Origin of the sequence: Schlesneria sphaerica, assembly GCF_044336245.1 — a bacterium.
Classification (GTDB): domain Bacteria; phylum Planctomycetota; class Planctomycetia; order Planctomycetales; family Planctomycetaceae; genus Schlesneria; species Schlesneria sphaerica.
Genome location: NZ_CP172346.1, coordinates 5732398 through 6193770, shown reverse-complemented (window position 1 = coordinate 6193770; position 461373 = coordinate 5732398). Strand labels below are relative to the sequence as shown.

General features: G+C 56.5%; 307 protein-coding genes, 1 tRNA gene and 2 pseudogenes (2 of these 310 cut by a window edge). 173 read left to right on the top strand and 137 right to left on the bottom strand.

The window, feature by feature from the left end:
* The 3 genes from ACGY09_RS22295 to ACGY09_RS22285 all read right to left on the bottom strand — a co-directional run.
* On the bottom strand, positions 1-788 hold the 5' portion of the coding sequence (locus ACGY09_RS22295; protein WP_397569487.1) for an N-acetylglucosamine-6-phosphate deacetylase. Its footprint begins 382 nt before the window's first position; the window shows 788 of its 1170 coding nt (coding positions 1-788); it begins with the start codon at positions 786-788; its stop codon lies off the left edge, out of view.
* Between the two features lie 142 nt (positions 789-930).
* Positions 931-2163 carry an LL-diaminopimelate aminotransferase gene (locus tag ACGY09_RS22290; RefSeq protein ID WP_397569486.1) on the bottom strand — a complete coding sequence of 411 codons (1233 nt, stop codon included), beginning with the start codon at positions 2161-2163 and terminating at the stop codon, positions 931-933.
* A gap of 410 nt (positions 2164-2573) precedes the next feature.
* Positions 2574-3335 carry an SDR family NAD(P)-dependent oxidoreductase gene (locus tag ACGY09_RS22285; RefSeq protein ID WP_373652777.1) on the bottom strand — a complete coding sequence of 254 codons (762 nt, stop codon included), beginning with the start codon at positions 3333-3335 and terminating at the stop codon, positions 2574-2576.
* 723 nt (positions 3336-4058) lie between these two features.
* Between ACGY09_RS22285 and ACGY09_RS22280 the strand changes: the two genes are divergently transcribed.
* Together ACGY09_RS22280 and ACGY09_RS22275 are read left to right on the top strand one after the other, a co-directional pair.
* A complete protein-coding gene (locus ACGY09_RS22280; protein WP_373652778.1) occupies positions 4059-4451 on the top strand; it encodes an ArsR/SmtB family transcription factor in 393 nt (130 codons plus the stop codon).
* 409 nt (positions 4452-4860) lie between these two features.
* The gene (locus ACGY09_RS22275; RefSeq protein WP_397569485.1) at positions 4861-6450 is read left to right on the top strand and encodes a hypothetical protein; all 1590 of its coding nucleotides are present in this window, start codon (positions 4861-4863) and stop codon (positions 6448-6450) included.
* Between the two features lie 237 nt (positions 6451-6687).
* Here ACGY09_RS22275 and ACGY09_RS22270 read toward each other — a convergent pair whose 3' ends face one another.
* Positions 6688-8289, bottom strand: a complete 1602-nt coding sequence (locus ACGY09_RS22270) for a GYF domain-containing protein (protein ID WP_397569484.1) — start codon at positions 8287-8289, stop codon at positions 6688-6690.
* A 639-nt stretch (positions 8290-8928) separates the two neighbouring features.
* Positions 8929-10494 (bottom strand): cysteine--tRNA ligase, encoded by a 1566-nt coding sequence (gene cysS, locus ACGY09_RS22265; protein ID WP_397569483.1) that lies wholly within the window; start codon positions 10492-10494, stop codon positions 8929-8931.
* Positions 10495-10811: 317 nt separating this feature from the next.
* Between cysS and ACGY09_RS22260 the strand changes: the two genes are divergently transcribed.
* The 8 genes from ACGY09_RS22260 (at position 10812) to ACGY09_RS22225 (ending at position 22822) form a co-directional block, all read left to right on the top strand.
* Positions 10812-13079, top strand: coding sequence for a bi-domain-containing oxidoreductase (locus ACGY09_RS22260; RefSeq protein ID WP_397569482.1), 2268 nt, complete (start codon positions 10812-10814; stop codon positions 13077-13079).
* A 238-nt stretch (positions 13080-13317) separates the two neighbouring features.
* Positions 13318-14415 carry a non-hydrolyzing UDP-N-acetylglucosamine 2-epimerase gene (gene wecB, locus ACGY09_RS22255; RefSeq protein ID WP_373652783.1) on the top strand — a complete coding sequence of 366 codons (1098 nt, stop codon included), beginning with the start codon at positions 13318-13320 and terminating at the stop codon, positions 14413-14415.
* Positions 14416-14460: 45 nt separating this feature from the next.
* Complete coding sequence (locus ACGY09_RS22250; protein ID WP_397569481.1) at positions 14461-16767, top strand: heparinase II/III family protein; 2307 nt, start codon at positions 14461-14463, stop codon at positions 16765-16767.
* The gene (locus ACGY09_RS22245) at positions 16752-17972 is read left to right on the top strand and encodes a glycosyltransferase family 4 protein (RefSeq protein WP_397569480.1); all 1221 of its coding nucleotides are present in this window, start codon (positions 16752-16754) and stop codon (positions 17970-17972) included. Before ACGY09_RS22250 ends, ACGY09_RS22245 begins: the two co-directional genes overlap by 16 nt.
* A 1-nt stretch (position 17973) precedes the next feature.
* On the top strand, positions 17974-19227 hold the full coding sequence (locus ACGY09_RS22240) for a NeuD/PglB/VioB family sugar acetyltransferase (RefSeq protein ID WP_397569479.1): 1254 nt from the start codon (positions 17974-17976) through the stop codon (positions 19225-19227).
* A 125-nt stretch (positions 19228-19352) separates the two neighbouring features.
* Complete coding sequence (locus tag ACGY09_RS22235) at positions 19353-20633, top strand: DegT/DnrJ/EryC1/StrS family aminotransferase (RefSeq protein WP_397569478.1); 1281 nt, start codon at positions 19353-19355, stop codon at positions 20631-20633.
* A 234-nt stretch (positions 20634-20867) separates the two neighbouring features.
* A complete protein-coding gene (locus tag ACGY09_RS22230; protein WP_397569477.1) occupies positions 20868-22061 on the top strand; it encodes an acyltransferase family protein in 1194 nt (397 codons plus the stop codon).
* A gap of 323 nt (positions 22062-22384) precedes the next feature.
* Complete coding sequence (locus ACGY09_RS22225; protein WP_397569476.1) at positions 22385-22822, top strand: hypothetical protein; 438 nt, start codon at positions 22385-22387, stop codon at positions 22820-22822.
* A 433-nt stretch (positions 22823-23255) separates the two neighbouring features.
* Here ACGY09_RS22225 and ACGY09_RS22220 read toward each other — a convergent pair whose 3' ends face one another.
* On the bottom strand, positions 23256-24074 hold the full coding sequence (locus tag ACGY09_RS22220; protein ID WP_373652791.1) for an ABC transporter permease: 819 nt from the start codon (positions 24072-24074) through the stop codon (positions 23256-23258).
* A 17-nt stretch (positions 24075-24091) separates the two neighbouring features.
* The gene (purM, locus tag ACGY09_RS22215) at positions 24092-25156 is read right to left on the bottom strand and encodes a phosphoribosylformylglycinamidine cyclo-ligase (protein WP_397569475.1); all 1065 of its coding nucleotides are present in this window, start codon (positions 25154-25156) and stop codon (positions 24092-24094) included.
* Positions 25157-25612: 456 nt separating this feature from the next.
* Between purM and ACGY09_RS22210 the strand changes: the two genes are divergently transcribed.
* The gene (locus tag ACGY09_RS22210) at positions 25613-26545 is read left to right on the top strand and encodes a sensor histidine kinase (RefSeq protein ID WP_397569474.1); all 933 of its coding nucleotides are present in this window, start codon (positions 25613-25615) and stop codon (positions 26543-26545) included.
* 183 nt (positions 26546-26728) lie between these two features.
* Here ACGY09_RS22210 and ACGY09_RS22205 read toward each other — a convergent pair whose 3' ends face one another.
* On the bottom strand, positions 26729-27637 hold the full coding sequence (locus ACGY09_RS22205; RefSeq protein WP_397569473.1) for a DUF6263 family protein: 909 nt from the start codon (positions 27635-27637) through the stop codon (positions 26729-26731).
* 718 nt (positions 27638-28355) lie between these two features.
* Between ACGY09_RS22205 and ACGY09_RS22200 the strand changes: the two genes are divergently transcribed.
* From ACGY09_RS22200 to ACGY09_RS22185, 4 genes are all read left to right on the top strand, one after another.
* The gene (locus ACGY09_RS22200) at positions 28356-29492 is read left to right on the top strand and encodes a DUF1559 domain-containing protein (RefSeq protein ID WP_397569472.1); all 1137 of its coding nucleotides are present in this window, start codon (positions 28356-28358) and stop codon (positions 29490-29492) included.
* A 142-nt stretch (positions 29493-29634) separates the two neighbouring features.
* The gene (locus ACGY09_RS22195; RefSeq protein ID WP_397569471.1) at positions 29635-30111 is read left to right on the top strand and encodes a carboxypeptidase-like regulatory domain-containing protein; all 477 of its coding nucleotides are present in this window, start codon (positions 29635-29637) and stop codon (positions 30109-30111) included.
* A complete protein-coding gene (locus ACGY09_RS22190) occupies positions 30108-31739 on the top strand; it encodes a sulfatase (protein ID WP_397569470.1) in 1632 nt (543 codons plus the stop codon). The genes ACGY09_RS22195 and ACGY09_RS22190 overlap by 4 nt, the downstream gene beginning before the upstream one ends.
* A 16-nt stretch (positions 31740-31755) precedes the next feature.
* Positions 31756-33327: a sulfatase gene (locus ACGY09_RS22185; RefSeq protein WP_373652798.1), complete on the top strand. Its 1572-nt coding sequence runs from the start codon at positions 31756-31758 to the stop codon at positions 33325-33327.
* Between the two features lie 105 nt (positions 33328-33432).
* Here ACGY09_RS22185 and ACGY09_RS22180 read toward each other — a convergent pair whose 3' ends face one another.
* Positions 33433-34755 (bottom strand): PQQ-binding-like beta-propeller repeat protein, encoded by a 1323-nt coding sequence (locus ACGY09_RS22180; protein ID WP_373652799.1) that lies wholly within the window; start codon positions 34753-34755, stop codon positions 33433-33435.
* 500 nt (positions 34756-35255) lie between these two features.
* Here ACGY09_RS22180 and ACGY09_RS22175 point away from each other — a divergent pair, with 500 nt between their 5' ends.
* Complete coding sequence (locus ACGY09_RS22175; RefSeq protein WP_397569469.1) at positions 35256-35564, top strand: hypothetical protein; 309 nt, start codon at positions 35256-35258, stop codon at positions 35562-35564.
* Between the two features lie 67 nt (positions 35565-35631).
* Here ACGY09_RS22175 and ACGY09_RS22170 read toward each other — a convergent pair whose 3' ends face one another.
* On the bottom strand, positions 35632-35964 hold the full coding sequence (locus tag ACGY09_RS22170; RefSeq protein WP_373652800.1) for a HesB/IscA family protein: 333 nt from the start codon (positions 35962-35964) through the stop codon (positions 35632-35634).
* Positions 35965-36501: 537 nt separating this feature from the next.
* Here ACGY09_RS22170 and ACGY09_RS22165 point away from each other — a divergent pair.
* The gene (locus ACGY09_RS22165) at positions 36502-36831 is read left to right on the top strand and encodes an STAS domain-containing protein (RefSeq protein ID WP_373652801.1); all 330 of its coding nucleotides are present in this window, start codon (positions 36502-36504) and stop codon (positions 36829-36831) included.
* Between the two features lie 190 nt (positions 36832-37021).
* Here ACGY09_RS22165 and ACGY09_RS22160 read toward each other — a convergent pair whose 3' ends face one another.
* Positions 37022-38710: a hypothetical protein gene (locus ACGY09_RS22160; protein ID WP_397569468.1), complete on the bottom strand. Its 1689-nt coding sequence runs from the start codon at positions 38708-38710 to the stop codon at positions 37022-37024.
* 581 nt (positions 38711-39291) lie between these two features.
* Here ACGY09_RS22160 and ACGY09_RS22155 point away from each other — a divergent pair.
* Positions 39292-40722 (top strand): cytochrome P450, encoded by a 1431-nt coding sequence (locus tag ACGY09_RS22155; protein WP_397569467.1) that lies wholly within the window; start codon positions 39292-39294, stop codon positions 40720-40722.
* Positions 40723-40782: 60 nt separating this feature from the next.
* Here ACGY09_RS22155 and ACGY09_RS22150 read toward each other — a convergent pair whose 3' ends face one another.
* Together ACGY09_RS22150 and ACGY09_RS22145 are read right to left on the bottom strand one after the other, a co-directional pair.
* The gene (locus ACGY09_RS22150; protein ID WP_373652805.1) at positions 40783-41937 is read right to left on the bottom strand and encodes a hypothetical protein; all 1155 of its coding nucleotides are present in this window, start codon (positions 41935-41937) and stop codon (positions 40783-40785) included.
* Positions 41919-43367, bottom strand: a complete 1449-nt coding sequence (locus tag ACGY09_RS22145) for a PQQ-binding-like beta-propeller repeat protein (RefSeq protein WP_373652806.1) — start codon at positions 43365-43367, stop codon at positions 41919-41921. Before ACGY09_RS22145 ends, ACGY09_RS22150 begins: the two co-directional genes overlap by 19 nt.
* 547 nt (positions 43368-43914) lie before the next feature.
* On the opposite strand from ACGY09_RS22145, the gene ACGY09_RS22140 reads away from it, so the two are divergent.
* From ACGY09_RS22140 to ACGY09_RS22130, 3 genes are all read left to right on the top strand, one after another.
* Positions 43915-44697, top strand: coding sequence for a choice-of-anchor P family protein (locus ACGY09_RS22140; protein ID WP_397569466.1), 783 nt, complete (start codon positions 43915-43917; stop codon positions 44695-44697).
* A 369-nt stretch (positions 44698-45066) separates the two neighbouring features.
* Entirely contained in the window at positions 45067-46314 is a 1248-nt protein-coding gene (locus ACGY09_RS22135; protein WP_397569465.1) for a glycosyltransferase family 4 protein, read from the top strand.
* A gap of 476 nt (positions 46315-46790) precedes the next feature.
* The gene (locus ACGY09_RS22130) at positions 46791-48473 is read left to right on the top strand and encodes a hypothetical protein (protein WP_397569464.1); all 1683 of its coding nucleotides are present in this window, start codon (positions 46791-46793) and stop codon (positions 48471-48473) included.
* Positions 48474-48748: 275 nt separating this feature from the next.
* On the opposite strand, the gene leuB is transcribed toward ACGY09_RS22130, so the two are convergent.
* A complete protein-coding gene (gene leuB / locus ACGY09_RS22125; protein WP_373652810.1) occupies positions 48749-49825 on the bottom strand; it encodes a 3-isopropylmalate dehydrogenase in 1077 nt (358 codons plus the stop codon).
* Positions 49826-50094: 269 nt separating this feature from the next.
* Positions 50095-52554 (bottom strand): DUF1559 domain-containing protein, encoded by a 2460-nt coding sequence (locus ACGY09_RS22120; protein WP_397569463.1) that lies wholly within the window; start codon positions 52552-52554, stop codon positions 50095-50097.
* Between the two features lie 747 nt (positions 52555-53301).
* Here ACGY09_RS22120 and ACGY09_RS22115 point away from each other — a divergent pair.
* The 9 genes from ACGY09_RS22115 (at position 53302) to ACGY09_RS22075 (ending at position 64227) form a co-directional block, all read left to right on the top strand.
* Entirely contained in the window at positions 53302-53793 is a 492-nt protein-coding gene (locus tag ACGY09_RS22115; RefSeq protein ID WP_397569462.1) for an SRPBCC family protein, read from the top strand.
* Between the two features lie 550 nt (positions 53794-54343).
* Complete coding sequence (locus tag ACGY09_RS22110; protein WP_397569461.1) at positions 54344-55177, top strand: hypothetical protein; 834 nt, start codon at positions 54344-54346, stop codon at positions 55175-55177.
* An 887-nt stretch (positions 55178-56064) separates the two neighbouring features.
* Entirely contained in the window at positions 56065-57057 is a 993-nt protein-coding gene (locus ACGY09_RS22105; protein ID WP_397569460.1) for an ISL3 family transposase, read from the top strand.
* An 85-nt stretch (positions 57058-57142) separates the two neighbouring features.
* Complete coding sequence (locus ACGY09_RS22100; protein ID WP_397569181.1) at positions 57143-58534, top strand: hypothetical protein; 1392 nt, start codon at positions 57143-57145, stop codon at positions 58532-58534.
* Complete coding sequence (locus tag ACGY09_RS22095) at positions 58534-58779, top strand: transposase (RefSeq protein WP_397569459.1); 246 nt, start codon at positions 58534-58536, stop codon at positions 58777-58779. The genes ACGY09_RS22100 and ACGY09_RS22095 overlap by 1 nt, the downstream gene beginning before the upstream one ends.
* A 1336-nt stretch (positions 58780-60115) precedes the next feature.
* Positions 60116-60532, top strand: a complete 417-nt coding sequence (tnpA, locus tag ACGY09_RS22090; protein WP_397569104.1) for an IS66 family insertion sequence element accessory protein TnpA — start codon at positions 60116-60118, stop codon at positions 60530-60532.
* Positions 60526-60918: an IS66 family insertion sequence element accessory protein TnpB gene (gene tnpB / locus ACGY09_RS22085; RefSeq protein WP_373649181.1), complete on the top strand. Its 393-nt coding sequence runs from the start codon at positions 60526-60528 to the stop codon at positions 60916-60918. The genes tnpA and tnpB overlap by 7 nt, the downstream gene beginning before the upstream one ends.
* 159 nt (positions 60919-61077) lie before the next feature.
* Positions 61078-62829: an IS66 family transposase gene (tnpC, locus tag ACGY09_RS22080; protein WP_397569458.1), complete on the top strand. Its 1752-nt coding sequence runs from the start codon at positions 61078-61080 to the stop codon at positions 62827-62829.
* A 744-nt stretch (positions 62830-63573) separates the two neighbouring features.
* Positions 63574-64227, top strand: a complete 654-nt coding sequence (locus tag ACGY09_RS22075) for a hypothetical protein (RefSeq protein WP_397569457.1) — start codon at positions 63574-63576, stop codon at positions 64225-64227.
* An 8-nt stretch (positions 64228-64235) separates the two neighbouring features.
* Here ACGY09_RS22075 and ACGY09_RS22070 read toward each other — a convergent pair whose 3' ends face one another.
* Together ACGY09_RS22070 and ACGY09_RS22065 are read right to left on the bottom strand one after the other, a co-directional pair.
* On the bottom strand, positions 64236-64634 hold the full coding sequence (locus tag ACGY09_RS22070; RefSeq protein WP_397568160.1) for a transposase: 399 nt from the start codon (positions 64632-64634) through the stop codon (positions 64236-64238).
* Positions 64628-65056 carry a transposase gene (locus tag ACGY09_RS22065; RefSeq protein ID WP_397571847.1) on the bottom strand — a complete coding sequence of 143 codons (429 nt, stop codon included), beginning with the start codon at positions 65054-65056 and terminating at the stop codon, positions 64628-64630. Before ACGY09_RS22065 ends, ACGY09_RS22070 begins: the two co-directional genes overlap by 7 nt.
* Positions 65057-65488: 432 nt before the next feature.
* On the opposite strand from ACGY09_RS22065, the gene ACGY09_RS22060 reads away from it, so the two are divergent.
* Positions 65489-65998 (top strand): hypothetical protein, encoded by a 510-nt coding sequence (locus tag ACGY09_RS22060; protein ID WP_397569456.1) that lies wholly within the window; start codon positions 65489-65491, stop codon positions 65996-65998.
* Between the two features lie 807 nt (positions 65999-66805).
* Here the strand turns inward: ACGY09_RS22060 and ACGY09_RS22055 are convergent.
* Entirely contained in the window at positions 66806-67753 is a 948-nt protein-coding gene (locus ACGY09_RS22055) for a polysaccharide deacetylase family protein (RefSeq protein ID WP_397569455.1), read from the bottom strand.
* Between the two features lie 438 nt (positions 67754-68191).
* Here ACGY09_RS22055 and ACGY09_RS22050 point away from each other — a divergent pair, with 438 nt between their 5' ends.
* The 3 genes from ACGY09_RS22050 to ACGY09_RS22040 all read left to right on the top strand — a co-directional run bounded on the left by ACGY09_RS22050 (position 68192) and on the right by ACGY09_RS22040 (position 73583).
* On the top strand, positions 68192-69343 hold the full coding sequence (locus tag ACGY09_RS22050; RefSeq protein WP_397569454.1) for a DUF6268 family outer membrane beta-barrel protein: 1152 nt from the start codon (positions 68192-68194) through the stop codon (positions 69341-69343).
* A gap of 293 nt (positions 69344-69636) precedes the next feature.
* On the top strand, positions 69637-73152 hold the full coding sequence (locus ACGY09_RS22045) for a PVC-type heme-binding CxxCH protein (RefSeq protein WP_397569453.1): 3516 nt from the start codon (positions 69637-69639) through the stop codon (positions 73150-73152).
* A gap of 122 nt (positions 73153-73274) precedes the next feature.
* The gene (locus ACGY09_RS22040; protein WP_373652820.1) at positions 73275-73583 is read left to right on the top strand and encodes a hypothetical protein; all 309 of its coding nucleotides are present in this window, start codon (positions 73275-73277) and stop codon (positions 73581-73583) included.
* Between the two features lie 155 nt (positions 73584-73738).
* Here the strand turns inward: ACGY09_RS22040 and ACGY09_RS22035 are convergent, their stop codons facing one another.
* From ACGY09_RS22035 to ACGY09_RS21985, 11 genes are all read right to left on the bottom strand, one after another.
* Entirely contained in the window at positions 73739-75349 is a 1611-nt protein-coding gene (locus ACGY09_RS22035) for an OprO/OprP family phosphate-selective porin (protein WP_397569452.1), read from the bottom strand.
* Positions 75350-75982: 633 nt separating this feature from the next.
* On the bottom strand, positions 75983-77680 hold the full coding sequence (locus ACGY09_RS22030; protein WP_373652822.1) for a VWA domain-containing protein: 1698 nt from the start codon (positions 77678-77680) through the stop codon (positions 75983-75985).
* A complete protein-coding gene (locus tag ACGY09_RS22025) occupies positions 77670-79079 on the bottom strand; it encodes a magnesium chelatase (RefSeq protein ID WP_397571898.1) in 1410 nt (469 codons plus the stop codon). The genes ACGY09_RS22030 and ACGY09_RS22025 overlap by 11 nt, the downstream gene beginning before the upstream one ends.
* A 271-nt stretch (positions 79080-79350) precedes the next feature.
* Positions 79351-79659 (bottom strand): hypothetical protein, encoded by a 309-nt coding sequence (locus ACGY09_RS22020; RefSeq protein WP_397569451.1) that lies wholly within the window; start codon positions 79657-79659, stop codon positions 79351-79353.
* Between the two features lie 123 nt (positions 79660-79782).
* The gene (locus ACGY09_RS22015; RefSeq protein ID WP_397569450.1) at positions 79783-80673 is read right to left on the bottom strand and encodes an alpha/beta hydrolase; all 891 of its coding nucleotides are present in this window, start codon (positions 80671-80673) and stop codon (positions 79783-79785) included.
* A 274-nt stretch (positions 80674-80947) separates the two neighbouring features.
* Positions 80948-81262 (bottom strand): hypothetical protein, encoded by a 315-nt coding sequence (locus tag ACGY09_RS22010; protein ID WP_373652825.1) that lies wholly within the window; start codon positions 81260-81262, stop codon positions 80948-80950.
* Between the two features lie 207 nt (positions 81263-81469).
* Positions 81470-81781, bottom strand: coding sequence for a putative quinol monooxygenase (locus ACGY09_RS22005; RefSeq protein ID WP_397569449.1), 312 nt, complete (start codon positions 81779-81781; stop codon positions 81470-81472).
* A 63-nt stretch (positions 81782-81844) separates the two neighbouring features.
* The gene (locus tag ACGY09_RS22000; protein ID WP_397569448.1) at positions 81845-83362 is read right to left on the bottom strand and encodes a HEAT repeat domain-containing protein; all 1518 of its coding nucleotides are present in this window, start codon (positions 83360-83362) and stop codon (positions 81845-81847) included.
* A 398-nt stretch (positions 83363-83760) separates the two neighbouring features.
* On the bottom strand, positions 83761-85695 hold the full coding sequence (gene htpG, locus ACGY09_RS21995; RefSeq protein ID WP_373652828.1) for a molecular chaperone HtpG: 1935 nt from the start codon (positions 85693-85695) through the stop codon (positions 83761-83763).
* A gap of 248 nt (positions 85696-85943) precedes the next feature.
* Complete coding sequence (locus tag ACGY09_RS21990) at positions 85944-86951, bottom strand: hypothetical protein (protein WP_397569447.1); 1008 nt, start codon at positions 86949-86951, stop codon at positions 85944-85946.
* 69 nt (positions 86952-87020) lie between these two features.
* Positions 87021-91169, bottom strand: coding sequence for a hypothetical protein (locus ACGY09_RS21985; RefSeq protein ID WP_397569446.1), 4149 nt, complete (start codon positions 91167-91169; stop codon positions 87021-87023).
* Positions 91170-91657: 488 nt separating this feature from the next.
* Between ACGY09_RS21985 and ACGY09_RS21980 the strand changes: the two genes are divergently transcribed.
* Positions 91658-92629: a M48 family metallopeptidase gene (locus tag ACGY09_RS21980; protein WP_397569445.1), complete on the top strand. Its 972-nt coding sequence runs from the start codon at positions 91658-91660 to the stop codon at positions 92627-92629.
* Positions 92630-93737: 1108 nt separating this feature from the next.
* On the opposite strand, the gene ACGY09_RS21975 is transcribed toward ACGY09_RS21980, so the two are convergent.
* The 4 genes from ACGY09_RS21975 to ACGY09_RS21960 all read right to left on the bottom strand — a co-directional run bounded on the left by ACGY09_RS21975 (position 93738) and on the right by ACGY09_RS21960 (position 98017).
* A complete protein-coding gene (locus tag ACGY09_RS21975; protein ID WP_373652832.1) occupies positions 93738-93941 on the bottom strand; it encodes a FeoB-associated Cys-rich membrane protein in 204 nt (67 codons plus the stop codon).
* Positions 93942-93994: 53 nt separating this feature from the next.
* Positions 93995-94987 carry a phosphoglycerate dehydrogenase gene (locus ACGY09_RS21970; protein ID WP_373652833.1) on the bottom strand — a complete coding sequence of 331 codons (993 nt, stop codon included), beginning with the start codon at positions 94985-94987 and terminating at the stop codon, positions 93995-93997.
* Between the two features lie 127 nt (positions 94988-95114).
* On the bottom strand, positions 95115-95621 hold the full coding sequence (locus ACGY09_RS21965) for a DinB family protein (protein WP_397569444.1): 507 nt from the start codon (positions 95619-95621) through the stop codon (positions 95115-95117).
* A gap of 77 nt (positions 95622-95698) precedes the next feature.
* Entirely contained in the window at positions 95699-98017 is a 2319-nt protein-coding gene (locus ACGY09_RS21960) for a hypothetical protein (RefSeq protein ID WP_397569443.1), read from the bottom strand.
* A 596-nt stretch (positions 98018-98613) separates the two neighbouring features.
* Here ACGY09_RS21960 and ACGY09_RS21955 point away from each other — a divergent pair.
* Entirely contained in the window at positions 98614-99597 is a 984-nt protein-coding gene (locus ACGY09_RS21955; RefSeq protein WP_397569442.1) for a hypothetical protein, read from the top strand.
* A 217-nt stretch (positions 99598-99814) separates the two neighbouring features.
* On the opposite strand, the gene ACGY09_RS21950 is transcribed toward ACGY09_RS21955, so the two are convergent.
* From ACGY09_RS21950 to ACGY09_RS21930, 5 genes are all read right to left on the bottom strand, one after another.
* Positions 99815-101245 (bottom strand): right-handed parallel beta-helix repeat-containing protein, encoded by a 1431-nt coding sequence (locus ACGY09_RS21950; RefSeq protein WP_397569441.1) that lies wholly within the window; start codon positions 101243-101245, stop codon positions 99815-99817.
* 1549 nt (positions 101246-102794) lie between these two features.
* Complete coding sequence (locus ACGY09_RS21945; protein WP_397569440.1) at positions 102795-105530, bottom strand: PQQ-dependent sugar dehydrogenase; 2736 nt, start codon at positions 105528-105530, stop codon at positions 102795-102797.
* 305 nt (positions 105531-105835) lie between these two features.
* Entirely contained in the window at positions 105836-106318 is a 483-nt protein-coding gene (locus ACGY09_RS21940; RefSeq protein WP_373652839.1) for a hypothetical protein, read from the bottom strand.
* A 127-nt stretch (positions 106319-106445) separates the two neighbouring features.
* Positions 106446-107063: a methionine biosynthesis protein MetW gene (metW, locus tag ACGY09_RS21935; protein ID WP_373652840.1), complete on the bottom strand. Its 618-nt coding sequence runs from the start codon at positions 107061-107063 to the stop codon at positions 106446-106448.
* A 171-nt stretch (positions 107064-107234) separates the two neighbouring features.
* Positions 107235-108398: a homoserine O-acetyltransferase gene (locus ACGY09_RS21930; protein ID WP_397569439.1), complete on the bottom strand. Its 1164-nt coding sequence runs from the start codon at positions 108396-108398 to the stop codon at positions 107235-107237.
* A gap of 565 nt (positions 108399-108963) precedes the next feature.
* Between ACGY09_RS21930 and ACGY09_RS21925 the strand changes: the two genes are divergently transcribed.
* Positions 108964-109896 (top strand): dihydrodipicolinate synthase family protein, encoded by a 933-nt coding sequence (locus ACGY09_RS21925; RefSeq protein ID WP_397569438.1) that lies wholly within the window; start codon positions 108964-108966, stop codon positions 109894-109896.
* A gap of 152 nt (positions 109897-110048) precedes the next feature.
* On the opposite strand, the gene ACGY09_RS21920 is transcribed toward ACGY09_RS21925, so the two are convergent.
* The 5 genes from ACGY09_RS21920 to ACGY09_RS21900 form a co-directional block, all read right to left on the bottom strand.
* Positions 110049-110471 carry a hypothetical protein gene (locus ACGY09_RS21920; RefSeq protein ID WP_397569437.1) on the bottom strand — a complete coding sequence of 141 codons (423 nt, stop codon included), beginning with the start codon at positions 110469-110471 and terminating at the stop codon, positions 110049-110051.
* A gap of 421 nt (positions 110472-110892) precedes the next feature.
* On the bottom strand, positions 110893-111888 hold the full coding sequence (locus ACGY09_RS21915; protein WP_397569436.1) for an NAD(P)H-dependent glycerol-3-phosphate dehydrogenase: 996 nt from the start codon (positions 111886-111888) through the stop codon (positions 110893-110895).
* Positions 111885-115259 (bottom strand): beta strand repeat-containing protein, encoded by a 3375-nt coding sequence (locus ACGY09_RS21910; protein WP_397569435.1) that lies wholly within the window; start codon positions 115257-115259, stop codon positions 111885-111887. Before ACGY09_RS21910 ends, ACGY09_RS21915 begins: the two co-directional genes overlap by 4 nt.
* A 635-nt stretch (positions 115260-115894) precedes the next feature.
* On the bottom strand, positions 115895-116932 hold the full coding sequence (locus ACGY09_RS21905; RefSeq protein ID WP_373652846.1) for a prenyltransferase/squalene oxidase repeat-containing protein: 1038 nt from the start codon (positions 116930-116932) through the stop codon (positions 115895-115897).
* Positions 116933-116990: 58 nt separating this feature from the next.
* Positions 116991-122282, bottom strand: a complete 5292-nt coding sequence (locus ACGY09_RS21900; protein ID WP_397569434.1) for a hypothetical protein — start codon at positions 122280-122282, stop codon at positions 116991-116993.
* A gap of 340 nt (positions 122283-122622) precedes the next feature.
* Between ACGY09_RS21900 and ACGY09_RS21895 the strand changes: the two genes are divergently transcribed.
* From ACGY09_RS21895 to ACGY09_RS21885, 3 genes are all read left to right on the top strand, one after another.
* Positions 122623-123303, top strand: a complete 681-nt coding sequence (locus tag ACGY09_RS21895) for an ABC transporter ATP-binding protein (RefSeq protein ID WP_397569433.1) — start codon at positions 122623-122625, stop codon at positions 123301-123303.
* Between the two features lie 204 nt (positions 123304-123507).
* A complete protein-coding gene (locus ACGY09_RS21890; protein ID WP_397569432.1) occupies positions 123508-124002 on the top strand; it encodes a DUF1269 domain-containing protein in 495 nt (164 codons plus the stop codon).
* Positions 124003-124518: 516 nt separating this feature from the next.
* Complete coding sequence (locus ACGY09_RS21885; RefSeq protein ID WP_397569431.1) at positions 124519-125673, top strand: NADH:flavin oxidoreductase/NADH oxidase; 1155 nt, start codon at positions 124519-124521, stop codon at positions 125671-125673.
* A gap of 188 nt (positions 125674-125861) precedes the next feature.
* On the opposite strand, the gene ACGY09_RS21880 is transcribed toward ACGY09_RS21885, so the two are convergent.
* The 4 genes from ACGY09_RS21880 to ACGY09_RS21865 form a co-directional block, all read right to left on the bottom strand.
* Positions 125862-127034, bottom strand: a complete 1173-nt coding sequence (locus ACGY09_RS21880) for a sialidase family protein (RefSeq protein WP_397569430.1) — start codon at positions 127032-127034, stop codon at positions 125862-125864.
* A gap of 222 nt (positions 127035-127256) precedes the next feature.
* Positions 127257-131093: a tetratricopeptide repeat protein gene (locus ACGY09_RS21875; protein WP_397569429.1), complete on the bottom strand. Its 3837-nt coding sequence runs from the start codon at positions 131091-131093 to the stop codon at positions 127257-127259.
* 518 nt (positions 131094-131611) lie between these two features.
* The gene (locus ACGY09_RS21870) at positions 131612-132382 is read right to left on the bottom strand and encodes an SDR family NAD(P)-dependent oxidoreductase (protein WP_397569428.1); all 771 of its coding nucleotides are present in this window, start codon (positions 132380-132382) and stop codon (positions 131612-131614) included.
* 100 nt (positions 132383-132482) lie between these two features.
* The gene (locus tag ACGY09_RS21865; RefSeq protein ID WP_373652854.1) at positions 132483-133328 is read right to left on the bottom strand and encodes a hypothetical protein; all 846 of its coding nucleotides are present in this window, start codon (positions 133326-133328) and stop codon (positions 132483-132485) included.
* Positions 133329-133991: 663 nt separating this feature from the next.
* Between ACGY09_RS21865 and ACGY09_RS21860 the strand changes: the two genes are divergently transcribed.
* The 3 genes from ACGY09_RS21860 to ACGY09_RS21850 all read left to right on the top strand — a co-directional run bounded on the left by ACGY09_RS21860 (position 133992) and on the right by ACGY09_RS21850 (position 138732).
* On the top strand, positions 133992-136190 hold the full coding sequence (locus ACGY09_RS21860; protein WP_397569427.1) for a hypothetical protein: 2199 nt from the start codon (positions 133992-133994) through the stop codon (positions 136188-136190).
* 275 nt (positions 136191-136465) lie between these two features.
* Complete coding sequence (locus ACGY09_RS21855) at positions 136466-136978, top strand: hypothetical protein (RefSeq protein WP_397569426.1); 513 nt, start codon at positions 136466-136468, stop codon at positions 136976-136978.
* A 47-nt stretch (positions 136979-137025) separates the two neighbouring features.
* Entirely contained in the window at positions 137026-138732 is a 1707-nt protein-coding gene (locus tag ACGY09_RS21850; RefSeq protein WP_397569425.1) for a LamG-like jellyroll fold domain-containing protein, read from the top strand.
* 141 nt (positions 138733-138873) lie between these two features.
* On the opposite strand, the gene ACGY09_RS21845 is transcribed toward ACGY09_RS21850, so the two are convergent.
* On the bottom strand, positions 138874-140298 hold the full coding sequence (locus ACGY09_RS21845; protein ID WP_373652858.1) for a redoxin domain-containing protein: 1425 nt from the start codon (positions 140296-140298) through the stop codon (positions 138874-138876).
* 378 nt (positions 140299-140676) lie between these two features.
* Here ACGY09_RS21845 and ACGY09_RS21840 point away from each other — a divergent pair, with 378 nt between their 5' ends.
* From ACGY09_RS21840 to ACGY09_RS21795, 10 genes are all read left to right on the top strand, one after another.
* Positions 140677-140895: a DUF6496 domain-containing protein gene (locus ACGY09_RS21840; protein ID WP_397569424.1), complete on the top strand. Its 219-nt coding sequence runs from the start codon at positions 140677-140679 to the stop codon at positions 140893-140895.
* A gap of 565 nt (positions 140896-141460) precedes the next feature.
* Positions 141461-142429, top strand: a complete 969-nt coding sequence (locus ACGY09_RS21835) for a uracil-DNA glycosylase family protein (RefSeq protein ID WP_397571897.1) — start codon at positions 141461-141463, stop codon at positions 142427-142429.
* Between the two features lie 433 nt (positions 142430-142862).
* Complete coding sequence (locus ACGY09_RS21830) at positions 142863-144356, top strand: circularly permuted type 2 ATP-grasp protein (RefSeq protein WP_373652860.1); 1494 nt, start codon at positions 142863-142865, stop codon at positions 144354-144356.
* Positions 144357-144386: 30 nt separating this feature from the next.
* Positions 144387-145439 (top strand): alpha-E domain-containing protein, encoded by a 1053-nt coding sequence (locus tag ACGY09_RS21825; protein WP_373652861.1) that lies wholly within the window; start codon positions 144387-144389, stop codon positions 145437-145439.
* Positions 145440-145792: 353 nt separating this feature from the next.
* Positions 145793-149335: a DUF2126 domain-containing protein gene (locus ACGY09_RS21820; protein ID WP_397569423.1), complete on the top strand. Its 3543-nt coding sequence runs from the start codon at positions 145793-145795 to the stop codon at positions 149333-149335.
* Between the two features lie 258 nt (positions 149336-149593).
* Positions 149594-152170 carry a circularly permuted type 2 ATP-grasp protein gene (locus ACGY09_RS21815; protein WP_397569422.1) on the top strand — a complete coding sequence of 859 codons (2577 nt, stop codon included), beginning with the start codon at positions 149594-149596 and terminating at the stop codon, positions 152168-152170.
* Between the two features lie 89 nt (positions 152171-152259).
* Positions 152260-153147: a transglutaminase N-terminal domain-containing protein gene (locus ACGY09_RS21810; RefSeq protein WP_397569421.1), complete on the top strand. Its 888-nt coding sequence runs from the start codon at positions 152260-152262 to the stop codon at positions 153145-153147.
* A 96-nt stretch (positions 153148-153243) separates the two neighbouring features.
* Positions 153244-155445 carry a threonine--tRNA ligase gene (thrS, locus tag ACGY09_RS21805; RefSeq protein WP_397569420.1) on the top strand — a complete coding sequence of 734 codons (2202 nt, stop codon included), beginning with the start codon at positions 153244-153246 and terminating at the stop codon, positions 155443-155445.
* A gap of 59 nt (positions 155446-155504) precedes the next feature.
* Positions 155505-156782, top strand: a complete 1278-nt coding sequence (locus tag ACGY09_RS21800; protein ID WP_397569419.1) for an SGNH/GDSL hydrolase family protein — start codon at positions 155505-155507, stop codon at positions 156780-156782.
* A 211-nt stretch (positions 156783-156993) separates the two neighbouring features.
* Positions 156994-158748 (top strand): RNA polymerase sigma factor, encoded by a 1755-nt coding sequence (locus ACGY09_RS21795; RefSeq protein WP_373652867.1) that lies wholly within the window; start codon positions 156994-156996, stop codon positions 158746-158748.
* A 670-nt stretch (positions 158749-159418) separates the two neighbouring features.
* Here ACGY09_RS21795 and ACGY09_RS21790 read toward each other — a convergent pair.
* The 3 genes from ACGY09_RS21790 to ACGY09_RS21780 form a co-directional block, all read right to left on the bottom strand.
* Positions 159419-159940, bottom strand: coding sequence for an REP-associated tyrosine transposase (locus tag ACGY09_RS21790; RefSeq protein WP_373652868.1), 522 nt, complete (start codon positions 159938-159940; stop codon positions 159419-159421).
* Positions 159941-160718: 778 nt separating this feature from the next.
* A complete protein-coding gene (locus tag ACGY09_RS21785) occupies positions 160719-162155 on the bottom strand; it encodes a DUF1501 domain-containing protein (protein ID WP_397569418.1) in 1437 nt (478 codons plus the stop codon).
* Positions 162156-162183: 28 nt separating this feature from the next.
* Positions 162184-164811, bottom strand: a complete 2628-nt coding sequence (locus tag ACGY09_RS21780; protein ID WP_397569417.1) for a DUF1553 domain-containing protein — start codon at positions 164809-164811, stop codon at positions 162184-162186.
* A 204-nt stretch (positions 164812-165015) separates the two neighbouring features.
* Here ACGY09_RS21780 and ACGY09_RS21775 point away from each other — a divergent pair, with 204 nt between their 5' ends.
* From ACGY09_RS21775 to ACGY09_RS21745, 7 genes are all read left to right on the top strand, one after another.
* Positions 165016-165417 carry a DoxX family protein gene (locus ACGY09_RS21775; RefSeq protein ID WP_373652871.1) on the top strand — a complete coding sequence of 134 codons (402 nt, stop codon included), beginning with the start codon at positions 165016-165018 and terminating at the stop codon, positions 165415-165417.
* 124 nt (positions 165418-165541) lie between these two features.
* Positions 165542-166657, top strand: coding sequence for a WD40/YVTN/BNR-like repeat-containing protein (locus tag ACGY09_RS21770; RefSeq protein WP_397569416.1), 1116 nt, complete (start codon positions 165542-165544; stop codon positions 166655-166657).
* Positions 166654-166950 (top strand): MoaD/ThiS family protein, encoded by a 297-nt coding sequence (locus ACGY09_RS21765; RefSeq protein WP_397569415.1) that lies wholly within the window; start codon positions 166654-166656, stop codon positions 166948-166950. Before ACGY09_RS21770 ends, ACGY09_RS21765 begins: the two co-directional genes overlap by 4 nt.
* 174 nt (positions 166951-167124) lie before the next feature.
* Positions 167125-168570 carry a hypothetical protein gene (locus tag ACGY09_RS21760; RefSeq protein WP_397569414.1) on the top strand — a complete coding sequence of 482 codons (1446 nt, stop codon included), beginning with the start codon at positions 167125-167127 and terminating at the stop codon, positions 168568-168570.
* Between the two features lie 466 nt (positions 168571-169036).
* The gene (locus ACGY09_RS21755) at positions 169037-170509 is read left to right on the top strand and encodes a S41 family peptidase (RefSeq protein ID WP_397569413.1); all 1473 of its coding nucleotides are present in this window, start codon (positions 169037-169039) and stop codon (positions 170507-170509) included.
* 49 nt (positions 170510-170558) lie between these two features.
* Positions 170559-171473 carry a DUF58 domain-containing protein gene (locus ACGY09_RS21750; protein ID WP_397569412.1) on the top strand — a complete coding sequence of 305 codons (915 nt, stop codon included), beginning with the start codon at positions 170559-170561 and terminating at the stop codon, positions 171471-171473.
* Positions 171474-171518: 45 nt separating this feature from the next.
* Complete coding sequence (locus ACGY09_RS21745) at positions 171519-172103, top strand: DJ-1/PfpI family protein (protein WP_373653814.1); 585 nt, start codon at positions 171519-171521, stop codon at positions 172101-172103.
* Between the two features lie 351 nt (positions 172104-172454).
* Here ACGY09_RS21745 and ACGY09_RS21740 read toward each other — a convergent pair whose 3' ends face one another.
* The 8 genes from ACGY09_RS21740 to ACGY09_RS21705 all read right to left on the bottom strand — a co-directional run bounded on the left by ACGY09_RS21740 (position 172455) and on the right by ACGY09_RS21705 (position 183135).
* Complete coding sequence (locus ACGY09_RS21740) at positions 172455-173477, bottom strand: DUF3500 domain-containing protein (RefSeq protein ID WP_397569411.1); 1023 nt, start codon at positions 173475-173477, stop codon at positions 172455-172457.
* An 88-nt stretch (positions 173478-173565) separates the two neighbouring features.
* Positions 173566-173901, bottom strand: a complete 336-nt coding sequence (locus tag ACGY09_RS21735; RefSeq protein ID WP_397569410.1) for a histidine triad nucleotide-binding protein — start codon at positions 173899-173901, stop codon at positions 173566-173568.
* 155 nt (positions 173902-174056) lie between these two features.
* A complete protein-coding gene (locus tag ACGY09_RS21730) occupies positions 174057-175268 on the bottom strand; it encodes an aminotransferase class I/II-fold pyridoxal phosphate-dependent enzyme (protein WP_397569409.1) in 1212 nt (403 codons plus the stop codon).
* Positions 175269-175276: 8 nt separating this feature from the next.
* Complete coding sequence (locus tag ACGY09_RS21725) at positions 175277-176833, bottom strand: MFS transporter (protein WP_397569408.1); 1557 nt, start codon at positions 176831-176833, stop codon at positions 175277-175279.
* Positions 176834-177204: 371 nt separating this feature from the next.
* Complete coding sequence (gene tilS / locus ACGY09_RS21720) at positions 177205-178197, bottom strand: tRNA lysidine(34) synthetase TilS (RefSeq protein WP_397569407.1); 993 nt, start codon at positions 178195-178197, stop codon at positions 177205-177207.
* Positions 178198-178269: 72 nt separating this feature from the next.
* Positions 178270-179823, bottom strand: coding sequence for a uroporphyrinogen-III C-methyltransferase (gene cobA / locus ACGY09_RS21715; protein ID WP_397569406.1), 1554 nt, complete (start codon positions 179821-179823; stop codon positions 178270-178272).
* A 103-nt stretch (positions 179824-179926) separates the two neighbouring features.
* Positions 179927-181066, bottom strand: coding sequence for a glutamate 5-kinase (proB, locus tag ACGY09_RS21710; protein WP_397569405.1), 1140 nt, complete (start codon positions 181064-181066; stop codon positions 179927-179929).
* A 305-nt stretch (positions 181067-181371) separates the two neighbouring features.
* Positions 181372-183135, bottom strand: coding sequence for an ArnT family glycosyltransferase (locus tag ACGY09_RS21705; RefSeq protein ID WP_397569404.1), 1764 nt, complete (start codon positions 183133-183135; stop codon positions 181372-181374).
* A gap of 340 nt (positions 183136-183475) precedes the next feature.
* Between ACGY09_RS21705 and ACGY09_RS21700 the strand changes: the two genes are divergently transcribed.
* A complete protein-coding gene (locus ACGY09_RS21700; protein WP_397569403.1) occupies positions 183476-186322 on the top strand; it encodes a DUF1549 domain-containing protein in 2847 nt (948 codons plus the stop codon).
* A 139-nt stretch (positions 186323-186461) separates the two neighbouring features.
* Positions 186462-187760 (top strand): DUF1501 domain-containing protein, encoded by a 1299-nt coding sequence (locus tag ACGY09_RS21695; protein WP_373652886.1) that lies wholly within the window; start codon positions 186462-186464, stop codon positions 187758-187760.
* Between the two features lie 143 nt (positions 187761-187903).
* Here the strand turns inward: ACGY09_RS21695 and gcvPB are convergent, their stop codons facing one another.
* Positions 187904-189400 carry an aminomethyl-transferring glycine dehydrogenase subunit GcvPB gene (gene gcvPB / locus ACGY09_RS21690; RefSeq protein ID WP_397569402.1) on the bottom strand — a complete coding sequence of 499 codons (1497 nt, stop codon included), beginning with the start codon at positions 189398-189400 and terminating at the stop codon, positions 187904-187906.
* Between the two features lie 315 nt (positions 189401-189715).
* Complete coding sequence (locus ACGY09_RS21685; protein WP_397569401.1) at positions 189716-190408, bottom strand: UbiX family flavin prenyltransferase; 693 nt, start codon at positions 190406-190408, stop codon at positions 189716-189718.
* Between the two features lie 296 nt (positions 190409-190704).
* Here ACGY09_RS21685 and ACGY09_RS21680 point away from each other — a divergent pair, with 296 nt between their 5' ends.
* From ACGY09_RS21680 to ACGY09_RS21670, 3 genes are all read left to right on the top strand, one after another.
* Positions 190705-192048: an AAA family ATPase gene (locus tag ACGY09_RS21680; RefSeq protein WP_397569400.1), complete on the top strand. Its 1344-nt coding sequence runs from the start codon at positions 190705-190707 to the stop codon at positions 192046-192048.
* A 502-nt stretch (positions 192049-192550) separates the two neighbouring features.
* Complete coding sequence (locus tag ACGY09_RS21675) at positions 192551-194833, top strand: BatA domain-containing protein (RefSeq protein ID WP_397569399.1); 2283 nt, start codon at positions 192551-192553, stop codon at positions 194831-194833.
* Positions 194834-195274: 441 nt separating this feature from the next.
* Positions 195275-196294, top strand: a complete 1020-nt coding sequence (locus tag ACGY09_RS21670; protein ID WP_397569398.1) for a DUF1559 domain-containing protein — start codon at positions 195275-195277, stop codon at positions 196292-196294.
* Positions 196295-196566: 272 nt separating this feature from the next.
* Here ACGY09_RS21670 and trpA read toward each other — a convergent pair whose 3' ends face one another.
* Positions 196567-197388 (bottom strand): tryptophan synthase subunit alpha, encoded by an 822-nt coding sequence (gene trpA / locus ACGY09_RS21665; protein ID WP_397569397.1) that lies wholly within the window; start codon positions 197386-197388, stop codon positions 196567-196569.
* A gap of 296 nt (positions 197389-197684) precedes the next feature.
* On the opposite strand from trpA, the gene rpsO reads away from it, so the two are divergent.
* The 6 genes from rpsO to ACGY09_RS21635 all read left to right on the top strand — a co-directional run bounded on the left by rpsO (position 197685) and on the right by ACGY09_RS21635 (position 204911).
* Positions 197685-197954 (top strand): 30S ribosomal protein S15, encoded by a 270-nt coding sequence (gene rpsO, locus ACGY09_RS21660; protein WP_373652893.1) that lies wholly within the window; start codon positions 197685-197687, stop codon positions 197952-197954.
* Between the two features lie 187 nt (positions 197955-198141).
* Positions 198142-200292, top strand: coding sequence for a polyribonucleotide nucleotidyltransferase (gene pnp / locus ACGY09_RS21655; protein WP_373652894.1), 2151 nt, complete (start codon positions 198142-198144; stop codon positions 200290-200292).
* Positions 200293-200471: 179 nt separating this feature from the next.
* Positions 200472-201218, top strand: a complete 747-nt coding sequence (locus ACGY09_RS21650; protein WP_373652895.1) for a PAS domain-containing sensor histidine kinase — start codon at positions 200472-200474, stop codon at positions 201216-201218.
* A gap of 1326 nt (positions 201219-202544) precedes the next feature.
* A complete protein-coding gene (locus ACGY09_RS21645; RefSeq protein WP_397569396.1) occupies positions 202545-203531 on the top strand; it encodes a DUF1559 domain-containing protein in 987 nt (328 codons plus the stop codon).
* A gap of 431 nt (positions 203532-203962) precedes the next feature.
* Positions 203963-204346, top strand: coding sequence for a hypothetical protein (locus tag ACGY09_RS21640; protein ID WP_373652897.1), 384 nt, complete (start codon positions 203963-203965; stop codon positions 204344-204346).
* Positions 204347-204434: 88 nt separating this feature from the next.
* Positions 204435-204911, top strand: coding sequence for an STAS domain-containing protein (locus tag ACGY09_RS21635; RefSeq protein ID WP_373652898.1), 477 nt, complete (start codon positions 204435-204437; stop codon positions 204909-204911).
* Between the two features lie 32 nt (positions 204912-204943).
* Here the strand turns inward: ACGY09_RS21635 and ACGY09_RS21630 are convergent, their stop codons facing one another.
* Positions 204944-205393 (bottom strand): hypothetical protein, encoded by a 450-nt coding sequence (locus tag ACGY09_RS21630; RefSeq protein ID WP_397569395.1) that lies wholly within the window; start codon positions 205391-205393, stop codon positions 204944-204946.
* A gap of 129 nt (positions 205394-205522) precedes the next feature.
* Between ACGY09_RS21630 and ACGY09_RS21625 the strand changes: the two genes are divergently transcribed.
* From ACGY09_RS21625 to ACGY09_RS21595, 7 genes are all read left to right on the top strand, one after another.
* Positions 205523-206494, top strand: coding sequence for a DUF1559 domain-containing protein (locus tag ACGY09_RS21625; RefSeq protein WP_397569394.1), 972 nt, complete (start codon positions 205523-205525; stop codon positions 206492-206494).
* 336 nt (positions 206495-206830) lie between these two features.
* Positions 206831-207187 (top strand): hypothetical protein, encoded by a 357-nt coding sequence (locus ACGY09_RS21620; RefSeq protein ID WP_373652901.1) that lies wholly within the window; start codon positions 206831-206833, stop codon positions 207185-207187.
* A gap of 118 nt (positions 207188-207305) precedes the next feature.
* Positions 207306-208568 (top strand): deiodinase family protein, encoded by a 1263-nt coding sequence (locus tag ACGY09_RS21615; RefSeq protein WP_397569393.1) that lies wholly within the window; start codon positions 207306-207308, stop codon positions 208566-208568.
* Positions 208569-208679: 111 nt separating this feature from the next.
* The gene (locus ACGY09_RS21610) at positions 208680-209072 is read left to right on the top strand and encodes a hypothetical protein (protein WP_373652903.1); all 393 of its coding nucleotides are present in this window, start codon (positions 208680-208682) and stop codon (positions 209070-209072) included.
* Between the two features lie 298 nt (positions 209073-209370).
* The gene (locus ACGY09_RS21605; protein WP_397569392.1) at positions 209371-209904 is read left to right on the top strand and encodes a carboxymuconolactone decarboxylase family protein; all 534 of its coding nucleotides are present in this window, start codon (positions 209371-209373) and stop codon (positions 209902-209904) included.
* A gap of 207 nt (positions 209905-210111) precedes the next feature.
* On the top strand, positions 210112-212826 hold the full coding sequence (locus ACGY09_RS21600; protein ID WP_397569391.1) for a hypothetical protein: 2715 nt from the start codon (positions 210112-210114) through the stop codon (positions 212824-212826).
* A gap of 83 nt (positions 212827-212909) precedes the next feature.
* Positions 212910-214379 carry a carboxymuconolactone decarboxylase family protein gene (locus ACGY09_RS21595; protein WP_397569390.1) on the top strand — a complete coding sequence of 490 codons (1470 nt, stop codon included), beginning with the start codon at positions 212910-212912 and terminating at the stop codon, positions 214377-214379.
* A gap of 21 nt (positions 214380-214400) precedes the next feature.
* On the opposite strand, the gene ACGY09_RS21590 is transcribed toward ACGY09_RS21595, so the two are convergent.
* Both ACGY09_RS21590 and ACGY09_RS21585 read right to left on the bottom strand, forming a co-directional pair.
* On the bottom strand, positions 214401-215597 hold the full coding sequence (locus ACGY09_RS21590) for an NPCBM/NEW2 domain-containing protein (RefSeq protein WP_397569389.1): 1197 nt from the start codon (positions 215595-215597) through the stop codon (positions 214401-214403).
* A gap of 300 nt (positions 215598-215897) precedes the next feature.
* Entirely contained in the window at positions 215898-217052 is a 1155-nt protein-coding gene (locus tag ACGY09_RS21585; protein WP_397569388.1) for a prenyltransferase/squalene oxidase repeat-containing protein, read from the bottom strand.
* 701 nt (positions 217053-217753) lie between these two features.
* Between ACGY09_RS21585 and ACGY09_RS21580 the strand changes: the two genes are divergently transcribed.
* The gene (locus tag ACGY09_RS21580; protein WP_397569387.1) at positions 217754-219409 is read left to right on the top strand and encodes a DUF4153 domain-containing protein; all 1656 of its coding nucleotides are present in this window, start codon (positions 217754-217756) and stop codon (positions 219407-219409) included.
* A 181-nt stretch (positions 219410-219590) separates the two neighbouring features.
* Here ACGY09_RS21580 and ACGY09_RS21575 read toward each other — a convergent pair whose 3' ends face one another.
* Positions 219591-220361: an SDR family NAD(P)-dependent oxidoreductase gene (locus tag ACGY09_RS21575; RefSeq protein ID WP_373652910.1), complete on the bottom strand. Its 771-nt coding sequence runs from the start codon at positions 220359-220361 to the stop codon at positions 219591-219593.
* Between the two features lie 288 nt (positions 220362-220649).
* Here ACGY09_RS21575 and ACGY09_RS21570 point away from each other — a divergent pair, with 288 nt between their 5' ends.
* Positions 220650-221261: a 7-carboxy-7-deazaguanine synthase QueE gene (locus ACGY09_RS21570; protein ID WP_373652911.1), complete on the top strand. Its 612-nt coding sequence runs from the start codon at positions 220650-220652 to the stop codon at positions 221259-221261.
* 190 nt (positions 221262-221451) lie between these two features.
* Here ACGY09_RS21570 and ACGY09_RS21565 read toward each other — a convergent pair whose 3' ends face one another.
* The 7 genes from ACGY09_RS21565 to ACGY09_RS21535 form a co-directional block, all read right to left on the bottom strand.
* Positions 221452-222165, bottom strand: a complete 714-nt coding sequence (locus ACGY09_RS21565; protein ID WP_397569386.1) for a methyltransferase domain-containing protein — start codon at positions 222163-222165, stop codon at positions 221452-221454.
* Between the two features lie 610 nt (positions 222166-222775).
* The gene (locus ACGY09_RS21560) at positions 222776-223486 is read right to left on the bottom strand and encodes a trans-aconitate 2-methyltransferase (RefSeq protein ID WP_373652913.1); all 711 of its coding nucleotides are present in this window, start codon (positions 223484-223486) and stop codon (positions 222776-222778) included.
* A gap of 75 nt (positions 223487-223561) precedes the next feature.
* Positions 223562-224887 (bottom strand): nucleotide sugar dehydrogenase, encoded by a 1326-nt coding sequence (locus ACGY09_RS21555; protein WP_373652914.1) that lies wholly within the window; start codon positions 224885-224887, stop codon positions 223562-223564.
* A 433-nt stretch (positions 224888-225320) separates the two neighbouring features.
* On the bottom strand, positions 225321-226730 hold the full coding sequence (locus ACGY09_RS21550) for an acyltransferase family protein (protein ID WP_373652915.1): 1410 nt from the start codon (positions 226728-226730) through the stop codon (positions 225321-225323).
* A gap of 599 nt (positions 226731-227329) precedes the next feature.
* Complete coding sequence (locus tag ACGY09_RS21545) at positions 227330-228397, bottom strand: 3-oxoacyl-ACP synthase III family protein (protein WP_373652916.1); 1068 nt, start codon at positions 228395-228397, stop codon at positions 227330-227332.
* Positions 228398-228434: 37 nt separating this feature from the next.
* Positions 228435-229208: an acetyltransferase gene (locus tag ACGY09_RS21540; protein WP_373652917.1), complete on the bottom strand. Its 774-nt coding sequence runs from the start codon at positions 229206-229208 to the stop codon at positions 228435-228437.
* Between the two features lie 166 nt (positions 229209-229374).
* Positions 229375-229620, bottom strand: a complete 246-nt coding sequence (locus ACGY09_RS21535; RefSeq protein WP_373652918.1) for an acyl carrier protein — start codon at positions 229618-229620, stop codon at positions 229375-229377.
* A gap of 350 nt (positions 229621-229970) precedes the next feature.
* On the opposite strand from ACGY09_RS21535, the gene ACGY09_RS21530 reads away from it, so the two are divergent.
* The 4 genes from ACGY09_RS21530 to ACGY09_RS21515 all read left to right on the top strand — a co-directional run bounded on the left by ACGY09_RS21530 (position 229971) and on the right by ACGY09_RS21515 (position 234392).
* Entirely contained in the window at positions 229971-230765 is a 795-nt protein-coding gene (locus tag ACGY09_RS21530; RefSeq protein ID WP_373652919.1) for a PhzF family phenazine biosynthesis protein, read from the top strand.
* Between the two features lie 355 nt (positions 230766-231120).
* Complete coding sequence (locus ACGY09_RS21525; RefSeq protein WP_397569385.1) at positions 231121-232119, top strand: NADPH:quinone reductase; 999 nt, start codon at positions 231121-231123, stop codon at positions 232117-232119.
* Between the two features lie 153 nt (positions 232120-232272).
* Positions 232273-233610, top strand: coding sequence for a GTPase HflX (gene hflX / locus ACGY09_RS21520; RefSeq protein ID WP_397569384.1), 1338 nt, complete (start codon positions 232273-232275; stop codon positions 233608-233610).
* Positions 233607-234392, top strand: a complete 786-nt coding sequence (locus tag ACGY09_RS21515) for an SDR family NAD(P)-dependent oxidoreductase (protein ID WP_397569383.1) — start codon at positions 233607-233609, stop codon at positions 234390-234392. The genes hflX and ACGY09_RS21515 overlap by 4 nt, the downstream gene beginning before the upstream one ends.
* 123 nt (positions 234393-234515) lie before the next feature.
* On the opposite strand, the gene ACGY09_RS21510 is transcribed toward ACGY09_RS21515, so the two are convergent.
* Positions 234516-236447, bottom strand: coding sequence for a hypothetical protein (locus ACGY09_RS21510; protein WP_373652923.1), 1932 nt, complete (start codon positions 236445-236447; stop codon positions 234516-234518).
* Positions 236448-236966: 519 nt separating this feature from the next.
* On the opposite strand from ACGY09_RS21510, the gene ACGY09_RS21505 reads away from it, so the two are divergent.
* From ACGY09_RS21505 to ACGY09_RS21495, 3 genes are all read left to right on the top strand, one after another.
* Positions 236967-237743, top strand: coding sequence for a methyltransferase domain-containing protein (locus ACGY09_RS21505; protein WP_397569382.1), 777 nt, complete (start codon positions 236967-236969; stop codon positions 237741-237743).
* 322 nt (positions 237744-238065) lie between these two features.
* Complete coding sequence (locus ACGY09_RS21500; RefSeq protein ID WP_397569381.1) at positions 238066-239583, top strand: carboxypeptidase M32; 1518 nt, start codon at positions 238066-238068, stop codon at positions 239581-239583.
* A 6-nt stretch (positions 239584-239589) separates the two neighbouring features.
* Positions 239590-240159 carry a TlpA family protein disulfide reductase gene (locus ACGY09_RS21495; RefSeq protein ID WP_397569380.1) on the top strand — a complete coding sequence of 190 codons (570 nt, stop codon included), beginning with the start codon at positions 239590-239592 and terminating at the stop codon, positions 240157-240159.
* A 164-nt stretch (positions 240160-240323) separates the two neighbouring features.
* On the opposite strand, the gene ACGY09_RS21490 is transcribed toward ACGY09_RS21495, so the two are convergent.
* A complete protein-coding gene (locus ACGY09_RS21490) occupies positions 240324-241670 on the bottom strand; it encodes a Gfo/Idh/MocA family protein (protein WP_397569379.1) in 1347 nt (448 codons plus the stop codon).
* Between the two features lie 128 nt (positions 241671-241798).
* Complete coding sequence (locus ACGY09_RS21485) at positions 241799-243010, bottom strand: formylglycine-generating enzyme family protein (RefSeq protein WP_397569378.1); 1212 nt, start codon at positions 243008-243010, stop codon at positions 241799-241801.
* On the opposite strand from ACGY09_RS21485, the gene ACGY09_RS21480 reads away from it, so the two are divergent.
* Positions 243009-244034 carry an FAD:protein FMN transferase gene (locus ACGY09_RS21480; RefSeq protein ID WP_397569377.1) on the top strand — a complete coding sequence of 342 codons (1026 nt, stop codon included), beginning with the start codon at positions 243009-243011 and terminating at the stop codon, positions 244032-244034. The genes ACGY09_RS21485 and ACGY09_RS21480 overlap by 2 nt on opposite strands.
* Positions 244035-244044: 10 nt before the next feature.
* Here the strand turns inward: ACGY09_RS21480 and guaA are convergent, their stop codons facing one another.
* From guaA to ACGY09_RS21450, 6 genes are all read right to left on the bottom strand, one after another.
* Positions 244045-245622, bottom strand: coding sequence for a glutamine-hydrolyzing GMP synthase (gene guaA / locus ACGY09_RS21475; protein WP_397569376.1), 1578 nt, complete (start codon positions 245620-245622; stop codon positions 244045-244047).
* Between the two features lie 109 nt (positions 245623-245731).
* On the bottom strand, positions 245732-246232 hold the full coding sequence (locus ACGY09_RS21470) for an ExbD/TolR family protein (protein ID WP_397569375.1): 501 nt from the start codon (positions 246230-246232) through the stop codon (positions 245732-245734).
* A 1-nt stretch (position 246233) separates the two neighbouring features.
* Complete coding sequence (locus ACGY09_RS21465; protein ID WP_373652932.1) at positions 246234-246710, bottom strand: ExbD/TolR family protein; 477 nt, start codon at positions 246708-246710, stop codon at positions 246234-246236.
* 145 nt (positions 246711-246855) lie between these two features.
* The gene (locus tag ACGY09_RS21460; RefSeq protein ID WP_397569374.1) at positions 246856-247752 is read right to left on the bottom strand and encodes a MotA/TolQ/ExbB proton channel family protein; all 897 of its coding nucleotides are present in this window, start codon (positions 247750-247752) and stop codon (positions 246856-246858) included.
* A gap of 231 nt (positions 247753-247983) precedes the next feature.
* Positions 247984-249042, bottom strand: coding sequence for a tetratricopeptide repeat protein (locus ACGY09_RS21455; RefSeq protein ID WP_397569373.1), 1059 nt, complete (start codon positions 249040-249042; stop codon positions 247984-247986).
* Positions 249043-249081: 39 nt separating this feature from the next.
* Positions 249082-252630: a tol-pal system YbgF family protein gene (locus ACGY09_RS21450; protein WP_397569372.1), complete on the bottom strand. Its 3549-nt coding sequence runs from the start codon at positions 252628-252630 to the stop codon at positions 249082-249084.
* Positions 252631-252913: 283 nt separating this feature from the next.
* Between ACGY09_RS21450 and ACGY09_RS21445 the strand changes: the two genes are divergently transcribed.
* The 7 genes from ACGY09_RS21445 to ACGY09_RS21415 all read left to right on the top strand — a co-directional run bounded on the left by ACGY09_RS21445 (position 252914) and on the right by ACGY09_RS21415 (position 265327).
* Positions 252914-256117: a hypothetical protein gene (locus tag ACGY09_RS21445; protein ID WP_397569371.1), complete on the top strand. Its 3204-nt coding sequence runs from the start codon at positions 252914-252916 to the stop codon at positions 256115-256117.
* 298 nt (positions 256118-256415) lie between these two features.
* Complete coding sequence (locus ACGY09_RS21440; RefSeq protein WP_397569370.1) at positions 256416-257168, top strand: hypothetical protein; 753 nt, start codon at positions 256416-256418, stop codon at positions 257166-257168.
* Between the two features lie 554 nt (positions 257169-257722).
* Positions 257723-260536 (top strand): class I SAM-dependent DNA methyltransferase, encoded by a 2814-nt coding sequence (locus ACGY09_RS21435; protein ID WP_397569369.1) that lies wholly within the window; start codon positions 257723-257725, stop codon positions 260534-260536.
* Entirely contained in the window at positions 260533-261555 is a 1023-nt protein-coding gene (locus ACGY09_RS21430) for a virulence RhuM family protein (RefSeq protein WP_397569368.1), read from the top strand. Before ACGY09_RS21435 ends, ACGY09_RS21430 begins: the two co-directional genes overlap by 4 nt.
* Positions 261548-263596 carry a DEAD/DEAH box helicase gene (locus ACGY09_RS21425; RefSeq protein ID WP_397569367.1) on the top strand — a complete coding sequence of 683 codons (2049 nt, stop codon included), beginning with the start codon at positions 261548-261550 and terminating at the stop codon, positions 263594-263596. Before ACGY09_RS21430 ends, ACGY09_RS21425 begins: the two co-directional genes overlap by 8 nt.
* On the top strand, positions 263589-264785 hold the full coding sequence (locus ACGY09_RS21420) for a GIY-YIG nuclease family protein (protein WP_397569366.1): 1197 nt from the start codon (positions 263589-263591) through the stop codon (positions 264783-264785). The genes ACGY09_RS21425 and ACGY09_RS21420 overlap by 8 nt, the downstream gene beginning before the upstream one ends.
* A gap of 365 nt (positions 264786-265150) precedes the next feature.
* Complete coding sequence (locus ACGY09_RS21415) at positions 265151-265327, top strand: type II toxin-antitoxin system ParD family antitoxin (protein WP_373652942.1); 177 nt, start codon at positions 265151-265153, stop codon at positions 265325-265327.
* Between the two features lie 156 nt (positions 265328-265483).
* On the opposite strand, the gene ACGY09_RS21410 is transcribed toward ACGY09_RS21415, so the two are convergent.
* From ACGY09_RS21410 to alaS, 3 genes are all read right to left on the bottom strand, one after another.
* A complete protein-coding gene (locus ACGY09_RS21410; protein WP_373652943.1) occupies positions 265484-266155 on the bottom strand; it encodes a DUF6930 domain-containing protein in 672 nt (223 codons plus the stop codon).
* 2 nt (positions 266156-266157) lie between these two features.
* Positions 266158-266508 (bottom strand): hypothetical protein, encoded by a 351-nt coding sequence (locus ACGY09_RS21405; RefSeq protein ID WP_373652944.1) that lies wholly within the window; start codon positions 266506-266508, stop codon positions 266158-266160.
* A 1070-nt stretch (positions 266509-267578) separates the two neighbouring features.
* Positions 267579-270197: an alanine--tRNA ligase gene (gene alaS / locus ACGY09_RS21400; RefSeq protein WP_397569365.1), complete on the bottom strand. Its 2619-nt coding sequence runs from the start codon at positions 270195-270197 to the stop codon at positions 267579-267581.
* A 424-nt stretch (positions 270198-270621) separates the two neighbouring features.
* Between alaS and ACGY09_RS21395 the strand changes: the two genes are divergently transcribed.
* The gene (locus tag ACGY09_RS21395; protein WP_397569364.1) at positions 270622-271425 is read left to right on the top strand and encodes a DUF4198 domain-containing protein; all 804 of its coding nucleotides are present in this window, start codon (positions 270622-270624) and stop codon (positions 271423-271425) included.
* A 68-nt stretch (positions 271426-271493) separates the two neighbouring features.
* Here ACGY09_RS21395 and ACGY09_RS21390 read toward each other — a convergent pair whose 3' ends face one another.
* Positions 271494-271856 carry a hypothetical protein gene (locus ACGY09_RS21390; protein WP_397569363.1) on the bottom strand — a complete coding sequence of 121 codons (363 nt, stop codon included), beginning with the start codon at positions 271854-271856 and terminating at the stop codon, positions 271494-271496.
* A 129-nt stretch (positions 271857-271985) separates the two neighbouring features.
* On the opposite strand from ACGY09_RS21390, the gene ACGY09_RS21385 reads away from it, so the two are divergent.
* The 5 genes from ACGY09_RS21385 (at position 271986) to ACGY09_RS21365 (ending at position 280371) form a co-directional block, all read left to right on the top strand.
* Positions 271986-274418 carry a DUF1549 and DUF1553 domain-containing protein gene (locus ACGY09_RS21385; RefSeq protein ID WP_397569362.1) on the top strand — a complete coding sequence of 811 codons (2433 nt, stop codon included), beginning with the start codon at positions 271986-271988 and terminating at the stop codon, positions 274416-274418.
* 69 nt (positions 274419-274487) lie between these two features.
* Complete coding sequence (locus ACGY09_RS21380) at positions 274488-275843, top strand: DUF1501 domain-containing protein (protein ID WP_397569361.1); 1356 nt, start codon at positions 274488-274490, stop codon at positions 275841-275843.
* Between the two features lie 75 nt (positions 275844-275918).
* A complete protein-coding gene (locus ACGY09_RS21375; RefSeq protein WP_397569360.1) occupies positions 275919-278288 on the top strand; it encodes a PPC domain-containing protein in 2370 nt (789 codons plus the stop codon).
* A 173-nt stretch (positions 278289-278461) separates the two neighbouring features.
* Complete coding sequence (locus ACGY09_RS21370) at positions 278462-279193, top strand: methyltransferase domain-containing protein (RefSeq protein WP_397569359.1); 732 nt, start codon at positions 278462-278464, stop codon at positions 279191-279193.
* Positions 279178-280371 carry an FAD-dependent oxidoreductase gene (locus ACGY09_RS21365; RefSeq protein ID WP_397569358.1) on the top strand — a complete coding sequence of 398 codons (1194 nt, stop codon included), beginning with the start codon at positions 279178-279180 and terminating at the stop codon, positions 280369-280371. Before ACGY09_RS21370 ends, ACGY09_RS21365 begins: the two co-directional genes overlap by 16 nt.
* 157 nt (positions 280372-280528) lie before the next feature.
* Here the strand turns inward: ACGY09_RS21365 and ACGY09_RS21360 are convergent, their stop codons facing one another.
* From ACGY09_RS21360 to ACGY09_RS21350, 3 genes are all read right to left on the bottom strand, one after another.
* Positions 280529-282133, bottom strand: a complete 1605-nt coding sequence (locus ACGY09_RS21360) for a trypsin-like peptidase domain-containing protein (protein WP_397569357.1) — start codon at positions 282131-282133, stop codon at positions 280529-280531.
* Positions 282134-282422: 289 nt separating this feature from the next.
* Positions 282423-283487, bottom strand: coding sequence for a recombinase RecA (recA, locus tag ACGY09_RS21355; RefSeq protein ID WP_373652954.1), 1065 nt, complete (start codon positions 283485-283487; stop codon positions 282423-282425).
* A 327-nt stretch (positions 283488-283814) separates the two neighbouring features.
* A complete protein-coding gene (locus ACGY09_RS21350) occupies positions 283815-284888 on the bottom strand; it encodes a lipid-binding SYLF domain-containing protein (protein ID WP_397569356.1) in 1074 nt (357 codons plus the stop codon).
* 504 nt (positions 284889-285392) lie between these two features.
* Here ACGY09_RS21350 and ACGY09_RS21345 point away from each other — a divergent pair.
* Positions 285393-286202: a phosphoribosylformylglycinamidine synthase subunit PurQ gene (locus ACGY09_RS21345; RefSeq protein ID WP_397569355.1), complete on the top strand. Its 810-nt coding sequence runs from the start codon at positions 285393-285395 to the stop codon at positions 286200-286202.
* 55 nt (positions 286203-286257) lie between these two features.
* Here ACGY09_RS21345 and ACGY09_RS21340 read toward each other — a convergent pair whose 3' ends face one another.
* From ACGY09_RS21340 to ACGY09_RS21320, 5 genes are all read right to left on the bottom strand, one after another.
* Positions 286258-286860, bottom strand: a complete 603-nt coding sequence (locus tag ACGY09_RS21340) for a uridylate kinase (protein WP_397569354.1) — start codon at positions 286858-286860, stop codon at positions 286258-286260.
* Complete coding sequence (locus tag ACGY09_RS21335) at positions 286857-288212, bottom strand: glycerate kinase (RefSeq protein ID WP_397569353.1); 1356 nt, start codon at positions 288210-288212, stop codon at positions 286857-286859. The genes ACGY09_RS21340 and ACGY09_RS21335 overlap by 4 nt, the downstream gene beginning before the upstream one ends.
* 145 nt (positions 288213-288357) lie before the next feature.
* Positions 288358-288576, bottom strand: coding sequence for a hypothetical protein (locus ACGY09_RS21330; RefSeq protein ID WP_373652959.1), 219 nt, complete (start codon positions 288574-288576; stop codon positions 288358-288360).
* 491 nt (positions 288577-289067) lie between these two features.
* Positions 289068-289760, bottom strand: a complete 693-nt coding sequence (coaE, locus tag ACGY09_RS21325) for a dephospho-CoA kinase (RefSeq protein WP_397569352.1) — start codon at positions 289758-289760, stop codon at positions 289068-289070.
* Positions 289761-289850: 90 nt separating this feature from the next.
* Complete coding sequence (locus ACGY09_RS21320) at positions 289851-290798, bottom strand: ribose-phosphate diphosphokinase (RefSeq protein WP_373652961.1); 948 nt, start codon at positions 290796-290798, stop codon at positions 289851-289853.
* A 301-nt stretch (positions 290799-291099) separates the two neighbouring features.
* Here ACGY09_RS21320 and ACGY09_RS21315 point away from each other — a divergent pair, with 301 nt between their 5' ends.
* The 4 genes from ACGY09_RS21315 to ACGY09_RS21300 all read left to right on the top strand — a co-directional run bounded on the left by ACGY09_RS21315 (position 291100) and on the right by ACGY09_RS21300 (position 295540).
* Positions 291100-292551 carry a UDP-N-acetylmuramoyl-L-alanyl-D-glutamate--2,6-diaminopimelate ligase gene (locus tag ACGY09_RS21315; protein WP_397569351.1) on the top strand — a complete coding sequence of 484 codons (1452 nt, stop codon included), beginning with the start codon at positions 291100-291102 and terminating at the stop codon, positions 292549-292551.
* Between the two features lies 1 nt (position 292552).
* Positions 292553-293968 (top strand): UDP-N-acetylmuramoyl-tripeptide--D-alanyl-D-alanine ligase, encoded by a 1416-nt coding sequence (gene murF, locus ACGY09_RS21310; RefSeq protein ID WP_373652963.1) that lies wholly within the window; start codon positions 292553-292555, stop codon positions 293966-293968.
* A 342-nt stretch (positions 293969-294310) separates the two neighbouring features.
* Positions 294311-294676 carry a hypothetical protein gene (locus ACGY09_RS21305; RefSeq protein WP_397569350.1) on the top strand — a complete coding sequence of 122 codons (366 nt, stop codon included), beginning with the start codon at positions 294311-294313 and terminating at the stop codon, positions 294674-294676.
* Between the two features lie 156 nt (positions 294677-294832).
* Positions 294833-295540, top strand: coding sequence for a carbonic anhydrase (locus ACGY09_RS21300; protein ID WP_373652965.1), 708 nt, complete (start codon positions 294833-294835; stop codon positions 295538-295540).
* A gap of 362 nt (positions 295541-295902) precedes the next feature.
* Here ACGY09_RS21300 and ACGY09_RS21295 read toward each other — a convergent pair.
* Positions 295903-295986: transfer RNA gene (locus ACGY09_RS21295), tRNA-Leu, on the bottom strand.
* A 414-nt stretch (positions 295987-296400) separates the two neighbouring features.
* On the opposite strand from ACGY09_RS21295, the gene ACGY09_RS21290 reads away from it, so the two are divergent.
* The 3 genes from ACGY09_RS21290 to ACGY09_RS21280 all read left to right on the top strand — a co-directional run bounded on the left by ACGY09_RS21290 (position 296401) and on the right by ACGY09_RS21280 (position 301994).
* The gene (locus ACGY09_RS21290) at positions 296401-298164 is read left to right on the top strand and encodes an esterase/lipase family protein (RefSeq protein ID WP_397569349.1); all 1764 of its coding nucleotides are present in this window, start codon (positions 296401-296403) and stop codon (positions 298162-298164) included.
* A gap of 164 nt (positions 298165-298328) precedes the next feature.
* Positions 298329-300719, top strand: coding sequence for an FdhF/YdeP family oxidoreductase (locus tag ACGY09_RS21285; protein WP_397569348.1), 2391 nt, complete (start codon positions 298329-298331; stop codon positions 300717-300719).
* A 201-nt stretch (positions 300720-300920) separates the two neighbouring features.
* Positions 300921-301994 (top strand): hydantoinase/oxoprolinase family protein, encoded by a 1074-nt coding sequence (locus tag ACGY09_RS21280; RefSeq protein ID WP_397569347.1) that lies wholly within the window; start codon positions 300921-300923, stop codon positions 301992-301994.
* Positions 301995-302265: 271 nt separating this feature from the next.
* Here ACGY09_RS21280 and ahcY read toward each other — a convergent pair whose 3' ends face one another.
* The gene (ahcY, locus tag ACGY09_RS21275; RefSeq protein ID WP_373652969.1) at positions 302266-303648 is read right to left on the bottom strand and encodes an adenosylhomocysteinase; all 1383 of its coding nucleotides are present in this window, start codon (positions 303646-303648) and stop codon (positions 302266-302268) included.
* A 536-nt stretch (positions 303649-304184) separates the two neighbouring features.
* Between ahcY and metF the strand changes: the two genes are divergently transcribed.
* The 3 genes from metF to ACGY09_RS21260 all read left to right on the top strand — a co-directional run bounded on the left by metF (position 304185) and on the right by ACGY09_RS21260 (position 308638).
* Complete coding sequence (gene metF, locus ACGY09_RS21270) at positions 304185-305084, top strand: methylenetetrahydrofolate reductase [NAD(P)H] (RefSeq protein WP_373652970.1); 900 nt, start codon at positions 304185-304187, stop codon at positions 305082-305084.
* Positions 305066-306175 (top strand): 23S rRNA (adenine(2503)-C(2))-methyltransferase RlmN, encoded by a 1110-nt coding sequence (rlmN, locus tag ACGY09_RS21265; protein ID WP_373652971.1) that lies wholly within the window; start codon positions 305066-305068, stop codon positions 306173-306175. Before metF ends, rlmN begins: the two co-directional genes overlap by 19 nt.
* A 237-nt stretch (positions 306176-306412) precedes the next feature.
* A complete protein-coding gene (locus tag ACGY09_RS21260; protein ID WP_397569346.1) occupies positions 306413-308638 on the top strand; it encodes a dienelactone hydrolase family protein in 2226 nt (741 codons plus the stop codon).
* Between the two features lie 224 nt (positions 308639-308862).
* Here the strand turns inward: ACGY09_RS21260 and fusA are convergent, their stop codons facing one another.
* Both fusA and ACGY09_RS21250 read right to left on the bottom strand, forming a co-directional pair.
* On the bottom strand, positions 308863-311031 hold the full coding sequence (fusA, locus tag ACGY09_RS21255; RefSeq protein WP_397569345.1) for an elongation factor G: 2169 nt from the start codon (positions 311029-311031) through the stop codon (positions 308863-308865).
* 680 nt (positions 311032-311711) lie between these two features.
* A complete protein-coding gene (locus tag ACGY09_RS21250) occupies positions 311712-312089 on the bottom strand; it encodes an RNA recognition motif domain-containing protein (RefSeq protein ID WP_373652974.1) in 378 nt (125 codons plus the stop codon).
* Positions 312090-313333: 1244 nt separating this feature from the next.
* Here ACGY09_RS21250 and ppdK point away from each other — a divergent pair.
* Positions 313334-316072: a pyruvate, phosphate dikinase gene (ppdK, locus tag ACGY09_RS21245; protein WP_373652975.1), complete on the top strand. Its 2739-nt coding sequence runs from the start codon at positions 313334-313336 to the stop codon at positions 316070-316072.
* A gap of 573 nt (positions 316073-316645) precedes the next feature.
* On the opposite strand, the gene ACGY09_RS21240 is transcribed toward ppdK, so the two are convergent.
* Positions 316646-320056: an efflux RND transporter permease subunit gene (locus ACGY09_RS21240; RefSeq protein ID WP_397569344.1), complete on the bottom strand. Its 3411-nt coding sequence runs from the start codon at positions 320054-320056 to the stop codon at positions 316646-316648.
* Between the two features lie 362 nt (positions 320057-320418).
* On the opposite strand from ACGY09_RS21240, the gene ACGY09_RS21235 reads away from it, so the two are divergent.
* Positions 320419-321333 carry a DNA-methyltransferase gene (locus ACGY09_RS21235; RefSeq protein WP_397569343.1) on the top strand — a complete coding sequence of 305 codons (915 nt, stop codon included), beginning with the start codon at positions 320419-320421 and terminating at the stop codon, positions 321331-321333.
* Between the two features lie 143 nt (positions 321334-321476).
* Here the strand turns inward: ACGY09_RS21235 and ACGY09_RS21230 are convergent, their stop codons facing one another.
* Entirely contained in the window at positions 321477-322442 is a 966-nt protein-coding gene (locus ACGY09_RS21230) for a C-terminal binding protein (protein ID WP_397569342.1), read from the bottom strand.
* Between the two features lie 126 nt (positions 322443-322568).
* Complete coding sequence (locus ACGY09_RS21225; protein WP_397569341.1) at positions 322569-323186, bottom strand: hypothetical protein; 618 nt, start codon at positions 323184-323186, stop codon at positions 322569-322571.
* Positions 323187-323542: 356 nt separating this feature from the next.
* Between ACGY09_RS21225 and ACGY09_RS21220 the strand changes: the two genes are divergently transcribed.
* From ACGY09_RS21220 to ACGY09_RS21195, 6 genes are all read left to right on the top strand, one after another.
* Complete coding sequence (locus tag ACGY09_RS21220) at positions 323543-324847, top strand: cysteine desulfurase-like protein (protein ID WP_397569340.1); 1305 nt, start codon at positions 323543-323545, stop codon at positions 324845-324847.
* A gap of 243 nt (positions 324848-325090) precedes the next feature.
* Positions 325091-326392, top strand: a complete 1302-nt coding sequence (locus ACGY09_RS21215) for a PQQ-binding-like beta-propeller repeat protein (protein WP_397569339.1) — start codon at positions 325091-325093, stop codon at positions 326390-326392.
* Positions 326393-326574: 182 nt separating this feature from the next.
* The gene (gene ribA / locus ACGY09_RS21210) at positions 326575-327828 is read left to right on the top strand and encodes a GTP cyclohydrolase II (RefSeq protein WP_397569338.1); all 1254 of its coding nucleotides are present in this window, start codon (positions 326575-326577) and stop codon (positions 327826-327828) included.
* A gap of 114 nt (positions 327829-327942) precedes the next feature.
* The gene (locus ACGY09_RS21205) at positions 327943-328263 is read left to right on the top strand and encodes an ArsR/SmtB family transcription factor (RefSeq protein ID WP_373652984.1); all 321 of its coding nucleotides are present in this window, start codon (positions 327943-327945) and stop codon (positions 328261-328263) included.
* 76 nt (positions 328264-328339) lie between these two features.
* Positions 328340-328900 carry a rhodanese-like domain-containing protein gene (locus ACGY09_RS21200; protein WP_397569337.1) on the top strand — a complete coding sequence of 187 codons (561 nt, stop codon included), beginning with the start codon at positions 328340-328342 and terminating at the stop codon, positions 328898-328900.
* 20 nt (positions 328901-328920) lie between these two features.
* Positions 328921-330570 (top strand): FAD-dependent oxidoreductase, encoded by a 1650-nt coding sequence (locus ACGY09_RS21195; RefSeq protein ID WP_373652986.1) that lies wholly within the window; start codon positions 328921-328923, stop codon positions 330568-330570.
* A 329-nt stretch (positions 330571-330899) separates the two neighbouring features.
* Here the strand turns inward: ACGY09_RS21195 and ACGY09_RS21190 are convergent, their stop codons facing one another.
* The 4 genes from ACGY09_RS21190 to mnmG form a co-directional block, all read right to left on the bottom strand.
* Positions 330900-331925, bottom strand: a complete 1026-nt coding sequence (locus ACGY09_RS21190; protein WP_373652987.1) for a dihydrodipicolinate synthase family protein — start codon at positions 331923-331925, stop codon at positions 330900-330902.
* 273 nt (positions 331926-332198) lie between these two features.
* Positions 332199-332936 (bottom strand): sensor histidine kinase, encoded by a 738-nt coding sequence (locus ACGY09_RS21185; RefSeq protein WP_397569336.1) that lies wholly within the window; start codon positions 332934-332936, stop codon positions 332199-332201.
* A 217-nt stretch (positions 332937-333153) separates the two neighbouring features.
* On the bottom strand, positions 333154-333732 hold the full coding sequence (locus tag ACGY09_RS21180) for a response regulator (protein WP_373652989.1): 579 nt from the start codon (positions 333730-333732) through the stop codon (positions 333154-333156).
* Positions 333733-334137: 405 nt separating this feature from the next.
* Positions 334138-336015, bottom strand: coding sequence for a tRNA uridine-5-carboxymethylaminomethyl(34) synthesis enzyme MnmG (gene mnmG, locus ACGY09_RS21175; RefSeq protein ID WP_373652991.1), 1878 nt, complete (start codon positions 336013-336015; stop codon positions 334138-334140).
* Positions 336016-336344: 329 nt separating this feature from the next.
* On the opposite strand from mnmG, the gene ACGY09_RS21170 reads away from it, so the two are divergent.
* Complete coding sequence (locus tag ACGY09_RS21170) at positions 336345-336857, top strand: hypothetical protein (protein WP_373652992.1); 513 nt, start codon at positions 336345-336347, stop codon at positions 336855-336857.
* A gap of 426 nt (positions 336858-337283) precedes the next feature.
* On the opposite strand, the gene ACGY09_RS21165 is transcribed toward ACGY09_RS21170, so the two are convergent.
* The 3 genes from ACGY09_RS21165 to recQ form a co-directional block, all read right to left on the bottom strand.
* Positions 337284-339398, bottom strand: coding sequence for a M56 family metallopeptidase (locus tag ACGY09_RS21165; RefSeq protein ID WP_397569335.1), 2115 nt, complete (start codon positions 339396-339398; stop codon positions 337284-337286).
* A 113-nt stretch (positions 339399-339511) separates the two neighbouring features.
* Positions 339512-339901 carry a BlaI/MecI/CopY family transcriptional regulator gene (locus tag ACGY09_RS21160; protein ID WP_373652994.1) on the bottom strand — a complete coding sequence of 130 codons (390 nt, stop codon included), beginning with the start codon at positions 339899-339901 and terminating at the stop codon, positions 339512-339514.
* A gap of 302 nt (positions 339902-340203) precedes the next feature.
* Positions 340204-342417: a DNA helicase RecQ gene (recQ, locus tag ACGY09_RS21155; RefSeq protein WP_373652995.1), complete on the bottom strand. Its 2214-nt coding sequence runs from the start codon at positions 342415-342417 to the stop codon at positions 340204-340206.
* Positions 342418-342780: 363 nt separating this feature from the next.
* Here recQ and ACGY09_RS21150 point away from each other — a divergent pair, with 363 nt between their 5' ends.
* The 3 genes and pseudogenes from ACGY09_RS21150 to ACGY09_RS21140 all read left to right on the top strand — a co-directional run bounded on the left by ACGY09_RS21150 (position 342781) and on the right by ACGY09_RS21140 (position 345432).
* On the top strand, positions 342781-343488 hold the full coding sequence (locus ACGY09_RS21150) for a hypothetical protein (protein ID WP_397569334.1): 708 nt from the start codon (positions 342781-342783) through the stop codon (positions 343486-343488).
* Positions 343489-343576: 88 nt separating this feature from the next.
* A pseudogene (locus ACGY09_RS21145) lies at positions 343577-344747 on the top strand (ISAs1 family transposase).
* Positions 344748-344811: 64 nt separating this feature from the next.
* Entirely contained in the window at positions 344812-345432 is a 621-nt protein-coding gene (locus ACGY09_RS21140; protein ID WP_397569333.1) for an REP-associated tyrosine transposase, read from the top strand.
* Here the strand turns inward: ACGY09_RS21140 and ACGY09_RS21135 are convergent.
* The 3 genes from ACGY09_RS21135 to ACGY09_RS21125 form a co-directional block, all read right to left on the bottom strand.
* Positions 345409-345669 (bottom strand): hypothetical protein, encoded by a 261-nt coding sequence (locus tag ACGY09_RS21135; protein ID WP_397569332.1) that lies wholly within the window; start codon positions 345667-345669, stop codon positions 345409-345411. The two genes, ACGY09_RS21140 and ACGY09_RS21135, sit on opposite strands and share 24 nt — an antisense overlap.
* Before the next feature lie 91 nt (positions 345670-345760).
* Positions 345761-347338: an RDD family protein gene (locus ACGY09_RS21130; RefSeq protein ID WP_397569331.1), complete on the bottom strand. Its 1578-nt coding sequence runs from the start codon at positions 347336-347338 to the stop codon at positions 345761-345763.
* A gap of 405 nt (positions 347339-347743) precedes the next feature.
* Positions 347744-348370 (bottom strand): hypothetical protein, encoded by a 627-nt coding sequence (locus ACGY09_RS21125; protein ID WP_397569330.1) that lies wholly within the window; start codon positions 348368-348370, stop codon positions 347744-347746.
* A 255-nt stretch (positions 348371-348625) separates the two neighbouring features.
* Here ACGY09_RS21125 and ACGY09_RS21120 point away from each other — a divergent pair, with 255 nt between their 5' ends.
* From ACGY09_RS21120 to ACGY09_RS21100, 5 genes are all read left to right on the top strand, one after another.
* Positions 348626-349501 carry a reverse transcriptase domain-containing protein gene (locus ACGY09_RS21120; RefSeq protein ID WP_397569329.1) on the top strand — a complete coding sequence of 292 codons (876 nt, stop codon included), beginning with the start codon at positions 348626-348628 and terminating at the stop codon, positions 349499-349501.
* Positions 349444-350280 (top strand): reverse transcriptase domain-containing protein, encoded by an 837-nt coding sequence (locus tag ACGY09_RS21115; RefSeq protein WP_397569328.1) that lies wholly within the window; start codon positions 349444-349446, stop codon positions 350278-350280. The genes ACGY09_RS21120 and ACGY09_RS21115 overlap by 58 nt, the downstream gene beginning before the upstream one ends.
* A gap of 998 nt (positions 350281-351278) precedes the next feature.
* The gene (locus tag ACGY09_RS21110; protein WP_397569327.1) at positions 351279-351635 is read left to right on the top strand and encodes a hypothetical protein; all 357 of its coding nucleotides are present in this window, start codon (positions 351279-351281) and stop codon (positions 351633-351635) included.
* 720 nt (positions 351636-352355) lie between these two features.
* Positions 352356-356252: a PSD1 and planctomycete cytochrome C domain-containing protein gene (locus tag ACGY09_RS21105; protein WP_397569326.1), complete on the top strand. Its 3897-nt coding sequence runs from the start codon at positions 352356-352358 to the stop codon at positions 356250-356252.
* A 23-nt stretch (positions 356253-356275) separates the two neighbouring features.
* The gene (locus ACGY09_RS21100; protein ID WP_397569325.1) at positions 356276-357691 is read left to right on the top strand and encodes a DUF1501 domain-containing protein; all 1416 of its coding nucleotides are present in this window, start codon (positions 356276-356278) and stop codon (positions 357689-357691) included.
* Between the two features lie 134 nt (positions 357692-357825).
* On the opposite strand, the gene ACGY09_RS21095 is transcribed toward ACGY09_RS21100, so the two are convergent.
* From ACGY09_RS21095 to ACGY09_RS21085, 3 genes are all read right to left on the bottom strand, one after another.
* On the bottom strand, positions 357826-359058 hold the full coding sequence (locus tag ACGY09_RS21095; protein ID WP_373653106.1) for a Glu/Leu/Phe/Val dehydrogenase: 1233 nt from the start codon (positions 359056-359058) through the stop codon (positions 357826-357828).
* A gap of 105 nt (positions 359059-359163) precedes the next feature.
* Complete coding sequence (locus ACGY09_RS21090; RefSeq protein WP_397569324.1) at positions 359164-360288, bottom strand: hypothetical protein; 1125 nt, start codon at positions 360286-360288, stop codon at positions 359164-359166.
* 577 nt (positions 360289-360865) lie between these two features.
* On the bottom strand, positions 360866-363475 hold the full coding sequence (locus ACGY09_RS21085; protein ID WP_397569323.1) for a hypothetical protein: 2610 nt from the start codon (positions 363473-363475) through the stop codon (positions 360866-360868).
* Between the two features lie 1007 nt (positions 363476-364482).
* Between ACGY09_RS21085 and ACGY09_RS21080 the strand changes: the two genes are divergently transcribed.
* The 4 genes from ACGY09_RS21080 (at position 364483) to ACGY09_RS21065 (ending at position 366846) form a co-directional block, all read left to right on the top strand.
* A complete protein-coding gene (locus tag ACGY09_RS21080) occupies positions 364483-364785 on the top strand; it encodes a DUF3467 domain-containing protein (protein ID WP_373653103.1) in 303 nt (100 codons plus the stop codon).
* Positions 364786-364974: 189 nt separating this feature from the next.
* Positions 364975-365823 (top strand): hypothetical protein, encoded by an 849-nt coding sequence (locus tag ACGY09_RS21075; protein ID WP_373653102.1) that lies wholly within the window; start codon positions 364975-364977, stop codon positions 365821-365823.
* Positions 365813-366109 carry a hypothetical protein gene (locus ACGY09_RS21070; RefSeq protein ID WP_373653101.1) on the top strand — a complete coding sequence of 99 codons (297 nt, stop codon included), beginning with the start codon at positions 365813-365815 and terminating at the stop codon, positions 366107-366109. The genes ACGY09_RS21075 and ACGY09_RS21070 overlap by 11 nt, the downstream gene beginning before the upstream one ends.
* Positions 366110-366150: 41 nt before the next feature.
* On the top strand, positions 366151-366846 hold the full coding sequence (locus ACGY09_RS21065) for a hypothetical protein (RefSeq protein WP_397569322.1): 696 nt from the start codon (positions 366151-366153) through the stop codon (positions 366844-366846).
* Between the two features lie 128 nt (positions 366847-366974).
* Here ACGY09_RS21065 and ACGY09_RS21060 read toward each other — a convergent pair whose 3' ends face one another.
* Both ACGY09_RS21060 and rdgB read right to left on the bottom strand, forming a co-directional pair.
* Positions 366975-368042, bottom strand: coding sequence for a lysylphosphatidylglycerol synthase transmembrane domain-containing protein (locus ACGY09_RS21060; protein WP_397569321.1), 1068 nt, complete (start codon positions 368040-368042; stop codon positions 366975-366977).
* On the bottom strand, positions 368039-368671 hold the full coding sequence (rdgB, locus tag ACGY09_RS21055) for an RdgB/HAM1 family non-canonical purine NTP pyrophosphatase (RefSeq protein WP_397569320.1): 633 nt from the start codon (positions 368669-368671) through the stop codon (positions 368039-368041). Before rdgB ends, ACGY09_RS21060 begins: the two co-directional genes overlap by 4 nt.
* Positions 368672-368883: 212 nt before the next feature.
* Here rdgB and ACGY09_RS21050 point away from each other — a divergent pair, with 212 nt between their 5' ends.
* The 11 genes and pseudogenes from ACGY09_RS21050 (at position 368884) to ACGY09_RS21000 (ending at position 386430) form a co-directional block, all read left to right on the top strand.
* A complete protein-coding gene (locus ACGY09_RS21050) occupies positions 368884-372336 on the top strand; it encodes a PVC-type heme-binding CxxCH protein (protein ID WP_397569319.1) in 3453 nt (1150 codons plus the stop codon).
* A gap of 300 nt (positions 372337-372636) precedes the next feature.
* Positions 372637-373857 carry a hypothetical protein gene (locus tag ACGY09_RS21045; protein WP_397569318.1) on the top strand — a complete coding sequence of 407 codons (1221 nt, stop codon included), beginning with the start codon at positions 372637-372639 and terminating at the stop codon, positions 373855-373857.
* Between the two features lie 225 nt (positions 373858-374082).
* Positions 374083-375876, top strand: a complete 1794-nt coding sequence (locus ACGY09_RS21040; RefSeq protein ID WP_397569317.1) for a hypothetical protein — start codon at positions 374083-374085, stop codon at positions 375874-375876.
* Between the two features lie 64 nt (positions 375877-375940).
* Positions 375941-376480, top strand: coding sequence for a hypothetical protein (locus ACGY09_RS21035; RefSeq protein ID WP_397569316.1), 540 nt, complete (start codon positions 375941-375943; stop codon positions 376478-376480).
* Positions 376481-376889: 409 nt separating this feature from the next.
* Positions 376890-379175, top strand: coding sequence for an Orn/Lys/Arg decarboxylase N-terminal domain-containing protein (locus tag ACGY09_RS21030; protein ID WP_397569315.1), 2286 nt, complete (start codon positions 376890-376892; stop codon positions 379173-379175).
* Positions 379176-379504: 329 nt separating this feature from the next.
* Positions 379505-380923 carry a 30S ribosomal protein S12 methylthiotransferase RimO gene (rimO, locus tag ACGY09_RS21025; RefSeq protein WP_397569314.1) on the top strand — a complete coding sequence of 473 codons (1419 nt, stop codon included), beginning with the start codon at positions 379505-379507 and terminating at the stop codon, positions 380921-380923.
* Between the two features lie 174 nt (positions 380924-381097).
* Positions 381098-382222, top strand: coding sequence for a hypothetical protein (locus ACGY09_RS21020; protein WP_397569313.1), 1125 nt, complete (start codon positions 381098-381100; stop codon positions 382220-382222).
* A complete protein-coding gene (locus tag ACGY09_RS21015) occupies positions 382147-383397 on the top strand; it encodes an IS4 family transposase (RefSeq protein WP_397569312.1) in 1251 nt (416 codons plus the stop codon). Before ACGY09_RS21020 ends, ACGY09_RS21015 begins: the two co-directional genes overlap by 76 nt.
* Positions 383398-383614: 217 nt before the next feature.
* Positions 383615-384805: pseudogene (locus ACGY09_RS21010) on the top strand (prolyl oligopeptidase family protein); the annotation flags it as partial.
* Between the two features lie 49 nt (positions 384806-384854).
* Positions 384855-385487, top strand: a complete 633-nt coding sequence (locus ACGY09_RS21005) for an adenylate kinase (RefSeq protein ID WP_397569311.1) — start codon at positions 384855-384857, stop codon at positions 385485-385487.
* Positions 385488-385740: 253 nt separating this feature from the next.
* Positions 385741-386430, top strand: a complete 690-nt coding sequence (locus ACGY09_RS21000) for a YiiX/YebB-like N1pC/P60 family cysteine hydrolase (RefSeq protein ID WP_397569310.1) — start codon at positions 385741-385743, stop codon at positions 386428-386430.
* A gap of 257 nt (positions 386431-386687) precedes the next feature.
* Here the strand turns inward: ACGY09_RS21000 and ACGY09_RS20995 are convergent, their stop codons facing one another.
* Positions 386688-388028 carry a peroxiredoxin family protein gene (locus tag ACGY09_RS20995; protein WP_397569309.1) on the bottom strand — a complete coding sequence of 447 codons (1341 nt, stop codon included), beginning with the start codon at positions 388026-388028 and terminating at the stop codon, positions 386688-386690.
* 562 nt (positions 388029-388590) lie between these two features.
* Between ACGY09_RS20995 and ACGY09_RS20990 the strand changes: the two genes are divergently transcribed.
* From ACGY09_RS20990 to ACGY09_RS20980, 3 genes are all read left to right on the top strand, one after another.
* The gene (locus ACGY09_RS20990) at positions 388591-389718 is read left to right on the top strand and encodes an efflux RND transporter periplasmic adaptor subunit (protein WP_397569308.1); all 1128 of its coding nucleotides are present in this window, start codon (positions 388591-388593) and stop codon (positions 389716-389718) included.
* Between the two features lie 166 nt (positions 389719-389884).
* A complete protein-coding gene (locus ACGY09_RS20985; protein ID WP_397569307.1) occupies positions 389885-391666 on the top strand; it encodes a protein kinase in 1782 nt (593 codons plus the stop codon).
* A gap of 246 nt (positions 391667-391912) precedes the next feature.
* A complete protein-coding gene (locus ACGY09_RS20980; protein ID WP_373653085.1) occupies positions 391913-392890 on the top strand; it encodes an acetyl-CoA carboxylase carboxyltransferase subunit alpha in 978 nt (325 codons plus the stop codon).
* A 356-nt stretch (positions 392891-393246) separates the two neighbouring features.
* On the opposite strand, the gene dtd is transcribed toward ACGY09_RS20980, so the two are convergent.
* The 3 genes from dtd to ACGY09_RS20965 form a co-directional block, all read right to left on the bottom strand.
* Complete coding sequence (dtd, locus tag ACGY09_RS20975) at positions 393247-393696, bottom strand: D-aminoacyl-tRNA deacylase (RefSeq protein ID WP_373653084.1); 450 nt, start codon at positions 393694-393696, stop codon at positions 393247-393249.
* 89 nt (positions 393697-393785) lie between these two features.
* The gene (gene thiO / locus ACGY09_RS20970; protein WP_397569306.1) at positions 393786-394898 is read right to left on the bottom strand and encodes a glycine oxidase ThiO; all 1113 of its coding nucleotides are present in this window, start codon (positions 394896-394898) and stop codon (positions 393786-393788) included.
* Between the two features lie 9 nt (positions 394899-394907).
* Entirely contained in the window at positions 394908-396818 is a 1911-nt protein-coding gene (locus ACGY09_RS20965) for a c-type cytochrome domain-containing protein (RefSeq protein ID WP_397569305.1), read from the bottom strand.
* 398 nt (positions 396819-397216) lie between these two features.
* Here ACGY09_RS20965 and larE point away from each other — a divergent pair, with 398 nt between their 5' ends.
* On the top strand, positions 397217-398092 hold the full coding sequence (gene larE, locus ACGY09_RS20960; protein ID WP_397569304.1) for an ATP-dependent sacrificial sulfur transferase LarE: 876 nt from the start codon (positions 397217-397219) through the stop codon (positions 398090-398092).
* 403 nt (positions 398093-398495) lie between these two features.
* On the opposite strand, the gene glyA is transcribed toward larE, so the two are convergent.
* A complete protein-coding gene (gene glyA, locus ACGY09_RS20955) occupies positions 398496-399737 on the bottom strand; it encodes a serine hydroxymethyltransferase (RefSeq protein WP_397569303.1) in 1242 nt (413 codons plus the stop codon).
* A gap of 485 nt (positions 399738-400222) precedes the next feature.
* On the opposite strand from glyA, the gene ACGY09_RS20950 reads away from it, so the two are divergent.
* Positions 400223-401458 (top strand): tetratricopeptide repeat protein, encoded by a 1236-nt coding sequence (locus tag ACGY09_RS20950; protein WP_397569302.1) that lies wholly within the window; start codon positions 400223-400225, stop codon positions 401456-401458.
* A gap of 352 nt (positions 401459-401810) precedes the next feature.
* Here the strand turns inward: ACGY09_RS20950 and ACGY09_RS20945 are convergent, their stop codons facing one another.
* A complete protein-coding gene (locus tag ACGY09_RS20945; protein WP_397569301.1) occupies positions 401811-402116 on the bottom strand; it encodes a hypothetical protein in 306 nt (101 codons plus the stop codon).
* A 345-nt stretch (positions 402117-402461) separates the two neighbouring features.
* Between ACGY09_RS20945 and ACGY09_RS20940 the strand changes: the two genes are divergently transcribed.
* Entirely contained in the window at positions 402462-403340 is an 879-nt protein-coding gene (locus ACGY09_RS20940; RefSeq protein ID WP_397569300.1) for an alpha/beta hydrolase fold domain-containing protein, read from the top strand.
* Between the two features lie 548 nt (positions 403341-403888).
* On the opposite strand, the gene ACGY09_RS20935 is transcribed toward ACGY09_RS20940, so the two are convergent.
* Together ACGY09_RS20935 and ACGY09_RS20930 are read right to left on the bottom strand one after the other, a co-directional pair.
* Entirely contained in the window at positions 403889-404311 is a 423-nt protein-coding gene (locus tag ACGY09_RS20935) for a DUF2177 family protein (protein WP_397569299.1), read from the bottom strand.
* 52 nt (positions 404312-404363) lie between these two features.
* Positions 404364-405248: a B12-binding domain-containing protein gene (locus ACGY09_RS20930; protein ID WP_397569298.1), complete on the bottom strand. Its 885-nt coding sequence runs from the start codon at positions 405246-405248 to the stop codon at positions 404364-404366.
* A 171-nt stretch (positions 405249-405419) separates the two neighbouring features.
* Between ACGY09_RS20930 and ACGY09_RS20925 the strand changes: the two genes are divergently transcribed.
* The 5 genes from ACGY09_RS20925 (at position 405420) to ACGY09_RS20905 (ending at position 410786) form a co-directional block, all read left to right on the top strand.
* Entirely contained in the window at positions 405420-406709 is a 1290-nt protein-coding gene (locus ACGY09_RS20925) for an NAD(P)/FAD-dependent oxidoreductase (RefSeq protein ID WP_397569297.1), read from the top strand.
* On the top strand, positions 406706-407464 hold the full coding sequence (locus tag ACGY09_RS20920; protein ID WP_397569296.1) for a DUF1365 domain-containing protein: 759 nt from the start codon (positions 406706-406708) through the stop codon (positions 407462-407464). The genes ACGY09_RS20925 and ACGY09_RS20920 overlap by 4 nt, the downstream gene beginning before the upstream one ends.
* A 78-nt stretch (positions 407465-407542) precedes the next feature.
* The gene (locus ACGY09_RS20915) at positions 407543-408889 is read left to right on the top strand and encodes a class I SAM-dependent methyltransferase (protein ID WP_397569295.1); all 1347 of its coding nucleotides are present in this window, start codon (positions 407543-407545) and stop codon (positions 408887-408889) included.
* Complete coding sequence (locus tag ACGY09_RS20910) at positions 408886-409965, top strand: SAM-dependent methyltransferase (protein WP_397569294.1); 1080 nt, start codon at positions 408886-408888, stop codon at positions 409963-409965. Before ACGY09_RS20915 ends, ACGY09_RS20910 begins: the two co-directional genes overlap by 4 nt.
* On the top strand, positions 409962-410786 hold the full coding sequence (locus ACGY09_RS20905) for a DUF1295 domain-containing protein (protein WP_397569293.1): 825 nt from the start codon (positions 409962-409964) through the stop codon (positions 410784-410786). The genes ACGY09_RS20910 and ACGY09_RS20905 overlap by 4 nt, the downstream gene beginning before the upstream one ends.
* Before the next feature lie 347 nt (positions 410787-411133).
* Here ACGY09_RS20905 and ACGY09_RS20900 read toward each other — a convergent pair whose 3' ends face one another.
* Positions 411134-413203 (bottom strand): S9 family peptidase, encoded by a 2070-nt coding sequence (locus tag ACGY09_RS20900; RefSeq protein WP_397569292.1) that lies wholly within the window; start codon positions 413201-413203, stop codon positions 411134-411136.
* A gap of 622 nt (positions 413204-413825) precedes the next feature.
* Here ACGY09_RS20900 and ACGY09_RS20895 point away from each other — a divergent pair.
* From ACGY09_RS20895 to ACGY09_RS20885, 3 genes are all read left to right on the top strand, one after another.
* Positions 413826-416777, top strand: coding sequence for an FG-GAP-like repeat-containing protein (locus tag ACGY09_RS20895; RefSeq protein ID WP_397569291.1), 2952 nt, complete (start codon positions 413826-413828; stop codon positions 416775-416777).
* Between the two features lie 359 nt (positions 416778-417136).
* Positions 417137-418162, top strand: coding sequence for a DUF1559 domain-containing protein (locus ACGY09_RS20890; RefSeq protein ID WP_397569290.1), 1026 nt, complete (start codon positions 417137-417139; stop codon positions 418160-418162).
* A gap of 121 nt (positions 418163-418283) precedes the next feature.
* Entirely contained in the window at positions 418284-418790 is a 507-nt protein-coding gene (locus tag ACGY09_RS20885) for a hypothetical protein (protein ID WP_397569289.1), read from the top strand.
* A gap of 238 nt (positions 418791-419028) precedes the next feature.
* Here the strand turns inward: ACGY09_RS20885 and ACGY09_RS20880 are convergent, their stop codons facing one another.
* The 3 genes from ACGY09_RS20880 to ACGY09_RS20870 form a co-directional block, all read right to left on the bottom strand.
* Entirely contained in the window at positions 419029-419436 is a 408-nt protein-coding gene (locus tag ACGY09_RS20880; RefSeq protein WP_373653065.1) for a hypothetical protein, read from the bottom strand.
* A 248-nt stretch (positions 419437-419684) separates the two neighbouring features.
* Complete coding sequence (locus tag ACGY09_RS20875; protein ID WP_397569288.1) at positions 419685-421595, bottom strand: type IIA DNA topoisomerase subunit B; 1911 nt, start codon at positions 421593-421595, stop codon at positions 419685-419687.
* A gap of 258 nt (positions 421596-421853) precedes the next feature.
* Complete coding sequence (locus ACGY09_RS20870) at positions 421854-424241, bottom strand: DNA topoisomerase (ATP-hydrolyzing) subunit A (protein ID WP_397569287.1); 2388 nt, start codon at positions 424239-424241, stop codon at positions 421854-421856.
* Positions 424242-424657: 416 nt separating this feature from the next.
* Here ACGY09_RS20870 and ACGY09_RS20865 point away from each other — a divergent pair, with 416 nt between their 5' ends.
* The 4 genes from ACGY09_RS20865 to ACGY09_RS20850 all read left to right on the top strand — a co-directional run bounded on the left by ACGY09_RS20865 (position 424658) and on the right by ACGY09_RS20850 (position 428031).
* Positions 424658-425239 carry a hypothetical protein gene (locus tag ACGY09_RS20865; RefSeq protein WP_373653062.1) on the top strand — a complete coding sequence of 194 codons (582 nt, stop codon included), beginning with the start codon at positions 424658-424660 and terminating at the stop codon, positions 425237-425239.
* Between the two features lie 39 nt (positions 425240-425278).
* Positions 425279-425938, top strand: a complete 660-nt coding sequence (locus tag ACGY09_RS20860; protein ID WP_397569286.1) for a hypothetical protein — start codon at positions 425279-425281, stop codon at positions 425936-425938.
* A gap of 121 nt (positions 425939-426059) precedes the next feature.
* Positions 426060-426980, top strand: a complete 921-nt coding sequence (locus ACGY09_RS20855; RefSeq protein WP_397569285.1) for a hypothetical protein — start codon at positions 426060-426062, stop codon at positions 426978-426980.
* A 100-nt stretch (positions 426981-427080) separates the two neighbouring features.
* Entirely contained in the window at positions 427081-428031 is a 951-nt protein-coding gene (locus ACGY09_RS20850; protein ID WP_397569284.1) for a hypothetical protein, read from the top strand.
* A 35-nt stretch (positions 428032-428066) separates the two neighbouring features.
* Here the strand turns inward: ACGY09_RS20850 and ACGY09_RS20845 are convergent, their stop codons facing one another.
* Complete coding sequence (locus tag ACGY09_RS20845; protein ID WP_397569283.1) at positions 428067-428264, bottom strand: hypothetical protein; 198 nt, start codon at positions 428262-428264, stop codon at positions 428067-428069.
* A gap of 206 nt (positions 428265-428470) precedes the next feature.
* Between ACGY09_RS20845 and ACGY09_RS20840 the strand changes: the two genes are divergently transcribed.
* The 6 genes from ACGY09_RS20840 (at position 428471) to ACGY09_RS20815 (ending at position 439872) form a co-directional block, all read left to right on the top strand.
* Positions 428471-429361, top strand: a complete 891-nt coding sequence (locus tag ACGY09_RS20840; protein WP_397571896.1) for a phosphorothioated DNA-binding restriction endonuclease — start codon at positions 428471-428473, stop codon at positions 429359-429361.
* Positions 429362-429805: 444 nt separating this feature from the next.
* Positions 429806-431473: an AAA family ATPase gene (locus tag ACGY09_RS20835; protein ID WP_397569282.1), complete on the top strand. Its 1668-nt coding sequence runs from the start codon at positions 429806-429808 to the stop codon at positions 431471-431473.
* A 1608-nt stretch (positions 431474-433081) separates the two neighbouring features.
* The gene (locus ACGY09_RS20830; protein WP_397569281.1) at positions 433082-436036 is read left to right on the top strand and encodes a multiheme c-type cytochrome; all 2955 of its coding nucleotides are present in this window, start codon (positions 433082-433084) and stop codon (positions 436034-436036) included.
* A complete protein-coding gene (locus ACGY09_RS20825) occupies positions 436036-437868 on the top strand; it encodes a CRTAC1 family protein (protein WP_397569280.1) in 1833 nt (610 codons plus the stop codon). The genes ACGY09_RS20830 and ACGY09_RS20825 overlap by 1 nt, the downstream gene beginning before the upstream one ends.
* 67 nt (positions 437869-437935) lie before the next feature.
* A complete protein-coding gene (locus ACGY09_RS20820; protein ID WP_397569279.1) occupies positions 437936-438406 on the top strand; it encodes a RidA family protein in 471 nt (156 codons plus the stop codon).
* Positions 438407-438951: 545 nt separating this feature from the next.
* Entirely contained in the window at positions 438952-439872 is a 921-nt protein-coding gene (locus tag ACGY09_RS20815) for a YitT family protein (RefSeq protein WP_373653054.1), read from the top strand.
* Between the two features lie 387 nt (positions 439873-440259).
* Here ACGY09_RS20815 and ACGY09_RS20810 read toward each other — a convergent pair whose 3' ends face one another.
* The 7 genes from ACGY09_RS20810 to ACGY09_RS20780 form a co-directional block, all read right to left on the bottom strand.
* Complete coding sequence (locus ACGY09_RS20810) at positions 440260-441546, bottom strand: alpha/beta hydrolase family protein (protein WP_397569278.1); 1287 nt, start codon at positions 441544-441546, stop codon at positions 440260-440262.
* A 276-nt stretch (positions 441547-441822) separates the two neighbouring features.
* Positions 441823-446736, bottom strand: a complete 4914-nt coding sequence (locus ACGY09_RS20805) for a hypothetical protein (RefSeq protein ID WP_397569277.1) — start codon at positions 446734-446736, stop codon at positions 441823-441825.
* A complete protein-coding gene (locus ACGY09_RS20800) occupies positions 446733-447821 on the bottom strand; it encodes a serine/threonine protein kinase (protein ID WP_397569276.1) in 1089 nt (362 codons plus the stop codon). Before ACGY09_RS20800 ends, ACGY09_RS20805 begins: the two co-directional genes overlap by 4 nt.
* 39 nt (positions 447822-447860) lie before the next feature.
* Positions 447861-448601: an FHA domain-containing protein gene (locus ACGY09_RS20795; protein WP_397569275.1), complete on the bottom strand. Its 741-nt coding sequence runs from the start codon at positions 448599-448601 to the stop codon at positions 447861-447863.
* A 359-nt stretch (positions 448602-448960) separates the two neighbouring features.
* Positions 448961-450379 (bottom strand): VWA domain-containing protein, encoded by a 1419-nt coding sequence (locus tag ACGY09_RS20790; RefSeq protein ID WP_397569274.1) that lies wholly within the window; start codon positions 450377-450379, stop codon positions 448961-448963.
* Positions 450380-450381: 2 nt separating this feature from the next.
* Positions 450382-452118 carry a PP2C family protein-serine/threonine phosphatase gene (locus ACGY09_RS20785; protein WP_397569273.1) on the bottom strand — a complete coding sequence of 579 codons (1737 nt, stop codon included), beginning with the start codon at positions 452116-452118 and terminating at the stop codon, positions 450382-450384.
* A gap of 460 nt (positions 452119-452578) precedes the next feature.
* Entirely contained in the window at positions 452579-454042 is a 1464-nt protein-coding gene (locus ACGY09_RS20780) for an aldehyde dehydrogenase family protein (RefSeq protein ID WP_373653046.1), read from the bottom strand.
* Between the two features lie 267 nt (positions 454043-454309).
* Here ACGY09_RS20780 and ACGY09_RS20775 point away from each other — a divergent pair, with 267 nt between their 5' ends.
* Positions 454310-455047: a GNAT family N-acetyltransferase gene (locus ACGY09_RS20775; RefSeq protein WP_373653045.1), complete on the top strand. Its 738-nt coding sequence runs from the start codon at positions 454310-454312 to the stop codon at positions 455045-455047.
* A gap of 276 nt (positions 455048-455323) precedes the next feature.
* Positions 455324-456568 (top strand): PQQ-binding-like beta-propeller repeat protein, encoded by a 1245-nt coding sequence (locus tag ACGY09_RS20770; RefSeq protein WP_397569272.1) that lies wholly within the window; start codon positions 455324-455326, stop codon positions 456566-456568.
* A gap of 213 nt (positions 456569-456781) precedes the next feature.
* On the opposite strand, the gene ACGY09_RS20765 is transcribed toward ACGY09_RS20770, so the two are convergent.
* Entirely contained in the window at positions 456782-458194 is a 1413-nt protein-coding gene (locus tag ACGY09_RS20765) for a DUF1501 domain-containing protein (RefSeq protein WP_397569271.1), read from the bottom strand.
* A 264-nt stretch (positions 458195-458458) separates the two neighbouring features.
* On the opposite strand from ACGY09_RS20765, the gene ACGY09_RS20760 reads away from it, so the two are divergent.
* The 3 genes from ACGY09_RS20760 to ACGY09_RS20750 form a co-directional block, all read left to right on the top strand.
* Entirely contained in the window at positions 458459-459964 is a 1506-nt protein-coding gene (locus ACGY09_RS20760; protein ID WP_397569270.1) for an amino acid permease, read from the top strand.
* Between the two features lie 184 nt (positions 459965-460148).
* Positions 460149-461300 carry a dienelactone hydrolase family protein gene (locus ACGY09_RS20755; RefSeq protein ID WP_397569269.1) on the top strand — a complete coding sequence of 384 codons (1152 nt, stop codon included), beginning with the start codon at positions 460149-460151 and terminating at the stop codon, positions 461298-461300.
* On the top strand, positions 461300-461373 hold the 5' portion of the coding sequence (locus ACGY09_RS20750) for an MFS transporter (RefSeq protein WP_397569268.1). The gene runs 1159 nt beyond the window's last position; 74 of the gene's 1233 nt are visible here — the first part of the coding sequence; the start codon lies at positions 461300-461302; its stop codon lies off the right edge, out of view. The genes ACGY09_RS20755 and ACGY09_RS20750 overlap by 1 nt, the downstream gene beginning before the upstream one ends.

Here is a 461373-nt window from a genome sequence, read left to right as displayed (position 1 = left end):
TGTGGCGTTTTCACCCGCATGAAGATTCGGACCAGATTTGGGGGAAGATGATGTCCATCCACGATCAAGCTGGCGAACAGACGGGGATCGGCGAGCTGTTCATAAATCACGTTTCTATGGCGGTGCATCATCGCGTGTGCACCATTCCCCAGATGAGTACTCAACCGGGCACCGGCATCGACGGCAGCGCGGACCTGTTCCGGTGTCGCCGCACTGTGGCCAATCGCGATGACGACCCCGCTGGCCACACACTTTTTGATGAAGTCGATGGCGTTGTCGACTTCGGGGGCCAGGGTCACCAGTTTGATTCGCTGTCCCGAAATTTCCTGCAGACGCTGGAATTCATCCCAGTCGGCGGCTCGGACATGCTGTCGTGGATGGGCTCCGCGGGGACCATCTTCGGAAGAAATGTAGGGCCCTTCGAGGTGGCACCCGCAGACCATCCGATTCGCCCAGGGGGCCTGTTCGCAGGCCTCTCGAATGGCGGCGAAACCATGGGCCAGCCCTTCGTACGAGTTTGTGATTAAGGTCGGACAAATCCGGGTCACCCCGAACTGATAATGAGGTTGAAGAGTCTTGAGCACGCGTTCGGCAGACAGTTCATCATCACTGAACCAGGTTCCACCGAAGCCGTTGATCTGCAAGTCGAGGAACGCGGGTGAGACGTACGGCCAGTCCTGGATCGATCCGTTCGGCCACGCCGGAGAAACGCGAAGAATTCGATCTTCCTGAAGATCAATGCGAATCGGTTCACCGTTCGCATAGTGGCGGGCGAAGAGAGAGAGCATCGGCGTTCAATCTTGAAGAATGGTGAAGTTGCAAAGCGACTGTGACTGAATAGGAGCAGTCACAGTCGCCAAAGATCGTCAACCACAAAATTCCATCGCTGATCAGCAGCAGGCACCGCTCGCGTCGCCGATGCCGTGAAGCTCACTTGAGAATCTGCTGAATCCGGCTGACCGCTTCATCGATGTTGGCCCGGCTGTTGAAGGCACTCAGACGGAAATAGCCTTCGCCAGCAGCGCCGAAGCCGCTACCAGGAGTTCCGACAAGATGTGCCTTAGAGAGAAGATGATCAAAGAACTGCCAACTGGTCATTCCACCGGGCGTCTTCAACCAGACATAAGGAGCATTCGTGCCCCCATAGACCGTCAGGCCCGCTTCCTTCAAACCGCGGCAGAGGATCGCGGCATTTTCCAGGTAGAAGTCGATCAGCGCACGGACCTGAACCTTACCCTGTTCGCTGTAGACGGCTTCCGCGCCACGCTGAATGATGTAGCTCACACCGTTGAACTTGGTCGTGTGGCGTCGATTCCACAGGGCGTGCAAATCGACGGATTCTCCCGTCGGGGTCTTTGCCTGAAGGCCTTTTGGCACGACAGTGTAGGCACACCGGGTCCCCGTGAAACCGGCGGTCTTGCTGAAACTGCGGAACTCGATTGCGACATCGCGGGCACCTTCGATCTCGTAAATCGAATGCGGAATCGCGGGATCCGTGATGTACGCTTCATACGCCGCATCGAAGAAGATGATGCTGCCGTTCGCTTTCGCATAGTCGACGAATTTTTTCAGCGTTTCCCTGGTGGCGACCGTCCCGGTCGGATTATTGGGGTAGCACAGATAGATCAGATCGACTTTGCGATCGGGCAGGGCAGGGGTGAAATTGTTCTCTGCAGTCACAGGCAGATAGACGAGGCCCTCATACCGCCCGGATTCGTCAGCCGCCCCGGTACGTCCTGCCATCACGTTCGTATCGACATAGACCGGATAGACGGGGTCCGTCACAGCGATGACGTTTCCAGCGCCGAAAATGTCGAGGATATTCCCCGTGTCGCACTTGGAACCGTCGGAGACGAAGATTTCGTCCGCAGCGACGTTGGCTCCGCGGCTGACAAAATCATTCTGGGCGATGGCATTTCTGAGAAAGTCATAGCCCTGTTCGGGTCCGTAGCCCCGAAATGTTTCTCGTTTCGCCATCTCGTCGGTAGCGCGGTGCATGGCTTCGATGATGGCGGCGGGGAGCGGCTCGGTGACGTCCCCAATTCCCAGACGGATAATCTTCGCCGAGGGGTTATCGGCGGCGAATTTGGAGACTCGCCGGCCGATTTCGGGAAACAGATAACCAGCCTTGAGTTTGAGGTAATTTTCGTTAACGAGAGCCATCCCGAGTTCCTTAAGTTGCCGGAGTTCGACGTACTACTTCTTTATTTTCTTTATTTCTGCCGCGTGGTTTTGTGTTGTAGAACCCCGCACAGGCGAATTCAACCTCATCCCCAATCGCCCCCGCTGGCCACGCCCCTCGGCTTCCGGCAAGCCTACCCGATCGGTTCCCCCCGAGTTCCTGGTCGCGATGTCATCGTCGGAATCGGTGTAGAGGGATTCTCCTGTGAGAAGGAGGCCCCCGTTTCAATATCCGATCCTTTGGAGAATCCAATAGCGTACGAATTTATTGCCAGATTCGATTGTTATTGCCAGATTCGATTGTTGAGGACGCGCTGGTCAACACACAGCCGCAATCCTGACTCGCGACCTGGGTGGAATCGATCGTCAGGAACCAGCAGTGCGAAACATCGTCATCGGACCGCGCCGCCATTCACGTTGATGACTTGTCCAGTAATAAACGAAGCTTCGTCGCTGCAAAGGAAACGAGCGGCATTGGCAATGTCTTCGGGAAGCCCCCAACGCTGCAGCGGCGTCTCACGCAGGACCCGTTGCTGCCAGGGGTCGCTGGCGGTCTCACCCCACGCCGTTTTGATCCATCCGGGTGCGATGCAGTTGACCCTGACACGCGGCGCCAGACTCAATGCCAGCGAGCGGCTGAAACCCATCACGGCATTTTTGGTTGCGGCGAAAAGTTCACCACTGTTTCCTTCCATTCCCCGATCTGCCTGGTCCCAACCGATGGTGATGATGGCTCCCGTCCCCCGATCGTACATCCGTCGTCCAGCACAACCTGCCAGGATCATCCCGGCTCGAACGTCGACGTCGAGCAGAGATTGTAATTTTTGCTCATACCCCCAGTTGGCAGCGTCGCCGGTCAGAATATCAGCACCCGCATTGTTCACCCAGATGTCGAAACCTTGCTGTTCTTCCCAGATTTGCGAAACGAACGCTTCGAGGACGCTGGAATCAGAAAAATCCGCTTGTGCGAGACTGGCTTTCCGACCAAGTGACCGGATTTCTGCGGCGAGAGACTCGGAGGCGTCACGCGACCGGGCGAAGTGGATGACGACATCAGCGCCCGCTTGCGCGAGGGTTAAGGCGATTGCGCGACCAATTCCGCTTGCAGCCCCTGTAACGACGGCAGTGCGATTCGCGAGACTGGCAAACTCCACGAGAAAATCTTTCGTAAGAAGGAAATTGGGTCTTGAGAGAGGGAGGTCAAAATCAATAATTCCGCCATCTGAAGCTAACGAAAGAGTTCAAGTGGTGCAGTTTTTGCTTGAACCCAACCGCGAACTTCAGACTTGTGTACATTTTGTCTTAAATTTGTGTGAATTCCAGTGATTTCATCGTAAGAACCGTAAAAATCGGGGCTTCCGGCATGCGGAAACTTTGATGCTGCCAGTTGACTCTTGAAACTTGCCCAGACATACTACTCACCAAGAGCTCGATCCGTTACCCAGGCATGGGTAGTCTCGATCAGCTTAGAATTAGGCCTCATTGCACATCATGTCGCGCACCTATCTGCGTCAGTCAAGGTTTTGCCTATCGACGAATTTTGAGAATCGCTGCAACTTTTACACAGTCAGAAGTGTCAGTCACTCAGTGTCTGATTTGCAGCGGGACTTGGCAGCCAGGAAATCAGATGATCCTCTCGGAGCATCGGTTCCCCAGCCATCGAAATTGGCTAAGTACCAAAAAATAGATTGATTTAATCAGCTTGATCCACACCAGACGTATGTCGGTCCGTTCGTAGTGCGCTCACATGCTGCCAATTCACTGTGAGAAAATGGATGATCTCCGAGGATATTCCCGTGTCGAACCCAGACACACATCGTGATTCCGCTGCCCCAATACAAGAAGGGGCGGCTTTACACCTAGAGAGTGAGAAGGAAATGATTGCGACAATTGATTCGTTGGGCCCGACTCGAACCGGAGTTTCGTTTCCAGAGCTATCGGAGCAGCTCGAACGAGACCTCGTTCAAGTTTTCAAACTGCTGGCCGACGAAACCCGCCTGAAGATTTTGATGTATCTTCTGCGGGAGCAAGAACTTCACGTTTCAGCCCTGTGCGAGCGACTCAACCAGAGCCAGCCAGCGGTCAGCCATCACCTGGCCTTACTCCGGGTTGCAGGCCTGATTGAACCGCGACGAGACGGGAAGCACAATTTTTACTCAGTAAGAGAAAAACATTTTCATAAGTTGATCGGTGAACTCTTCAAAACGATGAGCGATCCTCAGAGCGACGAACTTCGCTTCCAGAATTTCGTCCTGACCCAAGAACCCTGATCGGGTGTAACTGCAGGTCCCGCGACCTTCCGGCGTGTCCGTTTTCCTCAGCTCGGGCCAGAGCTTGGTGAAGAAAACGGGATCTCGCCCCAGTACCCCGACCGAGTCAAAGCAGAGCAGCAATCGTGTTGCTCTGCCCACGGCGGCTAATCTCTTTTCTCGCAGCACTGTCTCAATCGCTGCGTTTTGGCCGTCGATTACTCCCACGCCTACTGCAGTTGCCTGCTGCAAGAGCTTTCGCTTCCGCCAGTCTTCGCTGGTGATCCTGTGTGCGGAAATTACCTTGGCATGCTGACCCGTTTGTGCGAGCATTTGCTCCCTGCGGTCGGTCAAAATCTTCCCAACTACACTCCAGCACTGCTTGCAGCTCGACAAGTTACCTGCGCTGCTGGCTGAACGAGGGGCCCCTATGCTCCGCCATTACCGCCTTGCAAAGGTCATTTTTCAGGCAGCGATGCCCTGTTTCGTGGTGTTCTGGGGGATCGTTGGTTCGCTGAAGGGTGATGAGCCACGCCCCGCATCTCTCGCCGAGCGACCTGTTTTGACCATCTTCATTTCCAGCCAGGATCGGATTCGACAGGCGTGCGAAACAATCTTTGAGTCGGTGGACCGCCCCGATCTGGCCGGTTCCATCAACGAACGATTGACGGGTTTCCGGGACCTTGCGGGTATCGAACCAACCAAGCCTGCCGGGATCATGACAGTCTGGGATGACGAAAAGCCGCGAGAAATCGTCTTTATCCCCAAAACGGAAATTGAAGAGCTCTTGAAGACAGCGACATTTGGCGTTGTCGGATATCATCAGGTCGCGCCGGACCACTACGAAATCGAACGCCCCGGTTCCCCCTACCACGTGCTGGTACAGAAAGACTATGCGCTGTTCGCCGACTCTGAAGCCACGATTCGAGCACTTCGCGTATCGCCGCTTAAGCTCGCCCAGGGACTGCGCGACAGGTACGACGCTACTCTAAAAGCCGACTTACTCCAGATTCCTCAATCGATCAAAACCCACTGGATCGCCGACTTGCGTCAGCAGATCGAACCCTGGTTGCAGCCAATGGACGACGAAGACGAAGAACAGGCAGCGATCCGCAAGTCGGCTGGAAAGCTGGCGCTGGATTTTATCGAACACCTGGTACTCGATACAAAGTCTTTCACCGCAGGTTGTCGAATTGACCCCGAGAACCGACACATTATCTTTGAACTAAGCATCGAAAGTGTGGCGAAAAGCCGACTCTCCGCAGTGTTGAGGCAACTGAAAGCTGTTCGCAGCGAGTACTCGACGCTGGTTCAATCCGATGTCGCCGCAGGACTCGCGTTTGATCTTCCCCTTGCAGGAATCTGGGAGCAGCTCCGCAAGAATCCGGGAGACGAAGAGGCAAAACCCTCACGGCTGGAAATTGGCCTTCAGCTCGTCGGCTCAAAAGCGGGTGAATTGTCGCTGATCACCGCGTTCCACGGCCCCGATGTCGAAGGGATGAACGCGTCGATCCCTCGCTGGCTGGAACGACTGGAAAGCTCGGGGCACCTCGCCGATTTGCGAGAAAGCTTTGATATTCACGAAGGGGTCGTTCTGCATAGTCTGATCCCTCATGAGCTGCCCACATGGATTACCCACTGGACAGGAAGCAATATCGAGATCATCGTCGGTCAGGCAACCAGGACTATATGGCTGGGTATTGGACATCCCGCCCCCCTCGTGGAGCGCCTCTGTAATGCCATCGACCTCGTCGCCGCTGCTCCAGAGAACCAGCGTGGGGCCGCAGCCGTCAAAGGCCGGTTGAGTGCCAAGGTCCTTCCCCAGTTCCTCGCAACGGACATACTTAACTCTGACCCCGACGCAGCGGAGCAAGAATTTTCCAAAGGGGAAGACGGCTTGAGTTTGTCGCTGGAACCGTTTCCTGAGGGGCTCAAACTGAAAGTCGAGCTCGAGGAAGGATTCGTGCGTCTGATCGGCCGAGGTTGGGTCAAGCAGATCGAGGAATCACAAGCCCGGTGAGACGTAGCAAATTGAACGTCCGGGCGAAGCTCACTGTTACTCACAGACCATCCCAGATGTCCCGCACCCGCGTCGGCCAGCGAGCGGTTGGTACTTGAGCCCAGAGATCTGACAAACAGCAGAGGACTCAAGCTGTGCTGCAGTCCAGGCCATGAATAAGAAGAAGCCTCACGATCGTATGTGATCGTGAGGCTTATCACGAGTGGTTATACAGAGGGAGACAGAAGAAGCCAGGACCTATTTAACCTTCAGAATTCTCGCGAGGTCGGTCACCGTCTTGTTCATCAATTTCTCTGCGTCTGTTGGCTTGGAAAGGTCTTCCTTGCCAACCTCCTGCATCTTCTTGGCGAGGCTTCTTAGCTTTGCGGTTGCCGCGCCGGTCTTGCCTTTCAGCTCAGTTTCGATGGGCTTGGCAACTTTGGCCATTTTTGCCGTGATCTTCTTGAGTTCATCTTTACTGGGCGGCGTATCGGCTGCCCGTGCATTCTGCATTTCGGCATACGCAGTTTTCAGAATCTTAAAGCGTTTGACGTCAGCAGATTCGCCGAGGAAAGGGAGGATCAGATAGATCAGTCCGCCCAGCACAACAACGCCGACGACCCCCAGAATCGGTTTCAGGAGTTTGTCCATCCCGCCGCTCTTGGCGGGTGGCCGACGCATCGGGACCATTGGGCGAGTAGCAGCACCTCCTCCACCTGCTTGCCACGGGTTTGAGGCGGGCATGCTGGGGGGTGGAGATGAGACTTCGACTGGCGGAGTTACAGGCCGCACAGACTCAGAGGGGGGGGCGGCAGGTATTGGCCGGGTCGGGGTGGTCGTCCTGAAGTCGGACTTGGTTTCGACGACTGCTTTGGGGAGTTCAGGGAAGAGTCCGGGCAATTCACCAGCGACAACATACGCGTTGAAGCCCTGCCGGACGAAGTCTTCCCGAACAAGCCGACCGTTAGCGACCCATTCCATCAGTTTCGACAGCGGTACAGGACCATATTCCTTCCCGCGGATGGTGCACCACCATTTGTCTTCGACGACAGGTTTCGTTTCGACGACGGTTTCCGTCTCTTCAGGAGCAGTATCGAAGACTTCAGTTTCGTCCTCTACCACTTGGGGGACTTCAGGAACGCTCGCTCGAGCTTTGCGACTTGCTGCCGGTCGCTGGTCCAAGGTAACAGAGAAGGATTTTTTGGGGTCCTGGAACGGAAGGTGAGCCATCAGCTTGCCGATCGAGCCGGCTCGGCGCCAGACTCCGCCTTCCCCGAATCGAACATCATCGTTGACGGAAAGAGTTTGATTCTTGGCAAGTTCAATCAGCTCATCAAAGGAAACCGGGCCAAATTCGTTACCGAAGAGCTTATAGTACCAACCTTGCGAGTCGGACGATTCGGTGGCTCGTCCACGCGTGGCAACCGGGGCTGCTGGAAGTGTCGCGACAGAGGAAAAGTGACCGGCAAGCTGCGTAATGGAGTCGGCACGCCTCCAGGAACCACGGACTCCGGCGCGGACCTCGTCATCAGGCGAGAGGGTCTGATTTGCGGCAAGCTCAATCAGGGTTTCGACGGATACGGGCCCAAATTCGTCGCCAAACAGCTTGTAGTGCCAACTGTCCCCCTCGACGACGTCGATTTCGACGGAGCTCTTTCCGGATCCCTTTGGAATATGCGACCCGGCAGGCATGTGGGCCATCAACTGGCCCATTGAGCCGGCTCGCCTCCAATTCCCGTTAGCGCCAAACCGGACTTCGTCGTCGCTCCCCAGTGCGCGATTTTTGGCCAATTCGACCAGTTCATCGAAGGTTACTGGCCCGAATTCTTCACCGAATGACTTGTAGTACCATCCGTCCATTGCAGTGTTTTCCCCAGTCCCAAAATCACGCTTGAATGTCAGTCAATGACATCCACGAGAGCGATACACCCAAGTTACTTCTATAATCGCCTGAAATTTGGGAAATGTCCACCATTTCAATGGACTTTTCATGTACAACCCGGACTCTGACATAGCGACATATCATCATATTTTGCGTGCGATGATGAAGCCGGATGCAGACCGCGTAGGACAGAGCACTCCAGCAACGATTCCCTCGCTTCACGCGCAGGCACCTTGGAAAATAGCCCGCTCCGTAGACGGATTCCAGAAAAAAACCAATTCGCAAAACAGTTTGCGAACCCCGTGAGCCGCGGCGACCGCCCTTATTTTCTGCAATCAGGCCCCCGAAAGTCTTGTCGAACGCGGAGGCGCAGCTCTACGCCGACGCGACCTCCCCTCTGAGAAGATCGCTTAAGTTTTCCCGGACGCATGATATCGGCGAATATGAAATGGGAATGAAGCAGGTGTGAATAGTTGATGTGGACTAAAAAGCACCTTCAACGGATGGACTCCCGATCGCAGCGGCGGTCGCTTCGGAGTTGGCCAATAAAAAAGGAGGCCGACAATTCGACCTCCTTGAGCTCCGCTCATTTACACCGGTATCAGTTCATCCTTGAATTAACCGCGTCGCCACAAAGTCTGATCGGTACGGTCTTCAAGGGTGATCTTCAGTTCATTGAGCTTTTTGCGGATCAAATCGGCAACAGCAAAGTTTTTATTCTTTCGTGCATCAGCACGAATCTGGATGACCAACTGCATTAGCCCATCCAGCAGGCCGTCATCAGCGGACGCTGCTTTCTGACGGGCTGCGAGGAAGACCCCCAGAATCTGTGACAGCTCTTTGAGCAGTACCATGCCGGCAGTCAAAGGGACGAGCAGGCTCTTGTCACCACTGCTGCTGTCGAGTTTGTGATCGCTGATGAATCCGTTGAGAGTCTTCCTCAGATCGAACAGAACTCCCACAGCCCCCCCGGTGTTAAAGTCATCGTCCATCGATTCAAGGTAGCGTTTCCGCAGTTCATTCAACTCTTTGTAGAATGCGGCAGGTTCGCCTGAAAGCTCTGTCGCATCGTTCCTGTGTCCCACTGTCTCCAGTGAATAGAACGATTTGCCTGCGATACGTTCATAGGACTCGAACAGTCGATAGAAACCTTCCAGTGACTTACCTGTCTCTGCAATGCGTTCATCGCTGAAGTCGATCGGGCTGCGGTAGTGTGTGGCGAGCAGAAAGAACCGAATCGTTTCCGGTTCGTGACGGGCAAACAGCTCTTTGACCGATGCGGCCCCCTTCGAACCCGCCAGTTTGTTGGCTTCTTGCGCTTCTTTGGCGGCCGCAAGGTCGGCAGCTTTGTCGCCGTGCTTATCGTGGCCGCCACCCACTTTGCCAGAGGCGCCACTGGCCTGCATCAGTCCATTATGCATCCAGTACCGGGCAAACGGCTTACCGGTGCAACTCTCTGACTGAGCAAGTTCGTTCTCGTGATGAGGGAACATCAGGTCCAGGCCACCTCCATGGATATCGATCGAGTCGCCGAGGATCTTTCGCGCCATCGCCGAACATTCGATATGCCAACCTGGTCGACCGCGCCCCCATGGACTGTCCCAGGCAGGTTCACCCGGTTTGGATCCCTTCCACAGAGCGAAGTCGGCAGGATGTCGCTTGCCACCGTGGGTCTCGGCGCGTGTCCCGGCCAGCATCTGTTCCAGACTACGGCCGCTCAACTTCCCATAATCACCATCGTGGGTGCAGTTGAAGTAGACATCCCCATCCAGCGGATAGGCAAATCCCTTTTCAATCAGCGTGGCGATGATCTCCTGCATCTCTTTGATGTGCTGAGTGGCATACGGAAAATGGTCGATGCCGTCGACAGCCATTGTCTTGAGATTATCGAAATAGTCCTGCGTCATCTCTTTCGCGAGAGCCTCGACCGTCACCCCTTTTTCATTGGCACGGTTGATCAGCTTGTCGTCGACATCGGTAATGTTGACGACCCATGTCACCTTGTAACCACTGTAGGTCAGGTACCGTTTGACGGTATCAAAGATGACGGGGCCGACCATGTGACCGATGTGAGCCGGCTTATAGACAGTCGGACCGCACAGATACATGCTGACTTTACCGGGTTCCACCGTCTGAAACGCTTCCTTCTGACGTGAGAGGGTATTGTAAACGCGAAGTGACATAGTGAAACATCCGTGAAAGAGCGGCCAAATCGAGAGGTGTCAGACGGAACAGGATCGAATGTCCGTGAGCAAACGTATAAGACGCAAACTTTAGACGCTGGTGCCACAAGCGTAAAGATCGACCAACGGCATTCTCCGGGCCGGTCGATCCCCTCGATTGAGGCGGTCGATGACCCAGGCAAAGCCCCCATGGCATCCACCTTTGGGTCGGTGCGGGAGTCCGAAATTGCACTTGTGGCAGATTCGGCGTCCACGTATCTTCCCGGCCGTTTCGCTAAATCACGTGGCCTCATCATTCAATGAAACGAATCGCACGGATGCGACAGATCTTACAATCACTGGCCTCTGGCCAGACAGAACTGGTCGACGTTCCTTGTCCTGCGGTAGGACGAGGGCAAATCCTTGTCCAGACTCGTGTGAGCCTCGTTTCAGCTGGCACCGAACGGATGCTGGTTGAGTTTGGCAAGGCGAGCCTGCTGGAAAAGGCACGCCAACAGCCCGATCGTGTCTGGCAGGTGCTGGACAAAGTGAAGACGGATGGGCTGGTTCCGACGTTAACAGCAGTAAAAAGCAAGCTGGATCAACCGATTTCGCTCGGCTACTGCAACGTGGGCGAGGTCCTCGAAGTCGGCCCGGGAGTTGACGCATTCAAACCGGGCGACCGGGTGGCGAGCAATGGACCGCATGCCGAAGTCGTTTGTGTTCCCACCAATCTGTGCGCAAAGATTCCTGACTCGGTCAGTGACGAAGCTGCGGCATTCACGGTCCTCGGATCAATTGGACTGCAGGGAATCCGCCTCGCCCAGCCCACTCTGGGAGAGGCATTCGTCGTTTCCGGACTAGGACTGATCGGTCTCGCCACCGTTCAACTGCTGAAAGCGCAGGGGTGCCGTGTTCTGGGGCTTGATTTTTCGAAAGCTCGGCTGGAGCTTGCCCGGCAAATGGGCGCAGAAGTTTTCGACCTGAGCAGCGGAGACCCCGTCGCCGCGGCAATGCAGTTCTCGCGCGGTCGCGGCGTGGATGGTGTCCTGATCACCGCAGCGACCGACAGTGACGAACCGGTCCATCAGGCTGCAAAGATGTGCCGCCGACGCGGCCGAATTGTGCTTGTCGGAGTCGTGGGACTGAAACTGTCACGAGCCGACTTCTACGAAAAGGAACTCTCTTTTCAGGTATCCTGCTCGTACGGCCCGGGCCGCTACGACGCCACATACGAACAGCTTGGTCAGGATTATCCCGTCGGTTTCGTCCGCTGGACCGAGCAACGCAACTTTGAAGCAATGCTCGACATGATCGCGGATCGACGAATCGATCCAACCCGACTGATCTCGCACCGCTTCGCGTTTGATAACGCCGTGGACGCTTACAACCTGATTTCCGGTAAGGAACCATCGCTCGGTGTTCTGCTCAATTACCCTGAACCGGCTGAATCCGAGCGGCAGACGCTTCGGATTCGGACGCTACCGATCGCTCAACGTGCTACGGATTCGTCCAAGTCTCGGCGACGCCCTACACCTGCATCCGGAGCAGCCAACGGAGCCAGCATTGCGATCATCGGAGCGGGGAACTACGCAACACAGATGCTGATTCCTGCGTTCCGGAAGAACAACGCTCAGGTCAAATGTATTGCTTCGCGTAACGGTCTGACGGCCGCACTCGCCGCTCGTAAGTTTGGAGTGCTGACGGCAACGTCCGACATCGACTCCCTGATGGCCGACGAACAGATCTCCACCGTGGTCGTCGCAACGCGGCATGATAGCCACGCAAAGCTGACATGTACGGCTCTCGAAGCCGGGAAGAATGTCTTCGTCGAGAAGCCACTGGCGCTGAATGCCGAGGAATTGCGTCGGATTATCTCGACGTATGAAGAAGTCACAGCAAATGGGCAGGGCAGGGGACCGATCCTGACAGTCGGCTTTAATCGACGGTTCGCGCCGCAGATTCAACAGATGAAGTCGTTGCTGGCGGAAGTGCATGAGCCCAAGTCCTTCATCATGACCGTGAATGCGGGCCAGATCCCGGTTGATCACTGGGTCCACGATCCCGTCGCGGGGGGTGGCCGCGTGATCGGTGAGGGGTGCCATTTCATCGATTTGCTCCGATACCTGTGTGGCACCCGGATCGTCTCGGTGCAGGCCACGATGTTTGGTCGTGACTCTGCAGCCGAAATTCGCGACGACAAAATGTCCATCACGCTATCGTTCGCCGACGGAAGCTTTGGCACGGTCCATTATCTCGCCAACGGGCATCGATCAATCTCGAAAGAGCGGCTCGAAGTTTTCTGCGCCGGTCGTGTGATCCAACTCGATAATTTCCGGCGGATGCAGGCCGTTGGCTGGAAGAAGTTCCGGCGGATGAACCTGTGGCAGCAGGACAAGGGACACGTCGCGGAAGTAGAGGCCTTTCTGAACGCCGTGTCGTCCCAGGGGCCTGCTCCGATCGCTTTGGAAGAATTGATCGAGGTGACGGAAGCCAGTTTCGCCGCGATGCGATCCGCGGAGACGCAGGAAGTCATTCACTGTGCACCCCGTCAGCCCTCCGCACTGACACTCCATCACGATGACGCAATTCGACGTGCCGCCTGACAAACAGCAAGGCAATTCGGATCAGCAACAGTCACCAGCAAAGGAAGATTGAGCCGGTACCCGCAGAAGCGACTGAACGACTAAGGATGGATCCGACCTCGCTCACGTATTCGCCGGGCACTTATTGACGCAGAGACTGGAACGGGGACACACGCCCCGCCCAAAGGTTTCAATTGCAATCGAACCAGGGGAATCGCCTCCCCACGCGACCGATCAACTCGAAATGGAAGGGATTCCAATGCACGTATTACACGTTGTCGGGGCACGCCCCAACTTCATGAAGGTCGCTCCTGTTCATGCGGCATTCCGCAAGCGTCCCGGCGTCCGGCAGTCCCTGGTGCACACGGGTCAGCATTACGACGCGAATCTTTCGGATATTTTCTTCGAACAGCTTCGGATTCCACGCCCCGATGTTTCGCTGGAAGTCGGATCCGGCTCTCACGCCGTCCAGACGGCGGAAGTGATGGTTCGTTTCGAAAAGACGATTCTGGAAAGACAACCAGATATGGTTCTGGTCTACGGTGACGTGAACTCGACAGTCGCCGCCACCCTCGTGTGTGCCAAGCTCGGAATCAAGCTGGCCCACGTTGAGGCAGGACTTCGCTCGTACGATCGAACGATGCCCGAAGAGATCAACCGACTCGTGACTGATCAACTCGCCGATCTCCTGCTGATTCCCTCGGAAGAAGCGGAAGGAAATCTGCTGCGGGAAGGGGTTGCGAAGGAGAAGATTCACTTCGTCGGCAACGTAATGATCGACACGCTGCGGTCACTACTCTCTCAGGCCAGAATGCCGGAAGTTACAGGGCTCGGTGAGAAGTACGCTCTCGTCACGCTGCATCGTCCTTCGAACGTCGACGAACCTGAAACGCTGAAGCGCATTCTGGCGACGTTGACGAAGATGTCTGAACGCCTTCAGATCGTGTTCCCGATTCATCCACGGACCCAGGCCCGTATCAAGAGTCTGGGGTATCACTTTGAAAACTCGGATCGGATCTTCACGATTCCACCGGCAGGCTATCTGGAATGTCTGGCACTTCAAAAATGTGCCACCGTTGTCGTGACTGACTCGGGAGGTCTTCAGGAAGAAACAACAGCCCTGGGTGTCCCCTGTCTGACCGTCCGCGAAAACACCGAGCGACCAGTCACGATCACTCATGGCACCAACACCCTGGTGGGAACGGATATGGATCTGCTGACTTCTGAAGTCAACAAGATTCTTTCGGGCCAGGGGAAAGGGGGACGCGTTCCACCTCTCTGGGACGGTCTGGCTTCCGAGCGAATTGCTGACATTGTCCTCCAGACAAAATCGGCTTCCGTTCGACGTGCGGCCTGACGAATCGGGCTTCGAGTCTCTTTCTTTCAGTAGGATTCCCAATTCGTGGAAGTTTCCCGCTTCGCACAGATGCTCAGGTACCTCGGCCCGAAATGGCTGATGTATCGTGCCGTCTATGCATTGCGGATGAAAAGCGGGCTGGTGCGCATGCAGCGACCCGCGACCACCTGGGACAAGTTACCGCTGGAAGCGTTTCTCAGTGATCCGTCACTGAGAGACGCCGAAGCCTACGCAGAGAGTCGCCTCAAGCAGGCGCGTCCCTTCTTTTTCGACGCAGCACAACTCCCGAATTCACGTGAGCTGCTTTCGCGGTGGGACACACCCGAATCATCGCCATTCCGTTCGGTCGATCACCTTCGCGAGGGATTCGTCCAGTTTTTCTCGAACGAGTTTGTCGACGTTGGACTCCCCCCTCAGTGGCATCGAGATCCGCTGTCCGGACACACCTTCCCCAATGACCGTCACTGGAGTCAGATTGGCGACTTTGGCGCGGGAGACATCAAGCTCGTCTGGGAAGCGAATCGCTTCGGCTTTGTATTTCCGCTTGTCCGCGCGTACTGGCGAACAGGCGACGAAGCAATTCCCAAACTTTTCTGGGACCTGATCGAAGACTGGCGACGATCTAATCCCCCCGACACCGGGTCAAACTGGAAGTGTGGGCAAGAGATCAGCCTGCGCGTGATGGCCTGGGTCTTTGGTCTGCACGGGTTTGGGAACAGTCCCGCTACCACCCCCGCTCGCGTCTCGATGCTGGCACAGATGATTGCCGTCTCGGGGCATCGCATCGAATCCAACATCGGATATGCGCTAAGCCAGCAAAACAATCACGGTATCAGCGAGGCCATGGGTCTGTGGACAGTCGGAAGTCTTTTTCCAGAACTAAGGGATGCACCGCGCTGGTCCCGAAAAGGACGACGGCTTCTCGAGAGTCAGGCACAAGCGCTGGTCTACGATGACGGTGCATTCTCGCAGCATTCGTTGAACTACCATCGCGTCATGCTGCACAACTATTTGTGGTCGATACGACTGGGTGATCTGCAGGATTCGCCCTTGTCTTCGGAACTGCGGGATCGCATCGGGAGGGCGGGAGAATTCGTCTATCAACTCCAGGATAAAGTCACTGGCCGCGTCCCGCGCACAGGCCAGGATGATGGTGCCTATATCCTGCCACTGAGCAACTGTGCTTACGACGACTACCGAGGCGTCGTGCAATCGACGCATTACCTGCTGACCGGCCAGCGACTCCTCCCGTCTGGTCCGTGGGACGAAGAACTTTTCTGGCTGTTCGGCCTTGAGCAGCCATCGGACTCCGATTGCCCCATCACAGATGCTGGTCACCCCAGCACTTCCAACGCCCGTACCGGGAATCGGGACCTCGCTACGGAAAAACATTCCGGTTCGTTTTCCCCAGAACGACGCGACTTCGACGCTGCCGACAGTGGGTATGTGACACTCAGAACGCCCGCGGGTTGTGCCATTTCGCGTGCCGCCGGATTTCGGCATCGCCCCGCTCAGGCGGATATGCTGCACGTCGACATCTGGTGGCGCGGATTGAACATCGCACTCGACCCGGGCACCTACAGCTATAACGCCCCGGCCCCCTGGAATAATCCGTTCTCGCACACCGAACACCACAACACGGTGAGCGTGGATGGCCGGGACCAAATGGACCGTGCCAGCCGCTTCCTGTGGCTACCGTGGCTCAAAGGGACATCACACGGCCGGAACGTCCCGCGTCAGGGAGATGTCTCCGCCTGGAACGGCGAGCATGACGGCTACCGCAGACTGGCCGACCCGGTCACTCATCGGCGAGGTGTCGCCCGGTTGGGGGCCGAACACTGGCTGATCGTTGATGCCCTCTGCGGCCAGGTCGACCATCAGTTTCGTCTGCACTGGTTGCTGATGGATGGGCCGTTTGCAGCGGACCACGATCTCACGAGCCTCGAAATTCAAACGCCCCACGGGCCGTATCGCCTGCTTGCGGCCTCGTCGCAGGCAGAGCCTCGATTCCAAGTCATCCGAGCCGATGAGCATTCCGCGAGGGGCTGGTATGCCCCGTTCTATCACTCACGCCGACCAGCGTTGTCTGTATCTCTCGAAGCCACCACCCATGCAGTGGTCTTTGCGAGTTTGCTCGGTCCTGAAGCTCTGTCGGTTCAGATTACGGGCGATCACGTTCAAGTCCGCGGTGGCGACTGGCAGGCAACCGTGTCACTGAATCTCGACCAGACCATGGACACACCGCTGGTGGCATCGGTCACCGCAGGTGGTTCACTTGCAGATTCGATCACCTCGATTCCTCTCCCTTCAACTCGACCCATTTCGGAGCCACGTCAATGCACGTCTTGCTGATCCATCAAGCGTTTGTCTCACCGGACGATGCCGGTGGAACGCGACACTATGAATTGGCGCGAAGGCTCGTTGACGGCGGGCACGAGTTCTCGATCGTCGCCAGTGATCTGAGCTATCTCAGCGGAAAGAAGTGCGCGTCCGACGAACGCGTTCAGAACTTTGACGGAGTGAAGGTCCAGCGAGCCTGGACCTATGCTGCTCTCCATCGCAGTTTTGTCTGGCGAATCGTGTCGTTCCTGTCTTTCATGGTCAGTTCCGTCTGGACCGCCTTGAAGGTCAAGAACGTCGATCTGGTCATCGGCACATCGCCCCCCATCTTTCAGGCCGTTTCCGCCTGGGTCATTTCCGTCGTGAAGTGGAAGCCGTTCCTCCTGGAAATCCGTGACCTGTGGCCCGAGTTTGCTGTGGATATGGGAGTCCTCAAAAATCCGGTCCTGATCTGGATGGCGAGAAAACTGGAGCGGTTCCTGTATGCACGTGCTAATCACCTGCTGGTGAATTCACCCGCCTATCGTGACTATCTGATCGGACTCGGAATCCCTGAGGCGAAGATCAGCTTTATCGCCAACGGCGTCGACCCTGACATGTTCCATGTCAAGAAGACGACGGGTGGTCTACGCGAAGAGTTCAGCCTGGCTGACAAGTACATCGTGACGTATGCCGGTGCGATGGGAATGGCGAATAACCTGGAAGTCGTCCTTGAGGCGGCCAAACTGGTTGAAGACCTTCCGGAAGTTCATTTCCTGATGGTGGGCGATGGTAAGGATCGGGCTAAGCTTGAGGAACTTGCAGCACAGATGCATGTCAAGAACGTGACCTTCACGGGATCCCGGCCAAAGTCGCAGATGCCAGATATTCTGGCGGAATCCGACGCCTGCCTGGCCGTGCTGCGTGATATCCCCATGTTTCGAACGACCTACCCCAACAAGGTCTTCGACTACATGGCCGCATCCCGTCCTGTTCTGCTGGCGATCGACGGCGTGATTCGCCAGGTCATCGAAGCGGCCAACGGAGGCATTCCGGTCCCTCCGGGTAATCCACAGGCAATGGCCGATGCAGTACGAAAGCTTTACTCAGACCGTCCGGGCAGCGAACAGATGGGGCGGTCGGCACGTGATTACGTGATCAAGTTTTTCGATCGGAATCAACAGGCCTCGCAATTCGGTGAACTCGTCCAACAGATCGGCAAGAAAAAGGTCGCCTGATATGTCGAAGGGCTTTTATCGCAGATTTGGCAAACGGCTGTTCGATCTCGCCGTGGCGGTCCCCGCGTTGATCCTGCTCGCCCCGGTGATGGCGGTGACTGCGCTCCTGGTCCGGGTGTTTCTCGGTTCACCCGTTCTATTCCGACAGGAACGGCCTGGCCGGGGGGGAAAGCTGTTCAAGATCTGCAAGTTCCGGACGATGACCGACGCGCGGGATGCGCAGGGAGCACTCCTCAGCGACGATCGCCGTCTGACACGGTTTGGCAAGTTTTTACGATCCAGCAGTCTTGATGAACTGCCGGAACTCTGGAACGTCATCACCGGGCAGATGAGTCTGGTAGGACCGCGTCCATTGAAAGTCCGTTACCTGCCGCTTTATTCCGCAGAACAGGCCCGGCGGCACGACGTCACCCCGGGAATTACGGGTTGGGCGCAGGTCAACGGCCGCAACTTGCTCGGCTGGGACGAGCGATTTCAGCTCGACGTCTGGTATGTCGACAACGTCAGCTTCTGGCTCGACCTGAAAGTTCTCTGGAAGACAGTTACGGCGGTCTTCGGGCAGAGGGGAATCACGGCGGAAGGGCACGCTTCCATGCCCGACTTCGAAGGGTCGAAGCAGATTGTCGTGATCGGAGCAGGAGGGCACGGAAAAGTCGTAGTCAGTACTCTTCAGGAAGCCGGGTTCGTCGTCGATGCCATCTATGACGACAATGAACGAATGTGGGATACAACGATTCTGGGCGTACCCGTTCGGGGGCCGGTGAGCGATCTCGCGAAAGCACCAGAGAAATACAAAGGGATCGTGGGGATTGGTGACGCTCGCATTCGAGAACGGGTCGTCGAGTCACTTCGCATGGAATGGATGACCCTCATCCACCCCCACTCGTTCGTTCACCATTCTGCCCGGCTGGGAGCGGGATCCGTGGTCCTCGCGGGGGCCGTCGTCCAGCCCGATGCAATTCTGGGCGAACACGTCATCGTCAATACCTCATCCTCCGTCGATCATGACTGCCGGATTGGTAACTTCGTGGGAATAGGACCGGGAGCGCATCTTTCGGGCGGCGTGCGTATCGATGAACGCTGCCTGCTCGGGGCAGGGTGCAGTGTGATCCCCGAAGTCCATATCGCTGCGGATGTAACCGTCGGAGCCGGCACTGTGGTGATTCAGGACATTACCAGAGGCTGTACCGTCGTCGGTTCGACACCGCGCATCATTCGGCAGGAATTGTCCTTCGATTCCCGAAAGAGTGCCTAGCAAGATTTTTCCCGTTTGCTGTCAGCTCACTTCCCCACTTCCAAATTACCCGTGCCGGGATTTTGAATCGCTCATTCCGCCACTGGCCAGTCTGATCCTCACTTCCTGTAAAAAAGAGCTCTCCCATGTCGAACCTCACAGAATCCGGCTGCAACGACCTGGCACTCCATGGTGGTGAACCTGTTCGCCGTGGCCCTCTTTCGCCCTGGCCGTTTTTTGATGAAGAGATGATCGAAGCATCGACTCGAGTTCTCCGGTCGAACAAGGTGAACTACTGGACGGGCAACGAAGGAACTCAGTTTGAACGGGAGTATGCCGATGCGATCGGGTGTAAGCACGCCATCGCCTTGACCAATGGAACCGTCGCACTGGAACTGGCGCTGTACGGTCTGGGAATCGGCCCCGGAGACGAAGTGATTGTCCCGTGCCGCACGTTCATCGCGTCCGCCAGTTGCGTCGTCATGCGCGGAGCCACCCCTGTCGTCGCTGATGTTAACCGCGACAGCCAGACGATCGATGTCGACACGATTCGCGCTGTTCTGACGCCACGCACGAGGGCGATCGTCTGCGTTCATCTCGCCGGATGGCCGTGCGACATGGATCCGATCATGGAACTGGCGGAAGCACACGGCATTAAAGTGATTGAAGATTGCGCTCAGGCCCATCACGCGCTGTACAAGGGGCGTCACGTAGGAACGATTGGTCACGTCGGTGCCTTCTCTTTCTGTCAGGACAAGATCATGACGACGGGCGGAGAAGGGGGGCTGATGACAACCAACGACACTGAACTCTGGGATAAATGCTGGAGCTTCAAAGACCACGGAAAGTCGCAGCAGGCACTTCAGAAGCCCCACGAACCTCACTTGTTCCGCTGGTTGCACGCCCGGTTCGGCACCAATTGGCGTTTGACGGAAATGCAGTCGGCCATGGGTCGAATCATGCTCCGCCGTCTTCCTGAATGGATCGAAGCCCGGCGGATCAACGCAGCCAGCCTGACCTCGGCACTCTCTCTTATCCCCGCCCTGCGGATCCCTGTCGCTCCGGCTGACATACGACATAGTTACTACAAGTACTATGCGTTCGTCCGCCCGGAGTACCTGAAGGAAGGGTGGAGCCGCGATCGGATTATTCAGAATCTCCAGGCCGAAGGAATCCCGTGCGGGCCCGGTTCGTGCGGTGAAATCTATCGGGAAGAGGCCTTCAATCTTCCGGGATTGAGGCCCGACAACCGGTTCACTGTGGCTCAGGAACTTGCCGAAACAAGTCTGATGTTCATGGTCCACCCCACGCTGAAGGATTCAGAAATCACAGACACAATTCGGGCGATCAAGAAAGTGATGAAGGCCGCCACGCTAAGTACTGCAGATCAAATCACCGACAAGAACGCCGCCCGACGCGTGGCATAAGCTTTAGCAAACCGGGCGACACATGCAGAAAGTTGCCGAGGTCTCGCCGAATCAGGCCGAGCCTCGGTGGCTTGATGAGTCGTACAAAAGCACCTCGTCGCATCGGATGGCTATGCGAAACGCAATCGATTCATTGTGGCCAACCCGGTGGGATTCGAGTGAGCCACGAGCGCCGCTGTATGTTCCCGCAATGTCCTCGTTGTCTTGAACGCCGACAGCCCGGATCGCTCAAACATGAGCCCTGTTTTCCAGATTCAACCATCCTTGGCCAGTCGTCGTGACGAGGATTCCATGCGTCCCAATAATTTTGATCTCATTCGATTGTTGGCCGCAGCACAGGTGGTCTACTGTCATACCTGTTTCCACCTGAACATCACGACAGGCATCGCTGATCCACGGATTGCTTACTTCGTTCACTGGTTCCCCGGCGTACCCATCTTCTTCGTGCTCAGTGGATTTCTGATCTCGCGATCATGGGAACGTTGCACCGGCTGGAAAGACTATGCGGTCAAGCGGGCCTTGCGAATTTACCCTGGACTGTGGGTGCAACTGGCAGCGGGCATTGTTGTCGCCTCGGCATTCGGAGTGATTACTCCGGCCGTCGTGACAAGTCTTCCGTTTCTCGCCTGGATCGCTGCTCAGGCAAGTTGTGTTCAGTTCTTTAATCCCGACTTCCTGCGTGGATTCGGCCTGGGAGTGCTGAATGGCAGTCTGTGGACCATCCCCGTGGAATTGGGTTTCTATCTGTCACTCCCCCTCATTTACATCAGTGTCATCAATCGACTCGGTCGTCGCGGGGCCGAGATGGCGCTCGGTGGTCTCGCGCTCGCCTCATTCGGATACTGGTTTTACCTGTCGGTTCATGCGAACCCTGACAGCATGCTGACAAAACTCCAGATGGTTTCACCTCTGCCCCATCTGCATATGTTTTTGCTGGGCATTCTGATCCAGCGGAACTTCGACCATCTGCGCCCGCTTTTCGAGAACCGCGCTCCTGTCTGGCTGGCCGCATTCGCCACGTGCATGCTGGTATTGAACCCCTGGGGTGAAGGAACGCTCTCGGAATCTCCACTGCCTGTTCTGGTGGGGCGACTCCTGCTGACAATGGCTGTCTTCTCGTTCGCTTTCTCATGGCGAAACCTTAGCGGAACGCTGCTGCGTGATCAGGATCTGTCCTACGGCGTCTACCTCTACCACGGACTGGCCATCAATGTCCTGAAAGAACTCGATCTGGGGGGGAGCCCGCTTCACCTGCTGCTCGTCTCGGTCATCACGGTCATCTGTGCCGCGTTGTCGTGGACTCTCGTCGAACGCCCAGCCGTTTCGCGGAAGCCGTCCCATCGACGTGATGAACACCAAACCGCTACCACTGCCGAACCACTCTCGACTCCCACGGGTGCTTTCGTTTCGGAACGTCGAGCGGCCTGAGGCCCGTCGCAGGGGAGTTTTCCCTGTCCGACACCAGCTCCTTACATGGCATGCCTGAGTGGAAGGAATGCTGTAAAGCCTCTCTGGACGGTCCCGTCTCACCGCTTCGTCCGAATCGAACACTAGCAGAATCGTTACAACCGCTCCATCCGGCGAGGCTTGCCACGAAGAAGGCCACGATCAGCGAATTGGTGTGTTGTCGCGATTTTCCTCAAGCCGATCTTGTGACCGATTAGTGAAGGAAATTACGATCGTGGACAGCTCCACGTCCTCCTGTACTCATTGATTGTGGGAATCTAAATACCGTGACAAAATTGCAACGTATGTTGACGTCATTGGTCGCAGCGATTCCTGCCGCGTATCTGGTTTTCGAACTCGTCCGGGCCATGCTGTCACACTCCGAGAATCTCTCGGGGATGGCGTACGCCACGATGGGATTGACTCTTCTGGCGGCACTGACTGCCGTTCTGATCCCCGTCGGGATTATGGTGGGCGGGAAACGAAAGTCGGCCGCTGCGAAGGCAGGGGCGACCAACTCGTCGGCCAGTGAGGAGATCGAAACCGTCGATGAAGTGAATGACGATGTCGATGTGCTGGACGGATCGAGCGATGCCATCAGCAGTGGTTCCTCTGAATTCGAATTCTCCGAAACCAGCGACGAAATGCTGATCGACGAAAGTGATGACGGGTTGTCGGTAGATGAATTCGACGAATTCGACATCGACGAAGAAGAACCCAAGCCGAAGAAGAAAAAGAAGTAAACCACCTCGTTCGACCTCTTCGTTTGGCGGTCATTACTCGATCAACGAAGTCGGGCAACACGATCCTTCGTCTGCGACAGGATCGTTGCCATCGGCACCTCGCTGCCGATTCGCTTCCGCAGCAACAGACCTCACAAGTCACAGTCCCGTTTGAATACCGTCGCAACTGCCTCGCTTGGGGCATCGAGGCGGTGAAGTTGCGTTCCGTCATGGCATTGCGCTGCGAACAGTTCGCCGGGCTGACCGGTACCGAATTCACTTCCGCGTTTTAACGACGGAACGACGGGTTGCCCCTCTCTCCCTGAAGCAGCTGCTGCACTGCTGGAGCTACCCTCCGGGAAGTGACGCTGCGGGGAGTGACGCTGCGGTCTGGCTGGTGGATGCCGCGACTTGGATTCACTGCCGTGATCCGGCAACACTCGCAGAGGGGGGACTAACTGCTGGCACTTCGGTAGTGCTGCAAAGACCAGTTGAAAATCAGACGTGAGACCGCGAACGATGCTGCGGCTGAGGCGAGCGTCAGCAGGCTCAGCCAGTTGGGTTCCAGCGCCTTACCCAGCAGCACGCGTGCAGGAACGGTGATGACCAGCAGGATGGGCAGGACGTACGAGAACAGAAACCGAAAGACCTCTGCTGTCGGCGAACCGGTGTAGATGCTGCTGGGATACCGCGCGAAAATGGTGACGTAGAACCAGAAATCGAGCAATCCCTGGTTCCGTCCGAAGAAGATACTTGTCGCCGCCAATCCGATCATCAGGCTGTAAAAAAAGACAACTGCCGCCACGATCAGCAGCAGATACATCACCACTGGCACCCACGTCACGGAATGCTGTGCCCCGACGACGGAATAGATCAATAGTCCGACCGCAAAGGCCACTTGCGAGACCATCGCCAGTTCCATCTTTTCCAGTGAGACCAGAAACTGCGTATCGATTGGCTTGAGCAATGCAAAATCGAGATCGCCAGTCCGAATCAACTCACTGAAGCGGGCACAGTTAGGCATGAAGAAGGCTTCGACGAGGGCGTTGACGAGCATCCCGGTGGCCATAAACCCGAAGTACTCTTCACGAGACCAGTCGTTGATCTGGTTCACATTCCTGTAGATCAAGTCGAACATGATGACCTGAACAATAAACCAGAAGCCGCGAGTGAAAAGAGTGATCAGGAAATTGCTGCGAAACGTCAGTTCGCGCAGGCAGGAATTCCGGAAGAACGTCCCGAACACTCGACGGTATTTCCGCACAGTCGCCATCAACGTCTGCCTTACACTTACGACACGTAGTCGACGCCGCGCGAACCGGCCTTGATCGATCCAACGACCCAGTGCTCAGTCCCCGCCAGAGTCAACTGCCGTCGAATGCTCTCGACAAATGTCGGACGGACAATCAGTGTAAAACCGATCCCCATGTTGAAGACGTGATACATCTCGTCCCGATCGATTCCCCCCAGATTCTGAAGCCAGGTGAAAGTCGGGGGAACGGGCCACGAATTCCGGTCGATCTGCAGGCGGCATCCTTCCGGCAGCAAACGTTCAATGTTGTCTTTCAGCCCGCCGCCGGTGATATGAGCCAGACCCGAGATCGCCACTTTCACGCGGTAGGACTTCAAGATCTTCAGAATGGTTTTCGGATAGAGGCGCGTCGGCTCCAGCAGGATTTCTCCCACGGTGCGATCCAGTTCTTCGATGCGTTGATCGACTGTGAGTCCGGCCATACCAAAGACGACCTTGCGAATCAGGCTGTAGCCATTGGAATGGAATCCGCTGGAGGGCAGGCCGATCACCACGTCACCGGGCCGAATGGCACGTCCATCGATCAGTCGAGATCGCTCGGCCACGCCGACACAGAATCCGGCCATGTCGAAATCGCCATCGTGGTAAATGTCCGGCATGATCGCCGTTTCACCACCGAGCAGGGACGCTCCACATTCAACACAGCCGTCGCTGACCCCTTTGACGAGGGCCCCGATCAGGTCGGGGTTGTCTTTTCCGAGAGCGAGATAATCCAGAAACAGTAGCGGTTCTGCCCCGAGACACAGGACATCGTTCACGGACATCGCGACCAGATCGATGCCCACGGTGTCGAACTTGCCCACCAGTTGAGCAACCTTCAGTTTGGTCCCCACACCGTCGGTCCCCGAAACCAGGACCGGATCCTGATAGCTGGCAGCCCCCGGACGACTGGAATGGTTCAGTCGCATCAGACCCGCGAACGCATCGGCGACAGGAATCACCCGCGGCGTGAATGTCCGTTGCATCATCGCTGGCAATCGTCGCATCGCTTCATCGTAGAGCTCAAGGTCAACACCTGCTGACTTGTAGGTGACGTTCGCCATGCTGGTCAAAAACTTTCAGGTCGGGGGATCAAGGGACAAATTCGGCTCGATGGGATGATAGCGACTTACACATGCGTTGTCAGTTCGTGACCCCCCCGCGCCCCTTCAATTCAGCGAGGACTGGCGTAAGCCGCACGTCATCGGCCCACACCAGATCTCGGGCGACATAACCGCATATTTAACAAAACTTTGCAAAGAGAGAGTCGTCACTTCTTAACTCGCGATCGCGAACAGGATTTGGGCATCGGTCCCATCCCTGCTGAGATTCTCACCCGTCCGGAAGCCACGACGCAGCCGGCACGAGGTGCACACGGGATCGATGAACGATTCCATCAGGAAACGCTGATCGAACGAGATCCCCCGCCGGGGACGAACCGCATCTCGATCCGGTTGACATCGTTCACCGAGTTGCGATGCTGAAATGCTGGAAAACACCATCAGAAGAAAGTTGAAACTGTGCCTGATGCCTTACGCTCGCGAATGACGCTTGGAATTCCCATCACGCTGGGGGTCATCCTGATGACCCTGAACGTAACACTGATGATCTTCTGGATCGCAGTGCTGGCGCGTTCTGCCGGTTGGAGTGCCCTGATCATCGGGGTAGCGGTGTTTGCACTGATCCTTGTCGGACTTTCCTTTTACCTGTTTCTGATGATCAAGGAAGTCCGACTGAACCAGCGGCAGGCGAACTTCATTGATAGTGTGACGCACGAACTGAAGTCCCCTATCGCTTCACTCCGTTTGTATCTTGAAACTCTCGAGATGCGGTCGATCAGTGACGAACAGCGCACGAAGTTCTATCGCGTCATGGAAGAAGAACTGGAACGCCTCGATCACTTGATCACTCAATTACTGGAAGTCGGTCGGATCGATGCGATTGGTGCCCAGTCCGATCCCGAAGAGTTATCTTTGGAGGCCGTCCTCAGGAAATGTGGCGCGGCCGCCTGCGCCCATCACAAGCGGGAAGAGGCAGAGACAATCTCGTACGATGTCCAGCCGATGATGGTCTTTGCCCGTCGCCTGGTGCTCGAAACCATCTTCCGTAACCTGCTCGACAATGCCATCAAGTATGCGGGTGATCCACCTCAGGTCGAAGTGCAGGTCCGGGGTGGGGACCGGGGTCGAGTCATCATCAGAATCATCGACAATGGCCTCGGGGTTCCCCATGAACTGCGGAAACGCATCTTCGGTATGTTCTTCCGCGGCGGAAGTGAACTGACCCGACGTCAGAAGGGGACCGGTTTGGGTCTGTACATCGTTCATACCCTGGTCAAATTACTGAATGGGCGGGTCAGCGTTCACGATCGGGTTGGTCGATCGGGCAGCGTGTTTGAGGTCGACCTGCCCGGACACCGCGAATTCCCCGAATCCGTCACCATTTCCAGATGACACAGCTTCCAGATGACACAGCGACGAAGAGTCATTCATCGCCCGTCTGTCAGGACGTCTCTTACCTGCTGGCAGCTCCAAACTTTTCTGCAGGTCTCGGAAATGCCAGACGCAAGGGGGATGCAGTTCCGCCGCCACCATTGCGTCTACAAATGTTGTCCGCGTCTAAAAACAGCGGCCCGCTCACTTACGCTCGGACTTCTCTTCCATGGTCAGGTCCACCTTTCCAGGTAGTGTCGTGCCGTTAATGACCAGGGTCAGCGGACCGACAATATGTGTCTTGGACGTATGGGAAACCGCCTGCCCCAGCTTGCGGTTGAATAGATGGGTGCTTTCGGAAGAGGTCACTTTCAGATCGCTCTGAGTGACTTGCAGCATCGGATTGCCGTTGATGCTGTAGTTGACGTCGAACACTTTGCCCCTGATTTTGTCGAGCGTTTCGCCATCCTGTTCGACGGTCCCTTCGTATTCGTACTTCGTTCGGAAGCTCATCACCTGTCCTGCACCCAGGTTGGTTTCGGATGACCGTTCCCAGGTATCCCCTTTCTTGACCGCTTCGCTCGGCAGGAACTCGAAAGCACGTTCAAAGGTCTTCTGAAGCGACTCGGGAGAAAAATGACTCTTCGCTTCTTCGGACAGCTTGTCATATTCCCCCTCGGGTAGTTTGACGGACTTGACCTTGTTGTCAGCGTCCAGTTCGACCGAGACGGAAAGCCTGAAAGCGGCTCGAAAGATCTCCATCAGCGATTCTAATTGAGGAATCGCAGCTTTCTTATCGGGGTTGGCTGAATCAAATTGAACGGAGCCACCGGGAAAGATCACTTCACTCTGCAAGGACTCCAGTTTTTCTTCGACCTTCAAAGTGCCATCGGTCTCTCGTTGTCCAATTGACGAACGGGAAATTGCAAAGGACGTCGAAGTCGTGTCCACATCCATGCCCGCCAGAGTCAGTGTCTGTGTCGCCTTCGTGTCGCGGTGAACGACGGACTTACTCCCCTCTTCAAACTTCAACTTCAGATTGACTTCCTCGGCGCAGGCCAGTGAAGCGGAAAGAACGGCAGTCAATGTCGAGAGCACGAGCGTTCGGAGCATGATGGGACTTCCAATGCAATGGCATGGCGACCAAGCCGCGTCTCTGCGAGGAATCTCGAAGAAAGAACAACGCGTCTCAGTGAAATGTGAACAGCGGAACGAACCCGGAATCGGAGTGGATCAAAAAGAATTCCTTTTCAAAGACAGAATGTCAGTCTTCGTAAAATTTTCAAGCCTCCATCTCGTTTCGCATCGCCCCCCCTTTCAGAATCTCGGCGAATCTGGCCCCATCGACTGACGGGATTAAGGCCAACCGGTCGGCGAATTCACACGCGAGAGTGGAACTTCAGATGATCCATCAGGCTGGTTCGACAATCGAGCGCAGAACCTGGGCCACCCAATAGCTCTCCACAATTCCTTCACTCGCTATTTCGATAGTCAAACAAAATACATGAATAGACTCATTGACAATCAACGAGAAGACGATTAAAAGACGACTCATCTAGTGATTTATTTTCGTTCCTCAGCTTGACCTCAGGTCGCGAGGAGAGAGAGCCTTCCACAGGAAAAGGCTCAATTTCTCAGGTCACAAAGTCAACGTCAGAGCAGTTTTGCCAGAAAGCCTGACGCACAAACCCGACTCTACTGATGATATTTCTTGCGGGTTTTGAACGCCCGCCTCATGCCGCTGGCGCTGGATCGCGGTTCTCACCAGCGTTCCTTCTGTCGCTGCACGTCCATGTCGCCCGGCACGCCTGGGCATAGAAAGAAGCACACCATGCCCCCGCAGGATTTCGATTCCACATTCCGACCCCTCCTCGTAAATCAAGTCGATGCTGTCCCGGGACTAAGACCAGGAGCGACGCGACGTCACCACGGGCGCCACCAATCCGGGTTTACCCTGATCGAACTTCTGGTCGTGATTGCGATCATCGCAGTCCTGATTGCATTACTGCTGCCCGCAGTGCAACAAGCACGTGAAGCCGCTCGAAGAACACAGTGCAAAAACAATCTCAAACAGATTGCCCTGGGAATTCACAACTACAATGAGACGTACGGCAGCCTCCCCATCGGGCATCAGTACCTCGGCGGATTCGATGGCAACTGGGCAGACAACAAGGGGGGCTCTGGCTTTGGCTGGGGCTGGTCCATTCTTCCCTTCATTGACCAGGGACCGCTGTTCAATTCGTTTAACTCATCCCAGCAAGCGGCCGAAACCGCACCGACGACTCCCGGTGGCACCCTATCGAACGCACTGCTGTGCCAGACTGTGATCGCCATGATCAGTTGCCCATCCGACGCCAAGCCGTCCCAGGGGAAGGACATTCCGACAACAAATCTTGATGATGGTGCGATCCCCAGGAATGCCACCAGTAGTTATCAGGGGAGCGCCGCCTCATTTGATGGATGGTCGGGCGATGCTGCCGGAAATTTCGCTAACCTGCAACAGTGGAACGGTGCCTTCGGACGCTCCAACAGCGGTGCTCGTCGCCTGCACGAGTTCACCGATGGGACTTCCAACACGTTCCTTGTTGGTGAAACGAAGTACCAGGGGATGGATTCCAGTGGCGGCAACCGCTCGCGCTGGTACGCCGCTGTCGATGGAACTCCCGGTGCCGCCAAAGGGGCTTCTGGCGCAACCAACGCATTGATGGACGATGGGCAATGGGCCATGAACTGGACTGCGGCACAGGGAAATCCCCAGCCCCATCGCACGGCCGGAAGTGCCCACACGGGTGGTGCCCAGTTTGCCATGAGCGATGGCTCCGTCCGCTTTGTCAGTGAGCAAATTCACCATACATCGCGAGCGTGGATCCCGACAGACCCCTTCGATCACGCGAACAACGGTAGAGCATTCGGACTCTACCAGCGCCTTTACGCCATCGCCGATGGTCTGGTGTTGAGTGAGTTCTGATCACACCGAATGACTACCACCAGTGAACTCATCGAGTGACAACCAGGTCGGGTGACGACGCGACAGTGTCCTCACCCGGCGGAGTCTGCCCCATAGGGCTTCTCCGTCTCAATCTATACAAACTTCGTGCGGGAACCGTGTCATGACAAGCAAGAAACCAAAGCGATCGATCGCAATCATCTGGAGCATCTCAGCAGCTCTCATTACGGTATCTTGCCTGGGCTGCAGTCGAGGCCCGAAGATCGCCTCAGTCCGTGGAACCGTCACCCTGGACGGTGAGCCACTGCCCTACGCTGCGGTCGTCTTCAATCCTGCAAATGGTCGGCCAGCCGGTGCAACGACCGACGAGAACGGCGAATACGCTCTCAATTTCACGCAGGGCCGCGAGGGAGCCCTGATTGGGGAGCATCGGGTCATCATCACCACGCGGCGAGATCCCTGGAAAGATCCGAACGGAGAAGTCCACCCCAGCTCCAGTGAAAAACTCCCCACGAAATACAACACTCAGTCGACCTTGACGTTCACTGTTGAGCCAGGCAAGACGAATGTCGCCGACTTCGACCTGGAATCGTCCGCCCCAGAATCGCAAGCCTCGCGTAAGCCAGGAGCCCGACGATGAGCGGCGCGACTTCCTTATCGAGTTTTGGCATTCTGCTACTGTCTGCCTTCGTATTTCCGTGCCCGTCGCAGTCCGCAGAACAACCTCGGCGCCCGAATATCGTCATTATTTTTGCCGACGACTGGGGACGACACGCTGGAGCCTACGCACGCCTCGACGGACCTGGGACCGTCAACGACGTGGTCAGGACCCCGAATTTCGATCGTATCGCGGGGGAGGGTGTCCTCTTCCGACGTGCTTTCGTTTCCTCCCCCAGTTGTACCCCAAGTCGAAGTGCACTTGTCTCGGGACAGCACTTCTGGCGCACCGGTCATGGATCAGTGCTACGTGGGGAATGGGATGGATCCAGTCCCGCCTTTCCGCTGTTGCTACGGGATGCTGGCTATCGGATTGGAAAGTCGCACAAAGTCTGGACCCCCGGCACCCCTTCCGACGCCCCCTTCGGCGGCCAGCAATTCGCCTACGAGGCAGAAGGTCGCCGCTTCAACAATTTTTCCGAGAACGCGTCGAAACTTGTCGCCGAAGGAAAAACGGTCGAAGCAGCGAAAGCAGAACTGTTCCATGAAGTACGGGCGAATTTTGACACGTTCCTCAACAACCGCGGAAGTGACCAACCCTTCACTTACTGGTTTGGGCCGACCAATGTCCATCGAAAGTGGACGAAAGGCTCGGGCAAAGCATTGTGGGGGCTGAACCCCGACGATCTCGCAGGAAAGCTTCCTCCCTTCCTGCCGGATGTCCCTGAGGTCCGGGAAGATCTGGCAGATTACTTCGGAGAAATCGCCGCCCTTGACGGCGCGATTGGCCTGATTGTTGAACGACTCGAGCAAATCGGTGAGCTGGACAATACGCTGTTGATCATCAGTGGCGACCACGGCGCCCCGGGCTTCCCACATGGGAAATGCAACCTGTACGACTTCGGAACGCAAGTCCCACTCCTGGTCCGCTGGGGTGGCGCCCCCGGCGGTCGTGTCGTCGATGATCTGATCAGTCTGACGGACATCGCACCAACGGTACTTGAATTGGCCGGGTTGCCCATCCCCGAAGTGATGACGGGTCGCAGCCTGGTAAGGATTTTGAAGGGTGACAAGTCGGGACAGGTTGATCCGCAGCGTACGGCCATCTACACCGGAAGAGAGCGCCACGTCGACAGTGCTCGTGCTGACTACCTGCCATATCCGCAACGTGCGATTCGCACGCACGATTATCTCTACATTGTCAACTTTCGGCCTGATCGCTGGCCGCTGGGCGACCCTCACCGGTTGGACGGAGATCAGCCTCCGACGGTCGAAGAGGTGACGGAAAATACTCGGATTACGCTGGCCGATGAAGACGCCGGCCCCACCAAAGCCTGGCTGGTGAGTCAGCGTCGCTCTCCACGTTGGAAGGCTCACTTCGACTGGGTCTATGGTAAACGTCCGCGGGAAGAATTGTATGACCTCCGCCAGGACCCCCATCAGGTTAAGAACGTCGCGAATGACGCGGAATACGCGAATGCCCGCGCCACACTGGAGCGTCAGCTTTTGCAGGAACTGCAGCAGACTGGCGATCCCCGTCTGATCGATGAAGGATCCTATTTCGAAACTCCACCCGTCGGTGGACCACCTGTCACCCCAGCCGACCGCTGACACGGAGTTCTCTCTCATGACAAAGACCAGCCTCTCCCTCTCGCTCGCACTCATGCTCGTAATCGACGTGTCCATGTCGATCGCCGCCGACCTCCCTTCGCGCCCCAATATCCTGTTCGTCATCTTTGACGACTGGGGAGGAAGCCGGCATTCCGGTGTTGCCGGGTGCCAGTGGATTAAGACACCCAACTTCGATCGGATTGCACGCGAAGGGATTCTCTTTGCCAACGCCTTCACCTCGAATCCTAAGTGCAGTCCCTGCCGGGCAAGCATTCTGACGGGCCGTAATACCTGGCAACTTCGCGAGGCTGTGTCACACAATGGTAATTTCCCGTCGGGATTTGAAACTTTTCCCGACCTGCTCGAACGATCGGGTTACACGATCGGCTATACGGGGAAGGGCTGGGGTCCGGGCGACTTCAGGGCGAGTGGCCGCACTCGAAATCCCGTCGGTCCTGTTTACGACAAACTCAAGCAGGAATCCCCCACGACCGGAATCAACAAGAACGACTATGCAGGGAACTTTGACGACTTTCTGCAGCAGCGACCGGCCGACAAGCCGTTTTTCTTCTGGATTGGTTTCCATGAACCGCACCGCGCGTACGAGTGGGATACGGGAGCAAGGTCGGGTAAATCGCTCGATTCTGTGAACGTCCCTACCTACCTCCCAGACACCGAGATTGTCCGACGCGATTTACTGGACTACGCACTGGAAGTCGAATGGGGAGATGCTCAGCTTGGCAAGGCGCTGGCAGTTCTCGAGAAGACGGGACAACTCGACAACACCCTCATCGTCGTCACATCGGATCACGGGATGCCGTTCCCGTTTGTAAAAGGACAAATTCACGACGACGCGTTCCACCTGCCACTCGCCATTCGCTGGGGGGCTGGTGTTCCGGGAGGTCGAGTGGTGCAGGATTTTGTCAACGTGAGAGACTTCGCACCCACATTTCTGGAAGTCGCTGGCGCGGCACCCCATGAACAGATCACTGGCCGCAGTCTGACCAACATCCTTCGTTCAAAGACCTCCGGATACATTGAAAACCGCGACGTGATGCTCGTTGGAAAAGAACGTCATGACATCGGCCGCATTCACGATCAAGGTTATCCCGTTCGTGCCATCCGGACGAAAGAGTTCTTGTACGTTCACAACTTTCACCCGGAACGATGGCCAGCAGGCGATCCAGAAACCGATTTTGGCAACGTCGATCCCAGTCCGTCCAAAGAAGTCATCAAGGTATTGAAGGGGTATTACTACGACCTCTCCTTCGGTAAGCGACTTCCCGATGAATTGTACCGTATCACGGACGATCCCGATTGTGTCAATAACCTGGCCAATGAACTCGCGTTCCAGAATGACGTGCAACGACTGCGGGCTCAAATGGTGCAACTTCTCAAGGAAGAAGGTGATCCCCGAGTCCTGGGAACCTTTGGCGAACTTGAGCAATATCAATATGTCGGCGGACGGGGCAAAGGTTACGAAACGTGGCTCCGCCGCCAGGAAGAGACCGTTCTGAAATCCCTTCAGGAAACATTGAACGCGAACGGATCGAAAGAGCCTGCACCGCAAAAGTCGTCCGCTAAATAACTGGCTGAAGGCGGCGCAGTCAACGTTACGATTGGGGGTCGCAAAATCCGGCCCGAAATCTTCGGCTCAGGCCAGTGAAACGATCTTCGAGGTCGTTTCACTGGCCTATTTCTGTCCCTTGCCGATGCAGTAAAGAGATCTGTTTGAACGAACGAAGAGTTGAGCGTTCACGATGGCTGGCGTGGCGTTGAAGTCACTCTCATCATCGTTGAACTGATTCCGGGCCAGTAGCTCGTATTCCGGCCTGGCATCGAGCACCAGCATTCCCGCCCAACGGCACTGAACGTAAATTCGTCCCGCCGCGACGACTGGTGACGCATAGACTGGCCGCCCCCCCGCTTCGAATTCCGCCACACGCTCGCGATAGATCTGATCTCCCGTCGTTGCGTTGATACAAAATGCCTGACCCCGATCGTCGATCCAGTAGAGATGATCTTCAAACAGGACTGGTGTCGCGACGTAGGAACTGCTGCGACTGGTCCACAGAATTTCAGGCGTCGCCGCTTCGTCAACGGGATCAATCTTGATTGCGAGACTTCCCGCGGATCGAAAGCCACCGAAGATGTAAATGGTCTGTCCGTTCGTGATGACACTGGGGCAGATGGTTCCTGTCAAATCGTGATCAAGGTGCCAGCGTTTCTCACCCGTCCTGGGATCGATCCCCCATGCCTCTCCAGGGAGGGCCATCACCAGGTCTGTCCGCGACTCGCTCAACTTCACCAGCCCCGGCGTGCCGTAGGCAAGCTCCAGCGCTTCACTTTCGACCTTCCAGACTTCACTGCCGGTCGACTGATCCAGGGCTCGCAGGGAACGACTCTCTTCAGCGGCGTTCACGATGACAAGATTCTCGTAGAGGATGAGACTTGCCCCCGATCCCCAGCGGCGAATGCTTGATTCACTTCCGACAAGGGTCTGCCAAAGCAACTTCCCGTCGCGATCGAAGGCGACAACACCTGCCTTGCCAAAGAAGCAGAACACCCGTTCGCCGTCGGTGACCGGAGTGCTACTGGCGTAACCATGTTCAGAGATGTAGCCCTGAAAAGGATCTTCCGGCAGTGTGCCGGCCACGGTCTGACTCCAGACCAGACTTCCCTGGTCGCGATCGAGACATGTCACGTGACGCGTCAACCGTTGAATGTCGCCGCCTTCTTCTCCCGGAAGCCCGTAACCTGTGTAACTCGTCACATAGACTCGGTCGCCATGAATGACGGGACTGGACGATCCGGGTCCCGGAAGCTCGTACTTCCAGCGAAGGTTTTTGGTCGCGCTCCACTCCCGCGGAAGATCCGCCTTGCTGTCCGTTCCAGAGCCATTTGGGCCGCGAAACTGGGACCAGTCCTCAGCGCTGGAAAAGTGGCCGCTGGCGGCGAGAACGAACAGGGCGACAGGAGCCCAAAAAGAACTGTGGCTGCGTGCGGCCATATCCATGCCTCGTCCCTTCAAGAGAGATGATTGCAGTGGCGGCAGAGTTTGCCTGGCGCCACTACCTTTCGGATGGGGGTAATGTAGCACACTTCAGGAAGGAACCGACTCGCGATTCAGTTGCGATCAGATAACAGGGCAGGTCCCTGGGCTTTTACGGATCACGACGTCCATTGCCGAGAGGATTTTTGTTACAGAACGGACTGAGAGTCTTCGAGCAAGTCTCTGCCAAGGCGAGTTCTCGTAATTGCATATCGCGGCTTTGTATTTGCGATCGACGTCTCCCCACATGACCTGAGTTCGATTTGTGTCATCGCTCATCCTTCGGGAACAGCGGGGAACTGCAACGTTGATTCGTGTTGGTTATGAAATCTCCTTTCAGTCTCCACAGCCCGCTCCCATGATTGCCCTGCTCTCCATCCATCCGGAACGCTTACCGACGATCCGCAAGTCCGAACAACCCCGTGTCACCCCGTTAGTGCGCGCAACGGAATACATCGACCGCTTTGGCAACCGCTGCAGCCGACGGGTCGCTCCTCAGGGAAGGATTGCTTTTTCCTTCCAATGAGGCGATCGTGGAAGAGAGTGGACGGCCCGCCCTGCAAGTCCTGAATGCGACTCAGGCCGCAGTCGAAGATTTCCCCAGCGACGCACAGTACCTGCTGGCGAACCGCTACTGCGAAGTCGATAGCGTGACTTCATCCATCACTCGAGACAGGGAAGCGAATCCCATTCGATCGGGACACGGTTCGCGCAAGAAAAACGACCGCAGCGGACCAATGTCCACTACGGTCGTTGAGCACTCATCTTTTTAACTGCCCCTTCCGATCCGACAGTCACATGCGAGGGGATCGGGAATCGAAACGAACAGGTGATTAGGTTCTACATCGCGAAGCTGCTGCCGCAACCGCAGGTCTTCTGAGCGTTGGGGTTGTTGAACTTGAACCCACGGCGATTCAGGTCGTCGATAAAATCGATCTCGGTCCCATCCAGATGGAGGTCGAATCGCTTGTCGACAGCCAGTTTCACGCCGAACTGCTCGGTGACGAAATCTTTCGTCGTGTCCTGAGTGTCGTCGAAGTTAAAGGAATAGTCCCAGCCAGAGCAACCGCCTGCCCGGACACCCACTCGCAGCACGTACTCTTCGGGAATCTTGCTTTCGGCCCGGATCCGCTTGATTTCGGCGGCAGCTTTTTCGGTCAATGTCACGGCCATTATCACAGTCCTTGCAGGAAATATTGGGGCATTCAAACGTCGGCAAATTATAAGGTGTCGATTGTGCGAGGCAAGCTCATTCCCAAAGTTACAGGGCTATCACACCCGTCGGGAGCCCCTGAGCTTTGTATTGTCGCAATTGTTGCATTTTTTCGCAGCAACATTCTGCACCCACAAGCCACATTTCGGTTCTCCGCAACAAGCAGTTCTTTCAGACATTCTGTGCCGATTAATCTTTTGGCCGAATCCCGTTGCACTCCGTTTCCCCCACAGTTCAACGGGTCTTCCCAAGTCCTGAGCGTCTCGGGACACATAAAATCCGTATGTCAACCCCCTTGTTCACAGGATTTCCGTCCGCTCCTTGAATTTCTGGAACGAACATTGCCTCGATGGTGCGTGTCCCTCAGACTTTTACGGGATCTGGCCGATTTCATTCAACTTTTCGCCAGCGATTGTTTCATTTCTTCGTAGATGTTGTGTTTTCGTATTCTTTTGTTTTTGTGGTATTCATGATTTTTGTCAGTGGGGACTGGTTCAATGCCGAATGTTTCTAATCTGGAGGTCTACCAGGCTGGTGAATTGACGGTCATCGGCTTTGGCGGACGTGAAGTTCTCGATGATATGAATGTCGCCGAATGCCGCGACGAGCTTGTCGAACTGATTCGGTCGCACCACTGCAAGGTGCTGGCCTTCGACCTCACACGCGTCCGACTGATCCCCAGCGGCCTGCTGGGACTGCTGGCATCAATCCGCAAGCAGGGGGTGGCAGTCCATCTCTACAATCCTTCCACCGATATTCGGGAAGTCCTCGAGATCACCAAGCTCGATGATGTGTTGGAATTGCACGAACTGGAAATCGCTGTCTAAAGCCAACGACAAGAGTCGGTGACCGCTAAGACCGCCTTTCGTTGATGTTGAAGTGAAACGAGTTCGAGCTGTCGCTCGAACTCGTTTTTTTCCATCAGAGCCGTTTCTATTATTCGCCCTTCCGCGGGTCACAGCCCCCGGCTGTTTCCGCTGGAGCCCAGAGTTCATCCTGTCAGCCGGCTACGCCAGATCAGTCGATCGAAATGCCCCCCCAGCCGTCCTGCGAATGAATCCCGACGACGCGTGGAACTGGTCCAGGCAGGGGCCAGAAGGAGGCAGGAAGAGCCCGATCAAATGCGAAACTGGTCGAGTTCGTATCAATCGCGTTTGAGATCACCTTCAAGGCCACATCCGGCAATCGCGTCCCCCCCTTGGAGAGGGGTTCGACCTGGGCTTTTCCCGGCGTGACGACAATTTTTTCGCCCGAGATTTTCGTCGAATACGGAATTGTGACAGCCAGTGGAGGAAGCACGTCATTTCCCGCCGGCTTGAATTTGGCCCGCAAGGTGACCAGAGCTCGATCATCCTCCAGCCGAATGGTCAGGGGATCCTCGTCGTCAAATTCGATGTCGATCACAATATTTTGCAGGCCTGGCAGCGAAATCGGCGGAGGCTGTGACGAATCGAGTTCGTCTTTCTCGGGCTTTACCGCGTAAGGAGCCATGGATTTTTCCATTTCCTTGTCGGTTGTGCGCAGGCCCTTCAGACCGAGTCTGCCGACCAGCGAATTCAGCAATCCTTCATGCACCATCAGTTTCAAACCATTTTCCGGGCCGAGACGATTCTCGAGTTCGGTCGTCGACTCAGTCGGCGTCTGCCCCGTCACCTGCATGAAATAGCTCAATTGGGTGTCAGAGGTGTGGACGAGCTGTTGCGAAGGCAAAAGATCCGCTGCCCCCAGCCACTTTCGCACCGTTAACTCGAGCTGTTCATTCGCATCAGCGAGCTGCTTATCGATCGTCTTGTCGAACTCAGGAAACACCCTCTCTGCCACGCGATCCCGCGCCACCGCTTCCGCCTGCGGACGCCGACGTTCTGCTTCCCGGAAGGCGATTCGATTTGCAATCCCTCCGAATAAAGTTCCCGTCAGTGGGGTGGTCGCGCCAAGAGTCTGATTCTTTGCCCGGACATGCACCACTGCGTGCCGCGTCGAAAACTTCTCACCGTCAAAGTAGATCTCCTTGGTCGCCACAAACTCCTGTTGGCTGGCGACGTCCACTTTGGCCTGCGGTGTAAAGCCGGTCGTTTCACTTTGCGTCGTCCCGTTCAGGACGAGAACTGCGCGCCCCTGCGTCCCACCCGGCAGCAGATCGAGTCGAACTTTCGTTGCCGTTGTCTGGTGTCCGAAGACCTCGGCCCCGAGAATAAAGTCCCGCACTTCGCCGGGACGGGTTTCATTACGTGCGACCAGTCGATTCAGAAAGCTTTCCGAAACACTGAACCGAATATTGCCAATCGGCGTTGGTGCCTCTTCGACAATCGGCGCGGCGGGAGCGAAGGGGGCTGCGGCAAGGCCCGGCTGAAGAAAAACAGGCTGGCCCGGCGCCGGCAAAAAGGGTGAAGGACGCCGCATCATATTGGGTCCCATCGGATAGGGGCCGGGTCCCGCCGAGAAGCCAGGAGGGGGCAGGGGCGAGACCAGGGGATCGGACATCGGTGCTGGCCCTACGGCGACAGGGGGCGTTCCATATGGATTGGCAGTCGGCCCCACCGCCACATTCGGTACCCCTAACGGCGCGGGAGGAATCCGTCGAACGGGAGGCTGTGCGAAAGCATCGCTGGTAAAAACGGCGCATCCCGTCAAGGCAATGGTGGTCGTTCTGAGCGAACTTGTCGTCATTGCGCAGAACAGCGTCCCGATAAATCCTCGCTGATACATAGGATGTTTCCTGACGATGTCTCGATGCTCTTGAAAATCATGACAAGACTGACGTGCCATCGAATCAAGGCAGGCCGAAGTGTCGCTGGATCGGGTGGCGAATTGCCGCCGGGACAGGGATCAGATCGGCATCACACCTTGTGAGTCTCGATTCGCATCGGCGAAATTCATCACCTTTAGCCGGGTTTTACACCAGATTTCGAGTTCTTTCGGTTTTGCATTCAAATTTTCCTCAAGCTCGACAGGCAATTTCGGAAAACTTCACTCCATTCACGCAGTCCAATATCCCAGTTTGTGCAACCCGCCAGATCCCTTTTTCCCGCGTGTCCTCCCACTTGTAAAAACTGCCAGAGCGGGCCAGACTCAATTGCGCAAGCAATTGCTGTTCCCTGTCACCAGTGCAGAAGAGAAATACAGAGACGTCCCGCTCAATACTTCCCCGAGAAGACCGGCATTCGGCCTGAAACGAATTGACAGAAATTCCCAGTCCACCTAGAGGATTTCGTAAGGAGTTGCTAAATAGGCAACATCGGTGTTCGATCGCAGGATGCGTTCGTATCAAAGTCAAGGTAGACACGAACATGAACTCAACGAATCTGTCCATTGCACATGGTGCTGAAAAGCCGCTGCCGGTCACATACGGTCGGTTGATGGATTTCCCCGATGACCCGGTCGCCTGTCTCCGTGAGCTCCATGCGCGGCACGGCTCAATCTGTGCCATGGAAGAGCAGGGCCAACGGATCTATTTCGTTTTCGGACCTGAGTTCAATCATCAGATTCTGAGTGATATGGCCAACTTTCACTCGCAATTCTTTGCCATTCGGGGCTCAAGAAATTCCCCTCAGCGCAGACTGAGCTCCGGCCTTCTGAGCATGAATGGAGAACAGCACAAGCGGAACCGCCGCATGGTGATGGATGCCTTCATGAAGAAGGCCATTCTTAACTATATCCCGTCGATCCAGAGCGAGGTCGAGGCGATGCTGGCAGAGTGGGTTCCCGGGACGGAGCGAGATGTCTCGCGCGACATGACCGATTTCATGCTGCGGCTGACCAGCACCATCCTGTTTGGCATCGATCAGCCTGAAGTGGCTTACAAGATTGGCCACATGATTGATGAGTGGGTTCACTTGAACCACGAAATCGGCATGGGTGCGTTCGTCGCTGACCCGACGATTGCCAATCGTTACAGCGATCTCCTTGAGTACGCAGGAAAACTCGAAGCAGAGATCCTCGGAATGATCAAACTTCGGAAACAGAATCCCACCGGTTCAGACGCCCTGTCGATTCTCATCAATGCTCATGACAGCGAAGGGAGCATTACCGACGAAGAGCTGGTCGGATCTGCCGCACTGATGTTTGCCGCGGCACATCTCACTACTGCCCACACGCTGACCTGGACACTTTTCCTGCTCGCGCAACACCCGACTGCGATGACGCAGCTGCACGAGGAGCTGACAGCGAATCTTACCGGAGGCTTCCCGACGGTCGCACAACTGGAACAGCTCCCCTTCGTGGAACGGACGCTCAAGGAAAGCATGCGGATCTTGCCGGCGTCGTCCTATTCCCAGCGCGTCGCCGCCGCCCCGGTCGAACTCGGCCCCTTCCAGTTGACGCCCGGTGCCGGGATCGTCTTCAGCCAGTTCATCACGCACCATATGCCGGGCATCTATTCCGACCCGGAAGCGTTCCTGCCGAATCGCTGGTTGAAGATCAATCCTTCCCCCTATCAGTACCTGCCGTTTGGGGCGGGACCGAGAATGTGCCTGGGTGCTCCGCTCGCCATGCTGATCCTCAAAACCACCCTGCCGACAATTCTGCAGCGGTTCAAGGTGACGATGGTCCCGAACTCGGAGGTCAGCTCCAAAGTCATTTCGACCATGCTCGGCCCCACCACCAGCGTCATGATGCGGATCGATCATCAGGACGGAAAGTTCCACTCGGCACCGGTGCGTGGAAACATTCACGAAATGGTCGATCTGCGCGAAGTCGTGTCCACTCGGCGTGCGGCGTAGTCAGAATAGCAGAATTGACCTCGTTGACGGCCGCATGAACGTGCGGCCGTCGGCACCAATTCAGGAAGCGTCGTCTGGCCAGAGTGTGACTGGCCACGATGTGATCCGCGCCACAGCCTTCGCCGCTTCAAAGTGCGGGACAAAAACGATGACGTCTTGCGGTGCGGCATCGCGCAGACCAAGGTCACCCACCACGCGCCATTCCTGCTCGACCCTCCAGTCGATTCCCGAATGACCGATTGCCCGCTGAAAAAAAGGACGCTGCTGCGCGGTCAATTCCGGCCAGTCGGCCTCCTCAGCGTAGTTCACTGCCTGAGCCCCTCGACTGAGCAGCCAGCTTCGGCGCAGGCAGATACCGTAGGGTTCAAAATCCCAATGCACGCGGTGCGGCCGAAAGCGACGCAGTGTGGGAAGCTCGGAAAGTGGAATTGCGGTGAAGCTCACGACACGGTCCCCTCCGCGAATGGTTCGGCCCGACGCGATCAACGTTTTCTGACGGATAATCCGCAGCAGCGCACTGAGCGCGGAATGATCCGCATCACTCCGCGCCTCCAGCAGACTGTCGGCATACTCTGCGAACGAATCTCCGGGCCAGGGACCGGGACAGGCGCGTGTGCTGTGCGTGAGAAAATCCCATTCCTCGGCAGGTGGGAAGGGCGACAGGGTATAGACGTCCGGAGGATCGGTCGACGCCTCCGAGGTTCGGTCGGGATCTCTCAGAGCCGCAGCTGCGACCAGGGGACTCAACTGTTCGGTTGTCGGCGTCCAGGAGGTCGCTCCTTGCGCACACAGTTCTGCTCGCAAATTGTCAGGCTGCAGTTGAGGCAGGTCGACCAGCACTACTCGAGATTGTCGCTGCTGAAGTCGTTCTTTCAGCAGCCGCTCCAGATTGCCCCCACTGCGCAGGTGGAGCACGTAGACCACCTCGGCGGCATCCATCAGACTCTGATCGGCGACGGATCGATCCGAAGCGGTGTCGACTCCTTCCGGCACTGAAACAAAGTGTTGTTCGACTCCCAGCCGGGCAGCGGCCTGCTGCAGAAACGGAGCCCCCGCTGTTTTTTCGCTTAGTAACAGCGTCGTCTGGCTGGCTTTGAGTTGCCTTAAGACTCCACGCAGCCCCGCGATCCAGAGGGCATCAGGCGGCACGAGACGCGTCAGCCGTGACATCATGACGGCAGCGGAGTTCGGCAGGGTCATTTCAGACCGAAGCAATAGAGATGCCCCGCCGTACGCAGATAGATCCGACCATCGACAATGGCTGGCGTGGCGAAGACATCCTCCTTCATGTCGCTGGTGTGCAGGAGATTCAGTTGCTCCGTTGCCGAAACGACCGTCAGCCGACCAGGCTCATCAACGAGATACACCTTCCCATCCCCGGCGACAGGTGAGGCATAATAGCTGCCACTTGCCTCAAGCCTGAGCGGACGCGATGCTTTCCCCGTTTCCGGGTCGAGATTCTGAAGAATTCCGCCGTCTTTCACTGTAAACAGCCTGCCGTTGTAGAGCAGGGGAGACGCACAGAAGGGAACCTGCTTCGGATAGGTCCAACGGATGTGAGTTTTCGTTGCGTCCCCCGTCGCACCCGGCCGGATACTCAGGACCATGTTTTTTCCCTGGTCGAACAGACTACGAAAAAGCTCGTACTCGTCACGCGTCAGTTGTCCGTCTTTGTTCCGGTCGGCCTGTGTGAAGCGAGCATAGATCGGCCCTTCGACGAGTTCCTCTTCACTGAGCATTCCGTCTTGATTCTTATCCCTTCGCGGGGCGACATCGTCGAACGGTTCCGCCCGAATTGGTTCCGCCTCATCCCCCCCCGCAGCCCAGCCTGCCAGATACAGATTCCCGTCTGGCCCCACGGTCGGCGAACTGACGACTGTGCGTGAGATCCCACGGACAGTCCACGCTTCTTTCCCGGTCTCCAGATCGTATCCGACAACCCGCAGGGTCGCCGCCACGACGATTTGCTGACGACCTTCGTTATTCCACAGAATCGGTGTGCACGAATTACGCAGGAAGTCAGAACGGTCCGTTTTCCAGAGTGTTTCACCCGATCGCTTATCCAGACAGATCAGAAACGAATCCAGATCATGATCCTGGCAGAGAATCAGACGGTCGCCATGTACGATCGGTGAACTGGCTGCTCCAAAATCATTGAGGAAGGGTCCCAAGGGTTTCTTCCAGATCAATTTACCACTGTGGTCATAGCAATAAAGACCACTGGATCCGAAGAAACTGAACAACAGGCTGGAGTCTGCGCAGGGCGTGCTTTGAGCATGACTGCCAATCCGGTGAATGGTTTCCAGACGTTCATAAGGGGCATCAGCCTCCCATTGAGGTGTCCCGGTCTGCCGGTCGAGCGACATCGTGACCAGAGTTTTGTCACGCACACCCGTGAGGAAGATCCGCTCACCGACGACGACAGGAGAAGAATGGCCTGGAGGGAGCGCCGTTTTCCAGAGAACGTTGTGATCTGGCCCGATGTCTGTCGGTAACGGCAAATCGGCAGGATCTGTCGCGGAACCGTTCGGTCCACGAAATTGAGGCCAGTCGCTCGCATGAATACTCGAGAGACACACCCCCAGGAGCCCACCGACGAAGACCCGTACGAGCGAGCGAAGCTGAATTGCTTGAGTGGACAACATCAATCCGGATCTCCTTCACTCCTGAATCGCTCACGTTAAGACACGAAAAGTCACTACATCGATTCTCCCCGGTTTTGGCAAGAGACTGAATTCCCAAGGAAATTCCTCAACGCAGCAATTCCTCCAAAAGCAGACAACGAAAATGGCCTCAACGTCCGTTTTCGTCACACTTTCACTTCGGGTATCCTCACCCTCTGTCTCTTTAAAGTGTTTTCACTACAGGAGTTTCTTTGCAGCCTCCTGACAAATATCCACACGTACACATCGTCGCGGTCGAGAGAAATACATTCGCACCACACTACGCCAATTGACGCACCACACTACGAAAATCAGCGTATTTTAAGGACTCATCGAGATTTTTCTTGCTATGCGATGCGCGACATTGTCTTATTTTATAGGGGAATTTTGCAGCTTCAGTTGCCTCTGACGTTCGTTTGGTTCAAAATAGGAACTTTGAGCTGTTGTGCAGGTCGATGTTGCATTGTATCGTTGTAGCACAGTTTTTAACTGACTCATGGTATTTCAGTCCGTATTGGGGGGACAATTGATGCGAAGAATGTTGCTGGGATTGATGATGGTGATGGGTATGTCCGGCACCACAATGGGTGGTTGGGCATACGAGTACAGCGGCAGTGCAACCGGTCTACAGGCCGATGTCACGCTCTTGGCTTTGCCTGTGGCTCAGGCGGGCCCACTTCCCGCTTGGGGCGGTGTGGATAGCACCACGGTAGCCAGCGCGGGGATCTCGATTCCACTTGTCCTCGGATCATATGATCTGGTTGAGACGGGCGTTCTGAGTTCCAGTACTGATGGTGGTAACTCAGTCCCTGGGCAGACCAGTTCCCATTCGAACGTTTCGAATATTAGCCTGCTGGACGGACTCGTGCAGGTGACGGCTGTTTCATCAACTGCAATTGCGCAGTTCAACACGACCACGGGTATTGGTTCCTTTTCTGGTGACTCCGTGATCACTGGACTGACCATCGGTGGAAATGCCGTCACACTCACGGGCCCCAATCAGACTGTGTCGATCGAACTACTCGGCGTGACGATCGCTTCGCTCACCATTAACGAGCAGATCTCCAGCATCAGTCCCGATGGTCAGAACGTCAGCATGACCGTCAATGCTCTTCACCTGCAGGTTCTGGGCATTCCCGGAGTCCTTTCTGTCGCTGATGTCATCATCGGTCAATCCAAAGCCGGTGTCATTCAGCACGTTCCCGAACCAAGCAGTTTCGCCATGGTTCTGGGTGCATTTGCTGTCGGTGGCGGATGGAAATTCGCCCGTCGCAAGAAAGCAGACAGCACCGACGCGGAAGCCACCGTGTAACCCTTCGCGGTTCTGATCGCACCTGATCGACACACAAGAATGCCCGTACTTTGCTTGACAGCCAGGTACGGGCGTTTTGTTTTTTATCGAGGTAGAAAAGGGCTCCCGAAGCGAAGGCCCAACACTTTCAACAACCCTGTACATCGAACGCTCCTGTCACTCTCCGGATCCCGCACGACTTCTTCCCCGGTCGCCCCTGCTTCGATTACAATCCTGCGGCCCTCTCTCCGTTGCGGCTGCAAAGTCAGATCCCAGGAGTGAGGTTCCCGACAAACCTGTTCTCACCTCAGATTCGGTGTGGCGGAGACCGCTCCAGACGGCCTCGCATTCTTTTCCATTTCCCCATCAAGCGGCTCTCCCTCTGTGTGCATGATGCCTGTTCGACGGATCGCTCTCATCTTCGAATTCAACACGTTGAATGGGGGCGAGAGATCGATGCTGGCGGCACTGGACTGGTTGAAGACTCATCGGCCGGATCTCGAATTCCATGCACTCGGCCCATCAACGGGTCGCCTGGCTGAAGCACTGCGAAGTCGCTTCATCCCGCTGCATCACTGGTCGGTCCGCGATCCGGCAGGGAACCGGCTGACTGCGGATCGAATCTTGTCAGAACTCCTAAACGGACTTGGCAAAATCAAGCCCGATCTCGTCCATGCCAACTCTCTCTCCATGAGCCGCCTGCTGGGCCCCCTCCGCAGTCGGCTTGAGGTTCCGACGACGGGCCACCTGCGCGACATTATCAAACTGAGCAGGGGTGCGATTGACGATCTGAATCTCAACGACCGACTCATCGCCGTCTCGCATGCGACACGAAACTTTCATCTCCAGCAGGGACTCCGAGAACAACTCGTCAACGTTGTTCACAACGGGATTGACTGTGGATCGGAAACGAAAGTGAGGGAGAAACGCTGGCTGCTGGACGAACTTCAGCTCTCTCCCGCAGAGCAGTCCCGGTGTGAAGAACGGATACGACAGAACACCCTCCGTTGCTCGATGCCGCCCACCCCCGACGCGCGCATCCTGTCGACCGAACCACTCCTGATTACCTGTATTGGACAGATTGGATTAAGAAAGGGATTGGACGTCCTCGCTGCTGCGGCGCTTCGTATCATCCAGAAGAGACCGGACGTTCATTTCCTGATGATCGGAGAACGAACATCGCAAAAAGCCGAAAGCGTTCAATTCGAAAATTTGCTGCGGCAACGGATCGCCGAGGATGGGGTCAGTTCCCACTTCCACTGGCTCGGCCACCGCGATGATGTCCCCCGCATTCTTCGTGCAGTCGATCTTCTGGTGCATCCTGCCAATCAGGAACCGTTCGGCAGGGTCCTGCTGGAAGCGTCTGCAGCGGGGTTACCGATCGTCGCCACCGATGTCGGCGGCACTTCCGAGATCGTACTTGACGGTCAGACCGGGGTTCTTGTGCCACCACGTGATCCGGTCGCCCTTGCTGAAGCGGTCGCATCGATCTTGTCGAATCCCAGCGAAGCACAGCGGATGGGAGCAGCCGCGAGAGAGCGTACGGCGCAATTGTTTTCGAGTGCGTCGTCAGCTCAACATCTCGCGCAGATCTGGGACAGTGTACTCAGAATGACTCGTGGAGACCAAAACGCGTGAATTTGGCAGAAATTGCCGATTCTCAAATATCGTCTTGGTCTTTTCAGGTGCAATCTCTACCCCTCTTCTCCAAGCGGAACGGCCATGTTCAGCGGTCGTTCAAGTCTGTCCTCGCGTTCCGTCGATAGCGACAGTGCAGTCCAGGAACGACTTACGGCTTCTCACGGAATGAGAGTCCGCTTCTTCGTTCAGGACCGGCAGCAGCAGAGTCGGGTGTCTCACTGGAGGAACAGTGTAACTGGCTCACTGGCAGCGAATTGGGTTCCCCGGAAAACCAGTTTTCAGCCGTTCTGAAACTGAACATGTCCACCGCAGGAGTACTTTCCATTCGCCCTCATGCGACGAGTTGCGAAGCAGTGCACGATGCTCCCGTCGAGCATCGAACGCAGCCCGCATCGTATGCATGTTCGGATGGCCTGCTTCGACGCTGGATCTCGGTTTTCACCGCTCAAGTATTCGGATTACGGAGTTCCGTCATGGACGGCCGACTCGCAGTGTTGGGGTTTCTGGTCACTTTGATGTGGCCGGCTACGGGTTGGTCAGATCCTTTGCCCAAACCGACGCATACGAGCAAGACTCGCTTCCGCATCCCCTTCAAGATTGACTCCGCCACCCTCAACAAGATCGACGCACGTGAAATACAGTTACACGTCTCTCCCAACCAGGGGCAGACATGGGAACTGGCACAAGTCCTTCCTCCCAGCGGCGGAAAGTTTGAACACACCTGCTCGGCCGAAGGAGAGTACTGGTTCGCCGTAAAAACCGTCGATGGCCAAAACCAGCTCCATCCACCACGCGGAACCTACGAAACGGGATTGATCGTTGTCGTCGACACGACCAACCCCGTACTCGAACTGTCACTCCAGCAAATCGCCGCTGGAAAGGTTCAACTGCGCTGGCGTGCCAGCGACACCCACCTGGATATTAACTCGCTGCGCATCGAATACCTCACTCAGGAATCGAGCGACTGGGTGCTGCTTGATCTGGCACCTCGAGCGCGGGGCGAAACGGCCTGGGTCGTCGGCAAAACGGGAGTTGTCTCCGTTCGCGGCAGCATCGCCGACTTCGCCGGAAATGTGGCGAACGCGCGCACCCAGACCGATGTGGATGCCGCCAATCATCCTGCCACCAAAGCGCGCCCCGTTCCCCAGGGGAAGATTGCCACCAGCCCGCCCAACAACGAGCTCGCCAAGACCTTAAGCGACGAGGAGGATCTCGTTCTTGCCAGCCCTCCGTCCGCTCCTGTCGAGCAGGAAGTGGCTTCAAACCACGACGACCTGATCCCGCCATCACCGACCTCAGCCGAGCCCCCGCAGGGTTATGGTTTCAGCCGGCCACGAATGAAGGCGGTCTCGGCCCGTCCTCGAGAGCCTCTTCCTCGTTCAGCACCGTCGAACCAGGGGCCGTTTACTCCGGCAAAGTTGGGTGCCACCAACGCAACTGCGACCACGCCCATGTTCGTCTCACGAACCACCACAACAGATCCGTCTGAGAAACGGGCAGAACCGACGTCTCAAATCCATCGGCATGTGAATTCACGTCGCTTCCAGTTGGGATACAAACTGGAAGACGTCGGCCCCTCCGGAATCGACGCGATCGAACTGTTTATCACGGATGATAACGGCAAAACCTGGTGGAACTATGGCGAGGACCCCGACCTCCAAAGCCCCTTTGACGTCGAGGTTCCCGAAGATCGGGAATACGGTTTCGCCATTCGTGCTAGAAGCAAGGCAGGCCTGGCGATTGAACCGCCTGCTCCGGACGAGCCTCCCACGATTGTCGTGGGCATTGACCGCACTCCCCCTCGGGTTGAACTGTTGCCTGCGCAACAGGGGCACGCAGACAAGGCGAATCAGTTACTGCTGAAGTGGCAGATCGTCGAAGAACACCCGGCTGAGAAACCGGTCTCCATTTACTACGCCGCCAATCGCACCGGCCCGTGGGAACTCATCAGCGGATGGCGAGAGAACAACAACGGAGAGTTCACCTGGACCGTCGGACAAGCCGTCCCCGCCCAGTTCTATCTCCGACTGCTTGTCCGTGATGCGGCCGGAAATGTGGCGAAGGCCGAAACGCAGCAGCCAATCGCCATGAATCCCGTGCATCCAACGGCAAAGCTACTGGACATTGTCGGGCCTGAGGTCTCTCCGCCCCAATAACAGCATCATCCCCGAGAACGGAGTGCACATGCGGACACGCGCTCGTCTTGGAGTAAGAAACACTGTAAGCAAAGAACGTTCGGACGCCGTTGACGGGTGTCCGAACGTTCTATCAGCAGAGCAGGGGGGATCGCGATTGTTGTCCGGCCAGACCCCGCATTTGCAGTTGACGATCTGCATCGCCCGGGTCCCACAGGTGCACTGGCCCGAACATCGGGAACCAACGCCGCAAACCATTGCCTGAGGCAGGCGACGGTTTGTGGTTCGTGCGTCGTTCAGCCGGCCAGTTCTGCAATGACCAGCGACCCCATGGCCTCGGTGCCGAGACTCGATCCAGCTCCACCTGCCAGGTCTGCAGTCCGGTGCCCCTTGGCCAGAATACGGTCGACAGCAGCCTCAATCGCCGCAGCTTCCTGTTCCAGCTTCAATGAGTGTCGCAAGAGCAGGGCAGAAGCCAGAATCGTCGCCAGCGGGTTCGCAATCCCTTTACCGGCGATATCCGGTGCCGACCCGTGGATTGGTTCATAAAGTCCGGGGCCGGAGGATCCGATCGAGGCAGACGGCAGCATCCCCATCGAACCGGGCAACATCGATCCTTCATCGGTCAGAATGTCACCAAACAGGTTCTCGGTCACCACCACGTCGAAGGCACGGGGCTTCGAGATCAGGTGCATCGCCATCGCGTCGACCAGCACGTTTTCGTACTGAACGTCCGGAAATTCGGTCTTCATCACGCGTTCGAACGTCTTCCGCCACAGCCGTGAGACTTCCAGCACGTTCGCTTTATCGACCGAGGTGACCTTCTTCCGGCGTCCCCGAGCCGCTTCACCCGCCAGCCGCACAATCCGCTCAATCTCATGCGTCGAATAGACCATGGTGTTGTGAGCCGATTCGCCGCTTTCGTGCGGTTCCTTGCCAGAGGGCCCGAAGTAGATCCCGCCGGTCAGCTCGCGGAAGAACAGGATGTCTGTTCCGGAAACGATCTCGGACTTCAGCGGGGATGCGGCGACGAGGTGCGGCGAGACGGAAATGGGTCTCAGATTGGCAAACAGCCCCAATTCCTTACGAATCTTGAGCAGTCCCGCTTCGGGTCGGGTCTTTGCATTCGGATCGTCCCACTTCGGACCACCTACCGCCCCCAGCAGGACCGCTTGCGATGCCTTGCAAGCCGCGAGGGTTTCGTCAGGAAGTGCGTTGCCAAACTGATCGATCGCACAACCGCCGATCGGGTGCGAGCTGAATTCAAAGGTGTGGCCGAACTTCTTCGCCACTTCTTTCAGGACTCGTTCACCCTGAGCAATCACTTCCGGACCAATCCCATCACCAGGCAGCAAAACGATATGAGCTTGCACCGCGCATCAACCCTTCAAAGTACGAAAGAAGCGACCAGATCTTTTGCCACACTCTAAGTCACGGCAACGACGGGGGGAAGCGTCTACCGCCCCGAAGAAGCAACACCGAACGCGAAATTTTCCACGCCACGCAGCGAATCGGATCGATCGGACCGATCCCGGTCACGTTGTGAGAAAGCTTGTGAGAGATCCGAGATCAACCCCGCTGATGGACGGCCCACCTCCGCTTGCGACGAGACAGATCAACGGTCGAACGAGCAGGGCTGTCATCAAAAGTTATTGAGAACTTCACCACCACTGGCCGTGAAGAGCGCTTTCATGGTCTGTCGATCAATGTTTTCAGAAATAAATCGCACCGATCCATCACCAAAAAGCGCCTGGAAGCCGCCCGATCGAGCCTTGGCAAGACCCTTCAGCAGATCATCGAAATCCAGTTCCAGATCCTCGGGACTCGTCCAGACCACTGCCTGGTCGGATTGCGCCTCCACAGCCATGATCGTCTTGCCTAATCCGTCTTTCACATCGGTTAGGGCCGGACCTGTCTCGCCACCGAACATTGTCCCTTCACCCGTCACGATCAGGTATCGTGTCTTCCCCTGCTGCGTCAGATCACTGTCATTTGGCGAACCATACGTGGAGGGCATGCGCGAGATCAGCGTCTTGTTGTGCTCACTGTCCCACGGTTCGTCATGGTGAAACTGATCGTAAAGTTCCTGCTCGTCCAGATACGGCAGGATCTTGACCCGCCAGCTGAGCCCCGGTTTACCCGTCTTGTCCGGACTGACGCGATCAGGAAATCGCTTCTGCGCTTCCTCGTAGTTGTATAGCGACAGCGCGATCTGCTTGAGATTGTTTTTGGCTTGGGTCCGTCTGGCCGCCTCACGCGCTTGCTGCACGGCTGGCAACAACAACGCCACCACCACCGCTGCCGTTGCGGGAGACGTCACGGAGACAGATGAACCGACCCCATGAGTGTCGGTGCTCCACCCCTTTGAGTCACGACTCACTGTCGTCACGGACGGGATCAAAAACGGTTCGATATCGGAGTAGGGGGGGAGCGGTGGAATGTCGAAATCGATCCCCTGCTGCTGAAGCTGCGCCCGTATGACGGGTGAGAACGTATCGAAAACGGTATACAGCGCCTCCATCTCCGGTTTGGGATCCCGATAGGACAAGTGTATGGCCTTGGGACTTCGCTGCATCGCCGCTTTGACCTCAACATTGTCCGAGAGCGATTTGTTCGATCCCGCCAGATGTGCAGTCACAAGCTGGGGAGACAGACCAAACACCAGTTGATCCTTTGTCAGAACCCAGGCTGGCGTGACTGGAACAACGACATTATTTAACTGGACCTGATATCCACGAGCCGATCGGGTGGCGAATTCCTGCAGACTGGCAGGTGCTTGAGGCCTGATGTTCCGCAGAAATTCATTCGCCCTGAGGACCAGAGCTTCCTGGATTTTCGCCATTTTCTTCTGATCACGCAGTGAAACCGTCAACACGAACCCCGGTAATGCACCCGCCTCCCCGTCCGTACCTGGAACATACGAGCACCACAAATCACCCAGCGCTTCCAGCAGGTCCTCTTTCACAGAGAACCCAAGCATTTTCTCACCCTCCCTGGATAATTGATTGGACTGCTCGCGGATTGTGGGATCGACCTGATCGGTGATTTTCAGGATTCCTTCCGCCAATTGCTTCAGATTCAGGCGAAAAATCATGGCATTGGACGGGCTGACCGGAATCCCCTTCAGGTCCTTTAGCGCCAGGGGCTTTTCCGGAATGACCGCCAGAATTCCCGTCGGTGGACCGTTTGTTTCGATGATCGACTTCTCGACCTTCGCAACGGCATCCAACCCAGACACTGAAGCAATACGCTTAATCCCCATCACCCCGGAAGCCTGAAGAGCCCCCCGGACCTTTTCATCCGTCAGCACGGGATTGAGAGTCTTCCATAAAAGGTCCGCATCCAAGTGCATCGCAAACGTTGGCTGGGGAATTTTGCTTTCCGCGAGCAGAGACGACAGCCACGCAGGTGATTTCGTTTGAGCACGCGTCTGCTCTAAGGCCTTAGCTGCCGAAATCTCTCCGTAACCAAAAATGAGATAAGACCCTGACATTCCGAAGTGAGGGAGTGTCTGTTTTCCCTCATAACCCTCATCGTTCGGAAAATAAAAAGTCGTCCCGCTGATCGAGACCTCACCCAATTGATTCCCCTTGGATGAACTCGACACCTTAATCAGCTTCTCGAACGCCTCGCGAACATCGGTCGCATCTTCTTCCGCATCAATGATGATGGTGAACTCGATCTCAGGAGCAGACGTGGTCGTGAAGCTGTGTAGAGTCATGGCAAGGGGGTGCTTCACCGCAGCCTTCAGCAGCACTGGCAATGTCTGAGCCAGCGAGGAAGACGTCTCATCCTTGCTTGCCTTACTGTCGATCAGTCGCTGGATCTCATCGCCGATCTGCTGAAAGAATGCCTGCACGGATTCCTGAGCCCAAAGCTGCTCTGTCTTGTTCTGACTCCCCGCCTCTGGTGACTTCCACCCGCTCGTCGTCAGAAAGAAGACGGGCTTGATGGGAGCCAGCCGCCCTAACGGAAGTTCCCCCTTTACGTCTCGCACAGCCTCTTTCGAAGTGGGGGACTTCTTTACTTGAGCTTCGGCGGTGGCCGCAGTAATCAGAAATATCGAAACGAAAGCGACGAAATGAAGAGCGCGTCGAGTCATAATCCGTTCCAGAGAAGAGGGCCAGAAAGACCATCCAGACACAATTCCTGAGCGGTCGGACTGAGTCACCTGGCAACCGGGGAACAAACACCATTTTTCATCAAGCGCATTCAGACAAAAAGCACATTCAGACAAACTTCGATCCGCCACCCTGTCGTTGCAAAAGTTCTATTACCACTGCTTTCAAATTCCCGTTACGCAGCAGATCATGACCCGTCCAATCAGAGAAGCTCTTTCATTGAACGACGAATCGAAGTCGATTACAAGCAGTAATCATGCATCTCCCTATTCTGCGTCCGAGATAAAGGGATGTTAATGATGCTCTGAAGATGGAAATAAGACATACGTTGGATGCGTCCGGACAACGGAAATCGCTTGGGTCCCTAATCCCTTCAACTTGAACCATCAGGGATGAACTTAAATCTCGACATTGCCTTGCACGTCGTAGCCCCGGCGCGTCCGCAGATCGCCTCTCACGGCCTGTCTACCGGCCTGTCCACCGGCCGTCCATTGAACGTGCGACACCGGGCAAACCACTTGAGGCAAACCATTCGCACGGGTCGCAACCGGTCCCTTCTCAATCCCGTTTGCAATCATGCATCAGCCCTGATTCCCGCTCGCAAACGGGAGCAGGACCGCAACAGACTTTTCCTCCTCAGCGATGAGAGTTGCGACTCGCTTGCCGTGGCGAGAAACTGACCGCCGCACAGATTTCGTGTCATCCACCAGGATTCAGGCAAACAACACATGAAAGCAGAAATCACCAAAGCCCCTGTGGCAGAAACCGAAATGCTCATCCGCAAGCCTGTCACGGAAGTGTTCGAGGCTTTTATTAATCCCGACGTGATCACCCAATTCTGGTTCACCCGAAGCACCGGGCGACTCGCCGCAGGCCAGGAAGTCACCTGGTATTGGGATATGTATGCCGGATCGACACGGGTCGTGGTCCTAGCCTTTGAGCCCCACCAACGAATCCAGTTTGAGTGGGACGGGTACAGTGGCCGCACGACCGTCGAGTGGAAATTCACCGCCCGAGACGATTCCAGCACATTCGTCACCATCACCGAATCTGGCTGGACAGGCACCGGAGACGAACTCGTGAAATACGTCGCCGATTCGACGCAGGGTTTTACATGGACACTCGCCGGAGCCAAGGCCTATCTCGAACACGGCATCAAACTCAACTTCGTCGCCGACAAATGCCCCGACGCCCACGTCGCAGGATGGAGCCCACAGTAAACAACTGCGGCGTTATCAAAATACCTTCTGGACAATGATTCCAGGCAATCACCATCCGCCTCCGCACATCAAAAATCCCTGACCCCTGTGAGGATTCACTTCACGACCATATCCAGATCCCCGCACCCTCACCCTAATTTTACCCCACGAAGTTCCCAGCCTACCGGACCGATCGCACTCGCGTCGCTTTCCATCGCGTTCCCGCGAACCCGAATCGAACGCGGGATGTCTACTGCGAAGTGTCGCATGCGGAGAGACGTAGCTTGTATGTGGAAACCCTCTGGGCAAATGGAAAATATCATCTGGTGAAAACGAAAGCCCCCAGTTGTTTGACGACCCCCTGTGATCGCAGCGGCATCATGAGCACAGGCATGGCAGCACCAACCGCCTCTAACAAGACCAGCGATCGACGCAGCCGCGGCGGTCGTTCCCCGTCCGAGTTCGCAATTGTAAGCTAGATCCCAAAATCACACAGGTAAAGGCGCAAATACCTGATCGAGCCTGTCATGGTTCGGCCCGGATTCCCAAAAGTCAAACCGTTCACGGAGAGATGATCGAAGCCAACAACACCACGCCGATCACCGTCCAATTCAAAGACTGCAATGTAGGTTGGATTGAATTCTTTATTGTCGCAGGAGAAGTCTCTGTCCCGATCAGAGCTTCACATATCTTCGATCCCTTCCCGGATCTCATCCAGTGGCTGCACGCGATCCTGACCGGAGTTCAAGAGTGTTCCGTCCACATTAATCAGGAAGGTCTCTACGCAGAGTTTCTCGTTCGTCGCCTCAATGGGGGTACATTGCTGTTTCGACTGCAAGATCGTGTCGACGATCTGCTGCCGCCGGAAACGCTATCGACGGACACGCGAGAACTCCTCACGACTCGGGTTTCGCGCCGGCAATTCGTCGAAGCGATGTACAACGCGTTCCGCGATTTTACCCGCTCATCTCTTTACCGAAAGGAGGAATGGGAGCGCGAATCGGTGATGGACCGTTTCCAGACCTTTCTCCCGGCATTAAACCACCGCGAACTGATGAAGCGTCTGACGAAACTCACTCGCTTCCAGATGGCCCGGCTGCTGTATGAAATCGAATACGGGCCGAAACCTTCCGGCGCGCCGGAAGAAGCGGCCGCGATGTCACAGGCTTTAAACAACCTGCTCGACCCCGGTAACCCGGTAATCTCCCCTGAAGTGTACCAGGAAATGCTCCACTGGGTCCTCCCCGATGACTATGATCAATGGGGTAGAAAGCAGAAAACACCACTACTTCTCGAGCAACTCTCGGATAACATCAGTCCCTGGTGCGGAACCAAGCTGGCGGAACTCGTCTCCCCGACGATTGAACACTACCTGCAGTATCAGGAACTGGATGATCAAGTCTAATTCGACTGACACGCTCTCACGCGCAGGACAAGCACACAGGAGTTCTACATATCTGGGCAGGCGCGAGTATGACGATGGGCTGAGGGAGGCATCGCAATCGGCAGCTACCCAGTGTATGAGGCAAGGACAGGTACGGTCCGTCTTTCGCAAAGTCCAATTCACACAGCAGTTGCATAACTTATTGTGATGCTCAAGCCAGTGATCTATCCGCCAATGACGCAGAGCGAGGCAGATTCCGAGGGCAAGAAGTACATCAGCGAAAATCAGCGCAATCTGCGGATTAAAAGGTTCAATCAAAAACACATTGGTGCACGGGGTCACCCAGGGACGTTAGGGACAGGAAGTCAGGACATGGGGACACTGCAGGTGGATCTCGCAGGGACGCAACATGAGCATTCGTAACAGAATATGCTTTGCCCCTATTGCCCATCCCCCTTGATGCGATGCTACACCCAGCATGAACGTAGGATCATTTCTGCAAGAACGCTGGTGGAATTGGTACCGGAACTGGGATTGGAGCAGGCGGATGCATCAACTGTGTTACGTGAGATTCGACGCCGACGTCGAAAGCGTTGATGAGCGCGAAAGTCCCCGTCCTCCCCTACGTGGTATCGCTGCGGAATTCGAGATCGACGAAAGTCGCCTAAAGGTCCGGACGCCAGGCGAGCTCGGTGAGCTGACATTTCGAGATGTTTCAGCTCAATCTCTAATATGGAGCTATCTTGGTTCATGGGTTTCGATGTCATTCGGCAATGATGCATACATAAAAAGAAGGTCCATCAGGTTTTGGTGTGGGTTTGGTATGATTTTTCAATTTCCGAGCAGGTGAGACGATGCAGGATCGGGAATTGTATCAGCAGATCTTGGGGTTGAAGAATCCTTGGACAGTGTCTTGCGTTGCCTTGAATATCGAGCAGCAGCGGGTCGAGGTTCGTGTCGAGCATCCATCGGGGACTCAGTTTTGCTGTCCGGACTGCCAGCAAGAACTGAGCTGCTATGACCATACCGAAGAGCGTCAGTGGCGACACTTGGATAGTTGCCAGTTCAAGACGATTCTGTTCGCCCGGATTCCTCGTGTTGAATGTCCCGTTCACGGTGTGAAACAGGTCCACGTCCCGTGGGCGGAGAAGGGAAGCCGTTTCACTCTGATGTTTGAGCGGTTCGCCATTCAAGTGCTTTTGGCCACCCAGAATGTCAAAGGGGCCATGAGCATCCTGCGAACGAAATGGGATCAGACCTGGTCCATCCTGGAAAGGGCTGTTGCACGAGGTCGTGCGCGCAAACAGGACGTGGCCATTCCTCGCGTGGGAATTGACGAGAAGGCCTTCCTCAAAGGCCAGAATTACATCACGCTGGTCTATGATCTGGATCGCAGTACCGTCGAGGCCATCAGTGATGGAAATGACGCCGACGCTGGATTCGCAGCACTTTCAGCCCTTTCCCAGACGCAACTTCAGTCGATTGAAGCGATCGCCATGGACATGAGCGCCGCCTATGTCAAAGCTGCGAAACAAGCCATTCCCTTGGCTGAAACGAAGATCGTTCACGACCGATTCCACATCATGCAGATGGCCACGAAGGGGGTCGACAAAGTCCGGCGCGCTGAGCATCGCAAACTTCTCAAGGAGGGTGATGATCGCCTGAGTCACACGAAGTACGTCTGGCTCACCAGTCAGGAGAATCTCAGTGAGAAACAGCGATCCCGATTCGACGAAGCTTTCACGTTACAGCTCAAAACGGGGAAAGCCTGGGCCTTCAAAGAAATGTTGCGGGATCTTTGGACGCAAGACTCTGCCGCCAGTGCCACAACCTTTTTCAACGCGTGGTACAAGCGAGTGATCCGCACGCGACGGGCGGATTCTGAAATTGTCGGGAATTGATGGACAAGAAATTGGGGTATGAGAAAGTCCGTGAATCGCTGTAAAGAGCGTTTACCACAACGTTTTTTCAGGGAGCGATTCACGGATGAACGCAGAATATCAACGACTGGAAGCGGAGGCGAGTGTCGTCGAAGCAGAACTGCGGGATTGGGGGATGACTGTCGATCTCCTCTCCGCTGCCGACGTGACGAAGTGTGAGCAGCAGTATGCCGCCCTGGGCAGAAAGTTGGCATCGCTCCGCCTGGGTCTTCACTTGATTCGGGCAACTCACTCTTGCGAGCTGCGATTGAAGGAACGGCAGTTTATCAAGTCACTGCCAAGGACCTACCATTCTCAGGGAATTCGCCAGAAGAAAGTTCATCTTCCAGGTAACGTCGCCGTAACACTCATGGTGACGTATTACCACCGTTGCCAATCGGGTGGGAACAGTCGTCGGGGTTTGTTTCCGATGCTGATGCTGCTGGGGATTGCCGGTCATTACACCCCACAAATCCGCACGCGGATGGCGAAAGCCGCGGCACTGCTGGGATCCTATGATGAGGCGGTGACGATGCTCGCCGAAGAAGGGATCAGCATCTCCGTCAACCAACTGCGAACGGTGACTGCGGGAATGGGCCAATTACTTCGGCGAATGACCGACCTCGGTTCAATGACCGCGACGGGAACAGTGTCGGGCCGACGGATTGTGGTGTCGATGGATGGGGGGCGTGTCCGTTTGCGGGAGCGACGTCGAGGCAAAACGAAGAAGGGGCGCAAGCGATTCTCACCGAAATGGCGTGAACCACGACTCTTCATCATCTATGCCGTGGATGAAGAGGGCCGGATGGCGAGCGACTTCGCCCCCGTCATTGACGGCACCATGGGTTCGTGTGACCAACTGTTCGCATTACTGCTGGCCTACCTGCGGGGGCTCGACTTGACGGAAGCCGCTCGCATCCTCTTCGTGGCGGATGGCGCCACTTGGATCTGGCGGCGGATCCCCAAGCTGATCAAGTCGCTGGGACTCCTTGAGGAAAAGGTCCAGCAATTGATCGACTTCTGGCACGCGATGGAATACCTGGGCAAGATTGCCGAGAGTAAGTCGCTCACGGGAAGTCGCAAGTCGCGCTGGCTGACGACTCAAAAGAAACGCCTCTGGCGGGGAGAGATCGGGGCAGTGGTCGATGAGATTCGATCGCTACTGGGCTCGCACAGGACGAAAGACCAGAAGACCTGGTTGAACTATTTCATCACGAACGGACTGACTAATCGTCGCATGGACTATTCTCATGCGCGCGATCACCAGCTGCCGATCGGCAGTGGTGCCATCGAGAGCGCCGTTCGTCGCGTCATCAACCTGCGTGTCAAAAGCAATGCCGTCTACTGGCTACGGGAGAACGCGGAAACGATCATCCGAATCCGAGCATGGATCAAAGCAGGGAGAGCAGAAGAACTCTTCCATCAAACAACTTGCGTCACGCCCGAACTCGCTGTCTGATGCCTACGATTTTGAAATCCGCCCGCACGCGACTGGAGCCGATGAAAACCGTTGCCCGCGCAATTAAGGAGCGTTTGGCCAACGTCGTGAGTTACTGCGCCCACCGCGTTACCAATGGGGTCGCCGAAGGCATGAACAGCAAGATCATGTCCATCAAAAGACGCGTCGGTGGATTCCGTAATCGACAAAACTTCAAAACCGCAATCTTCTTCTACTGCGGAGGACTCAATCTCGACCCACAATAATCCCGGATGGACCAAAAAGAAGCTCCATCATTCACCGAAGAGTCAGTCCTGATCGGCTGATTGTACTGCTTACACCGCTCTGGCCGTGTGACCAAGTAATCGAAATTACTGTTGAGCATCAAGACAGCATTGAACTCATGCTATCTTGGTGCTCAGGGCAATCGGGCGTCGAAATCACGGACTGATTATTACAGAAGGGTCACGGGGACATCGCATGGTTGCCGTAAGCAGCAGACGTTCTTGAACGGCCGTAGCGCTTTCTGTTTGGATTGTCGGTCTCGCCGCACGCAATGCATTCCTGTCGAGTGACGCAAAGGTTGATTGTCCCACCGCGGGCTCGGGTGGAATTTCTTCCGTGTCAATCTGATACGCTGTGTCCCCAGGGGTGTTTCATGAAATGGTTCGGCTTTACAATTCTATGGGCAAAGACTTCACCAATACGGCAAATGATCTGCATCTATTGGACAATCAGCTTAAATTTCTTTGCGACAGCGAAAAAAACTTGACCTTTTCAAGAATGGTGGAGTGGAGATGAAATCTGTGGGAGAAAATAATGTCACTGAGTATACAGAGAGTATTCAAACATCTTGCGATTACATTCCTCGTGATGACGTTAATTGTAGTTGTGATCACCACTCTCCTAAACGATCAGAGAGGAATAGGACGATCTGCGTGGATGATACGTATCACGAACACGAGCCCAGAGGTTGACACGCTTAGAATCACAAGTTCGGAATCAAGAAATATCGACGTAACATTCCACCGAGTGGACGCAAACAACACAGTAGAATTCGCATACTTACTCACAACCTACACCTCAAAGAGCGGAGTATCCTCCTATGCCAAGCCTGACATCTCCGCAATTGAAATCACTGCATATCAAAACGGCCTTGAAAGCGAAGCAAGACGATACAGTCTTGAACTCTTGAAGTTTGACAATGGAGTTGCGAGTGTGAAACTCGTTAATGTGGAATAAATAGTACAACGCTGCAAAAAACGCCTTTTTGTGTAAGGAGTGGCGACCCCAGGAAAATCGAGCATTAAGTACCGACAAAACCAGCGAGCAGCCGTTCAAATGCGGATCCATCCCAGTCACAGAAATTTCGCGTGCCTCGAAGACTTCCTTTTCTCGAAATATCCTGTTGTAAAATTGTGAGTGCGAGTTTGCGAAAAGCCGAACTGATTTCCGGGCCCATTCCTTTTCGAGTTCGGCCTTAAAAGCCTGTTGAAAAAGTGGAACAGACGCCTTGAACACTGTAAGCGCACGGTGAAGTGCATCTTGAGCCATGCTTTAGTCTGAGTGGGTTTTGTTACCCTTCAGAGTGGAGATGGCGAGATGTCGCAGGTTGGTTCACGGAGTCGTGAGAAGGAGTCGTACTGGCGTTCCCATTGTGAGCGTCAGTCTTCGTCGGGGGAGTCGATTCGGGGCTATTGTCGTCGTCGCGGGCTTTCGGAGGCGACGTTTCATTACTGGCGGCGTCAGCTCTCGAGTCTCGATCAGGAGTTGACTGTTCGGCGGACCACTGATCCGCAGGTCACCCGCCCGCAGGGAACCGGGATGGCGGGGCTGGTTGCCGTAGAGGTGTTGGGTGATTCGCTGCCGCCTGCGATGCTGGAGATCGCCTGTGCTGGCGGTCTCGTCGTTCGGTTACGTGAGGATGCGGGTGTCGAGGTGTTGACTCGTGTGCTGACCGCCTGTCGGCAGATCCCCTCGGAACAACTCTCTTCGTCTGCGGGGGGGCGATTATGCTGAACATCTCTCGCACGACACGGGTGTTTCTGGCGACAGTGCCGACAGACATGCGGAAGGGGTTTGACGGTCTTCACGCCCTGGTGGAGAGCGTGATCGAAGAAGATCCGTTTGCCGGTCATCTGTTTGTGTTTCGGAACCAGCGTCGCGACCGGATCAAGCTGCTGTGGTGGGATCGCGATGGCTGGAGCCTGTTTTACAAGCGGTTGGAAAAAGGATGTTACGAGTTCCCGACCGACCGGAAGGAACAGACCTCACGCCGCTGCGAGATTCGCGCAGAGGAGCTTTTGCTGCTGTTGGAGGGGATTGATCTAGGGAGCGTGAAGCGACGCCCTCGCTATGAACGGCCGAGCGCAATCAATGACACCACGGCGCGGTCTTCAGTGTGAACTTCGTTCGGTCGTAAGACTGTCTGGCAGAATGCTGTCCCATGTCTTCGGTAGTCGTCCCTCCACGACGATTCGTGGAGGGACGTTTTTCGTTGGGAAAATACAGAAAAATCCCAAATTACTTGAAACGTTTTTGGGGGTTCGGGCGTATGACAGGGCATGAGTACGGATGGCTCCATTCTTCCTGATGACGTTGAGCAGCTCAAGGCGATGATCGCCGCACGTGATGCGGTCATCGCCAGAAGAGAGGCCGTCCTTCTACAGCGCGACATCGAGATCGTGGGACATCGCGCCGTCATCGCGCAGAAAGAAATGGTGATCACGTCATTGCACGACGTGGTTGAGCAGCAGCAGGCCAAACTGGAACGTGTGCATGAGCAACTGGCTCGCCTGCTTCGTGAACGCTACGGGCCGCGTAAGGAACGGGTCGATCCGAATCAGCTGACCCTGTTCACACCCGAAGAACTGGCGGAACTGATTCGCGAACTGAAGCGGGATCAGCAGGATTCGGTTTCGACCGACGATGGTTCGCTGCCCCAGGACGAGTCGCTGGGGGCCGCCAAGCCCAAGGAGCATGGCCGACGTCCCATCCCGCCTGAGATTCCGCGGGAAACCATCGTCCATGAACTGACGGAGCAAGAGCGACAGTGTCCCTGCTGTGGAGAGTTACGCGCCGAGATCGGACGTGAGGTCAGCGAGCAGCTGGAATTCATCCCCGCCCGTCTCAAGGCGATTCGGCACGAACGAGTGCGCTACGCCTGCCGGGGCTGCGAAGAGCATGTGGTGCTGGCTCCCAAGCCACCGCAACCGATCGACAAAGGCCTGCCGGGACCGGGACTGCTGGCGAACCTGATCGTGTCCAAGTATGGAGACTACCTGCCGCTGTATCGGATGGAAGACATTCTCTCGCGCTACAGGCTTCTCCTGCGGCGAAGCACACTGTGTGACTGGGTGGCGTCGATGGCCGATCTGCTGACCCCCTTGTACGACCTGCTGTGCCAGCGTGTGCGACAATCGGGTGTGATCCATACCGATGACACGAGCATCAAAATGCTGTCCGAAGGTCAGTGCCAGAACTGCAAGTTCTGGACGTATATCGGCGATCCCGCTCATCCGTATGTCGCCTACGAATTCAGCCTGACGCGCGCTGGGAGGAACCCGTCCCGGTTTCTGGAAGGCTTCTCGGGTTATCTGCAGGCGGATGCCTTCAGCGGGTACGACCAGATCTATGCCAAAGAACAGGTGACAGAAGTCGCCTGCATGGCACATTGCCGCCGGTACTGGCAGGAGGCCAGTCACACCGATGCGCGACGGGCGTACGAAGCGCTGGGCTACATCTCACGGTTGTATCAACTGGAGTCAGAATTCGAAGCGGCAGGGCTGAGCGGTGCATCACTGCGTGACGCACGCCAGCAGCATGCGGTTGGGATTCTCAAGACCTTCCGCAGCTGGCTGAACGAAGAGCAAAACCAGGTACTCCCCAAGAGTCCGATCGGACAGGCCTTCACCTACACACTGAATCAGTGGGAGGCGACCTGCCGCTACACCGACGACGGTGCACTGCAGATCGATAATAATCTGGCGGAGCGGATGATGAAGCCTCCCGCCATCCTGCGGAAGAACATGCTGTTCGTCGGCGGCGAACAGGGAGGTCATCGCGCTGCGATCCTGCTCAGTCTGGTCGGCAGTGCCAAGTACTGCGAGGTGGAACCGTGGCACTGGCTGCGAGCGGTCCTGGAGGAACTCCCCAAACGACTACGCACGGGAGCAGATCCCCCCGACCTGACAGACCTGCTCCCCGATCAATGGCTGAAGGCCCATCCCGAGCACCGCTGGAAGATCGAAACGATCCGAAAAAAAGAACGCCACAGGTCCAAACAACAAAAAGCCAACAAGAGAAAGAAACGCTGAACCCCCGGACTCATCCCCGGGGGCCTACTTCACCGTGCGCTTACGAACACTGAAGACAGCTCAATGCTGTCGTACCAACCTCGACGCCCGTCCCCTATATTTTATCAGAGTAGCACAGGTTGCACGGTCCAGTTGCACGGTCCTCCGGGCTACCTGTGTGCGAAGCACAACAGGGCTCCCCTGAAACTCACAATTGTCCCGCTAGACAGCAACCTGCCCCGATCAGATATTCTGTCCCTATCCGGGTGATCGAACCCCGGGGAACTGGTGCACGGAACGGTCACGGGGACACCGCATCTTCGCCGTAAGGGGCAGGCGTTCTTGAACGGCCATAGACCTCTCTGTTTGGATTGCCGGGCGCACCGAACGCAATGCATTCCTGTCGAGTGACGCCAAGATTGATTGTTCCACTGGGGGGGCGCGGGGGGGGGGACTTCTTCCGTGTCGATCTGATATGCTGTATCCCCGGGGGGAGCCTTCTACATAGCTGATTGGCAGCACAAGCAGAGTCAACAGCAACCCGTTGATGCCGACAGAAAGTTTGAACCGCAGGGGAAGCCTTGCCTGACGCCACCCCGGTAGCCGCGAAGACGCGACAACCGGGGCGCCCCTCCCAAGGAGCGATACCGATCTGAATGAGGGGATACCAGAGATGCAGGGTCCCAGTGTTCTGCATTGGTAGCGTAGAAGTGACCAATGACGGAAATAAGGAAACACAGACCGTAATTCTTAACGAGGGCTCAAATGAGACAAGTTTGGAGAGCAATGGTGCGAGGATGTATCTTCTCGGCCACTAGCATCATCCTGCTGTCAAGGGTTGGCGCCGGTGATGAAAAGCGCGAAGTCAAAGCAGTCGTTTCGCCCCGAGTCAGAATTGGAAACTACCGCTACCACCTCCGCGCGAATACCGAGAAGGCCCAGATAGAACTCATCGGGCAAGTGAAAGGCGCCGAAGCCGGGGATCAGGGAGAAGTGCGAAGTGTGGTTTCGGTGTCGAAGCATCTCGGCGACGGCGTTGTCGAACAGATCGTCGCTTCACCGTGGGGTGACAATGGTGAAGCACTTTTCGCAATGGTGAAATGCAAGCGGGACCAACGGCGCGAGTTTTTCGGCTTCTACTTTACGCACAGCTTGGAGAACGGCCTAGCGCCAGTCGAAACGCCCACGATTGCGAAGATGTATAGCTCTGATGAGAACTTCAAGATAATGTCTGTCGATGGTGTACAACGCGGCGTGCAGACCACAGTATTGCTCGGAGCAGTCAAGTACGAAGAGGGGTTTGAGGTCGTAAACAGTGGCGCAATACTTCTGGTGCCATGCCCATCTCCCACTGATGACGAAGGCGTCACAATAATAGAATGGAAAGGAGTAACGAGACCGCCTAAGTTGCCTTTCTAGAGGCAGTTTCAAAACCGGTTCAAGCATATCATTACGCAGGCGAGGTGGAAAAAGCCTTCGAAGAGATGTGGGTAGTATTCATGCCGGACAAGAAGCCTTCTTTGATAGCCTAGCCAACTGATCGTGCGTTCCACTTTCCAGCGACTCGCATATCTCTTCAGGCTTCGCCCGTCTTGTCGAGACGGCTTCTTCCGGCCTTTTCGGTGGGGTGTGATTTGCTCAATGCCTCTCAGTTTGAGCGTATCACGAATCCAATCGGCATCAGCCGCTTTATCGTACAGCAGCCTCTCGGGTTTCTGGCCAGCAACTTGAATGTCGACCAGCGTCTCGATCGTGTTGACTTCGGCGACCTGTGCAGAAATGGTGAACCCCGAGATGGGGACGCCGTTACCGTCCGTCATCAGCATGAGTTTCGTTCCTTTACCTTTCTTGGTCTTACCAACCTCGGCGCCCCCTTTTTTGCAGGCGAAAAGGTGCCATCACCCATTGCCTGCGACCAGTTCAGCTGTTTCTGTCGATCAAGGGACTTCAGGAGACGTTCCCACGTTTTGACCATGATTCCTCTCTCCGTCCACTCCTTGAGCCTTCGCCAGCATGTTGCAGGAGACGGGTATCGCTCTGGTAAATCTTGCCATCGTCCTCCGCTCTTCAGGACCCACAAAATTCCTTCCAGACAGGGTCGAGGCTCGACTCGTGGTCGGCCTCCCAGTGGGGATGGAAGAGGGTTTGCAAACAGATCTTTGATGGAATTCCACTGGGCATCATCAAGAAAAGGCTTCGGGACCGTCCTGGACCCTGTCGTATTCGGCCGCCGTCGCTGGGGCCACATGGACAGGGTAATTCGCATGTAAGGGACTCCTTTCTCCCTTACCGGTATGCAAATTGCCTGCCAGAATCGTTATTGCAATAAAGGGGTTTTGAAACTGCCTCTAATCGAAATCGCTGTCACGAGACCGATTCTGGTCATCAATTTCTCGAACTGATCCTGTAAGTGAATGGCAAAAAAACAACACACAAGATTCTCGTTCTCTCTGGCCTCTGACGCTGATGCGCCAAACCAACTCAGATAGACATTCGCGGTTTCATAATTGTCTAACGGTGTGTGACCGCACTTTCGGCGCTTTGCTTGGAGTGTGTACTTAGGTCGGAGAAATCTCTGGAAGTCGTCACAGGCCTCAGCGGCCTAGATGATTGTCAATCTGATCGGCAGCATCCCCGGGAGGCGTTTAACGAATGAAGTGAACCGAGGAGCGGTAGTGAGATGCAATCTTTTAAGATGCGAGTCAAGTTTTTTTTGTACGCAATTTTACATTCGGTTACTGTATTTCTTCTTATATCTCTTCTTATCACAACTGTTATCTTCGTTATTGGCTTTCATGTTCTTACTCTATGTTGGGATGTCGAATCCGACATTGACGATTACTATGCCGAGTGGGGCGCCTTCGATTTGGTCACCGAGTACATGCGCGAGCATGAAGGTGAATGGCCCCGTTCTTGGGACGATCTACGTGAATTGTACGAAGCTAAGGGCGCGCGCGTCAGTGATTGGACATTCGAGAAATACCAAAGTCGGATGTTTATCGATTTTACGGCGGATCCAAAGGAACTCCGAACATTGTCGTTGCGACCGGGTCCGGTGAAGTTCAACGCCATCAAAGCTCGCAGGGCTTTAGGCTGGGCCGGTGGTGCTGGCAACGAAACTCTTCGTAATTACTTTCGACTCGAAGCTCAGGGACACACAGAAGAATCGAACGTCGAAACCACAGATTGAGTTTTCAATTCCGTGACACGCTGAAAGGCCCTTCCTGAAACGATCCGGGGTACAGCCTTCCCTTTTGACATTTTGGAACTGGAGGTTGTAGGCGGTTGCGGAGTTGCGATTCGGCTTTCCTGGCGAGGGACCGCCAGGGCTACTTCAAGACGTCTGCCCTTGATTGCGGGTCCGATTCTGATTGCTGAATCACACTGCGTGAGCTGGCCCTTCTCAGTGAGGTTCGCCTGTCACGATGCCCCTGCGAGACGCTCGTGATGAGACGCCAGCCTTTCTCTGCTCCCGACACTTTGATGATTTTGAGCGAGGGATCAATCGCTTAAGTCGAGGATGTCTAATGCGTGCACGCACGATACCTGACGCCGCCACATAGCGACAAAACATCTTGACGTCAACAACGCGGTTTAATATAATTTTTCAATACTGATCGGTAGACTCGACGCCGGTTTTCGCTGGTTCGTGTTGCGCTGATTTTGTTTTCATTGCTATCCGGATTGCGAGCAGAAACGCTTGCGTTGGTCGGTGTGCGGTCTGATCGATTGAGGAGGAGATTGAAAATGATGGGGCGCCGCTGTTTTGACTGGCTTGATTAGATGCTCAAGATGCTCAAGTTTGAGCAACATGAGCATCTAATCGGAACCCATGAAAATAAGGGGTTTCGCAATTAGGTGCTCAAGGTGCTCATCGATGTGCAGCGCGCATTCACTCTGACGATACTTGGACCCGTCGCAGCGCTGCAAGACTGGGTAAGAGAACGGGGGGGCGATTCTTCCGACCTGATTTTTTCGATGAGGACGCGAGTTGTGACTAGGGGGCTGACCTGGCTGTCATTTCGTGAAACTGTTTCCAGGTAATGACTTCGATTCCCAGACCCTTAATTTCGTCGATGACGGCTTGATCGGTGAAGATACGGCGGTCTCCGTCGCGGTTGGCGGAACTGGTTGTAATGGCCTGCAGTTCCTCGTTATCGATGCCGCAGTGAATGATGATTTCACTTACCCCCGGTTTCAGCTCACGCAGGGCCTTGAGGTAGCTTTGCTTCCGCATGTCATGCGACGAGCCGCTGTAGAACTGATACAACGCGTCGAGAATGGGAAGTTGTTTCTCGTCGAGGGCCTGCGATAGCTCCGCTGTCTTTTCGGCCAGGGCTGGATACTCCTTTGCGGTGCGAGCATCCAGATGGGCGTTGCGGATGAACAGCACTGGCAGGTTGTATTCGATCCCCAGATTCACGTAGATCTCAACAAGGTCCGGTCGGCTGACGAGGGCTCCCATATGCGTATCAAGATGAGTCACCGGAACGCCAAAGTGTCTGGCTCGCTCGATCTGTGCCCGCAGTTCGATCTCGACTTCGCTCCCCTTAGCACTGGCGGCGACGGCGGGAACACCCTGGTGCAGAAACCCGTCCTTGTCGAGCAGACTGGGAACTTTCTCACGCGGCGCGACCGGTCCCCAGCGATAGGTTTTCCATTCCGAGTTCAATGTCAGATGCAGCCCGAAATCTTTTTCGGGATGTTCTTTCGCATAGATGGCCATTTCCTGAAACCAGGGGCAGGGGACCATGATGCTGGCGGACGAGACACATCCTTTCTCCATTCCCTCGATCGTGGCCAGATTGACCGAGTGTGACATCCCGGCGTCGTCAGAATGAATAATGACATATTTTTTGCCCGCCGCATCTGCGGCCGACAAACCGGACTCACCGAGCAACGACATTCCCAAAGCAGCCACCACGAACGGAAGTCGACGCCACATCTGCCAGTATCCTGATTGAGAGAGAAGAAGTGATGACGGGTCGGCCGGAAACGTCTGATCGAAGGACTTGACGAATCACCATTTTTCTGGCACTCGGATTCCGGCCGGAAAAGGATCCTAAGATATTTGGAATTTCGATGCCAACGGTCGACATCAGCTTACCTTTCGCGGTTCCCCCAGGTTATCTCGTGCCTGTCGTTCCCCGAACAAAAACAGGACCCGTCGAGCGCTTTACCGTTTACCAGCGAAGTCCTATTGCACTGTAATTACGTCTGAACTGATCTTCTGCAGGTCATCGGATGCGGTTACATTCCCGCCCCTGTCGATGTTTTAAGGACGGGCTGATCGAGCGAGGATACTGGAGATTCTCGTTCAGTTGGAAGTTGATACAGGCCTCGATAGTGGTGGCCATGTTCTCCAAACAGGTGACAATCTCAAATGCGTTCGCAAGAGCGGGTTGGGTTCAGTCTGATCCTCGTATGCTTCACGCTGCTGGGTTCGGGGCCAGCAATGGGGCAAACACCACTCCCTTCCGCGGAAGAGGACTTTTTCGAGTCTCCTCTCCTGCAAATGCAGTCGTTTGAAACGCCTGAATCGACCAACGAGGAACTCGAGAATCTGCCTCCACCGCTGGTCCGGTCGATCAAGACGGGGGGAGGCGGACCGGGCATGGGGGGCATCAGCGGCTCACCCATGGGGGGGATGGGAGGTCCCGCCGGGGGAGGAAGACCCGTCTATGCTTACTCATTCTTTCAACCTGCGAGCGGTTTAGGAAACCAGCCGGGATCTCTGGAAGCACGAGGTGAAGGCTTCGCCGTGGGAGTTCCGATCAGCAGAAGTTCCAACGGGATCTGGATCTTGAGCACGCGGCTCGAGCACGACACCTTTCGGACCAATGCAACCCTTCCGGGAACGACCATGCCGTTTCCAGACGAGTTATGGAACATCAACCTGAGTTTGATGCATATTCACTCATTCGACAACGGCTGGACTTTCGGGGGAATGGTTGGTGCCGGTTCGTCCAGCGATCGCCCCTTCGCTTCGATCCGGGAGGTCAATGCGAACCTGATGACCTTTTTGAACATCCCTGCGAATGAGCGCGATGCCTGGAATTTCAGCCTGTTCTATTCCCCGCTAGGGCAATTGAGATTTCCAATCCCCGGTGTCGCTTATGCCTGGCGGCCGAGTGATCAGTTTCAAATGAATATCGGCATTCCCTTTTCGCTGACCTATCGTCCCACCGAGACAGTCTCGTTTAATATGAGCTATCTTCCGCTGACCAACGCGAATGCAACGTTGCGCTGGACGCCGAACGAGTCGTGGACTCTGTATGGTGGCTACATGACTCATAGCCAGGGGTATGAACTCGCGGATCGCGTCGACACACGACAGCGTTTCTTCAATTTTGACCAGCGACTCGCAACCGGAATACAGAGATCACTCGGCAAGGGCTTCTATCTCGACTTGTCCGCTGCATACCTGTTCGACCGTTCGTACTTCCTCGGTGACTCATTCTTCGGGAGTGGCGCGGAACGGCTTCGGGTGGATCCGGGTGCTCAAGTGATGTTGAGACTCGAATGGGCTCGATAGGCCCATCATCGCCGCGACCGTTCCATCAACCTGGCCCGGACGCGTCTCGTCCAAGTAAATCGAAGCCGAACGAACGCCCGATTTCTGCCAGCACATACGATGATCACCCACGGACCATGGTGAACCTTGTACGGCTCAATTTTCGATTCAGCCTCCCTCCGCTGAGGAACTGAACAAAGCCATCGTGGGTGGCCCCTGATCGTTGGAAGTGCGTCTGGATCGGTTACAATCCGCCTTTTGGCAACTTCAGCAAGGGCTCGCCCCCGGGGCTCACTTGGAAGGAATCAGGATTGATGCGGACGTCCATGCGATTTCTGTTCGGTTTGGGATTGAGCCTGTTACTCTGTTCGACTTCGGGTGCTCAGGAGACCAAAACACGGCTGATTCCTCACGCTCAGGACGAGCCACCAAATGATCCTCGCGATGCTATGACGGCAGCGAAGCTGATGACGGTGCCCGAGGGCTTCACCGTCGAGGTCGTGGCCTCCGAACCAGATCTTGTTAATCCTGTCGCCATGACGATCGACGAGCGAGGACGCTTCTGGGTGACCGAATCACTGGAATATCCCCGCCGCGAACCAGGCCCGGGCCAGGATCGCGTGAAGATTCTCGAAGATACCGACGGGGATGGGAAAGCGGATAAAGTGACCGTGTTCCTTGATGGCCTGAATATTCCCAGCGGCATCGCGGTCGGACATGGGGGTGTCTGGGTTGCCAATGCCCCCGACATCCTGTTTGTGCAAGACACCGACGGCGACGGCAAGGCGGATAAGCAGGAAGTGGTCGTTACCGGATTCGGCCGCACCGACACGCACGAGCTCCCCAACTCATTGACGTGGGGTCCTGACGGCTGGCTGTATGGTCTCAACGGGGTTTTTAATCATTCTCATGTCCGCTACTCACCCACGAATCCCAACTTCGATGCACAGCATCCCGGCTGGCCACTGACGTGTGCTTTGTTCCGAATTCATCCAAGAACCCGTGAATTCCAGGTCTTCAGTGAAGGGACGAGCAACCCCTGGGGGATCGCCTTTAATGACGAGGGGGAAGCGTTCGTCTCCGCCTGTGTCATCGACCATCTCTGGCATCTCGTCGAGACAGGATATTACCACCGGCAGGGGGGGCCCTATCCGCCGTTCACCTGGAAGATCGAGTCCATCGTCAAACACAAACATCAGAAGGCCGCCTACTGCGGTATCCATTTCTTAGATTCAGACGCCTATCCAGAGCAGTACCGTCGGAAGCTGTATATGGGGAACATCCATGGTGGATGTATCAACGTCGATCGAATCCAGCCCAACGGCTCAACGTATGAGGGCTTTGGTGAACCTGACTTTCTCACCGCCAATGATGCCTGGTTTATGCCCGTGGTGCAGAAGACGGGTCCAGACGGAAGCTTGTACGTACTGGACTGGTATGATCAGTACCACTGTTATCAGGACGCAAATCGGGACCCGGCGGGTCTTGATAGGCTAAAGGGTCGGTTGTATCGCGTCCGGTACAAGGAAACGCCACGGGTCTCACCGAAACTGAATCTGGCGGCCGAATCCGACGACGAACTGATCCAGCGTCTGGGGGCTGGCAACGATTTTCTGCGTGACACCGCACGCCGCATCCTGCAGGAGCGGAACTCTTCCGCGATTGCGACCAAGCTGCTGAAAGCGCTGACGGCGCCGCAAGACCCGAACGTCACAAGCGAGCATCGCCACCGGTTATTCATGACCTTGTGCGGGCTGTCCGTCAGTGAAACAGAACAGTTGGCAAAGTGGAGTCGTCAGGAAATCAACTCCACCATTCGGAGCTGGCAACTGCGATTCCTGGGGGACCATCCTCAGTTCGCGCCGACGATCGACCGTTTCTCGGAACTGGCTCCTGACGCGAAGAACTCGAATGAGGTCCTGCAGTACGTGATCGCCGCCGCGAAACGGTCCGCCGCCTCTGACGCACAAGGCCCAGAGCAACGGGAAGCGCTGTTCCGCCTCTATCTCGATGTGCTGGCAAATCTCGGCGAAGACACGCATCTGTCCCGGATCATCTGGCAGAACCTGCATCCCAAGCTGGAGGCATCGGCAGAACAATTTGTGACTCTGCTAGAACAACCCGGGATGAAAGACAACGCGGCACTGATTTCCCTTATGCCACGAATTATCGATCGGATGCTCGGACGTCAGACCTTCGATGCCAAAGTGATCGCGGGATTAATCGCATTCCTGGCAGAAAACCATCCTGAAACCGCTGCACTGGGATTGCAGAGACTCTCGACGAAAGTGCAGAACCGTGAGTTGACTGCTGACCATCTCGCAGAAATGAAGCAGGCGATGGAAGCAACATTGCAACCTGTGCTGCACGGCAAAACGGACTCCCCGATGTACCTGCCTGCAGCGTTTCTCGCAACAAGCTGGAACGATCCGATCGGGATCAAAGCGGTGCGACAAGTCTTTGTTACTGACACAGGGTCACCGGAACAGCGTCTACTGGCGTTGAACTCGCTGATCACAATCCGGGACGAAGGCCTGCTGGCAGCAATCTCTCAGGCGTTGGATTCGAAGACCTCGTCGTCTTTGTTCAAGTCGCAACTCTTCGCCTCACTGAGTAAGCATGACGATCCTCGAATTGCGGCGATGATTCTCGAACGCTTCGACCAGTTCGACCCTGAGTTGCAGACCCGTGCTGTTGAACTTCTGACCCAACGCGCGAGTTGGGCTAAAGACCTGCTGCGTGCCATGGGGGACAGGAAAGTCCCTTCGACAACCATGAACGTCAATCAGGCTCGCCGACTGAATGACCTTAAAGACGAAGAGCTGAGTAAGTTGCTTACGTCTCACTGGGGTCAGGTGCGAGAAGGTCGCGATCCGAATCGGGATCGCTACATTGCCGAGATGCGCCAACTGATCCGACGAGCTCCGGGTGATCCATTTGCAGGCGAGAAAGCGTTCAAAAAGATCTGTGCTCAGTGCCACAAGATCTACGGAGAAGGAGCAGAAGTTGGTCCTGATATCACGCTCAATGGAAGAAACAATTTTGAACAGTTGCTCTCGAACGTCTTCGACCCCAGCCTGGTGATCGGTGCCGGCTACCGGTCTTACACCGTGGTGACCAATAGTGGTCGAGTCTTGAACGGCTTGCTGGTAGAGGACAGTCCGCAACGAATCGTGCTGAAGGTGCAGGGGGGCAAGCAAGAGGTTGTTCCTCGTTCAGATATTGATGAACTGAATGTCAATGAGATCTCGTTGATGCCTGAGCAGATCGAGAAGCAACTCTCTGCCACAGAAATTGTCGATCTGTTTGCGTTCCTTTCCTTAGACAAGCATCCGTCCGATAAGTCTGGTCGCCTGCTTGCGGGTGCCGGCGAGGTCATCCCTAAAGAGACCTTGAAGCCAGCGGAATTCGGTCCGTTAATTCATGAGATCCTCCCAGGCTTCAACACAACCGCCTCGGGTGAACTCGGGATCGGCGTGCTGAAGGAACATCGGGGACGGATCGGAGTCCTGCGAACTCATCCGGTATCGGCCCAGAAACCGTGTGTCCTCAGCGGAACCTTTGCCATTCCGGCAGGCGTGCGAACGACTCTGATGCTCGATGTCAGCCATGATCCAAGAGGTGACTGGAGACTTCAGATCAAGGCAAATGGCGACCAGATTTTGAGACAGGAAATTAATGCCGAAACCTGTCCCGACGGTTGGGCAACGGTCAAAGTTGATCTCAGTAAATTTGCCGGACGTGAGATTCGGCTGGAATTGCTCAACACTGCCACAGGCTGGTCATACGAATTTGGCTACTGGGGCGGACTTCGGTGGATTCATGAATAGTGGATGTGGGGACGTCTGGAGCATTCAGCAGCCGAGCTTGTGTTTTTACCTTTTTCCAATGTTGGGCAAGGGGACGGTCGATACAGTTCCCCGCAGAGATTTTACTTCCAAGGGGATGCGACATGGCTGAACGCGACTACTCAAAATTCCAGAAGAAAGTCATCCAGAGATACTACGACAACCGGCCGGCGCTGGATGAACAGCGCCTGGCCGAACTGGCGACGGAACTTTATCTGGCACCTGATAAAAAGAAGCCAAAACTCTGGGAGACGGCGAAAGAAATCATGGACCGGCTGGGAACGCCAGCCTCGCGCATTGAACACGTCCTGGCAACGAATGATCCGGCTCAAGTTGCCGAAGTTGTCAAAGACGTTCAGTCGGGGAAAATTCGACCAAAGCCCGAAAAGAAGCCTGAAGCACCGAAAGAATGACGGTCAATCGAGGCATTGACCCGACGCTTCGATTGTTGGCTCTCAACTCAGAGCATCGGGCAGGAGAGCTGTCGTGTCAAAATCGACGGGTCTGCATCGCTGCTGCACGTCGATCCATGCGTCGGGAAAGACAGGAACCACGGCCAATCGTTGAATTAGAAATCGACTTGGATTCGACTGACGAACAAGTCGGCAGAGCTATACCCTTTGGCCTGGTTTCTCAGCATGGCGTGGATCCAGTTCAACTGCAGCTTGGTATGAGCATTCAAGAACCAGGTCATCCCTAGAGTCGCGTCGTTCAACAGTCCGTTTCCGGCCTTGTTAGTCCCATCATAGGAATTAGTGGCACTATTGTAGTAATGACCGTCGAGCTTATCAGGATTGTTGAGGTCGACGACAGACCAGCGGGCCGCGACTTCCCAGGCCCCCCAACCTCGAATCTCGCCCGTTTTGAGCGGCAGGAAATTGGAGTTAGGGATAGGATTCCGCAGGGCAGACAACTTCTTGTCATAACGGCGATGCTCGCCCGTTAACCGATACATGACTTCAGCATAGGCCCCCTGGTAGAAGACAGGCCCTACGACACTTTCCACAACCGTGGCCATGTATTCCGATTGGAAACTGAGAGGGCCGGATTGATAAACGGTTTCGAGTCCGAAGAGATTGAAATAATCCGCCTGGTATCGCCCTGTATCAACGAAGATCGGAGTCCCATTCACCGCATTTCCAAAACTGGCAGACAGCTCAGGATAGCCGAGAGGCCCGAATTCGGGCGTTGTTCTCGCCTGATAGAAAGGTTCGGGACTGCCTGCGTTTCCTGGAGCCCCGCTTCCTTTGGCGTCATTAGCTCCTAATCGGCCATAGTTATAAGCAGCGCCAATGTGCCATAAGTCTCGGTCCTCAGCACATTCATCATAGTACAATAGGTGCGTGACTCGCGTGGAGAACGAAAAGCCACCAATGTTGCCAAAGTCGGTCGCAAAGCGAGAATCCCCAAGCGGGGCATTGTTGTAGCCACCCGTTCGGAAAATACTGTATGCCCAGTGCGTCATCTCATCTTCTGAAGCATTGGACGACATAATCCCGACACGGCGGAAAGGAACGAATGCTAGAAACGGAAGCGATCGTTCCAGAAAGGGGAGGTTCCGGAAACCGCTCATCGCATCCACGCTGAAGGGTTGGAGGAACTGGCCAGCACGAACCTCACCGAAGAAGGGAAGATTTCCCTGCTCAACATAGTTGTCGAAGAAGCTGGGGCGACCGGCGGTCGCAAAGTCGACTTCCAACTGGTAGTTCGTGAACTCAGCGACTTTACCCTGGACGGCAAAACGAGCGCGACGGAATCCCGTTCCATTTTGTGCGTCGCCCACTGTGGCAATGTTTTCTGGCGACTGGGCATAAAAGGCAGTGTCGAGTTGAAGGAAGCCGGTGAGCTTGTGGGTGGGGTACTGCTTAGCCTTCTTCGCATCAGCCTCATCCCGCTTGGTCAGGCTTTTTTCCACAGCGGAAAGACGACTGGCGAATTCGGAGGCCAGACTTTCAAAAGATGACTTCTTGGGCAGAGGAGGTTCGCTGCCCGTGACATCAGGATCTGCATTGAAGTAGCCGCTGAGATCAACCTGACCTGCCTCGACGTCATTGCCCTCCGAAGATGCATTGTCTGGTTTGAGTAGCTCGCTTTCCTGCTCCAGACGATCGGCAAATTCGGCCGCAAGCGAGGTCTCTTGCCGAGAATCGTCCAGCTCCAACAGTCGACGCGGGATCAAATCGTCAGCCGAGGATGTGGCGGAGATGAAAAGGACCAGAAGAAGAGCCAGCCCAGCGGACGAGCGTCCTGGGCCGCGCCTCGCGACGGATTCAAAGCAGTCTAGTGTTTTTGCCACAATCTCACGCAGAATTCTGCTAATCGACTTACACAAGGTCGCGAGCCATCAACCATGAGCAACAGGCGAGGTATCCCTGCCGTGGCCATGCTCGACGCAAGGACTGATTCTTGAAAGGACTCATACCCGACATGGGGGCTCAGAAAGGAAAGGAAGCCCCCATGAATCATCTTCTGTGTGTATCGGTTGTGCAGACTGGGAAATTTGAGACGACTTGATCGAAAAGGTTGAGGAATTCTTCAATTCCGTACCCAATTCAACTCAAGCCACGCCGAATGAGCTCAATGACCTCAGGAACGGACGAGGCGATCTGAATCGCTTGCTGCAGCCGAAAACCGATTCACGGAGGCCGGCAGCAGCATTTCTGCTGACGTGCCGGCGTCGAGGTCCCCCACGCATAAATTGGAGGTGGCGAGAGAATGACAGGCCCGCCTGACTCACGAAATGAGCACGACCGGAAGTTGACGGACAACGAGGTGTGACCGGATACGGGCCCACGTCCGAACCGCAAGTGCTTTAGCCGAGAATGGACTTGCGGTGGTTAACGTAGTCCCAGACGACAAAGCGGTCGAGATCACGTCCGGCCGTAAAGAAAACACGACCTTTGGTCGTCTCTGCAAGACGATGTGCAAACTGAATGTCTTCGCGAGTTTGTGACCAACTTGGAAGCAGAAAGATATTGATCGTGATTCCTTCCCGCTGACACAGAAGCGCTTCCCTCATGGTCGCTGCTTCCGTCGCGGGATCAGAGGGATATAGGAGGTAAAGATGCTGTCCCTCAAAATGAGCTGTCGGCAACCCGTCAGTGATCAGAATGACCTGCCGATTCGGAGTGTCGCGAGTCGACAGAAACTGCCGACCCAGCTGGAGAGCGTGTTGAATGTTAGTGAAGTGGGGGGGAATATCGGATTCCGTGACCTCTTCTCGACTCATGTCTGCTCGCAACCGGACGACGGGGTCGTAGATTGTGACGACCTTGGGCATGAGCGCCGCGACTTCACTGAAGTGACGTGGCTTGGCAAACGACGCCATTTCGATGAACTGGAGAAAGTCGCCCGGATACTCGCGCCGGATCAGGCCATCCAGCGCCAAAGCCATCCGTTTGACGTTCATATACTGCCCCCCCTGACGCATCGACCCGCTCATATCCATCAGCACAGTGGTCGCGCACTTGGGGTTGTTACGAGTCCGGTGGATGACGATATCTTCAGACCGCAGGTGCAACGGTCGTGAGGGGTCACGAACCATGGCATTCACCAAGGATTGCGGAATGTCCATCTGCGAGGCCGAATCCCCGAACTCGTACGGTTTCGTGGCCGCCATCTCGACAGCCCCTTCCCCCTGGATTGGGCCCAGATGGCGGCCGGTTCGGGATGCCTGAAGCTGACTGAAAATCTGCTCGAGCAGTCGTCCTTGGAAGATGCGATACGCTTGCGGACTTAACTGATACCCGCGCCTGGTCCGTTCAAGTCCCTGCTGTTCGGCCAGTTGCCGGACCAGTTCTTCAATCTGCCGCTGCATGGCCGTCAATTCTTCGAGCTGCTCGGCATCGGCAAACTGACTGAGTTCAGAGAGATCAATCACAGCGATCTGTGCCGTCTTGGCGGCATCTTCCAACTGCTTCAGTAAACGGTCGATTGTCTCCAGTTCTTCTTTCACACCGAGGGCATTATCGATGCTAAGGGACTTGCGGCCGGTAAACGGGTACTTCGAGGCGAGTTCCTCGACCTGATAAACATGGCCCAAGCGGTCAATCAACTGAACGACCTGACGCGCGAAGCGTGAGTGATCGTCGTTCGTCTCGTACCAGATTCGTTCCAGATCCCGGATCTGCTCTTCGTCGACGGCCTTCTTGAATTCCGTCTTCAACCGGTCGGGTGGTGAGGCACTTTGAGCCCGCTTGAGGAAGGCATCTCTCGCTGCAGCAACGACCGTTTTTGTTTCCCAAGTCTCCAGGATCTTTTTCTTTCGCTCCAGCAACATCTGCATGAGCGACTCGAGACTCGGTCCTAATCCGGCAATCTGACGAATATCGAGCTTGATCGCCCTCGCGAGTTCCTCATCCGTCAGCTCGCGCATGTTTCCGAATTCGAGCATATGCTCGATCGCAGGGGAAACCAGGTCGGGAGGTGGTAGAGTCGGACTGGGGATGGTGGCGGGGTCATACCTCTGATAGGTATGAATGACGCCGCCTAGAGTACGTTCAGATGTCATAACGAATCCTCCCACGAGACTGGCTGCGAGAAATCTTCTCGGTCGCATAAAGGCCCGCCAGGACGAATTCGACGCACGAGGCACGCACGGCTGCATCCGATGATGCGTTAACTTCAAACGCCTTGTCCCACGCAGGTGGAACCCGCTTCAGCCGTTCGGAGTAATGGGACGACGGAAGCATGTCGCCGACTTCGATTTTGACCCCTTTACTGAAAATCGCTGCGATCTCGTCGATTCCGTGCTTGTCGATGTACTCCTCGAACACAGTCCGAATCGCTTCCGCAATCAGCGAGTCCAGGATCTGACGTTCATTCATCTGATGGCTGCCCATCAGGTCCAGTTCAAGCTTCCCGAGAGACGACGAGTACAAGTGACCCAGGTCACTGATTCGGGGAACAGCCGGAGATTCGCCCAGGCGTGCGCCGCGCTGACGAGCACTGGCGATCATTGTTCCGTAATTGGCAATACTGAAGCGGGCACTCACTCCGGAAAGCTGGTCGATGTACTTCGACTTGCGAGCCGCAACACTTAATTCTTCAATGATTTCCTTCATGAATCGAGGGACGACCACGGGGTATGGTTCACCCAGATTGATATCGCACTCCTGCTCCATGATTTCGATTCCGAGATCACGATCTTCGGGATAGTGCGTGTGAATGACTGATCCAATACGGTCTTTCAGTTGAGGAATGACTTTGCCGCTGCGGTTATAGGTCGCAGGATTGGCAGAGAATAAGATCAGCACGTCGATATCGAACTGAACGGGGAACCCACGGATCTGGACGTCGCGTTCCTCCAGAATATTGAATAGGCCAACCTGCACGAGTTCATCCAGTTCGGGCAGTTCGTTCATCGCAAAAATGCCCCGATGCATCCGGGGAATCAGACCGAAGTGAAGCGCTTCCTCGGCTGACATACTCGTCCCACCGGCGAGCTTCGCCGGGTCGATCTCGCCGATGATGTCAGCGAACTTGGTGCCAGGAGCCAGCCGTTCGACATAACGTTCCTCTCGCGGCCACCAGGCGATTGGCACCTGTTCAGGTGGAACATTTGCAACGAAGTCCTTGCAAACACGGCTGATCGGATTGTACGGATCATCGTGAAAGGGAGCTTCCGGGAGGTCGATGTAAGGAATGAAGTCGTCCAGAAATCGCGAGAGTATGCGCATCAGACGGCTTTTGCCCTGTCCTTTTTCGCCCAAGAACAACATATCGTGACCAGCGATCAGGGCGATATTGATTTCGGGAATGACCGTATGTTCGTACCCGACGATGCCCGGAAATAGAGCGTCACCTGCGGCAAGTGCGATTAAAAAATTCTGTCGCAACTCCTCTTTGACAGTTTTAGAGACCCAGCCACTTTGTTTCAGTTCCAGGAGATTGGTGGGTCGACATGGCATCTGCTGCATGAAATTCTCGTTGCGGTGACTTTTCGATGAATAAACGACTTAAAATCGAGGTAGCCCTACCGGCACGATTCGGGCGCATTTTGAGTATAGACACCTTGTTGGATTGAACCATGATGTCTTTTTGGACCAATTAAACCACAGCAAATTGCAGTAGTGACGCGATTCACGACAAGTCGCCTGCGTCGCTACTGCAAAATACAAAGTTTTCAGTCAAGAATCTGCTGGTTCACCCGCCCAAACGCATCAGCTTTTGCAAATTTGTTTAAAGAATCCAGTAGTTGACCCACTCGTTCACCAGCCAGCTCAAGGGGGGACAGAGCTCGCACAGGTATGCAAGGGGCTGGTAGAACTGCGCAACCCATTTCGGACCATCAGCATAGACGGCCGCGTGCCAGGTCCAGAAAAAAGGACCGATCGTCAGCCACGCGAAAAAGATGTATGCCAGAAAGTAGAAGTAGAGATCCTGCAGGACTCCGAACCAAGTCCGCTTGCGCCGTGGCTGGGATTGCGGGGCCGACCGCTTCGACGAAGGGAGGGGGGATGAATCGACCTCGGTTGGATTGGCAACCATGTTAGGCATTCAAAGTGTTAAAAAATTGGCGGCCCTCGACTACACGAAAACAATTCTAGCCGTTTTGAAGATCCCGTCCGGGAAAAAACGGGAACCGCTCCGATTTCTTCATTTCGCCATACATTACTTGCTCAACAGACCTCGGCCTCGCAACCACGCTTCGCACTGGACAGGCCACTGGTCAGCTCCGGGATGTTTCTTCGCCAACCCGATCCCATGCGGCCCTTTCTCATAGATATGCAGTTCGGCAGGGACCCCCGCCTTCACACAAGCGAGATAGAACAGCGTGCTGTTGGCGGGCGGAACCCCTTTGTCTTCGGACGTATGCCACAAAAACACCGGAGGGGTCGTTGGTTTGACTTGCAGCTCATTCGATAAAAGCGTGATCAGCTCTGCCGAAGGATCCTGCCCCAGCAGATTGTTGCGTGAGCCCCGGTGCATGGCGGACTCATCCGTGAAAGTGATGACCGGATAGGAAAGAACTGCAAAATCCGGACGGCAACTGGCCCGGTCGATCGGATCGCCTGCCGAAGCGTCACCGTCATCAAAATGAGTTGCAGCGGTCGAAGCGAGGTGGCCCCCCGCAGAGAATCCCAGTACTCCAATCCGGGCAGGGTCAATTTTCCACTCGCTGGCCCGGCTTCTCACAACTCGCAAGGCACGCTGAACGTCAAGCAACGGTGCGGGGTGTTTGTACCGTGGAGCGATTCTGTATCGCAGAACAAACCCCGAAACACCAATGGAGTTCAGCCAGCTTCCAACGTCTTCCCCTTCGTGCCCGACGGCAAGGTGACCGTAGCCTCCACCAGGACAAATGACGATGGCGGTCCCTGTATTACGATCGGCCGGAGCGAGATAGGCCGTGATGCTGGGGCGATCGTGTTCCTCGGTACCTACCGCGCCGGGTGCCCCATCAGGCCAAAGCACGATCTTCTCTTGTGCAGACGCCGATTGACAGAACGTTGCGAGGGCCAAGACCCATGCCAGCAAACCAGGGATTCGTACCTCAGACACCAGTCAACTCCGCTCAAAGGAACTGTTTCGGCCTGAGACAATTCTGCCATGTGTGGTCCCTCCGAGGCAAGTCGCATCAGAGAAAGGGGCGATGGCGGCCAACGGAACAGCCTGACAGAAGCGTCAAGAACACGGGCTGCCCGGTTCTGCGACCCGTAGAGGAACGTGACCAAGAGACGCTCTGGAGACAACAGGAAATTAAATGAAGCCCGACTCATCGGAATCGGGCTTCAATTGGTCATTTTATGAGAGTGACCAGCAAAACTGACGGCAATTATTTCTTGCCTGGCAGTTTGCCTTCCTTGATCAGCTCGCCGAAGGTCTTGCCATCGGTTTCGCCCTTTTCGCTTTCGATCTTCTTCAGGGCTTCAGCAAGAGCTTCTTCGCCTTTGGTGTTCTTTTCTGGCAGAGCGGCACCCAGGGCCTTGCCATAGTCGTTGCGAACAGCTTTCTTCTCTTCTGGGTGACAGATGCCGCACTTGGCAGCTTCGGCTTCAGTCTTGAGAGCCGGATACGCGGCAATAAACGCCTTCGTGTATTGTGGACGAGCCTGAGCTTCTGGACCACCAATGAACGCGGACAACGCCACACAACACGCGATCCAAGTCAAACTTTTCCGCATAAACTGACTCCTCACATTGTCTACTGAATTTCGAGATAAAAGAGCCCACCATCGAACAAAGGATTGTCCCAGAGATTAGCCCTACAACCGTCGAGAATTAGAGACCGTCGCCCGAAGCGTGTCAACCGACGAATTCCAATACCCTTATGCAACTGCGACTTCCCGAATCCGCAGTTAAACCCGCGGATCCAGAATTTGCAGGCGCACCGAGCTTACAAACGGCTTGACGCGAACTCGGTAGTCAGCCATGTGGGGAGCGACCAGATGCGCTTTCAGGTGATCCAGACTCTCCCACTTCTCGACAATTAATACGAAATTTTCCCCCTGAAGAAACTGCTGCGGCACATCCGTGATCGCATCAATTGCAGCCCCATATTCAATGCACCCCGCCTCCTGTCGCACAGGAACCGCGACCTGAGCAAACTCACGTAAGAAATCTTCGCGGTGCCCTTCGATTGTTTCGACCAGAGCAAGCACATGAATCATCTGGGTCCCCGTTCGGACAATGGGCGGTGGATTATTTGCCACAGTCTGCCGTAAGGCAAACGGCTATTTCTCAATCTGTTCCAGCGAACTCACAATCGCTTCCTTCAGCTCTGCATCGGTTGACGTTTCCAGCAGTTTGTGCAGATCCGGCCCCGCACTCTTCGCGTAGGGACCCATCTCACCCAAAGCGTAGACCGCCCCAACCTGGACTTTTGACACGGGATCGTGCGTTGCTTTGACCAGTGCCTGAACCGCCGCAGGTGATTCCGGAGCCAGTTCCGCCAGTGAGTACGTCGCCAGCCACCGCACATTGGAGTCTCGATCACCAAGGCTCGTCAGAATCGTCTGCAGAGCAGGGTAGGCATACTCCTCGTGACGAATCAGGACTTCAGCGACTCGCAGGCGAGTCTGTCCGTCAGTGCTTTTCAAGTTCTCTGACAGCGACTTCAGCACCTGGGTCGATTCGCCTCCCATTTCATCCAGAACACCGCTCGCGAACGATCTCAGGTTCGCATCGCGGGAGACCACACTGTCGGTGACCACCTTGATTGATTCAGGCGAGCTGATATTCAGCTTCGCCATCGTCTGAGCGGCCGTGGTCCTCACGATGCCGTCATCGTGCTTGAGCAATGACTGGAGAGCAGGGGCCGCTGCAATCCCATCCGCCCCCAGCTTTCCGATCTTGCTGAGACAGACTTTGAGCGACTGCGGATCGGAAGGATCCACTTCATTCAGTGCTTCAGCCAAGGGACCACTGGCATCGGGACACAACTTCGCCAATCCGCGGGTCGCGATTGTCTGGATCGCAGCCTTCTTCAAATCGCCCAGGGAAGGAAGTTGTGACAGTCCGTCCTCGCTGGCCTCCTCACCTTCTGCCTGCAGAGCAGGAGGTTGTGCCAACGGAAGATCCAGTTCTTTCTCCAGCACGTCTACAACGGTTGAAGCTTTCGCCGAGGTGACGGCTGACAGACTGGATTCCCCTTCGTCGCTGGCCCAGTCAGCAACGTCATTTTCCAGGGATTCGACTTTTTTCCCCAGCTCCTTTTTGACCTGCATGACCGACTTCTGTCCCATTTCGATCACGTCGTCAAACGGATCGAACTCATCAGAGGCCTGTTTCCCGGACTCGCTCTTTGCCACTGGAGTGGGTTTGTCGAGATCAGACAGGAAGGCATCCATTTCTTCCGTCTTGGCGGACGCGGCAACCGACTTCGCCGTCGCGGCTGCTTTGCTGGTCAGCGAATCTTTACTCGCTTTGGTGACGGCCATTTCAGGCGAGGATTTCGACGACTTGGATGAATTCACCTGATCTGCTGCGGCGAGTTTCGATTCTGCGGCTGCGGACTTTGATTTCCGCTTGGCTTTGCCGAGCAGTGTTCGAGGCTCGTCCGACTTCAGTTCAGCCGGCCCTTTCGCCCCCTTCGAACCTTTCTTCCCCTTGCCAGCATCTGCCAGCGCCTCTTCCGCCCCCTTTTTGGATTCGCGTCTGGCGAGCCAACTGCCCGACTGAGCGCATCCGCAGACTTCCCCCGCGACGGAGGCCAACAGCAAAAACCCGAGAGGGCGATACCACTTGTTCATGTCATAACCTTACTGAACCGCGAGTGGGGCAGCATGACGCTGACAGACAGCGCAAGCAGAACCAGCCATGCATCCAAATTGAACACGTCCAATTCAGGTATCGGTTACAACAACGATAAGAGTTAAACCGTTCGTAGCGGGAACACCGAAATCCGCTTGACAAGTTTTCCCGATTCTGCACACAGTGCCAACCGGGTGACAGCAACTTCACAGACAGAGACACAATCCAATGCAAAATAAACACTTACGGAAATTCAGCCGTCTCGCCAGTCAATGCCACATGAACACGCTCTCGGTCGGGAACCTCCTTAACTTCAGCCGGATCACACGAGAAAACCCCGCATGACCATGAATGGAACATGCGGGGCCGCAAACTTGCTCACAGCTTTCCGATACGATCACAAGACGATCGAAGACTTGCTTCGGGCCAGTTCTTCCATGAAACGGAGCGAGCGGGTCGTCGTTTCTTCCACGTCGGGAATCAGTCCGTCCAGGATGAGGGCATTTGCGTAAAGCTGACGGCCGCAATCCCGAATGAATTCGTCGTTCTCGGAATTGCTGCTCAGGTCGCACAGCCGTGTCACGAGCGCTGCATGCGGATTCACTTCCATGATCCGCTTGGGAGCTTCGTACTCTTTCATTGTATGGCTGAGCACCTTCTGCAGCTGGTTGCTCATGGTTCCCTGAGGATTGATCAGGCAACAGGGGCTTTCCGTCAGACGAGACGACTCCCGAATGTCCTGCACCTTGCTTTCCAACGCTCCTCGGAACAACTCAATGACGCGTGTGATGTTCTTCGGCTTTTCCGCCGCTTCCGTCTCGGGTGGATCGGTCGATTCGGGGAACGACACATCCGCCGAATCGATGGAGATAAGGTCTTTGCCCTCATAGCGACGTAGTTGCGTCAGTGCAAATTCATCGATCGGATCATCAAGGAACAGGACTTCCAGGTTTCGTTTGCGGAATGCTTCCAGCAGCGGATGACGAGACAACGCGTCCAGATCAGGACCACTCAGGTAGTAAATCTGGGTCTGGCCTTCCACGGCCCGCTGGAGGTAACTATCCAGCGAGACAGTCGGAGGTACGGGTTGATCGGTCGTTCCGCCGGGTACCACGAGGGTTGGATTGGCGGTATGCGTCGAATGGAACCGCATCAACTTCGCGATCCGTTCGCGATTCTCGAAGTCTTGCCCGATCCCGGTCCGCAGAATCGGCCCGAACTGCTGATAGAACGTCTTGAAGGTCTCGGGCTGTTCTTCGGCGATACTGGCGAGGTGGTCGAGAACCTTCTTGATCAAGACCCGCTTCAGCTTGGGCAGCAGCTTGTGATCCTGCAGTGTCTCACGCGAGACGTTGAGCGGCAGGTCGGCCGAATCAACGACCCCGTACAGGAAGCGAAGATAGTCCGGCAGCAAGTCGCGGCAATCATCCTGAACCAGAATTCGTTTCGCACACAGATTGATTCCGTGCTCAATCTGGCCAAATCCCATCAGCTCAAAATTCGTGGGGGGACAGTACAGGATCGAATGAAACTGAATGGGGGAATCGCTCGACAGATGCAGGTGCCAGAGTGGTTTTTCTTCTGCGTGATGGGTCAGCCACTGGTAAAAACCAGCATGCTGTTCTTCAGTGACCTGATTCTTCGGCTCGACCCAGATCGGCTTCTGTTCGTTGAGCGTTTCTCCATCGAGCTTGATGGGATGCGGCACGAACGTTGAGTACTTGCGGACAATAAACTTCAACCGCATCGGGTCAGTGAATTCATCCATGTCGTCCTTAAGGTGCAGCCGAATCTGAGCACCCCGAGGGACTTCTTCTTCCGCAGGCGTAATCGTGAAGCGCCCCGAACCATCGGATTCCCACCGCCAGCCTGTTTCTTCGCGATAGCTGCGCGTGACGACTTCGACGCGATCCGCCAGCATGAACGCGGCATAGAATCCCACGCCGAACTGTCCGATCAGTGACAGGTCAGCCGAGGGAGACGATTCTGCTCCGTCGGCTTTCGCCGCCAGTGTCCGCAAGAACTCTTTCGATCCGCTGTGCGCAATCGTTCCCAGGTTCTGAACCAGTTCATCATGGGTCAGGCCGATTCCGTTATCGCGGATGACCAGCAGCTTCGAATCTTTGTTGGGTTCGAGCGTAATTTCCAGTGGTTGGTCGTCACGATACTGCTCTTCGCTGAGCTGGATATGCCGCAGCTTGTTCAAAGAATCAGATGCGTTGGAAATCAGCTCGCGCAGAGCAATTTCCCGGTTCTGGTAGAGAGAATGCGAAAGGATATGGAGAAGTTGCTTGATCTCGGTTTGAAACGTGAATTCTTGCGGTTGAGACACTCGGGAACTCCCATACAATCAACATTGTTCAGATATCGTCGGCAGTCGAACGACCAGTTAACAGCCCGAAAGCAACTCGCGCGCCAGCCTCTTCCCGGCTGAAAATAGCCTGTTTTCAAGGGTTTTCACCCACAGCGTCGATCACCAACTGCCAAATTGGCACCAGCGACTCGCTCGCAGCGAACAAGCGGTTTGCCTACCGTGAAAGACGAATTCGCGGCAACGAGGTAGAGTGGGCGTGGCCCCGATTACTTCTTCTGCTGCTCGCCCTGCATCGACAGCGCTTCATAAAACTGCTTCACCAGGTGTTCGTACTTCGGCAGCATTCTCTCGCCGTAGGTGTTCAGCAATTCTTCACGGACATGAACGGGTAGATGCCCCCAGACGTCCATCTCCAGCTTTCGCCGGCGTGCCGCTTCTTCAGCCGCCTTTCGGTCTGCTTGAGATTGGGGTGACGAGTCGACTCCGTTCTCACTCGACTCGCCCCCCTGCTGTTCGTCAGTGGAACCGGCCGCCTGACCTTGTGAGGCGGTACTCGACCCTGCAGAGCCGCGTGACCGCAGTCGCTGCTTTGAAGACCCTCCGCGACTGCCGCTGCGATTCTGTCCCGAGGAACCGCCTCCTCCCTGACTGGCACTTCCACCACCACCACCTCCTCCTCCCCCCCCGCCTCCACCACCCTTATTCGGCGGGGGATTCTCGAGTTGGTTGATGATGTCTTCCAGGTCCTGAATCACCTGCTTTTGAATCTTCTGCGTCTCTTCCGCAGTGGTCCCCTCGTCCAGCTTCGTGCCTGCGGCGCGCATTCCTTTTACGGCGCGGTCCATCTTGTCGACCTCTTCGGTGGTCGACTTCAAGGCGTTGACAGGAGAATCATCGACCTCCTTCATCAACTCCTCACCCAGCTTCTCAAGCAGCGATTTCTCCCTGACCTGTGGCTTGGCCTCTGGCTTGGCTTCTGGAACAGCTTCGGAAGCGGCTGGTTCTTTTGCCTTCTCTGCAGCCGCAGGGGAGGGCTCATCCGCAGTGACGACCGACGCACCGGCGATGAACGACACGACCAGGTAGCAACAGGTATTCAAACTGATCCAGTTCCAATATCCCGTTCGCCCCAACGAGACAGGATTCCATCTCAAGATGGCCCCTTTTTCGGAGCTGGCAGCCGCCTGGCCTGAATCCACCCGGACTGATCGATCGGGACGAGCCTGCCAGCAGGTCGGTCCAGCGGCTCTCTGCACTCTTTGGTATTCGCCCATGTTCTGTCGCATCCTTTGTCGGACTTCACCGACTTCGGCTCACTCACCCGCCTGCTTCGAACAGCCGCGTCAGGGGTCGATTTTTATTGCGTCTTCATCCTTGCGCCGTTCTTCCGCTTCAGCCTCTGCGGACTCTCCAGCCGCTGGATCGGGCCGCTGCTGCAAGAACTTGGCAATCAGGTTTCGTGCGAAATCAGCCAGCTCAGCCTGCTCGCGTGCTAATTCATTTTTCTCTTCTTCCATTGCTGCGGGCAGGACCCCATTCTCGTCCCGGAACTGATCGAGCATTTGCGTCCGTTCGAGATATTCCTCCTGCAGCGTCTTCAGCAGTTTCAATTGCGCCAATTCTGGCAGCATATCACCGGGAGGTTGGGCCTGCTCGGGCTTTTCTTCTTCCTCTTTCCGTTCTTCAGAAAGCGTCTCCTGAGCTTCCTTTTCCCCTTGAGCCGGCTCCTGTTTCTTCTGCTCCTGCTTCAACACCGCCAGCAGACTGTCGATCTTGCGAATGGCTTCCCGTTCCAGCGTCTGCGTTTTTTCGTCGGTGTGACGTTCAGCCAGTGCATCAGCAGCGAACTTCAATGTCCGGCCGAGTCGCTTGAGCACCAACGAAAAGACTTCGGCCGACGCCATGTTCTGCGAGAGTTCATCCGCCACAAGCTGCAGTGAACGTTCCGTCTCTGCCAGTTCCAGCAGGGTCTTCACCTGACCGCGGGTCATCCTCCCTTCGCTGAGCTTTGCCTCTTCCAGACGAACCGTTTCCGCGATCACCGCTTCCTGACGCTCGCGCAGCGACTTCAACTGGTCCTCAATCTTCTCCAGTTGCTCAAACGCCAGCCGCTCTTTGGCCACCCGTTTTTCCAGCGCCAGTTCCATTTCCACCTGGTCGAGATCTTCCAGCGCCTCGTCCATCGCCTGCTGCATCTCTTCGGCACCCTCTTCGTCACTCAGTTCCTGTGCCTGCTTCATGACATCATTCAGACGCTTGCGAGCGCGGTTGGCCGCTTCGGCCGCACCACGCAACTGCAGTCGCTCCAGCTTCCGCTCGGCCTTCGCCATTCGCTCGGTCAGCTCTTCCTGCTGCCGCATCAGCTCTTCCTGTTGTTCCTGCTTTTCAAGCGATTCTTCCTGCTGGTTCAGCTCATTGAATCGTTCCGCCAGATTCTGCTGCTCAGCACGGATCTCCTGAAACTCCTGCAGCGCTTCCTCGGTCTGCTGGAGGAACTGCTCGGTATTGTCGCTCGCCTGTCGCTTCATCATCCGCTCGACTTCCTGCAGCTCGTTCATGGCCTGCTGCTGTGAGTCAGCAGCAGCACCCATGCGATTTTCTGCGAGGTTGTTCGCGGCTTCCTGAAGTTTGCTGGCGGTTTCCTGCTGCTGAAGCTCTTGTCCTGCCTCGCTCAGTCGCTCGGCGGTATCAGGATCATTTTTCTGCAGCAGCTCCGACGTTTTGTCGAGCTGCTTGCGGAATTGTTCGAGTTGTTCAGCAATCTTCCGCTGGCGATCCGCCAGTTTGTTGAGTTCGGCTTTTTCCTGTGATGTCAGCTCCGCGTCCGACTTCGACATGGTTTCCGCAGCAACCTGCGCGGCGTCCTGCTGCAGTCGTTCCTGATCGGCGATGACCGAGTTGAGATCCTTCGATACGTCGCGGCGGTCTCGCCATTCGGTCAGCGAGTCCTGTAATTCACTGAGTGATTCCAGCGACCGGGCTTGTTGAGCGTGCGCTTCCGCCAGTGCCGATTGCAGTGACCGGGAAGGGGGGGATGGCGACTTCCGGGGAGATTCGGGAGGAGCGGTTCCCTGATCGACGGGCTCACCTTTTTTCGGCGCTGCCGATTCCTCTGCCCCCTCCGCTTTCGTTCCCTCTTCTGTTACCGAACTGACTGCCGGATCTTGGGTCTCAGGTGTGCCTGGTCCGGGACTCGCTTTGTCTTCAGTCCCTGCGGGAGGATCCAACTTCGGATTGGAATTCGGCTGCTGGCCATCCTCACCGGACGGTGTCCCTTCATTGGTCCCTTGCTCCTGGCCACGGGACTCCTGCGTATCCGACTTCGCTGCGGACGACGAATTTGAGGTGGATGAGCGAGTACGCGAGCCCTCTTCCGTTCGCGCTGGTAAGGTACGCCCCTTGTTCTCGGGACGCCCCTGTTCGGCCAGTTTTTGGGCCTGCATCAATGCCCGTTCCGCCTCAGGGAGCGTCTCTCTGCCCAGAGTTCCCAGTTCGCTGACAACTCGTTGAAGCCGCTGTTCGGTCGCTTCGTCCGTGAGATGATTGGCCCGGAATTCCTCGAGTATCTGTTGTGCTTGCGTCTCGACCCCATCGGCAGAATGAGTCAGTCGTGATGCCGCCTGTCGCTGCCCCAGTTCGGCGCGCTGCAGTTGATCCAGATCCTGATCACGCAGTTCCCCCACCGTCTCCAGTTGGGTCTGCAACTCTTCGGTTTGCTGCAAAGCCCGCTTCTGCAATTGTGTGGCCTGCTTCAAGTCCCCCAGCAGATCGCTCACCCGCATCGCGAGTTCTTTCTGCTTTTCATCGCCAGAAACAATCAGAATCGAACGGGGAATACTCTTGCCGATGTGCGGCGGCCCCAGGTCATAGTCGTCTGTGGCTTCCCCGCGGAAAACGATCTTGGTTCCCGGTTCAGGGCTCAAGTCCGACATCTTCCACTGATAAGTGGCCTTGTGCCGCTGCACACCCTCAGTCTGTTGCTCCTCGGTCTGTTCACCCTCAGCATCCTGCCCCGTGGGCTTGTCCCCATCGGCCACGGAACGGAACAAGGGAATCAGCTTGAGCTGTTCGTCGTCGCCAACCTGATAGGCGATCCGCACGTCACGCAGGCCCAGATCGTCTTTCGCCAGTACGACGACTTCCAGTTCCGCATCTGCCGTCAGCAGGACGTCACTCGAGGGAGCTTCAATCGCCACATCCGGAACAGTGTCGGCAATTCCCCGCAGTTCATAGCGGACGGCTTCGCGGTCGGTGAACCCTTCCGTATCGGTCAGTTCGAACCAGTAGTTCGTCACGACCGCGTCTTTCATTTCAAAATTTGCGGAGAATGTCTTGCGATTCTCTTCCAGTTCCAGGGATACGGGAGGCTGGTCTCCGATCCGCAGTTTGGCCATCTTCAGCGGCTTGTCCGCCGTGGCCTGAATCGCGATCCGGGTACCCAGCAAACCCTGAACGTGTCCGACCCCTTCGGGCAACACCTGCACCGGCTGTTTTGAATAGGATGGAGGCGTCTGCGTCACCTGAAGGGATTCGATCCCCGGTGGAGGCACGACATCGACTTGGTAAAACGGCATGACATGGTCATCCCCCCCGGTGGCGCGAAACCAGATTGATCCGCGAGTTGCAATCCAACTGATGACGGCGGTTTCGTGAGACTTGCCGTTCGCATCCCGAACCGTGGTCTGTCGCAGTGAATCCCGCAGAACGGGCCCATCCAGTTCGTTCTGGTACTCAAACCAGACTCGTTCCGGGAGTCCTCCCCGCTCATTCTCGACATACAGTTCCAGCGTATCCCCCCGCGCAAGCTGGATCGGCTGGCCCGGCACAAAGTCGACGGGTGACAGGTCCGCACGCAACAGCTTCAGTTCCACCGCCCGTGGCCAGGGGATATTGGAAAAAGGAAACATCATCCGCTGAACCGATGTCGCCGCTTCGAGAGGCCGCAACAGGACAACGAGCGCCGTCACCAGAAAGACCCCAGCCCCGGCGAGTGTCACATTGCGAATCGCACGAGCTTCGACAATGTCCTCGGGCTCAATTTTTTCCAGATCTTTTAACGCCTGCCCCACGACCGCCTGCTGCAGTTCGGGCGAGCCGAGACGGGAATCGATTCGATGCTCGAGGAATTCGACCGCACTGAGCAGTCGATTATTCAGGCCGGGATACTGCCGTTCGACACGCCTTGCCAGGAAGGCTCCGGAAAGAGGAGTACGAAGGGGGGCAATCAGTTGCCGCCAGAGCATCCACCCGGACAATCCCAACAGCGCCAGTCCGAGCACCAGTCGCGTCCCGGAATCGTCGAAATGCATTAACCAGTCGAGAGTTCCGGTGACCAGCAGCCCCCCCAGAAAGGCCACGCTCAGCCAGCCCAGACCGGAAACCCAAGTCAGCAGTCGAATCCGATTACGCAGATCGGCGAGATGTTCGCTGACGATGATTTCCTCGGTCGAGGAAGAGCGAGAGAGTTTAGTCAGCGAACTGTTGGTCGGCATCAGTCACTCCTGGTCAACGTCCCGTCGGATCGTTACCTACAGCCAAAATCGACACTGTCTATTGTAGTCGCTGAGAACACCGCCTGTAACGGTACGATTGTCAGCTTCTCGCCGGAACAGGCCCCCCGGCATTATCTCACATCCCGATGACTCCGCAGTATGCTACCCGGAAGGGCCCTGTCGTCCGAACAGCCGCAGGGCCGAACAACCGATTCGACCATGGCCCAATACTCAAAAGGGACGATCTCACTACCGCAATTTGGCACTCGTACCAAACCCCCATCCACGAACCGCCGCCGCCGAATTAATGCCGACAAACTACCGTCTCGCGAGTCGTCGACTGACAATCTGTTCTCTGCTAGGCATACAAGATGCAGTTCAATCCGCCAGAGTTCCTCTGATCACTCATCCGATGTATTTTGCGACCCCTGATTCCGACCACGTGTCCCGACTAACGCAGTGAACAGACTCTTCCATGGAGCAACGTCATGCGAATTTCTGGCCTTCGTTCCGACTCACGGCTCCGAAAGGGGCTTGCTTTAGCCCTTGCGGTAACAGGCCTGATACTGGTCTGGTCGGGCAACCCGACGTTCGCTCAGTCGAATGGCTTTCCTTTCGAGATCCCTGCGAATCCAGGGGACATCCTGGAAAAAATGTTCGGTGAGGATACTGCAGACGAACGGGCCGAACTGGAAAAAATCTCGATCGCGATTGCGGAAGAACAGAAATTCGGTGAGCAACTTCTGGAGTCCGCATTCGATACACTGGCAAACTCTGGAATCGCCCTGGAAAATCAGGGACGAGACGTTGAATACCTGCAGAGCCTGGTCTCCACGCTTCAACCTTTCATGCGCAACAAAGAGCGCTACAAATCCATTCGAGTGATCGTCGCCCGGTCCCCCCGTATCGACGCTCGTTCTTACCCCGGCGGGACACTGATCTTCTTTGAAGGTTTGCTGGACGCGGTTCCCAACGAAGCGGCGCTGGTCGGCATTGTCGGACATGAACTGTCGCATCTGGATCGTGGCCATCAATTACTGCCGCTGCGGCGAATGCAACTTCTGGAAGAATCCCTTCCCGCTTCCGATCCCGGGAAAGCACAAAAACCTCTGGACCCGCGCCTCATTAAGTTATGGGCGCGCCCCTTCCGGCCGGAGGATGAACGAGCCGCCGACCTCGACGGTGTCAGATGGTCATTTCAGGCAGGCTACGACCCGCGGGAAATGGCCAAAGTCTTCCAGAAAAACCCTACGAAACAGCCGCCTCCCGACGAACTGGGCACCCTCGACTGGCCCAGCTTCTTCCGCTCGCACCCCTACAACCCCGAGCGACACGCGGCCATCCTGAAGGAATCGAGGCGGCTACAGCAACAAGCCCCGCCCGCCGAACCACTCTTCATCGGACGCGAAAACCTGAAAAAACGCTTTTCACGAACGCAGGAATCCGCCGCCACCCAGTAGGGGCCGGACTGCTAACTACCAAGGACGAAACCACAACAGAGACGTCCGCATCCCAATAAAATGCCTCGCCACCTCAAGCCCCCCATCCCGCGCGCCTTGAGCATCTTCCTTGAGCATCTTCCTTGAGCATCTTCCTTGAGCATCTTCCTTGAGCACCTTCCTTGAGCACCTTCCTTGAGCACCTTCCTTGAGCACCTTCCTTGAGCACCTTCCTTGAGCACCTTCCTTGAGCACCTTCCTTGAGCACCTTCCTTGAGCACCTTCCTTGAGCACCTTCCTTGAGCACCTTCCTTGAGCACCTTCCTTGAGCACCTTCCACCGACCCCCTCTGCAGCCAGTTCGTGAAGTCCGAGTTCCACAAGCGAATGCCCGGCACATGATCAACAATGGCCGCAGGTCATTCGCGGCATGACCACACTTCACCGTCAAGAGACACGAGTCGCCATCTCGTTCGCGCCAATGCACCGAATCGCGGCCGAAAAGAGATGGGGCAGAAAGAGGGATTGATAACGACACTCGTCCAAGCTACCGCAGCAGCCTGGACAAGGACGATCCCAAGAATAACAACGACTCCCCAGCACGCAGCGCCAATCTCCACCCCGCTTCCAATCATTTGGACGCAAGGCGAAACGGACCAACGTGAGCGGTCGCTGAGAAAAATCTAGAAAAACGGTCGCCCTGCTTACGCATTGCGACCTTGTTGCCCCGTGGGCAGAGCCTTCGAATGTTTTGTCTTTGTTGCGGGAAGACTTTCAGGCCCGGATTGATAACACACCTGCCCACGCATTTGATCGCGGAGAGGATCCAGCCACCGTAACGGAACGGAAAAAATCACGCGATAGAAGGGTGCGGAATGAAAGGCAGAGTCACATTTTCCAGTGAACTCTTTCCATGGGGGAGAGCTCCCGTTCCGGGGACTTATCCTTTGGATGTTGCAGGAGACGCAGAGGAGCCCTCCGTGTCATTACAGGATGGCTCTGTGGTTGCTGTCAGCCAATCCGATGAAAAACCCTTGACAGCAGGCCAGCAAGGGGTTTTCATTGCGGATCAATCCAACTGTCGAGTGCACAAATAGTTTGCGGCAGGCGGGTCGATGCTCAGCCCTTCTTCAGTGTGACTTGATCATCGGCGGAGGCTGAAGCTGAACGAGTCCCTGGGCCTGGTCTGTCTCTTTTGCCGGGCAGCCCTGGCAGCCTCCGCAGCAGGAGCCGGAGGCGGGTGTTCCGAAGAGCCGACGGATGCGGAGCAGGAGGATCGCAGCGGCCCACAGGACAAGGGCTGCCACGATCACCATTTGCCAGGCTGTACTCATGATCTCGCTCCGCATCCATCTCACGCCCGACGACCAATGCCGCATCGTCAATTTTAGCCCTTGGCAGACCATTTCCAATCGGTGACGCCGGGAAGATTGCGGATCGCTTCTGTGGGCCAGCCTCCCTGAGACAGCGAAATGATCGTTTCGGCACTCATTTTCAGCGTATCGTGATGCGATTCGTCATCGAGCCCGGCCAGATGACCACTCAACAGGACATTCTCCATCTTGAGCAACGGGCTGTCTCCCGGCAGCGGTTCCACTTCGAAGACGTCCAGGCCTGCTCCGCGCAGGTGACCCGACTTCAAAGCGTCGATCAACGCGTTCTCATCAACCAGCAGACCACGAGCCGTATTGATGAAGACAGAACCCGGTTTCATCAGGCCGAAGGTTCTGGCATTCATGATATGTTTCGTCTCGGCCCCCATCGGCAGGTGCAGGGTGACGTAGTCAGAGACGCGCAGCAGGTCTTCAAACGAGGCAAGCTGAATGCCCCACTGTTCACAGAATTCTCGCTGCGAACAAGGATCAAATGCGACCACTTTCATTCCCAGACCGACGGCACGCGTTGCGACCGCGCGGCCGATTCGTCCCAGTCCCACAATGCCGATGGTCCGTCCCATCACCCGCGGTGTCGACGCACGGAGCCAGGTGCAGGCCCGGACCTGCTGGTCGCGGGCGGGGAAGCCGCGTGCCACGCCCAGCAGCAAGGCGAACGTATGTTCTGCGACGGCGTGATGATTCACTCCGGGCGTCGTCGCCACGATGACACGATGCTGATTGCAGGCGGGGACATCGATGGCGTCAAAGCCCACACCGGTCCGTGCAAGGACGCGCAACTGAGGACAGGCCGCAATCAGTGACGCGGGCCAGGGTTCCGACCCGGCCACCACCGCGACGCTGTCTTTCACGTAGGGGAACAGCAGTTCGGGATTGTAGAGGTTGACGTCACGTGGAGCATCCACGACTTGAAACCCCGCCTTGGAAAGCAGTTCGACATGAGGTCCACCTTCTGTACCGAGCGCTGTGCAGACAACCTTTTGCATGAAGAAAACTCCTGAATTATGACAACAGGGAACGGCGTTTTTCGACGAAAGGGCTGAACGATTCAAACAGTCTCGACCAGTGGCCCCGGGATCCTGATCGAAAGGGACTGACGCGAAATCCGATGAGTTATGTTCCCTCACTTCCCAGACTGACCGAGGGTCGTCCGGTGGCTCGTCGCCAGGCGGAGAGCTGACCGAGGTGCGTGGCGGGATGGGTCGTCAGCAGATGAGTGACCACCTGGCCAACCGTCTTGATCGGGGTCGCTTCCAGGAACGGGATCGAGTGCGGTCGGCTCATGGCGTCCGGGTCTGCCGCTTCAGTTCGTTGGCGCAGTTCTGCAAACCCGCTGCGGATTCGTTCCATCAGCAGTTCTTTGGAAGCATCCACCACCGTCGGAGAACTGGAGGTTGTTCCGCGCGCGTAACTCCGGTGCCACTCTTTCGGGCATTGAAAACGCCCGCCGAAGATCCGCAGGGCGTAGTCGTTGTTCACGGCCAGATGCCCGAGGATCCAGCGGGGAGGATTCAAGCCTGCAAACGGCTGGAGATCCAGGTCGGGTTCCTCAAGATCCCGGACAAGGTTCTCGAGGTAGTTCACCAGGAACTCGTTCAATGCTCGCCCATGCTCAAACATACGACGCCCGACTTCCTGCACGAATTCTCATACTCACGCACGGAACCTGATGCCCGAAACCCGACAGGGCCTGGAAATCACTCTTCGGGCAGAGCAGGGGGTGGCGGCGTCGACTCCGACGCAGAGTCGGGAGTCGCGTCAGACGATTCCGGTGTGGTGTCAGACGGCGGTGTCGCGTCTGCTTCGGCAGGAGGCGTTTCCGGCTGTTCTGTCGACGGTTCTGACTTCGGAGCTTCCGTCTCGGTCGAGGTCGCCGCAGGCGTCTCTTCGACAGCAGAGACCGTCGCAGCGGGTCCAAAACCGGTTTCGCCCTTGATGGGGGTGACAGCCGTCTGGAGAATCAATCGAGACTGCGTCTGTTCATCTGCCTTGTCGTTCTGCACCCAGGCGACGAGCGACAACGGCCCCTGAATCGGCGGCTTCATCGCAGGGGGGAATTCAAACCTGCGGCCCGCCTCGTAACGCTGGATATAGTCGACCACATGCTGCTGGAGATCCGAGACAGGGAGCGAGATCGAATACTTCAGTTCCCCCTTTTTCGGTGGAATCCCCTTCGCTCCACCCAGCATTTCGCGAACAAGGAATTCGTGATCGCGAATTCCATTCGATCCTTCCGGAACGATGGTGTGCAGTTCGTTCTCGACGACGGCCAGTCGTAAGCGGCAGGACGGAAGCAGCTCTTCGGGAATCCCTGTCGCAGCGGCCGAAACCTGAAGCTGACCATCGACGACTTCTGCCGAAATGTCCAGCCGAACATCGGTCTTTTCGACGACGAGCGGATCGATGACGCGGCGAAGCACCGTGTAGGCGTTGCCGGCCATCTGAATCGGTCCTGCATAGAACCGTCCGTCCAGCAGCATCCCGTTCACGACAATCGTGGGGGTCGCTCCCGTGCCGTAGAAAGCACCTCGTTCCTCCGAATCCTGGTTGGCCAGACCATCCGGCAAAGGAATATGCTGATGCAGGCGGACGATCACGACATTATTGTGGGGATAGGTCTTGCGGATGGCCGCGAGTGCCAGATCGGCGCTGACACACGGAGGACACTGCATTCCGGTGTAGAGTTCCACCAGCACCGTTTTATCGCCCATTTCGGCTGGGGGAGGAGTCGGTACCAGCTTTTGAATTTCGTCGAGGTATTCCCCGATTCGTCGGCGGTAGACTTCGTCAACGTACTCTTGATAGCCCTCTTCGCTACCGTTCTTTTGTGCCCACAGTTTCTTCAGCAATTCGGTTGCGGTCCCCGAATCGGGTGGCTGACCAGCCCGGGCTCGCAGCAATGCCAGTTCCAGCATGGGCATCGCCACAATCTCGGACAGATAATTCATCGCGATTTCGGTCTTGCCCGTCCGTTCGGCATGAGTCGCCAAAGCGTAAAGGATCTCTGCATTGTAGGGTTGTTTCTTGAGCAATTCGCTCAGTTCATCAAAGGCAGCGGCTTTGGTTTCATCAGAGGCCGATTCGGACGCAATGTCTTCCACACGCAGATTGACCTTCGCAGCTTCACGAAAAGCGTTGATGGTCTCGGCGTAGGTCGCTTTGTCATCCCCCAGATAGCGTTCTGCGGCGTCGAGGTGCTCCAGCGCCATCCGTGTGTACTGACGGCCGTTGATCAGACTGACGGCCATGATCATTTCGGTCCGTACCTGCCAGCGTGGTCCCCAGATCTTTGCCGATTCGCGGTAGTCCTGAATCAGCGCATTCAATGTTGCCTCATCCAGTTTGGCACCGGACGAACCATTCATCAGGGTGCTGTAGATATCCTGTGTCAGAGGGCTGGTCCGATGCTCTCGCGCTGCCTCCATCAGTTCATCCGGCTTGAGGTCCTTCCTCTTCATCAGCCCGTCATAGACATCGGAACCGGGAGGGAGACCGTTCGGGTCAAATCGTTCAAGCGATTTCTCGTCAGTCGGCAGCAATCGAGCCAGATAGACCTCGGTCGCTCCTGCTTTCAGAGTCCCTCGGATGAACCCCTGCTGGAAGGTCCCCATGAAGTCAAACGTTGCGTCGTTCCGCTTGAAGACCAGTTTGACAGAGTCACCATCCACTTCGGACGAAACGAGCTGCAGCGGATCTTTTTCGCCATTTTCACTGCGTACCTCCAGCAGCTCTGCATTCGTTTTACCGTCGGCCCCGCGGGTGAACTTGACGATCCACTGATACGCATCGGTCCGTTGGTTCGTCACGACAACGACCCAGTTCCCTTCAATCGACTTCACATCGCGTTTGATAGGAATCAGAGTCTTCTTCGATCGTCCTCCGTCGGGCGCGCTTGCCGCCTCGCCGTCTTCGCCGGTCCCGGCTGTCGGCGCTGCCGTCTTGGAATTGCACCCGACAGTCAACACCAGCAGAAACGCCAACAACAGACATCGAGTCCGCGAGATCACGAATTGCATTTCCGAAAGATCCTCAAGGAAACAAAGCACCAAATCTGGTTCAGCCCGCGCATCCTGCCGCGGTTTCTCTGGAAAGCGTGAAGATAACCGTCTTGCTCCAGAATGCACAGTGCGCGCGCCTCCAACGGTGACAATTTCCGGCTGCACTGCTTGCAGGTACTGCCACGCAGTCAGCGGTGATCGTCGGGCCGATTCTCGTCAGAAGGATAAGTTCGGCGATCATTCGGAGCTGGACCATCACCCTGACACGCTCGCAATCCCAACAGGGCAGAGCCTTCATCGGCTGGGGCGATTGCGGTTTTCCTGCCCCCGTGAGTGGCCGGTTGAGGTGGATGACCGGCCACTCAGGCCCCACTGGCAGACTTTGACCCTACGGCCGTTTCCCACGCTTTTTCGATGAGAAGGCTTGCGAGCCCCACCGACGAACATCCACTGCCCCAGGTCTTGCACTACCCGAGGTCGTGGTCAGAGGCCCGGGATGCACGCAGTTCGTCGTTGTGAGAGGTGATTGGAGATGGCAGAATGAATATCAATGATCGGCCAGCAAGGACCATGAAACGCTTTGACCGGATTTACTCTGCTGTCTGGAGTTCCTCGTGCGAGAACCGCTGTACCGACGAACGTTTGACGCGGTGACCTTGGCTGCGGAGTATCCTCCGCAATTTCAACACGCGCACAAGGCCGCTCTCTACGAACACGCCTATCCGGGTGGGAAGATCCCCCCCAGCACGCTGGATGTGACGCAGTGGGACTCAGAAATTCCGGATCCCGTTTCCTTCCCAAATTCGCTCACACTGGACCGGCAGCCGAACTTTTACGATTACCCGCCGAGCGGCCCTGACACCCCATGGCACGTCAACTTTGCTGACCCACGTCTGTTTGTTGCCTACGGTTCCTCCCTGTTTGCGCAAGACGAAATGCAGGTTGCCGAACATCCATTGCTCGCCAGTGTTCGAGAAGCACTTGCAGGTCTGGGCCTGAATACCATGACAGTCAGTGGGGGGAAGGGGACACCGATCCTCATCAGAAACGCCGAGCGTCGGCTGGAGATCTCGACGAGTCCTGACGCACGACTGGGTCGTCCATCGCTTTATGGGAACCAGTTTGCTCGGGCTCCCTTTGAGACTGTGCTCCGGGCAACTCGGAAACTCGATCCGCCGACCTTCAGCAATCTTATTGCAATCGCGGCCCCCGGATACGGTCAGGGCGAATATACGCCAGAGCAGATCAAGACCATCTTCGCAACGGCGTACACGGGATTCAGTGCCGCCCGGCGGGAATCGGCGGCAGCGGACCGTGACCATCCTGAAACCGTCATTCACACCGGCTTCTGGGGATGTGGAGCCTTTGGTGGCAATCGAACCCTGATGGTTGCATTGCAGGTTCTCGCCGCAAAAGCGGCAGGGATCCGCCGCGTCGTCTTTCATACGGGCGATTCACAGGGACTGCGCGACGCGGATCGGGGGTTTGATGCCGCCGAGATGATCGAAGAGCGCTGCGGCACGTCGTGCTCGTTCGATGAGCTCGCCGAGCAGACCAGCCGACTCGGGTTTCGGTGGGGTCTCAGTGACGGAAATTGACTGGCAGAGGTTGCAATCAAGACGTCGGGTGTCCTGAGACTACTCTCGAGCGGCAATTGAACGCTCGATTTCTTGCGACGGTGAGTAGGGCGCAGCACAATTCACCGCGTCGTCGATCGGATTCTGACTGCGGGAGCGCACATGTCCCGCACGGTGAGAATACCTCCGGTTGCCACGGTGACATGACGACCGGAGGGCAGGGTGTCAATCGATTCCGTTAGGGACCTGTGTAGGAGTAGGCACCGATATCGACACGGGACGGATTGCGTGTGACCGCCAGCACGTCGTATTTCGGCACACTCAGCGAACTGCCGGCACCGATGGCGGGGCTTTGCGCTTTCAGGCGCAGGTCGAAGTAGCCTCGACTCGGCTGGTACACCTGAAAGACCGTTACCGGGTCAACGATCGGAATCAGATTCTGCTGCCACGGAAGAAAACCTCTGTCGAAGGCGAGGTTGTGGTCGAAGGTCACCCCTTGCTGCAGCAGCGAGAATGAATCTGCGACGTTATTACGAACTACCACGTTCTGAGGAACGCGGGAATCCTGAAATACGCCGATCCAGCTATCATACTTCGGGCTCTGGCTCACGACGGTGTTATTAGCAATTACCGAATCCGAGATTCCGTAGAATCCAATACCGTGATGGGCTGCGGCAATGACGACGTTATTAATCACCGTCAATCGGTCCCACACCCCGTCGAAAATCACGATCCCCTGGAGGTATTCATCATTGTCCCCCGACGGAACCCGCGGCACCGTCAGATAGGTTCCCGTGGAGTTGATGATCATGTTGCTCTCGATCAGGACGTTTGTGGTGAAGGTTTCATCAAATGAAGTCCACCCCTGCATGGCATCATGGTGCAATCCGTCATTCCAGAGCCCATAGTGGTTTGTAATCAGATTGTGTCGGATGACCGTATCGCTGGACGTAAATTGAATCCCGTCGTTGGCGAAGTAGTCGATCTGATTTCCGGACAGCATCAGATATCGACCACGTGTTGCAATCCCATTGTGAACTCCCTTAATTCGATTTCGACTGATCGTACCGTAGCGGACGTTGTTGAAATGAATCGCGTAGTCGGCGCTGCGATTGGGCCAGTCGGCGGGGGACCAGGTTGCCACATCGCTGGCGGACTGGAGGATGTTGCCATCGGCAATCAGATTCGATGAGTGCTCGGCGTAGAGCAGGGTGGGACGAGTGCTGAAGACACCTGGGTTCTCGAACGTGATTCCACGCACCACCCACTTTGATGCCAGCGTGAACCGCAAAGTTTTAATGATAGGGACCGCGCCGGGAAACGCAGTGATCGTGATATAATCCGTATTGGCAACTTTGCCGCTACCGTTCCAGGGAGCGATGTCTACATTGCCGTGATTCCCCCCCAGCAGATAAATCAGGTCGCCGGCATGGACGACGCCGGAAGTCCGGTCAGTCCCGTTAATGAGCCGAGCATCCCAGACTTCCTGGAGTGTTCGCCAGGGCCGGGCGGAGGATCCGTCGCCTGAACTGGACCCGTTTACCGGGTCGACGTAGAAAATACTCTTCGGCGCCCCCGGGATGGGCGCTCCAATCGACTGTGCCGATGCGGACATCGGGTCCGTAAGCCAGACGACCGTCGTGATGGTAAACCAGACCAGATACTTCATGCGAACCTCGAACCAAAAAAGGAAAAAGAACAAGTACAAACGCAAAACATCACGAGAAAAAAGAAAAGCGGACGTGCCAGAAGACGTAGCGTCGATTTCCACAGAGGGAACCGCGCGACTGGCCTGCCGCAAAAAATGCAGATGCGATTCAATATCCCCTGGATGAGAATGAGGGCTCGGCCCTGGGGGGGGACAGAAGTTAGAGACGATTCCATCTCCCCCGTGCGACCACTCATGGTCATCAGGAGTTACTCCTCAATCAGGTCACTCAGTCCATCACTGCAGCGAATACCTTCCAACCCGTTTCCGTTCATCCATGGTGATGACACTGCGGTTTTTTCCATCTTTCTTCGCGCACCGGCCCCTGTGGCGAACTCAACCGATAGCAAACAAGGCACCGCGCAATGCCACCCAGGGCATACCAGGAATCATCTGCGGCTCACGTTTACGCGTTCAGTGAAGGAACACGCTGTCGCCGCAAGGACGTTCCGCCGTCTCCCCTGCGTGTCTCTGAGCGAGTCAACGCTGTGCTCGCCCCTGGCCCCACGAGGTCATGAAGGATGAGGCCAGCGATGGACCCCGCATGCTGAGCAGGTCGCCATCACTTACGAATGAAGCCGACCGCATCGACATTCATTCATTGCTCATCCGTGAGACTCGGACTGTCCCTCGCTTTGACCCGCGAAGGAACATTTCAGAATCAGTCATCATCGTCGATCGAGCCCGGATGATACCCCGCAACGCGGCACCAACCACCCGCGAAATAAGAACACCATTAAATTAGATATTTGAACATGACAATGGCACAAAAGCGTAATTAAGATCTGCCTACAATCCGACTTTCGCGCCGAATTCAAACTCAACCAGCAAAATCGATGCAAAAACCACCACAAAACAACTGGCAAATAGCCATTTTCGAACAAACCGCCCCATTCGCAACCAAGCCCGATGTCATCATTGTCATTAGTACTCACGGGCACCCTGAAAAGCAACTAAATTCCTGAGATACAGCAGGTGATTTCCATACAAATCTTGCACCGGGAAACGAATCTGAGACCCCCCTACCGATCAGACCTGAATTCTGAGTTGCATACCTTTACAGAACAAATCACCTTAAATGAATGATAAAGATCCGCCCCAAAGACGACCACACTTCCGTAAAGATCGATTTCCATACACCACGATCAATCACTAAACAATTTTAGCACATAGCCAGTAACGTAGGTGGGGAGATTTTCAAGCAGAGAAAACCGCACTCTTTGACAACACCACAGAAACGCGAATCAATACACATTTCACACTTCGTGTGTTGAGGTTTGTAGCTCTTCGTGAAGGCGATTCACGGAGCGCAAGAGAGGAGAAAGCATGATCATGTACTTTTTCCAGAAGGGAAACTTCGAAAGGCCGGGAGGACCACTCAGATCAGCGCGAGGGGCAATTTCCCACCATGCGACTCGGACTGATGACCTCACTCAGGATGAAGCTGTGGAGCCACGAGCAGAAGGATCTTTCAGGAAACGGCCTTGCTCCAGTCAATTACTAACCGCCCTCAGCGTTCGAACCGGATCGAATCCAGGTTCATGAGCCCTCCCGCTTTGGCAGGATGAACGAACAGCACATACAGGTCGTGGCTCCCTTCAAGGCCCTGGATGGGAACTGTTCGGTTGTACCATCGTTCCCAATCGCCATTGACCTCCACATCCGTCGCTGCCAGCAAGGGTCCATCCGGTTGATCGACCCTGATTTCAATGCGACCGCCCGCACCTGCCGACGCGACGCGAAACGTCAATTGGCTAACGCGTTCAAGCGATACGCTTTCCAGCTTCAGGTAGTGACCGTGGTCGATCGCTCCGATAAATTTTCCGCCACCTGCGGTCCCGGAATTCAGGATTTGAGGGCCATGCACAAGAGGAGCCGTCTCTGCCTCAACCAGTCGGGGCCTTAACAGGATCTCGGCGGACGTCGTCAATGGTGGAATGGCTCCCCATCCACGATCAACATAGCTGGCGATCAAGCGATAATGCCCCGCCTGTTGCACTTCTTCCTGAGCGACCGGAATTTCACCGACGAACCCTTCAAAAACGCGCACCAGACCCTTGGGCTCCAGACGAAAGATGTAATCAACCATCTCCCGAACTTCTTCCGGCGAGTGCTGCGAGTGGGGGATCATGGGAATTTTGCCCCAGACTCCCGTGGAACCTTTCAACACCCGCTGAACGGATGCGTCGAGTGCCCCGTCGAGACCCCGGTATTTGTTGGCAATGTCGAGCAGAGGAGGCCCCACTCGCTTTTGATCGACGGCGTGGCAGTTGAAACAGTCACTCCCTTTCATCCGTCGCAGCCCCATCGGTCCTTGAGTCGATTCATCAGAGACTCGACCCGCCACGGGGAATGGTTCCTCGGTATGAACGGCGCTGAGCGAAACGCGTTTGGGTGAATCGGCATCCAGCGGCTCTCGCTGCTGGTCGTCAATTTGCCGGTCGTCGTTGGTCCCGTCTTCCTCATCCTCGACCACAACTTCGTAAGTGATCGGTTCCTCGGCATCAAAGAAGTCACCAGGACGAGGCCGCACAAACCGCAGCAGTGGCCGCTGATTTCCCACGACGGACGGAACCGTGGCAGACCGGGCAGCACCGTGCGAATCCGTCACGGTCAACTCCACATTGTAGATCCCCGGTTCCTCGATCGTAATGACAGGGTGGGGCTCCGTGGAAACGATTCGCGGAGCCGTGTCTGGCTCCGCAGGCTTCACCACCCGCCATTCATAGGTTAACTGGTCGCCTTCATCTTTGTCGAAGGTCCCCTCACTCGATGCTGTAATCCTGAGAGGTTGCTTACCGAAGTTGTTTTCGGCGGCGATTTTAACAACAGGAGGGCGATTGCCCCGAACGTAGTCGATCCGAACCAGACGCGCATCCGCGTTGACACCCCAGGTCTCGCCATACTCGATGAGATACAAAGCTCCGTCAGGTCCAAATTCGAGATCAATCGGCCTGACGAACCGGTGATGGGGCATCAATTTCTCGATTCGCTTCACCCCGTGGTTCTCATCAAAGTGGACCACCTTGATCCAGTGACGCGACCACTCGTAAATGAACAGAGCCCGATCGTATTCGGCTGGAAAGCTCGTGAGAGAATCCGCTGCCGTAGAGAAGTGAAAGACAGGTCCGGCACAAGCGGTTCTACCACCGGTTTCCAGCTCGGGAAACTCAGGCGAAGCACCATAGGGATAGTACAGCAGGGCCGATTCTGCCTGCGGAAGCAGAACTTTTCCGGTGTTATTGGGGGACTCGTTTCGCGGTGCCGCGGCATCAAATCGGGAGCCGACTTCTCCTGTTGCGAAGTCGACGTCGGCATACGGCTGGTTATTCGCGATGAAATAGGGCCAGCCGAAGTTTCCGGCTCGACGAGCCTGATTGATTTCGTCATACCCCTTGGGACCGCGGGGTCCGTCACTGCCGGCATCGGGTCCCACGTCTCCCCAGTAGAGGAATCCGGTTTCGGAATCGACGGAAATGCGCCAGGGGTTTCGGCACCCCATTACATAGATCTCCGGACGTCCACCAGATCCGTCCGCCGGGAAAAGGTTTCCCTCGGGAATCTCGTAGCCTCCTTCAGGGGTGGGGCGGATCCGCAAGATTTTCCCGTTGTAGCTCTCGGTATTCGACGACGATTTCTGAGCGTCGTAGGGGGACCGGTCGGGCCGTTCGTCCAGTGGAGCAAACCCTTGAGAATCACCATGTGGATGTGTGTTGTCACCGGTTGCGATAAAGAGCTCACCCCGTGGTCCAAAATGGAGCGACCCGGCATGGTGGCAGCATTCCTTTCGCTGTTCTTCATACCGCAAGAGAACCTTCTCAGAGGCCAGATCCAGCCGGCCATCCTGCAACGTGAACCGACTGATGTGCTGGCCGGGGAAGTCGGGAGGAGAATACTGCAGATAGATCCAGCGGTTCCGCTCGAAATCGGGGTCGAGCGCGATCCCGATCAAGCCGTTCTCCTGCGCCGTCGTCACAGTCAGATCCGCGACGAATTGTACGTGGCGGGTCACGGGATCGAGGACCTTAAGCTTCCCCCCCAGTTCGATGAAGTAGACGGCCCCGTCCCTGGCGACAGCCAGTTCCATCGGCTGCACGAGACCGGTCGCCAGGACAGTCACCTCGAACCGGGATTGGTCGACGCCCCCGGCCGTTGGGTGAACCGGTTCCTGAGCAAAGGACGGCACAGCAAACAGTAGCGCACAAAATCCCCACACAAGGCCGGATCCCACGTCAGACTGATTCACCTTCGCACCTGCTTTATTCACATGGAGATTCAAGATGAGACGCCACTTTGCTACGGGGTCCGTTGTGGGAACTGTGCAAGAATTTGCGTTTGCTATTCGATACCTCGACCATCCCGCAGGAACAAGTCTGTAGGACGCTCGACAGAGAGGCCTCGATCCCACAGGCACCGAAGAATCGAGGCCATGTTCGTCCGACCTGGTACGGTGTAGCTGGGCAGGGAGGACCGTCCTGCCTGGGTCCTTCGCTCCGGCGCTTATCACGGTCGTGGAGCAGGGGGTCCATTCGTTCCGGACGCCACTACCGATTACTTTGCGGGCTGCTTGCCGCTGGCCGCGGGGTTTTCCACCTTGCCCCACATATGGCCGCCGACTTCACCATGCTGCCAGGTGCCGGCATAGCGATCTCCGTGGAACATGACGCGCGCGGTGAACGTTCCCACTCCGGGAATGGTCAGGTCGGTCAGCGACATAATCGGGGTATCATCAGCCCAGTAGACCTTGAGAACGATGGGGATATCGACTTCCTTTTCGCCGACTTTCATCTTTGACGTAATAACCCAGTCGTCTCCCTTCAGCTTCTTCGCCGAGACGATCTGATAGCGATCTGGCTTATTCGGTGCCGAATCCTTGCCGTCTGTGCTGAACGAACCGGCCAGCACAGACCCTGACAACTTCGTCGCGAACGCCTTTTCCCGGGCTTCCTGATCCCCATGGGAATCCTTCTCCAACGCCCCCGAAGTGGAAACCAGCGCACAGACCAGCAGGATTGGTAAAACCATTCGACTCATGATCGTCTCCTTTGCGGAATGTCACTTTGGACGTTAACGCCCGGTAAACGGATTCGAAAAAGATGATAACCGTCGATGGATCGACTCTGCAGTTGTCGCGGGCCCAATTCACCGCGGACGGTTGGGACTACACGTGCTCCAGCACATACAGAGCATTATCAGCACGAATATTCGCAGCCCAGGCCCGGTTGGCAGCGCGTCCCCGGATAATCGGGATCTCGTGCACGATCTTGAAGTGCATCTGCTGACACAGTTCGCGGAAGTCGATCATCGAAAGGAAGTGCAGGTTCGGAGTATTGTACCAGTCATAGGGAAGCGAACCGGTCATCGGCGCCCGACCATGCAACAGGATCTGCACGCGAATCCACCAGTGGCCATAGTTGGGGACGAGAATCAACGCTCGCTTCGCCACGCGCAGCATCTCACGCAGCAGATCCTGGGGATGGCGAACTTGCTGGAGAGTCTGGCTCAGCACGGCATAGTCAAACGACTGTTCGGGAACTTCTTTCAGTCCCTGATCCAGGTCGGTCTGAATCACGGGCATCCCTTTCGCGATGGCTTCAACGACTTCGCGGTGATCCAGTTCGATTCCCTGCACCGAGCAGTTCAATTCATCGCGCAGACGACACAACAGACGCCCGTCACCGCACCCCAGATCGATGACGCGGCTGCCGCGGCCGATCTGGTCGATGATAAGTCGATCCGTCAACGCGGCAGTTGGATCAAGCACACTATATCGTTTCACGGGGGAATAACTCCGTAGTTAAATCGACTTCGTGGAAATGGCTGCGGCAGCATCGCTTTCAGTGAGCCCGTTTCCTTCGGCACCGCAAGCTTCCCACATTTCACCCAGGACATGCCGGCATTTGACGTCGATGGGACCCGCGGCATCGCCTGTCCCGTCTCGCCTGCCGAGTTACTGAGCGGCACCATGATAACGCCGGTAAGTCTCTCGCAGCAGGGGAGTGAGTAGTTCTTCGAGTTGCTTGATTTCCAGCAGGAACGAATCATGCCCGAAGACGCTGTCGAGTTCGAGATAGGTCACATGACGTCGAGTCGCCAGCAGGGCACTCACCAGTTCCCGGCTCTGGCTCGAAGGGAACAGCCAGTCACTGTGGTATGACGTAATGAGGAACCGCGCATCGGTGCGGCCGAGTGCCTCTCGTAGAGACCCGAAACGCTGTGCCAGGTCAAAGTAGTCCATGGCCCGGGTCAGATAGAGGTAGCTGTTCGCGTCGAATCGCTCGATGAATCGTTTTCCCTGATAGTGCAGATAGCTCTCGATCTTGAACTCGGTCTCGCTTTGCAGGTCGTAGGCAAGATGATCACTGTGCTGCAGGTTTCGACCAAACTTACGTTCAATCGAAGCTTCGGAAAGATACGTGATGTGTGCCACCATCCGGGCGAGTGCCAGTCCTGCTCTCGGACCGACATCCCCATATTTTGAAGGGACCGAGCCGTAGTAGTCACCCTGCTGGAACTGAGGGTCAGTGGTGATGGCGCGTCGACCGACGGCGTTGAAAGCAATCCCCTGGGCAGACAGCTTGCCCGCAGACGCCAGACAGACTGCAGAACGGGCCATGTCGGGGTAACGCGAAACCCAGTCCAGCACCTGCATGCCGCCAAGACTGCCCCCGATCACACACAGCAGTTTCTCGATCCCGAGGCTTCTCACCAGCGCCACATGGACATCAACAATGTCACCCACGGTGATAAAGGGAAACCGAAGTCCATAAGGTTGACCGGTCTTGGGATTGGTACAACTCGGCCCCGTCGTCCCCTGGCATCCCCCCAGTACGTTGGCACAGATGACGAAATACTTTGTCGTATCGAGCGCCCGGCCGGGTCCCACTAGTCCATCCCACCAACCTGACTTGCGGCTGTCGGCTGAATGTTTGCCAGCGACGTGCGCATCCCCTGTCAAAGCGTGACAGACGAAAATCGCGTTGTCTTTTTCGGGCGAAAGTTTCCCGTACGTCTCAAAAGCAACGGTGATGGGCCCTAATTGATCACCGCTTTCGAGCGTCAGCGGATTGGGGGGTTCAAAGAGCGTGGTGAATTGCGTTTCCACAATACCCACTGAACCCACCTCTTCATCTCGGACCGGCGATGCTATCTCTGATACCATATCAGTAGGATGATCCTGAAAGCATTTCACACGTGTTGACAGCGAAAGTCGGCTCGCCCAAAACCGCTGCAGGCCCCGTTCCCACGATCTGACTGGGAAACCGGGACATCGAAAGTATAGCGTGTCTTCTCCCCTTTTGGGCCTGTTACCGATTGGACGGGATTTTGATTATAGGGACGAACCGCCTCAGTTTCGAGCAGTCCCCGGTCCCAATCAAGTCGTGAATCGCCTCATCCGGCGGGCGTTCTCCGCGGCAGGATCTTTCATGCGCTTCGTTTTGCCACCTCGCAAGGTGCCGACGAGAGCGACGGACAGAACTGTAAGGAAAGCACCACTGCTGCCGGACTGTGCAAAATCCTGACAATCCACTTATGATTTCATCAGCGCAGGCTGATCAGAGAGTCGCTCGCTCGATCGCAGCTTGTCAGACTCGCCCTCCCCACGATTTTCGGCACGGCTTCCGAGGCGACGGGCTTTAAAACACCCCCTCAGAAGCAGCAAAAACAGGAAAACCCGGATGACCAGACAGATCAGCGGCGTACTCCCCATCGCACACACCCCGTTCCTCGAAGACAACTCGATCGATTTTGAGAGTCTCCGTCGACAGGTTGACTGGGGATTTGAAGTCGGTGCTGAAGGCTTTTGTACAGGCATGGTCTCTGAACTGTTACGACTCACCTATGACGAACGTGTGTCTCTCACGAACGCCTTGGGAGAAATGGTCGGCGACCGGGGCGTCTTCATCGCCGGAGTCGGCGCCGAATCGACCAAGCAGGCGATCCAGTACGCGCAGCATGCCGAAAAAGCGGGGGCCGCAGCGGTCATGGCGATTCCACCCCTTGCCACCAGAACCCCGCCGGGGGCCGTTCGCGATTACTTCACCGAACTGGCCGAGAACGTCAATCTGCCCGTGATCGTTCAAGACGCTTCAGGGTACGTTGGTCAGCCGATTCCCCTGGAGGTGAGTGTCGGATTGTTGCGCCGGTTCGGCAAGGACAAGATTTTCTTCAAACCGGAAGCCACTCCCATCGGCCCCAATCTTTCGGCACTTCGTGACGCGACCGACGGTGAAGCACGCATCTTCGATGGCTCGGGAGGAATCTGTCTGGTCGATTGCGCCCGCCGTGGCGTCGCAGGAACGATGCCGGGAATGGAGTTTCTTCCGGCGGTCGTGGCGTTATGGAAGGCGTTGCAGCGGAAGGACGAAGCAGCGATTTACCGACTTTCGTTCCCCATCTGTGCACTCGTCAGCCTGCAACTTCAAGCGGGTCTGGATGGCTTCCTGGCGATCGAGAAGTACGTGCTTCATCGTAACGGGCTCTTCAAGACAGACGTCCGCAGGCAGCCTTACGCGTGGAGCCTCGATCCCGAAACACGGAGTGAACTGGATCGACTCCTGGTAAAACTGGATGAAGCGGTGGAATCTGTCAAAACCAGCGCATCTTCCTGATCTTCCAAAGCGGTTACCCCTTCGCGGGATCGGCAGAGAGCTCTGGTTGTGCAGTCCGCTGAGGCGCCTCGCAACCAGAGCCGGTTCACCGCGTTCTCACTTCCGGAAAACGACCTGTCAGTCCGCTCTGTCCGATTGCCTGACCGAGGAATTTACTCCGACCGAAACGTCGAAGAATTTTCGTCGAACGGATCGAACGAAAGAGGTTGCATCAGCAGGCCGATGGCATAGTACGCGATCGCCCCCGCCAGGGCAGATAGTCCAAATGTGTGCAATGAGGACATCTTGATGGCGTGCGTCCCGTAGCCAGTCAGTCCGAAAAATGTGGTTGCCGCACTCAACCGCCGCAGAACGGCGCTGACCTCTTTCAGTGCGGAACCCGGAGACGTCGGCCGCTCACCTGGCGTTTCGGATGTCATCCGTGACGACGAGGAATCAAGACCATCGCTTGTATCCGTATTCCAGTCCTGATCGAGAAACCTGCTGGTGTCATCCAGCCCCAGGATGGACACGAATGTCACGCACGCCAGCAGTGTGACGCCAACCACCGCACAAATCATGAAGAACACGTTCATCGTTCGTCGCTCTCCAGATCCTCTTGCGCCCGTGTGACCGTGATTTTCTGCCCCTGATGAATCCTCGCTGCGCAAGGCTGTTACTCACAGGAACGAATTGCGAGAGGATACATGTTTGTCAGGCAGCGAAAGCTCCCACTTGCGAGCATGTTCACATGCCCCCATTCAAATCCGAGTTTGTTTCCTGCTCTGCAGAACGTCGTAGAGCCGTGAGCGGATCACGCAGCAGTCGCCAGACGGAAGCAGGAATTCAAACAATTTCGCTCGGCAAACGTCCCCGGTCTCTCACGATCCTGCAGTCCTGCTGAAACTCTGTCGCGCACCCACCCAATGAAAAAACCTCGCACCGAACTTTTTCCAAAGTCAGTGCGAGGCGAATTTTCAGCACAATCATTCGTGCGGATGCTCAGATAAGGCAGTCCTATTCAGCGCGCAGCGGTCGCAGCATCAAGGCGCGGGTGGCATCGCTGGCGGAACGATCTTCGTACAGGACTCGATAGACTTCGCTCGTGATCGGCATTTCGATTCCTTCCTGTTCGGCCACATCGAAAACGCTCTTCGCTGTTGCGACTCCTTCTGCGACGGCGTCCATACTGACCAGAATCTGGGACAGTGTTTCGCCTTTTCCCAGGCGGACGCCCACTCCACGGTTTCGCCCATACGGGCTGACACAAGTGGTGATCAAATCTCCCATTCCCGCCAGACCTGCAAACGTCGTCGCTTCCGCCCCGAATCGCTGACCGAACCGGGTCATCTCGACCAATCCGCGAGTCATCAGCGATGACTTGGCATTGTCACCAAAACCGAGGCCGTCCGAAATTCCTGCTGCGATGGCAATCACATTCTTCAACGCCGCCGCCAGTTCCACACCGATCAGATCAAGATTCGTATAGACCCGGAATCGCTCGGTGTTGAACATCCGCTGGACCTGTCGAGCCAGTCCCAGATCCCCGCTGGCGGCAACGACCGTCGCAGGCATCCGCCGCGAAATTTCTTCTGCGTGGCTTGGACCACCGACCGCCACCACCGCTCGGCTGCCGAGCACCTCGGTGATGATCTCGCTGGGTCGCATGAACGTTTCGTTTTCGATTCCTTTGATCACGCTGATCATCGGCCGGTTACGGTTCAGATACGGCCGCATGTCCATCAAGCTGGCACGCAGAAACTGAGTCGGGATCGCCGCAACGATGTACTCACAATCTTTCAATGCCAGCTCGATCTCGGACGTCATCCAGACCTGCTCAGGCAACTTGACGCCGGGGAGCAAGCGCTGATTCTCACGCGTGCTCTGCATCTGTGCGACGTGGTCAGGATTGCGTCCCCAGATGCAGACCTGCTGATCTTCGTGTTCGGCCAGCAGGATTGCACAGGCCGTTGCCATTGCGCCATTGCCCAGGACTGTAATCTTCGTTGTCATTGCAGATAACCGTTGATGTAGAATCCGCCGGTGTACGAATTCACTGGTGCCGAGAACAGGGTTTGAGGAGTGCTTGCATTATAGATCAAGTTGTTGACGGTTCCCATGAACTGAACCGTCGGGGTGATGTTGGTGAACATAATTCCGTAGTGCGGGGTGAGGTCGTTCGCCAGCAGGTTGATCGTGTTGCCATCAATCTGCATGCGGGAATTTGCCGCCACTTTGTCAAACAACATCCCGGTTGCACCACCCGCCTTGTCCGTGATGATGTTCGAAGCAATGTAGTCGGTACTGGTCCCGCTGAGCGAGAACCGAAGCCCCGTTCCACCCGTGCCCCCGAACGTCACCGTGTTGGTGGCGATGTTCAAGGTCGACGTCGCGGCAGCGATCACAGAAACCCCGGTTCCCTGGGCACCAGCGAATGTGATCGTGTTCCCATCGACCTGGGCCGTCATTGACGCCGTGGTCGAGGTCCCCTGAAGCAGGACACCTGTCATCCCGGTCCCCTGGGCGAAGATCGTGTTGTTAGAGACACGGACGCTTTCAGGACCACTCCAGTTGACGTTGATCACGGGGCTGCTTCCCTGGGACGCGGTGATCGTGTTGGAAAGAATCGAAGCGGCCAGCGAGGCCCCTGTCCCGCTCGGCAGTGTCTGATAGAGAATCGCGGTTCCGTTGGCGTCGTTGATCGTGTTACCCGAGATCTGCGAATTGAACGTTCCCGTCGTATCCGCCTGCACACGAATCGTTCCACCCCCGACGGCTCCGTTGCCGGTAAGAAGCGAGTTCTGCACGACCAGTGTCGAATCGTTGAGCGAATCGATTGCGTATCCGGTCGAGCCGGTGATTCGTGCGTTCGAAAGCACCAGTTGACTGGACTTCGTCGAATGAATGCCGACACCATTGTTGGTCAGATCCAGCCAGCTCAGCTTGGCGATTCCGAAAGAATTGATGATCACACCCTTTTCGGTGTTCTGGATGACGCCTCCGCTTCCCAGCGTGCCGTTCCCCTTGAGAGTCAGGTTCCCCAGGCTTTGGAGCAGGCTGATCCCGAACGGACCACCGTCCACCGAGACGTTCGAGAACGTCGCATTCATGGTCGACCCCTGAATATCGATCGCCGGGGCGTTGACCGTCTTCAACGTTCCATCGTTGACCTGCAGCTTGGAGACACCCCGTGCGTATAAGCCTGTCGCGTTCTGGGTTGTCAGGTTCATGTTGCCGAAGGTTACGTCACTGGAGGTGTTGACCAGCGAAACCGCAGGTGAAGCGGATGTCGTCGTCACGTTCAGGTGATCAACGTTGATAATGGCATCCGATCCGTTCACCGTGAATCCTGCTCCATTGGGAGACGTAATCGTCGTGTAACCGAGGAAGTTGTAAGTGTTGTAATCGGTTGTCGTGACCCCATTATTGGTCGAGACAGTTCCGGTCGTTCCCGAGATCGCCACCGCAGGACCGAACGAGTGCGCGACATTCAGCGAGGCGATGGTTGCATCCGTCGCCACGTTGCTCATCTTCAATCCTGCACCGCCCGTGGCCTTGATCGTCGCGTTGTTGATCAACAGCGAACCACCCTGCGTGTTCGAGACGGAAATCCCGTCGCCGTCGGCAGTGATTGTATTTCCCGTTCCGTCGTACGAAATGTCGGCGTTCCCCCCATCAATCACGACACCGTTGCCGGATGCCGAATTGATCTGGATGTTGGCCATCGTGATATCACCGGACGAGTTATTCAGATTGATTGCGTCGCCATCCACCTGCGTGAATGTCAAATCGCGTAGCGTCACGTCAGCAGCGTTCGTTCCCTGAATGGCGTTGCCGCCAATATGGTTGAAGTTGAAACCAGACACCTGGGTGTTCGAGGCCAGCGTGACAGCAGGACCATTCGTCCCTTCGAACCGTGGCGTGACCGTGGCGTTCCCGAGCTGGGCCGACTGCGACAAGCTCGGCAGTTTCACGAAACCGCCGCCAGCGATGGCCAGTGCTGGCATCGCCTGACTGTTTTCACCCAGCAACTGTTGTCCCTCAGACAGCGTGACAGATTCGTTGATAATCGATCCGCTACGGACGAAGATCACGTCGGCCCCGGTTGCCAGAGCGTTTTTCAGACTGTTATGCGGATTTGTCGTGGTCCCATCGCCCGATGGTTCAAAGTAGGGATCGCCGCCACCAGTGAAGTAGGGGTTCCCGGAGGAGTAGGGCTGTCCTTCCTGATAGACCTGTTCGATGTGGTAGGGGAGACCCGTGGCGGGATTAATCGCCACTTTGTCGTTTTCATACGACTTGTCGTGGCTGATGATCACGTTGTAATTTCGCTCGACGAACCGGAACGGATTCGGCGTATTTCGTTTCCAGCCACTTGCCGGGTTGTTGCTGCCGAACGGAAGTTGCAGCGAGACACCTGCCATCAGGTTATTGCCGTAAAGTGGATCGTTGGTGTAAAGCAACTGCCCGGTCACACCATTGTTGTACACCGCTTCGGCGCGCATCCGGAACCCATCGACGTTGCCTCTGGTTCCCCCTTCAAAGTGGTATCCGCCGATGAAACCTCGCAACCAGTGGCGGTCGCGGATCGGGTGACTGTAACCGACTTCGAAATCGACCCCTGTCAGTGCCGATCCCTGATCGACCGCTTGCCCATACAGCAATTGATGGCCGACAATCCGTTCCGCACCGATCGAACTCGAGTAGGTTTGTTCGGACGTGACAGGAATATAGACGTTGGACCGAAGTTCGTACCGATCGATCAACCCTTCGAAGCTCAGACCCACCTGATGAAACAGGCGTTTTGAGGTGTCGTCGGCGTCATACCAGATACTGGCCCCCCCCCAGGCATTGTAGTCCTCGCTGAGGTAGCGATAACCGAGACCAAAGTTGCCCCCCAGACGCGACCGGTTCGAAACAAAGCCACGGACGTCTGCAAACAGAAAATGCTCGTCCGCCAGCATGTAGGGCATGACTTCAAACGGTGTGATCGTGTCATTACGACCGAAGGTTTTGCCCATCAGGTGGCTCATCCGACCAATGGCCCCAATCCCGTCCTCGACTTCGACTGGTTCGTAAGTCGTCATCGAGAAGAAGGTCTTGAATGTCCGGGGAGGACGCTTCTTTTTTCTCTGTTGCGATTGAAGACGTTCCTGCCGTGCTCTCGCCAGCGCCCGTTCCTTGAAGATGTCTGTCTCTTCGCTGATGGGTTCAGGGAAATCAGGAGAGTCGGACTGGGCACGGATAGTTGTCACCCAGTCTTCGGCACTGGCCGCGCGATGTGCGACGCTGTCACTAGCGAGGGAGAGCAAAGCACCCAGCCAGATTCCTGCTGTGCACTGGTTCCAGAGAGAACCTGACCAGAATCGATTTAACACCGGCATCAGTAAACATCCTTTCCGCACGCAATCGCAGCGGCGACAGGTGTGCGCAAAGACGATCTGGAGGGCGAGGATCGCACGAGTCTCAACACGAGACTGCTTCGCGAAAAGCCGCTCAGATTCGTATTAATTGAAGAAGCTGGGAAACAGACGGAGATAGTCTCAGACAGGATCGGCAGGGGTATAAATTCTGAGCCCGGTTCTGTCGAGACCGACTTGCCCGGACTTGATCCCGTGCAGCGGGGTTTTCGCAAAGGCTTTTATTTCAGTCACTTTTTTCACCGGGCATCCGCAGATTCTGCCGGAGCCACGCCCCGTTTGAAGCCTGACGGAGCGATTCGTCCGTCGCCAGGACTGCGTTGCCGCGAAGGTTTTTGATTCGGTCTGCAAGCGGTCGACGCTGAGTGGCTCGCCCACCCGCATTCTCGGCTCAATAACCGAGGCCTGCGGCTCTTCACCGCTTTGAAATCTAAACGCAAGCCATTTTGAGCAAATGAGTTAACAGCGACACCCCGCAGATCACGCAATCAGATTATGTCGCGCTTTCCTGCGAAGTCCTGCCTCCCACGCGGATCCTCGCATGGAGCGCAAGAGCAATACCCAAGATCATTGCGACGCACGATTCTCAGTCCAGAATCTTAACGCTGGTAGATCGGCAGATACCCGTACTCGACCGTCAGGGCCAGGACACTGAGGCTGGTTGAATAGACCATTCCGAAGGGTCGTTCATTTCCATTCTTTGCCGTCCAGCTACCGTCAGGGCTCTGATTGTCGAGCAATTCTCGAAACAGAATCGCTTTGGTTCGATCCCAGTCCGCTCCACCATATTTATAGGCGCCGATTGCGTGGTAATAGGCTCCGTAAAAGAACCAGTTATCCTGAATTCGCAGGGGCTGGCGATGGAGAAACTGAATTCCATTGTGCACTTCGGCATCGTCGAGATGATCGCAGACCTGAAGACACAAAATGCCCGCAGCCGTTAACGAGGAAGTCGGGCCACTACCGGGCTGATAACCAAACCCGCGGCCGTTTGCACATTTTTTGACGTACTCAACCGCCAGTTCAATTCGTTCGATCGGCACATCACACCCGATGTCCTTTGCCGCGCGAAGTGCCAGTAGCTGCCATCCTGTCACGCTCAGATCACTGTCTTCACTATTATATTGATAGCGCCACCCGCCCCGTTCGCGGGGAGTTTTGCGGACCTGCTGAGCTTTCAGAATCAGCCGGATTCCATTCTCCAGCGCGGCCCGGACGCGAGGAGACGAATGCTTCTCCGACATTCCCAGGACTTCCGAGAGCATCAGCGTACTGATCCCATGGTCGTACATGGGGCCGTGCCCCCGCGCGTCAATAATCATCCCATTGGGAACTTGATGCTGAATAACGTATTCAATTCCCCTGGCGATCGCGGCGCCGTAGGGTCCTTCCCCTGGGACGTGCCCGGCAGCCAGAAACGACATGACGGCGAGTGACGTTCCTGCCGTGGAGGGTCCCCGCTGATCGATTTGCCAGCTTCCATCCGCCGCCTGCCGCGACGCAATAAAGCGGAGCGCCTTCACGACTGCCTCATCGACCTCCTCATCTTCCACGGCAATCGCGGAAGAGATACAGACCAGGCAGAGTGCGAGGCCTCCAAAAAACGCGTAACCCAGGCAAAATGCGGGAAATCGCACCAAGACTCTCCTTCACAATCACTCATCCCCACCGAAGGGGTACCCGATAACACGCGCTTCATTTGGCGGGCCTGGTGATTTGCTCAAAGTAGGATTTGATTCGATCAGCGTACTCAGGATGCGACTTCTTTCCGGCACCTTGCAGGATTTCCGTCCGCAACTGGCCGGGAAGGCGACCCCAGTTCTGACGGGCATGCTGCTGCAATTCGACTTCGAGCTGGCCCAGATCGACTCCCTCTGTGGTCCCCCCAGGAGTCGCTCCCTCACCACCATTTCCCGACGGCTCAGCCGGTTCGTTGCTGGGCGATCTTGCCGAAGGGGCGTCATTTCGGGAACGACCTTTTTGTTTCGAGTTCCTTCTGGCTCCTTCTTCGGACCTCAGCAATTTGGCAAACTGGCGAAACCGCTCCGCCGCACCGGCCAGCTGAGACGGACCTTCCGTTTCACTGGCGGCGGATTCGACCTCGGAAGACTCGTTCGAAGCAGCCGCTTGCTTTTGGGGTGAATCCTCCTCGTCCTCTGCTTTGTTCGTTTCAGGGTCTTTCATGGAGCCCGCTTCGGACGGAGGGTTACTAGAATCCTGTCCTTCACCCCGAATCGGTGAATCTGTTTCGTCGCCTTGGGGCGAAGAATCAGAATTATGGGATTCCTCGGATCCCGGTTTGCTCTGACTCTGTTCGGGGACTGTTTCGGAGGGAGCAGCGGGAGATTCTTTTCCGCTCGCGGGCCCCTCGGCTGTGGGGGCCGATCCCCCCTCCACAGCACCCTCGGCTTGAGAAGCTGACGATTCTGACGGTGATTTCGGGGAAGACGACGAAGGAGAATCACCAGGCTTTTCGCCAGCTTTCCCCTCATTGCCTTGCGACTGTCCTGAATCGCTGCCGTCTTCACCTTTCATACCCTCATCGCGTGCCCCCTTTGCGCCAACTTTGCCTGACGACTCCGACGGAGACTTTGGGGAAGATGACGAGGGGGCATCGCCAGGCTTTTCACCAGCTTGACCCTCATCCCCCTGCGACTGTCCTGAGTCGCCGCTGTCTTCACCTTTCATACCCTCCTTGCCCGCCACCTGCCCGCCCTCTTTGCCTGACGACTCCGACGATGACTGCAAGGCCGATGACGAAGGGGGCCCCCCTGGCTTTCCTGCCCCCATTCCTTCACCGCCCGGGGACTGTCCTGAACCACCGTCCCCTTCACCATTCATTCCACCTTTTCCAGAGCCCTCGGTCCCGTCACTGCCATCCGATTTCGACGATGACTTCTGGGGCTGTTGACCGGCGGATTTCTCCTGGGGGGAATTTTTCTGGCCGGCTTTTGAGGCTGACGAGGCAGGTGATTTTTCAGCAGCCATTTGACTCTTTTCAGCCTTCGCCTGTTGCTGGGACTGATCGCGAGACGACTCTTCCTGTTTGTCAGACGGTTTTGCCTGTGATTCCTTCGCCGAGGCCGCAGGATCCTTGCCCGGTGGTGGCTCCTGACCGGCTTTCTTTCCGTCGGGCGAAGAAGAAGAAGCCTTTTCCTGGCTGAGTTTCATTTGTGCCAGCTTGATCTGGCGAGTCGCTTCGGCAACCTTCGCCCCGACCTGTTCGGGGACGGGTGTCACACCCGGCGATCGAGGGGGCGTCGGCTTCACTTCGTTTGCGGCTTCGTTCAGTTTCTCCGTCGCCTCGGCCGCAGCCTGGGCAGAAGCAGATCTGTCTTTCTGGGCCTGTGCGTTCTCTGCTTTCCGCATGGCGGCTTCTGCCTGCTCCGTCGCCCGACGTGCTTTGTCTCCCGCCTCGGCCACTTCACGAGTATCGGGCCCCTTCAGCGGGGCCGACTTGAGCGTCTCGGTAGTCTCCGCCAGCTCACGCGACAACTGTTGCGCCGCAGCGGTGGCTCGACGCTGTGCTTCAATTCGGGCTCCCCGAACCGCCTCGGGAGATTTCGCCAGCTCTTCCAGTTCGCGTGCCATCTCTCGCTGCTGTTCGGCCAGCTGCTCTGCCTGACGCGATTGAGGGGTGGGGGACTGGCCGTCTGGATTCAACTGTTCACGCGTTGCGTCCGCTGCCGTTTCTGCACGACGCGCTGTTTCCGCGGCTGCTGCCAACTCCCCTCCCTGCGCCTGCTGTCGAGCCAGCTCAGCCTGACGAGCGAAGTCGGCCGCCTCCTTCGTCGCTGGTGAGTCTGCTCCGGTCTCTCGCAGCAGACCGATCGCCTGCTCAGTGGCGGCACGAGTGATCTGTTCCTGCTGCTTCAACGCCTTCGCACCCCGCTCACGCCAAGCCTGCTCATCACCGGACTCGGCTGACTTTGATTCCGCACCCTCGCTCGCGGGTGCCCTCGTTTCTGTCTCGGAAGACCGCGCCTGTTGTCCAGCAGGGCTCCGGGTGTCCGTTTCCCTGGATTCCGGTTTGGAACGACCTTGCTCGTTCGATTCCGCTTCGTGAGTTGCATCGGCACCGGGGGTCTGACCGGATTCCGGTCCCTCATCCTGCTTCGACTCTGGTACATCGTCGCCGGGGGTTTGCCCCTCAGGCGCCCCTTGAGGACCCGTTGCTGCTTCCGCTCTGTTGGGTGATGGAGTCCCTTTTGGATTGTCAGACGCGCTGGTCTGCGGGCGCGCTGAAGAAGATTGTGGCTCGGAACCGGTCTCTAGTGACGCGCGATCTGCGGAAGCGTCATCATTCGCGCGGGGCTGCTGATTCGCCTGATCTTCTCCAGTCGGTTCGGCGTCCGACGCTGAATCCGTCGCTGGCGCCGCATGAGGCTTGGTCTGGGGACTGTCCCCTGTGGCGACATCAGCCTCCTGCTTCATCGCGATGGCAAGCTGGTCCTGCACCTGGGCAAGCTGTCGTGCCTGCTGGGCCAATTGGTTGAGTCGTTGCTGCTTGTCTCGCCGTGCCGCCTCCAGAAGTTCAGGGTGGTTTTTCAGCAATTCATCCATCCGCTTGCTGAGCTGTTCTCCCTCGTCTCTCAACTTCTGCAAGACTTCCAAGTCAACGTGACGAACCTCCTGATCCGCAGGAACAGACTCCCCTTCGTGCCCCTGATCATCCGGGACCGTCGCGGGAGGGCTCTTCTGAGCTGACGCGACCGTCTGAGGCTCTTCGTCGCGGGAGGAATCTGCCGGGTCGGCGGGCTGTGTCAGCTCGGGCCGTTTGGCCAGTTCTTCGACCTGAGGGCGAGCCGTCTCGTCTGAAGCCGTGGCATCTGCCCGGTTGTCTGTCCCCTTACGATGCTCGTCGAGTCGTTCCAATTCTTCTGCGAGTCGTTCTGCCCGTTGTGCAAGCCGGGACAGTTCCGCCAGGTTCTGCTCCAGCTTGTTCAGTTCGTTCAAATGTCGGCCGAGTGTCTGCAACTTTTTGTCGGCAGCTCCCAGGCGGTCGATTGCTTGCGCGATGGGTTCGAGCTGGTCCCGGGCGGGCTTATCATGGGCCTGTTGCAGCTTCTCGAAGGCCACCTGTAAATCCTCAGCGGCAATCTGGTCCGTCGCGTCAGCCAGTTCCGACGTCATCAGCCGCTCGGCGAGACGATCCCCCAGATCCTGCAGCTTGTCGAGCAGCGCATTCTGTTCGTTCTGCAGGGAGTCAAGCTGTTCATTTTTGTCAGTCGGGTCGTCCCGCCCGAGCGCCTCTCGCTCGGTCTGTTGATGCAGCTGCGTCATTGCATCTTTCACATCTCCCAGATCCGCGCGCAACTGGACCAACTGATCGTCCATTTGCTGGATTTCCGTTGCCAGTTCCTGATCCGGAAGCTGCGGAAGACTCGTGTTGACCATCAGAGTACGGCGAGCTGACCAGGTGACCTGCGGTCCGGCTTCAGTCTGATTATCCGCTGCACGAATGCGATACGTTACGATCTGACCACCGGTTAAGTTGAATCGCGTCAAGTCGATCGCAAACGAGTGAGCCAGTGGCAGGGGGGTCAGTTGATCATCTGCCACCTTCTGGATTTCCTCGATCCCAGTCGAAGCCTCGATGTACAACTCGACAGCAGATAGACCAAAGTCATCATTAATTTCGGCGCGCTGCTCATACAGTTCGTCAGGCCGGACAAATACGGGATGGTCCGGGCCACTCAGTCGCAAAGTCGGGGGTTCATCCGGCGTCACGAAGAGCGATCGAGCCAGGTCTCGATTCTGAAGTCCCGACGAATTTGAGGCGAGAATCGAGATCGCGCCGGAAACACGCGCCATCACTGCTGCTGTACCGCGCGTCCGGTCGGCAGACAGCGTGAGGGGAATCAGATCCTCGACCTCTGAAGCATCTCGAGGGGGAGCGACGGGGGATGAGGCATCTGGAAGGGACTTTGGCCACTGCAATCGGGCTTCAACGACGGGTTCACTGAACTCCACCGAGACCAAGACCTGACTGGCTTCCTGGATTCGGACTTCAGGCGGCACACTGGTCAGCGACCGGGCTGGCAGACCGGTGTAGGGGGGTGGTTCGATTTCCATCTGAAACCGCGTCATGACGGGGGGATCGGCCACGACGACGCGATGCATCCCCGTCCGGGCTCCATCCGATGTTACGTCAAAACTCAGCGACTGCTGAACTCGAGGTAACGTTGTGACGAAAGTCTCTGTCTGTGTATCCCAGACGAATCGACGCTGATCGGATCCGTTCAGGTCGTCTCGCCAGTTCAGCCTGAGTGATGAAAATTTCTCGGGATTAACGATGAGGCCATTGCGACGCGGAGTCACTTTGACGTGGATCGGCACATCCGATCCACGAGCGACAACCTGGTCCCCTTCGACCACGTTCAAAATCCACCGGGACCCCCACGAAAAATTTCCCCACGGCGCGAAAAATCGGCTGAGGAGCAATCCGTAAGCGTCGGCATTCCACACGAATGGGGCCAACAGCAGAACCACCGCGATGGCCGCGATCAAAGCGGCTCGGAGGGGTCCCTGATGGAACGAGATCTGGTCAATTGAAAGATGTTTGAACGCTTTCACCGTTTGTCGCGCGAGCAGATCCTGCATCAACCTTGATGCCCCGGGAGCCAGCTCGGTCCCTTCGTTTCCCCGTAGTTCGACGAGCGATGTCAATCTCTCCCGCAGTTCCGGAAACTGCTGCTCCACCACGGCTGCCAGTGAGGCGAAAGAAACGGGAGCCCACATCGGGCGAAGGACGCCGCGCCAGATCAGCACCACCGCAAGTACGACCCAGCCCCCCAGTAATGCTCCGCGGATCGTTCCGCTTAACCCCAGCCAGGCATCCAGCACCACGACACCGGCGAGATAAAGAACCATCCCCACGATCAGACGGCTCACGCCACGAATGAATGCCGCATCCCGAAGCTGCTTGTCGAGACCGAGCAACTGCTGTTCAATCTGGGTCGGGATGCCGGGGGCGACTGCGGACATGGCTACTCCGAGCCTGTTCTGGCCTGAAATGGGGAACAACTGGAAGCGGACGCGGACGCGTTCGATGCACCGCGACGGAGATTCCTCAGACGGATGGGACTTTGCTGCCAATATCTAAATCTAAAAGCATAAACAGCTTAAGACCCGCAGCACGATTTACGTGACGCTGCCTTTTGATGAGAAAACAGAAGCAACGGAGTAGACAATTACTCAATTCCGATCGGCAATTCGAGTTTTTTGCCGATTCGGCGTATTCTATGCCGAACAAGATGAGAAATGACAGTACCTGTTTTAAAACACAAGGCTGCTGCGACCTGCGTCGGATGAAGAAGGGATTTTGATGTCGCTGGAAATCAAAAATGTCAAGAAATCGTATCGGGACCCCAGCGGGGGGCGGGTTCCCATATTGAATGTGGCAGATTTCAAACTGGGACAAGGAGAACAAGCGGTGCTTGTGGGCTCCAGCGGGGGCGGAAAGACAACGCTGCTGAACATCATCGCGGGAATTACGGCGGCCGATTCGGGCGAGGTCCTGATTGGCGGCACCGATATCGTGAAACTCTCGGAGGCCGCCAGAGATCGTTTTCGGGCAGAGCGTATTGGCTACGTCTTTCAGACGTTTAACCTCCTTCCCGCATTTACCGCGCTGGAGAATGTCTTGCTGGGGATGAGTTTTGGCGGCCGAAAAGCGGATCGGGCCCGAGCCATTCAACTACTGGAACGCGTTGGCCTCTCTCACCGACTGCACCACAAGCCGACGCAAATGTCGGTCGGTGAGCAACAGCGGACCTCCGTCGCCCGGGCGCTCGCCAACACTCCCCGGCTGTTACTGGCCGACGAACCAACTGCTAACGTCGACGTCGCTAATCAACAGACCGTATTGGACCTGTTACGGGATTCGTGTCGAGAACACCATGTTTCGTTGTTGCTGGTCACTCACGCCCAGGAAGTCGCCGCTCAGTTCGACCGAATAGAGAAACTCGCGGAATTCAACCGACCCCTAGCCACAACCAAAGCCTGAACAGGGTATCGGCGACAAAGAGTGGGAACCGGCTTTAAGAGGGAGAGGTTGAGAACTCTCCCCCTATGACGATTCGCCGCAGACAGGCGGCTTTCAAATCGCGACCCCAACCAGCCATCCAGTTTCGCTATCCACAAAAACGCTGTAGAGTTTCCTGAGACTGCAGGCCCCTTCACTTCTCACTTCTTTCTCAGGGAACACACCATGAGTGATCTCGTCGTAATCGTCTTTGATGATGATAAGACCGCTTTCGAGATGCGGACGGCATTGATCAAGATGCAGAATCAGTATCTGATCGAACTGGAAGATGCAGTCGTTGTCACAAAGGATGCTGCAGGGACGGCCCAACTCCATCAGGCGGTCAATCTGACAGCAGCGGGTGCGGTCGGAGGGGCCTTCTGGGGTTCACTGATTGGCATGCTGTTCCTCAACCCACTTCTGGGAGCCGCTGCCGGAGCAGGAGCGGGAGCACTTTCAGGCGTGCTGTCCGACATCGGCATCAGCGACACCACCATCAAAGATGTCTCGGAAGCATTCAAGCCAGGTACTTCGGCCCTGTTTATCCTTGTCCGCAAGGCAACATATGACAAGGTTCTGGAAGGACTGAAAGAGTTTGCCGGGAAGGGGAAAGTTTTCCAGACATCACTTGCCAAAGACACTGACGCGGAACTCCGCGCCGCTCTTGAAAAAGTGTCGTAGCACACTCCCGCGAGGCCGAAAACGGATTCGCAGGTGCGCCCCAAAAATCGTTCCGATGCATCGACTTGTCAATGACCTGGTTCGCTCCCTCTCCGTCGCCACTTCACTGGGCCCCGAGAGGGAGACTTTCGTTTTATTTCCAATTTCTCGCCCCGGCCCGCATTTCGTCACCATCGACCTGGAAAAACCTGATCCGCAATCGAAAGAAGACGTCGCTCGCGACCAGGCCGGTGCGACTCTGACCGACTCTTCCCACGCGGCTGGTCGGTGATGTCCGTCAGGTTCGTGCTTCAGCCAGCCATCATCGGCCAATTCAGGTTAAGCAGCTTCCCACTGAGTCAATTCCCTTCAAGCCTGACAACCACGTTCGGTACGGCACTGCCGGTCAATTTCCCGGAGTTCGATCAGCCTTTGTTGGAATCGTGTAAGAGAAACTTCCGGGAACGGTAATTTGCTTCATGATGTCCTTGATGAAACGTTTTTTTGAGTGCTTGAGATAGCAGGGAACGGAATCAAATGAGTGACAGCAGAATGGAAGACCGCGGCACGCATGGTTGCCCTTCAGGAACCGAACATGATCGGGAAATTCCCGACATTGATCTGCTCAGTCCTTTGACGATCCGAGGCGTGACGCTGCGCAACCGCGTTGTGATGTCACCCATGTGTCAGTATGTCGCCAAAGACGGATTCGCGGATGACTGGCATCTGGTCCACCTGGGGAGCCGGGCATCCGGTGGTGTGGGGCTGGTTGTCGTCGAAGCAACGGCGGTCACCGCTGGAGGCCGAATCACACCGGGTGACCTCGGCATCTGGAGTGATGAACACACAGAACCGCTGGCTCGGATTGTGCGGTTCGTTCACTCACAAGGAGCCGTCGCCGGAATCCAGCTCGCTCATGCGGGGCGCAAGGCAAGTTGTGATTTGCCATGGAATGGTGGAGCAGGGCTGCTTTCCGATTCAGTTGGCGGATGGCCGGTCATTGGCCCCAGCCCGATCCCCTTTGACGAGGGAAATCCCGTGCCACACGAACTTGATGCCGCTGGCATCGACGGTGTGGTACAGGCCTTCGAAGCCGCCACGCGTAGGGCTCTTGCCGCTGGTTTCAAAGTGATCGAGATCCATGCCGCCCACGGGTACCTGCTGCACGAGTTTCTGTCACCCCTCAGCAATCATCGAACGGATCAATACGGTGGCAGCCTGGAAAACCGGATGCGTCTGTTGCTGCGTGTAGCGAAACAGGTACGACAAGTGGTGCCCGCCGACCTCGCTGTTTTCGTCCGCATTTCCGCGACTGACTGGGTCGACGGAGGCTGGGACCTGGACCAGTCGATTGTCCTGGCGAGCCGCCTGAAGGAGCTGGGAATCGATCTCATCGATGTCTCGTCTGGCGGACTTGTCCCTCGCGCCCGAATTCCTGTCGGCAAGGGATATCAGGTTCCACTCGCCCGCCAGATTCGTGAGAAAACAGGCATCATGACGGGAGCCGTCGGGCTGATCACGCAAACCGCCGAAGCGAACGAAATCATCACCGGAGGGGACTCTGACCTGGTCTTCATCGGTCGTGAGCTACTGCGCGAGCCCTACTGGACGCTGAAGGTTCAGCACGAGCTGGGAGCAGACCCGACCTGGCCCATTTCGTACGGCTACGCCGTGAAACGGCGAGCAAAATGAGCGGCATCACGGATGGATGCGAAAGACAGACCAGGTAAGCCCTCGATCCGTTCGTGTGTCGGTCGGCCCCCCACACGAATGAACTGATGACGACCCACAGAGACAAGTCAGCAGACAGAAGCCGCCGTTCCGGTTCATCCCTGAAGGACGAACCGGTCGGCCATGGCTTCTTACTGTGAGATTGTTTTCTAGAGCTTCCAGCGGGCTTGCCGGAGCTGGGCGAGGTCAGAGCCGTTCAGGACTTCATACCAGACCGTGACCAGCGTCCCGTCGTCGCATTCGACCGTGGAAGGGTATCCCAGATCCGAACTCGTTCCGTCGTCTGTCAGGACGATCGGCGCGTTCCATGTCGTCCCTTCGTCACGACTGGTTCTCACCTGGATCCCAAACGGACGTCGTCGATAGCCATAGCTCATCAGTAAACGGCCGTCGCGCAACTTCAGCAAGTGCGAGGGAAGGCCCCAGACACCGATAGGATGCGGTTCAGACCAGGTCTTTCCCCCATCCGTCGACTCCGTCTGCAGGGTCTCTTGCGCGTTGGCCGCGTTATGGTTTCGGATGTGCACGATCAGCTTGCCCGAATCGAGTTCGACCGCGTGCAGTTCGTGGTAGTTTTCCAGCGTGTCTCCCTTGCGAGGAGTAAAGGCCGAGAGCAGAGTCCAACTGACGCCATCGTCGGTCGACTCCCAGACCCCGACCGGGCGATCCTTGCTCCACAACCCAATCCCGGCGTAGAGCACGCGGCCATCCTTCAGGGCAATGGGACCGTGCGGACTGTTGCAGGGAACGGCGTAACGCGACGACCAGGTGACGCCTCCGTCGGTCGAGCGCCACATCCACGTCCCTTCTTCCCGTTGGCGATCCTCGGGAGACAGGCGTTCGTGAGCGGCCTGCCATTCGTCGAGCTTGACGGCATCCCAGGCACCGGGCTGTCCCGCCGCGATTTTCCTGGCCGCTTCGTAGCCTTTCGCGTAGTAAAGCGAGGTGAAATTGGTCAGCAGTAAAGAACCCCGGGTCGTCTCGACCAGTCCTGCATCACGATCATCGATCGGGCTGTCGTAGATGACCTGCGGCCATCCCCATGTGAGGCCATTGTCTTGCGACCTCATCAGTTCCAGCCTGCCGAAGGGGCAAACGTGCGATTCTCGCCCCCCCGAAAAGGTCAGCAGCAGTTCTCCATTCTGACGTCGTGCCAATGTCGGCCAGCCATGGTAAAGCGGTGGTTTCCAGCTAATGACGCGGAGGTCTGTCACACGTGCCCGCTGAACGTCGTCTGCCCAGGCACCTTGAGACGCCAGAATACCTACCCCACTTGCAGCAAGGGCCCGGAGGCACGCGCGCCTCGAAAATTTGCAGTCCATGTCAGACATCCCTCATCGTCACGGTCGACAGCAGAAGCGAAGATCAAAGTTCGGCTACGATACCATTCCGAGACAGGCGATGTCACCTTGACCAGTGTCCAGACAAACGAAGTCAAATCAGCCGCTTGAGGTGTGATCTTCACGAAGCCCCCCTTCGACGACAACGCGATGGCAGGGAGACATGGCAGGGCGGGGCATCGGGTACCGGCTGCAGTGTTATGCTTATTCCTGTGCAGCCGCACCTTCCGAATGCAAGGGTTCCGCTAAGAGACTTTGATCACGGAACGGCTTCTTTCTATTATACTGCATCAGCCGGTCGTGGTTTTTCGAAGCGTAGTCTGAAAGGTCAATCGCCATCGTCTCCTGCCGATAGGCCTCATCGAATCGACCGACCTCTGCGTAAGCTGCAGCAAGGCAAGTATGCGTCAAATAGTTCGTAATTGGACGTAGTCGCAACGCCGCTTCTGCGTGCTCAACGGCAGCGGCTCCGTTTCTGACGGCGTCGTCGGGGCAGGTGGCCAGAATCCAGGCGGCTTGCGAGTGGGCATAGGCGCTGTCAGGATTGAGTTTCACAGCCTCTTCAAAGTGCTGTACGGCCTCAGAGAAGCGGCCACGTGACGTCGCCAAGTGTGCCTTAGCATTATGAATAGCACTAAAGCCGGGGCGGAGTTCTTCGGCCTCCTTCAAGTAACGCTCAGCCTCTTCGTAGTTGCGGAGTAAGACTTGATTACCCACATTCTGCAACTTTGAGCAAACCGCCTCCAGATCGTCAGGCAATTCTGACAAGCGCGTGTGGCCAACCGGCAGATTCTGCGATCGCAACATTTGAGCCGCGAACATACATGAGCGTTTTCCCAGGGAAAAGGACGTTGCCGCCGCCTCCAGGTACGGACGTCCCAATTCGATCTGTTTGCGATTCCACAGCGTTTTCCCTGCTGCGAAGTAGAGGAAGGTCACCTCATCACGAGTGGCCCGAGCCATGATCTCGTCGAACGCCTTCCCGTCCCACTCAACTTTGTCCGGTTCTTTGAGGGCCCGTAGCATCAGGTTGGCAAATTCAATCAACTGATCGCTTCCGCGCGAGATGGTGGCCTGTGGTACTGCCTTCAACAACTTGTCGCGCAGTGCGAACTCGTTGAGTTCATCGGCAATCAAAGCTCCGTGCACGACCTTGCGGGGATCCAGGTTTAGATCAACCGTATCCATTAGACTTATCGGTTCGATCTCAAATTGCCGAACAATTTCCAGCGCCTGTGTCAGCTTCCCGTCCATCAGATAACGGTCTAAGAGGGAATCCGACTGCGCTTGCGACAACGGCGGAACAAACGATTGCCAGTATTGATCGGCCAGAGCTCGTGCTGCGCGGACATCTCCATGACCGGTCCTCACGCACCAGATGTACCAGTCTGCTTCACTTCCGCGATAGCGTTCCGAAGCGGCGCGAGTATAAGCCTCGGCACGTTGCCAGTCTTTTAACCCTTCAGCACAGTGTGCCGCGGTTAACAATCCAGTGCTGGAGTAGCTTCCGGCGGCCCTTTCGGCGTACGGTTGCGCCCCCTCCCAGTCACCTTTTCGCATCAGAAAGGTGGCCAGGTTCCCCTCAGTATTGGAGCGTTCCAGTCCGAAATCAGGTAAAGCCAGTGAATCTTCCAACGTCTCCTGATACGCAGTCAAGTTTCCCTGCCAGTAATAGACGTCGGCCAACTTCCGATACGCGGCATACGTCGGCTCCAAGTCGATCGATTTTTTGAAGCACCTCACCGCGTCTTCCATTTTTCTGAGGGTTTCAAATTTTTCGGCCAGCTTAATCATCACATTGGGGCACTTGGCATATGTCACCTCCCATTCAGGGGCCAGGAGCTTTGCATTTTCCCAGTCGTGTTCAATCAAGACCGCCGCCGTAGCAGGTTGGTGCGGGCTGACACTTCTCAGACATTGAGCAATCGAAGTGGGCGGAGCGGACTGATAGCGTATTTCCTTGACGAGGTCCTCGTAGACAAAATCAAAGTTCAACAGAGTCTTGGGGAAGAATTGTGCGTAGTCGTCTCTCGGCGCCGTTCGACTAAGCACGTCCAGCATCAGGAGCATTGAATGCTCATAGTTTCCTGGTTTGAAATCTCTGGCAAATTGAGACATCTGCGCGGCACCGAATTTCTTATCATCAGTGAAGGCATCCAGAAAGCCGATCCACCGATGAGATTCAACCAGCGGCCTCAGTCTCTCTAACGACTTCTCGGCACTGATCCCCAACATCACATCTTCACAATAAAGAGTGTGAACCACCTGAGTGAACGTCGTCTCCTCCAGCATCTCAGCCAACATGCTCCAGGAAGGCTCGCTCTCGTCATTGAGATCCCCCCCAGCAGCTCGCAGCGCGTCGATAAAAGCGATGCGGGAGCGGTATTCATTGTCTGGATCGAATTGCTGACTTGCGCTCTGCGTCGTGGCAATCTGGAGTGCTGCGGGAGGAAGATCCGAAATCGCCTGCAACTTTGGATAGGTCGAACTCCAGGTCACATCAAATCCGGCTTCGGTGACCGCTCTGTAGTTTCCAAGCTCGTAGGTTTCGCAGAGCAACAGCAGCGCCTTGAACGACGCGGGATTCACTTCCAGGAATCGGGTGATGGTGCTCGTGGCCTGCTTCTTGCTGCCGATTCGCTGAGAGATGCGCATTAGCAGATAAAGTGACAGCTCTTTGTCATCCCCTTTTGTTTTCTGCAGCACATCAGGTTTGTAAGCGCAATACGCTTCGATCAGGTTCAGCCACGCCGGAGCGGTCCCCCCTTCGATCGATCTGGCCGCCTGGACATCAGCCAACGCGGTCACATGGCGTCCCGCCAGGGCACGTGCATAGGCTCGAAAGGCCAGCGTGGCAGGTGTCGATCCACGCCGGGCAACATAGCGTTGCGCGAACAGCAGCGCACGAGCTTTGAAGCTCTTCGGCATCGAACTCCAGTAGTGGTCCGTCAGACTGCCCAGGTTGGAATAGGCTTCAATCAAACCTTCGAGAACTGCGTCAGACTCTCCGTTTGCGGCGAACTCGGCACTCACGCGGCGCAGTTCCGCGAACTGCGATATGGCGTCGAGCTTTGGGCGACCGCTGGGGCGCTTCGAAGCAACTGTGCTACTGGAACTGGAATCGACAATCGCTCTCGTTCGAAGCGAGAATCCCGCGTCCTGCAACGCCTGAATGAAGTCTCCTCGAGAGAGCGCTTCGAGTTGACTGACAAAGTCTTCCAGATCGGCCCCATTGAACGGAATTGCCTTTGTCCACTGAAAATGCTTGCCGTCAGGCTGCGTACGACTCACTTCAATGACACAAAGAGGGCCTTGCTGCTGATTCCGATGATCGATTTTCGAAGAGACCTGAAGCGGAAAACGGGGCTCGCCAGCTTCGAAGAGCAGGACCTCTCCAAAGTTTGAGTCACGAGTCCGTAGTCCCATCTCACAGCGTGCCGCCATCAACACAGATTGGCGGACGAGTTCGCGAGCGAGTGACCCGTAATAGCTGACAAACTGGTTTCCATCCGGGGATTCAGGGGGGGCAAGTTCAATGACGTTTTCACCAGTCTTAACCCGTTTCCCTTTGAGATAGAACTTCGCTTCGATTTCTGCCGCTGCGTTACTCGCAGGGACAGGCACATCATCAATGGAACCGTGGGAATCGACGCTGACAACCTCGTTATTGTCATTAACGTTCATGACCATCTTGAACGTTCGGAAGAAGCTGGGCCATGAGTAGACAATTCGCCGATTCGGTCGTGTTCCCGATTCGCGCTTGAAAGGAAAACCACGTATGTGCCCAGTCGCTTCCGCCAGAGGCACGGTCGGTCGTTCCCTGCCTCCATCCGGGATCCGAAATCGGGATTCGAACGACTTTGAAGTCTCTCCGTAAAATTTCGACGAAGTCCCTTCGATGAGGACCAGCACCAGCAATGTCAGGATGCCGCCCCACACCAGCACCCGCTCCCAGCCCGCTCTTTTCTTTTTCTCGGCTCCAGTCGACTTTTTGGAACCGCGCGTCGGCACACCTTCAATCGATTTTTCACGACCACTCATTTGAGTTCCACGGGAGGGGTGTCAAAGTAGATTTCAGTTCCAGCTTGAAATAACGTCGGACCGACGGCTAGTAGGGCAATACAGTCTAAATCACACAGAATGCATCTACAAGCGGCCGTACTATTACTGGAACCCCTGATTAGGGTCCCAAGATATAAGATGCCGCGCCGCAACAGGGAGTCACAGGGGTTTTTTATCCCACTAACTTCATAATCCGCTTCCCCGTCAATGTTCTTGACTTTAAACCGGACGAAGAGAACGATCCGGAGCGTTTTTTCCTATCAGTACTGAATCGTAATTGCTGCAGAGTTGTGCTGCCCGCCTGAATTGCACGAGCAGTCAAAAACTGCATTCACCGCGATTCCGGGCGCAAGGTCTCGCCGGAACGATTTAAGGGTGTCAATAAGAATGGCCCGGCCGGGGAACCGACAGGGCCATTCTTGCTAATTGGGTTTGCCGTTGCGTGCCGGAACCGAGTCTGTTCCGTCACCAGCAATCGTTCTCCGACAGGCAGGCTGTCAGAACGTCTTGCAAAGGGTGCCGCCGTCGACGACTAAGGTGGTTCCGGTGATGTAGCTCCCCGCGTCACTGGCCAGCAGCAGTGCGGGGCCGGCAAGTTCTCTCGGATCGGCCCAGCGTCCCAGAGCGGTCCGGGTGGCGAATTCGTCCAGTTCGGCAGGACTGAGGACGCTTGCCGGAAGGTCCGTCAGGAACGGGCCAGGAGCGATACAGTTACAGGTGATGCCGTACGGGCCCAGGTCCAGGGCCATCGCCCTCGCGAGGCCAATCAAGGCCGCTTTTGTCGCTGAGTAGCAACTGCGTCCCGCTTTCGATGTCAGCCCCATGACCGACGATATGTGAACGATCCGGCCCCACTGGCGCTGCTTCATCTGCGGAATTAACGCACGAGAGAGACTCATGCAGGACGTCAGGTTCAGTTCCACAATCCGGTCCCAGTCCTTGTCAGTGATCGCGTCGATCGGTTGAGGGACGTTCGAGCCCGCATTGTTGATGAGGATATCGACCTTCCCCATCGCCTCCAGCGCCGATTTCGCGAGCGCGTCGACTTCACTCCGGTTCGTCATATCAACGACGAAGGAACGGCCCCGGACGGACGTTCCTTCGAGAATTTCCGGGAGTGCCTGTTCGAGTTCATCAGCGTGACGGCTGCAGATGACAACGTCCGCCCCCGCTTCCGCGAATCCACGGGCCATCGCCTTGCCGAGGCCTTTACTGCCCCCCGTGATGAGCGCCACTTTTCCAGTCAAATCGAACAGCGGAGAAGCCATCGAGCGTTCCTTGTAGGCTGAAGGTTTGAATGACAGTCTGAAGCAGGCAAGGTACGGCTTCCGAGTTGTGCATTCAAACTCACTTCACCCGTTCAGGATGTCATCGCTTGCGGGCAAGCTCCGTCCGCAACATCTCCTGCTGGAACTGACGGAAAGGAACCTTACGGAGATTGGGATCCCGCAGCAGTTTATCCCAGTCGGCAATCAGTTGCCGATCGGTTTTCTGGAATTTCCAGGTCCATTCATGCCGTGCCTGCAAGTGCAGCACCGGCTCGGTCTCGGCCCGCAGGTCGATCGAAAGTGGCAGCAGTTCGCGGGTTCGCAGTTCCTGATTGAGTCGCATGCGAGGGGCGGGGAATAGTGACTGCGGATGCAGGACAGAGTTAAACTGCGCGATCCAGTCGGCAACATGCAGATACTGCTCAACCAGTTCAGGCGAGGTTGGTTTAAACCCTTCGACGTTGTACTGGTAGTGTTCAGCCGTGAGCGACAGTTGCAGCTTGTCAGGTTCGAAACGGGTTTCGAAATCGGGATGAAACTGGAACCACAGCACCTGTTGTGCTTTTAACGAAGAGGCCGAAGCTTCTTCCGCCAGTGCGGCCATGCGCTTTTGCGCTTCGTCTTCTGCGAGACCAAGGAACTGACGGATCTCATCCTGGGTGAGTTCAGTGCTGAGCTGCCGACGGGGGTTCAACACGGTGAAACGACGATGAGCCAGTTCAAAGATCGTCACCTCGCCCGCAGGTTCGATGTAGTCATAAACCTTTCCCGCGTGGAACAGCATCAGACTGCGAACGACGACTCGGCTGGAGTCGCTTCGAGACGGCGCTGGTGGTCCGGAAAGGTCACGAATCGTGGTGTAGACACGAACTTCCTGGGCCAGCGAGCAGCTCCCATACGCCCACGCCAGGAGTGCGATGATGACGAAGTAAGTTCGTTGGATCATGGTTCTTCTGCCTGAAACTCGGTTTGCGTTGACACTCGAACGATGTCATGAACGCCCTTCGATCTGAGCCGGTGACAGTAAATGTGATGGGGCGATCGCAACAAGACGAGAACGTTCGTTTCACACCCCGATTGCGGCACCTGACAGAGGAGAGGTTCGCGGATCGGCGAACGCTGCCGAACGGCCGCCTGATGTCGCCGCCCAGACGGGTGTTCAGGCAGTTCAGGACTCAATTTTCGGAACTGCCACAGAAATTAAAAACTTCGGCCAAAGGCCTGAAAATCCCCTGAATTAAGGCATTTGGGACAGAACAGGCACCTGTTCCGGCAGCCAGTGCCGATGGTCGTTTCCGCAACTGATGATTGAATACGGCACCGGGAGCCACTAAGCTGGGGCGGTTTGGCTGACTGTAGCGATTAGGAAAACACAACGGTAAGTACTAACTCTGCGAGGGCCGGTGGAGTTCTAATTAACGAAGGTGGCACTTCCGCCCGTGATGCTCGTATTCGAGAAGGACCTCAGACGATAAGAAACGCCAGCGAAGGAATCGCTGTCCAGAGCGCACCGTCTACGAACGATCGACCGGCAGTCGAACACCTTGATTTGACATAGGTTTTTGCACGGAGCGAATGAATGAAGGATCGAACACCTCGGGCGTCTTGGATGTCTGAGAAATTCTGGCGTAAGAATCGGCTGGCTCATAGCCTGGCACTCCTCAGTGTCGTGGCTTTAGCCGCTACCGGAACCTTCGCCGTTGAAGATGCGGCGAACGTCGCTGGCACGGGATTGAGCGGGATTTTTCCTTCCACTCCACCCGATGATCTCACTGAAGAACAGTTCGCCAAACTGGATGGCAACTGGGCCGAATGGTCGAAGGGGGCCTCGGATGCGGTGGCCAACTTCTATGCAAAACTGGAAGGATCTGACGCCGCGGCCCAACGTGATGCTCTGGGCGTTCTGAAGGTCAAGCAGGACGTGATGCGACGGGCACTGGATGATTCATCCTACCGTTCGCTCCACAGCCCGCTGACCGCTCTCAATAACAGCTTGAAGCTGCGAATCGATCTCGCCGAAGCCGCGCTCGACACGCTGGACATCGACGGCCACAAGCTCGCCGGAGCGAAGACCCGTGCGCGTGCAAATCAGTTGCTCTCGTCGATTCAATCACTCGAGAGCTATCTGGGCACCATCGGCAACGGATCGTTGTGGCTTGCTTACTTCAATATTCCTGAACTGAAGGGCGCCTTGCAGGCCGATCAGGAAGGATCATTGCCACTCGCCGCGGCACTGGAAGCGCAGTCGAAGCTGAAGACTCGTGATCACGTGCTGGATGCAACTCAGCGTGAATTCACGACTCGTTCACCGTTCCAGTCATTCGCCACTTCGCTCGACCAATACATCTCGTCGGCATCGTGGACCGATCCCGTCGCAGCAGGACAGAAACTGCGAGCCGAGCTGAAGAATCTTTCCGACGCACTCGACACCTACATCTCAACCGGTGAAAAAGCTGGCGAACTGCGGGACGCATTTGCTCGAGCCCGTTATGTCGCCCCGGATGGCGGCGACCGACTGGCGAACTCGCTGCAAAGCCGTCTGTTCAACTACAACCTGCGGGTGCTGGTGACCGAAGCGTTCCTGAACCGCATCATGTCTGACAGCCGAACGGTCCAGGGTGCCGTTCGTGACTTCATCCTGGGTGCACAGGTAAATGGCTGCCAGGTGACCAATACCACCGTTAATGTGGACCTGCTTCCAAGCAGCACCACGGCTCGGTTCGCCTTGCGATTGAACGGAAACATTCAGTCCAATACGGCCGGTGTCACTCCTCAGGCAACTGTCTACACGGCAGGTAATCACACGTTTGCGGCCACGAAGGAAGTCAACTTCGACGGCTACCGCTTCATGACGTCGCCTGCAACGATTGGTGTGAATCCGCACAACACCACGACCGGGATCAATACCAAATTCTCTGGAATTCCTATTCTCGGACGAATCGCACAGGGAATTGCATCACAAGCTGTAGAAGAGAAAAGAGGCGAAGCGGAAGCGATCGCAGCCAGCCGAGTTCAAGATGGTGTGCTGCCTGCCTTCAACCAGGAAGTCGATTCCAACTTCGCTCAGCAGACCGACAAGCTGAATCGCGAAGTCTACACCGGTCTTCGCAATGCCGGAGTTTTTCCTGACACCTTCACCTACCAGTCGACAGATCAGATGTTGACGCTGAATGCTCGGGTGATGTCCCCACGTCAGATCGGTGCAGACTTGCCGGAAGGCCGCCTGCTCACCGCGACCGGAATCACCGCACTGATTCATGAAACCGCGATCAATAACGGTGTCGACAAGATGGGTATCGCCGGTCAGACGCTGAACGAAGAACAGCTGAAAGCGAAACTGGAATCGTTCATCAGCACCATCCTGAACCGCCCCTACCACTTGCCTGAACAGCCCAAGGCTCCTGTCGAGGAAGACGAAGAGACACAAGATCTGAACGCGATCATTTTCGCTCCTGTGGATCCGATCCGCGTCCGAGTCGCTGATGATGAAATCAACATCATCATTCGGGCAGGTTTCAAGCAGGATGGAAAAGAAGACATCCCCATGCGGGAAATTTCGGTTCCCATCTCGCTGGCTGCTCAAGGGGGCCAGATCATCGCCAAGGCGGGTAGTGTCATCGTGGCAGCCGCTGAAGGAGAAGGGGGCGGAGTCGCGATCAACGCTGTCGTCCGCAAGAAGATTCAGTCGATGCTGCCTGACCGCGTGCTGGACGGAAAAGTCGAGATCCAGACACCCACCAAGATCGTGGTAGCCTACGTAACACAGTTGCTGCTCGTCGACGGCTGGATTTCCGTCGGAATCAACTGATCCCTCTGATGATCTTGCAATCAAATCTCGAAAGGCCGGTCGGAATGGATCATTCTGACCGGCCTTTTCGTTGGGTTATCTTCGAGACGAAGTTGGGCATGGAGCGGCAGGTGGCCGATTGAGATCAGTCGTCAGTGTTGGCGGCATCTCACCACGTCTCATCCAAGGGAGTTTGACGCCCACTTCACGAGTTCCTGACGGAGAAAACTCCACGACGGGTATCATCGAGTTTCATGCGATGCTGTCTCTGATTCCATTGGATCATAAACTCCTTAATGACATCGGTGCTGGTACCGGGAAAGAAGAGTTGTCTGATGCGTCTGGAAGGTCGTGCAACGGGTTGGTTCACATCCTCGTTCGAGTTAATTCTCGATGGGACTGTGTTGGGCGTGGTGACGGGCGAATGGTTCCGCGAGAACTTGCATCTCCCTTTGTCAGACAGGTCCATCAAGCTTGTCCGCCCCTCCTGGCTGAAGAGCCGCTACGTGCTGACTGACGATTTGGGGACCGAACTTGGTTCCGCGACGCTCGTGGGTTTCTTCCTCACTCACTGGGAAATGGAGCTGAAGTGTGGCCCCGCCGTACTGGAACGTGCTGGCTGGTTCGTTCGTGGATACGTTCTACGGCAAGGGACCAGGATCCTCGCGACTGTAGGGCCTGCCAACTGGTGGTCCCGCAACTGGGAAGTCAGCGCGGACGATACATTGTCTCACATTGATGTGTTGCTGCTGGGATTGATGTACGTCACAATCCGTAAGCGCGAATCACGTCGCCAGTCGAGTCAGTAACCACAGTTCATAGCCTGACATCGGTCACCAACGAGGAACATGCGAACATGCGAGTAACGTCGACCGTTATTTTTGCGCTATTTCTTTGCCATGGTCTGGCGCCGACGCTGGCTTCTGCTGACGACAAACCAGCTCTCGATAAAGGTCTGGTCGGACACTGGCCACTGGTGAAAAACGCGATTGACATCTCCGGTAATGGACTCGACGGGCGAGTTAACGGCGTGACCTGGAACGATCCGGCAGCGGACCACAACGCGCAGGGCGCCTCGTTCGACGGACAGAAGTCATATCTCGAAATTCCTGCGAACAAGAATTCCGCTCTCGGTAGCAAGGACTTTTCCGTTGCCGCCTGGGTCTGGACCGATGGCTCAACGGATGACATCCCGGGAGACATCCTCAGTCAATATGACCCCGCGTCGCGTCGCGGCTTTCATGTGGCGCTGAAGACAAATACCGGCGTCACCTTGAATCAGGCCAATTTCCGTCAGCTTCAGTTCGGCATCGATAACGACAAATCGTCCGGCTGGCGCGATGCAGGAAAACCCGGTAAGGAATCACTACTGTCATTTGGCCTGATCACCCACCGTGGTCGTCTGTTCGCGGGAACATGCGAACCAGGGGAGGGACAATCGGGACGAGTCGCCATGTATGCACATGGAACAACCTGGATTGATTGCGGAAGCCCCTCGCCGAGCAACGCGATCACAGCCATGGCTTCTTTTGGCGGAGAGCTTTACGTGGGCACGGGAAAGTACCGGGTCGCCGGTTCGGCACTTTCCGAATCGCCCAATCAGCATCTGGGGGGGCAGATCTTCCGCTACGCGGGAGGAACGAACTGGGTCGAATGTGGCACATTGAAGCTGCCCGGTCAGCCCGATCGCATCGAAGCCGTCTCTGGCCTGGTGACATTTCAGGGACGACAGTATGCGGGATCGCTCTACAAGCCCGCCGGATTTTTCCTGCGATCAGAGACAGGCGACTGGAACGAGATCGACGTCCCCGACGGTAAACGCGTCGAGGCGATGGCGGTCTACAACGGTCATCTGTATGCCTCCAGCTACGACAACGGACATGTTTACCGGTTTGATGGCAAGACCTGGTCTGATCTGGGAGAAGTCGGCAAGCCGGGCGAGAACACCCAGACATACTCCTTCGCCGTTTATCAGGGGCGGCTTTACGTGGGAACGTGGCCCAGCGGCCGCGTCTACCGCTTTGAAGACGCGAACAACTGGACCGATGTCGGCCGTCTGGGCGAAGAGCTCGAAGTGATGGGGATGCTGGTTCACAACGGCCGCCTGGTTGCAGGGACCCTGCCGCTCGCCGAGATCTACCAATACAATGGTGGAACAGAATGGCAGCGAATTACGCAACTGGACACCACACCAGACGTCAAGTATCGCCGTGCCTGGACTATGGCCGAGTATCAGGGTCAGCTTTTCTGCAGCACCTTACCTAACGGCCGGGTCAGCTCTTGTGAAATTGGGAAGCTGACGACCTGGGACGAGGAATTTCCGACTGGCTGGCACCACGTGGCGGCCGTCAAGACAGGCGGAAAGCTGGATCTCTTCGTCGATGGTGAGCTGAAATCGAGTTCCACAGAATTTGACGCCGCCGACTACAACCTGACGACCGAGCAACCGCTGAAAATCGGGGTCGGACCGAATGACCACTTCCGCGGTCGCCTTCGTCACGTTCGACTCTATAATCGGGCGTTGTCGACGGCAGAAGCCAAAGCACTCGCCTCGGCAGAATAGCGCTGGTGGCTCGATGATGAACGAACCAGAAAGAAGATCAGCGACAACAACGAGACCCGATTTCCATCTGCTTCAGGGGAGCAGCGGAAAGACTGTCTCGTCGCAGTCGCTGATACTGGCCGACGGGAATTGTGTCAGGCCTTACTTCTTCTTCGAGAACGCGGTGTAGACTTCCCGCAACTTGGCTTCGAGGTTCGAAGCATCCAGGTTCGTCTCCGCGACAACTCCAGTAGGATCAACCAGCCACATCGTGGGGAGCGAGTTCACTCCGTAATAGACTGCAACAGGTGAATTCCAGCCTCGTTGTGACTTGCTGGGGAAGAAGATCTGCTGCCAGTCGAGGTTCGTCTTTTCGACGAACGATTCGACAGCGCTTTCTTCCAGATCCAGATTGACCCCCACCACGGTGCAGGCCTTCTTGTACTTGGCGGTCACTTCCTGAATCTTGGGAAGCTGCTGAACAAACGGCTGAGCGTTGGACGCCCAGAACACGACCAGAACCATCTTTCCCTTGTAGGCTTTCAGATCGATGTCGCTGCCGTCGATGCCAGGAGCACTCAGCTCAAGCTCATTTCCGGTCAACTGCATCCGTCGCAGGACTCCTTCGGCCTGCTGCCCCTGCGGTGATTGAGCAAATTTCGAGGTGAGCAGACCGTAACAGGTGCGTGCCTCTTCCAGTTGTCCATTGTTCTCACAGCTGCGTGCGGCGGCCATCAACAGAGGAACAGATCGGGGTTGTTCGTCCGGGAACCGCGTGGCGTAAACCTGTGCACGCTTGGAAAATTCGGTCAGCCAGCGAGGCTCTTTCGTGCCGTAGCGAAGGGCGTTGGCGTGTGCCAGATTGACCAGCGTGAGTGCGGCTTCGGACGCGGATTCCGATTTGGGATTCCGCTCGAAGAACAGGCTTTCCGCTTCATAGAGCGATTCAATGCTTTCCTTGTCCCCCTGAAGCGCGAGTTGCAGGCGGGCGTCGAGCAGATGATGCACGGCGGCGCAGAACAGCGGTTCCTGTTCTGGGTTCTTGCTGGTCTTCTGAAGACACTCTTCGGCCAACTTGATGACCTGCAGATTCCGCTCGCGGCGAATCCCCTTGCTGTGCTCAATCGCCTGAGCCAGCTTCTTTTCCTGCTCGGGTGTCAGGGGTTGTTCGTCTTCTTCGAAGTCTTCCGATTCGTTGTCATCGTCATCTTCGTGAGGAAGTGGCAACAAGCGGACCCGCTGAATTTCGCTCAGCAGCCACTCGGGAGAGCCTTTATCAGCGACTTTTCGTGCTGCGTGATCTTCGTCGGGCAAGGTACCTGGTCGTTTCCCGCCCAGAGCCTTTGGAACCAGATTGGCTCCTGCTTTGGCAGCAGCCTGCGAGACCTTCCCTTTCTTATCAGCTCCCTTACCGTCAGGACCGGGAACCGCCAGCAGTAAAGCTCCGTCTTCCTCATTCATCCGGGAAGCCATCAGCGGATCATCCGCATTCGTGTCAGCAACCGGAGTCGAAGCCGTACCACAGCCGGTCAGCATTACGCTCAGCGAGACGAAACCAAAAACCCAACCTCGAAGTAGAAATCGCATGGCTCTCCATCCCTTGAGAGACCGAAAACTCAGCTGAAGCGAATAGACAAAACATCGCATCCAGCGCCAGTAGCCGGGTTTGTAGGCCAAAACCGGCAATTACTGCAAGAGGGACTCCATTTCCTCTAAGGGGGCCACGATGTCTCCCCTCACCCCTCGCAGGGGGGCCAATCACGCGAGATCCGATCGGGTTCGTCTCAAGCCGGGTGACCTTAAAGCGAATGCCGGAGTAGAGCACTCACGCGAACAAGACGAAGCACCGAAGTGATTCTGGTCGTCCTTGCCACCAAGCTTTGAGAAAGCTCCAAACCGGTGGCGCGCCAATTGCGGGATCAACGGACAGTACATCTTCCCAGGTGCTAGTCAGGAGTTCTCTCGATGGCCAAAAAATATGGTGCTCTCGCACAAAAGAAGGTCAAAAAAGCAGTCCACGAGATGAAGACAGGCAAGCTTCGCAGCGGGAAAAGCGGCAAGAAGGTAACGAGCCGAAAACAGGCGATCGCGATTGGATTGTCGGAAGCGAGAAAAGAGGGAGGAAAAGTCCCCGCGACGAAGTCTGCCAAGAAGAAAACGCCCAGCAAGAAAAAATCCTCCTGAGCCGAGGAAGACGGGACTGTTCGCACAAGCCGGGCGTCAGGTCATTGTCAGATCACCGACGTCCTGCCTGGCGACTCGCCTGCCGCGTCCGAACAGTGTCTGCAGATTTGAAGAATCACGGGACACCGGGAATCCGGCGCCTGATCCCGAGTTGCGTCACCATACCGACCACTCATAAGCCACGGCCAGATCGACCGCTCGGGGGTGCGCTACATGCACCGGACTTCGATCTCGTTGACGAACCTCTGCAACGAGCTCGAATTTGTGCGACCACCGTCCTGTCATGGCGTGACAGGGACACTCTGACGACTTTCCGACCACAGCCAACCTTCGTTAACGAGCCCTCGGGTCAGCCTCCCTCCCGGTGCAGAGCACCTTCTACCCCGGACGAGCGTCGTGTCACGGGTTCTAAAAGCCCGTAAAGGCTGGCAGGCTGAGGAGCCATTCGTCACACTACCCTCGGACCCCGAACCGGGGCAGGGGATGGCCCTCGCGTCTGATCTGGGTCGATGGCCAGTGGAGACGAGGCCCCGCAAGTTTCGTTCAGGAAATATTAGCGTTGACGATGGAAACACCGGATATCGATTCTGACGAACTCAGGCGGGCCGTCATTCAACAGCTGCAGGGATTTCGCCGGGCTGGACTGACGCATTGGAGTCGAATCGACCCCGTCGTTCCTGACCCCCCCGTCGCACCGGGTGGCTCTCCGCCTCAGTCTCAGGCGTCGGATGTGACTTCCCAGCCTCGCGCAGGGACCAGCAGCACTGTGGCCAAGTCCCCGCTGATTCAGGCGACCTCGAATTTAGCGGGCGCGACACATGGCGGACCCACGTTGCTCTCAGAAGTACTCGCACAGCCGGGTCGCTCTGCCGTCCCTGACGTGAGTGCGAAAAAGAGTCCGGACAGCAGCTTGTTTCCCATTGTCCACGAACCGTTTAAGCCTTTGAACCTGCCGCTCGCCGAGCGGGTCGCGGGTCTGGCGGCGCTGGCTGAACGTGTCAAAAATTGTACTCGTTGCCATGAACTGGCCAGTACCCGGACGCAAACCGTGTTCGGAGTCGGGAATCCCCAGGCCAGGATTCTGTTCGTCGGCGAGGCCCCCGGGGCGGATGAGGATGCTCAGGGTGAGCCCTTTGTCGGAAAATCAGGGCAGTTGCTGAACGATATTATTAAGGCCTGTCGGCTTCGCCGCGAAGACATTTACATCTGCAACGTACTTCGATGTCGCCCCCCGGGGAACCGACTTCCCGCTCCTGACGAAGCGGCCAACTGCCGCGAATACCTCGACGGGCAGATCGCGCATGTGAATCCCGAATACATTGTCTGCTGGGGCGCCTGCGCCGCGCAAAACCTGCTTCGCTCGACCGAAGCGATTGGAAAGCTGCGAAAGCGATTTTTCACGTACGGCAACGCGAAGGTGATCTGCACTTACCATCCTTCGTATCTGATGCGCAATCCCGCAGCCAAGAAAGACGTCTGGGACGACATGAAAATGTTGTTTCTCGATATGGGAATCGATCTCATGAAGAAGTAAAGTTGGATGCGTATCAGCGTTTGTCGTCTCATCCTCTGCCGGGCCGCGGAACGTCGTTCTGTTGAATGAAGCCGAGACGGAACGCGCCCACTGAAAGTCACCGCGAATTTCTGTGAGTCTCAGCACCGCCTGATCGAGTCTCAACCGGTACGAACAGAACAGGGACTTCGAGTCTATTCAACTCAACCTTCTAACAAGGTCCATCTGCAAGCACATTCAGTCTATTTTTCGTGCAATGAAGAATGGAACCCCAGGCGCAATTGAGCGGCATGGCAGTTGCCTCTACAAATCGCATCGGTGAATTTGCCCGGAATCCGAATGATTTGCTCCGAAGGCAAGCGGTTTCTGCCTGAAGTTTAGGCGATATTATTGGGATTCAACGAAAGCAGGGGCGAACGACGACAATTTAGAGTCTCCAGCCGAAAGATGAGAAATGCTCGCTGCCACAGACCCCGCGCATAATCGAGTCCCGAAGGACGTCGCATTTCCCGACTACGATACGGCTGGTTTCTATGATGAGATGTTTCTGGAGGGTGGGCAGCCTCGCCCCCGGGGGGAATTGCTCGCGTCGCGTCTCAAGGGGCTGACCGACGGTGAACTGACCCGACGGCAGCGTGTCGCCGACCAGGCCCTGCTGAATATGGGGATCACGTTCAATGTCTATGGGCACGAAGCGGGTACCGAGAAGATCTGGCCCTTTGATCTGATCCCCCGCATCATCGAAGGAGCCGAATGGAAGTTCATCGACGCGGGGTTGAAGCAGCGCATCCGCGCGTTGAATCGCTTTATCGACGACATCTATCACGAGCAGACCATTGTTAAAGAGGGGATTTTCCCGGAGTACATGGTCACTTCGAGCCGGAACTTTCTGAAGCAGTGCGTTGGACTCAACCCACCCGGAGGAATCTGGTGTCACATTACAGGGACCGACCTTGTCCGTAATGCGGATGGGACGGTTTACGTTCTGGAAGACAACCTGCGATGTCCGTCGGGAGTTTCGTATGTCCTTGAAAATCGCGAGGTCATGAAGCGGACGTTCCCGCAACTATTCAACGGGCTGTCGGTGATGCCAGTTGAGGACTACCCTGAACAGTTACTGAAGATGCTTCAGCACATCGCCCCCCCGACAACGGACGAACCAACCGTCGTCGTGCTGACCCCGGGAATTTATAACTCAGCCTATTTCGAGCACTGCTTTCTCGCACAGCAAATGGGCGTCGAACTGGTCCAGGGTCCCGATCTTGTCGTGACGAACGGTTTCGTCCATATGAGGACCACACGAGGCCTCGAACGTGTGGACGTCATCTACCGCCGGATCGACGACGAATTCCTCGACCCACTTTGCTTCCGTCCCGACTCGTGCCTGGGTGTCCCGGGGTTGATGGACGTCTACCGCGCCGGCCGTGTGGCGCTCGCCAATGCACCGGGGACCGGAATCGCCGACGACAAGGCGGTCTACGCCTATGTGCCTCAGATGATCAAGTATTATCTGGGCGAAGAGATGCTGTTGCCGAACGTCCCGACATACCTTTGCGCCAACGACGACGACCGCAAATATGTGCTTGAGCACATTGCCGAGCTGGTGGTTAAACCGGCTAACGAATCAGGCGGGTATGGAATTCTTGTGGGTCCGCGAGCGTCGAGTGAGCAGTTGGCGAAGTATCGCGAGCTGATCTCGACAAATCCCCGTAACTACGTCGCACAGCCAACGCTGTCGCTTTCGCGCGTGCCAACCATCGTAGGAGATCATCTGGAAGGCCGTCACGTCGATTTGCGTCCCTACATTCTTTACGGCGAAGACGTTTACATTCTGCCCGGGGGACTGACCCGGGTGGCGCTGGTGAAAGGATCACTGGTCGTCAATTCCTCGCAAGGAGGAGGCAGTAAAGATACATGGGTTCTGAAGAACGGAACGCCACGCGTTTGACGTTACGTCCTTCCCGAGAGATTACCAATCATGTTGAGCCGTGTTGCCGATTCGATTTACTGGATGAGTCGCTACGTGGAGCGAGCCGAGAACGTGGCTCGCTTCATCGACGTCAATTTGAATTTGTCGCTGGATGTCGGTCCTGAGATGGAACGACACTGGGATCCGCTGATCTATACAACCGGCGACCACGCTGATTTCCAGAAGCGCTACCCCGAGGGAACGCAGCAGAACGTCATTCACTTCCTGACGTTTGATACCGAGAATCCCAACTCGATTCTCTGCTGCCTGCGAACCGCGCGCGAAAACGCACGCACCGTCCGTGACATGATCAGTTCCACGATGTGGGAAGAACTCAACAAATTCTTTCTGCTTGTCAAAACCGCATCGCAGCCTCAAGTGCTGGGCTCACCCTTCGACTTTTTCGCCCAGATCAAACTATCGGCCTATACCCTCGACGGAGCAGTGCAGTCGACGCTCTCGCATAACGAGGCATGGCACTTTCACCGGATGGGCCAACTGATTGAGCGTGCCGACAAGACTTCGCGTATTCTTGATGTGAAGTACTACCTGCTGCTGCCCCAGGTTTCCGATGTCGGGACGCAACTTGACACAAACCAGTGGTCCGCGCTACTGAAGTCAGCGAGTGCACTGGAAATGTATCGCAAGGCCCACGGCCGGATTACTCCCCATCAGGTTGCAGACTTTCTGCTGCTCGACCGTGAGTTCCCTCGCGCAGTCCGGTTCTGTGTTGGTTCCGCCGAGCAGTCGCTTTTAACGATCACCGGAGGTTCGCGCGGCAACTTCAATAATCGCGCCGAACAATGTCTGGGTCGGCTACGAGCCGAACTCGACTACACGAATATCGAGGAAATCTTTGCGACGGGACTGCACGAGTTCATCGATCAGTTCCAGGAAAAGCTGAACGGCGTGGGACTGGCCATCTCTGACACCTTCTTCTCAATACAACCCGAAGTCAAGCCGGTGCGAGCGGCCAAAAAGCCACTCGCGACTAGCGCAGCCTTACCGGCGACCAGTGTTCAGAAACAATCGATGGGTGGCCAGTCACAATCACAGGGCTGATCGGAGGGTCGGAGGAAGCAACCCTCCATTCGACTTCCCCTCGCAGCAGTAACGTCAACAAACCTCCCTTAGTTAACCACTAAAGCCAAATCAGAATCGTTTCCACCGTTCGCGATCAGCAGCACTGCAGCCACCGTTCGGTCGCCCCGGCAGCCGCAACTGCCAGGAATAAAGCCCGATCCGGGACGAATGGGCTGAGCCGATAAATCCGGCCGGTTTCCGATGAATCGACCGACCGGACGAGTACTAATCCAACCCGACGTGCATCCGAAAACAGGGGCTCGAAAGCGGTCAAGAATTACCTGAACGCGACTTGAGACGACGAACCTGAATTACTCCATAGAAGATCGACAATGACTATTCGAGTTGCACTGCACCATAAGACGACTTATTCCTATGACCGCCTCGTCAGTTTGTCACCTCAAGTGATCCGGCTGCGGCCTGCACCCCACTGTCGCACACCAATCCTCAGTTATTCGCTCAAAGTACTGCCTGAAAAACAGTTTCTGAATTGGCAACAGGATCCTTACGGCAACTTTCTCGCCCGAGTGGTTTTTCCAGACAAGACGCGAGAACTTTCCGTCACGGTCGATCTGATCGCTGACATGACGGTGATCAACCCGTTCGACTTTTTCCTCGAACCCGACGCGACAGAATTTCCATTCACTTACAGTCCCTCTCTGCTGGCGCAACTGCAGCCTTATCTGGTCACCGATCCCCTGGGTCCGGAGATGGCGGCCTTCGTCGCGGGAGCCCCTCACGGAGCCGAGAAGACCAACAATTCCATCGTTGCTTTCAACCAGTACGTCCACCACGCGGTCAAGTACGTCATCCGACTGGAACCCGGGGTTCAGACCTGTGAAGAAACGCTCACCAGGCGAAGTGGGTCTTGCCGCGACTCAGCATGGCTGCTGGTCCAATTGCTGCGTCACTATGGATTGGCCGCCCGGTTCGTTTCGGGTTACCTGCTGCAGTTGAAGCCGGACGTCGCGTCTCTTGATGGACCGTCCGGGGCCGCTACCGACTTCACCGATCTGCACGCCTGGGCAGAAGTCTTCCTTCCCGGAGCAGGGTGGGTGGGACTCGATGCCACATCAGGCCTGCTCGCGGGGGAAGGGCACATCCCGCTGGCTGCAACACCCGACCCACAATCTGCCTCACCGATCAATGGAGGTGTCGATAAGTGCGAAGTCGAGTTCTCTTTCGACATGTCGATCACCCGCATCCACGAAGATCCGCGTGTGACGAAGCCTTACACGGACGAGCAGTGGGCCGATATTCAGCAGTTGGGAGAACACGTCGATCGCGAACTCTCGATGGGTCCCCGCTTTTTCACCATGGGTGGTGAACCGACGTTTGTCTCGATCGATCACCGGGACGAGCCTGAATGGAACACCGCGGCACTGGGAGCGACCAAGCGTCGGCTGGCAGGAACCCTGTTTCGCCGGCTTGCCAATCGGTTCGCAAATGGTCCCTTGCTGCATTTCGGGCAGGGGAAGTGGTACCCCGGCGAGTCCCTGCCGCGCTGGGCGCTGGGTTGCTACTGGCGAAAGGACACCGAACCCGTCTGGACTCGTCCCGATTTGATCGCCGAGGACGACAAGGACTACGGCTACGGAGAGAAAGAAGCTCGCGAATTTATCTCGATGCTTGCGCAGCAACTGCAGGTCCAGATTGAGCATATCCGGCCGGGTTATGAAGACACCTGGTACTACTTGTGGAAGGCGAGAAAGCTGCCGACAAACGTCGATCCGTTCGATTCCCGGCTCGACAATGAAGAAGAAAGAGCACGGCTGGCGCGCGTCTTTGAACAGGGACTCGCCAGTGTTGTGGGCTATGTGCTGCCGGTCATGCCCAACGAGGACGAGAACGCCCTGACAAGTTGGGTCAGCGGACCATGGCACCTGCGCCAGGATCGGATGTTCCTGGTCCCGGGTGATTCACCCATGGGGTATCGCCTGCCACTCGATTCGCTCCCGTGGCTGCGTCCTGAAGATCGGCCGCTGATCGTCGAAGCCGACCCCACCGCTCCACGTGGTGAACTTCCGCACTTCTCTCGAGTCGCTCCGCAGACAAACGAAGTCCATCCCAACCTGTTTGAACTCGGTTCACAGCCGGGGAATGGCGATGTTCCGCGAGTACTGCAGGCCCGGGGCAGCGTATTGGAGTACGTCAAACGATCATTCGGTGAACTGGAACCGGTCGCCTCGACCGTCGCAGATCATTCTGTGGAGACGCAGACAAGTGCGTCCACCCCTACCACGAACAGTCGGTCGCATTCCAACGGAACGGCCGGTGACTCATCCCCCGCCTCGCATGTCGTTCGCAACGGTTCGCACTCCAGGGACTCGCACCCGCTTTCGTCGGCAGCGAGCTTGCATCAGAATGAACCAATCGTTCGAACAGCGCTCTGCGTTGAGTCGCGCGGGGGCGTCATCCATATTTTCATGCCACCCGTGGAACGAATCGAGCAATACCTCGACCTTGTCTCGGCGATTGAAGCCACGGCCGCAGAACTTTCGATGCCCGTCCGAATCGAAGGCTATCCCCCCCCTTATGACTATCGTGTCGATCATTTCAAGGTGACGCCGGATCCGGGTGTCATCGAGGTCAATTTGCAGCCCTCGCGCACCTGGAAGGAACTGGTGACGAATACCACCGTCCTGTACGAAGAGGCGCATCTCTCGCGATTGAGCTCCGAGAAATTCATGCTCGACGGGCGTCACACGGGCACCGGTGGCGGAAACCATATCGTGATGGGAGGGCCGTCTCCCGCTCAAAGTCCGTTCCTCCGACGCCCCGATCTCTTGCGCAGTCTGGTAACGTACTGGAATAACCGTCCCTCGTTGTCATACCTCTTCTCGGGACTGTTCATCGGCCCGACCAGTCAAGCTCCGCGACTTGATGAAGCGCGGCACGAGAACCTTTATGAACTGGAGATTGCGTGTTCGCAGTTACCAGAAGGGGAAAGCTGTCCTCCGTGGCTCGTCGACCGTGTCTTCCGACATCTGCTGACGGACCTGACGGGAAACACGCATCGTGCCGAATTCTGTATCGACAAACTGTATTCGCCCGACAGTGCGACAGGTCGACTTGGTCTTGTGGAAATGCGTGGGTTTGAGATGCCACCGCATGAACGGATGAGCCTCACGCAGCAGTTGCTGGTGCGGGCGCTGATCGCCCGTTTCTGGCACAAGCCCTACCGTGAGACACTCGTCCGTTGGGGGACCACGCTGCACGATCGTTTCATGCTGCCCCATTTCGTCGAGCAGGATTTCCATGAAGTCCTGGCGGATCTTTGCGACGCAGGATTCCGTTTCGAAGAGTCCTGGTTCGCCCCCCATGTCGAGTTCCGGTTCCCTCTGATTGGTGAAATCACGATCTCGGGAGTGCAGATCGAATTGCGTCAGGCGATCGAACCCTGGCACGTCCTGGGTGAGGAATTTGGCGGTACCGGCGCCGCACGCTACGTCGATTCGTCAGTAGATCGCGTCCAGGTAAAAGTCCGTGGCCTGACGGATCCCCGTTTTGTCGTGACATGTAATGGCCGACGTGTACCGCTGCATCCGACTGGTACGAAAGGTGAGTTCGTTGCGGGGGTTCGCTTCCGCGCATGGCAACCACCATCGTGTCTGCACCCGACGATTGGCGTCCATTCGCCACTCGTCTTCGATCTGCTCGACCGGTGGAACAAGCGGTCGCTCGGCGGTTGCACTTGGCATGTTTCGCATCCGGGAGGACGAAGCTACGCCACATTCCCGGTGAACGCCTACGAAGCCGAAAGCCGGCGCGTGGCGAGATTCTTCCATCTCGGTCATACTCCCGGACAGCAAACGATTCCTGAAGACGAGAAGAATCGCGACTATCCGTACACATTGGATATGCGACGGACGTAATCGGCGGTCACGGATTTCGCCGACGGAATGAATGGGCGGCAGCATGCTGCGATGTTGACAGCGGGAACGGCCAGGGGGAATCTTCCCGGTCACCACTCGCCCGAAACGAAAAACAGAGCGGTCTTGGGGAATGACCCGCGACCGACAATTGGTGGATCAGACAACCGAGATCAGACAGTACAGTCGCCACGCGTTGGTCGTTTGTTCCGTATTCGGAACAAACCAGGAACGACTGAGCCGAGAGGAGCCAGGACAATCATGATTGACAGCACCGGTGCGGTGAGTGCTCATCCCGCCGGCGACATCGTATCGCGATATGCCCCCCACAGTCAGTATTTTGATGAAATGATCGGGCCGGATGGGGGAGTACGTCCGGCCTGGTCGCGGCTCGTCCAGACCATGAACGATGCGGGTGCCGAGGGGCTCAATCAACGGGGGGACCACCTTCGTCATCTGCTGCGGGAAAATGGAGTCACCTACAACGTCTACGGTGCGTCGAAAGACCTTGAACGTCCCTGGGAGCTGGACCCCATTCCGCTGATGCTTCCGATTGCGGAATGGAATCCACTTGCCGATGCGATCCAGCAGCGGGCCACCTTACTCAATCGAATCCTGGCCGACGTGTATGGGCCCCAGGAACTCGTGAGATCTGGCGTTCTGCCGCCGAACGCCTTGTTTGAACATCCGGGCTACCTGCTGCCATGCATTAATATTCGCCCGCCTGAGGGAATCTTCCTGCACTGGTACGCGGCTCAGTTGGCGCGCGATGCGACAGGACGCTGGATGGCACTGGGAGACCGTTCACAGGGTCCGTCCGGGGCCGGATATGTGGTCGAGAATCGCGTTGTTGTCTCTCGCACATTACCAGAGAAATTTCAGAGCCTGAACGTCGTCCGCCTGGCGTCCTACTTCATTGCGCTGCAAAACACACTTGCACGACTGGCGCGTAACCATCGGGACAATCCCCGAGTGGTGGTGTTGTCGCCAGGCCCCAGAAGTTCTCGCTATTTTGAAGATGTCTATCTGGCCCGCTATTTGGGTTATACGCTGGTCGAAGGGGGCGACCTGACGGTTCGCGGCGATCGCGTTTATCTGAAAACCCTCGGGGGGCTGCTGGCCGTCGACGTCATCTTTCGACGGATGGGTGACGCCCGTTGCGATCCACTCGAACTTCGTCCGGATTCGCGCGAGGGGATTCCGGGACTGATGCAGGTCGTCCGTGACGGACAGGTCGTGGTGGCCAACGCGTTAGGCAGTGGCTTTCTCGAAGCGCCACTGATGCAGGCTTATTTACCCGCCGCCTGCCGGTTCCTGCTGGGTGAAGAACTCAAACTTCCCTCAATGCCGACCTGGTGGTGCGGTCGACCTGACGACCTGAAGTACGTCGAAGCCAATCTCGAGCGACTCGTCGTACGCCACGCCTACCACCACCACAATGTGAAGGTCTACATCGGTGCCAACCTGGCGTACGACGAGCGGGCCCGTCTCATTGCCGAGATGCGGGCTCGTCCGAGTCAATTCGTTGCCCAGGAACCGTTGGTTGGATCGACTGCACCCGTGCTCATCGGAGAAAACCTGCAACCCTGGCACGTCACCCTGCGCGCCTTCGCCGTGGCAACTGAGGGCAAGTATCAGGTCATGCCGGGGGGCCTTTCGCGGGTGGCAACACGCTCAGAAACGCTCTCAGAATCGATGGCCTCTGGCCAGAGAAGCAAGGACGTATGGGTCCTGGCCGATACCCCGGTCGAGCCGGTCACATTGCTTCGTCCCAAGCAGACTGCACTCGAACTGCGTCGCAGCGCGAACGACTTGCCAAGCCGCGCTGCCGACCATCTGTTCTGGCTGGGACGCTCCATCGAACGAACCGAAGCGCAGGTCCGGCATGTCCGCTGCGTTGTCGCCCGGACCACCAGCGAGCTTCAACCCGCGACCCTGTCTGATCTGTACCAACTCGTCCTCGCCATCGATGAACCGGGTGAATCACCACTGGCTCCCTTTGACAGTGAAGCAGAAGGGCAGCAGCAAGCCCTGATCGAATCCGTCTGGGCCTTCCTGCATGATCCTTATCGAAAAGGGGGGTTGTTCAGCACCATCGAAGCGACCCAACGAACGGCTTCGGTCGTACGAGACAGAATCTCTGTCGATGGCTGGCGAATTATCAATCAAATGAAGTTCCCTCAGCCTCGCAGCTCGTCTGCACCACGAACGTCCTCGGGTCTGACGGATGCGCTTGCGCCGCTGAATCAACTGCTGACCTCGTTGTCGGCGTTCAGCGGCCTCTGCAACGACAGTATGACACGGGGTCCCGGTTGGCGTTTTCTGGATATCGGGCGCAGGATCGAGCGAGCGTTGCAAACTTTGCGAGTCATCCGGGGGTTGCTCGTCGATGGACAGGTCGATGTCCTGCCTCGACTGGAAGCGATGCTCGAAATCGCGGACAGTTCAATGACCTACCGCTACCGCTATCTGACAACCCTGCAACTGGCTCCGGTGCTGGATCTGGTGCTCGCGGATGAATCGAATCCTCGCGCCGTTGGCTTCCAGCTCATGGCCCTGTCGAAGCACGTGCGCAGTCTCTCCAGGGAGGAATCCGAGATGGTCCGCACGGCGGAACAGAAGCTCGTCCTTTCCGCTCAGGCGTCGCTCCGTCTGGCGGACGTGGAATCGTTCTGCACCGTCAATGGCTCAGGGGATCGACGACAGCTCGACAAGTTTCTGGCATTACTCGCTTCCGATCTTCGTTCTCTTTCCGATAGCATTACCCATACCTACCTCGCCCACACTGTCGACTCGAGACAACTCGAGGCTCAACTTCAGATCCCACGCCGAGCGTGAATCTCGTTAACAGGATTGAGGATTCCGTCACCGTCCGGTTCAGCCAGCCTGTATCACACAGTTGAAACCGGTACGACGGCAAATGTCCCATGCAATACACCGTTCAACATACGACGACGTATACCTATTCAAGCCCAGTATCGATCTGCCAGAACGATGTCCATCTGACACCGCGGCATACCCCGTTTCAGACGAGTACCGGATTCCAACTGGAAGTCTCGCCTGAGCCGATGCTGCTGCGGTCGTGGGTCGATTCCTTTGGTAACGAGGTGTGGTATTTTTCACTCGAAGAACCGCATCAGGAATTGAAGGTCACAGCACGCAGCAAAGTCAGCCTGACCCGACGACCCTTACCGGACCCTTCGCAGACGACAAACTGGGAAGTCGTGCGAGATCAGTTGCTGGCCGCCGATGCGCCGGAAGCCCGGATGATTTCTCAATTTCGCTTTGAGTCTCCGTACATCCAGTATCTGAACGAAGCTCGCGAATATGCCCTCGTCAGCTTTACTCCAGGTCGGCCGCTGCTGGAAGCGGCCCTCGAACTGACATCCCGTATTTACAACGACTTTGAATACGCTCCGACAACAACCAGCATCAGCACGCCGACAAAGGAAGTGCTGGAAAATCGGCGTGGTGTCTGCCAGGACTTTGCTCATCTGCAGATCACTGCGCTGCGCAGTCTGGGTCTCGCCGCTCGATACGTGAGTGGATATCTCGTAACGGCGCCACCTCCCGGGAAACCCCGACTGGTGGGCGCCGATGCCTCACATGCGTGGCTGTCTGTCTATTGCCCCAGCGACGGCTGGATCGACCTGGACCCCACGAACAACGTTATTCCCCAGGAACGTCACGTGACAATTGGCTGGGGTCGCGACTACGGTGACGTCTGCCCGATTCAGGGTGTTCTGATTGGCGGAGGTTCGCACGTCCTGTCCGTTTCGGTTGACGTGGCGCCAGTGCTGATTGACGAAACTTAGGCGTCACCCTATAAACGCCGCGCCCCTCGACTTTCGAGTCGAGGTTTGTTTTTTGCTACGATTGGTCCAATCCCTTTGTGCAGGATTGCCCTTGCCATGCTTCAAGTTCAGCTCCCTGACGGTTCCGTTGTCGACCATCCTGATCACGTCACCTCGTTCGATGTCGCCAATGCCATCAGCCCACGTCTGGCTGGTGCCGCAGTCGGAGCCATCGTCGCAGGCCAGGTCACAGACCTCAGCCGACCACTGGCCGAAGTGACCGAAGCCCGGCCCGTACCGGTGCAATTGCTGACGGACAAAGACCCCGCGTCACTGGCCATCCTGCGACACTCTTGCGCTCACATTATGGCACGGGCAGTCATGCGTCTGTGGCCCGGAGTTGAGCTGGCATTCGGTCCCACCACCGGCCACGGCTTTTACTACGATATCGCGTGTTCCCACACGATCAGCGAAGATGATTTCCCCCGGATCGAAGCCGAGATGCAGCGAATCATCTCGATGGCAGAACCCTTCGAGCGTTTCATCTGCGATCGCGATGAGGCACTGAAACTCGTCGAGGGAATGTCACAGAAACTCAAGGTCGAGCACATCAGCACGGGTCTGGCCACCCACCCCACTGTCAGTTTCTATCGCCAGGGCGAATTCGTCGATCTGTGCCGCGGTCCCCACATCCCCGACGCAAAGCGGGTCAAAGCATTCAAGCTGCTTTCCGTCGCCGGCGCTTACTGGAAAGGGGATGCCAGCGGCAAACAGTTGCAGCGACTTTACGGAACCGCCTGGTTCTCGCAGAAAGATCTGGATGCGTACCTCGATCAGGTCAACGAAGCCAAACGACGAGACCATCGCGTCCTCGGGAAGCAGTTGAACCTGTTCACGATCAGTCAGGATGTCGGACAGGGACTCTGCCTGTGGCTTCCCAAGGGGGCAACTATCCGCGCCACCCTGGAAGACTTCATCAAACGGGAACTGATCGCACGCGGGTACCAGCCTGTCTATTCGCCGCATATCGGCCGTGTCGATATGTACGAAACCAGCGGGCACTTCCCGTACTACCGCGAGTCTCAATTCGCTCCCATCTTCGGCCACGATGCCGGTGCATTGGTCGACTACTGGGTTCGTCGACTTGACGCACTGATCACCGACGAAACCCCCTTCTCAGCCGAGGACGAGAAGAAGCTGATGGAGTCTGCAAAGCTGATGGGAATGGACTTGTCCGACTTCCCCACCAGCGGTCCCCCCGCAGCACGCAAGGACTACCTGCGAGCCTGGGAAAAACAGCAGGAACGTTACCTGCTTAAGCCGATGAACTGCCCGCACCATGTGCAGATTTATAAGGCTCAACAGCGAAGTTACCGCGACCTGCCGGTACGACTGGCTGAATTCGGAACTGTCTATCGTCACGAACAGTCCGGAGAACTCAACGGGATGCTGCGTGTCCGCGGGTTGACCCAGGACGACGCTCACTTGTTTGTGACTCCCGAACAGGTTCTGGAAGAATTCAAATCAACGCTGGAACTCGTCAAGTTCGTGCTGGCCAGTGTGGGACTGAATGACTATCGCGTTCAGCTTTCGTGCCGTGATTCCAAGAACAAGTCGAAATACGTCGGCTCGGATGAAGGCTGGGAAAGCGCTCAGAACGCTCTTCGACAGGTCCTGACCGACATGAAGATGCCGTTCATCGAGCGGGAAGGGGAGGCCGCGTTCTACGGTCCCAAAACCGACTTCATGGTGCGTGACTGCATCGGCCGCGAATGGCAGCTCGGTACCGTGCAGCTTGACTTCAATCTTCCCGAACGCTTCCAGCTCGAATACGTCGGTGCGGACAACCAGACCCACCGACCCGTGATGATTCACCGGGCTCCGTTCGGTTCGATGGAACGCTTTACAGGCATGTTGATCGAACATTTCGCGGGTGCCTTCCCACTGTGGCTGGCTCCCGAACAAATTCGCGTGATGTCGATCAGTGATAAGTTCGAGGACTACGCCAAACAGGTCGAAGCACGCTTCCGTGCCGCCGGATTCCGCGTCACCTCCGATCTTCGCGGTGCCAAGATCAATGCCAAAGTCCGCGACGCTCAGGTGGAACTGATCCCGTACATGCTGGTTGTCGGCGGACGCGATGTCGAGAACGGCACCGTGTCTGTTCGTGACCGTATCGACGGTGACCTGGGTGCGATGTCGATCGACGATGCTCTGGCAAAACTGGAACAGGAAGTCGCCCAGAAGACCATACGCCAGGTCAGCGAATCAAAGTTCCAGCAGTTCGACGAAGCAGAGGAAGCCGCGAACGAGTACTGATTCGCAATCTGCGGGGGAACAGCCAGTTGTGTCCTGAACTCAATCATTCAGAGGCCGCCATGAAGTCAGCAGATCTATACGCCCGCCGATTTCAACCACGGATTTTGAAACAAGCGATTCTCTGTTCAGCCCCCACTGGCACAACCCCACTCCGGTCCACGCTGCTGAAGCTGCTGGCCTGTTTCGCACTCATATCGGGGCTTGCTCCTGGTTTTCTTTATGGATCTGAAGCCCCAGGTAGCGCGACTCCTGCTGTCACTGATCGACTGTCGATGGCCTTGCCGGCAGAACTGATTGCTGCCGTAGGAATCGAATCCAACGTCTACTTCGACAATGCCGTACTGTGCCTGAATCCGGCCAACTACGCGTTCGATGTCGTCTGTCCGAAGGGACGTCAATACGCAGAACGATGGACCTGGACCCCCACGGAAGCAGACGTGGGTGCTATCCCCTTTGAACTGATTGTGAGAGACGAAAGTAATCAGATCGTCTCCCGGGGCAGCATGTCGATCAAGGTTGTTGCGGCGAACACGGCTACGAAGCAGGAGCGTTCGCTCCTGCTGATCGGCGACAGCCTGACGCATGCCTCGATCTATGCGAAGCAGCTGCTCAACTTGTCGAACCAGAATGGCCACACTCCGCTCACGCTGGTCGGTTCACATCGCCCGATTGCCGATGCGGCCGAGATCCGGCATGAGGGCTACGGTGGTTGGACGGCCCATCGATTTGCGACCCACTTCACCGGCACAGCCCGTGAGGGTGAATACGCGAAGCGAGGAAGCCCGTTCCTCTACAAACAGCCGGACGATTCCCTGAAACTCGACTTCCCGCAGTACTGCAAAGACGTTAACGAAGGCAAGTTTCCGGATGCCGTCACGATCTTCCTCGGCCCGAACGACATTTTTTCCTATACGGACGAGAACCTGGAAAACGGCATTGAATTCATGCTGACCCATTACGATCAATTGATTGCGATGGTAAGAGCGGCCAGTCCCACAACTCGCATCGGTGTGATGCTACCGGTCCCTGGTGCTGCAAGTCAGGATGCGTTCGGAAAGGACTACGGGACCGGTCAAACCCGCTGGCAGTACAAGCGGAATCAACACAAGCTGGTCCAGGCGATGCTGAAGCGTTACCAGGGCCGTCAGTCCGAGCAAATCCAGGTGATTGGCACGCACCTTAATCTCGACGCAGTCCATAACTATCCGACAGCGACAGTTCCTCCGAACGCACAATCAGAAGAGAAGATTGTTCGCCAGAACAATGGTGTCCATCCCGCCGAATCCGGCTACCGTCAGATCGGCGACAGCGTCTACGCGTGGCTGATTTCGGAATAGATCGCCACGGAAACCGTCCCGCCGACTTCGAGAGTGATTCCAAACATCCGACTCTTCGGGGAGAGCTCGCGCAGTCCCTCGAGCGGACAACGGGTGAAATCGCGTTGAGGCGTGTACTTTGAAAATCGACGCTTCGGCTCTGAATTCCAAAAATTCTGCGCCGTAATCTGCTCTGAGCGGGCACTATACTGGCATCACAATGAGTGCCGTAGTGCTAAACGCCGAGCTGAATAACGACGCCATTGCCACAAGCGACGGTGAACTGGTCGAACGCTTCGTCTGTCTCCGTGATCAGGCAGCGTTTACACAGCTCGTCCGGAGACACAGTCATGTGGTCCTGGGGGTCTGTCGCCGCATCCTTCAAGATCCAAATGATATCGACGATGTCTTCCAGGCGACCTTTCTGGTGCTTGTCAGAAATGCCAGCAGGGTCCGTAATCGATCTTCGATAGCCAGTTGGCTCTATGGAGTTGCCTACCGGCTCGCCTTGCGGGTGGCCCGGCGAAAGCACCAACGGCGGGAGACAAGTCTCGTGGAAGAAACGCGCGATCGAGACGGCACATTAGAACGACTGGCGGATCGGCACGATCAGCAAGTCGTCGATCAGGAACTGAATGCACTTCCTGAACGATATCGACAGCCTTTGGTCCTGAAGTACCTGTCCGGAAAATCGACAGCCGAAGTGGCCGTCGAAATGGGAATCACTGTCGGGGCGGTGGACGGCCTCCTCAAGCGAGGAAAGGATGAATTGCGCCGACGACTGCTGCAGCGGGGAATCACTCTCGGTGTGGCATTGCTCGCGATAGAGACAACGCAACAGGCCGTACAGGCTGCGGCAACCGACTCCCTGGTGGAATCGACCGTCCAGGCAATTCTCGACTGGCAGACTGAAACTCAACAATCCGCGACCGATGCGATCTCTGATCGTGTCGTCGACCTCGCAGGAAAGGAAACTCTGATTATGGCCGCTACGACGCCGACAATACTCGCTTTTGGAATCACCTTGGGAGGCATTGCTGTCGGGTTAGGAGGGTTCAACGCCCTTTCGGGACCTGTTGACGGACATGTGTCAGCGGGTGGTCTCGTCACCACCATGAACGTTGCACGGCCCCCCTTCGAATCATTGCCGCTGACAAACCTGGCTGCGGATCCCGCTCCAACGGAAGGTTCTGATCGTGTGGAAGTGACAACTGAGGCAACAACAAGCCCACCCAGATGGGACGTGGTTGTGGTCAAGTCTGAAGAAAAACGCAGTTACTTAGGAACACTTCTTCCAGAGGGACATCATACGAATCCGTCATCGTTGAAGTGGGACCTCAAGTCGAGAAGTCAGAAAGAGCTGAAGATCGAAGGGGAATTACGTAGCCCGAGCCAGGTTTCGTTCACCGATCAACCACTCGCTGACGCTCTCGATTATCTGAAAGATCTTCATCACATTGACATCGTCATCGATGGACCGACATTCGAAAACGATGGTATCTCGGTGGATCAGCCGGTGAGCCTTAATGCAGAAGGACTCAGCCTGAGCAGCGTCCTGGGCCTGCTCCTGGAGCCATTGCATCTTGATTATGTCATTCGCAATGAAGTACTGGTCATCACGACACGCAATGCTGCAGATGAAATGTTTGAAACCCGCGTCTACCAACTTCACAAACTGGACGCGCTGGGACCAGAGGTCATACTCGAAACAATCACTGCCACGGTGTCACCCGATCGATGGAAAGCAAGCCCAGAATACCGTGCAAGTCTGAATGCAGGCCTCGGTGTGCATGACCCACTGACCGTTATCCCAAATGGTCCTGCAAAACCGATTGACGGAGGTGGATTGGCAGACGATTCGACAATACAAGGGAGCATTCGCTTAGCGGGGAAGAATTTGATTATCAGACAGACTCAACGAATTCACAGTGAGATCGTGCAACTGCTGGATCAACTGGAACGAGCAGAGCACCCCGTCACCGAATGACCGTCAGTCCACGCGGGCGATCCGCTTCGAATACATACACAAGGTAGCCACGGTTGACGCGGCTTCGCGGCTACCGGGGTGGCATCGCCACAAGAGGTTTCAATCCATTTCAAACCGACGTTTTCCGTCGAGCACTCCAACGCCAATCGAGAGTTTTCTCAAGGCCGCGATGTCAGATCACATCTGGAAAAACCTCGTGCGGCTCCGCCGCCTTGGTAGCTCAAAGCAGCAACCAAGGCGACCCGATCCGAATACATACACAGGGTAGCCCCGGTTGACGCGGCTTCGCGGCTACCGGGGTGGCAAGGCCACAAGAGGTTTCAGTCCATTCCTCACCGGCGTTTTCCGTCGAGCACTCCAACGCCAATCGAGAGTTTTCTCAAGGCCGCGATGTCAGATCACATCTGGAAAAACCTCGTGCGGCTCCGCCGCCTTGGTAGCTCAAAGCAGCAACCAAGGCTACCGAATCTAAGACATACACAGGGTAGCCCCGGTTGACGCGGCTTCGCGGCTACCGGGGTGGCAAAGCCACAAGAGGTTTCAATCCAATTCAAACCGACGTTTTCCGTCGAGCACTCCAACACCAATCCAGAGTTTTCTCATCGCAACGATGTCAGATTCCGCTTGTCGAAAACCTCGTGCAACTCCGCCCCCACGGGTCGCGACGAACTCAATCACATTCAACCCATTCGATCGGCACTCCTACACTTCGTCCTTCGTCGTACCAACGGGCTGAACTCCATCTCCATTCTACCGCTCGTTCCACGTATCGACGGCGAACGGGATTGAGATGCATATACCTCAATTTTTCTTCGACCTTGCCGCGACTGTGGACCTGAAAGGCATAGTAGTTCGGTTGCCAAAATCGATCTCCTTCTCCGAACGATGCAGCGTAGCTCGGCGCTTCTTCTCGATACCACTTGCGGATCGCCAAACTCGACTGGCGTTTCCATTCATGCATAAAGCGACTGAGTTGGCCAGTGACCGGGAACCACAGGAGGGCATGCACGTGGTCGGGCATCAGAACAAATCCAACGCATCGACTTCCGGTATCTGTCAGCAACTTGCCGAGAACTCCAAGAACGATCCGCTTAGGATGTTCGTGATCCAGTAATCGTCGCCGACGATCTACTGAAAACGTGACAAAGTGGATGTAGAGGGCGTCATCAATGGAAGTACGTTCAGTGGCCATCAAAAATTCACCCCTGCCGACCGCCTTACATCCTTGAATGGTCGGAAGATTCTATTACACCGGTCTGCGGCAGTACCAACCATCGCTTCAAGTAAGAAATTTTCGTCTGCCCCGTCTTTTCAATCGCTCGTGTATACGGAACCCATGATCCTCTTAAGACCGCCCTGTGGGATCCGCTTGTCGAAAACCTCGTGCGGCTTCGCCGCCTTGGTTGCTCAAAGCAGCAACCAAGGCTACCCAAGCCGAATACAAACACAGGGTAGCCCCGGTTGACGCGGCTTCGCGGCTACCGGGGTGGCAAGGCCACAAGAGGTTTCAGTCCATTCCACGTCGACGTTTTCCGTAGAGCACTCCAACGCCAATCGAGAGTTTTCTCAAGGCGGCCGTGTCAGATTACATCTGGAAAAACCTCTTGCGGCTTCGCCGCCTTGGTAGCTCAAAGCAGCAACCAAGGCTACCCAAGCCGAATACATACACAGGGTAGCCCCGGTTGACGCGGCTTCGCGGCTACCGGGGTGGCATCGCCACAAGAGGTTTCAGTCGATTTCGCGCCGACGTTTTCCGTCGAACACGACAACAACAATCCAGAGTTCTCTCGCGACCGCAATGTCGGATCACATCTGGAAAAACTTGGGGCGGCTTCCCCGCCGTGGCAACTCAAGGCGGCAACAAAGGCAGCCCAATTCAGATGCAAATACGGGCTACAGGGGGTAACAAACTCGCGACAGGATTTGTTGATTCCGATATATCCCGTCGAATTCTCCAAGGGAGATCCGAATCAACCGAAGACACCGGGAATTGTCTGCCAGCTTTGGGCGACGCCTGTCAGTCTTTCCTGTCGACCATTGTTCTCAAAGTAGAGTTCATCAGGATGTAGACCCAGGGCGGTCAGAATTGTCGCATGCAGGTTCTTGACCGGTTGCGGTTTGTCGACGGCTCGCAGACCAATTTCGTCCGTGGCACCGATCGACTGCCCCCCTCGAACGCCTCCGCCCGCCATCCAGATTGTAAAACCATAGGGGTTGTGATTCCGTCCGTTGTTGCCCTGGACCATTGGCGTCCGGCCAAACTCTCCTGCCCAGACCACTAGTGTGCTGTCCAGAAGGCCACGCTGTTTGAGATCCCCGAGCAAAGCGGCGATGGGCTGATCGGTTTGGGCCGAATTTCTCTGATGGAACTCCGTACTTCGCTCGTGTCCGTCCCAGCCGAGTTTATCGACGGCATTATAGAGTTGGACAAAGCGAACTCCTTTTTCAATCAGACGGCGAGAGAGGAGGCACATCCGGCCGAAGAGGGCTTTTTCTTTGTTTTCGTCATGCAGGCCGTAATCCCGTTGCGTCCGCTCCGTCTCGTGAGCCAGTTCTCCAATTTCGAGGGCTTCGGACTGCATTCGATAGGCAAGTTCGTACGACGCGATCCGACCATCCAGTTCGGGGACCGCCGGACGCCCTGCAGCATGCGTTCGATTCAACCGCTGCACCAGGTCGATGGTCGATCGCTGAACTTCAGCCAGCTCGGCCGGCGGTTGAAGGTTGAGGGCAGGGGGGCCCTCAGAACGAAATTGCGTTCCTTGAAATGCGGCAGGGAGCATGCCATTGCTCCAGTTGGCCGAGCCACCTAATCCGCCGACTTTGTAGAGCAGGACATAGCCAGGGAGGTTCTGGTTCATAGACCCCAGTCCATAAGTGACCCACGAACCCAGACTCGGTTTCCCACCCAGAATTGCTCCGGTATTCAGCAGATACGTTGCAGGAGCATGGTTAGAACTGTCGCTGTACATCGAATGAACCATGCACAGTTCGTCTGCAAATTGAGATGTATACGGCAAGAGGTCAGAGAACCAGAGCCCACTTTCACCCGAGCGGAACCACTTCCAGGGCCCCGACATCAGTTCGTCTTTGCAGTGGTTCAGAACGCCCCCGACTTTGTCATTCTGATTCTTGAACGATTCAGGAACGGGCTGTCCGTTGAGCCTGATGAGTTCTGGTTTGTAGTCAACAAGATCGAACGTCGATGGGCCACCATATTGAAAGAGAAAAATGATCTGCTTCGCTTTCGGAGCGAAGTGGGTAAGACGCTCGGCCAGAGGATTCAGGGGATCGATGGCCAGTCGCGGAGGAGCGGCGCGACAGTCCTGTGCCATCAACGCCGCAAGGGCGACAGTCCCGAAACCACCCGTCGATCGCTCGAGAAATTCGCGACGTGTTTGAATCATGCTAGCCTGCATCGTCTGGGATGATCTGTCAGTCGATATAGAGAAACTCATTCAGGTTGAGAATTGCCCGGCAGAGGTCACGCAGCGCCATCGCATCCGCCTGCTCGCCTGCGCCCGTATGCTGATACTGCTCTGCATGCCGCTTCAGCAGTTCCAGGCAAAGCTCTCTTTCCGCTGCTTCGGGAACTCGCGCAAGGCACACGCCGAACAAGGTTTCGATTTGCTGAGTTCTCCTGTCACCAGCTTCATTTCGCACATGCTCCGCCAGCAGGTTCGCAAAGCGAATCGATTCAGGGCTGTTCAGCAGTGTCAGCGACTGTGGTGCCACAACGGTCGCATCGCGACGCGCACATGACACGGTCGTCTCGGGCAGATCGAAAACTTGCAGAAACGGAATGGGCATGGTCCGCTTACGAATCAGGAAAAGACTGCGAACGTCAGTCTCCTCGATCGGATCCTCATACCATCCCTGCAATCGACCGCCGTCTGCTCCTTCCTTCGCTTCCAGAATTCCTGGCTGAGCCGTCAACAGCTCCTCTGGGATATGCGGCCAGAGGGGCTTTCCGGAATCATAGTCGCGCAGGGACCCACTCACGGCGAGCAGACTGTCACGCAGTGTTTCCGCATCAAGCCGGACGACGTTCTGCCGCCAGAGAAGACGATTCTCAGGATCGATCAGCTCGTTCTGTACGATCAGTGCTGCCACGTCCTCAGAGTCACGAATTCCGCTCTGCCGCCGGTACGTCGCCGAACAGACGATAGCGCGATGAAGTCGCTTGAGGGACCATCCGTCGTTCATGAAGGCCACAGCGAGCCAGTCGAGGAGTTCCCGATGAGTCGGGCGGGCACCGCTATAACCGAAATCATTCGGTGTCGAAACCAGACCGATTCCGAAATGATGCTGCCAGACTCGATTAACGATGACACGAGATGTCCAGGGGTTCTCGCGCGCGACGATCCAGTTTGCCAAAGCCAGACGTCGTCCCGATTTCCCTGCCTGGGGTGATTCGATGGTTGCGGGTCCGGGATCCAGAACGGATACAAATCCGGGCAAAACTTCTTCGCGAGGCTGCGAGAAATCTCCTTGCGCGAAGAGGTGTGTCGCCGGCAACTCCACCCCGGCGTCCGAGGCCCCCATGGCCACTTTAAGAGACCTCTTCTGTTGTTCGAGGTCCTCGATCCTCGAGGAGAGTTCTTGAGATTGCTCGCGGGTCTCGGACGCGTCTTTGTCCAGTTGCGCCTGTTGCTCTTTCAGCGAAGCAAGCTGGTCTTCGATTTCGGAATTATGCCGGGCAATTGCCCCCTGTTCTTCCGCCAGTTCAATGACGAGATCGCTCTTCGGTTGCACACCCGCGAAGAAGGCCCGGATCCGAAAATGATCGGAATGAGACAAAGGATCAACCTTGTGGTCGTGACACTGACAACACGAAAGTGTCAGTCCCAGGAAGGCGGAACCCGTCGTATTCGTCAGGTCAGCCATCTGCTGGTCGTGAAGTCGGGCTTCTTCCTGGAAGATCGCCGCCGTGCTGTCCCACTGTCCCAACCTTAGAAAACCCGTAGCAATCAACATGTCCGCATCGGCGAGATTTTGCGGCTCACCGGACAGCAGTTCATCCCCCGCCAATTGCTCACGAACAAACTGATTGTAGGGCTTATCCTGGTTGAAGGAACTAACGACATAGTCGCGATACTGCCAGATCACGGGACGGAATTCGTCGCGTTCGAATCCTTCCGTGTCCGCGTAACGGACTACGTCAAGCCAATGTCGAGCCCAGCGTTCTCCGTATCGCGGTGAACCCAGCAGCCGATCCACGACGTTCTCGTACGCGCGAGGTGAGGTATCCTCAAGAAACTCCTGCAATTCCTGGGGTGTAGGAGGCAGACCGATCAGATCAAAACTCAACCGCCGCAGCAGGGTGCGCCGATCCGCCTCGGCAACGGGAGTGATCCCCGCTTCGGCGATTTTCCGATCAATCAGCCGGTCGATCGTCCTGGAAGAAAGCCGTTCCGCTGCCGACGGGTCCTCGTCACCCTCCGTCAGCATTTCCAACTCAGGCAATGTCGGCATCTGCAACGACCAGAGATCCAGTCGTTCCCCATGGAAGAGTTTGCGAATGGGGTTTTCTTCGTCTTCAAATGCGTTCCCGGTCGCCAGCACAGTCGGAATGCCGTCCTGGGGAGTCAGAGGTGTTGCTTCTGGCCAGATTGCGCCCTGTTCAATCCACCGCTCCACGATCGCAATTTCTCGATCAGACAGCTTCGCCTTGGGCGGCATCTGCAGATCTGAATTGACGAACTGAACGGCCTCGAGCATCAAGCTTTTGGAAGGGTCTCCCGGAACGAGCGCTGGCCCCGTGTCGCCCCCTTTTAACGCCGCTTCGAAAGAATCCAGCCGCAGCCCGCCGAGTTGCTTGTCAGGGCCGTGACAGGAAACGCAGCGGCCGACGAGCAGCGGTTTGACCTTGGTCTGAAAGTGTTGTTCTGCCCCAGGATCGATCGGTTCGGCCGCAGTACTCACGTGGCCCGTACAGGCTAACACCAGTAATAGAAGCACGTTAGCAACAGGATTGCGTCCTGTGCGGGCTGGTGCAGGAATGAGCACGGAAGGTTGGCGGCTGTTGGGAAAACCGGGCCCGGTCCAAAAAAAATCTTCCATGTCGAAATCCTGGAATCCGAACGACTAATCTGAGCCAAGCTGATCGTAAGATTTCAATTTCGCAGAACGAGATCGCCAGTATCGTGGTATCTGAGCTTAACGATCGCCTCATCAGTATGGCGAGAGTGACGATACTCTTGCGAGCGGTGAAGGTCCTGTTCAGGACTTTTCGGAAAAACTCTTTCAAACTGAAGGAATCAGGTTATGTCGTCTAACGTCGACACCGAGAAGACGTCCCGCGGAATTCTCTGGACGGGTCGAGTCCTGAGCACTCTTCCCGTGCTGATGCTGATCTTGAGCGCGATCATGAAGTTCGCAAAGCCTGCCCCTTTTTCGGAAGGCTTCGGAAAACTCGGCTTCCCTGAAAGTTTGGCGAATGGGTTGGGAATCGTTGAGCTGGTCTGCACAGCCCTTTACGTGATTCCGCAAACATCTGTCCTCGGAGCAATCCTGCTCACCGGATATCTAGGAGGGGCCACAGCAACCCATCTTCGAGTGAACGATCCCTGGTTCGGTCCCGTTTTGATGGGTGTCGTCTTATGGCTCGGACTCTTCCTCCGAGACAAACGTCTCAGGGCACTCATTCCATTTCGAAGCCGTGCATGACCGTTGTTCGCCCAGACGACAACCCTCCGATCCTTCTGCGGATTTTGCCGTCAGCGTTTCAGGAACTGACTAACCAGGTTTTTCTAAGGCGGACAGCCGTCGATACGTGAGAAAAGGGGATGACATGAGTCGTGTCAGAGTCTTAGCGGGTACTCGTAAGGGTGCGTTTATCCTGACTGCCGATGGCAAGCGTGAGCAATGGGACGTTGCCGGTCCCTTCTTTGGCGGCTGGGAGATTTACCACATGAAGGGCTCCCCCGTAGACTCCAACCGGATCTATGCGTCTCAGTCCAACAGTTGGTTCGGGCAACTGATCCAGCGTTCCAGCGACGGGGGGCAAACCTGGGAGCCGATGGATAATAAATTCATCTATGATGGAGTTCCCGGCACTCACCAGTGGTACGACGGAACTCCTCACCCCTGGGAATTCAAGCGAGTCTGGCATCTTGAACCGTCCCTCACCGATCCGGACATGGTCTATGCGGGTGTCGAAGATGCCGCGTTGTTCCTGACGAGAGACGGGGGAAAGTCGTGGGGCGAGTTAGCCGGTTTACGAGGCCACGGCTCAGGAGCACACTGGGCGCCTGGAGCAGGGGGGATGTGTCTGCATTCGATCGTGATTGATCCGATCAAGTCCGGCAGGATCTTCATCGCGATCTCTGCCGCCGGAGCGTTTCGAACGGACGACGGTGGAGCGACCTGGCGTCCGATCAACCGGGGGCTCAGATCGGATTTCATCCCCGACCCGGAAGCGGAAGTCGGGCACTGCGTCCATCATCTCGCCATGCACCCCACACGTCCGGAAGTGCTCTACATGCAGAAGCACTGGGACATCATGCGCAGTGATAACGCGGGAGACTCGTGGTACGAGGTCAGCGGCAATCTGCCCACGGATTTTGGATTCGTCATCGACGTTCATGCACACGAACCCGAAACCATCTACGTCGTCCCAATCAAGAGCGATCAGGAGCATTATCCTCTGGACGGAAAACTGCGTGTCTATCGCAGCCGAACGGGAGGGAACGAATGGGAAGAACTTTCCAGGGGTCTGCCGGAAAAGAATTGCTACGTCAATGTCCTGCGAGACGCGATGGCCGTGGATTCGCTGGACTCCTGTGGGATCTACTTCGGTACGACCGGCGGTCAGGTTTACGTCTCGGCCGATTCGGGTGATTCCTGGATGCCCATCGTGCGAGATCTTCCGCCCGTCGTCTCTATCGAGGTGCAGACACTGAAATGATTCGCGTCGTTCTGCCACCGCATCTTCGCACACTTGCCCGTGTCGGCAGCGAAGTCACTGTCACCGTCGAAGGCCCCGCCAGTCAGCGATCGATTCTCGACGCGCTGGAAAAAGAGTACCCCATGCTCGGTGGAACGATCCGCGATCACGTCACACGTAAGCGACGCCCATTTCTGAGGTTTTTCGCCTGCAATGAAGACTGGTCGTTCGAACCGGAAGAAACACCGCTTCCGGAACTCGTTCAGCAGGGGATCGAGCCGTTTATGATTGTCGGGGCGGTGGCAGGGGGATAACGGAGTTTGTCGTGCGCACATCGACGCAAGATCGGCTAGACTGTCGTCCCGGTCGACAGCGGTCATCTGGCGCACGAAAATCCTTCGCTGCGAAGGAAAGTTCCCAGGTTCAGGCCTGTCTGTCGCCCGATGGCCGACTGACACAGCTTACATAAACCGAGGGAAAAGACGCTGATGAACGAAGTCGTAATTCCGCAGAGTCACTGTCTGGCCGGAGTCGCCCGTTGTGATATCACCCCCCCTGTCGGAATCTACCACCGAATGTGGGGAGCGGCCCTCCACGACAAGTCGACCGGAGTTCATCGACCGCTGACCGCAACCGTGCTCTATCTGCAGAGTCACGAACAGCCGACACAGCCTCCCTATATCGTCATTTCACTCGATCACTGCCTGTTCTGGGCGCGAGAAATGGACGACCTCCTGGATGCGGTCAGTCAACGGGCATCTGTCGAACGTTCGTCGCTGATTGTGTATTTCTCGCATACCCACGCCTCAGGCTTGATGGGGCTGGAACGAAAGCATCTTCCGGGTGGCGACTTAATCGAGCCTTACCTGGCCGAGTTAGCGAATCGAGTGACTCGGCTGGTCATCGAAGCGCGCGATGCACTGAAACCCGCTTCGATTGTCTACGGCCATGGCAAGTGCGACCTGGCGAAGAATCGAGACTTTCTGGATCTGGAAAAGGGGAAATATGTCTGCGGTTTTAACCCCGGGGGAGTGACCGACGATACGGTGCTGATCGGGCGTGTTGCAGACGAGCAGGGCGGTCTGATCGCCACTGTCGTCAACTACGCCTGCCATCCAACGACGCTTGCCTGGGAGAATACCCTGATCAGCCCCGACTATCTGGGCGCGATGCGGGAAGTGGTCGAAAGAGCGACAAACGTTCCCTGCCTCTTCCTGCAGGGGGCCTCCGGCGACCTGGGGCCGCAGGAAAGCTATGTCGGCGACGTTGAGATTGCCGACCGCAATGGCCGCCAGCTCGGTCATGCTGCCTTGGCCACTCTGGAAACCCTGCCGAAAGCGGGATACCGGTTCACCTATACGGGCCCCGTTCTTTCCGGCGCGACGCTCGGAACATGGAAGTACACAGCCGAATCCGCCGAACAACAGGCCCCGAAATCGCTGTGGGCGTTTCAGTGTGACACTGTCCCTCTGAAGTACCGAAATGATCTTCCGTCCCGAGAGGGTCTCGAACAGGACGACGTCCGGTACCGGGCCGAGGAAAAGCAGGCGCTGGAAGCGGGAGATGCCGAACAGGCCCGCAAGTCACGCGCGATGATTGAACGGACAACACGAAGTCTGCTCCGTATCGCACCCCTGCCACCGGGAGACGCCTACCCGTACCCCGTTATTTCCTGGAGGATCGGTGATGCGGTCTGGCTGGCTCTGGACGGAGAGCATTACAACGTCCTGCAGCGTGAGCTGAGATCTCGTTTTCCCGGGGTCCCGCTGATGATTGGAACCATCGCGAACGGGTCGAAAGTCTGGTACCTCCCCCCCGCATCGAGCTACGGACTCGGTCTTTATCAGGAAGAAGCTTCGATCCTGGCGAAAGGCTGTCTGGAAGCGGTCCTGGAAGCGGCGACCAGCACCATCCAGAAGTTGCTCGCGAAGTAGATCTGTCAGCCCAGTGTCCTGTTTCAGCCCAATCCAGAGCTGAAACGGGACGCTCTTTTCGGCCCAAGCTAAGCACAAGAGAATGCTCCCTTTCGGACATGTCGGTCAGCCCAAGAAGATCCTGGCCAAGAGGATTCTGTTGGTGCAGAGGCCTGAATTTCCCGAGCTGAGTCCGGCTGACAGGGGAGGTAGGCAGAAATCGGGGCAGTGATGACGATGGGCCCTTCTGGCAGTCACCCATCAAAGCGAGTCGAATGGCGATTTTCTGAGACTGAGACGTTGGCAGGCAACCTTCTCGCTCCCGATTCACTGAACCGGAGAACCTGAAACCATTTGTGAATCCCGCTCAAGTCTTGTCGGTCGGCAGGGAACCACGTATTCTTTGCTTTACTGAATGCGCTGGATTCCGTGCTACGGACTGAGCGTATCGAGGGAACTTCAGATCGACTTGAGCGAAGGAAACCAGATGATGCAGTGGCGGCGATTTTGGTTGGTGGTTCTTCTGTTTGTCGTCAGCAACGGTCTCCTCACCAGTTCGGCTCGCGCCGCGAGCGAAGATGAGTACTACGAATTGATGAAAGTCTTCGTCGATTCCTTCGAACAGATCGACCGTAACTACGTCACTCAGGTCGATCGCCGGGAACTGGTTGAAGCAGCCATGCGAGGCATGCTGCTCAAGCTCGACCCCTATTCGTCGTATATCGACACGCAGGAACTGCGAAGTTTCAATGAGCATGTCGATCAGGAATTCGGCGGGATTGGCATCCAGGTCACGATTGACCCCCGAACCCGTCAACTGATGGTCATGACACCACTCCCCGGAACCCCCGCCTATAAAGCAGGAGTCCTGGCAGGTGACCGAATTCTGGAAATCGATGACAAACTGACTTCGGAATTCCAGGAAGGTCGGGAAATGGATTCGGCCATTGCCCTGATGCGAGGTAAGCCCGGCGCGCCTGTCAAAATCAAATTGCAGCACGAAGGGTCAGAGAACCCCGAGACCGTCGTCATTACACGGGCGACGATCAAGACCCCCACGGTCCTCGGCGACCACTATGAGGGAAATGGGGAATGGTCGTTCATGCTGAACGACCAGGAAAAGATCGGCTACATCCGCTTGACCAGTTTCGGCCGCAACAGTGCTGAAGAACTACACGATGCCCTGCTGAAGCTGCAGAAAGAGGGGATGAAAGCACTGATCCTGGATATGCGTTTCAATCCCGGTGGTCTGCTGACAGCTGCGACCGCCATTGCCGACTTCTTTATCTCCAACGGGGTCATCGTCAGCACAAAGGGCCGCAACACCGAAGAACAGTTCGTTCAGGCGAAGAAAGCGGGGACGTTCAGCGGCTTCCCGATGGCCGTCCTGGTCAACCGCTACAGTGCATCGGCCAGTGAAATTGTGAGTGCCTGTCTGCAGGACTACAAACGGGCGGTCATCGTGGGTGAGCGAACCTGGGGTAAAGGAAGCGTCCAGAACGTTGTGGAACTCGAAGGGGGCAAGAGCGCTCTCAAGCTGACCACCGCCAGCTACCACCGCCCCAGCGGCAAGAACATCCACCGTTTCCCCAAGGCCACGGAAAAAGATGAATGGGGCGTGGTGCCCGATCCCGGTTATGAAATCAAAATGACGTTCGAGGAAATGCGAGACCTCGATACGTCACGCCGTGATCGTGAAGTGATTCGGCCTGATGGAACCGTCTCGAAATCCGAATTCGTCGATCGGCAGCTCAACTCGGCAATCGAAGCCGTACGCAAACTGCTGGCGGAAGGAAAGCCAGTCGTTGAACAGCCGGTGGAACGTGCTCCCGAAGAAAAGAAGACCGAAGAGAAGAAGGCCGCCGACGCATCGGAGCCACGAAAAGCACGTCTCTCTTTTGTCGACGCGATCCTGGAACTGTGGCGCGTCCAGCCAGAGCGGCGAGTGCAGTTTCTCTGAGCGTTCTTGAATACGGTCGCGGTGAGACGGGAAGAAATGCCGAGGACCGATGTCTGCGTCTGGCAAAACTGATCCTGACGATGATCCAACCGCTCTTGCCCGTTTCGGAGGGTTGGACGTCGTTGCCCGGCTGATTGTCGAAGGCTACATGATCGGACAGCACAAAAGTCCGTTCAAGGGATCCAGTGTCGAGTTCGTCGAGCACCGGCAGTACTATCCCGGGGATGAGATCCGACATATCGACTGGCGAGCGTACGGGAAGACCGGACACTACTACGTCAAAGAGTACGAGGAAGAGACCAACCTTCGAGCCTATCTGCTGCTCGATTGCTCTGGCAGCATGGCGTTCAGTGGGAAAACCCTCAGTAAGTACCAGTACGCACGGCAACTGGCTGCCGCGCTGGCCTATCTGCTGCTGAGTCAGCGCGATGCCTGCGGACTGGTCGCTTTTGACAATCAGACTGTTGACCGCTGGGAACCTTCTGCCAATCGTGACACGTTCGGTCAGATCGTCCACCTGCTGCGATCCAGGCGCCCCGGCGGGGAAGGGAGCCTGAGTGAATCCATCGCGCAAATCCAGCCGACGCTGAAACGCCGTTCGCTGCTGTTTCTGCTCACGGATGCGTTCGATGAACTGGAACCCCTGGCAGTCGCACTGAAGCGACTGCGGATGGCACAGCATGACGTCGTCCTGTTTCAGATTACCGCTCCCGAAGAAGAGACGTTTCCCTACAAGCAGCCAACAGAGTTTCGCAATCTGGAGCGGGCCGGGCATCACATGCTCGTCGACCCCTATCGCCTGCGTTCACTCTATCTGTCACGGTTTCAGGCATTTCGGCAGGGACTGGTGGCCCACTGTGGAGCGGCAGGGATCGAATTCGTCCCACTGACGACATCCGAACCCTACCAGCGAGCCCTGGGACAGTTCCTTGCGTTACGATCACAGAACAAGCGGCAGCGGTAACACGTTGTCGCCGCCGCTCAAAGACACCACTGAAAGGACTTCATGATGGCGAATCCACGATTACTGATTCTGGCAGGCGACTACGTCGAAGACTACGAGATCATGGTCCCGTACCAGGCACTGCTGTTTGTGGGATATCAGGTCGACGTCGTCTGCCCCGGTAAAAAGGCGGGAGACAACATCCGCACCGCCATCCATGATTTTGAAGGGGATCAGACCTATAGCGAGAAGCCCGGTCATAACTTCACCTTGAACAGTACGTTCGCTGATGTCAAACCCGATGACTACGTCGGTCTGGTGATTCCAGGTGGAAGAGCTCCCGAGTATCTGCGACTGAACGAAGCCGTTCTGAACATCGTTCGATCCTTCGCCCAGAGCAACAAGCCCATCGCTGCCATTTGTCACGGAGCACAACTGCTGACCGCAGCAGGGGTCCTCAAGGGACGTCGATGCAGCGCTTACCCCGCTTGCGGCCCTGAAATTACCGCTGCAGGGGGACAGTACGTCGCCATCCCGATGAATCAGGCCTACGTCGACGGCAACATCGTCACCGCACCCGCCTGGCCCGCTCATCCGGCATGGCTGTCTGAGTTCACGCGGATTCTCGGAGCCAAATTCACACTCTCGTAGCCGTCCTGCACTGAGTATGAAAGTCCACCAGTGTGGATGGTCCCGTCGGACGAGATCAGACGGGACCAACGCGATTGTTCGTTCAGGCAACCAGGACCATGAGCTGCTGACGCAGCGAGATCGCGTGGATCTACGTGGCATCCGTGACTGGTCGACGACAGAGACTTGGTTTGCTGCTTGCACTTTTTGCCCCCCTCTCGCGGCGTGATCTTCGAACAACGCCTGCCCCAGACGCAGCTGACCGCGCGCGAATAAGGCCGGGGTCGTGAAACCCCGGCCTTTCGTAGTCTGATCACCGCGATCCCAATACCTCCCGAGGCCTGCAGGCCATTGGGGAATCGGAAAACACGCTTATTTTTTCACCGGCAGAGCGAAGTCACCGGCAAGGTTTCGCCACATCGAGTGCACGTGGTTGGCGTTGTTCTGAGTATTGTTGTACTCGATCACGAACGTCGGGCCCTGGACGCGATAGTGGTGAGCCTGATGAAGATCGGGTTCGCCGTACCAGGCGAAGGTGACCTTATCGAGTCCAGCCGATTTCAGAGCGTCACGACGCTCATTCTGAATGTCTTCGGGCAGATTCTTGAGGTACTCGCCCAGCAGTTCCTGAAGCAGCTTCTTCTGGTCGTCTGACATCTGACTGACCGGCAGACCAACGGGATCCTTGACGGCAGCCTGTGGTTCGTTTGGACCGGGGACTTCGCCGGGAGCTTCCTTACTGATCCAGCACAACTTCTGTTGCTCGGGAGTACAGAGCTTGAGAATCTGGCGAGCAATATCTTCTTCGGGGCCGAGAACGCGAATCTGACGGCCGAGGCCGGCTTCGATCGTCCCCGGGTTGGCTCCGAAAAATTCGGGAGTGCTGGAAATGACTTTTCCGTCTTTCACGCTGAAGTTCAGACTCAGGTGATGCCCTTCAAGTCGCCAGCCCCACAAACCGGTCTCGGAGGGTTCCCCGAAAACAGTCAGATAGTAGTTATCAGGATCACGTCGCTGTCGGCGAGCCGTTCGCTCGCCCGGTTCGATCAGATACAGGACTTCTTCCAGGCTCATCACATTCAGGACCTGATCGTAGCCCGCTTCCGACAGACCACTGCGAATCAGCTTGTGAGCCGTCTGGAGAGGAGCACCTTCCAGCGCCTTCAGTGGCAGTCCTTTCCTCTCGCGCGGGATAAAGTGCCAGTTCAACCGTTCGGGGTCGTCATAAGTGTAGGTCGCCTGCTTCCGCTGTTCGGGCGAAATCGCGGCGAGAAACCCTTTTGCAGCCTCCGCCATTCCGAGTCCCGTTTTGGGCTCTGGCTTTGATTGCGCGATCAGCAGTGCACCCATTGCACAGAGGACAGTGAAAGCGAGAGTCAGCTTCCGAGATGCCATGACTTTTCTCCCTGAATGTCAGACGGTGATGCGAATTTTGGTGGTTGCTCTAGTCGAAATTTCAGACGCGTTTTGGGTGAGCCAGAACTTAGCCCGGTGGCCAGGTCAGCGAGCGTCCGCCGAGCAGATGAACATGCAGATGATCAACCGACTGCCCGCCATCGCGGCCGCAATTAATGACGGTCCGGTATCCGTTGGTCAGGTTTTGCTCGAAAGCGACTTTCCGGGCAGTGACGAGCAAATGCCCCAGAAGTGCCTCGTCTTCGTCCGTCGCATCAGCCAGCGACGGAATTGGTTTTTTAGGAATGATCAAAATGTGCGTGGGGGCCTGGGCATGAATGTCTCGAAAGGCCAGGCACTGGTCATCTTCGAACACGATTTCGGCGGGAATTTCGCGGTCGATGATGCGTTGAAAAATCGTCATAGTGGCAGATCCCTTTCGGACGTCGGTCAGAGTGCAAGTCGCCTCACCGAAACTACTGTGGACAGGAACGGTCTCGACCGCGATGCCTCTGCTTGCTGCCAGTAACCATGGCAGACATCCCAGTTGGGCGACGGTAACAAAAGCCTGCGTTGAACTCAAACATCTAACGCTGCTTCCAACCGAAGTCCTGCTAATAAGTTGCCAATGTGGTCGGCCAGTTCCACAACGGCATCGCCAGGAAGCTCACAATTAATTGTCACCCGCAGGCGCGAGGTGCCCGCAGGGACAGTCGGGGGTCGAATCGCCGCCACGAGAAAACCGACCTTCTGCAGTTGCTCGGCCACCGAAACGGCTGCATGGGGGTCCCGGATTTCAATCGGGACGATCGGTCCAACGGAGCCTGCACGTGGATGGATTCCTCGGACCTGTAATTCGTTTCGGAACAGGGAAGAAAGGTGATGGAGCCGCGTCCGCCGGCAGGGATCCGTCCGAATGATCTCGAATGCCGCAATTGCCGCGGCACAAAGAGCAGGGGGGAGCGCGGTCGAATAAACCTGAGTCCGAGCCTTGTTCCACAGATAGTCAATCAAAGTCTGACTTCCTGAAACGAATCCCCCCAAGGCTCCAATGGCCTTACTGAGCGTCCCGATCCGCACAGCAATTCGATCCTCGACGTGCTGGAGTTCGGCGACACCTCGTCCCAGAGAACCAAAAACACCTGTCCCGTGGGCCTCATCCACGATCAGGCCTGCCCCCGCCGCTTCGGCAATCTCGCAAAGAGCGGGAAGAGGTGCCAGATCACCGTCCATGCTGAAGACAGTGTCAGTGACAATCCACAGGCGACGTGCGGATTCGCGGGAAAGCGACTTCCGCAGCCCGTCGAGGTCTTCGTGACGGTAAACCCGGAGTCGAGCCCCGGACAGCCGACAGCCATCGACAAGACTGGCGTGATTGAGCCGATCACAGAACACGGCATCGCCCGGCCCGGCCAGAGCAGCCACGGTCCCCAGATTTGCAGCCATCCCTGTTGGAAAGAGGATGGCAGACTCGGTCCCTTCGAACTCCGCAATCGCTGATTCGAGTGCGGAATGCAGATCGGTCCGGCCAGAAACGAGCGGGCTGGCTTTTGATCCAACCCCGTGCGATTTGAGTGCCTCTTCTGCGGCCGACTGCACGGCAGGATCAGAGGCGAGTCCCAGATAATTATTGGACGCGAAGTCCCAGACCTCGCGTCCATGAATCATGATCCGGCCAGAGCGCCCGGCGACGGACTGACTGAACGGCCGAACTTCACGGCGATGACGGAACAATCCGTCATCGCGTAAAGATTGCAGTTCGTCAGCAAGCCAGCCGAGCGGATTCGACATCGGAACGTTCAGTGCTCGTTACCACCGTAGATCTCATCCGCACCAACAGGCGAGATGTGAACGGCTTTGTAGCCGCCGGTCGCAGAGAAGTAGAGGATCATCAACAAATAGCCCCCGGCCATGGCCAGCGGGACATACGACGTCAATTGCAACGCGCGACGTCCACCATACAGCACGGCGCTGTCGACAACAGTCTTGTCCTCGGTCGCGGTTTGCTGGGTTTCAGCCCACCATCCAACCAGTTCACTCTGTGGCTTACCGGCTTCCGTATTGATCTTGTCCTCACGGGCCAGTTCTTTACCACCGTCATCCAGCACACCGACTTTTCGACCGTCAAGTCCATAGACTTTGAAACCGAAGAAGCTGTTCTCGGTAGCAGACTTATACCGCTCGTAAACGGCAGGCGAATCTTCTTTCAGACGATGAGAGGCGTTGAAGTCCTGCTTGAAGCCGATACCAGGCCCCCCGAGCAGACCGGCAGAAAGCATCCCGATACCCCCCAGCGCACCAATCGTGATGGCTCCCCCCTTTGGAAACTGTTCGGACGCAACGGCCAGCATGGTCGGCCACAGGAAGGTTTTGCCACAAGCATAAATCGTTGCAGCGACGACGCACAGTATTGCAGTGTTGGCGACCCCCAGCATCTGCAAACCGGCGAAACCGAGCAGACTGCTGACAAACAGAAGTCCCAGTGGCGAAATCCGATGGACGATCGGGCCTGCGAAGAATCGCAAAGCAAACATCAGGGCAGAGGTATAGACGAAGAGCATCAGACCGTTTTGTGGTGACTGCATGATCGATCCGGTGATTTTTGCAATCCACGAGTCGGTTCCCAGTTCGACGTAGCCAACCAGAGCATGCAGCAGCATCAAGACGATCATCAAAGGAGCGAATAGCTGGATGAACATCGTCCCGTAGCTGACGCCGGCATCACTGGCTTCGGACTTGGGAAAGCGTTGTCCCAGCACCATTGCACCATACAGCACGACGGGGACCAGGAAGATTGACATCTGGATCATCCAGTCGACCGGTTCCCCTTTGTCCGGGTTCATGAAGTAGCTGGCCAGACCGCCAATGATCAAACCACCTGGCCAACCTGCGTGCAGAATATTGAGGTAGTGAGTCTTGTTGTTGGGGAACAGAGTCGCGACAAGCGGATTCACAACCGCTTCGCAAATACCGTTACCGACGGCGAACAGGAACATGCCCCAGTAAAGGCAGTTAAACGCCGCCACTTTGCCACCTGTCTGGTAGGCATATCCTGCGGAAAGCGTGACCACGGCCGAGATAAAGTGGGCCAGGAATGCCAGAGCCATCAGTTTGCCATAGCCAACTTTATCGGCAATGAACGCCCCTGCGAGAATGATGAGGCCAGCCCCCACCAGACCACCACCTGTGATCTGGCCCAGTTCCGTCATTGTGAAACCGAACTTATTGGCCCACTGTGTCAGGATACCGCCGCGGATTGAGAAACCGACACCCGCTGCCAGAATTGCCATGAAGCCAGCCCACAGCAGCCGCTGGGCGTTCGACGACGGCACACTTTCTTTGCTTTCACCACTCATTGTTGAACTCATCTACAAAAGGATTGAGAAGGCGCTTCCCTGCGAACCACTCCGTGCGGTCATCGAGGCCCGTCCGCCAGATGATCGGACGAAAGGCACGGCATGCTAACCGGTACAGGTTCTACTTTCTACGGACGAACGCGTGCAGATTGATGTGTCATAGGGACTCCAACCCAAAGCGGCGAGGAAGCATCATTCTTTGTCGCATGAAACATGCTAATCTTGAACTGAAACCCCGCGCTGACTGAATCTCTGTGACGGTAACGTCACTCGGCAACAATCTTCGAGCCCGCACTCATGACGGAATACGTCTCCATCGCAGCAGGCTGACGAAGATTAAGTGCGACCTCCGAGCGGTCTCAGCAAACCGGTTATCGAAGTCGACGCAGTACGAGGAGTGTTTCCGAGCCGAATCGAGCTTCAACCCGATCCGGCAGATGGATCGCTTTTCGATTCTGAAGCAGGTCGGCCAGGCGATCCCAGTGAACAAACCCCATTCCCTGACGTGACCACCCCTGCTGCTGCCACAGTTCGCGAAAGACTTCTCGAATCAGGTGCCGCGGCTGCTGAGATAATTGGCTGACATCAAGACGACAGGATTCGGACTGAACATCGAGAATGGCCTGTTCCAGAAGTTCCCGAGCCCGGAACTGTAGTATCGCCTGTACGTCGGTGGCCTGCTGGGCCAGCCGCGCCAGAGCCTCATCCACCTGCGGATTCACCGTGTCGCGCAGCAGGGGCAGAATCTGATGACGCAGGCGATTGCGGGTCATGCCCGGATCATCGTTCGACAGGTCCGTACAGAATGTCTGCCCCCGTTCACGCAGGTAGTCTTCAATCGTCTTTCGCGTCGTTGCGAGTAGAGGCCGGACAAGTCGCAGTCCTGACGCCGTTGTTCGGGTGAAAGGGATACCGGTGAGTCCCGACAGACCTGTCCCACGCAGCAGGTGATGCAGCACGGTTTCCGCCTGATCGTTGGCGGTATGAGCCAGCAAGAGGGTTGAACATTTTCGCTTTCGGGCAGCCTCATCGAAGAACCGGTAACGGCACTCACGCGCTCGTTCTTCCAGCCCCCCCGGTGCATCCCGCAGCAGTTCCCCGGACAGGTCACCTCGCTCGATGGGAAGCCCCAGGGAACCGGCCAGCCGCTCTACCCACGCTGCGTCCGCATCACTCGCCTCGCCTCTCAGGCCGTGATTAAGGTGTGCCACCACGGGTTCGAGCGAAAATTCCCCGGCCAGTTCGACTGATCCGAGAAGCAACGCCACACTATCCGCCCCACCGGAGACCCCCACGAGAACCCGAGCCCCTTCGACCTGCCCCCGCCTGAAGCCCTTTCGCAACTCGTCAAGGAAATGGGTCATGATTGCTTCAAACTACCACGATCGTCAGGGAAGCAAGGAGCGCACGACATCCATACCCGTTTTCTGGCCGAGTCACTCGCCCAGCGCTTGGCACTTTTCGGCATCGATCATCGCCTGAAACAGTCCCTCCCAGGTGTACTCGCGGGCTTCTGCAGCGATGGGAAGCCCCACGTCTTTCGCAGCAGCGGAGGTCACCGGACTGATGCTGACCAGTTTCGTCTTCGTCCCCAGCCAGGATTTCGCCTGGGGAGACAGGATCCGAGCCAGGTTGCGGGCGATGGAGGGGCTCGATAGCGCAATCCAGTTCAGCTCGCCGTTTTCAATGCGGTGCGTCGCATCTGCAGGCAACTGAGCGACATCACGGTTCTGGTAGACGACGACCTGTTCGAATTGAGCTCCTGCCGCGGTCAGTTCCACCGGCAGGACATCCCGTCCCCGACTGGCACGGACCCACAGAATTCGTTTTCCCACAACGTGCGGCTTCAGCTCGTCAGCGAGTGCCTCAGCCCGGTACTCCACCGGGACCAGATCGGGCCTGAGCGAGTACTTCGCCAGTGCCGCTGCGGTTCCCGGACCAATCGCGGCCAACCGGCAATTCCCGAGCTTCCGCGTATCGCCGCCCGTCTCCCACAATCGACCGAGCAACCCGTGTACGCCGTTCACACTCGTAAAGACAACCCAGTCGAAGGTTCCCAACCGAGCCAGCGCCGCATCGATAGCGGTCCAGTTCTCAGGAGGAGCAATCTCGATTGTCGGCAGCAGAACCGGGTCACCCCCTAATTCGACCAGCCGCAATGCGGTCTCATCCCCCTGGTCGGCAGGTCGCGGAATCCCCACCACCTGACCGAATAACGGCCGCTGCTCGAACCACTCAACCTGCTCACGAACCCGAACACAGTCTCCGACAATCACCAGCGAAGGAGCGTGCAGTTCGGCCTCTTTCGCCATTTGAGGAATCGTGGCCAGCGTCCCGATGACCGTTCGCTGGCGTGGCGTCGTCGCACGGCTGACCACACAAGTCGGAGTCTCTGGCGATTTCCCTGCGGAAATCAGCGACTGGGCAATCAACGGTAGCCGATGCAGCCCCATGTAGAACACAAGTGTTCCGGGGAAGCGGGCAAGCGAGGAATAGTCCAACGCCGAGGACTTCGTCGGATCTTCGTGCCCCGTGACAAAAGCAACAGCAGAGGCATGGTCCCGATGCGTCAGCGAGATACCCGTGTAGACGGCTGCGGCCGTGGCTGCGGTAATTCCCGGCACAACTTCGAAGGGAATTCCGGCAGACGTCAGCGCGGCAGCCTCTTCAGAGCCCCGACCAAAAATGAACGGGTCGCCTCCTTTGAGTCGGACAACGACTTTTCCCTCGCGCGCGGCCTCAATCAAACGAGCATTGATTTCTTCCTGCGGAATCATTCGTCCGGCAGGCCCATCGGCCCGATTCGTCCGCTCGGCAGAGGCCCGTGAGTATCGCAGCAACAGAGGGTTGACCAGTCCGTCGTACAGAACAAGATCCGCGCGCGACAGGCATTCCGCACCACGCAGCGTAAGTAAACCTGGATCGCCAGGTCCGGCCCCCACCAGGTAGACAAACCCGGTCTGAGAAGTTTCTGAGGGTGGGACAGTCATGAATGCATTCGTCGCAAAAAGAAGATTGGAAGCGGTATCAGGGCCAGCCAGCGGAGAAACTGTTGTCCTGCTGTGGCCAAAAGGAATCATCCGGTCGAGGCCGTCACTTGGCCAGACTGGTCACCACCAGATTATCGCGATGAATGACTTCTGCATAAGGCACGGAAGTCTCTCTGGCGATTTCGTCCGTCCTTTTTCCCGCAATCTCACGAGCCGCAAGGTTGTCATAGTTCGTCAGGCCTCGGGCGAATTCAGCCCCTGACTGATCGACGAGTGATACCACTTCGCCTTTGGCAAAGTCACCTTCCACCCGCACGACACCGATTGCCAGCAGTGACCTGCCTAACTCTTCAACAGCCCGACGGGCTCCCGCGTCCAGCACCAGCCGACCCTTGGGAGGTAACGTGTAGCCAATCCATCTTTTCCAGGCCGAAACTCCGTCTCCCTCGCCGAGAAACAAAGTTCCGATGTCCGCCCCCGCAAGGAGTTCATTCAGCACATTGGTACGCTTCCCATCAGCGATCATCACGTTCGTACCTACCGCCGTCGCCGTACGAACCGCTTCCAGCTTCGTTCCCATTCCGCCTGTCCCCCGCGAGCTTTTGGAGGATCCCACGAGACTCAGCAGTTGTTCGTCAAAGCGTTCCACCAACGGAATCCGCTGGCTGTTGGGATTCGTCGGGTCACCGGTCAGCAGACCATCCACGACCGAGAGAATGATCAACAGATCAGCCTGGATCAGTCCCGCAACCATGGCCGCCAGTCGATCATTATCTCCCAGCTTGATCTCCGACGTACTGATCGTGTCGTTCTCATTGATGATCGGAATGACCGAGTATTCGCCCAGCGTCCGCAACGTATTCCGAACATTAAGGTAGCGCGTCCGATTCTTGAAATCATTCGCCGTGAGCAGTAACTGCGCGGCATGGTACCCGTAGGGACGAAAGGCCTTGTCATAAATGTGGATGAGATGCGCCTGCCCCGTTGCGGCGGCCGCCTGGAGGTGAGACAGGTCCCTGGGCCGCTCTTTCAGTCCCAACAGTCCCATCCCTGCGCCAATGGCTCCGCTTGAGACCATCACCAGATTGACGCCCGACTCGCAAATGCGATGAAGTTGCTCGGCCAGTGAGGCGATCCGGTCGGAATCCAGCCGATCGTCGTCGGTCGAAAGGACGTTGGTCCCCACTTTTACAACCAGGGTTTTGACGTTCTTCAGGACCTCACGTCGACGATCGAGTGTCATCACGACAGATACTTTCGGGAATTCGGAGCGAAAACGAATCAGGCTTGGGGCTGGCGAAGGCTGCCAGCCCCTGAAATCGGCTGGCAATTCTAGCAGCCACAAGAAAAATTACCCTAATCGTTTATCCAGACCGCAAAATCATTTGATTCGTCAGTGAAATTCACCGAGTCTCGACGCCCTGACAGGGCCGCAAGAGGCTGAATCGCGAAGCCGTTCCAGACGAAGCTTGGGCAACTGCAGTTCGTGTCACGATCCCACAGGCGTGGCAGGTGTGGCTTCCCCTCGGCAACGACCTCGCTCAAGAGTCAGGGCGAGCTACTCTGCGGGCCAAGCCGGAGCAGATAAGCAAGAAGGCGACCGTCACGGGTGGTCTTGGCGACGATTTCTCCCGCAGAGCCAGACGTCCCGCGGAACGACTGGTCGGCCAGTCGGCGATAGACGAGCAAATAGTCGGGCCTGGGCTGATCGGGCGAGAATTCGACGAACTTAATCCCGTGACTTCGTAGTACAGGAGACTGGATGCGGTAATCATCGGCCTGGAACTGATGCAGCGTCGGTGTAATGCCAACGGTGGAATTGGCCGGAACCGCCGCCACCAGTTCCTGAAGCAATTCGCGGGTCACTCCTTCGCCCCAATAGTCGATCTCGAAGAGGGGTGCATCATCCTGCTGAAACCGGGAAAGCATCCGCTCCACACTATTGTAATAGCACAGGTGACACGGGGAAAAAGTGACCAGCGGATAGGCTGCACAGACCAGGAGCAGCAGGCAACCCGCCTTGGCGACCACGGGCGACTTGGTGCGGTCCGCCAGCCAGTGATCCAGCGACAGCCAACCACGTCCGACGAAGATGGCCCACAGGGGGAAACTGGTCAGAAACAATCGTTCCCCGTCGTAAACAGCCACCCCGGGAAGGGAAAACACCAGCAACGGGAATACCAGACAGCCGAGCAGTAGGATGTCGCGGTAAAACTCAGGCGTCAGCGAAGCGGATGGTGCCTGGACGACTCCACGACCTCCTGCTAGCGGAGTTTTATTGTCAGAATCTTTTGACACGGAACGCGTTTGCAGAGTCCTGCTGAACAGACCAACCCCCCCCACGAAATGCAGGATGAGGGGTACAGTCATCAGGAACATCAAACTGGGGTAGTGCCAGGGAACGCTCTTATCGGCGTAGCGCTGACCGAAATACCAGACGTAAAGCGTCATGCGATCGGTCGTTCGCCCGAGGTACTCTTTCAAATGGGCGAAAGGGTCGATCCACAGATAGGGCCAACTCGCGATAAACACGACGAACGCGGCCAGTCCCCAGACCACCAGTACAGGCAGCCCACGCCGTCCCCACCGCCACAACGTCCAGCAGATGACGGGGATGGGAATCATAATGGCCTGAATTTTCGTCAGGAACGCCAGTCCCAGCAGAACTCCAGCGAACACGGCCCACTTCCAGCTCGGGCGAGCGGCTCCGTTCCAACCCGCTGCCACCCCCAGGACCGCAGCCGAACAGGTGAGATTGGTCACGGTCTCGAGCGACGCCAGGTGAGCATGTCCAAAAAGACGGGGCATCAGGACAACAGAGAGCGCCGTCATGACTCCCACCCCCTTACCAGACCACTTTGTCGCAACGGTTCCAAGCAGGAGTACCAGCAGCGCGAGCGCAGTTGCTGAACCCGTTCGAGCGCAAGCAGTAACGGCAATTCCGGCGGGATCCCGTGGGGGAGACAGCCACCATGTCAGATGATGGTGAAGTCCCAGCCAGAAACGTCCCAAGGGGGGATGGTCGGGGTTGTAGCCGTTTTGAGGACGATACGCTTCCTGCGATGTTCCCGGAACGAGGTTCAACCACCCTAAAGCCCGCGTCTGCTCGATCAGATAGATCCCTTGTTCAACGTTGAAAATCTCATCCACGGTGAGCCCGGGACCTTGCGGTCGCCCTGGATAACTGCCCGCGGGGTCGACACAGAGCGCAACACAAACCCAGGTGCAGAAAGCCATTGCGAGCAATGACCACGGGAACTTGTTCCACCGCGGGGCTCGCAGAGGCTTCTCTGGTCCGGTCTTCTGCTGCATCCTGACGGCCTTCCCGAGCGGACCATAAAAACAAACTAAACGTAACTGCCTCCACAATCGAAGGATGCAGTTTCCCAAATGCAAATTCTACCCAAACTACCTCTGCTGGAGGTTGAGTCTTCTCGGCGCAGAGATTAAGGATTCTTTTCGGCACATTCCAAGCTTCTTCGGCAAATTCGGTTGACGAAGCGGGATGTCGACTGCTATGTATTAAGAATGACCGATGCGTTTATGTGCTGCGGGATATCTTCCGAGTCAATAAAAAGATTCAGCGGATCCCAAGTCATGCTGACGACACCGTGCCAACTGCCCCACAGCCTCCGACGCGAGGACCCCGCCTATGCTCCCGCCCCGCATGAACTCACCCCTGAGTTGTCTGATTGTTTTGCTTTTCTGCGGTATCGCTCAGGCGACCGAAGCGCTGGCACCTCGAATTGATGCACTGATTCAGGCCGAATTGACGGGCTCAACTGCGCCATTGGCGTCGGATGCGGAGTTCCTAAGACGTGTGACACTCGACTTGCATGGAGTCATCCCCACCTCAGAGCAGGCCCGGGCCTTTGTCGCAGACCAGGGGCCGGACAAACGAGCAGCCCTGATCCAACGTTTGCTGGACAGCCCTCGATTCGCCATCCACATGGCGAATGTCTTCGACGTAATGTTGATGGAACGTCGGCCAGACAAGTACGTCAATACCCCGGAATGGCAGAAGTACCTGCAGAACGCGTTTCTCAACAATGTTCCCTTCAACGAACTGGCTCGCGAGATCATCGCCTCCGACGGTACGGATCCGAACAAGCGGCCTGCGGCCAAGTTCTTCCTAGACCGGGACGCTGAACCCAACATCATGGCTCGCGACATTGGCCGGCTCTTCTTCGGAATGGACCTGCAATGTGCCCAGTGCCATGACCATCCGATCGTCGACCACTACCTGCAAACAGACTACTACGGACTCTTCGCTTTCGTTAACCGCACCGTCGTTTTCACCGATGAAGCAGCGAAGGTGACCTATCTCGGCGAAAAGGCCGACGGCGAAGCGACTTACAAATCCGTCTTCACTCAGGACGAGGGAAGCATTCGTCCCCAGCTACCCGGTGATGACCAGATTGACGAACCTCGACTCCGACAGGGCGAAGATTATGTTTCGTACCTGCTGCCAGGAGTCCGGCCAGCTCCGAAATACAGCCGCCGAGCCAAGTTGGCGGAACTCGCCGCCAGCGGTGCAAACCGGCAATTTAACATCAATATCGCCAATCGACTCTGGGCTCACATGATGGGCCGAGGTCTGGTGCATCCGGTCGACCTGCATCATCCACTCAATCCCCCCTCGAACCCCGCCGTACTCGACCTGATTACCAACGAGTTCGTGGCGAATAAATTCGACGTTCGCTGGTTGTTGCGGGAAATCGCGCTCTCGCAGGCGTACCAGCGCTCCATCGATCCACCAACAGAGGACCCGACTCAGCTCGCCTCTGTCGTGGCTCAGCTCCCTTCACTCAAGGCCAATTGGGAATCACTGAAGGCCCGGGCGAGCGAATCACAAAAAGCCGCTGACACCGCACAAGAAGCGTTTCGTACCGCCAGAACGTCTTTAGCCGCCTCCGAAACAGCCTGGAGAACGGCGGAAACGGCTGTCACGGCGGCGAAAAAACCCGTTGATGACGCCTTGATCGCTCTGACAAAGTCTCAGGCCAATGCGACGGCAAAACAGGCGGCGGTGAATGCCCTGAATGAAGCTGTTGCCAAGTCGGCAGAAGCCGCCAAGCTCTTGCCAAACGATAAGGAAATCGCCGCCGCGTCAGCCACATTCGTCGCAAAACAGGGGCAGTTGGCAGGCGAGCTGGAAGCTGCACAGAAAGCGGTGACTGATCAGACCGCCGCACTGGAACCCCTCAAGGCGAAACTCCAGGAAGCATACGTTCCTGCTGACGCAGCCTATGCGGCCTATCTGGAAGCGCGTAAGCCGGTCGATGCAGCGAAAGCGGCATTCATCGTCGCTTGGAACCAGCACAAAGCAGACGCGACCGCAGCAGCGTATGCCCAAAAGCGACTCGAAGCTCTGCAGTCTCACGAAAGCCTCCAGCAGAGTCTCACCACGATTGCAGCCTCCTCGTCAGTCATTGACTCAAAGAAGGCAGAACTCGTGGCCGCCATCAGCGCGGCGGAAGTCCAGCAGCAGGAAGTCACAAATCGGACCAATGCCGTCAACGTCGCTCAGAAAAATCTTGCCGACGCCACGAAAGCACTTGAAGACATAAAAGCACAGGCGGCGGAAAAACAGGCCGTCGTTCAGGCCGTCGCCGAGGCCCTCACCAAAACCGAAACCGCAGTCCAGAAACTGCCGGGTGACGGTGATCTGGCGCTACTGGCTCAAAAGCTGAAAGACCGCCATGTATCCATTTCGAATGAATTGGACCAGCTCACGAACAGCGTTTCCGGACAGTCGTCGACGCGGCAGGAACTGGAAGCGACCATGGCCCAGGCCACTCGGAACTTCGATAGTGCAGTACAGGAAATGACCGCTCGTCAACAGGGGGTCGCCGAGAAAACCGCTGGCGTCGAACAGGCAATCGCAGCGGTGAAAGACGCGCAAGTGTCGGTCACCTCTGGTCGCGAAAAACTGGTTGATCTCTGGACTGTTGCGGGAGCGGTTCGACCACTCAAGCAGCTTTCACCCGAACAACTGGCCTGGGCTCTGTTGTACGCCACGGGCGTCCTGGAGCCTCACTGGCCTGCTGCAGATGCGGAAATCGAAAAGACCATCCCGAAGGCCTCCGCCGCAGCAGATCCAGCGATCGCTAAGCAGCGCCAGGCTCGGGTTGAACAGCAACTCAATGAGAGCATGCGAGGAAACGTCACTCCTTTTGTGAATCTGTACGGTGCCTCTGCGGGACAACCCCAGGATGACTTCTTCGCCACTCCCGATCAGGCTCTGTTCATCGCGAACGGAGGAACCGTCATTGCCTGGGCGACGAGTGGCACATTGGCACAGAAGCTCGCGGCCCTGACGGACCCCAAAGCATTCACTGATGAACTCTACCTATCCGTTCTGACCCGCAATCCGACCGAAGTAGAAGTCAATGAAACAGCGACGTATCTCGCATCGCGGCCAACGGAACGGCCACAGGCGATCCGGGAATTGATCTGGTCGCTGTTAACGTCTGCAGAATTCCGTTTTAACCACTAATAGTCCATCCCACTAATAGTCCATCCCAGTAATAGTCCATCCCAGTAATAGTCCATCCCAGAACGACACCTGCCCCCAAGTCCTTCCCCGACTGGTCCCGCGCTGCCAGCAGCACGACATCGAAATGGAGAATCGAAACATGCACTGTAACTACGCTTGTGGAAAGCGGGACCATTTGATGGCTCGTCGTCAGTTCCTCGGAGCCGTCGCTTCGGGAAGTATGGCGGCAGGGGGGGTGATGCTGGGTGGTTTGTCGACCTTCACGAGGCCCGCGACCGCAGCAGACCTGGCCCGGCAGCAGAAACGGGTCATCGTCTTTAACATGCATGGTGGATTGAGCCAGCTGGAGAGCTGGGATCCGAAGCCCGGCGCCCCGACCGGAGGCCCATTTCGCGCCATCCCCACCTCCGTTCCAGGAACGCATATCTGCGAACTCTTGCCCGAAACGGCCAAACAGATGCATCATCTGGCCATTATCCGGGGTGTCGATACCGCAGAAGACGATCACGGAAAAGGGGCGTATATGATGCTGACGGGCCGCCGTCAGACGCCTGCCAACGATTTTCCCCGCATCGGCGCGGTGACCGCCAAGGCACTGGCCCCGGAATCCAGCGGGCTTCCAGGCCACATCCAGATCACTGCCGGTGGGGGTGGTCGAACGAACGATTCCGCTTACCTGGGCCCCAAGTACGCGGGCGTCATCCTGGGTGGTGGACAACCGCCGCTGAATTCGAGTCGGCCTGATTCCGTTGATGCTGCGGCCGACGAACAGCGAAATACTCTGCGCCGTGCTGCCAACGAACGCTTCCTTCAGCGACGCCGGACGGCTCTCACCGATGCGTATACCTACAGCTACGAGCAGGCCCAGCAGCTCATGGCCCAGCGAGACATCTTCGACGCAACGAAGGAATCAGAAGCAGACCAGGCCCGCTACGGGAAGCATGATTTCGGCCGCCACTGCCTCCTCGCCCGGCGCCTGCTGGAAAACGGTATCACCTTCGTTCAAGTGAGTCATTCGAACTACGATACTCACAACGAAAACTTCATTTTCCATATCGAGCAGCTCGGAGAATTCGATAAACCGTTCGCAACGTTCGTCGCCGACCTGGCCGATCGCGGAATGCTCGAAAGCACCCTGATCGTCGTCCTGTCAGAGTTCGGTCGCACGCCTCATATCAACCATCTGTCTGGCCGCGACCACTGGAGTAAAGCCTGGTCCGTCCTGATGGGGGGCAGTCGCGTGACCCCGGGTGCCGTCATCGGGAAGACGAACGACAATGGAACCGAAGTGATCGACGGTAAGGTGGACCATGCGAACCTGTTCCACACGTACCTGCAAGCCGTCGGCGTCGACACCTCCAAATCGTTCGATATCGACGGACGACCGGTGCCGATTGCCGACCCCGCATCCCACGGAATTCCCGGGCTGCTGGCCTGAGGTCAAACTCTGAGTCTCTGCCGCTGCTGGCCGGGACCGAGTCACTGCCGGGCAACCCGTTTCACCGCATCAAGCGAAAACCCTTCGCAGACGACATTCGTCTGCGAAGGGTTGTTTCATTCAGCAATCCGTTCAGATTCTGATCAGCCCCCGATAGGCCATGTCAGAACTGGTTTTCGAGTTGCGTTGACCTCTTCCGGGCGGCTGATCGGTGCCGTGTGCGGTGCGGTGTGCAGTAGATCACCATCCTCTGCGACGATCTTGTGGATCGCTTCCGAGAACGCATCCAGCGTCGCCTTCGATTCCGTTTCCGTCGGCTCAAACATCATCGCATGGGGCACGACGAGCGGGAAATAGACTGTCGGAGGATGGAATCCGTGATCCAGCAATCGCTTGGCAATGTCCATCGCCGAAATGCCACGCTCTTTGGCCAGCTTGTCTGCGGAAGCCACAAATTCATGCAGACAGTGCTCGCCATGCGCCGACGGCAGGATATCTGAAAGCAGTTCTTTCAGATAATTTGCATTCAGGATCGCCAGCTCGGCAGCGGAACGAACCCCGGCAGCCCCCAGCGTCCTGAGATAGCAATATCCACGAACCAGAATTCCGACGTTCCCGAAGAAAGAACGAACCCGCCCGATCGTCTTCGCTGGCGTGGCCAGTTCATAACGCTGCTCGTCGGAAGAGCTTTCCCGTGCCCGCACAACCGGCCCCGGCAGATAATCAGCAAGGAAGTCACGCACACAAATGGGTCCCGAGCCCGGTCCACCCGCTCCGTGCGGTCCGGTGAAGGTCTTGTGGACATTGTAGTGCATCATGTCGCCGCCAAAATCACCGGGACGGGTAATCCCCATGATGGCGTTCATGTTGGCTCCGTCGATGTAGACCAGTCCCCCCGCGTCGTGCACGATCTTCGCCGCTGCCGCGATCTCTTTTTCAAAGAGTCCCAGCGTGTTCGGGTTGGTCACCATGAAGACAGCCGTTTTGTCGTCCACGTGGCGTTTCAGTTCTTCCAGGTCGACAAAGCCACCCCGGTCGTCCGCTGCTCCGTTTGCCGAAACGGTCCCCTTCAGCTCGATACATTCAAAGCCTGCCATTGCCGCACTGGCGGGATTGGTACCGTGAGCACTCGCGGGAAAGATCACCTTGGTGCGGTGTTCGTTCCGGTCACGGAAATAAGCTGCCGCCACGAACAGAGCTGTCAACTCGCCATGGGCCCCCGCCGCAGGTTGCAGCGAGACGGCAGGCAGACCGGAAATCTCTGCCAGGATTTCCTGCATTTCGAACAAAAGCTGCAACATCCCCTGAATCTGACCGGCGGGTTGATGCGGATGAAGATCCACAATCCCGGGCAGATTCGAAAGTCGCTCATTCCGCTTGGGGTTGTACTTCATGGTACAGCTTCCCAGCGGGTAGAAGTGAGTGTCGACGGACATGTTGAGCGTCGACAGATTGACGAAGTGTCGCACGACGTCCGGTTCAGCCAGTTCCGGCAGTGCAGGGGGGGCTGCCGCGTGGAACTCCGCAGGAATCAGATCTTCCAATGGCCAGTCAGGGACATCAGAAGGGGGAAATTCTGCACCCCGACGACCAGCATGGGAAAGTTCAGAGAGCAACTGTGTTGCTTGACGATTGCGCATTATTGAAAGCTTTCTTTCTCCTGCTTTCCGCAGGAAATCCGTTTGTGAATCCGTGATCAATTTGTACGTCGACCGACCACGAAATCGCAATTCACTCCGCTGGTGAAGCCGACTTCACTTCGGATTGTTCTACCCATCCAGATCAATTGATTTCACATGGTTCAACGGCGATTTCTGTGCGAGTCTCCGCACGGTTCGTCGGCGGTATCGCACGAATACCCATTCCGTCCCAATAAAATCAGAATCCACCCGAACCTCAACCTGTGATTTGTCGTCCTGTTCCCGCAAAACGTTGTTCACCAATACGCAGACGGTCTAGCGAGGATCGTCTCCCCAGCGTTTCGTGAGAGCATGTTTCACCCCCAGCTGGTCGCAGATTCGTGCGACGATGAAGTCAACCAGGTCAGAAATCGATTTGGGATCATGATAGAAACCCGGCATCGCTGGCAGGATCGTTGCTCCCGCTTCGGCCAGAACTTTCATATTCCCCAGGGCGATCGCGCTGAGGGGCGTTTCGCGGGGGACGAGGACGAGTTTGCGCCGTTCTTTCAGGTGAACGTCGGCGGCACGATGAATCAGGTTTTGTGACTGCCCCGTAGCGACGCTGGACAAAGTCCCCATGGAACAGGGGCAGATCACCATTCCTGACGTCAGGAAAGAACCACTGGCGATTCCTGCCGAGTAGTCCCGGTAATGATGATAGATAATTTTTCCCGGGGGAATCTCATCTTCAGGGGAAACGGAACTTGAGGCGATCCCCGCAACGGGACCGGTTTTCAGGGGCTGCAAGAACACGTCGCAACTCGATGGCCCCTGAGGAGCCAATAAATCCGACGGATTAAAATTGTTGAGATCGAACGTCAGCCCGAGCTCTCGTTTGAAGACCTCAACTGCAGCCGGACTGATGGTGAGGTGGACGGTCTGTCCCGCTGCGACCAGAACATCAAGCAGACGCAGCGCGTAGACGGAACCGCTGGCTCCGGTGATCGCCACAACCAAATTTCTCATGAAAGTTCACCTTTGCCCGCAGAAGTACAAACGACCAGCCTGAAATACTCGAAAACCGACTGCGAGCGATAGCGTCGCGGTCACCCATCCCCCGTGAAATCGACGAATGCGAACTGCTGTTGACGCTCATCAATCGTTACGGATTGTTCATCCAATTCAACGGGCGACAAGGCGTCACTCGGAATCTCGTTCAATTGTGAGACCGAAAACTTGACCTTCTGCATACAGTTTTGTGATTTCGTTTCCCCCCTGTGGATAGGCCGAACTCCGCGTTTTGTTGAGGTTTGACGAATCCGATGAATGCGATTTGGGAATTCATCCAGCAGCAACTGGCCACGAACCAGTTATTCGGTGGCGGTCTGATCCTGATGGTCACCGGGGGGTTACTGGCTTACTTCCGGGAAGTTCCCGAACGCATCTGGCAGTGGCTGCGGCGGTGCTGGCTACTGGAAATTGACATCCTCGACCGCGATCCTGCTTTCGAATGGATCGACAAGTGGCTGGCGCAGCACACCTATTCGCAGCATCGGGCTCGCAGCCTCACGGTGAAAACCGTCTCGGTGGACTACACCGAGCGACAGGCTGACCCCACGATGGATGCTCGTCCCCGGATCCTGTTTTCGCCCGCACCGGGTGAGCATATCTTCTTTTATCGGGGGCGACTGGTCATTCTGAACCGTGAACGGCCCAAGCCAGACGGGAACAATTCTCAGTCGCTGAGCGTTCGAGAATCCTTCTCGATTCACATCTTCAGCCGCGATCGAAATATCGCACGTCAACTTCTCGAGGACGCCCGCGATGTCGCGGTACCGGCAGGTGACAATCGACTGGCCATTCATCGCGCTTCGTACTCTTCCTGGGACGAACAGATGAAGCGACTCCCGCGTCCACCGGAATCGGTCGTGCTGCGCGCGGGCCTGATGGAAAGCCTGATCGACGATGTGCGCGATTTTCTGGGTCGCCGAAACTGGTATATCGAACGAGGCATCCCTTATCGCCGCGGATACCTGCTTTATGGACCTCCGGGGACGGGTAAAAGTTCCGCCGTGCTGGCGATCGCGTCCGCATTGAAGATGGATATCGCAATCCTCAGCCTGGCAAACTCGTCACTCGACGATGACGACTTATGCCAATTGCTCTCAAACTGCCCCGTGAACTCGATTGTTCTGATTGAGGACATCGACTGCGTCTTTGTGGAGCGAAAGGCCACTGAGGACAAAGCCAACAAGCTGACCTTCAGCGGTTTGCTGAACGCCATCGACGGCGTCGCCGCCGGAGAAGGGCGGATCCTGTTCGCCACGACGAATCACATTGAACGGCTGGACCCCGCCTTGATCCGGCCCGGGCGCATCGACCGCAAGGAACTCATCGGCTACGCCAATCAGGAACAGCTCCGTCGACTGTTCGTCCGCTTTTTCGGAGACGATGACCCCTCCATGGCAGACTACTTTGCGGAAAGCCTCGTCGAAGGGACGCTTCCCATGTCCGCCGTGCAGACGTATTTGATCCAGCATGCCGACAGCGCTGACGACGCGCTGCTGGACCTGGACGAACTGATCGCCGAAGGAGCCCGGCAAATCGATGAAGATACGTCCAGCGACAAAGGATCGGAGATCCTCGCGGCAACGAATCCAGGCTGATGTCCAGAGGAGAAGTGGCGAAAAGACATGCGGTGCGGTGCCCGTTCCGAGATATCCATGGTCACAATGTCGTCGCAGATCCTCAGTTGAAGCAGGTCCTGAGGTGAGAGAGCGAATCGACCAGATCTCGCCGCGGGCACCTCAAATCGGTCAACGGCGAACCTCGGCGCCCTAGTGTCTGGCGCTGCGGACCTGGGACAAAATCTCGTTCCAGGCGATCGCACAGTGACTGCGGGCGCTTCATTACCTCGAGTCATGATGCGGAACCTCGCCGCATCCAGCCCCACCCGAGCGACCCGACGTGCATCGCGGTCTGAGCCAGATCTCTTCCGTAAGTTCCCTTCAGGAACGAGTCGACATCGCGGGTTTTGCAGTCGCTGATGACGCCGTAGGATTCCCCGATTGCAGTCGGCGTGATACGTTCGACCGGAAGACTTCTGAAACTCCTCGTCCGTGACCCGTTCGCGACACGCTAAGTGCGAAAACTCTCTGAAGTTCTCTCGTGCTGAATTTTTTCCTTAACCCCTGGATGCTCGTTGGACTGGCAGGCGTGTTGCTGCCGGTGATCGCTCATCTATTGAGTCGAAAAAAATACGATGTCGTGGACTGGGGAGCGATGCAGTTTCTGGAGCTGGATCCCAGCGCAAAGCGCAAGATCCGGCTCGAAGAACTGCTTCTGCTAATGCTTCGAATGGGCCTGATCGCGCTTGTCGCACTGGCGTTCGCTCGACCTTGGATCGGAAGCGGCTGGCTGATGGGATTGGCGGCAGTGGAATCTCGCGACATCGTCCTGATTGTGGATCAATCCTACAGTCTGGGTTGGGAAAGTGACGGCAATGGCCAGTCGATCCATTCCCGTGCCATCCAGATGGGGCGGGAGATCCTTCAGGGTCTGACGCCCGGAGATGTCGTTCAAATCATCGAGGCGCGGGAACAACCGCTGGTCCTGCTTCCCCATTCGACACGGGACCATTATCTCGCAAAAGAAGCACTGAACGACTTACTTCCCCCGTCAGGAACGGCAGATCTCGTGGCGGCCATTCAAAAAGGAATCCAGTTGCTGGCCGCCAGTTCCAACCTGCGGCGAGAGATTATCATTCTGACCGATCTTCAGGCGCGCGGCTGGAACAGCGCGGACACCGGCTTGTGGGCGAGGCTGGACGATAGCCTGCATCAATCCTCGATCGCTCCACGCATCTGGATCGTGGATGCCGCCGCAGGCGAGGAGATCACCGCGGCAAATTTCACGATTGAACGCCTGCAATTGCTGCGTGAGGTGGCCTTCGTCAACAGCCCCATCAATGTCACGACGAAGGTGAGGTATACGGGTGGAGAAGGGCCGGTCACCCGTCAGGTACACCTCGAAATCGATGGGGTGCGAGTCGACGAGAAAACCATTCAGGTCAAACTGCAGCCGGGGGGCGAAATGACCGTCGACTTCGAGCATCGGTTCGAAACGGTCGGCTCCCACGTCCTCAGTCTGGTACTGGATCATGATCCCCTGCCGGGCGACAACCGGGCCGAGGCGGTCGTCAGCGTCAGGGAGGCGATTCCCGTGCTGCTCGTCGACGGTGATCGTCAACCCGACCCCACGCGATGTGAGACATATTTCGCTCAGGCCGCTTTTCTGGCGGGCGGAGCCGAGCACCCCTGGATCATTCCAACCGTGATCGGGGCAGAGGAATTGACTATTGATCGCGTGAAACCTTTTGGCATTGTGATTCTGGCCAACGTTCCCATCCTGGATGAAGCAATGGTGGAAGGACTGAAGAAGTTTGTGGCCAGCGGACACACCGTGCTCGTCACGCTCGGAGATCGAGTCCATCGCGAAGACTATCGTACGACGTTGTACGACGCCGGACTGGGGTTGCTGCCATGCCGGATCGAATCCATCGCGAACGAAGCAGAGCAGCAGAAGCGCGGTGTGCGCATTCAAAACAGCCGCCTCGATCTCCCCTGGCTCAAACCGTTTCGCGCCGAGCGAGGGGGAACCCTGGCAGACGCCCGCTGGTCACACTGGTGGCAGGTGACCCTCCCCGCGGCCCCCTTAATCCTACAGGGATCCCCCGACGCCCCCGTGCCATCCGATCAGCCCCAACCCGACGAAGGAGAAGCTCCCGATTCTGCAGAGACTCCGAACGTGGGGACCTCGATTACCGAGTTATCATTGACGACCGGCGATCCGTTGCTTGTGACACGCCGCTACGGGCGGGGAACCGCCGCCCTTCTGACCTCGTCGCTCGATGCCGACTGGAACACCCTGCCGGCAAAGCAGGATTACGTCCCTTTTCTGCACGAGTTGCTGTTCTCATTGCTTTCACAGTCCGAGGGACGCAATGTGAATGTGGGCACTCCACTCATCCTGAACATCCCCGCAGGCCTGAATGTGGACGAGTATGAATTCCGTAATCCTGCTGACAAGGTGGCCCCCTTCGACAAGCTGACGGACCCCTTCCAGACTGCAACGCGATTGCGTAATCCCGTTGTTCCGGGTGTCTATCGGTTCCTTCGAAAAGTCCCGAAACCACAGGAGCAATCGCTTTCTGAAGAATTCGTAGTCAACGTCGACCGACTGGAATCCACTCTGACTCGACTGACAGCTGACGAGCGGGACACCCTCAGTGGCGACGATCGGATGAAATTCGTGGCGAGCGTTCCCGAACTGAGAAAACAGCTTCTGTCCGATGCGGCCCGCGCTGAAATCTGGTGGCTCATCCTCTACGTCTTCGTGGCAAGCCTGGGGATCGAAACCTGGCTCACGCGAAGAATGATACGGCCCCTGTAGCGGCGCTACTCGCGTTCCTGCGGAGCCTTTTCGAGACGGATAGGTCCCGTCCTGCCACTCCGCCCCCCTCCGCCACCTCTTCCATTGATTCCATTGACGTTCTGCTCTGCGATGAATGGCTTGAGCTGACATTGCTGCGCAAGAGAAGATGCACGACAGAAACCAAATCTCAACAGGTTGTTCAGCTCCCTGCGGAGTCACGCCAACCGGTGCCACGTTCCTGCACTGCGACACCCGTTTCCTTAACTGATTTCTTCTCAAAAACTTACACACATCAACAGATCAGAAATCTGGGAGAAAAATCACGAATCAGCCCGGTCGCTTGAAATTTCAGGATAAAAACCTGACATTATCTTTTGTTGCGACTGAGATTCAGTTTCAACTTTTCCCACCCACCACGCATCCTCTGCGGCGAAACGAAGCCCACCAGGAGAGAAGACCTTGCCATCAACGCCTGCCTCGAAGCACCGCGGATTTACGTTGATTGAACTGCTCGTCGTGATTGCCATTATCGCCGTGCTGATCGCCCTCCTTCTCCCCGCCGTTCAGCAGGCTCGTGAAGCGGCACGCCGGACGCAGTGCAAGAACAACCTGAAGCAGCTCGGACTGGCGATGCACAACTACCTGAGCACGCACAACGCGTTTCCACCCAACGGAGTCAGCAACTCGACCGGCTCGCAGACCTGGTCTGCTCAAGCCTTCCTGCTCCCCTACGTCGACGGCGGCAACCTCTATAACATCATCGACTTCAACGTCGGATACGGACAGGGGGCCAACGCCGCGAACAATATCAAAGCCATGCGAATCCCCGTACTTCTTTGCCCATCAGACCCCAAGGATCGGCAGCGAGTCTCCTCGGCGGGGGCTCCTGAACACTATCCGCTCAGCTACGCCGTTGGACGGGGTGTCTACGAGACACATCGGCTGAACATGAGCTTCGATGGGGGAGCGGCGTTCGCCTACAATCGTTCAACACGCGAAAGCGATTTCACCGACGGGATGAGCAACACGGTGGGAATGTCAGAAGTCAAATGCTTCACTCCACGATTCCACGACAACTGCAGCCTGCCACCCACCGTTACCTTTGACGAGGACGACCTGGGGAGCATGCTGGGAACCAGCGGCTGGAGTACCGAAAACGGCCACACGGAATGGGTCTCGGGTAACACCATTCACACCGGTTTCACCACAACTTTTACACCCAACACCAAGGTGCTGCATGTTGTTGGCGGTGCCACCTATGACATTGATGCAACGAGCAAACGTGAAGCGGTCACGACACCTCCCTCCGGCTGCGACGGCTCAACCTTCGCTGTCGTCACCTCCCGCAGCTACCACGTTGGAACGGTCAACTCACTGTTGATGGACGGATCAACCCGCTCCATCAGCAGCAACATCGATCTCGGTGTCTGGCGAAACCTGGGCCAGCGAGCCGACGGCAACGTCGTTGGCGAATTCTGATCCCCGCCGAAAGAAACGAAGAACCAGAATCAGAAAAGTAAGTCCAGCCCCATGACACTCTTGTCATCGGACTGGACTTCTTTCATTTCCCCACTTTTTCTCTACCCACTACTGGACCTCAAGCAACTCGGTGTCGCACGAATCCGTTCAAGCTGTCGGTGCAGGGAACACAGCAACAGACTTCTGCCGAGAAGCACCGACGCGGAACCCACACTTCTTCTCATGCCGGTCGCTCGCGCCACGGGCAGCCTCCGCCGGCAGGGCAGGGCCGATTACTTCGCATGTGCGGCGTCAGCCAGCGTCTTCGAAAACTCACCAATCTGCGCCAGCACCGCGTCGGTTTTCGCTGGGTTTTCCGCCAGTGATTCCAACATTCTCACGATGGCAGAACCGACGATGACACCATCGGCCTGTCCCCGCAAATGGTGAATCTGATCGGGAGCACTGATTCCGAAACCTACCGCCAAAGGGAGCGTGGTCTGGGTCTTCAGAGACTTCAGCATTTCCGCCAGATGAGGCGCCAGCTCCGTCCGGGCACCGGTCGTACCGGACACGGCGATACAGTACACGAAACCGGTAGCGTGCTTGAGGATCTTTGCAGCCCGTTCAACGGGAGTTGTGGGAGCCACCAGTTGAATCAGATCAAGCTGATGCGACGCCATCAACGTCGCGAAGCCTGACGTTTCGTCGCCGGGCAGATCAGGCACAATCAATCCGGCAAACCCGGCTGCCTGAGCCTCTTCCACAAACTTTTCGACACCGTGCCGAAAAATGATGGCGTAAGAGACCATCCCCACCAGCGGCGCTGCGATCTCACGACTGACACCGGCGATCAACTCGAAAATTTCGCGCAGCTTGACTTTCCTGGCCAGCGCCCGAGTGTAAGAGGCCTGGATCACAGGACCATCAGCAATGGGGTCACTGTAGGGGAAGCCGACTTCAATCAGATCCGCCCCTGACGCAGCCAGCTGCTTCAGCAATCGACCGGTTGTTGCCAGATCCGGATCGCCGACGGCGATAAATGGCATAAAAGCCATCTTTTGTGACGCTTTCAGTGCAGAGAACGTGGCTGTAATGCGAGAGGCTTGCGGCACGATGATCTTTCAGCTGTTGAACGGATTGAACTGAGGTTATAACAACTTGAGGCGAGTCACGGCAGAAGTCGATAGACGAGAATCTTCATAAACTGGAAATCGGTTATCCACAACTCGACCAAATCAGTCGAACTTTCGTCCGTTGCATCTTTTCGCTCAGACGATAAACTGTACCCGATTTCATAGAGTGTGGAAAACTGAAGGATCGACCGCGTGACATGAACTCATGTCGTTGCCGTGACAGCGAATGTCAGCGTGCGGCCGATCGAAGGATGAAACTTAGGCAAGGTTGAGCTATGTCGATTACGAAAGAACGCAAGTCGGAAGTCATGCAGCAGTACCAGCGGTCTGATGCTGATACAGGGTCTCCAGAAGTTCAAGTTGCGGTTCTCTCACACCGCATCACTCAGCTTACCGAGCATTTCAAGCTGCACAACAAGGATCACGCTAGTCGTCGCGGTCTGCTGATGCTGGTCAGCAAGCGACGTCGCCTGCTGAAGTATCTCGAAGCAACCGATGCCAACCGCTATGCCGATGTGATCAAGAAGATCGGTCTGCGCAAGTAGGCAGACAGGCTGTGGGCATTTCCACAGCTTCATCGACGCTGATCCAGATTTTCGGACCGGGTCCGATCAACTTTCTATCTCGATTGTGAAGTCGCTCCACGCGCGGTTCGCCGCTGCGCGTGTGAGTTCGACCCGTCGACGTGTTGGGGGAGTTGGAAATTGAATAAATCTTTGCAGGAACATTGCCGTGAAAGTTGTAGTAGAACGCGAATTTGCAGGTAGAACGATCAGTCTGACGACTGGTGAGATGGCCAAACAGGCAGCCGGAGCCGTTTTGGTCCAGTTTGGCGATACGGTTGTGTTTGTTGCGGCTCAGAATGGTCCTTCGCGACCTGGTACCGACTTCTTCCCGCTGACCTGCGACTATCGTGAACGATCGGCCGCGGCAGGGAAGTTCCCAGGTGGCTTCATCAAGCGAGAAGGTCGGCCAACCCAGAAAGAAATCCTGACCAGCCGACTCACCGATCGTCCCATTCGCCCCCTGTTCCCCGATGGGTACTTCGAAGAAGTGCAGGTGATGTCGAATGTGCTGTCGGTCGACTCTGAAAATGATCCCGACGTACTGTCGATTATCGGAGCGAGTGCAGCCCTGGGCCTCGCTCCGGTTCCATTTAATGGCCCGATTGCCGCCGTGCGAGTCGGCCTGATCGGCGAAGAACTGATCCTGATGCCGACCCGTACCCAGATGGTCGACAGCCGCCTTGATCTGATCGTCGCAGGCAGCAAGGACTCGGTCCTGATGATCGAAGGGTTCGCACAACAGTTGCCCGAAGCCGAAATGGCCGACGCAATCATGTTTGCTCACCGAGCCATCGTCGAACTCTGTGCGCTGCAGGACGAACTCAAGCAGAAGGTTGGTCGCGCTGACACCCCGACCCCGGAAGTTCCCGTCAACCCGTTTGACGCCGCTCTGCGCGATGCTGCTTACAATCGCCTGCGTGAAGCCAAAGTGGCCAGCGTCAAAGCAGACCGTCGCGGCGCGACGAAAGAACTCAAGGACGAACTTTTCAAGTCGTACTTCCCTGACGATGCCGCTACAACCGCCAACGGCTGGACCCGCGATCAGTTCAGCGCCGCCTTCGAAAACCTGCAGCACCGCGTCGTTCGCGATCTGATCCTTGAAGACAAGCGTCTGGACGGTCGCAGTTCTCAGGACTTGCGTGCCGTTTCCTGTCAGGTAGGCCTCCTGCCGATCGTTCACGGTTCAGCACTCTTTACCCGTGGTGAAACGCAGTCGCTGGCAACGATCACCTTGGGAACGATTCGCGACGCACAACGGGTCGAAGGATTGTTCGACGAAGTCCAGAAGCGGTTCATGCTGGACTACAACTTCCCGTCCTATTCGGTTGGTGAATGCCGTCCGATCCGTGGACCCGGTCGACGCGAAATCGGCCATGGTGCCCTGGCCGAGCGATCGGTGCAGTCGGTCATCCCATCGGAAGAGAAATTCCCTTATACGATCCGCATCATCTCCGACATCATGGAATCGAACGGCAGCAGTTCGATGGCGTCGGTCTGTAGCGCCACGCTGTCGCTGATGGACGCCGGTGTCCCCATCACCCAGCCCGTCGCAGGGATCTCGATCGGTCTGGTCAAAGAGAAGGACAAATACGTTCTGCTGACCGACATCATGGGTGACGAAGATCACCACGGTGATATGGACTTTAAGGTCGCCGGCACGCAGAAGGGGGTCACAGGGATCCAACTGGACCTCAAGATCGACGGCATCAATGAAGAAATCATCCGCGCGACGCTGGAACAGGCTCGCAAGGCCCGTATCGAGTTGCTCAAGACGATGTTGACTTCGATTCGTCGCCCTCGAGCCGAGATCTCGACGAACGCTCCTCGACTGCTCCGCACCAAGATCGATCCCGCCAAGATCGGCCTGCTGATTGGCCCCGGCGGCAAGACGATCCGCGCGATTCAGGAAGAAACGGGAGCCACAATCGATATCGCCGACGATGGGACGGTGATGATCGCCTGCTCGAAGAGCGACGGGGCAGAAGATGCTCTGGCACGTGTCGAAGCGATGACCGAAGAAATCAAGGTTGGTCGCATCTACAACGGAACCGTCAGTTCGGTCAAAGACTTCGGTGCGTTCATCGAAATCGCCCCCGGTAAAGACGGACTGTGTCACATCAGCGAACTGTCGACAGGCTATGTGAAGTCGGTCGATGAAATCTGCAAGGCAGGGGACAAGTTGCAGGTGAAGGTAATCGCCATTGATGACCAGAACCGCGTCAAGTTGTCTCGCAAAGCGGTGCTGATTGAGCAGGGTGAAGGCCAGGAAGAGGCTCCACCAAAGCCCGAATCGGAACCCGAAGACGCCGAAGACTAATCGTCGTTGAATTGATTCGAGACTCACCAGGCTTCTCACGAGGCCTGGTGAGTTGTTATTTTGGCGGAAGAATCGTCGCTCAGGTTCCTCATCAGGGAAGACTGCGGTGGCGACCGCATTCTAAAAAGCGAAAAAGCCCTTCCAGCCTCAGATACGCCGTGTTTGTGATGAGACGTGTGATGGATTCAACACAATCACCATGTGATCATCAGGACCTGGCTCGCGACCATGTGCGGTTGCAGACGCAGTACGCGGAAATCGCCTTGCTGGCAGGCGGGCTGGCTCACGAGATTCGAAACCCTCTTTCGACGATCGCACTCAATCTCGACCTGCTGTCAGAAGATCTCGCCGCCGGAGATTCACCGCGTGAGCGCAGGATCCTGCAGAAAGTCATCGCGGTCCGCAAGCAGTGCGTGAACCTCGAACGCCTTCTGAATGACTTTCTTCAGTTCGCCCGCGTCGGGGCTCTCGAACAACATCCGGCCGATCTGAATGCGATGGTCGAGGAATTCATCGAGTTCTATCAGCCACAGGCCAAAGACCTGGGGATCGAAATCAGTCCGCATCTGGCCGCGAACCTGCCGCAAGTCAACATTGACGCTCGCCTGTTTCGTCAGGTGTTGAACAATCTTTCCCGTAATGCACAGCAGGCCATGCCTCGCGGCGGCGTGCTGGAACTGCAGACGTACGAGCGGGACGGTCGGGTGATTCTGGAAATCATCGATAACGGCGAAGGGATGTCTCCCGAGACCCAGGCGAAAATGTTCGACACTTTCTACTCCACCAAGCGGGAAGGGAGTGGACTGGGATTACCGACCGTTCGGAAGATTGTCGAAGTCCACGGCGGAACCATTCATTGCGACAGCGAACCTCATCGTGGCACCCGATTCAGCATCAGCCTGCCAATCGCTGATAAAACGGAATGATTCATTGGGTAGAGCGTGCCTTGGCGACTGAACCGCGACACCACCGCCACTTCGACTCCACTAAGTCTTCCGCCAAGCTTCTCTGCTGCAGGATCATTCAATCATCCTACCAAGCTCATCAGGAAGTCCCCAGCACTTGGGAGGATCCGGCGTACAGTCCTGTGAAACACCGCGGGTGAAGGGGGTATTCTTGTTGTGAGGCAGTTTTCGTCATGGCAGGTGCCATCGACAAACGGTCTTCAAACCACATGAACACGAGGAAACCTGCAAAGTCTGACAATCATGCGGCCGATTATGAGTCGTCTCATACACATCAATGAAGTCCTGTTCAAAAAGGAAAGAAATCTCGAGAAAGGTGTTGCATATTCCGAAGTCGTGACAGTATCCTCACTAACCTCATTCAGGAGTTCTCAGTGCGCCCCATCGACACGAGTCGCGAGCAGCTCAACGGTCGTCGGTCACGACGACTGGGATGCTTCGTTTTCTCGGTCATGGTGATGATCGGAATGTCGCTGGCGTCGCCAGCTTCGGTCGAGGCGACTTGTGGTGATTATTTATCTCATCACCACATGCATGGTGCTGGAACTCTCGACCTGCACGATGTTTCCGCTATTGGGATGCCCGACCAGCAGGATGTCTGGGCCCATTTTGGCCCTGGCCAGTCGAACTCAAACAAGCCTTTTCCGCTTCGACGTTGCAATGGCCCTTCCTGTCAGCAGGCCCCTCTGGAATCACCGCTGTCAGTCCCCGTGGTAGCACCCGAACCACAAGATCGATGGGGCTGGATGTTCTCCATCCCTCTCCCGTCGTCTGACGAGTTCAAGTTCCGAGCGGCGTTCTCAGAACCAGTCCGCTCCTTGACCCTCTCGTTTCGCCTTGAGCGTCCTCCCAGGCGCTGATCCTCCTTCTGCGGACGAGGTCTCTTCGTGTCGTGAGAGAACGGACATTCCGGATCGTGAATCTCCACGATCATTGAAAGATCCTTCTCTGCAGACACTCCGAACAGCAGACTGCTTCGATCCCGAAGCGGTTCCTGGCGCAGGATTTCACACTGTGCCGCGTTTCTGTGCTGTCTGGAAGAGCACCTGTACCCGATCATCTCGATGTCTGTACGTGCGAATTGAACTCTGTGAACTCCGCTACCGCGGTTTCGCCAGCTTCGCGCGTCCTCGCCCATCATTGCAACCGTCGATTTTTGATGGCCCGCGATGATGTCGAACTGATTTGCAATCGACTTAGTATCGTACTCGCCAATAAGTCTTTTGTTTTTTTGTCGCCTGTTGCATTTCTTGTATATTTTGTTTTCGGTCTTGGAGGATTTGTTCTATGTCTCTTCGTTCTGAGCTGCGCCGTCGGGCCTTTACTTTGATCGAGCTACTGGTCGTCATCGCGATTATTGCTGTTTTGATTGCGCTCCTACTTCCTGCCGTCCAACAGGCACGGGAAGCGGCCCGTCGCACACAATGCAAAAACAACCTCAAGCAACTCGGTCTTGCCATGCACAATTACAGTGACACCTATGGGGGCTTTCCGATGGGAAAGAACACAACCGTTTCGGGTGTTTCGGCAACAAACCTGCCTGCTCAGGCTCGTATTCTTCCTTACATTGATCAGGCCAATCTGTACGCCCTGATCAACTTCAATGTCTCAGGCAACAACCCACTGAACGTTGTCGCCTACAACACGAACGTGCCAGCCTATCGTTGCCCTTCGGATCCCGATTCGCTGCCGGGAGTCGTTGGTGGTCGAAACAACTACTACACCAACACCGGCACCAGCGTCTTGAATGGGATTCCGTCTCAAGCGGTGGGGGGCAACGGTTATGGATGGCCCTCACACAACGGTGTCATCTTCCAGGATAGTTTCATTCGGTTTGGTGACATCATCGACGGCACCAGTAACACGGCACTGATGTCGGAACGCATGCTCGGAGACGGCAGCAACGGTGTCAGCACGCCACGGACAGACACCTTCCAGCCCGGAACCTATCCCGAAAACGCGGATGAAGCATGGCAGTTGTGTCATAACTTCGACGTGAACGACCTGTCCAAACAAGGAAAGTCGAACGGTGGGGTCCCCTGGCTGCAACCTGACCACACGACGACCTATTACTATCACATCATGGTTCCCAACGACCTTTCATGTATGTTCCCACCCGGCCGCATCGCCACCACGGCGAACAGTCGGCACGTGGGGGGCGTTCATCTTCTGCTTTGCGATGGGTCGGTCCGATTTTCATCGTCGAACGTCGATCTGCAGGTTTGGCGAGGCGTTGGCACCCGGAACGGAAGCGAAATCGCTTCTGATTTCTAATTGTCCTGAACGAACATCACTGCACAGTACTCAGCAGCCAGACAGGGAACAAACATGTGCCTGATGCCCGTTCCTTGAGAAGGGGCATCTCGTCCCTCGCACAGCAAGAGCAGCAAACAGCGTAGAAATCGAGCCCCTTGGGATTCGTTTTCTACGTTGCCTGACTTGAGCAGACACGAAGGCTGATTCCCGAGACGCTGGTGCTGTTCGTCTGAATGTTGGTTTGGCCTGACCCGGGAACTTCCGTCCCCAGGGGCGGTGTTTTTGAAGACGCCGGGGCAGTCCAATTCTGGAGATTCGTAACCCGGGGCACGCGGGCGATTCCAGGACCGAAGTGAGAGTCAAAGCCTCACCCGGCCTGAAACTCCCGGTAGCGCCATGTGGTATCGAGTCATGACATCCTGCATTTTCAAATTTGGTGTTGCTTCTCAATGAAACTGTTTTCGTACGCTCCGTGGTTCATGACTTGTCTGTTACTGGTCGCCTTGAATGGCTGTTCCAGATCCGCTGGAAGTATTCCGGTGAATGAATCTGCCGCCACGCAGGCCTGTGAGGAATTCCTCGAGGCATGGAAAGAGGGCATGACTCCGGAGGATCTGGTTCCCAGGATCCACGGATCCGATTACGACTGGGCCTCGGGTTATAAGCTGATTGATTACGAACTTCTGCCAGAGGAAAAGAACAATGGCACCAGTCTGGAAATTTCAGCCAATCTGACGCTCGAAGACGGCAAAGGAAGCAAAAAGAAATCCATCGCAACCTATACCGTAGGGACTTCGCCCGCCGTGACAGTCATTCGAATCGAACCGCAGTAGCCCCTTCGAAAATCAGGGGTTCGACTGCTGATGAGCCTGACGAATGACTGATGACGGGCTGGAGGACGGACCAGAAAGGCTTAACGAAATGAACCACGGTCATCTGCCCCATGAAACAGAGGAATATTACGAGGCGGAAACTGCCGTTTTACCGAGGTGCGGCAATGAGCTGGGAGGGATGCTCACTGCAACGGCATCCGAGACACACACAGCGGTCCAATCCTCCACGACTCACTATTTTCAAGATGTCATTCCTGAGCTGGAGATCTATCACGCGGGGGAATTGACCGTGCTGGGATTCGGTGGCCGCGAAATCGTGGACCAGCTGAACTTCGCTCAATGCTCCGAAGAATTCATGAATCTGGTCCGGGACTACCAATGCCAGACGCTGGCACTGGACATGACGGGAGTACGACTGATCCCCAGCGGGTTGCTCGGAGTCCTCGTCACGGTTCACCTCCAGCAGATCGATATTCATCTGTTTAATCCCTCCCGGGATATTCGCGAGGTGCTCGAGATCACCAAACTCGATCGAGTCTGGCACCTGCATGAGATCGACGTTTGAACGAACGAAATGTTCCACCTGATTTTTCGGAATCAGACCACATGATGCGGAGCAGAGGCCTCATTGCGATTCGATGCATCCAGCGCGGTGGCTTTGCCATCGCGTATCTGGCTGTTTTTGTCATCGTCAATAGCCACTCCGCGTCCGCCACCTGCGGCAGCTATCTGCTGTCGCAGGTCAGCCATCTCGCAAGCGATTCCACGGACCTCGATCCGTTTGCAGAATCCCCCGTCCGCGCGGCTCCCCCTGCGGGCCAGCCGCGCTGTTCGGGACCGAACTGTCACCGACAGGATCCCCCACCACTCGCCCCCGGTCCACGACTGCTCATGCTGAGGGCAAATGGAGATGCCCTGATTGTTCAAAGCGTCAGGTGGACCGAACTCCCGCAGCACGTTTTGCGCTGCCCCTCTGAGAACGACGTCTTGTCCTTGAATGAGTTGGCCGACCGTATCTACCGGCCCCCCAGAGCGCATGAACTGCATTCTCAACTCTGACTCCATTTATTCGGCCAGATTCTCTTCTGGAGTCTTGCTCATGCACGTCATGCCAAACTCTTCTCATTTCAGAACGAAGTTCACACGCATCTGCGGTGACTTCGAAAGGACATATCTATGTCGCGTACAACTCCTAAATCACGACGCATTGCCTTCACATTGATTGAACTGCTGGTGGTGATCGCCATTATTGCGGTCTTGATCGCACTCCTGTTGCCTGCGGTGCAACAAGCACGTGAGGCTGCCCGTCGGACGCAGTGTAAGAACAATCTCAAACAACTGGGCCTGGCCCTGCATAACTATCACGGCAGCCATAACTGTTTTCCCTTCGGTCAGGAAAACAGCGGGACCGCCCCCCGGGATAATTGCTGGTCGGCAATCAGCCAGCTCTTGCCCTACTTCGACCAGGCAAACGTCTACAACATGATTAACTTTTCCACAGGGGTCAGCGACCCTGTGAATGCGATTCCACGGGCGATCGAACTACCGGGATTGCGCTGTCCGAGCGACCCACAGCAGAATCTGAGCGGGCAGGGGGGAGGAACAAGCTACTTCGCCAACAAAGGGAACGGAGTCATCTGGACTGCGCCGACAGGACCGAATGCCGCTTTCCCCGCTCAGAATGGCGTCATGTATTTCCAAAGTTCCGTCCGCATCGCCGACATCACGGATGGCACCAGTAACACAGCCTCGTTCAGTGAACGCATCATGGCAGATGGGAATAATGGCATGGTCAGCCCTGTCGCGGACGTCTTCTTCAGCCCCGCCTCGCCCGCGAGTGCTGATGAGGCAGTTGAGATCTGTAACGCCCTCGACATCACCAATCTCGCCAATCAGTTTCCCCTGTTTATGGGGGCTCCGTGGATGAACGGGCAGCATACCTACCTCCACACGAATGTCCCGAACTCCCGCTCGTGCGGCTTCTTTCTCATCAACCGGGCGAGCATGCCTCCCAGCAGCCGCCACGTCGGAGGTGTCCATCTTCAACTGGCTGACGGATCGGTCCGGTTTGTGACCCAGAACATCGACCTTGCACTCTGGAGAGCGATTGGGTCGAGAAACGGGGGTGAACTGGTGGGCGATTTCTAACGATTCGCCGCGATGAACTTCGCCTCTGCGACAGCTTCGCCAAAGAACACTGCGGAATTATTCACACACAAAGTGCCTCCGCAGTGCAGAAAGCATCGACTTCACGGCACAGTCTGAACCTCAGGCAACGACCGCAGTTTCCCGTGTGAGCCGGTAGAGAGTCTGCACGTTCAGTCACGCTGCGTTGGATTCGATAGACCCGTTTGTCTTGTATCTAGCTCTGATGAGAGCACTTCGACAGAATCTGAGTTTCACTTCAACCGAGAAGCTTTTATGCGCCATACGCGTTCTTTTTTCTATCAACGCCTGACGGCATCCCGTGGAATCTGTCTGTCCATGTCATTGTTCGGCCTTTTGGTTCTGTCCGGCTGCAGCGGTAAAAACGCACCCGTCAATGTGGATGTTGCACAGCAGACACTGACTTCGACACTGGAATTCTGGAAAGACGGAGAAACTCCAGAATCGGTTGCCGAACAGAAGCCGTCCATCATCGTCCAGGACATCGACTGGACCAGTGGAGCGAAGTTGATTGATTACGAAATTATTGACGACGGTAATCCCGTCGATGCCAATCTGATCGCAAAGGTCAAACTGAAGCTGCAGGCAACCGACGGCAAGGAAACAGAGAAAACGGTGACGTACGTTGTCGGGACCAGTCCGGTACTGACCGTTTTCCGCGACTTGATGAACTAACCAATAACTCACGATCCCGCGTCAGTCGTAAACGGTGATGCGTTCAACTGGGAACCTTTAACGCATCATGATTCGCACGGCGACACCGAGCTTGATCGAACAACGACAGGATAGGATTATGAAGCATCTGCTAGCGGCGATCTCCAGGAGTTTCGTGATGGCATCCGCACTGACATCAGCGACGATCTTTGCTGACGACACCATCCCCTCGACCCCCACTCCTTCGTCAACCACGTTAACCGATTACAAAGTCGGTCCTGAACTTCAAAAGATTCCCGTCGAAGAGATTGAAAAGGCATACGAGGGGCGTTCAGTCCCCGAAGCCATCCGGATGTATCTGGCCATCGTGAAAGGTTCCCGCATGGGAGCGGGGGAAGGATGGTTCGGTCCCGCACTGTCGCGGCACAACTGGGAATGGCTGGTAAAGCACTGCGGTGCGGAATCCGCTACCGGGATCACTCAAGAACAGTTTTCCGGACCACCTTCCTGGTTCGCTCGACTCGACCGCAATCGCGATGGGAAGATCACTGCCGAAGATTTGAACTGGTCTGACCGTAACCCCTGGGTTCAGCAGGCCTACCTAATCAATCGACTCTTCAGGCGAATCGATCCGAATGGCGATGGAAAACTGTCACGTGAAGAGTGGCTCGCCTATTATGATCAGGTCTCACAGGGCAAAGACGAGATTACATCAGAAGAGCTGCGTGAGACGTGGCTCGCAGGACTGACATCGGGATTCCTGCCGGGGGACGCCCCCACCCCTGAAATCCTTTTGAAAGGGCTTTTCATCGGAGAAGTCGGGTCACTGCAGGAAGGCCCTGGCCTCGATGAACAGGCTCCTGACTTTGCGTTGAAGACACATGATCAAAGTCAGACGGTCCGGCTCTCCGAAGTCATCGGCAAAAAACCGGTCGTACTCGTGTTCGGAAACTTTACGTGCGGACCGTTCCGCTCGATGTATTCCGGTGTCGAGGACATCTATCACCGTTTCAAAGACGATGCGGTCTTTCTTGGAGTCTATGTCCGCGAGGCTCATCCCACCGATGGCTGGAAGATGGAATCGAACGCCACTGTCGGTGTGAGTGTCGCTCAGCCGAAGTCCTATTCCGAGCGGACGGCGGTCGCGACACAGTGCCATGCCCTGCTGAAACCTTCAATCCCGCTGCTCGTGGATGAAATCGAGGATCCTGCAGGGAACGCTTACAGCGGGATGCCTGCGCGGCTGTATGTGATCGATACAAAGGGCAAGGTCGCCTACAAGAGCGGGCGCGGCCCGTTCGGATTTAAGACGGGTGAGATGGAACAGGCCCTGATCATGACACTGCTGGACCAGACATCCACAGAGACAACTGCTCAAGGCGGTACTCGCCCCACCCCATAAATGCATTCGTTCGCGAATCACGACCGAATACCACAGGCGCTCGTCCGAGTCTTACCGGGCTGATGGAGTAAGACGATTCACCAAGTGAGTTTCAATTAAAGGATCGAAGTCATGAGCAGTGACGATGTGCTGGCGAACCAGAAGTCAATTCTGGCAAATCAGGAAGAGATTCTGGAGAACCAGGAGAAGATTCTGGCCCGGGTGGCAGCAGTCGAAGAGAACCAGGCTCGACTGGTGAAAATCCTATCCAACCAGGCAGCAATCATTGCGAATCAGGAAAATATCCTGAGCAATCAGACCAAGCTCGAAAAGGTCATCACAAATCAGGCGACCATCGTGGCCAACCAGGACCATATCCTGTGTAACCAGTCGAAACTCGAGAAAATCGTCGCCAATCAGGGGTCCATTCTGGGGAACCAGGAACACATCGTCGACAGCATTTCGAAGGTTCTGACAAACCAGGATTGTATCCTTGGAAATCAAAAGAAGATCATGAAAAAGTGACCCCGCTCGGGTCCGTTAAAAGGTCAACCCGTGACCCTCTGGTTCCGGCTTCCAGGAACCTGAACGGACGATGACTTTTGCGAGCTGATCAGAAGATTCACCCACCGATGGTGCCAGCGCTCGGCACCATGCTGGCTGGCGGGATGACCCCGAACGTCAGCCGTCTGAGCCGACTAACGCCCACGCATCGCCACGCAACTCGCGGGGATGATCTATTGATCAGGACCACGAGGTGATGAACCGGCACTGAGCGTGGCCGAGATTGCTGACGAAGTTTTATGCACTTTGCGAGAACAATATGGCTCACATCCGTCTTCCTGAAGGGGTCCCCGGCATTGTCGGACTCCTCAACCAGTTTCCCGATTCTGCTCAGCATCTGAGCGGACTGGCGCAGTCGGTCCTGCGTGGCCCCTCCTCGTTAAGTGAAGCGGAGAGGGAAGTCATCGCGTCGTACGTTTCAGCCGGGAATGAGTGCCGCTTCTGTACGAGTTCCCATGCAGCGGCTGCGCGGCATTTACTGGGTGATCGGAGTGAGATCGTCGACGCCGTCATCGCAGACCTGGAGAACGCTCCCGTCGACGCGAAGCTCAAGGCCCTGTTAACCATCGCGGGCAAAGTTCGACGCGATGGTCGAACCGTGACCCCTGACGATGTCCATACGGCGCGGCTGGCAGGTGCCGATGACAAAGCGATTCATGACACCGTTCTGATTGCAGCGATGTTCTGCATGTACAACCGATACGTCGATGGCCTCGCCACCCTCACGCCCCAGGATCCTGAACTCTACAGAGAAATGGGGAAGCGATTGGCGACGCAGGGTTACGTCGGCTGAAACACCTTCACCCCAGTTAATCGAGGTCAACACGATCCGCTTCCGCGCAGCTTCTGCTCTGGAGCCACAAAGCAATGTCGACCAATCGGAACGACGGACAGACATGGAAACATGCGTACTACCGCCCAGTCGACCTCAATCGAAAAACCTCCTTTCTCGCATCATCTCTTCTGGTGTTCTCACGGCTGAGTTTTGAAGGACCGAACTATGAATGAACAGGCGTCGGCTTCCGTTTCCTGGTTTTCAGCACTCTCAGGCATCATGTTGGGAACCGCTTCTTCGGTGGTCCTCGCCGGGCCAGAAGTGGCCCCCGTTGTGGGATTAACACCTCGCTTCGCGATTCTGTCGGATGCCGAAGCCTGGAAGCGCCTCCCGGCAGCGCTCCACGGCGGCAACCAGCCATTGCCCTCGTGGGCAAGAATGCTCGCGTCAGAACTTCCCAAAACGACGGCCGCATTTCTGCAGCTTGATCTGGCCCAGCGTACGAAATCTCCCGTCGATCCGGGCCTGCGAGCCGGGATGCGGTGGATCTCTGCTCGAGCGAACCGATGCGGCTACGCCGAAGCGAATGCGGCGGCGGACGCACTGCGCGCGGGAGTCGAACCAGAAAAGATCATCGGCCTGGCGAAAGAGGGGTACCCCGGGTGGTCCAGCGGCGAGAAAGCGGCCCTCGAATTTGCACGCAAGATGAGCGTCGATTCCGATTCCGTTACCGACGAAGAATTTGCCGCACTGGTCCAGCATTTTGGGCCCAATCAGGCCTCATCGATGGTCCTGCACATGGCCTACTCTAACTTTCAGGACCGTCTGCTGCTCAGTCTGGGAGCGCCACTGGAACCCGATGGCCCCCTGGCTGCCGTCGACGTCGCATTCCCACCGGAAGCGTTCGTCACCAAGACGACACCGCCGCCCCCCTTGAAGAAGTCGTCGCTGCCAAAGCCCAATGGCGCAGATCTGGTGCAAGACGATCCGCAATGGAAACGGTTCACGTACGAACAACTGCAAGAGCGTCTTGAAGCGCAAAGACAAAAACCGACGCGTCTGCCGATACCCTCGTGGGACGAAGTCAGCCGTAATCTGCCCGAAGGGCTGATGAAGACGCCGAGCGACATTGTCTGGTACCGAATCGTGTTCGGCTATGCCCCCGAACTGGCCGTCCCTTTTGAGATCTTCATGAGGACCGCCGGGGCAGAGATCGGTCCCCGCTGGGACCGCATTTTCGGGCAGGGACTCTTCTGGGTCACGACTCGAGCAGTTGTCTGCCCCTATTGCATGGGTCACTGTGAAATGAACTGGGAAGTGGCAGGACTGAATGCAGAGGAAATTGCCGAGCGCAGTCGCCTGCTGGCGAGTGACGACTGGTCCAGCTTTCCCCCGGCAGAACAGCATGCCTTTGCATTTGCTCGCAAGTTGACCAGAACTCCGTGGGCAGTCTCCGATGATGACGTGGCCGAACTCTCCCGCGACTTCGGAACGGATCGGGCGCTGTTTGTGCTGCTTAACGCCAGCCGTTACCACTACATGACGAGAATCTCGAACGGCTTCCAACTGACCCTGGAGCGAACCAATGTCTTTTACGACTACTACAACGTGAAGACAGCAGAACATTCCCAAGAGGGTTCCCCCGCAGTCCCCCTGCTCAGTAACGAGGATGCCTGGAAGAAGTTACCAGAAGTCGTTAGCCGGGACGGAGCGGAACTTCCCGTCTGGGTCCGCGCTGTCGCATCACATCTTCCCCGCACTGCCGCCGCCATGCTGCAACTGGACTACGCGCACCGGATGCAGAGTCCGCTCGACCCGATACTGCGTGCGAAGATACGGTGGGTGATTGCTCATGCCAATCGTTGCCGTTATTCCGAAGCGTACGCACTCGCAGACCTTGAGCGAGCCGGACTGTCTCAAGCGGCCCGCAAGGTGTTGACCGGTGAACCTGCCGTCTGGCCGGCGGATGATCGGGCCCCCCTGGAGTTTGCTCGCCTCCTCACCGTGGCGGCTCCCACGATACCGGACGAGCTGTTCGAAACCTTGCGTCAACGCTACGGCGATAAGCGGGTCGCCTCAATGGTCCTGCTCGCCGCCTACGGTAACTTCCAGGATCGAATCGTTCTGGGGCTGAACCTTCCGATGGAGGATCAGGGTCCCCTTCCTCCACTCTCGGTGACGTTTGCGGAAGGGGCTCTGCAGCTCGCCCCGATCATGCCGCCTCATACAACGGCAGAAGCGCTCGTCGAGTCGGGAACCTCGGTCGTCAGCCACGATCCCAAATGGTCACAGCTCTCCTACGATGACTTGCAGGGACGTCTGGAACGCCAGCGCGATCGGAAGCCGCGGCTTCCGATCCCCAGTTGGGACGAAGTGAAGAAGAATCTGCCCCCTGCGATGGCTGCTCGCCCGACACGCATCATCTGGAACCTGGTCTGTTCCGGGTACGTTCCCGAGCTGGCCGTTCCCTGGGGAATTTCAACCCGAACGATGTGGGCTGAGACCAAGCCAGACCGCATCTTCGAAGAAAGTCTGTTCTGGATCCAGACTCGCAGCATCGAATGCAACTATTGCATGGGGCACTGTGAAATGCTGCTGGAAGTGGCGGGACTGGATAAAAACGCGGTCGCAGAACGAACACGTCGACTGGCCAGTGCAGACTGGTCGGCATTTCCTCCGGCCGAGCAACGAGCCTATGCGTACGCTCGCAAGCTGAGCAAGACCCCCTGGGAGCTCACGCCAGAAGACTATCGCACACTCGTCGAGGACCTGGGTCCTGAACAGGCGATGGCGACCTTCTGGTGGTTGTGCCGAGGTCTCTACATGACGCGAATCTCTGATGGATTCCAGCTTCCGCTGGAGCGTGAAAACGTTTTCCAGAGCCCTCCAGCCCCCGCACAAACTGGAACCACGCCCGTTACGCCCAAGCAGGAAAAATAGCCGATCAGCGGTCGATCTCTGTCCGAAACGAAACTGTCCGAATTCTCATCTCATCTGCATCACGTCTGCCTAAGGAAGCATCTATGAAGAAAAAGTTCTCACTGATCGCCGCGGGATTGGTCCTCTCATCGTCCGGGTTCACCTACGGCATCGATTCCAAAACAACACCCCGTCCCGTTCCGCTGACACGCCCCGAGATGAAAGAGTATCTGGAGGATATGAAGTCGCGGACTCCACGAATCCCTCTTCCTGAACTGACCGAAGAAGACAAAGAAAAACTGGGTGAACGGGGCGGCAGCTACGAAGGACGTCTGCGATATCACTACATGCCCGGCGGGGACTTGCGTGGAACGGGCACTGGTAACGCAGGACGCCCCGGCACCGGATTACCCGGTGGTGGACAAGGTTTCGGTGGCGGTGGTGGAGGAGGACGGGATAACGATCCCGACAATACGCTCAGTTACAAATTCAAGGTGCAGCTCTTCTGGATTGTTTCCCGCACCAACAACTGTCAGTACTGCCTGGGCCATCAGGAATCCAAGCTGCTGGCTGCCGGGATGACGGAAGACGAAATCGCGGCGCTGGACAGTGAATGGGAGGCTTTCCCGGAAGCCGAGCAGGCCGCGTTTGCCTTCGCTCGCAAATTCACATACGAACCTCACCTGCTGGGTGATGCCGATATTGCGAAACTGCGAGCCCATTTTACAGATCAGCAAATCCTGGAAATGATCCTCTCGATGGCAGGCAACAACTCCATCAACCGCTGGAAGGAAGGGGCCGGAGTTCCTCAGTCAGCTAACGGGGGCGGATTCGGCAGGCGGCAGGAAGCAGCCGGGCAGGGGGGAACGACCCAGGCAGCGGCGGCCAGTCCTCGACACGAATCGTACCTGACGCCGACCGCGGCTCGATTCCAGAACAAAGTGACGAAGGTCGCCCCGCTGTTGATCGATCTGACAACCAGTCAGCCCACCCGGCAGACGGTCTCTGATCGTCCTCCCCTGGAAACGCGCTCCGAAGTTGAAACGGGGCTTGAGGCCGCAAAGCAGCGCACACCCCGGCTGCCACTGGTCGAAGAGGCAAAGGCACGGGAATTCGTCTCAAGCGACTGGCCGGAAGGTCCACTGCCACAGTGGGTGCGACTGCTGGCAAACTTCCCCAACAGTGCAAAAAACCGGATTGCCGGTATTCAATCCGCAGAAACGCGAGGGGACCTTACCCCGCTGATAAAAGCACAGGTGAGCTGGATAATCGCACGTCAGGATCGTGCCTGGTACGCAACGGGACTGGCAAAGCAGCGACTGAAAGAACTGGGCCAGTCGGAGGATCAGATCTATGCACTCGATGGGGACTGGAGCGAGTTCACGCCGACAGAACGCTCGCTCTTCAACGTCGCGAAGAAACTGGCTACGACACCCGTCGTGCTGACAGACGAAGATGTCGACGCGGCGGTCAAGCTTGCCGGCCCGAGAGACGTCGTTCAACTGATCAGCTACACCACCAACCGGGCTTCATTCGATCGTATTACCGAAGCGGCAGGGTTGGCGCTGGAGTGACCCCGGCACGCGTCCTCTGACTCACTCGTCCAGGGAGGCAAGAACGAACACGGCATCGCACCAGTTGGCATAGTCACCGACGTCAGCGTACTCGCCAAACTCAACGGTCAATGTCAGCTTTTTGCCTCCCTCAAGACTGAGATTCTGTGTACTTCTCACGGGAGCTTTGCCGGTCATTTCGGGACTGGACCAGATCCGGCGACCGTCGAGTTCCACCGTGAAACGCACACTTCCCAGATCCGTCGCAACATCATCGATTCCCACCAGGGCACGAAAGGCTTTCTCATCACCTCGCAGCGCGTAAGTGGCAGACATCCGGCTGTGCATTCCCAGTCCCGTCACATATTCGGTCTCCTGGACCGTCAGGGGACCGTGCAGGACATTCGCATTGCGGACCAGTGACCATCTGCCGGAAAGATAAGGGGTGTACTCGACCTTCTCAGGTTCATAGTCTGCGACGGGAACGATTCCATCACCAAAGAAATGGCAGCCGACGACCGCGGCAACCGGCAAAGCAAAGCTGCCGAGGTGAGTCGATTTTGCCTTCAGAAACTCCTCTTCGATCTCCAGTCCGGTGACGGTGAGCTGACTTCCATCGACGAGCATCAGGACGACTCGTTTCCCCTGCGGACGTGTTAAGGTTGCAAGTTCAGGATCCAGCCGGATCGCACGTACGCGGCTGCGATCGAGCTTCAGTGTCTTACCAGCCACCTTCAGTTCGACAAACGCAGCATCCAGTCGCTGAAACTCGCCGAACGTTCGATCACCATTCGAGAGCATCACCAGATCACTCCCTGCCGAGAGGGTTTCCAGATCGGCAATCAATCGCAGTCGCTCCTGAACCGCATGGGGCCAGTCAAAAATGATCGCGGTGATATCTTCGAGGGGAATCGAGGACAGTTCCTTGTCGCTCCGAACCGTCCATGACAAAGAGAGAACCTCTTTTTCGACAGTGAGGGACCGCGCCGCCAGACGATCACCATTTGTCAGCCAGATGGAAGGTGACGTATGACTGCGAGTCGGGTTGGAACGCTCAAACCTGACAGACTGCAGCCGGGAATGCTGGAACAGACGTTCTTCAGGAGATGCCAGGACCAGTTGGTCCGTCGACCAGGATTTCAAACTCCCCTCGAATTGTTCCCCGGCGATGTCGGTTAAGCGGACAAGATCCTGCGCCTGCAACGGCCTTGCTGACCCAGCGAGAAGGAAAACAAGCACCAGCAAGCACCTGCCTGCTGTTTGACGAAAGCAAATTGGATCGGTCACTTGGAATTTTCCTTCGCGAGTCTGCGTCTGTCGGAATGATCTCGGTGGTACCGACTTGAGTGGGGTGCCTGAAGTTCCCGGCCTTGCTGCGGCAAATTTGCAACGACCGGGCCGACGGCCATGGTTCTCAGTACGGCGATTCACTCCTGTTGAAACAGGTCTTGCTCATCTCGTACCAGCAGACTTTTTCCTACGTCGGCCCACTTCCTTGCAATACGCTTGCCGAGTCTGGCTCATGCCGGGCGACTGATTTCATCGCTGAAAAATCGGAAGCAGATTGTTCGGCATCTGAAGGATCAGGCAGGCCATGCTGGTTCCGTACACATCATTAATTTGCAGATCGGTCCACCCTCCATCGGGACCTTGGCGAGCGAGGAGTTCATCACGAATGGCGGGATACCATTGTCGCCAGTTTTCCTCACCAGCGTGCCACATTGCCTGAACGGCGTAGTAATGTCCGTAAAAGTAGTGATTGTTGGTGGGAATCAAATCCTGACGTGGCGGAAACCTCAGCAGATAGCCCAGTCCCCTTTCCAGATCCCGTCCATCGGTGACGCCTGCGTTATAGAGGACGACAACACCTGCAGCCGACCGGGGAAACTCGCTCATCGGTCTATCACCCAATCGATACCGGAATCCTCCGTCCGCGTTCTGGCATTTGCGGACATATTCGACACAGTTGTCGACCGTGGTTTTCGGAACGGCGATCCCGCAATTTCTTGCCGCGCGCAAGGCCATCATCTGGCAAACGGTGACAGAGACGTCGGCGTCTCGCCCGTCGGGCTTGTAGCGCCAGCCCCCTTCTTTGTTCTGCGAATTGATGATGAGTTGAGTGGCCGACTTCAGCGATTCGCGAATCTCGGGCTTGGGGCTCATTCCGTAGACTTCCGCCAGAAACAGCGTGGCGAAACCGTGCCCATACATGGGACCATGCTCAGGGCTGTCGTCCCGCTTGATGAAGCCCGACGGGCTGACGCACGAGAGAATGTACTCAACCGACTTATCAACCTTTTTGCCGTAGGGTCCGCGGTCGGGAACGTGCCCCGCCGAAAGAAAGGCCATACCTGCCAGTGAGGTGACGGCTACGTTTCGCTTGTAGCTGTTGGCGAAGTACCAGCCTTCGTCATGCTGGCGGTTCGCCAGAAAGACCAGTCCCCGGTCGATCGCTTTCTGCGTCTCGGGAGTAATGAATTCGTGACCCCGCGCTTCGAAGGATCGCGCATTGGGGGACGGGACCGTTGTCTGAGTTTGTGCGGAGGCGACCTGGCAGTGACTCAACGATCCGACGAAGCAGGCTGCGATGAACAGAAACCAGAGGGCACTAAGGAGATTACCGCGTAGATTACCAGGCCGGGACCGTAACGATGGGGGACTGGAGCTGAGGATCTCTCCAAAGTGGGGCTTCATTCCGGACGGTGCGCGCCGGCGCAGGAGAGTCCAGCACCGAATACCGCTGTTGTGGAAATCCATTGGCCGCCTTGAGGAATCGGAGATCGTAATCTTTCCGAGTATCCGTCCGAGGCTCAATGAAGGTACGCGGACGGGTGAAAGTGTTAGGCCCGGCAGATTCATCCGGAAACGGATCATGAATATTGTACGACCTCGCTTCAACGGCAGCCGGCCGGGGAATCCAACTCAGAAATCGAGTCTCCTGAGTTCCACAGCAGCCTGACGCCATGACCAATATCAGTAAAGCTGTCACGCATTCCTTTGCGCGGTCCATATCCATCGCTCCTTCGTTTCGGAGATTCACCGATCCATCGGCAAACTCCGCCGGAGTTGGATTATAGTCAAGATTCGAATTCGCCGGATAGGCCGACTCGATCCGCCAACGGGCACCCCATCCTCAATTTCGCCGTAAAGTATTTCACTGCTGAAATTTATCTCGAACCATCTACTTTGCGCGATTGACCGCCGGGGCCGCTGGAACAAATTTCAGGAGCCTTTCATCTGGCCATTTATTTTTCATGTACTCGTGCATAGATTGTACCTACGTGCTCTGGGGGACGGAACGGCGCAAATTGGACCAGGTCACTGCGAATGATGCAGTGGCACAGGAGTAGTGCTGAGCATGAATTCAGTCAGGCCGACAGCAAAGGACTTAAGCGATGGCTGAATTCCGTGATAGCCATGACCAGTTGACGTTTCTCGACTCCTCCAACGACGTTCACCACAGTCACCCCACTTTATTCACGACATCACGAGTGAGTTCCAATTCGTCACCCGTACTGATTCGGGAAGTCATCGCGCTGGTCCTGTTGGTCGTGCTGTCCGATCTGACACTCTATCGATCGGTTGGATACGCCGGGCCGGCTGTCATGTTCGTTCTTGGACCGCTGCTGCTGTGTCTGGGAACTGTCCGCCTCGTGGGGGATCTGAGCCTCTGGATTCTCAGCCCAATGCTGGCCCTGCTGTCGCTTCGCTTGCTGTGGTGCGGATCTCATCTGACTGTGATCACGGGATTTGTCCTGCTGTGCTGCTTCACGATGAGCCTCGCCGGCTTGCGACCGTATCTGACGCAAGTCGTCGTATTTACGTCGAAATGGATCGAAGCGGGCTACCGGGGACTACATCATTACTTTAGGACCCTTTCCCGTTTGAGCCCCGTCGTATTGCGGACGCAATCGTTTTCCATCGCACTCCCCATCCTCACCTTCGTGGTATTTTCGTCGATTTTTGTGATGGCGAACCCGCATCTGGTACGCTCGCTCGGGCGGAAGTTCAGCCGGTTGGTGGTGAATCTCGACCTCTGGATGCAGCAGCTTCACTTTTCCGAAGTCCTGTTCTGTCTGGTCGCGACCTGGCTCGCAGTCGGAATGCTGAGACCCGCCGTCCGACAGTTTGAATTGTCAGACCGTGAGCCATACCAGAAACAGCAGATCACCAAATCTCCCTACTACGAACCCTATCGCAACTCGCTCGTGGTCGTGATTGGTCTGTTCACGCTGTACCTGATCTTTGAATTTCAGACGCTCTGGTTCCGGACCTTTCCGCCGGGATTTCATTACTCCGGATATGCCCACGAAGGGGCGATCTGGCTGACAATCGCGTTGGGCCTGGCCACCATCATGCTGTCGCTGATCTTCCGCGGCACAATTCTAAGAGACCCCCGATTGGCGCGTCTGAAGACGCTTTCGTGGGTCTGGTCTCTGCAGAACATGATTCTGGCGCTGGCCGTGTTCAACAGGCTGTTTATTTACATCGGATTCAACGGCATGACCCGCATGAGGGTCATCGGAATTCTCGGAGCCGCGTCCGTGGTCTGCGGCTTTCTGCTGGTGCTTCAAAAGATCGCACGGGGTCACAGTTTCACCTGGTTGATTCGACGCCAGTTGTGGACCGTCTCCGTCGCGATCTATTTGTACGCAGTTCTCCCCGTAGATGCTTTCGTTAACCAGTACAACGTCAATCGAGTACTCGAAGGGGACCTGCGGCCCTCAGTCCAGATCAGTGCACATCCCACGAGCGATGAAGGGTTGCTCTGCCTCAGATCCCTGACGGAACTTCCCAATGACTTCATTCGGGAAGGTATTCGGGCGATGCTGACCGAACGCTGGATCGAATTAACCGAAAAAAGTCCCGTGCCAGCGCCCCGGCACTGGACCGCAAAACAATTCGCCAGCGATCGATTGAAGAAGCAACTGTCGCGAATCGCTCCTCGATGGCAAAACTCCTCTGAAGTCGCCGAGACCGATGAATCGAGCCATTTGCGACGCCTGAGCAAGATCGAGGAATTCCGCGTCTACGCTTACCAGTGGTACTGATCGCTCCGTGGTGTAGATGACCAGGGGGGGCGCGGGAGCGGCCACGAAGATCTGCGGATTGTTCATCGCGGCCAGACTTCCGTGCCCCGTTCAATAGTTGAAATTGAAGAAAACATCGCGGCCGTCGTCAGAACTTCTTCGAGCGAGAAAATGTCTTCGGGGATTGCGAACCGACTGCGGCTCACTGCGCCGTATAGCCGCCGTCGACCATCAAGAGCGACCCGGTCACGAATGACGCTTCTTCCGAGGCCAGGAACAAAATCGGGTAAGCGATCTCGCGAGGTTCAGCAATTCTTTTCAGCAGATGAGCGCCTCCCCACGCGGGATCCGCTTCCGCCGCCTTGCGGTCCAATCCTGCTTCGGAGGTCAATCGTTCCACAATTTGCGTCCAGACGACACCGGGCGCCACGGAATTGACGCGAATGTTATCCGGCGCCAGGTCCATCGCCATGCAGCGGGTCATACTGGCAATCGCCGCTTTCGTGGCGTTGTACGTCACCATTTCCTTTTGGGCGATCACGCTCGAAATCGAAGCGAGGTTCACGATCGAACCGCCCCCTCCCTTCCGCATCAGCGGAACGCAGTACTTGGCACAAAGGGAAGGCCCGACGACATTGACGTCCAGAATTTCGCGCCATTCCTGAACAGTGGCATCGATCCCTTTGAGCACGAACACGGCGGCATTATTCACGAGAATATCGAGCTTTCCGAACGCATCTTCGATAGCCGCAGCCATGCGTTGAATGCTCGATTCGTCTCCCACGTCGGTGGGCACGAACAGAGCCTGCCCGCCCCTCTGGGTAATCGCCGCAGCCACCTCGCGGCCACTCGCTTCGTCGCGTTCCGCAATCACGACCCGGGCGCCTTCTTCGGCGAACAATTCGCACGTTGCGCGACCGATTCCTGCTCCCCCACCGGTTACGACAGCAACTTTGTTTTTCAGACGGTCCATGCGGATGGGCTTCCTGCAACGAGAGATAACGGGAGAAACACATCAGCCATTATGCATATCGAAATTCGCAGCTGCCACTGATTTCGAACGTTCTGCACGGGATTCCCTTCCGCCCGAGCGTCGAACCAGCGAAGATGCAAGGCTCGCCCGGGCCGCGTTCACGGAACGATTGATCTGCGGGTGTGCGCAGGAATTATGCTGAATTGACTGACGACGAACGTGCGAATCGCAGAGATTTTTCATTCGATCCAGGGAGAAGGGGAGTTTTCAGGAACGCCGTCGGTCTTCGTGCGCACGACCGGTTGCAATCTTCGGTGCTGGTTCTGTGATACGCCCTACGCTTCATTTCGTCCCGAAGGGGCGCGCCGCGACAGTGCCGAGGTTTTGAACGAAATCCTGAGCGTTGACTGCGAGCATGTCGTCATCACGGGCGGAGAACCATTGCTCCAGCCCGAGGTCGTGCCTCTGGCACGGACCCTTCGAGAACAGGGGAAGATCGTTACGCTGGAAACGGCGGGAACCGTTTTCCGTCCCATTGAGGTCGATCTGATGTCGATCAGCCCGAAGCTCTCAAACTCGTCCCCGCGTGATTCGGTTCGCTGGAAAGAACGCCATCAGCGTGACCGCCATCGCCCCGGTGTGATTCAGCAGTTGCTCGAAACGTCCCGGTACCAGCTGAAGTTCGTGGTGGATCAGCCGGAGGATCTGGATGAGATCGTCGCCTACCTGACCGGTTTTCCCACCGTCTCTCCGGAATGCGTCTGGCTGATGCCGCAAGGAGTAAAACAGGAGGAACTGGTTCAGAAAGAAGGCTGGCTGGCCCCGGCTGCGGCGAGGTTAGGATTTCGCTTCTGCCCTCGTAAGCAGATCGAAATGTTTGGGAATGTCCGGGGAACCTGAGACGGACGCGGACCGATGTTGCGTTAAGACCAAACCTCGATCGCGCGAACGCAGCTTCGGTCGTGTCTCATCTCGCGGCTGTAAGAGGGCTGGTATAAACAAAGCATCACCCCGGTCTGCCGATCGCTGGCGATGGGGCAGACCGGGGTGGCGAATCCTCTGAATAATGCAGCGCACCAAATCATCGCAGTCAGTTTTTTGACGGGGCGATGCTGCTGGTCTGTTTTTGAATCGCAACTACAAGCCGGTTCGAGTTGAAGTCGCTTGAGGCGGTCGTCATCCACGGGGAAGTGACGTAGGGCACGATCCGTTGGTCCTGCTGGAAGTCCATCCCGCGGTAAGCCCAGCATTCGACATCCGGCAGGGAATCGACGAGCGACGCCAGTTCGGTAGGGGTAGGAGCAACGTACCGACCTGCGAAGCGATCAATCGTCTTCTGAACAATCGGATTGCTCTTGTTAGGAACAACAACCACAATCCGGCCACCACTGCTGACGCGATTCCAGAGTGTTTTGAGTGTCTGCTGCCAGCCGACGAGTTGCAGCAGTTCGATGCAGAAGATCAGATCAAAGCGTCCGAGCGATCGGCAGAACTCCTCATCTTCCGGGGTGCCGACTTCCCAGCGTACGTGGGGATGCCTGACACGACACTCGGAAATGGATTCTTCAATGATATCAACCCCGACCACCTCGCGGGCCTGCAAGGCTGCCAGGACCAGCGAAAGCTGACCACGCCCGCAGCCGACATCCAGACAACGCTTACCGCAGACGGGCCCGGCCGCTTCAAGGGCGATCCCAAACGTCTGGCCTTGAACGTGAGCGTTTGAATAGTCGAGCCACGTGGTCTCGTTCGCGTAGATCTTGTGGTAGTAATCGACCCATGAGGCGGAAGATGACGTTGTCATTGGGCGGGCTCCAATAAAAGATGTAGCGACGAACGCTCCAAAGTCGGGAACAGCTCTGGCAGCGATAGCAAGTTGCCAAGACTCTGTTACCAGCCCTGATCTCAACAGACGCGTGGACGAGGCAACTCGTACTACAGCCATTGACTGCTGTTACAAACCCTACAACTGTAAAGGTCGACCAAAAGCCCACAAACTCACGACCTTTTTCAAGGAAAATTAAGGAAAAGTATCAAGAACGATTTGGTCGGCGACTGTCGGTCGGTGACATTGAGAAACCGGACAGCAAATCCCCGAAAGTCCGGCAGAATCAGCCGGAGATTGGTCGCACCAATTCTCGACCACAGGAGCTCCCCCTCACGGACCGAGGGGGGAGACGTTCATGCGGGCCGCGGGAAAAAGATGTGTGGGCGCCGAGAGTGAGACTGTTTCCTGTCGCAGATCAAAGCCGGGAAGGTGGGCGACTGCGACGAAAATGAATGACGAGCAACTCGTTATCAGACGGTATTTACGCACCACGAAGGATCGAAGGCGGGCGATGAGTACGAATACTCACGAATGCAAAGTCGGTATGACGGTGGATCCCGCCGAGACCTGCTCGCAGACTTCGGTCTCAAGCGTTTGAGTCCACAGCTCCAGACTGCTTTTGAAGGACGATCACCATCCGGTTGGAGGAAAACTCTTTCACGACCGTGCTTGCCCAGGGAGACGTGACATACGGAACAAGTCGCTGGTCCTGTTGAAAATCCATGCCCCGATAGCCCCAGCAGTCCAGGTCAGGCAGTTCTGCCACCAGCGCCGCGATTTCAGCGGGATTAGGTGGCGCATATCGTCCCTCGAACCGGGCGATTGTCTTCTGCACAATCGCATTGTCCTTATTCGGCACGATTGCCACGATCCTTCCGCCGGCATTGAGCTGCTTCCATAGCAAATGCAGACACCTTCGCCAGTCCACGTAGTGCAGCATTTCAATCAGGAAGATGACGTCAAAGTTTCCGAGCGACTGGACAAACTGTTCGTCTTCCGGCGTCCCGACTTCCCACTGCACATGGGGATGCTGATTGCGGCAGGCGGCAATCGATTCCGCCACGATATCAACGCCAACGACCCGACTTGCCTGCAATCCGGCGAGCGCCAGCGAGAGGTGGCCTCGTCCGCAGCCCACATCGAGACACTGCTTCCCATTGATGGGGCCGGCAGATTCAATGGCCACGCCGAAGGTCTGCCCCTGCACGTGCGCATTTGAGTAGTCGAGCCAGGGACTGCCACCGGCAAAGACTCGCTGATAGTACTCGCCCCACGACTCTTGCTGCGATTCAACCATGTTTGCAACTCTCGGGAAACGGAGACGTGCCAGAAAAGGATACCGTGATGGCAATCACAGAACGGCTGTGGGTGACTAGGCCTTGAAGATCTTCTCGCGGCCGTCCTTAACGTTCTTTGTGGCATTCCGCGTGTCGAGCACCATGCGACTGTGCTTGATAATAAAGTCGTGGTCGTACGCTGAGTGATCAGTCGAAATCAGGACACAGTCCTGTTCAGCCAGGAACTCAGGTGTCAACGGCTGGCTATCCATCGCCGGCAGGTCGGGATAGTGCCGCATCTTTGGAAGAGAGGGGACGTGGGGATCGTTGTAGGTGAGCAGGGCCCCTCGCTTGAGCAAGAGCTTCATCAATTCAAATGAGGGACTCTCGCGCGGGTCATCGACGTCCTTCTTGTAGGCCGCGCCGAGGATACAAATGCGGCTCCCTTTAATCGGCTTACCCGCGTCGTTCAGGAATTCCGCCAATTGGGAAATCACGTATTGCGGCATGTGGGTATTGATTTCCCCTGCCAGTTCGATGAACCGGGTCTGTTCGCCCCACTTGCGTGCCAGCCATGTCAGATAGAACGGATCGATCGGAATACAGTGTCCACCCAGTCCGGGGCCGGGGTAGAACGCCTGGAAACCGAACGGCTTCGTCTTCGCCGCATCGATGACTTCCCAGACGTCGATGCCCATCTTGTCGTAGAGCATTTTCAGCTCGTTCACCATCGCAATGTTCACGGCGCGATAGGTGTTTTCCAGAATCTTGGCCGCTTCCGCCACTTCCATGCTCGAAACCCGAACCACTTTCACGACGGCGTGACCGTACATGGCACAGGCGAGATCCCCGCTGAGGGTGTCATATCCCCCCACAACCTTGGGAATTGTCGACGCTTCAAAGTTCGGATTACCCGGATCCTCACGTTCGGGGCTGAACGCCAGAAAGAAGTCCTTGCCAGCCGTCAGACCCGTGGCGTTCAGGACCGGCAAGACGTTCTCGCGGGTCGTCGTCGGGTGAGTCGTACTCTCGAGCACGACGAGTTGACCAGGACGGAGAGTTGCCGCGATCGACCGCGCCGTCCCCTCGATATAGCTCAAATCAGGGTCACGACTCTCGTTCAATGGCGTCGGAACGCAAATGATGATGCAGTCGGCTTCTCGCAGTCGCTGCATATCCGATGTCGGTTCGAATTGCTTTTCCTGAATCAGGCGGGCGATCGCCGCGCTATCGATATGTTTGATGTAACTTTGGCCGGACTTCAGCTTGTCGACCTTCGACTGGTCGACATCAAATCCCATGGTCCGGAAACCCGCGCGGGCGAAGGCTCGAATCAAGGGTAGACCGACATAGCCGAGGCCAATCACGCCAACGATCGCCGTTTTGTCTGCAATTTTTTCAGCAAGTCCGTGTGTTGACATCGTCAATCCATTTTCGAGCAAACCGGATAACTATCGCGCCTATTAAGAAAAAGTGGCCTGACACCGCAGCCGTGCAGTCCGGGTGGCGATTTTCCGTTAACAGATAGGCGATTGGAGTTTACGAAATATCCCAATCAGAGCAATGCCATCTGTCAAAATTGGCGTCTTCCAACACCCTGGCCGTGCAGCCCTCAAGAGCTGGCTTGCCTGTCGTCAAGACGGCGGGCGATGCGTCTGAAAAAGGGGAAGGGCCGTGAGTCACGTGATTCCCGAACCACTCTGCACGTGAAAAGCTCTCACAAGACCAGGCGACCGCGACTGAGTTGCTGCAGTCGCGGCGCATCGCTCAATAAAGAAACGCGAACCGGATCCGGTTCGCGTTCACAATCATCGGTCTGTCGATCGTGACCGATTCAGGATTGTCAGTCCCCGACTAGGCAGCGCGTGGAGTACCATTGGTGCCTTGTATGACGGCTGCGACCGAGGCAGCTTCGCCGGTCTCAGGCCATACGTCTCGGGAAACTCCGTGAAGTGGGATAAGAATGGGTTGCATGTCCGACGGTACGACACGGCTTTGCGGGGCCGTTTCCGTCAGGAAGCGACGTTCTACCAGAACATGGAAGATATAACCCATCGAGATGGACAACAGCAGGACTAACGGGATGCAGACCAGAACAAGTGACAGATCATCGCTGAATCCCGCCGCAATCAGTTGCTGGCTCAAAAATTTGACCGGAAACAGATGAGTCAGATAAATGCTATACGACATGACTCCGCACGACTTGAGCCAGCGAAGTCCTTTCATCCGAGCGATCCGGTCGTCATAGCGTTTGAGACCGAGAAGAAGACCGGCAAACGCAACCGCTTCGATGATTCTCCACGCGGAAAATTGGGAATTGATACCGAACAAACTGGTCGTTAACGCCAGAGTCGCCAGTCCCGCCATTGCAAGTGCGAGCGCGATGCGGCAGCGAATCGCCTGAGCGGCCGTCGCTTGATTCAAGTCCCAGAACAGGCCAATCCCGACAGCGAACATAAACCAGTGCTCATCGAAAAACAGACCGCGAATACGAACGTGATAGTTCAGGAGGAGCAGGTCGATGACAACAATCGCGAGTGTGAAAAGCGCTGTCGTGCGAAAAAAACGGTGGCCTGAACATGCCAGCAACACACCAAATACGACATAGAATTGCAGCTCGTAACAGAGTGTCCAGGCTTGGATAGGAAAGTATTCGGGAGATGTCTGTAAGGCATAACTTACCCAGGCTTCAGTTAACGTGATGCTGCTGACCCATTGAATGGGTGACAGGTTCCACGGCATGGTCAACGACCAAGGCAGCTGCTGGAGTACTCCCGGGTTGATAGATTCAATCACGAAACAAGCGAGGACGGAGCCGAGTAACGCGACCCAGTAGGCAGGCAGTATCCGGACCAGGCGGCGCCGGAAATAACTCTTGATCGGCGCCCCCTGATTCACCAGCGACCAGGCTGTCGCAGCAATGCAATACCCGCTGATGACAAAAAAGAACTGAACACCGACCCTCAACCGGGCAACCAGCCAGTTACGCACTTTGGATGCGTTCGTGTGACTCACTGATGAAGCACCAGCAGGGGCTGGCATTATTGATGAAGCGGCCTCAGCACCATTCGTCGACGAAGCGGTCGAGACAGCAGCGACTTCACTGATGCTATAGTCGCACATAGGTAATAGTGCATGATGGATTACAATAATGAGGCATGCCAGCCCTCTCCAGTGATCCAGTGTCTGGTAACGAGTCGACTTCGTCTTCCCAAGACCATCCGCGGATCGCGTCGAAGCCAGAAGCTCCGAGTGAGATGTCATTCCGTAATCCATTGCAGACGTCCTGTCCAACATGACCAGCCGATAGGCTACTTACTCCTAATTATCGGTTTCTCTTAACATTCCTGACCAAGATCCTTGATTGCGACTGCAACTTTTTTTCCACGCAAAGAAAAAACTCGCTCACTCTTACGGAGACATCCTGTTCTCCGCAGACTGCCATGCGCATGGCGAGCGGGGGAGGGGATGCGTTATTTCTTCCCGCGCGACGACGAGGGCTGACAGAGGATGGCAACGTCAGGAGCGCCGAGGAGGGCTCGCGGATTCGACTCGGGGCGAAGTCGAGAGGTACTGTCTCAGCGAGATCGGGCCTCTTCCGTCGTGCCACCCGGCAGCAGATGACGAATGAAACCGCGCAAGTGGAGAGCACATCCGCGCAGTCAGAGACATGCGCGCTTCGGCGCTGCAATCGAGAGGAGTACGTCTACCGCGTTCAGAAGTTCAGGGGCTTGGGCGCTGAACTGCGGATCTTCGCTGCCGCAGCGATTCAGAAGCGGGAAAGCGCCCACGAAATCGCGAATCCGCTTTCCGGTCAGACGGCGACAGTCCGACGGTGAAGACGCACGATTCATGGAGCCCTGTCAGAACTTAACGGGTATTCGCAGCAGCATGGCTCCCCAGGAATAACCGACTCCGAAGCCAACCAGCATGACTTGCATGCCCGGCTTCAGCCGACCGTCGGCGAGCACCGTTTGCAGTGCGATTGGAATCGTCGACGAAACGGTGTTTCCGTACTCTTTGAGAGCCAGCACGAAGCGGTCATCCGGAATCTGCAGCTTCGACTTCAGTCGATTCAACATGAATTCATTGGCCTGATGAAAGACAAACAGGTCAATATCGTGCAGGGCTAACTGCGCCCGACTTAAGAGTTCATTCACTGCACGCGGAACGGCATCGAGAGCGAAACTGAAGATCTCGGGGCCGTTCATATGCAGAAAATTTTCGGATCCGGAGCTGTCAGTCGCGGTTGCAGCTCCGGAATCCAACGCCACCGTTTCCACCACCTGGGCTCCACAGGCTGTCCCCTGCGGCAAGTCTCCTGCGGTGCGGAGTGAGTGGCGTTTGAGAATCAGGTTTTCGGCCCCTTTTCCATCAGTCCCATACACATAGGGACCGAAAAGAGGGCGATCGCTTTCCACCGCGCGAATCAACGTGGCCGAGCCCGCATCGCCGAACAGCGAACGAACTCCCACGTCTCCCTCGCGCAGAAATTTGCTGTAAGTCTCTCCCGTCAGGAATAAAACCGTCTTCGCCTGACCTGTTTCAATCAGCCCCTGAGCCAGTCCCAGACCGTAGATGTAGCCGGAACAACCAAGATTGAAGTCAAGCGCCCCAATGCCGGTTCGCAGCTTCAATCGGTCCTGCAACAGACACGCGGAAGTCGGAAGCAGGTAGTCCGGCGACTGTGTGCAGAAGAGAATAAAGTCGATTTCTTCGCGGCTGCAGACCCCGGACTGAAACAGTTTTTCCGCGGCGTGAAATGCAAGGTCAGAAGAACATTCTGTGTCTGCGGCGACGTGACGCTCGGCAATCCCCGTTTTTTGGAGAATTTTGTCTGCAGTCCAGTTCGGGGCCAATTGGGCGACTTCATCATTCCCGATGACATGACCGGGAAGATGGTACTCGACAGCGACAATCGACGCGTACATGAGCAGAACTCTCAATTTTCTCGACGTTGCTGGAGAGCTAGCTCGCCAGCAATTCTTCGTCGTCGTTTTTCATCCAGTTAATTCGCTTGGCAGGAACACCCATCATGCTGACACCAGCCCGGACATTACTGATGACGACGCTTCCCGCTCCAATCCGTGAAAATTCCCCCACTCGAGTGTTGGGAACGATCACGGTCTGACAGCCGAGAAAAACACCGCGTTCGAGTTGAACTTGTCCCGCCACATCGGAATGAGGCGACAGCGTACAGCCGTCCCCGATGACCGAATCGTGTCCGGCGAGCGAGCCGACGTTCATCAGCACGAAGTCCCCCAGACGGACATTACAGCATGTGACAGCAAATGGACATATCACACAGCCGACGCCGATCTGCACATCCTGCGCGATAATGGCAGAGGGATGGACATACGAGGCAAAGACGGCCCCTCGCGATTGCAGAGTTTTTCCGATGCTGAGTTTCGCTGCGGGGTCACCCAGGGCCATCAACAGACGATCACCTGGAAGAGGCGAGTAGTCGGAAATCCTCCCACTCCAGCACGATTTCAGCCGTGGGAATGGGTCCAGTGCGTGCGGGTTATCATCCAGAAAAGCGACATGATGGTCCGATGCGGTTGACCAAAGTCGCCCGAACGTCCATGAATAGACCTCGCGTCCGAACCCCCCGGCCCCCACAATCAACCACCGAGTTGCCTGAGCCCCCTGGGGTGTCAAATTGCGGCCATCGACGATGAGTGGAACCGACGCATTGGGTTCCAACTCGTCAGGTTCCTCGCTCACTACGCGAAACGTCATCGCCACCTCCAAAGATGAGGGATTCGCAGAACTCATTCCGTACGGGGATCAAAATCCCTTACCTGCCAGATCTTCCGTCACCCGGTCTGCGGGGACGGAAAGTGACGATCCATACGGTAGTTGGCAGCACCGGCATGAACTGCGGGCCTGTGATCCATGTCGATGGTCAAGTCACGACAGAACTGGAATAACGCGTTTCCAGGTACGAGTAGAGCTCGCCGAATGTCGCGTGCTGCATCAGTTGTCGTGGCTTGATCGCGGTCTGATACGCTTCATCGACGAGCGCGATCAGCCCGAGAAATGTCAACGAACTCCAACCGGGTGTCTCTTCAATCACACAGGATAAATCCAGAGTGCCCGGTTCGAGATCGAACAGTTCGTCCATTTGCTGAAGAAAGACGGATTCGTCCATCTTGGGCCCCCCCAAAAAAATCGCGTGAAATGCAGTGAGAGAAAATCAGTAGCTGCCCATACTTGATCTCGAGAGAGACCGACATGTTGGTCTCTTCGGACTGGTGCTGAACAGCTTCGCGAAACCTCAGTCGAAGCCGTTGAAATCTGTGACGATCGAAGCGACTTTGCCGGGCGTTACGCTTAGATAAGTTCGACCATCCCCCATCGAAACTTGAATCCGACGAACCCAATGGTTCACAACCGTGTCAACGCCAATAGACAATTAAGAATCCGTAAGGATTCCACTTCCTCTGCTGCACATCATAAAATCTGCTGTTAAGCAAACCCCCTTTTGAATCGAGGAAACCCATGCGCGGCATCCGTTGCTGGCAAGTTGACGCCTTCACCGACAGACCTTTCGGCGGCAATCCCGCGGCCGTCTGCTGGCTCGAGACTGACCGCGAGACCGAGTGGATGCAATCCGTCGCGGCAGAAATGAACCTTTCAGAGACGGCATTCGTGCGTCCCCACGACGGGTCGCTTGAGCTACGATGGTTTACTCCCACAATGGAAGTGGACCTTTGCGGACATGCCACACTGGCCACGGCGCATGCACTGTGGTCCGATGGTCTCTGCTCGCTGGACCAGCCGCTGGAATTCCAGACTCGAAGTGGACTTTTGAAGTGTTCTCGCGCGGACCAGTTCATTGAGATGGACTTTCCCGCGACCCCGGCGACGGTCGTCACCCCGAGCGAGAACTTGCTGCCGGCGTTGGGAATCGACTCAGCGATCGTTGCCCGTTCCCGGTTTTACATGCTCGTTGTGGTGGATACTCCAACGACTGTCCGAAATCTGCAACCGGATTTTGCCCGCCTTATTCATGAGCAGACGCTGGGAATCATTGTCACGGCCCCTTCCGATGACTCCCGGTACGACTTCATTTCCCGTTTTTTTGCTCCGGCAATGGGAGTGAATGAAGATCCTGTCTGCGGTTCGGCGCACTGCTGCCTGACACCCTACTGGGCGGGCCGGTTGGGAAAAACAGCCCTGTCGGCCTATCAGGCGTCGTCACGCGGGGGTGTGCTTCGACTCCGTCTGAACGATGACCGAGTTGTACTCGGAGGTCAGGCGGTCGTTGTCTGGAAGGGTGAGTGCTTCTGTTAGTCTGCCGTTGCGTGCAGGCCGTAATGCTCGGACCTGCGAGGGTCATGAAACCCGCGCGATAGACCAGCGTGAGGACGAACCTCATCAGCGGAAACACTCTCTTTCGCCCTGAGGGGACTCATTCCCCAGATCATGTTCCCCAAATTGCTCATTCTCTTAAGGAATTGTGAACTTTCCGCCAAAAAACGGGTCCCTTGTCGGCTCCGGACCCGAAATGAAAGAACGCGAGCGAAAAGTTATTTCGTATTCCCAGTCAAATAGCGCGGACACGTTCAGGGTCTGCCAGTATAATCCCCGCGCCTTGCGACAGTTACGCCGTTTGGGCCAGAAGAGAGACTAACAAGGAGCCACATCGATGAAAGCCGCCTTTATCCGCCAGACTGGTGCTCCTGATGTCATCGAATATGGTGACCTGCCAACCCCAGAGCCACGACCCACGGAGGTTCTGGTGAAAGTGGGGGCCGTCGCCGTGAACCCCATCGACACTTACATTCGAGCGGGCGTCGTATCGATGATCTCGCACTTTCCTTACATCATCGGTTGTGACCTGGCAGGAACGGTCGAGAAAGTCGGCAGCGAAGTCAAACGATTCAAGGCGGGTGACCGAGTCTGGGGTAGCAACCAGGGCCTGTTCGGCCGCCGAGGCTCTTTCGCGGAGTATGCATCAGTCGACGAACGCTGGCTGTACGCGACCCCCGCTAAGCAATCTGACGAAGAGGCTGCGGCCGGCGCGCTCGTCGGATTGACCGCACACATGGGGCTTTTCCTGCACGCTGAATTGAGCCCGGGCGAAGTGGTCTTCGTCAACGGTGGTTCAGGGGGCGTGGGTTCCTCGGTCGTTCAACTGGCCAAAGCGGCGGGAGCATTCGTCATTACAACCGGCGGTAGCGAGCAGAGCATGGACATCTGCCGTAAGCTGGGTGCTGATCTGGTCCTCGATTACAACTCCCATAACCTCGACGATCAGATTCGGGCCTTCAGCCTCCCTCATGGAGGCATCCACGTCTGGTTCGAAACTCAGCGGGAGCCCACCTTGGATCGGACCGTCTCGTCGATGGCTCCCCGCGGACGCATCATACTCATGGCCGGTCGTGCCGCCCGACCTGAATTTCCCGTCGGTCCTTTCTACGTCAAGGACTTAAGGATGATTGGCTTCGCCATGTTCAATGGGTCACCGGAAGAACAGCGAGCGGCCGCAGACAAGCTGAACACGCTTTATGAGTTCAAACGCTGGAAGCCGATGATCGGAAAAGTCCTGCCGCTGAGCGACGCCGCTTTGGCACATCAGATGCAGGAAGATAATACCCTGCAGAAGCAAGGGACCATCCACGGCAAAATCGTCCTGACGCCATAGCCAATCGGTCGTCTCCTCGATACTGCAAAGGACACCGCAAGGGGTTGGGGCGAACGTAGCGAGTCGCTGCCGTGTCAGCTTACTGCCACGGTAGCTTTGCCGGGCCCCTTGTCGGGAATGCGTTGGTAACAATCGACCAGAACGGAATTTCACTTGGCTGAACCCATTCGAGAAGACCTGAAAGTTCAAAACCAGACTGCAGTGCTTGTTTCCGTGCCGGATCCGAGTCGCAACCTGGGCAAAGAACAAGCACTGGATGAATTGAAGGGGCTGGTAAAGACAGCAGGCGTCAAAGTCGTTGGTGAACTGGTTCAACGACGCGGACGTCCTCATCCGGGCACCTGCCTCGGAAGTGGTAAGATCGAGGAACTGAAAGACCTCGTCGACGCGACCGGTGCGAAACTGATTATCTTCGACAACAATCTGACTCCCGCCCAGGGTCGGTACCTGGAACAGGCCACCAAGCGCATCATCGTCGACCGTAGTGAGTTGATTCTCGACATCTTCGCGACACATGCCCGCACAGCCGAATCGCGGCTTCAGGTGGAACTGGCTCAGCTTCAGTACACCCGTACCCGACTGAAACGGATGTGGACTCACCTTGAGCGAATCGAGGGGGGGATTGGTGCCAGTCGAGGTCCCGGTGAAAAGCAAATCGAAACCGACCGCCGGATCATCGATCAACGGATTGATGAGCTGAAGACCAAACTGGCCGAAGTGGAGATCCGCCGCGAACGAATGGTTCGCCAGCGCGAGTCTCATCCTCTGGTGTCTCTCGTCGGTTATACAAACGCCGGAAAAAGCACCCTGATGAACGCCCTGACCGGGGCGGACGTCTATGTCGCCGACCAGTTGTTTGCCACGCTGGATACGCGAACCCGGAAATGGTCGATTCCTGCCTGGGGAGATGTCCTCCTGAGCGATACCGTCGGATTCGTGCGCGACCTGCCGCACTCGTTGATCGCCTCGTTCAAATCGACACTCGAAGAAGCCCGCCAGGCCGACCTCCTGATGCATGTCGTCGATGTTTCGAACCCCGAAGCCGAAGATCAGGTGGAAACGGTGGAGCGGGTGCTGGACGAAATCGGTGTCGAACGACGCAACTTCATCCTGGTCTTGAACAAGATCGATGCGGTACGCGACCGGGGCTTGATCGACGTTCTACGAGCCAAGTACGAGCACTCTGTCACTGTTTCGGCCCGGACACGGGAAGGCTTCGACAAGCTCGGAACGCTTGTCGGCGAACTGCTGGGTGAAGGCTACGTCGATGCCGAGATCGTCACATCGGCCGGAAACGGGAAGCTTTTCGCCTTCCTGGCCGAGCATGCCGAAGTGACCGACACCCGCTACGAAGATTCCACCGCGATCTTGCGTTGCCGGATTGCGAGAAACATTCTCTGGCGCGTCAGCGGCGAGGGAACGACCGTACGGGTTCTCTCGGACACTGCGCAGCCACAACCTGCTTCTACTGCCGCTGAAGGAACTTTATGAGCCTCTCGAAGAAAGTCGCGATCGTCACAGGGGGTGGAACCGGCGTCGGACGGTGCACCGCACTGCGACTCGCCGATCTCGGCTATGATGTCGCGGTCATTTACTCCCGGTCGATTGAAGAGGCAGAACAAACAGCTGCAGAAATTACCCAGCGTGGTGTTCGCGGTACCGCCTATCGGGTGGATGTCGCAGACGATCTCGCGGTTCGCAAGATGGTGGACACCGTCGTGGCGACGTGGGGACGCATTGATGTGCTGATCAACTGCGCCGGAACGACCGAGTTCATTCCTTTCGATGATCTCGAACAGGTGACTGACGATGTCTGGGAACGACTGTTTAAAGTCAACGTCGTCGGTGCGTTTCACTGTGCTCGCGCGGTGCGCGAGCCGATGGAGCGGTCGGGCGGCGGTACCATTATCAATGTCTCCAGCGTAGCCGCATTGCTGGGACAGGGGAGTTCAATCCCTTATTGCTGCTCAAAAGCGGCCCTCGACAACCTGACCGTTTCCCTTTCGCGCACGTTCGCCCCGCGAATCCGCGTCAACGGCGTTGCCCCCGGCTTCATCGCGGGACGCTGGACCGAAGGAGGACTGGGGCCAAACTACGATCGAGTCAAGGCCTCGTTCGAACAAGCCCTGCCACTTGGGCGGGTGTGTGAGCCGGATGATGTCGCGGAATGCATCCTGAGCCTTGTCACAGGAAGCAAGCTGGTGACGGGTCAGACCCTGACGGTCGATAGCGGCATGATGATCTCGGGATTCCAGGTAAAGCTCTGCGAATGAGCAGGGACTGAGGGACGGCCTGGTCGCGATCACCTGCGAACATCGGATCTCGGCCGGCCCACGTCCACCTTCCCGTACTTCGAGGGTCGCACGCCCAGAAGACCTCGAAGGATCCGCCCCTGTTTATAATTGAAGACGCCGCAGGACTTCTTCCCGTCCCATAAGTTCGTCGCACAGCCTTCGAAGCGCGATGCGAGTCGGAACCTGAGACCGCGGAATCTTGACGGAACTGCTGTCACTGACGGGAAGCAGATAGGTCGTCTGGCCCAGTTGCGTCGGCTCAATTGACTTCCATTCTGCTGAGTCACTTCCTTTGACGTGCGGGGCCGCTCGATCTCGATATTTGACCCCCAGCCGACAGAACCTGACACCGAGTGTCGCCAGAGCGGATGTCACCTGCCGATGAGAATCACTGGTCACCGGAATAATCGTCCGTGCATCGACACCCAGATCCAAATCGTGTGCAAGGTTACCTAACCACGTTTTTGCGATCTGACGAGACTCCTCAAGTTTCAGCTGCTCACGCTGTTCCAGGTCGACCTTCATCCCCAGGTCTTCTGCCGAGAATGCGTAACAGCCGTAGAATAGAAGTTTCAGTTCCTGCAGTTCTTGAATCAGCGGTAAAGACCGCTTGCCGGTCTCGGAATGACCGTAAAGCTGCATCAACTGAGGTTCGGCAATGAGTTGTCGCAATGTCTGTTCGAGGAACTCGTAAGATCGCGCCATACGGAGATAGTAGGTGGGGGCGGGCTCAAGACGCAGGTTCGGCAGGAAGAGAGCTGCGTCTTGGCCATTGGCCTGTGCGGTCGCCAGGAATTGCTCCTCGTGAGTCTGGATGACTTCAAACTTCTTCATGGTCGCCTCGAGGACTTCCAGTCGACGGCGTGCATACCGACCTGTGAAGGCCAGAGAGCGTGCTTCATCCCCCAGTTGGGGAACAAGCAGTGCGGTCAGTGCGTAGGCCTGGTAGTCGCACCATCCACTTTCTTTGGTCGGACGGACGTCCACATGCTCCGAATGAATCGTTCGCACCATGGCCCCGATGAGATCTTCGTCATCCGGGCAACCAAGTGGAAACACCCGCCGAGCTAATTCCGATTCTCGCTGAGACTGTGGCGGAAACAGCGATACCGCACTCGACGTGATGTCTCGATCACGGCGAAGACGAACCAGTTCGATTGCGTCCGCTGTGTCTACCAGGTCGAGAATGGTGAGTCGTGTCGATGGTGTCACGACCCGGCTCCAGCGCGTCAGTATCTGACGATACTCGGCGGCGAGCGAAGGATCGGATTTCAGAACCTGAACGACCGGGTGCATCCAGTCATTGTCATCCAGATCAAACTCCATCTGGAAATAGCGATAAACCCGATCACATTTCTGGAGCACTTCACTGGCTTTGAGAAAGCCCGCGGCTTCGGAATGAGCTACCTCAGACGAATAACGCCTCACGAAGTACTCTTTGGCAGACTCATTGGTCATGGGGAGATGGATCTCAGCGAGATCGAGTCCCGCCGCGAAATAGGCCGCTGCCCGACTGTCGGGGGGCAGGGCATTCCCAATCCGCTGCAGAAATCCAAGATCTCCTTGCGTGGCTCCAGGAACTCCCAGAAACCAGAATTCTGCCAGTGCGGTGATCAACCCGGCATCGAACTGCCGGGACTTTGCGTCAATGAGATCGACGGAGGGGAGGATTGGAATTCCGTGCGATTGCACGCTTGCTAACGCATCACGAAAGTTGGAATGGACCTTAAGCAGGTTCTGGTCCTGATCGGGCTTCAACGCGGATAGATCCAGCTCCGTCACGCAGGCGCTGAGGTTAACCCCCATATCCTTATTCACTCGCGGAGAGACGCGCGCCGGATCGAACGACGGAGCGGATCGGGGGGCCCAGCCATCATCCGGCCCACTGGTTTCATCCGCTTCAGGAAGATGGTACTCGGTCGTTTCCACCACGATGAAATCAGGTCCTGAACATCCCGCCAGGAGACATGAGAAGAGACTGAAAACGGCCAGTGACGAACGTGAGCAGCAACACCGACGATGAATCCAATTCATGACAACCTCCTGGGATACTGCCCTGGTCTGGTCCAGGGACGCCTCACTCGAGATCGGAACCCATCGGTAAACGGCGTTGCCTGATGAAAGTAATCACGACATGGCTCATAAGATAATGATGTGGAAGTTTCATTCAATGTCAGATTTGCAGCATAATGCGAACTTTGTCATAAGTTTTCTCCGGCAATTACACACAAAGAATACACCACGTGAAACAATGGACACTAATTTCATTCCCATCATCTTCCGGAGACAGATCTGGACATCAGCGCAGTTCTCTCACCGGATATAATTTACATACAAACGCTCAGCATGCCCCCTCTGAAGATCGTCGTAGCGATATCCCGACTCATCTACCCCACTCTGCCTGACCGACAACGCCAGATAGAGAAAAATGATGTACAAGGGACCAGATCAGTTCGACATTGACGACCCGCTCAGCGACAATGTCCCGGCTCACGCTGTTAAGCGGTGAGCATTCTCACATTTCCACCTCGGCCCTGTGCGACAGGATTGCCCATGACTGATTGGAATCCAAACCAGTACATGCAATTTTCGGATGACCGAACACGAGCGGCAATTGACCTCTGCAATCGCGTTCCGCTGGAAAATCCTTGCAACATCATCGACCTCGGCTGCGGCCCAGGTAACAGTACCCGGATTCTCCACAATCGCTGGTCGAAATCGGAATTGACAGGAATCGACAGCTCTACGGAAATGATTGCTGCGGCCCGCAAGTTACCGCTTCCTTGTGAATGGTTGCTGGCGGATATAGCCCAGTGGGAACCACTCAACAAAGTCGATTTGATATTTTCTAATGCTGTGCTTCAGTGGCTTCCTAACCATGACGTATTAGTTCCACGGCTGATGAGCTACGTCAGTCCTGGTGGTGTATTGGCATTTCAAATTCCCAGCCACCACTTCCCTGCGGTACGAAAATTAATCTTCGACATTTCACGCAGGCCGGTGTGGAACGATCGATTACGAGGTGCTCGCAACGCGTTATCCCGCCGACCGCCACACGATTACTATGATCTTCTTTGTCTTCAGGCAGATCACCTGGATGTCTGGGAAGCCGAGTACTATCACATCATGGATTCGGCCGAATCCGTGATTCAGTGGATCTCAAGCACCGGTCTGCGACCGTTTCTGGCCGATCTGAACTCCGATACCGATCGCGCCACCTTTCTTGCCGAATTACGCGAGCAGACCACCTTCGCTTATCCGAAACGACTCGATGGGAAAGTCCTCTTTCCGTTTCGTCGAACCTTCGTGGTCGCCCGTCGCCGTCCCTGAAGATCCCTCGCGACAGACGCCTTCCCCTCGCCCCCGCCATTTGGTCAAGAGAACGATCATCATGTCTCGCCTGTGCGGACGAGTACCTGACGCGCGGAGCAGAGTGAACTGGCAGCCATCACGGTCAGTGAATCAATCCCGGTACGACGCTTTTCGCAGGTTCGTTGAGGCCCCGACCGGCGTAACGCCGCCTCACGGAAGCAGTAACCCGTCATACTGCCTCCGTCGCCGCGCACAAATGGCTCTCTGACCCGGCCCTGGTCCTTGTGTGAGTTCTGTCGCTGTGAGATTATGCCAGTCTCAAATTTATTCAGGAGAACCCATGTCTCAGACAGATCATCTTTATTCAGAATTGTGCCGTTTACTCAAGGATGCCGCGCTCTTGGGATCCTGCGCGAGTGTCCTGAGCTGGGATGAACAGACCTTTATGCCCAAACACGGGGCGACCCACCGGGCCGACCAGTTGGGTTTGCTGGCAGGTTTAGCACACGAGAGAGCGACTTCGCCTCGGATTGGCGAACTCTTGTCACAACTGGAAAAGAGTGGTGAGCTGGGTGACCCCGACGGCGATGTGGCCGTAAACGTGCGAGAAGCCCGGCGCACTTACGATCGGCAGACGAAGTTGCCACGCAGACTGGTAGAAGAGCTGTCTCGAACCACGACGCTGTCGCAGCAGGCCTGGATTTCGGCTCGTGAAGACTCTGACTTCGCCCGGTTCCTCCCCTGGCTCGACAAGATGATCGGGCTGAAGCGGGAAGAAGCACAGGCCGTCGGCTACGGTCAGGGAATTCCCTACGATGCTCTGCTGGATGACTACGAACCCGGAATGACAGCCGCAGAAGTCGAGAAAGTCTTCTCTCCCTTGAGAGACGAACTGGTCACGCTGGTGGCAGCCCTTCAGCAATCGTCGAAACGTCCGCACGTCGAGATTCTTTCACGACACTATCCCAAGACACCGCAGATTGTGCTCGCCGAAGGTGCCTCAAAAGCCATTGGCTTTGATTTCGAGGCAGGGCGCGTCGATGAGTCGGCCCATCCCTTCTGCAGTGGATTTGGTCCCGGTGACTGCCGACTGACCACCCGTTACCACGATCACCATTTCAACTCTGCCTTTTTCGGAGTGCTGCACGAATCGGGACACGGGATCTACGAGCAGGGACTGCCACGCGACAGCTTTGGGCTTGGGATCGGCCAGTCGACCTCCCTGGGAATTCATGAATCCCAGTCACGTCTGTGGGAAAACTTCATCGGACGCAGTCGCTCGTTCTGGCAGTATCTTTACCCCACGGCTCAGATGGCATTTCCCCAGGCGCTGGGTGACGTTTCCCTGGAAGAGTTCTACTTCGCGATCAACGACGTCCGCCCCTCACTGATTCGTGTAGAAGCGGACGAAGTGACATATAACCTGCATATCATGCTGCGGTTCGAGATCGAGCAATTGCTCATCGCGGGTGACCTGAAACCGGCAGACGTCCCCGGTGTCTGGAATGAAAAGTTCAAGAGCTACTTCGGTTTGACCGTCCCCGATGACTCCAACGGATGTTTGCAGGACATTCACTGGAGTGCTGGACTGCTGGGTTACTTCCCCACGTACGCCCTGGGGAACATGTATGCCGCTCAGATTTTTGCTGCTGCAAACCGCGACTTAGGAGCCATCGACGAGCTTTCTGCCACCGGGAAACTGAAAACTCTGAAGAACTGGCTGAACGAAAAGATTCACCGACACGGGAAACGATATCCAGCGAAGACGCTTGTCGAGAAAGTCACCGGCGAAACACTATCGCATCAGCCATTGATCGCCCACCTGAAGTCCAAATACTCCGAACTCTATGGATTGTGATCCCTCATGAATGACGATCTATCCCCCCCCGATGGTCCCCGAGGTTTTCCCAAAGGGATCCTCGTTGCAGGGGCAATCGCGCTGATAGTTGCCTGGATGCTCCGACTGGTGATCACCCCTGACAGTTCGGCCCAGATCGGGAAGCCATTTCCACCGATCGAGGCAGGGGGGTGGATCAACGAGCCAGGGCCAAGCCCTGAGGACTTGAAGGGGCAGATCCTTGTCGTTGATGCCTGGGCCTTCTGGTGCATTCCCTGTCAGGCCATTGCTCCGTATCTGATCGACCTGCATGATCGGTATCAGAGCAAGGGAGTCAAATTCCTGGGACTGACTTCAGAAGGAGGGGACCGGAAGGGGTTGGAGATGAGTCGCATGTTTGTCGACAAGTTAAAAATCCCCTGGCCGAATGCCTATCTGGCGATCGAACCCCTGAAGGCACTTGAAGTCGAAGCAATTCCCCAGCTTTGGATCGTCGACCGCGACAACCGCATTATTTTCCACGAAGTCGGCTTCCATCAGGGGTCAATCGCCTCGATGGAGAAGGTGCTGGATGAAGCCCTGAGCCGTACTCCCTGAGGCCGTTGAGAGAATGTCGGGACCGTCCGGAAGTGACGCTTTCCCGGGGGGCCTCCCGAACTCCCGGCAATCCGCCACTCCCCACTCCTGCCAAGCAGAAGGCCCCGCACTGAATGAACAGCGCGGGGCCTCTTTGATTCTCAGCTCAATCGCTTGATCGAGAATTAGAGAACTCGTGTCAGCCCTGGTACCGCGATCGGGTAGTAACCTTCCGCGTTCGCCTTGACGGGTGGCTCGGCATCCCAGGTGTAGCTCTTGGGGGCCAGGCTGATGTTCGACTTGATGGCGTCGTTCCAGGTGATCTCTTTACCGGAGTAAGTACACATCCGGCCAAGAACAGCCGTCATCGAACTGTAGGCTCCATTGTCCGCTTCGTTGAACTCGGTTCCATTCCGAATGGCTGCGAACAGGTTGTCATGCTCGACTTCGTACGGGTTCTTGGATTTCTCCTTGAACCGCCATTCCATTCCCTCGGCATTGATCGAGCCGGCGGGATTAGAGGTTCCCTTTGATCCGTGGACGAACTCAGAGACACGATTAAAGCATCCGGGCATCTGACGGCACTGGCTGAACATACAGGTTCCGTCAGCATACTCGTATTCGACGAAGTGATGGTCGAAGATTTCACCATACTTCTTATCGGTACGAACCTGTCGGCCCCCCATGCCGCTCGCCTTGACCGGATATTCCGCCTCTTTGTCCGCCCCACCTTTGACCCAGTTACAGACGTCCAGATTGTGGATGTGCTGTTCACAAATGTGGTCGCCGCTCAGCCAGTTGTAGTAGTACCAGTTGACAATCTGATACTCCATTTCTGACCGACACTGCTCGCGCGTCTTGCGGGGATCCCAAGGGGTGGTCCCGTTCCAGTAGGCTCGCAAGGCGATGATCTTGCCGATCGCCCCGTCCTTAATCCGCTTGATCGTTTCGAGGTAACCCGCGTCGTGATGTCGCTGAAGACCAACACCAACCTTCAGCTTCTTTTCCTTGGCGATCTTGTTCGCTTCGATCACCTGCCGAACACCAGGAGCGTCAACAGCGACGGGCTTTTCCATGAAGACGTGCTTGCCAGCTTTGACCGCATATTCGAAGTGAATCGGGCGGAAGCCAGGGGGAGTTGCCAGAATCACCAGATCGACACCGCTGTCGATCACTTTCTGGTAAGCGTCCAGACCATCAAAGATCTTCTCTGCGGGAACCTGAACCCGCTCACCTTTGGGACCCAGGCCATTCTTGATGCTGTCGACGGCATTGCGTCCATTTTCAGGAAAAGCATCCCCAACAGCGGTCAGTTTGACGTTCCCGTTTGTCGAGAGTGCCTGTCCTGCTGCACCCGTACCTCGTCCACCGCAGCCGACCAACCCCACCTTGATTGTATCGTCACCCCCAGCAAACAGAGTGCTGCTGAAACCGGCAGGGACAACCAAAGATGCACCAACACCCGCCAGTGTGGATGTCTTTAGAAAATCGCGCCGTGATGCGACGTCATGAGATTGATCTGATGGATTCATGCTCGACTCCTGGTGTGATGTACTGCTCAGCGAAAACGTACGACCTGCTCACTCAATGGAAAGAGACGCGAAGACACCTCTGACTTTTCAAGATCTCATACTGAATCGGTAACCCGAACGGACCCGCTTCACTCGATCGTGATTCGCGGCTTGACACCCTTAGGAACGACAGCGTCCAGACGCAGATTCTTGCGTTCTTCTTCGCTGGGGGTCCGCAATGGTCGAACAACACGGAAGCCAACCCACAGGGCGTCGGTCATATACCATGCACTCTTGGGGTTTTGTGGATCCTGCTGTTTCCACTCAGGATCAGACGCCAGTCGTGCGGCGCTGCGGGCCTGTAACGCACCACGATCCCATGCCCCCCCTCGAGCCACGCGAGGATACTCGTCATCAGCCAGGCACAGAGGGAATTTCACAGCTTCGTTTGGCTTGAATTTGCCGTAGAAATCAGGCTCGTACTTATCCTGGACCCACTCTGCCACGTTGCCGTGCATGTCGTACAGGCCCCATTGATTCGGCTTCTTTTTTCCGACTTTATGATACTTGGCCGATCCCTTCTCGGCACTGTTCTCTTCGTACCAGGCATACTCTCCGAGCTGCGAGGAATCATCGCCAAAGTGGTAAGCCGTTGTCGTACCGGCGCGGCAGGCATATTCCCATTCCGCCTCGGTTGGCAGACGGTAATAGCGTCCGGTCTTTGCGCTCAGCCACTCGCAATAGGTCTTCGCGGCATGCTGGGTCATGCAGATCGCGGGATATCCGCCGTCTTTGCCCATTTCGAATGACATGTCGGTATACGGATTGGTCGGCTTGGTGATCGCGTCGGCAGCTTTTTCCAGAGGACCGGTTTCAGCGCCACCGAAATCACGAAGAGCACGCTCCAAACGGATTGACCAGAGTTCAAATTCGTCCCAGGTCACTTCGGTGCTGCCCATCCAGAACGGCTCCAGCTTCACCTTATGCTGTGGGCCTTCGTCTTCGTTACGGCCCTCTTCACCTTCGGGGCTGCCCATCAGGAACTCGCCACCGGGGATGGGAACCATCTTGAAATTGACTTCGGTATTGCGGATCGTCTGGGTATATTCCTTCATCTCCGCTTCGGTTTTGGCATCGCCCGGGTCATCCTGCCCGAACAGAATACCGAATGTCGCCAGCAGGCTGACAGAGAAGACAATGGCCTGCTTGACGCACCGCGAAGGATTGAAGTTGTCGATGGAAGATCGACGCACACCGACGGACGAACATCGCCCCTCGTTCGTCTGGCGCTGCGAGAGACTGTTTTGAAGAATCCCGCCCACGTGACTGGCTGAATTCATGATTGAAGAAATAGACAACATGGCAACTCAAATCTGGAAACTATTCGGAACGGTGATCGTGAGCGTGGTCTGCTCTGTCACTCTCGCACCGCTTCAGGCGGACGAGAAGTACTCTTTTGCAGAACCACATCTGGGTACGATTGTTGAGATCACACTATATGCTGCCGACGAAAACGGAGCAAACCAAGCCGCTCAAGCCGCATTCCGGCGAGTCAAAGACTTGGATCACATTTTCAGTGACTACAAACCCGACAGTGAAGTCATGAGACTTTGCGCACGGGCGGGCGAGGACGAAGCCGTCGCTGTCAGCCCTGAACTGTTTCACCTGCTCAAACGGTCGATCGAGATTTCGAACCAGACCAATGGTGCCTTTGATGTCACGATTGGTCCCCTTGTTCAATTGTGGCGACAGTCTCGAAAACGCAAGGTCCTCCCCACCCAGGACGAAATTCAGCAAGCCCGATCATCGGTCGGATGGAAGTTCCTCGTTCTGGACGACGCCCAGCAGACGGTGAAACTGACAAAGCGAGGAATGCGGCTTGATTTTGGGGGTATCGCCAAAGGATACGTTGCCCAGGAAATGAGCCGCATCTTGCGTGAGCAGGGCTTCGACCAGAGCCTGGTCGCGGTCGCCGGCGACATCGTGGCGGGAAATTCCCCCCCCGGCGCCGCAGGCTGGAAAGTCGGTGTAGCACCCCTGGATCGCCCCAATGGAGCGGTCAGCCGACTGCTCTCGCTGCGGAACTGTGCCGTGTCAACTTCGGGCGATGCCTTCCAGTTCGTGGAAATCGCTGGCGTCCGCTACTCACACATCGTCGATCCGCAGACCGGACTGGGGCTGACCTACCGCAGCAGCGTCACAGTCGTGGCTCCTGAGGGAGCGATTGCAGACTCACTGGCAACAGCCATTTGCATTCTGGGACCGGAACGAGGACTGCCGCTGCTTGACCTGCACGATCAAACAGCGGCTCTCGTAGTTCACGCCTCAAGCGATGGACCTCAGGTGGTCGAATCGAAGTCGTTCGCCACGTTTGAAGCCCGATAACCGACGGGAATTATTCCCATTCAATCGTGCTGGGGGGCTTGGAACTGATGTCGTAAACGACTCGATTCACACCCCGGACTTCGTTAATGATGCGAGTCGAGATCCGCTGCAGCACGTCGTAGGGCAGGGGATACCAGTCCGCCGTCATGAAGTCATCGGTCGAAACGGCACGGACCGCAATCACCTCTTCATAAGTCCTGCCGTCCCCCATGACGCCGACCGACTGAACGGGCAGTAGAACGGCAAAGGCCTGCTGGATCTGTCGATAAAGACTGGCCAGACGCAGTTCTTCCATGACGATGGCGTCCGCTTCGCGAAGCTTTGCCAGTCGCGGTGCCGTCAATTCTCCCAGGCATCGGACACCGAGGCCCGGGCCGGGGAACGGATGCCGCCAGACGAGTTCGTCGGTCAGGCCGAGTTCCAGCCCCATCCGGCGAACCTCGTCCTTGAACAGATCTCGCAATGGCTCGATCAGTTCAAATCCAAGTTGTTCGGGCAGCCCTCCCACGTTGTGGTGGGCCTTGATCGTGGCAGCGGGACCATCGATGTCGGCCCCGGATTCGATGACGTCTGGATACAATGTTCCCTGCGCCAGGAAGTGCGCGTCAGGGATTGATTCGGCTTCTTTCCGGAAGACTTCGATGAACACGCGGCCGATGATTTTTCGCTTTTCCTGAGGGTCAGTCACCCCGGCAAGTTCCGTCAGAAAGCGATCTTTCGCATCAACCACATGCAGATCTGTCTTGAAGTGGTTCTGGAACCGGTCACGCACCTTGTCGGCTTCGCCCTTGCGCAACAGACCGTTGTCCACGAAAATACAAGACAGCTGGTCTCCAATCGCCTTGTAAAGAATGGCCGCCACGACGGACGAATCGACGCCGCCGGACAGACCGCAGATCACTCGCTTGTTACCCACTCGTGCGCGAATCGCGAGAACTTCCCGGTCGATCAGTGAGCTGATTTTCCAGGTTCCCCGGCAGCCGCAGACACCTTTGACGAAGTTCGACAGCAACTGGCCACCGTATTCGGTGTGCGTCACTTCGGGGTGAAACTGCAATCCGTAAACCGGCTTCTGCCGATGCTTTACTGCGGCATAAGCACAGGAGGAAGTGTCCATCAGCGGAAGGAAGTGTGCGTCGACATCTTCAACATGATCACCGTGACTCATCCAGACGGTGCTGAGTTCCGGCAGCCCGGCCATGAGCGTGTCTGATCTCAGCACACGACATTCCGTCCTTCCAAACTCACGTTTGGAACCGGGCGACACTTTCCCTCCCAGGTGCTGACTGGCCAGATGCAAACCATAGCAGATCCCCAGGACCGGAATTCCCAGGTCAAACAGGGCAGGATCCACTTTCGGCGCATTCGGCTCGTAAACACTGGCAGGGCCCCCCGACAGAATCAGCCCTTTCGGATTCAGTTCGCGAATCCGGCTGACAGGTAAGTCGTGTCGAACCAGTTGACAGAAAACGTGCTGATCCCGAATCCGGCGAGCAATCAGTTGCGCCGTCTGTCCGCCAAAATCGAGGACAAGGATCAGTTCTTCCTGGGTCGAATTGGAGTCGTGAGAATCAGCCGCAGAAGTCATTGAGAAAAGCCATTTGAGTGAAACGACGCTCCCCTGAGTCGGTTCAGGGGGAAGGGGCAATTGTATCGTCGTGGGCGCCAGTGGCAAATCGAACGCCCCTGATCAGATGTCAGGCCTTCGGTTTGTGGGGTGGTGCAAACTTGATTTTTTCCACGTAGCGCGTCACCTGTTTCGACGCGGGATCATAGCGACCGGTGCATTTTGAGATCGCTTTCACGACGTATTTGTACTGCGTTTCGTAGTCCGCATCGATCTCCACTTCCACATCTTTCGTCAGTGGATTACCCGGACGACCGATAATCTGCAGGATCTCACGGTTCAGCCGATCGAAAGCGGCGTCATCATTCCCCAGATTCTTTGACCCCAGGACCAGTTGGGTCAGATTCCCGCTGCGATCGGAGACCAGACTGACTTTGATATCAGGCAGGTTCTGTTCACTTGCGGCGGCCTGCGGTGCCGCGATCGGCATGTTGATATTGAAATTTCCCTCAGGTGCGACAATTTTCAGGTTCAACATGAAAAAAATCAGCAACTGAAAGACGATGTCGATCATCGGTGCCATGGGGATTTCGACTTTCGTCGGTCCGCTCGAGCGATTTCGCAATTTCATCTCAAACGTCCTCCGCAGTGGCACGCAGCGAGAATTTCGTGAAGCCCGCTTCCTGGCATTTTTTGATCAGTTCCTGAACCAGACCAGCGGGAACCTCGGAATCCGCGCGAATCAGGACCGTCACGTCTTTGATCACTTCCTTGCCATGGATCAGTTCCATGACTCGGCGTTCCTGTTCCAGATCGGGACCGATGTTACGAACTTCTACAAATCGTTCATTGTAGAAAACTTCCGGGACCGATTTGGCCACTTCTCCCGAGGGAAGCCGCTGAAATCCGAAATTGAGAACGAGTTCATGCTCGGGTTTGACGACCGGCGGCTTGGCCAGCATGTCTTTCGGGAGCTTGACCCGTTCGTCCGCCTTCGTGTTCTCAAAATTGATCGCGATCATGAAGAATGTGAGCAACTGAAACACGATGTCGATCATCGGCGTCATATCGGGTTCCGTAAAACCCATCTCGACTTTACGCATCTTCATAACATCGCTCCGACTTCCCTGAATGGATGACGCCCTCGTGGTTGAGGCGGGCGAAGTCGGGGGATCGCCCCGCTGGATTTTCACCCCACACTCAACTTACGAACCAAGGCGTTCACCGCAACGAACGCGCGAATTCTCGAATCAACTACTCGTTTCGAGGAACCGACGGAGCTGCCGCAGGGGCTGCTCCACCTGCACGACTCGCCGCGGCAGGAGCCGTTGTTTTCCCTGCGTTCTGGAAGTTTTTCATCAGATTTTCTGCCACGAATCCACATTCCATCAGGAATCGGGCCAAACGGTTCTTGTAGAGCGAATAGAAGATGATCGCGGGGATTGCGACGGTCAGCCCTTCCAGAGTCGTGAACAACGCGGTGGCAATCCCGTCCGCGAGTTCCGACGGTTTGGGCGAGGTCGCGGAATTGGCAATCACCTGGAAGCTCATGACCATCCCTTGCACGGTACCGAGCAGCCCCAGCATGGGGGCGATCGAACCAATCAGCGCGAGGTACCCGATCTTGTGTTCCATCGCCATCGTTTCGTCTTCAGCGACCTGCTGCATCTGCTCGACAGCTTCGTCATAACCACGGGTCAGACGCCCCATCCCCTCAGCCATGATCCGACCGATAAAGGAATCACTGGACTTCGCCGTTTCGTAAGCCCCCTGATAGTCCTTGGACTGCAATCGCTGTTCGAACTCTTCAATAAAGGCTGTCGGCAGATAGTTATCCCGGCGAAGCTGAAGGGCAATCATCATGATGATGGCAACCATTGCGAACGAGACCAGCATGATCAGAAAGCCGAAGATCCCCGAAGCGCGGATCATCCACATCAGAAATGTTTCCTGAGGCTTCTTCGCTTCCCCAGCTTTCGCGTCCCCACCGGACCGGTCGTCCACTGAGACCGCTTTCTCGTCATCCTGGGCAAAGGAGGTTGAAGTCTGTTGAGCGAAAGACAGTCCTCCCACCAGCAAGGCGAGAACCAAACACCACAAGCGGCTGCGAACGACCGTCTGGTTCATTTCAATCCCCTTCACTTGTTTCATTCCTTTTTCTTGGCAGGCGTCTTGTGGCCCGATGACTTGTTCGAGATGTGCGGAGCGATTCTAAGTTCCCGGTCCCCATGTTGCCAGAGGGACCCACTGTATGCCTGTTTTTCTCTTCGTTCACTCAATTCTGCAATCAGGGCCCCAATTCCACGCTGGGGTCGCCCAGTACGAGCGAAGGGGCTACCCTCCCAAAATTGCGGTTCCCATCGGTTACTGTCCCGCCATTGGTTACTGTCCGGCGAGCTTTTTCCGCCACTCACTGTTGGGATACATCTGCACCAGTTTTCCCGCCGCTTCCGCACTGCGATCCGGATGCTGGACAAGTTTCCAGAGAATACTCATCTGGTACAGCGATTCGGCATGGTAGGCGGTTTCTCGCGGGAACAGGATATCGACGTGCAGGTAGGCGAGGGCTGCTTCCTTGGTTCGGCCCAGCCCCTGATAGGCATGCCCCTGCAGGGTATAGGCTTCTGCCTGCACGGTCGAATCGTCGGCAGGGCCTTTCTCTGTCACTTCATCCAGAATCTTCAGGGCCTCTTCAAACTTCGACTGTTCGATCAGACCTCGAGACAGCCCCAGCATCGCTTCATACTTCCGTGACGCATCGGCCGGCGAATCACCTGCCGCATCGGCCACGGCTTGAAATGCCTTGATCGCCTCGTCGGGTTTTCCTTCCGCCATCAGAGCCCGTGCCTCCACGATCCGGGCGGCGAGTTTCACGTCATCCCAGGGGGCCTGCGTCAGCTTTTCCAGATTCGTGCGGACCGCATCGAAATCTTTTGCGGCAAGATAAAGCTGACTGAGCAGCATCTGCGATTCATAAAATCGCACGTGGTCAGGAAATGCTTTCTGTGCCGCCAGAATCTTCTGGATTGCCTGTTCTCGTTGATCAGGATCGCTCAATGCCTGCTTCGCCGCGACACGTGCCAGAACGTATTCCAGTTCCCCCTTCAGAAATTCGCTGGGAGACTTGATGTCGGACTTCGCCTTCATGAGCCGTTGAGTCGCGGATTCGTAGCGCCCCCCCAATTCGTCGCTGTAACCCAGCTTCAGGTCTCCGCCCCCTCCTTCCCATTCGATGGCGGCGATGTTGTTGGCGGCGACGATCTCAGGATCTCCCTGATTCTTCTTCAGCGTCAACTCTGTCTTTGTCATGGCAGAGATGGTCCCGTTGACCCGCTTGCCGTCGTTCTTTTTGGTGATGATGTCAATCGCACAGAGCGGGCTCGCCGCCAGACAAACGACGGTGCCTGCGATCAAAAGCAATGCCGGAATTTTGAGAGTCATTCGATGTCCTTGTGACTTGCTCGATTGTCTTAGATTGTCTTATTCGTCTTTGCGAGGTTCCGTCGGCCTTGGTCGTGGCTTGGGGGAAGGGGGTGCGCCTGACTCGGTCCTGGACTGAGTCCGCGTCGTTCCTTTGGCAGGAGCTTGAGCAGTCGGGGCCGCCCCCGGTGCTGTCGCCGTCCCCTTCGGGACTGGATTCCTGGGTCGAACCTTGCCCGGGGCAGGGGCCGCAAACGCAGCGGGGGGCCCTGAATCCACGGAAACCCCTGAAAAGGAAACAGGGACGTCCTTGCGGCCAAACGATTTTGGTTTCTTTGCCTTACCCTTGCCGCTGAACAAAACCCAGCCAATCAGTCCGATCCCGGCCACCACACAACCAAGGAAAATGACCCAGGTTGTCGTGTCGATGGACTTGGAAGCCTCTGCCGTGCCTGCCGTTCCCTGACCCGTCGCTGCGGTCGCGTCAGCCTCCTTATTCGGCTCACTGGCGGCCTCTGCGGATTTCGTCGGCCGCGACGTTTCCAGCGGAATCTCTTCATTTCTTGGGAGATCGACGACTGGTTGCCCGGATTCCTTGAGCACTTCGCGGTAGAGCTCATTGAGCTTCGCACGTTTTTCTTCCGGAAGGACCTTCATGATCGACGAGGTCCCGACGAGTTCCATCGCACAGGCATCCAGCGCTTTCTGCTTCTCTTTCGGGGCGAGTTCCATGCCATAGCGGAACCGGCAGAGGGAGACCGCGTAACGGGCATCCAGAAAATGATCCACCAGATCCGGACGATCTGCGAAATTCTTCTGCTGCTGAATCCTGCGCGCAATACCGCCCCAACCCCAGACACCCAGATTGGGCTCTCCGTTGATCGCAATGGCGAACTTGCTTTTGTCCCCCGATGATCCCCAGTCCTGATAGACGGAGGCTCCTTCAACTTGCGTTCTCAGGTCATTCCCACGGACCTTGAGAATGTCGCCCAGTAGCTGCTGAGCTCCTGCAAAATCCTTTTTCAGCCGGTTACAACGGACCAGGCGCACCTTGACATTCAGCAATTGATCGGGTGTCGCGAAACCGGGATCCGATGCCGCTCGCGTCAAAATTCCGTTGAACGCGGAAGCAGCCCGGTCATAGTAGCTGGCCGTCTTGGATCCATCCGTCGAAATTTCACCAAGGGCAAAGTAGGTCTCGCCGATCCAGCTAAGCGAACCGAGCGTCTGCCCCTCCTGCTTCTTGTACATGTCATCGAGGAAGGTCTCAAACGCCTCCATCAGCTTGTTAAAGCGTTCCGTCTCGCCATTGCTCTGAAAGCGTTCCAGTTCGGTCTTCAGCATTCGCCCAAGACCGACATACAGATCCGTCAGATCGGAACTGGGATCACCCGCCGCGATCGCCTCCAGCGTCCTCATTGCGGCACGCGCATCATCGATCCGGTCCGGCCCCAGGCCGATGTAAGCCCGCAGCAGCAGTGTGTACACACTCTTGGCAACACTGCGGCTTTGAATTCCCTTTTCGGGTCGCTGTGACTCGTCAGTCACCGTGATCGCCTTGACGATCGACTGCGGATCGTCCTGCAGCAGCGCAATCGACTCTGCCTCTTTTCCCTGGCTGAGCAGAATTTCTGCCAGGTAGATCTTGGCACTGACGAGTTCCTGGGGCAGGGAGCCTTCTTTCGGCAACGTGGCCGTCAGCTTCTGAATCCCCGTTCGCAGGAATTGTTCGGCAGAGGCTTTCCATTCCGCCTGCTTTTCCGGGGTCGGCCGCTCTTCAGGTGCCATCCGCGACGCCGATCCGTAGGCGATCCAGTAGGCCTGACCCGCGGCGAGTTGGGCCTCGGGATACTTCGGATCGCTTTCTGGAACCTTGCTGAACCATTCCGCCGCGTCGACGGGCTTTTTCGCCGACGAGTACATCCGCCCCAGGATTAACCGGGCTTCATTGGCTTTATCACTTTCCGGCCAGCGCTGGGCGATCAGATTTGCGGCTTTGATGATCATCCGCATTTCGTCCTGCTTGGAATCAGGCTCGGCCTTATTGTCGTTGTACGCCTGAACGAACGCCGCCATGGCCATGTAGGCCGCGTCCAGCGCCACACTTCCTTCTTCATCACTGGTCGTCCGGGCGACGAACTGAGCCAGCACCGCCGCTTCGTAGTTCCGGCGGAGATAGAAGTTCGTGTAGGCCAGCAGCAGCCTTGCGGTGGCCACGTCCTTCACATTGTCCCGCTTGTTCATCAGCCGCATGGCCAGATCGAAGTTCTGAGCCGCATCATTCAGTTCGTTCGTCCAGTCCTGTCTCAGCCGAGTCACTTCCTCGGCCGGTTTCTGATTCTTGATCGCGGCATCGAGTTCTTTTTTGATCTCTTGTGACGAGTTGAAGTTCTGGCGTCCCAGACCATAGGCCGTTTCGAAGTCATCCGGCTTCCGCTCACGCCCCCCCAGGTTGACCTGCGTCCGCTGCATCATCGACAGCGAGACATCTTTGTATTCGCCCGGATATTTATTGATCTGCTGAGCGACCGTACGAGCCTGTCGCCAGAAGCGTTCCTGATCCGCCTTGGGCAGATTGCGATTATTCCCCAGTGCTTCGTAGGCGCGCGCCTGTTCCCACTGAATCCCCAGACCGACCGGGGTCTTGGCGTCGTCACCGCTCTTCTTCAACCATTCCTCCGCCAGATCCACGACGAGCTGATAATCGTTTCGCAGATGCAGACAGATCAGTTTGAATTGCAGGACCTGTGCCTTCAGACTTTGCAGCGGCCCATCATCGCCCGGATGATCCAGCAGTTCATTGTAGATACCGAGCGCCTTCTGCAGGTCACCCTGTTCTTCAAAGGCCTTCCCCTGCCAGGCCCGCGCATGCAGACCGCCGATCTGGCTGCGGTGACGCTGATGCATCTTTTCAAACTCGTCCGCCGCCTGACTGAGCAACTGTTTGAACTCAGGCGCCGTCGGGTCATAAGTCTGAGCTTCCAGATAAGTGCACTTGGCCAGACTCAGCGTTTCCAGAATCAGATTTCGTTCGATGCGGGACCGCTCTGCATACTGAGCCGGTTCTTTCTGGGCATCTATATACGTGGGAAACTTCTTGAACGCCGCATCGTGCTGATCGAAAGCCAGCTTCAGAACGTCTCGCGCTTTCTGAACCAGTTCGCGGCCACGTCGCTGGAATTCCGATTTGCTTCCCTGATTCGACGGGGCCTTCGATTGAAAGATTTCGACGCCGGCTTTCTGCAGCAGCATCTGAGCCCGTTCGGCATTGGCATCACCGCTCGAGGGGTGGTCGGGGTTTTCCCGGATAAACTGATCCAGGTAGGCCAGCGCCTGATCAAGCTGCTCAAACTGCTTTTCAGGACTGCGCAGCGTCTTCGCATATTCCCGCAGCGTGATCGCCTTCTCGTAGGGGATCAACTTCTGAATTTCGGCCGGGACGGAAGGACGCTGAGCCAACTGGTCCAGATAAAGCAGTGCATAGTCGAAATAATTTCGGTTACGCAGCCCCTGCAAAAATTCGAGGTACGGTTCTTCAGCGGTCAGCCGTGGCGAGAAAACAGCCAACAGCACAAACCACAGTGCACATATCCGCAACCGGCATTTCATCGGTTGATCCTCAAGATTCAATGGAAACTGTCATCAGCGAAGGGATGCGACAGACTGGCAATCATATTTCCAACTGCTCACGTTATCAGTATCGGATGGTTCGCATGATTCGGCAAGTAACGTCACCGCATCACTCGCATGACCTGAGAAGGATTCTTGTCGTACAATCACTCGATCTCCCGACGGGTGAGAATTCCCGCCCCATCGCGTCAGCCCTGTGCGCGAGCGAAGGGACCCACAATGACGTCCAAAGCATTCACAGAATCGAACGAGGAGCATCAAGATGGTACGTGGCTGGTTCGGGAGTGCATCGTCGTTCCTCACCCTGGTCTTCCTCGCGGGCGCATGTCTGGGCGGGGCCCCCGCCAGATGCCAGGGTGACGAAGTCACTGCGCAACCGGGTGACGGAGTCACCAATCGTCCGGGTGACGAAGTCACGAAAACTTCCGGCGAGGAACTCGACTACCACGTCACCGATCCCGACCTCAAGGTCGTACGGCTTGATACCTCACCCGATGACTCATTCCTCTCTGTCCGCACCGATTCCACCGGCCGCATCTTCGTAGGAGGCCGCAGAAATCTGTTCGCTTACGACCTGGACGCAGAAGGTCGCTACAAACCTCGAGTCCTGCTGTACGAATTCCCCGATCATACCTGGCTGAACGATATCGAAGTTCGCGGCGACGACCTGTACGTCGTCACTGTCAGCGCCGTCTATCGGATCCCGGGGGGACGAGTGAACCGGTCAGGACTGAAACCCGAGCGGCTGCTCTGGGGTGTCCCCAACGGACACGTCCACCAGTGCCTGCATGCCTGTGCGTGGGGCCCCGAAGGTGATCTTTACGTCTCGATGGGTGATCCACTGTGGTACTACGGCGATTTCACCCGCCCCGATCACTGGGGTCACTGGACCATGTTCTTCCGGCGATCCCCCACCGAGGGAACGGCAGCCAAAGCGGCGGCTCGAACGCTCAACCGATCGCAGACTCCTGCAACAGAAACAAGCAGAACTCACGACACCGAATTCCATCAGAAGTGGGATTCCATGCCCTACAACGGTGTCGGAGCCATCTTCCGCATTCGCCCCGACGGCACACACCTCCAGTCATTCGCACGAGGTCTCCGAAATCCCTGCGGTCTCTGCTTCGACAAAGACGGCAATCTGTTCACGAATGACAACGATCATGAAGGGATCCCTTCCCAGTTCGCACCGGGACGACTGATGCACGTCACCCCCGATTCGTACTGGAGCTGGCCGCGGGGCTGGATGCAGAGCAAGACGCCCGACCGCGCTGACATTCTCCCCATGGTCAACAACGAGATGGGAAGGGCGGTTCCCGTCCTGCAGACCTACTACGCCGATGGATATCTCCCCGACAAATACCATCACAGCCTGCTCGTCGCGCGCTGGTGTCGCCGGACCGTCTCCTATTTCCCGCTCGAACAACAGGGCGAAACATTCACCGCCACCGAAAAAATCCTGCTCGAAGGTCGCGATCAGGCGCGGCCTGTCGGCGTCTGCGTCGGTCGCGGGGGACGTGTCTTCGTCACACTCTGTTACATGGCGCAGAACGAAGGGTCCCCCACCTATCGCAGCGATCTCGCCGTCATCACGCGAAAAGACGACCCCGAGCAGATGCCCTTCGATCCGTATGACACGACGAGTGCTTCTGAGGAAAAACTGCTCGCCGAACTCAACAACCCGGCTCACTGGCGATCCTCCACCGCCCGGCAGGAATTGCTCCGGCGAAAGGTGACCGTCCCCTCCGCCAACCGGATCACAGAGAGATCACCAGCAAAGAAATCCGCGAACTCGCTCGCTTCGCTCCTCAGCCCCCGCGCCGATCAGCAATCCGCCGGTAAAAAAACCAGAGGGGAAGGGGAGGAACTGCTGAAATCGATCGAACGTGAGCCGCACGCCTACCTGCAGCGTCGACGTGAGGGAAAGTACCACCACTTCACATCGGCAACGGACCTGAACGCCGCCGATGCCGTCCCGAATCAGGCCGACCCGCTGGCTCTGGCGCGGTTCCCCCTGCCGAATCTGACTGCCGAACTGTGCCATGCCCCTGAAACGGTCTTACGGATGGCGGGCGTCCTGACAGCCGGTTTCCGCTTAACAATCCCCCCGGTCGATGCGCCACTCTCACCCGCAGCGCCGCTCGCTCCGCAGCAGAAAGAGGAAGCCAATATCATCCTGTACGCCGATGAGCCGGCTCCGATCGATCTGCGAACCCTCGGCCGAGTCGGGAACTACACCACGGCCGAACACTGGAACGCTCTGCCGCACACCCCGGAACAGGAACGACTCTTCGCGCTGCTGGTGGAACGCCTGCACGATGACAACGACCGGATCCGGCTTCAGGCCGCCCACTTTCTTTCACTGCTGAATGATCCTCGCAGTGAACCGCAGATCGCCCGCGTCGTCAGCGGAGTACAGGATCGCCGACTCGACGTGGCGAAACTGGAACACGTCAAGCCCGAGATCTGGACACTCGGCCCGATCCCCGATGCCGACGGTTTTCCAAAGACCGTCCATCCCGTGGAAACCACCGCGATCGACCTCAGCAGCCCGCTCACAATTGCGGGCAAAGAGTACGAATGGAAGAAGACGAAGCCCACAAGCCCTGATCGCCCGCTGTATGACTTCAACCTGCTGTTCGGCCCCTCCCCCAATTCGTCTGTCTACAGTCTGTTCCGGTTCGAAAGCCCGACCGCCAAGCGGATGCAGTTGCTGGTGGGGAGCGAGGATGGCGTCAAAGTCTGGCAGAACGGCAAACTGATCCACGAAAACGACATCGTCCGGCCTCTGATCCAACTGGACGACGTCGTGCCGCTCGACCTTGAACCGGGCAGCAACGACATCCTCGTCCGCGTCGGGATGAGGCAAGGGATCGGCGGCCAGTACCTGCATTTCCGCCATCTCGGCGATGTCCGCTTCTCACTTCCCGAAAAGCCGGACGGCCTGTCGCTGGCCGAGCGCCTGAAGTCACAAACCGAAGGAGGGACCCAAGCCGCTCTCGACCCCAAGTTCGTCCAATACGACTGGGCCGAGGAGATCAAGCAAGGAGACCCCGTCCGAGGCCGCAAGCTGTTTGGTGCCGAATCACTCGGCTGCGTCAAATGCCACGCCGTGACGGCATCGCAGGCAGGAGGAGGCGGCCCGAGCCTCGCGGACGCCGGAAAACGCTTCACGTTACCCTACCTGGTCGAATCCGTCCTCGTCCCCAGCAAGAACATCTCCCCCGTCTTCCGTTCAACGGTGGTCACGACCCACGAAGGAAAAGTCATCACCGGCCTCGTCGTCTCCGAAACCGGCGAAAAGGTCGAGGTGCTGTTACCCGACACCAAACGCATCACGGTCGAAAAGACACAAATCGACGAACGCCAGTTCGGCGAAGCCTCAGCCATGCCGCTCGGCCTGGTAAAAACCCCCGAAGAACTCCGCGACGTCCTGGCCTATCTCCTGAGTAACCCAACTGAGTAGTGCGTGCTCCGACTGAGCAATGAGGGCTCACGATGGCGAGCATTGACGACTCATCGAAAAGGGGGAGATTCGAGTATCAGAAGTCCCATTGTTCTGACAGTTTTTTCAGGGATGCCGCGATTGCGGACAACTGATCACGTATTTGGATGTATTCCCTTTCCTCATCAAGATACGGAGAGCGATGCCAGCATCATTGACACGTAACGAATTTTACTGGATCACTGATCGTCTCATTCAGGAGATGAACCATCGGGCGAGCGTGTACAGCCGCTGGTGCCTTCGTAGGCCCAGAAAGGACTTGGTCGCTACGATTGAGGATCGGGGGAAGTCCAAGAAGATCGAGCATGGTCCGGTTGCAACCTCTTCACGAATTGCACATGCGCTGTTGCGAGACGAGCGGCTTCATGCTGATCCTGATACGCCCGACATTGGGATTGAGGTTCCCCAAGAATTAATTGAGCGTGGTACAGCAGTCGTTGAAAGTGCCATCGCCGAGATCACACGACAGTTCAGCCGATTGGCAAAGGAGGAACGCGTCACGGGCGCGTTGCAATATGATCTCAATCGATTTGGAACAATCGAACAGGACGGCTGGCAATTAACGATCATTCTTCAAGGTTTCACTGAAAAGCCCAAAGAGAAAACAACCGGTGCCGACTTTGGTGTCATTGTCGATCTCAAACACGCGGGCAGACAGGTATCGAAGGCTTTTTGGGCACAAGCGAAGCTGGCGGATGCGGTTCCCAATGATCCGCTGACATTACCCGATCTCAAAGGGCAAATCGCAAAAATGCTCAAGCGGACCCGCGAGGCCTATGGTGTCATCTATACCCCAAACGGAATCGAAGTGTTTCAGGGGCGGGAAAGTCAGAAAAGGAGTACACTGTCACAAGTCATCGGCGACGTGGCCGCGTGCCGTCGTGGCGACCGACGCCCGCAGTTCCTCGCCGACACGGTTCATCGAGACTATTTGATCGAGATGGTGTTTGAATCAACCGGTACTGCAAGTCCTCCCAAAGTCAACATTGACTGGGCGACGGAGGGATTCTGATGCCGTGTGGCGAAACCAGAGTGGAGAATGCCACTGGGGACGATTCATAACATGAACCCGCGAGCAACAAGTATGAATGTGTTGAGAGTAATTTCCGCACGGGCGCGAAGTTTTCTCTGAAGTTCAGTGTCCTCCCGGTTGCCGTTCCCATTGGCATTCAGGAGGATGTCGTCACACCCGACGCCTTCACGCCCGTACTCGCAATTTCAGGGGGCTGGAGACGTTGTTCCGTTGATTCGCATCACCACCCACCACCCCTTCGCGTCTGGTTGAGCAATTTTGCGATATAATCGGAGTATTGCTTAAATTGCACGGAGACAGGCGACTTCAGAGGCGTGCGATTTCGTAGTCGGGATGGCCATTCATTGCTAGACTCAACCCCTCGGTGGTGTCAGCGAATGCATTGGCCAGTCAGCTCAACCCGACTCCTTAATGCTCTCCCCGGGGCCTTCCTTCTCGTCCGGGCATGCTCCAGCAGTAAACGGGGTCCAGCTGAACTGGTAGGGCTGGTTTTTCTGTGAATGTGATCCAATTGTGAGGAATGTTGAGCGGACATGAATGCAGTTGAAATTGAACAAGCCGTCTCCAGCCTTGCAGAAGCCCCGTTCGATCCGGCTGAATTTCCGTATGCATTCCTGGAGGCCTTTGGCAACAAAGCCACGACGATCAAGATCCTGAAGAGCGGAAAGTCCAACAAGTCGGATGTGGATGGGGCGGTTCTTCAACGCAACAACATCCACATCAAAGTTTGCGACGAAGGTCAGGTTTCAGATACGCTGAAAGCCTTGCGGGACAGTCCAGCGACGACCCGCCAAAAGGTCAAATACATCCTGGCGACCGATGGCGTCACGCTGGAATCCGAACGGCTCATCGATGGCGAGACGCTCGCCTGCGAATACACCCGCTTTCCCGATCGGTTCACGTTCTTTCTGCCATTGGCTGGGATCTCGACTGTCCGGCAGATTGATGAGAGCGCCTTCGATATACGGGCAACCAGCCGACTCAATCGCCTTTATGTCGAATTGCTGAAAACCAATCCCGACTGGGACACCGACGAGCGACGCGAGGAAATGAATCATTTCTTCGCCCGACTGATTTTCTGCTTCTTCGCAGAAGATACGAACATCTTCCTCGCTCCCAGGCTCTTCACCGCGACTGTTGAGCAGTTCAGTGACAGGGAATCGTCCAACACGCACGAAGTGATCTCTGAAATCTTTCGGGCAATGCATGTCAAATCAAATCAACAGAGCCGAAACGCGGCCAGGCTTCCCACTTGGGCCAACCAGTTTCCGTATGTGAACGGCGGGCTATTCTCCGGCAGGCTGGACGTCCCCCAATTCAGCAAGATTGCCCGGTCTTATCTGCTGCATGTCGGCAATCTCGACTGGACGAGAATCAATCCCGATATCTTTGGCTCGATGATTCAGGCGGTCGCCGATGATGAGGAGCGGGGTGCATTGGGGATGCACTACACCAGTGTTCCCAACATCCTCAAGGTACTCAATCCGCTGTTTCTGGATGACCTGCGGGAGAAACTGGAAGAAGCGGGGAATAATGCCCGGAAACTGCTCAATCTGCGGAACCGGATGGCCCGGATTCGTGTTTTTGACCCCGCCTGCGGCAGCGGGAACTTTCTGGTGATCGCCTACAAGGAAATGCGGGCGATTGAAGCAGAGATCAACAAGCGTCGCGGCGAAACGAACAGGCGTTCGGACATCCCGCTGACGAATTTCCGGGGAATCGAGATCCGGCACTTCTCCTGCGAAATCGCCCGATTGGCGTTAATCATTGCGGAGTACCAGTGCGATGTATTGTATCGTGGAGAAAAGCTCGCCATGGCGGAGTTTCTGCCGCTGGAAGCGGACAACTGGATCACCTGCGGAAACGCTCTGCGGTTAGACTGGCTCAGTATCTGCCCGCCGGCCGGGATTGCAGTGAAGTACCACGCCGATGACTTGTTTAGCACGCCACTGCAGCAGCCGGAGATTGATTTTGAAAACATTGGTGGCGAGACATATATTTGTGGCAATCCGCCGTATCTGGGCAGCAAATGGCAATCTAACGAGCAGAAATCAGAACTTAAGTTGATTTTCGAAAATCGATGTCCTGGATGGAAGTCACTGGACTATGTGGCTGCTTGGTTTATCAAAGCGTGTGACTACGCAAAACATACCTGTTCTGCTACTGCATTTGTGGCCACTAATTCAATTGTTCAAGGACAACAAGTCCCAATTCTTTGGCCAGCGATTCTGGAGTCAGGCAATGAGGTGTTCTTCGCTCATACATCATTCAAATGGTCTAATTTGGCTAGTCAAAAAGCCGGTGTCACCGTAGTGATTGTTGGTATCTCGAATTCACCACCGAGATCTCGACGACTGTATTCTGATTCTGACCGGAATGACGACAATATTGCCGTTAAAGAAGTCAAGAATATTAACCCTTATTTGATTCCTGGCTCGAATGCAATAGTTAGTCCGAAGTCAAGCCAACTAAGTAATTTGCCTGAAATGTATCGCGGCAACTCTCCAACTGATGGAGGCCATCTTTTGTTTGATTGGGGTGACCTCGAATTGACTAACCTCGATGAATCGACACGTGCTTTTATTAAGCCATTTCTCGGTTCTCGGGAACTCATTGCTGGCTACCACAGGTATTGCATTTGGATTGAAGATGACCAGATCGAAACAGCGTTCAGGAATCCTTTCATTTCTAACAGAATTGAACATGTGCGGAGTTTTCGTCTATCTAGCAAGAAAGGGGCTACCGTAAGGGCAGCAAATTGGCCACACCGTTTTGATGAGCGCAAGCCTCTGCCTCGTTCATCGATCCTTTGCATACCAGTTATAAGTTCAGAAAATCGCCCTTATCTTCCAGTCGCGATTTTACCTCCGGGTACAGTTGTTTCAAACAAAGCATTTTTAATGCCGGGGGATCGACTATGGCCCTTTGCGATCATTGTTTCTAGGATGAATTTGACATGGGTGGCTACGGTTTGCGCACGCATGCGGACAGATTTCTCATACACTAACACCCTCGGGTGGAACACCTTCCCGGTTCCCACACTCACCGATCAAAACAAGGCCGATCTCGCGCGCTGCGCGGAAGAGATTTTGCTGGCCCGTGAATCGCACTTTCCGGCTACGATTGCTGATCTCTACGACCCTGAAAAGATGCCGGAGAATTTGCGCGAAGCCCATGACCGGAACGATGAGACGCTAGAAAGGATCTACATCGGTCGAAAGTTCAAGAACGACACCGAACGACTGGAAAAGCTGTTCGAGATGTACACCCAGATGACTGCTAAAGAGGCTGCCGAGAAAGGGCCTAAGCAGCCTGCTGGTCAGAAGCAGACCGGGGCTGATGCATGAGCGACCTGATCCTCTACACCTCTGAAGACGGTCAGGCTCGGTTCGAACTCCGGGTGAAGGACGGCACCATCTGGTTGACGCAACTGGAGATTGCAGAACTGTTTCAGACGACGAAGAATAACATCTCGCTGCACACGAAAAGCATTTGCGAGGAGGGGGAACTCACTCCTGAGGCAACTGTTAAGGATCACTTAACAGTTCAATCCGAGGGCAAAAGGACCGTCAAGCGGAGGATTTCCTACTACAACCTGGACCTGATTCTGGCGATCGGCTACCGAGTCCGCTCCCCGCGTGGAACGCAGTTCCGCCAATGGGCAACCACCCACTTGCGGGAATTTATCGTCAAGGGGTTCGTCATGGATGATGAACGCCTCAAAAATCCCGGCGGCTGGGATCACTTCGATGAGCTACTGGCCCGGATTCGGGAAATTCGGGCGTCCGAGAAACGGTTCTATCAAAAAGTCCGGGATCTGTTCGCCCTGAGTTCGGATTACAAAATCCGCGAACAGGAAACGATGCTTCTCTTTGCAGAAGTTCAGAATAAACTCATTTTCACAGTGACAGGGCACACGGCAGCGGAGCTGGTTACAAATCGAGCCGATCCAAACGCCGCCAACATGGGCCTGACCAACTGGAGCGGATTACGCGTCAGCAAACAGGATGTCATCACCGCCGAAAATTACTTGAACCAGGACGAAATCGATACGCTCAACCGGCTGGTGGTGATCTTTCTCGAACAGGCCGAGTTGCGGGTGAAACAACGAAACGATCTGACACTCGAATTTTGGCGAGACAACGTCGACAAACTACTGCAATTCAACAACCGGCCAGTCCTGTCCGGAGCAGGCAACGTGAGCCACGGCGACATAAAGCGGATTGTTCATGACCGTTTCGAGACATTCGCCCAGAACCGGAGGGAAGCGGAAGCTCTGGCAGCCGAGGCGGAAGATCTGAAGGAGATTGAACAACTGGACGATGAGTTGAAGAAGAACCAGCAGAAGGGCCGTGACGATGAGTAGTAAATCCATTCCCTCCGTCTCCGTGAAATACGCTCAGGATGGACGGTCCACCAAATCGAACGCGCTCGGCATGCGGCCGATGCAGGAACGTGTCTGGCAAATGCGAGGGGAGCAGTATCTGCTGATCAAATCCCCACCCGCTTCGGGCAAGAGCCGGGCTTTGATGTTTGTGGCACTCGATAAGCTGCACAAACAGGGACTGAAGCAGGCGATTATCGTCGTGCCGGAACGCTCCATCGGTTCGAGTTTCAATAACGAGCCGCTCAGTCAGTTCGGGTTCTTTGCAGACTGGGTGGTGAAGCCGAACTGGAATCTCTGCAACGCGCCCGGTGACGACAACGGGGGCAAAGTCGATTCGGTGAAAGCGTTTCTGGAGAGTGGCGATCAGGTGCTGGTCTGCACCCATGCGACGTTCCGGTTTGCGGTGGAACGATTCGGCGTGGAAGCGTTCGATCACCGGCTGATCGCCGTTGACGAATTCCACCATGTTTCGGCCAGCCCGGACAACCGGCTGGGGGAACACGTCCGCCAATTCGTTGCCAGAGACAAAGCGCATCTCGTGGCAATGACGGGTTCCTATTTCCGAGGGGACACCGAGGCGGTGCTGCACCCGGACGATGAGTCAAAGTTCCAGACGGTGACCTACACCTATTATGAACAGCTCAATGGCTATCAATACCTGAAACAGCTCGATATCGGCTATTTCTTTTACTCCGGCAGCTACACTGATGAGATTCCGAATGTCTTGAACCCCGGCGAGAAAACGATTCTGCACATCCCGAATGTGAACTCGAAGGAGAGCAGCAAGGATAAAATCCGGGAAGTGGAACACATCATTGAGGAACTTGGGGACTGGCAGGGAACTGATCCTCAAACCGGTTTTCAGTTAGTGAAGACGAAAGATGGGAAGGTTCTCAGGATTGCGGACCTGGTCGATGACGACGCCGCCAAGCGGGACAGGGTTTCCTCTGCCCTAAAAGATTCGGCCCAGAAAAACAACCGGGACCATGTGGATATCATCATTGCTCTGGGGATGGCCAAGGAAGGCTTCGACTGGATCTGGTGCGAACATGCCCTGACAGTCGGATACCGTTCCAGCCTGACAGAGATCGTTCAGATCATTGGCCGGTCGACCCGTGACGCCCCTGGAAAGACGAGGGCACGGTTTACGAACCTGATCGCAGAACCAGACGCGACGGAAGCGGCCGTCGTCGAAGCAGTGAATGATACGCTGAAGGCGATCGCCGCCAGTCTGCTGATGGAACAGGTCCTGGCGCCCCGTTTCGAGTTCCGGCCCAAGAATCCGACCAACACCGCGACTCCCGGACTGGACTACGGTGACGGTGGATATGACCCCAACAAATCCAATGTTGGGGTCGATCCCACGACTGGAACGGTTCAACTGGAAATCAAAGGGCTGGCCGAACCCAAAAGCGAAGAAGCAGAACGCATCTGCCGCGAAGATTTGACGGAACTGGTGACAGCATTCGTCCAGGACAAACAGGCCATCGAGCGCGGTCTCTTCGATGAAGAACTGGTGCCGGAGGAACTGACTCAGGTCCGCATGGGGAAGATCATCAAAGAAAAATTCCCCAATCTGGATGATGAGGACCAGGAAGCGGTTCGCCAGCATGCCGTCGCGGCCCTGAACTTCGTACAGCAGGCCAAGAAGGTCCTTGACGACGCAGGCAATAGCGATGCCCGGAACACGTCGCTGATCGACGGGGTGCGGAAATTCGCGTTATCGGTCAAAGAACTGGATATCGATCTGATCGACCGTATCAATCCATTCGGTGAAGCCTATGCCATTCTGGCCAAATCCATGAGCGAGGAACGGCTTCGGCAGGTGGCCGAGATTGTTACTGCCAAGAAAATCACAATGACGTTGGAGGAAGCTCGCGATCTAGCGAAACGGGCCTTGAGATTCAAAGCGGAAAAATCCCGGCTTCCTTCATTGACCGCTGCTGATCCATGGGAAAAGCGAATGGCAGAGGGAATTGCATTTCTCCAGCGGGAAGCGAGGGCGAGCAAAAATGGCTAAGAAAAAACAACAGGTCACCGATGACGATTTGGATCTGCTGGAGGAATTGGGAGTCGAATCCGAACCGGTCCAAACGGGCGGTCGCACTCCTAGAGAGCAACGCATCATCGCCGGTTTCGAGGAAATTGAACGGTTCATCGAAGAACGCGGTAGACATCCTCAACATGGCGACGACCGAGACATTTTCGAGCGATTATACGCCGTTCGTCTCGACCGGATCAGAGAATCGTCAGAATGTCGCGAAGTTTTGAAAGACTTGGACGCACGGGGGTTGCTGGGGGACAAGGGCAACTCGTCCATTGGTGGCGATGACCTGCAGGATGACGAAGACCTTTTGGCAGCATTGGGCGTTGATAAGTCTTCCGGCGGTGACATCACGAGCCTGGTTCATGTCCGACCGAGATCGGAGATCAGCGCGGCCGAAGAGGTTGCGCAACGCACACCGTGCTCTGATTTTCACCTCTTTAAACCTCTTTTCGAGACGGTTCAGCAGGATTTGGATGCAGGCAAACGCAAGACCGTGAAATTCGGAGAGAAGGCAGCCATTAGAGAAGGGCATCTCTTTATTCTTGACGGGCAAAAGGCGTTCGTCGCGAAGGCTGGCGAAGTGTTTACTAATGACTACGGACATGAGAACTGCAGGCTCCGTGTCATTTATGATAACGGAACAGAGAGCGATTTACTGCTTCGCTCGCTACAAAGCGCTTTATATAAGGACAAGCACAGTCGCCGAATCCTTGACCGTGACCAAGTGGGACCATTGTTTCTCGATAACGAGGAAGAGGGGGATCAGGCGACAGGATACGTTTACGTTCTGCGTAGCCTGTCCGATCACCCGTTCGTCGCGGAACATCGTAAGGCGATTCACAAAATCGGTGTTACGGGCGGCAACGTAACGAAGCGGATAGCCAACGCAAAGAAAGACCCGACGTACTTGCTGGCGGAAGTGGAGGTCGTGGCCGAATACAAGCTGGCCAATATCAACCGCAAAGCCCTCGAAGTTTTAATTCACAAGTTCTTTGCTAACGCCCGCCTGGACCTTGAGTTGAAGGATCGCTTCGGTTCTCAGGTTGAACCCAGAGAATGGTTCCTCGTCCCTCTACCTGCGATCGATGAAGCTATGCAGAAAATCAAAGAGGGTACGATCGGAGAATTCCAGTATGACCGTGAGAGCGCACGGCTCGTTTGACGACACGACTTCCTTTTCAAAGAGCACGCTGGAATTTTTGGTAGAAGAATCTGAAGAAGCAATGATCTTTGGGCCTGATGAGGACGCCGAAGAGGGGAGAAGTCCCATTTCAGAAGCATCGTGATGTTCCCGTGCCGTCATGGACGTGTGAGCGGCACGTTGAACAGATCATTGGAGTTATGCCTCTTTCCTTCTACCAAGCAGGTGAGGGTCGGCAAATGAAAATCGATGACGCCTGAGTCAATCTCGCGTCTGTTGCCCCACGTTCTTCGCTGTGGCAAAGCCCTTCGGCGCTTTCTGGAAAAATGGCAAAAATTGCCAACGATGCTATCCTGAGCGGAAGTACGCAGAGCAAGGAAAACGCCATGCCGACCCGAAACATCAATTTGACCGGGCATTTCGACCGATTCGTGGAAGAGCAGGTGGGCGCCGGACGGTACAAGAACGCCAGCGAAGTGCTCAGGGCCGGTCTGCGACTCCTGGAGCAGCAGAGGCAGATCGAAGGCCAGAAACTGGAGGCCCTGAGAAAACTTGCCGCCTAGGGATTTCGTGAACTCGATCAGGGCCAGGGGTCGACCTTAACCAGCGAAAGTAGTGTCCGAAGCGCGATTGCAATAATCAGTCGCCGGTCAGCGGAGGCGAGTAATTACCCGCAGGCCGGCGGGTAGATGAGTTAGAGATGTCGGCGACGACTTTCGTCACTCGATCTCTTCCTGCTCGAAATAGTTGGCCAATCCCTGTTCCAGTGTCGCCATTGCTTCGGCCAGCGTCTCTGCCTTGTCATCTTCGAAGACGACGCCGCCATCGTCGATGGCTCGAACTGTGAACCCATAGCTTTCCTGATCGCCGATCTCAATATGGCCGCAACCCTGGACCCAATTGGCGATCGCGGGAAACAGGTTCTCGACTATTGCCTGCTGCTTGCTCGGTCTGACCATCTCTGACCGGCGAGCCTCCCGTATCCGCTCCAGCTCTCGTTGGAAAGCGGTTTTCGCTTTGGGAAGCTCTTTCCTTACCGACACTTGGATGCCGAGTTCCTCCAGCGGCGGAATGAGTTCCTGCCATTGCCGATGCCCACGGACATGCAAGCGGCGAGGACAGCGTCCCTTGCCGACGAGCGGTCGCAGCATCGCGACGGTCAGCAAGGCCGAAAGATCACCCACTTTGGGCCTGCCCTCAACCTGCGATTGCACCAGCAGTGAACCATCATCCTTGTTGACGACAAGGCCGAGATATTGGGTTTCCGATTGGCTGAGTGATTCGGGCAAAGCTCGGACGTCGATTTCCCAAGTTTGATCCACTTGCCCCAGCGATTGGATCCCTTGGTCGAGAATGGTCCCCGCATCCAGTTTCTTCCTGGCCTTCGCCACGATCACTTCCTCCTGCGGCGTTGTTCCATCTTTCTTGCCACAAACTGCGAATCTTCACCGTTATGAAAGAAGATCTTCCCGTGAAGCTTGTCATCTTTCATCACGGCCCATCCACGCCCTTGGGCCGGATCCATTTCGTCATTGCCGTCCCAAGTCCACTCGACCGCCGGTCCACCGTCCCGCACCGTCAACCTGCAATCCATTTGCCCATGAACGTAGCCGAAGTGGAACTCGCCTTCACTCTTGCCCCTGAACTCGATGTAGCCTTCTTCCTCTTCGTCGATGAACTCCTGATCCCAGGCACTCATCGAGACGATCCGCCAGCGCCCAGTGAATGGCGATTTCGTTGCCATGAGATGCCCTCAAATTTCTGCTGACGGGATCAGTCACCTGCGCGACTCTACGCACTTCGCTTCAGGATGGAGTTTCATCAGTTCACGAAGGTAAATCACTGCGGACACTCCATACCGAGGGTCAGCGCGAGCAACTAGTTTGAGTCCGTTGAGGTGAATTTGCAAAGGTGAGCGCAGTTCGCCCGGTAGTGTTGCTGAACGGAGGGGCGAATCTGTGGAGGCTTGATTTTAAGTCTTTGCCCTAGGCTGATCTCTGGTGGCCTTTCAGGCCAAGGAGGATGGTCCATTGTCCTCACGAGAGGCTTATTCCAAACGTCTGGATGTTTGGGCTCGTCGGTTTGCTGTCGGTGGTTGAGACTACACGCATTCCAAATCTTGCGTGGAATGGTGACGAGACCAGAGCAAGGGGATTCTCAATTGAAGAGCTTTTTCGGTCCGCGAGTAGGGGGCGAAGCCCAGCGAGGCTTGGTTTGTCTGGCGGACGCTGCCAAGTGTGGGGCACTCAGGGAGACGATTCGGGGTGCTGCCGGGGGGACTGGCCAGCCCTTGGCCAGTCGGTGGCCAGTCCCATGTGTCATCGAGATCACGAGTTACGTATTTTTGAGGGACTGGCCCGGCTGGCCACGTGATTTTCGCTGAGGGCCTTTCCGTTCGGGCCGCTTCACGCCTTGATGCCTCGTCACGCGCGAAGCGGCAGAGACGTTGATGTGCGGTGCCTTGCGGCACACAGCGACATTCTGAGAGCCGCTGACGGACTCAAGGAATTCACCGTTATTTGACAATTGGAAACAAGAATACGTCGTGCTGCCTGCGGGTCTTCACGTGGAACCGGCGTCCCGCCGGTTTCTGGGATTTGGCAGGTTTCGCTGGCAGGCGGGTGTGGCAGAATGAGGGGGCTGCGTGAATGCAGAACCTGAATCCAGTACGACTTGATCTATGACTTGATCAAGGGTCGTTTGAAATTTGAACCGGCAGGATGCCGGTTCCACATTGGCAGTACCGGTGCGTTCGCTGGGAACGCACCGGCATGCTCCGTTTGAGATTTCTTACTTGCGGGACCTGGGGGTCGATCAGGCTTCCAGCTTGCCACGGAAGTAGGCGGCACCGGCGAGCAGGGCTTCGTCGATCTTCGCAGGATCTTTTCCGCCTGCTTCTGCCATCTCGGGTCGACCGCCACCGCCGCCGCCACAAATCTTTGCGGCGGTTTTGACGCAGTCGGACGCGGACGCTCCCTTCGAAACCAGCACGTCTTTGCTGACCGACGCGATGAAGGCGACCTTATCCTCGACCACCAGACCGAGCAGAATCGCCACCGAAGGAGCCTTCTCCCGGATTCGGTCGATAAAATCCTTCAGCGATTCACGTGGACAACCCGCGGCATTGTGGACGATCAACTTCACTCCGTTAATCGTTTCGGCCTTGGCCACCAATTGCTCGGCGGCGTCCGCCAGCGACGCGACCGTGTGCTTGGAAAGCTCTTTCCGCGCCTCGCGCAGTTCCGCCTGCAGCGACTCAATCTTGCGGGACAGCTCTTCCGGCTGTGACTTCAGCAGGGCAGAGGCCTCTTTGACCAGTTCTTCCGTTGCACGAATCCGTGACAGCGCTTTCGGGCCGGTGTAACAGGTGATGCGGCGAACGCCAGCCGCGACCAGTTCATCGCGGACGACACGGCACAGCCCCACTTGTCCGGTGTTCTTCAGGTGAGTTCCCCCGCACAGTTCGCGACTGAATTCCCCCATGCTGACGACGCGGACGTTATCGGGATACTTTTCCCCGAACAGCGCCATCGCCCCCAGAGCCCGTGCATCCGCAATCGGCATCAGGCGGGTCGAGACAGGGGCCCCCTCGGCGATCCGACCGTTGATCTCATCTTCGATGTGGATCAGTTCCTCGTGCGTCAGGCCCTTGGAATGCGCGAAGTCAAACCGCAGTTCGTCCTGCTGCACCTTGGAGCCTCGCTGGGTTGCGTTGTCCCCCAGATATTTCCGCAAGGCATGATGCAGGATATGCGTGGCCGAGTGAGCTCGCAGAATCCCGGCGCGTCGACTGGCATCGACTTCGGCGTGGACCTTCGCTCCAACGGCCATCTTCCCCGATTTCAACGCCCCGATATGGACGAGAAGTTCGCCATCACGCTGGGTGTCCTGGACTTCGAATGTCACTCCGTCACCGAAGATCTTGCCGGTGTCCCCGACCTGTCCCCCCGCTTCACCGTAGAAAGGGGACTGATTCAGGACTACGGCAATCTGCACGCCGGTTTTGTCGAACGCGGTCGCGAGTTGCCCATCGGCAATGATCCCCAGCACTTCCGCGTCCGCCGTGGTGGTATCGTAACCCAGGAACTGCGTGCCACCCGATTTTCGCAGTGCGTCGAGCGGGCCTGCGGACATGACCGAGTTGGCGAAGGCGCCACGACCGCTGGTCTGCTTGTGCTGTTCCTTGCATTCCGCGAAACGGGTCATGTCGACCGTCAGGCCTTCGTTGGCGGCCAGTGACTCGGTCAGCTCAATCAGGAAGCCGTCGGTCTGATGCAGGTCGAATGCGGCATCACCCGAAATGACGAGTGATCCTTCCTTCTTGGCATGTGCGACCAGTTTCTGGAATCGGCCAATCCCGGTTTCGACGACGCGCAGGAACTGCTTTTCTTCTTCGCGAATCGCGTTCTGCACCGCTTCGACCGTCTGGCCGAATTCGGGATAGGGGACCTTCATCATGTCCGCCACGACCGGAACCAGTTGCGACATGAACGGTTCCTGTTTTCCCAGCAGGAAGCCTTCCATCGATGCTCGGCGGAGCAGCAACCGGACGATGTAGTTTTCTTTTTCGGGACCGGGGCCGCAGCCTTCGTGCAGTGCGAACGAGCAGGCTCGGACGTGGTCGGCGATTCGCCGGAGTGCCCGGCCTTCCGGAGCGCCGTAGTCGTACTTCACCCCGACGATTTCACCGGCCGCCTGACAGATCGGCTTGAGGATGTCGATTTCAAAGTTGCTGAGCACCCCCTGAAGCGTCGATGCACAACGCTCCAGCCCCATCCCGGTATCGATGTTCTTCTTGGGAAGTGGTTGCAGATTGTTTGGCGGCGCACCGACCCGGTTGAACTGGGTGAAGACGAGATTCCAGATTTCGACAGGCTTCGTGGAGCCGGGTGGCAGGTAATAGATTTCGCTGCACGGTCCACAAACGCCATCGGGCCCCTGAGAAGGAGATGACGCAGGCCAGAAGTTTTCCCCTTCGTCTTCGCGCGAGATCCGGTTCGCGGGGAGTTTAATCTCCTTGTTCCAGATGTCGAACGCCTCCTGATCGTCGAGGTAGACGGTGACCGTCAGGCGGGTGGGATCCAGCCCGAGCCACGATTTCGTGGTCAAAAATTCCCAGGCCCAGTGGATCGCTTCGCGTTTGAAGTAGTCACCGAACGAAAAGTTCCCCAGCATTTCGAAGAACGTGTGGTGGTAGGCGGTAACACCGACGTTACCGATGTCCCCGGTGCGGAGACACTTCTGTGAGGTCGTGGCCCGGGTGAAATCAATCGGGCCGATCCCCAGAAACTGATTTTTGAACTGGTTCATCCCGGCCGGTGTGAACAGCACGGTTGGATCATCTTTGGGAACCAGCACATCGGTAGGACGACGTACGCACCCTTTGGATTCGAAGAACGAAAGGTACTTTTCGCGAAGTTCATCTGTTTTCATAGAAATTCCGTCCGTCGTCCCTGACTCCGACCTGGTGAAGACCCTGGCCGGCCAATTTGGTAATGTTTTTCGTACTTTCCGGGAAATCAAGCTGATGTTCAACAGCAAAGAGACCACCGCGTTTCGAGCGCAGGGACTGGGTGGAAAAGATAGCACAAGCCGGGAATGACAGCGACCATTCGAGGGGGTAATGGCCCGGGACCGCAAAACCGGCCCTCGGCGTTCCTTCTCAGAGCTCCCCGGTTGAGATTTCGATCCCGCGACGTTTCCGGCTGTCCGTTCACGACGAAACCGCTGACCAATATGATGGGGGGATCCCCATGACGCCGGACGGACCGGCCCATCGACTCGACACGCTGGTCTTAAATCAGCATGATCAAATGACACCCGTTGACACCCCAAACAGGCGACCTGAGGAGATTTCATGCGAGCTTTCCTGCTGACTCTGGCTTTCGTGCTGGCCCCGCTTGGTTCCTTTGCTCACGACACGTGGGTGGAAACGAATACGGCTCTCGTCCGCCAGGGGGACGTGGTCTTTGTCGATCTGAAATTGGGGAACCATGGCAATGACCACCGCGACTTCAAACTGGCCAGCAAGATCGCCCTTGCTCCGTGCAATCTGGCGGTGATTGGTCCCGATGGAACGCGCGTCGATCTGAAGCCGGGACTGTTCGATAACGGCTTCGGCCCCAAAGAAGGGTACTGGAGCGGTCGTTTCGTGACGAAAGAGGCAGGACTGCACGTCGTCTCGCACACACTCGAAACGCTGCATGGCACGACGAGGACCATCAAGAGCGGCAAGACGTATTTCGTGACCAGCCCGAAACTCGATGAGGTTTCCTCGAACAGCGCCAACTTTGACAAGCCGCTGGGACACGCCATGGAACTTGTCCCGCTCACCAATCCCGTCACGGGACTTGCACCGGACACGCCCATTCGTGTGCGGCTGATTTACCAGTCAAAGCCGTTGCCCGGTGCCCGTGTCAGCTTTATCCCACGTGGAACGACGCTGGCAGAAGGGTTTGACAAGGATTACGAGGCGATCACGGACGCCCACGGGACCGCTTCATTCACTCCCAAAGAAGGGAATGTCGTTCTGGTCGTCGTCCATCACCCGGTTGCGGATCAGAAGGGGACCGGCTACGAAAAGACGCAGTACTCGGCCACCTTGACCCTCTCGGTCCCTCAGCAAAGTCGACTAAGGGGTAGCGACGTGAAATTGCAGTAACCAAGAGGAGATCAAGACGTTTTCTGTGTTGTGCCACGTCGAGTTCAGTGCGACGCAGAAACAATCAATCACTCAGGTTTGCCGTCGTCATTGTCCTCCGCCAGGTGAAACGAGTGCAGGAAGCGGTGGTAAACCGGGGTGAGAAGAATCGCCAGCAGCGTGAGAAAAATGATGCCGCTGAACAGGCAATAACCTGTTGCGAACAGTTTTCCCGAGACAGTTGATAACGGGTCGACGGGTCCCATCCCCGTCAGGATCATCGCCGCGTTCAGCAAAGCGTCGACCCAGTCCAGCTCACCGAAGTAGTGGTAACCGATCGCACCGACCAGCAACGAAAACGCCGTGACCGCGAGCGCTAAACTCGCACTGAGCAGCACGCGTCGCAGAAAAACCCAACGCGACGCCAAAGCGTCCGACCTGTTCTCGAACATTGATCTTTCCCGTTAGCAATTCAGGATTCCGCACTACGGCCTCGACGCAATCTTGTGGAAAACGACGCCGCAGCCATAGAATCCTGCTGATATGTTGATGCGTACTGAACAAACCTCAGGTTGCGTGCTATGCGATGGTCCACCTCGTTCGTCGTCACTGCGGGCATGCTCGTCCTCTTCAGTCAGCACACGCAGAATCTGGTTGCGACCGAGCGAACGATCTCGATCAGCCCGCCCGCCATTGTGCTTGACCGGCCCGAGTCCTCCGAGCAGATCCTCATCACCGAACGGGTCGGCACACGGCAGTTCGATCGGACGCGCGAGTTTCAGTACAGTGTAGCGGACCCGGCAATCATTGAAATTCGCGCTGATGGACTCGTCCATCCCCGCGCGGAAGGAACGACGCAACTCATCATCACCCAGGGGGAAGACCGGTTGACAGTGCCGGTGACGGTGTCAGGACTCAACGATCCCCGGCCCGTTTCGTTCCCCTCTGAAATTCAACCACTGCTGACCAAAGCGCGATGTAACTCGGGGGGATGCCATGGGAAAGCCGAAGGGCAGAACGGTTTCAAGCTGAGCCTGCTGGGGTTTGATAATGAGTCTGATTTCGACGCATTGGTGAAAGAGTCCGGCGGCCGACGATTGGATTTCGCCCGCCCGGAGACGAGTCTGATTCTGCAGAAGGGGACCGCTCGCATGCCCCATGGCGGGGGAGCCAAAATTGACCGGTCCGGTCCGGGCTACAACCTGATGCTGCGCTGGATTCGGGAAGGGGCCCCGTTTGATTCGCCGTCCATTCTCCCCACCGTCCGGATTGAGATCGAGCCGGCTGAACTGATCATGGATCCCAAGTCCTCTCAGCAGATCAAGGTCACGGCAATCGACGCGGCAGGAAAACGCCAGTGCGTCACGACGGCAGCGGAGTTCATCTCGAATGCCGCTTCACTGGTCGAGACGACCTCCAGCGGACTGATACACTCGCGTGAGATCCCAGGGGAAGCGGCGATTCTGGTCCGATATCTGGATCAGGTGGCGGTCTGTCGCGTGACACTTCCCCGTCCGCATCCAGAAGCGATTCGGCCCCAGGAAAACAACTTCATCGATCGACACGTTGGCGACAAGCTGGTCCGACTGGGAATCCCGGCGAGTTCCCCCGCAGACGACTCCACGTTTCTCCGTCGGGTTTTCCTCGACACGATCGGGACGCTGCCGACCAGTGCTGAGGCTCGTGCGTTTCTGTCAGACAACCATCCCGAGAAGCGAATTCGGATCATCGACTCGCTTCTCACGCGTCCCGAATACGCCGAATTCTGGGCGATGAAGTGGTCTGACATTTTGCGAGCTGACAAGATCAAGATCACGCCGCAGGGAACCGTGGGGGTGACCCGCTGGTTGCGAAAATGCTTCGCCGAGAACCTGCCCTATGACGAATTCGCCCGACAGATTCTGACCTCACAAGGATCGATTCAGCAAGAGGGCCCCGCCGCCTTCTTTAAGTCACTCGAGACTCCCGAAGCGACGGCCCGATCGGTCAGCCAGTTGTTCCTGGGTGTTCGGATCGAGTGTGCGCAGTGTCATCATCATCCGAGTGAGAAATGGAGTCAGGACGATTACGCCGGTCTGGTGGGCTTCTTCACCGGTGTCGCTTTCAAGAAGTTACCCAACGGAACGGAGTCGGTCATTTCTCGAAAAGGGACCGACTACAATCACCCCCGCACGGGACTTCCGGTGGCGACACGAGGACTCGGTGCACCTCCCGCCGACTTGCGTGCCGTTGCCGACCGACGTCAGGCATTTGCGGCCTGGATGACCGACGTGGAAAATCCCTTCTTTACACGGGCAATTGTCAATCGCCTCTGGGCTCACTACCTGGGACGAGGTCTGGTGGAGCCGATTGACGATCTGCGAGCCACGAACCCTTCGACCAATGAACCCCTGATGGATCATCTGGTGACGCACTTGAAGGAACTGCGTTACGACCTGAAGGCGTTCACGAAAACCATTCTCAGCTCGCAAACGTACCAACTCGCTTCCGCCACGAAGGAAGGGAATCGCGACGATTTTCAGCACTACTCCCACGCATTAACCAAGTCGATGCCAGCCGAGGTCTTACTCGATGCGGTCTGTCATGTGACGCTGGTCCCCGAAAAGTTCAATGGCTGGCCCGAGGGTTACCGTGCGATCCAGGTGTGGGACAATCGCATGCCGTCGTACTTCTTCCGCATCTTCGGGCGACCTGTGAGGGCCAGTGTTTGCGAATGTGAACGGAGTAATGAACCGAGCATCTCACAGGCATTGCATCTTTTGAACTCACCTGAAATTCACGAAAAGATCACCCACCCACACGGCCGGGCCCGGCAACTGGCCGAATCTTCGCTCGCCAATGCGGAACTGCTCGAAGAACTGTTTCTCTGCACGCTGACCCGCTTCCCCTCGGAATCAGAAAAGGACCTGCTGCTGTCGGAACTGGAGACAGCACAAGCGGATCGACGCGCGGTTGTCGAAGACATCTTCTGGTCGATCCTGAACACCAAAGAATTCCTCTTCAATAACGAATAGAGACCAGACATACATTGAACTGTTCGAGGGCCTCGGGATTTCGATGATCCGGGCCATGAAGGAGTATCCATGTTTGAAATTCCCTACGGACCGTATGCCAACCGTCGTTGTGATGGCATCTCGCGGCGACACATGTTCCGCGTTGGGTCAACCGGTCTGTTCGGTGCACTGAGCCTGCCGCAACTGTTACGCGCCAACGACGCGGTACCAGGTCTAGAGGCGTCGATTCGCACCCGGGCGAAAGCCACCTCGTGCATCTTCATCTTTCTGGAAGGGGGCCCGCCTCAACAGGATATGTGGGATCCCAAGCCCGAAGCTCCTGCGGAAATTCGAGGCGCGTTCCAGACGATTGCGACAAAGACCCCGGGTGTCTTCTTTTCCGAGCACTGCCGGAAATCGGCAGAGATCACAGACAAGTTCACCGTCGTCCGCAGTCATTCCCATACCGATAACGGGCACAGCACCGGGTATTACTACCTGATGACGGGACACAAGCCGACGTTCCCCGACGGTGAGCATCCGATTCCCACCAATACCGTATTTCCCTCATTGGGATCTTACGTCAGTAAGGAACTGGGGTCGAATGGCAAGGTCCCAGCGTACGTCAATCTGCCTCACCCGATGTCTGCCGGGGGATCGGGATTCCTGGGTGCGGAATTTTCACCGTTCGTGATCGAAGCCGACCCGAGTGAGCCCGATTTTGAAGTGAAGGATCTGGGTCGCGTCGAAGGACTTTCCGACAGCCGCGTCGCCCTGCGACAGCGGTTATTGTCAGGGCTGGAACAAGGTCGGCAGCGCATCGGTCGAGCCGCTGCCATGTCCACCTACTACGCCAAGGCGAACACGCTGATGAATTCCCCCGAGGCGCGGAGGGCGTTTCAAATTCAAGCCGAACCCGCCTCCGTCCGTGAAAACTATGGAATGACGCAGATTGGCCAGTGTGCGCTGCTGGCACGTCGAATGGTCGAAGCAGGCTGCCGCTTTGTCGGATTGGATGCACCGGGCTGGGATGTGCATTTTAACTGCTTCCCCAGTCTCGCCAACGACCTGATTCCACCGGCCGATCGTGCGTTCGCCGCGCTCATCAATGATCTGGAAGAGAGAGGACTGCTCGACAGCACCTTGGTCGTGATGATGGGAGAAATGGGACGAACACCACGCGTCAACGCTCAGGCGGGCCGTGACCACTGGTCGATGGCCCAATCGATTATCTTCGCGGGTGGGGGAGTGAAACCCGGTCAGATCATCGGAGCGACCGACGCACAAGCAGCGGCTCCGCTCTCGGATCCCGTCAGCGTCGCAGATGTGCTCCGTACAATTCACACGCTACTGGGGATCGACTCCACCAAAGAATATCCCGATCCGCTGGGGCGTCCGGTTCCTATCGTGAACGGGGGAAACGTCATTCCCGGTCTGATCGCCTGATCCCACACCGGCGACGATTCCGCTTCCTTTCCTTGTCCGTCGCTGCCTGTTGCCGACTCCCTTTTCGAGCCTGTCATGAACACCCTCCGCTGGATCGCACTGACGCTTACCACCGGGTTAGGCCCCTTCGGTGCTGCAGCCGTTGCGCAGCTCGCGCCGGAAATTGGTTACGTTCACCCTGCGGGTGGTCAGGTCGGCTCCACGGTCGAGGTGGTGCTGGGAGGTTACGACTGGACTCCGGACATGCAGCTTTTCGTGCATGACTCGCGCGTGCAGATTGAACTGTTTGGGCCCCCGTCACCGGTCCTGATCACCGAGCCACCTTACTGGTTCGGGGCGAAAGCGCGTGGCTACGCCTGGCCACTTCCCAGAGAATTTCGTGCTCGGCTGACCATTCCCGCCGATGTCGAACCGGGATTCGTACGATGGCAGGTGGCCAATGCAAACGGGGTCTCTCCGACTGGAGTTCTTCACCTGACCCGAACGCCGGAAGTGATCGAAGACCTTCGCCGTACCACTGCGCAGGAACTTCCCGATCTGCCGGTCATTGTCTCGGGACAGATCCGGCGTATCGAAGAGATCGACCACTACACGATTCGTCCACGGCACAACGGGATGGTGACGGTGGAATTACTCGCTCATGCACTCACCTCACCAACGAACCCAATGTCTCTTCACGGTGTGCTTCAGGTCCATCATGAGCAGGACCAGAAAGTCGCCGACTGCACGGCCTCTGAAGGGAACGACCTCACAACAAGCTTTCGGGTTGAAGCGGGCAGGGGATATCGGATCAGTCTGCACGACCTCGATTTCGCCGGGGACCGTTCATACGTCTACCGTCTGCTGATCCACCCCGGTCCCCGAGTAATGGCAGCTTATCCTGCAGGGGGAAAACGAGGCGAACGACGGATGGTCGAGTTTGTTGGCCGGGGAATCGAGACAGGCGCAGATGCGATGGAAACCGTGACCCGGGAAATTACTTTTCCAGCAGACGAAGCGAACAGCACCTTCGAGTATGTGCTTGAGACTCCACAGGGACCTTCGCGCCCTTACCAGTTTTTCCTCTCGGATTACCCCGAGCATGTCGGCGGGCAGACCATTACCGAGCTACCCGCAGCCGTGACCGGAAGACTGGACAAACCATTCCAGACCGACCGGTACGCGGTCACCATGAAGCAGGGGGAGGTCTGGCAGATCAACGCCAGATCGCAGACCAGCGGTCCGGCACTCGATCTGGATCTGACGATCATCAGTCCTGATGGTACGGAGCTCGCGGGCATTGATGATGTTCCCGGATCAACCGATCCGGAACTTCTCTTCACAGCACCGGCAGACGGAGTGTACCGAATCGACATCTCGGATCGCTCTTCGCATAGTGGTCATCAAGCCGCTGCGTACCGCATCAGCTTCGAGCGACCGGAGGAAGGTTTCTCACTGAGACTCCCCGAGTCGCTCAGTATTCCCCTGGGAACGACGGTCAAGCTCCCCGTCGCAGTGACTCGCCGGGGAAGTTTTCAAGGGCCCGTTCCGCTGCAGATCGAAGGGTTTCCCAGCGGCGTCACGACCGCGTCGAACCTCGTCATCCCGGAAATGCAGAATGAGCTCGTGATTGATCTTGTTTGTGCCCCGGACGTCGCTGTCTCGGCAAGTCTGGCTCGCATCACAGCACGAGCAGCGGGACGCAATGCCAAGCCTTTGACCAGCAGCAAGCCGATGGTGATGGCCATCACCATGAAGCCGCGCATTAAGATCACACCGGAAGGGCTCGACGATGTCAGCAAGGTTCGCCGTGGCAGCACGCATCTCTTCCCCCTGAACATCCAGCGCACAGAGGGGTTCGATGGGGAAATCACTCTGGAAATGACGGCGAAACAACAGCGTCATCGACAAGGTCTGGCGAGCGACGAAATGATCGTCCCCAGTTCAGTCACGCGTGTGGAATATCCGATTTTCGTCCCGGAGTGGATGGAGACGACGAAAACGAGTCGCATGATTCTCAACGGCGCAATCCGCGTTCCCGACCCACAGGGAAACATTCGAACGCTACTTCAACGCATGGAACTGCGGCTTGGGATTCTGCCCGAAGGGGCCATTCTGAAGTTGGGATCCAAACCGGCAGAGTATTCCGTCCCGATCGGTGGGCAACTCTCGATTCCATTGACGGTCTCCTGCCTCCCCGAATTTCGCGAGCCGATTCGAATCGAACTGGTTCCGCAAGAATTCCAACAGGGCCTGGTCTCTGCGGACAGCATCACACTTCGACAAGGCGAAAGCAGTACATCACTGTCCGTATGGGTGACCGACGATCCGGGTCTGATCGGACCGCAGGATCTCTTGTTTCGAGCAACCGCGTATCAGGAGGGCAAATGGCTGGTGAAGTCAGAGACAACAGTCGTGCTCGAAGTCACCGCCAAAGCTCCCGCGACAGCGGCGACTGCGCGATGAGTCGGAACAGGGTCCGTGCAAGAACGACGCTGCTACCCATCACAGTTCAGGATGAAAGCCCCCTTACAAACGACGTTACTAACAGCGACTCTCGCAACAAAGTTTATGGAATGTGTTTCTTTTCCAGACTCGGTTCAGGGACGCGAGACAAAGATCGATGATATACTCTCGCCATGAAAATCCTGCTGTCTCGACTCGGTCTCGATTTGAGTGAACGCCGGCTCCAGCCCGAATGGATGGACCAGCCGGGCCTGGATGCTGATTTTCATCGAACGGCGCTACTGGCTCTGGGGCGTATCAATGCGATGACTTCCGTCCATCGCTCGTTCTGGCCTGTCATCCGCCGAATGGCTGCTGAGGATCCAACACGGGAACTGAGGGTCCTTGATGTTGCCTGCGGAGGAGGCGATCTCGCCGTACGGCTCGCACTTTGTGCTCGTCGCGAAAACCTGCGGGTGACTGTCGATGGCTGCGACATCAGTCCGACAGCGATCGGGCTGGCTCAGGAAAGAGCCAGAACGGCAGGAGTGAATTGCCACTTCTTTCCATTCGACGTGAACCAAGGGGCATGGCCAACGGACTATGACGTCATCGGCACATCTTTGTTCCTCCATCATCTCACCAATGAAGATGCCGTTCGTCTCTTAAGGACCATGGCTACAGCGACGAAACGAGGTGTTATCGTGCACGATCTGGTCCGTGGCTATTACGGATATCTGATGGCGCGCTATGCCGTGTGGCTGGTGACGTTCTCACCGATTGTTCATTCTGATGGTCCTGATTCGGTTGAAGGGGCGTTTACTGCAAATGAACTGCAGGACATGGCTCAGCGCGCGGGACTGCACGGTGCCACAATCAGTCGCAGCTGGCCCGCCCGCATGCAGCTCGAATGGAAAAAGCCTTGAAGCCGCTGGAGCCATTCACGGCGAGAGACATACAGCAGAAGCTCTGGGATGTCGTGGTCATCGGTGCGGGAGTGGCCGGATCCGTGGCAGCACTGCAGGCGGCCCGCCTGGGAATGCAAGTTCTGCTGATCGACAAACGTCGTTTCCCGCGGCGTAAGGTATGTGGTGCCTGCCTCAATAATTTGGCACTGGGTGTGCTCCGTCAACTTGGTCTCACCAAGGTAGTCCAGGGCCTTGGGGGAACGGACATCAATGACTTCTCGTTCCACGTCGGCAGACAGGTACTTCATGTTCCGCTGCCGGGCGGAATCGCGGTTTCCCGTGAGGCTCTGGACGACGCGCTGGTGAAGGAGGCGATTTCTGCGGGGGTTTGGTTCCTGCCCGAAAAGCTTGCAAAGCTGGGCCCTTTAGTAGGCGATTGCCGCGAGGTCACGATTCAGCAGGAGGGGACTGAAATCAGTGTCAGGGGACGGTGTGTCATTGTGGCTTCGGGTCTGGAATCAGTCGGTCCCACGGAATCGAGTGAATGGAAGACTGAGGTTGTCGCGTCGTCCCGAGTTGGAGTAGGCTGCCTGATCGACGAACCAGAAGGTCATTTCGCTAACGGGACAATCTGGATGGGAGCAGGGGCAGGAGGATACGCCGGGCTGGTCCGTGTCGAAGGAGGACGACTGAATATCGCAGCAGCCCTCGATCGTGATTTCCTGCGTCAACAGAGGTCACCTGCCACGGCGATCAGGGCGATATTGGAACAATCAAAGATGCCGGTCCCCGCGAGCCTCATGGCAGCAGAATGGCAGGGAACCTTGCAATTGACGCGTACCACCAGACCCGTTGCCAGCGATCGCGTCTTCCTCATTGGGGATGCTGCAGGCTACGTTGAACCGTTCACGGGTGAGGGTATGGCATGGGGATTGTTAACGGCACAACAGGTCATGCCCTGGATTCAGCAGGCGGTCGCTCGGACGGATTGGTCACCGCAGGTCGGCCAGGGATGGGAGCAGGAGTATCAAACGCTGATCGCACATCGACAGAATCTGTGCCAGCGGTTTGCCTGGTTTTTACGCTCACCGACGCTGCTTTCGACGTCACTGTTCGTCGCAACGGTATGGCCGGGATTTGCAAAGCTTCTTGTAAACCGTTTGAACGCTGCTCCCAACCTGACTCCTCAGAGATAGGCCGAACCCGAGCGGCACTCCCTGTTCGTCAGCTCAATCGATAAAGAAACAACAGTCGCCTGCCAGGTGAGCACCACAAGCGGGAATATCACTGGCGATTCCCTTCGTGACACCAACGGGCTGCTTGTAAGACGGACGCTGATCGGGATTGCGGGACTTATTTGCCGGGCGGCGAATCCTGAACGATGACGATCCGTCCCTTTCGGATTTCTGGAACGATAGAACGGGGATCTCCATCCAGTCGAATGGTGACGGGTCCCGAAAGGTTTCTCACGGCCGCGTGAAATTCGGCCGGCGTGTGGACCGGTGTCTTGTTTACGTGGGTAATGAAATTCCCGACTTGCAGGCGCGCGGTGTCTCCCGGAGAGTCCGGGTCAACCCTGGTCACCAGCACCCGTCGCATGTCGACCATGGGGTCACGGAGACGATCGATCCCGGTCGGATAATCAACTGTGATTCCGCGCCACGGTTCATGCCGGGGATTGGTTTCAATGATTCCCTCGTCATCCAGGACTGGCCACTTGCCGAGCTTGACCTTCACGTCGAACCGATTGGGGCGGGTCCCCTCACGCCAGATCGAGACATCGATCTCGGTTCCCGGTGCATAGAGTCCGACCAGCCGAAAGAGGTCCGTCCGGGACAGGACTGGTTGCCCGTTCACGGCGAGGATAACGTCATTAACACTGATTCCGGCGAGTTCGGCAGGCGAGCTATGAGCACACTCGACCACGATCGCGGCAGACTGTTGCGGCATGTCCGTATTCAGCCGTTGAAACTCGTTGCCGTTAATTTCGCCGGGGACAATCCCGATCATGCCGTATTCAACGGCCTGCCCGTCAAGCAGTGTGCGAACGATTCGACGGATGTGCTCATCCAGCGGCAAAGCAAATCCGACAGATTGTTCATAGCCTTCAATGGCCGCGAGGGAGGTGCTGATGCCGATCAGGTCGCCCTTCAAGTTCAAGACCGGCCCACCACTCAGCCCCAGATTCATGCGAGCATCAAGTTGCATGACCGCACCGAGACGATAAAGCATCGAAACTTTGGCTCGTTCTTCCATGTCAAACAATTGCTGACGACCAAACGAAATCGGTTGCCGTGTCAGATTGCTGACCATTCCCCAACTGACGCTCGGCGAACCATCGCGAGCGATGGCATAGGGATTACCGAGCAGAATGACGAACTGACCTTTACGGGGCGGGGGAGCCAACTCCCAGTTCAGGCTTTTAAAATCCTCGGGATTGATATTCGCCCCTTCCCAGTCAAGTCGCAGAACGGCCAGGTCACTGCGAGGATCTGCGGCAATAATTGCCGCGCGACACGACCGACGGTCTGCAAAATTGACCAGCAATTCCGTTTTGTCCGCCGCTTTGACATTGGGGTACACCGGGCCACCCCGGACAACGTGAAAGTTCGTCAGGACCAGTCGCTCGTCAGATTCCGTGGGACTCACGATACAGCCCGCACCAAAGTCATTTGGTCGCACGTCAACGTCACGCAATTCCCGCTGAACGCGCGGCAGTGGAAAGATCCTCTGGTCTTCCGCCGCCGCTTCAAACGGAGCGGGCTTGAATCGGGCGATGCTGACGACCGAACGTTCCCATTGTTCGACCACCTTGATGATCGAATCTTCCAACGCGACTGCGGGGTCCTGGGCGAGAAGGGACGTCGAGGAAATCACGACGCAGACGATCACGGCAAGACCAGACCGCAAGCGGGAACGATGGCTGTTCGAAACGTTGATTTCCTGACGCATCATCATCCGCTTCGCTCACTGGAGAAGAGGCATGGGGACGGAATGTCCATCCGAGACGACAGTGGCCATCGTGCACTCCGCAGATCTCGCCAGCCAGTCTCGTTGTCCTGGCTGTGCAGGTTGAACATATCCAGCGTTTGGCCGGGCCGAGCGACGACGAGTCTTCCTTCCCCACCGTTTGCGAAGCGGGGATTGATTCTGTTCGGTGTTGCAATCAAGTCCTGGTCTGACATTGGAGTTGAACGCCTCAAGAAGCAGGAGGAAGAGCCCGTCGCCGTCTCATGTTCGATCTCGATCAGTCCTCGCCCGCTCCTGCCAGCTTCTGGCCACTGGCGTAAAACGCGGCCATGACTTTTTCCCGCAGTTCTGCCGTGACTTCAGGATGCTCTTCCAGGTAAGTCCTTGCCTTGTCACGTCCCTGACCGAGCTTCGTGGCACCGTAGACATACCAGCTTCCACTACGGTCGACGACATTATACACCGCCGCCATATCGAGGACATCACCTTCCAGGCTGATTCCCCGGGTCCCCAGCATGTCGAACTCGGCCACGCGGAATGGAGGAGCCACCTTATTCTTGACGATTTTGACCTTCATGCGGATGCCGATCATGTTGTCGCCATCCTTCAGCACTGCCAGCTTGCGAACATCAACTCGGCACGAGCTGTAGAACTTCAGTGCGCGGCCCCCCGGTGTCGTTTCCGGTGAACCGAACATGACGCCGATTTTCTCGCGAATCTGGTTGATGAAGATGACTGTCGTCTTGGCTTTAGAGATACAGCCGGTCAACTTCCGCATCGCCTGACTCATCATGCGTGCCTGCAGACCGACGTGCGAGTCACCGATCTCTCCCTCTAATTCTGCGCGAGGAACCAGAGCGGCGACCGAGTCGACGACGATGATGTCCACCGCATTGGACTTGATCAGCATTTCAGCAATTTGAAGTGCCTCTTCCCCGGAAGAGGGCTGGCTCACCAGCAGTTCTTCCAGATTGACACCCAGTCGCTTGGCCCAGGCGGGATCGAGGGCGTGTTCGGCATCGATAAACGCCGCAACACCACCTTCTTTCTGGGCATTCGCCACGGCGTGCAGTGCGAGCGTCGTCTTGCCGCTCGATTCCGGTCCGTAGACTTCAATTATGCGACCGCGAGGGAATCCCATTCCCCCCAAGGCGAGATCGAGAGATAACGAACCGGTTCCAATTCCAGAAACGGTCATCGACGCGTTGTCAGAGAGCTTCATGATGGAGCCCTTGCCAAACGCTTTCTCAATCTGGCCCAAAGCATTTCCGAGCATCTTCTGTTCATCGGACTCGGAAGGGTCGGAATCGTGATACGATTTGGCCGATTTAGCCTTGGCCATAGCAGACATCCTTGGAGAAATGACCCGGGATTTGAAATCGCCTGTGCGACATTGATCACTCAGAGTAGTCGAAAGTAGGCATTCCTTCCATCATCCGCAAGCCCCCAATTCGCTGCTTTTCCGCATGAAATGCAGGAAATCGTCCACTGTTTGCCTCAGCGGCAACCGGACGTATTTACACTCACGGACAGAGGCGACTCGTACAGCCCAATTAACCCGGTGCGCAGGGAAAAGGCCACGCGACATCTAAATGCCGGTGGCCTCCATTCACTGAGATTTCATTTAACTGATGAATGCTCGACGATTCGCGTCGCTCTCATCCTGAACTCAGTCGATCGACTTGCGGGTGGAGACAGGCGGGGGAGGGAGTTCCAGCAGGGGCTGCGTCGTCGATACGGCCTGTGCGTATTCACGCAGTTGCTCGAACGTGTTCTGGAATTCGGGTCGGACAGTCAACCGCCGATACTCGGGCGAAGAACTGATCTTGGTGAAGTGCGCAATCGCTGTGGAGAGTGAATCCTGTGAGGGATACACGCCCGATTCTCGCAGCTCTTTCGGAATCGCCAGATAAGGCCGCCATTCCGGGCTGAGAATGGCTTGAAGCTGGTCCGAGTTCCGTACGAGCGAGCGTCGCAAGCTTTCGATCAATCTCGGAGAAACGGTCGCTGGTGCTGGTTCTTCCGTGGGAACGACAGGAGTGGCGGGGGGCGCACCGGGAGCAACGACGATGGGGGGCGGAGTCAGATCTGTCATGAGCTGTCGCAGGTCATTTGCTTCGTTGGGAACGCGCTTCGGCAGAGTCCCCGATGGGGTTCCGTAGTAGAACGCATGAGCATCGTGATCAATTTCAAGAGCGGATCCGTCGAGTGAAACACCGACGAAAAGTCCCCGGCTGCGCGAGTACGACAGAATTTCGGACCTGAGCGTCGCATCCGTTCCCGCCGCCGCTTCGCGCCCCACCGGCCCGGCCGAAGCGGAAGCATCGACCCCCACGGTAAACTTCCCTTGCAGCAGTCCGTCGACTCCCTTACGTGTCGTGAACACCAGAACGACGTCTGTTCCCTGAATCCCTGCCTGCCAGCCGACACTCCCGCCCGTGAGCGTCAGAAACTGGGGAAGACTCCATTCACCATCGTGATCCCGCACCAGAACCACGCCGTGCCCACGACGCGCACCGGCAATAAACCCGATCTTGATGACGTTGGGGATAATGGCGATCCCTTGAGCGTCCTGGAGCAGTTTCTGAGGAATCTGTTTCCCGGGAATGGCCATCAGTTCCGAGATGACCTGCTCCGCAGCAACCATCGTTTCGGCCGGTCCGTTCGCCATCAGGGGCCGGGAAACACCTGTTGTCAGGCCGCACGAGCAAAAGATGAGCGCAAGAATCAAATACCGTCGCATGATTGAACTCCATTTCCGATACGAGGCAGAACACCGTTCAGGGACAAATCGCCGTACTCAGCCGGAGACCCGATTCCAATCGCTCGTCATTCCCAATCCATCTTCTCAACGCAGCGAAACAACAAGAAACACTGGCCTCGCGAACCCCTGCCGTTCCCTTTTGCGGCCTGACGGCGAAGACACCTGAACTTCTGCAAACCAGTCTAACCTAATATTGCGGCTTGCGAAGTGTCCGCAGGAGAATCACGCAACGAAAGTGCCAAACCTTCAACTCCCCGATTCGGTTCCGCAAAGCGTCGCGCGGGTGGAACAGCACGTTTCTCACTTGGCTCACGCTTCGCCGGGCGGAATGGGCGGAAAATTCGCTGCTCTTGGAAAGAAAGCTCGATCCGAGCCGGTTGTGACCCGGCCGTGCGCAGTTATGATAGGCGGTCAAGAGTTGGGAATGGATCTTCGTCGCACATCCGACGAACGATCGGTTCCTCTGTAAGGAATGAATGGAAGATGGCTTCGCCTCGCGTTTGTGTGCTGCGTGCACCGGGTACAAATTGTGACATTGAAACGGCTTACGCTTTCGACACTTGCGGTGCACGGGCCGACCGGGTGCATCTGTTCCGGCTGATCGAACAACCCCAACTGCTCGATGACTACCAGATTCTGTGTATCCCTGGCGGATTCAGCTACGGCGACGACATCGGTGCAGGTGTGGTCTTTTCAAGCCAATTGCGAGGCCATCTCGGCGAATCCGTCAAGCGCTTTCTGTCGTCTGACAAGCTGGTTCTGGGAATCTGCAATGGTTTCCAGACGCTGCTGAAAGCTGGCGTATTACCCTACGGGGCCGAGGGATGGGGCACCTCCGAACGCAGCGACGCTGACGCCACTCTTACCTGGAACCACAACGGAAAATACACAGCCCGCTGGGTTCACCTGAAAGTCGGTCAGTCGAACAATGTCTTCCTCCGCGGAATCGAGTCCCTCGATCTTCCCATCGCCCATGCCGAAGGACGACTGGTTCCGAAAGATCCGAGTGTTGTTCAGCAGTGGCAGGAGAAAGGACAAATCGCAGTCCAGTACGCGGACTGGGTTCAGGGTGATCCCTCACGCCCTGTCAACGCGCGCTGGAGCGCCAATCCGAATGGTGCTGTCGCTGATATCGCCGGACTCAGTGACCCTACCGGAAGAATTCTGGGACTGATGCCACACCCGGAACGCTTCCTGTTCGCCACCCAACATCCCCACTGGACACGACTGAAGCTGGAAGGGGACGGCGCGGGTTTGAAATTGTTCCAGAACGGCGTCGCCTACTTCGGCTGAGAAGGGATCTCATGCGGGTCGCTCAGTCAATGTCCTGGGCGACCCCGAAAGCGTCTCAGTCCAGATTCCGCCAAGGCTGAATTTTCAGCTCGCTGGCGCGCAGATTACACCACGAGATCTGCTCGATGCCGCTGGCAAAGTGGGGAAAATACGAGTCAACCAGCTCGTCTCGGGCAGCAGCCTGCAGCGTTACACCGTCTGGAATCCCCACCGACTTGAGAAGGATCAGTTCTTCTGCAGGCCAGAGTCGCGCGGTCCAGGCCGCCAGAGAATCACTCGTCACGTCCCAGTGATGGGGAAGGGGTAAGCCCGAAATCGGCTCTTCCTCACGCACAAACTGGTGGAAGTCCAAAAGCAGAGGAGCAGCTCTCTGCTTCCAGTGTTGATCGGCAGCAGCGCGCGAAGCAACGGTCGTCCACGGCAGGAGTGCCTCCAATAGTTTGCGATTGAGGTCGAGGCTGGAAATTGCCAGCCAATGAGCGACTTCCTGAGTCAGATGATGAGTCTTGCTCCAGCTCCGTACGACGTCCGTCGTCGCTCCCCCCCCAATCAGAATCAGACAGCGCTCGCCGGGTCGCTGGGCCAGGACTGCCAGCAGGCGTTCGGCAAGTCCCGGGAGCGTCAGCAGACTCCCCCCGAGTTTCAAGATGACTGTCATCGTGATTCACCCGCCACCAGGGCCATCTGCAGATCCATGACGTTGGTGTGAGTGGGACCAGTCTTGAGCAGTCCACCGACCTGATTGAAGAAGGTATACGAATCGTTAATCGCCAGGAATGTTCGAGGATCAAGCCCCTTGTCCTGTGCGGACTGTTGCACCGTCGCGTCGAAGAACGCCCCCGCTGCGTCAGTAGGCCCATCTTCGCCGTCGGTACCGCCTGACAGCACAATCAGACGACTCAGATCCCGATTCCCCCAATGACATCCCGCCGCCAGAGCCACTTCCTGATTCCGCCCCCCAACTCGGGGCAAATCCGTTTCGGCGAGCTTCACGACGGGTTCTCCCCCACCCAGGAAACAGATGCTGCGGGACGAAGCCTCTCTTAGTGCGGTCGAAGAAAGTTCCGCCAGTTCCACCCCAATTTCCGAGGCAACTCCCTGTCGGTCCGTTCCCAGAAGACGAACCTCAAAGCCCCGACGACGGGCTTCGGCCGCAGCCGCATTGACTGCGGTCTGATTGTTCCCAATCACAAAATTGTGACACTCGATCGTCGATTTCTCGTCCGCGACCGGCTTGCCAATCTGCTGGCGCAGGGCATTCCACACGGAGGCAGGGACGGAACTATGGGCTGAATCAGTCCCCGCAAACCGCTCCAGCACGGCCAGAGCGTCTTGAGCGGAGTCACAATTGGCCACTGTCGGCCCTGAGGCAATGATGCCGAGCGGGTCACCCGGCACGTCCGAGATGATCAGGGCGATCATGCGTCCTGCCGGAGCCGCGCGCAACAGGCCCCCCCCTTTGACGCGTGACAATCGCTTGCGAACCGTATTCAGTTCGTGAATTGTCGCCCCTGAACGCATCAGCAGCCGCGTCACGGTGAGCTTGTCTGCGAGGCTAACACCCTCAATCGGAGCAGGGAGCAGAGCGCTACCTCCACCAGAGATCAGCACGAGACAAAGGTCGTCCGGCGTCAGAGAGTGGACAAGTTCCAGAATCTGCTGGCATCCGTGGACACCCGCCTCGGTCGGCTCGTTTACTCCAGCGGGCCTTGCCGGATGCAGATGGATCTTTTCCAAGGAACGAACGCAATCCGCAGGGACATTCACCCAGCCAGTGAGTTTGTCCAGGAAGCGACTTCCCAATGCGTCTTCCACACCCGCAGCCATTCCGGCTCCGGCTTTCCCGGCACCGACGACCACAAGACGCCGCAGCGAATCAAGGGAAATTGTCTCACCACAAATCGTGAGACATGAGCGGTCGGCGGAAATCGCATGACGTACCAGCGCGGTCGAATCAACGGCGGCAACTCCCGCTCGCCAGATTGCCTCTGCCTGTTGCTGCAGAGTCACACCAGTTCCCCTCTGAATGGAGAGCGAACTGGTGCCCCATGCTCCAGGGGCTCATCGTACGTTTCGACGGCCCCGTCCAATCGCAACGACTGGATTCCGGCAGGCACGGGGAAATCGCTCTCGACCTGCTGGAAGAATAATGCGTTCACGCGCCGGGACGCAATCGCATGTAGGCAGACAGAATTTCGTAGAGATCGGTGGAAACCTGGATCTCATCATCCGCAAAGTCGCTCACCCAGGTCCGATTCCAGCGGGTCGCGTCAATGAGGGCGCGAGAGATGTCTCCCAGGCGGACAGTGACATTTTCGGGGACATCTGGAGTGGATTCTTCTTGACCTGTAAAAATCCGAAGGCGATGGCGCATGATTTCATCCCTGATGTCATACCGACAGAAGATTTTTGACCGGCCTCGAATTTGGGCCACGCGGTCAGCTAAGAATTCGACATTGTCGGTTAGGCAACTTGACCGAATCTGCGGAAAAATCCGACAGGACTATCTGTGCTCATTATTCCGCTCGTACAGAGCTTCAAGGACACTTGTCCAGACTCGCTTCACCCGCGCAGAACTTGCCTGTTTGGAACGAAAAACCGATCCATTGATGGGGTCAACCGGCAGAAATTGGCGACAGCTTCCTGCTGACACTCGGACTGAGTCACGTCGAATTCCCGTCCGGCGGGGACTGCGCATTCTCCCCGTTGCGACCAATCAGCAAACGCCTCCTCTGGAGACGTTACGACAAGTTAATGAGACGTATTCCGGAGAAGGGATATCTCTGACGTGCAAACCCCCAGCTCGATCGAGCAGCAGGGGGAACCACTGGTGTAGAGAACGAAAGATGGCGCCATCGACTCAAGTCAGTTGATGTAACCGCGCTGGCAGAGTTCCGCGAGTAATTGACTCCCGGCATGATCGAGGTCACTGTCATTGAGGACGGTAAAATCGGCCCCCCTTTGCTTGCGATCCAGGCTCCACTGACTCGCCTCACGCCGATGCAGTTCGTCAGCCGTCCATCCCCGGTTGTCCCGCACTCGCTGCAAACGGATCTCATCGGGGGTTTGCACGTAGACCACCAGGTCGCATTCCTGATTCCAGCCCGCCTCGAGCAGGATCGCGGCATCCAGCAGGACAGCAGCCATGCCCGATGCAGCCGCCCGCCCGAATTCCTCGACGGCCTTTCTTATGATTTCCGGATGAACGACTCGTTCCAGCTCGTGCCGGGCATTCAGGTGGTCCGGGGTCGAGCCAAAAACCTTCTTCGCCAGTGCCGGCCGCGAAATTCTTCCGTCTGCGCCGAGAATCTCGGAACCAAACATCGCACGCAGCGCTTCGACAACGTGTGGTTCGAGTAGTGCTTCATGCCCTAAGGCATCTGCATCAATCACACTCACGGGGGCATGCGCAGCGACCCATTTTGCCACGGAACTCTTGCCCGATCCGATGCCTCCGATAATGCCGACAATGGGAATACCATGCCGAAACACCCCGGGTCGCCCAGCGGGGACAGTTCGTGCTTCATCGCGAGGCTTTGCTGCGTTTGGATCGTTCATGGTTTGTGTGCGGAGGGCCGCTGGTCCTGTAACACGCTGCAAACGCGGGACGGGCACACGCCCCCACTGCACAATCCACTGATCGACAGCTCAATCGAACAGATAACTGACCGATTCATTTCTGTGAATGCGTCGAATCGCTTCACCCAGAAGTGGAGCCACCGAGATGACGCGAAGGTTGGGGAGCATTTGCTCGGGTTTCAGGGCCAGACTGTTCGAGACCACGATCTCAACAATGGGAGCTTCCCGTAACCGTTTGACGGCTTCGCCGCAGAAAACGGCATGCGTCGCCCCGACATAAATCTTGCTGGCGCCGAACTGGGCCACAGTCCTGACAGCACCGACCATTGACCCCCCGGTGGTGATCATGTCATCAAAAATGATGGCCGTTTTGCCTTCGATCGGCCCGCCGATCAAGTTTTCCTGCCGGGTCTCGAACGCGTTCGCGCGACGTTTATCGACGATGGCAAAACTTCCCCCCAGATGGTCAACGTGCTGGAGCGACCGTTTGATGCTCCCTTCGTCAGGGCTGACGATGACCAGATTTTCCGTGGGCAGATTCAGAGACCGGAAGTAATCGTCCAGAATCGGTGACGCGTACAGGTGATCCACAGGGCAGTCGAAAAAACCCTGAATCTGCGCGGCGTGCAGGTCCATCGCCAGTACCCGGTCCGCACCGGCTTTGGTAATCAGGTTGGCAACCAGTTTGGCAGTGATGGGAACGCGTCCCATATCCTTGCGATCCTGACGTGCGTAGCCGTAGTAGGGGATGACGGCGGTGATGCGTTCAGCGCTGGCACGCTTACACGTATCAATCATCACCAGCAGTTCCATCAGGTTCTCATTGACCGAGGGGCCTGTTGGCTGAACCAGGAAGACGTCACGACCTCGGACATTGGTATCCAGACGGACCGAAATTTCCCCATCAGGAAAATTATCGAGTACCACAGAACCCAGTCCAATACTGAGGTACGACGCGATCTCGGACGCGAGCTTCGGATTGGCGCGACCACTCAGGATGCAAAGTTCTTCATACATGAAAATTCGGGTGTTCGGCTGAAGGCGTGTGGCGGCGTCACCCCGTCGGGGTTTCAATTACCCTGTCAGGTTTCCATCCCTGCCAGATTCTCATAAAGCCGCCGCATTCTGAGAGAAGCCTCCTGCGGAAGCAAGCCCGATCGCCATCCAGAATGAAATCGTCTTGACGCTTTCGGGTGAATCAAGGACAAGTCCGACGCCATCGGGTTTGCGTTTCGATCGCAGGGAGGCGTTCGTGCGTCACGCGAGTACTTTTCCATGTGCCGTCAGTTTAAGGCGGCTACTGCCTCAGGCGACCTTCGTGGGATGCACGAATCTGTGCGTCATCGATGCCGTCGAAAACAGCTCGGATGTCCGTGAAGGGACACTTTTTGCCGTCATCCGCGGTACACGCGTTGATGCCCATCAATATATCAACGAGGCCTACATTCGTGGTGCCGCGGGACTGCTCGTCGATCGGCCACATCCCGAAATTCCGTTGCCTCAATGTGTTGTACCGGACGTCCGATCGGCCTTCTCCCGTATCTGTGAATCCCTGTCAGGAAATCCGACGCGCCTTCTCAACATCGCGGGCGTAACCGGAACGAACGGGAAAACCACCACCGCATGGCTGATCCGCAGTCTGCTGGAAAAGTCGGGACGGCGAACAGGCCTCCTGGGAACAGTCGAGTATTCGGACGGCCAGCAGAGCGAACCGGCCACACTGACGACTCCCGATTCTCGATCACTCGCACAATGGTTCGGCCGCATGGTTGCGGCGGGAACAACCCATGCCGCAATCGAACTTTCCAGTCATGCACTCCACCAGGGCCGTGCCGCCGGAGTCGAACTCGGTGCGGCCGTCGTGACCAATATCACGCAGGATCACTTCGACTATCACAGCACGTTCGAGGCCTACCGCAGCGCAAAAACCCGTATTGTGGAACTGGTCCAGCCGGGGGGGATGGTCGCCCTGAACGTCGATGATCCCGCCGGTGCCTGGTCCGTTCGCAACCACGTCTGCGAATCCTTGTCCGCCGTCAGCTACGGTTTGAGCACACTCGCCGACGTGAGTCTTCAGATTCGCGACGAATCGTTGTCTGGCACCCGCTTTCGCCTGGGTCTGCATGGACGCCATATTGAGTGTGCGACACGACTTATTGGACGCCATAACCTCTCTAACATACTTGCCGCTTCCGCTGTGGCCTTCCACTTTGGACTGACACCTGAAGAAATCGCCGAAGGAATCGAAACCTTCCATCGAGTTCCCGGCCGCATGGAGCAGATCGACTGCGGACAGCCCTTCGATGTCTTCGTCGATTTTGCTCATACCGACGATGCTCTGCAGCGTTGCTTGAACAGCCTGAAAAGCCTCACAGCAGGCCGAGTCATTGTCGTCTTCGGAGCAGGGGGGGATCGCGACCGCGGCAAGCGTCCTAAACTGGGCAAGGCCGCAATGCTGGCGGACGTCGCCGTCGTCACCAGCGACAACCCTCGTACAGAAGATCCAGCCAAGATTATCGACGAAATTCTGGCGGGGATGCAGAACGACGGCACCGTCACGATCGTCGAGCAGGACCGGCGGGAAGCCATTTGCAAAAGCCTGCAAATGGCCGCCCCGGGAGACTGCGTCCTGATCGCCGGAAAAGGACATGAGAACGAACAAGTCATCGGTCGCGAACGATTCTCATTTGATGATCGAAAGATCGCGCGTGAATTTCTGCGAGAGCGGTGGCAACCACTTGCTCGCCCACCCGAGAGAGTGAGCGCTTAATATGCAGCGGTTTAGCCTCCGAGACCTGACACGGGCAACAGGCGGTCGGCTTCGGGACGTCAGTAACATTGACGCTTGTTTCGACCGAGTCTTCATCGACTCACGCGAAGTCCAGCCAGGAAGTATCTTCTGGGCACTCAAGGGGGAACATCTTGACGGGCATCACTTCACCGGTGAAGCTCACCAGCGCGGTGCTCACCTGTCCGTAGTCGCTGCCGAATCTGCATCGGCTGTCTCTGGGGCCGTTCTGATCGTGGATAATCCACTGACCGCATTAGGTCGGTTCGCCGCATGGCATCGCCATCGACTGGACCCGCTGGTCATCGGCATCACTGGAAGCGTAGGAAAAACGACAACGCGTGAGCTGACTTACGCGGCCCTGGGCTGTCAGTTTCAAGGGATCCGCAGCCGCAAAAACTACAATAACCTGATCGGACTGCCGCTCAGCCTGCTCGAGCTGAATTCGTCGCACGAATTTGCCGTCATAGAAATGGGTGCCTCACGCGTCGGGGATATCCGCGAACTTTGCGATATTGCCTGCCCCGAAATTGGTATTGTCACCGCAGTGGGCCCAGCCCACCTCGAGTCTTTTGGCTCACTTGCCGCAGTCTTTCAGGCCAAAGGAGAGTTACTTGAGCAACTGCCGACAACCGGCTTTGCCGTGCTTCCGGGTGATGATCCCGATCTGCGCCAAATGGCTGATCGGGCACCGTGTCCTGTCATTTTTGTCGGCCAGGGTGATGACAATCACATCCAGGCCACTCAAATCGAACCCCGTCCCGGCAATTTGCGTTTCCACTGCGAAGGAACCCGATTTGACGTTCCCGTCAACGGGCGACACGCGGTCTCCAATGCACTTTGCGCGATCGGAGTCGGTCTTGAAATCGGCATCCCGATCGAGCAGCTCGCGAGCGGTCTCGCCCGGTTTTCACCCCCTCCAGGACGTGGCGGACTTCAGAAAATTGGTCCGTGGACGGTGCTTGACGACACGTATAACGCCAGTCCGCTTTCCGTCGCCGCCGCGTGCCACGCGTTAAATGAACTGGCGATTCCCGGTGTTCAGAAACGGATGCTGGTGCTGGGCGACATGCGAGAGCTCGGCTCGACCTCGAAAATGGAACACGAACGAATTGGCCGCCTGGCGGCTCAGTTGCAGATTGATCGAATACTGGTCTGTGGTGAGTTTGCAGACGATGTTGCGCGGGGAGCGATCCAGTCAGGGATGAACCCCGAACAGGTTGCGGCGGCGACCCATGTCGAAAGCCTTTTGGCAGTCCTGAACCGCTGGCTGGAACCTAACGACATCCTGCTGGTGAAAGGATCGCGATCAACGCGAATGGAACGAGTCATCGAGTGGCTGAACTCATGTGCAGAATTTGCATTCACTGCCGAACGACAACAAAAAGCCTGCGCCTGAAAGTCACGTCGGCAAAATCTTGACGTTTTGGGATTGCAGCGAATCCCACTGGAATGTATCGAACCTCTTACATGTTGATGACACTTCGCAGGAAGTTTTCACTAAGGATCTACGTCTCGTTTTCGATGCAGTCGGTTCCGTCACAAATCGATCGATTTGCGGAAATCGGTCGTTCGTCCGGGTCGCGCCGGATACCCAAGCTTCGGTGGCATTGCAATCTCTGGGTCGATGGCTTTGTCATCATGTCGTGACGGAACCAAACCCGGGCGCTGAGACTGTCCTCTCAGCGCCCGGAACCTTTTTTATAGCCTGCAATTCGCCTTCTCGTTCGGAATAAGCTCCATGACTCGTCCGCAATCTGTACTGGGAGTCTTCCTGCTTGTCGTGACCGTCTTCTCTCTGACCTGGCAATCCACTCGGGCAGGGGATGAGGACCAAGCGCAAACGACAACGAAGTCATCTGCGGGACTCACTGAAGCGGAATTACTGGAACGAATTGATGCCCTGGAACTGAGAGTGAGCCAGCTTGAATGTACTGAGACAGGAGTCCGCCAGATCGAGAATTCTGCCAGCACTGCGGCATCCGTCCCTCGCAAATTATCTGAAACTCATTCCGAGCCATCACCCTATCAGTCGCAGAACACCAATGGGACATCATGGAGTTTCCGAACACTCAGCCATCGTGGAGCGGCCCGAATTGTCAGGTGACCTGAATCACCGTGTGCGACTCTTCTCGTCCTGACCTGCCAAGCCTTCGTGGCAAACGGCGGAACCCGTCATCATCAGGTTCTTCGAGAATAATCGCGCGCGGTCATTTCTCAGGTTGCCGATGGCAATCACCCTCTTTCCAGAAGAATCCTCACGATGGATCAGTTGCTGACGGGCATCCACCAGTTCCACACAAACGTCTTTCAAAACGAGCGAGAATTCTTCGAGACGCTCGTCTCGGGGCAACACCCCAGTGCCTTGTTTATCGGCTGTTCTGACTCGCGGGTTGACCCCTCGATTATTATGCAGGCCCAGCCGGGCGAGTTGTTCGTTCTGAGGAACGCAGGAAACATCGTCCCCTCTCACGGAGCATCGAATGGAGGCGAACCCGCCACCATCGAATATGCGGTGACGGCTCTCGGCGTTAAGGACATCATCATCTGCGGTCACTCTGGCTGCGGGGCAATCTCAGCCATGCTTCAGCCCGACAGCATGAAGAAGCTGCCACTGGTGCGGGGCTGGCTGTCGCACGCAGAGGCAACTCGCCTGATCGTCGAAGAAAATTACTCAAAGTACCACGGACGGGAACTGCTCGAAATCGCGATCCGCGAGCACGTGCTTGTGCAGATCGAAAATCTCCAGACTCATCCCGCTGTCGCCGTCAAGCTGCAACGAGGTGAACTGCAACTGCATGCCTGGATCTATCAGATGGAAACGGGTGAAGTTCACGCCTACTCGACCAAAGACGGCGGTTTCGCGCCGCTCAACGGCCTCGCCCCTCACGAAGCCAGCAAGCGCAACGTCGCCAATCCTCGCAAGGCCCCCGCGCAGCCCGCTCGCTCGCGTGCCAGGAAGAAATCGTAATTCGAGCAGAACGTGTGGCACAGTCTGGCCGCGTCAGACAGCGCGGCCGGCCTTTCGGCGGCGACGTTTTACTCTCAGATCGTTTCATGTCCACGGATTGCAGGCGCAGTGGCGGCCGAGCATAGTGGCGCGATCGACGAAGCCTGCTCAAGAATCGCGCGACATCAGAGAGCAACCATGCGGTCTCAGTCGCAGGGGGTTTGAACGCACCTCGGGAGTGTCAGGCTTGAGGTTCCACTCCCAAGCATGAGCCAGCCGCGCGAAGTCGCAGAGAGAAGTCGCAGATGGGTGTAAAAAAACTCCCCGGGACGAATCACGGGGAGCTGTTGCCAATCAAGGATATCGAGCGGCATGCGGAAAAATGCGAGAGGGGGGAGTCGAACCCCCACACCGATTAAGGTACAGGATCCTAAATCCAGCGCGTCTGCCAGTTTCGCCACTCTCGCGGGAAACTGAATCATAGCAATCGTCTGGGGTGGCGGCAAACGTGCCCTGTACCAGAAGTGGCTCCGCTTTCCGCCCTGGGCGACTCAACCGCCGATCGCCAATCGCAGTGCCGCCGGAGGATGAAGTCGGGTCCCCCCGTTATCAGGGCCGACTTACGGGAATCAAAGACACGCCTCACTCAGGACAAAACGCAACGTGTTGGCACTTCATCTTTACTGACCTGAAAAGTCCCCCTATCTTCGCGGGTTTCGGACTGGGAGTCAGGAAAGATTGGCGTGAAGAACTCGCCAGAAACAGTGAAGATGAATCGGAACGGCAAACTCTCAGGGGTTCGCCCACAAAGCGAAGCTGGAGAGCTCATGCCATCCGATGAATTCCCGGACCGGGTAATACAAGGATGAATGCCGGAAACAATGGACTGTCAGACGCGATCGGTTAACGCCGCAGCGCTCGCAAGTCGGCCCGCGACGACGGGATACCGGACGAGTCGTTCACGCGCTTGGCTTGCCGTATTCCTCTGCCTCTCCCTCGCAACCTCGTCGGGATGCGCGACTGGCAGGTCGGCCGTTTGGCGGTCGCCACCGATCCCTTCGACCACTTCTGTCACGGGAAACCCGGCAGAGATCGCTCTGGCGACAGCGGCTCATGCGGAGCAACTCGGCCAGGCAAACGCCACGGACTTGTATTACCACACCGCCATCCTCGCCTGGCAGCAGATGACGTCAGGCCAGCCTGGGAACGTTCAGCCACCGTCGCCGCACCTGCAGGCCATCTACAAACATGCTATCGGCCGCTGGCTGGAAACAGCCCAGCATTACGGTCGCTGGATTCCTGGCCAAGGAATCGATGTCTCCACCGAGGTCGGAATGGTACGAATTCCGATTGCTCCCACGGGCTTTCCATGGGAACCCGAAGAGTTTGAAGAACTCCATCCCATTGGCGAATACGAGTCTCCCTCATTGTCGCGATACCACCGGCAGGATGGACTCGGCTCCCCGCTGGTGGTCCGCAAGTGCAATCGAACAGAATTACGTCCCGGCGATCGCTTTCTACCTCGCCACGTTTCGTTCAGCGCAACAGCCCTTCTCAGACCTCAAGTCAATGACGGGACGGGGGGCCAGCCAGCCGTGCTCGAGTTGTGGAACCCCTACACGACTCATGCAGTTCCGGGTCCGTCCGGCACGGCCGGTCTCGCAACAGATACATCAGCGGTCTTCGCTTTTCGAGAGCTGAGCCTGGGTTCGGTTCCCACCCCCTTCGAAATGTTCGTCCGCCCCGACGAACACCGCGATTCCGAAGGGCTGTACTTCTTTGAACCCCATCAACCGGGAAAGATTCCAGTCCTATTCGTCCATGGATTAATGTCGAGCCCCCGTACGTGGATCGATATGGCGAATGAACTCCGCGCAAATCCCGAGTTCAACGCGCGGTACCAGATCTGGGCATTCGATTATGCCACAGGCAAAAACTTTCTCCGTGCAGCAGCCGAACTGCGACAAGCCCTTTGCGAAGCCGATGCCGAACTGGCAGCCTACGGCGATGATCCTTCCCGACATCAGATGGTGCTGGTCGGCCATAGCATGGGAGGGTTGGTGTCTAAAATGCAGGTCACCCGCAGCGGAACTCATCTTTGGGATTCCATCGCCAACCTCCCTCTGGACCAGGTCCAGATGAACGATCAGTACCGCCGGCAGCTCGCTAAGGTCTTCTTCTTCGAGCCGTTACCGCAGGTTCAACGCGTCGTCTTCATCGCCACGCCCCATCGGGGCTCGGCATTGGCATCCCGGCTCACGGGACGATGGAGTTCTGCGCTGATCCGACGATCGCCATTTGAGAATGGACTGCATCAGCAACTGATCGTTTCGAACCCGGGCGTCTTCCGCTGGTCAGTCTTCTGGCGATTTCCCAACAGTATCGACATGCTGGAGCCAGAACATCCGCTCGCGCAAGCCGTCGACGACCTGCCCATCAGTGACCACGTGAAAGTTCACACCATTGCCGGAACAGGTTACATGACCACCGGATTCGAAACAGGGGATCGCGTCGTTCCACTCTCCAGTGCCGTTCACTGCCGTGCAGAGACCGAGCTGCAGATCAAGGCCACACACACGCACATTCACCGAACCCCGGAAGCGGTGAACGAGTTGCTTCGAATCCTGGCCGAACATCCGTACTGAACGGCGCGTCGATAGGTGGGACTGCCGACGTCGGAAGCACTTCCGCAAGGAATCTCCGCACCATGCGCATGCCGGATGATCGGGGTTCCGGTTGAGCCCCCCCTTGCAGTGACGTACAATCCCCACGTCCTGCGACAGTCGAGTCTTCTCCCAAGGCGTTCAAAATGCGACGAGTTCGAACCGGCGGTGGTTGGCCAGCGGTGCGGTACACCTTCAGTAAGGCACGCGAAGCAGGGGGCCTCTTGAAACTCTGGAAGGCCATGCGGTCGAAGAATGCCTGTAAGACCTGCGCACTGGGAATGGGTGGACAACAAGGAGGAATGGCCAACGAGCTTGGCGTCTTTCCCGAAGTCTGCAAGAAATCGTTGCAGGCCATGGTCGCTGACATGCAGGGAGCGATCAAACCCGAGTTTTTCAAAACCTACTCGATCCCGCAATTGCAGACGTTCTCGCCGCGTGAACTGGAGACCAGCGGACGTCTCACCCAACCGCTCCTTCATCGGCAGGGTGAAAACTACTATCAGCCGATCTCCTGGGAAGAGGCCTTCTCCCGGATTATCTCAAAGCTGAAGCCTGCGGCCTCGGTCGACGTCCCCACCGCACCAGGGCCAAATACAGTCTCGTCTAACGGCGAACACCCCGCTAAAGCCGCGACCAGCTCTGATCCCTCATCTCCCTTGCCGACGGACAGCCAGGGGAGAGCCGTTTCTTCATCCCTGAAGTCCGGAGCGGATTCATCCCATGTCGTCTCACCAAATGAAACGTTCTGGTATTTCAGTGGCCGCAGTTCAAACGAAGCAGGTTTTCTGCTCCAGGTTTTCGCGCGTGTCTTCGGAACGAATAACGTCAACAACTGTTCGTTTTACTGTCATCAGGCCAGCGGTGTGGGCTTAGGTAGCGTGCTCGGCACCGGCACTGCCACCCTGGTTCTTGACGATCTCGAACATTCCGATCTGGTTTTCATTATTGGCGGCAACCCCGCAAGCAACCATCCTCGATTGATGTCGACCCTGAAGCACCTGCGGCGTCGGGGCGGGCACGTCGTCGTCATCAACCCGATTGTAGAAACCGGATTGGTCAACTTCAGTATCCCCAGCGATCCGCTCAGCCTCATGTTCGGGACAAAAATCGCTTCGCTCTATGTGCAGCCGCACATTGGGGGGGACCTGGCGCTGCTCTCTGGCATTGCCAAGCGGATTGTCGAGATGGGAGCGCATGACGAAGAATTTCTGAAGAATTACTGTGATCAGTGGCCTCAACTGAAAGACCATCTGCAGAAGCTGGACTGGAACGAGATCTACACTCGTTCCGGCGTGGACGCACCGGCGATTCAAGCGATTGCCACCCGTTACGCGGCTGCCGAAAACGTCGTCTTCACCTGGACGATGGGAATCACACATCACACCTATGGGGTGGAGAACGTCGAAGCGATCGCCAACCTCGCCCTCTTGCGCGGGATGGTCGGACGCCCCAATGCAGGACTGCTGCCGATTCGGGGGCATTCGAACGTGCAGGGGATTGGTTCGATGGGTGTGACCCCGCAATTGAAACAGGCGATATTCGACAAGCTGCAGTCGCACTTCGGCATGGAGCTTCCCACCACCCCAGGCCTCGACACTCTGGCCTGTATGGAGGGGGCAGATCGTGGTGAACTGAAATTCGGCTTCTGTCTGGGAGGCAACCTCTATGGGTCCAATCCGGATGCGGCCTTCGCCAGACAGGCTCTGTCGAAACTGGACATGCTGGTGTACCTCAATACGACGCTCAACACGGGCCATGCACATGGACTGGCGAAAGAAACAATCATTCTTCCCGTGCTGGCGAGAGATGAAGAGCCGCAGTCCACAACGCAGGAATCGATGTTCAACTTCATTCGCCTGAGTGACGGCGGCCCATCACGTCACGTGGGGCTCAAGAGCGAGATTGAGATCATCGCGACGATTGCCAGCGGCGTTCTCGGCAACGAGGGTCCCATCGACTGGGAATCGATGCGGAACACGAATCGAATTCGTGAAGCAATCGCCAAGGTGGTCCCCGGCTTTGAACAGATCAAGGATATTGGCGAGACGAAGAAAGAATTCCAGCTCGACGGCCGCACGTTCCACACTCCTCAGTTTCCGACAAAGACCGGTCGAGCCCAATTGCGGGTCCATCCGCTGCCGGAACTGGTCGGCGGACCGAACGAACTGCGATTGATGACGATTCGCAGTGAAGGGCAGTTCAATACCGTCGTCTATGAAGACTACGACCTCTACCGAGGCATTGAAGGCCGGTACGTGATCCTGCTGCACCCGGAAGACCTGGATCGATTCCACCTCAAGCCGGGTCAGAAGACGACCGTCCGAAGCAACGCAGGAGAAATGGTCGACATCATCGCCACCCCCTTCGAAAAAATTCGTCCTGGTAATGCCGCGATGTACTACCCCGAATGTAACGTACTGGTACCACGCACGTCGGATCCCCGATCGCGAACGCCTGCCTTCAAGTCGGTCATCATCTCGATCGAACCGAGCAGGGCCGGGCGTTTCCCCGTGCAGGTCCCTGTGCTGCGGTGATTCCGCCTCTCTCGCTCTGTCCATCTGGAAGGTGGGCGATCGAAAACGCGAGAGAGTCCATTTCCCCGCCGTCGAAGCGGACGTTATGACGGGTAGCGACGGTAAGAGTTTCGCTGGTCAACTCGCCGAGCCCGCGCCGTTCCGCGTCCGATCCACATTCCAGAACTCCCACCGTCACGTAGTTCCGAGGCAATTCATTCCATGACGATCGTTGGACTTGATATCGGCGGAGCTAATATCAAAGCGGCTGATCAGCAGGGGCAAACACTCAGTCGCCCCTTCGCCATCTGGCGCCACCCGGAACGCCTGGCCGCAGAAGTGGCATCAATCCTTCGGTCCTTTCCAGGGTGCGACGGAGTTGCCTTGACGATGACTGCCGAACTGGCTGACTGCTTCACAACGAAAGCCGAAGGAGTGACCTCGATCCTCGACTCTGTCGAAGCGGGAATGCGTGATCTCAGCAACGCGACCACTTCGCATGACTTGGCGACTCCGGCTGCAAAACTGTCCGTCTGGACGACGCGAGGCCGGTTCGTCGACGCCCAAACGGCACGCGAACAGACGGAAGCGGTCGCCGCCGCGAACTGGCACGCGTTGGCCACCTGGTGTGGGCAATTCTCGCCAGCCGGTTCCGGTCTGCTTGTCGACATTGGCACCACGACGACCGATCTGATTCCCCTGCATGAGGGAAGGCCGGTCTCACTGGGACTGACGGACCTGAGCCGACTGCAGAGCGGCGAATTGTGTTATTCGGGCATTCGACGCACACCCATTTGCGCCTTAGCTCATAGCGTCCCTTTTCGTGATGGCTATTGCCCACTCGCCGCCGAGATTTTTGCGACAACTCTCGACCTCTACTTATTACTTGGTGACCTCGCGGAAGATGCGAATGATCTGGAGACGGCCAACGGCAAACCGGCCACCCGAGCAGAAGCCCGGCACCGCATCGTGAGAACGTTATGCAGTGATGGGAACGCGATTTCTCAGAATGAAGCAATCGAGATGGCGAGATTTCTGGCAGATGTTCAGCGACAGAGGCTCGCAGGATCGCTGGAACGGGTCTTGGCACGACAATCTTCGCCCTGCCAGACTGTATTGGTCTCAGGCTCAGGCGAGTTCCTGGCTCGGCGGCTGGTCAAGGAGAACCGCAAAACAGCGACTGCCAAAATCATTTCGCTCAAGGAGAAGTTCTCGGACGGGATCGCCGAGGCGGCCTGTGCGTACGCAGTCGCGCAGCTCTGCCATCGCGGGGACCGCACCAGCGTTCCCGCGTGATGCGCCCCTCGAACGACGGTCGTTCCAGAGGCACCCCCGTTCCGCTCCCGCGCCACCTGAACTGCTCCGCCCCCCGAGACCACATCAGGGAATCAATTCTCTTGACTGATGTAGTTTGAATGCGCGTGTAGTTTGAATGCGCGGTTAAAAAACAAAGTCCAGCTCGATGAGCTGGACTTTGCGATAATCACTCCGACCCTGATGAGCACAGGTCAGTCGCCGACTTCAAATGAATGTCGTACGGAATACTGACCACAGCCTCAGGTCCGAATTAGTAGCGGTAGTGGTCGGGCTTGAAGGGGCCATTGATCGGCAAGCCCAGGTACTTGGCCTGCTTTTCCGACAGCTTCGACAGCTTGACACCGATCTTTTCCAGGTGCAGCCGGGCGACTTCTTCGTCCAGTTCTTTCGGCAGACGGTGGACACCGACTGCGTAGCGGCTGGTGTCGTTCCACAGAGCCAACTGAGCCAGGACCTGGTTGGTGAAGCTGTTTGACATCACGAACGAGGGATGGCCGGTGGCACAACCGAGGTTCACGAGCCGTCCCTGAGCCAGCAGGATCACGCTGTGCCCTGTGGACTTAAAGGTATAACGATCAACAGCACCGACTTCGCTTGGCTTGACGTTAACCTTGGTCGCTTTGCCGTTCTTGACCTGCTCTTCCAGCCAGGCGACATCGATTTCGAGGTCGAAGTGCCCGATGTTACAGATGATGGCGTCGTTCGGCATCTTCTCGATGTGCTCGCCGCGAACAATGTCACAGCAACCGGTGGTCGTGACGAAAATGTTTCCTTGCGCAGCGGCTTCTTCCATCGTCGTGACTTCGAAACCTTCCATTGCTGCCTGAAGAGCGCAAATCGGATCGATTTCCGTCACGATAACGCGAGCGCCGTAACGCTGCATCGAGATGGCACAGCCTTTACCGACATCGCCATAACCAGCCACGACGCAGACCTTGCCGGCGAGCATCACGTCGGTTGCTCGCTTGATCCCGTCTGCGAGCGATTCGCGACATCCATACAGGTTGTCGAATTTGCTCTTGGTAACCGAGTCATTGATATTGATAGCTGGAACCTTCAGCTCGCCACGTTCGTGCATCTGAACGAGTCGATGAACCCCGGTAGTGGTTTCTTCGCTGAGGCCCTTGATGCCCTTAAGCAACTCGGGAAACTTTTGATGAACCATCGACGTGAGGTCACCGCCGTCGTCGAGGATCATGTTGAGTGGCTGACCGTCCGGGAAGTAGAGGGTCTGTTCAATGCACCAGTCGAATTCTTCGTTGGTCATCCCCTTCCAGGCGTAAACCGGAATCCCGGCAGCAGCGATTGCCGCGGCAGCATGGTCCTGGGTCGAGAAGATGTTGCAACTGCTCCAGGTGACGTCCGCACCCAGTTCAACCAGTGTTTCGATCAGCACTGCAGTCTGAATGGTCATGTGCAGACAGCCGGCAATTCGAGCTCCCTTGAGGGGCTTGGTCTTGCCATAGCGCTCACGAAGTGCCATCAAACCCGGCATTTCGTTTTCAGCGATTTCAATTTCCTTGCGACCAAAATCGGCAAGCCCAATGTCCTTTACCTTGTAGGGAAGACGCGCGCTCGACGCGCTCTTGGTGGAATCGGCTGTCTTGGACTTTGTCGCTTCAGCGGTCGACATATCGACGTTCCTTCTGAACATTCTGAGTTTAGGGGGTATCCAACGTTGAACGCCCCAACAATATCTTATCGAGACGGTCCGCTTCGCCCACAGCCGCCGCCCACCCTGATGAAGGATGACCATTCAAGCATGTTGGTGTCAACGTGGTTGGTCCAAGTAGTATAGCTACTTCGGTATCTACTGTCTCGCGATTAAACCAGGGAAAGTGATATCCGAAAAATCTCCATCGCTGCAGATCACAAATGTACAAGCTCCTCGACCGGCCTTCCTAAACCGGCAACCCCGACTACGCATCAACAGAAAATTGTGCGTGCAGGCACCGTCAACATCGAGCCTGTCATCCCCGCACGACCGGTCTCACTCTTGAATCAACCCTATGATCCACGGAGCAGGTGACGACAGCGATTTTCAGATTTCGCACCCGGCACCTGCCTTTGGAGATCTTCCGAAGTTTGAGACAAAAATGATGGTGGCAGCCAGGCGAGTGATCGCATAATCTGCTGCATCGATATCTTACAAGCAGGAGCAATCTGGGTATGACGAGCGGTGCAATGCGAATCAAAGACGTGTATGCCGGTGGCCGCTTTGGGCTGTCCATTGAAGTCTTTCCCCCGAAGACGGCGGAAGGGGATGACTCGCTGCGTCAGACCCTGGCAGAAATGGTCCCGTTCCGCCCCGCCTTCGTTTCGTGTACCTACGGTGCGGGGGGTTCGACAAGCAAGCGAACGGTCGAATGGTGCCGCGAGATCCAGGAGAAGTTCAAAACATCCGCCACAGCCCACTTCACCTGCGTGGGTAGTACCCGCGAGCAGTTAACGGAATGGCTGCATTATGCCTGGGCCGAGGGACTGCGCAACATTATGGCTCTGCGGGGTGATGCTCCTGCAGGACAAGCCTCTTTTCAGGCAATTGAAGGGGGATTGCGATATGCTAACGAACTCGTCAGCTTGATTCGCGAAAGCTTTCCCGAGATGGGGATCGGTGTCGCTGGCTACCCGGAAAAGCATCCGGAAGCGCCCAACCTGGACGTTGATTTCGAAAACCTGGTTCGGAAAGTCAGGAATGGTGCAGATGCAATCTTCACACAGTTGTTCTTCGACAACGACAGCTTCTTTCGATTCCGTGACAGGTTGAATCGAGCCCACATCAACGTACCATTGATCCCGGGGATTATGCCGATCACGGAATTTGCTCGAATTCAGCGAATTACCGCCATGTGCGGAGCCGGAATTCCCGCCGACCTGACGTCCCGTCTGGAAGCAGTGAAAGAAGACAAACAGGCACAACACGAGATTGGTGTTGAATTTGCCATCGCACAATGTCGCGAATTGATCGACCAGGGGGTGAATGGAATCCACTTCTACATCCTCAACAAGAGTCAAGCCGGTCGAGAGATTCTCAACGGTCTAGGGTTTTCATGTCCATCCTCCCAGTAATTGCGGATCGCCCCTTCCAGACGCGCCTTTATGAGCTCGACGCCGCAGGGCTGGCAGACTGGTGTGTGGCTCACGGTTTTCCCGCCTACCGGGCCGGACAGATCCGCCGCTGGATCTTCGGACGCCGGGTGAGTGACTTCGCAGAGATGCACGATGTTCCGGCCACGTTGCGCGCGGCGCTGGCTGACGAATTTTCCTTGTTTCCGGCGCGCCAGGCGCAGCATCAGGTCTCGCGCGACGGAACAGAAAAGCTGCTGCTCGAGCTGCACGATGGCCAGTTCATCGAATGCGTGCTGATGCGAGAGCCCGATCGACGGACAATCTGCATCTCTACTCAGGTCGGCTGCGCCATGGGGTGCGTCTTTTGCGCGAGCGGCCTGCTGGGACTCAAGCGCAGTCTGACGACAGGGGAAATTCTGGAGCAGGTACTGAGGCTCGACCGCTTGCTGAAGAAAGGGGAGCAGATCACGAATCTGGTCGTCATGGGAATCGGCGAGCCCCTGGCGAACCTGAAGTCGTTAATTCCCGCTCTGGATACCCTGAATGAAAAAGGGGGGCTGGGACTTGGGGCCCGCAGAATCACGATCTCGACCGTCGGCTTGCCCGAGAAAATTCGAGAACTCGCCCGTTCGGGAAAGCAGTATAACCTGGCCGTCTCTCTGCACGCCCCGGACAACGAACTGCGAACTCGACTTGTTCCCGTCAATGACAAGATCGGTATCGACGCAGTCCTCCAGGCCGCGGATGACTATTTCGAAATTACCGGACGTCGCGTCACGTACGAGTACGTACTTCTTTCGGGCGTCAACGACGATCCACTGCATGCACGGCAACTTGCGAAGCGACTCCAGTCGCGCATCGCCCACGTCAATCTGATCCCGATGAACGGTGTGACCGAGCTGGAATTTGTTGCCCCGACGGCTCCCCGAACCGGCGAGTTCGTTCAAGTCCTCGAGTCATTCGGCATTCCCGCAACAGTCCGCAAACGCAAGGGGGCCGACATTGACGCGGCCTGCGGACAACTGCGGCTCGCACGCGAAAAGCTGGCAGAGCAGGGGAATCAGGCCAGTACGTGCAGTTCATCAGACTGAGCGGCATGGCCCCCGTTGCCTGAGTCCCGACGGCAGCGAGGAACAGCCGAACTGCCGCCGCATCAGGCGATCCAAGTCTCAGGATCGCGCGGTCCTAATACCCGCCAGGGGGAAAGCTCTGCGCTGTGGGCTCCCGGGGGTGGGTTCTCGCATAGGTGCTTGTTGATTTCTATCACAAGTGATTTCTATGATGTCGCCCTGAAGTTGCAGCCCATGGAATTCCTACGGAGACGCCCCTTGAGCGATACCCCAAAAATCGATCGTCGTACCATTCTCAAATTTGCCGCAGCCTCCGTGGCTGTCGCTAACGCAGTCGGTGTCCGACAGGTGGCCCAGGGCGCTGCCCCCCGTGTCCTTCCCGCAGACACGCTGCCAAACGACGTGAGACTTGGGGGACTGAAAGACCTCAACGCCTACTTCCCCTGGACTCCGAGTGCCAGCGTCGAGGAATGGAAGCAGCGTTCCGAATACGTCCGTCGGCAGTTGCAGGTTGCACTGGGGCTTTGGCCGATGCCAACGAGAAAACCTCTGAACGCGGTTGTGCACGGAAAAGTCGAACGCGACGACTTCACGGTCGAACGCGTCATCCTCGAAACAGGTGACGGCCTCTATTGCACAGGAAGCCTCTACCGGCCGAAGAATCCCAAGCCCGGGAAGTTGCCCGCCGTATTGTGTCCGCACGGTCACTGGGCCAACGGAAGGTTCTACGAACACAACGACGCCACATTCGAACAGGAACTGAAGAGCAAGGCCGAGTCGATTCCCAGTGGCAGATTCCCTCTGCAAGCGCGCTGTGTCCAACTGGCACGGATGGGATGCATCGTTTTTCTTTACGACATGCTGGGATACCCGGATTCTGGGCCGATCCCGTTCGAGATCGCTCACGGATTCGCCAAACAGCGTCCTGAACTCAGTCAGCCGGATCGCTGGGGCATCTTCAGTGCTCAATCTGAGCTGCGGTGTCTGAATATTGTGGGCCTTCAAGCCTGGAACTCAATCCGGGCGCTGGACTGGATCAGCTCGCTCAGCGATGTGGATACGAGTCGCATCGGTGTGACTGGCGCCAGCGGTGGGGGAACCCAGACGTTCCTTCTGGGAAGTCTCGATCCACGTCCCGCTGCCTTCTTCCCCGCCGTGATGGTTTCGACTTCGATGCAGGGTGGATGTACCTGTGAAAACGCCAGCTATCTGCGCGTGAACACGGGAAATATCGAATTCGCCGCGATGATCGCTCCGCGTCCTCTGGGAATGACCGCAGCCGACGACTGGACGCGAGAGCTGGAAACGAAGGGACTGCCGCAACTGAAACAGCATTACAGCATGCTGGGAGCCCCCGACAATGTGGAAGGGAAGTACATGGCCTTCCCGCACAACTACAACCAGCCCAGCCGGCTGATGATGTATGAATTCTTTAACAAGCACCTGAAGCTGGGGCAGACCAGTCCGATCATGGAACGTGACTTCGTTCCGCTGACCAAGGAAGAATTAACCGTCTGGAACGGCGAACACCCCGCTCCTGCCCGCTCGGTGGAAAACGAATTGCGGATCCTCCGGGGATTGGCTGCGGATCAGGACGCGCAATTCGCGGCCCTTGTTCCCTCTTCTCCCGAATCGCTTCGTAAGTACCGCGAAGTCATAGGTGGCGCGTGGGACGTCATGATTGGCCGCAAGCTCCCTGCAAAAGAGGAATTCGTGCAGGAGAACAAGCACAAGGTCGAAGGGGAAGAACTTCTCAGCTTCCGCTCGGTGATTCGCCTGAAGGGCCAGAACGAAGAGGTTCCAACCTACTTCTTCCTGCCACGGAACTGGAACAAGCAAGTCGCCCTGTGGATCACTGATGAAGGCAAGAGTTCGCTCGTCAAGGATGATGGCTCTCCCAAACCTGAGGTACAATTGCTGCTTGACGCGGGTGTCGCCGTGGCCATTCCTGACCTGCTCTATCAGGGGGAATTCCTTGCTGATCAGAAGTCACTGGCCTCGGCACGCAAAGTCGAGAATCCGCGCGAATTCGTGGGATACACGCTCGGGTACAATCACCCCTTGTTCGCGCAGCGAGTCCACGATGTCCTGACGATGATCGCCTTCTGCCGGTTCAGTAAGTACGAGCCGGAAGCGGTTCACGTGATTGGGAGCGGGCGTACGGCGGGCCCCATCGCCGCAGCAGCCGCGTTTCAGGCAGGCTCGGCGGTCAATAAGGTCGCTATCGGGACAGGGGGTTTCCGATTCGCTTTGATCACAGAAGCTTACGACCCGATGCTGCTGCCGGGCGCGGTCAGGTATGGTGACATCCCGGGGCTGCTGGCACTAGTTGCACCGCACCCGCTCTGGGTCTCCGGGGAAGGGGATCAGCTTCCGGCGGTCGTTACCAAAGCCTACTCTGCGGCACAGTCCACTTCGGTCACGGCCTACTCGGGTTCCACCGATGGCGAACTTGCTGCTGCGGCGAAATGGCTCCTTTCGTAGTTGATTCCGCTGGACCAGAGCGTTTACGAAGACGCTTTCGCTAGCGATAAATGCGAGAGTGGGGATTGCTTCATCACGAGCAATCCCCACTTTTTTTACCGACACGTTTCGTACATTACGTTCGCTTGTTCCTGGCCAGGTAAACCGGCCTGACTTAAGGAAACAGCCCGACCTGGAGAACCAGGCCGGGCTGTGATTTGTAGACTTTTCAGAGCGGGCTACCGTTACTTCTGGGCAGCTCGTTCTGCTTTGTCCTTCTTTCGCTTCTCGACGACTTCGTCCATCAGGCCTCGAGGCAGCATCGAGTACTTCGCGAATTCCATCGTGAAGGTTCCCTTACCCTGCGTCATCGAACGAAGTTCGTTGGCGTAGTCGAACATGCTGGCCAGCGGGACTTCTGCCACGATCGTAGCAATCCCCATGTTGGTTTCGGTCGCACCAACCAGACCTCGCTTGCTGGAGATATGGCCCGTGACGTTCCCCTGGAACTCTTCCGGAACTTCCACTTCCAGCTTCATGATCGGCTCGAGAAGACCAATGTTGGCCTTCTTGAGGGTTTCTCGCATACAGTCGAACGCACAGATGCCGAACGCCATTTCGGACGAGTCGACGTCGTGATAGCTACCGTCCTGCAGAATCATCTGGACGTTCACAACTTCACACTCACACAGCGGGCCTTTGACGAGAGCTCGCCGGAAGCCTTCATCGATTGGCTTGATGTATTCTTTCGGAATGCGTCCACCGGTAACGTCGTTGACGAATTCGTAGGGGATAGCACTGTCTTCGGGCAGCGGAACCAGCTTCCCGACCACGTGACCGTACTGTCCGGAACCCCCGGTCTGCTTCTTGTGCTTGTAGTTGAACTCGACTTCGCGGGTCGGAGTTTCACGGTAAGCAACGCGAGGCTGACCGATGACACACTCAACACCATACTCTCGCTTGATTCGCTCGACGTAAATGTCCAGGTGCAACTGGCCCATCCCGGCGATCAACGTCTGGCCGGTTTCTTCGTCGGTCAGCACGCGGAAGGTCGGATCTTCACGGCGGAATCGCTCAAGCGCCTTGCTCAGCTTGTCAGCACCGTCTCGCTTAACCGGTTCAATGCTCAACCGGATCACAGCGTCAGGAACGTAGATACTTTCCAGAGAGTAGCTCACACCATCACCGCAGAACGTATCCCCCGAAGCGCAGTCGACACCGACCAGAGCCACGATATCACCGGCTTCGGCGACATCAACGTCCTGCCGATCGTTGGCGTGCATGCGCACGAGACGACCGAATCGAACCTTTTTACCGGTTCGAGTGTTGATGTAGCTGTCCCCCTTGACGATCTTCCCCTGGTAAATACGGGTGTACGTCAACTGGCCGTATTCTTCCACGACCGTCTTGAATGCCATACAGACGAGTGGCTTCTTGACGTCCGAATCGAGAGTGACGCGGTTCCAGTTCGGATCCTGAGTTTCTTCATCAGACTGTGGCTTCTTCGCCTGATCAATCGCCGTCATTTTGCGATCGAGCGGTGAAGGGAGGTAATACGTCACAGCGTCCAGAGCTTCCTGAACACCCTTGTTCTTGTACGCCGACCCCATCATCACCGGAGTGATCTGCTGAGCAAGCGTGGCCGAACGAATGATCTTCCGGATTTCATCGACCGGAGGATCTTTCTCTTCGAGCAGCATCTCCATCAGAGGATCGCTGTAAAGTGAAAGTTGTTCGAGCATGTGCGTACGAGCAGCGACTGCCTTTTCCTTGTATTCTTCAGGAATGGCTTCACGTCGAATGTCTTCGCCGTCTTCCCCATCGAAGTAAACCGCCTTCATGGTGACCAGGTCGATCACACCCTGGAAGGCCTGCTCACGTCCCATCGGAATCTGGAGCGGTACCGGGGTCACGTGCAGTTTCTCTTCGATCTGCTTGATAACCTTGTCCGGATTGGCTCCCGTGCGGTCCATCTTGTTGATGAACGCAATACGGGGAACCTTGTATCGCTTCATCTGGCGGTCAACGGTCAGCGACTGGCTCTGAACGCCACCCACCGAGCAGAGGACCAGGATTGCCCCGTCAAGCACGCGCAGCGAACGCTCCACTTCAACGGTAAAGTCCACGTGGCCCGGGGTGTCGATCACGTTGACGGTGTAGTCGTCGATACCACCACCGGCTTCCTCTGGCAACTTCACTTCCCACTTCACCTGCGTGGCAGCAGAAGCAATGGTGATTCCTTTTTCACGTTCCAGATCCATGAAGTCCATCGTCGCGCCGACGTTGTCCTTCCCCTTCACTTCGTGGATGGCGTGAATTCGTCCTGAGTAGAACAGAATTCGTTCGGTGAGAGTTGTTTTTCCCGAGTCAATGTGAGCCGAGATACCGATGTTGCGGACTTTTTCGAGGTTCATGGTGATGCTATTGAAACACAGTCAGGGAACAGTGCGATCTCGGAGACGGTCTACCGAGACCTATCGGGGGAAACGAGCGATCCTGCGCAATCAAAGCCGGGGGATTTGATCGAAAGAACCTGCTGCAAGAACGCTGCGAAGAAAACGAGTAGAGATGCCTCGTGAGACGCCCAGAAGGAACAGAAACGCCGAGAGGTCCACCCCAGAGAGGCCACTGAGATGAACCCTAGCGAACTGAGCGAATCGTGCATTCCCGGAGCATCTAAGAGTCCTTTATTTTCGTCGTTGAATTGCGATCAAATCGTAAGTGTACGACGAACTTCCCTAGTTAACTCAAAGATGCCACATCGGGTGAAACATGCGTAATCGCACGTGACAACGTACTTGCTGCGTAAGACAGTCGCGACGTTTCGCCGTAAAAGTTCCCGAATAGTAGCAATCTTCGGACCTTGCGGGAAGTGCGATTCGCTCTATTCGTCGTTTTTTTGCATCCTCAGCCCAACACAGCACAGAACACGCGTATATCGTTCGCCAATAACCCGAAGGGGAAGCATAGACTCGAGCAAAACCGAAAGACTCCCCAGACAAAGCAATAAAAAACGCCTTCCGGTCGGGACGGAAGGCGTTTCTAATTTTGTCAAATCAATTGACAGGACGGAGCAACTGAGTCGCGAATCGGCTTAGTAACGACCACCACCGCCGTTACCGCCGTATCCACCACTGCTGCGGCCACCGCCGCCGCCACCGTAACCACCACCACCGCTGCGGCCGCCGCCGTAACCGCCACCACCACCGCTGCGACCACCGCCACCGCTTTCACGGGGACGAGCTTCATTCACTGTCAGCGTACGGCCCTGGAACTCCGCTCCGTTCAGTGCACCGATCGCCGCTTCTCCACCGTCCGACATCTCTACGAAACCAAAGCCACGTGATCGGCCGGTTTCGCGGTCTGAAACGACCTGTGCCGACGAAACGTTGCCGTGCTGACTGAACAACTCACGCAGATCGTCAGCTGTACAATTGTAAGACAAATTACCCACATACAGATTCTTGCTCATCGTCGTCCTTTGCGAGCCATACAGGCTCTCTGAAACAGGTCATAGGCTGCCGCTTACTGCGACAGGGAAGATCAAAGCCAAATCAGCGACTACAAAACCGCGGCATCGAGAGCAACATCAAAAACTTCCCGACAGTTTTTTTGTTCCACGAGAGCAAACGGACATGACGGTTGCCGAGGAGCGTCACCCGACTTGACTTACTTGGACGCGGCGAGAGAAAACTCGGACAGCGGGCAAGAAGAAACATCGGTGGGCGAGGAGGCATTCATCTTCCTACCCCGGCAAGCCCCTGCCCGCCGGAGATAGAAAGTGTTATTGCACGTTGCGTCAAAAAAGGAAACGCCGATTCGATAGTTTTTCATAGAAAAATTAGACCGGAAGACGGAAATTCGTTCAGGGCCAGTCGACGTAACTCTCCTTAAAATTTTCCCGGACTCGCTATTCCGCAATCTACCCTTCGCAGCGGCCGCCTCTCGAAACGTGCTAAGTCCATAGGCACCTAGGAAAAACGACGCAGAATACTTCACACAGGCTGAAAAGCCACGAAACAGTCGGTGCGTTTTCCAACAACTCGGCCTCAAATATGCTCACGCCGCAAGTGCGCAATCAGGATTCGTGATTGATCGCCATCAAGCATCCGGCTTCACCCGCGATGCGACCTCATTCACGCAATCTTGTTGCCGATTTCACCACCCCGTTCACCCCTATGGGGCGAGATCCGCACGGCACTCCATCGAGCACTCCGACGACCCTCAGAATGGGGTTCGCGCGAACATGCGACCGACCTGAATGACCACTCGCCAATTCCTTCAATTGGTCGATGGGGCATTGCAAAACGCAACCCGACGGCGGGGGGGCACACGACCGCGAATGACACCGCGTCCGTACATCCCTAGCGATTAAAAGCAGCAGACATTGACTGCCGGCAGAGTGACGCCCCGGTCACCAGGGCAGGGCCGTGGCAGCCCTGCCGAAAACCTCAGACAAAACCCATCAACCTGAGGTGATTCGAGTGCAAACATGCGACGGAAAGAGCTACGTTTTCAGGTAGATCGGGTCGCAGCAATTCTATCGGTTCTCTTGAAGTTCGACCGTTCGATCGCTAATTTTCGGCCTCGTCAACAAGGGGGTTGCATGAGCGATGAAAGTTCGCGCCGCAGTTGTCCCGCTCAGTCGACCCGAATCCGGGTCGCTATCTACCATGTCTGAGGTCGCATTAGCGGCCTGCATTTGAAGGACTTCGCATGTCGACCAAGTACGTGTATTTTTTCGGCGACGGTCAGGCCGACGGTGACTCATCAATGAAAACCCTGCTGGGAGGCAAGGGTGCGAATCTGGCCGAAATGGTTCGTATCGGCCTGCCCGTTCCCGCTGGTTTCACCCTGACCACCGAAGTCTGCACCTACTACTACGCGAACAACAGGACGTTTCCACCCGAGCTGAAGCAGCAGGTCCTGGACGCTCTCAAGAAAGTCGAAAAATCCATGGGTGCAGAGTTCGGCTCTGCCACTAACCCATTGCTGTTCTCATGCCGCTCCGGTGCCCGGGAATCGATGCCAGGGATGATGGACACGGTGTTGAACATCGGCCTCAACGACACGACCGTTGTCGCTCTGGCCAAGCAGACCGGCAACGAACGATCCGCCTGGGACAGCTACCGTCGCTTCGTACAGATGTACGGCGACGTCGTGCTCGAGCTGAAGCCAAAAGACAAGACCGAAGGGGATCCGTTTGAAGTCGCTCTCGAACACAAGCGAGAAAAGGCCGGCGTCAAGGAAGATTCACAGTTGTCGGTCGAACAGCTCAAAGAGTTGGTCGCTGAATTCAAGCAACTGATCAAGACCCGCGCTGGCAAAGACTTCCCCACCGATCCGATGGAACAGGTCTGGGGTGCGATCGGTGCCGTGTTTGGCAGCTGGATGAACGATCGCGCCATGGTGTATCGCCGAACATACGGCATCCCTCACGAATGGGGTACGGCCGCCAACGTTCAAGCGATGGTCTTCGGTAACCTGGGTGACGATTGCGCTACCGGCGTCGGACTGACCCGCGACTGTGCTCTGGGAACCCCCGGCTTCTGCGGTGACTATCTGATCAACGCACAGGGCGAAGACGTTGTCGCAGGGATTCGTACTCCAAAGCGAATCGAAGAAACCCTCGCCAGCGATATGCCAGAGTCGTACAAGCAATTGAACGAAATCGGCAAGAAGCTCGAAAAGCACTACAAAGAAGTGCAGGACATCGAGTTCACCATTCAGCGTGGCAAGGTCTACATGCTTCAGACCCGAAACGCCAAGCGAACCGGTTTCGCAGCGGTTCGTATCGCTGTTGACCTCGTCAACGAAGGTCTGATCACCGAGCAGGAAGCACTGCAGAAACGCCGTATTCCCGCTGACGACCTTGCACAGCTGCTGCAGCCCATCTTCGATCCCGCCTCGAAGGCCACGGCCACCAAGGAAGGCCGCTTCCTGGCGAAGGGAATCAACGCCGGTCCTGGCGCTGCTTCCGGGGTGATCTGCCTGTTCGCAGACGAAGCCGAACAGTTCCACGAGAAGAACCCGAACACGGACATCATTCTCGTCCGTAAAGAAACCAGCCCCGAAGATTTGCGCGGGATGAAGGCCGCGAAGGGGATTTTGACTGCAACCGGTGGTGCCAGCTCACACGCTGCACTGGTCAGCCGTCAGATGGGTAAGGCCTGTATCGTCGGCTGCTCGGCCATTGAAGTGGATTACACCACCAACACGATCAACGTTGGCGGCAAGACCCTGAAATCGGGCGACTTCATCTCGATGGACGGCTTCACCGGCGAAGTCTTCGAAGGCAAGGTGCAAACCAAGCCAAGCGAAGTAATTCAGGTACTCGTCCAGAAGACACTGAAGCCAGAAGAATCCGAAACCTACCAGCGGTACGCACAGCTCATGGGCTGGGTCGACAAGCACCGCAAGCTGCGAGTGCGAACCAATGCCGATACCCCCAACCAGGCCGACGAAGCCATCGCCTTCGGTGCCGAAGGGATTGGACTTTGCCGTACGGAGCACATGTTCTTCGATCACCTTGACGAAATCCGTCACATGATCGTGGCAGAAACCAAGGAATCCCGCGAAGAAGCTCTCGCCAAGCTGCTGCCATTCCAGCGGGAAGACTTCGCCGGATTGTTCCGCAGCATGAACGGTCGTCCCGTGACGATCCGTCTGCTCGATCCTCCACTGCACGAGTTCCTCTCTGACCGTCACCTGGAAGAACAGCCCGACCTGGCTCAGAAACTGGCGAGCTGGACCAACAGCACGGTCGACGCTGTAAAGCGACGCGTGGGCGAGTTGCACGAAGCCAACCCGATGCTGGGTCACCGCGGTTGCCGTCTGGGAATCGTCTATCCGGAAATCACCGCGATGCAGGCTCGGGCGATCTTCGAAGCCGCTGTCAAGGTGAAGAAGGAAGGCATCAACGTTGTTCCCGAAGTCATGGTTCCGCTCGCCGGTTTCCTGACCGAGTTCAAGCACCAGGAAAAGATCATCCGCGCTGCCGCAGAAGCGGTCTTCAAGGAAACCGGCACCACGCTGGAATACCTCGTCGGCACGATGATCGAAGTTCCACGAGCTGCCGTTCGGGCCGATCAGATCGCTTCCGCTGCTGAGTTCTTCAGCTTTGGAACCAACGACCTGACCCAGACCACTCTGGCAATCAGCCGCGATGACTACGGCCCGTTCATCGGTTACTATCGTGAACACGACATCATTCCAAGCGATCCGTTCCAGACGATCGACCAGGAAGGTGTCGGCGACATCATGAAGATTGGTGTCGAACGCGGTCGTTCGTCACGAGCAGACCTGAAGATTGGTATCTGTGGTGAACACGGTGGTGATCCCGCTTCCGTAATGTTCTGCCACGATATCGGTTTGAACTATGTCAGTTGCTCGCCACGTCGCGTTCCCGTCGCGAAGCTGGCTGCCGCTCAACAAGCTCTCGCTGCCGGAAAGTAATCCGCACAGACGCTTGAAGAGCCTCGCCCGAAGCTCCGCCCTCACAGCGGAAATCGGACGATGACAGATCTTCCGAGAGCCCGACGTTCCCCAGGAACGTCGGGCTCTTCGCTTTTATGGATGCGTAAACGGCCTGCAATCGAGTCACAAATGGCCTGCGGGCGGGCACAGAGCGTGACCAATACGGTGAAGATCCGTACCCGGCATCAGCGACGTGGGACGAAATTACGCAGCCAGGAAGACGCAGTCGGGTGTCAATTGCTCCAACGGCGTCAGACCCGGCTCAGGCAGCCTCGTATCGAGCCATACCGCATACTCTTTGGAAAACCGCGGGTGCTGCAGATGATGTTCACGAGCACGAAGGGATGAGGACTCGCTTCCCGTCCAGAATGATCCGCCGAGTCGAATCGTGCTTGAGAGATTTCTGCTGCTTCACAGGGCAGGGTACGACCGTCCAAACACGTACACCCACGGCAACCGCCTCATCACCGGTAATGAGGTGTAATCGGCCGTAAGGGGTCTAGCCAGAAGCCGCCCCTTTCCGTCCCGATCGCTTGCCGAAGAACAATCAAATCAGGGTGCTACGGGATGTGAACCGTGAGGACCGTGGCTTGTGGGAGAAACTTCGGGTTCTGCGATCACCTTCGGGGGCCCTGACATCAACTGAATGACGTAGAAGAAGACAGGGGTCAGGAAGATCCCGAACAGGGTGACGCCGAGCATCCCTGCGAACACGGCGATCCCCAGTGTCTGCCGCATTTCAAAACCGGCACCACTGCCGATCATCAGCGGAACGACCCCCAGAATGAACGCGAACGATGTCATGATGATCGGGCGCAATCGCAGCCGACACGCCTCCAGTGTTGCTTCACGAGGGGAAAGTCCGGCGAGGCAGCGAGCCCGGGCAAACTCCACAATCAGAATCGCGTTCTTACAGGCCAGACCGACCAGCACCACGAAGCCAATTTGCGTGAAGATGTTGATATCCATGTTGGCCATCAGCACGCCGACAACCGAACAGAGCAAACACATCGGCACCACCAGAATTACAGCCAGCGGCAGCGACCAGCTTTCATACTGGGCCGCCAGCACCAGGAAGACCAGTACCACCGCCAGCAGGAAGGCGAACATTGCGGTATTACCTGCTTCGAGCTGAAGCAGTGCCAGTTCTGTCCATTCTGCCCGCATCGACGGAAGCAGGACATTTTGGGAAAGTTCATTCATTCGGTCGATCACCTGACCCGAACTCGTTCCCGCAGCCCCGTTGACGTTCACGATGGCCGACGGGTACAGGTTGTAGCGAATCACCATGACGGGCCCCGTGATTTCTCGCACTGAAGCGACCGCCGCCAGGGGAACGAGTTCGTGATTTTCGCTTCGAACCAGAACGCGTTTCAGGTCTTTGGGGGCCATGCGGAACTGGGCGTCCGACTGGACATTCACCTGCCAGGTACGACCGAAACGGTTAAAGTCGTTGACGTAAAGTGAACCAAATCCGACCTGAAGAGCTTCAAACAATGAGGAAAGCGAGACCCCTTTGCTGCGGGCGGCCCGCCGATCGATATCGATGAACAACCACGGTGTGTCTGCCCGGAAACTGGAAAACAGCCCGGTCAGCCCCGGAATCGCGGATCCTTCATCAACGATTTGCTGACTGACGGTCTGAAGTGCGGTCGCACTGCTGTCACCGCGGTCCTCAACAACCATTTTGAAACCCCCGGCAGTTCCCAGCCCATCCACTGGTGGAGCACCGAACAGGTTGATCAACGCATCCGGAACTTCTTTCTCGAGAGAGGCTTTTAGCGTGTCGGCGATCTGATCCGCGGTCAAATCACCTCGATGGTGGAAGTCATCCAGCATGAGATAAACCGTGCCGAAGTTTGGTGCGTTGGCACCGAGCACAATCGATTGACCGGCGATTCCCATCGTGTCTTTCACGCCATGGGTTTGCTTCGCCAGTTTTTCAATGCTTTTCATCACCGTGTTGGTTCTGTCCAGTGATGCCGAGTCAGGCAACTGGACGTTGACCAGAAGATATCCCTTATCCTGTGAGGGAATGAACCCTGAAGGAGCAATCGTAAACAGGTGGTAGGTGAGATAGATGAAACCAGCATACCCCAGCAGCACAACGAAGCTTGCGCGGAGCAGAAGCCCCACGATTGCGACATAGCCTTCGGTGACCAGATTGAATCCGAGGTTGAACCAGCGGAAGAACCACCCCAGCAGGCGATTTACCAGCCCGCAAGCGATCTGCGCGACAATGATACCCACAATCGCGGTCAGCAACTGCGGTGAGATGTAAGCAAAGATCGGCTCACCCGCCTTTCCGAGTTGCTCAGCAACCCAGGAACCCGAAGCGTATCCGATCCAGGCACCAATCATCAGAATGAGCAGTCGGGGCAGGGCCTCTCCTGACGCGTGACCGCCACCGGCAGTCGCATGACCATGAGCCCCCTCTGCATGTTCACCGGCATGAGGAGATCGGGGCTTGAGCAGCAGCACAGCCAACGCCGGACTGAGCGTCAACGAGTTAAACGCCGAGATCACTGTCGAAATTGCGATCGTCAATGCAAACTGCTGGAAGAACCGACCTACGATCCCCGTGATGAAAATACAGGGGATGAACACCGCACTCAGCACCAGACCGACTGCAATAACGGGTCCCGCCACTTCATCCATGGCGCGAATTGCGGCCTCGCGCGAGGTGGCTCCTTCCTCCAGATGCCGCTCGATTGCTTCAACCACAACGATGGCATCATCGACGACGATCCCGATCGCCAGCACCAGGCCGAACAGGGTCAGGGTATTGAGGCTGAAGCCGAACGCGGCCATCGCCGCGAACGTACCGACGACAGCAACCGGAACCGCGACCAGCGGGATCACCGCAGCACGCCATCCCTGCAGAAACACAAGAACCACCACGGCCACGAGGATCACGGCGTCCCGCAACGAGTTGAACACTTCGTTGACAGACTCCTGAATGAACGGCGTCGTGTCGTAGACGATGTCGTAATCAATGCCGCCAGGAAACCGTTCTTTCAGCTCCTCCATTTTGCGGCGAACAAGCTGTGCCGTTCCGAGAGCATTCGATCCCGGCAATTGATAGACGGATAACGCGACCGACGGCTGCGAATTCAGAGTACACATCTGGTCGTAGCCTAGCGCACCCAGCTCTGTCCGTGCGACGTCCTTCAATCGGATCAAAGAACCATCCGCTTCGGTTCTCAGAACCATGTCCGAGAATTGTTCGTCTTCAGACAATCGTCCCAGCGTTGTCATGGTGAATTGAAAGACCTGGTCTTTCGCCGCAGGGGGCTGGCCGATCTGTCCCGCAGCGACCTGGATGTTCTGCTGTTCGATCGCGTGGACGACGTCATCGGTCGTTAACCCACTACTCGCCAGTCGCTCGGGATCAATCCAGACGCGCATGCTGTAATCGCGCTGTCCGAGGAATGTGATATCCCCCACCCCGGGCAGTCGTGAAAGCTCGTCTCGCAACTGAATGGTCGCGTAGTTACTGAGATACAAGTTGTCGCGACTGTCGTCAGGCGAAAACAGATTGACGATCATCAGCACGCTGGGAGACTTCTTCTTCACAGTGACGCCGCGTCGCTGGACCAGCCCTGGAAGAATCGGCTGTGCCAGCGCAACACGATTTTGCACCAGAACCTGTGCCAGATTCAGGTCAGTTCCCTGTCGAAATGTCACGGTCAGCGAATACGCCCCGTCGTTGGTGCATTGGGATGACATGTACATCATCCCTTCCACACCATTCACCTGCTGCTCAATGGGGGCGGCGACCGTATCCGAAACAACCCGGGCATTTGCTCCCGGGTAGATTGCCGAGACTTCGACCGTCGGGGGCGTGATCTCGGGATACTGCGTCACGGGAAGAGTGAAAAGAGCGATTCCACCGCACAGCGTAATGACGATCGAGAGGACCGAAGCAAAAATCGGTCGATCGATAAAAAATCGCGAGAACATGCAGGCCGCTCTTTTAAACTGGGGGGGCGGGAACGGGGCTGGCGGAACGATTTCCGGGTCTGGCAGGGCAGTCTGAACCAGTCTCTGCGACGCCGCTCGACTCTCTCCCCTGACTAACACCGCATCCCTCAGAAACAGGAAGAAGCGGGGAGCCAATCAGCTTGCGCACGTGGGAGGATTGTAGCGAGTCGTCAAGTCATCATGTGAGTGAACAAGTGACACGTCAATCCTCACAGCCCCTTAGCAGAGCTTTTCACCCCTCGTTGAGACTTGAAGGGAACCACGCTAGCATCACGGCCGCTGAGTGACCTATTCCGGGCATCGCTGCCCGCTCTTGATAACGCCCGCAGGGAGGCCGTCTGATGCTCGCCTTAAATACGATCCATTCTCTTGATTGCATCGAAGCAATGAAGGGGCTGGAGGCGGGGTGCGTCGACCTTGTCTTTGCGGATCCCCCATTCAATATCGGGTACTCTTACGATGTCTATAAGGATCGTCAGGCACCTCCACAGTATCTGGACTGGTCCCGAAAGTGGATCTCGGGCGTCCACCATGTCCTCAAACCAAATGGAACATTCTGGCTGGCCATTGGCGACGACTATGCAGCAGAACTGAAGCTCCTCAGTCAGGAGATCGGGTTTCATTGCCGTAGCTGGGTGATCTGGTACTACACGTTCGGCGTGAATTGCAAACTCAAATTCAGTCGCTCCCATACGCACATCTTCCACTTTGTGAAGAACGCTAAGAACTTCACCTTTAATGGATCTGAAATCGCAGTCCCCTCTGCACGGCAAACTGTCTATGGGGACGCCCGTGCCAACAAGAGCGGACGCCTTCCAGACGATACGTGGATTCTGCGTCCTCAGGATCTCGTCGAAGGGCTGACCCCTGAAGAAGATACCTGGTACTTTCCGCGTGTGGCGGGCACGTTCAAAGAGCGTGAAGGTTTCCACGGTTGTCAGATGCCGGAGCAGTTGCTGGGACGGATCATCAAAGTCAGCTCAAACCCCGGCGAACTGGTACTGGACCCGTTCAGCGGCAGTGCCACGACCGCCGCGGTCGCTAAGAAATTGCATCGCAATTTTCTCGCCTTTGACATCAGCGAAGAATACATCGCACGAGGGCTGACACGTCTCGCCAAAATCAACCCGGGGGATGTACTGGACGGAGCCCCCGAACCCAAAGTCAGCGCTCCCGCCACTCCCACAGTGCCAGTCAAACGTGCTCGCGCTGTGAAGAAACAGGAACCCAAAAACGATTCACGACTGTTCAATTAGCGAATCTGGTTTGTCGCCCCGCCGCTTGCTGGCCGGCTCAATCCAAACGCCCCCCCCGTACAAAACGATCTTGGAGAACTTGTCGAGAGTGGGGTCAGTCGCCGGGAGTGCGACGACCAACCCCATCTGTTGGCAGAACAGCGCTATGCCTGGTAGGTCGGATTGACCAGATTATCCGGTCGCTCACCCCGCAGGGCTTGAACAACCTGATTCATCGCCTGCGTCCGCATCTGATCAAGTGACTCCTGCGACACAAATGCGGCGTGGGGTGTGACAATCACCCGCTCGTCCTGATAGAGGGGATCGTTGAGATCCGGTGGCTCGGGCTCGAATACGTCAAGTGCCGCTCCGGCGATGACATTCTTCTGCAGGGCTTCCCCGAGTGCTGCGGGGTCGATCAATCCGCCGCGCGACGTGTTGATGAGATAGGCTGTTGGCTTCATCCACCTCAGCCGCTCGGCATTGAACAGATGCCGCGTTTCGGGGACGAGTGGAGCATGGATTGAAATGTAATCGCTCTGTTCGCAAAGCTCCTTCAACGAAACGATGCGACAGCCCGTGCCGTAGTCCGCCCCCGATCGTGTGTGAGACAGTACCGTCAGCCCCAACGCGCGCAACTTGGGAACGAGTTCTCTGGCGGTATTTCCCAGGCCGATCAGCCCCACGGTCTGACCCGAGAGTCGCCGCATCGGTCCGGCAGCACTCAGATCGTATTCTCCCCGCTTTGTTCGCAGATGGAAGAAGCCGATCTGCCGTGCACATGCCAGCAGCAGCCCCAGTGCGTGGTCGGAAACCTCTGATACGCAGTAATCGGGACAGTTCGTGACCGGAATTCCCAGTTCGGTTGCCGTAGAAACGTCGATGTTGTCGATGCCGATCCCCAGCCGGGCGACGATGCGGCAACGAGGTGCACTTCGAATAACCGTTTCGGTCACGTGAGCCCAGTTCGTCGCAATGGCGTCAACGTCTTTTGCCAGGCCAATGAGTGTCGCTTCATCCGTGGCAGTTGCTTCAACCAGTTCAGCCCTGGCGGCTCCCAGGATCTTCTTTTCAATCTCGGCATCAGGCCAGGCACGGTCCGTCAGCAGCACACGTAAAGCACTCGACATTGTCATCCTTTCACCCGACTCAACACCCCCGCCACGCAGATGCGTGCAGGATTCACTCCATTGATTCAGACAGTATTGATTCAGACAGTCTCAGAGAGACCCTGACCCGTTCCTGCCAGCGACAGATTACCAGACACCCCACCCGCCGAAACCCGTGTTTCCGTAGATCACAGGGCTCATAAAACCGGGGGCCCCAAATCCGAACCCGCCGTAATTGACGACTCCCCAGCCCAACCCGCCGACACCGAACGAATTGTACCCGTAGGCCCCATTCGACATCAGCATCACCTGCTGGCTGTTGATCAGGTTCTGTCTCACCAGATTCTGTGTCATCTGCCCTTCAAGCAGACGTCGGTTGTACTCCCGTTTCAGATGGTCCCGGTAGGCTTCGGCCTGCTGCAGATCCAGCATTGCCTGGTCCATCGCCAGTTGTTCGCCGGTCTCTATTTGAACACGTGGTTTCTGCTCTTTTTGAGCAGCTCGCTCTCGATAAGCCGCGACCAGAGCGCGGACCTGTCGTTCATTCATGCGCCCCAGCATCCGTTCCACTTCCGCAGACTTCTGAGGATCGAACGACATATCGACGATCAGCTGAGCCAGTAACCACGCCCGTAAATCTTCGACTTGTTCGGCTGTCGCGGGGGAGGGAGCTGCCGCAGCGACCGGGGCGGGGGCGGGAGGAAGGGGAAGTTTGTCCAATTCGGCCTGCCCAAACAACGCCAGACTGATCATGAGAGCGTGCATCGCAGTTCTCCGCCGACAGTAAGAAGGACCCGCATTTTCCGAATTTCACGGGCCATAACAAAAAGTATACGCAAACGATTCTCTGAAACAATAACGTCATCGGAAGCACCACCGTTCCGGGATTCCAACTCGCTTCTGTGATCTGCTGCGGAAAAGGAGCAGTTGATGATGGCGCAGAGAACGATCATTCGACGGAGTGACTTGCCTCCCACAGAGCACCATCCCCCCGTGAAGCCGCAGCCAGCCCGTTGCTTCTGACTAGTGGCAATTTGAATAGCGGGCCATTATCGTCGCGAAGAGTGACTCACTGACTGCCATGCTCACTCTGTATTCCCTCTCTTTCACGGACAACCTGAATGGGTTCAGCCACCGACTTTCCGATTGACTGGTGCCGAAATCAGTTTCCTGCACTTCGCCGCACAGTCTCCGGCCACCCTGCGGCCTATTTTGATGGACCGGGGGGAAGCCAGGTCCCATCACGCGTCGCCGAATCGATTGGAAATTACCTTCTCCACACCAACGCCAATCGGGGCGGACAGTACGCAACTGCCCGAGAGAGTGACGAGTTGCTGGAGTCGGCGCACGAGACGCTGGCAGTCTTTCTCAACGCGGCTCATCCTGAATCCATCATCTTCGGCGCGAATATGACGACGCTCACCTTCGCCCTCAGCCGCGCCCTCAGTCGAACATGGCAGGCCGGTGACGAAATCGTCGTGACTCGTCTGGACCATGATGGCAATGTCACTCCGTGGGTGCTCGCGGCACAAGACGCGGGAGCCGTTGTCCGGTATGTCGATTTTCACAAATCCGATTGCACACTCGACCTGGCAGACCTGTATTCGAAACTTTCCGACAGGACCCGATTGGTCGCCGTGGGCTGCGCATCGAATCTCGTCGGAACCCTGAATCCAGTTCAGGAAATCTGTAAGCGAGCACACTCCGTTGGAGCCCAGGTCTTTCTGGATGCCGTCCACTATGCCCCGCACAGTCTTCCCGACGTCGAAGAGTGGGGCTGCGACTGGCTGGCCTGTTCGGCCTATAAGTTCTTCGGCCCCCACGTCGGCGTCCTGTACGGAAAACGGGACCTGTTAACGTCGCTGACTCCGTACAAGCTGCGGCCCGTCACCGAAACGCTGCCCGGTCGGTGGATGACGGGAACCCAGAACTTCGAAGGAATCGCAGGAACGAAGAGTGCCGTCGAATACCTGGCAGCCCTGGGACAGCAGGTCGACAATTCCGCCACATCACTCAGAGATCGATTACGCTCAGCGTATGCGGCCATCGGCACCTACGAGCGTAATCTGAGTGCAAAGTTGATTAATGGGTTGCTGACAATTCCCGAACTGAAGGTCTTTGGACTGACGAGCCCTGATCGTCTCGCCGATCGCACCCCCACGGTCAGTTTTGTGCACGACCGGTTTAAAGCGATTGACGTCGCTGACCGACTGGGGCAGGAGGGACTGTTCGTCGGCCACGGTAACTTCTACGCGCTTCAAGTGACCGAAAACCTGGGACTCGAACCTGACGGCGTCATTCGTGTCGGATTGATGCACTACAACACGTCTGGCGAAATTGACAGACTGCTTAACGCATTGCAATCGCTGTCGGTCTCAGCGGAAATTTTCCGCGGGGGACGACGAGTTCCTGCGGCGCGCTCCTGAATTGTGTAGTCGCCCCCCATTCGGTGAGAGGACCGACCGAACCAGACCCGTGACGTGAGGTTTCACGGGGCATTTTCAAATCGGCACACCCGTTCCGGCATGACAACGTACTCCCCCGTGTGGCATCTCCGCTGTGGGTGGAGATACGGCGAGGTTCGCTTTCCGCCTTGCACAGATGACGAAAAATCCCCCCCCATGCTAAGATTCGACCGTCTGGCTTCCTTCACAATTCAGGATTGAACTATGTCACGCAACTGGCTATGCCTGATTCTTCTCACTTCCACCGTCGCTCGTGCAGACGACTGGCCGCAGTGGATGGGTCCTCAACGAGACAACGTCTGGCGTGAAACAGGCCTCGTCGAAACGTTGCCGGAAACGCCTAAAATTGTCTGGCGAGCCCCGGTGGCTGGGGGATACTCAGGTCCTGCCGTAGCGAACGGAAAAGTCTATGTGACCGACTATGTCACTGATGACGATGTCAAAATCGACAATTTTGACCGCAAGGCTTCGACCGGGACCGAGCGCCTGCTGTGCCTGGACGAAAAGACGGGCAAATTGCTGTGGTCACAGCCTCACCCTGAAACCTATTCCATTTCTTACCCTGCTGGACCCCGCAGTACCCCCACGGTTCATGAGGGGAAGGTGTACGCCCAAGGGGCCGAAGGGCAACTTGCCTGCCTGAACGCAGACGATGGGAAAGTGCTTTGGGCAAAGAACCTCAAAGAAACATACAAGACGAAAGCGGCACTCTGGGGATACGCCAGCCAGCCGTTGATCGACGGTGATAAGTTTATTGTGATCGCGGGAGGTGAAGGTTCCCACTGCGTCGCTCTGAACAAGAACACGGGCGAAGAGATCTGGAGAACCGGGACCGCGAGTGAGCAAGGCTATTCCCCCCCGCTGATCATCCAGCAGGCTGGTGTCCGTCAGCTTGTGCTGTGCAGTCCCGATTCGATTTACGCTGTTGATCCAGAAACTGGCAAGCAACTGTGGAAACAGGACTACCAGGGTGACAACGGCTCGATCATCATGACGCCGATTCACCATGGAAACCACCTGTTCGTCGGCGGATATAACAACAAGAACATCCTGATCGAATTAGCGGCCGATAAACCCGGCGCGAAAACGGTGTGGCGAGATCAGGCGAAACGGGGAATTTCTCCCGTGAACGTACAGCCATTCCTGATGGACGGAAAGGTTTACGGCCTCGATCAAAGCGGTGATTTACGATGCTTTGAAATCCCGAGCGGCAAGATCACCTGGACCACTCCGCAGCCTCTGGGAGAACGCAAAGTGGGCAGCGGGACAGTCTTCCTGGTTCGTTCAGGTTCCACCGACAAGTTCTGGATGTTTGCAGAAACCGGAGACCTGATTATCGGTCAATTGACCCCGAAAGGCTTCACCGAGCTCTCTCGATCGCATGTGATCGATGCCACCAACACGGCGTTCGGTCGTGACGTCGTCTGGTGTGCTCCTGCTTTCGCCAACAAGCGAATGTACGTTCGCAATGACAAGGAACTGCTTTGCGTCGACCTGGCGAAATGATGATCGATGTGCCCGGGATCGGACGTAGCCACCCCTGATATCACCTGCCGGCCGGCTCAGAAGTGCGGCGGCCGACAGGTCGAATCTTGAATTCCGCACGTTCGATTCTCACATCGGTGGTCCTCCCGCCTACAATTCCTCGCAATGATGCTTCCCACTTTCCGTTTTTTCGGCAAATGCAAATGACGATCGACGCCTCTTCGACTTCCGATCCCTTTTCCAGCATTGATGATGCGCTCGACGCGATCAAATCAGGACGTCTGGTCATTGTCGTCGATTCGGAAGAACGAGAGAACGAAGGTGACTTCGTCTGCGCAGCGGAGAAGATCACTCCTGAGCTCGTCAGTTTCATGTTGCGCTACGGTGCAGGGCTGTTGTGTGTTTCTGTCTTGCAGGAAACCGCGGATCGGCTGGGGTTGTCACCCATCGTCGATAGTCAGAAGAACACCGCTCCCAACCAGACACTGTTTATGACTCCCGTTGATCATCGGGATGCCGGCAGCGGAGTCAGTGCCGATAATCGCGCAAAGACGATCCTGGCGATGAGCGATCCGACTTGCCAGGCTGCCGACTTTGTTCGGCCCGGCCACCTGAATCCGCTGCTGGCAAAGGATGGAGGCGTTTTAAGGCGGACCGGACACACGGAAGCTACCGTCGACCTGATGCGGTTGGCAGGCATGAAGCCGGTCGGTGCCCTGATCGAAATCCTGAGCGAACAGGGTGGAGGGATGGCCGACTTTGAAGAACTTTCGTCGCTGTCTCGCAAGTTCAACATCCCGCTGATTTCGATTGACCAGATCATCCGCTACCGCCGCCGGCGTGAGCAACTGGTGACGCGCGAGGTCGAAACGCCCTTCGAAACGCGTGACTACGGCAAATTTAAGGTGATTGCCTACAGCGTGCAGCACGAAGATCAACAACCCCTCGCGATTGTCTGGGGTGATCTTCAGTCCGTTCCAGCGCCCCTGGTACGAGTCCACTCTTCCTGCTTCACCGGTGACGTCCTCGATTCGCTCCGGTGCGATTGCGGCGACCAGCTGCACATGGCCATGCGAATGATCAACTCGGAAGGAACCGGCGCGGTCATCTACCTTCCCCAGGAAGGGCGGGGAATTGGCCTGCTGGCGAAACTGAAAGCGTACCAGTTACAGGACCAGGGTTATGACACCGTAGAAGCGAACCACAAGCTGGGCTTCAAAGCCGACTCGCGCGATTACGGGGTTGGGCTGCAAATTCTGAAGGATCTGGGCCTGTCGTCCGTTCGACTTTTGACCAACAACCCGCAAAAGATCAATGCCTTCCCGGGTTTTGACCTGACGGTGGTCGAGCAGATTCCGATTATCGCCCCGACGGAAAAACAGCGGGAATTCTACCTCGCCACAAAACGGGACAAGCTCGGGCACAAGTTGCCGGGCGGTGCTGGGCTGACAAAGTAACCCTTTTGTTTCCAAACCATTCCGCGAATAAACCGTTTCTCCTGCATTGTAGCGTCCGGAAAAACTGATTGACCTGTCGAAATGTTCCGATACCTTGGTCAATGAGGAACGTAGATGAAGACCACGACCAACATCCCCAAAAATCTGTCGATGGAATCGTGGGAACGAGCTGCCGAGTGCCTCAAGACGCTTGCCCACCCGCATCGCCTCTTGATCGTTCAGATGTTGCTGCATGGACGCTATACGGTTGGGGAACTCGCCGAAGCATGCGGAATCCCCAGTCACATGGCGTCTGAACACCTGCGATTGATGCAGCGTTGCGGATTTATGGTCAGCGAAAAAGAAGGACGGAAAACGTACTACAAAGTCATTGAGTCTCATCTTTCAGACCTGATGGCATGCATCGAAGGGCGGTTTGGCAGCGAATCGGAATAACTCCGTCTCCTCTCGCGATGAGGAACGACGCGAGGCTTCCGTTCTGCGTGATGTCAGGAAACTACAGGAGCTTACCATGGGTGCATCGAGTATCTCTCCGGCCAGATTTGCGGAACTTCGTCAGCAGGGGAAAAGCGTCGAACTGATCGATGTCAGAACGCCTGTTGAGTTTCGTGAAGTCCATGTCGACATCGCCCGAAACGTGCCTCTCGACCAGCTTGATCCCGCCGCTCTGATGAAGTCGCGGAAGGGATCGGGGGACGAACCCCTCTATGTCGTGTGTAAGTCCGGAAGCAGGGGTCAGCAGGCATGTGACAAGTTCGTGAAAGCCGGATTTTCCAACGTGGTCAATGTCGAAGGGGGAACGACCGCCTGTGTCGCAGCCGGGCTTCCCGTCGTGCGTGGCAAGAAAGCCATGTCGCTTGAACGGCAGGTCCGAATCGCGGCCGGTTCGCTCGTTCTCACCGGGGTCGTGCTCGGCTGGTTCGTGCATCCCTATTTCTACGGACTGTCTGCGTTCGTTGGTGCCGGACTCGTTTTTGCCGGAATCACGGACACTTGCGGAATGGGAATGATTCTGGCCAGGATGCCTTGGAATCAATGTCAATCCGATTCGGGCACGTGCCAGACAAACTGAGCCAACAGAACGGACGATCCATGAAACTGCTGATTGTCGGTGGTGTCGCCGGGGGAGCCTCGGCCGCAGCCCGTGCCCGTAGACTTTCCGAATCTGCTGAGATCATCGTCTTTGAGCGAGGCCCCGATGTCTCGTTCGCGAACTGCGGTCTTCCCTACTATGTCGGCGGAACCATCGCCGACCGGGACAAGTTGCTGGTCACGACCAGTGAACGGTTGAAAAGCCGATTCCGTCTCGATGTACGGACCAGCTCTAACGTCGAAAAAATCAATCGAGCGGCGAAGACGATCGTCGTTCGTGAACAGGCGTCAGGACGTGTTTACGAAGAGTCCTACGACAAACTCATCCTCGCTCCCGGGGCCGCCCCCATGAAACCACCCATCCCGGGGGTGGACTTGCCGGGAATCCTCACTCTTCGCAACCTGCAGGATGTGGACCGGATTAAAGCTGCGGTCGACGCGGGAGTTCGGCACGTTGTCGTTGTCGGCGGTGGGTTCATTGGGCTGGAACTTGTGGAAAACTTCGTCCACAATGGGATTCCCACCACCGTCGTCCAGTCCCAGGATCAGTTGTTGTCACCTTACGACAAAGAGATGACTGCACCCCTCGAACAGGTACTGAAAGAGAAGGGTGTGACGCTGCTGCTGAACAATACGGCGGAAGGATTCGAGCAGCAGTCCGAAGGCCTGATGATTCATCTGAAATCGGGGCAGCACCTTACCGCTGACCTCGTTGTGCTGGGAATTGGTGTTCGCCCCGAAAACCAGCTTGCGATCGATGCGGGACTACACGTCGGTCCTCGCGGCGGAATCCAGGTCAACGACACACTGCTGACCAGCGATCCAGATATCTATGCAGTGGGAGATGCCATCGAAGTCAAAGACTTTGGAAGTGGCGAGCCGACTCAAGTTCCGCTCGCCGGTCCTGCCAACCGTCAGGGCCGCATCGCCGCTGAGAATGTCTTCGGACGTTCGAGTCGCTATCGGGGAACACAGGGAACAGCCATTATTGGCTTCTTCGGCAAAACCATTGCCATGACGGGTGCCTCTGAGAAAACTCTGCGATTCACCAATCGCTCGTTCCGCAAGATCTACGTCCATCCCGCTCATCACGCTGGCTACTACCCTGGCGCTCAGCCAATGACGATCAAGCTCCTGTTCGACCCGAAGGATGGCCTCATCCTGGGAGCTCAGGCCGTGGGTGGTGAGGGGGTCGATAAACGGATTGATGTGCTGGCTGTGGCGATTCAGGCACGGATGACGGTATTCGACCTCGAAGAGATGGAACTGGCCTACGCGCCTCAGTTCGGCTCGGCAAAAGACCCGGTCAATATGGCGGGATTCGTGGCCAGCGGATTGATCCGAGGGGACCATCCCCAGACGGACGTGGAATCGCTGCTGGCCACTGCGTCTGATCAACGTCCCTACCTGATCGATGTCCGCACGCCGCAGGAATTCTCACAAGGAGCGATTCCGGGAGCCGTCAATATTCCGGTCGACGACCTGCGCGAGCGATTGAAAGAACTGCCAGCGAACAAGCCGATCGCCGTGTACTGTCAGGTAGGTCAACGAGGCTATCTGGCGACCCGGATCCTGCTGCAATCCGGGTTCACCGACGTGGTCAATATCGGCGGCGGATACAAGACTTACAAGCTGTTCTCTCCCGGATAACGGCGACCTTCAGCACGATCGAGCGTCTTGCCTTGCGACCGCAGAGCAAATTCATTCGACGCGGCATCCGACCAGGTTTGATTGACGAGAGCAGGGAAGGGGGGCCGCGAGATCCGACGTGGACCTATCCTCGCTCGCGGACCATCTCGCCAGGAAATGTCGCAGCTTCGTTGCACGTTTACGACAAAGAGGGCGATGCCGGCAACGGCACCGCCCTCAAATTGTCTCGTCCCCGGTCGAGTCAGCTCACGAACGCAGACGGATGCGACGGGCGATAATCGTGCTCATCCTGTCCACCTGCCTCGGAACCAGAACTTTTCCGTCAGACCTCATGCCAGGCCGCGACGTTTCAGTTCTGCTACGACCGCGTGAACGATCGTGGAAACTTCGCCCGGATTGGACGAACCTCCCAGCCCCGTGGAACAACCGGAAAGCGGTTCGTCCGTGAAGCCGTGTTGTGAGAGCATGCACTGAAGTTTGTCGGCAAGTTTGGCCAGATCAGCCTGCTGATCGTCGCTGAGAGGCTGACGTCCGACACCCGTTTCAAAGCCACGCAAGCGGACTGCCGTACGGAATCCATCAGGAAACTCGGCCGAGAACAGCATCGCATCGAACAAGGTGACGATGTCGTACTGCAATTCGCGGGCTTCGTCGATCCGGTACGCGAGCGTCAGATCGTACAGCTTTCGCATCAGCTCAGGGACAACACCCGAACTGGCGTTGGTCCCCCCGTCGCAGCCAATCAGCAGCATGGGCATCAGAGCGGCGTCCCATCCGGTCAGGAAACTGAATTCCGGACGTGAAGGACGAACCGCCTGAATCATGCGGATCATGTTCGGGATATCGCCGGAAGAATCCTTGATCCCGACAACCTTGGGGCAGTCTTCGGCGAGTCGCTTGACGGTTGGCACGTCGATGGGGCTGGCAAACATGGGGATGTTGTACAGCGTCACGTCGATCGGCGTGTTATCCGCAATTTCCTTGAAGTAGGCGTAAACCGCGCGAGGGCTCGACTTGTAGTAGAAGGGAGCCACGATCGCGACTGCGGTGGCACCCAGCTCGTAGTACTTCTCACAGGCCCGAACGGTTTCCTTCACATTGGCTTCGGCCGCCCCGGCGAGCACCGGAACCCGTCCACGGACCTGATCGCAGATGATCTCCATGATCCGAATTCGCTCTTCCACCGTGAATCGCGTGAACTCACCCGTCGAGCCGTTCGGATAGAGGCCATGCACCCCTTTTTCGATCAGCCAGTCGACATACCGTCGCAGTTCACTCTCATGGATTTCACCTCTCGAGTTCAGAGGGACGATGTTTGGTGTGAAGATCCCCTGCAGCTTGCCGCGTGATGGCATTTGAAGACTCTCAATGTTTGGCAATTTGGCGAAGTTTAAAAACTTGTGTCAACTACACAGAATTTAACGGGTCTTGGGCCAGCGGTCACCGCTGGCTCCGCCGAAAATAATGATCGGCGTTGGTCACGAGAAATCACCACTAGTTTCGATTGGTGGGACCTCCAGAACAACCTATCAACCCTGTCCGGGACCGAAAATCGGATTAATCGCTGGCACGGATCGCTACGTGTGTCAAAAATCGACGCATTTCTTCCACGTGATGACGAAAATGGCTCACATTTTTTCGGCACACGGCCAGAGGATTCTCACGGTCGTCGGTCCCCCGGGATCTGACATAATCTCGATCTGCCCTCGATGCTGGTCCACGATTCGCCAGCATTTGCACAGGCCGAAACCGAGTCCTCTCCCTGCCTGTCGACCAGAAAAGAACGGGTCGAATGCGTGCTGACGTTCGATCTCCGTAAAGCCTTTCCCACAGTCAGTGATTTCGATCACCGCCTGAGACAATTGAGCCTGGGCCGAAATTTCGATGACACCGCCCTCCGGATGCATCGCCTGGACAGCATTTCGCATCAATTCGGAAACGACGATGGCCAGTTGTGTCGGATCGGCGTGCAGAGACAGGGACTCCGGGACCTTGTTCACGACCTGACATCTGCCACTGGCGAGCAACTCGGCCTGCCTGGTGATGGCCTGTGCCACGATCTCGCTCAGCAGGACGGCCCGTGGCTCAGGCTGAGGAGGCCTTCCAAACAACATCGCGTCACCGATCATGTCCCGAACGCGATACGCCTGGGCGCCGATGGACATGAGCATTTGTCGTCGTTGAGGATCCCGTTCCTCTTTCAACAGCATCTGGGCCCGTCCGATGATGGTCGCCAGCGGATTGTTAATCTCGTGGCCTGCCCCCGCGGCGAATTCCGCCAGGGCCTCAAGTCGGTCCCTGTCGGGCAGCACGAAGATTTTCTGCGCGTCGATCGGCGTCTCGGGTCTCTCCGCTGGTTCGGCCATCAATCAGAGCCTCGTTTTCTCAGTCGCGTGTGGCATACGTCTGGAGGGGGGCAGACATTACAATAGCACTCTTCATCGAAGTGAATTTTGGGAAGACGCTTGGACCAACCGACAGTCACCGACCACGTACTGGACTGAGCCCAGTCATAAAATGAGATTGAGGACGATGGCGCGCCATCGTCCTCAACCTCATCAATATTCAAACATCCGATCGAGCTTATGCCTCAACCGGTTCGACATCCAGCAATTTGCACATCCGTTCCACCAGAGCTTCGATTTCGAATGGCTTCTGCATGAAGTCGTTCGCTCCAGAGAGTTTCAGGTCCGCAATCTTGTCTTGCTCGACCATCCCGCTGATACAGATGATCTTTGTCCCGTCGAGGGCCGAGTCCATACGAACCCGCTGGCAAACTTCCTTGCCGTTAATATCGGGCAGCATCACGTCGAGAACGATGATGTCAGGACGGTATTCCTTGACCATCATACCTGCATCGAAGCCGTTGTTGGCGACGCGAATCTCGAATCGGCCGTCTGCTTCCAGCGCATCCCGGATCAGTTCGACCAGTTCCACGTCGTCGTCAACGATCAAGGCCTTGCGCCGACCACTTTCGAGGGCATCCGTAGGGATGCTGTTCTCTTTCATGAACCGATAGAGAATATCGCGAGGAATCCGGCGAAAACGTGAACCGGGGACGCGAAAGCCGCGCAGCTGTCCCGAGTCAAAACAGCGAATGATTGTCTGCTGACTGACTTTGCAGATCTTGGCGGCTTCGCCGGTTGTAAAAACAGTTTTCATACGGCAGCTCCTCCATCCTTTGCAGGGGCGCGCCCGCGGATGTCCCCGGGCTGAAAGAGATCTCCCGACACCTCGTGAGAGACCCGCTTCCACAGTTTGTCGAACAAGAAGGTGGCGAATTCGCGATCCATGAATTCACCCGTTCACTATCCACTATGCCGATTCTTCGTCATCCGTTGATAGTGCGGAACCTTCCGAATCTTCCGTGAGTACCGATTGTAACTATTCTGACAATTCGGTCAACATTCGTTTGCCTGTCTAAAGCTCCGGGGGGGCAAACTCGACCGAGATTACCCAGTAACGCGTTTCCTCGCCATCGACCTCACACCCCCGAAGGCCCGTCCTGACTAAGTGTCCAAACGTGGATGCCATCCGATCGATCGTGCTTAGCAATGTCGATTCGTGTCAGCCTTCGCTGGCCAACCGCTCAGGCTCTTTCAAATAGAGAAGCAAAATCGTGAGATCAGCAGGTGTAATTCCGCTGATGCGTCCCGCCTGTCCCAGATCCCGCGGGCGAACGCGAGCCAGCTTCTCCTTGGCCTCGCGGCGCAGTTGAGCGACCGCCTGAAAGTTGAATGTCTCCGGAATCTTCACGACCTGAATCTGGTTTTGACGCTGGATATCTGCAGATTGTCGGCGGATGTAACCAGCATATTTGGTTTCAATCTCCACTTGCTGCCGGGCAAGTTGCCCGATCGCTAGTGATGCTAATTCGCTGCTGCGAAAAGTCAGTTCCGTCCAGGTGACCTCCGGTCGCCGCAACCACTCTTCCAGCGTGCTCCCTTCATGTCGCAATCGCTGAATCAAGTCGCTGGCCCGTTCGATCTCCTGTTCATGCTGCTGGAACCGCTGCCAGCGTTCTTCCGTCACCAGACCGATCCGTCGTCCGATGGGGGTCAGTCGGCGATCGGCGTTGTCCTGGCGAAGCAGCAACCGATACTCGGAGCGAGAAGTAAACATGCGGTAGGGCTCATCGACCCCTTTTGTCACCAGATCATCGATCAGGACCCCCAGGTAACCCTGGCTGCGATCAATGATCAAGGGAGGTTGATTCGCCAGCTTGAGCGCCGCGTTCGCACCGGCAATCAATCCCTGACCTGCCGCTTCTTCGTACCCGGTTGTTCCGTTGATCTGACCTGCGAAGTAAAGGCCCTCGACGCGCTTGGTTTCAAGAGTGGCTCTTAACTGAGTCGGCGGTGCGAAATCATATTCCACTGCGTAGCCGTAGCGCATGATCTCGGCCCGTTCCAGTCCTCGAATTGACCGAACGAGTTCGTCCTGCACATCCCGGGGAAGACTGGTCGAAATGCCATTGCAGTAGTACTCCCACGTGTTCCGCCCTTCGGGCTCGAGGAAGATATGATGCGACGGCTTTTCCGCGAAACGGACGACTTTATCTTCGATTGACGGACAATAGCGGGGACCTGTCGACTGAATCTGTCCGCTGTACATCGGGGCCCGATGAAGGTTGGCCCGAATCAGTTCGTGCACCCCTTCATTGGTCTCGGTCAACCAGCAGGGAATCTGCGGCTGCGAGATCGAGTCGGTCAGATAAGAAAACGGTTGAGGCAGGGGATCCCCCGGCTGCTCGGAACAGGCCGAGAAATCAATCGTCCGGCCGTTCAGTCGACAGGGAGTTCCCGTTTTAAACCGCTGGAGTTCAAAACCGAGGCTCCTCAGCGAATCGGACATGGTTCCCGTTGTCCCGTCCCCCGCACGTCCCCCCGCTGTCTTGGCTTCCCCCGTGTGCATGATCGCCTGCAGGAATGTTCCGGTCGTGACGATCACACTGCGGCAGTGATAGACACCTCCCCCACGTACCCGGACGCCCGTAATGCGGTAGGGTGCGGAACCCGATTCCGCTTGATCCGCCGTGGCGTCGCCTGGTTCCGAAAGGAGTTCTTCGACCATTTCTTGTCGGAGGGTCAGTCCCGGCTGAGACTCGATCCGGTACTTCATCGCGAATTGATAGGCTTTTTTGTCTGCCTGGGCACGAGGGCTATGCATCGCAGCCCCCTTGCTGCGATTGAGCATCCGGAACTGAATGCCGGTCTCGTCAATCACCCGGCCCATCTCGCCCCCCAGAGCGTCGATTTCTCGGACGATCTGGCCTTTCGCCACGCCACCGATGGCTGGATTGCAGCTCATCTGGCCCACGCTGTCGCAGTTCATGGTGAGCAGTACGGTCTTGGCGCCCATTCGCGCCGCTGCCAGTGCAGCCTCACATCCGGCATGGCCTGCGCCGATCACGGCGACATCAAAATGATAGTAGCTGGTGTTCATAGTACGCAGATTAGCAGAACGGTGAGCGGACTACAGCATTCGACGGAAACGAATTGTCACCGGAGCAGGGGAGAGGTGAAGCCCCGTGAGCAAGCCACAAACAGAATCTGTCGCCACCAAGTCAAAAGAAATGTCCCCCGGAACGCCCGGCTGACACTCCCGACGTCGCTCCCTGATTCACGGGGAATTTCGTGACCCGCTCGCAGCTCAACTAGCCGAATGCACTTGAACGGATTAAAATTTTGGCCGTCGGACACGCCGAACGCGCATCAGGACACTTCACCTCTCGGCTGCCTATCCCCCGGTCTCAATGGAAGCAGGATCGATTCATGAAATCACACGCGAAAGAACGTCAGCTTGTCTGGTTGGGATTCGGCGTCATTGCCGGTCTTTGCCTTGCCTATCTGTGGCCGCATGAGCAGGTTCTTGCCAGCGCAACCGACCGCGATGCCAAGTTCGCCATTTGTACGGTCGAAGTCGGTCCAGGACTTCCCGATGCGGTCTTTGTACTGGATTTCTCGACGGGCCGACTGCAGGGGGCGTTGCTGAACCCACAGTCGCAGTCCTTCACAAACTTCTGGTTTGCCAACGTCGCTCAGGATTTCAAAGTCCGCTCGAACGGCAAATACACGATCATCCCCGGACAAGGCTTCCTGAACGCGGGTGCTGCCAATCAGGGGACCGGTCAGGCCGTCGCCACGGGAGTGCTGTACGTCGCTGAAGTCACGTCAGGGATGGTCGGCTGCTACCGGTTCGGATACGTCAACTCCCCCAACCCACTGCCACCCAGCGCCCTGCAGCCCGTGGACGTGTTCCCCTTCCGCGAATCTCAGACGAAATAGCCCAATGGCGTGTCATCCCATCCGGGAATCGCAGACAGCGAGTTTCCTGGATGAGATCTCGCATTCGGGAGCTTTGCGAACTCTCGCCTGACTCGGTGAGCTTGCAGACTCGGAATCAAAAGATCAGGGAGCCTCTCATTCAGAGGCTCCTTTCTTTTTGCGCTTCCGGCAGTCGAGTAACACCCTCCCACGTGGCCGCAGATGTGAACCCCCGAGAACAACACCGCAGCTCGGCGAGCGTGCTCGATGGTGCTCAGTCTCGGAAACACGGATTGAATCCAGGGTCAAAGTCATGGTGTTCAGCGTGTCACAGCGGCTGCACCGACTGCCCGACCCCGGACTCGCGATGAGCGCAGCAGAAGGGATTTTCCACCCAGCAGATTCGTGCGCGGCAATGGAGCCGTGAAACAGCTTCTTGACCTGTCATTACCGCTTTGCCGACATGCTTGAAGCGGACGCAGGACTGAGATTGTAAAGAGAGTAGAACCCCCAGCGGCTGAAAATCCGCAGGCCGCTTTCGCCCGGTTCGACCTCGTTCCAACTCCAGTGCGAGGGAAGATCCGGCACATCAATTTCCAGTAGCGGCGAAGCTGTGGATGAAAACTGAGCGGCGGCCATGAATTTCTCATGTCCGCGACTGAGTCCCAGCAGTTCCCCCGTTGAGAGGCTCCACCGGGCAACGCGGCCTTGCCAGTCACCGCTGACGAGTGAATCACCATCTGCGTGAAACGCCACCACTGCCGCAGGTGAGTTCCAGTTCATCGAGATCACCTCGCTCCAGTCGCGTGAATCGACCAGTGCGATTCTGCCTGTTCGAGGAGACATCCAGTCCCCCGTCGCAACCGCCAGCAAGGCAGAGTAGGGTGAGAACCGCACGCAGTTGATCGGAGCGAGTTCGCGAGGAAATTCCTGCATCACTTTGTCTGCAGACCGATTCCAGATCCGTACAACCCCATCGCGACCACCCGTTGCGATCCAGGAACTGTCGGCAGAAAGATCAACCGTCTTGACGTCCCCCCCGGGGACCTTCCATTCACGGTCAATCTTTAGCGTCTGTGTGTTCCACAATCGAAGCATTCCATCACGACTGACGGACACGAACTCACGTGAGCCCTGGCCGAAAGCCATCGCCTCGATCGAGAAATCGATCAGCTCGATTTCTCGACCCGACTCCAAGTCCAGGAGCGTGCGAAATCCTTCGTTTCCTACGACAACCAGGCGACCATCAGACGACTGTGCCTGCACCTCAGACCCGCTCCATCGCGTTACATTGCCGGGCTCACCTTCCGCCGAATCCGTGTTCTTCGTCCCCTCCGTAACAGGGGAGGCCCCCGGATCCCCGGCCATTGGCGCGACGGACGAAATCGCGTTCCACGGGACGGATAACTGAGCCATCGGCGATACCGTCGCCGGAAGCAAGGTCCCCTGTGCACCAACCCACGAGGGCTGCAGGGGCAGCAGACAGACCAGCAATGCACACAGTCCCCATCCGCACAAGCCAATGTCCTGGCGGCGGGGGCCACTCATGATCCAGGTGAGACGTTGTCGCAGGAAGGGGACCTGGCCGATGCCGGTCGCCAGGGCGGGCATTCTCAATTCCTGCTCGGCGAGAAAATCGACCACGTCGAGAATGGCCTGGGCATACCGCCTGGGGACGGATGGAGCAATCGACACAACCATCGCGTCGCAGCATTCTTCTTCCGCCGCTTCGATCTCGCGACGTGCCCACCAGACACCGGGATGCCACCAGAAGAGTCCCGTCGTTACCAGGGCGAGAACGCGAACCCAATGATCGCGACGACGGAAGTGGGACAGTTCATGAGTCAGCAGCGTTGCCGTCGCTTCCTCATCCAGCCGATCCAGCAGCAGTTCAGGGAAGACTAATAACGGTGATCGTCCGCACCCCCAGAGCATGGGGGACATGACCCCCGGCATCAGCCAGACGGTTGGTGCTTGAGCCAGCCCCATCCTTTGAGCGATGACGTCGGCAGTGCGCTGGAGTTTCGTGCCGGCTGCACATCCCTGCTGTAGCGCCAGACGGAATCGAATGCATCGCATCCCCTGCACGACAAACCAGGTCAACGCCCCCAGAGCCCAGACATTCAGAAGTACGGCCAGAGCATAAAGACGCAGATTCTGGCTGCGCAGCGATCGAGTGACGTACGACTGAATGGTCTCGTCCCGGGCCGCCATCCGACGGTCCTGATCCGCCAGACTGCGAGGTCGGGGTCGAGGGCTGGGTTGGGACTGCGACTCGTGAATCGAATCCTCGCTCAGACCTGCCAGACGTTGCCGCAGTTCGATGGTATCCACGTCCGCCAGCACAGGGGGAATTAACTGCTGACCAACCGTGACCAGCCATTCACGGTCGATCAACGGAACTTGCCACAGCGGAGGTGTCACGAGCTTGACAAGAATGAGAACCCATAAGAGATGCGTCAGAGTGGGACGACGAAAAGTCCGCCCGGCAATCTCAGAGAGAATGGCGAGCGGAACAATCATCATCGCGTTGATAAGTGCAAACTCGAGATACGTCAGCACTGCGCGCTCCTGCCGGAAGTCCTGCGCTCCAGATCCGCCAGGGATCCCACTCCGATCTGGCCTCAGGCCAGACGTCTACCGTGACAAGCTTTTCTACAGTGAAAAGCTTCGGTCTATCGACCTTTTTCCTTGTCGAGATCGTCCAGCAAATCACGCAGCGAACCGATCTGATCGGGACTGAGCTTTGCCTTCACCAGATGGGAGAGCAGGGGGGCGAGCGAACCTTCACACAACTTGTCCGCAGTAGCCTGCAGACGGCGACCGATCAGCTCGTCACGATCAATTTTCGGCTCGAACATGTGAGGCCAGGGCTTGCGGTCCCGCTTCACAAATTTCTTCAGTTCCAGCCGTTCAAGCAGCTTCTGCACCGTGGCGTAATGCGCACCGGTGCCACCGGGATAGAGCGTATCCGTCAGGTCGCGAACCGTTGTTCGCCCTCGTTCCCATAAGAGATTAATCACCGCCAATTCAGCGTCAGTGATGTCCTGGGGTGTTCGTGCCATGAGTACCTTCGTCTTCGATGAAAAAAATAAAATTTAACACTCAAGAATAAGACGCTATGTCTACTGATGTCAATCACCAACGTTAAAAACTTTGATCACAGTCTACCCCTGTGCAACAGCGATAGGCCTCTTGCACAGCATGCGTTCGCTGATGACTCAGCGAACGCATGCGATCTGTTCCGACAATCATTGATTGGCTAGCGGGAATGTCGAATTCGTTTCACGGACTCCTTGGGCTCAGCCATGACAACCGCGAATTTTCGCTCGGACAGACGAATTCAAAGGGACTGATAAGCCGACGTCTATTTGACCGGAGGGAGGTTCTTGATACAAGCCAGGGCCACCTTGATCTGCTCGTACTGCACTTGCTGATCCAAAGCCTCAAAAATCGGTCTCAGTCGATCCGTTCCGACTCGGGAAACCGCTGCCCGGACCTTTTCAAAAGTGGACTCATTCACCCAGGGTGCGGGGTCACACTGCTGAATCGTACTGATAAATTCGATCAGATAATCCGAGACCGTCGACGATGTGCGCTCGGTCAATGCTGCAACGTCTTCCACCGACTTGCCTTGGCGGAAGAGGTCGAAGGCCAGTTGCTTCGTCGGTGACAACGTCACAGCTTCGGTGGATTGGGTGACACGTGGAACCAGAGTCGTACTTCCGGGAGTGTCCAGATCACGCGCCACCTGGTGCCGATCGCAATATTCACGAATGGCGTCGGTGAACAAACTCCCAAAGTCAGCCGTTTTTTTATCCCCGACCCCGTGCACAAGTCGAAAGTTTGCCAGGTTGGTTGGTCGCCGCCGGGCCAGGTCACGAAGGGTCGTATCCGCGAAGATCACAAACGGAGCGACGCCGTGACCTTCTGCAATCCGCCGACGAAGCCCCCGCAGTTCGTCGAACAGTTCACGATCAACACCTTCCCACGATGCCGCTTCGACTTTGGACGAACTTCCCGATCCCGATCCCGATTTTTTCTTCGCTGGCTGCAGCAGCTTGAGCGTGGCCTGCCCCTTCAAAAGCTTCCAGCCCGCGTCGGTCACCTTGAGCGTGTTGTATTCCCCCTCTCGCTCCAGAAATCCCTGCGAGGCTAACTGCTCAATCCAGTCGCGGACAGCCTCTTTCCTCTCTGATTTCAGCAATCCGTACGTCGAAAGCTGATCGTGCTCATTCGCCAGAATGCGGGCATCTCGTGATCCGACCAGGACCTGTGCCACGTAGTCCGCCCCGTAACTTTCATTCACCCGCACAACACAGGAAAGAATCTTCTGCCCCATCACCAAGGGGTCCGCCACCAGATCAAGCTGATCAAGGCAAACATCACACGCACGGCAGTTGAACGATTCAAACGCCTGATTGAAATGCTCCACCAGCACCTTGTGGCGGCACGACACCCCCGTGCAGAAGCGTTCGATCCCTTTCAGGCTTTCCAGGGCCTGCGCTTTGGCAGGGGGGGGAAGTTCCTCCTGCATCTTTCGCCAGATAATAAAATTCGCGGACGACCAGAGGAGCCAGCATTCGGCTTCCAGGCCGTCACGGCCTGCACGCCCTGTCTCCTGCTGATAGTGTTCGAGCGACTTCGGCGCCCCTGTGTGAATCACGTACCTGATATTGGACTTGTCGATCCCCATCCCGAAGGCAACCGTGGCGACAATAATTTGGGTCTTGTCGTTGAGAAATTCGTCCTGATGCCGATTGCGATCTTCGTCCGACAACCCCGCATGGTAGGGCCGCGTCTTGTATCCCGCCTGCTTCAACGACTGTGCCAGTTCGTCCACTTCACGGCGCGAGATACAGTAGACAATCCCCGATTCTTCAGGATGTGCATCAATCACGCTACGCACCTGCTTCAGGACATCCCCTTTTTTCAGCACCCGGTAGATCAGGTTGGGACGATCAAATGAACCAATCAGCCATTCCGGATCACGCAGTCCCAACTGGTCTGAAATATCCTGCCGCACGGTTTCTGTTGCAGTGGCAGTGAAGGCATGGACGCCGATCCCGGGGAACCGCGTGCGAAGTTGCTGCAGCATCCGATATTCAGGCCGAAAGTCGTGCCCCCAGGCGCTGATACAGTGTGCTTCATCGATGGCGAAGAACGAAACCTGACTGGTCTCAAGGAAGTCGAGCATCTTGTCGCTGCACAGCCGCTCGGGGGCGACATACAGCAGCTTCAACTCCCCTCGCCGAATGGAATCAGCCACCTTGAACCGTTCCGCGTTGGTCATTGAACTGTTGACGCAAGCCGCGGGGATACCATACTCCGTCAGTGCATCGACCTGATCTTTCATCAGCGAGATCAGCGGCGAAACAACGACCGCCAATCCGGGCATCGCCACCGCCGGAGCCTGAAAACAGATCGACTTTCCGCCCCCTGTCGGCAGGACAACGACCGAGTCTCGCCGCTCGATGATCGTCCGCATCGCTTCCGCCTGCAGTGGCCGAAACGAATCGTATCCCCAGTATTTCTGCAGAACATCTCTCAGCGCCGACATCGTATCCGTAACATTGGTCATCGCTGAAATTCGAACCTTTTCGCCGAAAGAAACATCTGACCGACAGAAACAGCCTCAGGTAGCGGTATTCACTGCAGGGATTGCTCAATCCCAGAATTAGCCTGAGATCTTTCCCCATCTGCAGACCACACCAGTGAGTGAGGTGGCCTTGAGATCTACGGAAAAGAAGGCACAGTCCCCTGAGGTCATCGAGCCCCCCAATCTGCAGCGGATCATACAAACGGGGTCTCGGATTTGACAATCACCCCACGTAGCCCCAAATCGTCAAACAGACGAGAGCGGTTCGAACTGACAAGCGCAGGCAACAACGACCGTGAATGAAATGGCTCGATTCCATCATCACATTCTGGACATCTGCTCAAAATGAATTACGTCCCGCGACGAGCGATGTTTGGGATCGTCTTCCTGGTGTCAGGAGTCATCCTGCCAGCGACAACTCGCGGCCTGGAGAGCATCACCGCACAGGTTCTCATTGCATGGACTTCGTTCAACTTGCTGTTTGTCGGATTTGCCTTCGTGATGGATTGGCGGGGCGTCTTCGGCAAGGGCGCGAGCGGACGAATCGGCCCACGGAACCGTGTCGTTCTCACACCCTACTTTTTGTTCCAGGAAGCTGCCTGTTATGGCCAGAACTTACTCTGGCCTACCCCCACCTTCAGCCAGATCCTACCGGATCTGTATGTTGGCCGACTTTGTGAACTCAAACATCTACCAAATGACGTAAGCCTGGTGATTGATCTCACCGCCGAACTTGAGACTCCCGCCTCCATCCGCTGTGGACTTCCCATTATTTGTCTTCCGACACTGGACGGCGGAATCCCCTCTGAAGACCAATGTCAGCGGGCGATCGAAGCCTTTGAAAGCCCTCATGACCGAATTTACATTTGCTGCGCCAACGGTCACGGACGAAGCGTCACGCTCGCCGCGATCGTGTTAGGCTACAAACGCTGTTGTCTCACGGCGGAACAAGCTTTCGACTTCATCAAGCAAGCTCGACCAGCCGCGACCCCGAACCCTGATCAAAGGAGGTTCGCCCACAGGGCCAGCGCGCACTCGGCGGTAAATAGGTAAGATGGGGTAACTTGCGCCAGGGGCCTAATCATCATACCTTGATGCGATTGTTTGCGACAAGAAGCGAGCTGCGGCATTGAGGTGGATCATGGCGAAGAAAGACTCTGGTAGCGTTCGTCTGAGCTTGGAGGAAATCATTCCGTATTTCGCGGAACTCGAGGATCCTCGTTCTTCCATCAATCAGAAGCATCCCCTCGTGAGTGTCATCGTGATCTCCATCATGGCCGTGCTGGGTGGTTGCAGTGGCCCTACGGGAATCGCGGAATGGGCAGAACTGAAGAAAGACTTTCTGCTGGGGTTGCTCGACTTGCCTCAGGGAATTCCTCGCAAGGATGTCTTTCGTCGAGTGCTGATGTCGTTGAACCCCGGCGCCTTTCAGGCGTGCTTCACGCAATGGCTGGAGGCCTTACGGGCCGCAGCGGCGGAGGTTCTGGATCATGATCAATTGCTGCTGGCGATTGACGGGAAAACATTACGCCGCAGCCATGACCGGAAGAAGGGGTTGGGGGCTCTGCATTCTGTCAGCATCTGGGCCAGCGAAATGGGCTTGAGCCTTGGGCAAGTCGCGACTGACGAGAAATCCAATGAAATCACGGCGATTCCCGAGGTATTGAAACTCGTCGATCTCCGAGGCGCGATCATTACGATTGACGCCATGGGAACTCAGACAGCGATCGCCAAACAGATCATTGAGGCGAAGGCCGACTATGTTCTCGCTCTGAAAGGGAATCAAGGATCCCTGTACCAGGCAGCAACGGATTATCTCGAAGAACAGATGCAAACGGATTTCGCCGATGTGGACGCTCGTCGGCACACAACAACGGAGACCGGGCATGGTCGCACCGAGACACACCTATGTGCAACTCCCCATTCCAGATGTCCTTGCGGGTGCTGATCGCTGGGCGTCACTGAAGACGTTAGGCGCGGTCATCTCGATGGTCGATCGTGGAGGCAAGGAAACCGTCGACATTCGGTATTTTATCAGTAGCCTCCCCTTGGGGGTGAAGTGCTTTGCCAAGGCCGTTCGCAGTCATTGGTCGATTGAAAACAGTTGCCATTGGACCTTGGATGTCACGTATCGAGAAGACGAGTCCCGCATCCGAGAAAAGCAACTTCGGGAGAACATGGCGTGGCTGAACCGACATACTCTTTCGCTGCTCAAACAACAGCAAAACAAGAAAAGCGTCGCCATGAACCGCAGAAGATGTGGCTGGGATGATAACGTGATGCTCAAAACACTAATGGGAATCAATAGTTAGTACGCGCTGGCCCTGAGTGTTCCCTTTTTTTGGGATCACATCACGCAGTTTCCTTCTGTCTACCATGGTTGAAAGACGCGTTTACGCCACCTCGAAGCAGATCCACTTTGGGACACGCTCGTGCGACAACAGGCGCAACCACCTGCAGCATGAGCAAGCGAGGAGAATCGTCATTGGCACCATAGGGAGTCGACTGGCACAGCAGCAGGGGCTTTGCCGGGGATTTGTGATCATGCCAGATCACGTCGATGCTCTCATCTGGTTCCCTGAAACGTGGCAATTGAGCCCGTGCCTGAACAAGTGGAAGGAACAGACTTCGAAATCATTGAAAACCGTGTTGCCCCAGCGCTTCCAGAGCGACTGGCCCCAGATTGACTCCACCGAACCCATCTGGCAGGCACGCTACTACGGATTCAACATTGGGTCGCGGGCCAAGGTGGAAGAAAAACTGGACGACATGCACAGGAATCCCGTTCGGGCCGGGTTGGTGGAACGAGCCAGCGACTGGCCGTGGAGTTCGGCTCGCTGGTACGTTGAACAGAAATCTGCTGGTTTACCGATTCGGTGGCCGCCAGGCTTGGAAGCGGATGATGAATTCACCACGGATCCGTCATGGCCAGCCGACGAGATTGCATCTTGTGCCTACGGCACCCGACCGCCCTCAACAGGCGGTCGGGCCACCTAGCGTATCACGAAACACACCGGGATGCTGCCGAAATGGCTTCTTGCGACGATCCTGCTTCTTGCTTCCTGCGGGTGGCTTGCGATTCGGCTTTGGTTTGTAACCCTGACGGCGGACCCGTTCCAGTTCTGCTTCCAATTCCGAGATCTGAGCATCACGCTCCGCAACTTGGGCTTCCAACTCCACCACACGATGTAGCAAAGCCGCTACCTGCTCTTTGAGTAACGCAACATCATCCATGATGCAGAAAATTTACCGAATCCCGGCAGCTTGAGAAGCCCAAAATGGCTTAACAGTTACCGTCGAACAGCACATAATCGCACACAGGGAATTAGCGACTCGCGATTGGGCTTTCCCTGACGGTTATCACAATAGTATCAGCCAAAATGTCACCCAGACGTTGTGACCTCGGCGTGAGGAACATCACGAGTAATGCAGGCCACCACATCGTCAACAAAAACGTATCAACCGTCAATAACACCTCCCGCAATACGAGCCGACCGAACTCGCACCGACGGAGAGTTGGCCTTACAATCCTAATCCCGCAAAGCTTCTTCCCAATTGATTGTCCGTATCTGCCCATCATGATGAGTTGACACAGACTAAGAAAAAGCACAACCGTCACCATTCGCCACTCCACCTGTACTTCGAACAACAGTGCCAGCACTTTCACTGACGCGTCCTTCATTTCATCAATGACCGTAAAATGAAAAATATCAAAAACACTTTGTATCGAACTAACGAACCGCTGACACTCCCTAGCAAAGAGAAGCCACCAACCAATGAAATCAGGATGATATGCAACTGCGCCAACTGCAAAAGGCAACATCAAGCCTAGGTCAATCGCCCGCGCTATACCCCGCTGGACAATGCAAGGTGCCATGGCGTTCCGGTCCGCATCGCGACGAATTCGCCGCATTTGTGTGAATTGATCGATCCAAGCAACTGCCATGAGCGGGAGCAATGGAGCGCAGAATGCCAGTAGTACAAAACAACCGATATCCTGGAGTAGCCATCTCACCTTCGGACTTCCCCTCTGGCCGACAAGCTTAGGCTGTCCGTCGGTTACTTTGAAGACATGCAATCGTCCGTCTATGCCGTTTAGAGCAGCTGCTAGGGCAGTGCCATCGGAATCGGGTATGATGTGCATACAACCACCATTCTCGCCATACTGAAACGAGAGCTGCTCGTCTTGGAGCCATCGAATCGGACACAGAAATGCCTGCGTATAAACTCTACCGTTATTCAAGTAACGGCGATACACAAACCTAAAGGATTCGGATTCAGTCGACTCGATCTCCAAGCTGCAGGGCTGGTCGCTCTTGAACCAGTACGCAAGTGGTACCCTTGAAAACTCCTCAGAGTCATCGTCTATCGGTATGTAGTTCCACCCTCCCGGCATGTCGCCTTCGCCCAAGATCTCATCATTATTCTCTGGCTTTCGACCGACATCTTTCTCATCGATCGGTCGCAGATTCCTTTGATAGTAGAGGCCATCTATGGCGCCCTGAAACCAAAAACTGTGCTCCCCCTGCATTCCGATATATGTATCATTTCCCATCCGAAATGCAGGTGACTCGATAACCCGGCCTGTATCCCGCCAGTGAGGATCGATGTACTGAACCACTGTTCGATGCGAACAAACGCCTTTCCGCTTTGCACGTCTAAGAATCGCCCAAGCAGTCCCTTCACACACAAATGGCGATGTCCCTTTGGCGACATCCGGCAGAAGCCATAACTTGCCCCCACCGTAAACAGCATAACGAACGCCGTCCGGTCCTTTGGAGGTAGAGATGGCCCCGCTATTCAAGTCAACGTCGACAAGTTCAGTTGGCCACGCAGAAGTGGGCGTCACGGTGCCCAAATGCTCTCGCACCAACAACAGGAGACGCTGGTCTCCTGTCTTCACTCCGGAAATCGTCACTCTCTGCTGGCGAGTCAAGTTCGACGAATCAATCAAAGTCTCGAAGCGAAGGGGAGATCGCCAATCTCGCTTCGTGTGCGATCGTTCCCCAGAGGGCTTAAAGACGCTGCAAGACCAATACGGAAGGCAAACCTGAGTCGCTGTCGAGAGCAACACAATGCTGATGACACCATATAATCCGCGAGTCCTGACGGGTGTTGATCCCTTGTTGCACATACTACAGCTCCCTCTGCTTCTCACCTTCAACATAGCCCATTCTGCTAGCTTTTGTGATCTCATTGCCGCAAGAATCGCTGCGCCAATCGATCTCCACTGTCGAGACCCATGGAGCAGGGGCTACCGGAAGATTGGGTACTAACGGGAACACAGCATTTGCAGTTGTGCGTGGTATTAATCGTCTTGCGAGAACTGCGACGAAAGATATTGCTTCTCCGTGTCATCAAGCGCCAGCTTCCATTTGGGTGATGCGAGCAACGTTTGCAATGCTTTGGATTTTACGGCTGGACTCCTTGCTCTGAACTCAAATCGGGACCATTCACATTCATCAAGGCAGTACTCGAGGTACGCGTCTGGGGATTCGGCACATCCAAATAATGTGTAACCACGGACAATCACAACTGGTATGCCATCGACAATATCAATTGGCGAATTCGGCCAGTCCCCATGACGTGTTCCCCCAAGCAACTCCGGAGTACCGATCATCGGAGCCCGAAAGATTCGCTCATTCTTTGACACAAATAACATTCTACACAGGACAAAAACCGAATTCTCGCTCTGTTCAGGATCGCTCGCAGCAACGCGTAAGATGCGAACCGCTTTGTTTTTGCCCATTGCTTGCAGCTTTACTGCGGCCGAAATGTATGGATCGACGCGATAGCTCTGGCTTACCAGCTCGAAATTGAGCGGAGGAAGTTCCCTAAGCGAGACGTCATCAGGCTGCGCCCCCGCCGTATGTAGATGGAGTCCGAATGTCAATAGACCAACAAAGACGCGGAGCAAACTAATTCGTTCTGCCATTTTGGAGAATCCTCAGTGGTGAGTGGCTGGAGGCAGCCCATGGGGACACAGTGCGCCGGCGCAAGCCGGAGGAAGGTAGCGAATGCAAGTTTCGTACAAGGTAGGATTTAGCCAATCGCATTGGCCCCGAGTGATGCGTTGTGTCGGGCAACCGGCAGAGCGAAGCGTTCACAGGGAAAAGTCCAGGCTGTCTATTGAGTTCCGAGATCACAACTTTGCGAAGGCCGACCCTGTTGTGTCAAGGGGAAGGCAATTGTGGTATCGAACGCTAATGGCGAGTCCGATTTCACCAGCACGGAGTCCCAGACCACACGCATGGACGGAAACTTTCCTCACGGAAGCCGGGAGATCCCGGGTACATCCATTTCCTCGGAAACGGATCGGTCGGAAAAGGCGCGATGCCACAATGCCGACATGCACGTGCCCGGGAAGTCAGACAGTTTCGTAGTACCAAAGAAGCAGGTGAACAACGCAGTACAACCCACTGCAGCGGAACCTGTGGAGGAAAGGAGACTGACCGAGGAGAACGCCTCTCAGCCGCTACTGGTCCGGACACAGAGCCGGGAAGCCAGGTCGCGTGGGCTGCTGGGCGTACGAGAGATGGCAGGAAAAGACAAGAAGGTGCGGTTCAACAATCTGCTGAACCACGTGACTCCTGAGTTGCTGCAAGCGAGTTTCTTTGACTTGAAGAAACAAGCGGCACCGGGCATCGACGGAGAGACGTGGGTCGAGTACGCCGAAAACTTCCAAGCGAGGATCGTTGATCTTCACGCACGGATTCATCGGGGAACGTATCGTGCCAAACCATCGAAACGAGCTTGGATTCCCAAGCTTGACGGCAAGCTGCGGCCCTTAGGGATCGCAGCCCTGGAAGACAAGATCGTCCAACAGGCCGTGCGGGTGGTCTTGGAGTGTATCTACGAAGAGGACTTCCTGGGTTTCAGTTTCGGCTTTCGTCCTGGACGAGGCTGTCACCGGGCTCTGGATGCACTCAGCGTAGGTATCGAACATCAGAAAGTGAACTGGATACTTGATGCGGATATCCGTGGCTACTTTGACAACATCAGCCATGAATGGCTGCTGAAGTTTCTGGAGCACGGATTGCCGACCGCCGACTACTACGGCTGCTGAAGAAATGGCTTCGAGCTGGCGTTTCGGAGGACGGCGAATGGTTCCCAAGCACAGTAGGAACGCCCCAAGGCGCGGTGATCTCACCGTTGTTCTCGAATGTGTTCCTGCATTATGTGCTGGACCTATGGGTGGTTGCGTGGCGGAAACGGCACGCGAAAGGCGAGGTGATCATCGTTCGCTATGCCGATGATTTTGTTCTTGGATTCCGTGAGGAGATCGATGCAAAGCGCTGCCTCGCAGCACTCACTGACCGGTTTACCAAGTTTGGCTTGGAGCTGCATCCCGAGAAAACGCGGTTGATCGAGTTTGGCCGCTATGCGGCCGAGCGGCGCTCAAAGCGCGGTGAGGGCCCCCCTGAAAACTTCGACTTTCTCGGCTTCACGCATGTTTGCGGGACGACGCGGAAGGGCGGCTTCACCATCCGCCGCATCTCGGCGATGAAGAAAGTTCGAGCGAAGCTGCAAGACGTGAAAGACAAGCTGAAACGAATGATGCACAACGATCTGGCGACAGTCGGATCTTGGCTCTCCCGTGTCTATCAGGGGTGGTGTAATTACCACGCAGTCCCTGGCAACTGGAAACGCCTGAATCAATTCCGGACAGCCCTCCAAGACCTCTGGTACCGTGTGTTGCGACGTCGGTCACAACGTGCCTGCCGGTTGACCTGGGTCAAGTTTACGCGGCTAAGCCGACGCTGGCTTACTAAACCGAAAATCTCCACCCTTATCTTGAAGTGCGTTTCGCTCGTCTTTATCCACGGTAAGAGCCGTATGCGGTAGTGCCGCACGTACGGATCTGTGGGGAGGGCGGTCAGCAATGGCCGTCCCTACCGCGATGCTTGTGTTGTTGAAACCAACACCTGGGTATCGCTCGTCCGAAAGTTCGGCAAACTGTTCTACAACGTCGCCGGTCGCCCGCAGACAATCGAGCTGACGCGCAGTCGCATCGGCCAGCACCGACACTACGTCCGCAGCGAAACCCGCGAGATCTTCTCCTGACATCGGTCCTTCGCCTGGCACGTTCGTTGACAAGAAGTGTTCGTCACCCGCAGACGCAGAGTCCCCAGTGCTGCAGCGTGTGTGCGGAAGAGCTGCATCCCGACGATGCCCCCGGTGAGATCTCGCTTTGACGAGGCAATCGTTGGTTCCTCTCGGACGAAAAATCGCAATCGAAAGCCTTTCTGCTGTTCACTCTCGTGGTCTCCTCGTTGCTCTTAACCCGCTCTCTCACGGCCCTGCAGTATCGTGGTCAATTTTCTCGGACACCGTCGTTGGGGGGGGCGCATCATCACGGTCACTCGAACGGGATATTCCAAGGGTTTGGATGTTTGGGCTCGCAGTGCTGGTCCTCACTGATGACACTCTCCTCGCGGGAGGTTTTCCGAGGGCGTGCGAGACTTCAGGAGCGAGTCGATTCAGGTCTCAGCCTTCGGAGTTCGGAGTTCGGCGATGGTCGTTCGATCGGAACTTTTAATAGAGCGGTTCGTGTGCCTGAGAGTGAGCGGGCCGGGGGTTAAGTCGTTTTTGTTGCTGGCTGCATTGATGGAGTTGAGTGTTGGCGGTCTTGAGGATCGTCGGATGATCTGCCTGCGGGGAGAAATGTTCTACGTACGGGTGACAGCATGAATTGACTGGCTCCTCCGGTATCGAAAGTTCACCGGGGGAAGGGGGGATGTCGCTGTGGCGGTGACGCGCGTTATGCGGGTGAGGTTGGAGAGCGGAGGGGACAATCGCCTGGGGCCGGGGTCGGGAACGGGACGTGAGAGCAGGGGGGGGCGGTGCTTGACTCCCTGCCGATCGGTGCGATGGATGTTGTATGGACGGGCTACAGCGGCAGGATGCCGCTGACACGGGCTTTGACGATGCCGAATATTGGACGAGTTTTGGTGAACTGGGAGCGGCGAGTAGCTCACGGGCTGGCCAGCTGGCCAAGATTTGGCCAGGCGGTGGCCAGTCCCATGTGCTTGAGTGACTGCTGGTTATGCATTCTGGGCCGGCTGGCCCAACTGGCCAGCGGGAAATGCAAAGGGGACATCTCACTTTGCGGGGTCAGCAAGGGATTAGGGGATCTGTGCGATGGATGTTGTACGGATGAGCTACAGCGGCAGGATGCCGTACTAGCAGTTGTTGTTTGATCAGCTTTTTACGTGGCCAACTGATCAACCACCGCACGCCACCCGGACGTCGCCAATCCAGTCGAATCCGATCGCCCCCGAGGTCCTCCTTCGGCCGAATTGGTGAGATTGATCCAGTCTTGAACTTGGCGTTCGAACAGCCTGACTTCGTCTCACAGCAACGACCAATCGATGATGGACTGCCAAAATCCTATCGGGCTGCGAGTTTCCCTCAAGACGGTGAAACATTTCGAGGAGGAATTTCGGATTGGTTTTGTGGGGTGATGGTCAATTGAGCTGGGATTGGGTAGGAATCCTGGCGGGATCTGGTTCGGGTTTCCTGTCGCAGAGCGACAGGTCTACTTTGGGGAAGAACTGCTCTCTGGCGGCAGCTTTCCCCGTGTTGCTTCCAGTGAACCAACCTGCGACATCTCCACTCTGAATGGGTCACAAAACCCACTCAGACTAAAGCACGGCTCAAGATGCACTTCACCGTGCGCTTACCATCATAAACTCTGCTACCCCATCCCCCCGCAAATGCTGCTCATCGGAGAAGAGGAGAAGAGTTGTCTTTCGGGCAGCGCATGCGGTTACCAGCCGGAGGGCTTTGAGTTATACTCATGAGTGTTGATGTGTGCCTGGAATGGGACTCGTTCCGGGAGGGAGCAGGGGACGAACTGCAGTTGACGTCGTTGCTGGCATTGATTCTTCCGTCCGGGGCGAACTGAGCGAGACGAACAGATGAAGTTGAGTTTTGTTGTCAGCCGTCTAAGACGAACTGGTGGAGTTGACGGTGGTCGTGGTGTGAAGGGGCGGATATGGCCTGGCAGCTCCCACGTCGCCACGTTCGTGACCGTATTTGCGATCTGCTTCGGACGACAGGTTCCCGCTCTGGCCGATCAGGCAGAAGATCATTTTGAAGCCAAGATTCGCCCTGTCTTGCTGACCGTCTGTTTTGACTGTCATGGTGAGTTGAAATCCGGGGGGACGTTACGGGTCGATTCTCGTGAGTCACTGCTTCGAGGGGGCGAGTCGGGACCGGCCGTTATTCCGGGGCAACCCGAGGCAAGCTTGCTGATCCAGGCGATCCAGCGGCACGAGGGTGTTTCTGCGATGCCTCCCGATAAAGAGAAGCGGCTTCGTCCTGATCAGATTGCCGATTTCGTCAGTTGGGTGAGCAATGGCGCTGTCTGGCCCGCTGGGTCCGCCAGGTTTGAGTCGGTTCAGCACTGGGCATTTCAGCCCGTCGAAGCGCCGGTTCCTCCCGCCGTTCAGGATGAGGGGTGGATCCGGTCGGATCTCGACCGCTTCATCCGCGCACGTCAGGAAGCGCTGGGGGTCGTTCCTGCAAAACCCGCCTCGCGGTTGTCACTCATTCGTCGCATCACCTACGATCTGACCGGGCTCCCTCCGAAACCCGAGGAAATCGACGCGTTCGAACAGGACGAATCGCCCACGGCGCTGGAAACGGTGGTTGATCGACTGCTGGACTCACCTGCCTATGGCGAGCGTTGGGGACGTCACTGGCTGGATGTGGTCCGTTATGCCGATACCGCGGGAGAAACAGCGGACTATCCGGTCACGGATGCCTGGCGCTACCGTAATTATGTGGTCAGCTCTTTCAATGCAGACAAGCCCTACGACGAGTTCCTGCGGGAACAGATTGCCGGGGATATTCTGGCGGTGAAGGGATCTGCCGATCGTTATTCGGACAGGGTCACGGCAACGGGCTATCTCGCTGTTTCCCGTCGATTCGGGTTTGATTCGGAAAACTACCATCATCTGACGATTCAGGACACAATCGATAATCTGGGCCAGACGGTGCTTGGTTTGACCCTCGGCTGTGCCCGTTGTCACGATCACAAATTCGACCCGATCTCGATTCAGGACTATTACGCGCTTTACGGGATTTTTGACAGCAGTCGATATGCCTTCCCAGGATCTGAGCAAAAGCAGAAGGTGCGGGCCATGGTACCGCTTCTGCCGCCGACCGAGTCGATTCCGCAGTGGCGCGCATACGATGCTCGCGTGGGGGCAATCACTGCCAGTCTTGAGCGACAGAAGCAAGCCGTTCCGTCGGCCATTTTACGATCGCTGAATGATCTGGACGGGGATTTTGAACTGCAGGCGGCGGCAGCGGGGGGAAGTAATGGTGTTCTGGTGCCGCCATGGCTTTACTCGGGAAAAATTGCCGTGACGAATGCGGCCCAAAGCCCATTCAAAAACCTGTTCTCGCGTGGCAGGGTTGGTGCGAGCATCTCGGCCGGAGCCGGTGAGTACAAGATTTCTCAAGCCCTCTATCCGCAGCGAACCAGCCAGAATTGTGATGTACTGCACGTGAACCTGGATTTTCGCATTGCGCTGCCGGACTGGTCGTTTCCTGGGACTCACCGGTTCTGGGTGGGGGCTCACCCCGACGCACCTGCCGCAGAAGTGCTGATCTCTTCAGAATCGGTCATGCTGCGACAAGGGAACGAGTATGAAGTGATTACTCCCGTAATTCCTTCCGCCGAATCCGGAGCTGCGGCCTCCAGTCGGTGGTACAACGTGCAACTGACGCTGGATCTGCGAAGTGGTACGGTGTCGGGTGCGGTGGGCTATCCTGGAGCGGTATCGGAGTTCAGTGGAAAGCGTTTGTCGCCTGCGGCCGAGGGAGTGATTAACTTTGTCCAGTTCGACACGAACGGAAATTCTGGCTCAGTCATTCCGATGATCGAATTCGACAATCTGGGGGTGCAGGAATCGCCGATTGCTCCTGTTTCCACTGAGATCCCTTCCAGTGCTGATCAGAAAGAGGGCGTTGATCCGGTCGCTCTCGCAAAAGAACTGGAGACGTTGACGGGGTTCGACGGGGATTTTGAGCTTCAGACCTTGGAGGCAGCTCCGGCAACGCCGTGGGGACCGGGGCCCAACAGCGTTGTCGTACTCAAGAAAGAGAGTCAAAGCCCGTTTCTCAATTCGTATCAGCCAGGGGAATTGGGCATTCATCTGCCCAACCGGGCGGAATACGACGGGTTCGCGCGATCGCTGACTCAGGTGAAGATCAGTGCTGACGGAAAGCTGTACGCCAGCTTTGATTTTCGATGTGCCAGCACTGAAAGAGGGGGCGACGGTTCCTGGAGATACTATCTTGGCCATGGACCCGGAAATTCTGCTGCAATCGAACTGTTCTTCAATGGGCGCGAGTTCTTCCGGCGAAGTGCGGACGCGCGCGAGCCCGTCTGTTCGCTCGTCGTTGGTGAGTGGTACCAGGTTCAACTGACGCTGGATGTCAACAACCGAAGTTTCGTGGGGCAACTGTTGTCGCGGCGGCAATCCGTCCCGTTCAACGGGGAGTTCGCCAGTGGCTGGGATGGCACGATCGACTACACGTTTATCGACAGCTACGGCCACCTGGGAGGTGTCCGGCCGGCTCTGGATGCCGACAATTTTGTTCTATCGGATATGCCGCTCTCCTCACTCGATGTTCCCTCATCCATCCCACAAAGTGACTCGAAGGAAGCCAGACGCACGCGTCTGAAGGAGATACGTCAGCAACTTGCGGCGACACAGGCGGATGCCGAGATTTCCCGGCAGGAGCTGAACCGCTTACTGGCCGAGGGGCCCTGCGCGATGACATATGGAATGGCTGAAGGGACACCGCACAATGTGCGGATTCAAGTACGGGGTGAACCTGATCAACCCGGGGCAGAGGTTCCGCGTGGCTTTCTGAAAGTCCTCGGTGGCGAATCTCTGCCGCCGGGAACAAGTGGAAGCGGACGGTGGGAACTGGCCCAGTGGCTGACTCGCCCGGACAATCCATTGACCGCGCGGGTGATGGTGAACCGGATCTGGCAGTACCATTTCGGCCGGGGGCTGGTGAAGACTCCGAACGATTTCGGACTCAGGGGAATGCGTCCCACGCATCCGGAACTGCTGGACTTCCTCGCGACTCAATTTGTGCGCGAGGGATGGTCGATCAAACGGATGCACAAGCACATTCTGCTGAGCGCGACTTATCAACAGTCCACAATCCCCGAGCCTGTTCCTGCGACAGCCACGGCTCCGGCTGATACACGTGATCTCTATGTCTCATTCAGTCGGCGGCGGTTAAGTGCTGAAGAAATTCGCGATTCCATCCTGTTCGTCAGCGGTGAACTGGATCCCGCTCCCGCACAGGGACATCCGTTTCCTACGCCGATCAACTGGGGCTACTCGCAGCATGGTCCGTTCAGCGCGGTCTATGAACACAATAAGCGAAGTATCTACCTCATGACGCAGCGTTTGAAGCGTCATCCATTCCTTGCGTTGTTCGATGGTGCAGATCCCAACGCGTCGACGGCCGAACGACTGGGGACCACCGTCCCGACTCAGGCGCTCTTCTTTCTGAATGACCCGTTCCTGCATACAAAATCAGAAAAACTGGCGTCGCGGCTGTTAAGCCGTTCATCCCAGATCGAAGAGCAAATCAATCTGGCCAGTCAACTGACGGTTGGTCGAAGTCCCACAGCAACCGAAGGGGCAGAAGCGATTCAGTTCGTCCAGGAGTATGGGGCCGAACTGGCCAGTTTGGGCCAACAGGAAAATGCAGAACTGAAGAGGCTGGCGGCTTATCTCCGCACACTCTTCGGATCGAACGAATTTCTCCATTTAGACTGATCACTCGAGAGATTGAAGAACCGATGAAACATCAGAATCACTTCGACCCATCTCGACGCGGCGTCCTCCGATCGATGATCGGGAGTTCCCTGCTGCTACCCGGGATCGTTTCTGAATTGCTCGCCGAAGAGACCGGCCGGTCGGTATCCGTTGATCCGCTGGCACCGAAGTCGACGCACTTTCCTGCCAAAGCCAAACGAGTCATCTTCCTGTATATGAGCGGTGGAGTCTCGCATGTCGATTCCTGGGATCCGAAGCCCAAGCTGTTCGAAGATGCGGGTAAGACGGTGTCGGTAAATGAATTTCAGGGGCGGAAGGGGGACTTCAGCATGTTCCTCAAGCGTCCCCAGTGGGAATTCGCACCGCACGGCCAGTCGGGCATTCAGGTCAGTTCACTGTTTCCTCATATGGCCGAATGCGTCGACGATCTGTGCGTGATCCGTTCGATGAAATCGGATCACACAAATCACTATGAAGCGACACTGGGGATCCACACAGGATCCTTCACATTCGCGAGACCCAGTATCGGAGCGTGGTTGAGCTACGGTCTGGGGACGGACAATCGTAATCTTCCCTCGTTCGTCGTCATTGCACCCCACTCACCCTACGCGGGGGGGCAGGTCTGGGGAAGCGACTTCCTGCCGGGGTCCCATCAGGGGACTCTGGTGGTCCCGGGGCCTGAGCCGGTCGCGAACATTCATCGGCGGTCGCCCAGCAGTCGATTGCAGGAATTAGAACTGGCCGCGCTGGCGCGACGGAACCAGCGGCACCTGCAATCCAGTGACCATGATCCGCTGCTGGCAGCACGAATCAAGTCCTTTGAGACTGCCTTCGGTATGCAGGCAGAGATGCCGGAAGTGTTTGATCTGTCGAAGGAAAGCGACGCCACTCTCAAGCTGTATGGCCTTGAACGGGGCAGTACGAAGGGGTTCGCCTGGCAGTGTCTCGTCGCACGTCGACTGGCGGAACGGGGAGTCCGTTTTGTGGAATTGATCGACGTGGGATCATCATCCAACTGGGACGCACATGGGGATATGCTGACGCATGCGCCGCTTGCTGCCAATGTTGATCAGCCGATCGCCGGTCTGCTGAAAGACCTGAAACAGCGGGGGATGCTGGAGGATACCCTGGTTGTCTGGACAACCGAATTCGGCAGAACATCGTTTAATTCGGCTGCGGGAGCGGCAGGCCGCGAACATCACCACTGGGTCTTTTCATCGTGGCTGGCCGGAGCAGGGGTTCGAGCGGGAACAACGTACGGTGAATCGGACGAATTCGGAATCAACGTCGCCAGCGATCCCGTTCACATCCATGATTTTCACGCCACGATCCTGCACCTCATGGGCCTCGATCATGAGAAGTTGACGTACCGTCACACGGGACGTGACTACCGGCTGACCGATGTCCACGGAAACGTGATTCAGGGCCTGCTTGCCTGAGGTCACGTGACGTCGATCTCCGGTTTGGATGCTGCGGAGACCGAATCGAAGTGCTGCAGCAATGCCTCTCACCCCTCCGGTACAGAGGGGTGACCATACCGGCGAGGGGGCAGAGACAATTTCCGCGACAGGTGTCAGGAAACGCCGGCGAGTTCGGTCGCGTGAGCAACGCGGCCGATCCCCAGAATGTAGGCAGCCGTTCGGAGTGGAACTTTTCGCTCTTCCGCGATTTTCCAGACGGCGTCAAAGGCCGAGTTCATCCGCTGTTCCAGGCGGTTCCGAATCTCATCAAGCGGCCAGCGGACGACGGAACGGTTTTGGACCCACTCAAGGTAGCTGACGGTCACCCCACCCGCGTTGGCGAGAATGTCCGGGACGACGACAATTCCCTTCTCATGGAAGACCTGGTCACCTTCGGGAGTCGTCGGATCGTTCGCTGCTTCCACAACATATTTGGCTTGTACGAGCGAAGCCGTTTCGCCCGTTAACTGCCCTCCCAGAGCCGCCGGAATCAGCAGATCGCACTTTGTTGCAAACAGTTGTTCGTTCGTGATCGGCTCGGTCTCCGGGAAACCCTGAACGCCGTTGTGGGCTTTGGCGTAGTCGAACAGGTGGGGGATATCGATCCCTTTCGGATTAGCGCACCCACCGCGCACATCGGTGATGGCGACGACATGAGCACCTCGCTCATGCAGAAAACGTGCGGTGTATGTACCGACGTTACCAAATCCCTGCAGTGCGACTTTCTTGCCTTTTAGCGATTTACCCAAGTGATGCATCAGGCGTTCCGCAACGATGACCACGCCGCGCCCAGTCGCTTCTTCGCGACCTTCAGAGCCGTGCAGCTCCAGCGGCTTACCAGTGACGCAGGCGGGCTGAAAGCCGTGGTATTGCTGATACTGGTTCATGAACCAGGCCATGACCTGCGCGTTCGTCCCCATATCGGGGGCCGGGATATCGGTGTCAGGGCCGACCATATCGTGGATCTTGTCCACGAATTTGCGTGTCAGTCGTTCGAGTTCCCCGGTACTGAGTGTCTTGGGATCAACGGCGACTCCTCCCTTCGCACCCCCGTAAGGAAGGTCGACGACCGCGGTTTTCCAGGTCATCAACTGCGCCAGTGTCAGAACCTCTGCGTCGTCGACTTCGGGATGGTAACGCAGGCCCCCCTTCATTGGTCCTCGCGCACAGTCGTGCTGTACGCGGTAGCCGACGAATGTTTCGATTTCACCACTATCCAGACGGATCGCGAGCTGAACTTTGACATCCCGTTCAGGGATCAGCAGCAAGGTGCGCATCCGATCGTTCAGCTTTAGATAATCAGCGGCGGAATGGAAGTAGATCTCGGCTTTACTCTGTTGGTTCATGTTCTCTTCCAGGGGAAGTGGGACGACGGGTGAATGCGAGATTGGATGAAAATGAGTTTAGGCTTGCCCGTCGAGTCCGTGAAGCCACTGACCGGACGGAGCCGTCTAGCGAAGTTCTCGTGCCGGGCGGCGCGTCCGCGGTTCCGGAGCGACCTTGATTTCACTGATCCGCTGAATGGGATACTCTTGCGTGAAATCGCGACTGATAGGTTGTTCCTGGTCTCTGAGATAAGGTGCGTTCCAGGGGCCGCCAACTTTTTCTACCAGGCAACCCGCAACCAGTTCAGCCATACGTTGATGTCCCGTATGAGACCATCGTGGGGCGAACTGAAGGAAGTTACTTTCGGCGTCGGCCCCGGGGGCCAGGACCATGGAACCGTCTGCGAACGGGATATTCATCCGTTCTGCGAATCTGGCCAGTTGATCAAATGGGGCGTGATTCGAGAAGCATGCATCCTGCGCGACACCGGCGGCAAGACGAACCCCTTCGCCTCGACTGCATTTGGTTGATACTTGCCAGGGTTTGGGAGAAGTCATGAGGACGAACGGCACTTGCGAAGTACGGCACAGTTGGGCCAGGTCGGCGATGGGCCGTGCCGACTGGCGGAAGGCGAGATTGCTTTCGGGATGCTCTTCCCGCAGCCATGCGTAAGGGTTAGTGTCGATATCGCGGCTGACTGCCTTCTGATGGGCAATCTGCTGCTTCCACTCAGCGCAGAAATAAGTCATTCCCCAGTCGAGCAGTCGGAAGTTTTCGCGCCAGGCCTGATGGGGACGAACCTTACGAGCCGGAAGCAGCGACGTATGCGAGCACAACTGCGGGAGACCCTCAGAGTCGCAGCGGGTGGTCCGTCGGATCTGGCGATCATCGGCGACGTCTGACCAGTCGAAATGCATGATGACCAGATCGGGCTGAAGTCCCATCAGCCGCTGTTTGAAAAACAGAAACTCCGTCAGTGGGCACTGACCGGGGACGCCAGCGTTGACGACCTGAATCCGGGTCCGCGAGTTCTTGGGGAGCTGTTCCTGCAGCATCTCTGTCAGCAATGTACAGAAGTGGTTCTCGTCGGCAGTCTCGGGGGCGTAAATCGTTTCATCGCCCAGAACGATAATTCGATAAGTGTTCTGAGGCTTGGGAATCTCGAGTTCCGGTCCGCGCAGTCCGTAGCTGTTGGTCTGAACCTCCACCAGCGAATCGGTATCGCGGCATTCCACTTGGGCGGAAGCCATTGGCTTCAGTTCGTACTGGCAAGACAGCGACGGAATCGCAAGACCCGACTTGTCGACACAGTGGCTGGCGATCGAGTCACAGACGCAATTGCCGGTCGAGACCTCGTAAATGCGCACCCCAACCTCGGCCCCACAAACTAATAAGACAAGTAGTGAAGCTGCTGTGAATACTCTACGGATTAAAATCAGCCCAGCACTGAACATCAGCGTCTCGCGGACAAGTTCGGGGCGTACATCACCAGTCCCTTTTCGCGTCGCATGCGCGATTTAGCCTCCCCACTTCGACGTGCGCGAATGCTAGTCAGATGGGAAAAACCGGACAAGACGGATTTAGCGGCAGATGAATCTCTCAAAACGATCCGCAAGATCCTTCATTTCGGGGGCAAAAAAGCGGTCAAAGTCATGGTCAGAAAGTTGCGTATTGTCATGCAAGCCTCCTGATTTCAGGGCAATTTGCAGGCAACTGGCCCGCAGGATCCATCCGGCGTCTCGCCCCACAGATGTGCCGGGTGAGCCAGGCCGTTCCCGACGGCGACACCTTAGGCCAACATGAATTCCTCAGGTCAACGGTTGCTCCTTATTGCACAGTGTGCTGCATCAGGCCGGCGTGGATCTGATCGCGAAGTCGCAGCGCCTCCGTGTCTCCCTTGTTTTCGCGCAAGGAAGCATGGATCTGCAGATGGGCCTTGACGAGGTTCCCGCTCTGGTACTCTGCACAGGCGCGCTCGTAATGAGCCCTTGCGAGCTGCTGTCGGCTGTGGCGGCTGCGACTGTCTCGGAATTCGGCCGCCCGGGATTCTGCAACCTGTTGCAGGTAGGGACCCTCGACTTCGTTTTCGCAGTCGACCAGAATGCGTGGAGTTACCAGCACGATCAACTCGGTTCGCTGCAATCGATCGCGTTTATGCCGGAATGGTGCTCCGATGATGGGCAGGGAACCCACTTTGGGGATCCGATGTCCGGAATCGACGACCTGTTCCGAGATCAGACCACCAATCGCCACGGTTGCCCCGTTACGGATCAGTACTTGTGTTGTCAGTTCGGTTGTGTTCTGTACGGGAGCTTTCAGTTTCTTGTTGACGGTGGCTGAGCTGTATTCAGGGTGGATATCGAGCCGAATCAACCCGTCCGCTGAAACGGACGGCCGCAGGATCAGTCGCGTTCCCGCTTCCATAAACCGGATCTCTCCTCCGGCCTGGGACTGGTACCCGATGCGGTCTCCAATCAGCATTTCAGCGCGATGCTTGTTGGAAACCTGAATCCGCTGTGACGAAATCACGCTCGTGTCGGCCAGTCGTTCCATCGACTTGATGAAGGTCGGCACATTGCAGGAGAGTCGACCTTGTTTGAGTCCTCCTTCGGCGTACATCGTCCCCAGGTCCTGCTGACAGGGAAGCAGCGACAGATCGACGCCGTGTTGCAGGCTCTCGGAGAGTCGCACTCGCAGGATCTTGGCTTCGATCCCCACTTGTAACGGCGGGACATCCACATCCACCAGAACCTGGTCGATCTGTGCGAGCACTTCCGGGTAATCCTGCACAACGACCAGATCATTCTGGCCGCTGGTATCGGCGAGGGGAGAAGTGTTCGTCTCACCCAGTCCCTCGGCAGCGGGTGGTGCAACGGACTGTCGTCCCTCGCTCGACAGTAGCGGGACGATCAGTCGGTTCAGTTCACTGGCGCTGATGTAGTTAGGCTGGTAGATCTTCATCACCACCTTGCGGGTTTCCTGTCGCGCCCGCGCCATTTCATCGGGGGTACGGATGAAATAGATCTGAGCGTCCTGCTCGATGATGTAATGGCGTGATTTGATGATCGCGTTGAGTGCTGTGTGAATTGGGACGTCACGCAGGTGGAGCGTGATCAGTCCCTGTATGTCGGCACTGGGACAGAGACTGATCTGGGCTTCGCCGCTGAGCCTGGCAAAGACCTGACGGATGTCTGCGTTTTCGATGTCAATCGTATAGACGGGGTAGGGACCGGTACTGTCAGTTCGTCGGATGCGGATCGGTCCCTCGTCGACGGGAGGTGAGTTGTCAGCGAACTTTGGTGAGGCCGGGGCAGGTTCCCGGAAAGGCTCATCCGATCCTCGGGTTGGTCTTGATTCCGGGATACTTCGTGAGGGAGCCTTCAGTTCTGGTGTTTTCAGTTCTGGTGTTTTTGGAGTGGATGTTTTCGGCTCGGTCACAGAAGGAGCAGGGGGGGCCGACTCCGTTGTTTCAGGTTCGAACTCTGGCTCATGATCACGTGCCGGTGCAGGTTCAGCGGCAGGTTCGGCAGCGGGCTTTTCCGCAGGTTCGGATGGCGTCTCAAACGGCGGTTCAAACTCGACTTCCGGTTCTTTCGCCGGCTCAACGACCGGTTCGTCATCCATTTCTGCTTCTGGTACGAAGGATGGAGCGGGCTCGGGAGACAAGTCTTCGTCATCCGTCGGTGGTGCAGGCGCGGGAGGACCCGAGAATTCATCCTCGTCTGGCAGTGGAAGCTGCGCGAGCCGTGTTTCCGGCACATCGAAGCGTTTTCGTGTTTGCTTTTGATCGTTGAGCTTTGCCAGGGCATCCAGTAACTGGGTCTCGCGCTGGCGGTCTTCGAGTTGTCGCTCATGCTGCCGACTGGTCAATTGACGGAGCTGCTGCCGGACTTCGGCGAGTTGAATTTCCAGTCGCTGAGTTGCCTCAGCCGTGGGAGTTTCTGGTTTCGGATAGGAATCTTCGTCGAGTGGACGAAATACGATGGGTGGTAACTCTTCAATTTCCGAATTCGAATGTCCCCGCACCGCCTCGGCGACTGCCGGCGGAATGGGGTGGGAGCTGACCGGGGAATCGATTGAGTGACGTCCGGTGACAGAGCCTGTAAAGACCGTCTGCGGAAGTTTCTGAGCCGTTGGCACCGACGAGTGCAGGTCTACGTCGTTGCGGTCCCGAAAGGGGACGGACGCACTGCTGTGGCCGGGACGCTGAGCAACGTGTTGGGATTCTGGTTTGGAAGCAGGTGGAGACTGGACCTCTTCACGCTGCTGCGCCTGGAAATCTCTCGCGAACGTGGCCCAGCGTGGATTGGCAACCGACTGCAACTGCCGCACACGAATCATGCCAAACATGAATGCCACGGCGGGCAGTCCGAGGGCCAGCGCAACGCACCAGAATGCCGTCTGGAAGGGACGGATTGAACCTGACTGACTTGGCATGAAAGATTTCCCCCCGATCGGCCCCGCCATTCGGTTGTTAGCACATCGGAATTCGGGTCGGCATCGATCAGAGGCCGGTAGAAACCGAATACGCGAACCTGAAGGGCTGTATCAGTTGATCGGATGAAGCCGGGCGCGACTTGTGAAAATCTTCGCAGCGGACTGCCGCACCCCGACGCATGACAAGGGGAGGGCGGGGGGAAACCGTGGCATTCACTTGGGAATTCAGAAGTGCGGCACAGTGTGCTCGCAGGCCATCTCGTCCTCTGGAGGCCGCGATCGATCCAGACGCAACCTGATGACAGGATTAGCGTAAGAGAAATTTTCGTGAGAGTACGAACCGTTCAGGCAGAGCGATTGAAAAAGAAAAACGCGGCAAGGTCCCCTCGAAGCTCCCTGCTCCGTCCTTGCCGCGTTAAGAACATTTGACCCCTGGAGAAGTCAAATGTTGTGTTGCATCAGTGTGACGACTGACTCTTTAAACATACTTCAACTTTTTCTGAAGTCAAATGGAAATTCTGCGCAGATTGAAGAAGATGCGGATCATGGGGTGATTTGTGAGCGAAGGCAATTACTGGAGGTCTCACGCGTGGTGAGTCCGTCGGACGGACGACGGGGTATCTTCGCTCCCCGGATCCAAAGCGAGGGAGCTCTGTCTGGTTGGCCGTCCTCGGGCCAAACCGCATGCTCTGGCATCCCTCGTCGTGACTTGAGCTTCCCTTCTTCTGAAGTGCAGGAACTGAACACCTTGAACAAACGAAGTTGCCTTGCCGGTCAAGCCAGTGCAGACAGGATTGACTGGCCGTGTGTGGGGAGGAACAGGTGCGGATCACTGATTCCGTCATGGTCGTCTGAGGCGGTTATTGACAGTTTACGTACGTGGAGGTCATGATGCTCGGCTTCCGCATTCTGCGGTCTACCGAACCCTCCGCTCTCATTCCTGCGTTGGAGAATACGTCGTGCCCGAAGCAACCGGCTCTTCAAATATCCCTGAAAACGAGCGTTCGATGGCGAACCTGCAAATGCAGCAGGTGATTGAGTCAGAGGGGTTGGAACCGCTGTACGCCAATTTTGCTCGCGTTTCGGGGCTGCCAGAAGAACTGGTCCTGGATTTCGGATTAAACTCCCAGGCTCCTGGAGCCCAGAACCAACCTGTTAAGGTGACACAGCGTCTGGTGGTTAACTATTTCACCGCGAAGCGACTCTGGATGGCCTTGGGCGCATCGCTGCAGCGGCACGAGCAGGCCTTTGGAGAAGTGCAGATTGACGTCAACAAGCGGCTGATTCCACAGCGGAACGTCAAATCCTGACGTGGCAACACAGGATCGTGAGGAACGATGAACAAGCACGACTCCCATTGAAAAGAGTCCCTGCCGTCATTGTAACACCGAGAGTCGTTGAAAGGTTGTGCCAGAGCCATTCTCGGGAGGTGACTTTTCCGAAATGGTTGGCCGGTCTGTCGCTGCTCTGGAATGACCACTCAGGTGACGGGCCGACCGATGGATGATCCTTTTTTACCCTGGTGGTTAGTGCTGCTGCTCGGGATGTGGGCGGTGGCGCTGACGCTGTGGCACAGCCCCCAGGTTCATCGCGAAATTCGCCTGTGGGCGGGGCTTGCCACGCTCGTTTACTGCGTCATGATTTTTCTGGCGCTGGGGGGTGGCCAAGCAGGTGCGGTGTCTCCCCTCAAAGCGGGCGATCTGATTCCCTTCAGCCTGATGGCGATCGGTATCACGGCGGCGGTGGCGGTCATGAGTCGATTGCTGTTCGAAGGTCGGCAGCTTGCCTATGTGCTGCTGGCGGTGGCCAATGCGCTGCTCTGCTTCTACTGGAAACAGTTCGAAGCTGGGTTGGGGCTGCTGGCGATTGGCACCATCCGGTCTGTTTCGCTCGTCCAAATCTTTGCGCGACAGGAACGTCAGTCCGTCCGGGAACATCTGGTTCAACTGACGACCATCCAGCCCGGATCTTCCAGCGATGACAACCGGGGCGATTACCTGCTGATCGGTAGCCTGACGGTAGTCGTCGCGCTGCTGCTGATCGGGACGCTGGCGTATGCCGTACGGACAGAGACCGCCCGTGCGATCTCCAGCCCGCGACATGCGATTCTTCCTCCTGCGGAACTACTGTCGGAGGTGTTTGCTCCGCAGCCGCCCACGCAGGATCGACCCCGATTAAGTGAACTGCTTGTCGGGGCACGCGCGGACATCATTGTCCTGCTTACCGTCGTCGTGTTTCTGCACCTGGCGATGACGAGGATGGCTGATCGGCCGGGGCAGAATCCATCGCCTGATCTGTCCGACGACGATTCGCCCGCGGAGATCCCGGGAGACATTGATGAATCCTGAACACCGCCTCTGGGTCGTCCGACTGCTTTACGTGCTGTTACTTCTGGTGATCGGAATCCCGGGAGTCGTCTCGGCGCGGGGAACTCGTGAGCGCAGTCTCTTGCGGGGACTGCTGGGGCAGGGGATCCTGATGACGATCGTCGTCAGTGCTGTCAGCTTCCCGGAACGGACAGAATTAAAACTGGCAGGAATGGTCGCCGTGACATTGCTCATCATTCAGGAGTGCGGGGCAGTGGCGCGGTGTGACGAGGACACGACTCACGAGCAGGAGCATCAACCATCCTGACCTCTGTTCAATTCCTTCTGATTGCTACGGTGGCATTCGCAGTGATGGGAGCAATCGCATCACTGACCTGCTTTATGCTGGGGCGGAACGCATGGAGCCTCGTAGCCACCCATCTGGGGGTGCTGGGTGGGACTCTTTGTGCTGCGATCCTGGCCGTGCTGCTGACGGGTGGGAACAGTTCCGAACCCGCGCTGGTGACGTTACCGAAATTCACCTGGCTGACGGTTCCCAATCCCCGTCAATTCTCGCTGGAATTCGGGGCTGAGGCGACGCTGATCAAGGCACTCCTGGTCACTCTGATCGGTGGTGGAATCCTGCTGACCGCCTGGTCTATCTCGTTGCGAAAATGTCCCCCCTTGCCAGAGAACGTGCAGGTGACCTGCTCGCTGCTTTTTGCCTCTGCCATGGGCTTTCTGTTCTCACCGAATCTGCCCCAATCGCTCTTGTCTTGGGGAGTTGTCAGCCTGCTGCTCAGTGTCCTGATCCGAATCCTCAGTGGCCCGGCCGTTTCCTCCTCGCCCGGCAAAACGACAGCCCGTTTGCGGGGGCTGACCCACGGGCTGCAGTGGATCGGGGAAAAACTCTGTAAGCCCGTTGGACGAGGAGCGATGATCTCTCTTCCGAACTGGATCAGCGAGCAATTCGAAGTGATCGAAGCGAGTCCCATTTCTGTGCAGCTACTCGCGGTCGTTCTAGGCGCCGCGGCGGTGCTGCTCACCTGGCTGATTGTCATCTGACGTCGTGCCGCACGAGACCCTCAGACGAAGGATCTCGTGCAGTCGTTCCGCGAGAATCTTCCTGCGCCGTTATCAGGGACTGCGCAGGTGATTGCTGAGTTTATGGGGCGACACACGGGGCAGCGTGATCAAGGCGTGGGAATCGGTTCGGTGGAGACTCCTTCGACCGCTTTCTGGATTTCGCCTTTGGATGCGAAGTAATAGACGATTCCGACGGCACCCCAGACCATCATCGTCAGTCGATATCCCAATGCGGTGAGGACTCCATTCGAGAAGGCCAGTGAAAGCTGCTGGGGCGTACTCTGCGGATCCACCGCGAGCTGGTGCTGCTGATAGAACCAGGCTACCGCTCCTTCGAGGGCTCCAACTCCTCCGGGCGAGGGAATCGCGGCACTGAGGGCTTCTGGAAGGGGCAATCCCACCACATGGTCGATATAGCCGGGATAAGTCTGGCCACTATGAATCGCCTGGGCACAGAAAAAGAACGATGTCAGAAATCCAAAATGGCCCAGCAGGCCTAGCAGGGCGGCTCCGATGACGATCTGGGGTTTTCCCTGGTAGAGCGCGATTGAGTCCATCAGTTCCTTTACAATCCGACCGACGAATTTCCAGGTGGTCAGCCAGTGCATCAGCCGTGAGTGGGTGAATGCGGGAACAAACATCAGGCCGATGCCGATCAGTCCGGCGATCGATCCACCCCACAGCACCCAGACCGCCCACTGCAATTCAGGGCCCGGTTTCGTTCCCGCAGGACTCAGCGAGGCGACCGCCCCCAGGACGAATAACGCCCACATCCCCAGAACTCGATCCAGAAAGACGGTAGCCATGACAGATGCAATCCTGCGGGGATGGTCTTTGGCGAGCAGTGCGGCTTTCACGAGGTCTCCCCCCACGGCCCCGGGGCCCATCAGGTTGCACGCTTCGCCCAGCATTCCCAGGCGAAAGGTCTCGCGGAGTGAGAGCGGAAGGTCGATCCCGCGGACCAGCAATCGCCACCGGCTGAATGTCGCCATCAGCGAGGCGAACCGAATGGCTAGTGCCATGAGGAAAACTCCCCAGAGGATCCGGCGACTGCTGAGCTGAGCCAGGTTGTCACGGGAAAACCAGAGCAGAGCCGAGAGCAGTCCAATGGCGAGCAGCCACTTGAGCGCAACGATCAGAATTGCGCGGTTCGGGTTGGGTGTGGCGGTCGTCACGGGGCAGACTCACTCTGTTGGGTTTCAAATAATCGGACAATCTGAGGAATTAGACGTTCAAAGGCTTTCGCGCGATGGCTGATATGACGCTTCACGACGGGCGACAACTGACCGAAGGTCTGATGAAATTCCTGGACGAGAAACAGCGGGTCATAACCGAAGCCGTGGCTACCCTGAAATTCTCTCAGGATTCGCCCGCCGCAGCGTCCTTCCGCTGACAGTCTGATCTGACCCTGAGGGTCAGACAGCACGGCGTAACAAACGTAGTAAGCGGTCCGTTTTTCGGTAGGGACACTCGCCAGCTCGTTCAGGAGCTTTTCGTTATTCCTGGCATCGGCTCCCTGTTCGCCGGCGTAGCGGGCCGAATGGATACCGGGGGCTCCGCCCAGTGCATCGACGCACAGTCCGCTATCTTCGGCGATGACCCAACGATTGAGCAGTCGCGCGACTTCAGTCGCTTTTTTCGCTGCGTTGGCCGCGAAGCTGTCGCCGTCCTCGACGACGTCCGGGACGTTTTCAAAGTCGGTGACCCCGATCAGGCCGATTCCGTGGGGTGCAAACAGTTCTTCGATCTCGCCGATTTTCTTTCGATTACGGCTGCTGAGCACAATTTCAGGGAAGGTTGTCATGATCTTCGGGCCGTTCAGATGAATTGAACTGAGGGGGGATTTTGACGGAAAGCACGATTTTGGGAAGCCGACTTTCTCCGCAGGTCGCTTGAACGCCGAACGTCTTGGCGAAACAATCGTGTCCGGACGCATGAGTGTATCTTGTTGTGCCTGGAAGGATTGCCTCGGCCAGAGGCTTTTCGGCGGCATTTCTCTTAAGTAGTGGATTCGATATGAATTGGTTGCGGTGGTCCTGTCGCGGGTGGATATTCGCACTATCGGTATCGTGTTGTTCGACGGGATTTGCCCAGCGGGAACTGACCGATATTCCCATTCCCGACGCGGAAGAAGAACGCAAGACGTTCGTTCTGCCCGAGGGATTCGAAGTCAACCTCTTCGCCGCAGATCCCGCGATTCATAAACCGATCCAGATGAATTTTGATCCGCAGGGACGATTGTGGATTGCTGCATCTGAGGTCTATCCCCAGATTGCCCCAGGCCAGCCCGCGACCGACAAGATTCTGGTACTGGAAGACACGGATGGTGACGGTGTCTCGGACAAGACGACCGTCTTCGCCGACGGATTGCTGATTCCCACCGGTGTCGAACCGGGGGATGGAGGAGCCTACGTTGCCAACAGCACTGAGCTGCTTCACCTGACGGACACCGACGGAGACGGTAAGGCGGATCAGTCCCGAATCGTGCTCAGCGGATTCGGTACCGAAGATACGCATCACATCCTGCACACGTTCCGGTGGGGGATGGATGGTCAGCTCTACATGAATCAGTCCATCTACATTCACAGCCACGTCGAAACCCCGTTCGGTGTCCGGCGTTTGAACGCGGGGGGAATCTGGCGTTTCCGACCGGAAACCATGCGGCTGGACGTCTTCGCTCGGGGCTGGGTGAATACCTGGGGGCACGCCTTCGATCGATGGGGACAATCCTTCGTCACGGACGGAGCAGGGGGGGAAGGAATCAACTATGCTGTCCCCGGTGCTGCTTATCCCACGGTCTACGGCGTAAACCGGATTCTCCATGGTTTGAATCCCGGCAGTCCCAAGTACTGCGGCCTCGAAATGGTCGATGGGCGTCACCTTCCGGATGACTGGCAGGGAAACCTGATCACCCATGACTTCCGTGGCCATCGCGTCTGTCGATTTGTGCTGAGCGAAGACGGGGCCGGATTTGCCGCGCGTCAGCAGCCCGATTTGATCAGTTCCGAACACGTCGCGTTTCGACCGATTGACGTCAAGCAGGGCCCGGACGGCGCGATTTACATTGCCGACTGGTACAACCCGATCATTCAGCATGGTGAAGTCGACTTCCGTGATCCGCGCCGCGATCACACCCATGGCCGTATCTGGCGAGTCACTGCGAAAGGACGCAAGCTGGTCGATCGTCCGCAATTCGCCGGAAAGTCGGCTGCGACCCTGCTGGACTCTCTCAAGTCTCCCGAAAGTTATGAGCGTCACCACGCCAAACGCGTGCTGAAAGAACAGGGGGAGGAAAAGGTGGTTCCAGCGCTGGCGGCGTGGGTGAAAAAGCTGGATTCCAAAGACCCCAACTTCGAACATCATCGGCTGGAAGCCTTGTGGATGTATCAGAGTCTCGACGTGCCCGAGCCTGCACTGCTGAAGGCCGTGCTGGATTCAAAGACACCTCAGGCTCGCGCTGCTGCGGTTCGCGTGGTCCCACAGTGGAAAGAACATCTTCCGGCCGCACTGGATTGGCTGGAAGTGGCCATTCAGGACGAACATCCCCGCGTCCAGATGGAAACCGTCCGGGCCTTGTCGGAATTTCCCGAGCTGCGAGCAGCGGCGATTGCGCTACGGGCTGCAGACCGCTTCCAGGACCAGTTCGGCGACTATGCGCTATGGCAGACCAGTCGGGAACTGGCTCCTGTCTGGCTACCCGAAGTTGTTTCCGGCAAGTTCGACTTTGAAGGAAGCGTTGCACGGCTGCTGTTCGCGATTCGCTCTGCCGAAGCGGGTTCGGCAATTCCTGTACTTGTTCAAAAGCTGCGAGAAGGCAAAGTCCCTGCTGAGCTGACGAACTCGCTCATGGAAACACTCGGCCAGTTGGGCGGGGCAGAAGACCTGCGACTGGTTTTTGATCTGGCGCTCACCAAATCGACTCCCGCTGCACAATCCGCAACGATGCTGACAACACTGGCCGAGGCCAAGCGGAAGCGGGACATTCAACCTGCAGGTGATTTGGCTCCTGTCATCGAAGCATTGAAGTCGAAAGACGGGACGCTGCAGACTGCTGCGGTGGATTGTATCGGCGCCTGGCGGCTGGAATCCCTGCGAGCACCCGTCACGGCAATCGTGACCGATTCCCAATCGGAAACGGGCGTACGCCTGGCCGCGATTCGCGGGGTCTCACAACTGGGGGGCGACGCGAGCAAACAACTTCTCGGGAAACTGGCGTCGACGGACAAGTCCGAGACGATTCGGGCGGCGGCCATCACCTCTCTAATCCAGATTGATACCCCCGCGGCTGCGGCGCTTGCAGTCAAACTGCTGGAACAGTCTGAAGATGTTTCAGCACAGTCCGCCATCATCAATGCCTTTCTACAGCATAAAGGAGGCCCGGACGTCCTTGCTGCGGCGTTCGCGGATCAGAAGCTGTCTGAGGACGTTGCCAAGATCGCCTTGAGAATCATCACCGGATCGGGTCGTCAGGAACCGAAGCTGACCGAAGCGATCAGCAAGGCGGGAAATATTGTGAATGCCGCAAAGGTACTCTCAAAAGAAGAGATGGCGGCTCTGGTCGCGACCATCAGGGAAAGCGGTAATGCTGCACGCGGCGAGCAAATCTTCCGACGGGCGGAACTGAATTGCCTCAAATGTCACGCCGTTGGCGGGGCAGGTGGGAAAGTCGGGCCTGACCTGGTCAGCGTCGGTTCCAGTGCCCAGATTGATTACCTGGTGGATTCGATTCTGGACCCCAACAAGAACGTGAAAGAAGGCTATCAGTCGCTGGTTGTTGCGACAGATGAAGGGAAAGTCTTCACCGGTATCAAGGTGCGTGAGACCGATACGGACCTGCTCCTGCGGGATGTGGAAGATCGTGAGTTCGCTGTTCCGCTGAAGTCGATCGATGATCAGCAATCCGGTTCGTCCCTGATGCCCGTCGGTCTGGTTGACAAGTTGACCCGGGCCGAACTGATCGATCTCGTGCGCTTCATGTCAGAACTCGGTAAGCCTGGTCCCTACGCCGCGGTCACTGCTCGCGTTGTCCGTCGCTGGGAAACGCTGCAGCCGACGAAGGAAAGTTATACGCGGTTGTCCCGCACCAGTGATGCACAGGTTGTCGCTGACGATGCCGGACTGAACTGGGTTCCCGTCTACAGCACTGTCTCTGGTGCGCTCCCGCTGAGTGACGTCATGGACTTCACCATGCGTGGGCTGGGGGACCGGAAATTCGGATTCGCCCGGTGTACTGTGAACGTGACCACGGCAGGAGTCGTCGGGTTCCTCGTGAATGATACGACAGGATTAGAAGTCTGGGTGGACGGCAAGCCGGTTGATCCGGCGATGCAGTTATCGGTTCCGCTGGACGTCGGGACCCACCAGGTGACATTTGGCGTGAACCTGCTGACCCGTACCAAGCCACTGCGAGTTGAGTTGAACGACGTCAAAGACTCAAAGGCGCAGGCCCAGTTCGTCGGTGGCAAGTAACTGACACTGAATAGAACCATCCCGCCCAGCAGAGTCAGTCACATCCGTGGCTGACTCTGCTGGGCGATTTTTTCTTCCCCACCTCGCCGCCTCTCCTTTCTGCACTCTGCGGGTCACTTTCAGTCCCTCTCGGCCCTTCGTTTGGCGGTCTTGACCCAAAATCAAGATTCTCTTAAAAACCCGCCCGCTTCGCAGGGGTAACCGTTCAAGACGAGCGATTGCTGCCGAAGCCCCATCTTTTCACTTCCCTAGATTCACATCATCGCTTTCAGACCTCGTCTTTCAGGTAGGAAGGTTTTCATGCCCCGATCATCGTTCGGACTGGCCTCGCTGTCGGCTAGCCTCACCGTGCTGAGTTTTTGTGGAACGGCGTCCGCGCAATGGTTCTCAGGATCGGGGGCGGGCTGTGGCTGCTCGGCTCCGTCGTACCTGGGAGCTCCTCCCATTATGCAACAATCGGCCGTATATAGTGCGGCCTCCATGTCGACTGCCTCCTACGCCTATGGCGACGGTATTCAGTCGGGACCGGCGATCTGCCATATCGAGCAGCCTGTCGCTGTGATGCAGGTCCAGGTCGCACAGCCTGTTGTGCAGACGGTGGCCGTTCAGCAACTGCAGCCAGTCGTTCATCCTGTCATTCAGAATGTGCAGGTGACGGAGTATCAACCCGAAAAGCAGACCATTTCAAAACCGGTCGTGCGCACCGAGTGGGTTGATCAGGTCGTCACCGAAATGCGTCCTGTGACCGAACAGAAAACCGTGAATGTATCGACCGTCGATTATCAGAATGTGACGGAATACAAGACCGAGCGTAAGCAGGTCGGTTACTGGGTCACTAAGAACACTCCCACGGGTAAAGTCCCGTCATGGCAGTATGATAATCGTCCTAACATTGCCGGGTTTATTAATCGGACCGGGTACGATATGCGGAACGCATTCACACCGCAGTACCGCCAGGAACGTCAGTTCGTACCTCAGACCATGACCTGTACGGTTCCTTACACCAAGAAGGTTGCTGTTCCAGGGATGAAGCAGGTCACCTATAACGTGACACGCATGGAACCGACCCAGACCACCCGCAAAGTGGCAGTAAACAAGGTCGACTATGTTCCTACGGAAATCACCGTGATGAAGCCTGTTCAGGTGGTTCGTCAGATGCAGACCGGAACTCGTATCTCGTACGCACCGATCGGGTCGCCCGCACTCGGCGCTGCACCAGGGGCGAACGGAGCACCTGCGACCTCCCTCAAGCCAACTCCCGATGCAAACTCGTCTCAGCAGCGAGCACCTCGCTCTGCCGACAAGAGTGGGGATAACAATCCCTACGATAAGAATGATACCAGCATGCGTGGCGAAGACTCATCCGGAGTCCGCATGACGGAATCTGTTGTTCCCGCCAAGAAGTTTACTGCTCCCTCCGTTGTTCGTGTTAATCAGTGGGTCGCTCGGACCCCATCCAAGTCTGCTCCGCAACCGGGCGGTAAGTCCGCGGCGATCTCCATCGCCGACTCTTCCCGGTAAAACACTGCTTTCTTTCACATCTCACGTCGACTGTTTTTCCCCACGCGGTGCCGGTTTCCTGCCGGCACCCTTTTTCTTTCTTTGGATGCTCTACTCCCAGGGCAATGGCTGGCAATCAGAAAAGATTAAGTTAGCATGAAATCGCCGGGTCCCTGATTCTGCTGACCTGGAGCCGCCGCAATTCAACGACGGATCGGTGCCAGATGTCATGACGGGAGTGATCTCATGTTTCGCCGGATTGATTTGGGTGTCTGGGTACGTCTGCTCTTCGTCACCACCCTGCTGACCGTGAACGCGTTACCGCGGGAACTCTGCTCTGCCGCGGAAAAAGTGGATTCCGAGACCGATTTTCCCTTGATGGTATTTAATGTCGCCAGTTTGCAGCGACTGCGTGATCATGCGGATCTGATGTTTGAATCGGCCGAGCGAGCGGATCTGACGGAACGTGTCGATCAATGGACGGTTGAGACATTGAAAGAGACCAAGGGGATTGATCGACGTCGTCCCTTCGGCATGATGACGTACCTCAATACCGACGAATTCATCCGCCCCATGGGCATTTCCTACATTCCGATCGAGAATCTGGACGAGGCGCTCCAGACTCTGGCCTATGATTCCGGGACGATTTCTCCGGTTGAGGGAGAGCCTGATCGGTTTGATATCCGCTACGGCGAATCGTTTACACTGCGGACTCGCTACCTGAATGAATATCTCTTCATGGTCGGCCCGGACGGAAGCAAGTCCGCCCTGGATCTAAGATTTCCTGACCCCGCTAAGTTAACTGCCAAGCTGTCAGATCGTTATGACATCGCTGCGTCTGTCCTGATTAAGACGATTCCCCCCGGGATGAAATTACTGGGGCTCGAAGCGGTCAAAAATCAGGCGATTGCGAATCTGCAGCAGCGGGATGACGAACCCGAGTCCGTTTATCGGCTTCGTCGCGCAAACGGGGAAGCCTGGGTCGATATCCTGGACAAAGTTGTCAATTACGGGGAAGAGTTCACGATCGGGGGCCAGCTTGATCCTGCAACAAAGCACGCTGTCATTGAGCTGGATATTTCGGGGACCAGTGACAGTAAGCTTGCCAAGCTATTTCAGAACATGACGGGAAAGCGGACCTACTTCGGAAATCTGGTCGCAAATCCATCGACATTCACAATGTCTGTCTCATGGCAGATGGAAGAAAAGCAACGAAAACAGTTTGTCACTTATTTTGAAGCGGCGCAGCGAGATCTGGTGAAGAATGCCAGCTCTGATCAGGCAGATGAGTTAGCGAAACTTCTCGACCCGATCTTTCAAACATTGATGGCATCAGCCGAAACGGGCCATATTGATGCTTTTGCGCAGTTGACAGGGATGGAGCAGGAAAACTTTGTTCTGATGGCCGGGATCAAGGTTTCCACGTCTCGCAATTTGCCCTCCCAGATTACTCAATTGCTTGAGTTTCTGCAGGAAAACTCGAACGGAAACGAGATCCTTCTGAAACTTGACCCGGATGCAGAGCGGATCGAGTCACTTCCCGTCCATCGTCTCCCCGTCGAATCCCCGAATGAGGAGAGCCAGCGACTGTTCGGTGAATCGCCTCAGCTTTACATCTACACGACACCACAGGCCTTGTGGCTCTCGTTTGGTGGTGAACTGGCTCTGGATGCTTTGAAAGAGGCTGTGGCTCAAGTGGCGTTGCCGCAAACCTCTCAGAAGGGGCGAAATCGAATCCCCTTTCAGTTCGTGACCCACGCAAAGAACTGGCTGACGGCGGCCGACAGCGAAAACCCCTCCGGATTTACCGAGCGGGCCGAGGCATCATTCGATTCCGACAACGACGCCATGACGCTGGAATTCCGCCCGACTGATCGGGGAGTTAAGCTCAGGCTAGAATTGGAAAGTGGATTTCTCGGCCTGATGGGGCGAGGGATCTCAAACGGAATGGAAAATGGCTTCTTTCGCCCGCCACGTCGTGGGAATCAGGAGCAGCTTCCCGTAGAGACCGCGCCCGAGCCGCCCGCTGTAACCAAGTGACTCGTTCGGCAATTTCTGCCGGGTTGAGAAATTTTACCGTTTTGTCAGTAAAGACGTTTTCTCTATGACGACAAGTGAAGTGACGGCAAGCGAGATTTACCTGATTCGTTATGGCGTCGTCTCGGAAGTCGCCCGGTTCGTCAATGAAGGTCCCGAAATTCCTGCCCGGGGGACCCCTGTGGTGGTCGAAACCGACCGGGGGCTTCAGATCGGGACCGTGCTGGAGCAGTTGAAACCGCACTACAGCAAAGCGGACGAGTCCCCGACGGAATTCAAACTGGTACGTTCAGCCACGGACCGCGACCTGCAGACCGCCCGTGAGCTGATCCGCGAGTGTGAAGCGGACTTTCCAGAGTGGTGTGCCCGAATTTGTCAGTGGGAACTGAATCTGGAACTGGTCGACCTTGAACGGACCCTGGACCGGGAAAAGCTGATTCTCTATGTCCTGTGCGACCGTGGTCCCGATACCACGAAGCTGGCGCTCCAAGCCGCGGCCGGGGGATTCGGTGTTATTGAGGTTCAGCCTGTTTCTTCAACCGGGCTTGTGCCACTGCCCCGCGCGTCTTGCGGCAGTGGAGGGGGAGGCTGCGGCTGCGACCATTAACGAGTCGTGCCCGTAGCTCGTTTCGATGCTCTACAGGCCCCGGCTGATTTTTGAGATCCCTGTCCCGTCCGGCAAGAGAATTGCAGATGGAATCCCTCAAGGGAACGGGACTTAGGGCGATTGAACCGAGGGGCTGTTTCGTCCGGCTGCGATATTAGACCTCTCGAATCGGGGCTCGCTGTTCCGGGGAAACCGACAGGCGGCGTCGAGTGGAACTTGATCAGGACATGTAAGATGAAGAGTCCCCTTTCTGCATCCCGCGCAGGCAGAGCGGCTGCCGGGGTCGCAGGGTGTACAATTCGGGCTCGCCTTTCATAACATTCTCGCGCTGCGGGTATGTGGCAGAGCGCTCTGTCTCAACTTGTGATTCCCCGCCCGGGCAGGGCAACATTCAAGAGATTCACGCACGATGAAATTTAGATTTCCGATCGTCATCATCGACGAGGATTTTCGGTCCGAGAACACGTCCGGATTGGGCATTCGGGCCTTGGCCAATGCCATCGAGGGAGAAGGCATTGAGGTGCTGGGGGTCACCAGCTATGGCGACCTGTCCCAGTTCGCCCAGCAGCAGAGCCGCGCTTCGGCATTTATTCTGTCGATCGATGACGAGGAATTTACACCCGGCCCGGAACTTGATCCTGCGGTGGTGAATCTCAGAATTTTCATCGACGAGATTCGACGACGTAATGCAGAGATCCCGATCTACCTCTATGGGGAAACAAGGACCTCGCATCACATTCCGAATGACATCCTGCGCGAACTGCATGGCTTTATCCATATGTTTGAGGATACGCCCGAGTTTGTGGCGCGACATATTATTCGCGAAGCGAAGGCGTATACAGACAGCCTGGCCCCTCCGTTCTTCCGGGCCCTCGTTCACTACGCACAGGATGGTTCGTATTCCTGGCACTGCCCGGGGCACTCAGGTGGCGTGGCCTTCCTTAAAAGTCCCGTCGGTCAGATGTTTCATCAGTTTTTTGGTGAGAACATGTTGCGGGCGGACGTCTGCAACGCTGTCGAAGAACTGGGGCAACTGCTGGATCATACAGGCCCCGTCGCCGCATCCGAGCGGAACGCTGCACGGATCTTTAATGCCGACCACTGTTTTTTCGTGACCAACGGGACCTCCACGTCCAACAAGATGGTCTGGCACTCCACGGTCGCCTCTGGCGATATCGTGGTCGTCGACCGGAACTGTCACAAATCGATTCTGCACTCCATCATCATGACCGGTGCAGTCCCGGTTTTTCTTACACCCACGCGCAACCATCTGGGGATCATCGGCCCCATTCCTCTCGAAGAGTTTCTTCCCGAGAATATTCAGAAGAAGATCGAGGCGAATCCGTTTGCGAAAGCGGCTCAGGCTAAGCATCCGCATCGCAAGCCGCGCATCCTCACGATCACGCAAAGCACCTATGACGGCATTATCTACAATGTTGAAACGCTGAAGGGATTGCTCGACGGAAAGATCGGGACCCTGCATTTTGATGAGGCCTGGTTGCCGCACGCCACATTCCATGAGTTCTATCGGGACATGCACGCGATCGGTAAGGACCGACCTCGTCCAAAATCCTCGATGATGTTTGCCACGCATTCGACGCACAAACTCCTGGCCGGGATCTCGCAGGCGTCACAGATTCTGGTCAGAGAGTCGGAGACGGAAAAACTCGACCGCAGCGTCTTCAACGAAGCGTATCTGATGCATACGTCGACCTCGCCGCAATATGCGATTATCGCCTCCTGCGACGTTGCTGCGGCCATGATGGAACCACCGGGGGGAACCGCGCTGGTTGAAGAATCGATCGTCGAAGCACTTAACTTCCGTAGAGCCATGCGAAAAGTGGCGGGAGAATGGGGCAGCAAGGATTGGTGGTTTACGGTCTGGGGACCGGAAAACCTGGCAGAGGAGGGGATCGGTCATCGCGACGACTGGCTGCTGAAGGCTAACGAAGACTGGCATGGCTTCGGTAACATCGCGCCGAACTTCAACATGCTGGACCCCATCAAGGCGACCGTGATCACTCCGGGTCTGAATGTCAGTGGCCAGTTCGCCGAGTCCGGAATTCCTGCATCCATCGTCACCCGCTATCTGGTGGAGCACGGTGTTATCGTAGAGAAGACGGGGCTCTACTCATTCTTCATCATGTTCACCATCGGGATCACCAAGGGACGCTGGAATACTCTGGTGAGTGCTCTGCAGCAGTTTAAGGATGACTACGATAAGAATCAGCCGATGTGGCGGATCTTGCCTGAGTTCTGTCAGCATTATCCCCGCTATGAGGGGATCGGTCTGAAGGATCTGTGTAAGCAGATTCACCAGACCTACAGAGATCATGACGTCGCACGAGTCACCACCGAGATGTACCTGTCGGACATGCTGCCGGCCATGAAGCCGTCCGATGCCTTCGATATGATGGCGCATCGAGAAATCGATCGCGTTGAGATCGACCATCTGGAAGGTCGGGCGACGGCCGTTCTGCTGACCCCGTACCCGCCAGGGATACCGCTGCTCATCCCTGGGGAGCGGTTCAATCGCACGATTGTCGAGTACCTCAAATTCGCGCGAATGTTCAACGAAAAGTTTCCCGGATTCGATACCGACATCCACGGTTTGGTTGGGGAAGACGTCGACGGGGTCCGTCGGTACTACGTCGACTGTGTCCGACAAAAGCCTCTTAACGGAAACGGACATTAGAATTCTGCGTGGGCGGAGTGGGTCTCGTGTCGCGACACGAGACCCACTCAACTCCAGCCAGCGGAACGAGTTCTGGTTCCAGGTGTGGTCTGTCGCCTAAGATGTTGGGATCCTCGGCTGGGCCTGCTGATTTCGAACGTACAACTTCGTGGGTAACGCCATCGCGCGGCCCGTACGCTCTCAGAAGTGCAGGGGACCCTCGCGAGTGGACGCTGAATCCGATGTGTGTGATTCCGTAAAAACGGGTAATTCCCGAATAGCTGTCACTTGCTGGTCCGGTCGGTTAGAATCCCGGTCGAAAATTTGTACTCGTGAAAATGAATAAGCCCATGCATTTGCCGATTATCTCGTCCGTTGATCCCGTCCCCTCGTTTCAGCCCGAGGATGGCCCGCCATCGATCGCGAAGGGGACCTACGCCTTCGTGTCGCTGGGATGTCCCAAAAACCTGGTCGACAGCGAGAAAATGCTGGGAACACTGGCTCTCGACGGTTACTCGCTCGTCAGCGAACCGGACGGAGCAGACTTCGTCATTGTCAACACCTGCGGATTCATCGACAGTTCCCGTGCCGAATCCAAGGCTGTGATCCGTGAAATGCTCGATTTGAAGCGAGCAGGCAAAACCAAGGGGGTCATCGTGGCAGGCTGTCTGCCTCAACGACTGGGCCCCGCGCTGCTCGACGAGCTACCCGAAATCGATCACATCGTCGGGGTCTTCGGACGTGACGAGATTAATCGTGTCGCCGATCACCTGATCGGCATGGCACGCGAACAGCGGGAACTTTTCCGTCCTGCTCCGCTGAAAGCGATGGATGACAGGGCTCGTCTGCGAATCACGCCGCAGCACTATGCCTACCTGAAGATTTCCGAAGGGTGTGACCGGACCTGCACATTCTGTTCGATCCCGAAGATGCGCGGAAAGCACATCACAAAGCCGATCGAAATGGTAATCGCAGAAGCGCAGGAACTGGCCAAAGATGGTGTTCGCGAACTGAATCTCGTCGCCCAGGACACCACGTACTACGGACTGGATCTCTACGGCAAAGTCCGGCTGGCGGATCTGATCAAGGAACTGGATCAGGTCGACGGAGTCGACTGGATCCGCCTGATGTATCTGTATCCGATTCATTTCACCGATGAACTGATCGACGCCATCAACAATTCACCGAAAGTGATCCCTTATCTCGATATGCCCTTGCAGCATATCAATGATCAGGTGTTGCGACGGATGCAGCGTCGAGTCAATCGCAGCCAGACGGAAGAACTGGTGCGCAAGCTGCGTGATCGCGTTGACGGTCTGGTCATGCGAACGACCTTCGTTGTCGGTTTCCCGGGTGAGACCGATGCCCAGTTCGAAGAGCTGAAGCAGTTTGTCGAAGAAGCCCAGTTTGAACGAATGGGCGTCTTCCCTTACTCATTCGAACCTGATACGCCGGCCACTAAACTGGACGGGCACCTTCCTGAAGACGTTAAGAACGCTCGTCGCGATGAACTGATGGCGATTCAGCAGCAGATCGCGTTTGAATACGGCGATTCACTTGTCGGCAGCGAAATCGATGTGCTGATTGACGAGCAACTGGAAGACGGGATCTGGGTCGGTCGCGGCTATATGGACGCCCCGGAAATCGACGGAGCTGTCTTCGTGAGTGGGGAAGACCTTCAACCGGGCATGTTTGTTCCCGTCGAAATCGTCCAGCGCAAAGACTATGACCTTGTCGGGGTCGCCGTCGACGATTCCGAACAGCCCTGATGCCTTCCGGCCAGATGAGGCGTAAGGTCGCACAGAAGCAGGAACGTAGTCTTAATCCATACTGCGGAAGTTGGTTTGAAGCGTCCGCGCGGTCGTGAGGCTGGCGGAGGGCAGGGGGCTGCGTCACGTCGATTTCGACGTCTCTTCCAGGTTTTTCATCAGGTGTTGCGATCTATGAATTACGCCAGGCTGGGTTGTGCCGTTGTTCTATTTGCTGTGGTGGCCGTTGAAGCAGGTGAGAAATTGAAATACCCCACGACACGCCAGGTAGATCAGATCGACAATCTGCACGGAGTCGATGTTCGTGACCCTTACCGATGGCTCGAAGAGGATGTTCGCGAATCCCGCGACGTGGCTGGATGGGTCGAAGAGCAGAACAAGGTGACGTTCGGCTACCTCGCTGCGATTCCTCAACGTGACGCCATCAAGAAGCGACTGACAGAACTTTGGAATTACGAGAAGTACGGCACGCCGTTTAAGGCGGGGGGACTGTATTTCTATTTCAAAAACGACGGACTTCAGAACCAGTCGGTCCTCTATAAACTCGAATCGCTGGACTCCGAACCGGTCGTGCTTATCGACCCGAACTCCTGGTCGAAAGATGGCACCGTCGCACTGGGAGGAATGTCATTCAGTCCCGATGGACGGTACGTCGCCTATAGTGTTGCCGAAGCGGGGTCGGACTGGAATACGTGGCGAATTCTGGAAGTAAGCTCGGGGAGGGTCCTGGGGGACGAACTCAAGTGGGTCAAGTTCAGTGGCGCCGCCTGGACAGCAGACAGCAAAGGTTTCTTCTATAGCCGATACGACGAACCTCCCGCGGGGGCTGCATTTCAGAAGACGAATCTGAATCAGAAAGTCTACTACCACCGCATCGGTGCCTTGCAGTCGGACGACGTGCTGGTCTACCAGCGACCGGATGAGCCCACCTGGGGATTCGGCTGTGACGTCAGCGAGGACGGTAAATACCTGGTGATCCAGATTTGGAAGGGGACCGATCACAAGTACCAGATCGTCTATAAGGATCTGACCGAACCCTACGGGATGCCCGTTGGCCTCATCACGAACTTCGATCATGAATACCGGTTCCTGGGGAATGAGGGGAGTGTCTCAATACTGTTCGGCACGCCATTTGCGCATGGCCAAGATACTGATTGCAAGATGCCAGAGGGGCATTTTTGCCCGTCATTTGGTCAGTTTATCTGCCATGTCAGCGTGCCCGGATGCCAAAAGAGCAAGCTCCCGACTCGGATGACGAACCAGCGCCGAAGATCTCGGCCAAGAATATTCATGGTCTGAAGTACTTTCGGGTGCTGAGGCCCTTCCTGAAGCGTTTACATGCGGTTGGAACCGCACGGGATACAGCGGGAAATCGACAGCTGCACATGGACCAGTATTGCACGCTGGTGCTGCTCTGGTTCTATTCTCCCATCGTCGACTCGCTGCGTGGCCTGCAGCAGGTGTCGCAGCTGAAGAAGATCCAGCAGAGACTCAAGATCCCTCGAACGTCATTGGGCTCCCTCTCCGAATCGGTGAAGCTCTTTGATCCTGAACCGCTCAAAAAGATTGCTCGCGAGTTGGCTGACCAGTTGCCCGACGCACCAGCCCCGGAGCGCTTCCGAGGGCTGGGTAAGACTCTGGTCGCTGTGGATGGTTCAGTGATTCCCACCTTGGCACGGATCGCCCGACTCGCCTGGATCACCAACTGTTCCGAGAAACCAACGTGCGGCTATCGCCTGCATACACATTTTGAAATCCTGCGTGGTCTTCCGAAGCGGATTGAAGCCACCTCAGCCAACCCGAAGGGAGATGCGGACGAACGAAAAGTTTTGGAGCGGACAATCGAACCAGACCACTGCTATGTTATCGATCGTGGTTACATGACGTTCCGACTCTGGAATAAGATCCATAACGCTGGAAGCAGTTATGTCTGTCGAGTCCGTGACAGGCTGGCGTATGAGACAATTGAAGAACGACCGCTCACGCCCGAAGCGACGGCTGCTGGAGTTCAGGCTGACCAAATCATCGAATTGCGACACAAGAAGACACGAACCAACCATACCTTGAGGCTGATCTCCGTCCGCTGCTCCGCTCACACCAGCCGCGGTCGACGCCGGGGACGCAAGTTCTCCAGTACAGCCCCCAGCAGCGATGGAACCCTGAGAATCGCCACGGATCTGCTGGACGTCCCCGCAGAACTGATCGCAGAGATGTATCAGCTTCGCTGGACGATCGAGCTCTTCTTCCGCATGTTCAAGCACCTGCTGGGCTGCCGCCACCTGCTGAGTACCCGACAGCAAGGTGTCGAGATTCAGATTTACTCCGCGCTCATCGCCTGCCTCTTGATTCTGCTTTACACCGGACGCATGCCGACCAAGCGGACGTTTGAGCTGTTGTGCTTTTACCTGATCGGCTGGGTCGACTTCGATGAGATCCAAGGACACATCGATAAGCTTAAGACCGCGTCTTCCTGACGTGAGTCTTTGATAAGAGATCCGTTCCGCGTGAACTACATTCCGCGATGAGAACGGGTGCGCGCCTATATAAACATCCTAATCGACAACCACTAAATACTAGTCTCACGTCGCGCCGAACTCCTTGCTTCGCGGGATTGACCGGGCGTGAACAGCTACAGAAAGAACGAATCCAGGATACAGACGAGCCACATCAATTCTCGTGCCGAACAGTATTGGGAGTGTCTTCTTCTTCCAGACGGATCTGGATGCCCCGCTGAAGCGGGTCATTTCGATTGACGTTCGTCGGCCGAGCGAAGTTCGCGAGCTCGTGCCGCAGGCGGCAGAAACACTCGCGGGAGTGGATCTTGTCGCAAATATGTTCGTTGCGACCTATCTGAAAGATGCCAAAACACAGGTCAAGATGTTCGGCCTGGATGGGACTCTGGTCCGTGAAGTCGATTTTCCGGGAATCGGATCCGCCAGTGGATTCAGTGGCAAGCGGACCGACACCGAGACGTTTTACTCGTTTTCGAGTTTTGCGACGCCGCCGACGATCTTCCGTTATGACCTGTTGACCGGCAAAAGTACGAAGCTGCGGCAGGCTGCGGTCAAGTTCAATCCAGAGGACTACCAGGTCGCGCAGGTGTTCTACACCAGCAAAGATGGGACGCGAGTGCCCATGTTCATTACCCATAAAAAGGGAATGAAACTGGATGGCACCAATCCAACACTGCTGTACGGCTATGGGGGATTCTCAATTTCACTCCCCCCCAGTTTCTCCATTTCACGCGTCGCCTGGCTGGAGCAGGGGGGAGTCTTCGCGATGCCTAACCTGCGTGGGGGTGGTGAATACGGGGAAGACTGGCACAAAGCAGGAACGAAGCTCAACAAGCAGAACGTGTTCGATGACTTCATCGCCGCAGCAGAGTGGTTGATCGAACACAAATATACCTCTCCCTCGAAGCTGGCAATCCAGGGGGGAAGCAATGGAGGACTGCTGGTCGGTGCCTGTCTGACGCAGCGCCCGGAGTTATTCGGTGCCTGCCTGCCCGCGGTCGGTGTGATGGACATGCTTCGTTTCCAGAAGTTTACCGCTGGCCGATTCTGGGTCGATGACTATGGCAGTGCCGATCATTCCGATGAATTTCGCGCGCTATATGCTTATTCGCCTTACCACAATTTGAAGCCCGGGACCAAGTACCCCGCGACGCTCGTCACGACCGCCGACACAGATGATCGTGTTGTCCCGAGCCACAGTTTCAAGTTTGCTGCCCGGTTGCAGGAATGTCAGGCGGGCGAGGCTCCGACACTGATTCGAATCGAAACGCGGGCAGGGCATGGTGCTGGAAAACCGACTGACAAAATGATCGAAGAGGTCGCGGATCAGTGGGCCTTTTTGGTGAAAAACCTGGGATTGGATCGCTGAGATCAGTGCTCCGTCCGAGTGACAGCAGTTCCACCAACCGGGAAAGGCGATGTCTGGATCAACCCCCGTTCCCGAAGCGGACCCGTCTTCGCTCCGCCGCATTCTGATCATCGGAACGAGTTGCGCCGGAAAATCGACCTTGGGGAGCGAAGCAGGACGGATTCTGGGAGTTCCCCATACCGAGCTGGATTCACTCCACTGGGGTGCAGAATGGACACCGGTGCCTGTTGACGTATTCCGTGAGCGGGTCGCGACTGTCACTGCAGGGGATCGGTGGGTGATCGACGGAAACTACCATGCCGTCCGTGACTTGATCTGGCCGGAAGCCACATGCATCGTCTGGCTCGACTATTCCTTTCCGCTGGTTCTCTGGAGGTCCGTGTATCGCTCCTGGAGACGGATCTTCAGAGGGGAAACCTGCTGTAGTGGCAATCGCGAATCGCTGAGGCTGCTTCTGTCTCGTGATTCGATCATCTGGTGGGTGATCACAACCTATCATGAGCGCCGACGCGAATTTTCAGAAATCCTGCCCCAGTGGGCGCAGCAGGGGCGGGTCATCAGGGTCTTTCGTCGTCCGAGTGAAGCGACGCAGTGGCTGGAAAGTCTCCCAGCAGGCAGGGACCGTTTTGAGAGGTCAACACCGAGACAAGATCAGGGTCGAGACGAATCAGAGCAACGTTAGATAAGTAGGCCGCCAGAGTCTTCGGTATGCAGATCTGGCCCGTTCCAGATGCGACACGCCTGCGGAAGAGAATCTTTTCCGGACCTCGCCGCAGCAGAAACGTCCTACCTCAGCGGCTGATTCAGGGGAAGGGTCGATGTGCAATCTTTTTGCGAACCGCGTTTACAGGGGCTCGATGGACCATTGACGCGGAGCGGCCTGATGCGAATATGGTCAACGGTGCTTTGTGATGCCGTGTGAGCAAGGAAATCCCATGTGGTCCCTATTCGTCGCCTGTACGTTCGCATGTTGTGGTCCGAGTGCTGACGCGACAACACCCACACCGCCACAAGACCTCGTCTCAGAAATCTCACAGAACCTGCAGACGGGATCTTTAATCTTCAGTCAGGGAGACTGTCTGGCCGTTAAGGTCTTCTCACGTAGCAGCTACACACACGTGGGGGGCGTCGTGGCTAAGGACGGACAGTTCATTGTCTATGACAGCATGAACGGAGCAGGGGTCGGTAAGACGTCGCTGGAGGAATACATCCGCCGTCAGACACCCAGCACGCTTCATGTTGTTCACCCCACCGCTCCGTTCTCGTCCTCAAAGGCTGCCGCATTCGAGCAACACCTCGAGAGTCAGCTTGGGCGCAAGTACTCGGTCAAGCACCATCTGACGGGGAAACGATGTGACGGACTCCACTGTGCTGAGTACATGACGGATGCATTAATGAACGCGGAAGTGCTGTTCGCGAAACAACCGCCGCGAGTTTCTCCGGGAAGCCTCTTCGAAGGCGTGACAGCGACGAAAGCCTACCAGGAGGGGGACCACTTCGAATTGAAGGTGAGCGATCCACCTCCCCCACTGGATCGACCGTGGTACGAACGGGCCTGGAACTGTACTTCGACAACGTGTCGCAAAAGTGCATCCCAGATGCGCCGCTGGTTCGTCTGTCGCTAGTGCTGTGTCACGATGCGATCATCGGTGCTCATGCCACCGCTTTAGAGTGCTTGAAGTAGCAGCCTTTTCGCTTTGATGAGGGTGTGCAGCGCACTGCATGCCCGAAGAGGGTCATACAGTGGCATTCTCATGTTGACTTGAAACAATGCACCTGCAGATGGGGTACGTTGCAGACGCCGGTTCGGATGCTGCTTCTTCGGAGTTCCCGGAGAACCAGCGGCGCTGGTTGATTAATTTCAGTCAAATCCCGGGCAGGCCTATTTTCCTTTCTGACGCCGGATCGCTTCGATCACTGCATCGTCGAGTTGTTTTAAGCCTTCGTCAGGCTTGATGTCATAAAAGCCCGTATGGTGGTGCGCGACTTTTCCGTCATGGCCAATGACGATCCAAAGGGGCAGTGGGGCACCTGTGGCGCGAGGATCACCGAATTCGGAGAGTGCCGTTTCATCATCGATGGCCATGTCATAGCCAACATTCATAAATTCCAGCAACTTCTTCATGGAACGGAGGGCGGTATTCTTCTGATCGGGATTAGCGAACCGTTCGTCGACGTTTACTCCGATGACGCGGACGCCAAGTTTCTTCCGTTTGTTATTCAGAAAATCGAGGTAGCCAATCTGGCCGTACGGCTCATTCAGTGGTTCACCACGGTACTGCCAGAAGTGCAGAACGACGACTTTGTCTTTGGCGTCGTCGCTGGTGAAGGTCGATCCGTCGGTCAGTTTCAGAGTCCACTCAGGAGCAGGGCGGCCAACGAGTTTTTTCTCCAGACCAGCAACTCCGTCCAGACGCTTTTTCTGCTGTTTCAAATCCAGGCCGATGGAGGCGACGAGTCGAGACCACCCGGTCCCTTCGGCTTCTTTTTCGTACTGAGGGAGATTGGACTGGAGCGACTTCAGTTGGTCCCGTGTCAGTTCGACGACTTTTTGATCGCCCGTCCGCCCCAGTTCTGCCTGCACGCTGAGCAGTGACATGAGAGACGCACGGTTTCGATCAAGATCAGAGCTTGGGATTTGTTTTTGTGATTGCAGATCCAGTTTGAGTTGGAACTCGTCCCCCCGGCCGATGATGATTTTCTCTTCGAGCGACAAGAGGATTCCCGTTGCCGGTTCAATGACCATCGTCTGAACCGGGCCGAAGTTCGATGAGACCTCGACCACCAGGCCTTCACGCCCTTTCACGTTCTTCTTGCGTGTGACCACGTAGGTGTAACGACCTTCTGTCCAGGTGGCCTGTGGGGTGAGCTTGTCAGCAAACTCACAGAGCGGCGAACGCACCGGCAGGGGATACTGCTGATCGTTGTGAGTGTACTGCAGACGAATCGGCCGGGGCTTTGCGGACGCGGTGCCAGCGAGGGGGAGCAAGCCGAAACGTTCAGGCCAGCCGAAACTTCCGCCACCACGTTCTTCCAGATAGTAAGCGAGTTGAGGGTCACCTTTTTCATCGTCAATGGTCACGGCGTAGAGGCTGAATGATTTAACCTCAGACTCACCCGTTTTCGCCTGCTGACTCAGCGAGCCAACGTATTGCAGTTCCGTTCCTGGTTGAAGATTTGCAACCGATAACCAGGCGACCAAACCGATCAGAGCCCCATTCACAAGCCACGTCCTTTCGACTGCATTTCAGCAGCGCTTGATTGTTCTACGAGATCGACTGCAAAGTGATGCCGCCAGAGTCGACGAGGGAGCGAGACGAGGACTCACGCGGGAGTGCGCCACTGCGTGCACAGCGAACCCCTCCGTTGAAGAGCGACTGCGTCCGGGCCCGGATGAGTGCGGTGACCGTTGTGTTGTCGGCAATTCTCGCAGTCGACTCCTTTCCAGTTCCCGCAGTTTCTTCACGCTTAAGTTCTACGGAATCGGAATTCGATTTCCTGGCCCGGTGAACGAGCACTCAGCAGGGCCGTTTGAGTTCAACAACCCTCAAATGATCCCACAAGCGTATCTTGATCGATGCGAGAATCGTCCACAAGCACCGGGCACGGAATCCAGGGACGAGATTGTGTTCCTGTAAGCGAAATTTGGACGGAGGCGAATGAATGCACAGAGCCTGACAACTCTTCCCCCTCGTTGACACCGTTGAACGACGCTCGTAGCTTTTATCTCACCGTCAACCGAAATAATCTGCATACCCGTCAAACCCTTCATCCCGAAGGAATGAATGATGATTCGATTTCAAAAGTTCCTCTGCACAAGCGGAATCGTGCTATCCGGAATCATGTTTTCGTCAGAGCAGGGATTCTCTCAGGCGAACCTCCCGCTGGCGACGACGGGGGAGCAGGTCGTGATTAAGCGCGAAGCGACTCGCGTCATCGATCCCCACAAGTATCGTGTCCCTCTGGCCGTCGAAGCGAATCAGACAGTCGCGCTGGTGGCTCCGTTCGATGGACTCGTCAAACAAATCGCAGCGAAGACAAATTCCAGGATACAGGCTCAGGGTGAGGTCGTTCGGCTGGATAATTCCGTCCAGAAACTTCGTCTGGCGCATGCCCAGGCGATGCTGAAAAAAGCGATTGCCGAACAAAAAGCAGCGGGGAAGGAAGAGATTCCTGCAGAGTTGGCTCAGGCGGGGGTCGACATCGCAAAGATCGATGTGGAGCTTGCGCAATCACTATTGGATCTCGCCACGATTCGGGCACCCTTCGCTGGCGAAGTGCAGCGGGTGCTGGTCACTGAAGGCCAATTTCTGCGTGCCGGTGATCCCGTCGCAATCGTGGCGGACAGCAGTAAGGTGAAAGTCGAAATTCCGGTTGAGCGAGCACAGGCGGAAAATGGCAAGAGTTTTCCTCTGAAGATCGAAGGGGTTGAGGTTCAGGGGAAAATTGATCAGGTGCTGCCGCTGCCGGCCCGGTTCGATGTGCTGCGGGAACTTTTCGATTCCATCGCGTCAGTGCAGGTCGTGGTGGACAACAACGGTGAGAAGATCAAGGCAGGGCAGACCGTCTTTGTCCCCCTGATTCCACGTCAGCCCGTTACCGAAGTGCCTGTCACCGCGGTGGGGAATCTGCCTGATGGAAATCGAAAAATACAGGTCGTTCGTCAATATGTCGTGCGGGATATTCCTGTCACTGTTCTGGCGCAGGTCGGGGGCTCTCGCGTCTTCGTCAGCGGACCGTTTGCGGAAGGGGATGAGGTGATTTACGAATCGTCTCACCAATTGGGCGATGGTTTTCAATTGAAGCCTTCGTCCGGGACTTCGGTTGCAGGGGGGGCGGCGCCCGAGAAAGGCCCCGCCTCGCCCACCACAGTCAATCCAACGAATACGAACCCCAAGGCCCCCCCGTTCTAAATCGGAACCTTAATCTCGATGAGGATGCGGGATGCAGCGGTTCCTCAAAAACACGTCGGGACAGCGGTTGCAACGATGGTTATACTTGAAACGATAATCGCGAGCGGATTGATGTGCTTGCGCCGCGGCTGAGAGCAAAGAGCGAAACTGAAGTGGGGAGCCGGTCATGGCTAATGAAGAGCAACTCGTCGACGATCAATATCAGCTTGCGGTGTGTATTGCTTCGGGGGGCAGCAGTCAGGTGTGGGAAGTCGTCGAGAAAACTTCCGGACGGCACTTGGCCATGAAGTTGCTCAAAACCGATGTTCCCGACTTCAAAGAAAATAAAGCGCAGATGAAGCGCGAGTCGGAAATTCACAAAACGTTCGAACACCCACTGATTGTGAAATTTGAAAGGTACTCATCGAACCGCGATCATACGTACATTTTGATGGAGTACTTCCGCGCTTCGAACCTCAAGCTTCAGATCAAGGCGGACTCAAACAGTGTTCATTTGAAGATCCGACAGCTGTTTGAAGGAATCTGTTCTGCTCTGTCGCATGTTCACAATAAGGGTTTCATTCACCGTGATATCAAGCCCGACAATGTGCTCATGAATAAAGCGGGTGAGGTACGGTTGTGTGACTTTTCGCTGTCGACGAGGCAGGCAACCGGTCTCAGCAAAATGTTCGGAGGGAAGCTGAAGACGATTCAGGGGACACGAACTTACATTGCCCCCGAAACGATCCGACGCCGTCAGCCCACGATTCAAACCGATCTTTACAGTCTTGGTGTGCTGTTCTTTGAAGTCCTTGCAGGAAAGACTCCATTCCAGGCCCCGACGCCTGAAGAACTTCTGCAGAAGCACCTTGGGGCAGAACCGCCCAATCCCTCCGAATTCAATCCCAATGTCACCCCAGAGATGGATCGAATCGTTGCGAAATTGCTGAAAAAGAAACCGACGGACCGCCCTGCCAGCGTGGATGAAGTGCTGCAGGAGCTGAAACGGATTCGCATTTTCAAGGAGGACATTGTCGATGCCGCAGCGGTGAAAAAGGCGAACGAAGACAAGGACGCCTTGGAAATGCTTTCCGAAGTGCGACTTGATAGCCGCGCGGACGCGAAGCTCAAGGAAATGTTAGCGACAAATCCCGAGTTCGCACAAAAGTTTGCAGAAGAAAAGCTGAATCAGGAGAAAAAGAAGAAAGCTGCCAATCAGTTGCAACTGGACCGCATCAAGTCCGCTGAGACCGAGGATGCAGCCCGGGCAAAAGGCAAGAAGGGGGCGGCGCCCGCTCCGGCGGCCCCACCCGTGCCTCCGCAGGTAGCGATGCCGATGCCCATGCCCGGCTATCCACCCGGCTTTCAGCCGTATCCACCTGGGTACCCGGGGTATCCGCAGGGGCAGATGCCCATGATGCCACCACAAATGATGCCTCCGCAGATGATGCCCCCTCAAATGATGCCTGGAATGCCGCAGCCCATGCCGGGGATGCCGCAATACGCTCCGCAGCCACCCATGGGAAATCCGCAGGCGATGCACCAGCCTCCGCGACCGGGAGCTCCAGTTCCCCCTTCAGGAGGCCAGCCGCCAGCGGTCAAGCAGGGCCCTCCTTCCGCCGTCGCCACCCCACCCGGACCTCAGGGGGTTCCACAGCGGCAACCGACGCACCCGCAAACGCCGCAAGTCCAGCCTGGTATGCCACCTGTGGCGCGACCAAATGCGACTCCACCGGCCGCTCCGGCGCAGCGCGTCAATCCCGTACCGATCACTCCGATGCCACAACCGGGGGCGGGGGCTCCGCCAGCGAATCGCCCCGCCACGCCACCGGCAAAACCACCTGCAGCGAAGACTCCGGCAGGGGGTCCGTACACGGGACCTGCTCCTCGCCCCGTCACTTATCAGACCCCTGCGAGCCCGGAGAACGCCGATCTGGAGTATATGACCGATTTGCCGGATATCCTTTAATCTGCTATAGAAACGGTCTTCGGGGTTAGAGAAATCGCTCTATGTGAGACAGATCTCCGGATCGAACCAATCTCACCAGAAACGATTCCTGTAAGTCCTGTTCCGCATGTCTGCTTCCGGCAGGAAAACCGGTCGCGATGCTCTTGGCAATTTTAACCACAGTGCAACGTCTGCCGAATTTGTAGATCGCGTACTCTGTGATGTGGTGCATTGAATTTGCGTGATTGCGTGAGGATGGCCTGATTCATGAAGCCTCAGTATGTGCTGCCCTTTGAGCGGCCGATTGTCGAACTCGAAGAACAGTTGGCGAGACTTGAAGCTCAGCCAGCTCCTGTCCCCACGACACTGGAAGCCATCCGCAATATGCGGGTCGAAATCGCGAAGTTGAAGCGAGATGTTTTCGAAAACTTGAATCCGTGGGAAACTGTCCAGGTTGCCCGTCATCAGGATCGACCTCAAGCGCGGGACTACATCGAGCTGGTCTGCGATGAATTCATCGAGCTTCACGGCGATCGGGCCTTCGGGGACGACCGGGCCATCAATGCGGGTTTTGCAAAGATCGACGACTGCAAAGTTCTCTTCATCGGGCAGCACAAGGGGCGAAATCTGAAAGAGCGCAACGAGTGTCTTTACGGATGTGCGCATCCCGAAGGCTATCGCAAAGCGCTGCTCAAAATGGAACTCGCCGCCAAGTTTAATCTGCCGATCGTCTGTCTGGTCGACACACCAGGAGCCTATCCGGGGATCGGTGCCGAAGAGCGAGGTCAGGCTTATGCCATCGCAGTCAATTTGCGAGAAATGTCTCAGCTACCCGTACCGATCATCTGCGTCGTCATTGGAGAAGGGGGCTCGGGTGGGGCGCTCGGTCTGGGGATTGGTGACTACGTCGGCATTCTTCAGTTTGCCTATTACTCTGTGATCAGTCCTGAAGGATGTGCGGGGATCATGTGGAAGAGTGTTGAGTTCGCCAGCAAGGCCGCCCACGCTCTCAAGTTCACGGGACCCGACTTGCTCAAATTCGGTGTTGTGGACGAGGTGATTCCAGAACCGATTGGTGGAGCGCACCGAGATCATCGTGCGATGGCCAGTGTTCTTAAATCGACTATCGTCCGGAACCTGCGCGCACTGGAACAGATCCCCAAGGCAGAACTGCTCGAGCGTCGCTATCAGAAGTTCCGCCGCATGGGCGAGTTTGAAGAGTTGGCCGCTGTGAGCGATGCGTAGGCGGGGCAGTCTATCGCGAGGTTTCATCCGGTGATGTGCGTTGTGGCCGCACCGGCTCACCGTCTGAAATTCGGTCCTTCTCGGTCGAATTCAGCCGATATGGAACGTCCGATAATGTCTGTTATGTTTCTTTTTGTTTTTTAAAATCTCAAGAATGCACGGGGTTTGAGCGTCCCACCCTGATCAGCCTTGATTGAGCGAATCTGCGGACGATCGAATTCCTCGCGATGTCCCACCTGTTCTCTGCGGCTTGGCTTCACCATCGCGGAGTGCAAACCGGCGGCGCGTCAGCCGGTACGGCTTCGGGGCGTGTTTGCAGTTGCTGGCTGGTCGAGCACCCGGTTGCGATGGAGCTCTTAAAACTCTTTCTGGCTGTCGACCAGCAGCGTGACTGGGCCGTCGTTGACGAGTTCCACATCCATGTGAGTCTGGAAACGTCCTGTGGCAGTCGTGATGCCTCGGCCCTGGACCTGGGCAACGAAGATGCGATAGAGCGAGTCGGCGATCTCTGGTCGTGCCGCCTTGATGAAGCTCGGGCGCCGCCCCTTCCGGCAATCACCCAGAAGTGTGAACTGGCTGACGACCAGCATCTGGCCTCCCACGTCGGCAAGTGAAAGGTTCATCTTGTCGTCGGGGTCGTTGAAGATTCTGAGCCCCACAATTTTGTCTGCAAGAGCGCTGGCGTCGTCTTCGGTGTCCGTATCAGAGACGCCCAGCAGTACGAGCAACCCCTGCTGGATTTGTCCCGTGATCTCTTCGCCTACCGTGACCTTCGCTCGTTTCACGCGCTGCACGACCGCTCGCATGTCGATAGTTCTCCTGAAATTGAATGAGACGCGCCTCGACGCATCGCTTCGACCAGCCCCCGGTCAATCCGTTCGTCCGTCCGGCAGTGTTACTCGGTGACGGAGTCGGCCAGATTCAGCTCGTCCGGCAGTAGCACTGGCTGGTTTAACAGAACCTGGCGGATCAGGACGGCGGTGATCGAGGACTGTTGCAATCCGTACCGGTAGTGTCCTGCGGCGATCGTTGCGTTCGCGAATTGAGGTAAGCGACCCAGATACGGTCTGCCTCGTGTCGAGAACGGGCGCAGCCCGGCCCAGCATTTCTCGAATGTCGCCCGTTTGAGTGCGGGAACCAGTCGCTGCGCAAAGTTGATCAGCTCACCGACGGCGCCTGCCGTATTTCGTTTATCGAATCCGGATCGTTCTTCCGTCGATCCCACCAGCATTCGACCGTCGGCTCGGGGAACAAGATACTGGCGGCCGACCTGTATCACCGATCGCACGGGAAGAGGCTCTGCTCGCAGTAAGACAATCTGGCCTTTGATGGGTTCGATCTGAACGGTCAGTCCCAGTTGGCTCAGAAGTTGACCCGTCCAGGTTCCGCCGGCAAACACATACTCGGCACCTTGGTGCGTGTCAGAGCCCGTTTGAACCGCCTGGATGCGTTCGCCTTTCATCTGAATTTGTTGCACGGGGCACCCAGCCTGCAACTCGACCCCCCGCATTGCGCAACCCGCCAGAAGAGCCTGTAAGTGTCTGGGGTTGCGAACCTGATGAAAGTCGGGCAGGTAATAAGCGGAAGAGATCTCAGCGCTGATCTCCGGAAACCGCCGACGCACTTCGGAGACATCTTCCGTTTCGATGGTCACGCCTTCGGACTTCAGGGCTGCGAGTTCCAGTTGATAACTGGACTGCGGCCCACCCGCGTCATCCATGCGGAGTTCAATCCCCCCGCAGCGAATAAAGCCGTTGTCGATACCCGTTCTCGATGTCAGTTCGTTCGACCAGTCAGGCCAGAGTGCATGAGCAGCGCCGCGCAACCGGGCTTCGGCGGTCTTTGCGTTCGCCAGATTACCTGGGGGCAACATGCCCGCACCTGCCCAGCTTGCTTCCCGGCCGAATGCTCCTTGCTCCAGCACGCGAACAGAGAGTCCCTTACCCGCAAGTTCCCAGGCGATTGACAGCCCAATCACCCCTCCTCCGATGACAATGACATCAGGCATATGGCGACGCTACTTCTTTCCCTTTTTGACACCGCTTGGCAGAGAACTGGCGTAGCCCATCGCTACCGTCTTCGCATCCGTATTGTAGACGGCTTTAATCGCCGCGTCGGGAGCCGTTCCCGACTGCAATCTTTGAACAAACTGATTGAACTGAGACACGTCACCTCGCTTGAGCAGATACTCGACCAGAGTAAAACCGATCGGTCCGACTTCACCCGGCGCGAATGTCCCATTCGAGAAAATTGTTTCCGGCTCGGTAATCTGCGATTCCTGCAGGATTCCACCCGCCACGCGAGGCAGGGCGATCAGGTAGACATTCCCCGGTGCCTTGCGATGCGCAATCGCCAGCCCCGCACCACGGATCAACCAGTCGGGCAAATTGGAGCCACCCCGCTTGAGGAAAGCCCCTGTTGCATGTTCAACCAGGTTGACCTGCATTCCGGGCGACGAATCCGAGGGTGTGTCGCCGATGTCCTGTAAGGCGATGAAGGCCTCTTCCAGGGTGGGGCTGACTTGCGAATGTCCCGTGACTTCCCGGGGAACTTCACGTCGATGAACCGAGTTGTTGAACTCTTCGTAACCGAATCGTTCCTTGAAAACGAAGACGGCGAGTTTTCCTTTCCAGAGTGGATCATCCTTGACCTTGAAGGTCTGCCTGAGAGCGGCCACCTGTTCGGCGGCCCACTTGTCGAGCTGGCTCAACCGCTCTTCCGAGACATCGCCATAGAACAGGAAGTCATTGGATTCCCGGACATTCGGTTCAATGTTCGGAAAGGTCTTCTTCCAGTCCGCCAGTGAGGCATCTTTTCGCTTCTGCACCCACTGCTCGGGCGTGTATTTCGCCATGGCAGCCGCTTGCCGTTCTTCCTGCGTCGGGAAGTTCTTCTTGGGATCATCTCCGTCAAAGGTGGCTCCCTCAAGAATCCAGGTCTTGAGGTTATCGTACCATTTGCGAGTGATGCCCGTCTGGTTCCCGGCAGGCATCACAGGGGTGTCGTCACCATTGACGAGTCGCCAGAGCCGGCTTTCTTCGAGGTTACCGGCAACGATGACCGCCCCGCTGCTTCCCCCCTTCATCAGCTTCTCGAATGACATGACCGAGAACCCACTTCGTTTGGTGGTGTCGTTGTGACAGCGTCCACAGGTGTCGACCATCTCGGGCATCAGGTCTCGCATGAATTGAACGGTTTCTTTCCCGGTCGACTTCACGATCTCGGCTTTTCGCGGCGCTGTGACTGGTTTGCCAGTCGCAGCTCCCTTTGCGAGTGACGCGAGCGGCGAATCCTTGTCACCTTCGAACTTGGCACCCCCTTCGATCCAGGCTCCGATCGCCAGAATTTCCTGTTCAGAGAGCGGGGGGGCTCCTTTCGGCATGCGCAATTCCGCGTCTGGAGCGACCAGTCGTCTGATCAGCAGACTGTTCTCGGCACTGCCGGGGACCACCACCTTGCCGCTGGCACCCCCCTTCTCCAGATCTGCGAACGTATCAAGGTTCAGGCCTCCCTTGCCGTCTTCGGTATGACAACTGACGCATTTGGCCACGAGGATCGGAGCAATGTTTTTTGCAAAGATGGACCCTCCTTTGGCGGCACCACCTCCACCTCCGGCTTTGGCTGCGGCGCGACTCAAGAGCGTGCGGGCTTTCTCGAGCTGAAGCTGAACGGGTTTGAGTGCGGGGTCGGTCTCATTCAGTCCCGCATCTTTCACGAACTGGGCGACACGCTCTTCGGAAGACTGAATCGCCTCTTCGGCCTCTTCAAATTTCTTCTTGGAAATCAGCGAGGTGATCTTGCTGACCTGGCTTGTGATCTCTTTCAGTTCTTTCCGCTGTTCGGCAGTGAGGGCAGCATCGACAGAGCCGACCATCCATCCCAAAATCAATAAGCAGCAGACGCTGAACGTCGGAATGCTTCGTTGCATCGATATTCATCCGTTTTGAGGAATGCATTCGATCATCGAACAACGGGACTTCTCGAAAGCCTCGTTACGTCAATTCATAAGTGATGTGCTTCGCTGGCTGGCTCGAAGGGAGCCTGTTCAACTGAGCAGTCAGAAGGTTAAACAGCGATTGTTCCAGTGGAGTCGCGTTGCCGTCCGTCGCGAAGGGCGACTTGCCGGTCACTTCGTTCCGTCCATACTCATGTTACAGTCGGATCATATCGCATCATCCTCTCGCAAGACAGACTTCGACTCATTTCCCGAATCCGGACAGGACTTGCGACGGGCAGATTGAGCCTGCGCCGACAAACCGATACTCTCAAACCTCTCAAGACCCGATTTCGTTCGTTTTCTTCCCCGATTTGATCAGTATTTCCAACATGTCGAACACACCGTCCGAGATCGAACAGAAGCGAGACCGACTGCTGGAAATTCTGAAGGGATACCGGCAGGTTGCAGTGGCATTTTCCGCGGGCGTTGACAGCACCGTCGTGGCCCAGGCAGCACATCTCGCTTGCGGGGCTGATGCAGTTGCCGTCACTGCAGTCAGTCTCAGTCTTGCGACGGGGGAACGGGAAGAAGCAGAACAACTCGCCGCTCAGATTGGGATTCGACACGTCATCGTCGAGACGCAGGAGTTTTCCGACCCCGGATACCAGCGGAACGCCTCGAACCGGTGCTATTTCTGCAAGTCAGAACTCTATTCACGTCTGGTCGAACTGGCTCCTTCTCTGGGAGTAAAAGTGCTCGCGAATGGTGCCAATCTGGACGATCAAGGTGATTATCGGCCGGGGATGCAGGCTGCAGCCGAGTTCCAGGTTCGCTCGCCCCTCATCGAAGCGGGGTTCACCAAAAAGGACGTTCGTGAACTTGCTCGGATCTGGAATCTTCCGGTTTGGGACAAACCCGCGACCCCCTGCCTTTCCAGTCGGATTGCCTATGGAGTCGAGGTCACTCCAGAGCGGGTTCGGCGGATCGATGAGGCAGAACAGTTCCTCAAAGAACTGCTGAGTCTCAATGAGCTGCGTGTGCGGTGTGAGGCGAACGAACTGGCTCGAATTGAAGTTCCTTTGGGCCAGCTTCACCAATTGCTGGACCCCGTGGTGCGCGATCAGGTGCGAGGTCGCTTGCGCGAACTGGGCTTTCGCTTCGTCACCGTGGATCTGGATGGGTTTCGAAGTGGCAGTATGAATTCGGCCATTCCCCGCGAGCAACTCTTGAACGTCCAGATTCCCGCCAGATTACTCTCGGAATGAGAATACGAGCGGTCCGGTACCCACTGCCAGCGAATCTGGTAACCTGTGAGTTGGCGAGGCTCGACTCACAGTCTCGTCGAAACGGTTTCACTATCAGAAACGGAGAGTAGCAATGGGCGAATCGGGCAAGAAAGACAAAGGCCGAAAAGAAGTTCAAAAGAAGCCTGCCCTGACGCTGAAGGAAAAGCGTAAGGTGAAGCAGGAAAAGAAGGGCAAATAGACTCATGAAACAGGGGGCGGACAATCTTGCCCGCCCCCTGTCGTCCTAATCGTCGTGTAAATCTATCCCCACTCAGCAACCGAGCGAGGGCCGACGTGGCGGCCCTTCGCCAGGAACTGTTCTGCCCTGGGCTGACGCCGCGCCGTCAGGTTGCGGAATCACGACCATGGCGGTGGACGGGGATCAGGCGATCCCGGGAACGGGGAATGCCTTTGTAAATTCGCCGATCTCACTCTTAACGGCTGCAATTACGGCGGTATCTTCAGGACTCTTGAGCACCCTCAGGATCCACGCCCCGACTCTCTTCATCTCATCCTGACGCATCCCGCGGGTGGTCAGTGCCGCCGTTCCGATGCGAATTCCGCTAGGGTCGAGGGCCTTACGCTGGTCGTAGGGAATCATGTTCTTGTTAACGGTGATTCCAGCGGCATCGAGGGCCTTCTCGGCGATCTTGCCGGTCAGTCCGATCGACGTGACATCACAGAGCATGAGGTGGTTGTCAGTACCACCGCTGGCCAGCTTGATTCCCCCGGACATTAGGGTCTCTGCCAGTGCTTTCGCGTTGGCGATAATCTGCTTGCCGTATTCCTTAAAGGACGGCTGCATTGCTTCCTGGAAGCAGATCGCCTTGGCGGCGATGATGTGCATGAGGGGCCCCCCCTGCAGACCTGGGAAGACGGCCTTGTCGATGTCCTTGCCGTATTCTTCCTTACAAAGCACGAAGCCCGAGCGTGGGCCACGCAGCGTCTTGTGCGAGGTACTGGTGACGAAATCTGCCACGGGGACGGGGCTGTTGTGAAGTCCCGCAGCGACGAGGCCGGCGTAGTGAGCCATGTCGACCCAGAGCTTGGCTCCGACTTCCCTGGCGATTTCGGCAAACTTGGCGTGGTCGATTTCCCGTGGATAGGCGCTGGCACCCGCGACGATCAACTTGGGACGATGCTCCCGCGCCAGCTTGGCAACCTGATCAAAGTCGATCCGGTGATCTGACTCGCGAACCCCGTAGGCGATGGGCTGGTAAAGCTGGCCAGAAAAATTGAGGCCCATCCCGTGGGTCAGATGGCCACCCATCGCCAGATTCATCGCCAGGAACGTATCTCCTGGTTTCAGGACCGTCTGGTAGACCGACATATTCGCCTGAGAACCGGCGTGGGGTTGCACGTTGGCATACTGAGCCCCGAAGAGCTGCTTGGCACGCTCAATGGCCAGGCTTTCGACAATGTCGACATATTCACAGCCACCGTAATAGCGGCGACCGGGGTATCCCTCGGCGTATTTATTCGTCAGGATTGTTCCTGCCGCTTCCAGAATAGCTGCACTGGTGTAATTTTCCGAAGCGATCAGTTCGAGACCTTCTTGCTGTCGCGTCCGTTCCTTCTGGAGGGCAGACCAAAGGGCAGGATCGGCGGTTTGCAACGCGGACATTTTCAATAGACTCCGAGGAAAAATAGGCGAAGTTGAAAGGCTGGGGTTGATGCTGAATGGTAGACACTTCGATCTGATCGCCGAGTCGTCGCAAGAGGTTGAATTTCCCCCGTAAGGCATTTTCTCGCTGGCTCGTACCCCTTTCGGGCGAAACATTTGTCGTGGAGATTTTTCCCGTGCTGAGGCTTCTCGCTGTTGGGGATGACCTCAGCGGTTGTGCGTCCTGCACGTCTCATCTCGCGGAAAAAATGCCCGCAGGCAACGGCATTGACCCACCAACCGGTAAATACCGGTGAAGGTGATGATCCTGGACCGTTCCCCCCCTGCTCGATTCCGTCGAAGCGGAAATTGGTGCTGATAAAGGCTGTCCGGTTCGCGAATCAATCACTCCACCATGCGGCGAAGCGACACGAATGCCTGCCTTACGTTATAATCGGGATCGATGTCAACTTGCTACTCTTTCAGTTGGATACCTGCGACCTACGATGCCAGATCCATCGGCCGAAGTTGTTCCGTCCCTGCAAAGTTCACCCATTTTAAGTGGTGAGCGTGTCGCGTTCACCGGAACGCTTGCTTCCATGACGCATCGCCAGGCGATGGAAATGGTTGAGCAGCACGGTGGTACGGCGATGCAGCATGTGGGTCAGCAAACCTCAATTCTTGTGGTGGGTGAAGAGGGATGGCCGCTGGAACCCGACGGCCTCCCTTCTGTGAAGCTCGAACAGGCTCGACAACTGCACGATAAGGGCGAGCCCATTCGAATTGTCTCAGAATCGGAATGGCTCAAGCTGCTGGGAATCGAACCCGTCGAGCGAAAAACGCATCAGCTCTACACTCCCGCCATGTTGTGTCAGCTCCTGAATGTCTCTGTGCATGACATCCGTCGGTGGGAGCGTGCGGGGCTCATCACTTCCGTGAAAAAAGTCTATCGCCTCCCCTACTTCGATTTTGAAGAAGTCGCCAATGCCCGGCGACTCAGCAAACTCGCAGCGTCAGGGGTTCGGTCAGAACAGATCGTGGCAAGTCTGCAGCGGTTGCACACCCTGTGGCCTGATGTCGTTAAGCCACTCGCCCAACTGGAAGTGATGTCCCGTGGGATGGGAGGACTTGTCTTTCGGGACGATTCGGGATTGGTCGAGACGACCGGGCAGCGAATTTTTGATTTTGATCCCCCTTCCCCGGAAGATGAGCCCTCTGACGAGCACTCGATTCTGCCGCTCCACCCTGCTCCCGTGGTCGGAAATGTTGATCGGCAGCATTGGACCGTCGATGAATGGTTCTACGAAGGCTGTCGTCTGGCCGAGGCGAACGAGCTGGAATCGGCTCTTGAGGCCTTGCGAATGGCCACGATTGGAGAGGCGAACAATCCCCTGTTTCATTTTCATATCGCCGATGTTTTGTATCGCCTAAAAAAGCCGGACGGGGCGATTGAACGCTATTACATGGCGGTTGAGATTGACCACGACTTCCTCGAGGCCTGGACGCAGCTCGGTTGTGTGCTGTCAGAAATCGGGGATCTCACCGGTGCACAGGCGGCCTTCCAGATTGCCCTGGACCTGCATCCCGACTGCCCGGAAGTTCACTTCCATCTGGCGGGGGTTCTGGAGCAACTGGGCCAGCCCGAAGCCGCCGTACAGCACTGGCGACGGTATCTCGACTTCGACGATCGAGGTCCCTGGGCAGAAATCGCTCGCGAACATGTATCGCCCGACGCCCAATGAGGTCCGTTCCAGTCGCTAAGCAAGCGATCGGAATTTCCCGCCGAGAATCTCGTTGAAAGAGCGCGGGCGTGTCCTGCTCGGGGAAGAACCGGCCCTCTGCACTGCCCTGATACTCCATGCCAGCTCACTTGGGGATGCGTTCGGATGCCGGATAAGAGTCAGGTTCACCGCAGGTCTCTGTTGAGCACGCATCTGCCACGGTGCCAAGTAGAACTTCCGCGGTGCGGGCAAAATTTCGACGAGTAAAATTTCGTGTTGACGACAGTTTTGGGACTGAGGGGGGGGCAAATCGCGTAGAAAAAGCCTCCCTATGAAGAGAGGCTATGCGGTGGAACCAGCTTCCTCTATTGGTCTAGTGCTGTGGAGCTGCGTGCTGTTCGCCTGATTCGCTGTTGATGAATGCCTGTGGATCGGTGTCATGGATCGTCGAACTGTTGGACATCATCCAGATGTTGACACCCGTCATCAGGAAAAGCAGGATGCAGAACAGCAATCCCAGCAGTTTTCCCATCATCTGGCCTGCTGCCTTGTCTGCCGCTTCAAAGTCGTGCAATTCAGAGGGTTCGAACTTCAACGCTGCCGCAATGGCAAGACGGGGATCAGAGCTGCCGGTCAGGTGGGTCGATTCAGGAGCGTGGTGTTCAGCATGTGCGGTCATCGACAAGTCTCTCCCATTCGAAGTCGGCAGCGACGCCAACATTGCAGTAGTTGAGCCACCTACAAGAATCTGGCCCGTGCATTTTGAGCAGAAGCCGAGCACGTGTCGAGTCTGACTGAGGCGGTAACGGGCTCCGGAAGCAACATTCCCGAAAACGAGAGAGCGATTCCTCAGTCCACAGGTTGATAAGGTCCCTTTCTCGTCACCCCGGGTCTGGTCTCGCCGAGGGAAAAAGTCCTGGAAGAAGGGTAGTATGGCTGCTTGAGATCGGACAACGGGGGCTGGATGTCCTCGCTCTGTAACTGGTTCTCTCCTTTTCGCACTCGCTTCTGAAGGAATCTGCTGATGAGACGTACGTGGATCGTTCGCCTGCTGGGACTGTTTCTCGTTGCTGGCACCCCGGTTCTGGCAGCTCCCCCTGTTCCCGACACCGTAGTCTGGGAAGAAGGGATCGAATACTCAAATCCTGACAATCAGCACCTGCAGCTCAATCTCGCCCGGCCCAAATCGGGGGAAGGCCCCTTCCCTGCCGTCATCTGCATTCATGGGGGCGGATTTCGTGCGGGTAAAAGAGATGGCTACGACACACTCTGTGTACGACTTTCCGAACGGGGATATGTGGCAGCGACAATCACGTATCGTCTCGCACCGAAGTACCAGTTCCCCGCCGCCGTCCATGATACCAAGGCGGCTGTTCGCTGGATGCGGGCCAACGCCAAAAAGTACCATGTTGATCCCGAGCGGATTGGGATGACGGGAGGCTCGGCGGGGGGGCACCTCGCTCAGTTCCTGGCGGTGACAGCCCATGTCCCCCAGTTCGAAGGAGACGGCGGGAATCCTGAGCAATCAAGTACTGTCGCGTGCGTGGTCAATGTTTACGGTCCGAGCGATTTCACCCAATCCTACGGCAAGAGTGTCGATGCACATGAGGTGCTGCCATTATGGTTCGGTGGTAACCTCGAAACAAAACGAGCTCTGCACATTCACGGCAGCCCGCTCTACTGGGTAACTCCGAATGCGGCGCCGACCCTGTGTATTCATGGCACCGAAGACAAGTATGTCGCCCACGAACAGGCGGTGTGGCTGGTCGACAGGCTTAATGCCGCTGCAGTCGAAGCGGAACTGCTCACACTCGAAGGTGCCGGTCACGGTTTCAAAGGAGCCGATGCCGAGAAAGCAGACCAGGCACTGTTTGATTACTTTGACAAGAAGTTGAAGAAGTAAGCCGGATGAGGTGGAGGTTCTTGCCGGTGGAAAAGCAAGAATCGCCACCCCTCTGAACTCAGCACGATTCGGGCGGGTTCCAGAAAACGATTCCACAAGCACGGGGGGCGGTCGCGCAGAAGCAGGCTGCTCCCCTACCCTGCCCCAAAGCATAAACACCGATGCAAGGTCTCTCGTCAAGGTGGCCCTGTCGGTCCCCGACAGGAAAGCCGACTCGGCAACACGCCAGGATTTTAAATATCCCCCACGACGAAAGCGTTCACGGAAAAATTACGAAGCGGCAGCCTGCGCAATAGCCGTCGCGGAAGTTTGTAATTGAATTAAATTCCAAGTTTACCGCAGCCACCGGTGTACTGCCCGCGACACGCGCGAACGCGTGGAAATAAATCTTTACGATCCGCGATAGCAGGCCCCGGTTTCATCACCAGCGCCTGAGATGATGATCCGCTTGGATAGGTTTCGAAGCGGCTTCTGATTTGTACTGTGCGAAGAGCGATCGTTGTTGACGAATGGGATCTGATGTAATAACAGGACTCGCGATGCGATCCTTATTGTTTCGATATCAATCCTAACTGGAATCGGATCCATACTGCGCTGAGTCCACAGAGTGTGCAGCCCCACGCCAGATCGACTAACGCCATCTTGAGGCTCCGTTTCTCGATGACGGCGAGGTTGGTGAAATCGTAAACGCCATACATAATCAGCCCGAAAGCTGCTCCCCAGCCGAACGCCTGAAGATAGGGTGTTGTGCCGGACAACAATGGCTGCACGAACAGGACGGTCCCGGCAGGAATCAAGAGATAGACGATGATCGCGGCACTCCATCGCGGCGACATTGCCCCGTCGCTGCGGCGAGCAAGTGATCCGATTTCCGCGTCGTAAAACGAGTGCATCAGCAGACCAAGCCAAACGAGGTCAAGTACCAGGATAATTGGTAGCAGCGTCAAAAAATTCTTCAACGACAAGCTCATTGCAAGATTCCTTTGTGTCCCTGATCGGGTCAGGGAAATTGTTGTGCGGAAGTCATTCGGCCGCGGATTTCTGCGATGTCATCCGGAAAATGCTGGCAACGAGCGACTTGAGGCTTCTCATCGAGTCGCAGTGGGCCGTGTAAGTCAGTCTTTGGCGAATCAATGGCTCTGTCAGCGCCCGTCCGCCAAGAATTAATGCGACATTACATTGGACGCATGCAGACCATATCTCCTGCAGGCCTGGAATGAATTGAGATTCATCTTGAATATGTGAGACGCTGATCCACAAGATCTGAGGCTGCAAGTCGTGCACCGCCCGAACGAATGAGGAAGCAGGCAACGAGGTTCCCAAATTCTCCGTACGATATCTTTCTGCACTGAGTACGAGGTCGACCATGGCTGTCGGGATGGAGTAATAGTCGTGAGAAAGTGTGCCCCCGATTGCCATTCGATTGGGAAGTGGAGATTGCTGAAACCCTCGTATTTCATGCATGATCTTCGTCACGATTTCGCAACTCCGACGTTCCTGATAGACGTCAATGCTATCGCATGACCAGCGGTCGCCAATGATATGAAACGCAGCTGCAATGACGTTGTCGCAAATCTCGCTGACTTCCATTCCTGAGTTGAAGAGCTCCATCAAGAACCGGCGAGCCGCCAGGCTGTCGGTGGAAAGGAGTGCATCAGCAAACAAGCTGGCCCAAGTTTCTGGGGGGGTGTCTCGAGTCGCACTCACTTGCAACGAGACTTCGGCGGGCGACAGACTCAGCCCCTTGCTCCGGGCGAACTGCACAATTTCGCGGATGGGAATCTTACGATGCCCGCCGGCTGTTCGGACGATTTCCAGCAGCCCTTGATCACACCATCGCCTGAGGGACGACTCGCTCACCTGCAGCGCACTTGCGGCTTGTTTCGGAGAAAGAAATTGATCGTCCATGCCAATCCGCTCGTGATGGTTTTGATGGTTTGTATCGCAAAGTCTGGGGCAGAATCAAGTTCGGGGTCGGACTTGCCTGTTATCAAAGCCTCTCGATCGAATTCGAGTTGAAGTTGTTTTACGACCTGCCTACACTCCCGATGGAAGTTTTGACAGTTTTTGGGGTGGCCAATGCGAGTCGCAGTGATCGGAGCAGGAATTTCAGGTCTCGTCGTGGCTGACCGCCTGCATCATCAACACCAGGTGACGCTTTTTGAATCAAACGACTACTTCGGCGGACATACAAACACGGTGGAAGTCGCCATAGGAGATGAAACCCACGCCGTCGACACAGGGTTTATCGTATTCAACGATTGGACTTATCCAAAATTCATCGAGTTATTGGATGATCTCGGTGTCTCTTCTCAGCCCACGACGATGGGGTTCAGCGTACGTGACGACAGAACGGGCGTCGAATACTCTGGTGAGTCGATCGGGGGTTTGTTCGCTCAACCTGCCAATTTCTTCTCCCCTTCATTTCATCGACTCGTTTTCGATATTCTCAAATTCAACCGGCTCGCATTGCAACAAATCGTTTCGCTTGACGACCGATCGACGGTTCGCAGTTTCTTGGACCGAAATCGTTTCTCAGAGCAGTTCGCGGAACAGTACCTTCTGCCGATGGGCTCGGCCATCTGGTCTTGTCCCATGGGGCGATTTAACGATTTTCCAATTCGATTTATCCTCGAATTCTATCGAAATCACGGATTATTAAGCATTTGGCAGAGGCCGGTCTGGCGCGTGATCAGCGGTGGTTCGCAGGTCTATGTCAGAGCGCTGCTGAATCGCTTTCGAGGGATCCGTCGTCCGAATACACCGGTGCTCGGTCTACAGCGGGATGCCGAAGGGGTCGAGCTCGTCATTCGGGACTATCCCCCCCAACGATTCGATCACGTCATCTTCGCCTGTCACAGCGATCAGGCGTTGCAGATTATTGGTCCTCAAGCGACGGTTGCCGAGCGTGAAATCCTGTCCGCTTTTCCTTATCAAAGGAACGAAGTGGTATTGCACACGGATGATTCCGTGCTTCCCCGTCAGCGACGCGCCTGGGCCAGTTGGAACTATCGCATCATACAGGCCGCTGAGGAGCAAGCAACGCTAACTTATAATATGAACATCCTTCAGGGGATCAAATCCCGCCAGACGTTCTGCGTCTCGCTGAATCAGCAGTCAGCGATCGATCCGACGAAGATCTTGCGACAGTTCGTCTATCACCATCCTGTATTCACCGAAGGAAGAGGGGCAGCACAAGCTCGGCACCAGGAACTATTAAATGCAAACCATACTTCATTTTGCGGGGCTTACTGGGGTAACGGATTTCATGAGGATGGCGTTGTGAGCGCACTGCGAGTTGCCGAATCACTCAAAAAGGGCTCGAATGCAGCAGATCTTGTGTCTTCAGGGGGAGCACATGCACGATGAGCTACGCCAGTTGCATCTATGAAGGCCGGGTTGCCCATGTCCGTCATAGACCGGTGGTACACCGCTTCCAGTATCCGCTGTTCATGCTGCTGCTTGACCTGGACGAACTGCCTGAGGTGTTCCGAGGGAGATGGTTGTGGTCAACTGCCCGAAGAAGCATTGCATCATTTGTTCGAAGCGATCATCTCGGTCCCGCGAATCAACCTCTGAAACAGACCATTATCGAGCTTGTTAACTCAAGTCTGGGTTTCAGTCCCCTTGGGCCAGTGCGACTGCTGACCCACCTGCGATACTTCGGCTTCCAGATGAATCCTGTCAGTTTTTATTACTGTTACGACAAAGATTGTGAGAACGTCGAATCCATCATCGCGGAAGTCAACAACACTCCGTGGGGTGAGCGTCACTGCTACGTCCTGGATACTCGCGGCCAGATGTTTCCTGAGCGTGGACTCTGTCCTGTCGCTGGCGACACGCAGAAAGAATTCCACGTTTCGCCATTCATGGGGATGGAAATGTCATACGGTTGGCAGTTTTCGACTCCAGGCGAAAAGCTCCAGATTCGGATCGAAAATCAGTGCGATGGTGTCAAGTTGTTCGATGCGAACCTGGCAATGAATCGGTGTACGATTAACGGTTGGACGCTCAATCGTATGCTGTTGCGTTACCCTCTCATGACCTTACAGGTGTTTATCGCTATTTACTGGCAAGCGCTCAAACTGTGGTTAAAGCGGGTGCCCTACGTGCCGCACCCGTAAGCGATTCTGTTCCGATGAACCTGCCAGATGAACTTCAGCTTCACCTTTTTTCCTTTCCGAAATCTTGAGAATGGGCCAATGAATTCGACGGAAGATGAACTAACGATTGAAGCAACCAACACACCAAATTGGATTGACCGAGCGGCGAAGAAAATCCTCTTCAATCGGCTGCGGGGAATGAACCGTGGTGAGGTCACTGTTGAGGATGGCTCCGCAAAGGAAACGCTTGGGGTCAAGAATCACCTGAGTGCGGTGCTTCATATCCATCGGTGTCGTTTTTATCGAGATGCCGTCTGTGGGGGGGCCTTGTCTGTTGCCGAATCCTACTTGCGCGGCGACTGGGACTGCGATCAGTTGACGAGCCTGTTTCGGATCCTGATCCGCAATGCGGATGCAACCGCTCGCCTGTCCGGAGGACTGGCTCACCTTACTGGAGTCTTTCAGCGGCTTTATCATCGCTGGCATTACAACAGCAAATCGGGCAGTCGCAGGAATATCGCGGCGCACTATGATCTGGGTAACGACTTTTTCAAGCTTTGTCTTGATGAGTCGATGGCCTATTCAAGTGGCATATTTCTTGCGCCGAACGAGTCCATGAAAGACGCGTCGATTGAGAAGATTGATCGACTTTGTCGCAAACTCGATTTACGGCCTCAAGATCATCTTCTGGAAATTGGTAGTGGCTGGGGTGGATTAGCCATTCACGCTGCTCATAACTACGGTTGTCGAGTGACGACGACCACAATTTCACATGAGCAGTTTCGACTTACCCGGAATCGAATCGACCAGCACAACCTCTCCGACAAAGTCACCGTTATTGAACAGGATTACCGAGATGTCACTGGTACGTTTGACAAACTTGTCTCTGTCGAAATGATCGAAGCGGTTGGATATGCGTACTTTGATGCCTATTTCAAAAAATGTGCTTCACTGTTGAAACCCTCGGGGACAATGGCCATTCAGGCGATTGTGCTTCCTGAGAGAGATTACGAAACATATCTGCGAAACACCGATTTCATTCAGCGCTATATCTTTCCGGGCGGATGTCTGCCCAGCCTCGGTGCGATGCTGGAGTCGGTGGGGCGTGTCACGGACTTGCGATTCGTCCACGCCGAAGACTTTGCTCCTCACTATGCGGAAACCCTGAGGCAATGGCGTCGCGTCTTTCATGAGCAATTGCCCGAAATTCGGCGGCAAGGGTTCCCTGAACGCTTCCTGCGGATGTGGCACTATTACTTTTGCTACTGCGAAGCGGTGTTTGAAGAACGTGCGGCAGGTGTGATTCAGGTTCAATTCGACAAGCCAGATTGTCGTCGCGATCCCCTGCTCCTCAGTACCTGGGCCGCGGAAACCAGTCACATGGCAGCGCGGTTCAAGCGTCAATCGAATTCGTTCGCGGTCCCGATCGAGCAGGAACAATCATGAGTATACTCGCTTGGGGTGTCGAGGCGTTGGAACGCGGATGGATTCCCGATCCCTTCACTCGAATGATTATCCGCCAATTGTGCCGGACAACTCTTCATGCAGGTTCTGACTCCCATTCAGTCGCAGCAAGGGACGAGAAGTTTCTTGATTCACTTCGTTCGGGGCCGATCGCACTCTCGACGCACGAAGCCAATCAGCAGCACTATGAATTGCCCGCAAAGTTTTTCGAAATCGTGCTTGGCCCTTATCGCAAGTACAGTTGCTGTTTCTTCGAGAATGAAGACTCGACACTTGAGCAGGCTGAGAAGGCTGCGATCGAAATCACGTGTGACCGCGCTGACTTAAAAGACGGCCAGGAAATTCTCGAGCTCGGCTGCGGATGGGGATCTCTGACGCTCTGGTTGTGCGAACATTACCCGCAGAGCAACGTCGTAGCCGTGTCCAATTCGCAACGACAGCGGGAGTATATCGAAGGCCAGGCAAGACGGCGGGGTCTGAATCGACTGAAGGTGATCACCGCCGACATGAATGAATTCTCGCCAGCAGCCTGCCAGCTTGGCCAGTTTGATCGGATAGTCTCCGTTGAGATGTTTGAGCATCTTCACAATTTTGAGGAAGTTTTGCGCCGAATCTCGAGTTGGCTCGTTCCCGAGGGAAAGCTGCTTGTGCATCACTTCTGTCATAAGGAAAGATGTTACCCTTACGAGACGAGCGGAGAACTCAACTGGATGGGCCGCCATTTCTTCACGGGCGGCATAATGCCCAATGAAAAGCTCCTTGACGGGTTTAGGAATGATCTGAAGGTTGTCAATCGCTGGAACTGGAACGGCAAACACTACCAGAAAACGTCGAATGCCTGGCTACAAAATCTGGATCGCAATCGACGCGCGGTGATTGAAGTTTTCGCCGATGTGTACGGAGTCGATTCAGCAGAACGCTGGTACCATCGATGGCGGATGTTCTTTCTCGCCGTGGCGGAATTGTTTGGGTATTCGGACGGTGAAGAGTGGTATGTGACTCAATCACTCCTTGAACAGGTACAGCACCCTCAGTCGACAGTGCGAGGCCGTGCATGAATCCTCTGTTAACGACGATGTGGATGAGTCTCGTGATCGTGCTGGTGAGCATGACGATCTTGTGGATCATCGGTACGGTTCGACGCGATGTCAGTCTCGTGGACCTCTTCTGGGGAATGGGGTTTGTCATCATCGCCTGGACAGCGTGGGGATTGAATAGTCCAGCGAGTTCTCGAACGTGGCTTCTCGTTCTATTGACGACCATTTGGGGTTTGCGTCTTTCGTCGTTTCTGGCCTGGCGCAACTGGGGCAAGGACGAAGATCACCGATATGCAGCGATGCGCAACTATCATGGACAACGTTTCGGGTGGGTGAGCCTCGTCACCGTTTTTCTCCTGCAAGGAGTGTTGATGTGGTTCATCTCATTGCCCCAACAGGTCGCGATCACAACCCCGATCGCACCACCATTAGGAGTTTGGGACGCGATGGGAATTGCGATCTGGTCCCTCGGGTTCATTTTCGAAACCGTGGGAGACTGGCAACTGGCCAGGTTTAAGTCCATTCCGTCGAACTCGAACCGAGTCATGCGGACTGGGTTGTGGCGTTTCACACGACATCCAAATTACTTCGGAGATTTTTGCGTCTGGTGGGGAATCTACTTGATTGCAGCGGCGGGAGGTGCCTGGTGGACAATCGGCAGCCCCCTTTTGATGTCAGTCTTATTGCTCAAGGTATCCGGTGTGACCTTGCTCGAAAGCACGATCGGTGATCGCCGCCCGGATTACGCAGCTTATCAAGCCCAGACAAACGCATTCTTTCCCTGGTTTCCAGCCTCCGAGAAGGGCCGTCACGAACCTCCTGTTCGTGATCAGGATCATTGATACAGCGAAATCAGGTACAGCGAAATCAGAGCAACGGAACGCAATATCGAGGTTCCGTGCGACCAGTGGTGTTGGACCGGAGTCTGAAAAATGGTCTCTCAAAGGAAGTGAATCAGGACATCTGAAGACGAATCGGTCGATCAGCGCAGAATGTCTCTGGTAAGTTTGACCCAGCTAACTTTGACCCAGCGCTATTGAAGCTGCTGGGTTTGCCTGTCTAACTTGCCCGGGTCGGAATGGAAAATTTCCGTGAACGGATCGGCTTGCACAAGCATCTTCGCAAAAGTGAAATTCGTGGTACAGCGTCGATGTGGAACGATGATCTTGTTAGCGCGGCAGTGCAGAGACTACTCGCTGCTCTTGAGGTACTTGTCGAACCACGCCTGCTCCCATGTCATCTTGGCGAGGCGGTGTTGATAGGAATTCAGGGTGTGGCCCGCTCCGGGATAGGTCACCAGTTCCGCGGGGGAGTTCAGGTAGCGTCGGGCGACTCTGTAGAGAGCCCTGCTGTTGATTGGGGGGACGCGTGTGTCTGCACCGGGAGCGTGCAGGAGGAGCGGTGTTTTGAACGACGTGCTCTGAATCTGGCGTAGCGGGGATGACCGGTCATACTGATCGCCTGATGTCCAGGGAAGTCCTCGCTGGTAATTCACCACGTGGCCCGGGGTTTCCCCTTCGCTCCACTGAATCGTCATGTCGGACATTCCGGCACCTGAACTGGCAGCACGAAATCGGTCGCTATGGGTGATGAGGCAGTTTGTCAGATAGCCACCGTTGCTCCATCCCATGACTCCCAGTCGTTCAGGGTCGGCAATCTGTTCGGCGATCAAGTGATCAATACCCCTCATAATGTCCTCAACTTCGATCTGGTTTTCTCGTCCGATCAGATTCGTGAGAAAGTCGTCGCCGTAGCCGGTCGAGCCCCGGTAGTTGGGACAGAATACAGCGTAGCCGCTCGTTGAGAGCTGTGTACGGCCGTAAATCCAGAACTGGAAGCCGTAGTAGTCACATGCCGTGGGGCCTCCGTGCAGGCAGACAACCATCGGCAGAAGGGTCCCCGGTTTGTGGTCGGGGGGAAGTTCGAGAATTCCTTCGACCTCATCACCCTCCGCCCCTTTCCACTTCACTCGTGAAATGGTGGGGAGCTTCCAGGTGTCGATTTGTGGATTGACTGTGGTCAATCGTTCGGCGGGTTTTCCGTTTTGGCGGTCCCACAGGAAGACATCCCGGCTGTAATCGAGTTCTGTCTGCAACAGTGCCAGATGCGTTCCATCCGGCGAAATTCCATAGGCGTCGATATTCACGTTTTCGGCAGTCAACGTCTTTGTTGTCAGCTTGTCGGTGCCGAGTCCCGTGACGCTCATCAGACGCGCCACGGCGTGATCATCGACGAGGTAGCAGAATTCGTCGCCGGTTCCTCTTTGAATACCACCGCGAATAAATTCGCCAGCGAGACGGGGTGTCTTTCTCACGTTCACGTCATCAGTCTTCACATCTGCCATGATCAGTTCACTCGGATAGCCGTCGTAGTAGACGGCGAACGCCAGTTGTTCTCCTGAGGACGACCAGCAGGGTGATTCAAGCCAGCCATAGGGTGAAGGTCCGTTAGCCCGCCAGACAGAATCGGGGATCTGAATCACGTGACCGGACTTGACGGTCAGTATGTCAACCTGGCTGCTTCCTTCATGCGTGACGTCGAAGCTGTCGGGCGTCGTGATGAGAGCGATTCTGGTTTCATCCGGACTGACACTCATGGAGTGAATGTATCGATTCTGGTCGTAGAGCGTCTCGACTCGCCAATTTGTTAAATTCACTTTGCACAGGCGACTGCATTCGGAGGCACCTTCACCATAGACGAGGTTCTTGAAATCCTTCTTCAGTTTTGCCCATTCGGCGTGCGGCTGGGGGACCGATTCGACGTAGTAGACAGAATCCCCTCCAGAGCCGACCTCAAAGGCACTGATCCCATCCGAGCAGAATGTGACGGGAGTGATCCGAGTGGACTCGATATGAAGTCTCCACACTTGAGCTTTGTCGTTGTAGGGAGGACTTGTCTCATTCGGTCGTTTAAACGTTCCCCGAAAGAACAGCGATTTCCCGTCAGGAGCCCACTTGACCATCATTTGCGGGCCCGGATCGAATGTCAGTCTTTCCGTTCTTTTCGTGGCACTGTCGACCAGCCAGATGTCGACATTGCCGGGGACGTCGGACTCGCCCCACCGTCGTTCGACGTAGGCGACGTGTTGGCCATTCGGTGAGATTTCGCACTCCGTAATGTGACCTTGCGTGAAGTAATCAGCGATCGTGACCGAGTGAGTTCGCTTTGTTTCTTCGCCGGCCGAAGGAGTCGCTGTCGTGAAGATCAAAGCGAACGGTATCACCAGCAGGATAAGGATCAGTCGTTGACTACGTTGCATCTTGAGTTCCTTGTGAGTTGGCATAACGGTGCAATCGTGCTGTCGCTTCCGCCGGAAACACTTCTTGCAAGACTCATCGGAGGAGGGGGAAAGTAACTCCCTGACCAGTTGCCGCTGTAGAGCGTTAACTAACGTAATCGTCGTTCGAGGTGAGGTGCAGATTATAGGGGTGTGTGTACGAGTGTACAAACGCAGGGTGATAATTCATGTAAAGCGAACATTGTCCGAGTCCTGCTTTAATATGGTGGTCGCTTCCTCGTGACTCGTCTGGATAAATCAGGTCAGAGCGAGTCACGATCTCGTCTCTGATTAAACGATCTCGTCTCTGATTAAAGAGGTGAGGCTGCGGCGTGTGACCGCCATCTCTTCATGAGGGCTACCGGCTGGCAATCTGTGCAGCGAAGTTCAGGGCGACCCGAAGCTGCCCGCTTTTTGACGGTGAGGATGCCATAGTCCAGGGAAGGCAATGTGCGGTCATGCAGGGTTCTGCAAGGGTGGGGCTTGAAGAGTGTCGGTTGACGGACACTGCAAAGCGGTCGAACAATTCAGGGTTGCTGTGATTTCTTTTGATCGGGGAATACAGTTCTTCTCTCTTTCTGGAGGGTCCCTTGGAGTCGAGCCGGTGGCAACGCAGAGATCGAGACGGATTGGATGGATACTGGGTGCGGTTCTGGGCGTAATAGTCGTCGTCGGACTCTACCGCTACTTTCAGCCTGAAGAAGAATTCACCGACGAAGATTGGTCTCGGGCTGTCAGTTCCGTTGAGAAACTGGCAGAGCAGCAACGGGCCGATGAACTGTCCCCCCTGCTCCGTGATCTCGCGCGACGAAAGCCGACTCGCGAAAAGTTGATGCTCCGGCTTGCGCTCGTCAGTATCAATCTCGACGACGCTGACATGGCGGCGACATTCCTTGGTCAGTTGCCCGAGACGGAACCGAGTCCCGGGCGACAATTGCTGCAGGGAATTGTTGCGGCCATGAAACATCGCGCGGCCGATGCAGAGCGATACTGGATCGACGCTGTCACTCTGAATCCCAAGCTGGGAGCCGCCTGGGAGCGACTGGCGCAGCTCTATTTGTCCCAGATCCGCAGTAGTGACGTCCGCAAGGCATTTGAGGGGCTGCAGACGTGCCGTCCTCTTTCGGTTGAAGAGCTTTCAGCGTACTCGTCCGCGAATGAGCAATTTTACTCCGCTGGCGAGCGACTCGCTCTGATGGAGCAGTACTCCACCGCCGATCCGCAAGACGCGGAGAGTCACACGGCAGCGGCGCGTTACCTGTTGCTCGACGATCGGTATCCCGAGGTTCTTGCTTTACTGCAATCTCGGCCCCTGCGGCCGGAGGATGTTCGTCTGGCTGTCGAGGCGCAACTGCGACTTGGCAGGCTGGCTGATGCCGAGCAAACGCTGAAGCCCTGGGCACAGAATGAAGATCCTCCTTCACCGATCGCCCGCGCCCGGGGAATGTATGCGGCGGCGACGTCCCACTGGGCGGAAGCCGCCTGGTTTCTTCGTCTGGTTGTCACTCATGATCCCGCTGACACTCCGGCCATCTATCAATTGGGGCAGGCTCTGGATCGTCTGGGACATGCGGAACCGGCCGCAGCCGCATTGAGGCTGGCAGCGAAGGGGGAACAGCTCAGTAACCTGATTCATCGCATTCGCCGAACGACTCATTTGCCAGTGCGGGGATTGTCGCCGCTGATTATTGATGCGTGTCAGTTGATGACGGAACTGGGGCGACGGCGTGAAGCGGCGTCATGGCTGCGGTTGCTGATGACGGAAGGAGTCGAATCGCCTCGAGTTGACGAGTTGCGCGCGGCCCTTTCCGCAGGTCGCTCTGAGAATGTGTTGCCTCCCGAACTCGAGTTAGTGGCCGCGGTCACGCTGTCCAAACCGGGCACCGATCGGTCGATCAACAAGCCGGCCACGTCTGTCATGTTGGAGCCCGGTCCGTCGGCGCTGGCGTCCCTGCCGAAGTTTGAGGATGTGCATCAGTCTGCGGGTATCGACTTCACGTTTGAGGTGGGGGGGATCGGACAAAAATGGATCGTGGAGACACTGGGCGGCGGGGTGGCTGCGTTTGATTACGACAACGATGGTTGGACGGACCTCTATTTCGCTCAGGGTGGTGAGCTTGAAAGTCAATTTCGAGGGAGCGGTGTTATCGCGGGAAAAACGTGGCCCGCCCCTGCGGGAAAGTTGTTTCGTAACCTGGGTAACGGGCAGTTTCGTGATGCGACGGAGTCTGCGGGGATCGATCGTCAGGTGTATGGTCAAGGATGTTCCGCAGGTGACTTTGACAATGACGGCGATGCCGACCTGTTCGTTGCGGGTTTTGGCCGGAATGTTTTCTACAGGAACAACGGGGATGGAAGCTTCACCGAGATTTCTGATGCTGCGCAGGTCGTGGGGACAGAATGGCAAACGAGTGCTGCCTTCTGTGATTTGAATCTGGATGGCAATCTTGACCTTTACGTGACGGCCTATGTTCGCGACCCGTTCAAGGTCTGCAGGAAGCCGGACGGCACGTACACGATTTGCAGCCCGGCAAACTACATCGCGGCGGACGACACCCTGTATTTGAACCGAGGGGATGGCACGTTTGAGGATATCTCGCAGGAGAGCGGAATTCGGGTCCCGTTAGGAAAGGGATTGGGCGTTGTCGTGGCGGATTTCACTGGGGATCGACGTCCTGATATCTACGTGGCCAACGACGGAACTCCCAATTTTCTCTTTATGAACGAAGGGAATGATGCACAGGGGCGATGCCGGTTTACCGAGATCGGAATGCGATCAGGCTGTGCGGTCAATAACCGGGGAATGGCTCAGGCCGGGATGGGAATTGTCTGTGAGGATTTCGACGGCAACGGATGGCTCGACCTGATCGTCACCAACTTTTTCAACGAAGGGGCGACGCTCTACCTCAATCAAGGTGAAGGGTATTTCGAGGACCAGTCTGCAACAGCAGGGCTATTGTCCGCCACCAAACAGTTGCTGGGTTTCGGAATTCAAAGCATTGACTATTCGCTGTCGGGGGCCCTGGGGTTATTTATTGCCAATGGTCACATTGGCGATTTCGGTGAGCGAAATGAGCCCTGGAAGATGCCGCCACAGGCTTTCTCGGGCGATCAACGAGGGCATTTCGTTGACTGCTCCAAGACGGCGGGGGACTTTTTCCAGGCGCCGGCACTCGCACGCGCGGTGGCACGCCTGGATTTCGATCGCGACGGCAGGCCCGATCTTGCCGTGACGTATCTCGACCGCCCTGCTGCTTTGCTGCGTAATCTGTTCGAGAAGGCGGGAAACCACATTCAATTGCAACTTGTCGGTACCCGCTCGAATCGGGACGGTCGAGGCTGTCGAATTGAGATGGAGGTGGGCGGGCAGACCCGAATCTTTGAGGCCAGTTCGGGTGATGGCTTCATGAGCTGCAATGAGAGGTCTTTTCTGCTCGGCCTCGGTTCAGCCCAGCAGATCGACGAACTAAGAATTTTTTGGCCGTCTGGCGCAGTATCTGCTTTGAATGCGGTGGCTGCGAACACGGATTCTGTCGTAATTGAACGCGCAGACTGAGCTCGTGTTCATGTTCTCGATTCGCACTGTTCTGTTGATGCGCCGCATCTTGTTGCGTGTAGCATTTTTGTCAGGTCACTTTGCTACTTAATGTATTAATAACAGTTAATCTGAGGAACCATAAAAAGCCGTGATTTTGAAGGGTTGCACCTTGAAGTTTGTGTTTATAGCAGTGATACTTCCCGAGATCTCCTTTCACAAAAACTGACTTATGAACCGATGTTTCGGTGGTAAATCCGTGAGCAGGCCCAACAGGTGCGTGCATCGCCCGGGCTTTCTGCTGTTCCGTTCCCGGTAATCTTTGTTTCGCAAAAGATTTGCGAACTCTCTTCGTTTCTACCGTTTGAAAAAGGTGGCTCATGAAAAGGAAGACTGTTCTTCAACGTCTGCGATTTGCGCGCGGGTTCACGCTGATTGAACTCCTCGTGGTTATCGCGATCATCGCGGTGCTGATCGCATTGCTCCTGCCTGCTGTCCAGCAGGCTCGTGAAGCAGCCCGTCGCACCCAATGCCGAAACAATCTGAAGCAGATTGGTCTGGCACTTCACAACTACCACGACACAGCTCTGCGGTTTCCGCAAAGCGTGATCTGGGGCTACCGTGTGCCTGGTACGACCACCATGCTCCCCTATCATCACACATGGATGACAGGGATCCTGCCGTACATCGATCAGGCTCCCCTGTACAATCAGGTCAACTTCATGTTGCCCGCCATCTCGGGCGGCGTGAATCAGCCTCACCTGGCGATTCAGCTACCTGCTTTTGTTTGTCCTTCGGATGCGGCCAGTATCTCCCCCGTCGGTGGGACACATGGATTTGCAACCACGGACTACTCTGCCTGTAACGGGTTCGACTGGTGGAGCCGTCCCCCAGCAACGGACACGGTTAATAACTTCTACGGTGGGGTATTCAACCCACTGCAGAGCGTGAAAATCAGTGACATCGTCGATGGGACATCGAACACCATCGCTGTTGCAGAAACAGATCGCGGTGGATTTGAAGCTGGCCCTCCTTCGACCTCGGGGACTGGACGCCGCCGAATTGCGAACAACGGTGTTTTCCGTGCCGCATTCATCGGTGGACAGTTTACAACCGAAATGAACGAAGGTGGAAAAGACTTTAACACCGCAATTGCCTTCCCGTTCCCGGATGGATCAGCAAACAGTGGTGGCTGGTGGAAGCCTGCTCCTTATCTGTACGCGCCTTCCTTCATCGCTCAGTACGGTCCCAACGCGGAATGGCCAGGGACTTCCAGTTACCACACCGGTGGAATTCATGCGCTGATGGCAGACGGCTCCGTTCGCTTCATCAGTCAAAACATTTCGTGGAATGTTTACTACGCGACCAGCACGATTTCGGGCAACGAAATCGTCGGCGAGTTCTGATCTTGGTGAATGGCAATTTGCAGCGAATGTGATGTTTTGAAGTACTGAATTGCTGCGGGTGTCATCGCGATGCCCGCAGCAAGTTCATTAGTTGTTACCTCTTCCTGCGAAGGAGTGAAATATGTTCTCTAGCAGAATCTTTTTAAGCTGGATCGTATGTGTGACCGCGCTGGCGGTGACGGGTTGCGGTTCAGGAAATCCGAAAGTTCATAAAGCATCCGCCGTTGTACGACTGGACGGTGAGCCATTCGGTCCTTGCCAACTCTTACTGGCTCCGCTGTCCAAGGAGAAAGACGCCCGGACTGCCGTGGGGATGGTGGACAAAGAGGGGAATGTCGAGTTCACCACCTATAAGATTGGGGATGGTCTGCCGCTTGGCGAATTCAAGGTGATGGTCCGATCTGCGATCAGTGCGGCGCCCCCTAAGCCAATTCCTGCGGTGTATCAGAGCGAAGGCAGAACTCCCTTGCGGATTACCGTTCGTGACTTGGGGGCCAACGAAATCGCTCTCGACATGGAAGATGACAAAAAGAAGTCCCAGTCTAGCCCCAACGATATCTCTGCCAAGATGAACGCGGTCTTCCAATCGGATGCATTCCGCGCTGGCTCGAGCTCAAACGCTGAGTGAAGCTCTGAGAGTTGCTGACGTCATCGCGCGACATCGTGGATGATTGAGAGTAGCCGTGGCTGAGCCAATTTGCGGGCTGAGAAAAAGAGAGTTCCCGCAGTGCTCGTTTGCCGTCCGTTTCGTCAGGTTCCACCGACGGCAGTACTGGCCAGTCCATCGACGGGCCAGTGCTGCCTGGCGGGAGGTGCAATGGGAGTGGGAAGGCCACTTTCACGGTGCACGAGTTTCTTCCATTGCCTCAGTCGTTCTTGGCTGGAATTTTTCCTTCCTTGATGAGGTCGAGAAACACCTTTCCGTCGGCGTTCTTTTCGATGACCGATTTTTCCCACGCGGCCTTGAAGACCTTCATTGCTTCTTCGGTATTCTTGGCCTTGTCCGCTGCGGTGTAATCGCGGTGTTTGAACCGGTCATGGAAGACTTTGCCGAAGTCGTTCAGACCGTGTCCTTTGGCCTTCTTGTCAGCGCCTGGCTTGTGGCAGACATCGCACTTCGACTTCAGCGAATCGAGCGTTTCCAGGAACGGTTTGTATTCGCCGTCGTCCTTGTAACCCTCCTTGATGTATCCGGGAATCGACGGGAACGCGTCGACAGTCCCGATGCATGTCAGGCACAGCGCCGCTGAAAAGAGAATCCCTGGGAGTTTCATTCAACATTCCTTTACTGGGTTAAAACAATCGCTCATCGTTGCGATGAGATTATCCATATCGGTATTTGATCAACGCCACGAAATTGAACGCGGGAAAAATTTCGTTTCTGCTCAGGACTCACCCGTCTTGGCAATTGCCACGGGTGCGTTACCGTTCTGTCCAAAATGGCAGCATACAGGACGGTTTCAAAAGGCCCGATGAAACCCACTGCGACCATGATCGCTCCCCTGCCCCGTCTCGTTCAACGTTACACGTCCAGGTCGTCGACCAGATTGGCATCGCTCATAATGATGCGATACCGTTCGCTGGCGTCCTTTCCAAGCAGTTGTGAGAACGTCTTGTCGGCGTCGACCAGGCTATCGATGTCGACGGCGAGCAACGTCCGTGTCTTGGGGTCGAGGGTCGTTTCTTTCAACTGGTTGGCAGTCATTTCACCCAGTCCTTTGAACCGGCCGATTTCCGGTTTTCGGTTGGCAGGCAGTCCGGCCAGAATTTCTTCTTTGTGGGCGTCGTCCTGAGCGTACATGATCTGGGTGCCGACCTGAATCTTGTAGAGCGGTGGCTGTGCCAAGTAGAGCTTGCGATTCGTGATCAGGTCGCGCATGTGCCTGAAGAAGAACGTCAGCAGCAGCGTACTGATGTGGTATCCGTCGCTGTCGGCATCCATCATCAGGATGATTTTGTCATATCTCAGTTGTCGTATGTCGAAGTGGGGGCCAACGCCGGTTCCCAGCGTCTCGACCAGGTCCTTGATTTCCTGGCTTTCCAGAATTTTGCTGGTGGCGAGAGATTCCGTGTTCAGGATCTTGCCGCGTAATGGCAGGATTGCCTGTGTGCGGCTGTCCCGTCCCATACCCGCCGTTCCACCTGCAGACTGACCTTCCACGATGAAGAGTTCTGCTTCGGACGGGTTGGTTGCTCGGCAGTCGAGTAGCTTTCCGGGAAGACTGGTTCGTCTCGAGGTCGGGGACTTGCGACGCACTTCCGTGGCGGCTTCGCGACTGGCCTGACGGGCCCTTGCTGCCAGAACAATCCGGCCGACAACGGCGTCGGCGATGGTCGGATTGGTGTTGAGCCACGTTTCCAGGGCGGGACGGACCACCCCTTCAACCGCAGCGCTCATCTCGGGGTTGTTGAGTTTCTCTTTTGTTTGACCCTGGAACATCGGATTCGAAAGAAACACCGACAGAATTCCCAGCACCCCTTCACGGATGTCGGAATTCTCGATGGTCACCCCCTTGATCTTGATGTCATGAACTTCCATGTAGTTTCGGACGGCTTTGGCGACGGCCGAGCGGAAGCCCGACTCGTGCGTCCCACCAGCGTGGGTCCGAATTCCATTGACGTAACTGCGGACCTGTTCGTCGGTCGCCTCGGTCCAGCGAAGGACCGCTTCAATCTTGACCGAACCATCTTCGCGCGAGGCCGAGAAAGCCTGTTCATGAATCGATTTCTTCTGGCCTTCTTTCAGAATCTTTTCCAGATACGACACGATGCCGTCAGGATGCAGGAACTCGTGTTTCTCTTTCTTGGCCTCATCCGTGAACGTCAGTTTCAGTCCCGCGTGGATGTAGGCAATATCCTCCAGATGCTGCCGGATCGTTTCCGAGTTAAAAGTCGTCTTGGTGAAGATCTCTTCGTCCGGACGAAAATAGATCGTAGTCCCGTGGCCCCGGAAGGGTCTGACCTGTTTGACCGGCGTCGTCGGGCGACCTCGCTTGTAACGCTGTGTGTACTCGAAACCGTCGCGGTAAACGGTCGCAGCCATTTCGCTCGACAAGGCGTTCGTCACGGAGGAACCAACCCCGTGTAGACCGCCGCTGCGGGCGTACGCCTGGCTATTGAACTTGCCCCCGGCGTTCAGCGTCGTCAGCACCGTTTCCAGTGTCGACTTTTTTGTTTTGGGATGAACATCGACGGGGATCCCCCGGCCATTATCTTCGACCGTACACGAGGCACCGTCCTTGTGCAGTGTCACCGAGATCTCGGTGCAGTGGCCGGCCAGGTGTTCGTCGACGCAGTTATCGACGATTTCCCACATGAGGTGATGCAGTCCGCGCGTGTCGGTTCCGCCGATGTACATCGATGGGCGCATGCGGACGTGATCCAGTCCCTCCAGGACTTCGATATCTTTTGATGTATAGTCAGCGCTGGACATAAACACTTCCGTGTTGGTTTGACTTGAACAGGTTTCGGGACCTTTGCCCAACTCGCTCGAGAAAGGGCGTCAGGTGTCGTGACGGCACGAGCGGTGTTCGTGCCGGATCAGTTTGAATGGCCTTGTTGCGCACAGACCCGTCGCGCGGGAATGCACGGGTGACGAGTTGGAGACCGGCGTGAGCTGATTCAAGGCATGAGGAGTGTCGCCTCATGTCGAACAGTCTGCTGGCCCGCCTTGTCGCCCGCGTCATGCGTTCTATCCCTTCTCTGCCTCGATCGCCGCCCAATCGACCAGAGCGATTTCAGGACGAATGACATGCGTGAAGGAACTTCGCAAGGCTGCGCGGATCCCCTTGCCTCCCCGCGCGGTGGGTTCGTATTTCATCTGTCCAAAAACCAGGACCTTATCGCCCGAGGTCTGCACTCGCAGGCAGTCGCTGGGACGTGACATCTGTGCTGCGCCGAGCACCTCGTCTTTGTCGTCAGACAGCTTGATCCCGCGAACCCCCTTCCCTGCACCGGACAGGATCGGAACATCGTCCATGGAAAAATGGATGATTCGAGCCTGCTTCGTTGCGACGAACAGCGATGTCGCGTCACGGACGAGTTCGACCCAGACAACCCGGTCACCCTCAACGGGACGGCAGTATTTGCGACCGGATTTCGTCGAAGGGACTCGAAACGGTGCCAGCGGCAGTCGCATGATCTGCCCCTGTGCGGTGAGTGCCAGGAAGTATGGTGCCGGAGGGAGTCCTTCGCCCATATCCTGGTCTGACGGTGTGAAGCGTGCATCGGTGGTCAGAGCCGCTACGATACTCACGCCGTCGCCAATTTTGACGTGCTTGGAGATTGGTTCTCCGTAACCGGACGATACGGGAACGGCCTCGATCGGCAGCGTGTACGCGGTGCCGTCGCTCGCAAAGTAAATGACGTTATCCACGGTACTGCCCGGAATCACGTCCAGCACGGAATCCCCTTCTCTCACCCGTGTCGTTTCCACGCTTTGCAGGCGTCCGACACGTTTGACCCAGCCTTCGCGAGTCAGCACGACATTGGTGTTTTCGCGGACGATGTAGGCCGAAGCATCAAATTCAACGATCTCCTCGCTGCTGCCGATCGACGTTCGCCGTTTATCGGCAAACTCGTTCGACAGATCTTCCAGTTCCGCGCGAACGACGCCCCAGAGTTTTTTTTCCGAGGAAAGCAGCTTGCGAATCTTCTCGGCGGCGGCTCGTTTTTCGTTCAGTTCACCGACGATCGAGTCAATTTCGAGTTGCGAGATTTTGTAAAGCTGCATTTCCAGAATCGACATCGTTTGCTCTTCATCGAGCAGTGGAAACGCTTTCAGCAACTTGTCGCAGGCATCGCGCTTCCCCGAGCTGTTGCGGATGATCTTCAATGCCTTATCGAGGTCATTGAAGATGATGGCAAATCCTTCCAGCAGGTGGATACGCTGCTCGAGCTGCCTCAAATCAAATTCCAGCCGCTTCCGCAGGGTCGCCAGGCGGAACTTGAGGAATTCCTGCAGGATCTGCACCAGACTCAGGCGAGCCGGCACCATCGAACCGGTCTCGTCCGGCACCAGGCAGGTCGCGTTGTAGCCGAAGTTCTGCTCAAGTGACGAATGCTTGTAGAGATACGTCATCACCTGTGCGGGGTCGGAACCGGGCTTCAGATCGAGGACGATCCGCAGGTCGTGCTTGTTGTCGGTTTCGTCATTGGAGTCGAGCAGTTGGGGCAACTTGCGGGACGTGACAATCGCACCGATTTCGGCGGCGAGCGGTCCCGATTCCACGCCATAGGGGATGGAGTAGATGATGACGCGATTGCTGGTCTCACCTTTCTTGGTTTTTTCCATCATCCATTCGCCACGCACCTTGATCGCACCGCGGCCTTCTTCGTAAATGACCCGCAGGTCTTTACGGTCGGTGACGATTCGCCCGCCGAGCGGAAAATCGGGGCCTTTGATCAGCTTCAGCAGATCCTTCGTCTCGGCATCCGGGTTGTCGATCAGGTGAATACACGCCGCGATCAGTTCTCCCAGGTTATGGGGGGGGATGTTGGTCGCCATACCGACCGCGATGCCGGATGCGCCGTTGGCCAGCAGGTTGGGGTATCGTGCGGGCAGGACGACCGGTTCTTCTTCCCGTGCGTCGTAGTTGGGCCGCATTTCGACGGTCTGGAACTTCAGCTCTTGATTCAGGTGTTCGGCGAGCTTCGTGAGTTTGGCTTCGGTGTAACGGGACGCAGCGGCGGGAAGTCCCATGATCGAGCCGAAGTTCCCCTGTCCGTGGACGAGCGGATATCGCAGCATGAAATTCTGCGCCATACGGACCAGAGCATCGTAGATGGCCCCTTCACCGTGAGGGTGGTAATCCCCCATGGTGGCCCCGCAGATCTTGGCACACTTGAGCGTCTTGCTGTCTGCGGTCAGTCGCAGGTCTTCGTACATTGCGTACAGAATTCGCCGCTGCACAGGTTTGAGCCCGTCGCGGACGTCCGGCAGCGCCCGCGACATGATGACCGACATCGCGTAGTTCAGGTACCGCTTCCGCGTTTCCTGGCTGAGCAACACATACTCGATACGATCACCGTTCTCGGATCGCTGCTCTCCATTTCCGTTGTCTGACGTACGTTTCGCCAATTTCAACTCCGTTTAACTGCACTGCTTCGCTCGATTGCGGCAGGTCGATTCTCTGTGGGGTGAGGACAAATTGCCGGGGCTCCGAAGGGGTATCCGGATACGGCAGTGGGAGTGATGCTAAAGCATTGCGGATTTTTTGCGAACGATCGGATGGGTCGGGCTGACTTTTCCGGCTTTGACGAGTCTGCTGTAACTAACAGTTACACCGGTTGAAGCGAATCTGCAACCGATTGTAAGCCGTTAAATCGTAAACCTTTGCAAAAATCGTCGCTGTCGCTTCGATGCGTCCGGAATGACTCATTTTCGCGATCGATCCCAACCGAAATTGAGAGGGGTTCTATCGTCCGAACAGGTCGGATGAACAGGGAGTCTTGCCCGGCACCCGTTGCTGAAGGCGACCCAAGGAGGGGGATTCGATGATTGGTTCTAAGTTGTCCGCCGTGTGGCCGGTGGTTCTTTCCGCGTTAATGATGCCTTCGATCCATGCCCAGGATCAAGAGATTGATCCGTTCGGAGCGGATCTGATGCCCGTGACGTCCGCGACGGACGAAGCGGCACCTGCGCTCTCCAGTCAACCCGCTTCTTACCGCAAAGGTCAGTTCGATGGACAGGCCCCGATGGCCATCGATGCCAATCTGGGTGGGGGCGGCGGTGTGGCCCCGCAGCAGCAACCTGGGTACGCCTACCTGGGAGCACCCATGTATCCCTGCCCACGGCCGAACATCCCGATCTGGACCGGATCGACGATGATCACCAACCAGGCACTTGCCCCGCACGAGATGCTGTATCCACACACTTACCGCGCGATGTACCCACCGTACTACCACCGGGTCAAGGGGCACTGGCTCCTGACCCCGCTGGGTGTCCGGTCGCATGAGAAGTGGGAACTGCAGGGGACCATGGTTCAGGTCAAGTACCGTTCCGCTTACCCCGGCCTGCTGAGCGGAGCCGGGTGGCACCCACCAGCAACGTCGTACATGCACGGAGCGTGGCGATAATCGGTCGAGGCTGATCCCGTTCGAGAAAGGAATCTCATCATGCACTGGCAGTTCAAACTGGGAACTCCACTGCTACTGACGGTGGTCGGGTTTGTGACGGTCTCGCCGGCCTGGTCGGCAGAGAAAGTGACTCCGAAAGCCCCGGCCAAAATCCGGCTACGTAGCAGTGAACCGCGGTCGGCTGCCAGGGCGCCCGCCGCACCGGCGAAGGTCGAGACCCCCTCTGTGGAGGCCGAGGCCGAGGCCGCGGAATCCGACTCAAAAGTGACTCAGGCGAGCTTCAGTTCGACAGTGGTGCTGATGGATACCACGGTCGATCCGAACGTAGGGAACGACGGGCAAGTCATTCCCAATCAGCTTCCTGATCCGCATGCCGCCAAGCTGCGTGCGAAATCCCGGGATTGTTACTACGCCCGGCTTCATCGAGCGAGTTGTGACGTCGTCAATACGGAAAAAGAAAATGCCCGCGACTGGTTTAACTATATCCGAGGTTACGGACCGGTTGTCTGGGTGCGGAATGGACCGGAATTGAGCTGCCACCCCCCTTCAATTCCCTTTGCAAAACGAATCGGCGGAGCGACTGCGCCTCAGTGGGGGGGCGTGACAGGTGTCCCAGTGCAGAGAGAAATCTCACCACACACGGTTTACGTCATTCAAGCTGAGGACCTGCAGTATCGCGTTTTCAAAGTCGCCAAGTAATGGCGAACGCACGGAATTCGGCAGAACACCGGTTCCGCATTCAGTTTCGAACACCGTTTGTTAACACCGTATGGATCAGAGGTTGAACCAATCCATCCGAGGGAATGGAAGGATTTTTGATATGAAGTCGTTATGCAAAAATGTTGTCTGGAGTACGCTCGTCCTGGGACTTGCCGCTGCTCCTGCAGGGACGCTGCTGGCCGATGAGTCCAGCCCGGTGGGCGTCGTACGAATTACCAAGGCCAAAGCGGGGACCCCTGCCAGCGACCAGGTGACCCCCGTCAGCGCTTTCCACGAAGCCAACTGCAACACGACGGCCGCACCAGGATGCACATCGGGAACTCAGGTTCCTGCGTTCTCGGGATCGGCCACCTCGGGAGGACTGGGGTCCGGTTACGGAAACGGATCTGGTGCCGGAGCAGGTACTGGCGGAGCAGCAGGTGCAGGCGTTGGTGTCGGATCAGGCGCAGGTGCTGGTTCGGGTTTTGGAGATGGGTCGGGCGCCGGGGCCGGAACGGGTTTCGGTGCAGGTGCGGTTGCAGGGGTTGGGGCGGGGCAGGGATATGGACCTGGTCCTGTCGAATTCCACGACAGTGCCCGCGGTTACCGCAAGTATGCTCGTCAGGACTGGCGTTATTCCGACTGGGGTAATGACAACAGTTGGGGAGCCTCGGTGCACCGCCGCACTCAACGACACAGTCTGGCCTTAGAAAACGCCTACGGCCGGTCCACGGGTCACACACCATCGATGTACTACCACGACCCCTCGGGTCAGGACATGTGTGACTACTTCAAGGCGAAGTTTGGCTACTTCATTCCCACGGGTGGTGGTGGAGCGGGACTTCCCTGGGTCGGACACTACGGCCGGGTCTATCCCGTCAATCCTTATCACACTGACTCGCGCGATGGTCAGGTCTGGGCGGCCCAGGGATACGGCATTCCGATGGCTGTTCCGCTGGCTCCCGTGGTCGGTCATACCTACGAATACGGTTGGGGAGTCCCCTCAAGTCGACTCGTCCCCGTTTCGCACCCCGCGTACTGAGTTTATTCACAATCACCCTCTTTAGCCGCCGCGGATCGCGGCATTCAAGTACCGCCTCCGCCACGGACTGGCTCCGACCGGCGATGATAAGGAAACTACGATGAGGTTCACAAAATCGAATCGATTGATAGCGGCCGCGTTTGTGCTGGTCCTCGGCTCGGCTGACCGGGGATTCTCACAGCAGGGGCCGAATAATGCAGGGTATGTCCGGATTACCGACGGACGTCCCCGGACGACCGTTCAACCTGCCAGCGCCCGCAACGCTCAAGGGGTGCAGCAGGTCGGTGGCCATCACCTGAGGTCAACCCCCTGCCCGACCGGCAACTGCGAACCGGTGACCGGCTATATCGACGGTAGCTGTCCGACAGGAAATTGCCCACCAGGAGGGGCCTGCCCACCCGGTCACCACTGCCACGGATGTCTGCACGGCAAGTTCGGCGAACACTACTGCAAGCATTCGCCTGACTATGGGTATTCACCCCCAGCCAAGTACCCCCTGCAGCGACGGGGTGTCGAGTATAAGCACTACTTCCCCGCCCAGTGGTACGGGGCCGGTGCTGACTACAGTCAGTCGACCGCGCCGATGGTTTATCAGCCGACCGATACGACACAGCTCGGCTATAAATATCAGCACGTTCCCTTCTGGCAGCCTGACCCCAGCCGATTGCCACCCCGACCAGTTCCCGCACAGTGGCACATCCATGCCCCTGCTGTACAGGCCTCACGGTTCTGCAATGGTCAGTGGGCTGGATATATGGGACCCTACACAGGAGGCCATTTCGGACACCACGGTCATTTCGGACGCGGCGTCAACTCGTACTACACGAATGGTGCGATCGACGGGAACTGCCCGCCGAATACGGTTCCCTCAGCGGTTCCCCAGCCGATTCCGCAAGGAAGCGATGTCGTCCCCCCAATCCAGTCCGCTCCTGGCAGCATCGAAGCGGCTCCACAGCCACTCGATTCTGTCGGCATCGAAGGCGCGAATGACGATTTTGGATCGGACTCCGACTTAAGTCTCGATCTGGACGAAGTCCCAGACCCCGCCTAGACAGCCTCCAGCGGAGAACAACCGCGAAAGGGATCTCAGCCCAAACGCTGATCCCCCGAAAACAGGACCAGGGTTAACACCCCATAAGCAGAGGTCGGAAGCTCACCCCCGAGTTTCCGACCTTTTTCCGTTCCCGCCCCGTCCTTCCACCAGGCCACACGGCCAAATTCAAATCGATGCCACTGCTTGCCCGCTTCGTGCAAGCAGTGCTCTTGGGCCTTGGTTTGCTGCATCGTCGCATCAAGTGCTTTCCCAAAATCTTCGAGATCCTCTCACCGGACGAGGTTTCAAAACAAATTCAGTTGATGTACCGTGTGGACAGATGTGCGCATCTTCTTCTCATTCAGTCCGACTATTGCCCCACGATCTGCTCAGCGAGATTCACTGACTTTCTCCAGATGAGATTTGGAAAAACTTAGTGCGGAGCAACTTTGGCTCGATGACACCGGAGCAATTAAAGCAACGAGTACGCCAAATTGTGGTTTGGAAGCGGGGAGATCAACGCGCGCCACACAAACCTTTACTGCTGCTTTACGCGCTCGGTCGATTGGTGAATTCCAACCAGCGAAGAATTCCTTATTCTGAGGTCGACCGTGATTTGCGGTTACTACTTTTAGAATTCGGACCTGAACGGAAGTCGTGCCATCCAGAATACCCCTTCTGGCGACTTCAGAACGATGGTATTTGGGAACTCAGTAACGCCGATCAGGCCGAGTTACGTGCCGGGCAGACGGATGCCAAGAAATCTGAACTGTTAAAATACGGCGTCTATGGTGGATTTACTGAGGAAGTCTACACCCTTCTGGTGACGCAGCCGCGGCTCATTTCTGAACTCGCCATCGAGATCCTGTCGCAGCATTTTCCGGCCTCCATATTTGGAGATATTCTTCTCGCGGTTGGACTCGAAATTGAGTTTGAACAATCGATTCGACGTAAGCGCGACCCCGCGTTTCGAGAGCGAATCCTGATTGCCTATCAATACCGATGCGCGGTCTGCGGTTATGACGTTCGGATTGGGAACCATCACGTTGCCCTTGAGGCGGCGCACATCAAATGGCACCAGGCGGGGGGACCGGACGCCGAAACAAACGGACTTGCGTTGTGCAGCATGCATCACAAGCTGTTTGATCGAGGTGCCTTTACGATCAGCGATGATCTTGCACTGTGTGTGTCGCAGAAAGCAAACGGCACCAGTGGTCTAAGCGAATGGCTCATGGCATTCCACGGCCGACCGTTGAGGGAATCCCAATCCCCGACGTGGCGACCATCCCGCGAATATCTCAACTGGCATCGGGAAGAAGTCTTTCACGGGCCGTTCTTATGCCAATGAGCCCGAAAGAATCACGGGCCCCGTCAGCTCAGTCCCCCAGAACCAGAGCTCCCCGGACTCACGGTCGAACTGACCCCCTGCAGCAGGTCTGGGGTGACTCTGCCGTTGTGTCCCCCCCCCCAGGGCAATCGCATCTGAGTTTGCGGTAAATCACACGAAGATCCGCCGATGACGCAGAGCGACGCAGATTTCGAGGTCAGGGAAACCTCTGCGAAAATCCGTGCAATCTGCGGATCAAAGCATTCTATGTTGTGCACGGGGCCACTGCTTCGGAGAAGACGGTCGAAGCAGTGGCATGGCGAGGGGGGGAGATGGAGACCGTAACGGGAACTTCGTAGAGTGGCCGTTCTTGAATGGGGTACTTGCGACAAAAAATCTTGACGTTATGATGTGGTTGTGTTATGTTGCGGAGAACTGGTTTCGGGTTTCTTCGGGATGTGACGCATGCGCAGGTTTTCCAATTCGCCCCCTGACTGGGCTTTTCCGGACCGGGTTGCTGCTGACCCGGTGAAGTTGGACGATGGTCTTCGGGAAAATCGTTCGGGACGAATTCCCGAGCGGTTTTCGGCGGGGGCTGCGGGGAGTTGGAATTCGGTCGGGGACGACCGGCAACCGAAGGTCGGGTTGCGGTCCCTGGCGGATCTGGTGGCGGAACCGACGGAGTGGGTTATTGAGGGGCTGATTCCGCGTGGGGCGGTGACCTTGCTCGCGGGAAATGCGGGGGTGGGGAAAAGCCGGCTTGCCGTAGGACTGATGGTCTCTGTGCTGCGCGGCTTACCAGGGCCTCGGGCGAGGGGTTTTTCTGCTGCTGGTGAGATCGAAGCGGGAGTCGACCGGGAGAACAATACCCCCGCTGATTTGATCGCTAACTCGCGGGCTGCCCTCAGCAACTGGGCGGATAAGGACGCAAATGCCATCAGCCGATCGCACGTGGCGGGATGTTCGGTCAGCGACGCAATCGCTCCATCGACTGACGAGGAGAATACCCCCTGCTCTGGTGGTTCCGAGCCAGTTGTAGATTGTCGGATAGACTCGCTTCCGCCAGATGACGATCCTCTGGTAGCCCGGCCTGCGGTGGTGGTCTTTTCTTCGGCGCAACTGCTGACGGAGGTGATTCGGCCGCGACTGGCGGAAGCGGGAGCGGATCTGGCTCGCGTGTATGCGCTGTGCGGTTGCGACGATCTCTTGGCGAGTGATCCCGGTGCCGATGCGGACGTGTCTGCGGTGACCGAGTCGGCAGGCGTCCCTTTTCCACAGGAGATTCGCCCCTGGTCGTTTCAGTTGCGGCGTGATTTGCCTGTGCTGGCGACGGAATTGAAGCGGTTGCAGAACGAGGGGGTCGACATCCGGATGATCGTCATTGATCCCGTCGATATCTATCTCGAATCGCACCGCGGCCGATCACAGGTGGAGGCTGACGTCGCTCAACTTGCGGAACTGGCCCGGCGGGCCGGAGTCGCGATTCTTGCTGTTTCGGACTCAGGGGGGGCGGACACTGTCCGGGCCCTTCGGAGACGGGGTGGATCTGGATTGGCGGCTCTCGCGGGGGTGGCTCGCTCGGCCTGGATGATCGTGCGGGAGTTGGACGAAGGGAATCGACGGATGCTGATTCCTCTTAAAGCTCTTTCCCAGAGGGACCGTCGCGGGTTTGGTTACTCGCTGCGTGACGGTGCACAGAAAGACGGTGCACAGCAAAAGGACGCGCCAGCGGATGGGCTGATTCACTGGGATCCGGAACCTGTCACGATCACCGGGGATGACTATCTCGACGAAGCGACCGTGCAGCCTCAAAAGCCGCTGGAGCGGGAGCACCGGTACGAACGGGACCGGGCCGCCCGGTGGCTCTATGAGCGATTGAGTGGCGGACGGGTTCTCTCGACCATCGTCCGCGAGGATGCGGCGGAAAACGAGATCTGCTGGTCAACGCTCCGTCGAGCGTTTAAGAGCCTGGGTTGTAGGACCAATCGGGAAAAGGGGAAAGGCCGGAGCAGTCAGTGGTACTGGCGACTGCCGGGGGAGGGATTTTTCTACCGCGCGGGGTCTCCTCGATTAGTTGCTCAAGATGCTCAAGATGCTCAACGTGAGCATCTAATCGAAACGCCTGAAAAATAGGGGTTTTGTCAATTAGGTGCTCAAGGTGCTCAACAACGTGCAGCGCGCATTTCGAAATGCCATAACGAAGGGGACCTGGATGAAGTTGCTGTACGAATTGCTGTGAATGAAGGTGCGAAAGATGTCTGGAAAGTCCGTTGAAACGGAGTGCCGTGGGGACGGAGACTTGTTCGTTATCGTTCCTTCGACAGTACGGGGGTGGCCCAGACGTCGCTTTGGACGTCTGGGTTGCGGAGCAACGGGAGGCTCGGGAGCGGGACTCCAGAAACTGGAATCGTATCAGGCGAATCGCATGAGGGGATTGACGAGGGGGACTAGGGATTCATGTGAGGAAACCTCTTGCGGCTCTCGCCGCCCCGGTAGCCGCGAAGACGCGACAACCCGGTCTACCCAGGAGTCTGGAACGAGGACGCTTGCGCTGGAGATTGGGAGCTCTCGGTACTCTGCGGAAAATGCTTACCGGCGTTGAGTTTCCAGGCGACACGAGGGGGGGGGGCCCAGACGTCGCTTTGGACGTCTGGGTTGCGGAGCAACGGGAGGCTTGGGGGTCGGCGAGGGACTGGAACCGGGACACCAGAAAACAGGGATCGTATTGGGGGATTGCAGAGGGGATTGACGAGGGGACTGGGGGGATTGGTGTGAGGAAACCTCTTGCGGCTGTCGCCGCCGCGGTCGCCGCGAAGACGCGGCAACCGCGGCTACCCAGGAGTCTGGAACGAGGACGCTTGCGCTGGAAATTGGGAACTCTCGATACTCTGCGGGAAACGCTCACCGGCGTTGAGTTTTCATGCTCCATAATCGCCGTAATTTGACTCGCCTTACCGATGAACCCTACATTACAGAGCAATAACAAAAATGGTCGATACGTTCGGATCATCCTTTTTCTGAGCCAGCATCCATGTCAGGCGGGTCGCGAGTCGGGTCATTCGCAGGTTCGGGGCTCATTACCTCGATCCTCTGGCTGCTGGCATTGATCGGGCTGACGCTTGTCGGGGATTCTGCCTGGGCCACGTGTGGTGATTACCTTCACACCGGTCGGGTGCATTTGAGCTTTCACTCGTTAGACGATGCGGTGAATCAAGTTCTGGCGAGCTACGATGGGCCAGACCACCATGAGGACGTCACAGAGGTGTTTCTGTCTCGACGTTTACCCAGGTCAGGGCCTTCGGTACCGGCCTGTACCGGGCCATTGTGCCGCAAGTCGGCCCCAGCTCCTCTGCGACGATCGGAATCCAGCAGTCGGGATCAGACAGTGAAGAAATCCTGCCTGTGCCTGATTCCTCCCCTTCTGGCAGAGCATCCCTGGGTTCATCCGGACCCTGAGTCAGAACGTTGTTTGATCGAACAACGTCAGGGGGGGATTGATCGCCCCCCGAAATTCGCTTGATGAATGACTGCGCGTTGGCGAGGTCGCCCGGCTTGTCCTTCGTGTGTCCCCTGCGGAACGGTGTTCCCTTCCCCTTCCTGGTGGCCTCTGTCGGCAGTGTGACGACTGCATCAGTCGGTGCTCTCACATTTGAGTACCGGTGACCTTGTCGAAAGTGCGTTGAAGTATGAAATCATACTGTTCACGTCCATTCATCAGCGATTTTTGACGGAGTTTTCTGAATGTCGACCCCTGCTCCTTCCTCGAGACCCCTGCCGCGTCCGGCCCGGGCCATCGTGATTCCCGCCGTCGGTCCCCGGTTGCGGGTGTTGATGTGGTTTATCTACGGGCTGATCGCCCTGTTGGGAGCGAACTCAGTCTATCTGGCGACGGTGACGTTCCTCAGTTGGAACTCGGACCGGACGTATGAGAACTGGTTCTACATGTTGATGTTCGGCGGTCACCTGCTGCTTGGTCTGGTGATGCTCGTTCCGTTTCTGGTCTTCGTCTTTATTCACTTATTCAATACACGACTGCGGAAGAACAAGCGGGCGATTCGTGTGGGCTATGCTCTGCTGGTCGGTTCGCTATTTCTGCTGGTCAGCGGCATTCTGCTCATGCGGATCGACTTCGGGGGTGGTGGTTCGGTCTTCGTCATCAAAAATGCGTCTACGCGATCGCTGATTTACTGGGCTCACGTCCTGTCGCCTCTCTTCTGCTTGTGGCTTTACTGGCTGCATCGGCTGGCTGGCCCCAAAATTCGCTGGAAATTGGGGTTGGGGTATGTCGTGGGCGTCGGTGCGACAGCGGCAGTTCTGATCTCATTGCACAACCAGGATCCCCGTCAGTGGAATCAGGCGGGACCGAAGGAGGGAGCGGACAAGTATTTCTTCCCGTCGCTTGCCCGGACCTCAACCGGGAATTTTATTCCGGCCGAGTCCATGATGCGGGACGACTACTGTCTGAAGTGTCATAAGGATGCGTACGAGGGCTGGTTCCACAGCTCGCATCATCTCAGTTCGTTCAACAATCCGGCGTACCTGGCCAGTGTGCGGGAGACACGCGAAGTATCGTTCAAACGGGACGGAGATGTTCGAGGGGCGCGCTGGTGTGCCGGTTGTCACGACCCGGTCCCCTTCTTCAGCGGGGCGTTCGACGATCCCAAGTTTGATGACGTCAATCATCCGACGGCTCAGGCCGGGATTACCTGCACGGTTTGCCATTCGATCACGCACGTCAACAGCACCCGTGGCAATGCCGATTACACGATTGAAGAACCGGAACATTATCCCTTCGCTTTCAGCGATAACGCAGTGCTGCAATGGGTCAATAACCAGTTGGTGAAAGCCAAGCCCGCGCTGCACAAGAAGACCTTCCTGAAAGACTTTCACAAGTCGGCGGATTTCTGTTCGACGTGCCACAAGGTGCATTTGCCTTATGCCCTGAACCACTACAAGGAATTCCTGCGTGGTCAGAATCACCATGACACGTACCTGTTGAGTGGTGTTTCGGGCCACGGCGCCCGCAGTTTCTACTATCCCGATAAGGCCGTGCAGAACTGCAATGGCTGTCATATGCCACTGCAGGAGTCCCAGGACTTTGGGGCACGGCTGTTTGCCGGAGCAAAGCAGCCGAGTATTCACAATCATCTCTTTCCAGCGGCCAATACCGGGCTTGCCTGGCTGAAGGATGACGACGCGACGGTCAAGGCTCATCAGGATTTTCTCAAAGAGAAACTCCGGGTCGATATCTTCGGAGTGAAAGAGGGTGGCGAGGTGGATGGGGAATTGATCGCTCCGCTTCGCCCCGAAGTGCCCACGCTCAAGCCGGGGAAAACGTATCTGCTGGAGACGGTCGTCCGGACGCTGAAGATGGGGCATCCCTTTACGCAGGGGACGGTCGATTCCAACGAGGTGTGGCTGGACGTCATCGCCACGAGCGGCGGCAGGGTGATTGGCCGCAGTGGGGGTCTGGACGAACAACGCGAAGTCGATCCGTGGTCACACTTCATCAATGTGTTCATGCTGGACAAAGACGGGAATCGAATCGACCGTCGAAATCCGCAGGATATTTTTACACCACTTTACAACAATCAGATTCCGCCGGGGGCTGCCAGTACAGTGCACTACAGCCTGCCGGTTCCTGAGGATGTGACCGAACCGATCACGGTGGAAGTGAAGCTTCAATATCGCAAGTTCGACAAAATCTTCACTGATTTCTTCACCCGGACGGCGAAACCTGGGGACCTGCCGATCCGCGGGCACAAGCCGGGGGAACCCTACCTGAACGAACTGCCGATCACGACACTGGCGGTGGACAAGATCACCTTCCCCGTAGATGGCAGTGATGCCGTTGTCGAGAACGCCAAGGTTGACATTCCCGTCTGGCAACGGTGGAACGACTACGGGATCGGCCTGTTCTTGAAAGGCCGTGCGGAGCTCAAGCAGGCGGATGAAGCGTTTACCAGGCTGGAACAGTTGAAAGACAACAAGCGGTATGACGGGGCTCTCAATATTGCCCGTTCCTACTTTGAGGAAGGACTGCTTGATGAGGCGACGGCGGCCATTGCCCGTGCGTCCGAGTTCACAGATCCGCCAGCACCGCCGTGGACGATTGCCTGGCTGACGGGGATGATCAATCTCCAGCAAGGTGACCTTGAAGGTGCAGAAAAGGCGTTTCGTTCGGTTCTTTACGACAAGACGCCGGAACGGACTGAACGGGGTTTCGATTTCAGTATGGATTACGAAGTGATTAACCTGCTCGCTCAAACGCTGTTTGAGCAGGCCAAGCAGATTCGCAGCCCCGCAGAAACGGAGGCTCGCCAGGTGCTGCTGGAACAGGCCGCCACTGAGTACGAAAAAACTTTGAAGCTGGATTCCGAGAACGTCGCGGCGCATTACGGACTGCGACAGATCCATGCCGAGTTGAAGTTGATTGCCGACGCGCGAGGGGATCAGGCAGCGGTCGACAGGCACGACGCCCTTGCCAAAGAGCACGGCAGGCTGCATGAGCGATACAAACAGGATGATAATGCCCGCGATGTGGCTCAGCAGAAGGCAAAAGTGAAATATCCTGCCGCTGCGAAAGCATCCGAGCCGATCGTGATCTATCAACTTCATCGCGCCGGTGCTCCGGGGCTTGCAGCGCAGCAGGTCTCAGCGGATGCGACACAAGTGGCAGACAAGGAAGATAAGTGATGAATCAACCTCAAAACGGAGAAGAGCAGGATGATGCCGTGGTGGGCCGGGCCTTTGTCTGGTCTGCCAGTGCCATTGCTCTGACGGCGATTGTCGTCGGAGGCTTCTTCTACTGGAAATCGCTGCAGAAACCCCCGAAAGTCGAGATCACGACCCAGGTGGCTCCGCCAGAACGACGTAAGTTACCGACCGTCGAAATTCCGGAGATGCCATTCGTCGATATCACCGAATCGGCCGGTCTGCGGTTCCAGCACTACAGCGGCGCCACGGGAGAAAAACTGCTGCCGGAAACGATGGGCGGGGGGTGTGCGTTCCTCGACTACGACAATGACGGCGACCAGGACATTCTCTTCGTCAACTCGACTCAGTGGCCATGGGACGATCAGCCGCTGGATCCTGTCCCCACGCAGAAGCTGTTCCGGAATGACGGCGAGTGTCGATTCACGGACGTCACTGACGAGGTTGGGCTGAATGTGGCCTTCTACGGACAAGGGGTTGCAATCGGCGATTACGACTCTGATGGCGACCTCGATATTTTCTTTTCGGCGGTGGGGCCCAATCGGCTGTTTCGGAATGAGGGTGGGAAGTTCGTTGATGTCAGCGAAGAGGTCGGGGTTGGTGGAGACCAACTGGAGTGGAGCACCAGTTGCGGCTTTCTGGATTATGACAACGACGGCGACCTGGACCTGTTTGTGGCCAATTACGTGAAGTGGGACCGTGAGTTTGATAAGGCCCAGCCCTTCACTTTGACGGGACGTGAGCGTGCCTACGGCCGTCCCCAAAACTTCCCCGGAACGTTTCCGTATCTCTATCGCAATGATCAAGGCAAGTTCACAGAAGTTGGCAAGTCTGCCGGACTGCACGTCACGAACCCGGCCCGAAAGGATGTCGCTGTCGCGAAGTCGCTGGGGGTCACCTTCGTGGATGCGGATCGTGACGGGTTCATGGACATTATTGTCGCAAACGATACCGTCCAGAATTTTCTGTTCCACAACCTGCGGGATGGAACATTCGAAGAAGTTGCCATTCTGCACAACGTCGCGTTTGACCAGCAGGGAAACGCCCGTGGGGCCATGGGGATCGACTCGGCCCGCTTCCGCAATGGCGAACATCTGGCCGTAGTGATTGGAAATTTTTCTAACGAGATGACTGCGTTCTATGTGACACGCGGTGATTCGATGGATTTTGTGGACGAGGCGAATGCGACCGGGATCGGTCCGCAATCGCGACTGGAACTCAAGTTTGGAACACTGTTCCTCGACATCGATCTGGACGGACGCCCGGACATTATTGGAGCGAACGGTCATCTCGAGAATGAGATCAGCAAGGTGCAGTTGAGCCAGCAGTATGCCCAGTCGCCGCATTTCTTCTGGAACTGCGGGCCTGAGTCTCCGACGGAATTTGTGGCAGTGCCCAAGGCGAAGTCCGGCGTCGATTTCTACCAGCGGATGGTCGGACGGGGATCGGCTGCGGCGGATATCGATGGCGACGGGGATCTGGACCTGTTGTTCGCGGCGGTGAATTCGGCACCGCGACTGTTGCGCAATGATCAGAAGCTGGGACATCACTGGTTACGCGTGGATGCACGGGGGCCACATGCCTGTCGGTCCGCAATCGGTGCCCAGATCGAAGTTGAACTGGACTCAGAGAAGATGAATGCTCAGGTGATGCCGACTCGCAGTTATCTTTCTCAAAGTGAGTTGCCAGTGACGTTCGGTCTGGGCAAGAAGGATTCCATCAAGCAGGTGACGGTAACCTGGCCTGGTGGACAGCGCAAGGTCATCCTGGCTCCTCACGTCGATCAGGTGCTGACAGTGACACCGGACTCCTGAACTGGGCTGTGCCGTGGTATTTTGAACGTGTGCTTCCCATACCCCTACCACGAGAGGACAAGGCATCATGACAGAAGAAGTCGTCGAACAGCGTCTCTCGCAGATTGGCCATCAGTTGCCGAGTGCGCTAGAGGCGGTCGGTTTCTATGTGCCGGTCCTGCGGACAGGCAATCTGGTCATCACCAGCGGCCAGTTGCCGATGGTGGGCAAGGAACTGATGTTCAAAGGGAAAGTAGGGACCGAACTTCACGAGGAACAGGCATTTCACGCCGCCCGGATGTGTGCCCTCAATGCACTGGCGCAGATCAAGAAGTGCGTAGGAAGCCTTGATCGGGTGACTCGCATCGTCCGCGTCGAAGGCTACGTCCAATCAGCCCCCGGCTTCACCCGTCAGCCTCAAGTGATCAATGGGGCTTCGGAACTGCTCATTCAAGTTTTTGGCGAAGCGGGAAAACATACACGTATTGCGGTGGGATCGAATGAACTGCCGATGAACGCGGCAGTGGAGTTGGCGATCTGGGCCGAAGTGGTTGACTAGAGGCACGACCCACGGGAAGTCGACCTTTAGGGGCCCGCTCCCGTCGGACCATAAAAGTGATGAGCAGAGAGGTGACAGGGAAGCTGGTTGCTGCTTCGTTCGTCGGGGCTTGTCGGTCGGCGGGTTTGAAGGGAGAGCGCAGAGCGAGGAGCAGTCTCGTGTGGGTGGTACGCGGGTCTCATGGGGTGGGAGCAGTGTGTCAAGATCCGGAGCGACGTGACGCGTCACACTTCCTCTGGATTCGTCGAGGTCACCGGGCCCTTTCCTGTTGAGTCCTGTTAACCCTGCTCAGAAAACAAACCTATCTGTGCTTTAGCTTGCGCAAATCTCAGGATTGAGTGTTCCCGGCATCACGTTCCAATGCATAGGAAGGATGGGAAGATGGACGTCCAATTGAGTGTTGCTCCCTACGAGGGATGAGCTCCGCACGCGAAAAGAAGGTGTTTTCGGGGAGTTTCGGCTAGCAACACTTCCCAATTTCAGACAACACAGTTATACCGCTTATTCCTTGTCTTTTGTCACTCTGGAAGACCGAATCAGAATCTATGCCAAGTACGTTCCGCGACCTGCTTTCGACTCTTCAGGAACGACTGCTCGATTCAGCGCGATTCGTCATCCAGAAACGGCAGCTGCGGGAAATTCGCAATCTGGCTCTCATCGTGCTCGGGGCACTTTCTGCGGCAATGGGCTTACATGGCTTCCTGATGCCGAGCGATTTCATCGACGGTGGGGTGACCGGTATCTCGATGCTGCTGGCGAAGTCGACCGGACAATCACTTTCCGTTCTGTTGCCCGTCATCAATTTCCCGTTCATCGCAATGGGGTATCGTCAGGTCGGACTCGCCTTCGCGTTTCGAAGTACGTGTGCGATCGGTCTACTCGCATTGATGTTGCAGGTAGTGCATTTTCCTGATGTCACAGAAGACCATCTGCTGACGGCCGTGTTTGGCGGATTCTTCATCGGGGCAGGAATTGGTCTGGCGATTCGCGGTGGCGCGGTCCTGGACGGAACCGAAATCGCGGCCCTGCTGATCAGTAAGAAGAGTCACCTGTTCCGGGTGGGGGACATTATTCTGGCGATCAATGTCGTCATCTTTTTCGTGGCGATGTTTGTGCTGGGGGTTGAGAAGGCGCTCTTCTCGATTCTGACGTATGTCTCAGCAGCGAAGACGCTGGATTTCATTATTTACGGCATCGAGCAATACACCGCCTTAACGATTGTGTCTGAGCAGAGTTCGCCGATTCGTATCCGGATCATGGATGAACTTGGACGTGGGGTGACGATCTATAAGGCCCGCGGAGGGAAGAGCGGTGCTGATCAGGAAATCCTTTATTGCGTGGTGACGCGACTTGAGATTGGTAAGGTGAAGGCCATCATATTCGATGTCGATCCGTCGGCATTCGTGGTGACGACATCCCTGTCTGATGTTCAGGGAGGAATGGTCAAGCGGTCGGGGCTGCACTGAGTACGTGGCCGGTTACGTGCGTCGGACAATAGCCAACTCTTCCGGACCTTTGGTCGCCATCGCGGTCCGCGGGCAGCTCCCGTCAGACCGACGCCCCGGCAATGTCAGTACAGGACCAGCGAAGAGCAGGAGCGGATCTGGTTGGGGATTGTTGTCAGACGGCTGGGCCCGTTAGCGCAGCCCGTTAATGCCTGAATAGGCGTTTGCAGCAGTCGTCCCATAGTGCCCTTGGTCGACTGACAGCTGACGCAAACGGACAAAACGCGAGGGGCATTTAATAATAAACAAGCCCATCTTCTCTGACTGTTCTGTCAAAGCAGATGAACAAACAGGGCCGGTATTGACGGCCTCATCGCCAAGGGGCGCTGGCAGTGAGGCTGAGGCGCGTTACCTGACGATGTGCTGAGTACTGACGGCACAGTTGCGGTCGTCGAACAGGTTCAGGTAGTAGACTTTTGCCTCGGCAGGAATTTGGGCAAAGACACGGCCGGTGGTGGTATCGATTTCTGCGGCGAGCGTCTCCCATTTTCGGTCCTGCCACCGTCCTGTATCGACGGAATAGTTTAATTCGGCTTTGGTGATTGGAACATCGGACTTGTAGGTCGCCCAGATCTCATTATTGTTGGCCTGACCCTGGGCAGTGATGCGGGCCAGTGGTTGGCCATGTTTTAGAATGGAATTGGCGAAGACGTGAATCTCTTCGGGGTTTTCGCCTGCCGGGCCGTGACCATGCGGCATTCGCACGCGAAGGGACAGATCACGGTTTCCTTTTGGCAGGCGGTAAGACTTCTGCCATGAATCCATCGGGTAAGCAAAATCATTGGTTCCATTCACCCACAGCATCGGCATTTCTGCCTGGGGAAGGTAGACCGAGGGGTCCCATTGTCGCAGCCAGAGTCCCGCTTTTTCAGGACCGAGCTTTTCAAAGGCGGGTAGCCAGGCTGAATTTTCCCCGAGGAAACCACAGCCGTAGACGGGAGCAGCAAATTTGAAGCGGGAGTCGACCCCTGCCACGATGCAGGTCAAATAGCCACCCCACGAGATCCCGGTGACCCCAATTCGATCCGGGTCCACTTCAGGGAACGAGCGGAGCAGCGAGTGAGCAAGGACGACCGCGCTGGTCGCCTGATAAGTCCATTGATCTTCGACGGGCGTTTCTAACTGGTTGAAACTGGCATCCCATCCTGCAGGACCACCATCGTCATGACGTTTCCAGTTGCCATAGGTTCCAACCGGAACACATCCGCACAGATCCATCGCGATGGCAGCGTAACCGCGCGAGTTCCAGAGTTTCACCCAGCGGTCGAAGGCGGTGCCCCCTCCTCCATGGATCAAAACGATGGCGGGCAACCGACTGTCATGCGAATCCTCCCTTTTCGCGGGGACGCCGTAGTAGGCGAACACGCGTGTCGGTCGCTGGTTGTAGTTCAACCCCTGATAGTAGAAGGCTTTGACCCCCTCGACCTGAAGGTCGTCAGCGGGAAAAACAGCAGGAGGATTCGCCAACGCCTGCAGGTCAAATCGGATGGGTGCCGAAGGGGTCTCTGTCGCAGGAGCAACCGCCGCAGGAGCGGTCTCTTGAGCCAGGGCCACGGCGGATAACATCAACCCGCACATTGCCCCCAGACAAGTCGAGATCATGACTGATGGATGCGTGTTCGACACGGATAACATTCCCCCGCAGATCTGGCACAAACAAATATCGATATGGGAACTTCTAACCATTTTTTGAGCGAACTTCGACTGAGTCACCCCCCCGGCCCGGTTTTTCAGGCTGGGTGGGTATGACTCACCGGTTGGCTCCTATTCGACTTGCCTGAATTGCCTTTGTCAGGGACCAGTCGTCGTGGCAATGCTGCCTTAACGGGCCTTCGATCAAGGTTCTTCGTCTCTTCCGACGTCCTTATCATACATTGTTGATGCGACGATGAGACGCGTCGGATCCTAAATTTAGACAAGTTCTTCCTGTTCAAGAAAGGGTACCGGTTCTGTTGTTCGGTCGGAAACTGCGCCCTTTTGATAGACGAGCGCAGTCCTGCAGCGCGGACAGCGGACGCTACGGCCGGCGAGCAGATGCAAAACCCGGGGCGAAACGGATTCCTGCTGCAATTTTTCTGCCAGAATCGGGAGATCGCCAAAAACAAAGCGGCCCAATGTCCTGAGTCTGGCCGCCAGCGGCTCAGGATCTGCCTTGTAGCTCCAGGTCTGATTACCGACACAAAGGTGATAACCGATAAGATTGTCATAACCCGTAGGGGGATTCTTTGAATACCGCAGATCGGGGCCCCCGTCTTTGCGCTGGTAAGTCCATCCTGTCTGAACGAATTGATACTTCTTTTGCACTGTGACATCTGGACGATTCGTAAATCGCCGGTCTCTGAATATCAGTTCATTAGGGCATAACAACACTGCATCATGATCGGATGAGCGCCCGACAAGTTCCGTTCTCGCCAGCAGATTGGGGTATTCTGTGAGGACATCCCTGCTGCCTGGTTTCAGCTTTCTCGCAGGGATCAGCCCAAGGGGCAATTTGCCTACTTTTTCCATTTCGGTAAGGGCGACAAAATACGCAAGCTCGTGGGGGCGAATGGTGAGCCGGGTCAACAATGCTGTCAGAGTGGTCGAGTTCTGGCACAACTCGATGAGGTCCACGGCATTCAGACCGACCGCGCGGGCTTTAATGATGAAATGCCACAATCCCCCAACAAGTACTTCGACGTTGAGTCGGGAAATCAGTCGCTTTGCTCGCGCATCAAGCTGGACTGGCAGGTCGCCTTTCACCATTTCTGCCAGCATCTCATTCAGAACAGATTCAACTTCCCCGGAGTGCCGTTTCTGATGCAGCGCATCTTCCAACCGAAGTGTCCACAATTCGACGAGGTGGGAGATCGGCAGACTCCCCTTCCTTACCTGCGACCGGATCAACTCGATTGCCCGGACCAAGGTCTTCTGTCGAAGCTGCGGAGTCCCTTGATCGACACTCGCCCGGCAAAGATCTGCGATGAAGGTCGAGTGGGCCGGGTTGATCGATTCAGTCTCGGAGTCCAGCAATGCAGGGACAACGTACTCCCAAGCCACATCCAGTGGTATCGACGATCGAGGTCGATAGAACAACAGTACGGCCATGGCACTGATCAATCCTGCGATCCCCGTCAACATCGCGGGCAATCGGGCGGACGCGTTACCCCACAGAACCAGCAGCCCGCACAACCCCGCAGGGATCAGGAACAGCAGTCCCACGGCCATCGCTGCAGCCAGTTTTGTGAGGGACCAGTGAGGGATCGGTCCGTTCCACGGAGTGATCTCCACGCTTCCCCAGATGCCCGGGACACCAAGTTGATAGAGCGAAATGAGATTCGATTTGAGATCGCCTCGCGGATCGATCTGGAGTTCACTTCCGCCCGTCTCGCCGGAAGAAAGCGTTTCCCAACATTCCGGACAGAGGCTGTCGTTTGTTCTGCTAACCGAGTCGAGCAACTGTTGACGATAGTGTGCGGGCGCGATCCCCCTTCGCAACGCCTCGCGCCATAAACGGACGCGGCCTTTTCGAGGGGACATAAAGTCAGCGAGTTCTTCGGCACGCTCGAGTGAATCAGGATTCGAGTGCTCTGCATATTCATCCAGGCATTCCAGGATCACTGACCAGGGCTGACGAACGGATCGTCCCTCGAGAATCATACCGTGCTCTGTGCGGACGTGACGCTCGAGGTCGGGGGGAGTCATGACGACATCACATCGCGGGCACCTCATCCGAATATTTGAGGCCAGTTCGTGACAGACAGCGTCGACGGCTTTGGACGGACCAACCCATTGTTCCAACGTACGCAGGAGTTCGATCCTCTTCAGACCGTCGTCCGCTCGAGAGGCGAAAGCCATGAGAGCTTTGCGTATCGCAGGGGAATCGACGCCGGTTGTTTTGAGTAACCGGATTGCAGCCTGCTGCCCGATGGTGAACGGAATTTTCCTGTCGCCAATCCGGCTGGTGGCCAGGGAGACGAGGGGACCCGGCGGATCATCATGCAGGCTGGAGAAGATGGCCAGGCCCGCTATCTGACTGGTGAGGTTCGTCTCGTTGAGGAAGTCGTGGGAAAGGTGTGATGCGGTGGACAGGCCACCAAGCGCTGTCGCGGCTCCGGATATGAGTTCGCGGAGTTCAGCGGCTGATCGGGATTTATGGAGTTGATCATGCAGGCTTTGATGGAGTTGGCTCGAGGCGTCGTTACCATATTTTTCAAGGAAGACTTCGGCGAGCGTTCGGGCAGCAAATGCGTCCCCTTCCACTGCGACTGTCCGGTTCAGCAAGACTGGCACCAGCGTTTCCCACTGATACCGTGTTCCTTCCCATTCATAGACCTGGTGCACCTGCCGCCGGTGACTTGCCAGATCTCTTTTGGGAAACGAAGTTCCACATTCAGGGCAGTCGATCAGGCGTTCCAGTTCGAGTTCTTTTTCGCACTGTTCTCCGGCGAATTGATTGGCTCCCAGTTCCATCAGCTGGCGGCAAGCGTCGATTCGCTCGTGGACCGCAGGGAGCGGAACGAGTCCGTCGACCGTGGCACGAAAAGCCGCAGGGGTCACATGCTCACCGACCAGCCGCGTCACGGCAGACAAGACCACCGTACTGCGGGCCAGTTCGCGAATTCGGGCATCATCGTGCGCCAACAAGGTCCAGCAGGCCGACCGTGCGATTTGATTGAGATGAAGACATTGACTCAGTCGGCCGAGCCATGTCTGTCTCTGTTCCTGCATTTGCAGCGCGGCCTGCGCCTGCAGCATGAATACCACCTGCTGCGTTAATGCCGTGGCAAAGGCCGCAACGACATTGTGTGTCTGCCGCTGTTGCAAGTGGCTGGTAAGCTCATTGAGAGCAACCTCATCGAACTGCTGCATCACACGAGACCAAAGACGGGTGAGTGCCTGGCCAAAGGGGAGCAACTTACCATCGATGGGGAGATATCGATGTTCCGAGATCAGATGCTGATCGAGTTCTCGTGTTCGCAGGTCATGATGGCAGACCGGGCAGACAACGAGCCGGTGTTGTTGCTCGAGAAGTTCGATGGTCGTCTCGATGATCTTGTGATCAACACCGATGGAGGCGAATCCCCGGGCTGCTCGGATCATGTCGTCCACCGCGTTGCCACCCATTCGCTGGGCCAGATCGACCGTGGTTTCAACGGTGACTTTGCCGAAGTAACGCAACAGCAGACCGGCGGCGAGCTGACGGATCTCATTCTCTTCGTCGAGCAGAGCGCGGTCCCTCAGGAAGGCACGAGTTGCGGGTGGGACCGGCCCGGTCCGGAATCGGCCTTCCAGAATCTCCAGACTCCATCGGCGGACGTGTTCCAGCGGGGAATCGAACAATTCGTCGATGAGGCTTTCGAAGGGCTCCACCTGGGCGAGAAGAGTGACGGCTTCGGGTAATGACTTGGTTTGAGCGGCGTAGGACTCCGCGAATTTGCTCCGGAATCCCGCCAGGGTTCCATCGATGGCAATCGCGGGGGTCGGTCGGGAATGGGAGGTTGATCCAGCGACAGTTTCTGTCGTGACGATGTTAAAAAGCCAATCGGCTGCAGACGCACCGCCAGGCTTCGACACCCCCTGAGGGAGCGGCATGCGCAGTTCAATCCGCTGGTTATCGGTCCCACTCCAGATCACTTCTCGATCGCCCTGAGTGGAAGAGCCCCTGGGGGGCTCACGCGTGATCTGAAACTGAAGACCGGGCCGTAGTCTGGTCGTTGAAAGGAGGAAACGAATCGCGCCGCCGGGTTGCCTGATGGCGAGGAACAGGGGGACTGGTGGTGGGGGAGGATTGCTCCAGCAGGCTCGTAAGTCTGCTACTGACGGGGGACGAAATGAGGGCCTGCGCTCCAGGCAACTCCAAAGTCCTTCCAGAAAACTGTCAGGCCATTGCAACTCGAAACGGCTGCCCGTGACACCGAGTTCCTGCTTGACGACCGCCACCTGTTGGGGCGTCAGCTTGGAGAGTTCGCGGCGGAGTTGATCGCGATGCATGGGTTCAAACCGCGCGATCCGTTGGTGTTGAACTGTCGCTAATCGGGCCGGGTGCTCTCCCGTGAGGACGAGCCATGCCAGAGCGGCCCACCCGTAGAGGTCACTTTGGGGTGATGGAGGAACATCAGGATTAAGCAATTCCGGAGCAATGAACCCTTGAGCATAGCGTTCGCTGGGAAAGAGGCCTCGCCAGGTCCGGGCCCGCCGTTCGTCAACGATGTGCTCGGTCCCTAGGCAGTGAATCTGATGTAAGCCATCGATCCAGAACGAGTACGGCGTGACCACATTCAGTAAGAGTCGAGATGTGTGCAGAGTCGACAGAAATTCCAGGATCTGACTGAGAACTCGCAATCCAAGGGGGATGTCAAAGTGCTTCGAATTTCGCCATTGCTCCATGTCCTGACCGTCGATTGTTTCAAAGACAAGGACCGGTTCCGACTTGGGGATTTTTCCTGGGCGAGGGAATGTAAACGCGTCCTGGTCATTACGAATCTCCAGGTAGTCAAGCGGCTCTGCAATCAGGTTGGTTTTGCGGAATCCCATGACGTGCTTCAGTTCAAACCACGCATGCTCACGACGTGCCTTGATGTATTCCCGGTTGTCCGTTTTGGGATAGGCCAGGGTTCGGATAAAGACGTCGAGGCATTCCTCGTCTGTGGCTTCTGTCAGGACCGACCTGGAGAATTCAAAGTTACGGAAGATCTTCTTCCCGCGGTAAAGACAGGACCAGGGGGTTTCGTGCAGGACGTGTGTAATCCGGTAGATGGCCCGATTGCGCTGCACAATTTCGGGCTCATTCGCAGGAATGTCCGCGAAGTCGTGCGGGAGTCGTGCCCCGATTGGCAACTTCATGTCGGAGCACTTCCCTTCAACAGGTGTTCAATTTCCGCGACGAGTGCACGGCCGTCGGCAGGACGTTCGGAAGGAGTGGGAGAGAGACACCTCCTGATGAATTCCTGGGTCTCGCGCCGGGCGGTTTGTTCGAGCCGTGGCCAGTCCCAGTTGCGGAATGAGACAGATTGCGGCCCCCCCACAGCTGCATTGGATCCGAGAAATTCTTCAGGGCGGCGACCGGTCAGCATATGAAACAAGGTACTTCCCACCGTGTACGAATCGGCCGTCGGCGTCAGTGTGTCGCCCGTCTGACATTCGGGTGGACAATACCCCGGGGTGAACGCCCCCTTGTTCCCAACCGTGGTTCCCACGGTGAGTCGACAACCTCCCAGATCCAGGAGGGCTACACTGTTCTGTTCGCCGATCAGAATGTTGTCAGGTTTGAGGTCCTGATAAACCAGCTTCCATTCACGACCCTCGCGCTGTGTCGGCTGATGGAGAACCGCCAGCACGTGGCAGACGTGTGCCAGGATCTGTAACGAGGTTCGTTCGGGCATTCCTTTTTTGATCACCTCAGTCAGTGGCCGACCTTCCATCCGTTCCATGATCAGGTAGTGTTCTGAGGAAAGGAGTTCAATGTCTTGATACTGCCATCCGCCCCCCTGCGATTGAAAGAGTTCTTCCAGTTGAGGGTTCCAGTCAAAGACGTAGTCATTGGGGTTGGGAATCCCGTTGCAGCCTCGATTCTTCAGCAGGACCATGACGCGTCGCTCGGTCTGCAACAGCTTGCGGTTTTCGGTGAGTCGCCGCTTGATCCCCTCTTCATCCCTGCTTTGGGCGTAGGTAACAATCCCGTCGAACCGTAGTGTCGTCTTAATCAGGACATTGGCTTCGGTGCAGAGGTCGCGTCCTTCGAGTAGTAGTCCACAGCCTCCGGAAGCAAAGAATTTACGAACCTCGTACCGTTCGGCGAGACGCTTGGCGATGACAAAGGGAAGTCCCGCATTGATTCCATGAGGCACCGTCGCTCTGACGAAATCGCGACCGCGATACGAAAATTCATTCCATACGGCGGCTGTTTTGAATGGGGGAGAAGAAGACATGTCACGGAACCGGCCAACAAAGATGAGCTGCCAGAAGGATCACTTGATCGTTTCAAACTTCATCCACACCGCACCACCCAGAACGATCGGAGTGCCGTCGGTGAGTGGATAATGCTGGCCGGGGGATGCGAGTTCCTTGCCGACTTGCGTCCCCGTATTGCCGGGCAGCGGTCTGAGTGAAAATGACTGAGAATCGCGAGCACGCAGCAGTTCTGCATGACGTCGTGAAACTTTCTTCGCGGCTGCCGGATCAAGTAGCGATGCCAGATCAAGATCCGGGAAATCACCCCGGACCGGATCCTCCCGACCAATCAGGACAACATCCTTGACGATCGGAACATACCGGATCGGCTGTCGAGGTTTGGTGTCCGAGTAAACAACAATACAGACCGTTCCCGCCACCGGGCGAATGGGGCCCGCAGGTTCAACAGGGGGCGATGGGGGCATTGGAGGAAGAGGAGACTCGGGGCTGATGGAATCCGTCGGAGCCCCTTCTCTGCCGAGCGTTACACGGGGGCGTAGTTCTGTCCCACACGGACAGAACTCGTCCTGATAAAGTGAATCGAAAATGTTGCCACAGGCAGGACATTCCCGCTCGCCGGATGGGGTTTTCTCCTCGACACCACTGGATTCCGGCAGTGGTGATGGAGCACTTGAAAGGGGCAACGGAGGCGTGAGGGACGCTCCCGAAGGAGAAACATCACTCGTTGCCGAACCGCAGACGTGGCAGGTCTTTTGTTGCGGTTGAAGTTCGATATCGCATACAGCACAGTTCGGCATAGAGGATTCCTGCGAACAAGTCGACATCAATCGTACATATGTAAAGTCTACCAGAATCGAGTTGATGACTGCACTCGTCCACGATCATGGGGACTTAGCATCCAAAGTAGCGATGATAGTTCATAGATACGAATGAGTGCTCATTATCTCTGGTTGCTGGGTATTTCACGACCAGACGTTGCTGGTGCGTAGCCTCGAGAGCGTGACTCGCGTCCCGTCAAGATAAAGTCCTGCTCGACGGTGCGAGAGATCGCGATGGGCGACGGGATCAGCGGACGAAGTCGATTGTTCTTTGAAAACTTGATACCGAAGTTGTTTCGCATGGATCGACTTTGGGTGAGTAGGTTCGGGGAGCGTTCTCAGAAGTCGTCTACCTCCTGCAGAGCGATGGCTCCTTCGACTTTGGAGGACGCGGCGAGGGATCTGTTCATCATCTCCTGGGTGATGAGTCCCTTCGTCTGGAACTCACTTTGCATTTGTCGATACATGTTGAGATTTGCCTGGTCCCCCTGCTCTTCAAATTTCTTGATCAGTGCTTCGAGGAGCTTGGCGACAATGTCCTTATCCTTTGCTGTTGCCTGACCTCGTTCGATCAAGTCTCGCTTGCCTTGCAGGAACAGGACTTGCCGCTGTGTTTCTGCCTGTGTGATGACTCGACGGACATCGCCAGTACGAACGAGTGTCCGATTTTCGTCGGGTGTTGATTCGACGGCGATGTTTGCTTCGACGCGACCACCAGTGACTCCCAATCCGGGGACGTCGTAGGTCAACGTCGCCTTGGCCAGTCGCAACCGGCCGGCATCGCGTGCGGGGACTGTGCTGCGGAACAGCAGTTCGTAGATTTTACCTCGTTCCATGTACTCCAGTGGAATGTCCACGGAATTGCCGGAATCGGGCTGCATGTCCCCGACGTACAAAACTTCAGGTTTGGTACGGTACAGTTCTCGCACAAAGATTTCGGGTGAAAGCCATAGTTTCAGTGAAACATTCGTGGCCAGGATATTCTTCTGACCGGTGAAGAAACGCTGGAAGCAGTCCTCCGCCTCACGTTCATTTCGAATGTTATCGAAAGACCCGCCCAGTGTGGTTCGGCAGACTTCCAACAGAAAGTCGGCGCGTGAATCGCCCGTGCCGAAGGCACAGATCGGCAGGTGAAAATCTTCACCCAATTGCTTGGCCTCTCTGAGGGCGAGGTCCGGATCGCTGTCTTCTCCGTCGGTCAGGAGAACGATGCGCTGGGTTTCGGTCTCTGAAGCCGTTCCCGTCCCGGAGCGACTCAGGATCTTCCGGACTTCGCCGAAGGCCTTGGAGAGCGACGTTCCTCCGCCCCCGACATCAATCAGTTCGCGAACGGCATCATCAAGTTGAGGACCTTTGGCTAAAGCCCTTGCGAGGGTGTGTGGCTGGTCGTCGAATCCGATGAGCGTCATCCGGTCGATCGGGGCCATCCGTTCTACCAGGTGCCGTACCACGTTGACGGCGACGGCGCGGCGAGATGGAACGGTTGCTTCCACCTCGGACATCATGATCCATTCGACCATCGATCTGCCAACCACTTTGGTATTGGAATCAGGTTCGATGAGCGTCAGCATCGAACCACTGACATCAACCAGCACGATCAGGTGAGCGGGCAGACTACTTCCCTGCCCCGATTCCATCAGCGCCCCCAGGCGGACCGGGTTGGGTTTAATTGTCACAAGACTATAAACGTCAGCGGAACGTCCGCTTAAAACGGCGGGCTGATCGAGTCGGCATTCCAGCAAGAATTCTTCAGCCAAGGTTAGCCCTTTCCAGAGAGGACGACTTGAGACGGTCCGTGAGCCGATCTGATGACGATGCAAGTGATGTTGTCGCCGTAGCCTGCGGGCTCGGCTTCAGAGGGAAGTCGCTGCCGCGAGTTCGCACTTTCCACCATCGCTTCCGCGATTGCTTGTGTACTCCCGCTGCTGTTGGCCTCGGCAATCGTGACGAGGTCTTCTGGATTGAGGAAGACTCGCTCTTCCACAAGTCCATCCGAGCAGAGAACGTAAATTTCATCCGGATTGATCCGCCATTGACTGAGTTGGGGACGTGCTCGTTCCAGGTCGGCGACGAGCTGCCCGCCGGCCAGTTCACGACAAGCACCCAGACAATAACGAAGCGCTTTCCCCGCAGCTCCCATTTCCTGTACCTGCTCGGGCGGGACCCCTTCTCTCAATAGCGATGTGGCGACATCACCATCGACGGTCAATTGTTCGGCTCGCCCCTGTGAAATCAGGTACGCTCGACTGTCACCGACGTTTGCGAGGTAGAGATCTCGACCGTCAATCAGTGCGACCAGTGCAGTGCTGCTCATCAGATCATTATCGTGCACAACTTCCGGACGGTCCGGAATGGACAGGGCGTCGTTGACGATCGCCTGGCTGGCCGATTGACAGGCGATTTCCAGGATTGTGTTCCAATCGGGCTTGGCCAGAGGTGCGAGACCGAGAATCTGTTCGCGGACAGTCGCGACCAGTGTGTCGCAGCCCAGCTTACTGGCCCGCTCGCCCGATCCCACACGCGAATGCGTCACTCCATCTGCCACGATCAACAGCTGAATTTCGCTTTGATGCACGGGGATCGTATGGACGACGGCCTGATCCTGATTGACGGTCCCCGCGGACAACTTTGCTCGCCCGGTTTCACATTGCCAGCCAATTTCGAGAGTGGTTGACGGGACAATGGGGTCGAACACCTCGACGGGGGGGGGCGATTTTTTCCGCCCGAACAGACGCTGTAACACGTTCCGCTCCTCGGAGGGAGTCGGGGGCGCTGCCGATGGGAGATAATGTGACCGCAAATGATCGCCAGCGGCTCGCTCCAGTTGCTGGATCAGTTCGAGGGGTGAAGCGTGTCGCTGGCTGGCATTTTTTGACAATGCCTGACTCAACGCAGGCCAGATTCCTGTGGGAAGTTCAGGACGGTAAATTCGCAAGGGGGGGAAGTCGAACCCAAATGCTTCCAGTCCAAGGTCCGAGAAGCCGTGTCGTTCGAGTCCTGCCAACCGGTAATACGCAGCAAGTGCCAGGTGGAAGACGTCTGTTTGTGGACCAACCTGGTCATCCCGGAACTGGCACACTTCCGGTGGAGAGAACCTTTTCGAGATTTTGGCCAGATGACTGGGACATTTCCCAGCAGGAAACAATCGCCAGTCCAGATTCGTGATGCGGACGTGGTTGCCCCGGAATTCCACTGCCTCCGGGTCGAAATCGAGCCACACATGTCCTGATTGGTGCAACGCATCCATCGCCGTTGCGAGCTTCCTGCACCAGACAAGTGTCTCGGTGACGAGGTTCTCGATAGTGATTTCGGTGGTGTCTGAACTAGCGTAACGTTCCGCTGGCCAGGCCTCGGCGAAGATCAGGGCTCCTCCCCCCGTCTCAAGTACATGGATGGGGGGTAAGATCTCGAGGACCACGGCCTGGCGCGTCTTCAGGTCGGCAGCGAGTTCGGTCCAAAGCTCTGGACGGATGCCGTGAATGCGAAGTCCGTTCAAGTTTGAGCTGATCAGAAAAGAGCCGTCCGGGTTGTTCGGCCAGTTGACGCTGAAACAACCAGGGCCCCAGGTCTCTTCGGGAACATTCTCCTGCCCAGGAGAGGTAGGAAGCGGCAGCTCGAACTGACAATGTTCACAGAATGATTCGTCCCGGGAATGTCGTCCACAACGCGGACACATCGTTCCCTCAATGGAAGTTTCTATCACTTGAGGGAATTCAGAGGTGTCCTGGAAATCCGGAGTCTGTGTCATCAATCCGGACCTGTCTTAGATGAATTAACTTCGGTAATGGAATGATAACTCTCAATACTCAGCGCAGTCGCAATTTGCAATTCGTTATCTGGTCTTGATGCTGCTGCTCGCCCAGTTTTTGAGCGATGACGAACTGATGTTCAAGAGGGCCGCCCCCTGTCCCTCGTGAAGAGGAACCAGGGGGATGGCTTCCGAATCAGCTGCACGATTACGACAAACTCATCGTTACGGTCTTCAATTCGGTGTAGTTGGCGAGAGCGATTTCGCCATTTTCGCGTCCCATACCGCTCATTTTAAAACCACCGAATGGGGCTGCAGCATCGAAGACATCGTAACAGTTGACCCATACGGTCCCTGCTCTCACTCGTGCGGCAAACTGATGAGCTCTGGTGACATCACGCGTCCAGATAGCCGCAGCGAGGCCGTAATAAGTACTGTTAGCGCGTTCGATGATATCGTCCGTATCCTTGAAGGGGAGAATGCTGAGGACGGGGCCGAAGATTTCATCGCGGGCAATCGCCATGTTATCTGTGACGTTCGCGAAGACGGTGGGTTCAATGAAGTAACCCTTATCCCCGAACCTGTTCCCCCCCGTCAGGCATTGTGCCCCTTCCGATTTGCCCTTGTCGATGTAGCCCATGATTTTCTCAAACTGGTCCGCATCGACCTGAGGACCCTGCGTCGTCTGAGTATCGAATGGATCACCCAGCTTCCTGGCGCGAGCCCGAGCGACGACTTTCTCGACGAACTTGTCATAAATCGACTGCTCAACGAACAGGCGAGAGCCGGCGCAACAGCACTGACCCTGGTTGAAGAACAGTCCGAACTCGGCACCGGCGACAGCGGCATCAAGATCCGCATCGGCGAAGACGACGTTGGGACTTTTACCTCCCAGTTCGAACGTAAGCCGCTTGAGAGTCCCTGCGGCATCCACCATGATCTTCTGGGCGGTTTCGTAGTGTCCGGTGAACGCGATTTTGTCGACGCCGGGATGCTTAACGATGGCTGCACCGGTCTGGCCGAATCCCGTTACGACGTTAATGACCCCGTCGGGAATCCCTGCCTCTTGAGCCAGTTCCGCCATCCGCAGACAGGTCAGCGGGGTCTGCTCAGCCGGCTTCATGACAATGGTACACCCGGCAGCGAGCGCGGGTCCCCACTTCCAGGCGGCCATCAGGATGGGGAAATTCCAGGGGATAATCTGTCCCGCGACTCCGACGGGTTCACGGCGTGTGTAGCAGAAGTAATTGCCGCGAATGGGAATCGTGTCCCCTGTCAGCTTGTCTGCCCAACCGGCAAAGTATCGCAGGCAATCGATGGCCAGTGGAAGGTCGGCTGCTTTTGAGTCGCTGATCGGCTTTCCATTATCGAGCGTTTCCAGTGCGGCGAGTTCTTCGAGGTTTTTCTCCATGAGATCGGCCAATTTGTTCATCAGCCGACCCCGGTCGCGTGCGTCCATCTTGTGCCAGGGGCCCGATTCGAAGGCGGCACGGGCGCTCTTTACAGCGGCGTCCACATCGGCGGCGTCACCTTCAGGAACTTCCGCGATGACGCTTTCATTGACGGGATTGAGAGTGGAAAACCGCTTGCCGCTGCGGGACTCCTGCCACTTCCCACCGATCAACATATTCGTTTGGCGGATCTTTGGTACCGGGACTGTTGTGGAAGCCATGCCAGATCTCCTGAGTTTAAAATGAATGGAACGCAATCCATACTCGGTGAAGGGTTCTTGCGCGAGTCTGTCTGATAGCGGCCTCTCGTAGAAAGAGAGGAACTGTTTCTATTGTATCTCCTTCTCGCCTGTTGCGGGGAGAAGTGACCTCACATTCACGCAGTTTCGTCTAGACTACCGCCGGAGCGATGGTCTCTCCAGCAACCGCTGGAGTACCTCTGCATTGATCGATTCCCCTGATGGAAATTTGGCCGAGAAAGTGATTCGATGCCTGCTGTAAATCAATTCGGACAGCCCGTAGGAGACGAGGTCCCCCACTGGTGTCCCCGCCCCCTGCCCCAGCGAGTCGCCATACAGGGCCGGTTCAGCCGCTTGGAACCGCTGGATTCAGCGAAGCACGGGGGTGATCTGTACCAGGCAAATTCACTCGATGCTGAGGGGCGAAACTGGACGTATCTGCCATACGGCCCCTTTCCAACCTATGACGAATACATCCTCTGGTTGACACAGTCCGCATCGACAGCGGACCCACTCTATTTCGCAATTATCGATCAGCAGACGGAGAAGGCGGTCGGTGTCTGCAGTTATCTGCGGATTGATCCCAGCCACGGGTCAATCGAAGTGGGCCATCTGAATTTCTCTCCCTTGCTCCAGGGGAGGCCCACTGCCACCGATGCGATGTACCAGATGATGAAGTATGCGTTTGAACTGGGATATCGACGCTACGAATGGAAATGTCATTCGATGAATGGCCCTTCCCGCCGTGCTGCGCAACGGTTGGGGCTGTCTTACGAAGGGACCTTTCGTCAGGCGGCCGTCTTGAAAGGACGAAACCGCGATACTGCGTGGTTTGCCGCGATCGATTCCGAATGGCCTGACCTTCAGAAGGCGTTCCTCACATGGCTCGACCCGATTAATTTCGACGAACAAGGGAGGCAGAAATTCTCGCTGACTCAACTGACTTCTGGCATTCTCAAGACGAAAGACCCACTCGTGCCAAACTGAGCGGGGCCCTTCAAGCTTTTTAAGCATGATCACGGCCGTTCTCACGTTGAATGCGAAGCCAACCTGCAGTTCGTTTGCTTCGTTGTACGGATCGGTCGATACTGTTCGCCCCACGCCTGATTCTATGCATGGTTCATGCTTTGCGATGTGGGCCGGTGTCGGATCGAGCTCGTCAGTCATTTCGGGAATCGGCATTCGACTTTCGCCCTTTGAATCATCCTGGGGCGTTCCTCAAACACGGAAGTGATTAACTTGTCATACAGGAAAAGTAGTTGCATGTTCTATTCGAGGCTGGCCCTTTGCGCATTGATCTCTGTCTCGTTTCTGGCACCCGCGGTGTTGAACGCTGAGTCCGAGATTCAGCCGTCATGGCCGAACTGGATGGGCCCAAATCGGGACGGAATTTCCCACGAGACGGGTTGGAAAACAGAGTGGCCCGATGAGGGATTGCCGGTTAACTGGTCGCGTGAGATTGGAATTGGCTTCAGTTCGGTTTCTATCGCTCAGGGGCGTCTGCTTACGATGGGGCATGTCGAGGGTGAAGAGATCGTGTGGTGCCTGGATGCAAATACCGGCGAAGAGCTGTGGACGCATCGCTATCCGTGCGAACTCAATAACAACCTTCACGAAGGGGGACCCGGTGCGACACCGACGATTGACGGCGAGCGCGTCTACACCCTTGGAAAATCAGGCCAGCTCTATTGCCTCAATCTGAAATCCGGTGAAGTTCACTGGAGCGTGATGCTGCAGGATGATCTGAAGGTTCCCAATCCTGAGTGGGGCTTTTCAAGTTCTGCCGTGATCGAAGGGAACCAGGTCATTCTTGAGGGAGGTCGCGTCGTTTCCTATGACAAGATTACGGGCGCGAAAAACTGGGAGACGAAACCTCACGAAGCGGGATATGGGTCTGCGGCGGTCTTTCGTCGAGATACCGAGACACCTCTGGTTGCGACGCTGGACTGTGCAGGGTTACGGATTACCGAGCTGATGACGGGCAAAGCGGTTGCCTTCAAGTCGTGGTCCTCTCCGTTTCGCACGAATGCGACGACTCCCATCATCCAGGGCGATCTGATCTCAATCTCGACCGCCTACAACGTCGGCTGCGGCCTGTTTGAGTGGGACGCGGAAAGCTCCACACTCAAGGAAATCTATACCAATAAAGAGATGCGGAACCACTTCAACAACAGCATTCTGCTCGACGGATATCTCTACGGGTTTGATGGCAATTCGAACCAGGGTCGTGTCGTTCAATTGACATGCATGAAGTTTGATACTGGAAAAGTTGCCTGGAAGCAGCGAGGGATGGGGTGTGGTTCGCTGATGATCGTCGATGGCAAACTGCTGATCTTGAGTGAAAGCGGGACGCTGATCCTGGCGAAGGCGAGCCCCGTGGGATTTGAAGAACTCGCCCAGTCACCGATGCTGACCGGTCGCTGCTGGACTGTACCAGTCTTTCTGAACAAGAAAGTCTACGGCAGAAACGCAGCCGGAAAACTGGTCTGCCTCGATCTGGCTCCGTGAGAGCAAACCATCAGCAGCACGAAGATTGAGTGATTCGAGATCGGGGCCAGCCGAGGTCCCGCAAGCTGAGGTCCTGCATGCTGGGATCGAGAGGGATGGGAAATCCCTCTTTGGAAATCTGGCAGGGTCCGACGCCCTCATGAGGTTCCCACCGCCCGGCGTGTTCTAACCGGGTCTAGCGGAGCCGGAATCCAAAGGTGGAAGCCCGGTTATTCAGATCAATTCAGGAATTGGTCGTCCCCCTTCGACGACGATCGGAATCGGGCGACCTTGGGGATTAACCCAGTGAGACCCAAGATCAATGTCCAGGTAGCGGAAGACGGTTGCGGCGAGATCTTGAGGGCGGACCAGCCCTTCTTTCACATCGTAACCTTTGTCATCCGTGGCACCGACAGCCTGACCATGCCTCAGTCCGCCGCCAGCGACGACCATCGACATCACATTGGTCCAATGGTCGCGGCCGGCATCTTTATTGATGACGGGAGCGCGACCAAACTCGCCCATCATCAGGATCAGCGTCGAATCCAGCAAACCCCGTTGTTCGAGATCCATCACCAGGCCATAGAGTGCTCGGTCGACGTGCGGCAGAAGCGGGGTTAATCCTTTCTCGATCCCTCCCCAGTTCACCGAATCACCGTGATGATCGAAGTAGCCCCATGCACCGCTGACCAGCGTAAAGGTCACCCCAGCTTCGACAAGTCGTCGGGCCAGGATTGCCTTTTCGCCGATACTGTTGCGGCCATACAGGTCACGCGTGGCGTCAGTTTCAGATTGCAGATCAAACGCTCGTTGAACGTGGCCACTCGCCACCATTTCGAATGCCTGTGCGTTGTAGCGATCGATGTGTTCCAGTGTTCGATTGGTATCCAAGTCTTTACGGAACCGATCGAACGATTGACGCAATCGATCGCGGTCCTGCAGGCGATCCAGTTGAATGCCCTTGGGGAGTCCAAACTTGCCTGATAGTTCGAGCCCTTTGACCGGGTTATACGCAGATCCCATATGGCCCGATTCCCAGACATCCGCAACCCAGGATGGAGCCAGACCTACGAACGGGGGCAGATCAGGATGATTTGAGCCTCGGAACTTGGCCACGACGGAACCCATTGACGGGTAGCCACCACCGTCCTTGTTGTCGTCGGTTCGACGGGCCAGTGGATTCCCCGCCTGCATTGTGATCGGCGTGTGATTGCTTGCCTTGCAATCGACGGCCCTGAGGAAGGAAAGCTTATCAGCGATACTGGCCTGGAGCGGTAAATGCTCACACAGTGATAATCCAGGGATTTTCGTAGAGATCGTGGAATAGGGGCCGCGGATTTCGCGAGGGGCGTTGGGTTTGGGATCCCACATATCGATATGGCTGGGCCCCCCGGAAAGCCAGAAGAGAATCACAGACTTCTTGCGCTGCGGCGTGACTGATCCTTCTGCACGGGCGGACTGTGCTTGCAGGTTCATCATGGCAGGAAGTGATAATCCGCCGATACCCGCCATTCCGGTCTGCAGGAACCAGCGGCGGGAACGGCCAATCTGAATCAGATCCGAGCGGGGAGGAGCGAATTGCGGAATTGTTGCGACTGAACCGGAGCTGGCAGTACCGTGGTTGGAACCCTGTAATTCAATCGCCATCCGAATTCCCCTGGCTGCGCAGAATCGATTTGCTAAACATTCGCATTTTCTGATGCGTTCAAGATAATTGCAAGCCGAGGAAACCGGAAGCCCATTTGCGATGGGCCTACCAGCGGCTTTCCGAAGCCCTGATGCCAGATTTTCGATGCGTGGAGCTTCAAAATGACTCCCGCTGGGCGTTACCGTTTGTCCAGATAACGAACGTACTCAGTCGGTCGGTCCCGATCTCATGCGACCGTCATACTTCCATCCGAAGGAATCGCGATGAATTGGAGTCAGCTGTTTGCCCGCAAAGATCTGAACGAGCTATTAGTCGACATGAAAGGGGATCAGCGTCTGAAGCGGTGCCTCGGGCCGGTCAATCTGACATCCCTGGGGGTCGGTGCGGTGATCGGTGCAGGAATCTTTGTCGCGACCGGTAAAGCCGCCAGTGAAACGGCGGGACCAGCCTTGATGATTTCGTACATCGTGGCAGGCATGACCTGTATCTTTGCAGCCCTCTGTTACGCCGAGTTCGCCTCGATGGCACCGGTCGCTGGCAGTGCCTACACCTACGCCTATATCACGATGGGGGAGCTCTTCGCCTGGATCATTGGCTGGGATCTGGTTCTGGAGTACGCGGTGGGAGCCGCCACCGTCGCCAACGGGTGGTCTGGCTATTTTCAGACAGTGATATCTAAAGCGGGACTGCACTTTCCCTCGTCATTTAACAGGGCGACGGTGGTTTTTGAGAATGACCAGTTTGTTCTGACAGGATCGTATTTCAATCTTCCTGCGGTCCTGATTGTTGCAATCATGACATTCATCCTCGTCAAGGGAATCTCCGAGAGTGCGGGATTCAACGCCTTGATGGTCTTTATTAAAGTCGCTGCGGTGGTTTTTGTGATCCTGGTCGGCTCGTTCTACATTCACCCGGAGAATTGGACTCCCTTTGCTCCGTATGGTTGGACTGGTTTGAACATCTTCGGGTATCACATTGCCGGAGAGACCAACGCGGCACATGAGCCCGTCGGAATGTTGGCCGGTGCCGCGATCATCTTTTTTGCTTACATCGGTTTTGACTCTGTATCGACCCACGCAGAGGAGGCTCGAAACCCTCAACGTGACGTTCCCATTGCGATCATCGCTTCGCTGCTAATTTGCACTATTCTGTACGTCGCCGTGGTTGCTGTACTGACAGGGATGGTGAAATATGACCAGATCGACAAAGACTCGGGAATTTCGTCTGCATTCAAAAATGCAGGAATTCCTTGGGCCGAAGTGATCATCGCGACTGCCGGCGTGGCGGGAATCACGTCAGTTCTTTTGGTGATGATGCTGAGTGCTCCACGCGTTTTTCTGGCAATGGCTCGAGATGGCCTCGTTCCCAAAGCATTCTTCGCTGATGTCCATCCCACCTTTCGCACTCCCTGGAAAAGCACAATCGCGATTGGAGTGTTCGTTGCTTTTCTTGCAGGGTTTCTACCCATCGATGCCCTTCTTCATCTCACAAATATCGGAACATTATTCGCGTTTGTAATCGTTTGCGCTGCCGTTCTCGTCATGCGGTACACAAACCCAGATGCGCCTCGTCCGTTCCGTTGTCCCTTGGTTCCGCTTGTTCCCCTGCTGGGCATCGGGGCTTGTCTCACGTTGATGTTTTCACTCCCCGCAGCAAACTGGCTGCGACTGATCGCCTGGATGGGACTGGGGCTTGCGATTTACTACTTTTACGGGATGAAACACAGCACTCTGAGAAAGGGACCTGCCACTCCGACGATTGAAAGCTGAGCACGTCGCGACGTGACCCTTCGATGGGAGTTATGCCAGGTAGCGGATCATCGAGCTAACCGCCGGTCGTTCTTCGTCCGCTTCCTGGCACTTTGGAATGTGCTTTGGACCTGCCCTACTTCGCAGTTTTTTTGGGGCCGTGGTTGGGGATGCTGTGATCCACGAAAACAGAGTTGAGGTGACAATGAGAGTCTGCATTCCGCTTGTCTGCCATATGGCTCTGCTTTTCGTCAGGCCTCTCTCACTGCACGCCGGTGAACTGGATGTCCGCTGGCTGGGTGAGGTTCAGAAAAGTCCCCAACGGGAGGTCAGTTTCGATGTCGGGTTCATGGAACCCCTCCTGATGCGTAAAAGCGGTGGCGAGGTCCATAACCTGGATGAATGGCATGAGCGGCGTCGGGAATTGATCGAGGCTTGGGACGATTTTCTTGGACCCAGTCCGCAGACACCTGAGGGGACAGCGACGCAACTGCTAAAAAGTGAGTCCGTTGGGGGTGTCATTCGGGACCTGATTCGCTATGAATGTGAACCGAATCTGTTCGTCGAGGCCTATCTGCTGCAACCTGCTCACGTGACGGAGGGGACCTTGCTTCCGGGCATCGTGGCACTGCATCACACAGCCCAGGATACGATCGACGAAATTGCAGGAGTCAGTGGTCCCGACTCCCGCAAGTTAGGACTGAAGCTGGCACAGCGCGGGTTCGTCGTCATCTGTCCCCGCTGTTTCTTGTGGCAGGACGCTCCGAGTCTGACGGCGGCCGTCGACAGATACCGTGCTCGTCATCCCGAGTCGCTGGGCATGCGCAAAATGTTGTTCGATGCACGTCGAGCCGTCGACATCCTGGAGGCTCAACCGCACGTAGACAGAACGAGGATTGGGGCTGTCGGACATTCGCTTGGTGCAAAAGAGGTGCTGTATCTGGCGGCGTTTGACGAGCGGATCAAGGCCGCAGTTGCCAGCGAAGGAGGAATGGCTCTTAAGTCCACAAACTGGGATGCACCGTGGTATCTGGGGCCGCAAATCCATGAGGCCTCGTTTGGCCGGAATCACCATGAACTGGTGGCTCTCATCGCCCCGCGCGCGTTCCTGGTGCTGGGGGGTGAGACTGGGCCTGGAGCCGCTGATGGAGACCGAAGCTGGCCACTGATCGGTGCCGCACTGCCGGTCTATCGATTATTCTCAGATTCTCCCCGTCTCGGCCTTCTCAATCATGGTCAGGGGCATACCATTCCTGACGATATCTACGAACGTCTCGCGGAATGGCTTGAGACGTATCTCTCACAGAAAGCGGTCGCAGCGTTAAAACTCGACGGCATACAGGTCGACACCAAGTAATGAGCGAAGTCATCGAATCGGCTACTCAACCTCCTCCGGCGACTGCGTGGCGCAAGACTCTCCTGCTGCTGAC

What these genes read in the sequence shown, in the direction of transcription:
- ACGY09_RS21835 (WP_397571897.1), top strand. Translation starts at nt 141,461, where the DNA reads ATGGAAACACCGGATATCGATTCTGACGAACTCAGGCGGGCCGTCATT.
- ACGY09_RS21365 (WP_397569358.1), top strand. Translation starts at nt 279,178, where the DNA reads ATGGAAAAAGCCTTGAAGCCGCTGGAGCCATTCACGGCGAGAGACATA.
- ACGY09_RS22200 (WP_397569472.1), top strand. Translation starts at nt 28,356, where the DNA reads ATGCCCCCGCAGGATTTCGATTCCACATTCCGACCCCTCCTCGTAAAT.
- ACGY09_RS21810 (WP_397569421.1), top strand. Translation starts at nt 152,260, where the DNA reads ATGCAATACACCGTTCAACATACGACGACGTATACCTATTCAAGCCCA.
- ACGY09_RS22100 (WP_397569181.1), top strand. Translation starts at nt 57,143, where the DNA reads ATGAACGCAGAATATCAACGACTGGAAGCGGAGGCGAGTGTCGTCGAA.
- ACGY09_RS21965 (WP_397569444.1), bottom strand. Translation starts at nt 95,621, where the DNA reads ATGTTTGAGCATGGGCGAGCATTGAACGAGTTCCTGGTGAACTACCTC.
- ribA (WP_397569338.1), top strand. Translation starts at nt 326,575, where the DNA reads ATGACGATCGACGCCTCTTCGACTTCCGATCCCTTTTCCAGCATTGAT.
- ACGY09_RS21485 (WP_397569378.1), bottom strand. Translation starts at nt 243,010, where the DNA reads ATGTTGTCTATTTCTTCAATCATGAATTCAGCCAGTCACGTGGGCGGG.
- ACGY09_RS21035 (WP_397569316.1), top strand. Translation starts at nt 375,941, where the DNA reads ATGACGACAAGTGAAGTGACGGCAAGCGAGATTTACCTGATTCGTTAT.
- ahcY (WP_373652969.1), bottom strand. Translation starts at nt 303,648, where the DNA reads ATGTCGACCGCTGAAGCGACAAAGTCCAAGACAGCCGATTCCACCAAG.
- ACGY09_RS22110 (WP_397569461.1), top strand. Translation starts at nt 54,344, where the DNA reads ATGATCGAAGCCAACAACACCACGCCGATCACCGTCCAATTCAAAGAC.
- ACGY09_RS20915 (WP_397569295.1), top strand. Translation starts at nt 407,543, where the DNA reads ATGAATTCGACGGAAGATGAACTAACGATTGAAGCAACCAACACACCA.
- ACGY09_RS21975 (WP_373652832.1), bottom strand. Translation starts at nt 93,941, where the DNA reads ATGAGTACAGCCTGGCAAATGGTGATCGTGGCAGCCCTTGTCCTGTGG.
- ACGY09_RS21285 (WP_397569348.1), top strand. Translation starts at nt 298,329, where the DNA reads ATGCGACGAGTTCGAACCGGCGGTGGTTGGCCAGCGGTGCGGTACACC.
- ACGY09_RS21745 (WP_373653814.1), top strand. Translation starts at nt 171,519, where the DNA reads ATGGCGAATCCACGATTACTGATTCTGGCAGGCGACTACGTCGAAGAC.
- ACGY09_RS20815 (WP_373653054.1), top strand. Translation starts at nt 438,952, where the DNA reads ATGCCAAGTACGTTCCGCGACCTGCTTTCGACTCTTCAGGAACGACTG.
- ACGY09_RS21785 (WP_397569418.1), bottom strand. Translation starts at nt 162,155, where the DNA reads ATGATTCAAACACGTCGCGAATTTCTCGAGCGATCGACGGGTGGTTTC.
- ACGY09_RS21450 (WP_397569372.1), bottom strand. Translation starts at nt 252,630, where the DNA reads ATGAAATGCCGGTTGCGGATATGTGCACTGTGGTTTGTGCTGTTGGCT.
- thrS (WP_397569420.1), top strand. Translation starts at nt 153,244, where the DNA reads ATGCTTCAAGTTCAGCTCCCTGACGGTTCCGTTGTCGACCATCCTGAT.
- ACGY09_RS20985 (WP_397569307.1), top strand. Translation starts at nt 389,885, where the DNA reads ATGGCTAATGAAGAGCAACTCGTCGACGATCAATATCAGCTTGCGGTG.
- ACGY09_RS21150 (WP_397569334.1), top strand. Translation starts at nt 342,781, where the DNA reads ATGAATTACGTCCCGCGACGAGCGATGTTTGGGATCGTCTTCCTGGTG.
- ACGY09_RS21435 (WP_397569369.1), top strand. Translation starts at nt 257,723, where the DNA reads ATGAATGCAGTTGAAATTGAACAAGCCGTCTCCAGCCTTGCAGAAGCC.
- ACGY09_RS21545 (WP_373652916.1), bottom strand. Translation starts at nt 228,397, where the DNA reads ATGTACGCGTCGATTGTCGCTGTCGAGTACCATCTTCCCGGTCATGTC.
- ACGY09_RS22235 (WP_397569478.1), top strand. Translation starts at nt 19,353, where the DNA reads ATGTCGAACCTCACAGAATCCGGCTGCAACGACCTGGCACTCCATGGT.
- ACGY09_RS20940 (WP_397569300.1), top strand. Translation starts at nt 402,462, where the DNA reads ATGAGACGTACGTGGATCGTTCGCCTGCTGGGACTGTTTCTCGTTGCT.
- ACGY09_RS21525 (WP_397569385.1), top strand. Translation starts at nt 231,121, where the DNA reads ATGAAAGCCGCCTTTATCCGCCAGACTGGTGCTCCTGATGTCATCGAA.
- ACGY09_RS21615 (WP_397569393.1), top strand. Translation starts at nt 207,306, where the DNA reads ATGAAGCATCTGCTAGCGGCGATCTCCAGGAGTTTCGTGATGGCATCC.
- ACGY09_RS21050 (WP_397569319.1), top strand. Translation starts at nt 368,884, where the DNA reads ATGAATTGGTTGCGGTGGTCCTGTCGCGGGTGGATATTCGCACTATCG.
- ACGY09_RS21320 (WP_373652961.1), bottom strand. Translation starts at nt 290,798, where the DNA reads ATGTATGAAGAACTTTGCATCCTGAGTGGTCGCGCCAATCCGAAGCTC.
- ACGY09_RS21305 (WP_397569350.1), top strand. Translation starts at nt 294,311, where the DNA reads ATGACTCGTCCGCAATCTGTACTGGGAGTCTTCCTGCTTGTCGTGACC.
- ACGY09_RS22155 (WP_397569467.1), top strand. Translation starts at nt 39,292, where the DNA reads ATGAACTCAACGAATCTGTCCATTGCACATGGTGCTGAAAAGCCGCTG.
- ACGY09_RS22290 (WP_397569486.1), bottom strand. Translation starts at nt 2,163, where the DNA reads ATGGCTCTCGTTAACGAAAATTACCTCAAACTCAAGGCTGGTTATCTG.
- ACGY09_RS21910 (WP_397569435.1), bottom strand. Translation starts at nt 115,259, where the DNA reads ATGCCGGTGTTAAATCGATTCTGGTCAGGTTCTCTCTGGAACCAGTGC.
- ACGY09_RS21695 (WP_373652886.1), top strand. Translation starts at nt 186,462, where the DNA reads ATGCACTGTAACTACGCTTGTGGAAAGCGGGACCATTTGATGGCTCGT.
- ACGY09_RS21280 (WP_397569347.1), top strand. Translation starts at nt 300,921, where the DNA reads ATGACGATCGTTGGACTTGATATCGGCGGAGCTAATATCAAAGCGGCT.
- ACGY09_RS22140 (WP_397569466.1), top strand. Translation starts at nt 43,915, where the DNA reads ATGCGAAGAATGTTGCTGGGATTGATGATGGTGATGGGTATGTCCGGC.
- ACGY09_RS22030 (WP_373652822.1), bottom strand. Translation starts at nt 77,680, where the DNA reads ATGACATCTGAACGTACTCTAGGCGGCGTCATTCATACCTATCAGAGG.
- ACGY09_RS21495 (WP_397569380.1), top strand. Translation starts at nt 239,590, where the DNA reads ATGAATGACGATCTATCCCCCCCCGATGGTCCCCGAGGTTTTCCCAAA.
- ACGY09_RS20770 (WP_397569272.1), top strand. Translation starts at nt 455,324, where the DNA reads ATGTTCTATTCGAGGCTGGCCCTTTGCGCATTGATCTCTGTCTCGTTT.
- ACGY09_RS21635 (WP_373652898.1), top strand. Translation starts at nt 204,435, where the DNA reads ATGAACCACGGTCATCTGCCCCATGAAACAGAGGAATATTACGAGGCG.
- ACGY09_RS21020 (WP_397569313.1), top strand. Translation starts at nt 381,098, where the DNA reads ATGAATTACGCCAGGCTGGGTTGTGCCGTTGTTCTATTTGCTGTGGTG.
- ACGY09_RS21915 (WP_397569436.1), bottom strand. Translation starts at nt 111,888, where the DNA reads ATGACAACGAAGATTACAGTCCTGGGCAATGGCGCAATGGCAACGGCC.
- ACGY09_RS21890 (WP_397569432.1), top strand. Translation starts at nt 123,508, where the DNA reads ATGAGTGATCTCGTCGTAATCGTCTTTGATGATGATAAGACCGCTTTC.
- ACGY09_RS21830 (WP_373652860.1), top strand. Translation starts at nt 142,863, where the DNA reads ATGCTCGCTGCCACAGACCCCGCGCATAATCGAGTCCCGAAGGACGTC.
- ACGY09_RS21880 (WP_397569430.1), bottom strand. Translation starts at nt 127,034, where the DNA reads ATGGACTGCAAATTTTCGAGGCGCGCGTGCCTCCGGGCCCTTGCTGCA.
- ACGY09_RS21765 (WP_397569415.1), top strand. Translation starts at nt 166,654, where the DNA reads ATGATTCGCGTCGTTCTGCCACCGCATCTTCGCACACTTGCCCGTGTC.
- ACGY09_RS21300 (WP_373652965.1), top strand. Translation starts at nt 294,833, where the DNA reads ATGGATCAGTTGCTGACGGGCATCCACCAGTTCCACACAAACGTCTTT.
- ACGY09_RS21170 (WP_373652992.1), top strand. Translation starts at nt 336,345, where the DNA reads ATGAAATCACACGCGAAAGAACGTCAGCTTGTCTGGTTGGGATTCGGC.
- ACGY09_RS21340 (WP_397569354.1), bottom strand. Translation starts at nt 286,860, where the DNA reads ATGACAGTCATCTTGAAACTCGGGGGGAGTCTGCTGACGCTCCCGGGA.
- ACGY09_RS21085 (WP_397569323.1), bottom strand. Translation starts at nt 363,475, where the DNA reads ATGCCAAGTCAGTCAGGTTCAATCCGTCCCTTCCAGACGGCATTCTGG.
- ACGY09_RS21185 (WP_397569336.1), bottom strand. Translation starts at nt 332,936, where the DNA reads ATGGCCGAACCAGCGGAGAGACCCGAGACGCCGATCGACGCGCAGAAA.
- ACGY09_RS20910 (WP_397569294.1), top strand. Translation starts at nt 408,886, where the DNA reads ATGAGTATACTCGCTTGGGGTGTCGAGGCGTTGGAACGCGGATGGATT.
- ACGY09_RS21115 (WP_397569328.1), top strand. Translation starts at nt 349,444, where the DNA reads ATGGCTGCTGAAGTTTCTGGAGCACGGATTGCCGACCGCCGACTACTA.
- ACGY09_RS21860 (WP_397569427.1), top strand. Translation starts at nt 133,992, where the DNA reads ATGTCTGAGAAATTCTGGCGTAAGAATCGGCTGGCTCATAGCCTGGCA.
- ACGY09_RS21415 (WP_373652942.1), top strand. Translation starts at nt 265,151, where the DNA reads ATGCCGACCCGAAACATCAATTTGACCGGGCATTTCGACCGATTCGTG.
- ACGY09_RS20920 (WP_397569296.1), top strand. Translation starts at nt 406,706, where the DNA reads ATGAGCTACGCCAGTTGCATCTATGAAGGCCGGGTTGCCCATGTCCGT.
- ACGY09_RS20800 (WP_397569276.1), bottom strand. Translation starts at nt 447,821, where the DNA reads ATGTCTTCTTCTCCCCCATTCAAAACAGCCGCCGTATGGAATGAATTT.
- ACGY09_RS21290 (WP_397569349.1), top strand. Translation starts at nt 296,401, where the DNA reads ATGGACTGTCAGACGCGATCGGTTAACGCCGCAGCGCTCGCAAGTCGG.
- ACGY09_RS21600 (WP_397569391.1), top strand. Translation starts at nt 210,112, where the DNA reads ATGAATGAACAGGCGTCGGCTTCCGTTTCCTGGTTTTCAGCACTCTCA.
- ACGY09_RS21045 (WP_397569318.1), top strand. Translation starts at nt 372,637, where the DNA reads ATGCCCCGATCATCGTTCGGACTGGCCTCGCTGTCGGCTAGCCTCACC.
- ACGY09_RS21845 (WP_373652858.1), bottom strand. Translation starts at nt 140,298, where the DNA reads ATGCGATTTCTACTTCGAGGTTGGGTTTTTGGTTTCGTCTCGCTGAGC.
- ACGY09_RS22020 (WP_397569451.1), bottom strand. Translation starts at nt 79,659, where the DNA reads ATGGTTGCCAATCCAACCGAGGTCGATTCATCCCCCCTCCCTTCGTCG.
- ACGY09_RS21460 (WP_397569374.1), bottom strand. Translation starts at nt 247,752, where the DNA reads ATGAAACAAGTGAAGGGGATTGAAATGAACCAGACGGTCGTTCGCAGC.
- ACGY09_RS21135 (WP_397569332.1), bottom strand. Translation starts at nt 345,669, where the DNA reads ATGGATGATGTTGCGTTACTCAAAGAGCAGGTAGCGGCTTTGCTACAT.
- ACGY09_RS22225 (WP_397569476.1), top strand. Translation starts at nt 22,385, where the DNA reads ATGTTGACGTCATTGGTCGCAGCGATTCCTGCCGCGTATCTGGTTTTC.
- cobA (WP_397569406.1), bottom strand. Translation starts at nt 179,823, where the DNA reads ATGACTGTCCCACCCTCAGAAACTTCTCAGACCGGGTTTGTCTACCTG.
- ACGY09_RS22055 (WP_397569455.1), bottom strand. Translation starts at nt 67,753, where the DNA reads ATGTGGCGTCGACTTCCGTTCGTGGTGGCTGCTTTGGGAATGTCGTTG.
- ACGY09_RS21735 (WP_397569410.1), bottom strand. Translation starts at nt 173,901, where the DNA reads ATGACGATTTTTCAACGCATCATCGACCGCGAAATTCCCGCCGAAATC.
- ACGY09_RS21885 (WP_397569431.1), top strand. Translation starts at nt 124,519, where the DNA reads ATGAGTGACAGCAGAATGGAAGACCGCGGCACGCATGGTTGCCCTTCA.
- ACGY09_RS20935 (WP_397569299.1), bottom strand. Translation starts at nt 404,311, where the DNA reads ATGAGCTTGTCGTTGAAGAATTTTTTGACGCTGCTACCAATTATCCTG.
- ACGY09_RS21375 (WP_397569360.1), top strand. Translation starts at nt 275,919, where the DNA reads ATGAACACCCTCCGCTGGATCGCACTGACGCTTACCACCGGGTTAGGC.
- ACGY09_RS22050 (WP_397569454.1), top strand. Translation starts at nt 68,192, where the DNA reads ATGCGTTCGCAAGAGCGGGTTGGGTTCAGTCTGATCCTCGTATGCTTC.
- ACGY09_RS20885 (WP_397569289.1), top strand. Translation starts at nt 418,284, where the DNA reads ATGTTCTCTAGCAGAATCTTTTTAAGCTGGATCGTATGTGTGACCGCG.
- ACGY09_RS20865 (WP_373653062.1), top strand. Translation starts at nt 424,658, where the DNA reads ATGATTGGTTCTAAGTTGTCCGCCGTGTGGCCGGTGGTTCTTTCCGCG.
- ACGY09_RS21195 (WP_373652986.1), top strand. Translation starts at nt 328,921, where the DNA reads ATGAAACTGCTGATTGTCGGTGGTGTCGCCGGGGGAGCCTCGGCCGCA.
- ACGY09_RS21040 (WP_397569317.1), top strand. Translation starts at nt 374,083, where the DNA reads ATGTTTCGCCGGATTGATTTGGGTGTCTGGGTACGTCTGCTCTTCGTC.
- larE (WP_397569304.1), top strand. Translation starts at nt 397,217, where the DNA reads ATGTCGAACACACCGTCCGAGATCGAACAGAAGCGAGACCGACTGCTG.
- ACGY09_RS21250 (WP_373652974.1), bottom strand. Translation starts at nt 312,089, where the DNA reads ATGAGCAAGAATCTGTATGTGGGTAATTTGTCTTACAATTGTACAGCT.
- ACGY09_RS21840 (WP_397569424.1), top strand. Translation starts at nt 140,677, where the DNA reads ATGGCCAAAAAATATGGTGCTCTCGCACAAAAGAAGGTCAAAAAAGCA.
- ACGY09_RS22240 (WP_397569479.1), top strand. Translation starts at nt 17,974, where the DNA reads ATGTCGAAGGGCTTTTATCGCAGATTTGGCAAACGGCTGTTCGATCTC.
- ACGY09_RS20930 (WP_397569298.1), bottom strand. Translation starts at nt 405,248, where the DNA reads ATGGACGATCAATTTCTTTCTCCGAAACAAGCCGCAAGTGCGCTGCAG.
- ACGY09_RS21855 (WP_397569426.1), top strand. Translation starts at nt 136,466, where the DNA reads ATGACATCGGTGCTGGTACCGGGAAAGAAGAGTTGTCTGATGCGTCTG.
- ACGY09_RS21230 (WP_397569342.1), bottom strand. Translation starts at nt 322,442, where the DNA reads ATGTCGAGTGCTTTACGTGTGCTGCTGACGGACCGTGCCTGGCCTGAT.
- ACGY09_RS21105 (WP_397569326.1), top strand. Translation starts at nt 352,356, where the DNA reads ATGAAGTTGAGTTTTGTTGTCAGCCGTCTAAGACGAACTGGTGGAGTT.
- ACGY09_RS21515 (WP_397569383.1), top strand. Translation starts at nt 233,607, where the DNA reads ATGAGCCTCTCGAAGAAAGTCGCGATCGTCACAGGGGGTGGAACCGGC.
- ACGY09_RS21775 (WP_373652871.1), top strand. Translation starts at nt 165,016, where the DNA reads ATGTCGTCTAACGTCGACACCGAGAAGACGTCCCGCGGAATTCTCTGG.
- ACGY09_RS20890 (WP_397569290.1), top strand. Translation starts at nt 417,137, where the DNA reads ATGAAAAGGAAGACTGTTCTTCAACGTCTGCGATTTGCGCGCGGGTTC.
- ACGY09_RS21760 (WP_397569414.1), top strand. Translation starts at nt 167,125, where the DNA reads ATGAACGAAGTCGTAATTCCGCAGAGTCACTGTCTGGCCGGAGTCGCC.
- ACGY09_RS21725 (WP_397569408.1), bottom strand. Translation starts at nt 176,833, where the DNA reads ATGAGTGGTGAAAGCAAAGAAAGTGTGCCGTCGTCGAACGCCCAGCGG.
- ACGY09_RS21685 (WP_397569401.1), bottom strand. Translation starts at nt 190,408, where the DNA reads ATGAGAAATTTGGTTGTGGCGATCACCGGAGCCAGCGGTTCCGTCTAC.
- ACGY09_RS21425 (WP_397569367.1), top strand. Translation starts at nt 261,548, where the DNA reads ATGAGTAGTAAATCCATTCCCTCCGTCTCCGTGAAATACGCTCAGGAT.
- rpsO (WP_373652893.1), top strand. Translation starts at nt 197,685, where the DNA reads ATGTCGATTACGAAAGAACGCAAGTCGGAAGTCATGCAGCAGTACCAG.
- ACGY09_RS21330 (WP_373652959.1), bottom strand. Translation starts at nt 288,576, where the DNA reads ATGCGCCATCGCCTTCGGATTTTTACAGGTCAAGAAGAATCCACTCCA.
- ACGY09_RS22115 (WP_397569462.1), top strand. Translation starts at nt 53,302, where the DNA reads ATGAAAGCAGAAATCACCAAAGCCCCTGTGGCAGAAACCGAAATGCTC.
- ACGY09_RS21780 (WP_397569417.1), bottom strand. Translation starts at nt 164,811, where the DNA reads ATGGAAGATTTTTTTTGGACCGGGCCCGGTTTTCCCAACAGCCGCCAA.
- ACGY09_RS22065 (WP_397571847.1), bottom strand. Translation starts at nt 65,056, where the DNA reads ATGTGGCCCCAGCGACGGCGGCCGAATACGACAGGGTCCAGGACGGTC.
- ACGY09_RS20775 (WP_373653045.1), top strand. Translation starts at nt 454,310, where the DNA reads ATGCCTGCTGTAAATCAATTCGGACAGCCCGTAGGAGACGAGGTCCCC.
- ACGY09_RS20965 (WP_397569305.1), bottom strand. Translation starts at nt 396,818, where the DNA reads ATGCAACGAAGCATTCCGACGTTCAGCGTCTGCTGCTTATTGATTTTG.
- ACGY09_RS21870 (WP_397569428.1), bottom strand. Translation starts at nt 132,382, where the DNA reads ATGGCTTCTCCGCTGTTCGATTTGACTGGAAAAGTGGCGCTCATCACG.
- ACGY09_RS22170 (WP_373652800.1), bottom strand. Translation starts at nt 35,964, where the DNA reads ATGGCCGTGACATTGACCGAAAAAGCTGCCGCCGAAATCAAGCGGATC.
- ACGY09_RS20950 (WP_397569302.1), top strand. Translation starts at nt 400,223, where the DNA reads ATGCCAGATCCATCGGCCGAAGTTGTTCCGTCCCTGCAAAGTTCACCC.
- ACGY09_RS21770 (WP_397569416.1), top strand. Translation starts at nt 165,542, where the DNA reads ATGAGTCGTGTCAGAGTCTTAGCGGGTACTCGTAAGGGTGCGTTTATC.
- ACGY09_RS22005 (WP_397569449.1), bottom strand. Translation starts at nt 81,781, where the DNA reads ATGATTCATGTGCTTGCTCTGGTCGAAACAATCGAAGGGCACCGCGAA.
- tnpC (WP_397569458.1), top strand. Translation starts at nt 61,078, where the DNA reads ATGAGTACGGATGGCTCCATTCTTCCTGATGACGTTGAGCAGCTCAAG.
- ACGY09_RS21645 (WP_397569396.1), top strand. Translation starts at nt 202,545, where the DNA reads ATGTCTCTTCGTTCTGAGCTGCGCCGTCGGGCCTTTACTTTGATCGAG.
- ACGY09_RS20845 (WP_397569283.1), bottom strand. Translation starts at nt 428,264, where the DNA reads ATGCAGCAAACCAAGGCCCAAGAGCACTGCTTGCACGAAGCGGGCAAG.
- ACGY09_RS21225 (WP_397569341.1), bottom strand. Translation starts at nt 323,186, where the DNA reads ATGCACGCTCTCATGATCAGTCTGGCGTTGTTTGGGCAGGCCGAATTG.
- ACGY09_RS21190 (WP_373652987.1), bottom strand. Translation starts at nt 331,925, where the DNA reads ATGCCATCACGCGGCAAGCTGCAGGGGATCTTCACACCAAACATCGTC.
- ACGY09_RS22045 (WP_397569453.1), top strand. Translation starts at nt 69,637, where the DNA reads ATGCGGACGTCCATGCGATTTCTGTTCGGTTTGGGATTGAGCCTGTTA.
- coaE (WP_397569352.1), bottom strand. Translation starts at nt 289,760, where the DNA reads ATGAACGATCCAAACGCAGCAAAGCCTCGCGATGAAGCACGAACTGTC.
- metF (WP_373652970.1), top strand. Translation starts at nt 304,185, where the DNA reads ATGACGAGCGGTGCAATGCGAATCAAAGACGTGTATGCCGGTGGCCGC.
- proB (WP_397569405.1), bottom strand. Translation starts at nt 181,066, where the DNA reads ATGACACTCGATCGTCGACGTGAGGTCCTGAAGAACGTCAAAACCCTG.
- ACGY09_RS21750 (WP_397569412.1), top strand. Translation starts at nt 170,559, where the DNA reads ATGTCTGCGTCTGGCAAAACTGATCCTGACGATGATCCAACCGCTCTT.
- recA (WP_373652954.1), bottom strand. Translation starts at nt 283,487, where the DNA reads ATGGCCAAGGCTAAATCGGCCAAATCGTATCACGATTCCGACCCTTCC.
- ACGY09_RS21100 (WP_397569325.1), top strand. Translation starts at nt 356,276, where the DNA reads ATGAAACATCAGAATCACTTCGACCCATCTCGACGCGGCGTCCTCCGA.
- ACGY09_RS21900 (WP_397569434.1), bottom strand. Translation starts at nt 122,282, where the DNA reads ATGTCCGCAGTCGCCCCCGGCATCCCGACCCAGATTGAACAGCAGTTG.
- ACGY09_RS20805 (WP_397569277.1), bottom strand. Translation starts at nt 446,736, where the DNA reads ATGAAGTTGCCAATCGGGGCACGACTCCCGCACGACTTCGCGGACATT.
- ACGY09_RS22280 (WP_373652778.1), top strand. Translation starts at nt 4,059, where the DNA reads ATGATTGCGACAATTGATTCGTTGGGCCCGACTCGAACCGGAGTTTCG.
- ACGY09_RS21490 (WP_397569379.1), bottom strand. Translation starts at nt 241,670, where the DNA reads ATGAATCCATCAGATCAATCTCATGACGTCGCATCACGGCGCGATTTT.
- ACGY09_RS21180 (WP_373652989.1), bottom strand. Translation starts at nt 333,732, where the DNA reads ATGAAAACTGTTTTTACAACCGGCGAAGCCGCCAAGATCTGCAAAGTC.
- ACGY09_RS21585 (WP_397569388.1), bottom strand. Translation starts at nt 217,052, where the DNA reads ATGAAGCCCCACTTTGGAGAGATCCTCAGCTCCAGTCCCCCATCGTTA.
- purM (WP_397569475.1), bottom strand. Translation starts at nt 25,156, where the DNA reads ATGGCGAACGTCACCTACAAGTCAGCAGGTGTTGACCTTGAGCTCTAC.
- ACGY09_RS21140 (WP_397569333.1), top strand. Translation starts at nt 344,812, where the DNA reads ATGGTTGAAAGACGCGTTTACGCCACCTCGAAGCAGATCCACTTTGGG.
- ACGY09_RS21790 (WP_373652868.1), bottom strand. Translation starts at nt 159,940, where the DNA reads ATGGCCACTGAACGTACTTCCATTGATGACGCCCTCTACATCCACTTT.
- ACGY09_RS21000 (WP_397569310.1), top strand. Translation starts at nt 385,741, where the DNA reads ATGTGGTCCCTATTCGTCGCCTGTACGTTCGCATGTTGTGGTCCGAGT.
- ACGY09_RS21005 (WP_397569311.1), top strand. Translation starts at nt 384,855, where the DNA reads ATGTCTGGATCAACCCCCGTTCCCGAAGCGGACCCGTCTTCGCTCCGC.
- ACGY09_RS21505 (WP_397569382.1), top strand. Translation starts at nt 236,967, where the DNA reads ATGACTGATTGGAATCCAAACCAGTACATGCAATTTTCGGATGACCGA.
- ACGY09_RS21215 (WP_397569339.1), top strand. Translation starts at nt 325,091, where the DNA reads ATGTCACGCAACTGGCTATGCCTGATTCTTCTCACTTCCACCGTCGCT.
- ACGY09_RS20875 (WP_397569288.1), bottom strand. Translation starts at nt 421,595, where the DNA reads ATGTCCAGCGCTGACTATACATCAAAAGATATCGAAGTCCTGGAGGGA.
- ACGY09_RS21550 (WP_373652915.1), bottom strand. Translation starts at nt 226,730, where the DNA reads ATGACATCTCACTCGGAGCTTCTGGCTTCGACGCGATCCGCGGATGGT.
- ACGY09_RS21605 (WP_397569392.1), top strand. Translation starts at nt 209,371, where the DNA reads ATGGCTCACATCCGTCTTCCTGAAGGGGTCCCCGGCATTGTCGGACTC.
- ACGY09_RS21820 (WP_397569423.1), top strand. Translation starts at nt 145,793, where the DNA reads ATGACTATTCGAGTTGCACTGCACCATAAGACGACTTATTCCTATGAC.
- ACGY09_RS20760 (WP_397569270.1), top strand. Translation starts at nt 458,459, where the DNA reads ATGAATTGGAGTCAGCTGTTTGCCCGCAAAGATCTGAACGAGCTATTA.
- ACGY09_RS21470 (WP_397569375.1), bottom strand. Translation starts at nt 246,232, where the DNA reads ATGAAATTGCGAAATCGCTCGAGCGGACCGACGAAAGTCGAAATCCCC.
- ACGY09_RS21030 (WP_397569315.1), top strand. Translation starts at nt 376,890, where the DNA reads ATGAAATTTAGATTTCCGATCGTCATCATCGACGAGGATTTTCGGTCC.
- ACGY09_RS21405 (WP_373652944.1), bottom strand. Translation starts at nt 266,508, where the DNA reads ATGGCAACGAAATCGCCATTCACTGGGCGCTGGCGGATCGTCTCGATG.
- dtd (WP_373653084.1), bottom strand. Translation starts at nt 393,696, where the DNA reads ATGCGAGCGGTCGTGCAGCGCGTGAAACGAGCGAAGGTCACGGTAGGC.
- thiO (WP_397569306.1), bottom strand. Translation starts at nt 394,898, where the DNA reads ATGCCTGATGTCATTGTCATCGGAGGAGGGGTGATTGGGCTGTCAATC.
- tilS (WP_397569407.1), bottom strand. Translation starts at nt 178,197, where the DNA reads ATGACCCATTTCCTTGACGAGTTGCGAAAGGGCTTCAGGCGGGGGCAG.
- ACGY09_RS22245 (WP_397569480.1), top strand. Translation starts at nt 16,752, where the DNA reads ATGCACGTCTTGCTGATCCATCAAGCGTTTGTCTCACCGGACGATGCC.
- ACGY09_RS21090 (WP_397569324.1), bottom strand. Translation starts at nt 360,288, where the DNA reads ATGGCTTCCGCCCAAGTGGAATGCCGCGATACCGATTCGCTGGTGGAG.
- ACGY09_RS22190 (WP_397569470.1), top strand. Translation starts at nt 30,108, where the DNA reads ATGAGCGGCGCGACTTCCTTATCGAGTTTTGGCATTCTGCTACTGTCT.
- ACGY09_RS21700 (WP_397569403.1), top strand. Translation starts at nt 183,476, where the DNA reads ATGCTCCCGCCCCGCATGAACTCACCCCTGAGTTGTCTGATTGTTTTG.
- ACGY09_RS21125 (WP_397569330.1), bottom strand. Translation starts at nt 348,370, where the DNA reads ATGGCAGAACGAATTAGTTTGCTCCGCGTCTTTGTTGGTCTATTGACA.
- ACGY09_RS21970 (WP_373652833.1), bottom strand. Translation starts at nt 94,987, where the DNA reads ATGCAAAAGGTTGTCTGCACAGCGCTCGGTACAGAAGGTGGACCTCAT.
- ACGY09_RS21925 (WP_397569438.1), top strand. Translation starts at nt 108,964, where the DNA reads ATGACCAGACAGATCAGCGGCGTACTCCCCATCGCACACACCCCGTTC.
- ACGY09_RS21455 (WP_397569373.1), bottom strand. Translation starts at nt 249,042, where the DNA reads ATGACTCTCAAAATTCCGGCATTGCTTTTGATCGCAGGCACCGTCGTT.
- ACGY09_RS20860 (WP_397569286.1), top strand. Translation starts at nt 425,279, where the DNA reads ATGCACTGGCAGTTCAAACTGGGAACTCCACTGCTACTGACGGTGGTC.
- ACGY09_RS22205 (WP_397569473.1), bottom strand. Translation starts at nt 27,637, where the DNA reads ATGCTCCGAACGCTCGTGCTCTCGACATTGACTGCCGTTCTTTCCGCT.
- tnpA (WP_397569104.1), top strand. Translation starts at nt 60,116, where the DNA reads ATGTCGCAGGTTGGTTCACGGAGTCGTGAGAAGGAGTCGTACTGGCGT.
- ACGY09_RS21200 (WP_397569337.1), top strand. Translation starts at nt 328,340, where the DNA reads ATGGGTGCATCGAGTATCTCTCCGGCCAGATTTGCGGAACTTCGTCAG.
- ACGY09_RS22260 (WP_397569482.1), top strand. Translation starts at nt 10,812, where the DNA reads ATGCGACAGATCTTACAATCACTGGCCTCTGGCCAGACAGAACTGGTC.
- ACGY09_RS20880 (WP_373653065.1), bottom strand. Translation starts at nt 419,436, where the DNA reads ATGAAACTCCCAGGGATTCTCTTTTCAGCGGCGCTGTGCCTGACATGC.
- ACGY09_RS21960 (WP_397569443.1), bottom strand. Translation starts at nt 98,017, where the DNA reads ATGCAATTCGTGATCTCGCGGACTCGATGTCTGTTGTTGGCGTTTCTG.
- ACGY09_RS21360 (WP_397569357.1), bottom strand. Translation starts at nt 282,133, where the DNA reads ATGATGATGCGTCAGGAAATCAACGTTTCGAACAGCCATCGTTCCCGC.
- ACGY09_RS21565 (WP_397569386.1), bottom strand. Translation starts at nt 222,165, where the DNA reads ATGACAACGTCATCTTCCGCCTCATGGGTCGATTACTACCACAAGATC.
- ACGY09_RS20825 (WP_397569280.1), top strand. Translation starts at nt 436,036, where the DNA reads ATGAATCAACCTCAAAACGGAGAAGAGCAGGATGATGCCGTGGTGGGC.
- ACGY09_RS21070 (WP_373653101.1), top strand. Translation starts at nt 365,813, where the DNA reads ATGAATCCTGAACACCGCCTCTGGGTCGTCCGACTGCTTTACGTGCTG.
- ACGY09_RS21080 (WP_373653103.1), top strand. Translation starts at nt 364,483, where the DNA reads ATGGCGAACCTGCAAATGCAGCAGGTGATTGAGTCAGAGGGGTTGGAA.
- ACGY09_RS22095 (WP_397569459.1), top strand. Translation starts at nt 58,534, where the DNA reads ATGCCTACGATTTTGAAATCCGCCCGCACGCGACTGGAGCCGATGAAA.
- ACGY09_RS21220 (WP_397569340.1), top strand. Translation starts at nt 323,543, where the DNA reads ATGGGTTCAGCCACCGACTTTCCGATTGACTGGTGCCGAAATCAGTTT.
- ACGY09_RS21920 (WP_397569437.1), bottom strand. Translation starts at nt 110,471, where the DNA reads ATGAACGTGTTCTTCATGATTTGTGCGGTGGTTGGCGTCACACTGCTG.
- rdgB (WP_397569320.1), bottom strand. Translation starts at nt 368,671, where the DNA reads ATGACAACCTTCCCTGAAATTGTGCTCAGCAGCCGTAATCGAAAGAAA.
- ACGY09_RS22195 (WP_397569471.1), top strand. Translation starts at nt 29,635, where the DNA reads ATGACAAGCAAGAAACCAAAGCGATCGATCGCAATCATCTGGAGCATC.
- ACGY09_RS22165 (WP_373652801.1), top strand. Translation starts at nt 36,502, where the DNA reads ATGCCGAATGTTTCTAATCTGGAGGTCTACCAGGCTGGTGAATTGACG.
- ACGY09_RS21610 (WP_373652903.1), top strand. Translation starts at nt 208,680, where the DNA reads ATGAGCAGTGACGATGTGCTGGCGAACCAGAAGTCAATTCTGGCAAAT.
- murF (WP_373652963.1), top strand. Translation starts at nt 292,553, where the DNA reads ATGCAGCGGTTTAGCCTCCGAGACCTGACACGGGCAACAGGCGGTCGG.
- ACGY09_RS21445 (WP_397569371.1), top strand. Translation starts at nt 252,914, where the DNA reads ATGGTACGTGGCTGGTTCGGGAGTGCATCGTCGTTCCTCACCCTGGTC.
- ACGY09_RS22025 (WP_397571898.1), bottom strand. Translation starts at nt 79,079, where the DNA reads ATGCCATGTCGACCCACCAATCTCCTGGAACTGAAACAAAGTGGCTGG.
- ACGY09_RS20980 (WP_373653085.1), top strand. Translation starts at nt 391,913, where the DNA reads ATGAAGCCTCAGTATGTGCTGCCCTTTGAGCGGCCGATTGTCGAACTC.
- ACGY09_RS21345 (WP_397569355.1), top strand. Translation starts at nt 285,393, where the DNA reads ATGGCTTCGCCTCGCGTTTGTGTGCTGCGTGCACCGGGTACAAATTGT.
- ACGY09_RS21350 (WP_397569356.1), bottom strand. Translation starts at nt 284,888, where the DNA reads ATGCGACGGTATTTGATTCTTGCGCTCATCTTTTGCTCGTGCGGCCTG.
- ACGY09_RS20945 (WP_397569301.1), bottom strand. Translation starts at nt 402,116, where the DNA reads ATGACCGCACATGCTGAACACCACGCTCCTGAATCGACCCACCTGACC.
- ACGY09_RS20765 (WP_397569271.1), bottom strand. Translation starts at nt 458,194, where the DNA reads ATGGCGATTGAATTACAGGGTTCCAACCACGGTACTGCCAGCTCCGGT.
- ACGY09_RS22120 (WP_397569463.1), bottom strand. Translation starts at nt 52,554, where the DNA reads ATGACTCGACGCGCTCTTCATTTCGTCGCTTTCGTTTCGATATTTCTG.
- ACGY09_RS21985 (WP_397569446.1), bottom strand. Translation starts at nt 91,169, where the DNA reads ATGCCGACCAACAGTTCGCTGACTAAACTCTCTCGCTCTTCCTCGACC.
- ACGY09_RS20795 (WP_397569275.1), bottom strand. Translation starts at nt 448,601, where the DNA reads ATGCCGAACTGTGCTGTATGCGATATCGAACTTCAACCGCAACAAAAG.
- ACGY09_RS21850 (WP_397569425.1), top strand. Translation starts at nt 137,026, where the DNA reads ATGCGAGTAACGTCGACCGTTATTTTTGCGCTATTTCTTTGCCATGGT.
- ACGY09_RS22160 (WP_397569468.1), bottom strand. Translation starts at nt 38,710, where the DNA reads ATGTATCAGCGAGGATTTATCGGGACGCTGTTCTGCGCAATGACGACA.
- alaS (WP_397569365.1), bottom strand. Translation starts at nt 270,197, where the DNA reads ATGAAAACAGATGAACTTCGCGAAAAGTACCTTTCGTTCTTCGAATCC.
- ACGY09_RS20925 (WP_397569297.1), top strand. Translation starts at nt 405,420, where the DNA reads ATGCGAGTCGCAGTGATCGGAGCAGGAATTTCAGGTCTCGTCGTGGCT.
- ACGY09_RS21580 (WP_397569387.1), top strand. Translation starts at nt 217,754, where the DNA reads ATGGCTGAATTCCGTGATAGCCATGACCAGTTGACGTTTCTCGACTCC.
- ACGY09_RS22270 (WP_397569484.1), bottom strand. Translation starts at nt 8,289, where the DNA reads ATGGACGGATGGTACTACAAGTCATTCGGTGAAGAATTCGGGCCAGTA.
- ACGY09_RS21740 (WP_397569411.1), bottom strand. Translation starts at nt 173,477, where the DNA reads ATGGCATCTCGGAAGCTGACTCTCGCTTTCACTGTCCTCTGTGCAATG.
- ACGY09_RS21390 (WP_397569363.1), bottom strand. Translation starts at nt 271,856, where the DNA reads ATGTTCGAGAACAGGTCGGACGCTTTGGCGTCGCGTTGGGTTTTTCTG.
- ACGY09_RS21015 (WP_397569312.1), top strand. Translation starts at nt 382,147, where the DNA reads ATGCCAAAAGAGCAAGCTCCCGACTCGGATGACGAACCAGCGCCGAAG.
- gcvPB (WP_397569402.1), bottom strand. Translation starts at nt 189,400, where the DNA reads ATGCGCAATCGTCAAGCAACACAGTTGCTCTCTGAACTTTCCCATGCT.
- ACGY09_RS20780 (WP_373653046.1), bottom strand. Translation starts at nt 454,042, where the DNA reads ATGGCTTCCACAACAGTCCCGGTACCAAAGATCCGCCAAACGAATATG.
- ACGY09_RS21865 (WP_373652854.1), bottom strand. Translation starts at nt 133,328, where the DNA reads ATGATCCAACGAACTTACTTCGTCATCATCGCACTCCTGGCGTGGGCG.
- ACGY09_RS21555 (WP_373652914.1), bottom strand. Translation starts at nt 224,887, where the DNA reads ATGTCAACACACGGACTTGCTGAAAAAATTGCAGACAAAACGGCGATC.
- ACGY09_RS21705 (WP_397569404.1), bottom strand. Translation starts at nt 183,135, where the DNA reads ATGCAGCAGAAGACCGGACCAGAGAAGCCTCTGCGAGCCCCGCGGTGG.
- ACGY09_RS22135 (WP_397569465.1), top strand. Translation starts at nt 45,067, where the DNA reads ATGATGCCTGTTCGACGGATCGCTCTCATCTTCGAATTCAACACGTTG.
- ACGY09_RS21240 (WP_397569344.1), bottom strand. Translation starts at nt 320,056, where the DNA reads ATGTTCTCGCGATTTTTTATCGATCGACCGATTTTTGCTTCGGTCCTC.
- ACGY09_RS20810 (WP_397569278.1), bottom strand. Translation starts at nt 441,546, where the DNA reads ATGTTATCCGTGTCGAACACGCATCCATCAGTCATGATCTCGACTTGT.
- ppdK (WP_373652975.1), top strand. Translation starts at nt 313,334, where the DNA reads ATGTCGACCAAGTACGTGTATTTTTTCGGCGACGGTCAGGCCGACGGT.
- ACGY09_RS21630 (WP_397569395.1), bottom strand. Translation starts at nt 205,393, where the DNA reads ATGCAGTTCATGCGCTCTGGGGGGCCGGTAGATACGGTCGGCCAACTC.
- ACGY09_RS21385 (WP_397569362.1), top strand. Translation starts at nt 271,986, where the DNA reads ATGCGATGGTCCACCTCGTTCGTCGTCACTGCGGGCATGCTCGTCCTC.
- ACGY09_RS20840 (WP_397571896.1), top strand. Translation starts at nt 428,471, where the DNA reads ATGACACCGGAGCAATTAAAGCAACGAGTACGCCAAATTGTGGTTTGG.
- guaA (WP_397569376.1), bottom strand. Translation starts at nt 245,622, where the DNA reads ATGACTTCTGCGGCTGATTCTCACGACTCCAATTCGACCCAGGAAGAA.
- ACGY09_RS21235 (WP_397569343.1), top strand. Translation starts at nt 320,419, where the DNA reads ATGCTCGCCTTAAATACGATCCATTCTCTTGATTGCATCGAAGCAATG.
- rimO (WP_397569314.1), top strand. Translation starts at nt 379,505, where the DNA reads ATGCATTTGCCGATTATCTCGTCCGTTGATCCCGTCCCCTCGTTTCAG.
- ACGY09_RS21480 (WP_397569377.1), top strand. Translation starts at nt 243,009, where the DNA reads ATGGCAACTCAAATCTGGAAACTATTCGGAACGGTGATCGTGAGCGTG.
- ACGY09_RS21095 (WP_373653106.1), bottom strand. Translation starts at nt 359,058, where the DNA reads ATGAACCAACAGAGTAAAGCCGAGATCTACTTCCATTCCGCCGCTGAT.
- ACGY09_RS20835 (WP_397569282.1), top strand. Translation starts at nt 429,806, where the DNA reads ATGCGCAGGTTTTCCAATTCGCCCCCTGACTGGGCTTTTCCGGACCGG.
- ACGY09_RS21465 (WP_373652932.1), bottom strand. Translation starts at nt 246,710, where the DNA reads ATGAAGATGCGTAAAGTCGAGATGGGTTTTACGGAACCCGATATGACG.
- ACGY09_RS21940 (WP_373652839.1), bottom strand. Translation starts at nt 106,318, where the DNA reads ATGAGTCGAATGGTTTTACCAATCCTGCTGGTCTGTGCGCTGGTTTCC.
- ACGY09_RS21990 (WP_397569447.1), bottom strand. Translation starts at nt 86,951, where the DNA reads ATGGGCGAATACCAAAGAGTGCAGAGAGCCGCTGGACCGACCTGCTGG.
- ACGY09_RS21075 (WP_373653102.1), top strand. Translation starts at nt 364,975, where the DNA reads ATGGATGATCCTTTTTTACCCTGGTGGTTAGTGCTGCTGCTCGGGATG.
- ACGY09_RS21625 (WP_397569394.1), top strand. Translation starts at nt 205,523, where the DNA reads ATGTCGCGTACAACTCCTAAATCACGACGCATTGCCTTCACATTGATT.
- ACGY09_RS20900 (WP_397569292.1), bottom strand. Translation starts at nt 413,203, where the DNA reads ATGCAACGTAGTCAACGACTGATCCTTATCCTGCTGGTGATACCGTTC.
- ACGY09_RS21370 (WP_397569359.1), top strand. Translation starts at nt 278,462, where the DNA reads ATGAAAATCCTGCTGTCTCGACTCGGTCTCGATTTGAGTGAACGCCGG.
- ACGY09_RS21640 (WP_373652897.1), top strand. Translation starts at nt 203,963, where the DNA reads ATGAAACTGTTTTCGTACGCTCCGTGGTTCATGACTTGTCTGTTACTG.
- ACGY09_RS21380 (WP_397569361.1), top strand. Translation starts at nt 274,488, where the DNA reads ATGTTTGAAATTCCCTACGGACCGTATGCCAACCGTCGTTGTGATGGC.
- cysS (WP_397569483.1), bottom strand. Translation starts at nt 10,494, where the DNA reads ATGTCACTTCGCGTTTACAATACCCTCTCACGTCAGAAGGAAGCGTTT.
- ACGY09_RS22060 (WP_397569456.1), top strand. Translation starts at nt 65,489, where the DNA reads ATGCAATCTTTTAAGATGCGAGTCAAGTTTTTTTTGTACGCAATTTTA.
- ACGY09_RS20820 (WP_397569279.1), top strand. Translation starts at nt 437,936, where the DNA reads ATGACAGAAGAAGTCGTCGAACAGCGTCTCTCGCAGATTGGCCATCAG.
- glyA (WP_397569303.1), bottom strand. Translation starts at nt 399,737, where the DNA reads ATGTCCGCGTTGCAAACCGCCGATCCTGCCCTTTGGTCTGCCCTCCAG.
- ACGY09_RS21395 (WP_397569364.1), top strand. Translation starts at nt 270,622, where the DNA reads ATGCGAGCTTTCCTGCTGACTCTGGCTTTCGTGCTGGCCCCGCTTGGT.
- ACGY09_RS21755 (WP_397569413.1), top strand. Translation starts at nt 169,037, where the DNA reads ATGATGCAGTGGCGGCGATTTTGGTTGGTGGTTCTTCTGTTTGTCGTC.
- ACGY09_RS22145 (WP_373652806.1), bottom strand. Translation starts at nt 43,367, where the DNA reads ATGTTGTCCACTCAAGCAATTCAGCTTCGCTCGCTCGTACGGGTCTTC.
- ACGY09_RS21160 (WP_373652994.1), bottom strand. Translation starts at nt 339,901, where the DNA reads ATGGCACGAACACCCCAGGACATCACTGACGCTGAATTGGCGGTGATT.
- ACGY09_RS21680 (WP_397569400.1), top strand. Translation starts at nt 190,705, where the DNA reads ATGAATGCGATTTGGGAATTCATCCAGCAGCAACTGGCCACGAACCAG.
- ACGY09_RS22000 (WP_397569448.1), bottom strand. Translation starts at nt 83,362, where the DNA reads ATGAACAAGTGGTATCGCCCTCTCGGGTTTTTGCTGTTGGCCTCCGTC.
- ACGY09_RS21815 (WP_397569422.1), top strand. Translation starts at nt 149,594, where the DNA reads ATGATTGACAGCACCGGTGCGGTGAGTGCTCATCCCGCCGGCGACATC.
- rlmN (WP_373652971.1), top strand. Translation starts at nt 305,066, where the DNA reads ATGTCCATCCTCCCAGTAATTGCGGATCGCCCCTTCCAGACGCGCCTT.
- ACGY09_RS21950 (WP_397569441.1), bottom strand. Translation starts at nt 101,245, where the DNA reads ATGAAGTATCTGGTCTGGTTTACCATCACGACGGTCGTCTGGCTTACG.
- ACGY09_RS21650 (WP_373652895.1), top strand. Translation starts at nt 200,472, where the DNA reads ATGGATTCAACACAATCACCATGTGATCATCAGGACCTGGCTCGCGAC.
- ACGY09_RS20905 (WP_397569293.1), top strand. Translation starts at nt 409,962, where the DNA reads ATGAATCCTCTGTTAACGACGATGTGGATGAGTCTCGTGATCGTGCTG.
- ACGY09_RS21430 (WP_397569368.1), top strand. Translation starts at nt 260,533, where the DNA reads ATGAGCGACCTGATCCTCTACACCTCTGAAGACGGTCAGGCTCGGTTC.
- ACGY09_RS21595 (WP_397569390.1), top strand. Translation starts at nt 212,910, where the DNA reads ATGAAGAAAAAGTTCTCACTGATCGCCGCGGGATTGGTCCTCTCATCG.
- ACGY09_RS21875 (WP_397569429.1), bottom strand. Translation starts at nt 131,093, where the DNA reads ATGAGTGGTCGTGAAAAATCGATTGAAGGTGTGCCGACGCGCGGTTCC.
- tnpB (WP_373649181.1), top strand. Translation starts at nt 60,526, where the DNA reads ATGCTGAACATCTCTCGCACGACACGGGTGTTTCTGGCGACAGTGCCG.
- ACGY09_RS21895 (WP_397569433.1), top strand. Translation starts at nt 122,623, where the DNA reads ATGTCGCTGGAAATCAAAAATGTCAAGAAATCGTATCGGGACCCCAGC.
- ACGY09_RS21575 (WP_373652910.1), bottom strand. Translation starts at nt 220,361, where the DNA reads ATGGACCGTCTGAAAAACAAAGTTGCTGTCGTAACCGGTGGGGGAGCA.
- ACGY09_RS20755 (WP_397569269.1), top strand. Translation starts at nt 460,149, where the DNA reads ATGAGAGTCTGCATTCCGCTTGTCTGCCATATGGCTCTGCTTTTCGTC.
- ACGY09_RS21540 (WP_373652917.1), bottom strand. Translation starts at nt 229,208, where the DNA reads ATGACGTTTCGCGTAGTGAGCGAGGAACCTGACGAGTTGGAACCCAAT.
- ACGY09_RS22185 (WP_373652798.1), top strand. Translation starts at nt 31,756, where the DNA reads ATGACAAAGACCAGCCTCTCCCTCTCGCTCGCACTCATGCTCGTAATC.
- ACGY09_RS21535 (WP_373652918.1), bottom strand. Translation starts at nt 229,620, where the DNA reads ATGGACGAATCCGTCTTTCTTCAGCAAATGGACGAACTGTTCGATCTC.
- wecB (WP_373652783.1), top strand. Translation starts at nt 13,318, where the DNA reads ATGCACGTATTACACGTTGTCGGGGCACGCCCCAACTTCATGAAGGTC.
- ACGY09_RS20850 (WP_397569284.1), top strand. Translation starts at nt 427,081, where the DNA reads ATGAGGTTCACAAAATCGAATCGATTGATAGCGGCCGCGTTTGTGCTG.
- ACGY09_RS22075 (WP_397569457.1), top strand. Translation starts at nt 63,574, where the DNA reads ATGAGACAAGTTTGGAGAGCAATGGTGCGAGGATGTATCTTCTCGGCC.
- ACGY09_RS22040 (WP_373652820.1), top strand. Translation starts at nt 73,275, where the DNA reads ATGGCTGAACGCGACTACTCAAAATTCCAGAAGAAAGTCATCCAGAGA.
- ACGY09_RS21730 (WP_397569409.1), bottom strand. Translation starts at nt 175,268, where the DNA reads ATGTCGAATCCGCTCGGCTGGCTTGCTGACGAACTGCAATCTTTACGC.
- ACGY09_RS21560 (WP_373652913.1), bottom strand. Translation starts at nt 223,486, where the DNA reads ATGGTTGAATCGCAGCAAGAGTCGTGGGGCGAGTACTATCAGCGAGTC.
- ACGY09_RS21800 (WP_397569419.1), top strand. Translation starts at nt 155,505, where the DNA reads ATGAAGTCAGCAGATCTATACGCCCGCCGATTTCAACCACGGATTTTG.
- ACGY09_RS20830 (WP_397569281.1), top strand. Translation starts at nt 433,082, where the DNA reads ATGTCGACCCCTGCTCCTTCCTCGAGACCCCTGCCGCGTCCGGCCCGG.
- ACGY09_RS21980 (WP_397569445.1), top strand. Translation starts at nt 91,658, where the DNA reads ATGCGAATTTCTGGCCTTCGTTCCGACTCACGGCTCCGAAAGGGGCTT.
- ACGY09_RS20855 (WP_397569285.1), top strand. Translation starts at nt 426,060, where the DNA reads ATGAAGTCGTTATGCAAAAATGTTGTCTGGAGTACGCTCGTCCTGGGA.
- ACGY09_RS21420 (WP_397569366.1), top strand. Translation starts at nt 263,589, where the DNA reads ATGGCTAAGAAAAAACAACAGGTCACCGATGACGATTTGGATCTGCTG.
- ACGY09_RS22180 (WP_373652799.1), bottom strand. Translation starts at nt 34,755, where the DNA reads ATGGATATGGCCGCACGCAGCCACAGTTCTTTTTGGGCTCCTGTCGCC.
- recQ (WP_373652995.1), bottom strand. Translation starts at nt 342,417, where the DNA reads ATGACCAATGTTACGGATACGATGTCGGCGCTGAGAGATGTTCTGCAG.
- ACGY09_RS21530 (WP_373652919.1), top strand. Translation starts at nt 229,971, where the DNA reads ATGCGCGGCATCCGTTGCTGGCAAGTTGACGCCTTCACCGACAGACCT.
- ACGY09_RS21500 (WP_397569381.1), top strand. Translation starts at nt 238,066, where the DNA reads ATGTCTCAGACAGATCATCTTTATTCAGAATTGTGCCGTTTACTCAAG.
- ACGY09_RS21620 (WP_373652901.1), top strand. Translation starts at nt 206,831, where the DNA reads ATGTCATTGTTCGGCCTTTTGGTTCTGTCCGGCTGCAGCGGTAAAAAC.
- ACGY09_RS21510 (WP_373652923.1), bottom strand. Translation starts at nt 236,447, where the DNA reads ATGAATTGGATTCATCGTCGGTGTTGCTGCTCACGTTCGTCACTGGCC.
- mnmG (WP_373652991.1), bottom strand. Translation starts at nt 336,015, where the DNA reads ATGAACACCAGCTACTATCATTTTGATGTCGCCGTGATCGGCGCAGGC.
- ACGY09_RS22275 (WP_397569485.1), top strand. Translation starts at nt 4,861, where the DNA reads ATGCTCCGCCATTACCGCCTTGCAAAGGTCATTTTTCAGGCAGCGATG.
- ACGY09_RS22230 (WP_397569477.1), top strand. Translation starts at nt 20,868, where the DNA reads ATGAGCCCTGTTTTCCAGATTCAACCATCCTTGGCCAGTCGTCGTGAC.
- ACGY09_RS21205 (WP_373652984.1), top strand. Translation starts at nt 327,943, where the DNA reads ATGAAGACCACGACCAACATCCCCAAAAATCTGTCGATGGAATCGTGG.
- ACGY09_RS22130 (WP_397569464.1), top strand. Translation starts at nt 46,791, where the DNA reads ATGGACGGCCGACTCGCAGTGTTGGGGTTTCTGGTCACTTTGATGTGG.
- ACGY09_RS21825 (WP_373652861.1), top strand. Translation starts at nt 144,387, where the DNA reads ATGTTGAGCCGTGTTGCCGATTCGATTTACTGGATGAGTCGCTACGTG.
- ACGY09_RS22070 (WP_397568160.1), bottom strand. Translation starts at nt 64,634, where the DNA reads ATGCTGATGACGGACGGTAACGGCGTCCCCATCTCGGGGTTCACCATT.
- ACGY09_RS20990 (WP_397569308.1), top strand. Translation starts at nt 388,591, where the DNA reads ATGATGATTCGATTTCAAAAGTTCCTCTGCACAAGCGGAATCGTGCTA.
- ACGY09_RS22220 (WP_373652791.1), bottom strand. Translation starts at nt 24,074, where the DNA reads ATGGCGACTGTGCGGAAATACCGTCGAGTGTTCGGGACGTTCTTCCGG.
- fusA (WP_397569345.1), bottom strand. Translation starts at nt 311,031, where the DNA reads ATGAACCTCGAAAAAGTCCGCAACATCGGTATCTCGGCTCACATTGAC.